The sequence below is a fragment of the Stenotrophomonas genospecies 5 genome (assembly GCF_054473825.1).
This window is the reverse complement of sequence record NZ_JBTMUW010000002.1, coordinates 1-421668: the sequence shown is the minus strand read 5'-3', so window position 1 is coordinate 421668 and position 421668 is coordinate 1. Positions and strand designations below refer to the sequence as shown.

Sequence of the window (421668 nt, the reverse complement as noted above, 5' to 3'; positions counted from 1 at the left end):
GATGAATGATTCTGGCAACGTATCGCTTGCTTTAAAACAATTAATAGTTGCTTGATCAAACGTCTGCAAGATGGACAATCATCCTTCCTGCAGGCGCCTTCACAAGATACCTGCGCATACTTTCAAAGATCCGGGGAAGTGGCCTCAGCGCCGTTCCCGTATGCTGCGAAGTTTCCTTCGTAGCGAGCCGCCCATTATAGCCGGCTTTTCCGCTTCGTCAACACCTTTTTCAAGGTCGCCGCACCGGGGTGGGCGTTGTTGCCGGAGCTGCTTCGTCGTTGGCCCCGAGGGGCTTTCGTCGTTGCGAGCCGCCTATTATGACGGACTTTTCGAGTCCGTCAACACCCTCGTTCGATCATCTCGTCCGCTGGCGTGGCGTCGCTTCTGCGTGCTGCTTCCGGGGAAGCATCGCGCTGCAGCGAGGGAGCGAATTCTAGAGATCCTGCCGGATTCGTCAACCACTTTCTTTCAGGACAGTGACAGCGCTGGCGCTTGTACCGGCTGGTGCGTGCACTCAATGTTCCCTGCGGCGTCGCCCGCGCGTTGCGCGGGCAACGCCGCAGGCGCTATCAATGCAGGGATGCACACGGGAGAGCAGGCAATGAGTACGCAGGTGCGCCACGGATGGTGGCGGGATCTATCGATGCCGGCGATCGTCGCCGGCTTCATCACCGTACTGGTGGGCTTCGCCAGTTCGGCGGTGATCGTGTTCCAGGCCGCGCAGGCGGTCGGTGCCGATCAGGCCCATATCGCATCCTGGATGTGGGCGCTGGGACTGGGCATGGGCGTGACCTGCATCGGGCTGTCACTTCGCTATCGGGTACCGGTGGTCACCGCGTGGTCGACGCCCGGCGCCGCAATGCTGGTGGTGGGCGCCGGCGGCGCTTCGCTCTCCGAGGCGACAGGCGCGTTCCTGCTTGCTGCGGCATTGGCAATGCTGGCCGGCTTCTCCGGCATCTTCGCCAGGCTCATGCAACGTGTGCCGATGGCGCTGGCGGCGGGCATGCTGGCCGGTGTGCTGTTGCGCTTCGGCCTGGATGTGTTCGTCGCAATGGACAGCCAGAGGGTACTTGCCCTGGCGATGTTCGCGACCTGGCTGGCTGGCCGGCGCCTGTTCCCGCGTTACGCCGTGATCGCGACCCTGCTGGTTGGCATCGCGGTCGCGGCCAGCCGCGGTCTGCTGCACGCGCAGCAGCTGCAGTTGCAGCTGGCGGTCCCGCAGTGGGTGACACCTTCCCTGTCGTGGACTGCCGTGGCAGGCATCGCCCTGCCCCTGTTCGTGGTGACCATGGCCTCGCAGAACATTCCCGGCGTCGCCGTGATGCGCGCCTCCGGCTACGACGCCCCGGTATCGCCGCTGATCGGCTGGATCGGCGTGGTCAACACGGTACTGGCCCCCTTCGGTGCCTATGCGCTGAACCTGGCCGCGATCACCGCAGCCATCTGCATGGGCCGCGATGCCCATGAGGATCCTGCCCGGCGCTACACCGCGGCGATGGCGGCAGGTGTGTTCTACATCGTCATCGGCCTGTTCGGCGCCACCGTGGCCGCACTGTTCGCCGCGTTCCCGCGGGAGCTGGTGGCCTGCGTGGCTGGCATCGCACTGTTCGGCACCATCGGCAACAGCCTCGCCAGCGCACTGGCGGTGGAGCGCGACCGCGAGGCGGCACTGGTCACCTTCCTGGTCACTGCGTCGGGGATGTCGCTGGCCGGTATCGGTTCCGCCTTCTGGGGGCTGGTCGCTGGCGCGCTGTGCCTGCTGGTCCTGCGGCCACGTGAGCCCCGCAGCTAGGCGCCACCGAAGAGGTCCAACGCCTGCAGTGCGACGCTGAACGCGATGCCCAGGCCCAGGGCCAGCCGGCTGACGCCGCTGCGCCGGTCGATATAGGCCTCGACGCGTGCGCCGTCACCCGCGCCGGCGGCTTCGGCGCGGGCGATCACCGCCCTGCAGCGGCGCAGATACAGCGCATTGGCCGCCAGTGACACTGCGATCTTCAAGGCCAACGTCAACCCCCATATCGCCGCGTCGTCCATTCCGGCCAGCACGATGGCGGCACCCCCCACCATGCTGATCAGGACGTAGGCCACCGCCATGCCGTACATACGCCGGTACAGCAGCCACTTGAAGTCGAACAGGAACGCGGCCCAGTTCCAGGGACGCGGCCAGCCCGGCGGATCCCGACGCAGCCGCCACAACTCGGCATAGACAGCGAAGTTGTCGGCCACCACGCGGGCGAGCCGTGGATGACGGTCATAGACCGCCATTGCGGCGTCCAGGCTCGACGGCGCATCGCCGGCAACCGGCGCAGCGTAGGGATTGCCATCCGTGGCGGGATGTCCACTCACAGTGGCGAGCTGGACAAGGTCTGTACCAGCACGTGGCGACCGGCCGGTGCGATGGTGATCACGTCGGGCCCGGCATTGGCCGCTTCCAGGCAGACGTAATCGCGCCAGCCGTCTCCCACGTCGGCCATCTTCGCTGCCGCTTCCGCGCCAGGATTCCAGGCCACGAGCGAGCGGCTGCCTTCGGTACGGATCGTGATGCGACGCTTCAGCACCGGATCGCGCAGGACGTAGTGGCCATCTGCCCCGGTATAGATGCGGTCACTGCGGCCCGGGTCGCGCGGATCGCGCAGGGACCACGGGCCCTGCTGGCGCCGCGCCTGTGCATAGTTCTCGAACTTGTCCAGATACTCCAGCCCGTCCACGCCATCGACTTCGACCTTGCTGGCATCGCCCACGCGGAAGTAGTTGTGCAGCGCCTGGGTGATCGTCACCGGCACGGTGCCAGGATTGTCGGTCATCAGCTGCTGCCGTAGTTCACGGCCGATGCGCACGGTCATGGCCAGGCGCAGAGCGAGGTTGTCCAATGCAGGGGGAGCCAATACGAGTTCGATGCTGCCGTCGTCCAGCCGGCGGGCCTCCTTCAGCTCCCACGGCAGGGTGCGCACGAAACCATGCGCGGGCACATCGTCGCCTTGCCCCTGTCGCCCGAAATACGGCCAGCACACCGGGCTGCCGCCGCGGATGGGGGTCGGCAATGCGGCACGGCGTGGCGAAAGCCACAGCAGATCGGGCTGCCCCTTGGGTACGAAGGAGAGCAGCTGGCCGCCGAACACACTGATGGCTGCGGTGGCCTGGGGGGTTTCCACCAGCCAGGCATCAAGCCCCTGGAACTGGCCACTGCGTACGCCCTGGATCTGTTGCACGTTGGATCGACTCCGTATGGCCGGCGACTGCACGGCACTGTAGTTGCTGGGAAGCGTGAAGCGGGTGGAGGCCACCGCAGGCGGCGGCGCGCTCTGCAGCGCGCGCAGGATGCGTTGGCCGGCTCGTCCATCGGCCGTGCTCCATCCCAGGCGGCGCTGTTCGGCCTGGATCGCCCGGCGGCTGGCTGTGCCGATCATGCCATCAGCGGTACCGATATCATGCCCCCGCGCCAGCAGCAGGGTCTGCAGCTGACGGCGCTCATCACGGCCCAGCCCGGGGTCATCGGTCGGCCAGGCGGTGGCCAGGCCGCTGCCGCCGCGCAGGCGATCAGCCAGCGTCGCGATCGCCAGCGCATAGCTTTCGGCGGCGTTGTAGCTGTAGATCGCATCGTAGTTGCGGAACACCAGCAGGGCCGGCCCCTTGATGCCGGCGGGCAGCAGCAGTGCCGCCCGCGCGTCGGCAGCCAGACCCGCCGGAGCCAGCGCGCTGCCGTCCAGCGCTGTCACGCCCTGCGTACGCCATTCAGCCAGTGACCGGCGTTGGGTACGGCCGGCCAGGCTGGTATTGAAGCCGTCGGCAACACGCACCTCCATGCCCCACGGTTCTCCCGTGCGCCAGCCGGCGCGCTTGAGGTAGTTGGCGGTAGACGCCAGTGCGTCGGGAATGCTGCCGACCAGGTCACGGCGACCGTCGCCATCGCCGTCGACGGCGATGCGTGCGTAGGTGCTGGGCATGAACTGCGTATGGCCGAACGCGCCGGCCCAGGACCCGGTCAGATCTTGAGCCTGCAGATCACCTCGATCGATCAGCGTGAGCAGGGCCAGCAGTTCGCCACGGAAGAACGCCTGCCGCCGGCCGGCGCAGGACAGCGTCGCCAGCGACTGCAGCAGCGGACGCTTGCCGAATACACGGCCATAGTCGCTCTCCACGCCCCAGACGGCGACGATGGTGACCGGATCGACGCCATACTGCGCGGCGATGCGATCAAGCAGGTCGCGGTGCTGCTGCAGCATGGCCCGTCCATCGTCGACGCGCTGGCGGTCCACCAGTGCAGCCAGGTAGTCCCAGATCGGGGTGGAGAATTCGGGCTGCGCATCCAGCAAGCCGAGCACGCTGGGATCAGGACGCAGGTCGGCGGTGATCGCACCGAAGCGGTCTGCGGCAATGCCCTGGGTAGCTGCCGTTGCCTGCAGCTGTGCCAGACACCGGGTGAACGCGGGATCGGGCGGGGTCAGGTCGGGCGCCGTTGACGGCGCGGCCAGTGCCGCGGCCAGGCCGAGTGCGGTCAGGGTGGGCATGGCGTCCTCCGTGTTGCCGGTGCTGACACCATACTAGAGGCTGAGCGACCGGCGATGCTGAAGCAGTTGCCGGCCGTTGGCCTCTCTAGAGCGTACGCAGCAGCCGCAGGCCGTAAGCTGGACTGTCAGCGTCCCAGCGCTGCGCAACCTGCAGGCCGGCCTGCCGCACCAGCGCATCAAAGCCATCATCGGTGTACTTGTGGCTGTACTCGACGCGGATCGCCTCACCGGCCTCGAAGTGGAAGGTGCGGCCATCGAGGTGGACGTCCTGTGCCCGCTGGCTGACCAGATCGGTCTCGATGCGCAGACGTTCGGTGCTGTAACGGGCACGGTGGCGGAAGCCGTCCAGATCGAAGTCGCTGCCCACCTCACGGTTGAGGCGGACGAGCAGGTTGAGGGTGAATGCCGCGGTGATGCCTTCGGCATCGTTGTAGGCGGCTTCGATCAGCGCGGGGTCCTTGTGCAGGTCGATGCCGATCAGGGCCAGGCCGTGGTCACCCATGGTCTGACGCATGGCCCGCAGCAGGTCGAGGGCGTCCTCGCCGGCGAAGTTGCCGAGCGTGGACCCCGGGAAGAACAGCAGGCGCCGCGCGGGCTCGCGCTCCGGTGCGGGCACGTCCACCGGCCGGGTGAAATCAGCGCAGACCGGCAGCATTTCCACGTCGGGAAGCGCGGGAGCGAGGTGATCGATGCTCGACAGCAGCGCCGCCCGGGAGATCTCGATGGGGGTGTAGGCCACGGGATCCTGCAGCGCGGCCAGCAACAGCGCGGTCTTGCGACCACTGCCGCTGCCCAGCTCGACCACGTGCAGGCGCGGGCCCACCACGCGTGCGATATCCGGCAGCACCCGATTCAACAGGGCCAGCTCGGTGCGCGTGGGGTAGTACTCCGGCGTGTGGGTGATCTGTTCGAACAGGCGTGATCCGCGCGCATCATAGAAGTACTTCGACGGCAGCTGGCGCGCCGTGCGCGACAGTCCGGCCAGTGTGTCGGCGAGGATCTGCTCGCGGCTGGGCGTCAGATCGGTCAGCGCCTGCAGCGCATCCTGTACGGTGCTCACGGCAGATCCCTCGCCAGGCGCAGGCCGGAGAACTGCCAGCGCGCAGGTGGCATGAAGAAGTTGCGGTAGCTGGCGCGCACATGCCCGCGCGGGGTGGCACAGCTGCCGCCGCGCAGGACCCACTGCCCGCACATGAACTTGCCGTTGTACTCACCCAGGTTGCCGGCGAACGGACGGAAACCGGGGTATGCGCCATAAGCGCTGCCGGTCCATTCCCAGACGTCGCCGAACAGCTGCCGCAGTCCCCTGCCCTGCGCGGCAGCGGGATGCAGATGATCGTCCTCGGCGAAATGGCCGGCGATCGGCTGCGACGTCGCGGCGGCCTCCCACTCGAATTCGCTGGGCAGGCGCGCACCGGCCCAGCGGGCATACGCATCGGCTTCGTAGTAGCTGAGATGGCACACCGGCGCATGCGCGTCGAGGTCGCGCCAGCCGCCGAGCGTGTATTCGCGCTGGAGGGCGTCATCCCAATAGAGTGGATGCTGCCAGTCCTCGCTTTCGCGCAGAGCCCAGCCCTCACTGAGCCACCAGCGCGGATCGCGGTAACCGCCGGCTTCGACGAAGTCCCGGTACTCCGCGTTGCAGACCGGTCGATCAGCCAGCATGTGGGCCGGCAACAGCACGCGATGCGGTGGCGATTCGTTGTCGTAGGCGAAGGTAGCGTGCTGTGGCCACGCCGGTGCGCCGACGGTGACGATGCGCTCGGGAGATTCGATCCAGCCCAGCGGACTGGCTACGCTGACGGCGGCGCGCAGGTCCTGGCGGTAGGGCGGATGCAGCGGATTGCACCAGAGCGCGTGCTTGATGTCGGTCAGCAGCAGCTCCTGGTGCTGCTGCTCGTGCTGCAGGCCCAGCTGGAGATGCTGCAGGGCTTCATCGTCAAGATCGCCATCGCGGAGACGCGTCAGGAGGTGTGCATCGACCTGCTGCCGGTAATCGAGTACCTGCTGAAGCGACGGGCGCGAGAGCAGGCCACGCTGCGGCCTGGCATGCGCCGGTCCAATACTCTTGTAGTAGCTGTTGAACAGGTAGTCCCACGCGGGGTCACGTGCCGGTGCGCCGGATAGACCGGCCAGCACGAAGCGGTCGAAGAACCACGTGGTGTGCGCCAGATGCCATTTGCTCGGGCTGGCGTCCGCCATGCTCTGCAGCATGGCGTCTTCGGCACTGAGCGGTTCGGCCAGCAGCACGCTGCGGGCGCGCGTCTGCGCATAGCGGTGGGCGAGTTCACGCTGCGGAGCAGCGACGGCGACGGTAGCGCTGTCCATGCAGCCAGCATCCAGCGGTGCGGGTGAGCGCAACGTCATGGCGTGACATCGCGCCGTTCACATCGATGCCGTCGCGTAACCGGTTCAGATCGCGTCGAGGTAGTACCAGCGTCCGTCGATGCGCTCGAACCGGCTGCGCTCGTTCATTTTCACCGCACTGCCGCCGCCCACCCGGTAGCGGGCGGTGAATCGCACTTCGGCATGGTCGGGCCCATTCACCTGGTGCTCGTGGACGGTCAGGCCAAGCCAGTGCGTCCGCTGGCCGGGCGCCTCGTCCAGTGACAGTTCGGCGGGACGGGTGGCCGGATGCCAGGTGGCCCGCAGGTAGTCGGCCAGACCACGTACGTACGCGCTGTAGCGCGAGCGCATCAGGCGCTCGGCGTCCGGTGCGGGCTCGCCGGCATGGAAGCGGCCGCAGCAGTCGGCGTAGTCCGTGGCGAGGCCACAGGGGCAGGAATCGGCAGGGTTTCGGCTCATGGGGGTATTGTCGCTCGAGTCACGTCGGGCATCCATCGGCGATAGGCGTATGCTGTCGCGCCCCCACATTGAATGATCCCCGTGCTGGAACTGGTTCCCCCCGAGTTGTGGTGGCTGGTGGTGATCGCCTTCATTGCCGGCCTGGTCGATGCTGCCGTGGGTGGAGGGGGACTGGTACAGCTGCCCGGCCTGTTCACCGTGCTGCCCCAGCAGACGCCGGCGATGCTGTTCGGTACCAACAAGTTCAGTTCGATGTTCGGCACGGCGGCGGCGGCGTGGCGCTATGCACGCAACGTGCGGTTCCCCTGGAAGCCGGTACTGTTCGCCGCGGGCACGGCATTCGTGTTCTCGTTCGCCGGGGCTACGGCGGTGAGCCTGCTGCCCAAGGATGCCGTGCGGCCGCTGGTGCTGGTGCTGCTGGTGGCGATGCTGGCCTACACCCTGTGGAAGAAGGATTTCGGCGCGCTGCACCGGCCGCAGGAGATCGGCCGGCGCGAACTGACCATCGCGCTGGTGATCGGCGCTGCGATCGGCTTCTACGATGGATTCTTCGGGCCAGGCACCGGCAGCTTCCTGATCTTCCTGTTCGTGCGCTTCTTCGGCCTGGACTTCCTGCGTGCGTCGGCCGCATCGAAGGTCGTGAACCTGGCGACGAACATGGCGGCGATCTCGTTCTTCGTGCCGACCGGCAACATCCTGTGGTTGTTCGCGCTGCCGATGGCCACGGCCAACATCATCGGTTCGGTGGTCGGCACGCGGCTGGCACTGAAAGGCGGCACGCCGTTCATCCGCAAACTGTTCGTGGGCCTGGTGGTAGTGCTGATCGCGCGGATGGGCTGGGATACGTTCGGCGGTTCGTGAGGGACGTTATGAAATGGTAGGTGCCAACCTTGGTTGGCACGTTGTTTCAGGTCGCGAAGAGCAGCCGAGCATGGCTCGGCTCTACAGGTGGATTGCCCGAGGCGGTCAGGCTTCGGCTTCCTCCGGTTCATTGGCCTGCTGGCGGCTGCGCTCGGGCAGCTTCAGGCGCCTTCCTTCTTCGTCGTACTCGATCAGCAGCACGCCCGAATCGTGGCGGCCGCTGATCTCGACGAAGCAGGCACCACCGATGAAGGGCTCCAGGGTCATCACCGACTTCAGCGGCGTGGCGACCACCATCTGGAAACCGAAGTTGTCGAAGATGTTCATCGCCAGCGCGGTGAACTCGTTGTCGGCCTTGTCGAAGGCCTCGTCGAGCACGACCGCCGCGTAACTGGGCAGCTGGCTGTCAGCGCCGCCGAGCTGGTAACGCAGCGCTGCGGCCAGGCAGGTGGTGGCGAGCTTCTGCCGCTGGCCACCGGACTTGCCGGCGCCGCTGCGGTAGATCTCGACCTGCTGGCGCGTTTCCGCATCGAGTTCGACGCCGATGAACTCCACGTGCATGCGCACGTCCAGGACCAGCTCGCGCCAGCGCTTGTCCTCACCTTCCTGCGAACCCAGGCGGTTGACCAGCTGGCGCAGCACGGTGAACTGTGACTCCGCCAGTTCACGCTGCTCGGTCTGCTGCTGCGACAGCACTTCGCGCAGCTGCAGCTGGAACTCCAGCACTTCCGGCAGCCGGCGGTCGCTCAATTCGATGGTCAGCAGGGTGCCCCGGTTGAACGGCACCTGCTCCAGGCTGGCGTTGACTTCGTCCAGGCGCTGGCCGATCGACTTGCGGGCCTCGGCGCTGTGGCGCTGCAGGGCCAGCAGGTTGTTCTTGCTCTGGTTCTGCAGCAGATCGAAGAAGCGTTCCTCATGCTGCGGCAGGCCATCGCGTTCGAGACGGTCGAGGCGGGCGAGGAAGTCCTCGGCCGACGCCACCGATGCGGTGAAGTCGCCGGATTCTTCCGGCCACTGCTGGATGAAGCGGCGGAAGCAGCCGACCAGCTGGTTTTCGATACGGTTGAGGTCCTGCTGCGAGGACGACAACTGTTCGTTCAGCGCATTGCTGACCTGGCGCATGTGCGCTTCCAGCGTTTCCAGGCTGAGCGGGCCCTGTTGCTGCAACCGCTCTGCCAGGCCGCTCTCCTGCGCTTCGGCCAGCGTTGGCAGCACCAGCGCGCGGCTCTGCTGGCGCGCGCGGTCGAGGCGGTCACGTTCCCGGACCAGCTGGCCGCGCTCGACACGGACATCCTCATAGGTGCGGCGGGCCTGCTCGATGTCGGCGCGCACGGCGTCGATCTGCTGTGCCAGCCTGGCCAGGTCGGCATTGCCTTCGCGCAGGTCGCGCAGGCTGGCTTCGATGTCGGTCAGGCGCTGCTGGGGCGCGGCGACGTCGATCTCGTTCCATTGGATACCCGCGAGCTCGTGGCAGGCCAGGCGGCGCTCGTTGTCACGATCGCGCTGGCCACGCAGGCTCGCGATATCGGTCTCGCAGCTGGCGATGCGCTTGGCCAGTTCCTGCGCCTCGCGTTCGAACGCACCGACCTTGTCGTGATTGTTGAAACCGAGAATCCAGCGACGGCGGTCGCCCACGGCACTGCGGTCGTCCTTCTCGAAGCGGTCGCCCGGATGCTTGACCTGGCCTTCGCGGGTGATGCCGCGGTCGACGTTGCGCAGCTGTCTGGCATCCACGCATTCGTAGTCGAATCGCTTGCCCAGCTCACGCCGCAGCCAGCTCTCGAACACGTGGTCGCGCAGCTCCAGCTTGTGCAGCAGCGACTTCGCCGATGGTTCGCGGGCGAACGCCTCCTCGTTGCGGCGCACGCGGTAGTAGGTGAAGCGCATGCCGAGGTGGGTGCGGTTCACCCAGTCGGCAACCGCGTTGTAGTGCTTGTCGTCAACCAGCAGCGACAGCGCGAAGCCACCCAGCACGCGTTCGATCGCACCCTGCCAGCCCTGTTCCTCGGAGCGGACCTGGATCAGCTCGCCGACGAACGGCAACGCCACTTCGGAAATGCCGGTCTCTTCCGCCAACCGTGCACGCAGCTTCTGCATCGGCGCCGGGATGTTGGAGGGCGTGCGCTGCATCGCGTCAAGTTCGAGGCGAACTTCAGCGAAGCGACGCTCGTCATCGCGCTTGCCACCGAGGCGCTCGCTGATGGCATCGTCCAGCGAGGCCGAAGCGCGCTGGCGATCCTGCAGTTCGTTCTGCGCACGCTCGACCAGTTCGGCGAAGCCATGGGCGTCGTCGGGCAGTTCGGCCTGCAGTTTCCGTGCGGCTTCCTGCGCCTGGTCGCGCTTGGCCTTGCGGCGGTCGCGCTCGGCTTCGGCGCGGCCCTGCTCGCGCTCCAGCTCTTCGATGCGCTCGCCGCCCTGCTGACGCCGCTGCAGTTCCAGCTCGGCCAGGCGTTCGCTGTGGTTGTCCAGCGCAGCGCGGCGCTGCGCCTCTTCCCCGAGCAGGCCACGGTCACGCACGTCCATCTCGCGCAGGCGCGCTTCGATCAGCGCCTGACGGCGGCTCTCGCGGAAACTGTCGACGCCCAGCTTGAGCGCCTCGTCGTCACCGCGCTGCCGGTGCATTTCCTTCAGATCGGCGTAATAGGCGCGCGCCGGCAACAGCGTCTCCACCTGGCGACGGGCGGTGACCACCGCCTGATGGGCCCCGTCAAGCTCGGCGAAATCACTCACCAGGCGCTCGGCGGCGTCGAACGTCTTCGGCGTGTCGAGCATGAAGTCGCGCAGGAAGACGTTGAGATCACCCAGGTTCTTCGCTGATTGCGTCTTGTGCAGCAGGCGCAGCGCCATCTCGTTGTCGATGCCGAGCAGGTCGCGGAAGCGCTCGGCATAGCCGGAGAAGGTGTCGAAGTGGTGGACGTCGGCCAGCTTCTGCTTGAGCTTGCGCAGGTCCAGATCGAAGCCGCCCAGATCCTTGGCGATGTCGAACGGACGCTCGGCGATCATGTAGTGCTTGCGCACGTCGCCGGCCGAGGTGCCGTTGCCGGAGATCCACAACAGGCGCACCAGGCTGACCACGCGGCCGTCGCCGGCGCGGTACTCCAGCACCAGTGCGGTCCAGGTCGCACCCTTGCGCAGGTACTGCGTGGCAATCTCGCCGGTGCCACTGTCCTGTTGGTCGGCCCACGCGCCGCGCACGTAGGACACCAGGTTGCGGTCGCGGCCACTGCGCTCGGCTTCGCGTGCGGCCGCGTTGAAGTCGACGATGGCCGGCGGCGTCAGCAGCGCGGACATGGCATCGAGCAGGGTCGACTTGCCCGAGCCGGAACGGCCGACGAACAGGAAGCCGCGCTCGGCGATCGGTACTTCGGTCAGGCCGTTGAAGGTGCCCCAGTTGTGCACCTGCAGGCGGCGCATGCGGAACTGCTGCAGGCGGGGGTCCGGCAGGCCTTCATTGAACAGGGCGGGGGTGTGCTTGGAAATGGCCATGCGGTGTTCGGGTCTCTCAGGCTTCGGCGGCCGGGGTTTCGCGCAGCTGGCGGTACACTGCCGAAAGCTGGGACACGTCTTCGGCGGAGAACAGCAGCTTCAGCGCCGGCGAGACTTCGTGGCGGTCGTCCTGGCCGCTCAGACGGGTCAGGATGTGGTTGTCCTTCATTTTCTGCACGGCCGATGCAACGCGGCGATTGAAGCCGGCGCGGTCGGTGGACAGGTTCTTCTCGTAGATGGCCAGTGCTTCGGCCATCTCGGCGTCGGCGACCACCGCGCGGTTGCCGCGCGCGTCGGCCTCAGCCAGCTGCTGGCGCAGGAACAACAACAGCACCGAGTCGATGAAGGTCAGCGGCGAGGTCCGCAGCAGTACCGGTGCATCGACGTCTTCGGTGTCGGCCTGGCGGGTGAATGCCACACCGCTTTCGCGGTCGAGCACCAGTTCCAGGAACAGGTCGGACAGCGCTGAACGGATGCCCGCCTCGCTGCGCACCAGTGCCGGCCACAGCTTGGCGTGGCGCAGCTGGTCGATGCTGGGACCGATCAGCAGCTGGCACAGCGCGCGCCGGGCATCCAGCGGCAGGCGGCCGGTATCACCCAGGTAGTACACGCTGTTGCCGCGCCGTGGCTGCGCTTCGAGCATCGCCGGCTCGGCCTCGTAGGCGTCCTCAGCCTGGTCGGCAGACGGTGCTTCGATGGGGTCTTCATGCCAGCTCATGGCGTCTCTCCTGGGTGAACCAAACCAGCGGGATGCGTGCGCGGCGCAGTTGGCCGTCGCCGCCACGCCATTCGGCGAGCTCCTGTTCGCCAGCGACCACGCTGCCGAAGCGCGTGCCCAGCGACAGGTAGCCGATGACGCTGCCCAGGCCCTGCGGCGCTTCGCGCTGCGACAGCGCCTGGGCGATGCTGAGCCGCGGCTGTGCATCGAGCAGGTCGTGCAGGTCGCGGCGCAGGGTGCGGAAATCGATTTCGGACGAGGCCACCAGATCACCGACGCTCTCCAGGCTGATGCTGGCCGCGTCGTTGTACTCGACATTGCCATCGACCTGGGCACTGCGGGGGTCGTGCAGCTTCCACTGCGACCACGAACGCAGCCGGCTGGTCGTCAACTGCAGGTCACGACCGATCGTGCGCTGGGCCGGGAACTCGTCGCGCAGAGCCAGCGCTTCGGACTGGGCCTGCTTCAGCAGCTGATTGAGGCGACGCTGTTCAAGATAGCCGCGGCTCTGCACGAAGCCACGCAGGCTGCGCGCGAAATTCTGCAGGACATCGTGTACCTGGCCGCCGCGTTCAAGCATGGTGCTGGTGAAGCTGCGCAGGAAGTTGCGCTCGTTGCGATCCAGGCGGCGTGCAAAGCCGCGTGCCAGCACGGCTTCCAGCGCGGCATCGAGCTGCGCGCTCTGCTCGGCATCATTGAGCAGGCGCCAGAATGCCTGGAAGCTGCGGCCGGCATCGCTTTCGCCGATCACGTCCACACCCTCGAACAGCTGCGACAGCACATCGCCACGTTCGCCTTCGTCATCGATGATGCGCTCGCGGAACTCCCGGTTGAGCTGCTCGAAGCCGTCGCGCACCCGGCGGAAGTCTTCGGTCAGCTCGTCGGCGAGACCGATGATCTGGCGGGCGCGCTCCAGTGCACGCTTGCCGTCCAGGGCGACCACACGACCGGCGCTGACCCGCGCGATCTCGGCGTCGATGCGGTCGCGCTCGTCGCGCAGCGCAGACAGGCGTGCGTCGGGGTCGGATTCGGTCTGTGCAGCCAGCTGCGAGAGCTGTTCGATGACCAGTGCCAGGCGGCTCTCGGTGGCGGCCACGCGCGCCTGCTCGAGGCTGTCGGCGAAGCGGATCGCCTGCAGGGCCTGGGTCGACAGTTCGTACTGCTCCTGGTCGGCACCCTCGGGCAACCGCCGCTCCAGCCAGCCCTGGGACAGCCAGTGTGCGATGTAGGCCTGCGCCGTGCGCGGCAGGTCACGGGCCAGTTCGTCCCCATTGAGCTGGTCCAGCGCGCGCTGCAGGCGCTCGTTGAGCACCGAGGACGGCAAGGTGCGTTCGCCGTCCATCAGCAGGCTCTGCAGCAGACCGATGATTTCGGGCGCATGGTCGGCGGCAAGCAGCTTCCATTGGGGCTGTTCGCGCAGGTGACGGTAGCGGGAGATGCGTTCGCGATGCTTCATGCAGCGAGGGGATCGGGAAAGACAGGCGGCTGCGGGCAGCCACGCACGGCCGTCGCGGGGACAGCCGTGGGCAGGCCGGCCACCATGGGCCGGCGGTGCGGGGAGAAGCGGCTCAGCGCTTGCCGCCCACTTCGATGAAGCGCAGGAACTCGGCGCGGGTACGCGCATCGTCGCGGAAGCTGCCGAGCATCTTGGAGGTGACCATGCTGACGCCACGCTTGTGGATGCCGCGGGTGGTCATGCACTCGTGGGCCCCTTCGACGACCACGCCGACGCCGATCGGCTGCAGCACATCCTGGATGCACTGGGCGATCTGCGCCGTCATCTTTTCCTGCACCTGGAAACGGCGGGCATAGGCCTCGACGACGCGCGCCAGCTTGCTGATGCCCACCACCTTGCCGGCCGGCAGGTAGCCGACATGCACGCGGCCGATGATCGGCGCCATGTGGTGCTCGCAGTGGCTTTCGTACTCGATGTCACGCAGGACGATCAGTTCGTCGTAACCGGCGACTTCCTCGAAGGTCCGCTCCATGTAGGCGCGCGGGTCATCGCGGTAACCGCTGAACCAGTCGCCGTAGGCTTCGGCGACGCGGCGGGGGGTGTCCAGAAGGCCTTCGCGGGACGGGTCCTCTCCGGCCCAGCGCAGCAGGGTGCGCACGGCATCCTCGGCCTGGTCCTGGGTCACGTCGCCCTGCGGGGCGGCCTTTTCGTTGTTCTTGCTCATTGCGTACAGCGTCCCGAACGGGGGGCGAGCATCGTACCTGACCGGGGGGTGGGTCGTCCTGTGGGGATGGTTCATCGGGGGTTCTTCCGGCGCCTCGTGGCTGCTGAGCGAGAGGGGGAAGGGGCAGGCCGGGCAGGACACGCCGCAAGTACGTCCCTGTAGGCTCGGCCACGGCATCCATGCCGTGGACGGTCCTGCCCGGCCTGCCCCTCCCCTCTCCGACAGTTTCCTGCTGGCGCGGTCGGCCCCCCGAAAGCGGGGTCAAAAGCGGGGGTTGATGGCTTCGGAAGCGGCGCGCCGCTGCCCTGGTGGGTGCGGACCGTTGGTCCGCACTGCTTCTGCTCTTGCCTTTAAGGAGCCAACCCACCGCGTTCGCGGGATGTTGGGCGGGTGGCGGAGGACCGGGGGGTGGGTCGTCCTGTGGGGACGGTTCATCGCGCGCCGGCAGGCGGGGTCGCAGGCCGACGCTCATGACCCCGGAACGTGCTGTGGTAGCGCCGGGCCATGCCCGGCGAGCGGCAGGGTGCCCCGTCCACAGAGCCCGCCGGGCACGGCCGGGCGCTACCGCAATGGGGCGCCCATTCAGCAAGTACTATTGATAGGAATGAAATTAGTAGTATCCTATCTATCTATGGACCGCCCCCTCGACGAGCGCACCGTGCTGCAGATGCAGCTCAGCTCCGGCCTGCTGTATGCAGGGCGGCAGTGGCAGCGCTTGGCCGACAGCCGGCTGGGCAGCTACGGGATCTCCACCGCCTGCACCATGCCCCTGCTGATGATCGGCCGCTCCGGCGGCGGCATCCGCCAGGTCGCCCTGGCCCAGCAGCTGGGCATGGAGGGGCCTTCGCTGGTACGCCTGCTGGACAAGCTCTGTGCCAGCGACCTGGTCCGCCGTGAAAGTGATGCAAGCGACCGTCGCGCCAACCTGCTGTGGCTGACCGAGGCCGGCCAGGCGCTGGTGCAGGAACTTGAAGATCAGTTGATCGACCTGCGTCAGGACGTGTTCGGCGCGCTTTCCATGGATGAACTGCACGCCGTGCTGAAGGCATGGCGCCTGCTGGCCGAGGCCGCCGACCGCATCACGTGAGACCGATGTCCCCGGATGCCGCCGCTGCCGTTGCCACGCCAGCGGCTGTCACCCGTTGTTGTTGTGCCGTTGTTCCTCCCCTCCCCCATCTGCCCTGCCCTACCGATGCCTGGTGAATTCAGTCTCCACGGAGTGTTCGTCCCGACCCTGCTCGGGTTGATGCTGCTGGCCTATCTGCTCAACAGCGGTCTGCACGCGCTGCTGCAACGCGCCGGTGCCTACCGCCATGTCTGGCACCCGGCGCTGTTCAACCTGGCGCTGTACGGGATCGTGCTGGGCCTGCTTTTCCACCTTCTGCGTTGGATGCAATCGTGAACAAGATCGTGAAGAAGTCCCTGCCGGTGCTGCTCACCGGTGCCGCCGTGATCGTCGCGCTGCTGGTGCTGCGCCAGCTGTGGGTCTATTACATGGACGAGCCCTGGACCCGTGACGCCCATGTCGGCGCGGACGTGGTGCAGATGGCGCCGGATGTGTCCGGCCTGGTGGAGACGGTGAACGTCGCCGACAACCAGGCGGTGAAGAAGGGCGACCTGCTGTTCGTGGTCGACCGTGCGCGCTACCGCATCGCACTGGAGCAGGCACAGGCCAGCCTGGCCGAGCGCCAGGCGTCGGTGGCCCAGCTGAAGCGCGAGATCGGTCGTGATCGCAGCCTGCAGGACCTCGTCGCTGCCGAGGACGCCGAAGTGCGCCGGGCCAAGCTGCAGGCCGCACAGGCCGCGCTGGCCACGGCACAGGCCGCAGTCGATCTGGCCGAACTCAATCTGGGCCGCACCGAAGTGCGCGCACCGGCAGACGGCCGGGTCAACGACCGTACGCTGCGCGTCGGAGACTACGTGGTGGCCGGCAAACCGGTACTGGCGTTGCTGGATACCGGCTCATTCCGCATCGATGGCTATTTCGAGGAGACCCGCCTGCAGGGTGTGGTGCCCGGGCAGCGCGTGGACATCCGCCTGATGGGTGAATCCAGGCCATTGCAGGGACATGTGGAGAGCATCGCCGCCGGCATCGAGGACCGCTACCGCAGCAACGGCAGCAGCCTGTTGCCGAACGTCACACCCGCATTCGACTGGGTGCGGCTGGCGCAGCGCATTCCCGTGCGGATTGCCATCGATGATCTTCCCGCGGGTGTTGAGTTGATCGCCGGCCGCACCGCCACCGTGACGGTGGATACCGGCCGCCGCGCGGATGACAGCAAGGCCGGCCCCACGCCGACGCGGGGCCGCCTGTGAATACCGCACTGTCCCGCCTCGGCCTGATCGTCGCACTGGCCAGCCTGGCCGCGTGCAGGACCGTTGGTCCCGACTATGCACTACCGGAAGGCTCGGCATTCAAGCGCCCGGAGGCGAACGCGGCGTTCATCGATACGCAGAACCCGCAGATCGCCGCCAACCAGCCGCTGCCGGCGCGCTGGTGGTCGCTGTACGACGATCCGGTGCTGGACGGCCTGATCAGCCAGGCGCTGCGCGACAACGTTGAGTTGAAAGCCGCTGATGCCCACCTGCGCCGCGCGGCGGCCGTGTACGAACAGGCACTGGACGCCGGTGGCTTCGAGTACGAGGCCGAGGCCGGCGTCAGCCGCGCGCAGTTGTCGGCCGAATCGTTCCTGCAGGAACACGAACTGCCGGTGATCAACCTGGCCGATGGCAAGTTCGCGGTCAGCTATCAGTTCGATCTGTTCGGCAAGCTCAAGCGCGGTGCGGAAGCGGCGCGGGCCGACGAGCAGGCAGTCGCTGCGGCGCGCGACCTGGCCCAGGTCAGCGTTGTCGCACAGGTGGCCGACAGCTATCTGGAGATCTGCCACGCCAATCACGAACTGCACGTGGCCGAGCATTCGCTGCAGCTGCAGCAGCGCGGCCGCTCGGTGACCGAGCGGTTGATCGCGGCCGGCCGCGGCACGCCGCCGGAACTGGCCCGTGCCAATGCCCAGGTCGCCCTGCTGGAGGCCGCGTTGCCGCCGTTGCGCGCGCAGCGCTCGGCGGCGGCATACTCCCTGGCCGCCCTGCTCGGCCAGACCCCCGGCCAGTTGCCGGGCGGAGTGATCGACTGCGCACAGGCACCGTCGCTGACGCAACCGCTGCCGGTCGGAGATGGCCGTGCGCTGCTGCAGCGTCGTCCGGATGTGCGCCAGGCCGAACGCAGGCTGGCCGCGGCCACCGCGCGCATTGGCGTGGCTACCGCCGAACTCTATCCGGACATCCGTCTGGGGGCTTCGATCGGCGCCGCCGGCCTGCTGGAAGATTTCGGCCAGCCCATGACCCAGCAGTGGTCGATCGGGCCGCTGATCTCGTGGACGCTGCCGTCATCGGGCAGCCATGCACGCATCCACGCTGCCGAAGCGGGCGCCGATGCAGCGCTGGCCGAGTTCGACCACACCGTGCTGCAGGCACTGCGTGAGACGCAGACCGCTCTGGACCGCTACGCACAGGACCTGCGCCGACTGCAGTCGCTGCGCATCGCCCAGGAACAGGCCGCGCTGGCAGCCGAGCAGAACCGCCGGCTTTACCAGGGTGGGCGGACACCGTACCTGGCCAGCCTGGACGCCGACCGCAGCCTGGCCACCAGCGATGCCACACTGGCCGCGGCCGAAGCACAGGTCTCGCGCGATCAGATTCACCTGTTCCTGGTGCTCGGCGGTGGCTGGCAGGCGACGGCCGCTCCACGGGCCACGGCGAACTAAGTGATGAACGCCGTGACCGATCGCCAGGCGTGGCTGTTCTCGATCAAGACCTACCTGGCCGCGATCGCCGCCTTGTACATCGCCATGGCCGGCAACCTGTCGCGCCCGTACTGGGCGATGGGTACGGTCTACATCGTCAGCCAGCCGCTGCTGGGACCAACCCGCGCCAAGGGCGTGTACCGCATCATCGGCACCCTGGTGGCCGGCCTGGCCACACTGCTGGTGCTGCCCGCGCTGGTGGAAACCCCACTGCTGCTGAGCGCGGCGATGTCGTTCTGGCTGGCCGGCTGCCTGTTCCTGGCCCTGCTCAACCGCGGCCCGCGCGGCTATGCCTTCCTGCTCGCCGGCTATACGACCGCCTTCATCGGCTTCCCCGCCGTGACCTCGCCGGAGACGATCTTCGACACGGTCGTGGCACGCAGCGAGGAGATCATCCTCGGCACGGTGGTGGCGGTGCTGTTCGCCTCGCTGCTGTTCCCGGCTTCGGTGCGGCCGATGCTGCGCGCACGCATCGGCACCTGGATGGAGGATGCGGCGCAGTGGTGCCGGCAGATCCTGGAGCGAGGCCGCGCGCACGCACCTCGCAACCGCCTGGCCGCCGATCTGGTGCAGTTCGAGGCATTGATCGAGTTCCTGCGCCGCGATGATCCGCGCCACACCGGCGCGGCGGTCTCCATGGAGCGGCTGCGCGAGCGCATGCTGTTGCTGTTGCCGGTGCTTTCCTCCATTGCCGATCGCCTGAGTGCGCTGCGAAGCAATGGCCAGTCGCTGCCCGATGGGCTGCCGGCAGTGATCGACGACATTCACGAATGGCTGCAGCAACCGGCCAGTGCCAGTGATTACGCCCGCCTGCGTGCGCGCATCAGCGCAGTAAAGCCTCAGGTGGACCGCGACCTGCAGCACCTGCAGCTGGCCAGCCTGCTGCTGCGGCTGGAAGAGCTGGTGGACCTGTGGCAGGACTGCCGCACGCTGCAGCAGGCGATCGACCACGGCAACGCGCCGCTGGACCGCGCGCACTATCGCATCCGCACCGACCGGGTCGCGGCCGACAGGCACGTCGACTACGGCATGGCGCTGTTCTCGGCGCTCAGCGCCGGCGTGGCGCTGATGGGCTATTGCGTGCTGTGGATCGCGCTGGGCTGGGAAGGCGGTGGCAACGGCGCGATGATGGCTGCGGTAACGGCGGCCTTCTTCGCGGCACAGGATGATCCGGCACCGAGCATGGTCTCGTTCCTGGTGTGGGCGATGGTGGCCTCGCTGGTCGCAGGCGTGTACCTGTTCGGTGTATTCCCCGCCGTTCACGACTTCGGACTGCTGGCACTGGTGCTGGCGGTGGCGTTCCTGCCGCTGGGCCTGCTGCTGCACCACCCCAAGAGTGCGTTGTTTGCGCTGCCGCTGACGGTCAATCTGGCCGCGCTGCTCAGCCTGCAGAACACCTACAGCGCCAACATCCAGACGTTCGTGAACTCGTCAGTGGCGATGTTCATCGGCATCGGCTTTGCGGTGGTGATGACCCGCCTGTTCCGCTCGGTAGGTGCCGAATGGACCGCGCGGCGGCTGGTCCGGCAAGGCTGGACCACCCTGGCGGAAGCGGCCGAAGGCCGCGGACAGCAGGACCGGCAGCGCTTCGCCGCGCGCATGCTCGACCTGCTCGGGCTGCTGGCCCCCCGGCTGGCGGCGACGCCGGAAGGCAGCGACATCGCGTCGGTGGACATGCTCAATGAAGCCCGCATCGGCCTGAACATCCTGCAGCTGCGGCGTGCCCGGCTGGAACTGCCCGACCGCAGCCGCGAGGCCGTTGAGCAGATCCTGCAGGAGATTGCCGCGCACTATCGGCGCCAGGTCGCCGCACGCCGGCCGATCACCGCCGATCAGACGCTGCGCGAGCGGTTGGATGCCTCGCTGGGGCGGGTCGGCAGCGTGGCGGCCTGCAAGGCACGCGACGAGGCGTTGATGGGCCTGGTGGGCCTGCGCTTCGCCCTGTTCCCGGAGGCGAAAGCGTTGGCGCCGGGGCTGGCGGATGCTGCCGCTCCGTCGCTATAACGCGATCCGCCGGGCATGGCCCGGCGCTACCATCGCTACCCCGTAGCGCCGGGCGATGCCCGGCGGCCTTTCGCCCCGACAACAGGACGGTTCAATGAGTTACGACATGATGGTGTTCGAGGCCAGCGTCGCCCCGCGTGAGGCGGCAGCGTTCATCGCCTGGTTCGAGAAGCAGACCGCCTGGGGCGAGAACCACGAGTACGACGATCCGGTGGTCAGCAGTCCGGCGTTGCAGGGTTGGTTCGCCGCGATGGCACAGGAGTTCCCGCCCTTGAATGGTCCGCTGAGCAACGATGAGGACGATCGCGCCGAGGTCACCGACTACAGCATCGGCCGGCACGTCATCTACGGTGCGTTTGCCTACTCCGTGGCCGAGCGTGCGCATGGCCGGGTACAGGACCTTGCGGAGGAGCACGGGGTGGGCTTCTTTGATGTCAGTGCCGATGAAGCGGCCATCGTGTTCCCCGATGGCCTGGTGCTGATCGCGGAATGACGCCGGGTCGGATCCCGTTCCCGTTGGGAAGGGGATCCGACCCCGGTTCAGAACAACTGGCCCTGCACCGTGGGCTGTTCCATGCGCGCTGGTTGTTCGGCCACCTCTTCTGCACCCAGCCGCCAGGCCAGGCCGCCGATTCGACTGGCATGGCGCTTGAGCGCGGCCTGCAGCACATCGGCACTGGCCGCCACATGCAGGACCTGGCGGGCACGGGTCAGCCCGGTGTAGATCAGCTCGCGCGACAGCACGCGACTGTCCTGCCGTGGCAGTTGCAGCCAGACCTCATCGAACTCCGAGCCCTGTGCCTTGTGCACGGTCATTGCGAACGCGCTCTCGTGCGCCGGCAATGCGGCCGGATGGAAGGCGCGCGGCTGATCGGCGGTGTCGCCGGGGAACCACGCCACCATCGCGCCCGTGCTGTCGCGCAGGCAGATGCCGACATCGCCGTTGAACAAGCGATGCCGATAGCTGTTCTCGGTTACCAGCAGCAGGCGCCCCTGGAAGTAGCCCGGGGTGGTGCCGGCCAGCAGCTGTTCGATCCGCTCGTTGAGGCCACGGGCTCCCTGCGGCCCTTCACGCAGCGCGGTCAGCACGCGCAGGCGGCCGGCCTGCTGCAGTGCCAGGACCGGGTCCCGGATATCGGCCAATGCACGCCAGCGGCCCAGCAGATGCTCACGCTGGTCACGCAGCGGATCCGGCTCCCCTTCGTGGAAGCGGACTCCCGACAGTTCGCCACTGCGCAGCAGTCGCAGCGTGGTGACGCTGTCGCCATCGCGGACGGCACGCGCCAACGGTGCCAGATCCAATGCGTCGCTCTGCCGGTAACCGCGCTGCAGCTGCACCCGCCGACCGGTGAATGCATGGACCGGCGCCGGCGGCTGCAATGCCGGTGCCGCCAACACCCCCTGCAACGCCAGTGCATCATCGACGCGCGTGCCCATGCCATCACCGCTGGCTCGCAGGATCGCGCCCAGCACGTCGCCGGCTTCGACCGAGGGCAGCTGGTCAGGATCGCCGAGCAGGATCAGGCGGGTGCCGCTGGCGATGGCATCGACCAGCTTGGCCATCATCGGCAGATCGATCATCGACGCTTCGTCGATCACCACCACATCCAGCGGCAGCGGATTATCGGCGTGGTGGCGGAAGCGGGGCGAGTCGGGAATGACGCCCAGCAGGCGATGCAGCGTGGTACCGGTGGTAGGCAATGCGGCGCACAGCGCCGGGTCCAGGCCCTCCTCCTGCAACCGCTGCACGGCCAGACGCAGGCTTTCAGCCATCCGCTCTGCGGCGCGGCCGGTCGGTGCGGCCAAGGCCACCTTCGGCGGTGGCTGGCCGGCATGCGCTGCCTGCGCAGCCAGCAACAGCAGCAGGCGCGCGATGGTGGTGGTCTTGCCGGTGCCGGGTCCTCCGGTCACCAGCGCCAAGGGATGACGCAGGGTCACGCCTGCCGCGCGCGCCTGATGATCCTCGGCATCCCGGGCCTGCGGGAACAGCCGTGCGAACAGAGGCGCCAACGCGGGCAGATCCGGCGCCGGCAGCGGATGGCCGCCGATGCGCTGCAGGCCTGCCGCCAGCTGCCGCTCGTACTCGCGATAGCGGCGCAGGTACAGCAGGCCATTCTCCATCACCAGCGGGGCGTCATCTGCGACAGCATCGGCGCGCCCGGGGGTCGCGACCCAGGGCGAGGCGCGCAGCTGCTCGATCCAGGATTGCGGCGCCGGCCAGGCGGATACGCCTTCCAGCAGCCGGTGCGGCTGCGCCGGATCGAAACCGGCATGCCCCAGCGATACCGCCAGCGAGGCCAGGGCCGCCGCCAGGGCCACGTCCTCCGGGGTGTCCGTGCGCAGGCGCTGCAGGCCGGTCGCCAAGGCGTGGTCGATCGTCCGCAGCTGGCCATTGCGGTACAGATCCCTGAGCAGGCTCATGCGCTGGCTCCAAGCGCGCGTGCCGCCAGCTCGGTCTGGGCCTGCCTGCCTCCGGCGAACAACGCATCGAGCGCGTCCACCAGTTCGAGCGGGAAACGATCGGTGTAGACACCATTGCCAGTGCCATCCAGGCCGCGGCAGAACAGATAGCGGATGCCGCCCATGTCGCGTTCGTAGCGGTAGGCCGCCCCCAGCCGGAAGCGCAGCCAGCGATGCAGCGCGACGGTATAGATCAGGGCCTGCAGGTCGTACTCGCTGTGGCGCATGGCGATGGCCAGCAGGTCGGGGCTGTAGCCCGGCAGCCGGTTGGATTTGTAGTCGAGCACGTACCAGCGGCCATCGCGCACGTAGGTGAGGTCGATCATGCCGGTCATCAGCCCTTCCAGCCGGCGGCGCTGGCCGAAGCCCCGGCGCGCGCTGGCGATGCCATGGGCATGCAGTACATCCAGCAGCGCCGGCACAGCGGTCGGCTCGATGGCGAAGTGGAAGTCGATCTCGGCACGACGATCCTGCGCGGGCACGCTGTACAGCGCGCCGCCCTCCGGCAGCTCCGCGATGAGGGTCTGGCCGACCAGTGGCACCAGCACCGCGATGCCGTCATCCAGGTCCGCATCTGCATAGCCCTCTTCGCGCAATGCCTTGCGCAGCACGGCGGCCTGGCCTTCCGGCGCTTCCTGGCCAGGCTGCCAGGCGCCCCATGCGGCGAAGTCGACGTTCTCCATCGCTTCGTGCAGCACGTTGCCGAAGCGGCTGCCCATGAAACGCGGGTCGACCGGCGCGGCCTCTTCGGTCGCGGCAGGATCCGGCAGCGCGGGCTCCAGGGGCAGCTCCGCGCCAACCGGTTCGTCGGCCGCCGGCGCCGGAAGTTCGGTGGCGGCCGCCTCGATGTCACTGCCACTGCCGGCATCGGCATGGGCCAGCTGGGTGAAGCTGTATACCCACCAGTCGTGGGGCACGCGACGCGCCTGCGTGCGCACTGCCGGAAGTTCGCCGTCCATTTCCACCGCCAGCTGCGGCAGCTGCGCCACCGGCTCGCTGTCGTCGACCTGCACATCGGCGCACCCGCGCAGGGCCTGCAGGTCGCCCAGCAATGGCGCCAGTGGGGTCCTGGCAAGACCGGCGAGGTCACCGATGGCGATCCACAGCGCGTGCTCGGCTCGGGTCATGCCGACGTACAGCAGGCGCGCGTCCTCTGCCTGCTGTTCGTGCCGCGCCTGGCGGCTGACGGCGTCCCACACCTCGTCCCTGTCGAGCTTCCAGTGCAGCTGGCGCTCGCCGTCCAGATGCACGGTGCAGTGTGCAGCGCTGTTGTTCGCGCCGCGCTCGATGCCCACGAACGGCAGGAACACCAAGGGGTATTCCAGGCCCTTGCTCTTGTGCAGGGTGATGATCTGCACACGGCGCGCGTCCGATTCCAGGCGCAGCAGCTGCTGCTCATCGTCCTGGTCGGCGCTGGCCATCCGGCCCTGCAGCCAGTCCAGCAGGCCATGCATGCCCAGCGCCTGTGCCGACGCCTCCTGCAGCAGCTCGCCGAGCTGGAGGTAATTGGTCAGCCGGCGCTCGCCATCGATCAGCGCCAGCAGGCGTTCGCCCTGTGCGGCGCAGACGTCGGCGATCACCGCGAACGGGCCGCCGCGCTGCCATCGTTCGCGCCAGTGCAGCAGCTGCGCCTGGAATCCCCGCTGCAGGTCGCCTTCGCGTTCCATCGTTGCGATCGCACTGGCAGGCTGGCCGAGCAGCACGGTGGCCAGCGCGGTGCGCAGGCGGCCTTCGTCGGCCGGTTGCAGCAGGGCCAGCAGCAGCGCGCGCAGGTCGCGGGCTTCGCTGGTGGCGAACAGGCTCTGCCTGCCGGCTGCCACCGCGGGAATTCCAACAGCCGCCAGCGCACGCTGCACAAGCGTGGCCTCGCGATGCGAACGCACCAGAACGGCGATGTCAGCCGGCTGCACCGGGCGACCACGCAGCAGGGCCCTGCCGGCGCGCGCGTCCACCAGCACCTGGTGAATGGCGGCCACACACGCCCGCGTCGCTGCCTCGCGGGAGGCATCGGCAGCCAGCGGCATGTCACCGCCGCTGCGCAGCACGCGCAGGGTCAGGGCTGCGGCGGCATGGCCATCACGCTGGTAATCCGCATCTACACGTACGCCGCCCGGCCGCACCGGCTCGAAGCGGATGTCACGCTCGAGGAAGGCGTCCTCACCGCCGTTGTCGTACAGCATCTGCAGCACGCGCAGCAGCGCAGGCCGCGAGCGGAAATTCTGGTCCAGTGCCGGCGCAGGCTGCGCAACCTGCCTGGCCTTGAGGTAAGTATGGATGTCGCCGCCGCGGAAGCCATAGATCGCCTGCTTCGGATCGCCGATCAGGAACAGCGCTGGCGCCAGTCCCAGTTCGCGCACCTCCGGCGAATCGCCGAACAGGGTGTGGAAGATGCCCCATTGACGGTCATCGGTATCCTGGAATTCATCGACCAGGGCAATGCGGTACTGCGCGCGCAGCCGTTGCACCAGCGTCAGCCGTTGCGGCCCCTGCAGGGCAAGCGCCACGCCGTCGATCAGGTCATCGTAGGTCTGCACCCGTCGCGTCTGTTTCAACAGGGCCAGTCGCTGCGCGGCTTCGGCGCGCAGGGCGTGCAGGAAGCGGATCGCGCGCTGGCGAAGCCACGACATGACCACGTCGGCGGCATCCCACCAGGCCTGCAATGCGTCGAAGAGGGGTGCATCCGGGCATGCGCCCTGCTGATCGTCCCGGCAGAGCGCCTGCATCGAAGTGGGCAGCAGCTTCTCCAGATGGAGTTTTCCATCGCGTGACCAGTCCGCGCCGGCCTGCCCGGCGACCAGGGTGGAGAATGCCTTGTCGAAGCTCGGCCGCTTGGCACGACGTCCATCGAAGACCTTCTTCTCGAACGCCGTGGCGATCTGCCCACGGGCCGCATCAAGACCGGAGTCGATGGCGGACGCGAGGACCTGCGCGGCCTGCAGCATCCGCGGCCGCGGATCGTCCGGCAGCGTCGGCAATGGCAATGGATGCAGCGGCGGTGCGGCCAGCAGCGCGCGCAGGTCGCCTGCCAGTGCGTCCGGGCTCGACCACAACAAGGTCAGCGGCTCCAGTGTGGCCGGATCGTTGGCGTGCACGCGCCACAGGTCAGCCGCCAGTTCCTCCATCAGCTCGCGGTCGCTGGTCAGCAGCTCCGGAGGATCGAAGGTGTGGCCGCTCTCCAGTGCGTGCTCGCGCAGCACGCGGGTGCAGAAGCCGTGGATGGTGAAGATCGCGGCCAGATCGATTTCGTCGGCAGCGACCTGCAGGCGACGCTTCAGCGCCGCCGCGCTCTCATTGCCGGCATCGAGATGGCGCCACAGGATCTGCCGGGTCAACCGCATGTCGGGTGCCTCGCCGTCGCCCGGAGGCAGGTCGACCATCCGCGCGGCCAGCGCCAGTCGCTCACGGATGCGCTTGCGCAGTTCCTGGGTAGCGGCATCGGTGAAGGTCACCGCCAGGATCTGGCCGATACGCAGGCCCTGCTCGACCACGAGCCGGGTGAACAGCGTGGCCAGGGTGAAGGTCTTGCCGGTGCCGGCACTGGCTTCGATCAGGCGGACGCCATCCAGGGGCAGTGCGAGATACGGGTCGATACCGGGATGTTCGATGGGGCTGCCTGCCACGGTAGCGTTCATCCGGTGACCTCTGTATGTGAACCGGCGCCGGGCACGCGGCCTTCGCGCAGCGCGCCGAACACCACCTGGCTGTTGTGCAGCAGCTCGGCATACCGGGCATCGTCTGCGAAGGGATCGGCACCGCGCATCAGCAACTGCCAGGCGTCACTGCGGGATTCGCCCCAGCTGCGGTCGCTGCCATGCCACTGCTTCCAGCCCTCGCTGCGCTGTTTCTCGCCGCTGGTCGTGTACAGCACCCAGCCGGTGTAGGGAGCGAACCACAACGGCTCACGCAGGCCACGCCGGCGCAGCTGCAGCAGCGCGCGCAGGGCGGCCCGCGCCGCGGGCACGGACAGTGCCGGCAGGACGTGCGGACCCTGACCGGCGTCACCGCCGTCGTGGAACTGGACCAGCGGCAACGCGTCGCCTGCCGCATTGGCCAGCAGCCAGTCCAGCCCCTGGCGGATCACCGCGTTGCCGTTGAGCGTGCCCGCGCGCAGCCGCACCAGACCACCGGGATGGCGATCGGCAACCCGGCCGTGCAGGCGCACGCCGTCGATCTGGACCTCATAGCGGCGGCTTTCCGGCTGTACGCCCTGCATCCAGCCCAGCATTGCGTCGGCATAGGGGCGGGTCTTCGATTGTTCCACCTCGAACTGCCGCTCGCCCAGCGCGCCGGATGGCACCAGCGCGCGTGCGCGCAGCCTCGGGTAGAGCGGGTCGTCATCGCCGGTGAGGGTGGCACGCACCACCGCGGCCTGCACACTGCGCGTGTCCGGCCCTCGCGCGGACAGCACCAGCGGCTCCAGATCGACGACGTCCTCGACCTCATCGGCCAGTCGAAGGCCCAGAGACTGCGACAGGAACTGCCCAGCCGGGTCGCACAGGAACCGACGCAGGCTTTCCAGAGACAGTTCCTCTTCCACCGCAGCTTCGACCGGCGGCGGCAGCGCCGCCGCGTCGAACCACGGCGACAGCCCGCCACGCTGCCCGGCCAGGCGACCGGCTGCGGGATGCCATTGCCGGCGGTAGCTGAAGCGACGCGGGTCGCCATCGCCGAACGCGGCGGGGGAGAACGGCTGCAGCGCGTGGCGGACCGTGAATGCCGCGGCGGCGGCGGCTGGATCGAGGTGGTAGGCCGCCACGGCGTCGATCAGCTCGCTGACCAGCACCGACGGTTCCCGCACGCTGCCATCGCGCGGATCGGCGCCGAGGTAACTGAGGTAGAACACGTCCTGTGCGGCGGCGAACAGCTGCAGGAACAGGAAGCGATCGTCCTCGCGGGTGGAACGGTCGCCCGGGCGGCGTCGGGGCGTGTCCAGTTCGGCGGTGAGCTGGTTCAGGCCGGCCGCCGGATCGCGACGCGGGAAATCGCCATCATTGAGGCCGAGTACGCAGATCACCCGGAACGGCAGCAATCGCATCGGCACCATGCGGCCGAAGCTGATGCCGCCGGTCAGCAGCGGTGCACGCGTGTCGGCTTCGGCCAGGGCGGAGGCGAAATGCGCACGTATCACTTCGGGAGGCACCCCGTCGCTGAAGCCGGCCTTGTCCGCGTCTTCGGCGAACTGGTTGAGCAGTTTGCGCAGCCGCTCCAGCGCGCGCTGGCTGTTGGGTGAGCCGGGCGGGGTCGGCAGCAGCGCATCCAGCAGCGACAGCAGGCGCTGCCGCCACTGCGCCGGAGTCAACGTCTCGCCAAGACGGCGCTGGTAGGCGGCCAGTACCCGCAGCAGGCGCAGCAGGCGGTCCAGCGCATCCAGCGCGCCACCTTCCAGCCCGGTCCACGGCGCGACGCCGGCCAGGTCGGCATCGCTGCCGGTGGCATGGCCCAGCAGCAGGCGATCCAGCGCGAACTGCCAGGTGTAGGCATCATCCGGTGGCGCGCCGTGCCGGGCGCGATGGTCCGCATCCAGCCCCCAGCGTGCGCCCGCCTGCTGCAGCCAGCCATGCAGGCGGTCGAAGTCGGTCGCGTCCAGTCCGGCTGCCTCGGCCAGGGGCGCGCTGGCCAGCAGGTCCAGCATTTCATTCAGGCCGAACCGCGAGACCGGCAGGCCAATCAGGTGCACGAACACATCGGCCAGCGGTTCGCCCGCCAGCGGACTGCTGTCGGCCAACGCGTAGGGAATGTGGTCGTCCTCGCCGCCGCGGCCACCGAACACGGCCTCCAGGTAGGGCACGTAGGGATCGATGTCCGGCGCCAGCACGGCGATCTCGCGGGCCTGCAGCGGCGGGTCGAAGCGGTCATCCTCAAGCAGGCCACGCAGCTGGTCGTGCAGGACCTGCAGTTCGCGCAGGCGGGTGTGGCAGGCGTGCACCTGCAGGCTGGGATCATCGCCGGCCAGGCCATCACGCAGTTCGCCGGACGGCAGCGCCCGACGGTGGAACAGATCGCGCTGCAGGCGGTGCAGCAGGCTGTCGGACAGGCCGCCGTCGGCCATCGTCGGCCGCGCGTCGTCTTCCGGGTCGATGTAGGCGGCGATCTCACCGGCCGGGTGTACCACTTCATAGCTGCCCAGCACCGCCATGAAGTCGCGGCCGGCTGCGCCCCAGGCTTCCAGCAGGCGGTTTTCTCCCGCCGCTTCGCCGAAGGGATCGGGAGCGCCGCTGCGCAGCCGCTCGGCCAGGGTCTGCAGGTCGCCCCAGTACGACTGCACCGGGGTGGGGAGGTAGAAATGCAGTTCGCCCACCCGCGCCTGGGTCGCCATGACCCGCAGCACGTCCGGGGAGATGTTGAGCGTCGCGAATGCGGACATGCGCGGCGGCAACCCCTGCGGCAATGGCTGGCCGGCACCCTCGAAGCGGTCCAGGTAGGTCTGGATGCGGCGCGCGCGGTAGCCATGCCCACCGGCAACGGCGCGCCACAGGATCGCCTGGGGATCGGCCGGGTCGGCCCCGGCCTCCCAGCGCAGCAGCCAGTCGCGCCGCCAGGCCTGGTATTTCTCGAACACCGACGCCAGCTCGCCGGCCAGGGCCCAGGGTTTCAGCCCATCGCTGCCGGCCAGATAGGACTGCAGCGCGCGCATCGGTGGTTGCCCGAGCAGCGCCGGATCGCGCAGCGCCCGGTACAGCCGCCAGTGCAGGCCGGCAGCATCGAGATCGTCGGCTTCGCCATCGACGTTGGCGTTGAGCGCACGGGCGACGAACTCACCCGGGGTGAGGAATTCGAGGTTGGCGGCGACACCGTATTCGGCGGCCAATGTCGCCTGCAGCCAGCGCCGCATCGCCACCTGCGGGATCAGCACCACGTCCGGTGCGAGCAGCGGCTGCCCTGGCATCGGCGCACGGACGTTGCGTGCCAGCAGCGCGGCCAGCACATCCAGCGAGTTGGAATGGTAGAGGCGGAAGTCGCTGCCCGGGTCACTCATCATGCACAGTGTGCAGCACGGCTGGCAGTATTCAATGGTCAAACCTGTCACCGGCACGGATTGTTCCGGGTCGCCCGGCGATTGTCCCGACCTGCCCGGGGCCCTGCCGTGCCACAATACTGCACCGTCCAGTCTGCTTATGTTCAGCCGGCTGACCCGATCCTTCGATGTCGAAAAAATGTTAATGGTGCCCATGTCGGCTTCCACCTCCAGTCTGGTGCAGTTGTCCAACGTCCGCATCGACCGGAGCGGACGCACGATCCTGCGCGACGTTTCCCTGCAGGTGCCGAAGGGCAGCATCACCGCCGTGCTCGGTCCTTCCGGCAGCGGCAAGTCGACCCTGCTGGCCGCGCTGACCGGCGAACTGCGCCCGGCGGCCGGCGATATCACCCTGTTCGGCAAGCCGATCCCGCACCGCAGCGCCGAGCTGCTGGAGATGCGCAAGAGCGTCGGCGTCCTGCTGCAGGGCAATGGCCTGCTGACCGACCTCACCGTGGCCGAGAACGTCGCCCTGCCGCTGCGCACCCACACCCTCCTGCCGGCGGCGGTGCTGCGCCGGCTGGTGCAGATGAAGCTGCATGCGGTGGGATTGCTGGCCGCGGCCGACGCCTGGCCGCGCGAGCTGTCCGGCGGCATGGCGCGCCGCGTGGCGCTGGCCCGTGCGCTGGCGCTGGATCCGCCGCTGATGATCTATGACGAGCCGCTGACCGGGCTGGACCCGATCGCGTCCGGAGTGATCATGAGCCTGATCCAGCGTCTCAACCACAGCCTGGGACTGACCAGCATCATCGTCAGCCACCACGTGCACGAGACGCTGCCGATCTGCGACCAGGTGATCGCCATCGCCAACGGCGGCATCGTCTTCCAGGGCACGCCCGACGCGCTGCAGTCCAGCCAGGACCCGTTGCTGCGTCAGTTCCTGCACGGCCAGCCCGATGGCCCCATCCCGTTCGACGCCGAGCCGCGCGCGAGGGTCGCCTGATGCCCTTCATCCAAGCCACCCGCTCGCTGGGCCGCGCCGGCCTGTTCTCGCTGACCGTGCTGCGCGGTTCGCTGCCGACCCGTGATTTCCTGAGCGAACTGACCCGCGAGATCTACAAGATCGGCGCGCGCTCGCTGCCGATCATCGCTGTCGGCGGCGCCTTCGTCGGTCTGGTGTTGACCCTGCAGGGCTACCGCACGCTGACCACCTTCGGCGCGGCCGATGCCCTGTCGACCCTGCTCGGCTTGTCGCTCTACCGTGAACTGGCCCCGGTGCTGACCGCGCTGCTGTTCATCGGCCGTGCCGGCAGCTCGATCGCCGCCGAACTGGGCCTGATGCGCGCCACCGACCAGATCAAGGCACTGGAGCTGATGGCGATCGACCCGGTGGCCAAGGCCGTGGCGCCGCGCTTCTGGGCAGCCGTGCTGACCGTGCCGCTGCTGACCGGCATCTTCTGTTCGCTGGCGATCAGCGCCAGCTACTTCGAAGCGGTCCACGTGCTCGGCCTGGACAATGGCGTGTTCTGGTCGGCGCTGCGCAACAGTGTCGACTTCTGGGACGATTTCGGCGTGGCGATGCTGAAGTCGGCGATCTTCGGCGGCACTGCAGCCCTGGTCGCCGCCTATGTCGGTTTCCACGCCGAGCCGACCATCGAAGGCACTTCGGTGGCCACCACCCGTGCGGTGGTCAATGCCTCCCTGCTGGTGCTGATGTTCAACTTCGTGCTGTCGGCAATGCTGTTCACCTAACCCTTCCATCGGCGGTGCGCGGTGCGCGCGGCCACAACGACTCGATCAGGTACTCCCCATGGCCATCCGCGGTCCCAGACTCGAATTCTCCGTCGGCGCATTCCTGCTGCTGGCCCTGGCGTCGCTGCTGGTGCTGGCCGTGGCTTCCACCAACCAGCGCTGGAGCTGGGGCGGTGACGGCTACGAGCTGAAGGCGCGCTTCTCCCAGGTCGGCCAGCTGCGCAAGCAGGCGCCGGTCAAGATCGGCGGCGTTACCGTCGGCCAGGTTGCCGCGATCGACCTGGACCCGGTCAAGTTCGAATCCATCGTGACCCTGCGCATGGACAGCAAGGTCAAGGACCTGCCGGCGGATACCTCGGCCGGCATCTTCACCAGTGGTTTGCTGGGCGAGAGCTATATCGGTCTTCAGCCCGGTGGTGATCCGGAAGTGCTCAAGCCCGGTGAGGAGATCGTCTTCACCCAGCCGGCAGTGGACCTGATCCAGCTGGTCGGCAAGTACATGTTCAGTGGCGGCGCCGGCGGCGGCGCAGACCCGAAGCCCAACGATGGCGCACAGGCGCCTGCAAAGGAACCGCAACCATGAAGATGAAACTGATCCCGGCCCTGCTCGCGTCCTCGCTGCTGCTGGCGACCCCGTTGCTCGCCCAGGCGCAGGCCGCGGCCCCCGCTGCCGCCGCTCCGCAGGCCCAGGCCGGCAAAGTGGTGATCGATGCCAGCAGCCGCATCCTGTCCACCCTGCAGCAGCGCAAGAGCGAGTTCAGCAGCAATCCGTCCAGCCTGCGCTCCTACATCGACAGCGAACTGAACCGCACCTTCGACCGCGACTACGCGGCGCGCCTGGTGCTGGGCACGCATGCACGCGGCGCGTCGGATGCGGACATCAAGCTGTTCGCCGATGCGATGGCCGACAGCCTGATGCAGCGCTACGGTTCGGCCCTGCTGAACATCCAGGGCAGGCCGAGCTTCCGCCTGAAGGGTGAAAGCCCGCTGCCCGGCAACCGCGGCGTGCGCGTGAGCACCGAGCTGGTGCGTGCGGGCAACGAACCGACGCCCGTCGAGTACTGGATGCGCAACGTGAACGGCCAGTGGAAGATCTTCGACGTCAACATCGAGGGCATCTCCTACGTGCAGACCTTCCGCAACCAGTTCGACAGTCCCCTGCGCCAGAAGGGCATCCGACAGGTGGCCAACGAACTGCACAGCGGCAGCATCCAGGCCGGACCGGCCGGCAATGGCAAGTAACGCGCTGGCACTGCTGGAAGGCGGCACCCTGCGCCTGCGCGGGGCGCTGGATCGTGCCGCTGTCATTGCGCTGTGGCCGCAGCTGCAGGCGTTGCCGGCGCAGCTGGCACGGCTGGAACTGGGCGAGGTCGAGCGCGTGGACAGCGCCGGCCTGGCCCTGCTGGCCGAACTGGCCGCGCGCGCGCGCAAGGCCGGCCACCCCCTGGTGATCTCCGGCATGCCCGCCGGCTACAACGAACTGAGCGCAGCCTACCGGCTGTCGCCCGACCTGGATTTCAACGCTACTTCTGCTGCGAGCTGACATGAACGTCGTACGCGCTCTCCCCCTGATCGTCCTGGCCGCCGCGCTCAGCGCCTGTGCCGGCAAGCCCGCGCGCAGCGATGCGCCGGTTGCCGATACGCTGGTTCCGGCCAGCCCGACCGCCGCCACCGATACCGCCACCGATGCCCCCGCACCGGCAGCGGAGCCCACCCCCGTGGCCAGCGGCGAAACGGCCACGGCCAATACGCCTCCGGCCACGGACGCGTCTGCTGGAACCAGTGCCTCGGCTGCCGCTGCGCAGCCCGGCGGCGACGATGATTTCGACGCGCTGTACGGCGCCGACGGTGCGGCTGGCAACGCGGTGGCCTACGACCCGTGGGAACCGTTCAACCGCAAGGTGCACCGGTTCAACGTGGCGGTCGACAATGCCGTCGCGCGACCGCTGGCGACGGCTTACACCCACGTGGTGCCACGCTTTGCCCGCACCGGTGTGAGCAACTTCTTCAGCAACCTGCGCTCGCCGGTGACGATCGTCAACCAGCTGCTGCAGGGCCGTCCGGATGATGCCTGGGACACGCTGGGTCGCTTCCTGATGAACTCGACGCTGGGTATCGGTGGCCTGTTCGATCCGGCCAGCAAGGCGATGGTCGCCAACCGCAAGGAAGACTTCGGCCAGACGCTGGGTGCATGGGGCTGGCGTCGCTCGCGCTACGTCGAGCTGCCGTTCTTCGGTCCCCGCACCGTGCGTGATGTGTTCGGCCTGGCCGGCGACATGCCGCTCTCGCCGATCCGCAACATCGAAGAGGACAAGGTCCGCATCGGCCTGCAGGGCCTGCAGCTGGTCGACAGCCGCGCGCAGCTGCTGGCGGTGGACGATCTGCGCAGTTCGGCGGTGGACGAGTACGCGCTGGTCCGCGATGCGTGGCTGCAGCGTCGCAACTACCAGATCGAGAACGATCTGCGTGGCAAGCGCAACCGCGGCCAGGACGATCCCAACTCGCCGATCCCGATCGATGCGATGCCGATGCCGCAGTGGGGCAACTGAGTCCTGCCGGCACCCCATGAAAAAACCCCGCCTCGGCGGGGTTTTTCATGGCGGGCGATCAGGCGCCCAGTGCGGCGTCGACGGCCTCGCGCAGACGCGCATCATCGGCGGCCACATCCGGCGCGAAGCGGGCGATGACCGCGCCGTCGCGGCCCACCAGGAACTTCTCGAAGTTCCACAACACCGCCGGCGCCGGGTGGATCGGAATCTCCTTGCTGGACAGTCGCTCGCGCAGCGGGCCTTCGCCGATGGCCTGCGGCTGCGCGGCGATCAGCTGCTGGTAGAGCGGGTGCGTGTCATCGCCGGCCACGCTGATCTTGGCGAACATCGGGAATGTGACATCGTAGGTCAGCTGGCAGAACTGCTGGATCTCCGCCTCGCTGCCCGGCTCCTGGCCAAGGAAATTGTTGGCCGGGAAACCGAGCACTTCCAGCCCCTGTGCCTGCTTCTGCGCATACAGCGCCTGCAGGCCCTCGTACTGCGGGGTCAGGCCGCACTTGGAGGCGACGTTGACCAGCAGCAGCACCTTGCCCTGGTAATCGGCAAGACTGGACGGCTGGCCGTCGATGGTGGTGAGGGGAATGTCCTGGATCGGGGTGCTCACGCGGGGTGCTCCGGCAACAGCGGGGAATGGCCCATCAGCATAGCGCCACGTGGCTGCGCCGGAACGCCTCAATCCACGCAGAGCGTGCCCTGTGCCTTGCCGTCGTCGATGCGCTGACGACAGCCGAAGTTCTGGCTGACGTCACGCTGGCAGGTGCCGGTGGCTGCCGTGCCGGCGGCGATGCCGTCGCTGGCCAGGCATTGGCCGGTGCAGTCACGCTTGCTGCTGCAGGTCTTTCCTGCGTCGGCGTATGGAATCACGCACTGCAGGCGCTGCAGGCGTCCCAGCGGCTGCAGGGTGCCGCCGGCGGCCTGGCAGTCCACATCCCGCGCATCCTGGTAGGCCTGCGTGGCCTCTGGGTCTGGCTGGGCATCACCGGCCTGCGTGGCAGGCGGTGTACTGCTGCATGCAGCAAGCACTGCGGCCAGGGCCGCACTGGCGGCAAGGTGGAAACGCATGGCGGTACCTGTTGGTGATGGACAGGCCGCCAGCATACGCATCGCCCCCGTCGGCAGGGTGTCTGCGTCGCTCAGCGGGCGTCGGTCCCGCCTTCACTTCCATCATCCTCGCCGCTGCCTTCCGCATCCCCTTCGCCCAGGTCGCCGAGCAGCGATTGCGCCTGATCGGTGGCCAGCGATTCCACTCCGCGCAGCCTGCGCTCGATGGTGCGCGTCTTGCGGCTGGCGTCGCCGATGCTGCGGCCCACGGTGCTGATCTGCTTCTCGGCCTTCTCGAGGATGCCGGCGAACTTGCCGAATTCGCTCTTCACCGCCCCCAGCAGGCTCCACACCTCGCTGGACCGCTGCTCGATGGCCAGCGTGCGGAAACCCATCTGCAGGCTGTTGAGCAGAGCGGTGACCGTGGTCGGCCCGGCCACGACCACGCGGTGATCGCGCTGCAGGCCGTCGACCAGGCCCGGACGCCGGATCACTTCGGCATACAGGCCCTCGGTAGGCAGGAACATCACTGCGAAATCCGTGGTGTGCGGCGGCACGATGTACTTCTCGCAGATCGACTTGGCCTGCACCCGCACCGCGCGCTCAAGCTGGATGCCCTGCAGGCGCACGCCCTCGGCATCGCCCTGCTCCTGCGCATCGAGCAGGCGCTCATAGTCCTCACGCGGGAACTTGGAGTCGATCGGCAGCCATACCGGCGTGTCGTCGTTCCTGCGGCCCGGCAGGCGCACGGCGATGTCGACCATCTCGCCACTGTCTGGACGGACCTTGACGCCCCGCGCGTACTGCTCCTGGGTCAGGGTCTGCTCGAGAATGTTCTCCAGCTGCACTTCGCCCCAGCTGCCGCGGTTCTTGACGTTGGTCAGCACGCGCTTGAGGTCGCCGACGCCGGTGGCCAGCTGCTGCATCTCGCCCAGCCCGCGCTGCACCTGCTCCAGGCGTTCGGAGACCAGGGTGAACGACTGGCCCAGTCGTGTTTCCAGCGTCGACTGCAGCTTCTCATCGACGGTGTGGCGCATCTGCTCCAGCTTCTGGGCGTTGTCGTTCTGCAGCGCGCGCAGCTGTTCTTCCAGAGTGGCGCGCATCTCGGCGATGCGCTGTTCATTGCGCTGGGTCAGCTCCTGCAGCCGCAGGCCCAGGCTATCGGTCAGACGCTGCTGGGACAGCGCCCCCTCCTCGCGGCCCTTGCGTGCATCGTCCACCAGGGTCTGGCGCAGCGCGCCGAGCTGGGCATCGGTGCGGCCGGTGAGTTCCTGCAGCTGCTGGCCGAAGGCATGAATGCGCGCCTCCTGCTGCTGGCCGAAGCTCTCCAGCTGGCCTCGCAGTTCCTGCAGCCGCTGCGCCAGCAGGGCGCCGCTGCGCTGCTGGCTGTCGGCGGCTTCGGCGCGTGCCTTGCGTGCATCCTCGCCCAGCGCCTCGCGCAGCAGGTCCAGGCGCTGGTCGGTGCGGGTCGACAGGTCGGTCAGCGCCCGGGCAAAGCCATCCAACTGTTCGCGCAGTTCACTGCGGCCCGTCCGCGCCTCCTCGCGTACGGCCTGCTCCAGCCGATCATGCGGTGGGCGGCGCAGCAGGGCGACCAGCTGCAGGATGAGTACGACCAACAGGAGGCCGGCGATGAGCAGGGATTCGGTTTGCATGGCACCAGTGTAGGCTGGGCCAGTCTCAACTGCTGCGTCCCGCCCCGGTCATGCTCGCGCTGTTCGGAAAGCCCACGTCGATCAACGTACGCAAGGTGCTGTGGCTGTGCGCCGAGCTCAGGCTGGCCATCGAGCACGATCCGGCACCGTCGGCACGGCGGCTGGCCGGGCTGAATCCGAACCAGCAGGTGCCGGTGCTGCGCGACGGCGGCTTCGTGCTGTGGGAATCGAACAGCATCTGCCGTTACCTGGCCTCCCGCGCCGGACGCGCTGACCTGCTGCCGGCAGATGCGCAGGCGCGTGCGAAGGTCGAGCAATGGATGGACTGGCAGGCGACCGACCTCAACACCGCCTGGCGCCACGTGTTCATGGCACGCGTGCGGCAGCATCCTGACTATCCCGACGACGACCGGGCCGAGGCCGGCCTGGCCCGCTGGAATGAGCTCATGGGTCTGCTGGATGCCCAGCTGGCCGGCACGGGAGCGTATGTCACCGGCGACCACTTCACCCTGGCTGACATCGTGCTAGGCCTGTCCACCCAGCGCTGGCGCAGCACCCCCGGCGCCAGGCCCGCGCTGCCCTGCGTTGACGCCTGGTTTGACCGCCTGCGGTCGCGACCCGGGTTCGCCGAACACGTCGACAACGGTGACCCCTGAGGCAGCGGTACGTACCGCGAGGCCTCCTGCAGGGCCGGGTCATGCTTTGCTCTGCAGGAGGCAGACAGGCCTCTACCAGCCCTCGAGAACGATCTTGCCCTTGGCGCGGTGACTCTCCAGCACGGCATGCGCGCGGCGCAGGCTCGCCGCTTCAATGCGGCCGAAATGCTCGCCCAGCGTGGTCTGCAGCACGCCGGCATCGACCAGGTCCGCGACGCGGTTCAACAGCACGTGCTGCTGCTGCATGTCCGGCGTCCGGTACAGCGGGCGGGTGAACATCGATTCCCAATGCAGCGACAGCGCCTTGCGCTTGAGGGCCATCACATCCAGCTGGCCAGGATCGTCGATCAGCCCCAACTGGCCCTGTGGCGCCAGCACCTCCACGATCTGCGCGAAATGCTGGTCGGTGTGGGTCAGGCTGGCGACATGCTCCACCTGCGCGATGCCCAGCCGTGCCAGCCCTTCGGCCAGTGGCTGGCTGTGGTCGATCACATGGTGCGCGCCCATCGCGTACACCCAGTCCTGCGTCTCCGGGCGCGAGGCGGTGCCGATCACGGTCAAGCGGGTCAGGCGACGCGCAAGCTGCACCAGGATCGAGCCGACGCCACCGGCCGCGCCGATCACCAGCAGGGTCTGGCCCTCGCCTGCGCCCTCGGCGATGCGCAGGCGATCAAACAGCAGCTCCCAGGCCGTGATCGCCGTCAGCGGCAGGGCTGCGGCGGCCGCATCATCGAGGCTGGCCGGCTTGCGGCCCACGCTGCGCTCGTCCACCAGCTGGTACTCGGCATTGCTGCCGGACCGGTCGATCACGCCTGCGTAGTAGACCGCATCGCCCGGCTGGAACAAGGTCACCTCACCGCCCACCGCATCGACGATGCCGACGGCATCCCAGCCGAGCACGCGCGGGCCATCGGTGGCCATGTTGCGGCGGACCTTGGTGTCGACCGGGTTCACCGCCACCGCGCGCACCGCCACCCGGAGGTCGCGCGGGCCCGGCTGCGGAAGCGGCAGGTCGATATCGATCAGGGCCTGTGCATCGTCGATCGGCAGGCCGGCATGGGAATAGGCAATGGCGCGCATGGCAGCGGTCCAGTGGGAAAGGAGGCCACAGCGTGCGCCGCGCACGGTCCGCCGGAAAGGCGCACAATCGGGCAGGACTTTCACTCCTGCAATGAAAATGATCCGCTTCGACGACCTGCAGCTGTTCGTCCGTACCGCCGCACTGGGCAGCTTCTCGCAGGCCGCGCGCGAGGCCGACCTGCTGCCCGGTCAGGTCGCCGCCGCCGTGGCCCGGCTCGAGCGCGAACTGGACCTGCGCCTGTTCGTGCGCACCACCCGCAGCCTGCGGCTGACCGCCGAAGGCGCGCTGTACCTGCCTTACGCGCAGGAGGTGCTGGCGACCCTGCGCGAAGGCCAGGCCCGGGTGCAGGGCGAGGATGCCGAGCTGCATGGCACGCTGCGGCTCTCTGCCCCGTCGGACTTCGGACGCAACCTGCTGCTGCCGTGGCTGACCCGGTTCCGTGCGATGCATCCGCGACTGCGGCTGCATCTGCGCCTGTCCGACGAAGTGGCTGATGTATTCCGCGATCCGGTCGATGTGGCGATCCGCATCGGGCATTTCGATGATGCCAGCTATGTCGCCCTGCCCCTGCTGGAAGGCAACCGGCGCGTGCTGGCGGCGTCGCCCGGCTACCTGCAGCGGCGCGGCACGCCGCAGCGTCTGGAGGATCTGCGCGAGCACGACTGCCTGGCCTACCAGCTCGGTGGTCGCGCCTACGACCGCTGGGCCTTCGAGGTCGACGGCCGTCGCGTGGTGATCCCGGTACAGGGCCCGCTGGTGTGCGACGACGCCGATGTGGTGCGGCGCTGGGCGGTGGCCGGTGAGGGCATCACCTACAAGTCCTGGCTGGACCTGCGCGAGGACGTGCTCGCCGGGCGCCTGCAGCTGCTGCTTGGCGGTGTGGGCAGCCACATCCCACTGCAGCTGGTCTGCCCGCACCGCAAGCAGTTCTCGCCCGCGGTGCGGCAGCTGCATGCGCAACTGCGCCAGCACCTGCAACCGCTGCTGTCGGGCATGCCCGAGGGCGGCGGCGGCCCCCTGTCGCAGCGCGCGGCACTGGCCGACAATACCGGCTCCCCGTAGCGAGAGAACACCGCCATGCCGTGGATGGGCATCCAGGACCTGTGGACATTTCTGGTCGCCGTGCTGGTGTTCCTCGCCCTGCCCGGGCCTGGCACGTTCACCCTGTTGACCGCCACCGGCCGGGGCGGGGTGCGCGGTGGTTACACCGCACTGGCCGGCCTGCTGGTCGGCGACCAGATCCTGATGTGGCTGGCCCTGGCCGGCGTGGCGGCCCTGCTGAAGGCCAACCCGCTGGTCTTTCACGCCGTGCAGTACCTGGGCGCGGCCTATCTGGTGTGGGTGGGCATCAGCCTGCTGCGCACGCCCAGGCAGGAGGGCGGCGATGCCGGCCCGATCCGCATGCAGCCGGGCCGCTACTTCCAGCAGGCGATCCTGGTCAGCCTGCTCAATCCGAAGGCGATCCTGTTCTACATGGCCTTCCTGCCGCTGTTCATCGACCCCAGGGCGCACCAGGGCATCGCCACCTTCGTCGCGCTGGCGGGGATCATCTTCGTGGTCAGCATCGCCTACTGCTCGCTGTTGATCTGGGTCGGCAACCTGGCGCGGCGCCGGTTGATCCAGCATCCGCGCGTCAGCGACGCGCTGCGACGCGTGGCCGGGGTGTTCCTGGTCGGCTTCGGCATCCGCCTGGGACTGAACGGCTGACCGGCACGGCGACGGCTGTCGGGCCCGTTCCGCAACCTTTGTGCTGATTCCGGCAGTGTCGTCGCGGTCATGCGCGCGCTGCGCCAGGCATGACCCCCGTCAGTGGTAATGCTGCGCTGCATTCGGTCACACTCGGAGACTTGTCGTTATCAGTCACCCCTTCCGAGGCCTGCATGTCCCTGCTCCGGCGCAAGTCCCTAGATTCCGTCACCGTCCACGAAGCCGGCAGGCGACTGGTCCCGACACTCAGCTGGCCGCACCTGATCGCGCTGGGCATCGGCGCCATCGTCGGTACCGGCATCTACACGCTGATCGGCGTCGGTGCCAATCTCGCCGGCCCGGCCGTCCTGATCTCCTTCGCCATCGCCGGTGCGGTCTGCGCCTGCGCGGCCCTGTCCTACGCCGAGCTGTCGACGATGATGCCGGCCGCCGGCAGTGCCTACACCTACAGCTACAGCGCGTTGGGCGAGGTGTTCGCCTGGGTGGTGGGCTGGAGCCTGATCCTGGAGTACTCGCTGGTGGTCAGCACGGTGGCCGTGGGCTGGTCGGGGTACTTCGTCGGCTTCCTGGAGTGGGTCCACACCCAGTTCGGCTGGGACGTGACCCTGCCGGCCGCGCTGGCCGCGGGTCCGCACGTGGAAGGCGGCATGATCAATCTGCCGGCGATCGTCATCACCTGGCTGGTGGCCCTGATGCTGATGGCCGGCACCAAGGAGAGCGCGACCCTCAACGCGATCCTGGTGGTGTTCAAGCTGATCGCGCTGGCCATCTTCGTGGCAGTGGCACTGCCGGCCTTCGACAGCAGCAACCTGCAGCCGTTCATGCCGTATGGCTTCGCCAAATCACTGGGTCCGGATGGTGTCGAGCGAGGCGTGATGGCGGCCGCCGCGATCATCTTCTTCGCCTTCTACGGTTTCGACGCGATCTCCACCGCTGCCGAGGAGACCAAGAACCCGGGCCGCGACCTGTCGATCGGCATCATCGGTTCGATGATCGGCTGCACCATCGTCTACGTGCTGGTCGCGCTGGCCGCCGTGGGTGCGATGAGCTACGCGGTGTTCGGCCACAGCGCTGAGCCGCTGGCGCTGATCATGCGCCAGCTCGGCCACCCCACCGCGGCGATGGTGATCGGTGTCATCGCGATCATCGCCCTGCCGACCGTGCTGCTGGCCTTCCTGTACGGGCAGAGCCGCATCTTCTTCGTCATGAGCCGCGATGGCCTGCTGCCGCGTGGCCTGTCCAAGGTCAGCGCGCGCACCGGTACGCCGGTGGCCACCACGCTGTTCACCGCGCTGGTGGTGTCGGCCCTGGCCGGCGTGGCACGCCTGGACGAGATCGCGGCATTGGCCAATGCCGGCACCCTGGCGGCGTTCACCGCGGTGGGCATCTGCCTGGTCGTGCTGCGCGTGCGTGAACCGAACCGCGAGCGAACCTTCCGCACGCCGGTGGCCTTCATCGTCGGGCCACTGGCCGCGCTGGGCTGCATCTACCTGTTCATCAGCCTGCCGCACACCACGCAGCTGTACTTCCTGCTGTGGAATGTCGCGGGCCTGGTGCTGTACTTCCTGTACAGCCGCCGCCATGCGCTGATCGCGCGCTGATCCAGACCGCGCCGGGCACGGCCCGGCGCAGATCCGGCCCGGGCGGGGCGGTTACCCGCCCTGCCTGGCGGCGTAGTCCTGCGCCTGCCGCATCACCCGCAGCAGATTGCCGCCCCAGATGCCGGCGATCTGCTGTTCCGTGTATCCCTTGCGCAGCAGCCAGGCGGTGATCTTCGGCAGCTGGCTGACATCGGGCAGGTCACTCAGGCCGCCGCCGCCGTCCCAGTCCAGGCCGATGCCCACGTGTTCGGGCCCGACCACCTGGAGGATGTGCTCGAAGTGGGCGAAGAAGTCCTCCAGGCTGGCGTGCCGGACGGGGTGTTCGTGGTCCAGTGCCTGTTCGGCCTTCAACAGGGCCACGCCCTGCTCGATGCCCATGCCTTCCCAGCCTCCCAGCTGCCGGCTGAGTGCTTCTTCGGCCTGTTTGCGCTCGGCCGTCTTGCCGGTGTCGATCAGATAGCCGCCATAGGCGTTGACCTGGATCACACCACCAGCCTTGGCCAGCTTCTTCAGCCGCGCGTCGTCGAGGTTGCGTGGATGGTCGTAGACCGCCTTGGCTGAACTGTGCGAGAGCACGAACGGCACCGGCATCATCGCCAGCAGATCGTCGAACACGGCATCGGAGGCATGCGACTGGTCGATGACGATGCCGAGCTTCACCGCCTCGCGCACCAGCGCCTTGCCGGCCGGGCTCAGGCCTTTCCACTCCGGTCCCTTCGGATCGGTCGCAGAATCAGCGAACTCGTTGTTGGCGAAATGCACCGTGCTCAGCAGGCGCAGGCCGGCACGGTGATAGAACGAAAGCAGGCTGGGGTCGGCCACCAGCGGGCTGGCGTTCTCCATGCTGATGTAGACCACGCGTTTGCCGGCGGCCTTGATCCGCGCCGCATCGTCAGCGGTCAGGGCCAGGGCGAACCGATCGCCGTTGGCCGCCACCATTTCGCGGATTTCCAGCAGGCGCTGCAGGCCGTGATCGCGCTCGGCCAGGTGGGCGGCGGCGCTGCGGTCGCCCTGGTCGGTGTAGATCGCCCAGAACCCGCCGTCCAGTGCTCCCTCGACCATGCGCGGGTAGTCCACCTGCGACAGCGCATTGCGATCATGGCGCTGTTCGATATCGAAGCCGGTGCGGCCAAAGTTGGCCGGCGTATCCAGGTGGCTGTCGAGCGTCAGCAGGCGCTGCTGCAATGTCTTGGCACGCGCAAGCTCCTGCGCGCTGAACTCGATGGCATGGGCGGTCAGCGGCGCGCTCAGCGCCAGGGCAAGCAGCACGGACAGACGGCGCAACGACGGCATGGGGTTCCTACCGGCAATGGGAAGAACCCGACCATAGCGCTGCGGCCGGCCAATTTGTAGAGCCGAGCGCATGCTCGGCTGCCAGACAGATCAGCCGAGCGTGGGCTCGGCTCTACAGCGCCACGCGGTCAATCCACCACGCGGCAGAACACGGCCTTCAGGTAACGCGATTCCTGCACGTGGGCCATGAACGGATGGTCCGGACCAGCGCCGGCCACCTTCAGGATCTGGATCGTGCGGCCGGAGAAATAGGCCGCACGACGCAGCATGTCGAGGAACTGGTCCTCGGCCACCAGGCCGGTGCAGGAGAAGGTGGCGAACAGGCCGCCCGGCTTGACCACGCCCAGCGCCAGCTTGTTCATATCCAGGTACTTCTTCAGCGCATTGATCACCTGGTCGCGGTCGCGGGTCATCTTGGCCGGATCCAGGATCACCACGTCGTACTGCTCACCGCGATTGGCGGCATCGCGCAGCCACGGGAAGATGTCGGACTGGATGAACTTCGGGCGCACGTTGTTCAGGCGCGAATTGCCCTTGGCGATCTGGATGACGTCTTCATCGATGTCGATGCCGACCACGTCCGAGGCCCCGCGTGCCGCTGCATAGACCGCGAAGCCGCCGGTGTTGCAGCACAGGTCGAGCACGCTCTTGCCTTCCACCTGCTGGCTCAGCCATTGCCGGTTCTCGCGCTGGTCGGCGAAGAAGCCGGTCTTGTGCGCGCCGGCCGGATCGGCGCGGAACTTGATCCCGTACTCTGTGATCACCGACGCTTCGGTGGTGGTGTTGCCGTGGAAATCGAAGCTTTCCTGCTTCTGCACGTGTTCGTCGGCGAAGCTGTGGAAGCGGCAGCCGGGGAACTGCTCACGCAGCGCATCGTAGATCCATTCGCGGTGGCGGAACATGCCGGCAGCGAAGAACTCGACCACCACCAGGTCGCCGTAGCGGTCCACCACCAGGCCGGACAGACCGTCACCTTCGCTGTGCACGACACGCCAGGCGTCGGACACCGCGTCGAGCTTGAGTACCTCACGGCGCAGCGACACTGCCTGGGCGATCTTGCGCGAGAACCAGCCGGCATCCACCGGTACGTTCTGGTCAGTTTCAAGGATGCGCACGGCAATGCGCGAGTGCCCGTTGTAGAACCCGCGGCCAATGAACTCGCCATCGATGCCGACCACGTCGACGAGGGAACCGGGCTTGGGCCGGACGGTCGGCTTCTCGACCAGTTTCTGGAAGATCCACGGGTGGCTGGAGCGCCACGCGTTCTTGAGGCGGACAACGGGAAGGGGGGTATTCATCCACCTATTGTAAACCGGCCGCCGGGAGTCAGATCCCCGCAGGGGCTCTGACCCCTCTCTGGCGGGAACATGGGCTCGGGCCCCCTGCGGGGATCCGACCCCCGTGCCCGGGCATTTGACGGCGGACGCGGCAGGCCGCAGAATCGGCGCCAGAAGGGGAGTAGCTCCCAGACGTTGTCGCCGTCATTTCGAGCCCGCAGGCTCCGGTGCAACGGCAGTTCCAGCCGACTGGAACTGCGAGCGAGACCTTCGCCGTACTGGCGAAGCTCTGTCCCTGGATCCCCTCCCGATCCTCCGTTGCAGATCCTCGCCGTCCGGCCTGGCATTCATCTTTCCAACGGACATTCCCAATGCAGACGATCGGTAACATGTGGTTGTGGGGCGGCTTCGCAGCGGTGGTGGTCATCGCCCTGCTGGTCGACCTCGTGTTGATGCGCCATGGTGGCCCGCACAAGGTCACCTTCAAGGAGGCCCTGTGGTGGTCCATCGGCTGGGTCGCGCTGGCCCTGCTGTTCAACGCCGGCCTCTGGTACTACCTGAATGAGACGGCCGGCCAGGTCGTGGCCAACAAGGTCGGTCTCGAGTTCCTGACCGGCTACCTGGTCGAGAAGGCGCTGGCGGTGGACAACATCTTTGTCTTCCTGATGATCATGAGCTACTTCGCGGTGCCGGAGGAACAGCGCCAGAAGGTGCTGATCATCGGCATCCTGGGCGCGATCGTGCTGCGTACGATCATGATCTTCGCCGGCAGCGTGCTGATCAGCCAGTTCCATTGGCTGCTCTACGTGTTCGGCGCCTTCCTGCTGTTCACCGGCTGGAAGATGTGGTTTGCCGCCGGACAGGAGCCGGACCTGGAGAGCAACCCGGCCCTGCGCTGGATGCGCAAGCACCTTCGCCTGCTGCCGGAGTACGCAGGCAACGCCCTGAGCGTGAAGCGCGACGGCGTGCGCTGGTTCACCCCGTTGTTCGCGGTGCTGATCCTGATCGCCGTCACCGACGTGATCTTCGCGGTGGACAGCATCCCGGCGATCTTCGCGATCACCACCGATCCGTTCATCGTGCTGACCTCCAACGTGTTCGCGGTACTGGGCCTGCGTGCGATGTTCTTCCTGCTGGCCGGCATGGCCGACCGGTTCCACCTGCTGCCGTACGGCCTGGCACTGGTGCTGGGTTTCATCGGCATCAAGATGATGATCATCGACCTGTTCAAGATCCCGACCCCGGTCTCGCTGGGCGTGGTCGCGCTGATCATTGCCGCCACCGTCGTGCTGAGCCTGAAGTACCCGCCCAAGGAAGGCGAAGGCCAGGCCTGATCGCGGCTGGCAGACATGGCCAGCGGGATTGTCCCGCTGGCCGCTTCCACTCTCCCGCAGCGGTGGCCTTGGTTTCGCGCCAGCCACCGCCATTGCTTGAGGTATGAACAGCAACGCGCCCCTGCCCGCCGGCGACGTGCCGGCCCCCCGCAACGACCGCCTCCGCATCCTGCGGGCGTTCAATGTCAGCCTGGCCGCCGTGCTGGTGCTGGTGGTCGTGTTCGCCCTGCAGGGCACGTTCGACTGGCGCCCCTGGGCGGTAGCGCCGCTGGAAGCCAAGGGCCTGCTCGGCCTGCTCGGCGGCCCGCTGCTGCATGCCTCGGTCGAGCACATCGCCGCCAACAGCATCGCGATCCTGATCCTCGGCACCCTGGCCGGAAGCGTCTATCCCAGGGCCACCGTCCGCGCCCTGCCCCTGCTCTGGCTGGGATCGGGTGTGGGCGCATGGATGCTGGGCAATCCCGGCAGCGTCCATCTGGGTGCCAGTGGCGTGACCCACGGCCTGATGTTCCTGCTCGCCGGCCTCGGCCTGCTGCGCCGCGACCGCGCCGCCATCGCCACCGGCCTGATCGGCATGCTGTTCTACGGTGGCATGCTGATGACCATCCTGCCGCATGCCGACGGCGTGTCCTGGCAATCGCACATGGGCGGCGCCTTCGCCGGCATCATCGCAGCGCTGCTGTTCCGCACCGCCGACCCGCTGCCACCGCGTCCGCGCTACAGCTGGGAGGACGAGGAAGAGAACGCAGAACCGCTGGCCGACGATGAACTGGAGCCGCCGTCGCCACACCGTGTGCCGGTCCTGTGGCAGCCGCGCGAAGGGCAGGATTACGTGGTCATCCCGTTCCGGCGGCCGGACGAACCGCGCGGCTGAGGTGGGATGGGTGCCGGGCATGGCCCGGCACCCCGGGTAGCGCCGGGTTATGCCCGGCGGCGTTGACGTGTCAGTTCGCCGCGTTGCCCGCCGCGCCAGTGCCGTCCACCGCCTGCCGGCCCAGCGCCGGGTCATCGGTGAAGAACGCATCGATGCCGGTGGCCAGATAGGCGCGCATCTCGGCGATCGAGCCTTCGGCGTTGCGCGCGTTGTCCGCCCCCCTGCGCAGGTTGCTGGGCTGGAACTGATTCTCCGGGCGGAAGGTATACGGGATCACCATCAGGCCGGCCGCGTGCGCATCGCGCACCAGCGCGGTCGGCGTTCCCAGTGCACCGTTGACGTCCAGCGGAATGATCGAGCGCAGTTCAGGACCGATGCCATCGGCATAGGCCGCGATGTCCTTCAGGCCCGCTGGAGTCATCATCTGTGCATAGGTCAGCGTGCCCCCGGCCTTGGCGACGTCGGCCGGCTGGGTATCGCCCTTCCACAGCAGCTGCAGCAGGCGGATGTTGCTGTCCTGCGGGATCTTGCTGCGCAGGTAACGCAGGTTGGCGGTTTCGAAGGACTGGATGGTGACCGGGCCGACGTTGGTGTAGGCATTGCCACGCAGCGCGGCCAACAGTTTGTCTTCCATCGGCAGACCGATGGACTGGAAGTAGGTCGGATGCTTGATCTCCGGCACCAGACCGATGCCTCGATTGGCGCGGCCGGCCTGCTGGACCAGGAAGGCGAGGATTTCATCGAGACTGGCGATGCGGAACTGGCCGTCGTAGGCGGTGCTGCGCAGGTCGGGCAGGCGTTCGCGCGCGTACAGCGTCTTCAGCTCGGCCAGGGTGAAGTCTTCGGTGAACCATCCGTCCACCGTCTGCCCGTCGATGACCTTGCGGGTGCGGCGGCTGGCGAATTCGGGATGCGAGGCGACATCGGTGGTGCCCCCGATCTCGTTCTCATGGCGGGCCACCATCACCCCGTCCCTGGTCATCACCAGGTCCGGTTCGATGTAGTCGGCTCCGTCGGCGATGGCCTGTGCATACGCAGCCAGGGTGTGTTCCGGCAGCAGCGCGCTGGCGCCGCGATGACCATAGACCGACGCCCTGGCCGCGGCCGGGAGAGAGGATTCAGCACTCATGGCCACCGATGGTGCCACGGCCAGCGACAACAGCAACGCACAACCCCACGACTTCACTGCAACGTCCCCCAACGGTAGGTGATGGGCGGCAGTATGCGGCGGCAATGTGACAGGTGGGGGACCTGGGGTCTGATCCCCGCAGCGGCTGTCACCCCATGTGGCAAACGGGGTCAGAGCCCCTGCGGGAATCTGACCCCGGCTTACTTGCCGATGCAGAAGCTGGAGAAGATCCGTCCCAACAGGTCATCGGCGCTCATCTGCCCGGTGATCTCGCCCAGCGCGTCATGTGCGAGCCGCAGCTCTTCGGCTGCCAGTTCCAGGTGTTCGTGGGCCAGCTCGCCATCAGCGCGACGGGCATGTTCCTGCGCACGCTCGATTGCATCCACGTGGCGGGTGCGCGCGGAGAACTCGCCGTCCACCTGTTCGCCCGCGCCTGCCGACGCGATCGCGCGCAGGCGCGCGTGGAGGTCGTCGAGTCCTGCACCGGTGGCGGCCGAAACGAACACACGGTCCGGATCGTCCACGGTTGGCCCGGCCTGCAGCAGATCTGACTTGTTGTGGATGTAGACCTTGTGCGGCACAGCCCTCACCGCTTCGCCGATGGCCGCCTCTCCCGCCGCCGGATCGCGTGCATCCAGTACGATCAGCGCCAGGTCGGTGCGTTCGATCTCCACGCGCGCGCGGCGCATGCCTTCGCGTTCGATGGCGTCGCCACCGTCGCGCAGGCCGGCGGTATCGACCAGGGTCAGCTCCAGTCCATCCAGGCGGATGGTCTCGCGCAGCGTGTCGCGCGTGGTGCCGGCGATGTCGGTGACGATGGCGCGTTCGCTGCCGGCAAGCGCATTGAGCAACGAACTCTTGCCGGCGTTGGGCGGGCCGATCAGCACCGCGTGCAGGCCATCGCGCAGGCGACGGCCACGCTCGGCATCGCGGCGCAGCAGGGCCAGGTCGCTGCGTGCCAGTTCCAGCCCGCGGCGCACCTGCGCGCCGCCCAGCGTATCCAGCGGCTCATCGGCAAAATCGATGGCCGCTTCCACATGCACGCGCAGCAGCACCAGCTGCTCGACCACGGCGTCGATGCGGCGCGAGAACACCCCGTCCAGCGAGCGACGGGCAGCACGCGCGGCGCGGTTGTCGCCCGCAGCGATCAGATCGGCGATGGCCTCGGCCTGAGCCAGATCGAGCTTGCCGTTGAGGAAGGCGCGCTCGCTGAACTCACCGGGCCGCGCCTGCCGCGCGCCGAGCGCGATGCAGCGTGCAACCAGTTGCTGCAGCAACACCGGGCTGCCATGGCCCTGCAATTCCACCACTTCTTCGCCGGTGAAGCTGTTCGGTGCCGGGAACCACAGCACGATGCCATCGTCGATCACCTCGCCGTCGGCGTCGCGCAGACGTGCGTAATGCGCGTGACGTGGGCGCAGGCCGGTTGCGCCCAGTGCGTTGGCGATGGCGGCGGCGCGCGGCCCGGACAGGCGCAGGATGCCGACGCCACCTGCACCTGGCGCGCTGGCGATGGCGACAATGGTGTCAGTGCGGGCTGCCTCATTCATCGCTTGGAACGTCTCCGGTTGCGCACGCGCGGAATTCTACCGCCTCATGCGAAAAGCCCGCCTTGCGGCGGGCTTCTGCTGCGGTCAGCCGGCCAGCGGCCGACTCTACCGATTACTTCTTCTTGACCGGAGCCGATGCGGCGGTGGCCGGGACCGGGTCGCCGCCATGGCGCTTGGTCATCCACCACTGCTGCAGCAGGCCCAGGCCGCCGTTGACCACCCAGTACAGGACCAGGCCGGACGGCATGAAGGCCATCATGACGCCGAACACCAGCGGCATGAACTGCATCATCTTCTGCTGCATCGGGTCCATGCCCGGCGCAGGCGTGAGCTTCTGGGTGAACCACATCACCGCCACGTTGATCACCGGCAGGATGAAGTACGGGTCACGCGCGGTCAGGTCCTGGATCCAGCCCAGCCACGGCGCCTGGCGCAGTTCGACCGACTCCACCAGCACCCAGTACAGGGCGAAGAAGATCGGCATCTGGATGAGGATCGGCAGACAGCCGCCCATCGGATTGATCTTCTCCTTCTTGTACAGCTCCATCATCGCGGTCTGGAACTTCTGGCGGTCATCGCCATAGCGTTCCTTCAGCTGCTGGATGCGCGGCTGGAAGCGGCGCATCTTGGCGCCACTCTTGTATTGCACGGCCGACAGCGGGTACAGCACCAGCTTAAGCAGCACCACCAGGCCGACGATCGCCCAGCCCCAGTTGCCGACCAGCTTGTGCACCTGGTTGAGCACCCAGAACAGGCCCTGGCCGATCACCGCCATCATCGAGAAACGGCTGTAGTCGACCACGCGATCCAGGCCCGGCACGTCTTCCTTGGCGATCAGGTTGACCAGCTTGGGGCCGACCCACAGGCGCGCTTCGGTGCTGGTGGACTGGCCCGGGGCCAGGGTAAAGGCCGGTCCGCGCGCTTCGATCAGGTCACGACCGTCCACCTGCGACAGCACGTAGTGGGCGACCTGGTCCTTCTGCGGAATCCACGCGGTGAAGAAGTGGTGCTGCAGCATCGCCAGCCAGCCGCCGGTGATGTTCTGGTTCAGCGCACCGTCCTCCAGGTAATCCTTGAACGCACGACGCTGGTACTTCTTGTCGTTGTCGTACCAGGTGGCGCCGTTGAAGCTGAAGGAATCCGGGTTGGTCATGCTCCGCGACAGGATGGTCGGGGTGCGGTCCAGGGTGCGGTAGACGTAGCCGTTCCACGTGGTGGCGCCGGCATTGCTGACTTCATCCTTGAAGCGCACGGCGTACTCGTTGCGCGAGACGGTCAGGGTGCGCTTGATGGTCACGCCGTTGTCGGCGGTCCACACGAACGGGATCTGCAGTTCGTTCTGGCCCTTGGCCAGCACGAAGTCGCGGGTGTCACCGACCAGCTTGAAACCGTCGGCGCCGGGCACCGGGGCGTTCTTGTCCTGGCTGGCCCAGCCGCTGATCGCGCTGTACGGATGCGCGGGATCTTCGGTCAGCAGGCGGACCGGCGGGCTGCCTTCATCCTTGGTCTGCGGGAACTGCAGCAGCTCGGCGTCGAGCACGCGGCCCCCGTCCAGCACCAGGCGCAGGACGTCGGTGGTGACGGTCACGCGCTGGGCGGCCGGGGTCGCGCTGGCCTGGGCCTGCGTGGGCGCCTGGCCCGGGGCCGCCGGCACCTGGGCGCTGGGAACGCTGCCTGCGGCGGCGCCCGGCACGGTCTGCGCCGCGGCCGGGGCCGAACGGGTCGTCGGAGCAGGGGTCGGAGCGGCCTGCTCGCGGCTCCACTCCATCCACAGCAGCACGGCCACCATCAGCCAGGCAAAAATGAGAAATACGCGGGTCTGGTTCATCAGCGGACAGGCTCGGCGGGGCCGGAACGCGGTGCCGGCTCGGTCAAAGAGGGAGTTGCGATGCCATCAGGCGGCGGCATTGTGCCGTCCACGCCCGGCGCGGGCAATGCACGCAGGCGGCGCAGCAGGCGCAGGAAGGCCTGGCGGATGTCGTCGTTGCTGGCATGACGCGCAGCACTACGGGCCACGACGACAAAGTCGCCTGGCTGGATATCGGTTCGTGTCTGACGCAGGATGTCGCGCAGGACGCGCTTGATCCGGTTGCGCCCGACGGCGTTCGGATCGACCTTGCGGGAAACCGCCAGACCCAGCCTGGCCGGCCGGTCAGCCGGCAGCCAGTGCAGGGTCATCAGCGGATCGGACACACGGCGGGCGCCGTTGAAGACCGTTGAGTATTCGGCACGCGTGCGAACCCGCGCAGAGCGAGGGAATCGCTTGCGCGGGTCTGCAGTATTCACTGTCGAAGGGATTGCGTCTGCCGCGATGTGCGGCATGGCAATCAGGCGCTCAGGACTTTGCGGCCCTTGGCGCGGCGACGCGACAGGATCTTGCGGCCGTCAGCGGTCTTCATACGGGCACGGAAGCCGTGGTCGCGCTTACGCTTGAGGTTGCTGGGCTGGTAGGTGCGCTTGGTGGCCATTGGGGCCTCTCGTATGAATGGGACGGAAAGAACCGGAAATTCTAGAGAGGTACCCCACCCCGCGTCAAGCCCTGGGGACTACGCGAATTCACCGGCCTGTGCAATAGCTGTGGATGTTTTTGTGAATAAGTAGGGGACAAGCATTCCGAAGGCGGGCGCTCGGTGGTAGTCTGAGCCATCCATTTCCCCCCTTTCCGGCCTGTGTTTGGGCGCCTTGTCGCGCCCCCACCCCGGCCATCGGACGATTATTGCTGATGGATGCCTGGTCCCGTAGTCTCGAGCGCCTCGAAGCGGAGTTTCCGCCTGAAGACGTTCACACCTGGTTGAAGCCGCTGCAGGCCGATCTGCGCGTGGACAGCCTGGTGCTGTATGCACCGAATGCCTTCATCGTCGACCAGGTGCGCGAGCTGTACCTGCCGCGCATCCGCGAGCTGCTGGCGCATTTCGCTGGTTTCAGCGACGTTTTTCTTGAAATCGGCTCCCGTCCGCGCCCGGTAGAGGCGCAGACCGCGCCGGTTTCCACGCATTCGGCGCACGCAGCCAGCGAACCCCAGGTGCCGTTCGCCGGCAATCTGGACAGCCATTACACCTTCGCCAACTTCGTCGAAGGCCGCAGCAACCAGCTCGGCCTCGCCGCTGCGTTCCAGGCAGCGCAGAAACCGGGCGATCGCGCACACAATCCGCTGCTGCTGTACGGAGGCACCGGACTGGGCAAGACCCACCTGATGTTCGCCGCCGGCAACGCCATGCGCCAGGCCAATCCGGGTGCGAAGGTGCTGTACCTGCGCTCGGAACAGTTCTTCAGCGCGATGATCCGGGCCTTGCAGGAAAAGACCATGGATCAGTTCAAGCGCCAGTTCCAGCAGGTCGACGCGCTGCTGATCGACGACATCCAGTTCTTCGCCGGCAAGGATCGCACCCAGGAAGAGTTCTTCCACACCTTCAACGCCCTGTTCGACGGCAAGCAGCAGATCATCCTGACCTGTGACCGGTACCCGCGTGAGGTCGAAGGGCTGGAAGCGCGCCTCAAGTCGCGGCTTGCCTGGGGACTGTCGGTCGCAATCGAACCGCCTGACTTCGAGACCCGTGCGGCGATCGTGCTGGCCAAGGCGCGCGAACGCGGTGCGGAGATTCCCGATGATGTTGCGTTCCTGATCGCCAAGAAGATGCGCTCCAATGTGCGCGACCTCGAGGGCGCGCTGAATACCCTGACCGCCCGCGCCAACTTCACCGGCCGTGCGATCACCACCGAGTTCGCGCAGGAAACCCTGCGTGACCTGCTGCGCGCCCAGCAGCAGGCGATCAGCATTCCCAACATCCAGAAAACCGTTGCCGACTACTACGGACTGCAGATCAAGGATCTGCTGTCCAAGCGCCGCACCCGATCGCTGGCCCGTCCGCGCCAGGTCGCCATGGCCCTGACCAAGGAGTTGACCGAGCACAGCCTGCCCGAGATCGGCGACGCATTCGCCGGTCGCGATCACACCACGGTGCTGCATGCCTGCCGTCAGATCCGGACGTTGATGGAAACCGACGGCAAGCTCCGCGAGGACTGGGACAAGCTGATCCGGAAGCTGAGCGAATGATGCACGGACGCCGATGAGGCGTCATCGCACAAAACGGTGCAGAATCCGGTAGCAAGCGCGGGATGAGCTGTGGATAAAAAAGGCGCCTGACAACGCGTGGAATTTATCCACAGCTTTCCCCACCCTCTGGGGGGCGGTAATACAGAGGGTTTCGAGGCCAGAAATCCTTTTTATTACAAAGACTTAACGTTGTTTTCCAGCGATTCTGTCTCTACCAGCACCACCAAGCTTTTGATTTATTCCACATTTTTTAAAGCATAGGGGCACGGAACCACATGCGTTTCACACTGCAGCGCGAAGCCTTTCTCAAGCCGTTGGCACAGGTCGTCAACGTGGTCGAACGCCGCCAGACCCTTCCGGTTCTGGCCAATTTCCTGGTCCAGGTGCAGAACGGCCAGCTTTCGCTGACCGGTACCGACCTGGAAGTGGAGATGGTGTCGCGGATCGCGGTTGAAGATGCCCAGGACGGCGAAACCACCATTCCGGCGCGCAAGCTGTTCGAGATCATCCGCGCCCTGCCCGATGGCAGCCGGATCACCGTCTCGCAGACCGGTGACAAGATCACCGTGCAGGCGGGTCGCAGCCGCTTCACCCTGGCAACGCTGCCGTCCAACGACTTCCCGTCGGTAGACGAGGTGGAAGCCACCGAGCGCGTGGCGATCGGCGAAGCGACCCTGAAGGAGCTGATTGAACGCACTGCGTTCGCGATGGCCCAGCAGGACGTGCGCTACTACCTCAACGGCCTGCTGTTCGACCTGCGTGGCGATGCACTGCGTACGGTGGCCACCGACGGACACCGCCTCGCCCTGTGTGAAACGGATCTGGCCAAGCCCAGCGGCTCCAAGCGACAGATCATCGTGCCGCGCAAGGGCGTGACCGAGCTGCAGCGGCTGCTGGAGAGCGGCGACCGCGAGATCGAACTGGAGGTAGGCCGCAGCCACGTGCGCGTGAAGCGGGACGATGTCACGTTCACCTCGAAGCTGATTGACGGTCGTTTCCCGGACTATGAAGCCGTGATTCCGATTGGTGCCGACCGCGAGGTAAAGGTCGACCGTGAGGCACTGCGCGCCTCGCTGCAGCGTGCGGCCATCCTGTCCAACGAGAAGTACCGCGGCATCCGCGTGGAAGTTTCGCCGGGCAACCTGAAGATCAGCGCGCATAACCCGGAACAGGAAGAAGCGCAGGAAGAGATCGAAGCCGATACCACCGTCAGCGATCTGGCCATCGGCTTCAATGTGAATTACCTGCTGGACGCCCTGTCCGCATTGCGCGACGAAGAGGTCATCATCCAGCTGCGCGACTCCAATTCGTCCGCGCTGGTGCGTGAGTCCAGCAGTGAGAAGTCCCGCCATGTGGTGATGCCGCTCCGTCTCTGACGGTTGCGCTGTTCCACGTGGAACCAGAAGACGCCCGGGACGTTCCGGGCGTTTTTTTTGGGGGTTCCACGTGGAGCATCCCGTTTCTTCATCGTGCTGCAAGGGGCCAGTCCCCGGTGTGACAGATCCCTATAGCTGTTCTGCCTGCCTGGATCCGCGGAGTTGCTCCTCTTGCTGACGCGACTATCCACAGACGTCGTTGCAGGCGCTGTGTGCCCTTCCTAGCTTCTAAATCTGGGTATAAATCTAAAGCCTGGTGGTGATGGTAGCGCCAGATTTCGTGGAAAACAGGGTCATCTCGTTGATTTTATTGGTTTTTAATGTGCTGAAACCCCCTGCATATCGGCGCCTGGGGCTGGGGGGGAACCTGTGGATAGATTTCAGGCAGGGCCAAAGCGGCTTTTTTATCCACAGATTGCCCATACCTTGTGTATAAGTAATACCGGGCCGCTGTGCATAGCGTGAAACCGCTGGCTTGAAATTCTTGAAATCTGTGGAACCGCCACGGGTGTTGGTGCGCAGATTTCAAGGAAATGCGGCAGGTTTTTTGCGGGCCGTCGTCCGTAAGCCGGTCAGGACACGTTCGCAACCGCGCCATGGTCTGCAGGGCGATAGCCTGACGCCAACGGCGGACTTGACCGATGCAGTAAGCTGATGGATTCCCTGCCCCTCTACCGCTTCGTGCGGATGGTCCTTCGCACCCCATGCAGATCCGTCGCCTCGTCCTGCACCAGCTGCGCCGCTTCGACGTGGTGGATCTGTCGCCACAACCGGGATTGAATCTGCTGACGGGCGACAATGGGGCCGGCAAGACCAGTGTGCTGGAGGCGTTGCATCTGATGGCTTACGGGCGCAGCTTCCGTGGTCGGGTGCGCGACGGCCTGGTGCGCCAGGGCCAGGATGCGCTGGACATCTTTGTGGAATGGGACGAACAGCGCGGCCAGTCATCGCCGCACCGCCGCAAGGCCGGTCTCCGCCATAGCGGACAGGACTGGAAGGGGCGTCTGGATGGTGAAGATGTCAACCAGCTTGGCAATCTATGTGCTGCACTGGCGGTGGTGACGTTCGAGCCGGGCAGCCATGCTCTGGTCAGCGGTGGTGGTGAGCCCCGTCGCCGTTTCCTCGATTGGGGATTGTTCCACGTGGAACCGGATTTTCTGTCCCTGTGGCGCCGCTACTCACGGGCGCTCAAGCAGCGCAATGCCCTGCTCAAACAGGGAGGGCCAGCAAGGATGCTCGATACGTGGGATCACGAACTGGCAGAGGCCGGCGAACCGTTGACCAGCCGACGTCAGCGTTATCTGGAGCGGCTGCAGGAGCGCACCATCGCGCTGGCGGCCAGTCTTGCCCCCCAGCTGGGTATCCAGGCGCTGGACCTGAGTCCGGGATGGCGCCGCCACGAACTGCCGCTGGCCGATGCACTGCTGTTGGCACGCGAGCGGGACCGGCAGGCGGGCTATACATCCGTTGGGCCCCATCGGGCGGACTGGAGCGTGGACTTCAGCCATATTCCAGGGCGGGACGCGCTGTCGCGCGGCCAGGCCAAACTTACGGCCTTGGCGTGTCTGCTGGCCCAGGCCGAAGACTATGCGGAACAGCGCGGGGAATGGCCGGTCATTGCTCTGGACGATCTGGCCTCCGAACTGGATCGCACCCACCAGGCGCGGGTGCTGGAGCGCCTGCTTGCCGGCCCGGCGCAGATCTTCGTCACGGCAACCGAAACGCCGGCCGCGCTGCAGGCGCTGACCGACATTACCCGGTTCCACGTGGAACATGGACAGATCGAGGCTGTGCCATAGTGGGTACAACAGGGCCGCTCGACCCTGGCTGGTATAATTCGGGTTGCAATCCTTTCATTCTCGGCGCACCGCTTCCTGTGGTGCCCGACCTGCGGAGCCTACGGCAAGCGCAATGAGCGACGAACAGAACACCCCGGTAAACAATGGCAACTACGACGCCAACAGCATCACCGCCCTGGAAGGCCTGGAGGCTGTCCGCAAGCGTCCCGGTATGTACATCGGCGACGTCCATGACGGTACCGGCCTGCACCACATGGTGTTCGAGGTGGTCGACAACTCCATCGATGAGGCGCTGGCCGGTCATGCTGACCATGTCGCGGTGACGATCCACGCCGACGGTTCGGTGTCGGTCTCCGACAACGGTCGTGGTATTCCGGTCGGCAAGCATGAGCAGATGAGCGCCAAGCTGGGCCGCGAAGTCTCGGCAGCCGAAGTGGTGATGACGGTCCTGCACGCCGGTGGCAAGTTCGACGACAACAGCTACAAGGTTTCCGGCGGCCTGCATGGTGTGGGTGTCAGCGTGGTCAATGCGCTGTCGCAGAAGCTGCTGGTGGACGTATTCCAGGGCGGCTTCCATTACCAGCAGGAATTCAGCAACGGCGCTGCCGTCAGCCCGCTGGCCAAGCTGGAAAGCACCACCAAGCGCGGCACGACCGTGCGCTTCTGGCCGTCGACCGTCGCGTTCCATGACAACGTCGAATTCCACTACGACATCCTGGCCCGTCGCCTGCGTGAACTGTCGTTCCTGAACTCCGGCGTCAAGATCGTGCTGGCGGACGAACGCGGCGATGGCCGGCGCGACGACTTCCACTATGAAGGCGGCATCCGCAGTTTCGTCGAGCATCTGGCCCAGCTGAAGACGCCGCTGCATCCGAACGTCATCGCGGTCAGCGGCGAATCCAACGGCATCACCGTGGAAGTGGCGCTGCAGTGGACCGATTCCTACCAGGAAACGATGTACTGCTTCACCAACAATATTCCGCAGAAGGACGGCGGCACCCATCTGGCCGGTTTCCGCGGTGCGTTGACCCGTGTGCTCAACAACTACATCGAGCAGAACGGCATCGCCAAGCAGGCAAAGATCAACCTGACCGGCGATGACATGCGAGAGGGCATGATCGCGGTGCTGTCGGTGAAGGTGCCCGATCCCAGCTTCTCCAGCCAGACCAAGGAAAAGCTGGTCAGCTCGGACGTGCGTCCGGCCGTGGAAAGTGCCTTCGGCCAGCGTCTGGAAGAATTCCTGCAGGAGAATCCGAACGAAGCGAAGGCGATTGCCGGCAAGATCGTCGATGCCGCGCGCGCGCGCGAAGCGGCCCGCAAGGCTCGTGACCTGACGCGCCGCAAGGGCGCGTTGGATATCGCCGGCCTGCCGGGCAAGCTGGCCGACTGCCAGGAGAAGGATCCGGCGCTGTCCGAGCTGTTCATCGTCGAGGGTGACTCGGCAGGTGGTTCGGCCAAGCAGGGTCGCAACCGCAAGAACCAGGCGGTGCTGCCGCTGCGCGGCAAGATCCTCAACGTGGAACGTGCGCGCTTCGACCGCATGCTGTCGTCCGACCAGGTCGGCACGCTGATCACCGCGCTCGGTACCGGCATCGGCCGTGATGAGTACAACCCGGACAAGCTGCGCTACCACAAGATCATCATCATGACCGACGCCGACGTCGACGGCGCCCATATCCGCACGCTGCTGCTGACGTTCTTCTACCGTCAGATGCCGGAGCTGATCGAGCGCGGCTACGTCTACATCGGCCTGCCGCCGCTGTACAAGATCAAGCAGGGCAAGCAGGAGCTGTACCTGAAGGATGATCCGGCGCTGGACAGCTATCTGGCCAGCAGCGCGGTGGAGAACGCGTCGCTGGTGCCGGCCGCCGGCGAGCCCGGCATCGAAGGCGTCGCCCTGGAGAAGTTGCTGCTGGCCTACGCGTCCGCGCAGGACGCGATCGAACGCAATGCGCATCGCTATGATCGCAACCTGCTCGAAGCGCTGGTCGACTTCATGCCGCTGGAACTGGACACCCTGCGCAATGCCGGCCAAGGCGAAGGCCTGGACGCGCTGGCCAGGCGCCTGAACCAGGGCAGCCTGGGCAGCCCGCGTTTCAGCCTGGAACTGCAGGAGGCCAATGAACAGCGCCCCGCGGCCGTGCTGGTGACCCGACGTCACATGGGCGAAGAGCACATCCAGGTGCTGCCGCTTTCGGCCCTGGAAACCGGCGAACTGCGCGCGATCCACCAGGCAGCCAAGCTGCTGCATGGCCTGGTACGCGAGGGGGCGACCATCACCCGCGGTGCCAAGTCGATCGAGGTCGATTCGTTCGTGAAGGCGCAGAACTGGTTGCTGGATGAAGCCAAGCGCGGTCGCCAGATCCAGCGCTTCAAGGGCCTGGGTGAAATGAATCCGGAACAGCTGTGGGATACCACCGTGAATCCGGATACCCGCCGCCTGCTGCAGGTACGCATCGAAGACGCCGTGGCCGCCGATCAGATCTTCAGCACCCTGATGGGCGATGTCGTCGAGCCGCGTCGCGACTTCATCGAAGACAACGCACTGAAGGTCGCCAACCTGGATATCTGACACAATCGGGACGTGGCCGGTGCGCGGGGAGGCGCGCCGGCCCTTGCCCCTTGATCGCAGGTATCTGATGTCCGCTTCCGCTCCGGTTTCCGCACCGCCGCCGGTTCCGCCGGCGACCGCCGCCCCCCGCGCCGCTTCGCCGCTGGCGGGATTCTTCATCGATCTGGGCATCGCCGCCGTCACCCTGTTCGGCCTGAGCCTGATCAGTGGCCTGTTCTGGGGCCTGTACCGCGGGATGATGGTCGGCTACGCAAACGCGAAGGCCAACGGCGCCGCACCTGATCCCGGCACCCTGACCGAAGCACTGGGCCAGCCGGGTGCCCTGGCGCAGATCCTGATGGCGCTGTTCGCTACCGGCGGCGCCGCCCTGCTGCTGTATTTCTGGCGACGACCGGCCAATGCGGCCGAACGCCAGGCATCGCGTGACGCGCTGCGCCGCCCCTCCACCTGGGGCTGGACGCTGCTGGTGGCCACGTTGATCGTAGTGGGCAGCAACGGCATCGCCTTCCTGTCCCGGCAGTTCGGCATCGAACCGGTGCCGACCAACGTGGAACTGATGCAGAACGCGGTCGCGCGCTTTCCGCTGTTCCTGATGCTGTTCGCGGTGGTGCTGGCGCCGGCCTACGAGGAACTGCTGTTCCGGCGCGTCCTGTTCGGGCGCTTGTGGCAGGCCGGTCGCCCCTGGCTGGGCATGATACTGAGCAGCCTTGCCTTCGCCCTGATCCATGAAATTCCCGGCACCAGCGCCAACGGCCCGGCCGAGATCGCCCAGCTCTGGCTGGTCTACGGCGGCATGGGCGCTGCATTCTGCTGGCTGTACCGCCGTACCGGAACGCTGTGGGCGGCCATCGCCGCACATGCCCTGAACAATGCCGTGGCACTGGTGGCGCTGGTGTTCTTCGGCGCGACGTAACGGCTGTCCGCTTGACGAAAGATTAAGCAGCGACGATACACACTGCGCTCATGAACACGGGGGTGGACCCATGAAACAACTGCTGCTGGCCCTTGTCATCACCACCCTGGTCAGCGCCTGCGCGACCACCACATCGCCGACCGGACGGCGGCAGATGATCGGTGGCGTCTCGCAGGCACAGCTTGACCAGCTCGGCGCGCAGGCGTTCGCCGAGACGAAGCAGAAGGAAAAGATCAGCACGGACGGCCGGCAGAACGGCTACGTGCAGTGCGTGGTCAACGCGCTGGTCGCCCAGCTGCCTCCACAATACCGTGGCGTACGCTGGGAAACCGCCGTGTTCGTCGACAAGGAACCCAACGCTTTCGCCCTGCCTGGCGGCAAGGTGGGCGTGAACACCGGCATCTTCACCGTAGCCAGGAACCAGGACCAGCTGGCGGCCGTCATCGGCCACGAGATCGGCCATGTCATCGCCCGTCACCACGAGGAGCGCATCACCCGGCAGATGGGCGCGCAGACCGGCCTGGCGGTACTCGGCGCACTGGCCGGCGCTGCCTATGGCGAAGGCGCGGCCAGCACGGTCAACCAGCTTGGCGGCATGGGGGCACAGACGGCGTTCCTGCTGCCGGGCTCGCGGACCCAGGAAAGCGAGGCGGACGTGATCGGCCAGCGGCTGATGGCACAGGCCGGTTTCAACCCGGCGCAGGCGGTGGACCTGTGGCAGAACATGATGGCCGCCAGCGGCGGACGCAGCCCGCAATGGCTGTCCACCCACCCCGATCCGGCCAACCGGATCCAGGAGCTGCGACGTGATTCCCCTGCCCTGATGCCGGTCTACCAGCAGGCGCAGGCGGCCGGACTGCGACCAAAGTGCGGATGAGTGCGCAGTTTCATGCTGTATTGCAGCACATAAAACGATTTCTCACGCCATCTGTTTCTGATACGTTTGGCGGCTCAGATTTTTCTGACAGTCCGACTTTGCCGCTATCCGGCGGTTCGATCGAGGTGAACGATGATTTTCCGTAAACACAAAGCTGTGCTTTCCGTCCTCGTCGCGACCGCCCTGACCGGCGCCGTGGTCACCGATGCGCTCGCGCAGTCCTCGCGTTCCTCCGACCGTGGCAACCGCGGCGGCAGCAGCAAGCAGGCCAAGGCCGAACCGCTGTACCCCAATGCGACCCGCCAGGAGCCGGCGGCCAAGTCCTCGGCCAAGATGGGTGGCAAGCTGCAGAAACTGGTAGACAGCTACAACAAGGAAAAGTTCCCGGAGACCCGCACCCAGGCCGACGCGATCCTGGCTGACAGCGCCGCGAACGAGTACGACAAGTCGCTGGCCGCGCAGCTGGCTTCGCAGGCCGCCTACCAGACCGACGACGTCGCCGCCGCCATCGCCTACCTGAAGCAGGTGCTGCAGTTCAACGGCCTGGACAACAACGGCCACTTCCAGTCGATGCTGATGCTGGGCCAGCTGCAGCTGCAGGAAGACCAGACCGCCGAAGGCCTGGCAACCCTGGACAAGTACTTCGCCGAGAGCAAGTCGACCAAGCCGGACGAGCTGATCGCCAAGGGCCAGGCGCTGTACCAGCTGGAGCGCTACCAGGAAGCGATCCCGGTGCTGAAGCAGGCCATCGCCGGCTCCACCGAGCCGAAGGACAGCTGGAACCAGCTGCTGATGGCCGCCCTGTCCGAGGCCGGCCAGACCGGTGAAGCCGTGCAGGCCGCCGAGGCCTTGGCGGCGAAGAACCCGAACGACAAGAAGGCGCAGCTGAATCTGGCCAACATGTACATGCAGGCCGACCAGATGCCCAAGGCCGCCGCGGTGATGGACAAGCTGCGCAGCAGCGGCCAGCTCACCGAAGAGCGCGAGTACAAGCAGCTGTACTCGATCTATGCCAACACCGAGAACAAGGAAAAGGACGTCATCGCGGTCATCAACGAAGGGTTGCAGAAGGGCATCCTGAAGCCGGATTACCAGGTCTACCTGGCGCTGGCCCAGTCCTACTACTACTCCGACCAGGTGCCGCAGGCGATCGATGCGTGGCAGAAGGCCGCCCCGCTGTCCAAGGACGGTGAGACCTACCTGAACCTGGCACGCGTCCTGCATGCCGAAGGTCGCGTCCCCGAGGCCAAGCAGGCCGCCCAGCAGGCGCTGGCGAAGGGCGTGAAGAACCAGGCTGATGCCAAGAAAATCATCAACCTGAAGTAAGTAGGAATAACGCCTGAACGCCTGCTCAGTTGATGCGCAGGCGCTCAGGATTGGTATAAGCTTGGAGGTTCCTGCGGTGTCATGCACCGCTGATCAGGGATTCCGCCCCCGGCATCCCGGCCCCACTATTGAGCTCTTGGCGCATGACGGAACAACTAGTCGTTCACCGGTACGAACAACCCGATGACAAGGGGCTGAGCTGGCCTCGCATCGTCGGCATCGCGTTTGTAATCGCCCTGCATCTGGCCGCCTTCATGATGCTTCTGATCCCTGCCGTGGCTCCCAAGGCCGCTGCGGAGAAGGAACGCAATGTGATGGTGACCATCGTCGACGCACCGCCGCCGCCGCCCCCGCCGCCGCCGCCGCCGCCGCCGACAGATACTCCGCCGCCGCCGGTGAAGAATCTGTCGCCGCCGAAGCCGTCGCCGGTCCCGCCGCCGCCGCAGGCGCCGGTCGTGGACGTGCCGGAACCGCGTCCGAACGATATCGTCACTCCGCCGACCCCGCCGTCGCCGCCAAGCCCGCCGGCGTCGATCGAGGCCAGCGTGGACATCTCGTCCAAGGCGATGAATCCCCCGCGTTATCCGCCGGCAGCATTCCGCGCAGGTATCCAGGGTGAAGTGATCCTGATCATTGATGTCGATGCCAGCGGCAACGTCACCAATGTCACGGTGGAAAAGTCCAGCCGTAACCGCGACCTGGACCGTGCTGCGATGGAAGCAGCACGCAAGTGGCGCTTCAACGCCGCTGAATCTGGCGGTAAGAAGACGGCAGGTCGCGTTCGCGTCCCGGTCAACTTTGCGCTGAACTGATGCGTTCGGGTGGCTTCGGGCCACCCCCGCTCCAGTTCGATTGTTTAGCTTAGCTACACCCTTTATCACCACACACAACAAAGGTAAGCGTCATGCTGCAGGAAATTTTCATCGCCGCTGCTGCCGGGGGCAATCCGTCCAACGCCCTGTCGCAGATGGGCTTCGAGCACCTGATCCACGAAATGACCACCAAGCCGGGTGATTTCGCTGTTTCCTGGGTCGTGCTGCTGACCCTGGTGATCATGTCGGCCATGTCCTGGTACTGGACCGTCATCAACATCTTCCGCGCCACCCGCCTGAAGAGCGCTGCCGATCGCGTCGTCAGCCTGTTCTGGGACACCCCGAACGCGCAGGACGCCATCCGTGCGATGGAAGAGCAGCCGGCTTCGGAGCCGTTCTCGAAGATCGCCCTGGACGCTGCCCAGGCAGCTGCCCATCACCAGCGCGCTGAAGGCGGCGGTACCGGTGGCCTGGGTGAGAACCTGAGCCGTTCGGAATTCGTCGACCGCGCCCTGCGTCAGGCCGTCACCCGCGAAAGCAACAAGCTGCAGTCGGGCATGACCCTGCTGGCCACCGTCGGCGCGACCGCTCCGTTCGTCGGTCTGCTGGGTACCGTGTGGGGCATCTACGGCGCGCTGATCAAGATCGGTGCCACCGGCTCCGCTTCGATCGACGCCGTTGCCGGCCCGGTGGGTGAAGCGCTGATCATGACCGCGATCGGTCTGTTCGTCGCGATCCCGGCCGTGTTCGCCTTCAACTTCTTCAGCAAGATCAACAGCGCGACCATCAGCAAGTTCGATACCTTCGCGCACGACCTGCACGACTTCTTCGCCACCGGTTCGCGCGTCCGCTGATTGCGGCGCGCTTCCACCCGCGACGAAGCAAGTAGTCATCAAGATCTAGACGGAGCCCGTTATGGCTTTCAGTAGTGGTAACAGCGGCGGCCCCATGGCCGACATCAACGTTACGCCCCTCGTGGACGTGATGCTGGTGCTGCTGATCATCTTCATCATCACGGCGCCCCTGATGTCCCACAAGGTCAAGGTGGATCTGCCGGAAGCCAACCTGATCCAGAATCCGGATGACGCCGAAAAGCGCTCCGGTCCGATCACCCTGGCAGTCAAGGAAGACGGCTCGATCTACTGGAACGACGAAGAAATCACCAAGCAGACGCTCGAGTCGCGCTTGGCGACCGCCGCCCAGCAGACCCCGCAGCCGCCGCTGAACCTGCGTGGTGACCGCACCACCAAGATGCGCGTCATCAACGACCTGACCAAGGTCGCGCAGGAGCAGGGCATGCTGGACGTCGGCTTCGTCGCGACCAAAGAAAAGGGGCAATAAGCCATGGCATTCAGTAGTGGTGGTGGCAAGGGCCCCATGGCCGACATCAACGTCACGCCCCTCGTGGACGTGATGCTGGTGCTGCTGATCATCTTCATCGTGACCGCGCCGATCATGACCTACCCGATCGCCGTGGACCTGCCGCAGCGCGTGCTCAACCCACCGCCGCAGCTGGTCGAACCGCCGCCGCCGATCGAACTGAAGATCGACGCCAGCAACCAGGTCTCGTGGAACAACAGCCCGATCAGCACCAGCGAGCTGCAGCAGCGGATGGAACAGGAGGTCCAGCGTGACCCGACCAACCAGCCGGAACTGCGGATCGATGCAAGCCCGGATTCCGAGTACGACGTGATGGCCAAGGTTCTGGCTGCCGCGAAGAATGCTCAGATGAAGAAGATCGGCTTCGTACAGCAGTAAACGCAATACCGCAACACAACAGTCATGACGCGACTGCAGACGCCCCTGGAGACAGGGGCGTCTTTTTTGTGCCTGCGAAGCCCGACGGGGTCAGATCCCTTTCCCTGCGGAAAAGGGATCTGACCCCCTCTGACTTCACGCGCCCGCTATGATCGGCGCATGCTCGCCCTCTTCGACTCCCTCCGCCACTGGCTTGATGGCATTGCCCACCTGGGTTCGATCCTGGCCGTGGCCTACCTGCTGTACCTGCTCGCGCTGGCGGGCTGGATCATGCTGCAGAAGCGCGAACCGGTAGCCACGCTGAGCTGGATCCTGTCGCTGGCCCTGCTGCCCTACCTCGGCCTTTTCATCTATTACCTGCTCGGTCCGCAGAAGGTGAAGCGGCAGCGCCTGCGTCGTGGCCGCGCGCGATCGGGGATGGAGCATTACAGCGACGTCTGCCCGCCCGATGCCGATTGCACCGAGCTGGCCAAGATCGCCCAGGCCACCACCGGACTGGCGCCGAGCAGTGCCACCGAAGTGACCTGGCTGGTCGATGGCGCGGCGACCTATGCCGCGCTGCTGGAAGCGGTGGCGCAGGCGCGTGACCACGTGCATCTGGAGTACTACATCTTCAATCCCGACCATGCCGGAACCGCACTGCGTGATGCCCTGGTCGAACGTGCCCGCGCCGGCGTGCAGGTGCGGCTGCTGCTCGATGCAGTGGGCTCGTCCGCGGTGCCGCGACGCTTCCTGCAGCCGCTGCTCGACGCCGGCGGTGAAGCGGTCTGGTTCCATCCCCGCCAGCTGCTGAAGCCCTTCAAGCGACCGTGGCTGAACCTGCGCACCCACCGCAAGCTGGTGATCGTCGATGGCCGCCTCGCCTTCACCGGCGGCATCAACATCACCGATGACGAGGATGAGAGCCGCAACGCCAACGCCTATCGCGACCTGCACATGCGCATCCGCGGTCACGTGGTCCGCAGCCTGCAACTGGTGTTTGCCGAGGACTGGCTCTACGCCAGCGGTCAGGACCACTCGCATTTCGACATCGCGCGGATGTGGCCGGCGGACATGCCGCTCCGCGGCGAAGGCTCGATCAACGCACAGGTGCTGGTGTCCGGCCCGGACTCGGGCTGGGAGACCATCCACCGGCTCCACGTGGCGGCCATCCAGGAAGCGCAGGAGCGCGTGTGGCTGGTCACGCCCTACTTCGTGCCGGGCGAAGCCGCGCGGATGGCGCTGACCTCGGCCGCGCTGGGGGGACTGGACGTGCGCCTGCTGGTGCCGAAGATGAGCGATTCCTGGTTCGTGACCCAGGCCGCACGGTCCTACTTCGACGAGCTGCTGCACGCCGGGGTGAAGATCTACGAGTACGGCCCCCGCATGCTGCACACCAAGGCCTTCATCGCCGACGACGACGTCTGCATCGTCGGCAGTGCCAACTTCGACCATCGCAGCTTCCGCCTGAACTTCGAACTGTCGATGATGATCAGCGACCGCGAGCGGGTGGCCGCCCTGGCGGGCCTGCTGGAGGCCGAGTTCGAGCGCGCTACCCGCGTGCACGACCAGGCCGCGGCCCGCTCGCTGTGGCTGCAACGCCTGCCCGAGGCCTTCGCGCGCCTGGCCTCGCCGCTGCTGTAAGGCGGCGCTACACTGCGGCGATCATCCGGGGAGCCTGACTATGTACTGGTTGTACCTGCTGCCGGCGCTGGGCTGTTTCGCCTTCGCGCTGAAAACCCCAAGCCCGGGGCTGATGGCGCTGGCGCTGCTGGCGGCCCTCGCCTTCCTGCTGGCCTGGGTGCGTGGCCGCTACGTGGCCCGGTTCGGTGATCTGCAGAGTGATCCCTCAACCCTGATCGATGCCGACGAGCTGCGCCGCCTGCGTGAGCAGGCCGAGGCCCGTGGCGCGGATCAACGCGACGAACACGATCCGTCCCCTCTTTCCAAGTAGTACCGTTCGATGACCCAGCTCAGTGTCAACGTCAACAAGATCGCCGTCCTGCGCAATTCGCGCGGTGGTGCCGAACCCGATGTGGTGCGTGCCGCCCAGGCCTGCCTGGATGCCGGCGCCCATGGCATCACCGTGCATCCGCGACCCGATCGACGTCATATCACCGCCGAGGACGTAATGGCGCTGTCCACGCTGACCCGCGTCCGTGGCGTCGAATTCAACATCGAAGGCAATCCCTTCGCACCGCCACGCGACGGCTACCCGGGGCTGCTGCCGCTGTGCGCGCAGACGCGTCCGGCGCAGGCCACCCTGGTGCCGGACGGCGATGGCCAGATCACCTCCGACCACGGTTTCGACTTCGAGCGCGACGGCGAGCGCCTGCGTCCGCTGGTGGCCGAGCTGAAGGCGATGGGCTGCCGGGTCAGCCTGTTCGTCGATGCCGGCAACCCGCTGCTGGAACAGGCGGCCGAGGTCGGCGCCGATCGCATCGAGCTGTACACCGGACCCTATGCCGAAGCGCACGCCGCAGGCGACGCCGCAGCGATGCTGGCGCTGTTCGCCACGGCCGCGCGCCGCGCGCAGGCCGTTGGGCTTGGTGTGAACGCCGGCCATGATCTGTCGCAGGACAACCTGCGTGACTTCCTGGCGAACGTGCCGGAGGTGCTGGAGGTCTCGATCGGGCATGCGCTGATCGGCGAGGCCCTGTATGACGGGCTGGATGCGACCGTTCGGGGCTATCTGGCGCTGCTCTGAGGTAGCGCCGGACCCTGCCCGGCGGGGCCAATACTGTTGTCGCAGCCGCTGAGACGGCAGCGGCGTAGGCTACCCACATGGGTATCGCGATCAAAGGCCGAGGGTCCAGCTCCCACCTTGCCGGGCGCTTCGAGAGCACCGTCAGCGAGGCAGTGGACGACGGCTGGGACGTGGATGAAAGCGAAGAGTTCGCGGCCCCCCGTCTGCGCACCGAGGTACGCGCTGAAACCGCGCGCAGCATCATCAGCCGCAATACCTCCCCGGACGTAGGCTTCAGCCAGTCGGTCAATCCGTATCGTGGCTGCGAGCACGGTTGTTCCTACTGCTTCGCGCGCCCGTCGCATGCCTATCTGAACCTGTCGCCGGGCCTGGATTTCGAGACCAAGCTGTTTGCCAAGACCAATGCGCCGCAGCTGCTGCGCAAGGAGCTGTCCCGGCCAGGCTACGTCCCGCAACCGATCGCGCTCGGCATCAATACCGATGCGTACCAGCCGATCGAGCGCAAGTTCAAGCTGACCCGTCAGTTGATCGAGGTGATGCTGGAGACGAAGCATCCGTTCTCGCTGATCACCAAGAACGCGCTGGTCGAGCGCGATATCGACCTGCTTGCGCCACTGGCGGCAGAGAACCTGGTCAGCGTGCATTTCTCGGTGACTTCGCTGGATCCACGCCTGTCGGCGAAGCTCGAGCCGCGCGCCTCTGCACCGCACGCGCGCCTGCGCGCGATGAAGCGTCTGCACGAGGCGGGCATTCCGGTTGGCGTGATGGTTGCGCCGGTGATTCCGTGGATCAATGACAGTGAACTGGAAGGCGTGCTCGAAGCGGCGCACGCGTCGGGCGCGCGTACTGCCGGCTATGTGCTGCTGCGCCTGCCTCTGGAGGTTGCACCGCTGTTCCGCGACTGGCTGGACGCCCACCATCCGGATCGCGCCGCGCACGTGATGAGCACCATCCAGCAACTGCGCGGTGGCAAGGACTATGACAGCCGCTTCGGCACGCGCATGCGGGGTCAGGGGGTCTATGCGGATCTGTTGAACAACCGCTTCAAGCTGGCGCGCAAGCGCCTGGGCTTCGACGCCCAGAACAGCCACTGGCCGAAACTGGATTGCAGCCGCTTCCAGAAGCCGCTGCCGCCGAAGGTGGATTCGCCTCAGGGGTCGTTGTTCTGAAGTAGTGCGCTACTGCGGAACGCATATGGAAAACCGTGATCGCGATCTGCGCCTCGGCGACGGATACGACATCGCGACTGCACACATCGCTCTGTTCAACTGTGTGAACTCCAGATTACTATCCACTTCCTCCTGAACCCACGGTTCAGGCGAATGCGACTCCAGATCCGGCAACACAAGGAATAAAAGCGAGCATGAAGCTCCGTTCGAAAGGCGTGTCTACCACCGCCGCACTTCTGCTGCCCGTGCTGATGTCGGGCTTCCTCCTGGCTCCTCCTGCGTCCGCGAAAAAGGCAACCAGGATCTTCTATCAGAACAACAACGGGGACTCCGGAATCAAGGATCTGGACAAGATCACCGTTACCCATCTGCGTGGTCCATCAGTTGGCACTTCAGGTGTCATCTCGATTGGCATAGGGGTGTCCTACCACTCGGACGCGTCGATGCCTGCCAGGACAGCGGTGGAACAGGAAACCGACGATCGTCGTGATGACTGCGGCGAGCGCAAGGGCAACCCCGTCGTGCTCTACACCGGCAACAAGGTCGAAATCGAACGGGACTTCACCGTTGGTGGGGAGATGGGCCTGTACCTGGAGCGCACCTACAACCATCACTGGAGTGCTGCGGGCCTGTTTGGCAACCACTGGATCAGCAACTTCGACTACAGCATCGCATTCTCGAACGCGCAGAAGACGGCCTGGGCACAGCGGCCGGACGGTCGCAGGCTCAAGTTCGTCTGGAGCGAAGCGAACGGGCGCTGGAACGAGGATCGTGCCAAGCCGATCGCCTACCTGACAAAGAACAGCGATGGCAGCTTCACCCTGTACAACGAGGAGCTGGGCAGCGAGCGGTACGACGCCGCTGGATACATTACCGAGCTTCGCAATGAGCAGGGCGTCTTCTGGACATTCACGTACAGCGACAAGTATCTGCAGAAGGTTACGCATTCCTCCGGCCGCAGCATTCAGTTCGTCTGGTCCAACGGATCGCTGACACAGGTCAAGGATCCTGCGGGCAACGTCTACCAGTACACCTATACCCCGAATGCGTTCGGCACGGGGCGTGCGCGTCTTGCCAGCGCAACCCTACCGGGTTCGCCGCAGACCACGATCAGCTACCACTACGAGGACGCGCGATATCCAGGTGGCTTCACCGGCAAGTCCTACAACGGCGTGCGCTACTCTACTTTCGCCTACGATGCCAACAGGCGAGCAACGCTCTCGGAACATGCCGGTGGTATCGAGCGGCACACCTTCAGTTACGCCATCGAGAGCAGCGCGCCGGTGGCGGTCCCTCCAGCGCCAGTGCATCCAGGCGGCATCCGGGGCAACGAAGAGACGGGCTGGTGTGAGTACAGACCGGGCCAGGGCAATATCTGCATCCAGCCCCGGTCCTTGCCCGGCGGCCCAGTTCAAATCGCCGCCGACCCGAGCGCCCAAGGCGTGCTGTTGGCCGCCGCCGGGGAGCGGACCCGTCCGGTCAAACTGAAGGTCAGCGAGACCAATCCACTCGGTCGCACCACAACGTATGCCTATGAGGACGGACGCCAGGTGTCGGTGACCGGCAACCGATCAACGACCTGTCCCGCCAGTTACAAGGAACGCACCTACGATGCCAATGGCAATCCTGACCTCGTTCACGACTTTGTCGACAACGTAACCGATTTTGATTACAGCCCCGATGGCAATCTGCTGAGGAAGGCCGAGGCCGTTGGCAGCGCTGCGGAACGTGTCACGCTCTATCAGTGGGATGCGGCGGGACGGCATCTGCTGAAGGAAACGCGGGTTGGTGATCGCGAGACCAGCTTCAGCTATGACAGCCGCGGTAACGTCAGCTCGGTCACGACACGAAATCTCAGTGCTGCCGGCGTCAATGGTCAGGCCAGAACCACTCAGTACACGTATACCTACCACGCCAATGGACTGACGGCTTCCGTCAAGGAAGATGGCCCCTTGGCGCAGGACGACATCACGTCCACCTTCAATGCGAAGGGAGATCTGTCCAGTGTCACCAACGCGTTGGGGCACAGGGTGACGTACGCCGCCTACAACGAACTGGGGCAGCCGGGCCGTATCACCGGACCCAATGGCGATGTCCGTGAAATCACCTATGACGCTCGCGGCCGTGTTCTGGTAGACCGGATCAACACAGGGTCCGGTTGGGCAACGACCACAACGACGTACAACGCGACGGGCGACATTGCCAGCATCACCACACCTGTGGGAATCAAGACGCTATACAGCTACGACGCTGGCCGGCGCCTGATGAGCGAAGTTCAGCCGATTGGCGACGGCAACTGGCTGTGGACGCGTCACACGTATGACACCGCATCCAATCGCACACGCACTGAAATCGCGCAGACGGACTATTCCAGCGACAGCGTTGTCAGGGGCGTAATCGACGAGGTCACCCACGACGCGCAATGGAACTGGTTCGTGCGAGGCTGGGCCTGCTCCTCGGGATCGGCTTCGTCCATCCAGGTTGATGGCTATGCGGAGGGCGGAACCTATCTCGGCAGCGCACAGGCGAACCTCGCCAGCGAGAGCCAGGTAGCGTCCGCGTGCCAGGCAACAGGAAACGCATATCGATTCCAGCTCCCCCTCACGCTGGAACAGCGCCAGCAGCTGGGTGGGAAAAAGATCACGCTCTACGGCCACTCTCCGCTGGGCGCGCAGTACAACCGAGCTCTGGACAACTCCAGCACCTTCTCCATTCCCACCGCGCACATCATCGGTGATGTTGCAGGGATCATGAATGATGGGAACTGGAACTATTCCGTGCAGGGATGGGCCTGCTCGGTAGGAGTCAACGCCGCGACCACGGTTCATGTCTACGCAGGTGGACCTGCAGGGAGCGGCACCTACCTCGGCAGTGTGACCGGTATGTTGATCCCGAATGACGATGTGAAAGAGGCTTGCCAATCACAAGGCTCTTACTGGTTCGGACTTGCATTGGATGCAAATACACGAAGCGTTCATGGCGGAAAGCCGCTTTATGTTCATGGCATCTCTCCCTGGGGCGGCCCCAACCTGGCCATCAATCGGTCCGGCACGTTCACCGTTCCAACCATCTCGCGTACTGCTGAGCTGGTGCAGGCGTCAGCCGGCCCAGAGCACATCTTCAATGGTGAAACGTCCACGGTGACGTTCCAGTTCCGGAACACCGGCAACGTTGTCTGGAACCCCGGTGACACCTACTTGGCGCTGACGACGTTGCGGACGAGTCAATCCGTGGGGCTCAACAATACGGTGGCTCCTGGTGCCGTCGCGACCTTCACCATCAACGTCTCGCCGGTCAACAGTGGCAGCGGAGTTGCCCAGTTCCAGTACTTCGGGCAGCTCGCATCCGGTGCAACCGCCTGGGGACCTAAGGGACAGGTAACGATCAGAGCCGAGAACCATACAGGAAGCTGCAACCTGATCTTCTGTGAACAACCCCGCTAAGGAAAGCCAAGACCATGTCCACAATTGCTTTGGCCATGATGGGGCTCAACACCATCGTCTCGGCCGTGAACTACGATTACGACGAGCTGGGAAGGCTTGTCGCCGAGCGTAATGATCAGGGGCGCAATGTGCGCTATGCCTATGATCTGGAGGATCGGCTGGTGCAGACCACCGATTCCCAGAACCGGGTGAGCCGATACTCCTATGATCCACTGGGTCGATTGCTCGTACAGACGGATGCGAATGGCGGAACGACACGCTTTGCCTACGACAAGGGTGACCGGCTGGCATCTGTGACCGATCCCCGCGGCCTGGTAACGACCTACCAGACCGATGGATTTGGACAGCTATGGACGCAGACCAGTCCGGACACGGGTCGCACAGACCACGAGTACAACGCGGCGGGCCAGCGCATTGCGACGGTTCTGAACGACGGCAGCACCGTCGGTTACGGGTACGACGGGCTGGGCCGCTTGACCAGCCAGAATGCTGAGGGGCAGCAGCAGACCTATACGTACGACAACTGCGTGAACGGCAAGGGGCGTCTGTGTGCCCATTCGGCTCCAGGTGCAAGCGCGCGCTTCACGTACAACGCCGCAGGACAGCTGGTAAGCCGGACTGACCAGCTTTCGCAGGCGAACACCCTGAGTGAGGGAACTGTCAGCTACACCTATGACAGTATCGGGAGGAACAGCACCGTCACCTATCCCGATGGCACGCTCGCGAAGTACGTCTACAACAGTAGAGGCTTTCCGCAGTCCATGACCCTTACCAAGGGCACGGTGACGCAACAGATTATTGGATCCAGCGTCTACTCGGCCCTGGGAGCGCGGCAACGCATGCCCTTTGGCAACGGCCTGGCGCGCAGCTACGCGTTCGATCAGGGCGGCCGCCTGGAGGCCCAGGCGGTGCGGAATCAGCAGACCACCGCTCTCAGCCGCACGTCATACCGCTACAACGGCGACAACGAGATCATCAAGATCAACGACGATGTGACGAGCAACCTCAGCCAGGTCCTGGGCTATGACGCACTGGGACGCCTGAGTACGCTGACACGAGCTGGCATTGCCTATACGCTTTCCCATGACGCGGGTGGGAACTACACCGCGCTCAACGCAAAAACAGAGGCAACCCGCTACGTCATCGACGCAAGCAGCAACCGGATGCTGCAGTTCATCAACCAGGATGGCACCCGTACGTATCAGTACGATGCGCTCGGCAACAGGATCAGCGAAACATCGGGCAGCCGCATCTCGACGTTCACCTACGGCCCGTTCAACCGGATGATTCAAAGCAACGTAGGCGGGCAACGAACGGACTATCTGCTCAATGCCCAGGGGCAGCGCGTGGGCAAGAGCAGCGCGAGCTCGACCAGTCGCTACTTCTATGCAGGTCAGAACCAGCTTCTGGCCGAACAGACCGGAAACACCTGGACGAACTACCTGTGGTTCGGTGGTGAGCTGGTTGGCATCGACAGGAACGGGTCGGTGAAATTCGTTCACAACGACCATCTGGGGCGGCCGGAATATGCGACCAACAAGGCGCAGCAGGTGGTGTGGAAGGCATACAACTATGCGTACGGTCGCAGCGTCCTGAAGGACGATATCGGTGGGCTCAACATTGGTTTCCCGGGGCAGTACTACGACAGTGAGAGTGGGCTCTGGTACAACGGATTCCGTGACTATGACGCGAGCGCCGGGCGCTATGTGCAGAGCGATCCGATTGGGTTGGCGGGTGGGGCCAATACCTACGCCTATGCCAATGGCAACCCAGTAAGCCTTGTCGACCCATTGGGGCTGGAATGGGTAACCATCGGATATGACTATCACGCTGTATCAAACTATGGCACATGGTGGCTGAATCGCCTGAACGACAGAGTCTCGCATGGAATGGAATCAAACATTCCGGGATCCAATCCCAATGAGTTTTTGAATACAAAGAGGGACGTCATTCAGGAGTGGAAGATTGATTGTCCTGAAGGTGAGAAGAAAAGCGGTGAGCGCCGTCGCGAGATAAGGGAAGGGACGCAGCGTAGAATCACGCAAAAATTCGTTTATGGCCCGGATAGCTGGGCAGTTGGTGGCTACTCCTACCATTGGAAACCAGGCGTGCCAAATCAAACCAACATGACTATCGTGGAGCTTATGCAAAAATCCGGAGTGGGGCCATGAGGGCTGAAGGCACGAGCAAGTCTAGTACTACGATTTGGCTGATGTTATGGGGCTGGATGGATATCATTGGTTTGGCATCTATGGTGGGAGCAAACGTCTACCAGGGGCGGGTTCCATTTCTTTCGGACATATCGGATGCGATCAAAGCGCAGCAAATGTATGGAAGCGCATTTCCAGTCATTGTTTCTGCGGTGAGCGTAGCTCTACTGGCTTCTTTTGTTGCGTCCGGATACCTGTTGATCAAGGGGAGGAATGCAGGGCGACACCTCGCTTTTATTCAATCTCCATTTAGAATTCTTCTGTTCATGCCGTCGCTATTTTTTCTGGAGTACACGGGCGCTTTCAAACAGCACTCGTGGGCCCTAGTTGCAGCCCTGGTGCTCACAGAGCTTGCAAAGCTATGGTCGATCAGGCGCCGTCCAGCCTCTGACTAGCTGGATGGCGAATGAGAAGTATGGGGTTGCTGATGCCGGGCTCCGCAGTCTCACATGTTGCCTGGTATTTGCGATTTTCCATAAATAAGTCCCACGCAATTAATTCCATCAGGTCAGGAGAAGGTCGCTCGGCCGTTATCGAACTACTCGGTACCTGGATATGCAAGTGCTGTTGCAGAAGCTGCTCCCACGGTATGCGAGCGAGTTCTGCAGCGGTACTTGGAAGGAGCGCCTGTGGGTTGAGTTCATCACTCAGCATCGTCCACAGCAGAACGGGATGGTCGAACGGGTTATTCGGGCACTCAAGGAGCAGTGCGCGCGGCGACATCGCTTCGAGGGCCATATCCGCGACCTACGGCTAATCGCCGGTCGAATTGTCTTCTGCAACCAGCAGTGACCTCATCAGGCCCTCCACATGATGACCCCAGATGCGGCCCATGCTACTGCGTTAACTGCATGGAGAAAAAATGAGCAATTTGCTATTCAGCGCTCTCATCAATCTGCTGGGATTCGTTGGTCTTGGCGCAGTAGGTATTCTCCCGCTCCGTTCATGGCTGGAGCTGGAGGCTAGCCATGAAACGGAGCTAGGCGACTAGGAATCGAGCGATCTTTTTATCGATGCTGGCTGTTACCAGCGCAGCCCTCTGGAGTGCGCTGCAGATCCTGCGACATCTCTTCAACTGCCTCACCGGGGAATACTGTGGTCCAAACGTCGGAAGCGGATGGAGCTATCTGGCGACACTGGGGGCAATCTACGCACTGTTCGAGATGTTGGTCCTGACAACGCACGCAACGCTCAGAAGCAGGGGCTGACTTGTCGGTTTGTACTTTCGGTCTACCTCGATTTTTCGGAAAGACAAAAGCTGCCGATGCAAGCGGGATGGACCAGATGAGACCCCGATCGCGGTGACAATAGGGTGCATTCATGGAAGCTGCGACCACCAGCTATGGAAGAAACATCAATCAGGATCTGGAAGAAAAATGTGAATAATGCCAAGTTTGTAAAGATCTTTCTTTTGACGGCGAGGGCTACAAGTGTCGGCGCCTTGGTCTATTTCTACAGTAGGGCGTCGTCGCTCTACCGTCTTGTCAGAGAGTGCCTTGATCATGTGGAGGACGTTCCTGCGTTTGAAGCCTGCAAGCGTCATCCGGACTCAATTCAGTTTGAGCTCATTGGCATGACGGTGGCGTTCTTCGCGATTCTTGCGCTGACAAACTGCAAGATTCTATCTGCGGAAAAGTAAGGGAAAACAGAGTCATCTCCGATCTCGGAAAGAGACGGCAGTTGGGGAAGTGGATGGTAAAGACCAAATCGTTTTTCCGGTCGCTGCTGTACGTGGCGGTGGCTGTCCTGATAGGTGCGACCTACCTCTCAATGGGCCGTTCGATAGGAGGCGGAGATTGGAATGGGAAGCCAACGGAAGCAGAGTTGCGCGGGGCTGCCAGGACGTTCGTGCTGCCTTCTGGATTCCCTCCGACTGATGTCCAGATTCTGCAGAAGGTCACCTTCCTGGCGGTGGTCTTCGACGCTGAGCTCGAATCTGATCTAGAGCAGGTCGCTGCCTTCTTCTTGAAGCAGGCAGCAGAGAACAAGTGGCAAGTGAAAATGGACAGACAGCAGACCGACTACCGCCTGATGGTGTTCTGCGATGGCCGCTTGGCACGCTCGGTGGAGCTGACCGTCAGGGGGCGGATCGTCAAGCTGTATGGCGGGATCTACTGGGAGTCGAACAGGAACAGCGACATGTATTGCTCGACGGCTCTCCAGTTGGCGGGGGGATCAATACGTATGCCTATGTCGAGGGGAACCCGATCAGCATGATCGATCCACTTGGCTTGATCGGGTACCTGTGTCAAAAGGGAAACAATGTTGGTATCTCGATTCCAATCAACTTCCAGGGTGCAAACTCCGCACAGATATCGCAGGCAACGAGGGCGATCGAAAGCGCCTGGAGTGGAAAGATCGGGGCCTACAACGTAAAGACAACAGTGAAGTCCATTCCGGTTTGGCACACCGCCACGACTAACGGAATCGCCATCCGATCCGGAACACGCGAGTCGTATGTGCAGATGCCTTGGGCCAACGAGGGAGTCTGGTATATGCCCGGCCAGTGGGGAGACGCGACATTGGCTCACGAGTCAGGTCACTTGTTGGGTTTGGCTGACCATGGGACCGGAATCATGGGCAGAGATCTCAGTGTCCCGTGTCCGAGCAGAACATACAGGATCTCCTCGACCCTTCAAATGAGGCCATAATCCGTGTCTGTCAATGCAGTAACTAGAATTTCATTCTCCATGGTTCTGCTGGCGATGCTCGGCTGTCAGGCGACCGAAGGTAACACCACACTCAGCCATCGATATGGGATATGCGCCAACCTCCCAGTTGGTGTTGAGTTTCGAAAGGTCCCACCCGGACCTGACTTTGATCTTGGGGTTATGGAGTCTGAGGGGCATTACGCGGAAGTCTTCATCGGACGTCACCCAAAGTTCTCTCATCGCGTCATCAAGAGGGGCGTAACCGCTACAGATGGATTCGAGCTTTTGGGCCAGGAGTCCGGCGATGGCGTGGAAAGAATGCTGTACGCATATAATCGCGGTGACCTTGAAGGTCCGAGTTACGTCATGTTCATGGCCGTCGATATCCGGCCGATGAAGAAAATTCTGAATGCAAAGAATTTTCTCGTGAGTTGCAGATAAACATAATTTCGCAGGCCTTGCCGCTACTGTACTCTTTGCCCGAGTTTCAAACCTTTCAGTTCGATCGAGAAGAAGATAACGGCCGAATGCAGAAAATACGGCACCGATATCGGCGGTCTCAACTTGTAAGTGCAACACGTGATCTGGATGCCTGCAGTTCGGTATTCATGGCCTCTGCAGGTGTCTTCCAGCCCAGCGTCTGACGCGGTCGGGTATTCATCAACCACGCTACATGGTTGAGATATTCCTGGGTGGCCATGGACAGATCCGCGCCCTTGGGCAGAGACTGGCGCAGCAAACCATCGATGTTCTCGTTGCTTCCACGCTGCCATGGCGGCTGCAGTTGCGAGCAAGTACCCGTTACAGCTAGCTTCTCGTACTGCAGTTGCCTACGCTGTTGGTTCGGCGTTCGGTCGCCAAACTGGACTTAAGGTCGCAGGTCTTGCGGCATACGGATCTGCAATCAAAGCAGCACACAACAGTTATGGCGCATTGGCAGCTGCGGCTGTGGTGGGAGAGGAGAGATGAATTGAAATCCCATTCAAGTTTTCATGCCCCAGTTGCGGTGCTCCGGGTCAGGGCTTTCCGCTTCGCCGTTCGATCGAGAAGAAGATAAGGACCGAATGTAGAAGCTGCGGAACCGAAATCATTTCGGAGCTGGGCCACGTTAAATATGCAATCTGCTACGTAATCGCTTTGGTTTCTGTGGCGCCCATTGGCATTGTCCTTGTTGCCGGAATTTTGACCGCACGGTGGCTATGGGTAGCTGCAGCACTCATCCTTGCCAGCCTCATTTGGACTTCGACATTGCTTTTCCATTCGCGGAACGCCAAAGTGCTCATCGCCGACAGGATGACCGGAGCGATACGGGCGAACGCACACGCCAAGCACGTAGCTCCTTGTGGTGCTCCCCCCGACAGCTTCTGCGCACTCTGGGGGCGGCCGGAGTACGCGACCAACAAGGCGCAGCAGGTGGTGTGGAAAGCGTACAACTATGCGTACGGGCGCAGCGTCCTGAAGGACGATATCGGTGGGCTCAACATTGGTTTCCCGGGGCAGTACTACGACAGTGAGAGTGGGCTCTGGTACAACGGATTCCGTGACTATGACGCGAGCGCTGGGCGTTATGTGCAGAGTGATCCGATTGGGTTGGCGGGAGGGATCAACACGTATGCCTATGTTGGAGGGAATCCGGTTAGCCGAATTGATCCATTCGGGTTAACGCAATGCGATATCGATGCTGCATTTGCCTTCGCAAAGAGGATGAATCCAGATATCAAGTTTGGAGCCGGTGCGCCAAAGGCCGATATACCGCGCGGCGGTGTTGAGGGGGAGGCACAACTGCGGGGAGGTGACGGATATATTCACCTCAACGAAAGGTACTTGGATGTGCTTGATTGGAGTGGTGTCTATAATTTGCTTGACACGATAATTCATGAAGGGCTGCACTTCACTCGCCCGATAGGGTTGCAAGAGAAGTCGAACAACTACGATCATCGATATATTAGCCCTGAGGCAACTCGGCGAGCACGTGAGCAAGTCTACGATTTCAACAAAGAGCGGAAGTCGCAGTGCGGGTGTGACCAATGATCTTGCTGGCTAGAATCCTGTTGCTAGTTCTTCTTGTTGCATCCTGCAGAACTCAAGGGGGCGTCAGGGCGAGTGAGAGTCACGAGTGCATCATCGTTGATGATGCAGAAATTGTGACGTCATCTCTTGGTGGATTGAACGAGTTCGAATCGAATTTGTGGGCTGCGAATTCCGGTCACCAGCTCCGATCCGGCTCAAGCTCTGTTCTATCCTTGAGAATCTTCTCCGAAAGGGAAGGCGTTGCTGATTCGCAGTATTTCAGAAAAATAACGGGTTACCCGAGTAGTGCCGACGCTCTAGGGATGAAGAAGCTTCGCTTGGAAAATGGACATTTTTCGAGTGGATGGTCTGGATTTGCGTACAAAGCTGACTTCTGGACTTCCGACGAAATTTCCGTTGACATAAATCCATTGCCTGGCCGCGAAGGTGTCGTGGAAGTTACGGGTATGATTGGCGCGGCAAATTCCTATAGACGAGAGAAGAAGGAATTTGATCTTCATTTCACCTGCAAGCTAGCCAAGCGCACGTTGACAGAACTGAGTCCATGGCAAGGCGGCGCTGGTGATATCTGGCGCTTTTTTTATCCGTAGGCAAGGTCGGGTAGCTGATTGGCCGGGTAGGCTCAATGCCCATCTTGCGGCACACCTCGCTAACCGCCATGCCCAGCTCGACCTGCTTGAGCGCGTACGCAATCTGCTCCTCGGTGAAACGGGACTTCTTCATCGCCTGATTCCTCGTGATCCACGGGGCGCATGCGGGGCGAAGTCTCTACTTTACGGTGGCCCGGTTTTCTGGGAGTGGGTCAAACTTCAACTCAGTCACAGGCCTGACTAAAGGAATCCGGAACATGCTACGAGGAAATGCTAAGTTGTCGGACGCGAACGAAGTCGCAAAAGGGATAAAAGATAACGTAACGGACCCTGCATCGCCCTGCGATTGTGGAAAGTAAAAATTATGAAAACACTTTTCTGGCTTGGCATGGCATTTCTATTGATGCTTCCGGTGAACTTCCTCGTGGTGACTATTGGCAGAATTCTGTCGGGCGAGGCTTGGGGAGAGAAGGACATGGTAGGTCTTGGCATGGCGATATTCGGAGTAGCGGCGGCCGTCATTCTGTATAGACGGCGCCCACTCGGAAGCTCTCGACGACAAGGCAATCGTTGACGCTGATGTCAGTCGTCCGCTGTGTCGCCTTTTCCTTACGCCGCGTACCGGATGTATTGCTCGACGGCTCTCCAGCAGGCGCTGGCAGGACCACCGACCTGCCAGAACCTATCCGGCGATGTCCGTGATGCCTCAACCACCCCCAAACAACTTCTGCGCACTCTGGAACAGAATCCAGCTCGTCGCGATGAACTTGTCGCCGCCCTGGGGCCGATTGCCGCGATGGGTGTGGGTGAAGGCGGTCGGAGCGATCAGCAGGCTGCCGGTACGCGGTGCGATCTTGCGGCCCTGGAACAGGAACTCGGTTTCGCCTTCGTCGAATCCATCGTTGAGGTACAGCGTCCACAGTACATGCCGGTGCAGCGTTTCGGCCTGCGCATCCTTCGGGTACAGCTCGCAGTGCCAGTACGGGTAACCGCCCTCGCCTGCGGCATACCACTGCAGGTTGATCGCGCCCGGGCGCAGGCAGGTGCGCGCCAGGTCGGCCAGCTGCTGCTCCGGCATGTCGGGGAAGTCCTCGGCCGACAGGCGTCGCGGCTGACCATCGCTGTCCTGGATCTGCAACATCAACGGTGCGATCAGCGCCTGTGGATAACGGCGTAGATAAGTCAGCAGGCCCTTGAACACGGCCTGCTGCAGCTGTACGTCGACGTCCTGCCAGCCCTCCAGGCCGCTGATGCGCAGGTCCTTGCTGTGCTTGAGTTCCGGGAACACGCCGCTGCCGACGGCACCTGGCATCAGGCCGCGGGTGGCACGCAGGCGCTCGACGATGGCAGCACAGACCTCCGTGGGGACCGCGTTGTGGATGACTTCGATGAAATCGACCGGGCCCTGCTCGTGCATGCGTGCATTCCTTCGGCGGCAAGGGCTTGATGGTGCCGTTTGCCGCCGTCGGTGTCACCCCACGGTCATGTCATCGAACTGCCATGAGCGCGTCCGCAGTGCGCCGCTCAGGCCTGTGCGGCGTCGTGCTGGTGGTGGTAGCGCACCGCCTCGGCCACTTCCTCGCGCGAGCCGAGAAACACCGGCACGCGCTGGTGCAGCTGGTCGGGCTGGATGTCGAGGATGCGCTCGCGGCCGGTCCAGGCGGCACCGCCGGCCTGCTCGACCAGCAGGCCCATCGGGTTGGCTTCGTACATCAGGCGCAGCTTGCCGGCCTTGGACGGATCCTTCCGGTCCCACGGATAGATGAAGATGCCACCGCGCGTCAGGATGCGATGCACATCGGCCACCATGCTGGCGATCCAGCGCATGTTGAAGTTCTTGCCACGCGCACCTTCCTTGCCGGCCAGCAGATCGCCGACATAGGCCTGCATCGGTTCTTCCCAGTGGCGCTGGTTGGACATGTTGATGGCGAATTCCTGGGTGGCCGCCGGAATCTGCATGTTCTCGGTGGTCAGCACGAACTCGCCCTTCTCGCGATCCAGGGTGAAGGCATGCGTTCCGTGGCCCACGGTGAGTACCAGCTGGGTGCTCGGCCCGTAGATGCAGTAGCCGGCCGCGATCTGCTTGCTGCCCGGCTGCAGGAACGCGTCATCGCCCGGCAGTTCGACGTTGGTCGGGCAGCGCAGCACCGAGAAGATGGTGCCGACGGAGACGTTGACGTCGATGTTGGAGCTGCCGTCGAGGGGATCGAACAGCAGCAGGAAATCGCCGCGCGGGTAGATGTCCGGCACCGGCTGGCTGTGGTCCATTTCCTCCGAGGCGCAGGCGGCGAGGTGGCCACCCCAGGCGTTGGCTTCGAGCAGGATCTCGTTGCTGATGACATCCAGCTTCTTCTGCGCCTCGCCCTGCACGTTGCCGGTACCGGCGTCGCCGAGCACGCCGCCGAGGGCGCCCTTGCTGACGGCGATGGAGATGCTGGTGCAGGCGCGGGCGACGACCGCGATCAGCTGACGCAGGTCGGCATTGATGCGGCCGGCGTGCTGTTCCTGGATCAGGAAGCGGGTCAACGAGGTACGGGACATGGGCGGACAGGTCTCGGCAGCGGGAAAACGCCTATTGTCGCCCGTCTGGCCGCTGCGTGCGTGAGCGCGGGAAGGCGTAATCGTTTCCAGATGCGCTCGTAGCGCCTTCCTTTTGTCGAGGCTCGTGGGAAGGGGAGGCGATGCAGGACACGCTGCAAAAACAAAGGCGCCTTCCGGCGCCTTTGTCTTCAAGCCACTGGAGCGTGGGTTCAGCCCTTGGCCACGGTGGCCACGGCCTTGGCGACATACTCCAGGTTGTTCTGGTTCAGCGCAGCCACGCAGATGCGGCCAGTGCCGACGGCGTAGATGCCGAACTCGTCGCGCAGGCGCTCGACCTGCTCGCGGCTCAGGCCGGAGTAGGAGAACATGCCCGCCTGCTCGTTGATGAAACCGAACTGCGGGGCGCCGGCGGCCGCCAGCTTCTCGACCAGGCCCTGGCGCAGCGCGTGGATGCGTTCGCGCATCTCGGTCAGCTCCTGCTCCCACATCGCACGCAGTTCCGGGTTGGTCAGTACACCGGCCACCAGCGCTGCACCGTGGGTAGAGGGGCTGGAGTAGATGGTGCGGATCACGCGCTTGACCTGCGACTGCACGGCCTTGGCGTCGGCGGCGGTCGGCGCCACCATCGACAGTGCACCCACGCGCTCGCCGTACAGTGAAAACGACTTGGAGTACGAGTTGGCGACGATGAAGCTGTCGATACCGGCTTCGGCGATGATGCGCACGGCGGCGCCATCCTGCTCGATGCCCTTGTCGAAGCCCTGGTAGGCCATGTCGATGAAGGGGAACAGCTGGCGGTCCTTCAGCAGCTGCGCGACCTGCGTCCACTGCGTGACCGTGAGGTCGGCACCGGTCGGGTTGTGGCAGCAGGCGTGCAGCAGCACCACGCTGCCCGGCTGCAGCTTCTGCAGGTCGGCCAGCATGCCGTCGAAGTCGACACCGTGGGTCGCGGGATCGAAATAGGTGTAATCCACCACCTCGAAGCCGGCGGCACTGAACACCGCGCGGTGGTTTTCCCAGCTCGGGTTGCTCAGCGCGACGGTGGCGTGCGGCAGCAGCTTCTTGAGCACGTCGGCGCCGACGCGCAGCGCACCGCTGCCACCGACGGTCTGTGCGGTGGTGACGCAACCTGCGGCCAGCAGCGGCGAATCCTTGCCGAACACCAGCTCACGCGTCGCCTGCGTGTAGGCCGGAAGGCCGTCGATCGGCAGGTAGCCGCGCGGTTTGGCTTCGGCGGCGAGCTGCTGCTCGATCTGCTTGACGGCGCGCAGCAGCGGAATGCGGCCGCTCTCGTCGTAGTAGATGCCCACACCCAGGTTGACCTTGGTCGGGCGGCTGTCGGCGTTGTATGCCTCGGTCAGGCCCAGGATCGGGTCGCCTGGGACCAGTTCCACGTTTGCAAAGAAGGACACGGCGGTACTCGTTCGGTAGACGGAAAGGGGGAGGAATTGCGCCACGCGGCTTGCGGCATTTCGGCCGAAAACGGCCCATCGTAACAAAGCCTGCCGGGGCTGGCCGCCACCATCGTCATCCGCGGCCCCGTACCATGGCGTGCGTTGCCGACCGATCCATCAACCTGAATCATGAATCCTGCCGCACGCCGCAATCGCCTGCCCCTGTCCGCCCTGCTGCTGTCGCCGCTGGTCGCGATGGCGGAGCCGTCCACGACCGCCCTGCCCCCGGTGCAGGTGCAGGCAGCCCGTGTGCAGGGGATCGATCCGTTCGCCCTGCCCGCCAGCCAGGATACGGTCTGGATCGATGCTGACCGCGCCGGCACCGGGGCGCAGCTGTCCGAAGCATTGGGCGGGGTGCCGGGCCTGCTGGCCCGCGACCGGCAGAACTTCGCGCAGGACACCCAGCTGTCGATCCGGGGCTTTGGCGCCCGCTCGACGTTCGGCGTACGCGGCGTACGCGTGCTGATCGACGGTGTGCCGGCGACCATGCCCGATGGACAGGGCCAGCTGTCGCACGCCAGCCTGCTGGGTGCCGAACGCGTGGAGGTGCTGCGTGGACCGTTCTCGGCGCTGTACGGCAATTCCTCCGGTGGCGTGCTGCAGGTGTGGAGCGCGCAGGGCCGGGCGGGCGACCCGTGGCGGCTGCGGCTCAGTGCGGGCGCGGACACGACCCTGAGCGTGGGTGCGCAGCTGCGCGGCGCGGGTCAGGTGCTGGACTACAACATCGCGGCCAACCACTTCCGTACCGATGGCTGGCGCGACCACAGCCGTGCCCGGCGCGAATCGCTCAACGCCCGCGTCGGCGGCGAACTGGCAGGCGGGCGGCTGGAGCTGCTGCTCAACGCGCTGGACGCACCCGATGCGCAGGATCCGCTGGGTCTGACCCGCGCGCAGGTGGCGGCCGACCCGCGCCAGGCCACCGCCGTCGCTCATCAGTACAACACCCGCAAATCAGTGCGCCAGCAGCAGGCCGGCCTGCGCTGGAGCCGCGAGGCCGGCGCGCAGCGGTGGCAGCTGATGGGCTATGCCGGCCAGCGCTCGGTCACCCAGTATCTGGCGATCCCGCCGACGGCCCAGGCCAACCCGTTGCATGCCGGCGGTGTGATCGACCTGGACAGTGGCTATGGCGGCCTGGACGCGCGCTGGAGCTGGCAGGGCGAGGTGGCCGGCCGACCGCTGGACCTGGTCGCCGGGCTCAGTGCGGACCGCCAGCGCCAGCAGCGCACCGGCTACGAGAACTTCGTCGGCAGCATGCTGGGCGTGCGCGGGCGCCTGCGCCGCGACCAGATCGACATCGTGCAGAACGTGGACCAGTTCGCCCAGGCCTGGTGGCAGTGGAGTCCGCGCTGGTCGCTGCTGGCCGGCGTGCGGCACAGTGCCGTGCGCTTCGAATCGGACGACCGCTACATCACCGACCGCAATCCGGACGACAGCGGCCACCGCCGCTACCGGGCCACCACACCCGTGGCCGGGATCAGCTTTGAAGCCCACCCGCAGTGGCGCCTGCATGCCGCCGTGGGCCGTGGCTTCGAGACACCGACCTTCAATGAACTGGGCTATCGCGCCGACGGCCAGGCCGGGCTGGCGCTGGATCTGGCGGCAGCGCGCAGCCGCACGCTGGAGATCGGCAGCAAATGGCATGCACAGGATGGAATGCAGCTGGATGCAAGCCTGTTCCGCGCAGATACCGACGACGAGCTGGCCGTTGCCAGCAATATCGGTGGCCGCAGCACCTACCGCAACATCGGCCGTACGCGGCGCCAGGGCATCGAACTGCAGTACCGGCAGCCGCTGGCCGAGCAGCTGGAACTGCAGTTGGCCTGGACCTGGCTGCAGGCACAGGTGCGGTCGCCGTATCTGACCTGTGCCGGCAGTGGCTGCCGTGTGCCCGATACCCGCGTGGATGCCGGCAGCCGCCTGCCAGGTGTTCCGCGCCAGCAGGCCTTTGCCCGCCTGCAGTGGACCCCCGCGGACTGGCAGTGGGCGGTGGAAGCCACCGCGAGCAGCGATACCGTGGTGAACGACCTGGCCGACGAACGCGCGCCGGGTTACGCCCTGCTGCATCTGGAAGGGGGCCGCCAGTGGCGGCTGCCCGGAGGCGAGCTGCGTGCCTTCGCCCGGTTGGAGAACGTGCTTGACCAGGCCTACATCGGCTCGGTGATCGTCAACGATGGCAACGGCCGCTACTACGAGCCCGGCCCGGGCCGCCGCGCCAGTGTCGGCCTGCAGTGGTCATGGCGCTGACCTGACCGGCGGCGCCTGCGGGCCGTCAGTCGGGCGCCTTGGCCGGCACGAACGGTGACGTCGGGTCGCTGGCCGGGAACGTTTCCTCCAGCGCCTCGTCCTGGTTGTCGCTGGCGTGCTGCTTGCGTTCGCGTCGCTTGAGCGGGCTCTCCTGCCCTCCCCGATGGCGGTCGCCGCCGTCCTTGCGGTCCAGCGCGGCCTGTTCAGCCTCGCGCTTCACCGGCAGATGCTCGCCGGACTGTGCGGCGTCGAAGAAGGGCGCGCCCGTGCCACGGAAGTCGGCATCATCGTTGTCGTGCTTGCCGCGCTGCTCGCCGGGAATTGGCGCACGGTTCTCGCGGAGCGGCTCTCGGGAGGTCTCTCGGCTCATGATCAGGTACCTGGGCATGGGGAGGACCACTACACCGCCACTGAGGTAAAGGCACCGCGAACCCTGCGTCATGAACATCTCTGTCACGGCTGGATAACGCTGCCGCCGGTATTCCTGCCCACCCGACCCGCTGCAGGAGCCGGTCATGCCCCGCCTGGAACGCCCCGCCCCGTCCGTGTTCAACGCCCTGCTCGATCCGCTCGGCCAGCGCACCGCGCAGCGCCGGACGCGTCGCCACGAAGATCCGCAGGCCGTGGCCCAGGATTACCTCCAGTACATGCTCAGCGATTACGAGGAACGCCGTGGTCACGGTCATCGCAACTGGCGTGACCTGTGCCCGGTGTATGCCTTCGCACTGACCACGCATGCGGCGGACTGGCCGCGTGGGGATGCGGCCGATACCTGCGAGGAGCTGGCCGAGCATTGGGAACAGATGCGAGGGCAGTCGCGGCTGGGCTGGTCGCAGGCGCGGCCGGTGGTGGAAGACGCATGGCGCGCGCTGGATCATATTCCGGCAGCGGCGGTAAGACCCCTGCTGCAGTGACCTGGCCGGGATGCTGCGCGCCGACCCGGCGTGCACGGCATCGACACGGGTGGTTTACACCCGGCACCGGAAGCTGACGGTCCTGCTCAAGCACAGGTGCGCGCATGGCCCGCCCGATCTGGACCGGAACACTCTCCTTCGGCCTGCTCAACGTGCCGGTGTCGCTGATGTCCGGCGAACGCAAGGTCGATCTGCAGTTCCGCATGCTCGATTCGCGCGACCGCAAACCGATTCGTTTCGAACGGGTCAACGCCGATACCGGTGAGGAGGTCCCGTGGAAGGACATCGTCAAGGCCTACGAGTACGACAAGGGCAGCTATGTCGTGCTGGAGGAAGGCGACATCCGATCGGCGGCGCCCGAAAGCCATGAGACCGTGGAGGTGGAGACCTTCGTTGACGCGGCGCAGATCGATCCGCGCTACTACGAAAAGCCCTATCTGCTGGTGCCGGGCAAGAAGGCCGAGAAGGGCTATGTACTGCTGCGCGAGACGCTGCGCAGCACCGGCAAGGTCGGCATTGCACGGGTGGTCGTGCGTACCCGCGAGTATCTTTGCGCGGTGATGCCGCAAGAGCACGCCCTGGTGCTGATGATCCTCCGCTATCCGCAGGAACTGGTCGATCCGGAGGACCTCAAGCTGCCCACCGGCACCCTGTCCGAGTACCGCATCACCGGCAAGGAAACGGCGATGGCCGAGCAGCTGATCGAGTCGATGGCTGGCGACTGGGATCCGTCGCAGTATCACGACGAGTTCCGCGAGCGCCTGCAGCAGGTGCTCAACAAGCGGATCAAGGCCAAGGGAGGCACCACCCGGGTGGACGAAGAACCTGCACCGCGCGAGGACGCCACCACCAACGTGGTCGATTTCATGGCCCTGTTGCAGAAGAGCCTGGATGCGAACAAGCGAACCCCCGCGGGCAAGACGGCCGCGCGCAAGGCGCCGGCGAAGAAGGCGGCCGGCAAGACAGGCAGGAAGACCGCGAAGAAGGCAGCGAAGAAGGCCGCGCCACGGCGCAAGGCAGGGTGATCCATGTCGCTGCATCAGTACCGGCGGAAGCGTCGGCTCGGCGGCGGCAACGGGCCGACGCCGGAACCGGACGACCAGCCGGCGCCGGGTGATCCGAAGCGGCGGCCGATCTTCGTCATCCAGCTGCACCACGCCAGTTCGCGCCATTTCGATTTCCGCCTCGAAATGGACGGCGTGCTCAAGAGCTGGGCGGTGCCCAAAGGGCCATCGCTGCGCGTTGGCGAGAAGCGGCTGGCGGTGGAAGTGGAAGATCATCCCCTGTCCTATGCCGGCTTCCAGGGCGATATTCCCGAGGGCCACTACGGTGCCGGTCACGTGGAGGTCTTCGACCACGGCACCTGGGCATGCGCGGGTGATCCACTGCAGGCGCTGGCAGCGGGCAAGATCGATTTCGTCCTGCATGGCCAGCGGCTGGCCGGGGGATGGAAACTGGTGCGGACCGCGATGAAGGGACGCCAGGTGCAGTGGCTGCTGATCAAGCGCGAGGACAGCGAGGCCCGCGACGCAGAGGCCGACGACCTGCTGCACGCGCCATTGCATGAACACCCCGGGAGCGCGAAGAAGATGACGGGCAGGAAGACACGCAAGGCGGAGTCGCGCTGGCACGCGCGCGCGCTGAAACTGCAGGGCGCCCGCGACCGCCCGTATCCGCGTGCATTCAAACCACAACTGACCGACCACCGCGATGCCGCGCCCGATGGCGATCGCTGGCTGCACGAGATCAAGTGGGATGGCTATCGCCTGCTGGCCGATCTGCACGGCGGTGAAGTGAAGCTCCGCTCGCGCAACGGGCTGGACTGGACCGGGGACTTCCCTGAAGTCGTGCAGGCCGTGCAGGCGCTGCCGGTTGATGACGCGCGCCTGGACGGTGAACTGGTAGTGCTCGACGAGAAGGGGCGCAGCGATTTCGCCGCTCTGCAGCGGGTCATCGATGGCAGCTCGAAGGCGCCGCTACGCTACCTTCTCTTCGACCTGCCCGGCGTGGCGGGAGTGGACATCAGCGCGGCACCGCTGCTTGAGCGCAAGACGCTGCTCAAGGCGTTGATCGGCGACACGCCCGGAACGCTGGCGTTCAGCGATCACGTCCTCGGCCATGGGCCGCAGGTCTTCGCCGCCAGTGGTAAGGCCGGGTATGAGGGCATCGTCAGCAAGCAGGTGGACGCGCCCTACGTCAACGTGCGTGCGCGCAGCTGGGTGAAGGTCAAGCATGAGGATACCGATGAGTTCCTGATCGTCGGCCATACCGCGCCGAAGGGCTCGCGCGTGGGGTTCGGATCGTTGCTGCTGGCAACTCCCGACAAGGACGGCCTGCGCTACGTGGGTCGCGTCGGCACCGGCTTCGACGATGACAGCCTGCGCGCGCTGGCGCGGACGCTGAAGCCGTTGGCGGTGGAGGACGCTGCGGTGGCGCTGCCCGCGCACGTCCCGTTCCGCGCCGCCAGCGTGCACTGGGTGAAGCCAGTGAGGGTGGCCGAAGTGGCCTTCCGTGGCTGGGGCAAGGAGGGGCTGCTGCGACAGGCCAGCTTCAAGCGGCTGCGCAGCGACAAGAGCGGCGAGGATCTGGCGATGCCTGCAAAGACCACGAGCAGCGACGACGCGGTTGCCATCAGCCACCCTGAGCGTGTGGTCTTCGCGAAGAAGAAGATCCGCAAGGGCGACGTGGCCGACTACTACCGGCAGATGGCGCGCTGGATCCTGCCCGGGATCGTGGGCAGGCCCCTTTCGCTGCTGCGCTGCCCTGATGGCGCGGGCAAGGCCTGCTTCTTCCAGAAGCACCACGGCCCGGGCCTGGGCGACGCCGTGCATGCGGTCCCCCTGCAGCAGAAGAGCGGTCGCGAGGACTACGTCTACATCGACGATGTACGCGGCCTGCTGCAGCTGGTGCAGATGAACACGCTCGAGCTGCATCCCTGGGGCGCCACGGTTGCCGATCCCGAACATCCGGACCGGCTGGTATTCGATCTGGACCCCGGTGAGGGCGTCGGCTGGAACGAGGTCAAGGCCGGCGCGCGCGACGTGCGCGACCGGTTGCAGGAGATCGGCCTGCGCAGTTTCGTGCGGCTGTCCGGCGGCAAGGGCGTGCATGTGGTGGTCCCCCTGCAGCCCGCCGCCGACTGGGAACAGGCCAAGGCATTCTGCGAGGCCTTCGCGCAGGCGATGGCACAGCAGGCGCCCGAACGCTATGTGGCAACGATGAGCAAGGCCAAGCGCGGCGGTGTGATCTTCATCGATTGGTTGCGCAATACGCGTGGCGCGACCAGCGTCTGCTCCTGGTCGCTGCGCGCCCGCGAAAGTGCGGGCGTGGCGGTGCCGCTGCGCTGGGAAGAGCTTGCGCGGATCAAGGCGGCCGACGCCTTCCCGCTCGACAAGGCGCTGGCACGGGCCAAGCGCCTGAAGGCCGATCCGTGGCAGGGCATCGATGCGGTGAAGCAGACCCTGCCGTCGCTCGATCTGTAGGGCCGGGGCATTGGCCACGGCCCTGCAGCGGCGGGCTCAGAAGTCCGCGCGGATGCCGAAGGTGATACGACGGCCGGAGAACTCGTACTGGGTCGGGAAGGCCTTGTCGATGGTGTAGCCGGTGGTCTTCTCGTCGAGCAGATTGATCGCCTCCAGGTTCAGCTTCCAGGTGTCGGTGAGGCGGAACCCGATAGAGGCATCGAGCTGGCCATAGGCATCGCGGTAAACCGGATACATGTTCAGATGGATGTACTCGACGTACTTGTCCTTGTAGTTGTACGAGGCGCGCGCGCTGAAGCGATCGTTCTCGTAGTACAGGGTGAAGTTGTACGCCTTCTCGGCCAAGCCTTCCGGCGGCGTCGGGATGTCCAGGTCGGACGCGCCGGTGAGTGAGTTGTCCAGCTGGGTGTAGTTGGCATTGATGCCCCAGCCCTCCAGCGCCGGGTGCAGCATCGACAGCGGCAGCTGCGCGACCAGTTCCACGCCGGTCACCTTGTAGGAACCGTCGGCGTTGACCGGCTGGTAGACCTCGAAGTCGTAGTAGCCGTCCAGCGAACCGTTGGCGTTGAGTTTCTCCACGTTCGGCACGATGCCGGTCAACGACTGCCGCACCACGCCGTCGATCTTCTTGGAGAAGTACGACGCGGCCAGCAGGCCACCGTTCTGCAGGTAATTTTCCAGGCCCACTTCCCACTGCCTGGCGGTGGTCGGCTTCAGTGCCGGGTTGCCGTCCATGAAGCGGAAGCTGCTCCAGCTGACGGTGCGTCGGTAGGCGATGTCGGTCAGTGATGGACGCATCAGCGTTTCCGAGGCAGCACCGCGCAGCACCAGGCCGTCGGCGATCTCGGCGGTCATGTTGAAGCTGGGCAGGATCCTGCTGTAGTCGCCGCTGCTCGAAATCGGCGTCGGCGTGTAGCCGTTGCTGCCATCGGCGTTCTGCACCGGATGGAAGCCTGACGAATCGACGTCGGTGTCGATCGAACGCACGCCGAGGTTGGCGTACACCGGTACCTGTCCGATATCGAAGTAGAGATCGGCCATGGCATACAGGGCCAGGGTCTTCTCCTTCACCTCGTAGTACTGGCCCGGATCGATCGGGGTTTCATAGCCCGGGTAGCGGAACGTAGCGCGCGCATAGGCGTTGGAAACCTGCTGCCAGTCCAGGTCGCTCGGGCGATACGCACCACCCGGTGCCAGCTGGCTGATCCACACCGGGTTGCTGTCGGCCAGCGTGCGCGTATTGACCCACGCGGCGCTGCCGGCGGCCGGGCCCTGGATCTTGCCGCTGCCGAACGCGCGTTCCTTGGTCTTGTCGGTGTAGCGCGCGCCGAACTGCACGCCGCTCAGTGCCGGGAAGAAGGCCAGGTTCATCTGCCGCCTCAGGTCGAGCTGCGCGGCGTACTTGTCATCCTTCACCTTCTCCAGCTCGGTTTCGTACGCTTCGAACAGGTACTTGTCCGCGGCGTTGTACATGTCGAAACCGCCGGTTGTGCTCGGCACGGTCTCGCCGCCGTTGCGGGTCCAGCGCGTGCGCGACGGCGCGTAGGCCACGTGCTTGAGGTTGGCGTAGTCCGAGTCCTTGCGCGCGCCGGAGTAGCCGACCAGCGCGTCGATGTCCCAGTTGCCCACCTTCCAGTCCAGCGTGCTGCTGAACTGACGGTAGTCGGTATTGGCGTTGCGTTCCTTGCTCAGGATTTCGTGCTGGGTGGCGGTGTAGGACACGTCCTTCAGCACGGTGATGCCGTAGGCCGACAGCGTGTCACGGTCGTAGTCGTGGATGGTGTCCAGCGTGCTGCGGCTGGAGGCCGAGTACGCTGCGGCATCGTACTCGTCCTCGTGCGTGTCGTAGCCGCCGAGCATGGCGTCGAAGCTGAGCGAGAACGTGTCGCTGGGCTTGAACTGCAGCGAGGCGGTGGCGCCCCACTGGTCCTGCTCGTTGAGGTAGACGCGGTCGCCGACCTTGTCCTGGAAGACAATCCGGCTGGTTTCATCCTTGTCCATCCGGTTGCTGACGACGATGCCGGCATCGCGCGCCAGCACCGCGGCGGCCTGCGAACCGCGCGTACCCGACGCCTCCAGGAAGCGGCCCATGGGACGGAAGTTGATGCCTGAGTTGGAGTCGGTGCGGTTGGTGCGCTTGGCCTTGGAGAACGACACCAGGCCGCCCCAGTTGCCCCAGGTGTCACTGGCGAGGAAGGAGATCTTCGGATCGATCTTGCCGTTGATCGAGTTGTGCGAAGCTTCGGCCGACGCACTGAACTTCGGCTCGGGGAAGTCGAATGGCTTGGCCGTTTCGATGTAGACCGAGCCGGCGATGCCGCCTTCCTCATCGGCGGCGGTCGGCGACTTCTGCACGGTCACCGTCTGCACCACGTCCGAGGCGAAGATGTCGAACTGCACGTCGCGTCCGCCACTGCCGGAGGCCGTCGCCAGGTTGTTGATCGAGACCAGGGTGAACTCGCTGGGCAGGCCGCGCACGCTGACCCTGCTGCCCAGGCCCTTGTTGCGTTCGATGGTGACACCCGGCATGCGCTGCAGCGCTTCGGCGAGATTCTGCTCGGGAAAATCGGCCACGTCGGTGGCGACGATCGAGTCGGAGAAGCCGATGTTGGCGCGCTTCAGGTCGACGGCGCGCTCCAGGCTCCGTGCATAGCTGCCGGTCACGGTGACCGTGTCCAGCTGCTGCAGCTGTTGGCGGGTATCGCCATCGATCGCCTCCTCGGCCATCGCTTCGACGGGCAGCACGGCCAGGCCGCCGATCAGCACCGCATGTACGGCGCGGGACAACAGCTTCGCTTGGGGGGCCGCGGCGGCGGCCTCCCGGGTCTGGTAACGCATCGGATGATTCCCCGGTTCCCTGTGGTGTCTTACGCCGCGCCTGTTCCCGGGTTCCGTGGGTACAGGCCCCTGCGCCGCGTTGCCGACGTTCGGCGGGCACCGAGCCTAGGGGGAGATTGTTAAGCCCGTGTTGCGCTGCGTGAGGGCCGGCGTCCGAACCCCCATCCCAGCAGCAGCTGCACCGGCAGTGATACCAGCAGGCCGATGACGAACCAGCGTGGGAAATCCGCGCCGAGCGTCCACAGGCCGTAGCCTGCGCCCAGCACCAGCAGCGACCAGATCGAGGTGCCGTGCGCGCGCGGCCAGCAGGGCGCGTAGTAGGTGGCGAAGGCGATCGCGGCGATGCCGCCGAGCACGGTGAACGCCAGGTCCCAGCCCAGCTGCGCTTCGCTGCCGGGATGCAGGCCGAGCAGTGCAGGCAGCCAGCCACCGGCACTGGTGACCAGGGCAAGCGCGAGCAGCGCGCCAGCCAGGGCGACGATGGAAAGAAAGACAGTCTTGAGCATGCCGGGCATGGCCGCATTGTACGGCCGGACCGGCAGGGTGATGGCTTACAGCAGCTGCCTCAGCATCGCCTTCAGGCGTCGCCCTTCCTGCTGGAAGTAGTCGCGCTGCTCACGCCAGGCCGGGAACCGTTGCTCGACCTCCTGCCAGAACGCCGGCGAGTGGTTGGGCTGGATGAGGTGGCAGAGCTCATGCACCAGCACATACTCGAATGCCTGCGGACGCCCCAGGACCAGCGCAAGATCCAGGGCCATGCTGCCATCGGGAGCCAGCGAACCCCACTGCGAGGACATCACCTTCAAGCGCAGGCGGCTGGGTGCCCGTGGCAGGCCGGGCAGGTAGCGCGGCAGCCAGCGGCCCACGTCGGCGCGGGTCTGCGCCTCGAAGAACTCGCGCAGCAGACGGCGCAGGGTCGCGTCACCGGCACGGGTCGGCCACTGCAGGCAGGCGCCGTGCTCGTCGATGTCCAGGCGTGCGTAGCGGCCTTCCTGCCAGCGCAGCGGCAGCAGCTCCCCGCGCAGGGGCAGCACCCCGTCCACGCCGGGCTGCAGCGGTGCGGGCAGGCCCTGGCCCTGGTACTGGCGCAGCTGCAGTGCCAACCAGTCGCGATGCTGCTCCAGGAAACGTTCGCCCATCACCAGGCTGGCGCGCGGCGGCAGGGTCAGGCGCGCGCCGCGTTCGTCGACGCTGAGCTTGATGCGGCGCGCGCGCGGATCGCGTACGCGCAGCACGTCGATCTCGGCATCCTCCAGGCGCAGGCGAACGGTATCGCGCTGCACGGTGGCGGGCGGTGTGGGCGAGATCAGGCGGCGCAGCAGGCGGCTCATGCAGCCAGCATAGCGCCGCTTCGGGCCGCTGGATGACCGGCGGCCCACGCGGTGCCTGTTCAGTCAGCCTTGCTGAGCTTGAACGCCTCTTCCAGCAGCAGGAACAAGCGGCGGATCTCGGCGCTCTGCAGGGCGAACCGTGCGTCGAACTCGGCGCGACGGCCCTCCTCGTCGGCATGCTCGAGCTGGTCCAGGGCGCCGTCGAGGAACTTCAGCTTGCGCACGATCAGGTCGTCGCCGATGACGAAGGACAGGTTGTCTTCGAAGATCAGCGCCAGCTTGGTCACCTGCTTGCCGGCGTCCAGGTGCTTGTCGATCTCGTCGCAGCGCAGTTCCTGGTGCTGGCACTTGACCACCGCACCGCCCTCCACCGGATCCTTCATCTCGCACTCCTCGCCCAGGCTGAGCCCGGTCGGCAGCGGTTCGCCGGCGATCCAGCCGGTCAGGATCGAACGCGGCGCGACTTCGGCGTTCAGCGGCATTGCCGGGAAGCTGCCGAGCAGGCCACGGATGTCGGACATGAAGTACTCGCCGGTCTTGCGGCTGGACGTATCCACCGCGACGTAGCCGTGCTGCAGGTCGATGAAGGCGTCGTTGCGCGAGGACTTCACGAAGGCGCGCGGCAGCAGTTCATGCAGCAGGTCGTCCTTCATGCGCTTGCGTTCGCGGCCGCCGGGGCGCCGGCCTTCCTTCTCCTCGATCTCCTCCAGCTTGCGCTCGAGCAGGTCGTTGACCACGGCTGCCGGCAGGATCTTGTCCTCGCCGCCGACCGTCAGCCACAGGTGCTCGGCGATGCGGTGCGAGAGCAGTTCCTTCTCCTCGCGGCCGAACGGTGAAATGAAGCCGCGCGAATTCATCTCCAGCGCGCCGACCGGCTTGAGCACGGCGTGCGGCAGCAGCGTATCGATTTCAGAAAAATCAGTGGCGGTCGGGAAACGGAAGAACGTCAGGTTGCGAAAGAACATGGATTTCCGGATGGCAAAGAGAAAGGGCGACCGACCTTATGCGGTGGGCGTCTCGGGATCTGCGTCGGCGTCGACCGGGGTACCGGCCAGCCAGGCATGGGCATCGGGCAGCGGTGCGTCATCGCGACGGCCCAGCGCCATGAAGTCGAACAGGGACGTGTCGGCCAGCTGCGAGGGCCGGACCTGGCCCATGGCGCGCGCGATCTGCTCGATGCGGCCGGGGTGGTCCCTGTCCCACTGCTTGAGCATCAGGCCGACCTGGCGGCGCTGCAGGTTTTCCTGGCTGCCGCACAGGTTGCAGGGGATGATCGGGAACCGGCGTGCCTGCGCGTACGCGACGATGTCGCTTTCGCGCACGTAGGCCAGCGGCCGGATCACCACGTGCCGGCCGTCATCGCTGCGCAGCTTCGGCGGCATGCCCGACAGCTTGGCGTGGTGGAACAGGTTCATGAAGAACGTGGCCACCATGTCGTCGCGGTGGTGGCCGAGCGCGATCTTGGTGAAGCCATGGGTCTCGGCATGGTGGTACAGCGCGCCGCGGCGCAGGCGCGAGCACAGCGAACACATCGTCTTGCCTTCCGGAATCACCCGGCTGACCACCGAATAGGTGTCCTGCTCGATGATGTGGTACGGCACGCCGAGCCCGGCCAGGTACTCCGGCAGCACATGCTCGGGGAAGCCCGGCTGCTTCTGGTCCAGGTTCACCGCCACCAGTTCGAACGGCACCGGTGCCTTCTTCTGCAGCTGCACCAGCATGTCCAGCAGGGTATAGCTGTCCTTGCCGCCGGACAGGCAGACCATGATCCTGTCGCCGGCCTCGATCATGCCGAAGTCGGCGATCGCCTCGCCCACCTGGCGGCGCAGGCGCTTGGCCAGCTTGTGCTGCTCGCGCTCGGCCACGCGCGGATCGCGGGGCGCGCGCGGCAGGGGATCGGGAAGGGAGATCACGGCACTCATGCCTGCCATTCTACCGGCTTGGAGCGGCCCCGGCCGGGGAACGGTCCGGCCCTCTCCCGGTGGTCATCATCGCTGTGTATGCTCGGAGGCTGTGGACACCTACAGCCCCGCCGAGATCGCCGAACGCCTCGCCGCCCTGCGCGCCGAGCACCGCCTGCTGGATGAACAGATCACCCGCATGGCGGCCAATGGCGAGGACGAGCTCGAGTCCAAACGCCTGAAGCGGCGCAAGCTGCAGCTGAAGGACTGCATCACCCGGCTGGAAAGCCTGCAGATTCCCGACGAGCCGGCGTGAGCCGGGCTCAGGTGGGTGCCCACCTTGGTTGGCCTCTGCCCTGGTAGGTGCCAACCTTGGTTGGCACGACTGGAAGGTGTGTGGACCAAGGTCCACACCTACCGTAGGACCCGGCGCGACCTTCAATCCTGCGGCGCAGGCTCGTCCGGGCGTGCGGCTTCCGGGCTGACCCGCTCGATGGTGTGGCGCAGTTCGCGACCGAGGATGAACTTGGCGTCCTTGGCCCAGGCATCCAGGCGCTGGTCGAACAGCAGCTTGCTGTTCTCGTCGGGCCATACCAGGCGCAGTTCGCGCAGCTTCTGGATGAAGCTGCGGAACAGGGCCTTGTCGAAGAACTCCGGTGCCGCCGGCGCGTAGAGCAGGCTCAGGCGCTGTGCGGCCTGCTGGCACAGGCTTTCCAGTTCGGCGGCGCCGAGCGTGCCCGGCCCGTTCTTCACCAGCACCGAAATGGCGATGTAGTAGCGCTCGAAGGCCTGCTGCAGGGAGTGGCCGATCGCACGCAGGCGGAACACTTCGTCGGTCTGCCCGGTGTTGCGGGCAAGAATGCCGCCATCGTCCTCGTTGACGTTCTGCAGCAGTCCCTCACGCACGAACACGTCGATGGTCTGGTCGATGCGCTGGGCGAACTCGTCCTCGGTCCACGGCAGGAACAGCTCGGCCTGCAGGAACGGGTAGACGGTGCGGCCCAGCTGGACCAGGCCGGTGCGGCTCATGCGGCGGTTGTTCTGGAAACAGCACGCCACCCACGAGGAGGCGGTGAACAGGTGCAGCACGTTGTTGCGGAAGTAGCTCAGCAGCACCGCGGTGTCGCCGCTCACACTGAGCACGTCGCCCAGCGGGTGCTTGATGCGGGTGAGGACGTTGATCTCCTCGGCGTGGGCGATGATCCGCTCCGGCGAATGCGGAGTCACCGTCACCCGGTCCGAATACGGCATCTCGACCAGCAGGGTCTTGCACAGTTCGATCTGCGCGATCAGGTCCGCCTCGCCCATTGCATGCTTGGGCGTGGACAGCAGGGCCAATGCCAGCAGATTGATCGGGTTGACGTCCGCCGCACCATTGATGCGTTCCTGGATGCGCTCGGCCAGTGTATCGACAGTGGTCGACAGCCATGCCGGCTTCTCGTCTTCCGGCACCGCCTCACCCTTCCACTCCGGCGCCTTCTCGGCCAGCACGTCGTTCAGCGCGATCGGCTCGCCGAAGTTGACCACCACCTGCCCGTAGTTCTGCTTGAGCACCTTGGGGATGCCCCACAGCAGCTGCCAGATCGATTCCTTTTCCTTCGGTCGGCCGGAGAGTTCGTCCAGGTAGCTGCCGCCTTCCATCAGCTTCTCGTAGCCGATGTAGACAGGCTGGAACAGCACCGGCTTGCGCGGCTGGCGCAGGAAGGCACGCAGGGTCATCGAGATCATGCCGCCCTTGGGCTGCAGCAGGCGGCCGGTACGCGAACGGCCGCCCTCGACGAAGTACTCGATGGAATAGCCACCGGCCACCAGCTGCGCGACGTACTCGCTGAGCACCGCCGAGTACAGCGCGTTGCCGCGGATCGAGCGGCGGATGAAGAACGCGCCGCCCTTGCGCAGCAGCGTGCCGACCACCGGCAGGTTGAGGTTGATGCCGGCCACGATGTGCGGCGGCACGATGCCGCGGTCGTACAGCAGGTAGGACAGCAGCAGATAGTCCATGTGGCTGCGGTGGCTGGGCACGTACACCACTTCATGGCCCGGCGCGGCCGCCTTGAACTTGTCCAGATGGTGAACCAGCACACCGGCATAGATCCGGTTCCAGACATGGCTGAGCATGAAGCTGGCCGAGCGCACCACCGGGCTGGAATAGTCCGCAGCGATTTCCCAGGCGTAGGCATGCGCCTTCTTCCAGGCATCGGCCGGCTTGGAATTGTCGCGCTTGGCCTGCGCGGCGATCGCTTCGCGTACCGGCTCGGCGGCCAGCACCTGGTCCACCAGCAGGCGGCGGGTGGAAAGGTCCGGGCCGATCACCGATTCGCGGATACGGCGGAAATGGGTGCGCAGCACGCGTTGCAGCTTGCGGACCGTACGCTCGGGCTCCAGGCCCTCGTTGACGGTGGAGCGCAGCGAAATCGGCGGAGCGAAGCGGACGATGGTGCTGCGGCCGTTGAGCAGGACCGCCAGCAGGCGGCGGAAACGGCCGACCAGCGCCCAGTTCTCCGAGAACAGTACGGCAAACCACCCGCTCTGCTTATCCGGCGCGCGGCCGACGAAGATCGACACGGGCACCAGGTGCACGTCCAGATCCTCATGCACGCGATGCGCCTGCAGGACCTTGGCCAGCGAATCGGAATGGGTCTTGGCGCCACGCTGTTCCGGAATCAGCGAGTTGCTGGAACTGCGCCGCGACAGTGCCAGGTAGGCGCGTTTGCGACCGGTCGGGTCGCCGGCCAGCGGCACCAGCGGTGACGGCAGGCCCGCCTGGCGGCACGCCTTGTCCAGGATCAGCGCATTGGACAGCCCGTAGTCTTCCAGCACGTACATCACCGGACGGCCATCGTTGTACTGGCCCGGATCCTCAGGTTCGATCTTCAGCGACAGCCACGGCTCGACCAGGCGGCCGAGCAGCCGTGCCCACAGCGGGCGGCGGCCGGGAGGACGGGCGTGCACGGGCGGCGGCACCGGATTCGGGCCGGTACTGGTCGAGGGGGACGCCAGCGCCGTTTCGGCGGGCGTCGACTGGGATTCTTCGCCGGGGAACGGCAGCGGGTTCTGTTTCGACATCGGCGCCATTATGGCTTAGGCGGCGGCATTGCCGCTTCTTCGCCTGCATCGGTGGGTTCGGCCGGGGCGGGCGCGGCTGCCGCACGGGCCGCGTCGGCCTGGCGCAGTATCGCGTCGGTATCGGCCAGAGTGCGGGTCAGGTACCAGTGACCTTCGCGCCGGCTCAGCGGCAGCTGCAGGGTCAGCTCGCGCCCGGCCAGGTCGTACTGCAGGCGGACCAGCGCGTTGTCGCCCTCCAGTGACAGCACTTCGCCGCGGATGCTGCGCAGGGCTTCGTCCACCCCCAGCCCGTAGCTGGCCAGCACGGCCTTGAGCGTGTGGATGAACGGCGCCAGCTGCTGCAGGCTGCCCTCCATCCCCGCGGCCTGCAGGCCGGCATCATCCTGGAAGCCGACCTGGGTGGCGGCGCCGACGAGCGCAGCGATGCTGCTGCGCGCCCGTGCGCGATCGCTGATCGGTGCGCCCTGCGCCCAGCCGGACAGGGCCTCCACCAGGGCGATGTAGTGGGCCTGCTGGCTGGGCGTGTATCCCTTCTGATGGCGCAGGTACTGCACCCCGAAGTTGCCCATCGACTGCGCGGCCTGGCGCACCGCGCCGGACTGCCCGGCCAGCTGGCGGTCGAAACTGCGCTGCAGTTCGGCGCTGGCGCCGGGCCTGCGCAGGGCGGCCAGCATCGGCAGCAGCTGGTCACCCAGCGGCAGTTCGGTCAGCGGCCATTGGCTGTGTCCGTCCGCCCAGGCCTGCTGCAGCCGCTGGTACTGGCTGGGGGGCACCGACAGCTTCGCGTAGCCGAGCAGATCGTCCTCGGCCAGACGCTGCGCCATCGCCTGCACGGCGGCCACCGGTTCGGCTGCCGGTCGGGCCGGATCACTGCCTGGCTCGCGGCACGCGGCCACGGCCAGCAGCACCATGGCCGCCAGCCCCCACCCTCGTGCAGACTTCGTTCGCACTACCGTGCTCATGCCTTCGGACTCCCCGGACCGGTCCGCATCTTGCGGCCTGCAAGGTGACAGCGGCAAGCCGGGACGTCACGGTTTCCAGCCAAGGGGGTCAGATCCCCTCTGCTGCGGCAGAAGGGATCTGACCCCAGCGCCGCCACCGGGATAAAAAAAGAGCCCGGATCACGGGGATCACAGGCTCCTCAAGCCGGCTCGAGGCCGGAGGACAGTGTTGTGGCGCAGGTCCGGTCCGAAGACCGGATGGCGCGATCCTACGCCGCCGCACAACTTAAGGCAACACATGATGTAATGTTATTCAACTTATTGATTTTATTGAATCAATCGCGTTGCCACACGGATTCGATGAAATCCACGGCATGTTTTTCGGCGATTCGGGCATAAACCCCCGGGTAGCCGGCCATGGCACAGCCTTCGCCCCAGCTGACGATGCCGAACTGGGTCCAGCCCTCCCGCAGGCGCAACAGCAGGGGCCCGCCCGAATCGCCCTGGCAGCTGTCGATGCCCTCGCGACCGGCACAGATCACCTTGCCGCGGGCCAGCTCACCGGCGTACGCCTGCTGGCATTGCGTGAAGGGCACGAAGGGCGTCCGCACCGCCTGCAGCTCGGTCGGGTAGATCACGTCGTCATCGATGCCGGTGTCACCCCAGCCGATCACGGTGAAATCACGACCCGGCTTGAGATAGCTGGCGTCCGGACGCAGGCGCAGGGCAACCGGCTGCACGTCGGCCAGCGGCGCGCTGAGGTGGATCAGGGCCACGTCGTGCTCCAGGGTGTTGCCGCTGTTGAAGGCCGGGTGCACGTGGATCGCCCTGATGTTGGACGCTCGAGGCGATGGCGCGGTGGCCAGCGTGGTGCTGCCGGCCAGCACCGCCAGCCGCGCGGGCGAGTTGCCCTGTACGCAGTGCGCGGCGGTCAGGATCCAGGACGGCGAGATCACCGTGCCGCCGCAGACGTGGCGGTCGAAGTCACTGTCCCCCAGCTCCAGGCCCTGCAGGCTGACCATGAACGGATACTCGCCGGGCACGGCCGGGGCGCCGCCGATGATGTGGGGCGACCCGGTCGCCGGTGCTGCTGCGGTGGCAGGAAAGATGGCAGCGGCCAGCAGGCCACCGAACAGCAAAGAGGTGCTGCGATACATATCCTTGTACTCCCTCTATCGATGATTGGAACCGGCGAAGCCGCGGTCCACGCCGGTGCATCGATTGGAAGGGCGACCACCCCCGCGCACTGCGAGCGGGCTCACAGTTCATCGGTGTGGGGACGGTCGCGTCATTACGGGAGCCACAATTGCGAACGCCATCCCGCATGCAGCGCGATGGCGTTCATGATGTCACCGTGATCGCTGTTGGTGCGGGACTCAGCGTGCAGCCAAAGCCGACGCGATTTCCTGCTGGATCGACCGCGCCGCTGCCTGCGGATCGGCCGCCAGGCGGATCGGTCGACCGACCACGATGGCGTCGGCGCCATCGGCAAACGCCTGGGCGACGCCGACGGTACGCTTCTGATCGTCGCCGACCGGACCCCCGGGGCGGATGCCCGGGCAGACGATCGAGAAGCCGGCACCGCTCGCGGCACGGATCGGCGCGGCTTCCTGGCCTGATGCGATCACTCCGTCGATACCGGCGGCCTGCGCGGCCAGCGCGCGCTCGACCACCACGTCCACCGGCTCGCGGTCGATCCCCATCTGCGCCAGGTCCGGACGCCCCATCGAGGTCAGCACGGTGACCGCCAGCAGGCGCATGTCGCCGGTGCTGGCCGCGGCGCAGGCTTCCATCATTGCCGGATGCCAGCCGTGGATGGTGGCGTAACTGACCGGCCACTGCGACAGCCGCCGGATCACCGCCGCCGCGGTAGCGGGGATGTCGAAGAACTTCAGATCGACGAACACGCGCTTGTCGCGGCGCGCCAGCTCATCCAGCACCTGGAAGTAGTCACCGGACGCCAGCAGTTCCATGCCGATCTTGTAGAAGGCCACGCTCTCGCCGAGGCGGTCGACCCACTCCAGTGCCTGTACGCGGTCAGGGACATCCAGCGCGAAGATCAGGCGCTCATCGTCGCGCAGCGGCAGCGGTGCGCGGCTCACGGCGCGTAGTCCAGGGCAGCGCGCTTGGCATCATGGCGTGCCTGGCGCGACTGGCTGTAGTCATTGTTGAACTGCGCCGGCTCGAAGCCGCCGTAGGTCGGGTTCGGCAGCATCCACCAGCGCTCGCCGAACCAGTCGTGGTACTGCTGCAGCAGTGCGTCACGCCCTTCATTGGTGTTGGCGGTCACTTCCACGAAGTCGCCCAGCTGGTCGCCGAACTGCATCAGCACGCGGTACTTCTGCCCGGCCAGGCGCCGGCGGCAGTTCTTCTCGCTGCCGGCCTGCTCGCAGCCTTCGACCACGGTGCCCAGGCCCAGGAACACGCTGTCATCGGCGACCGGCAGGCCCTGCTCGCGCAGGTTGGCCAGGGTCGCTTCCTTCAGGTGCACGGCGCGGTTGGAGATGTACAGAAGGGTCACGCCGCGGGCATTGGCCGCCTTGGCGAAATCGACTACGCCGGGAATCGCCTTGGCCTTCTTCTCCGCGACCCACTGGTCCCAGCTCAGCTCGTCGTATTCCTTGCCATCGCGCACCAGGCGCGCCTGGTAGGGCGAGTTGTCCAGCACGGTTTCGTCCACGTCCAGCACCACCGCGGGCTTCAGGCCCTTGGCCTCGTTGCCGCGCTCTTCCGGCACCAGCGCGTCCCAGTGGGCTTCCTTCAGCGCGCCGTCCAGGCGGTCGGCGGCGGCACGGTAGGTCTGCTCGGTGATCGCGCGGTACTCCTGCGCGCGCTGCATCCACAGCACCGCGTTGAGGTTGTCGTTGGCGGTCGCTTCGCCGGCCGCCCCGGTCTTGGCAGCCGGGGCCACCGGAGCGGCCGCGTCGGTGGCCGGGGTCTCGACGCGCTTGCAGGCGGACAGACCCAGCAGCGCCGTGGCGAGCAGGGTGAGGGACAGGGAAACAGGACGACGCATGGCATTCACCGGCAACAGATATTGGCTCATTTTACCGGCAAAGGCGCCATCGGGACGGCTATGCTTGGCGGTTGACCCGATGCCTTCCCGGAGGCCGCCATGACCGATGCCATCCAGACCCCCGACCGTCCCCTGCTCGACCCCGTGCAGGCCCGCCTGCTGGGCTGCCTGGTGGAGAAGGAGGCGACCACGCCGGACACCTACCCGCTGACGGTCAACGCCGCCCAGTCGGCCGCCAACCAGAAGACCGCGCGCGAGCCGGTGATGAACATCGACGCCGGCAGTGTCCAGCACGCGCTGCGCCAGCTGGAGTCGATGGGCCTGGCGCGCCAGCACTTCTCCTCGCGTGCAGACCGCTACGAGCATCGCCTGCAGGCCGCGCTGGATCTGACCCGGCAGCAGACCGTGCTGCTGGCGATGCTGCTGCTGCGTGGGCCGCAGACGCTGGGTGAACTGATCACGCGCAGCGAACGCCTGTACCGCTTCGCCGATGTGGACGAAGCCCGCCACGCCATCGAGCGCCTGCAGCAGCGCGCGCTGCTCATCGTGCTGCCGCGCGCCAGCGGCCAGCGCGAGGACCGCTATATGCACCTGCTGTGCGGCGAGGTGGACGCGGCGGCACTGGCGGCACGGTACGCAGGCGGTGCCGGTGGCAGCGAGCCGGCCGACCCGGGCCTGGTTGAACGGGTGGCCCAGCTGGAGGCGGCAGTGGCCGAACTGCAGGCGCAGCTGGCGGACCTGCGCGGCTGAGGCGGCCCGCCGGGCCTGGCCCAACGCTGTCGATGCGGTACAGGCGGACTAGCCGACCGGCGCCGCTCCCGGCGTGGCATACAGACGGCTGGGCGTGGCGATGCCCGGCAGCTGGATGACCCCCTGTTCGCACATGCCCAGGCCCAGCAGGATTTTCCCGGACACGACGTTGTCCAGGTCGGTGATGCCATAGAGGTCCTGCAGGCCAAGGGCGCCGCGCGCGTGGGTGAAGACCGCCCGCGCTGCTTCCCCTGCGTAGCCGTGCCCCGTGTACTCCGACAACAGTGCATAGCCGATGTCCGGCCCCGGCAGGCCGTCGCGCCGGACCAGCCCGGCATTGCCCAGCCAGGCGCCATCGGACAGACGCTCGATGGCATACATGCCGAACCCGTTCAACGCATAGCTGTGCAGCACGCGCAGGGCGATGTACTCGCGGGCCTGCGCTTCGCTGTGCACGTTGCGGTCACCAATGAAGCGCACGAAACCAGGATCGTTGAGCAGCGCCAGCATCGGCGCCGCATCACGATCAGGCTCGATGCGGCGGAGCCGCAGGCGTTCGCTTTCGATGGGATGCATGCGCAGACCTGTGGGTGGAGAGGCCCGATTGTAGGGCGATGTGCTGGGGTCAGAGCCCTTCCCTGCGGGAAGGGATCCGACGCCGGTCAGTCGAACAGGGCCTCGATCGCCGCCAGCCCCGCCGTTGCCCGCTCCTTCTTGCGCGCGGCATCGGCCACCGGATCGGCGCCGTCGCGCTGGATCTCCTCGGCCGGGATCTCGTCGAAGAAGCGGCTGGGCTTGAGCCGCACATGCTCGCCGAACTTGCGGGTGAGCTTGCTGTAGCTCATCCACAGCTGGATCTTGGCGCGGGTGATACCCACGTACAGCAGCCGCCGCTCCTCCTGCAGGTTGCCTTCATCGAGGCTGACCTGGTGCGGCAGCACGCCGTCCTCGCAGCCGACGATGAAGACATACGGGAACTCCAGGCCCTTGGAGGCATGCAGGGTCATCATCCGCACCTGGTTGCCGCCCTCATCCTTGTCGCTGCGCGACAACAGTGCTAGCTGGCCGGCCAGATCGGCGGCGGTGGCACCGCGCGGCCCGCCTTCAAACCACTGCGCAAGTTCCTCGATGTTGTTGGCGCGGCGCTGGTAGCTGGCCTCTTCCTTGGCCTGCTGGCGCAGCTCGCTGAGCAGGCCCGATTCCTTGGCGACCTTGCGGATCATGTCACCGGAGCTGACCTGCCGCATCTGTGCGCGCAGGTCGCGCAGGATGTCGGTGAAACGCGCCAGGCTGTTGGCAGCGCGCGGCGGCAGCTGCGACAGCGCGCCGATCGCCTCGGCCGCCTGGGCCATCGGCATGTCTTTTTCCGATGCCAGTTCGGCCAGCCTGGCCAGCGTTCCGGCACCCACGTCACGCTTGGGCGCCTGCACGGCACGCATGAATGCGGTGTCGTCGTCCGGGTTCACCAGCAGCCGCAGCCAGGCCAGCGTGTCCTTCACTTCCTGGCGCTCCAGGAACATGGTGCCGCCGGTCAGGTGGTAGGGAATACGCAGCAGCTGCATCGCCTTCTCCAGCGGCCGCGACTGGAAGTTGCCGCGGAACAGGATGCAGAAGTCACTCCACGGCACGTTGCGCGACTGCGCCACGAAGGCGATCTCGGCGGCCACCTTCTCTGCCTCGTGCTCGCTGTTGCGGCATTCCCATACGCGGATGCGCTCACCGTCGGCCTGATCGCTCCACAGTTTCTTCAGGTGCTCGTGCGGGTTGTTGGCGATCAACGCATTGGCCGCGCGCAGCACGCGGTTGGAGCAGCGGTAGTTCTGCTCCAGCTTGATGATCTCCAGCGTGGGGTAGTCGCGCCCCATCTGCTGCAGGTTCTCGGGGTTGGCGCCACGCCAGGCGTAGATGGACTGGTCATCGTCACCCACGCAGGTGAAGTTGCCCTTGTCCCCGGCCAGCTGCTTGAGCAGGCGGTACTGCGCGTCGTTGGTGTCCTGGCATTCGTCCACCAGCAGGTAGCCGATGCGTTCGCGCCAGGCCAGGGCGATCTCCGGGTTCTCCTCCAGGATCTGCACCGGCAGGCGGATCAGGTCGTCGAAGTCGACCGCGTTGAAAGCGGTCAGGCGCAGCTGGTAGCGCTCGTAGACGCTGGCTGCTTCCTTCTCGCGGTTGCTGCGCGCGGCAGCCATCGCCTGCTCGGGCGAGAGACCGGCATTCTTCGCCCGCGACACCAGGTTCTTCATGTCCTCGATATCGTCGGGCTTGGCGCCATGCATCAGGTCCTTGATCTGCGCGGCGGCGTCATCGGCATCGAAGATCGAGAAGCCGCGCTTCAGGCCCACCGCCGCATGCTCGATCTGCAGGAACTTCAGGCCCAGGGCGTGGAAGGTGCAGATGGTCACCTCGTCGGCGTCCTGCTCGCGCAGACGCTTGGCCACACGTTCGCGCATCTCCTTGGCCGACTTGTTGGTGAAGGTGATCGCGGCGATGCGGCGGGCCGGGTAGCGGCCGCAGCCGATCAGGTGGGCGATCTTCTCCACGATCACGCGCGTCTTGCCGCTGCCGGCACCGGCCAGCACCAGCAACGGGCCTTCGATGTGCAGGACGGCGGCGGCTTGGGGAGGATTGAGACCGTGCATGGGAGGGGGATTGTAGCGGGGCCGGGTGAGGACCACAGCCGGACAGCCGGTGGGGTTGCTGAACAGCTTCGGCCAAGCGGGGCTGCGGCGTACAATCCGTCGATGGCCAAGCTCTACTTCTACTACTCGGCGATGAACGCCGGCAAGACCACCACCCTGCTGCAGAGCGCGCACAATTACCGCGAGCGCGGCATGCGGGTGGCGATCCTGACCCCGCGCCTGGATGATCGCGCGGGCGCAGGCGTGGTGGCCTCGCGCATCGGGCTGCGCGCCGAAGGCATGGCGTTCGACCGCGACACCGACCTGCAGCGCTGGGCCGAACAGGACCTGGCATCGAACGGGCCGATGGGCTGCCTGCTGGTGGACGAAGCACAGTTCCTGACCCGCGCGCAGGTCTGGCAGCTCAGCGAAGTGGTCGACCAGCTGCGCATCCCGGTGCTGTGCTACGGGTTGCGCACCGATTTCCGCGGTGAACTGTTCGAAGGCAGCCAGTACCTGCTGGCATGGGCCGACGAGATGCAGGAGATCAAGACCATCTGCCACAGCGGCAAGAAGGCGATCATGACCGTCCGCGTGGATGAGCACGGGCATGCCGTGCAGGACGGCCCGCAGGTGGAGATCGGCGGCAACGACCGCTATGTGTCGGTGAGCCGGGCCGAGTTCAAGAAGATCACCCGCGGTGAAGGCCGCATCGAGCCGATGCAGGCGCCCCTGCCGCTGTGATCCGCCGGCTCATGCCGCTGCACGCGTGACCTCCGGCAGTTTACAGCTGCAGGCCAGTGGTCCTAGGCTGCGGCCACGTCTGCTGCCGAACAGGAAGTCCGCCATGCGTTCCACGCTTCTGTTGTTGCCGCTGCTTCTGCTGCCGCTGGGGCTGCCCGCCTTCGCCGCCGATCGTCCTCCGGTGGAGCAGGATCCCACGCTGCTGGGCGCAGGCTTCATGGACAACCATCCGGACATGATGTACCGGCAATGGGGTGTAAACGCCCTGCACCGCAATGATGTCAAAGGCGCGATGGATAATTTCCGGCTGGCCGCACGCTACGCGGACAAGCCTGCGCAGGGATACCTGGGCGAACTGTACTGGTATGGAGTGAACCAGCCGCGCGATCCGCTCATGGCATTTGCCTGGATGGATGTGGCGGCCGAGCGCGGCTACCCCCTGTTCGTGGACCTGCGCAACGAGTACTGGGCCGCGCTGCCACTGGAGCAGCATGAGGCCGCGCGTGCGCAGGCCAACGCGCTGCGGGCCGAGTATGGCGACGAGGTTGCCCGCCCGCGCATGGCGGAAGTGCTGAGGAAGGGACGGCGCGAGATGACCGGCAGCCGTGTCGGCTCGATGTCCAACAATGTGGACATCGTATACATGGACGGCGGCATCTCCCGCACGATCAAGGCTGATCGCATGTACGATCCGAAGTACTGGGATCCCAAGCAGTACGAACGCTGGCAGGACGAAACCTGGATGAAGATCCGCCGTGGCACGGTGGAAGTGGGCGTGCCGACGCAGTCGCACGCCACCGACGCCAAGCCGTGAGTTATCGGTGCCGGCACTTGGCCGGCACCCGTCTGCTTCAGTACAGCGTCCGCTCCGGTGCACCGGCCGGCGGCGGCGTGTACTGGTACAGCCAGGTTTCGGTCAGCGGCTTGCCACCGCTGCGCAGGTACAGGCGGATGTCGATCTGTTCGGTGCTGCCCTCCGGCGGCACCAGGTCGAACATCGCGCGGTAACCGTCGATCTCGCGCAGCGGACGCGCCGATACGATCTCGACACGGCCCCGGCTGGTTTCCACCACTGCCTCGACCTCGGCCTTGTCGATCAGCTTGGCCAGTTCGCCGCCTTCGAAGTCCACGGCGAAGCGCCACGAGAAGTACTCGCGCTTCTTGCCGACCACACCGCCCAGCCCCGTGCGGCTGGCCACGCAATGCGCCAGCGGTGGCCGTGCCGGCGGCTCGGCGCCCCAGTACAGGCGGTAGCCGACCAGCAGCTCCTGTCCCGGCTGCGGCTTCTCCTTCGGATTCCAGAAGGCGACGATGTTGTCGAAGGTCTCATCGACCGTGGGGATCTCCACCAGCTGCACCGAGCCCTCGCCCCATTCGCCCTTCGGCTCGATCCACAGGCAGGGGCGCTTCTCATAGAAGACGCCGTCGTCCTGGTAGTGATCGAAGTTGCGGTCGCGCTGCAGAAGGCCGAAGCCACGCGGATTGCGGTCGACGAACATGTTGAAGCGCAGGTTGCGCGGATTGCACAGCGGCCGCCAGATCCACTCACCGGCCCCGGTCCACATCGACAGGCCATCGGTATCGTGGATCTCCGGGCGCCAGTCCCAGTCCATGCGGCGGTCGTTCTCACCCACCTGGTACATGCTGGTGCACGGCGCGATGCCCAGGCGCTCGATCGCCTTGCGTGGGTAGAGCGCACTGTCGATGTCCATCAGCAGCACATCGCCGTTGGTGATGGCGAAGCGGTAGGCGCCGGCTACGCTGGGCGAGTCCAGCAACGCATAGACGATGATGGTGTCCGAATCGGCGGCAGGCTGTTCGAGGTAATAGGCGATGAAGTCGGGAAACTCCTCCGGCCTGCCCATGCCGGTATCGATCGCCAGGCCGCGCGCGGACTGCCCGTACTGGCCTTCCTTGCCGACCGCGCGGAAATAGCTGGCGCCAAGGAACGCCGCGAAATCGCGGTCGGTATCCTTGCGGGTGTTCAGGCGGAACCCGGCGAAGCCCAGGTCCGCCGGCAGTTCGCCGTTGCGGATCCCGCTCTTGCCGTAGTTGAACGCTGCACCGTCATACGCCAGTTCCTGCGCCTGGCCGTCGACCACGTCGAACATGCGCACCGGCGAATGGAAGTACAGGCCCAGGTGGAAGAACTTGGCCTGGAACTTGCCCGGTTGATCGGCCCACAGCGCGTGGTCCTGGCGATAGCTGATGGACTGGTACTGGTCCCAGTCCAGCGCTTCAAGCCGGCCCGGCAGCACCCGCTTGTGGCTCTGGTAGGGGGCCTGTGCCAGTGCGCGTGCCTGCCCCTTCAGGGTGGCGAAGCTGAACGGCTGCGGCTGGCCGAGGCGGCGCAGGCCGACCTGGCCGTTCCTGCTGGCGGCGCAGGCGGGCAGGGACGGCAGGCCGAAGGCTGCCAGGGCCAGGGAGGCGTTGCGGATGAAGTCGCGTCGTTGCATGCAGGCGCGTCAGGCACAGGGAAGGGTCGGCCATCATAGGCAGACAAACGTTAACGGGCAGCGGAGAGCGCAACCTCCCATTCAGCTGCCGCTGGCTGGACCGCCTCAGCGCTGGCAGTGGCTGCACCACACGCTGGCACGCTGGCCGATCATGGCGTGCTTGAGCGGGCGTCCGCAGGTCGGGCAGGGCAGCCCGTCGCGGCCATAGACCAGCAGTTCCTGCTCGAAGTAGCCCGGTGCGCCATCGGGGCTGATGAAATCACGCAGTGTGGTGCCACCGCGGGTGATCGCGTAGCCCAGCGTTTCCTTCACCGCGGTGGCCAGCCGCTGGTAGCGCTCGCGTGAGACCTTGCCGGCCTCGCGCAGCGGGCTGATGCCGGCCTTGAACAGGCTCTCGGCGGCATAGATGTTACCGACGCCCACGACCACCGCCTGGTCCATGAGGAAGGTCTTGACCGGGGCGCTGCGGCCGCGGCTGCGGGCGAACAGGTAATCGCCATGGAAGGCCTCGTCCAGCGGTTCAGGCCCCAGCCCCTGCAGCAGCGGATGGACCTGCCCGGCCGGTTGCCAGAGCAGGCTGCCGAAGCGGCGCGGATCGTTGAAGCGCAGCAGGCGCCCGTTGTCCAGGCTGATATCCACGTGGTCATGTGGCCGCAGTGGGGTATCTCCGGGCAGTACACGCAGGCTGCCGGACATGCCCAGATGCAGTACGGCGCTGCCGATGGCCGTGTCCAGCAGCAGGTACTTCGCGCGCCGGCGGATGCCTTCGATGCACTGTCCCGGCAGCAGCTGCGCAATCTCCGGCGGAATCGGCCAGCGCAGGTCGGCGCGGCGCAGGATCACGCCGTGGACGCGGCGGTCCTGCAGATGCGGGGCCAGGCCGCGGCGGGTGGTTTCGACTTCGGGCAGTTCAGGCATGCCCCGATTCTACGCCCGCTCAACGCGGGGGCGCGGACAGCTCACGGGCGTCGAGAAACCCGTCACCGTTGGCATCCTGCTTGTGGAAGCGCTGCACGATGACCTGCCGCTGCTGCTCGCGGGTGATCGCTCTGCCCTTGCCACCGGGCAGTTCATCGGTAGTCAGCACGCCATCGCCATTGCGGTCCATGCGGTCGAAGGCATACAGCATCCACTGCACGTACTCGGTCTCGCTGACCCGGCCGTCGCCGTCGCTGTCCATCTTCTGCAGGTAGCTGCGGGTGTCGCTGACCTGGGCCGGGGCGGCGGCCGGCAGCAGCGCGGCCAGCAGCAGCGCCCCTGCCCTCATGCGCCCACCAGCGTGTAGCCCTTCAGCCGTTCGGCATAGGCCTGCAGCGCCGCGATTCCGCTCCCCTCGGCCTCGCGGCACCACGCCTGCAGGTGTCGCAGGCGCTCGGCGGCATCGTGCCCGCGCGCCTCCAGCACCGCAGCCAGCCGCGCGCGGTATTCGACCAGCACACGGATGCGCGGGCGTTGCGCCACCCACTCGCTGAGCTGGGCACGGTTGTCCGGCTTCAGCCAGCGCCCATCGTTGACCAGGCCGCGGCGCAGCCGCCGCGGCAGCAGCCGGCGCAGCTTGGCGCCCGCCTGGGCGGCTTCCTCGCGCAAGGCCGGCATGAAGACGTTGCGCTGGTAATCGGTCATCGCCTGGAAGCGATGCGACAGCAGTGCCTTCAGGGTCTCGGCGTCGGGCACGGCGATGTTCGGGCGCACATCCATCGCCGGTGCGACGCGCAGCACCCTGGCCAGGCGCAGGGCCTGCAGCAGGCGGATCGCGCACCAGCCGATGTCGACTTCCCAGCGCCGCATGGCAAAGCGTGCCGAACTGGGGAAGGCATGGTGGTTGTTGTGCAGTTCCTCGCCACCGATCCAGACGCCCCACGGTGTCAGGTTGGTGGAGGTGTCGGCCGATTCGTAGTTGCGGTAACCCCACCAGTGCCCCAGGCCATTGACCACGCCGGCCGCCCAGAACGGAATCCACGCCATCTGGATTGCCCACAGTGCTACGCCCGGCAGGCCGAACAGTACGCTGTTGATGGCCAGCAGCAGCACCGGGCCGAGGGTCGCATGCGGGGTATACAGGTGGCGCTCGATGGCATCGTCGGGCGTGCCGCGTCCGTACTGCTCGATATCCGCGCGCATGCCGCGTGCTTCCCGATACAGCTCCACTCCCCGCCAGAACACCGTGCCGATGCCGCGCGTGACCGGGCTGTGCGGGTCGTCCTCGGTCTCCACCTTGGCGTGGTGCTTGCGATGGATGGCCACCCACTCGCGGGTGATCATCGAGGTGGTCAGCCACAGCCAGAAGCGGAACACGTGGGCCAGTGCCGGATGGAAATCGACGCCTCGATGGGCCTGGCTGCGATGCAGGTAGAGCGTCACCGAGAAGATGGTGATCTGGGTGAAGACCAGCAGCACCGCCAGCATGGCCCACCCTCCCAGGCCGAGCACGCCACCGGTCAACAGGGATATCAGGGCATCGGACATGGAGGCTCTCCGGATCGCACGGGGATGGCAGACATCATGGCCGCTTGCGTTGCAAACTGCACCTCTGACCGCGGTGCGCCAGCACCGCTTCCGTGGCACCGTTCACAGTTGGGGACCTGAGTTGTCGAGCCTGGATCCGCGCGCCCGCGCCGTTGTCGCCGTCCCGTCCGCCGGGGAGCGGCCGCCGTTGATCGAACTGGACCGCGCCAGCGTGATGCGCGGCCAGGTGAAGGTCCTGCATGGGCTGAGCCTGCGCATCGCGCAGGGCCAGCACACCGCCCTGCTCGGCCCGAATGGCTGCGGCAAATCGACCTTCATCAAGCTGATCACCCGCGAGCTCTACCCGCTGGCGCAGGGCGACGGCGCGGTCGCGGTGAAGGTACTGGGCCAGAACCGCTGGCAGGTGGACCGGCTGCGCTCGCAGCTGGGCATCGTCACCGGTGACCTCAGCAGCACGCTGTCCGAGATGCCGGGGCTGACCGTCGAGCAGGCCGTGCTGTCCGGTTTCTTCGCCAGCTGCGTGGTGCCGGCTTTCCGTGAGGTGACCGCCGAGATGCGTGCCCGCGCCGGCGAGACACTGGCGATGACCGGTGCGCTGGCCCTGCGCGAGCGCGCCTATGCAGAGCTCTCTGCCGGCGAGACGCGCCGGGTGCTGATCGCGCGCGCGCTGGTGAACCGGCCGCAGGCGCTGCTGCTGGACGAACCCTCCACCGGCCTGGATCTGGTCGCCCGCCAGCAGCTGATCGCGACCATGCGGGCACTGGCGCAGCAGGGCATCACCCTGGTGCTGGTGACCCATCACATTGAAGAGGTCATTCCCGAGATCGAGCGGGTGGTGCTGCTGCGCGACGGCCGCGTGCTGGCCGACGGCAGTCGGGCCACGCTGCTGTGTGACGAGCCTCTGTCGGCGGTGTTCGGCGGGCCGATCCGGGTGGTTGAACAGGATGGCCGGCTGACGGCGTACGCGGGGTGAGCAGTACGCCTGCGCAGTGCCGGCGTCGGCGTGGCGCTGCAGGCGGTGCAGGGTAGCGGGCCGGCATTCCGGCCCGCCACGTCATGCCTCAGAACCGCAACGCGACTGCGCGTGACTCGATCGGTGCCATCCGGCTCTGGTCATGCAACTGCAGCTCGCGCAGTTCGAAGGGGGCACCGAAGCCGGCCGGCAGCGCTGCCTGGTCGAACGGCAGCACCAGTTGGCCGCGACCGGGACCGTCGAACCATGCGGCGGCGTGCGCCTGCGCGACCGGACGCAGTTGGCCATCCGGGCCCGTGGCGTGCAGGGTGCCGCGCGCTTCGTAGCGCCCGGCGGCGGCGACCTGCAACGGCAGCGCCACGCGCCGGCTGGCCTGGTCCGGTGTGGCCTGCCCGACGAAGCGGGCGGTCGACCGGGCTACGGCGAAGGCGACCTTGCCGTCGCGCAGTACGCCATCGGCCTGGGCGAACACCTGCAGTTCCCACAGCCCCTGCGTGTTGCTGGCCTCGGCGGGAATCCGTACCTGCGCGTGCAGGCTGCCGTCGGCCGTACGCAGCAACCGCTGCGGCCAGCTGCGGCCATCGGGTGCGACCAGCAAGGCTTCGCCGCCCAGTCCTCCGCGGCGCGCCTGCAACTGGGCGGGACTGGCTCCGTCTTCAAGCAGGCGTGCCCGCAGCTGTATGCTGCCGCCGGCCAGGACCTGCGCCTGGCTGGCCTGCACCTCCAGCCGCAACGGGCTGTTGGGTTCAAGCACCTGTACGACGTAGCGGCCCTGCGCCTGCGCGCTCTGCAGGCGGTAATTTCCCGCAGCACTGTCCGTGCCGGTGCGCAGCATGCTGCTGCCTTCGCCCACGGGCATGCCGGCGTCCTGCAGCTGGCGCGCGTCGACGGCGCGGGCGACGCTGCTGCGGCCGGCCGGATCCCGGACCTGCAGTGACTGCGCCGGAACCGCGCGCGCACCGGCTGCCGGGCTCAGCTGGATCACCGCATCGGGGGCGGTCAGCGGCAGCTCCAGGCCACGTTGCAGCTGCGCGCCATCGACCTGCTGCCAGTAGCTGCGGCTGACCGAGGCGTAGGGCGTGGAGGCCTGCAGGGTCTGCGCCGGGTCCAGTGCCCAGGCAAACGCCAGGGGCGCGTGTTCGCTGTCGTCAGGCGGCAGCGGTGCGGCCACCAGCGCGGCTACCACCTGGTCGCCGGGGAGGGCGCGCAGCGGCTGCGCAGCGTGCACCGTGACGGAGGCTGTGGCCAGGGCTGCCAGCACGGCGGTGGTCAGCGGAAGGGAATTCATCGTCATCGTCGTCGTCCTCACTGGGCCAGGTCGTTGCGCAGGATGGCGCCCAGGCCGAAGCACTCGCGGCGGCTCTGGTTGTGGCTCAACGGCTCGGCGCCCTGGGTACGCGCCGTGTCGGTGAACCAGGTGCTGCCCGCTGCCTTCTGGCTGCTGCACTCCAGGAAACCGTCCGAGCACGAGGACAGCCAGTTCTGGGTGAACTCCAGGCCGACGTTGGCCGCGTAGCCGCCGCAGTAGCTGTTGCTGTCCCACACGGCCGATTCGACATCGCTGCCGACCACCGCGCGGAATGGCTTGGGCAGTGCCGGCCGACCGGCCGTGCCGTACAGGTTCTGCGCGTTGTAGGTGGCCATGCTGGCGACCTGCTGCATGCGCACGGCATCGTTCTTGTAACCGAGCAGCCAGCCCAGCGAGGTTTCGAAGGTGTTGCCGTTGAGCACGGCATCGGCCAGCGGCGTACCCGCCGATGAGGGTGCCAGCGCGTTGACCTTGCGCACCGTGCGGATGATGTTCAGGTAGCGGCTGTCGTAGGTCGGGTTGGAGAGGATCCAGCGCATCACGTTGCCGCCGTTGGAATGGGTGATGACCACCAGCTGGGTGATGCCGCGGCTGTTGATGAAGCCGGTGAGCTGGTCGGCCAGGCAGCCGGCGGCTTCCGGCTTCCACATGTACTGCGTGAAATCGCAGTTGATGACCACATAGTTGCTGCTGTTCGGCAGCCCCTGGCGGACGGTGTCGATGATCGCCGGTTGCCAGTAGTCCTGGGTTGCGTTGGTCTGCGCGCCGGTGCCGTGCACGAAGGCCACGCCGACCACATCGGCGGCGGTGGCCGGCGTGACGGCCATGGTGGCGAGCAGGACCAGGACGGTACTTCCTGTTGCGGTGCTGCGCATCGCTTCTCTCCCTCTGTCAGCGGATCCCCCCGACCCGGCTGGAATGGAATGGCACGCATGCCATCGTTGCGCCGATGCTCGATGCCCCGGCGCGTGAAAGTCCGTGCGCTGCGCCCGGATTCGGGAGAATGGCGGAGCGCGATGACGCTTTTGCCCCGTTTTGATGACCATGCCGGGTCTGGCCGTATGACCGACGGCCACTGCGACGCCGGCTGCGGGCTGCGATCATGGCGTGGTGTTTCCTCTGCTGAGCCTGACCATGTCTGTGATCTTCCGCCCTGCCCGTCCCCTGCTTGGCCTGGCCATCGTGCTGGCGCTGGCCGGCTGTGCCGCGTCTGCTGCCCGGCCGACCGCCGTCGAAGCCAACGTCACCACCAAGGCCGTGGGCTATCTGGACGCGCGCGCCGTACCGGCCAGCCTGGCCCTGGTTCCGGCGCCACCCGCCGCGGGCTCGGCGGGCTTCGCCCTGGATGAACAGGTCAGCCGCGAAGCGCGTGCACTGCGCGGCAGCCCACGCTTCGCCCAGGCCACACTGGATGCCGAACTGGGCTTTCCGGAAGGTGCCAACCAGTTTTCCTGCGCGGTCGACATCGATGTGGACGCGGTGAAGACGCCCGCGCTGTACCGCCTGCTGGAGCGCAGCCGGATCGACGCCAGCGCTGCCACCAAGGTCGCCAAGAACCACTACCAGCGCCCGCGCCCGTTCATGGTCAATGGCGAGCCGACCTGCACGCCGGATGATGAAGCGGGGCTGCGCAGCAACGGTTCCTATCCGTCCGGCCACACCTCGATCGGCTGGGCATGGGCCCTGATCCTGTCGGAGATCGCGCCGGACCGTGCCGATGCCATCCAGGCCCGCGGCCGCAACTACGGCGAGAGCCGCCTGGTGTGCAACGTGCACTGGCAGAGCGACATCCTCGAAGGCCGTTTCATGGGGGCTGCTGCCGTTGCCCGGCTGCATGACAATGCCGCGTTCCAGCGCGACCTGCTGGCGGCACGCAGCGAGATCGCCGCCGCGCGCAAGGCCGGCCTGCACTCCAGCCGCAACTGCACCGCCGAAGAGGCAGTGCTGAAGGTGCGCCCGCAGAGCGCGCTGTAAGCGCTCGCGGCGCACAGGTGGCGCCGGGCCACGCCCGGCGGACACCGAACGCAGAAGGGCCGGCATTGCGCCGGCCCTTCTGCAGTGCCTCGGTACAGCGACCGCATCAGAACTTCGCGGTGAACTCCACGCCCCAGGTCCGCGGCTCGTTGAGGAAGCCGGTCAGGTTGTTGAAGTCGATCGCACCGACCACGCGGGTCTGGTTGGTGAGGTTGCGGCCGAACACCGCCACGTCGTACTGGCCGTACTCCCAGTTGTAGCCGAGGCGCAGGCCGCCTTCCAGCGAACTGCGGCTGCGGAACTCCGGCGACTCGTAGATGAAGAAGTTCACCGGGCTGCGGTAGGCCCAGTCGGTGTAGGCGTACAGCTCGCTGCCATCGGTGAGCGGGAAGCCCACGCGCAGGGTCATGTTGTGGATCCACTTCGGCGCCTGCGGCAGCGGATTGCCGTTGACCAGGGCGTAGGTGCCGCCGTTGATCACCGTGGTCGGATCGGTGATGGTGCAGCCACCGCCGCAGATCGCCACGGCCAGGTTTCCGTCCTTGATCTCGGTGTCGTTGTAGCTGCTGCCCAGGGTCAGCAGGACGTTGTCGGCCAGGTAGGCTTCCAGGTCCAGTTCCACGCCCTGGCCGATGGTCTTGTCGGCGTTGAGCAGGGTGGCGGTATTGTTGCTGCCGCCGACCGCGATCAGCTGCTGGCCGTCGACGTCGTAGCGGAACACGCTGAAGCCCAGGCGGGCGCGGCGATCGAACAGGTCGGCCTTGATGCCGGCTTCGTACGAGATCACCTTCTCGGAATCGGCCTGCGACACGCCACCGAAGGCCAGACGGCCCTGGATCGACGGCGCGCGGAAGCCCTTGGCCACGCGCGCATACGCATTGACGTTGTCGGTCAGCTTGTACACACCGCTGACATCCCAACTGACGTCATCGACGTCGGTGTTGGCCAGGTACGGCCCGCTCACCGGGGTGCCGCCCTGCACGGCCTGCAGCACGCGCGCGGTGAAGTCCTTCTTGTCCTGCGTGTAGCGCACGCCGGCGCGCAGCTTGAAGCGGTCGGTGACATCGAAGTCGCCCGATGCGAACACCGCCCACGCCTTGTTGCGCTGGCTCTGCACGGCATGGCCGGTCTGCGGATTGCCCGGCGTCAGCGAGTCGTAGTTGAAGCTGTCGATGGTGACGTCTTCATCGAAGTAGAAGACACCGGCCTGCCAGTCGAAGCGGCCCCACTCATTGGATTCCACGCGGAATTCCTGGGTCCACTGGCGGTGGTGCGGCAGGCCATCGGCCGATTCGGACGGGAACGGAATGAAGCCCGGGCCATAGTTGCCGGCGCCGAGGAACGAAGCACCGTAGCCACCGTCGATATCGCCGCGGTTGAGCGATTCGGCAGTCTCGTAGCCGGTGATGGAGTGCAGGGTCACCGAGCCGAGGTTCCACTGCAGGCGCGCGCTGCCGCCCCAGGTTTCCAGGTCGGAGAAGTTCACGCCGTCGTTGGCCACCTTGTCGCGGTCGAAGTTCTCGACCAGCGCGTTGCTGCCCTTCTGGATGATGTTGGCGCGGAACAGGCGGGCGGTGCCGTTGAGCTTGCGCTTGTGCAGGTTGAACAGGGCCTCGAAATCGTCGCCCTCGTACAGGAACTGCACGCGGCCGGCGGCCTCGTCATAGCCTTCAAAACCACTGTTGGGCGCGCCGACGCGGGTGTTGTCGACCCAGTCGTCACGGCGCTGGTAGATCGCCGAAACGCGTGCCGACCAGCGGTCGGTCAGCGGGCCGCCGTAGGCGCCCTGCACGTTCCAGCTGTTGTAGCTGCCGTAGCCGACGCGGACGTAGCCATCGGCATCCTGCGACGGACGCGCCGAATCGAACTTGACCACGCCGGCCGGCGTGTTGCGGCCGAACAGGGTGCCCTGCGGCCCACGCAGCACTTCCACGTTGGCCAGGTCGAACAACGGGAAGCCCTTCAGCAGCGGGCTTTCCTGCACCACGTCGTCGTACACCAGCGAGACCGGCTGCGAGGCATTGAGGTCGAAGTCGGTGTTGCCGAGGCCGCGCATGTAGAAGCGCGGGAAGGCACGGCCATAGGACGATTCGATGTTGAGGCTGGGTACGCGCGCGGCCAGGAAGCGGGTGTCGTCGCCGGCCGAGCCGAGCACATCGAGCTTCTCGCCCTGGATCGCGGTGATCGCGACCGGCACGTCCTTGGCATTCTCGACGCGGCGCTGGGCCGTCACCTGCAGGGTATCGAGCGCGACCGGATCCTTGGCGGCGGGGGTTTCCTGGGCGGCTGCAACCAGCGGCAGCAGGGCGGAGAGAGCGGCAACGAGGGGGCGCGCGACCGGAATACGGCCGCGGGAAGTGCGGGTCGGGGACATGGCGGTAGGCTGTGTTTGGAGGGGTGGTAAAACGGCGCTACCAGATAATTGTTGCAATACAGCACCTGCGCCGCAAATGGCCGCTGTTCATGGCGCGGTCGCGGGCCACCGGGGAGGGTCGCTAGACTCGGGCTTTCCCACCCCGACCCGGCGCACCGCCATGACCCAGTGGTACTTCCATTCCTCCGCCCAGGCCGACCGCATCGGGCCGCTCGATGACGAAGCCGCGCGCCGCTACGCGCAGGCCAACCCCCGCGCGCTGGCCTGGTGCCAGGGCATGAGCGGCTGGACCGCCATCGCCGAGGTGCCCGAGCTGCAGGCGCCCGCCCCGGGCATGCCCAACACGCCGCCACCCGTGCCGGGCGGGCCTGCGCGGGGCCGGGCCGACGACATCGACTTCCGCATCGTCGGCCATGAGATGCAGTTCGTGGAGATCGAGCTGGATCCCGGCGAGAGCGCCATCGCCGAAGCCGGCGCGCTGATGTTCAAGGACGCCTCGGTGCAGATGGATACGGTGTTCGGCGACGGCACGCACAGCGGCCAGGGCGGCGGCATCATGGACAAGCTGATGTCGGCCGGCAAACGCGTGCTGACCGGCGAGAGCCTGTTCGCCACGCTCTATACGCATACCGGGCAGGGCAAGGCCAAGGTCGCTTTCGCCGCGCCCTACCCCGGCACCGTGCTGGCCATGAAGCTGGACCAGCACGGCGGCCGCCTGGTCTGCCAGAAGGACAGCTTCCTGGCGGGGGCGCGCGGCGTGCAGATCGGCGTGCAGTTCCAGCGCAAGATCATGACCGGCCTGTTCGGCGGCGAAGGCTTCATCATGCAGAAGCTGGAAGGCGATGGCTGGGTGTTCATCCACGCCGGAGGCTGTGTGGTCGAGCGCGAACTGGCCGCCGGCGAGCGCCTGGACGTCGATACCGGCTGCGTGGTCGCCTACCACCCGACGGTGGACATGGACGTGCGCCGGGTCAGTGGCATCAAGAGCATGGTGTTCGGTGGCGAGGGCGTGTTCCTGGCAACCCTGACCGGACCGGGCAAGGTCTGGCTGCAATCGCTGCCGTTCTCGCGCCTGGCCGGCCGGATGTGGATGGCCGCGCCGCAGGGAGGTGGGCAGAACCGCGGCGAAGGCTCGGTGCTGGGCGGCATCGGCCGCATCCTCGACGGCGACAACCGGTTCTGATCGCCCGCGGGTAGCGCCGGGCCATGCCCGGCGAGCGCAGCGGCCCTGAACTGCCCGCCAGGCCATGCCCGGCGCTACCCATGGCGGTCCATGAATAGGGCGTCGTCCTGCCCTGCCCGGCCCGCCGTGGCTTCGGTATGCTGGCGCCCTTCCCTGAATCCGGCGCCGCGAGCGCATTGCCGATGAGCCTGTTCCGTCCCCGCGTGCTGCTGTCCGTTGCCCTGCTTGGCCTGCTGGCCGGTTGCGGTGGCGATCCGGTGCGTCCGGCGCCGCCGCCGGCGCCGACCGTGGTGCCGCAGGCCAAGCCGGTGAAGATCGGCATCGCGCTGGGCGGCGGCGCGGCCAAGGGCTTTGCCCACATCGGCGTGATCAAGATGCTCGAGGCCAACGGCTTCGAGCCGGTGGTGGTGTCCGGCACCAGCGCCGGCAGTGTGGTCGGCGCGTTGTACGCCAGCGGCATGGATGCGTTCCAGATGCAGAGCCGGGCCGTCGCGCTGGATGAAGCCAGCATCCGCGACGTGCGCCTGTTCTCCGGCGGGCTGGTGCAGGGCCAGAAGCTGCAGGACTACGTCAACGAGCAGGTCGCCAACCGTCCGGCAGAGCGCCTGAAGAAGCCGTTCGCCGCCGTCGCCACCCAGCTCGAAACCGGCGAACGCGCGATCTTCGTGCGCGGCAATGTGGGCCAGGCCGTCCGTGCGTCCAGCAGCATCCCCGGCGTGTTCGAGCCGGTGAAGATCGGCGGACGCAACTACGTCGATGGCGGCGTGGTCAGCCCGGTGCCGGTCGATGCCGCGCGCCAGCTCGGTGCCGACTTCGTGATCGCCGTGGACATCTCCAGCAAGGCCAGTGGCAAGGCACCGACTGACATGCTCGGCATCGTCAACCAGTCGATCGCGATCATGGGCCAGCGCCTGGGCGAGCAGGAACTGGCCCGCGCCGACATCGTGATCCGCCCGCGCGTGCTGGATATCGGTGCGGCTGATTTCAGCCAGCGCGGGACCGCGATCCTGGAGGGGGAAAAGGCGGCGATGGCCGCGATGCCGCAGATCCGCGCGAAGATCCAGCAGCTGCAGAAGGCGCGCGCCGCCGCGCTGGTACCGCCACCGGTAGCCGCGCCGAAGTGCGAGGAGACCTCGCGGCTGGGCAGGCTGATGGGGCGCAAGGACAAGTGCTGAGCCCTCGCCCGCGCTGACCGGTGCTCAGGGTTCCAGCTGCGACAGTGGCAACGCCTGGAAGCCCTTCACCGTGCGCAGCACGAAGCTGGAATTGGCATCGGCCACGCCACCGGCATTGAGCAGGCGGTCCAGCAGGAAGCGCGAGAAGTGCTCGAGGTCGCGCACGTAGACGTGCAACAGGTAATCCATGTCGCCGGTGAGCGCATGGCAGGCCACCACTTCATCCCAGCCCTGCACGCTGTCCACGAAATGCGCGATGGCCGCCTGGTCGTGCTTTTCCAGTTGCACCCGCACGAACGCCTGCAGGCCCAGCCGCAGCTGCCGGGGTTCCAGGCGCGCGCCATAGCCGACGATCACACCCTCGCTCTCCAGCCGCTGCAGGCGGCGCAGGCAGGCGGAGGGGGAGAGGTTCACCCGGGCCGCGAGCTCGGCATTGGTGGCGCGACCATCCCGCTGGATTTCGGCCAGCAGGCGTATATCCGTGCGATCGAACTGGACTTCTCCGGCCATTGTTGCCCCGCAACATGGTGTGTACGCAAGGATATTGCGCCAGCAAGGTCATTCCGCGCAACTTTTGCAACCCTGTTGCGCCCGCCCTGCCCTAGCATCGTGGACATCCCTTCAAGGAGCGTCCCATGGATCCCGCCCAGCCCCGCCGCGTCGAACACCAGCAGACCGACAAGGGCTACGTGCCGGTGTACACCACCGCGCTCGTCGAGCAGCCGTGGGATACCTACAGCGCCGATGACCACGCGACGTGGAGCACGCTGTACCAGCGCCAGCGCGAGCTGCTGGTTGGCCGTGCGTGCCGGGAGTTCCTGGACGCGCAGGACGAGATGGGCATGAGCGCGCACATGATTCCGCGCTTCGACCAGCTGAATGAAGTACTCGGCGCAGCCACCGGCTGGACGCTGGTGGGCGTGGAGGGGCTGCTGCCGGAGCTGGATTTCTTCGACCACCTGGCCAACCGCCGCTTCCCGGTCACGTGGTGGATCCGTCGCCCCGACCAGATCGACTACATCGCCGAGCCGGACCTGTTCCACGATCTGTTCGGCCATGTGCCGCTGCTGATGAATCCGGTGTTTGCCGATTACATGGAGGCCTACGGCCGTGGCGGTGTCAAAGCCCACGCCATCGGCCCGGAGGCGCTGCAGAACCTCACGCGCCTGTACTGGTACACGGTGGAGTTCGGCCTGATCGATACCCCGGATGGCCTGCGCATCTACGGCGCCGGTATCGTCTCGTCAAAGGGCGAATCGCTGTACTCGCTGGAATCGGCCGCGCCCAACCGTATCGGCTTCGACCTGCAGCGCATCATGCGCACGCGCTACCGCATCGATACCTTCCAGAAGACCTACTTCGTCATCGACAGCTTCGAGCAGCTGATGCAGGCGACGTCGCCGGACTTCACCCCGATCTATGCCTCGCTGGCCGAGCAGCAGCACCTGCCGGCCGGTGACGTGCAGGCCGACGACCGTGTGTTCCAGAAGGGAACCGGCGAAGGCTGGGCCGACGGCGGCGACGTGTGATGCGGCAGGGGCATCCGTAAGGCCGGCTCCACGCCCGGCTCCACGGGTCAGCGCGGGTATGCCAGCAGCAGCACCAGATCCTCGTCACCCACCTGCTGCAGTGCATGCGAACTGCCTTTGCGCGTCAGCAGGGCATCGCCTGCGCTGACGTCGTACTGCGTTCCGTCCAGCACGTAGCTGCCCTTCCCGCTGACGATGTAGTAGATCTCGTCCTTGTGCTGCGGATGCAGGCCGATGCCTGCACCCTTGTGCAGTACGCGCTTGCGCAGCACGAACGGCAGGTCCTTCTCTCCGGCGAAGAACGGATAGGCCGTGGTCGGCCCGGCGCCACCATGCGGGCCGGGCTGGCGGATGGCGATGTCATGCTCATGGACCACGCGCGAGGGCTGCGCCGGTTGCCCGCCCTGCCCCGCCGCCGCGCCCACGTCACAGTCGATGTCGCGCACGAGTGCATCTTCCAGCCCCGGCTGCAGCACCCTCCACTCGCGCAGCACTAGGCAGGCAACGGCGTTGGCGCCGGCCACACTGAAGTGGGTGCCGTCGGCCTTGCCCTGCTCGGGCACGAACAGGAAGTAGGGTCGTGCACCCTGCTCGCCCAGCGCGCGTATCCAGCGCGTGCTGCGGTCGTTGAGTTCGATCAGGGCAACGCGCTCGCGCGCGGCCAGCTGCTGCATCGCCCGCGTGTAACGCGCATGTGTGTCCAGCAGCGAACCGAAGTCATACAGCAGCCGCGCCACCGGCGTGACCAGCACCGGCGTGGCGCCCTTGTCGCGCGCCACCTGCACGTAACGCATCAGCAGGCGCGGATAGTCGCTGTCCGGATCGGTATAGCGCGTGGGATCTTCGAACTTGGCGTCGTTATGGCCGAACTGGATCAGCAGCACGTCGCCACGGCGCAGCTCGGTGGCGATCGCATCCAGGCGGCCTTCATCGATGAAGCTGCGCGTGCTGCGGCCTCCCCGGGCGTGGTTGCGCACTTCGAACCGCGCCGGATCGAGGTAGCTCTGCAGGGCCTGGCCCCAGCCCGCCTGCGGCGCGCGCTCGGGACCGTACTCGGCCGCGGTGGAGTCACCGGCGATGAACACCCGCACCGGCGCCGCCTGCGCGGTGGTGCACGACAGCAGCAACAACAGCAACAGCCTTCGCATCGCGGCACTCCTGTAGAGCCGAGCCATGCTCGGCTGTTTTTCGATCAGAGCGCGACAGCCGAGCATGGGCTCGGCTCTACAGACCGGTGTGCCTCAGCGCGCCAACCAGCCACCATCGACCGGCAGCACGGCGCCGTTGATGTAATCCGATGCGCTGGATGCCAGGAACACCGCCGCGCCGGCCAGGTCCTCCGGCGTGCCCCAACGGCCGGCCGGAATGCGATCCAGGATCGCCTTGTTGCGGTCGGCATCGGCACGTAGGGCCGCCGTGTTGTCCGTGGCCATGTAGCCCGGCGCGATCGCGTTGATGTTGACGCCCTTGCCGGCCCATTCGTTGGCCAGCAGGCGGGTGATGCCGGCGATGCCACTCTTGCTGGCGGTGTACGACGGCACCCGGATGCCGCCCTGGAACGACAGCATCGAGGCGATGTTGATGATCTTGCCGCTGCCCTGGGCGATGAAATGACGGCCCGCCGCCTGCGAGATGAAGAACGCCGACTTGATGTTGACGTTCATCACGTCATCCCAGTCCTGTTCGCTGAACTCCACCGCGTCGGCGCGGCGGATCAGGCCGGCATTGTTGACCAGGATATCCAGGCCACCCAGTCCCTCGATGGTTTCGCGCACCACGCGCTCGACCGGCTCGATGCTGATCAGGTTGGCTTCCACCGCCAGGCAGCGTCGGCCGAGCGCGGTGATCTTCTCGATGGTTTCGGTGGGCGGCGCGATGCCGGCCACGGCGACATCGGCGCCGGCGGTGGCCAGCGCAACCGCGATACCTTGGCCCAGACCGGTATTACCACCGGTTACCAGAGCGACTTTGCCTTCCAGGCTGAAGGGATTGGCCATTGCGTGTGCGTTCCTTGGTAGTGGTGTGCGTGATGCAGGCGAACGGCCACCGGCACGCGTGCGCGGCGGCCAGGCAGGACTTACTTGAGCTGGCAGATGTCCAGCACGTGCATGTCGGTGTAATCCAGGTTCTCGCCGCCCATCGCCCAGATGAAGGCGTAGTTGCTGGTACCGGCACCCATGTGGATCGACCACGGCGGCGATACCACGGCTTCGTTGTTCTGGATGACGATGTGGCGCTGCGCGTCCGGTTCGCCCATGAAGTGGTACACGCGGTCGTTGTCGCCCAGGTCGAAGTAGAAATAGACCTCGCTGCGGCGGTCATGCAGGTGCGGCGGCATGGTGTTCCACACGCTGCCGGGCTTGAGCACGGTCAGGCCCAGCAGCAGCTGCGAGGACTGGCAGGTGGCCGGCACGATGTACTGGTAGATGGTGCGCTCGTTGCTGGTCTCCAGCGCGCCGCGGTCCAGCGCTACCGCGTCCTTGATCGACAGCTGCTTGGTTTCAAAGCGCGCATGGGCCGGGGTCGAGGCCAGGTAGAACTGAGCGGGGTTGGCGGCGTCCTGCGAGGCGAACACGACGTCCTTGCTGCCCATCGCCACGTACAGGCCATCCTTCGGGCCCAGCGTGTAGACGGTGCCGTCGACGGTGACCGTACCGGTACCGCTGCCGACGTTGATCACGCCCAGCTCGCGACGCTCCAGGAACGGATGGCCGGCGGCCGACGCCGGTTCGGTCTGCACCGGCAGCGCCAGCGGCGCATCCAGGGGCGCCGCGCCACCGAGTACGAAGCGCTCGTAGTGGGTGTACTTCAGCGTCACCTGGCCGGGGTTGAACAGGCCGTCGAGCAGGTACAGCTCGCGCAGCTGGTCGTTGCTGGCGCCCTTGATGGCGTCGGGATGGGTGGCGTAGTGGGTCTTGCAGTACATGGCATCTCCAGAGCAGGGGGCGGGCCGATCATTCGGCCCCGGCACGGTTCAGGGGGATTCTAGCGACGTTGGTAACCGGTGTCATTTTGCGCCGCACGATAGCGCTCAACGGTCGCGGCAAGGTGAGGCGGCTTCAACGGAGTCGCAGGCAGGCCTGCGGGCTACCGGACTGATCCCCGCCGGATCAGTCCTCCGGCGGCTGGCAGGAGTCGCGTACGATCAGGTGCGGGCGCACGCTGGCGATCTGCAGCGCCGGCTGGCCGTCGGGCTGGATCAGCATCGCCGCAGCGGTGCGGCCGGTATCGCGGGTATGGCGCCGTACCGAGGTCAGCGACGGCCAAAGGCGCGAGGCCAGCGGGCTGTCGTCGTAGCCGATGATGGACAGCTGGCGCGGGATGTTGATGCCTGCACGCAGCGCCACCTTGTAGATGCCCGCCGCCATTTCATCGTTCCCGGTGAAGATCGCGGTCGGCCGGCGCTTGCCCAGCAGCAGCTTCTCGGCGGCGGCCACGCCCGATTCAAAGGTGTAGCCCGCCTCGATGATGCGGTCCTTGGGCAGCTCGATGCCACGCTGCGACAGCGCATCAATGAAGCCGGCGGTACGCTCGTGCGCCGAACGATAGGCGCTGGGCCCGGTCACCAGGGCGATGTCGCGGTGGCCCAGCGAGAGCAGGTAGTCGGCCGCTTCGGCGGCGCCGTCACGATCGTGGGTGACCACCATCTGCGAACTCTCGTCCAGCGGCAGCGCGGCCACGCGGGTGAAGCGGCAGCCGATCTCATCCAGCATGTCCGCCAGCGCCTGGTCCTCGGAGGCACGCGGTACCAGGATCACCCCATGCAGCTTCTGCTGCTGCACGAAGCGGCGCACGCCGTCGATGTAGCCCGGGCTGCGGCTGTCGCAGGGGTGCACGACCAGCTCGAAGCTGGAACCGCGCAGCGCGTCGAGTGCACCGTACTGCATGTCCACGATGTACTGGGCGGTGGGGTTGTCGTAGACCATGCCGATCAGGAAGGATCGACGGAAGGCCAGGCCGCGCGCCAGCGGATCGGGCGTATAGCCCACCTCGCGCATCAGCGCCTCGACCTTGTCGCGCGTGTCCTTGCGCACCAGCGGTGAGTTGTTGATGATCCTTGAAACCGTTTTCTTGGACACTCCGGACAGTCGCGCGATGTCGTTGATCGTGGCTGCCTTGCCTTTGGCCAATGCCGGCGTGGCGGCATCATTCTTGTTGCGCACTGACATGTAATGGACCAGGTAAGTCGGGGGATTTCCGGCCGCGCACTCAGTCCAGCGCGCGGTAGCGGAAGCTGCGGAAGGTCACCGCACCGTCACCGGCAGCGTACAGCGCCGGCTTCAGGGCGAGAAACTTACCAGCCACATTGTGATGGTAACCCGAGGTTTCCATCTGAACCGGGTACTTCTGCCAGGTCCGGCCGTCGCTGCTGGTATGGAAGGTGACGATATGGCGGTTGTTGGTGACGCGCAGCCAGAGCCGCCCGCCGCGGTCGCTGGGCGCAAGGCGGGCAGGGCGTTCCTCGCCGTAACGGTGCATGATGAACTGCTCGCCGTTGCTGCCCACGCCCACATAGAGGCGGTCGCTGTAGAACAGCAGCGCGCCGCCGACTGCGCCTGGCGCTACCTCCAGCTCCACCTCGAACTGGTAGGCCGGATCGCCGGCGATGGTGGTCAGCGGAGACGCATCGCGCGGCGCACTGCCCTTGCCCTGCATCACCAGCCCATCGCCGCTGAAGCGCAGGCGCCGGTACTCGTCACTGCCCGGGTTGAAGAACGCCCACTGTGGCCCGAGCCTGCCGCCGCGGAAATCATCCGAAAGCGCCATGCCGTGCGGTGCCAGGGCGCTTCCGGAAGGCTTGCGCAGCGGTTGGCCGAGGTCACCGCCCCTGGCCACGAACCAGCCATCGTCCGTCCACTCGATCGGGTCCAGCAGGGTCTGCCGGCCCAGGGTCCAGAAGCCGTTCTCATACCCGTGGTACATCATCCACCAGCGACCGTCGGTGCCTTCGATCACTGTCGCGTGGCCTCGCGACCACCACGGCTCGGACGCCGACTGCGTGCGCGTGATCGGATTGTTCGGTGCGTTCTGCCAGGGCCCATGGATGGAACGCGAGCGCGCAGTGATCACCATGTGCCCGGTGGGTGGGCCGGCGGTGCCTCCCACGGCGGTGGTCATGTAGTACCAGCCCTCGCGGAAGTGGATCTTCGGTCCTTCCTGCGCATAGGCTTCCACATCCCAGCTCTGCGGATAGCGCCAGCCGTCGTAGACATGCTTCGGTGTGCCGACCACGCTCAGCCCGTCATCGGCCAGCTGCACATAGTCGCCTCCGCTGAGGAACAGGTAGCGCTTGCCGTCCTCGCCCACCGCATGGCCGGGGTCGATGTAGCCGCCCAGGCCGATGTCGATCGGATCGCTCCACGGCCCGCGGATGTCATCGGCCCACACCACGAAGTTGCTGCGGTGTTCGCCGGTCCGGGCCGGGAAGTAGATGAAGTAGCGACCCTGGTGCTTGACGATGTCCGGTGCCCAGATCGCACCCACGTTGCGGGTGATGGCATGACCCAGCGGCTGCCAGTTGACCAGGTCCCGCGAATGCCAGATCGGCAGGCCGGGATAGGCGTCGAAGGAGGACAGGGTCAGGTAGTAGTCCTGTCCGTCCTTCAGGACCGACGGATCGGGGCGGTCGCCGGCCAGCACCGGGTTCAGGTAGGTGCCGTCGCCGAGATCGGCCTGGCGCTGGTTCTCCAGCCCACGTGCCCAGGTCGGTGAGGCCGGGCCGGAGGCCAGCGCCGGAAGCGCGGCCAGAAGCAGGCTGGCCAGGGCCACGGCAGGGATACGGCGAAGCGGACGGTGCATGGCAGCGGTCTCCGGCTCAGCTGCGCAGCGTGGCCGGCAGCCACAGCGACAGGGCAGGGAAGAAGGTGACCACCAGCAGCACGCCCAGCGCAGCGAACCAGAACGGCCAGATGGTACGCATGCTCTGGCCCACGCTGATCTTGCCGATGGCGGTACCGATGAACAGCACCGAGCCCACCGGCGGTGTCACCAGGCCCAGGCCGCCGGTCAGCACCAGCACCAGCCCGAAGTGGATCGGATCGATGCCGTACGCGCGCGCCACCGGCAGGAAGATCGGCGTGCAGATCAGGATCATCGGTGCCAGGTCCATGAAGGTTCCCAGCAGCAACAGCATCACCACGATCATCAGCAGCACCATGAACTGGCTGTGCGCGAAGGACTGCAGGAAATCCACCGCCGCCGCCGGCACCTGCAGGTAGGCCAGCAGCCAGCCGAATACCGCAGCGGTGGCGATCACGAACAGGATCACGCCGGTGCTGCGTGCGGCGTGGACGACCGTGGCGAAGAACTCGCGCCAGCGCAGTTGCCGATACAGCACCGTGGTCACCAGCAGTGCGTACACCACGGCGATCGCCGCGCTTTCCACCGCAGTGAAGATGCCAGCGCGGATGCCGACGAAGATCAGCGCGACCAGACCGAGGCCGGGCAGGGCGGAGATCATCCGCAGCAGCACCGCGCGCCAGCCCGGGAACACCTCCACGCCATAGCCGCGGCGGCGCGCGACGACGTAGCCGGTGATCATCAATGCCAGCGTCATCAGCAGTGCCGGAACGATGCCGGCCGCGAACAGATCGGCGATCGAGAGGCCGCCACCGGCTGCGGCCGAGAACAGGATCAGGTTGTGCGAGGGCGGAACCAGCAGTGCGACCAGGGCGGCGGTGATGCTGACATTGACGGCGAAATCGCGGTCATAGCCGCGCTTGACCATCTGCGGAATCATCGTGCCACCCACCGCCGAGACATCCGCGATGGCCGAGCCGGAGACGCCGCCGAAGAACAGCGAGGACAGGATCGAAACCTGGCCCAGGCCACCACGCAGGCGCCCCACCAGCGAGGACGCCAGCGCGATCAGGCGCTCGGAGATGCCGCCGCGCATCATGATCTCGCCAGCGAAGATGAACAGTGGAATGGCGATCAGCGATGCAGACCCGGTACCTGCCGAAATCTGCTGGACCAGAACGATGGACGGGATGTCCAGGTAGAGCAGGGTGGCAAGGGCGGCCGCAGCCAGCGCGTAGGCCACCGGCACGCCCAGCAGCAGGAACACTGCGAACACCGAGAACAGAATGGCGATACCCATGGATCAACGATCTCCTTCAGCGTCATCGGCGGCAGCGTCTGCCGGCGTGGACTGCGTGGCCTTCCACGCACGGTTCAGCGCGAACACCACCATCAGCACGCCGCCCAGCGCCAGCGGCAGGTAGTTGATGCTCTGCGGAAGCTCGGCACCGGCGGTCTTGATGTCCAGGCCGTCGAGAAGAAGCTCGGCCGACCACACTGCGATGAACGCGCCCAGCACGGCCACCACCAGTTGCACCAGCACGTCCACAGCGCGGCGCAGCGCCGGCGCCATGTAGGCATGCAGCAGGAAGAAGCCGAAGTGGCGGTTGGTGTGCACGCCACAGGCCGCGCCCAGGCTCATCGCGGTGCTGAGCAGCAGCAGGGTCACCGGTTCGGTCCAGCTCGGGGAATCGTTGATCACATAGCGCGCGAAGACCTGCCAGCCCTGCACCACCACCAGCCCCAGCAGGGCCGCCACGGCGGTGTAGATGGCAATGTCGGCGATGCGGTCCAGCAGGCGCTGCCCGGGGCCGGGTGGGGAAAATGTCGTCGTTTCGGTCATGGCTGTGTCCTCAGGCTGCACCGCGGATGCGATCGACCAGCGCGGCGATTTCCGCGTGCTGCAGGTACTGCTGCAGCAGGGGCTGCGCGGCGGCGCGGAACGCCGGCATGTCGACCTCGTTGGCCTTCACGCCGTACGCCAGCACCGCGCGTCGTGCCGCATCCTCGGAGGCATCCCACTGGTCGCGCATCACCTTCACCGACGCACGTGCGGTCTCCAGCAGCAGCTGGCGGTCATCCGGCTGCAGCCGCTCGAAACTGGCGCGTGACATCAGCAGCACGTCCGGTGCATAGGAGTGATCGCTCTGCGACCAGTAGTGCGCAGCCTCGAAGTGACGGCTGGAGTGGAAGCTGCGCATGTTGTTCTCGGCACCGTCGATCATGTGCGTCTCCATGCCGGAGAACGTATCGCCCAGCGACATCGGCGTCGGGTTGGCGCCGAGCAGCCGCATCAGCTGGATGAAGATGTCCGATGATGCGACGCGCAGCTTCAGCCCGTGCAGGTCACCGGGCTGCGTGATCGGATGCCGGGTGTTGTAGAAGCAGCGCGCACCGGAATCGTAGATGGCCAGGCCGACCAGGTCGCGGCGTTCGAAGCCGCGCAGCACGGCATCGGCCACGCCGCCATCAAGCGCTGCCCGCTGATGCGCCACCGATTCGAACACGTAGGGCAGGCACAGCGCCTGGGTCAGCGGAAACGCGTTGTTCAGCGCGCCCGCATAGACACGGGTGATGTCGATGGCGCCGAAGCGGGCCATGTCGATCGCTTCGGACTCGCGGCCGAGCTGGCCCGAGTGGTACTGGCGCAGACGCAGGCGTCCCTGGGTCTCACGCTGCAGGGTCTCGCCGATCCACTTCACCGCTGTCACGGTGGGGTAATCGGCCACGTGCACATCGGTCGCCGTCAGCAGTTGGCCGCCGGCTGCGTCAGGGCCCGGCCCGCGGCCACAGGCGGCGAGCAGGGGAGTGGCAAGTGCAGTGGCGCCACCGGCCAGGAAATGTCGTCGTGTGATCATCTGCGCCCTCCCGCGCGTGTTCACTGGATCGTGCCGCGGCTTACCCGGCCGGCACGGCCCTGCAGGCAATCTCGCCGAAGCCGGCGAAGCGCACCAGCGCCGTTTGTCCTGCCTGGATGTCGTGGATGCCGGTCGCATTGCCGGTGGCGATCAGGTCGCCACGCCGCAGGGGCCGGCCGCGAAGCGCGGAACGGGACAACGCGAACGCGTACGCTGCGCGCAGGCCACCGGGCAGGCGGCTCGCGCCGCCGACCCCGACCACCTCACCCTCGATCAGGGTCTCGGCGCGCAACGCCGACTCATCGAGGGACGTCCAGTTGCCGATCTCCGGCCCCAGCACGAGGCCGTTGTTGTTGCCGAAGTCGGATACCACCACGCGCGGGCCCAGCTCGTTGATCGTTGCCAGCGGGCTGCTGGCAACCTCGACACCGAGGTACAGGCGGGCCGGCAACGCTTCAGCCTGTTCCGGCGACCAGTGCAGCTGGTCGGCGGGGGCATCCTCCAGCAGTTCCAGCACGTACTCGGCCTCGATCGCGGCGAAACCGCCGACGAACACCGGAACATCCGTTGTTCCACCGGTAGCATTTTTGAGCTGAGGCTTGAAGATCGGGCCCAGCAGCCGTTCGTCCCCGGACGCATCGCGGCGCTCGGCAGCGATGTAGCCGACCTTCCAGCCGACCACCGGCTGGTTCCAGCGGGCGATGGCCAGGTCCTGGACCTGGTAGGCCGCGACCAGGTCCGCCGGGATGTCGCCCGGGAACGCCTCCAGTGCCTGGCCCGCAAGGCGTGCGGTGGTGAAGGCCTGGGCAATCGCGGCCGCATCGGCCGGCGGCGTGTGCCCATGTGTGCCGTGTTCGTTGCTCAAGAACGTCTCCCTCTGGCGTTGTTGCGCTGCCTATCGACAGCGTCTGCAGGACGTGTATATGGTAAACCGGTGTCATCACGCAAGCGGCAGCGCATCACGCCGTCTTTGCCGACGCCGCCAGCGCCCTGTCCTGTCCTGTTGGAGCCCCGTCAGTCATGCGTCTGCCCATCGTGTTGCTGTGCCTGTCCCTGCTGCTGCCGGCGGCGCCCGCCTGCGCGGTCGACACGTCGTTGCGCGAAGGCGAGCGTGTGGCCCAGGCGTTGCCCGGCGAGCAGCTGCCGTTGTGGCCGGCAGGCGCAGTGCCGGGCGAACCCGGCCCCGCACGTCCGACGCGGGTGGTCGAGCGCAGTGCGGACCCTGCACGCCCGGACCGCTACGCCGACCAGATCGACGCGCCCTCTCTGCAGGTGTACACACCCGCCCGGCCGAACGGCCGGGCCCTGCTGGTGATCCCCGGCGGCGGCTACCAGCGGGTGGTGATCGACAAGGAGGGCAGCGCGCTGGTTCCGTTCTGGGTGGACGGCGCCGGCTACACCCTGTTCGTCCTGCGCTACCGCCTGCCGCAGCCGGGGCGCGACCGCCAGGCCGCGCTTGCCGACGCGCAGCGCGCGCTGCGGGTGGTGCGCGACCAGGCGCGACGGCGCGGACTGGACGCGAACGATGTGGCGGTGATGGGCTTCTCGGCGGGCGGCCACGTCGCGGCGCGGCTGGCCACCGGCTTCGACATCGCCGTCCATCCCGCACGGGATGACCTCGACAGGCTGAGCGCCCGCCCGAGCCGTGCCGTGCTGGTCTACCCGGTGATCGACATGGGCGCGCATGCGCACAGCGGCTCGCGCGCCCGCCTGCTGGGTGAGCATCCGGGGACCTCGCTGCAGGCAGACTATTCGATGCAGCAGCGGGTACGTGGCGACATGCCGCCGACGCTGCTGGTCCACGCCGCCGACGACGCCGTGGTGTCGGTGCGCAACAGTGAACTCATGGCGCAGGCACTGGTGGGTGCCGGTGTCGAGCACGAACTGCACGTCTTCGCCCATGGCGGTCACGGCTTTGGCATGGACATTCCCGCGCGGTCGACGCTGGCACTCTGGCCGCTGCTCGCGCAACGCTGGCTGGGCCCTGCGGAGGACGCGCGATGAACGATGCGCCGGCCGACCTGCAGCGTCGGCGGTTCCTGCGCGACAGCGCCCGCTGGGCGCTGGCCACCGCGTCCGCTACGGCTGCCTTCACCGCATTGCCAACGCTGGCCAGCGTGCCGGGTGTCCGCGACGACCGCCTGCCATTGGCCCGGGTCCGTGGCGGACGTGTGCGTGGCCAGCGCGAGCACGGGGTACTGGTGTTCCGTGGGCTTCGCTATGGTGCCGATACCGCTCGCCACCGCTTCCAGCCGCCGCGGCATGAAGCTGCCTGGCGCGGCATCGCCGATGCACTGGAGTACGGTCCGGCCGCACCGCAGGGCGGCAGTGAAGGGCCCGGCAGCGAGGACTGCCTGTTCCTCAATGTGTGGACACCCGCGCTCGGCGACGGCGGACGCAGGCCGGTGCTGGTGTACGTGCACGGCGGTGGATTCAACAACGGGTCCGGCAGTGATCCGCTGTACGACGGCGCTGCGCTGTGTCGCCGCGGCGATGTGGTGGTGGTCACCCTCAATCATCGCCTCAACACGTTCGGCTATCTCTACCTGGGGGCGTTGGGCGATCCGCGCTACGCCGCCTCGGGCAACGTCGGCCAGCTCGACCTGGTACAGGCGCTGCAGTGGGTGCGGCAGCACGCGGCGGTCTTCGGTGGCGACGCGGCGAACATCACGGTGTTCGGGCAGTCCGGCGGGGGCGCCAAGATCGCCACGCTGATGGCGATGCCTGCGGCCCGAGGGCTGTTCCAGCGCGCGTGGACGATGAGTGGCCAGCAGGTCACCGCTGCCGGACCGCGCGCGGCCGCGCAGCGGGCTGCGATCGCGATGCAGGCCGTTGCTGCACGTGACGTCCAGGCCCTGCTGGACCTGCCGGTCGACGTATTGCTGGAAGCCACTCGTGCGCGCGATCCCTCGCGCGTGGAAAGCACGTCGCTGTACTTCGGCCCGGTGCTGGACGATGTGGTGCTGCCGGTGCATCCGTTCTGGCCACAGGCGCCGCAGCAGTCGGGGGCGATTCCGATGGTGATCGGCAACACCCGCGACGAGACCCGCGCGTTCCTCGGCAACGATCCCGCCAACTTCGCCCTGACTTGGGAAACACTGCCGGCACAGCTCGAACGACAGCAGTTCGTCGATCTGCGGCCGGAGACCGTGATCGCCGAGTATCGCCGCCTGTATCCGCACTACACGCCCTCTGAAGTGTTTTTTGCTGCAACCACGGCTGGCCGCAGCTGGCGCGGAGCGGTGGAGGAACTGGAAGCGCGGGCGCGCCAGCCCGCGGGTGCAGCACCGACCTGGGCGTACCAGCTGGATTGGGGGTCGCCGGTGGAGGAGGGGCGCCTGCGTGCTTTCCATACGCTGGACATCCCGCTGGTCTTCGACAACGCAGGGCTGCCGGGCGCGCGCACCGGGGGGGGCGATGATGCGCGTGCGCTCGCGGCGACCATGAGCGAGGCCTTGATCGCCTTCGCCCGCAGCGGCGACCCCAATCACGCCGGATTGTCGCAATGGGCCCCTTATACGCTGCCGCAACGGCGGACAATGCTGTTCGATCGCACCAGTCGCGCGGTTGACGATCCGCGCGCAGGCGAGCGCGCGCTCTACGGAAAAGTGCCTTTCGTGCAGCGCGGCACGCAGTGATGACACCGCAGCACAAACATTCTGTTAACTCCGCTCGGCTAGAGTCGGGTCATGGGAGACACGTTCACGCCACTGCCGTTCGCCGGCCGGGAGCGCCTGCTTGCCGCCATTGATGGTGCGGTAGCACTGGCGGATCCGCACGCGATCACCGAGGGCCTGCAGCGCGTGCTGCGTGATGCCATCACCGATCCTTCGATACAGCTGCCGCCGTGTGTACGGCGACCGGTGCGTGGTCACTACGCACGTCGTGAACTGCACCGCAGCCGGACCCTGGGGTACAGCGTCATCGCCATGTGCTGGGGCCCGGGGCAGGGTACGCCGCTGCACGATCACGATGCGATGTGGTGCGTGGAAGGCGTCTGGCAGGGAGAACTGCTGGTCACGCCGTATGCGCTGCTGGAGCGGAAGGGCACTCGCCACCGCTTTGCCGCGCAGCCGACACTGTACGGCCAGCGCGGCAGCGCCGGCAGCCTGATTCCCCCGCACGAATACCACACGCTGCGCAATGCCAGCGATGCCGATGTGGCCGTGTCGCTGCACGTCTACCAGGGCGTGATGGAGCGCAGCGCGGTGTTCGAGCCGCTGGGCGATGACTGGTACCAGCGACGGGTGAAGCGGATGGAGACCGACGCGGCATAGCCCGCGCCGGCCGCCGCGTTCAGCGCGGCACGTCCACGACGTTGTTGAGCAGGGTCACTTCCTCGCCACCGTCAGCGAGGGCCACGCGCACGCGCAGGCCACCCCGATGACCGGCGGGGATCATCAGTGTCACGTGGGTGGTCTTCGGTTCCAGGTCATCGGGTGCCGCCATCGCGGGCACATCGGTACGCGCGATCTCACGGCCCGTGATGTCTTCCAGGATCGCCACGCCCGCGCCGGTGGCCACGTGGCCCAGGCTGTGCACGGTCACCCGCACACGCTGGCCGTCCACCTGCACATCACCGCGGCCGACGCCCAGGTCGGCGCGTGTTTCCACCGGGCTGCCGGCGACGACGCGCTCGAACTCGAACAGTTCCGTGCGCCCGGGACGGAACTGCATCGGCACCGCGCTGCTGGTTTCCAGCCGCACCGTGCGCTCCGTCGGCGTGCCATCGATGCGTCCATCTCCATCGGCATCCACGCCGGCACGGATGCGCCACGTGCCGCTGGCAACGTTCCAGCCGGTCATGTCGGCACTGATGGTGCGGTTACCCAGATTGTGGCTGGTGATGGTGAAGCGCTCGCGCGAGGGCGCATGCACCAGCAGTGCAACCTGTTCGGCGGCACCGTCGCGATCGAAGCGCCAGCTGACCGTATGCCCGGGCCAGCTCTGGTTGCGCTTGAGCGCGATGCCCCCCAGCCGGGCGCGCTGCAGGAACTCGCTGGGTGCTTCCACGCGATCGGACCACCAGTGGCCCTCGGTGTTCATGTAGGCCCGCAGCACCTTCGCCTGCAGTCCTTCGGCATGCAGTGCATCGATGTACTTCAGGTCACCACTGGCCTGCCAGGCCATCAGGCTGGCGAAACCGGTCTTTCCGGCGTCGGCTTCGGCAGTCAGCTGCGGATACCAGTCCTGCTGGCGTCCCAGCACCTCGACGATGTTCTCGCCGAGATTGGCCAGCGCGCCCGGTCCCCCGCGTGCCACGCGATAGTCCAGCGCCTGCAGGTACTTCGTATCGCCGGTCCAGCGCCAGGCGGCCCAGAAGGTATGCAGCGTGTCGCCGCCGCCGGAACCGTCGTTGAGTTCACCGCCGCGGGTGGCGCCGGTGGCCCAGTGGATCTCGTTGGGCAGGGTGAAGCGTCCTTTCGCGTCCGTGCCGGCATGGGCGAGATAGCTGTCGGCCAGGCCGGTCACCAGCCGGCGCCCGGTCGGATCGGTGTTGTACTGGCCCAGCAGGAACGCGGGGTGCAGCACCGGGAACGAATACGGCTTCTGCCATTGCCAGTTCGGTTCGCGGTAGATCCTGTTGCCGCCGAACCAGTTGCTGGAGAACAGCAGGTGTCCCTGCGGATTGGGCAGGATGATCCGCTCGTCGAATGCCTTGACCGTCTCCATCAGCCGTTCCAGCGTCAGCGGATCGCCCCAGTTGAGGTACAGCATCGCGCTGTTGGTGTTGATGCCCTCTTCGTAGGCATGCAGCTCATCGGTTTCGATGGTGCTCAGGCCGTTGCTGAACATGCCATTGCGATACACCGCATCGGACAGGGCGGTGAGCGAGGCATTGAGGCGGTCCGGCTGCACACCCATCAGCGCCAGGCCCGGCCACTGCTGGGTGAGATCGGAATCATCGGAGATGCCGCCGCCGAAGTCGCCGTAGGGCACCTGGCGATGGTCGATCCACCAGTCGACGAAGCGACGCACCTGTGCGAGGTCCTGCACCTGGTGGAAGGCCCAGGCCGGCACACCGGCGGGCACCGCCGGTGCGGAGTAGGGCGGCCGGCCCTGGCTGTTGTAGCTGATGTAGTTCCAGTACTGCCGCCCCAGTGCGTGGTCCGGATCGACCCGCAGCAGGTCGCTCAGGTCGGCGTAGACGCGCGCATACAGGCGCTGTCGCTTGGAGGTGGTGTGCTCCTCCACCAGGAATCCCCAGTTGTCGCGCACCTGGTTGAAGCGGTCGGCCACGTGCTCCTTCAGCGCTTCGGCGCGCGGCTTGAACACCAGCCGGATCTGCGCGCCATCGAGCGCCCGGGCATCGAAGCCGGGGGCGGCCGAGGCGATGCTCAACCACAGGCTGTCAGGGGTGAGGATGCGGTCGCGCAGGTCCAGCCACAGGGTGCGCTTCTGTCCCGGCTGCACCGAGACCGACACGTCGATCATGTCGCGCGCCGGCCAGATCGGGTCCTTGATGCGGATGTTGAGCGGAATCAGGCCTTCATGCGTGGCCGCCAGATCCAGCGCGGGAAGATCGATGGCAACGCCGTCCAGGCCGTCGTGCATGTTCTCCCAGCTGTAGGCCCAGCTGCGGATCAGCGGCTGGTCGGGCGGCGCATCGCCTACCCCGGAAGGAATGAGCACGTGCACGATCGGGCGCGGCTGCGCGGGCAGGGTACCGGCATCGCGGCGGCGTGAGCCGGCCCCCTTGGGCAGCGCCATCACCGTGCTGCGTTCGGCCTCGGGGTAGCGACCGTCGATGTAGCGGCGCAGGGCATCCAGATTGGTGTAGTCAGGCAGCGCCTGGCTGTCGATCGTGTAGGTCTGCTTGACCGTGCCGTCCGGCTCGCTGCCCTCGCTCACGGCGTAGGCCCAGATTTCCTGGATCGGCGTTTCCTGCTCGACGTTGCTGAAGCGCAGCACGCCGCCGCTGAGGGACGGGATCGGATCGACGCTGCGCACCACGCCGCGCGGGCGGGTGAACAGGGTGCGGGTGGCGTGCGCGGCGTCGCTGCCATGTGCCAGCGTGCCGAAGGCCGCGCCGCGGATCTCGATGCGGTTGACCGTCTCGCCGTCCGGCAGCGTCAGGTCCAGGTGCTTTCCACCCTCCACGTAGGTGTTCCAGTCCGGCAGCTGGAAGTAGTCGTTGCGTCCGGGCAGCCGCGAGCGGTTGTAGACGCCGGGCCATGTGGTCTCGGCGATGCCGTCGGTGGCCTTCCACATCCACGCCTTCAGATCGCGGGTGTCGGCGAATTCGACCTTGCGGATGCGGGTGGTCGGCGCGGTCAGCGCCGGTGGTGCGGCGCCGTCCCAGCCGAAGCGATGGCGCCAGGCACGCAGGCCTGCCTCGGGAACCTCGGCGGTGGTGGGCGTAACGCCACGGGCCAGCGCCGCCACGGCCGGCGCATCCAGCATGCGGTCATAGATGCGGATGTGCTGGAAATCGCTGCCGCGCAGGAAGTTGTAACGGCTCTGTACCTGGTACGGTGCCATCACCCGACCGGCCAGGCCAAGCTGGTCCAGCGCGGCATCGTAGTCGCCGGTGGTCTGCGCGCGGGCCACTTCGCGTCCATCGATGAACAGGCGTACACCCTGGTCCTCGTCCCAGGCGAAGGCCAGATGCAGCCACTGGTCCGCGCGTGGCGGCGTGTCCATGCGGAACGAGACGCGGGTGCGGGCAAGATTGGCATCGGTGACGAACGCATCGAAACCGTGGCCGTTCCAGTCGATGCGCAGCCACGCCATGTCCCAGCTGCTGTGATCGGCATAGCCGACGCGGAAGATCACGAACGGGGCTTCGCCCACCGCGTACCGCGCCCGCCAATCGAAGGCCAGGGTGCCGCGCTGGGCCAGGATGTTGCCCGGTGCATCCCACGCCAGGACGCCATCGTCCTGCCATTGGATGGCCTTGCCGCGTACACCGTCATCGACCACCGCCACCCTGTCGCGGAAGTTCGGTATCGCCTCGCCGTGCGCCACGGTGGCCTGCAGGCCCTGGTTGGCGTCGACGTGGAACAGCAGGGTTGGGCCATCGGCAGCTGTCGCAGGGCCAGCAGCCAGGGCCACTGCCAGCAGCAGGCAGCGGGACAGGGTCGAGCGATGCGGCATCAGATGTTTCCTTTCAACGGGCGACAGCCGGCGTAGAGCCGCCGGACCGTAGCAAGGCCACGCCGCCACGGCACCTTGCGGCGCAGCAGCGGTCGTGGCGAACGGCGATGCACCGGTCGGCGCATCGCCGGCGCTGCTCAGAACTTGTAGCGCACGCCGAGCAGGAACTGACGGCCGGTCTCGGTGTACTGCAACGGCAGGCGGCCGGTCGCGGGCGAATACACCCACTCATCGGACGCTTCGTTGGTCAGGTTCACGCCTTCCAGGCTCAGTTCCAGCTGGTCACTGATCCGGTAACGGATCGACGCATCGATGACCGTGGTACCGGTCATGCCGTGGTAACCGTCCAGATTGAAGCCGGTTTCCTGGCCCGGCACCTGGGTCAGGTAGTCATCGCGGTTGGTGGCCGAGATGCGCCCGGAGAAGGTGGTGCCTTCGTAGAACAGGGTCGCGTTCCACGAGGTGTTGGACAGGCCCAGCAGATCGTTCTTCATCACCGGCTGACCGGCCGAGTTGATGTACTGGATCTTCGAATCCACCCAGGTGTAGTTCAGCTGCAGACCGAGGTTGGCCCACTTGCCCGGCAGGAAGGTGAAGGGCTGGGTGTAGTTCGCTTCTGCGCCGAACAGCTCGCCACCCGGGGTGTTGACCGGACGGGTGAAGGTGAACTCATCGGTCGGCGATGCGCCGGTGCCGATCAGCAGTTCGGCAGGCAGGCCGCTGTCGGTGTACGGCCGATTCTCGCGCAGCGTCTGTACGGAGGTTTCGATGTCCTTGTAGAACAGGCCAAGGCCGGCCATGGCGCCTTCGGCGAAGTACCACTCGAAACTCAGATCGACATTGGTCGCGCGGGTCGGATCCAGGTTGGGGTTGCCGCTGGAGATGGTGCGTGCGCCACCGGCCACGGCCACAGTGGCACCCGGCGTCAGGCTGCCCAGGCCGGGTCGGGTCATCACCTTGGCCGCACCCAGGCGGATCAGGAAATCGGGGGTGACTTCGGCAACCAGGTTGAACGAGGGCAGGGTGTCGTCGTAGGTGCGGGTGGCGGTGGTGGACGTGGTGCCACTGGCCAGCGTCGACAGCCCGGTGGAGGACTGCTTGGTGCGCACATAGCGTACGCCGACGTTGCCGGACAGCGGCAGCGAGCCGATCTCGGTGGAGAACTCACCCATCAGGTAGGCACCGCGATCCTTCTCTTCCACGCTGCGCACGTTGTTGGCGCGCGGTGCGACGGCGTAGATGCCGCTGTTGCTGTAGATGTCGAACTGATCGGCGACGGCGTCCAGATCCGGCACCACCCAGTTCGAGGGATTGCCGCTGATGCCCTTCAGGCCGGCCTGCGTGGTCATGTCCACCGGAACGATCCTGCTGCCATCGGCGAAGGTGGGCACGGCCAGCTCGCTGCCACGGCGCAGTTCGGTGGTCTTGAACGTGTAATCCTTGGCCAGCACGCCACCCTTGAGGCGGAAGCCGGGGCTGATGTTCCAGTTGAAGTCGATCTGGCCGGTATCGAAATCATTGTCCACGTACTGCGGTCGCAGGCGGATCTCCGCCAGTTCCCAGCCGTTGGGATCGGTGGGATCGATGCCGTAGTTGAGGATCGGCGAGCGGTTGTTGCCCCGGTAGTCGTAGCTGTAGCCGTCGACGTCGTACTTGTCCATGATGATGGTGGTCTGCACCGGGTTCTCATGCCGGGACCGCGAGACCCCCAGCTTGCCGGACAGGGTGAAGTCGTCGCTGAAGCGGTGCTGGCCGTTGAGGCTGATCTGCTTGAACTCGGTGCTCCACTCGTCGTGGCGGTTCTCGCTGCGGATGTCGACGTTGTCGAACTCGCCGTAGACCAGCGCGTTGTTCTCGATGACGCCGTTCCTGACGATCATCGACGGCTTGCCGGCCAGGCGTGGCTGGCTGGTGTTGGCACCGCGGCTGAAGGAAATCGCCTCGATGTAGTGCTCGTCGCGGGTGGCATCGATTTTCGAGTACAGCGCGTCCAGCGAGATCTCGGTCGCGTCGCTGGGCTTCCACTGCAGCGTACCGGTCACGCCCAGGCGCTTCTGCTCATGTTCCATCTGCACGTAGCGCGGGAAGCGCGGGTGGTAGACGTCGGCACTGCGCGCGGCGGTGAACGGGGACGAGGCACTGAAGTTGCCGTTGCTCGGGCCGTTGGCCCAGCGGCCCGTGTTGGAGCCCTCCTCCAGCGCCTGGCGCTCGGAGTAGGCCACCGACAGCAGGGCGCCGAACGTACCGTCGGCGAAGATGTTCGACACCAGCGCGGCCATGCGCGGGTCGGCCTTCTCCGCCATCGCGTTGTAGCCGGCCTGGCCGCTGGCGGCGAAGGTGAAGCCGTCATAGTCGAACGGCCTCGCCGTGCGCAGATCGACGGTGGCGCCCAGCGAACCTTCTTCGACATCGGCCGAAGCGGTCTTGCGCACCACCAGCTGCGAGAACAGGTCGGAGGCGAAGACATTGAAGTCGAAGCCACGGCCGCGGTTGGTACCACCGCTCTGGTCACCGGCGCCGACGGTGGTCAGCGCCTCCATGCCGTTGATGCGCACGCGGGTGAAATCCGGGCCGAGGCCGCGCACCGAGATGTTGCGGCCCTCGCCGGCCTCGCGGGTGATGACCACACCCGGGATGCGCTGCAACGACTCGGCCAGGTTCAGATCCGGGAACTTGCCGATGTCCTCGGCGACGATGGCGTCGACCACGCCGGCCTCGCCACGCTTGATGTCCAGCGCCTTCTCCACGCTGGCGCGGTAGCCGGTGACGGTGACCGTATCCAGGTCCGTGGCGCCGGCGGCGCTGCTCTGCTGCTGGGCGGTCGCATTGGCCGCCAGGGCCAGCCCGACGGCCATAGCGAGCAAGGTAACCGGTGTCTTTTTTTGGTGGTTCCGAGACTGCATGCCTTTCCCCTCTCCCAAAGGTCTGGTGCTGCGGCTGTTTCAGCGTGATGACACCGCTGGTCAGAGCGGACGTTAGCAGCACGTCCCGGATCCGGCATCTTGCACCGCAACAGATCTGAAATGTCTCCAAGAGGCTTGCAGGACAATGCTTCCGTCAGTTCCTACGGGTGCGTGGGGCGCATCGGAAGGCTAGAATGACACCGATGGCCAAACGCCGCGCCGACGCGTGGTACACATTCACGCCGTGCAGTTTCACATGCTGGCGGCAAGCGGGGAGGAGTGGAGATGGGGCGTATCGTATGTTTCGGGGAACTGCTGCTGCGGCTCGGCGCGCCCGGTCGCGAGCTGCTGCTGCAGTCGCCGCAGCTGCAGGTGCACGTGGGCGGGGCGGAAGCAAACGTGGGTGTCTCGCTGTCCCGATTCGGACATGACGTGGCCATGGTCAGCACGGTGCCCGGCAATGCCCTGGGGGCGCACGCACTGGGTGAACTGCGCCGCCATGGCGTCGATACGCGGGCGGTGCGCGAGGTGGCGGACGGTCGCATGGGCCTGTACTTCCTCACCACCGGCGCGGTGCAACGTGCCAGCGAGGTGGTGTACGACCGGGCCGATTCGGCCTTCGCGCGCAGCACTGCAGCCGATCATGACTGGCCGGCGCTGCTGCAGGGCGCGGACTGGCTGCACCTGTCCGGCGTCAGCCCTGCGCTGGGGCCGCAGGTGGCCGAGGCGACGCTGGCGGCGGCATGCGCCGCGCGTGCCAGTGGCGTGCGCGTTTCCTTCGACGGCAATTTCCGGCCCACGCTGTGGCAGCGCTGGGGCGGCGACGCGCAGGCGATCCTGCATGCCCTGTTCGACCAGGCTGACATTGTGTTCGCCGACTACCGCGATATCGAAGTGATCCTGGGCCAGCGCTTTACCCAGGCCGGCGCCGTGGAGCGCGTGGACGCTGCCGCAGCGGCGGCATTCGCCGCGTTCCCGCGGCTGCAATGGCTGGCATGCACGCAACGGCAGGCGCTGAGCGTGGACCATCATGCGCTGGGCGCCCTGCTGCTGGGCCGTGAGAGCGTGCGTGCGCAGGCGCCCGTGCGGCAGCTGACCGGCATCATCGATCGCATCGGCGGCGGCGATGCCTTCGCGGCAGGCATCCTGCATGGCATCCTGTCAGGCTTCGATGCCGACGCCACCGTGCGTTTCGGCCTGGCTGCCGGCGGACTGAAGCATTCCATCCCCGGCGATTTCAATCCTGTCAGCGAAGCTGACGTGCTGGCCCAGATGGGCGAGGAGCGATTCGATGTCCGGCGCTGATCCGCGCGTTCGCGCGGTACTGAAACTGGCACCGGTGATTCCGGTGTTCACCCCCGATGATGTCGACGATGCCGTGCAGGTGGCGCAGGCGCTGTTCCGGGGCGGTCTGCCGGTGATCGAGGTCACCCTGCGCACACCCCGTGCGATGGATGCCATCCGGGCAATGGTCGAGGCCGTACCCGACGCGGTGGTGGGGGCCGGAACGGTGCTGACGCCCGCGCAGATGGAGGCGGCCAGGGCCGCAGGTGCGCGCTTCGCGGTGTCGCCGGGCGCAACGCCGACGCTGTACGCGGCCGCGCGCGATGCCGACCTGCCGTATCTGCCGGGCGTGGCCACGGGGTCCGAGCTGATCCTTGGCCTCGAGCATGGCCTGGATACCTTCAAGTTCTTCCCCGCGGTGCAGGCCGGCGGCGCGGCACTGCTGGCGGCCTGGCACGGCCCCTTCGCCGACGTGCGCTTCTGCCCGACCGGTGGCATCAGCGCCCAGACCGCGGCGCAGTTCCTGCACCTGCCGAACGTGCTGTGCGTGGGCGGTTCATGGCTGACCACGGCGGCCTTGCTGCAGACCCGCGACTGGGGCGCGATCGAACGCCTGGCACGCGAGGCGTCCGTGCTTGCGGGCTGAACCGGCAGGCAATCTTCCAGGATTTGATCGGGATCAAAGCGCCGGCCTCGTGCCGGCGTCACTCTGTCTGCAAGCGCACGACGGAGGAAAACCCATGAACAGAACCATGAAGGCCGCTGTCGTTCGCGAGTTCGGCAGCCCACTGGTCATCGAGGAAGTTCCGGTACCGCGCCCGGGGGCGGGCGAGGTGCTGGTCAGGATCGAAGCCTGCGGTGTCTGCCACACCGACCTGCATGCCGCCGAGGGCGACTGGCCGGTGAAACCGGACCCGCCGTTCATCCCCGGCCACGAGGGCGTGGGGCACATCGTGGCCGTGGGCGGCGGGGTCGGGCATGTCAAGGAAGGCGACAGGGTCGGCATCCCCTGGTTGTACTCGGCGTGTGGCCATTGCGAACACTGCCTGGGCGGCTGGGAAACGCTGTGCGAGACGCAGCGCAACACCGGCTACTCGGTCAACGGCGGCTTCGCCGAGTTCGCACTGGCCGATGCCAACTATGTCGGCCTGCTTCCGAAGGAGGTGGGCTTCGTCGAGATCGCGCCGGTGCTGTGCGCCGGCGTGACGGTCTACAAGGGCCTGAAGGTGACGGACACGAAGCCCGGTGACTGGGTGGCGATCTCCGGCATCGGTGGCCTGGGCCACATGGCGGTGCAGTACGCGCGTGCGATGGGCCTGAACGTGGCTGCCATCGACGTGGAGGACAGCAAGCTGGCACTCGCGCGGCGGCTGGGCGCGCAGGTCACGGTCAACGCGCGCACGACCGATCCGGCAGCATTCCTGAAGAAGGAGATCGGTGGCGCACACGGGGCGCTGGTCACCGCGGTATCGCCCAAGGCCTTCGAGCAGGCGCTGGGCATGGTCCGGCGGGGCGGCACGGTCTCGCTCAACGGACTGCCACCGGGCAACTTCCCACTGGACATCTTCGGCATGGTCCTCAATGGCGTGACGGTGCGCGGTTCGATCGTCGGCACGCGGCTGGATCTGCAGGAGTCGCTGCAGTTCGCCGCCGAGGGCAAGGTGGCGGCCACGGTCAGCACCGACCGCCTGGAAAACATCAACGAGGTGTTCGCCCGCATGCGCGCGGGCACCATCGACGGGCGCGTGGTACTGGACATGGCCGCCTGACACCCGTGCATGGCCGCCGCGGCCCGGCACCCTCTCCCACGGGTGCGGCGGTCATGCCGATCGATGCGCGCCCGGCGCAGCTGCGCAGGTGGTCAGCGCTGTGACCCAGCGCGCCGGGCGGCAGCCGTCGCCCAGCGCGCCGCCACCACCGGAGCCGTGATGCACACCGCCTGGTCGGTCACCGTGGTCACCGCGCGTTCCAGCAGCTGGATGTCTGCCTCGTGCTGGCGTGCCACGTGCGGGTCCTCGAAGAAGATGGCGCGCTGGCAACGGCCCTCCAGCACGCGGTCGGCGATCTGCGCATCGCCGCCCATCGGCCCGCTCTGGTAGCGCGTCACCCAGGGCGTGTCGCTGGGCCAGCCGCGGCTCCATGCCAGCTCGTTGAGGCGCTGACCGGTGGTCCCGGTCGCCACCCGCTCGCCGAAGCGTGCCAGCACGTCGAAGTGCTCGTCGGCGAAGGCGAGCATCGCCGGCTTCATCGCATCGTGCGCGATCAGTGCCAGGGTCTGGGTACCGAAGGCATGCAGATCGTCGGCACCGGCGTCGGCCTGCAGGCCGGCGTGCACGCGCTCCACCTCGATCCAGTCGCGTGCGGTGGCGACCGTGGAAATGAAAGGTTTGCCGTGGATCACGCACTGCCGCTTGAGCGCGGTCGCTTCGGGAAACACCGAGGACGGATCGACCGGATCGATCAGATAGATGGCACCGTCGAGCGTGCGCTGCGGGCCCATGCCGACCACCTCGGCGACCAGCTTCATCAGCCCGCCCTCGCGGCCGTAGGGATAGCGATGGAGGCCGGCATAGCCGTCGAGGAAGCCGTGGCGCCCAATCGCATCATGGGTGCGGCCGACAGCGTGCAGCGTGATGCCCAGTTCGCGCAGGCCCGGTTCGCAGGCACGCAGCCAGCGGAACAGGGCGGCGCGCGCATCCTGGTGGTGGAGCCGGTTGGCGGCCAGGCCGATACGCATCGAACGCTCCGTGGGCTGGTGGAAGCGGCAGTTTATGTCGTGAACGGCCAATTCTGCGCGCTTTGCAACTTTCCTCATTGTTGCTGTGCCGTGCGTCGCTAGCGTGGCAGGCAGAGCGGTACCGCTGCGCGGCCGTCGTCTCCGCCTGCGATTCGAGGATGCTCATCGTGAATGCCGCCGGCCCTGCGGCCGCATCCATTGCACGCTCCTGCCCGTGGCTGCGACCCCGCATCGTGCTGCCTGCCCTGTTGCTGTGGCCCATGATCACGCGGGCCGACGGGTGCGACATGCCCCTGGCCGTGGCCTGGCCCAGTGACCGCCCGCCACTGTCCTTCAGCGCGCAGGGCCAGCCCGGCGGCCTGGTTGCCGACTACCTGCGGCGGCTGGGCGAGCAGATCGCGCTGCGTCCACATCCGCTTCCCGCCGCGGCCGGCGCGGTCGGGGCGCTGCCGGCCGGTACCCAGGCCGTGCTGGGATGGCCGCGCGAGCAGGTGCCCGACGGCTGGGTCGTGAGCAGGCCCTACCTGCAGCTGTCACAGGTGATCGTGCGCCGTCGCAACGACACGCCACTGCAGGGACTGGGCGGTCTGCGCGGCCGCCGCGTCGCCAGCCTCGACACGGTGCCACTGGCGGCCCACCTGCGTGAGCAGGCGTCGGGCGCATGGCTGCTGCAGGTCGACGCGCTCGATCATGCGCTGCAGCTGCTGGCCATCGGCCAGGTCGACGCGGTAGTTGCCACGTTGGCCGAAGTGGAAGCCGCATTGCGCACGCCCGGCAGCGATGCCCTGGTGATCGCCGCGCCGGCCGGCTTCGATGATGCCTGGGTGCTGGCGGCTGCGCCGGCCTGTGCGGCCACCGTCGCCGCCTTCGACACCGTGCTGCAGGAACTGGACGACGCGCAGCGCGACGCGCTCCGTGCGACGTGGGCGCCCAGCGGAGCACGCGCGCCGCCCGCACGGTCGCCGTTGCGCTGGCTGGTGCCGGTGCTGCTGGTCGCGCTGGCGCTGATCCTGGTGTATGCCTTCGGCTACTGGAGGCTGCATCGCGAAAGCAGCCAGCGCCGCGCGCTGGAACAGCGACTGCAGGAAGTGACCGCCAACCTGCCTGCGGTGGTCTACCGGGCGCGCCGCAGCGGCGAGGGCGACTACAGCCTGCCGCTGGTCGCCGGCGACGTGCAGTCGCTGTTCGGCATGAGTCTGGACAGTGTGCGGCTGGACCATCGCCGGCTCATGGCGGCGGTGCATGTCGACGATCGCAAGCCGGTGCTGGATCATCTGGAAGCCGCAGCGCGGGCCCGTGCGCCGATCGACATCACCTTCCGCACGCTGGGTCCCCATGGCTGGCGCTGGATCCGTTCGCATGGCAGGCCGTTGCCGGGCGAGAGCGACGACATCGAGTGGAGTGGCTACTGGATGGACGTCAGCCAGGCGCAGGCACGCACCCGTGCCCTGGCCGGGGCACGCCATCAGGCCGAAGAGACTGCAGCGGCGAAGACGCACTTCCTGGCCACCATGAGCCACCAGATCCGCACACCGATGAGCACGCTGCTGGGCATGCTCGAATGCCTGGCGGACAGCCCCCTGGACCCGTGCCAGCGGCAGGTCCTGTCCACCGTCGATGTGGCCGCGCAGATGCTGCGGCAGATTCTCGATGATGTGCTCGACAGTCATCGGTTGCAGGCGCTGCCGTTGCAGCTGCGTGCCACCGACATGGGTGCGCTGGCCACGGCCGTGCAGCAGCTGCTGGCACCGATGGCGGCCAGCCGTGCGTTGCACCTGCGGTGCGTGCTTGATCCTGCGCTGCAGCGGTGGCTGCTGGCCGATGGCCTGCGCGTGCGCCAGGTCCTGTTCAACCTGGTGGGCAACGCACTGAAGTTCACCCTGCACGGAGGTGTGGAACTGCGGCTGCGGGTGCTGCGGACGCAGGCGGCAGGACAATGCCTGCGCCTGCAGGTGAGCGACAGTGGCGTAGGCATCAGTCCCGAGCGGCAGCAGGCCGTGTTCGCCGATTACATCCAGGCCGAGCCGTCGACGGGGCGCCGGTTCGGCGGCAGCGGCCTGGGCCTGGCCATCTGCCGGGACCTGGTGGCCTCGATGGGCGGCGAGCTGCAGCTGCAAAGCTCGCCGGGCAAGGGCACGCGCATCTGGTTCGACCTGGAGTTCGCCAGCTGCCTGGCGCCACTGGAGGCGGTGCCGGCCATGGCCGAGGTGGTCGCGCGACTGCCTGCGGCACGGGTGCTGGTGGCCGAGGACCACCCGACCAACCTGCAACTGCTGGTGCAGCGGCTGCGCGAGCTGGGCCTGCAGGTGCACGCCACTGCCGATGGCCTGCAGGCGCTGGCGGCATGGCGGGCGCAGGGCTTCGATGTTGTCGTTACCGATTGCCACATGCCCGGCATGGACGGGTTCGCGCTGGCGCGTGCGATCCGCGAAGACCCCTGCCCTTCGCGTGCACGGGTGCCGATCATCGCGCTGACGGCCAGCGTGCTGGAGAGCACGCGCGAGGCCTGTCGTGCCGCCGGCATCGACCGGTTCCTGGCCAAGCCGGTCGACACCCAGGGGTTGCGCGCGACGCTGGCCGACGTACTGCCGGCAATGGAACCCGGCTCAGTTGGACAGTAGACGGACGATGCTGGCGGCGGCGTCGCGGCCTTCAGCCACAGCGGTTACCACCAGGTCGGCGCCGCGTACCGCATCACCGCCGGCGAACAGGCGCGGATGCGCGGTCTGGAAGGGCAGCCGGTCCTTGCCGCCGGCAACGATGCGACCGTTCGCCTGGCCCTGCACACCGTGTTCGGCCAGCCAGGCCGGAACGCTCGGCGCGAAACCGAAGGCGATGATGACCACGTCCGCCTCCAGCAGCGACTCGCTGCCCTCGATCGGCACCGCGTTGCGGCGTCCCTGGGCATCGGCCTCACCCAACCGGGTTTCAACCACGGTCACGCCGATCGCTTCGTCGTCGGCGCCGGCCTCGATCGACAGCGGCTGCCGGTTGAACAGGAAGCGCACGCCTTCCTCGCGCGCATTGGCGACTTCACGCGCGCTGCCGGGCATGTTGGCCTCGTCGCGACGGTACGCGCAGGTGACCTTGGCTGCGCCCAGCCGCACCGCGCTGCGCACGCAGTCCATGCCGGTGTCGCCGCCGCCGAGCACGACCACGCGCTTGCCGTTGAGGTCGGGCAGTGCGATCTGGTCCTCCCAGCCGGCGATCGGTCGACCCTGCGGGTCATCGCCGCCGACGATGCGGCTGTTCTGCACCAGGAACGGCAGGGCCGGCAGCACCCCCTTCAGGTCCTGGCCCGGCAGGCCGCCGTCGGTGTAGCGGTAGGCCCCGGTGCCGACGAACACCGCGTCGTGGCTGTCCAGCAGCTGCTGCACGCTGATGTCGCGGCCGATCTCCACGCCCAGGCGGAACTGCACGCCCATCCCTTCGAGCACCTCGCGGCGACGATGGATGACGTCCTTGTCCAGCTTGAAGCTGGGGATGCCGAACTGCAGCAGGCCGCCGATCTGCTCGTAGCGGTCGTACACCACGGCGGTGATGCCGGCCCGGGCCAGGCGATCGGCACAGGCCAGACCCGCCGGACCGGCACCGATCACCGCCACGCTGTGGCCGGTGGGCTGCACGGCACCCAGGTCCGGACGCCAGCCACTGGCGAGTGCGGTATCGACGATGTACTTCTCCACCGCGCCGATGGTCACCGCACCGAATTCCTCAAGGGTGCAGCTGCCTTCGCACAGGCGATCCTGCGGGCAGACCCGGCCGCACACTTCCGGCAGCGGGTTGGTGCTGTGGCACAGCGTGGCGGCCTCGTGGATGCGGTTCTCCTGCACCAGCTGCAGCCACTGTGGAATGGCGTTGTGTACCGGGCATTTCCAGCTGCAGTAAGGGTTGCCGCAGTCCAGGCAGCGCCCGGCCTGGTACTGCGCATCCTCCTTGCCGAACTTTCCGTACAGCTCGCCCCAGTCGCCGGAGGTGCGCAGTTCAACCGGAATGCGCTGCGGCATGGTGCGGGGCAGATCGAGGAACTGGAAGGCGTGCTTGCGGCTCATGGCGGGCTCTGTGATTTCGATGGCCGGCCAGAGGCCGGCACTACTGCGGTGAGGGAGCAGGCGCGCGCCGGTTGCGGGCGGCGCGCCGGAGGCGCTTACGCCGCGCGTCGAAGGGTCTCGGTCAGCGATTCGATGCTGGCGGCCTTCGGTTTGACCAGCCAGAACTTGCCGATGTAATCGCGGAACTCGTCCAGGATCTGCTGCGCCCAGATGCTGCCGGTCAGTTCGCGATGGCGGCCGATCAGGCGGTGCAGGTGCTGGCGGTAGTTCTCGAAGCCTTCGGCGGACACGCGATGGATGTCGATCAGCTCGTGGTTGTAACGGTCCACGAAGTCGCGGTCCACATCCAGCACGTAGGCCAACCCCCCGGTGAAGCCGGCACCGAAGTTCAGGCCGACCTTGCCCAGCACCAGCACCACGCCGTCGGTCATGTACTCGCAGCAGTGATCGCCGGCGCCTTCCACGACCGCGAGCGCACCGGAATTGCGGACCGCGAAGCGCTCGCCGGCACGTCCGGCGGCGAACAGCTCGCCACCGGTGGCGCCATACAGGCAGGTGTTGCCGATGATCGCAGTGCTGCGCGCCTCGAACCGCGCGCCGCGCGGCGGACGTACCACCAGGCGGCCGCCGGCCATGCCTTTGCCGACGTAGTCGTTGGCTTCGCCCTCCACTTCCAGATGCAGGCCGCCGACATTGAAGGCGCCGAAGCTCTGTCCGGCGCTGCCACGGAAGCGCAGCTCCAGGGGGGCGTCGGCCATGCCCTGGTTGCCGTGCGCGCGCGCCACCGCGCCGGCCAGGCGGGTGCCGATGCTGCGGTCGGTGTTGTGGATCAGGAAGCGATGTTCGCCCCCCCTGCGCTGTTCGATCGCGTCCGCCAGCAGGCCATCCATCTGCGTGGCCAGGCTGTCCGGCGATTCGTACAGCCGCTGCGCCGCGCAGTGGCTGCCTTCGTAGCGCGCATCTGCCAGCAGGCGCGACAGGTCCACGCGCACGCCGTCGCGCGGTGCGGCCTCGATCTGCCGCAGCAGGTCGGTGCGGCCGACGATCTCCTCCAGCGAACGCGCGCCCAGGTACGACAGCCAGCCACGCACTTCCTCGGCCAGCAGGCGGAAGAAATTCTCCACGCGCTCGGGCTGGCCGGTGAAGTGGTTCTCGCGCAGGCGTTCGTCCTGGGTGGCCACGCCGGTGGCGCAGTTGTTGAGGTGGCAGATGCGCAGGTACTTGCAGCCCAGCACGATCATCGGCGCGGTGCCGAAGCCGAAGCTGTCCGCACCCAGCAGCGCGGCCTTGACCACGTCCAGGCCGGTCTTCAGGCCACCATCGGTCTGCAGCAGGGTGCGCCCGCGCAGGTCGTTGGCCAGCAGCGCCTGGTGCGCTTCGGCCACGCCCAGTTCCCACGGCACACCGGCGTAGCGGATCGAGCTGACCGGCGAGGCACCGGTGCCGCCGTCGTGGCCGGAGATGGTGATCAGGTCCGCGCCGGCCTTGACCACGCCGGCGGCGATGGTGCCGACGCCGGCATGGCTGACCAGCTTCACCGATACCAGCGCGGTCGGGTTGACCTGCTTGAGATCGTAGATGAGCTGCGCCAGGTCCTCGATGGAATAGATGTCGTGGTGCGGTGGCGGCGAGATCAGGCCGATGCCCGGCCGCGCGTAGCGCAGGCGGGCGATCAGCTCGTTGACCTTGTGCCCCGGCAGCTGGCCGCCTTCGCCGGGCTTGGCGCCCTGCGCGACCTTGATCTGCAGCACCTCGGCATTGACCAGATACTCGGCGGTGACACCGAAGCGACCCGACGCCACCTGCTTGATCTTGCTGCGCCGTGGGGTGCCGTAGCGGGCCGGGTCTTCGCCACCTTCGCCGGAATTGCTGCGGCCGCCGAGGCGGTTCATCGCGATGGCCAGCGCCTCATGCGCTTCCGGCGACAGCGCGCCGAGGCTGATCGCGGCGGTGTCGAAGCGCGGGAACAGTTCGCTGGCCGGCGCCACCTCGTCCAGCGGCGTGGGTGTCGGCGCCGGCACCAGCTGCAGCAGGTCACGCAACGCCGATGGCGGCCGGGCATGCACGGCATCGCAGTACTGCTGCCAGGCGCGGGCATCACCACTGCGCGCCGCGCGCTGCAGGGTGGTGACCACGTCCGGGTTGTACATGTGGTACTCGCCGCCGTGCACGTACTTCAGCAGGCCGCCGACATCGACATCCTGCTGTGCATCCCAGGCCTGCGCGCACAGTTCGCGCGCATCGGCATCCAGCCGCGCGAAGCCGGCGCCGCCGATGCGCGAGGCGGTGTCGGGGAAGCACAGCGCGACCACTTCCGGCTCCAGGCCGATGATCTCGAACAGCTGCGCGCCGCGGTAGCTGGCCACGGTACAGATGCCCATCTTCGAGATGATTTTCGACAGGCCCTTGTAGACGCCCTTGCGGTAGCGGCGGCCGATCTGCGACTGCTCACCGCCCTTGCTGAGCTTGAGGATGCCGCGCCGGCCGAGGTCGAACAAGGTCTGGTAGGCAAGATACGGGTACACCGCGGTGGCCCCGAAGCCGAGCAGGCAGGCCATATGGTGCGGGTCGCGCGCAGTGCCGGTCTCGACGATCAGGTTGACGTCGCAGCGCAGCCCCAGCCGCGAGAGGTGATGATGCACCGCACTGGTGGCCAGCAGGGCGTGCACCATCGGTCGCCCGGCCACCGGATAGCGGTCGGACAGCAGCAGCATCACCATGCCTTCGCGTGCGGCGCGTTCGGCCTCCGCACAGATGCGCTCGATGCCGTTGCGCAGCCCTTCTTCCTCGCTGTAGGACAGGTCGAGCAGGCGGTTGGCCTGCAGGTACTGGTCCATCTTCAGCAGCTGGCGCAGCTTGCGTTGGCTCAATACCGGCGAGTTGAGGATGACGTGGTTCACCGTCTCCGGGCCGGCATGGAAGATGTTGGTCTCCTTGCCGAGCTGGGTGGACAGGGACATGGCGCAGTCTTCGCGCAGCGGATCGATCGGCGGATTGGTGACCTGCGCGAATGCCTGCCGGAAATAGTCGTACAGCGGCCGGCTGCGCTGGCTCAGTACCGCCATCGGCGTGTCATCGCCCATCGAGCCGGTGGCTTCCTGCTCGGTCTCGGCCAGCGGCCGCAGCACCTGCTCCACCTCCTCGCTGCTGAGCTGGTACAGCTTGTGGTAACTGCGCAGGGTGCCCTCGTCGAAGGGCTCCTCCACCAGCGAAGGATCGATCAGTTCGGTCTGCAGGTAGGTCACGCCCTGCTGCAGCCACTGCTTGTACGGTGCGCGGCCGCGGTTGATGCGGTCCACCGCGTCCGAATCGAGCAGGTCGCCGCGCTTGAGGTCGATGGCCACCATTTCACCGGGGCCGAGCTTGCCCTTGCGTACCACGCGCTCGGTCGGCACTTCCCACACGCCCGCTTCGGAGGCGACCAGGAAGTGGCGGTCGGCGGTCAGCATCCAGCGCGCCGGGCGCAGGCCGTTGCGGTCCAGCGTACACACCGCATAGCGGCTGTCGCAGGCGACGATGCCGGCCGGGCCGTCCCAGGGCTCGCTGTTGAGGCCATGGAACTCGTAGAACGCGGCCAGATCCGGATCCTTGAACTCCAGCGACTGCGTCGCCGGTGGCACCAGGATGCGCAGCGCCTGGATCAATTCCATGCCGCCGGCGACCATCAGTTCCAGCATGTTGTCCAGGCTCTGCGAGTCCGAACCATGCATGGAGATCACCGGATCGAACTCGGCGATGTCGAAGCGCGGTGTCTTCCACACCTTGCTGCGCGCCTGCGCCCAGCGACGGTTGCCCTCGATGGTGTTGATCTCGCCGTTGTGCGCGAGCAGGCGGAACGGATGCGCCAGCGGCCAGCGCGGCAGCGTGTTGGTGGAGAAGCGCTGGTGGAACACGATCGCGCTGGAGGCCAGCTCGCGCCGCTGCAGGTCCGGATAGAAGCGGCTGAGCTTGTCCGGCAGGACCATGCCCTTGTAGCTGATTGCATCCGGGGTGAGCGTGGTGACGTAGAAATCGCCATGGTCGCGCAGCTGCTGTTCGCTGCGACGGCGTGCGAGGTACAGCGCCAGGGCGAAGCCGGTGCCGTCCTGGCCGACACCGGCATCGACGAACACCTGCTCGATGCGCGGCAGCGTATCGCGCGCGAGCTGGCCGCAGACACTGTCGTCGATGGGAACCTCGCGCCAGCCCGCCACGCGGCAGCCCACCGCTTCAAGCTGCACCTGCAGCTGCGTCCGGCAGGCCTGCGCGGCGTCGGCGTCGTGCGGAAGGAACACCAGGCCCGCCGCGAAGCGGGCGGCCACGGTGATGCCGGCTTCGCTGGCCAGCAGTTTCAGGAATGCATCGGGGCGACGCAGCAGCAGCCCGCAGCCATCACCGGTGAGCCCGTCAGCGGCGACGCCGCCGCGATGGGTCATCCGCGAAAGCGCGGCGATGGCGGTATCCACCAGCAGGCGCGACGGCTGGTCGTCGAGCTGCGCGACCATGCCGAATCCACAGGCATCGCGCTCGGAGCGCGGGTCGTAAAGCCCTTGGCGGTTGCGGGGGGCCATCTCTACCTCGATGCGGAATGAAATGAGCGGGGACACTCAAGCCCGCCCAATCCCTGGAGCGCATCGTGAGGCCACCGGATGCCTCGAATAAAGCACAGGTTGCTGCAGCGCCGCAATACACGGTTGCAGGTGCAACGGAAAGCGCCGGCGGTGATCCGCCGGCGCGGGCCGGGATCAGCCGCAGCGGACGCCGCTGACCACGTCCTTGGCGTCCACTTCGATGTTCAGCCGGTCGCCCAGGAACTCCATCGTGGTCGCGTCACTGGGGTGCAGCACGCGCACCTGCTGAGCACCGGCATCTTCCTGGGCCTGCTTGCCCAGCGCATCGGTGTAGGCCTGGCCGACCAGGCTCTGCACCTGGCTGGCGTCGCAGGTGCCCACCGGCGGTGCCTCGGTGGCCTTGCCGGCTTCATCGGCCGGTGCCTTGGCAGCTTCGGCGGCCTGCTGGGCGTGGGCCGTGGCCGAATCCTGTTCATCCAGCGCCGGCGCCTGGCAGGCGGACAAGGCCAGCACGGCCGGCAGCAGCAGGGCGGAGAGCGAACGGGCGCGAATCGGGAACGACATCATGACTCCGGAAGGGACTGTGAAAGCCGGAGCATAGCCGCGAACCCATCCTCACGTGTTTGTCTTGCGTTATTGACGCGGCCGCGTCATGTCGATCGCCACACTGCTGCCATGCCCACGTCCCCCACACCCGAGCGCGCGGCGGCGCGCGCGGCCGGCCTGCGCTACGTTGATGACACCCAACCGGGCTTCACCCGGCTGCGTGCAGGCAAAGGCTTCCGTTACCGTGATGCTGACGGCCACGCAGTGCGCGATGCGGTGACGCTGCAGCGTATCCGCGCATTGGCCATCCCCCCGGCTTACACCGCGGTATGGATCTGCGCGCACGCCAACGGCCACCTGCAGGCGACCGGCCGCGATGCGCGTGGCCGCAAGCAGTACCGCTATCACGCCGACTGGGCGAAGGTGCGCGATGCCGGCAAGTTCGATCGGATCATTGCGTTCGGCGAGGCACTGCCCACGCTGCGGCGGCGGCTGGCACGCGATCTCCGGCAGTCCGGATTTCCGCGGACCAAGGTGCTGGCCGTGGTGGTGGCGCTGCTGGCCGATACGCTGGTACGGATCGGCAATGAGACCTACGCCCGCGAGAACCGCTCGTTCGGGCTGACCACCCTGCGCAACCGCCACCTCGAGCTGCTTCGCGGCGGGCGGGTACGCATGCGGTTCCGGGGCAAGTCCGGCCAACTGCAGGAGGTGACAGTGGGCGACCGCCGCCTGGGCCAGATGGTGCGACGGTTGCAGCAGCTGCCGGGGCAGTCGTTGTTCCAGTACCGCGACGATGATGGCCAGGTGCAGCCGGTCGATTCCGGCGCAGTGAACGAGTACCTGCGCGACGTGATGGGTGAGGACTTCACCGCCAAGGATTTCCGTACCTGGGGCGGCACGGTGGCGGCGGTGCAGGCACTGGCTGCCACCGCGCTGCCCGAGCCCGCCAGCCAGCGCGCACTGGCCGCAGCACAGCGCGAGGTGGTCTGCCAGGTTGCCGCGCGTCTGGGCAACACCCCTGCGGTGTGCCGCAGGGCATATATCGATCCCTGTGTGTTCGCCGGCTGGGAGCGTGGCGAACTCACCGCGCTGGCGGGCCTACGCGGCCCGCGGCAGTGGGAACAGGCCACGTTGCGTGTACTGCGGCGGGCACGCCGGCTCAGCCGCAATAGCCGGCTCAGCCGCAATAGATCGCCGTGATGTTGTTGGTGCGTCCCTTCTCGATGGTCAGGCGATCACCGCCTTCGCTGGCGGGCGGAACACGCGGACCGTCGTGGCGCAGCACCTGCACGTGCAGGCTGTCGCTGTCCACGCGTGCACGTTCAACGGTGGCCGCCGACGCTGCCAGACCGACGGCGCCGCGCACCATGTCGCTGTGGCACTGGCCGGAGATCACGCCGTCGATCGGTTGAACCTGTGCGACTGGCGTGCTGCTGCATGCGGCGACGGCAAAGGTCAGTGCGGCTACGCTGAATGCGCGGATCATGATCCTGCTCCATGGTGATGAGGACGCCAGCGTGCCGCGCGCGGCGTGGTGGCGGCATGAACGGCGTGCACATGCGGGACACGGTGTATTCACCGTCGCCGACAGCGGCGATGGCCACACTGCATGTACTGGCACGCCACGGAGGTATGACATGGCCACCTGTGATGTATGCGGCAACGACTACGACAAGAGTTTCACCCTGCAGCAGGGCGGGCGCAGCGGCACGTTCGACTCGTTCGAATGCGCGATCCACGCCTTCGCGCCACGCTGTGCGCACTGCAACTGCACCGTGATCGGCCACGGCGTCGAAGGCAACGGGCAGATCTTCTGCTGTGCGCACTGCGCTGGCCATGCCGGCGTGCAGGGCGTGGCCGATCGCGCCTGAACCCACCCGATTCCCCACACCTGAAGGAGACCGCATGGCTACGAGCAAGAAGGTTCCCGCCCGCCGCAAGGCGTCGCCCAAAGTGCGCAAGGGTACGAAGGCAGCTGCCGAGGGCAGCACTGCAGCAGCGGCCGAACGCCCCCGCGTGGTGAAGACGGCGACCCGCAAGGCCGCCGCCGGCGATCCACGTGCCGCCCGGGTTGCGGCCCGGCAGCGACGCCTGCAGGACCAGGAAAAGGCCAAGGATGCGCGTGCGGCGAAGAAGGCGACCAGGAAGAAGGCGACCCAGGCGGGCACGCGACGCCAGCCGGAGAGCCTGCCCGCCCAGCACCTGGCCAAGCCGGGACATGAGCACGAACTGGACCTGGCCCCGCGCTTCCTCGCACCGGACTACGTCGGCAGCGGCAAGCTGCAGGGCATGCGCGCGATCGTCACCGGCGGCGATTCCGGGATCGGACGCGCCGTCGCTGTCCTGTTCGCGCGCGAGGGGGCGGACGTGGCGGTGCTGCACCTTGATGAGGCCGAGGATGCCGAGATCACCCGCCAGCATGTGGAGAGCGAGGGCGGACGCTGCGTGGTGATTGCGGGCGACGTGCGCGATCCGCGTTTCTGCAACAAGGCGGTGAAGCAGGTCGCCAAGGCCTTCGGGGGCGTCGACATCCTGGTCAACAACGCCGCCTTCCAGCTGCACTGCGAGCGCCTGGAGGACCTGGAGGACGAGCATCTGCAGGAGACGCTGCAGACCAATATCGGCGGCTACGTGCAGATGGCACGGGCCGTGCTGCCACACCTGGGCGAGGGCGCCAGCATCATCAACACGGGTTCGGAAACCGGCCTCTTCGGCAGCAAGGCGCTGATCGACTATTCGGCGACCAAGGGAGCGATCCACGCTTTCACCAAAGCCTTGGCCAGCCAGCTGCTGCCGCGTGGCATCCGGGTCAACTGCGTGGCCCCCGGCCCGGTGTGGACGCCGCTCAATCCTGCGGACAAGCAGGCCCCCGACGTGGCCGAGTTCGGCAAGGACAGTGACATGGGGCGCCCGGCACAGCCGGAGGAGCTGTCTCCGGCCTATGTGTTCCTGGCGTCACCGGCCTGCGCCAGCTACATCAGCGGGGTGATCCTGCCGGTGATGGGCGGCCCGCGGGGCTGACCGGGGGCGCATACAGATCGGCGATGCGCGGAATGAAGCGCTGCGGGTTGGCGCCGACCAGGTTGGTGAGCACCACCACGGCGATGCCGCGGTCAGGGTAGACGATGAAGGCCGAGCGCGCGCCACCGATGCCGGCGACCTGGCGGTCCGGCGCACCCTGCAGTACCGGCCAGCCGGCAGACCACGGGCCCGCCCTGCCATCGGCCAGCGGCTCGGCGGTCCACATCCGTGTGCGCCCGTCCTCGCGCAGCAGTCGCCCGTCCAGCAGTGCGACCAGCCAGCGCGCGGTGTCATCGGCGGTGGTAAGGATGCCGCCGCCGGACCACAGGCTGGGCGGCACGTCGTAGAACCAGTGCGACAGCCGTGGCGGAGTATCGGCGGCTTCGGTCGCGCGCGGGGCCAGGCTGTACATCGTGGCGGCGTCGGGGATCAGGTCGTAACTGTCGCCGAAGGTGGTGCGTTCCATGCCGGCGGCGCCGAACTGCCGGCTGGCCAGGAAGCGGTCGTAGGGCACGCCCGACTGCCGCGCGATGATCCGCGCCAGGAGCAGATAGTTGGTCTGGTTGTAGGCGAAACGCTGGCCAGGTGCTGCATCCATCGGCTGTGCGGTCACGGCCTGCCAGGCCTGTGCCTCGGTGCCTCCGCCCAGCAGCCCGCGCTCGTCAAGGATGTCCGGCAGGCCGGAGGTGTGGGCCAGCAGCTGACGTACGCGCACGGTCTGCCAGGCGGCCGGAAGTGCATCCAGATAGCGCGACAGCGGTGCTTCCAGATCCAGCCGGCCCTGCTGTGCCAGCTGTGCGGCGGCGACGCCGGTAAAGGCCTTGGTGGCGGAGTTCAACGGGAATCGCGTGCTGCGTGTGGCGGGCACGCCGTTTTCCACGTTGGCCAAGCCGAACGCTTCGGACAGCACGACCTGGCCGCCCTTGACCACTGCGATCTGCAGGCCTGGAATGCGCTCGTCCTGCAATGTCTGGCGGATCAGGCGGCGAGCCTGTTCGTTCGCCGGCTCCGGGCTGGCTGACGCCGGCGAGAGGGGCAGAGCAGCAAGCAGCAGGAGCAGAAGGGGGAGCGATGGGCGGAACATGGGTTATTCCCGGCGGGATGTGCGGATGGGATGCAGCAGGCAGCAGGAGGGTTTAGATGCTGCCGTTGCGACTTTCCGGGAGGGAGGACATTCCAGCGGAGCCGGCAGTCCACCCTGACTGCGTTGATGCCGATACTGAACGGAGGATGCCTGCTGCCGGACTTGCTACAGTCTGTCCGCTGCACGCAACGCAGACCCATGCCCAGGAGGAAGGGCGGCGATGTCCGAACCGTACTCGGCTTTTCTCAGCTTGAGCATGTCACGCGCAGATCTTGCGCGGTGGCTTGCGGCAGCACCGCCGGACGTGTCCCGCTGGTCGGACTGGCGCTCCATCGGCGGGCAGTGGAGTCTTCCCGGAGGCGGGGATCTTTCCGACCCGGATGCTCCGGGTCTGCAGACACTCATTTCAGACTGCAACGCGATGTTGGCGCGCCATCGGGACAACCGCGCGGCACTGGAGTTCGTGCTGGGATCGGCAGAGGCGGAGAACATCAGGATTGCGGCCTATGACCATCAGGGAAGACACTTCGTTGCCGGGTCGTTGACCTATTCGGAGAGTCTCTACGACATCCTGTTCTTTCTGGCCCTGGGGCGCAGCGCAGCCGAGTTCCTGGCCACGGACGATGCCGGCCTGGTCGTTGTCCACGACTATCTGTGGGGCGAGGACGGCGAACGGAGAACGGTCGCCGCGCTTGGGCTTGCTGGAAACGGACACTCCGCATTCCTGGGGCCCGACGCCTCCGCTGCCGCCGCCCGCGAGTTCGACGAACGGGTCGAGGCAATGCTGGATGGACAGGACGATCCGGACTTCTTCCCGCGCGATCAGCTGCAGGATCTGCGGGACTGATCCCGCGCATCAGCTATTGTTGAAGGGCACATAGGGTGTAAACGGCCTGGAAGGATCGAAGTCCTTCTGGCCAGGGTACAGAAGGCAATAGAGCCTGCCTTCATGCACGACTGCCAACGGGTAACAGGCATCCTGCCTGCTCATTCCGCCTGCGCCGCATTCCTGGAGGCCTTCCAGCACCTCCATGGCGGTGCACTTTCCGGCCTTGCAGTCATGTTCCCGGATCGCGCTGAAGCCCTTTGAATAGAAGATCCTCGGTGCCCGATAGCCCTGCAGCGGTTGCAGGTGCTTGGCCAGGGCGGCGTAGGCCCTGTCCACTTCCTCCCGCTCACCCAGGTTGAACGTGGAAGGCGAGTCCGATGTGAACCTGAACTTCGCAGGATCCGTCTCGCACTCCCACGCATGTGAGGCGGGAATGTGCAGCACAAGCAATGCGAACGCACTGATCAAGGATCGGGGCATCATCACTCCTGGGCAGGTCTGCTGTTGCTCGATGGAGCCGCATGGGAACACGGGAAAGAGTGAACCAGCGCTTCCCGCGTCAGCGTCGATGCGTCTTCCTCGAGGCGGGCGCGCGGAAGCGCCTTCAGGTGGCTGTACACGCGATCCACAAGCTCATGGGGTAGGACCGTGGCTCGTCCACACCATTGCCCGGCGCTGCTGTCGGCGACTGCCGCGATGTAACCCTGGGCCCAGGACACCGCGCGAGCGCGGCACAGTGCGTCGCTGCACTCACGCCCCTCCTCGTTGCCTGTGATTCGCTCCAGCAGTGCGCGGCCACTGGAAAGTGCATTGCCTGCGTCTGCAGCATGCGCGGGCAGAGCGGCGGACAGGCACGCCGCAAGGAGGGAGGCTGTTGAAGGCCGCCGCAGCCAGCGGCCAACCGGAGTGCGCATGCATGCGATTCCTGAAGATGGAGAAGAGAAGGCTCGTCGCCAAGGCCAACTCTATCGGATCGGCAAGTGGAGGAAGCGTTTCCGGGCGTACGATAAGTCATGCTGTCACATGTGCCTGTCGTCCCGCTGGCTCGCAGCGGCATGCTTTAGCTGATTTTGGGGAATGACAATGGATCTGGAAGTTCTGGAGAAGTGGTGTCAGGACGGGATAACAATGCTGTCTTCTCCTGAAGATATTCCGCACCTTGTTGAGTTGAGGCGAAAACTGGTTACGCACTTTTCTCGCAGCCCAAAACTCTACGAGCTGGCAAGCGATATATCCGAGGATTTGAGTGATCTTCCTGAGGATGCGAGGCGCATCGCCAGAGAGTATCTGATCTCCACTTATGGATTCAGTTTTGAATTCTTTATGGATAGGAAGTTGGCCAAGGTTCGCGAAATTCTGAAGCGTGGAAAAATCAGAAGCGCGGCGGAGTTTCGTGCGTTGTCCGATTTTGCAGCGGATGTGGAGGTCGAGGAGGGGCTCGCTCGAGATGCAGAGTTACTTCTTGCGAGCTATTCCAAGGCCTGAAATATGCTGAGCCTGGGCCTTGATGCTCGGCACAAGTCATATTTGCAGGGTGGGATCGACCAATGACTCAGTGCTCGCCTCGCCGGTTCCCAGCCCAGCAGCTGCCGCGTCGGCTGCATACGCTGCGCTTGCCCCCTACCGTTCGTCGGCCCATGACTTCCGGGGGGTTGACTACAGGTGTCGTCACGCCGACAGTGACGACACGTGTAGTCAAGGGAGCCTGTCATGCGCGGCAAAACCATCGGGGACCAGGAGCTGGCCCTGCTGCAGTACATCGATGAACATGCGCCGGCCAGTGTCGGCGAGGTCGCCAGCGGCTATGGCGAGGCGCGCGGGCTGGCCCGTTCCACCGTGCTGACGATGATGGAGCGGCTGCGCACCAAGGGTTACCTGCAGCGCCGGCAGCACGAAGGCCTGTACCGCTACCAGGCCACGCGTGGCCCTGACAGCGTGCTGCAGGGCGCGGTGGCCCAGTTCGTCGACAACACCCTGCAGGGCTCGGTGTCGCCGTTCGTGGCCTATCTTTCGCAGCGCCAGCAGGTCAGCGACAACGAGCTGGCCGAGCTGGAAGCGCTGGTCGCCCAACTCCAATCGCGTCGCCACGAGGGCTGAGTCATGGACACCACGATGCTGATCCCGATGCTGGAACGGCTGGGCTGGACCAGCCTGCAGACCGTGCTGCTGGTGGCGCTGGTGTATGCCGTGTGCCGGCTGATGCCGTCGCTGTCGGCCGCCACGCGTTGCCGGTTGTGGTGGCTGGTTTCGTTGCAGGCCGTGCTCGGCCTGGTGTGGAGCCAGCCGGTGCAGCTGCCCTGGTTGCCCGCGTCGCCGTCGGTGGCGATGACCGCTACCGATATCGCCGCCGATGTGGTCTATCCGCTGTCTGCGGAAGGCTCCGCGCAGCTGCTGGCCACGATGCCGGCAGAGGTCGTGGCGACGCCCGCAACAGCGTGGTGGGCGCTTGCACTGGCCGCGCTGTGGGCCTCCGGTGTCCTGCTGATGGCCTGGCGCACCCTGGCGGAGTGGCGGCGTTGCCGCGCGCTGCTGGCCGCCGCGTATCCCTGCGAGGACGCGGCGCTGGTGCAGGCGCTGCACCTGGCCGCCGACGCGCATGGACTTCGCCGCCCGCCGCGCCTGTGGATGAGCGCACAGATCGATGCGCCGCAGCTGGTCGGGCCGCTGCGCCCGGTGCTGCTGCTGCCGGCCGGCGCCACTGCACTGCAGGGCGACGCGCTGGACCTGGCATTGACCCATGAACTGCAGCACCTGCAGCGCCGTGACCTGCAGTGGGGATTGTTGCCGGCACTGGCGCAGCACCTGTTCTTCTTCCACCCGCTGCTGCGGCTGTCTGTGCGTGAGTACGCCCAGGCCCGGGAAGAAGCGGTGGATGAGGCGGTGGTGGGCCAGCATGGGGCCAGTCGCCACGCGTACGGGCGTCTGCTGCTGCAGCTGGGCGTTGCACCGCAGCCGCACCTGGGGGTGGCCAGTGCCGCGCCGGACACGACCAGCCTCAAGCGCCGGCTGCTTTCGCTGCAGCCGCGCAAAGCCTGCCCGCGCGTGCTCGCGGTTGCCCTGACGGCCGTGGTGCTGGTGGTGGGTGTGGCACCCATGCGACTGGTCGCAGCGCCGGTGCCGCCGGCGCCTCCCGCACCGCCGGCGGCCCCGAAGCCCCTGTCGCCGCCGCCGGCTCCGAAGGCACCGCCGGCGCCGGCAGCGTCGGCGCACCTGCCGGCCGTGCCGGTTCCCCCCGCGCCGCCGGCTGACGTGACCGGGCCGGACGATGTGACCGGACCCGATGATGCCGATGTGGGGGCCTTCGACGATGGGACCGACGTGGACGAGGACCATGACGGCATGACCTCTACCGGCACCTCCATCACTACCTACGGGACGTTGGATCTGGGCGAGTCGCCGCGCCAGGCCTACGTGCTGGTGGATGGGGATTCGACCTTCGCCAATGGCGGCATCGATGACGTGGCGCAGGCCCGCAGGCAGCTCGGCAAGGGACCGGCACTGTGGTTCCGCCAGGGTGACAAGCGCTACGTGGTGCGTGATCCGATGCTGGTGCAGTCACTGCAACGTGCCTATGCCGGCGCGGCGGAACTGGGCCGTCAGCAGGGCGAACTGGGTCGCCAGCAGAGCGTGCTGGGTCGCCAGCAGGGCGAGCTCGGCCGTCGGCAGGGTGAACTGGGCCGGTTGCAGAGCGAACATGCACGCCAGATCGCGCAGGATGCGATGCGTACTGCGCGCAGTGCGATGGCTGCCCATGACATCAATCGTGAAGCGGCGGCCGAAGCGGCCAGGGCCGCGCGTGACTCGGTCGACGATGCAGCGCTCGCGCGGCAGGCCGCCGCTGAAGCGCGGCGCGCCCTTCAGGCTGCTCGTGATGACGAACGCCAGTCGGGGCGGAGCAGCGAGATGGGTCGGCTGGCCGGAGAGCAGGCCGCGCTGGCCAGCCGCCAGGCGGCGCTGGGCAGCCAGCAGGCCGCGCTCGGCGAACGGCAGGCACGCCTGCACGAGCAGGCCTCGCGACAGGCGCAGCAGGTGATCGCCCGTGCGCTGGCCAATGGCAAGGCCCAGCAGCTGTGAAGCGGCGGTAGCGCCGGGCCATGCCCGGCGTGCCCAGCGCCGTGCATGCGGATGGAAACCGCCGGGCCATGCCCGGTGTTAGCGGCTCAACCGCAGTTGGCGCGCACGATCCGGTTCTGCGCGTCGACCTCGATGGTGACCCGGTCCTCGCGGAAATCCATGGTCACCGCCATGCCGGGCTTCACCACCCGCGCCGTGCGTGCACCACTGGCTTGAACCACCTGCTTCACCGTGGCCTCGTCGGCGGCCCTGCCTGCCAGCCCCTCCAGCTTTTCCGGGTTGCATCGCTGCGGGCTTCCTGCGACATGCGGAGGCCGGGGTGCAGGATCGCTGCTGCTGCCACTGCCTGCACTGCCGCCCGCATGGCTGCAGGCGGCCAGCGGCAGGGTACAACCGAGCATCAACCAGAGACTGGAACGCATCGCGGATCCTCCACGCATCAGGAGCCGACAGTCTCATCGATCGGGGCTTCAGGGGGCGTCAATACCCGTTCGGCGAGCTGTTCGATGCGGCCCAGCAGCTGCGCCAGCACGGCGTCGTCGTAAGGCAGCCAGCGGCGTGGCCGCGCCGGCAGGTCCGGCAAGGCCAGCGTCTGCCCGGCAAGGCTGGCGCGGGCGGTGGCCAGGTGCAGCCTGTAGTGGCCGACCTGCACATGGCGGCGCTGGAAGGTCATCAGGTCACGCTGCGGATGAGCGGCCAGCAGATGCTCCAGGGTTCGCCCGCGCAAGCGGACCATGCGGGCCGGCGGCAGTGGCATGCCCTCGCCACCGCATGCGCAGGTGCTGGCCAGCAGGTCGAGTTCGCGCAGCAGTTCGGACGCCACCACTGCGGGCAGCTCGCGCGCCTGCACCGGTTGCCACGCGTCGCGATGCTGCCGCTGGAACTGCACGCGGCCGCTGCGGATCTCACCGGCAAGGCCATGCGACAGCGGTGCTGACAACTGCCAGCCGATCCGCCACGGGCCTTTGGCCAACATCAGCTGGCCGCCGTCATCGCCGTGCCAGCCTTGCCGACGGGCCAGCCCGGCCAAGGTCGCCACCGACAGCGTCAGCCCATTGAATGCAGCGGTATCGGCGGGTTCGCCGCGGGCGTCCAGATAGTGTTCGCGGAACACCTGGCGAAGCGGTTGCCGGCAGCGCTGCTCGATCAGCCGCGCGCGCCAGGCGGCGCGCAGATGGGGTTGGCTGCGGGCGGGATGCCACAGGCGCAGGCGGTTGCGGCCCTGCAACGCGACCACGATGCCATGCGCATCGGCGAACGCCTCTGCGCCGTCCACCGGCATCGCATCGATCCAGTGCCCGCGCGCATCCGCGAGCTGCCAGACCAGGCCCTGCAGCAGGGTGGCCAATGCCGGTTGCCGGCACGCGTCGCGCCAGTCCTGCAGTGCCCACTCGCCGCCCAGCACGAACGTGGCCTCCAGGGCACGGGCCAGGCTGGCCAGTGAGCGCCTGCCGGCGGCAATGACCGGCAGGCGCAGCAGCAGTTGCGGGCGCTGTGCGAGGCGGCGTTCGGCGGCGGCCAGATGGCGGTCCAGCTTCCGCGCGATACCGGCATGGCGCACCTGCGACCGCGCCAGCGCCAGCGCGGCGATGGCCTCGGGGGTGGGCATCGCATTGACCGCCTTGGCCAGCGCCACAGCCACCGATTGCGAGGGCAGGGTCCGGGCGGCGGTCGGGGCAACGCACACCGGTGGCAGCACCTGCGCCAGCAAGGGCCGCAGCCAGGGCGCATCGCATTCCAGTGCCGCGCGCGTGGCACGCCAGAGCACACCGGCTTCGGCGATGCTGAAGGCACGGTCAGCGATGTAGGGCGCCTGCCCACTGTGGATCGCCTGCAGGCGCTGCGCTGCCTGCTGCAATGCGTGCTCGGCGAACTGCAGGTAGGTGTCGTGTTCGCTCAGTGGCTGCAGATCGGCGGGTGCCGGATCGATGTCGGCCTCGGTGGGGTACAGCTCGGCGATGCGGGCATGGCGCAACAGGTCCTGCAACGGCCAGTGCGCCACCAGGCGCAGCTCATCACGCAGCAGCGGGTGCGCGCTGCAGCCGTCCAGCAGCGAGGCCAGCGTTCCGCTGCCGTCGGCACCGGCACAGCGCGCCAATGCCAGCAGCGACAGTGCATCGCTGCCGGCTTCGACGCTTGCCCCGGCGTGCAGGCCGCAGTGCTGCAGCAATGCCAGCGCGGGCGCCTGCAGCCGCTCGTGGCCGGGCTCGGTGCAGCGCGCAAGCAGGGCCACGCCGTCGACCGGACGAAGCGCGCCCGACCGTGTACCGGTGCTGCGCCGGGACAAGCGCAGCAGTGCAGCGGCGCAGATCGCAACGGTAAGACGGGGCTGCCGCTGCGCGTCGGCGTCGAGAATGCGGTGCGCCCACTGGCGCGCGCTATCCGTGAGCGGCAGGCCGTCGCACCCCAGAGCCATCGGCAGCAGGCTGGCCAGTTGCCCGTCATCCAGCCGGGCCAGCAGCGCCGCCTGGTCCTCGCCATGGAATGCGGCCAGCGTGCTGGACGCCTCCGTGCCGGCCAGCAGGGCAGCAAGGGAGCGCAGCTGGGAGCCCGGGACCTGGGTGCTCATGGAACCTCCGTGTCGTGAGCCGCGCCAGTCTCCGGCGGGGCCGCCTGGGGGTCCAGCGGCAGGGCATCATTCTGCCAACCCCATCGCATTCAGTCATAAAGTGACACCGTCCGCGAACACACAGGACCCGGCTCAGGCCATGCCGGGCGGCGCCTGCAGGGCGAGCAGTTCGCGCTCCTGTGCTTCCTCGCGGACCAGCCGCTGCAGCAGCAGGGCCAGGGTCACCACGTCCTGGTGATTGTGATCGGCCACCCGGCGCAGGTTCACCGCGTCGCCGCCGCGCAGGAACCGCAGCCACGCGCCCGGTGCCTCCGATCCCGGCAGATCGTCTTCGCGGATCACGCGCAGCAGCTGGCGCTCGATGGTGGACAGCCTGCAGTTCTCCCAGGTGCCACGATAGCGGCGGCGGGTCGGATACAGCAGGTCGACATGGTCCAGGGCACTGATCGGGTCGCGCTGGCGCGCCAGCCGGTAGCGCGCCTTCAGCAGGGGCGCATCGTAGCTGCGGCCGTTGTAGCTGCAGAACACCGTGGAGGGCTGCAGCCAGCCGGCGAAGGTGGCCAGCATCGCCTCTTCGGCAGCCATCGTCGATATCAGCAGCTGGCGGATGCGCAGGCCTTCGCCGCGCTGCGGGCAGGTGTACCAGTCGGCAGCACCGATCATGAAGGCGCGGGTACCGGTGCCGCCGGCCAGCCCGGTGGTCTCGGTATCGAAGAACAGCAGGTCGTGCGCGGCCACGTGCTCGTTCTCGCGCCGGGCGAACGCCAGCGACAGGGGAACCTTCGGAACCGGCTGCGGCTGCAGGGATTCGATCAGGAACAGGCCTGGCGCGATCTCCTCGCCGGGCAGCCGCCGGTCCTGTGCGGTCGCGTGCAGGGGCGCTGCGCTGCCGCGTGTGCGCAATCCCAGCAGGCGATGCAGGCTGCCGACGTGGGGCTGCCGCAACGGTGGCGTGGTGGGGGCGGGTGTCATGACGGCCGGGCCGGTCGGCTTGTGGCGGATCTCCTGTTCAACCCAGGCGAATACCGAGCGTTCGGCCGGTGGCTGCCGTGCATCATTGGCCGCTGCCGGGACGACCGCTGCGGGCGCCGCCGCCGTGACAGCCGGCGGCCCGGCCTTCGGGTCGCCCGCCTGCTTCCGCAGCAGACGCAGCTTGTCCAGGCTCAGGCTCACGGTGCCAGCAGCTCCACGGCGCCACGGGTGGCGGGCACCGCATCGGGCACGTGCTGGCAGGCGTCGGCATCGAACAGGTCCAGCACGCGCAATGCCAGTGCGCGCGGCGAGGTCTCGTCCTCCTCCTGCGCCGCCAGTACCGGGCCGACGCAGGCCGGACAGCCCGCCGTGCAGTCGCAGCGCTGCACGAGTTCGCGCGCGCGCTGCACCAGCTCCGCCTGGCGCTGCCACAGGGGTTCGCTCAGGCCGACGCCGCCCGGGAAGTTGTCGTACAGGTACACGGTCGGCACGAACACCTGCAGCAGCTCGACCGCGCCCGGATCGCCATCGCTGCCGCGCAGCTGGCCGCGGCCGCTCTGGTCGGCGACCGCGAACCATGCACCGTCGCCATTGCCGACCGACTTCTGCAGATCGCGTGCGTCGGCCATCACCGCCACCGTAGCGACGATGTGCAGCGCGTAGGCGGCACCCAGGAAGCCATCCAGCGCGTCTTGCCGGCTGGCGAACGCACGCAGCAGCAGCGCCTGCGGGAGCTGCCACCACACTGCGGTGGTGTGCAGTTCCTGGTCGGGCAGGTTGACCGGGCCGTAGCCGATGTTCTCGTGGGTGTAGTACCGGATCTTCTTGTAGCCGGCCACGCGGCGCACCACGTGCACCTCGCCGTGGTGCGAATCGCCGCGCCCGGCCACGCCGCCGTCGAAACGATCCAGCACCTTGAGCTTGGTGAAGTCGATGCTGTCGGTGTAGTAGTCCACGTGGGTGCGGGTGACGTAGGCCTTGCGCCCCTCCCAGTCCAGCGTCTCCACCTGGTACGGCGTGGACTGCACCATGTGGATGGCGCCCTCGTACAGGGTCAGCGCGGCGGCGGAGTAATCGACCTCGGCGATGATCTGCTGGCGGCCGTCGCTGCGGTCGACCACCACGAAGTTGCCGTCGGCCACCGCGCGCAGGCTCACCGCGTTGGCCGGATAGCTGTCGGCAATCCACTCCCAGCGCTCGCCTTCGCGATGGACCACGTCGGTCTCGGCCAGGGCTTCCAGGAACACCTCCGGATCGATCGGGCCGAAGCCATCGCCGACCCGGAACGGCAGCTCGAAGGCCGCGCAGCGGATGTGGTCGAACAGGATCAGTGGCTGGTCCGGGGCGATGCGCGCATGTTCGGGCGAGGCTTCGGCGAAGAAGTCCGGATGGCGTACCACGTACTGGTCCAGTGGCTGCGAACTGGCCACCATCACGCCCAGCGCGGGCTGCTGGCGGCGTCCGGCGCGGCCGAAACGCTGCCAGGTGGCGGCCACGCTGCCCGGATAGCCGTTGAGGATCACCACGTCCAGGCTGCCGATATCCACGCCCAGCTCCAGCGCCGAGGTGCTGACGATGCCATCGATGCTGCCCGCGCGCATGGCGCGTTCGGTCTCGCGACGCTCGGTGGGCAGGTAACCGCCGCGATAGGCGCGGATGCGCGGTGGCTTGCGCGGATCGTGGTCGAAGATGTCCTTCAGGTACTTGGTGAGCACTTCGACCATCAGCCGCGTCTGCGCGAACACCAGGGTCTTGAGGCCGGACTTGATCGCGATGCGGGCGATGCGGTTGCTCTGCGAACGCGCCGATGCACGCAGGCCCAGGTCCGGGTTGATGACCGGCGGGTTCCACAGCAGCACCTGCTTCGGTCCGCTGGGCGCACCGGATTCGGTGATGGCCGTGACCGGTGCTTCGATCAGGGCTTCGGCATGGGCCTGCGGATTGCCGATGGTGGCCGAGCACAGGATGAACTGGGGTTGCACGCCATAGAACGCACAGATGCGCTTGAGCCGGCGCAGCACGTTGGTGACATGGCTGCCGAACACGCCGCGGTAGGTATGCACTTCGTCGATGACGATATAGCGCAGGTTCTCGAAGAACTGCGCCCACTTGGTGTGATGCGGCAGGATCGCCTGGTGCAGCATGTCGGGATTGGATACCACGATGTCGCCATGCAGGCGGATCGCCTGCCGCGCGTCCCCGGGCGTGTCGCCATCGAAGGTGAACGCCTTCACCCCGAGATCGCCGGCGCGGTTGAGCTCCAGCAGTTCGGCCACCTGGTCCTGCGCCAGCGCCTTGGTGGGGAACAGGTACAGCGCCTTGGCGTTGTCCTGCATGGCCGCGCTGACCACCGGCAGGGTGTAGCACAGCGACTTGCCGCTGGCGGTTGGGGTAACGATGGCCACATGCTCGCCGCGCTGGCTGGCCTCCCAGGCCTCGGCCTGGTGGCTGTACAGCTGTTCGATGCCACGTGCCTTCAATGCGGCGGCAAGGGCCGGCGGTACCGATTCCGGAATGGGCGCATAGCGGCCCTCGCGGCCGGGGATGGCAAAGCTGCCGGTGATGCGGTCGTGGTAGCGGCGCTGCAGGCGCGCGCTGAGCAGGGCACCGTCGCGGGCGGGGAGACCGTCGCGGGTCGCGAGTTGCTGCTCCGCGTCGGCGGTGCGCTTGGCGAGTTCGTAGGCCATGGGTGCACGGATTCCAGGGGGGCACATGGCACCACAGATGGGTCTCAGGATGTGAGACCCCGCAGCGGGACGGAGTGAACCGTTCAGTGCGCGGGCGGCAGCCGGACGTCGAATCCAGTGAAACGCCTGCCGCGTGCGCCGGAACAACGGGCTGGCCCGCCTCGAACAAATGACAGGTGCACCTCGCGGGCGCGAACGTGCAATCCACTTCAGCGCGGGCTGAACAGCGCGCGCCGTTCCAACGAAATCTGAAGCCGCCATCCGTATCCTCAGGCGAAGGACGCAACCAACAGGGGCGGTAGGGGTGGCACGACGAGCAACGCAGGGAGCACTTCTGGCCGGCCTGGTGCTGGCCGGTACCGCGCAGGCGCAGCAGGCGCCATCCCCCGTATCGGTGGTGCCCGAACCCGGGCAGACCGTCGCCGCACTGCCGGAGCCTGTCGTGACCCCCGAAGGCACGCCCGCGCAGGGCAACGTCACCACCCTCGGCGAAGTGCGCGCGCTGAAGCCTGAAGACGATCAGCCACTGGATCTGTACCGCTTCAGGAACCCGGTGAAGATCGAGAACAACCGCTTCAGCCGCAACTGGAGTGAACCGCCGACGCCCGAGCAGGTAAGCATGGCCGGCGGCTACGTGATGATGGGCGTGGTCAAGGGCTTGCTGGCGGCGGGCAAGGGCTTGAACAAGATCACCGGGGGGCCGGATCAGATCCAGTCCGCCATCGCACGGCCACCGCCGGAACTGAGCGCGGAACAGCAGCGTCGCGCGCTGCAGTTCTGTGCGCAGCAGGAGGGTTGCGGTGGTGCACCGCCGCTGAAGTGAGCGAAGGATGGGGGGAAGCTATGCCGTACGGGCAACGCCAGGCGGCCGCCGTTCCAGCCACCACAGCAGCGACGCACACAGCACGAAGGCCAGCCACCATGGCCAGCGTGATCCCGGCACGGGCTGTGTCGCCTGTGCCTTGACCGGTGCGGAGGTGGCCAGGGCCTGCGCCGTCGCATCGATCATTCCCTGCCGGTGCAGCGCCGCTGCATCCGTCCTGTCGAACACATAGCGCCAGTAGGAGCGTTCGCCCTGCTGCAACCGGTGCCAACCGGCCTCGCGTGGCCACCAGCCGGCACAGCGTGCGCTGCCGGTACCGCCGTCCACGATCAGCGCCACCGACGCGCCCTGTGCATCGAACATCTGCAACGGCGCCTGCACATCGCACAGGGCCTGTCGTTCCCCGGCCCACGCAATCGGCTGCGGCGACCACGGCGCGGTGCTGCCGCCCTGCGCGCGCGCCAGGGTGCCGACCACATCGCTCCACAGCTCGCCATGGCGATCGTCGCGGCCGGCCAGCACCCAGCGCCACGTGTCGGTCAGCGGCAGCAGGCCGATGCGACCCTTGCCGGCATCGCGCCAGCCTCCGATGGCAGCGCCGCTGCGGTCGTGCAGCAGTGCGGTGGTGGCAGGCACCTGCAGCGCAAGCTGTTCCAAGGTGGGCAGCGCGGCGGCATGCGAATCACGATCAGCCTCTTCGCCATCGCGAGTAGGCAGCGTGCCGGACGCCAGCGGACCGCGTCGGGCTGCCAGCATCGCGCTGTCACCATCGCCGGGCAGCGTGACGCTGCGGCTGGCGCCATCGCCCTGCACGGGCAGGCCGAGCTCGCGCAGGCGTTGCCGCGCTCCGGCCGATGGCACGCCGGCACTGCGGACCAGCACACCCAGGCCCTCGTGCATGGCCTGGCGCACCGCTGCGAGCTGGCCACTCCCCAGCGTGGCCAGGCTGCGCTCGTCCAGCAGCAGCAGGTCGGTGCGCGCCAACGATGCCGCGTCCAGACCGACCTGACCTTCGCTGATGCTGAGGCCGGCGCCGGTGTCGGCCTGCATCTGCACGTCGATGCCGGCATCGGTGGCCCAGCGTCGCAGGTATTTCAGTTCGGGTCCCGGCGTGCCGGCGCGGATCTGCAGGCGGACCCGCGTGGCCGGCAGGGTCTGCTGGGGTACCGGAACGGTATCGACAACATGGCCTTCGCCATCCAGCAGGCGCAGGCGGAACACGCTGCGGCCTTCGGCACGGGCCACGCCACTCAGTCGTACCCGTCCGTCCTCGCCCAGCGGGGCGCGGTCGATCACCGTGTCAGCCGGGTCCAGCAGCTCAGCCTGTGCGCGGGGGACGCCGCGGGCCTGCGCCTGCACGTCGAAGCGCGCGCCAGGGGCGATATCCGCGGGCAGCTGCAGCGCGGTCCAGCCGCGAGGGGCGGGCGGTGCCTGCCAATGGACCTGCGCGGGCAGCGCGGCGTCGCGGTCGCGTGCCTCCAGGCCGGCGCCGACCAGGGTCAGCCGCGTCGAGGGATGCTGGCGCAGCGCCGTCGCCAGGTCCGGCACACGCTTCGCGCCCGGCACCTGGGTGGCTTCGGGCAACAGGAGGAGCGGTCCCTCGCTTGCCGGCTGCGCGCTGGCCCTTCCGGCATCGGCACCCAGCACCACCAGGCCCGCAGCGGGCTGCTGCCGTGCGGGCGGCAGCAGGCATGCGTACAGCAGTGCAGCGGCGATGACCTGCAGGCCGAGCACGGCCAACAGCGGGCCACGCGGTCGCACCGGTGCGCGCAGCTGGCGCGCGCTGGCGACGAGTACGATCAGCACCAGGACGAGCGCGACCCACAGAGCCGGTGCCGACAGGTTCATGGCTGCGCCTCCAGTGCATCCAGGTATCGCTGCCCCATCGCATCGGCCGCGCTGCGGCGTGTGGCCTGCGGCACGGGGCGCTGCAGCGCCCTCCACAGCTGTGACCGCAGGCGCTGCCGGCAGTCGGCACAGCCTGGCTCGATGCGCAACTGTTCGATGGCGGCCGCCAGGTCGAGCGCGTCGGGCAGGTAGGTCGCATTGCGCTGCTGCCAGCCCGCCAGCGCGTCCAGATCCGGCGTGCCGTTGCCGTCGCCCAGTCGCTGCCACGCCTCGACGATGGCCGGGTCCGGTGCCGTGCGTGCCGTCAGTGGCAGCTGTCGGCTGGCCAGCCCGGCGCGGTCACCGCCCAGGCGCCGGCCCTCATCGATGGGCGGAAGTTCCGGGCCAACGCGGGCCAGGTAGATGCGTTCGGCCTGCTGGACATGCTTGATGAATCCCAATGCCTTGTAGGCGTAGGGCAGCGCCTGCTCCGGGCGTCCCTGGCGCAGCTCGCCTTCGGAGGCCCACATCTGGTCGAGTGCCGCTTTCAACGTCGCGCGGGTCTGCGGATCGAGCAGGGTCGCCGCCTCGGCGTGGTCGTGCGTGTGGCCATACTCGGTCAGCACGTCCGTGGCGCTGCCGAACACCGGTGGCGTCTCGGCGTTGCCTGCGTTGCCGCCGTGGTCGTGGCCATGCGCGTCGTGGTCGCCGGCCTGCGGCTGCGCCGCGTGGTCGTGATCATGGTCGTGATCGTCGTCGTGATCGTCTGCGGTGGGAGTGTCACTGGTCGGCAGGTCGCTGGTTGGCGGCGGCTTCGGTGCGCCTTCGCTCTCTTCGCCAAGGAACTGGCCGTAGCGCAGGCGCAGGATGCGCTGGTCGACGCCGATGGCGTCGCTGCGCTTGACGAAGTCATCGGCGGCCAGGCTGCGCCGCTGGCGGATCAGCGCCTCCGCATCGAGGATGATCTGCCGTTGGCTGCGGAAGTAGGCCGGCAGGGTCTTCTTGATGCGGCCTTCCAGCTCGGCGCCCAGCACCGCCTCGCTGCTGGGCAGGCGCAGGATCACGCTGCTGCTGCGGCCGGTCTGGGGTGTCGGGGCATGGTTGTCGCGCACCTCCAGCTGGGCGATCACATCGTTGCCGGGCTGCGCTCCCAGTGCACCCAGATCCAGCGTGTGAGCGAACCGTCGCGCCGTTGCTTCGCCACTGCCGGTGAGCGTCACGCTGCGCTGGACGAAGGTGATGTTCTCGCCGCTGCCCTGGGTGAGGGTGATCGACAGGCGGGCCTGCGTGGCCACGCCGTGATCGTCGCTGGCCTCGAAGCGCAGTGCCCACTGCCGCTGCCCGGGCGTGCCCAGTACCAGGCTGGCAGCGGGCTCCAGCACGCGTACGGTCGGGGCGCGGTCCGCCACCACGTCCAGGCGGTACAGGCGTGTCGTGGCCAGTGCCGGTTCGCTGACCACGCGGTACAGCACCGGTGCACGGGCCACATCCTGCGCCTGCCAGTGGCCGTCGCGTTCGGTCAGCGGCACGCGCCGGCCATCGTGGAACTGCAGCCATGCGCTGCGGGGCGCACGATCGAAGCGCAGCGACCACGACAGGCGGCTGTCGGCGGCGACCTTGGCATCGAGTGCGTTCTGGTTACGGGGTGGTTGACCCGTATAGGCCGGAGCCTCGATGCGCAGGCGGGTGGACTGCAGCTGCAACGGGCCCGCAGCGGCCGGGTCAGCGGGGCGCGACGAGGACATGCCCGGCATGGACGGACCGGACCGTGGCCAGCCCAACGCAAGCAGTGCGACGGCGACACCCCCGACCCAGCACAGCAGCAACGCGCCGCGCGGCCAGCGCGGGCGCAGTTCCGGCATGGCGCGTTCGAGCGCGGCCTGCACATGGTCGCGCTGGCGCTGCTGCAGCGGATTGAGTACGGCCGGATCGGCGAACAGCAGGTCGGCGCTGTCTTCGCTGGCCCCGCTGCCGTCAAGCCGGCGCTGCACCCAGTGGCGGTCCAAGCGGCGGGCACGGACCGTGGCCAGCACCGTGCAGGCGAGCAGAGTGGCGGTAGCAACGATGCAGGCGATATCGAAACCGCCCAGGCGCAGTGCAAGTGTGGTCGCCGCCAGCGCCCACGGCAGTCCCAGCAGCAGAGTGATGGCGCCGCTGCGGCGCCGTGCGCGCTGCCAGGCGCGTTGCAGCATCGTCATGCGGGCAGCCTCCGTCGCGTGTTGCTGGCCATCCAGCGCTCCAGTGCGAACAACAGCACGATTGCCAGCAGCAGCCAGGCGGTGGGCTCACGCACGGCAGGCGTGGCAGCCGGCAGGGCGACCTGGCGCGGTGCGTGATCCTGCGCATCGCCTGAGCGCGGCGGCGGCGCGGGTTGCAGCGCCTGCAGCAGGGTGTGCGGCAGGCGGGCATCGCGCAGCGCGGCATTGCCTGCGGCGTTCCATTCGCCGGGCAGGGACAGCAGGCGGCCGTGGCCAACGCGCTGCTGCCACAGCAGCGTCGCGCCCTCGGCGTCGCGCAGCAGCGCGCGTGCATCCGCTGCCGGCCGGGCGGCGGTCAGCACGCTGCCACCGGCCTGCAGCCATGCCTGCCAGTGAGCGGGCAGCGCATCGGCGCGGCTCCAGACACCGACTTCACCCGAAGCGGGCAGCGCATCCGCAGGCAAGGCGGGCGCGGGTGATCGGGTGCCCCATGCGCGCTGCAGCGCAGCCAGCCAGCGCTGTGCCGCGGCCGGGGCATCAGCGTGCATGCGCAGTTGCGGCAGCGGGGTGGGCGCGGCCGTTGCAGCAGTCGCACGGGGATGTGTCTGCCATTGCACCGCCCGCGAGAGCTGCAGGCGCATGCCGTCGAGGCCGGGCAGCGGATCGGGCACGTGCACGGTCAGCGCGGTGCCGGTCGGCAGCTGCGCATCCAGTTCGCGCAGCAGGCTGGGCAGGGCCACATCCGTGGCCGGTGGTGGCTGGTCGATGGTGGGGAATCCGGGCGCAAGCCAGCGCCAGTTGTCGTCGCCGGCAGGAGCGCCGGCATGCAGCGCGGTCGCATCCAGACCGGGTGCGACGACCGTCCATGCGCCGGTAGCCGGCGCCGGTCCGGTCAATGCCGGCCGCGCCAGCAGCACGGCCAGCGCGGCAAGCAGCAGCAACCGCACCAGCAGCAGCGGCCAGTCATCGAAGCGAATGCGCTGGCGCGGGCGGATCCGTGCACGCAGCCAGCGCAGCGCGGCGAAGTCCAGCGGCGTGTAGGGATGGCGACGCGCGAGATGGATCAGCAGCGGCAGCAGCCACGCCGCCAGTGCGGCCAGCCCGAGCGGAAACAGCAGGCTCACGCGCCGCCCCCGCGGCCGAACAGCGCCTGCAGCGGCTGGTCCACCGGTTGATCGAGCCAGCCGGTGGCACTGGCGATGCCACTGGCCTGCAGCCGCAGGTGCAGTGCTGTGTGTGCAGCGGTGAAACGCTGCAGGTAGTCGGCGCGGATCGCCGCGCCATCGCCGAGCAGTTCCTCGCCGGTTTCAGGGTCGCGGAACCGATGGCCGGCATCGAATGGGAAGTCGCGCTCGTCGGCGGTCAGCACCTGCAGCAGCAGTACCTCGCGGCGTGCACTGGCCAGCTGCTCCAGCAGCACGATGCCGGCGTCATCAAAGCCATCGCCGATGGCCAGCAGCAGGTCGCCCGGGCGAACGCGCTCCCACAGCGGGCGCAGCGTGTCACGGGCGGGCCAGCCGCCTCGTGGCTGCAGGGCATGCAGTTGCAGGTGCACGCGGTCGCGCTGGCGTGCGCCCTGCGCTGCGGGTACCAGCTGCAGGCCGTCGCCGGTGACGGTCAGCAGGCCGAAATGATCGCCCTGCTGCAGTGCCAGCTCGCAGACACAGGCGGCCAGCATGCGCATGTGATCCAGGCGGCTGCGTGCCGGCGCGCCACGGTCGGACTGGCCGGCCGATGCGGTGGCATCGAGCAGCAGCCATACCGTGATCGGGCTTTCGCGCTCCGACTCGCGCACGAAGAAGCGGTCCGAGCGCGCGTACAGTTTCCAGTCGATCTGGCGCAGTTCATCGCCGGGTTCGTAGGCGCGGTACTGGGCGAATTCCAGGCCGGCGCCACGACTGCGGCTCGCGTGCTGGCCGATGCCGCTCGCGCCGCTGGCCAGACGTGGCCGCAACCGCAGCGCGCGCAGGCGCGCTCGCAGTTCGGGAGGCAGGACCAGCGTGCCAGCACTCACGCGTGGATCACCCGGGGAACGGCACGGCGTGCAGCAGAGCGGCGACCACGTCGTCGGCGCGCTTCTGTTCGGCTTCGGCGGCGAACGACAGCAGCAGGCGGTGGCGCATCACCGGTGCAGCCAGGGCCTGCACGTCCTCGCGGGTGGCGGCGAAGCGGCCCTGCAGCAACGCGCGCGCCTTGGCCGCGAGCACCAGCGATTGCCCGGCGCGTGGTCCCGCACCCCACTTCACCCACTGGTTGATCGCCGCGGGCGCTTCCGGCCCGGGTCGGCTGGCACGCACCAGCCGCGTGATCCAGGCCAGCACATCGGGGCTGACGTGCACCTGGCGCACTGCCGCCTGCAGGGCGATGACCGCAGCGGCGTCCATCACCTTCGGCACCGCCTCGCCGGCACCGCCGGTGGTCTGTTCCAGGATCTGGCGCTCCTCGGCCTCGCTGGGGTAATCGACCAGGACGTGCAGCAGGAAGCGGTCCAGCTGGGCCTCCGGCAGCGGATAGGTACCGGCCTGTTCGATCGGATTCTGCGTGGCCAGCACGAAGAACGGCGCGGGCAGCGCATAGGTGGTGCCGGCATAGCTGACGGTGCGTTCCTGCATGGCTTCCAGCAGCGCGGCCTGGGTCTTGGGCGGCGTGCGGTTGAGCTCATCCGCCAGCAGCAGATTGGTGAAGACCGGCCCCTGCTGGAAGCGGAAATGACGATGGCCGGTGCCGTGGTCTTCCTCCAGCAGCTCGGTACCCAGAATGTCGCTGGGCATCAGGTCCGGCGTGAACTGCACGCGTCGGAACTGCAGCTCCAGCGCCTGCCCCAGCGAACGCACCAGCAGGGTCTTGCCCAGGCCGGGCGCGCCTTCCAGCAGGCAGTGGCCGCCGGCCAGCAGTCCGATCAGCAGCTGCTCGACCACCGTGTGCTGGCCGACCACGGCACGGGCCAGGGCGGCGCGCAGATCGTGCAGGCGCGGCAGCAGGGAATCGAGATCAGGGCGGGTCATGGGGGGCTCTCACTCAATTGTTCAATGCGTACATCACGATGTTGACGCCGAAGCGCGTGTTGTCCTCGGCCAGGAAGCGCTTGTTGCGCCAGTCGTAATCCCACTCGCAGCCATAATCCTTGTTGCTGTACAGCACGCCCAGGCGGCCATCGACCTCGATGCCCTTCAGATAGTCGTGCACCAGATCGTCGCCCCAGCCGTTCAACTCGAAGCTGGTGGCCGGTGGTCCATCGGGGAAGCGGAAGAAGCTGCGGTACAGCGCGTGGCTGTTGGGCAGCTTCTGCAGCGCCCTGGGCCCGAACAGGCGGCCCATCTGCGCCTCGAAGGAGGTTGCGAACAGGCCATCGATGTCATGGTTGCAGTCATCGACGAAGACGAAGCCTCCGTTGCGCACGTAGCGCACGAAGTTCTGCCGCTCGGCCGCGTTGAATTCCACCAGCGTGTGCCCGGCCAGGTAGCAGAAGGGCGCTTCCAGCATGCGTGGGTCGGCCAGTGCCACCACGTGTTCCTGCGGGTCCACGCGCAGCGAGGTGTAGTCGATCAGCGAAGTGATCAGGTTGGACGGCATGCGCGCGTCCACGTCCCAGTCGCCCGAGTCGTACTGCAGGCGGGTGAACCAGAAGTCGTAGCGCGAACTGCGCGGGCCTGCCTGTGCCCAGGCCGGAAGCGCGGCCGCCGAAGCGGCAGCAGCCAACCAGCGCAGGCAGGCCCGGCGATCCATCAGACGGCGTCGGACAACGAGGTGAAGGTGAAATCGCGCAGCTTCATCGGCGGGATCATCATCACGAAGCTCGACTCGTCGCCGGCCACGCGCACCGGCTTGCCCAGCTCTTCGATGTTGTTGAGCATGATCACCGGCGATTCGTTGAAGCGGAAGTTCTTCACCGGGTGCTTGATCTGGCCGTTCTCGATGTAGAAGGTGCCGTCACGGGTCAGGCCGGTCAGCAGCACGGTCTGCGGATCGACCATGCGGATGTACCAGGTGCGGGTGACCAGGATGCCCTTCTGGGTGCCACGCACCAGCTCGGCGGTGCTCTTCTCGCCACCGCTCATCAGCAGGTTGCCCGGCGTGGCCTTGGCGGTCTTGCCCTGCTTCTGCGCCCAGAAGCGCGAGTAGTCCAGGTTGGCCACCTTGCCGTTCTCGATGATGGCCAGGCGCTCGCGCGGCATGCCCTCGTTGTCCCACGGCAGCACCGGCGCTTCCGGGTGCCACGGATCGGCATACATGTTCACGCGTGGGTCGTAGACCTGCTCACCGAGCTTGTTGCCGCCGCCCTTCTTCGACAGGAAGCTGCGGCCTTCGTCGGCCGAGCGCGCACTGAAGAAATTCATCATGAAGCTGATCAGGCCTGCGGCCGCGGCCGGCTCCAGGATGACCGTGTACTTGCCCGGCTCCAGCGCCCTGGCTTCGGCCGACTCGGTGGCCTTGCGCATGGCGATGCGGACATCCTGGTCGGCCTTGAAGTCCGCCGCGTCCTTCAGGTTGCGGCCGACCCAGCCCGATCCGCGGCCGTCCTCGGTACGCACGGTGCAGGTGTAGTCGAAGTTGGTGGTGCGCTGGTAACCGAAGTTGCCGTTGCTGTTGGCAGTGGCGTAGAAGCCCTGGCCATCTTCAAGGAAGCCTGCGGCAATCAGTCCGTTGCCACGGCAGGGCGCGATCGAATCGGCGGCCACCTTGGCGCGGAATGCCGGATCGATGGCGGCGGTGGACTCGCTGAAGGTCGGGCTCGGCCGGTAGGTCTGCTTGCCGATGGCGGGCATGAACTCCGGGTTCTCCGGTGCCAGGCGGGCCAGATCCTCGGCGCGGCGCACCACGCGTTCCAGTGCGGCGTCGTCGAACTCGTTGATCGAGGCGGTGCCCACTCGCTTGCCGAAGGCCACGGTAACGGCAAGCTCGGTGTTGTCCACGATGCCGCTGGTGGAAACGTTGTTCAGGGCGAAACGGATGTTGCCGGCGATCGATCCCGCCAGCACGGCGGTGCATTCATCGGCCTTGGACAGGGCGATGACCTTGTCGAGGATGGCCTTGGCCTGGGCTTCGGTGAAGATACTCATGGTGTAAGGGCTCCTGACCGGTCAGCCGAGGCTGCGTGCGGTGTTGATGACATTGATGCCGTTGAAGCGTGCGGTCGACGAGCCGTGCGAAACCGCCGAGACCTGGCCCGGCTGGCCCTTGCCGTCGAAGAACGAGCCGCCCAGGCGGTAATCGCGTTCGTCGGCCACGGCGGTGCAGGCGTTCCAGAACTCCGGCGTGCGGATCTGGTAGGCCACGTCCTCCAGCATGCGGGTGATCTGGCCGTTCTTGATCTCGTAGAACAGCTGGCCGCCGAACTGGGCGTTGTAGCGCTGCTGGTCGATCGAGAACGAGCCGTCGCCGATGATGTAGATGCCGTTCTCCACGTCCTTGATCAGGTCCGGCACGCTCAGCGGCGTCTTTCCCGGCGCCATCGACACGTTGGCCATGCGCTGGAACTGCACGCTGGACCACGAGTCGGCATAGCAGCAGCCATCGGACTCGGTCTTGCCGAGGATGTGGGCCTGGTCGCGGATGGTCTGGTAGTCGACCAGCTTGCCGTTGCTGATCAGGTCCCAGCGCTTGCACTTCACGCCTTCATCGTCGTACGCGACCGCGCCGAGGCTGCCCGGCTGGGTCTTGTCGGCGAACACGTTCACCAGCTCGCTGCCGTACTGGAAGCGCTGCTCGCGCTTGTCCAGGGTGGCGAAGCTGGTGCCCGCGTAGTTGGCCTCGTAGCCGAGCACGCGGTCCAGCTCCAGCGGATGGCCGATCGACTCGTGGATGGTCAGCCAGGTGTGCGACGGGTCCAGCACCAGGTCGTACTTGCCCGGCTTCACCGACGGCGCCTTCAGTTTCTCCTGCGCCTGCTTGGCGGCCGCGATGGCGTCCTCCTTCATGTCGTAGGAGGAGCTGTAGTTGACCACGCCGTTGGGGCTGACGACCTTGCCGGCGGCGGCGCCGTCCAGATACTCGTAGCCCAGGCCCATCGGCGCAGACAGGCCTTCGCGGGTGCGGAACTTGCCACTGGTCTTGTCGATGGCGGTGACGGTCATCGGTGCCCAGATGCGGTGCACGTCCTGGTCGATGTAGGAGCCATCGGTGGACGCGAAGTACTTCTGTTCATTGACCAGGAACAGCATCGAATTGACGAAGCTGGCACCGGCGCCGATCGCTGCGGCATTGACGTCCAGCAGCAGGTCGACCTTCTCCTTGATCGGCACCTCCATCGCATTCTTGCGGATCGGCGTGCGCCAGCTGACCTCGCCCACGCCGGGCGTGCTGGCCAGCTGCACCGGCGCGCTCTGCACGCCTGCGTTGGCCTTGGCGATGGCCGCAGCCTGCTGGGCGGCCCTGGCCACGTCGGCAGTACCCAATGCGTTGGTGGCGGCGAAGCCCCAGGCACCGTTGACGATCACGCGGATGCCCACACCGGTGGACTCGGTGTTCACCACGTTCTGCACCTTGTCTTCGCGGGTGATCACGAACTGCCGCAGATAGCGGCCGATGCGCACGTCGCAGTAGGTGGCGCCGGCACTGCGGGCGGCCTGCAGGGCAGCATCGGCCAGGCGCTTCTTCAGCGCGGGGTCAAGGCTGGACTGCAGCTGCTCGGCGGCGATCACTTTGCCGAAGAAGGACGGCACGATCAGGCCGCCCGCGGTAAGCCCGGTCAGGGCCAGGAAGTCACGTCTGTGCAAGGCTGCTCTCCATGAACGATGGGGTGGCTCAAGCGCCGAGACTGCGCGCGGTGTTGATGATGTTGATGCCGTTGAAGCGGGTGGTGGACGAACCGTGCGACACCGCCGAGACCTGGCCCGGCTGGCCCTTGCCGTCGAAGAACGAGCCGCCAAGGCGGAAGTCGCGTTCGTCGCAGATGGCCGTACAGGCGTTCCAGAACTCCGGCGTGCGGATCTGGTAGGCCGCGTCCTCGACCATGCCGGCGATCTTTCCGTCCTTGATCTGGTAGTACAGCTGGCCGCCGAACTGCGCGTTGTAGCGCTGCTGGTCGATGGAATAGGAACCACGGCCGTGGATGTAGATGCCGTTCTCCACGTCCTTGATCATGTCCTCCACGCTCAGTGGCTGCTTGCCCGGCGCCAGTGAGACATTGGCCATGCGCTGGAACTGCACGCTGGACCAGGAATCGGCGTAGCTGCAGCCATGCGACGCATCGCGGCCGAGGATGTGTGCCTCATCGCGCGTGGCCTGGTAATCGACCAGGATGCCGTCGCGGACCAGGTCCCAGCGCAGCGTCTTGACGCCCTCGTCGTCATAGCCGACGGCACCGAGGCTGCCCGGTTGGGTCTTGTCGGCAAAGAAGTTGACGATGTCGCTGCCCCAGCGGAAGCCCGCATCGCGCTTGTCCAGGGTGGCGAAGCTGGTGCCGGCGTAGTTGGCCTCGTAGCCCAGCACGCGGTCCAGCTCCAACGGATGGCCGACGTTCTCGTGGATGGTCAGGAACAGGTTGGAGGGATCCAGTACCAGATCGTACTTGCCGGGCTTCACCGACGGCGCCTTCAGCTTCTCGCGCGCATGCCGCGCCGCTGCGATCGCATCTTCAACCGGATCGTAGGAGTCGCGGTAGGCGGTGATGCCGCCGGGCAGCTGCACCTTGCCGCGCGCGTCGCCATCGAGGAACTCGTAGCCCATGCCCATCGGCGAGGACAGACCGGCGCGGGTGCGGAACTTGCCGGTGGCCTTGTCGATGGCGGTGGCCGTGAAGGGCAGCCAGATGCGATGGATGTCCTGATCGATGAACGAGCCGTCGCTGGAGGCGAAGTACTTCTGTTCGTTGACCAGGAACAGGGTGGAATTGATGTAGTCGGCACCGGCGTTCATCGCCGCCGCATTCAGGCTCAGCAGCAGGTCGACCTTGTCCTGGATCGGCACTGCCATCGCGTTCTTGCGGATCGGGGTCTTCCAGCTCACATCGCCGACGCCGGTGACCGGTGCCAGCTGCACCGGCCGGCTCTGCAGGGGGGCGTTGGCGCGTGCGATGGCGGCGGCCTGCCCGACGGCGGCCAGGACCGCGGCGGGGGTCTGCTCGCGGGTGGCGGCGAAGCCCCATGCACCGTTGACGATGACCCGGATGCCGATGCCGGACGACTCGCTGTTGGTGACGTTCTGCACCCGCGCTTCGCGGGTGATCACGGCCTGGTTGAGGTAGCGGCCGATGCGCACATCGCAGTAGGTCGCCCCGGCCCGCTTGGCAGCGGCCAGCGCGGCCTCGGCCAGCACCTTCCTGCGGGCCATGTCGCCCGGTTCGAGCAGCTGCTCGGCGGCGATCAACCGCGCGTGCGGCAGCAGCAGGCCGGCCATGCCCAGACCGGATAAAGCCAGGAACTCACGTCGTTGCACAGCGCTCTCTCTCACTCGCGTGCGGCCGGCAACGGGCCAAGCCGATCACGTCAACTGCTCGACTTTCGCCAGCGGAGGGCAATCAGCACAAGTGACTGCAGTCATGGGTGGGGCGCGGCAGGGCTTGCCGCCCTGCACCTGCTGGAATCAACGTCAACGTCAAAAGCGGGCATTCCGTGGGATGGCGGGGCGCTGTGGGTTTGCGGGGGCGCCGTAAACCCGTCCATGGGGGCTTGGTCGCCGCATCCATGCGGCTCACACCCCGCAAACCCACAGCGCCCCACCTTCGACAGTTGGCCGGCGGCCAGCAGATCCACGCCATGCATGGACGAAAGCTGTTGGATATCGAATCAAATTCCGGGGTCAGATCCGTTTTCCTGTGGAAAACGGATCTGACCCCAAGAGTATTTCCGACAGATCGCGGCCAACTGTCGAAGGCGGGGTGGGTCCGGTTGCGGGGGCGTGAGCGCCATGGATGGCGCGACCGAGGCTACAGGGACGTATTCACGCCGTCCCCCGCAACCGGACCCACCCCGCCAACCCACGGATAGTCCGCTTTTGACGTTGATGTTGCTTCGGTGGGTGCAGGGCGCAGCCCTGCCGGACACCCTCCCTCGTGCACAATGGCCCGACCCCGTCCGGATGCCGTCCCGATGTCGAGCAAGCCGTATTCAGAAGCCTGCGAACGCAACCGCGAACCGATCGCTGCCGCGCTCGATCCGTGGATGGGCGACCGCCACCGGGTACTGGAGATCGGCAGCGGCACCGGCCAGCACGCCGTGTTCTTCGCCGAACGCTGGCCCTGGCTGCGCTGGCAGCCCAGTGATCACCCGGACCATCTGCCGGGTATCGAGGCGTGGCGCGCCGAGGCGGCACTGCTGAACCTGCTGCCGCCGGTGGCGCTGCAGGTGGAACTGCCACCGGCAGCAGGGCTGTCGTTGCCCGAGGGCAGCCTGTTCGACGCCGCATTCAGTGCCAATACGCTGCACATCATGAGCTGGGACCATGTGCAGGCCCTGTTCGCCGCGTTGCCGTCGGTGCTGCGACATGGCGCACTGCTGGCGGTGTATGGCCCCTTCAACTACGGCGGCCGCTACACCAGTGACAGCAATGCGCGGTTCGATGCCTGGCTGAAGGCGCGGGATCCGCGCAGCGGCGTCCGCGATGCGGAGGCCGTGCAGGCGCTGGCCGCGGAAAGCGGCTTCACCCGCCTGCGCGATGTGGCGATGCCGGCCAACAACCGCCTGTTGGTGTGGCGGTTGGGCTAGGCAACCGCCGCGGCTGACGGTGGCCGGTGCTCCTCCGGCTCAAGCCACCTGCACGATATGCAGCGCCTTCGGGTTGCGCCACTGCGCCAGCAGCGCAGCTTCCCGCGCCTTGGCGCTCTCCACATGCGCTTCCTTGACGTGGCCGAAGCCGCGGATGTGCTCGGGGATGCTGGCGATCTCCACGGCCAACGCCAGGCGACCGTCATCCAGCCCGTCCAGCAGCAGCTGCACGGTGGCTTCGTAGTCGCCGATCAGCTTGCGCTCCATGCGGCGCTCGGCAGTGCGGCCGAACACATCGAAGGCACCGCCCCGCAGGAACTTCAGCTTCGCCAGCAGGCCGAACGCCTTGAACATCCACGGACCGTACTCCTTCTTCTGCAGCCGGCCCTGTTCATCCTTCTTCGCGAACAGCGGCGGCGCCAGATGGAAGCGCAGCTGGTAGTCACCCTCGAACTGCTGCTGCAGCCGGCGCTGGAAATCACCGCTGGTGTACAGGCGGGCGACTTCGTATTCGTCCTTGTAGGCCATCAGCTTGAACAGATAGCGGGCCACGGTCTCGGTCAGCGCGGTCGAGCCGCCGATGCGCTCGCGTTCGGCGGCGCGCACGCGTTCGACCACGCTGCGGTAGCGATCGGCGTAGGCGGCGTCCTGGTAGTCGACCAGGAACGCGGCGCGGCGTTCGATCATTTCATCCAGCGAGCGCGACAGGCGCGCGTCGTCCAGCGGCAGGAAGGCAACCTCGCCGCCATGCGAGGGCAGGCCACGCAGTTCGCGTTCGTCGCCGGTGTTGCGTGGCGCAGCGGTGGCACCCCACTCGTTGCCTTCCCACTCGCCCGGTGGCAGCGGATGCAGCGGGCCGGGCGTGGATTCCGTATCGGTATGGCGGTTGCGCACCAGGCCGGCGGCCTCCTGCACGGCCTGCGGATCGATCGCCGCCAGCCGGCCCCAGGCGAAGGCCTGCTGGTTCATCGCCACCGCCGCGCCGTTGAGCTCGATGGCACGCATCAGCGATTCGAACGACAGCGGCACCAGGCCCTGCTGCCAGGCGTAGCCGAGGATGAACAGGTTCGCGGCGATCGCATCGCCCAGCAGCGCCGTGGCCAGTTGGGTGGCATCGAGCAGCAGCGGCTCATCGCCGCCCAGCGCCACGCGCACGCCAGCGATGATGTCGGCCGCCGGGAACTGCATGTCGGGACGGGTGGTGAACGTGCCCGGCATCGCTTCGTAGGTGTTGAGCACGACCTGCGAGCGGCCCGCGCGCACCTTCGACAGTGCCCAGTAATCGTTGACCACCACCATGTCGCAGCCCAGTACGAGGTCGGCCTCACCGGCGGCGATGCGCACGGCGTGGATGTCCTCCGGCCGGCGTGCGATGCGGATGTGGGTGGTCACCGCGCCGCCCTTCTGCGCCAGGCCGGTCTGGTCGAGCACCGTGGCGCCCTTGCCTTCGAGGTGGCCGGCCATGCCCAGCAACGCGCCGATGGTGACCACGCCGGTACCGCCCACGCCGGTGATGAGGATGTTCCAGGGCTGCTCCAGGCTGCCGCGCACCGTCGGCGCCGGCAGGTTGTCCAGCAGGGACGATGCATCGCGCCGGTTGCCCTTTCGCGGCTTCCCGCCATGCACCGTGACGAAACTCGGGCAGAAGCCATTCACGCACGAGTAGTCCTTGTTGCAGTTGGACTGGTCGATCTCGCGCTTGCGCCCGAACTCGGTTTCCTTCGGCAGCACCGATACGCAGAAGCTCTTCTTGCCACAGTCGCCGCAGCCCTCGCAGACCAGCGAGTTGATCATCACGCGCTTGGCGGGATCTTCCAGCTTGCCGCGCTTGCGGCGCCGCCGCTTCTCGGTGGCGCAGGTCTGTTCGTAGATCAGGATCGAGACCCCCTTCACCTCGCGCAGGCGCTTCTGCACCTCGTCCAGCGCGCTGCGGTCGTGGAACTCGACGTCACTGGGGAAATGCTCGCGCTGGCGGGTCCACTTGGCGATGTCGTCGGACAGCACCACGATGGTGTGGATGCCTTCGGCGCGCATCTGCCGGGCGATATCCGGCACGCTGAGCGGGCCATCCACCGGCTGGCCACCGGTCATCGCCACTGCATCGTTGTAGAGGATCTTGTAGGTGATGTTGACGCCGGCCGCGATCGCCTGGCGGATCGCCAGCGAGCCGCTGTGGAAATAGGTGCCGTCGCCCAGATTCTGGAACACGTGCGGGGTATCGGTGAACGGCGCCTGCCCTGCCCAGGTCACGCCTTCGCCACCCATGTGGGTGAACGTGTCGGTGCTGCGGTCCATCCAGGTCACCATGTAATGGCAACCGATGCCGGCCAACGCACGTGAACCGTCCGGCACCGTGGTGGAGGTGTTGTGCGGGCAGCCCGAGCAGTAGTGCGGTACGCGCGGGAAGCTGGCGCGCGGCAACGCGAGCTCGGCCTCCTTCTGCTGCATCCACTGCAGGCGCTGTTCGATCGACTCGTTGTTGAAGAACCGCTGGATGCGCCGGCCGATCACGCCGGCGATGGTGGCCGGGGTCAGCTCGCCGGTGGACGGCAGGATCCATTCACCGGCTTCGTCGTACTTGCCGACGATGGACGGGCGCGGGCCCCAGCTGGCCGGCCAGTTGAAGAACTGCTCCTTCATCTGCCGCTCGATGAAGGCGCGCTTCTCCTCCACCACGATGATGTCGTCCAGGCCCTGCGCGAAGCGGGCAATGCCTTCCGGCTCCAGCGGCCAGGTCATGCCGACCTTGTAGACGCGGATGCCGATGTCGGCGCAGGCGGCCTCGTCCAGGCCCAGGTACTCCAGTGCCTGCAGCACATCCAGGTAGCTCTTGCCGGTGGTGACGATGCCCAGCCGTGCACGCGGCGCGTCCATCACCACCCGGTCGATGCCGTTGGCGCGGGCGAAGGCCTGCGCCGCCTTCACGGCATAGCGGTGCAGGCGCATCTCCTGGTCCAGCGGCGGGTCCGGCCAACGGATGTTGAGGCCGCCGGCCGGCATCGGGAAGTCGTCCGGCAGCACGATGCGACGCGCCAGCGGATCCACGTCGACCGATGCCGACGATTCCACCGTCTCGGCGATGGTCTTGAAGCCGACCCAGCGCCCGGTATACCGGCTCATCGCCCAGCCGAGCAGGCCCATGTCGAGAATGTCCTGCACGCCCGCCGGATTCAGCACCGGCATCATCGCGCTGACGAATTCGTCCTCGCTGCCGTGCGGCAGGGTGGAGCTGCGGCAGGCATGGTCATCGGCCGCCAGCGCCAGCACGCCGCCATGACGGGACGTGCCTGCCGCATTGGCGTGCTTGAAGACGTCGCCGCAGCGGTCCACGCCCGGGCCCTTGCCGTACCACATGCCGAACACGCCCTGCACGTTGGCGCCGGGGAACAGGTTGGTCTGCTGGGTACCCCAGACCATGGTGGCGCCCAGGTCCTCGTTCAGGCCCGGGGTGAACTTCACCCGCGCGGCCTCCAGGTGCGTGCGGGCGCGCCACAGCTCCAGATCGAAGCCGCCCAGGGGGCTGCCGCGGTAGCCGCTGATGAACCCCGCGCTGTCGATGCCTTCGGCGGCATCCCGCAGCCGCTGCATCAGCGGCAGCCGCACCAGCGCCTGCACCCCGCTCAGGTAGATCCGTCCCTCGTTGCGGGTGTACTTGTGATCGAGCGTGTAATCACGGTCGATCAGGTCGGCGGAAGAGGGCGAGGTGAGTTGCGCGGTACTGGTCATGGCTGGCCCGGTCAGGATCGGCTGGCACCGGCCGCGTGCAGGCACGCGACGGGGAAGGCGCGAATTGTAGCAGTGAGGCCGCGCAGGCCCCGGCACTCGCGCCGGCGGCCATGCTGCGGTTAGGATCAGGAGGAGAGAGAGGGGCTGCGGTCGCAGCCCGGGGGAAGAAGGAATGTCAGTGGCAGTAAAGATCCTGACCGGCATCCTGCTGGTCTCGGGGGCGGCCTCCGCGTGGGCGGCGCCGGTATTGCCGGCGCCACAGGAGTTCTATTTCGACAACGATGCCGCGGCTGCGCCGATGGTGGTCGTGCAGCAGTCGCAGGGCGATGCCCTGGTGGCGCAGCTGCTCAAGCAGCGCGAGCGTGGCCGGCGCGTGGTGGAAGCGACCGTGCAGCTGGCCTCGGTGGCGATCGCGCAGGGCCGTAGCGAACTTGGCGAGCAGCTGTACCGCGAAGCATTGAAGGATGCCCCGGTGCAGAGCAGCGTCGGTCGCGGCGTACGCTGGAACTATGGTTGGGACCTGCTGCGGCAGGGGCAGCCGGAGGCCGCGCTGGAGCAGTGGCAGGCCGCCGCCGGCAGTACGCTCAGCAAGCCGAGCTGGTTGCCGCCAAGCTACGCGTTGGCACTGTGGCGCCTGGGGCAGAAGGAGCAGGCCGTGCAGTGGTACGCCGCTGCCGTGCGCACCGAACCGTCGCAGTGGAGCGACAGCAGCCGCTACGCGCAGCTGCTGCCGCAGTGGCGCGAGGACGAGCGCGCGTCGCTGGCCGAAGTACAGCAGGCCTGGGCTGCCGCGCCGCCGGCCTGGCCCTGAGGGCAGGCGTGGTGCCGGGGTGCACCCGGCACCTGCAGAGGGCAACAGCCTGCGCCGCGGGTGGCAGACCGCTCAGTCGTCCGCAGACACCGTGCGACCGGACGCCCACTCGCGCAACGCCGCCACCTGCTCGGCCATCAGCACCGACAAGGGCCGTGTCGCCCGGATCTCGCCCATCAGCGTTTCGGTATCCAGCGGCCGGTTCTCGGCATGGGCCGCATACAGCCCGGCCACGATGGCCTGCTCGATCTCCGCACCGGAGAACCCGTTGGACGCTGCGGCAAGCGCCGGCAGCGCGAAGTCGTCCGCAGTGAGCTGGCGTCGCCCCAGGTGCAGGCGCAGCAGTTCCACCCGCACCTCGGGCGAGGGCAGGTCGACGAAGAAGATCTCGTCGAAGCGTCCCTTGCGCAGCAGCTCCGCGGGCAGCTCATGCACCTGGTTGGCGGTAGCGACGATGAACACCGGCGCCTTGCGTTCGGCCATCCAGGTCAGCAGGTAGCCAAGCACGCGGCGCGATACCCCACCGTCGTCGCCACCACTGGCCAGGCCCTTCTCGATCTCGTCCATCCACAGCACGCAGGGCGCCAGCTGCTCGGCCGAGGCCAGGGCCTGGCGCAGGTTGGACTCGGTCTCGCCGTGGTACTTGTTGTACAGCGCGCCCACGTCCAGGCGCAGCAGCGGTACGCCGAACCCGGCGGCGGTGGCCTTGGCCAGCATCGACTTGCCGCAGCCCTGCACGCCCAGCAGCAGCATGCCGCGCGGTGGATCCAGCCCTGCCGGTGCCGAGCCGGCGATGAAGGCGACACGGCGCTGGTTGATCCAGCGCTTGAGCCGGTTGGCGCCGGCCACGTCGCCGAAGCGCGCGCTGTCATGCTCGAAGAACAGGTGGCCGCTGCGGTTGAGCAGCTCGAACTTCAGCCGCGCCAGCTGTGGCAGGTCGTCGTCGCGCAGCGCACCGTCGGCGTAGATGAGCTGCCGGGCGATGCGCCGGGCGTCGACCAGGCTCAGGCCCTGCAGGTTCTTCAGGATCTTCTTCACCGCCTCGCTGTCGACCTCCACGCGGCGGCCGCCGTGCTCGCGTGCATAGGCATCGGCCTCTTCGCGCAGCATCTTCAGCAGCGCATTGGCGTCGGGCAGGCGCGGGTTGAAGCGCACCGCCAGGGCTTCCAGCTCGGCCGGCAGTTCGACCTTGGCACCGATCAGCACCAGCACATGGGGTTCGCTGTGGCGGCGCTGGATCAGGTCGCGCAGCGCGCGCTGGTGGCTGGCATAGCCCAGATAGGGATGGAAATCGAGCAGCAGGTACACCCCGCGCTGGTCGGCCTGGCGGATCATCTGCAGCGCCGCGCTGGCATCGGGCGGTCCGACCGGCGCATCCTCGCTGTCCAGATCGATGCGGCGCAGGCCCTCGGTGATCGACCAGCGGTGCAGGGCCCGCCATACATGCATCAGTGTCTGCCGGAACAACTCGACGATGCGGCCCTCGTCCTGGGTCTCCACCACGATCAGGGGGGTATTGGCGCGGATCAGCGCGCTCAGGTCCTGCAGTTCGCTCATGCGGGTTCGATCCTTCGGGGGCGTCACCATAGCAAAGCCGATGCCGACAGGTTCAGCGCGGCTCTACCTCCCGTCACCATCGCCGGTGTACGCTCGGGGCACGTACCCGGAAGCGAGGCTGGCATGAAGACGATCCTGGTGGCCGGTTCCAAGGGCGGGGTGGGCAAGACCACCGTCGCCACCCACCTGGCCGCGTACGCGGCATTGCAGGGCAAGGCCACGGTGATCGCCGATGCCGACCCGCAGGGCTCCAGCACCCGCTGGGCACAGCGCCGCGCCGGCCTGGAAAGCGCGGTGCTGCCGATCGACGTGTACCGGAAGAAGCAATGGGCCCAGAAGCTGCCCGATGGCACCGAGACCGTCATCATCGATGCGCCTGCCGGCGCGTTGGCCGACGATATCCCCCATTTCCTTGATGCCGCCGATGCGGTGGTGGTGCCGGTGCTGCCCTCGGCGCTGGACATCGAAGCCATCGTCGGCTTCCTCAACAGCCTGGCCCAGGTGCCGCGCGTGCACAGCCGCAAGCTGCCGGTGGGGCTGGTGCTCAACCGCACCAAGCCCTGGACCCAGACCTCGCAGCAGGCGCTGCAGATGCTGGCCGAATGGCCGTACCCGGTGGTCGCACAGCTGCGCGACAGCCAGAGCTACGTGGTCATGACCGGCCTGGGCCGCAGCCTGTTCGACTATCGCTCCGCCCAGGTGCGCGAGCACCAGGCCGACTGGGAACCTCTGCTGTCCTGGCTGAAGCTGTGACCGTTCACGCCTGGGCCCTTGCTCCACTCCCCGATTCCATGGATATCCGCGATGCGTGAACTGATCCTGCTGCGCCATGCCCACGCCGAACCGGCCACCCCGGGCCAGGCCGACCTCGACCGGCCCCTGTCGCCGGTCGGGCTTGCCGAAGCCGAAGCCGCCGGCCGCTGGCTGAAGGAGAACAAGCTGCTGCCGGATTGCGTGCTGTGCTCGCCTTCGCGGCGGACCCGCGAAACCCTGGAAGCGGTGATGGCGGCCATCGGCTATGTCGAAAAGCGCCTGGAAGACCGCATCTACGAAGCCACCCCGGGCACCCTGGCGGCACTGGTGGATGAACGCCGCGATCTCGACCGCGTGCTGGTCGTGGGCCACAACCCCGGCCTGGAACGGCTGGTGGCCCTGATGACCGAAGGCAGCAGCAGCGATTACCGCGGCATGCCGCCGGCCGGCATCGCGGTGCTCGGCTTCCCGCGCGAAGCGGCGATCGAGCCGGGCGTGGCCAGCCTGAACGCCTTCTGGTGGCCGTGAGCCGATGAGCCTGCGGTGGCCCGGCCGCTGCCTGTTGCCCCTGCTGCTGGCACTCGCCCCGGCCTGGGCGGGCGTGCCCCAGCCAACCACGTTGCCTCCGGTGCGCGCCGATGGCCCCCGCGTGCTGCTGCTCGACAGCCAGCATTCGCGCATCGGCTTCGAAGTACGCACCCGCTTCGGGCAGCGCATCGAGGGGGTGTTCCCGCAGTTCGAGGGGCGCATCGAGGTGCTCTCCGACGGCCGCCACCAGGTGCACCTGAAGATGTTCACCCGTTCGGTGGAGATTCCCGGCAAGGCCCGCTACACCGGCTGGATGCGGGGCGAGGAGTTCTTCGACGCCGGGCGGCACCCCATGGTGGAGTTCGATTCGCTGCCCTACTGGCCCGACACGGTGGCCGAAGGCGGCGACATCGAAGGCCGTCTGACCCTGCGCGGGGTCAGCCATCCTGAATCGCTGCGGGTCGAGAAGGCGCAGTGCGCCCGACCCGGCTATGATTGCGACGTCGTCAGCCGCGGTACCGTGCAACGAGGCCGGTATGGCATGGACAGCTGGCAGCTTGCCTTGAGTGACCGAGTGACCTTCGTATTGCGAGCGCGCCTGAGCGAGGCGCCGAAACCGTGAATCTGCTGCTGCGGGTGCTGGCGCTGGCAACGGTGTTGCTTGGCAGTGGCTGTGCGTCGCTGTCGCACGCCGAGCGCGACCGTGCCGAAGCGATTGCCGTGCAGGCGCGCTCCACCGAGGTCGAGTGCCAGCGTGCCGATCGCTGCGCGCAGGAGTCGCCGCTGCGCGCGCTCGCTGGCCGCGCATTCAGCGAGTCCACCGAAACCCGTCCCCGTCATTACGCCACCCTGCTGGATGAGGGAGAGGGCGCACTGGTCGCGCGCCTGAACCTGTTGCGCAGTGCCACCCGCAGCATCGATCTGCAGACCTATATCTTCGACAAGGACGACAGTGCCCGGCTGGTCATCGATGAACTGCTCGCCGCCTCGAAGCGGGGAGTGAAGGTGCGGCTGCTGATCGACCAGCTCTCGGCCATCTCCGACCTGCAGATTCTCGGCGCCCTGTCCGGCGCCCACGAGAACTTCCAGCTGCGGGTGTACAACCCCACCTTCGGCAAGGCGCGGCTGAACTACTTCGACTATGCCGGCAGCGTGCTGTGCTGTTTCCGCCGCTTCAACCAGCGCATGCACAACAAGCTGCTGGTGATTGATGACGCAATCGGCGTGGTTGGCGGCCGCAACTACCAGGACGACTATTACGACTGGGACCGCGAGTACAACTTCCGCGATCGCGACGTATTGATCGCCGGCCCGGAAGTGCGCGAGATGGCGGCCAACTTCGATGCGTTCTGGCGCGCCCGCCGCAGCGTGCCGGCCGAACGCCTGAACGACGTCGGACGCACGCTGCTGCGCGAGGGCGTGCCGGCCCTGCCGCCCGCCACCTTCCGCCGTCCCGAGCGGGTGCAGCGGGTCAGCGCGGAGGCCAACGACATGGACTTCGTCACCCGCTCCTTCGTCGACACCGCGTTGCCGGTGGCGTCGGTGCGCTACGTCGCCGACCTGCCGCGAAAGCATCGGCGCGAAAAGGTCGATGCGCCGCTGGCCAGCCAGCACGTCACCGAGCCACAGCTCGACGCACTGATCGCCAGCGCGCAGCACGAAGTGATCCTGCAGACGCCGTACCTGGTGCTGTCCAAACCCGCGCAGACGTTGTTCCGCGATCTACGCAAGCGTCCGCAGCCGCCGCGCGTGCTGGTGTCCACCAACAGCCTGGCGGCCACCGACAACCCGATCGTCTACGCGCTGTCGTACAAGTACAAGCGGCGCAACATGCGTGAGCTGGGCTTCAACATCTTCGAATACAAGCCGTTCCCGCTCGATGCGCCGGTCGACTACCGCAACCTGCTGCCGGACCCGATCGAGGCGCCGCCGGGCCAGGACAGTGGCGGACGCAATCCGCTGATCGGCGGCAGCGCTGCCGGCAGCAATGCCCGCAGCGGCGGTACGTCCACCGCCACCGACGCCGCCGCCACCACGACTGGCGCCGACGAAGCGCCGGCGGTTTTCCGCCCCCGCACCGGCAGCGCCTACGAGAATGCGCGGGCGCGCCGCCGCGCCGCCGGCAGTGAAGTGGAAACGCGTCTGCTGCGCACCGAGACGCGGCCCTCGTTCCTGGGCAGCAAGGCGGTCAACAAGCCGCTGCCTGTGACCCGCAAGGGTGCGCGCATGGGGTTGCACGCGAAGTCGCTGGTGGTCGACCGCCGCATCGGCGTGGTCGGCACCCACAACTTCGATCCGCGCAGCGAGAACTACAACACCGAAGGTGCGGTGATCATCGACGATCCGGTGTTCGCCGAGCAGCTGGCGCAGAGCATCCTGCGCGACATCCACCCGCAGAACTCCTGGACGGTCGCGCCACGCGCCAAGCCGCCGGTGCTGTCCGGGCTCAACTACAGCGTCGGCAAGGCCTCCGAGGCGCTGCCGATCCTCGATTTCTGGCCGTGGCGCTACGCCACCGACTACGAGTTCAAGCCGGGTCCGGACTGCCCGCAGCCGCTGCCCCGGCAGAGCCCGGACTTCCACCAGTGCTACGTTGCCGTGGGCGACTTCCCCGAAGTCAACGTCGGACCGAAGTGGCTGCTGGTGCGCATGCTGACCGCGTTCGGCGCCGGCCTCGTCCCCATCCTCTGAAGGTGCCCGCATGACCCAGGTGTTCCGCGAAGCCGTATCCCTCGAGCAGCTCAATGCGCTCAGCCGCAACACGGCCATCGCGTCGCTGGGCATCGTCTTCAGCGCTGCCGGTGAAGACTGGCTGCAGGCCACCATGCCGGTGGACGAGCGCACCCGCCAGCCCTACGGAATTCTGCATGGCGGCGCATCGGTGGTGCTGGCCGAGACCCTGGGCAGCAGCGCGGGGAATCTGTGCGTGGAGGCCGGCAAGCAGATCTGCGTGGGCCTGGAGATCAACGCCAACCATGTGCGCGCGGTGCGTTCGGGCACCGTCACCGGTACCGCACGCGCGCTGCACGTGGGTCGCAGCACGCAGCTGTGGGAGATCCGCATCGAGGACGAGCAGGGCCGGCTGGTGTGCATCTCGCGGCTGACCCTGGCCGTGGTGGCTGCCGGCCACGGCTGAGGCCCTGGCCAGGCCCGCGACAGCGGCGGAACCCAGCGTTCCCCGCCGATTGCCCCGATCAAGCGGATTTATGGCCTGAACCAGCTGGCAGCGATGGCAGCCCTCCGGTATCGTGCGCGGATGACTTCCCCCACTCCGGCCCCCCGCGGCGGCGTGGCGCGTGTGTGCCGTTACCTGTACCGCGTACCGCTGCTGTTGGTCCACATCCTCGTGTTCCTGCCGCTCACCCTGCTGGGCATGCTCGCGCCGTGGGCGAACCTGCGCGTGGGCCAGGACCGTCTCGGTGCCAAAGTGGTGAACGCGTGGCAGGGCGGCCTGATGTGGATCTTCGGTTTCCGCCTGGTGCGCTTCGGCCAGCCGCTGCCCGGCGCGGTGCTGTTCGTCGCCAACCACGTCAGCTGGGTCGACATCAGCATCCTGCACAGCCAGCGCATGATGGGCTTCGTCGCCAAGCGCGAGATCGCCGGCTGGCCGGTGGTCGGCTGGCTGGCCGCGCGCGGCCAGACCATCTTCCACCAGCGTGGCAACACCGAGTCGCTCGGTGGGGTGATGCAGGTGATGGCCGATCGCCTGCGTGAAGGCAAGGCCGTGGGCGTGTTCCCGGAGGGGCGCACCCGCGGGGGCCACGAAGTGGGCCCGTTCCACGCCCGGATCTTCCAGGCGGCAGTCGAGACCGGTGTGCCGGTGCAGCCGGTGGCGCTGGTGTACGGAACGAAGGGCGACGCGCAGACGATCGTGGCCTTCGGCCCGGGCGAGAGTTTCTTCGCCAATTTCCTGCGCCTGCTCGGTGAGCCGGCGCGACGTGCGGAAGTGCACTTCCTGGCACCGATCGGTGCCCAGGACCTGGAAGGCCGTCGGCGCATCGCGGAGACCTCGCGCGCGCGCATCGTGGCGGCCATGAGCGGGGAGTGAGGCCGTGGTGGCCCTGGTCCCGCCACCGCCTGTCGACGCATCCGCGTCGATGCTGACTGCGGCCGATTACCAGCCGCCGCGCTGGCTGCGCAATCCCCACCTGCAGTCGATGCTCAGTTCCAGCCGCATGCGCCTGCAGCGCGGCCTGCTGCTGCTGGCCGCCACCGGCGCGGTCAGCGAGGAAATGATCCTCGATGGTGGCGAGGGCGTGCGCCTGCAGGGCTGGCACAGCCACGTCGAGGGGCGCGAACCGCGTGGCATCGCACTGCTGCTGCATGGCTGGGAAGGCAGCGCCGAGTCCAGCTACATGCGCATGGCCGCCGCGCGCATGCTCGAGCAGGGCTTCGACGTGGTGCGGCTGAACTTCCGTGACCATGGCAACACCCATCACCTCAACCCCGGCATCTTCCATTCCAACCTGATCGACGAAGTGGTGCATGCCGCGGGCGACGTCGCCCAGCGCTGGCCGCACCTGCCGCTGGTCGCCGCTGGCTACTCGCTGGGTGGCAACTTCGTGCTGCGCCTGGCCCTGCGTGCGCCGGCAGCCGGCGTGCCGCTGCTGCGGGTGGCCTCGGTGTGCCCGGTGCTGGACCCGGCGTTGACCATGGAGAGCATCGAGAACGGCCCGGCGATGTACGACTGGTATTTCCGCCGCAAGTGGACCGTCTCGCTGCGCCGCAAGCGCGACCTGTTCCCCGAGTTGAGTGACTGCGACGATCGCGTGCTGAAGCTGGACATCCGCGCGCTGACCGCATGGCTGGTCGAGCGCCATACCACCTTCGGTTCGCTGCAGGCGTATTTCGACGGCTACTCGATTGCCGGTGATCGCCTGTCCGGGCTGCAGGTGCCGGCCGACATCCTGATGGCACAGGATGATCCGGTGATCCCGTATTCCACATTCCGCGACTGGCAGCTGCCACGCCAGGCGCATCTGGAAACGGCGTGCTGGGGCGGTCACTGCGGTTTCCTGGAAAACTGGCGTGGTGACGGCTTCTCCGAGCGCTGGGTGGCGCAGCGCCTGCGGCGGGTTCTGCAGGCCTGAACCGGGACCGGCGCGCAGGCCGCTACAATGCGGGTTTGCCCTTGAACCGGACCGCCATGCAAGACCAGATCATCCAAGCGTTGCGCCAGAACGAGGCCGGCCAGGCCGTGCAGCTGGCCCAGGCGTGGACCCGTGACGAACCCGGCCTGGCCGCGGCCCACCGCTGGCTGGCGCTTGCGCTGCAGCAGCAGGGCAAGCCCGGCGACGCGATGGACGCCCTGCAGCAGGCGCTGCGGCTGGCCCCCGACGATGCCCAGCTGCATCTGCAGCATGCCGGCCTGCTGTTGGCGCTGCGCGAATACCAGGGCGCCGACGAGGCGCTGCTGCGTACCACCGATCTCAATCCGAATGCATTTTCCGCCTACCTTATGCAGGCGCACCTGGCGATCGGCCGCAATGACTTCGACGAAGCCCAGCGCCTGTCGACCCTGGCCGCGCGCGTCGAACCGGATCATCCCGATCTGCTGCACATCGACGGCATGATCGCCCTGCGCCGTGATGATCCTGATCGCGCGCTGGCCCTGCTGTCGCAGGCCAACCAGGCCCAGCCGAATGATCCGCGCGTGCTGTATGCACTGGGCTTTGCCTATCTGGGCAAGGACATGCTGGCATTCGCCGAGCAGGCCTTCCGCCGCGTGCTGGAGCTCAACCCGTCGCTGTCGTCCCTGCACGGGCTGGTCGTGCAGCTGGCGTTGCGGCAGGGCAATCTCGAGGCCGCCGCCGAGGCCATGCAGGTGGCGCTGCAGCAGCCAGGCATGGACCACGCATCGCTGCGGCGCCTGGCCGGTGAGCTGGCGCTGCGCAGCGGGCAGCCCTTGCAGGCGCTGGAACACCTGCTGCCGCTGCTGGAATCGCAGCCGGCAGACCGGCAGATGCTGCAGCTGCTGCTGATGTCGTGGCAGCGGCTGGGCCGCGAGGAAGAAGCACGCGCACGCCTGGATGCGGCGCTGGAAAACAACCCGCAGCTGCATGACCTGTGGCTGGCACGCCTGTCGGTGGAAGAGGTGGGCAGCGATGCGGCGGTTGCCGTGGTCGAGCGCTGGATCGAAGCGATGCCTGGCCATGTGCCCGCCCTGGAGGCGCGTCTGCGGCTGCACGATATGGCGGGTGAGCACGCACAGGCTGAAGGCATCGCAGAACGCATCGTCAGCCTCGAGCCGGGCCGTGTCAGCGCCGAGTCCCGCCTTGTCGAGGGCCTGCTGCAGCGCGACCCCGCTGCTGCCGTTGCCCGCGTGCAGGCGCTGATCGAACAGGCCGCGGAGGGCCATCGCGCTGACCTGCGCACCTGGCTGGGCGAGATCCAGGATCGCGCCGGGCAACCGGATGCCGCCCTGGCAACCTGGCTGGCGCTGCAGGCCGACCAGGCGCCGCAGCGCCTGCCGCTGCCGCCGCAGGCGAAGGCACCGCCGAGCTGGCCGGACAAGGGCAGTGTCGACGAATCCAACACGTCGGCGCCGATTTTCCTGTGGGGCGCACCGGGTTCGGGTGTGGAGCGCGTGGCGACCGGCCTGGCCGCTGCCAGCCCGGTGCTGCGCAGTGATCGCTACACCAGCAACCCGCCGGATGATGCGTTCCAGAACTACCACACGCTGCAGGACCTGGCGTCCGGCGTGCTGACGCCGGAGCGGCTGGTGCAGCGCTGGCGCGAGCAGCTGCCGGCGCGCGGCGTGCAGGGCGACACGATCATCGACTGGCTGCTGTGGTGGGACAACGCGCTGCTGTGGGCGCTGCGCCCGCAGCTGCCGCAGGGCCGCCTGCTGATCGTGCTGCGTGATCCGCGCGACATGCTGCTGGACTGGGTGGCCTATGGCGCTGCCGCGCCGCTGGCGATGACCTCGCTGGCCGAGGCCGGCGAATGGCTGGCGCGTGCGCTGGCCCAGGTCGCGACCCTGAACGAGGAAGATCTGTACCCGCATGTGCTGCTGCGGATCGATCACATCGGCAATGATGCGCAGGCGATGGCCGAGCTGCTGGGACGCCTGTTCGAGCGCCCCATGCCCGTGGCAGCCCAGCTTGGCGTGCCGCGCTTCCCGCCGGGCCACTGGCGCCACTACCGCGACGTGATGAGCGCCGCTTTCGCCCAGCTGACACCGATCGCGGTGCGCCTGGGCTACCCGGAAGAGTGAGGACCGTCCGATGAAACTGAGCAGCCACAGCCTGACCAACGGCGCACCGATCGACCGCGAATTCGCCGCCGGCGACACCGCCGGTTTCGCGCCGGACCGCAATCCCCACCTGGCCTGGAGCGATGTGCCCGAGGGCACCCGCTCGTTCGTGCTGATCTGCGTGGACCCGGATGTGCCGACCGTGCCGGACACCGTCGGCCGCAGCGATATGACGGTGCCACGCGACCAGCCGCGCTGCGACTTCGTGCACTGGGTGATGGCCGACATCCCTGCCAGCGTGCACGAGATCGCCGCGGGCAGCTGCAGCGATGGCTTCGTGGTCAAGGGCAAGGCCGCACCGGCCGGTCCGGCCGGCAGCCGGCAGGGCCTGAACGACTTCACCGGCTGGTTCGCCGGCAATCCGGACATGGCCGGTGATTACCTGGGCTACGACGGCCCGTACCCGCCGTTCAACGACGAGCGGCTGCACCGCTACTTCTTCCGTGTGTTCGCGCTGGACGTGGCCGCGCTGGCGTTGCCGGAGCGCTTCACCGCCGCGGATGTCCATCGCGCCATGCATGGCCATGTGCTGGCCGAGGCGGCGCTGCACGGCACCTACACGTTGAATCCGGCGCTGGCCTGACCGCGCAGCGTGTTTCTGCAGCGCCGGGCAGTACGCCCAGCGGCAACGAAGAAGGGCGGCCCTGCGGCCGCCCTTCTGCATGCTTACTTCTTCTCGACGGCCGACTCGACCACCATGTCCAGCACATACGCCTGCGACGGCGCATCGGCCGGCGGGTTCTTCACCTCGTAGCGCTTCACCCGCACGACGTTGCGCACGCCGTCTTCGTGGGTGTAGCCCTCGATGTTGCCGTAGAAGTTCTCGAACTTGCCCGGCTCGCCCTGCTTGAGGCCCTTGTCGTCATACTTCACCTCGCGGACCTGCAGGCACTGGTAGTCCGGGATCAGCGGGTGCGAGCACTTCTCGGTCCGGGCGGCCACTTCCAGGAACACGGTTTCGCCGGCGCCGCCATAGCGGGTTTCAGCGGCGGGTTCCGGAGCGAAGACCAGCGTGTCGCCCTGTGCGCTGGTCAGGGTCAGCGTGCCGGCGGCATCCTGCTCCGCCTTCAGTTCGCCCTGCAGGCGGCTGGATACGGCCTCGTCCAGCGCCATCAGCGACTTGTCCGCGCAGGCCATCATCGTCGAGGCCATCGCGCTGACACTCAGCTTTCCGTCGGCCAGGGTGTAACCGCCACTCATGCGGTTGCAGGTATTGCTGACCGACAGGCGGCCATCGACGAAGTCCAGGGTGACCGGCTTGTCTTCACGGGCGAACAGCGCGTCGATGCGCTTGCCGTCGGCGGCCGTGGCCTTCTGCAGCCGCCAGTGCTGGCTCTGCAGGCGCTGCGCGTCCAGGTGCGCCAGCGTCTGCTGGTCTGCCGCCTTGGTCGCCGCCGGGGCCACGTCGTCGCCGCCGGTTCCGGCCGGGGCCGGGGTCTGGCTGCAGGCGGCCAGCAGGGCCAGCGGGAGGAGCAGGGTGAGCTTGCGGTTCATGGTGATTCTCCTTGGGGAACCGAGGGGGAAACGGGGCGGGGCCGGCAACGGGGTTGCCGTTCCCCGCCGCTGTTCAGGTGCCGGACGGCAACCACAGCAGCAGTGCGGCACCCAGCGCGATGCGGTACAGGGCGAACGCGGTGAAGCGGTGCGATTTGATGTAGCCCAGCAGCCACTTCACTACGATGAAGCCGGTGATGACGGCGGCAACGAACGCCACGCCGACATCGGCCCAGTTCTCGCTGGCCAGTTGTCCCTTCTTGGCCAGCTCGAGGAACGCATAGGCGCTGGCGGCGAACATGGTGGGAATGCCGACCAGGAACACGAACTCGGCGGCGGCTGCGCGACGGCTCAGGCCCAGCAGCATGGCCAGGAAGATGGCCGACGCCGAGCGCGAGGTGCCGGGGAACACGCCGGCCACCACCTGTGCCAGACCGACACCGATCGCCACCGTCCAGGTAACCTGGTCGCGGTCGGGCAGGCGCGCGGTATACAGCTCCACCAGCAGCATCCAGATGCCGCCGATGATCAGCGCCCAGGCGATCGGGCTGACCGTTTCCGGAAGTTCCCAGCCGAGCAGGCGCACCGGCAGCCCGACCACGGCGGTGACCAGGAATGCCGCGCCCAGCTTGAACACGTAGTCGCGGTTCTCGCGCTGTCCCAGGCCGGTGGCCAGACTCCACAGGCGCTGGCGGAACACCAGCACCACGGCCAGGATCGCGCCGGCCTGGATGATGATGTTGAAGAAATCCGAACGTGCGCCCAGCCAATGCTGGGCGATCAGCAGGTGGCCGGTACTGGAGATCGGCAGGAATTCGGTCAAGCCTTCGAGGATGCCCAGCAGCAGGGCGGAGAGCAGGTCGGACATGGACAGTGCGGGCGCGTGCGGCGGAAGAAGGTCGAGAGGATAGACCATCCATGCCGCACCAAAGGGGTGCATCCGCGTGCCTGCGCACCCCTTTGGTGCAGGCTGTGCCGCACTGACTCAGTGCACGCTGTGTGAAATCAAGGACTTGCAGGGCGCAAAAAGTTGGCACGGTCATTGCTGTACCTCAGCAGGCATTCATTCCCATCCGAGGTCGTACCGATGTCCGTGGAAAACGTTGAGAAGCTGATCAAGGACAACCAGATCGAGTTCGTCGATCTGCGCTTTGTCGACATGCGCGGTGTCGAACAGCATGTCACCTTCCCGGTCAGCATCGTCGAAGCGTCGCTGTTCGAAGAAGGCAAGATGTTCGATGGCAGCTCGATCGCCGGCTGGAAGGGCATCAACGAATCGGACATGGTCCTGCTGCCGGATCCGTCCAGCGCCTATGTCGATCCGTTCTACGCCGATCCCACTCTGGTGATCAGCTGCGACATCCTCGATCCGGCCACCATGCAGGCCTACGGCCGCTGCCCGCGCGGCATCGCCAAGCGCGCCGAGGCCTACCTGAAGTCCTCGGGCATCGCCGAATCGGCGTTCTTCGGCCCGGAGCCGGAATTCTTCATCTTCGACTCGGTCCGTTTCGCCAATGAAATGGGCAACACCTTCTTCAAGGTCGACTCGGAAGAAGCCGCCTGGAACAGCGGCGCGAAGTACGACGGCGCCAACAGCGGCTACCGCCCGGGCGTGAAGGGCGGCTACTTCCCGGTGCCGCCGACCGACACCCTGCACGACCTGCGTGCGGAAATGTGCAAGACGCTGGAACAGGTCGGCATCGAAGTGGAAGTGCAGCACCACGAGGTGGCCACCGCCGGCCAGTGCGAGATCGGCACCAAGTTCAGCACCCTGGTGCAGAAGGCCGATGAGCTGCTGCGCATGAAGTACGTCATCAAGAACGTCGCGCACCGCAACGGCAAGACCGTCACCTTCATGCCCAAGCCGATCGTCGGCGACAACGGCAGCGGCATGCACGTGCACCAGTCGCTGTCCAAGGGCGGCGCCAACCTGTTCTCCGGCGACGGTTACGGCGGCCTGAGCCAGCTGGCGCTGTGGTACATCGGCGGCATCTTCAAGCATGCCCGAGCCATCAATGCCTTCGCCAACTCGGGCACCAACAGCTACAAGCGCCTGGTGCCGGGCTTCGAAGCACCGGTGATGCTGGCCTATTCGGCGCGCAACCGTTCGGCGTCGTGCCGCATTCCGTGGGTCTCCAACCCGAAGGCACGCCGCATCGAAATGCGCTTCCCCGATCCGATCCAGTCCGGCTACCTGACCTTCACCGCGCTGATGATGGCCGGCCTGGACGGCATCAAGAACCAGATCGACCCGGGCGCACCGAGCGACAAGGACCTGTACGACCTGCCGCCGGAAGAAGAGAAGCTGATTCCGCAGGTCTGCTCCTCGCTGGACCAGGCGCTGGAAGCGCTGGACAAGGACCGTGAGTTCCTGAAGGCCGGCGGCGTGATGAGCGATGACTTCATCGACGGCTACATCGCCCTGAAGATGCAGGAAGTGACCAAGTTCCGCGCGGCGACCCACCCGCTGGAATACCAGCTGTACTACGCCAGTTGACCGGGCGGCGATGGCGGCGGGCTTCCCCCTCCCACCCGCCGCCATCGCCTCCGATCTTTGCGGCTGGGGAGCCGCAGGGTGGGCTCCGGCCCACCGTGGTAGAGCGGACCGTGGGTCCGTTGATCCAGGGGCAAGAGAGACCGGATACGCGACATGGGCCGCCCTCCCTCCCGCGTCGGTCGTGCAAGGAGAGAGGCACGACCGTCCCGGCCCCGTTCGTGTCCGGTGCAACAGCCACGGCCATCGATGTGATGGCCCGTGGTTGCCTGATGCCATCGCGCGTTGGCGCGCTGGCCCCATCCACCATCGGGACATGCGCATGAAACTGATCTCCGCCATCATCCGACCGTTCAAGCTCGACGAGGTCCGCGAGGCCCTCTCCGATGCTGGCGTGTCGGGCATCACCGTGACCGAAGTGAAAGGCTTCGGCCGCCAGAAGGGCCATACCGAGCTGTACCGCGGCGCAGAGTACGTCGTCGATTTCCTGCCCAAGATCAAGATCGAAACCGTGGTCACCGACGAGCGCGCCGATGCGGTGATCGAGGCGATCCAATCGTCGGCAGGTACCGGCAAGATCGGTGACGGCAAGATCTTCGTCACCGCCGTCGAACAGGTCATCCGCATCCGCACCGGCGAAATCGGTGCAGACGCGCTGTAACCCCCTTCCGGAGACTCCCCCAATGAAGATGCGCCTTCTTACCGGGTGGCAAGCCCGGTTCCATCTCGTGTGCCTGCTGATGCTGCTCAGCGCGCTGGCCGCGGGCGTCTGGCCGGGCAACGCCCACGCCCAGGCCCAGGTGACACCGTTGAGCAGTGAACCGGTAGCGGTCGAGCCGCTGCAGGCACCGGCCGCCGCCGCTCCCGCGGCTGCCGAGGCTGCGGCCCCGGCCTTCGATCACGGCGACGTCGCCTGGATGCTGACCTCCACCCTGCTGGTGCTGTTGATGGTGGTGCCGGGCCTGGCCCTGTTCTACGGCGGCCTGGTGCGTTCGAAGAACGTGCTGTCCGTGCTGAGCCAGATCCTGGTGGTGTTCTCGCTGGTGCTGCTGCTGTGGGTGTCCTACGGCTACAGCGCGGTGTTCAGCGCCGGCAATCCGTTCTTCGGTTCATTCACCGAGTTCGCGTTCCTCAAGGGCTTCACGCCCGACTCGGTGGGCAACACGCCGATCGCGGGCCTGCCGGATTATCTGTTCGTCGCCTTCCAGTCGACTTTCGCCGGCATCACCACCGCGCTGATCGTCGGTGCCTTCGCCGAGCGCATCAAGTTCCGTGCGGTGCTGCTGTTCTCGGCATTGTGGTTCACCTTCAGCTACATCCCGATGGCGCATATCGTCTGGGGCGGTGGCTACCTGGGTGAGTTGGGCGCGATCGACTTCGCTGGCGGTACCGTGGTGCACATCAACGCCGGCGTTGCCGGCCTGGTCGCCGCGTGGTTCGTCGGCAAGCGCCTCGGCTACGGCCAGACCGCGCTGAAGCCGCACAACGTACCGTTCACCTACATCGGCGCGATGCTGCTGTGGGTGGGCTGGTTCGGCTTCAACGCCGGCTCCGCCGCCGCGGCCGACACCGTGGCATCGCTGGCCTTCCTCAACACCGTGCTGGCCACCGCCGCCGCAGTGCTGGGCTGGACGCTGGTGGAAGCCATCGGCAAGGGCAAGCCGTCGGCGCTGGGTGCGGCCTCCGGCGCGGTGGCCGGCCTGGTCGGCATCACGCCCGCGTGCGGCACGGTCGGGCCGCTGGGGGCCATCGTCATTGGTTTCGTCGCCGGCACCGTCTGCGTGTGGGGCGTCACCGGTCTCAAGCGCCTGCTGAAGGTGGATGACACGGCCGACGTGTTCGGCGTGCACGGCGTCGGCGGCATCGTCGGCGCGATCCTCACCGGTGTGTTCAGTGCGCAGTCGCTGGGCGGCACCAAGGCCGATCTGGATATCGGCCACCAGGTGTGGGTGCAGGTGGTCAGCGTCGGCCTGACGGTGGTCTGGTCCGCCGTGGTGACCGCGGTCATCCTGCTGCTGGTGAAGGTGGTGGTCGGCCTGCGCGTGACCGAAGAGGCCGAACGTACCGGCCTGGACGTCACCTCGCACGGCGAATCCGCGTACGAGGCCTGATGCAGGGCGGGCGGTCCGGAAGGGCCGCCCGCACGCTGTGCAGCCGGGCCATGCCCGGCTGCGTCCGTCAGGGCACCGGCCACGCGCCGCGTGCGCCTCCATGCACGATCCATCCCGATCGCGCACAATCAGGGGCATGCACCCGATCCGCACGTCCCTGCTGCTCTCGGCCTGCCTGCTGCTGGCCGCCTGTGCGTCCGCTCCGCCGGAGCCGCGCAATCCGCTCGCGACCTGGGTGCCCTCGCCGAACCACAACGCGCGGGGTCCGGTCATCATCGTCATCCACCACACCGAACAGGATTCGGTGCAGCAGAGCCTGCGCACGCTGCGCACCGCCAACAGTGGCGGCCGGGTCAGCGCGCATTACCTGATCGGCGCCGATGGCCATCGCTACCAGCTGGTGAGCGATCAACGTCGTGCCTGGCATGCCGGCACGGGCCGATGGGGCACCATCACCGACCTCAACTCGGCGTCCATCGGCATCGAGCTGGACAACAACGGCCGCACACCCTTCAGCGCGGCGCAGATCGAATCGTTGATCGTGCTGCTGCGCGACCTCACCGCGCGCCTGGACATTCCGCCGCGACAGGTCATCGGCCACGCCGACCTGGCGCCGACGCGCAAGCAGGATCCCAGCCGTTTCTTCCCGTGGCAGCAGCTGGCAGAGGCCGGCTTCGGCGTGTGGCCGCGTGCCAGCGATGGTCCCGCACCGGAAGGCTTCGATGCCTGGAATGCGCTGGCCCGCTTCGGTTACCCGCTGGAGGACAGGGACGCGGCGGTAGCTGCGTTCCACCGTCGATTCCGTGGCAGCGATGATCTGCCGAAGACGCTGGATGCGGAAGACGCCCGCATCCTGTACTCGCTGCTGCTGCAGACGCCGTGACCGCCAGCGCCGGGTCGGAATGCCGGTAGCGCCGGGCCATGCCCGGCGAGCGCACAGCGCGGGATCCGCTTCCGCCGGCCATGGGCCGGCGCTACACCTGCATGAGGTTGCCGGGCCAGCACCCGCCCCACTACATTGCGACCATGATCACTGTTAAGTCGTTGCCGCGCGCGCTGCTCCTCCTGCTCGGTGCAGCCCTGCTCGCCGCGTGTTCCACCACCGGCACCCGCCCAGGCGCACCTGCCGCTGCCACGCCCGCTGCGGCCACCTACGCCAGGGTTGAATGGAGTGCGCTGCCACCGGTCTCGGACAGCGACCTGCAGGCCGGCTTCGTCGCCTGGCGCAGCAGCTGCACCCGCCTGAAGAACGATGCGGTCTGGGCCAGACCCTGCGCCACAGCCGCTGCGGTTTCAGACAAGGACTCGGTCGCCATCCGCCAGTTCCTGCAGCGTGATCTGGACGTCTATGCGCTGCGTGCGGGTGGCCAGCAGGCCGAAGGCCTGATCACCGGCTACTACGAGCCGATCTATCCCGGCAGCCTCAGCCGCACGGACACGGCAACAGTGCCGGTCTATGGCACCCCCGATGATCTGATCGTGGTGCAGCTGGACAGCGTCTACCCCGAACTGAAGGGCAAGCGCCTGCGCGGCCGCCTGGACGGCAAGGTACTCAAGCCCTATGACGACGCAGGCACCATCGCCGGCAAGGGTGCCAAGGCGCCGGTACTGGCCTGGCTGACCGATCCGATGGACCTGCAGCTGCTGCAGATCCAGGGCTCGGGCCGGGTGCGCCTGGCCGATGGCACGCAGGTGCGGCTGGCCTACGCCGAGCAGAACGGCCATCCCTATCGCGCCATCGGCCGCTGGCTGGTGGAGCAGGGCGAGCTGCGCAAGGAAGACGTCACCATGGACGCCATCCGCACGTGGGCGAAGGCCAATCCCGCGCGTGTTCCGGAGCTGCTGCGCAGCAATCCCAGCTACGTGTTCTTCGTGCGCAGCGCCGACAGCCCGGAAGGCCCGCGCGGTTCGTTGAACGTACCGCTGACTGCCGGCTACAGCGTTGCCGTGGATCGCACCGTGGTACCGCTGGGCAGCCTGCTGTGGCTGTCGACCACCCGTCCGGACGGTACGCCGCTGGTACGCCCGGTGGCCGCGCAGGATACCGGTGGCGCCATTGCCGGCGAAGTCCGCGCCGACCTGTACTGGGGCACCGGTGATGCCGCTGGGAAGCTGGCCGGCGACATGAAGCAGCAGGGCAGCCTGTGGATGCTGTGGCCGAAGGGTGCGGCATTGCCGGCCCGCTGACCGCTGACCGCTGACCGGGCCGCGGCGATGCCCGCGCGAGGTAGCGGTCGCGGGCCATGGGGATTGGCGGACGAACGGTCAAATTTTAAGGACTTTGCGTAGCAAACAGTCCTGGAAAGGGGCGCAAAGTGGACCTGTCGAAACCCACTCACTTCGCAGGAGATTCCACCATGAACACCGTCACCCGCACCCTGGCCGCCACTGCCCTGGCTCTGTCCCTGCAGGCCGGCCTGTCCGCCCAGGCTGCGCAAGCGGCGCCCTCCACCGCCGTCACCGCCGTCGCCCGTACCGCCAGCACCCTCACCACCGCCGATGGCGTGCAGCTCTACTACAAGGACTGGGGTCCGAAGGATGGCCCGGTGGTCACCTTCAGCCACGGCTGGCCGCTGGACTCGGACAGCTGGGAATCGCAGATGATCTTCCTGGCCGACCATGGCTACCGCGTGATCGCGCATGACCGCCGCGGTCATGGACGCTCCAGCCAGCCGTGGGAAGGCAACGACATGGACCACTATGCCGATGACCTGGCCACGGTGATCAACACGCTGGATCTGCATGACGTGACGCTGGTGGGCTTCTCCACCGGGGGGGGCGAAGTGGCGCGCTACATCGGCCGCCACGGTACCGGCCGGGTGAAGAAGGCCGTGCTGATCAGCTCGGTGCCGCCGCTCATGCTCAAGACCGCCGACAACCCCGGCGGCGTACCGATCGAAGTGTTCGATGGTCTGCGCAAGGCGCAGCTGGAAAACCGCTCGCAGCTGTACCGCGACATTCCCTCCGGCCCGTTCTATGGCTTCAACCGCCCGGGCGCGAAGGTTTCGCAGGCCATGATCGACGCCTGGTGGGCGCAGGGCATGCTGGGCGGGCACAAGAACACCTACGATTCGATCGCCGCATTCTCGGCAACCGATTTCCGCCAGGACCTGAAGAAGTTCGACGTGCCGACGCTGGTGATCCACGGTGATGACGATCAGATCGTGCCGATCGACGTTGCCGGCCGCATGTCGGCCAAGCTGATCAAGGGCGCCCGCCTGATCGTCTACCCGGGTGCGCCGCATGGCCTGACCGAAACCCACAAGGACAAGGTCAACCAGGACCTGCTGGCCTTCCTGCAGCAGAAGTGAGTGCAGGGCCCCGGCGGTGAGCCGGGGCCCTCTGCTGTGATCGACGGGCGCATGGCAGGTCATCGCAGGGCCCCTGCGGTGCCCGCTGGGCGATAATGCCGCCCTCTGAACTCTCCGGCTGCCTCCACAGCCAGGACTCCGGCAATGAAGAACGCAAAGAAGTACTACAAGCACTGGGCCGAATCGGGCCTCGGCAAGGGCAACGTGCTGATGGAAGCACGGGGCGACAGGATCGTCCGCCAGGTGGAGATCTACGGCTCCAAGCTGGTATGGGCCGATGAAAACGGCCAGAGCGATGACCGTTTCATGCTGGCCGACCAGCCCGTCTCGTTCCTGGATTTCGATTCCGACGACGAGATCAGCGCGCGCGAATTTGAAATCGCGTGGAAGAAGGCCAGGGAAGCGACCGGGTATCCGTCTGCCTGACGCCCGGCAAACCGGCGTCCCCGATGGCTGCCAGAACTGAAATGTTATAAAGTTTCATTTTTGGCACTCCATCTCCTGCCCCATGAAGACCCCCACGCTGCTGGCCGCCCTGGCGGCGGCTCCCCTTGCCCCTGACGCATTGGCGCAGTCAGCCGACGCGGCGCTCACCCTGGGCAAGGTCGATGTCCACCAGCACCGGGAAGGCGCCCTCAGCGCGCACCAGGTACTCACCTCCGTTGACGTTCTGGGCGCAGACCAGATTGAAGACCGCACCGTGTCCCACAGCTGGGAACTGCTGGGGCAGATGCCCGGCATCCAGCTGACCGAAACACGCCAGGGTGCCGAGTCGGGCAAGGTCAGCTTCCGCGCCTTCAATGGCGAGGGTTACCTCAATGCCATCAAGACCCTGATCGATGGCATCCCGAGCAACGTCAACAGCGGCAACCAGCGCTTCATCGACATGCTGTTCCCGCTGGAAATCAGCTACATCGAGGTGGTGCGCGGGACCAACGATCCGCGTTATGGGCTGCACAACATCGGCGGCAACGTGAACTTCGGCACCCGCCAGGGCGGCAGTTACACCGATGCGCGGCTGGCCTATGGCAGCTACAACACGCGCGATGCGCAGCTGGCGGTGGGCCGCGAATCCAACGGCTTCGCGCAGAACTACTTCATCGGCACCCAGGCCAGCGACGGTTATCGCGAGCACGACACCTCCAGGAAGTACTCGCTGGGTGGCAAGTGGTTCTACGGTTCACTGGACGATGGCCTGCGCGTGGGCCTGACCGCGCGCGCCTATCACCACGAGGCGGACGAACCCGGCTTCATGACGGCCGAGGAACTGCGCACGCACCGCCGTGGCAGCGACCTGCGCAACGCCCATGACGGCGACGACCGCGACATGCGCCAGTTCGCTGCGCATCTGGACCTGAAGCTGTCCGACGCGCTCGTTCTCGGCACCCGGCTGTACTACAACCGTTACCAGGACGATCGGCGCGTGACCTTCAGCGACCTGCCCACCGGCAACCTGCCGCGCCAGCGGCGGCTGTGGGACGAGCGCCAGGCCGGCCTGCTCACCACGCTTACCTGGCAGCCCGCAGCCACGCTGACGGTGGAGGGCGGGTTGAACTACGAGCAGCAGGACAACGGTTACATCCGCGAGCGGTATGCCTACGCCGAACCCACCGATTTCACCCGCCCGCCGGCCCGCGTGCAGAACGACGACCGCCACAGCTTCGACAACGTGGGCGCTTATCTGCAGGCCATCTATCAGCCAGCCGCCGCCTGGAAGATCGTGCCGGCCTATCGCGTGGACCGCTTCAATGGTCGCACGCGGTTGATGGATGGCACCCGCGGGCGGCTGCAGGACTACGGCACCATCGGCCAGCCCAAGCTGAGCGTCATCCACAGCCTGGGCGACACCACCCACGTCTACGCGAACTGGGGCCGCACGTTCCAGGTGCTGACCGGCGCCACCGCGCCGGCCTATCTCACGCCCGGGCAGACGCCGATGCGCCCTTCCACCAACACCGGCATGGAGCTGGGCCTGAAGTTCCAGCCCTTTGACGGCGCCCAGGCCCGCCTGGCGATATGGCAGCAGGATGCGGAGAACGAGGTGTCCAACATGCCGGCCACCGGCACCACCGTCACCCTGGGCAAGACCCGGCGCCGTGGCGTGGACGCGCAGTTGAGCCTGCAGGTGGGCGACGATTGGACGGTGTGGGCCTCGCATGCGTACCAGGAAGCGAAGATCACCCGCGACAACCGCGCCCCCGGCGTGTCCCTGCAGGGTCGCGAAGTGGCCGCCACCCCGCGCCACATCAGCAACCTGGGCGTGGACTACCAGGCCAGCCAGGCACTGCGGCTGGGCCTGCAGGCGCGCGCGCAGGGCGACTACTACCTGGAAGAGCGCAACGTGGCCGGCAGATTCGGCGGCTTCGCCGTGCTCGACCTCACTGCCGCGTACCGGATCAATCCGCGCTGGAGCGTGGACCTGCAGCTGAAGAACATCACCGGACGCGAGTACGCCTACGCGTGGTACGACAGCTTCTTCTGGGACAGTGCCCGGCCGATGTTCTCGCCTGCCCCCGGCCGCACCGTCTTCGTCGGCCTCAGCATGAAGCTGTAGCCCGGCGGGGCGCTTCGGGCTGCGGAAGGAACGCATCTGCCACGCTTTTGCACTACATTGGTGCAATGTCCGACCCCGCGCCGCCACCGTCCCTCGATGCCCTGGGTACCCCCTTGGCCTGGGCCGCTGCCGACGGCCGCATCACCGGCTGCAATCCGGCCTTCGGCCGCTGGCTGGGCGTCAGCGGCCGTCGCCTGCTGGGCCAGCCCCTGGCGGCGCTGGAGGTGCAGGGAGAGGCGCTGGCCCACTTCCTGGCCCGCGACGAGCGTGACAGCCTGCGCCTGCACCGGCTGGCACTTGCGGTACCGGGAGAGGCACCCCGCTTCGCCGAAGGCTGGATGAGCCGCCGTGATGATGGCGGCTGGCTGCTGGAGGCGCATCCGGTCGATGAGTTCCCCGGGCTTGACCCCACCCAGGCCTTGCCGAGCGCACTCAGCGCGGCGCTGAAGGGCCTGGCCCACGAACTGCGCAACCCGCTGGCTGGCCTGAAAGGCGCGGCGCAGCTGCTGGCGCGCCGTGCCGCACAGCGCGATGCCAGCGAGCGCGAACTGATCGAACTGATCGGTTCGGAGATCGAACGCCTCAACGGGTTGCTTGACCAGCTGCTGTCGCCGGCGCCGGCCGCACCGCATGCCGCCTTGAACATTCATGCAGCACTGGAGCGCGTGCTGCGCCTGGCCGAGAACGAAGCGGGCTGGGCGGTGCGCCTGCAACGCGACTACGACCCCAGCATTCCCGAGCTGGATGGCGACGCCGACCGCCTTACCCAGGCAGTGTGGAACCTGGTGCGCAATGCGATCCAGGCCGGCGCGGGCACCATCACCCTGCGCACGCGCGTGGAGCATGGTGCGCGGGTTGCCGAGCGGCTGCATACGCTGGCGCTGCGGCTGGAGATCGCCGACGACGGTCGTGGCGTACCCGAGGAGCTGGCCGAACACCTGTTCCTGCCCCTGGTCAGTGGTCGCGCTGAAGGCACCGGCCTGGGCCTGGCGCTGGCCCAGCAGGTCGCGCGCGAGCATCGCGGCACGCTGACCTACCGCTCGCGGCCCGGCCATACCGTATTCACCCTGCTGCTGCCGATCGGCAGCGGCACCGTTCCGGCCGAGGAGGCCCCGCGCGATGTCTGACGCGTCCGCTTCACCCCAGCGGATCTGGGTGGTCGACGATGACCGCGCCGTGCGCTTCGTGCTGTGCACCGCGCTGCGCGAGGCGGGCTACCGGGTCGATGATTTCGACAGCGCCGCCGCCGCCCTGCAGGCGCTGGCCGAGGGGTCTCCGCCGGCACTGCTGTTCACCGATGTGCGCATGCCCGGCGATGACGGCCTGGTGCTGCTCGACAAGCTCAAGGCTGCCTTGCCACAGCTGCCGGTGGTGGTGATGTCGGCCTACACCGATGTCGCCAGCACGGCGGGCGCCTTCCGCGGCGGCGCGCACGAATTCCTGTCCAAGCCGTTCGATCTGGATGATGCCGTGGCGCTGGCCCAGCGCGTGCTGCCGGCGGTCGCGCCGGCACTGGCCGCGCCGGTACCGGCCACGGAGGCCTCCGCCGACCCGTCGCCGCAGCTGGTTGGCGATACGCCGCCGATGCGCGCGCTGTTCCGCGCCATCGGCCGGCTCGCGCAGGCGCCGCTGGCGGTACTCATCACCGGTGAAACCGGCACCGGCAAGGAGCTGGTGGCCAACGCGCTGCACCGCGAATCGCCGCGTGCGCAGGGCCCGTTCGTGGCATTGAACACCGCCGCCATTCCCGCCGAGCTGCTGGAGAGTGAACTGTTCGGCCATGAAGCCGGCGCATTCACCGGCGCACAGCGCCGGCACATCGGCCGCTTCGAGCAGGCCGACGGTGGCACCCTGTTCCTCGATGAAATCGGCGACATGCCCCTGCCGCTGCAGACGCGCCTGCTGCGCGTGCTGGCGCAGGGCGAGTTCTTCCGTGTCGGCGGTCGTGAACTGATCCGTGTCGATGTGCGCGTGATCGCAGCGACCCACCAGGACCTGGAAGGACGGGTGGCGCAGGGGCTGTTCCGCGCCGACCTGCTGCATCGCCTGGACGTGGTGCGCCTGCAGCTGCCGCCGCTGCGTGAGCGCCGCGAGGACATCGCGCAGCTGGCCACCACCTTCCTGGCGGCGGCCGCACGCCGGCTGGATACGCCGACCAAGCGCTTGACCGCCGCTGCCTTGCAGGCGCTGCGCGAGCACGACTGGCCGGGCAATGTGCGCGAACTGGAGAACGTGTGCTGGCGGATGGCCGCACTGGCTGCTGCCGACACCATCGGCGTGGCCGACGTGGATACCGCGCTCAACCGGGCACGCACCCGGCGCAGCAGCACCGGCGGCACCGACCCGGGGCAGTGGGAGGCGCTGCTGTCGGAGTGGGCGCGGCGGCAACTGGCGGAGGGCGTGGAAGGGCTGCATGCGCAGGTGCGCGAGCGTGTCGATCACGCGCTGCTGGACGCTGCCCTGCAGATCACCCACGGTCGCCGCGCGGAAGCAGCGGCGCGGCTGGGCCTGGGCCGCAACACGCTGACCCGCAAGCTGGGCGCAGGCCGCCGCCGCGGCCCCCATTGAACGGTCCCTGCACGCGATCCTCGCATCCGCTTGCCGAACCGTTGATCCCTCATGGACGATGCCGTCCGTAGTGTCACCTGCAAGGAGTCTTCGATGCGCCTGTTACCTGCCCTTCTTCCGCTGTCCGCCGCCGCGCTGCTGTCCGCGTGTGGCAGTACGCCGAAGCCGCAGCCCACGCCACCGCCGCCGGTCGTGACCAGTACCGCACAGCAGGCCGAGGCGAATCTGGCCCCGGCGTCGGCCAGCATCGTCAGTGGCCGGCTGGTGCTGAAGGTCGAACCGGCAGGCGTACATATCACCGGCCTGGTCGGTGGCCTGCAGCCGATGCAGCAGGCAGGCTTCCATATCCACGAGCGTGGTGATTGCAGCGCTGTGGATGCCAGCAGTGCGGGCAATCACTTCAATCCCGGCGGCGTCGCGCACGGTCGCGCCGGTGCCGGCACGCATCACCTGGGCGACATCGACAACCTGCGTGCCGATGCCCAGGGCCGCGCCAACGTCGACATCCACCTCAAGGGCGTTACTCTGGGCGGAGGCGCCGCCACCGATATCGCAGGACGCGCATTGGTCGTGCATGCCAATGCCGATGACTATCGCAGCCAGCCTGCCGGCAATGCCGGCGTTCGCATCGCCTGCGGCGTGATCCGCGTGACGCGCTGATCGCCGCCGGCCATCTTCCAAGGAGAGCATCCATGCGTCTGATCCATACTTCGCTGTTCGCGGCCATCGCCGCCCTGGGCCTGGCGGCCTGCGGCAAGCCGGCCGACACCCCGCAGACCGAGACGCCGCCGGCCGCGCCGGCCGAGAGCGCAACCACCGAACCGGCGCCCGCTGCAGAACCGGCGTCCACCGCCGATGCCTCGGCCACGGCCGAGCTGGCACCCACCCAGGGCAACGAGACCAAGGGCAGCGTCACCTTCAAGCGGGTTGACGGCAAAGTGCACGTCACGGGCCAGATCAGTGGCCTGAAGCCCGGCAGCGAACACGGTTTCCACATCCACGAGAAGGGCGACTGCAGTGCGCCGGACGGCACCAGCGCCGGCGGTCATTTCAACCCGGGCAAGCAGGACCATGGCAGCGTGGCCAGTGATCCGCACCACGGTGGCGACATGCCCAACATCAAGGCCGACGACAAGGGCGTGGCCACCATCGATGGCCCGGTGTCGAGCAACGTGAACATCGGCAAGGGCGATGATTTCGACATCATCGGCCGTGGCCTGATCGTCCACGCCGATCCGGATGACTACACCAGCCAGCCGACCGGCAACGCAGGTGCGCGCCTGGCCTGCGCAGTGATCCAGAAGGCCCCGTAAGGCCGGGCCCGCTGGATTGGAAAACGCCGGCGCAGGCCGGCGTTTTTCTTTGCATCCCTTTCTGTAGAGCCGAGCCCACGCTCGGCTGCTCTTCCGGCGGCCTGAGCCGAGCATGGGCTCGGCTCTACAACACGCGGCCGCCGTTTCCTTGTCAGCGCGCCAGCAACTCGCGCGCGTCCTGTCCCGCCTCGCAATGCACGAACAGCACCGGCACACCGTGTGCTTCCAGCACTGCCGCCATCTGCCGCTGGCGCATCAGGAACTGCTCATAGATGCCCTGCAGGCGATCGCAGTCGCCACTGTCATGACTGTAGTGGGCGCACCAGCCGGCCGGATCGAACAACGCCATGCGCGCCTCGCCATGGCTGTAGCGCAGCAACGGCTCCGGTGCGGCCTCAAGCCACTCATCCTCGCCCGGCGCCATGATCGCTGTCTCGATCAACGGCCACAGCGCGGCCAGGCCCTGGTTGTCGTACTGCATCGACATCATCGCGGCCAGGTCGTTCACGGTGAAATAGCGCGCATGCTCGATGCGGGCACCGAAACTGTTCTGCGCCATCAGCGCGGTATCGGCATGGGCCATGCCATTGGCCAGCAGCACCTCTTCCAACGCATCGGCCACCGCACGGGTGGTCGCCACATCACTGCCGGTCAGCAGGAACGGCAGCACACGCAGGCCGCCACCCACCAGCGTCGCATCGGCCTGGAACGGCAGCGGCACATCGCCATTGGCATCGGTGCCGAAGGCCAGCAGCCGCGGGCCCTGGTTGCGGCCCGGCGCGCGCATCTGCAGTTCTTCCAGACGGCGATGGATCGGCCAGCCCGGGCGCAGCACTTCGGCCGGGTCGAAATGGGCGGCGGCCAGGACCAGGTCCAGCTCGGCCACGGCCGGTACCAGCTTGGACAGGTCGCGGCCGACGCGCTCGGCCAGTTCACCGGCCTGGTCTGCGCTGAGTACCGCCTGGCGGGGGATCTCGCCGCCGGCCAGTTCCAGGGCCAGCACGCCAATGGCATTCATCGCGGGGTCGGGTTTGCTCATGGTTCCACGGTTGGCCCATCACAGGGCGGCAGCTACACTTGGCCCCATTATGCCTGCTCTGTCGTGCAGGCCATGTTGCAGACACCCTCATCCATGCCAGGTATCTCCATGCCCAACGCTCGTCCCGTCGCCATTCTCGGTGGCGTCCGCATTCCGTTCTGCCGCCAGAACACCGCGTATTCGGATGTCGGCAACCTCGGCATGTCGGTACGCACGCTGGGTGCGCTGGTCGAACGCTTCGGCCTGCACGGCCAGCAGCTGGGTGAAGTGGCGATGGGTGCGGTGATCAAGCACTCCAGCGACTGGAACCTGGGCCGCGAAGCCACGCTGTCCTCCGGACTGTCGCCGCTCACCCCGGGCATCACCCTGCAGCGTGCCTGCGGCACGTCGCTGGACAGCATCATCACCGTCGCCAACAAGATTGCCCTGGGCCAGATCGAATCGGGCATCGGCGGCGGGTCGGACACCACTTCCGACGTGCCGATCGTGTACGGCAAGAAGCTGCGTGCACGCCTGCTGGCCGCCAACCGCGCCAAGAGCACCGGCGACAAGATCCGCGCGCTGACCTCCGGCTTCAAGTTCTCCGAACTCAAGCCCGAGTTCCCGGGCGTGGCCGAACCGCGCACCGGCAAGAGCATGGGCGATCATTGCGAGGACATGGCCAAGGAATGGAACATCTCGCGTGACTCGCAGGACGAGTGGGCGGTGTCCTCGCACAAGAAGCTGGCCGCCGCCTATGAGCGTGGCTTCTTCAACGACCTGATCGCGCCGTTCCGCGGCGTGGAGCGCGACAACATCCTGCGCCCGGATACCTCGCTGGAAAAGCTGGCCACGCTGAAGCCTGCGTTCGACAAGGTGTCCGGCCGCGGCACCCTGACCGCCGCCAACTCCACGCCGCTCACCGATGGTGCCGCGGCGGTGCTGCTGGCCAGCGAGGAATGGGCCCGCGCCCACGGGCACGAGCCGCAGGCCTACCTGCGCGATGCGCATGTCTCGGCGGTCGATTTCGTGCACGGCGAAGGGCTGCTGATGGCACCGACCGTGGCCGTGCCCGAGATGCTCAAGCGCAACGGCCTGACCCTGCAGGACTTCGACATCTACGAAATCCACGAAGCGTTTGCCGCACAGGTGCTGTGCACCCTGCGCGCGTGGGAGAGCGAGGATTACTGCCGCAACCGGCTGGGCCTGGAGGCACCGCTGGGCCGCATCGATCCGGACAAGATCAATCTGCTGGGCTCGTCGCTGGCTACCGGTCACCCGTTTGCCGCTACCGGTGCGCGTGTGATCGCCACGGCCGCAAAGCAGCTGGCCGAACGCGGCGGCGGCCGCGCGCTGGTGTCGATCTGCACGGCAGGCGGCATGGGCGTGGTGGCGATCGTCGAGCGCTGATCGCTGATCGCTGATCGCTGCAGAAGGCTGTACATGAAAAAGCCGCCCGGATGGGCGGCTTTTTCGTTGCGGACCCGGTGGGGTGCCGACCCTTCGCCGGCACTGCACCGGTCAGGGAAGACGGGGGTTGCCGAACTCGTCGCGCTCTTCGTTGGCGTTGTACACCGGGGGTTGCGGCACCGTCGGCAGATCTTCCACGGTGGCGCGCGGCGGCACTTCATCGGCACCGGCCCCTGCCGTGCGCACCAGCGCCACACTGTCCTCGCCGCGCTGCAGGCGCAGCGCGTTGGCCAGGCACTGTGCAGCCAGGGCATGTTCACCCCGCTGGGCGAACAGCTCACCCAGCGCTTCCCAGGCCGGGGCACCGGCGCCGCTGGCGATCGCTTCGTGCAGGAACGTATCGGCAGCGTCCCATTGCTGCTGGGCCAGGGCGACGCGGCCCTGTGCCAGGCGCAGCGCCGCCGAATCGTCATGCACGTTGCGCCAGCGCTGCAGGTTGGCCTGGCGGGTGGCGAGGCGTTCGGCGGGCAGGCGGCCATACAGGGCCACCAGTTCGTCGTCCCAACGCTGGTCCAGGGCGTGCTCCAGCGCCAGCAGCGCCGGCTCGTCCCAGTTCAGCGCCACCGCGCGGCTGGCATAGGCGCCCACCACGTCGGGGGTCGGCCGCAGCGCTTTCGGCGTGGCTTCCCACTGCGCGGCCAACGCATTGACGTCGGCCGCTTCCAGCAGCGCCTGCGCGGCCAGGCGCGCTTCCAGTTCGCTGTTGGATTCGGCCGGCAGCACCTTGCTCTGACGCAGGGCGCCCAGCTGTCCATACGCTTCGTGCGCACGACCGGCGCGGGCCAGTGCCTCGGTGCGCAGCCACAGGCCACGCGGCGGAAGCGGCTGGATCGCGGCCACGTCCAGCACGTTGATCGCGTCCACCGGCAGGTCGCGCGCCAGCAGTTGCTCGGCGCGCAGCAGCGCCTGCAGGGTGGCATCGGATTCACCCAGCCGCTGCAGCAGCGCCTCACCTGCGCTGGCGTCAGCACGTGCCTGTGCACTGCGTACGGCATTGGCCAGCGCCACCGCGCTCACTTCCGGATCCTTGGCGGCGCCGTCGAGCAGCTTTTCCGCACGCTGCCACTGCCCGTGCTCGTAAGCCTGCAGGCCATCGATCAGGCGCACCCGGCCCTGCTTGCGGCGGTAGCGGCCCCACGCACGGAACGGTGCGGCGATCAGGCTCCACAGCAGCCACAGCACCAGCACTGCAATCACCGTCAGCAGCGCCACCTTCGGCAGATTGCTGTGATAGTCGTAGCCGCCATAGCGCAGAATCACTTCGCCGTAGCGGTTGAGATCGTCGGTGCCGAGCCATTGCGCGGCGACCACACCAATGGCCACGGCCAGCAACAGCACGACCAGGGATTGCAGGGGTTTCATTCGGGTAGCCTCCGGTCGGTCTGGGTGCGCAGCTGTTGCAGGGTGCTGCCTAGGGCGGTGTTGCTGGTCTGCAAGGGAAGCTCGCGCAAGGCCTGCAGTTCAGCACGCTGCGCGCGCAGGGCCGGTGAATCCGGCCAGCGCCGCTGTGCCCACTGCTCCACGCGCGACAGCGCGGCGTCACGGCCGGCACGGTCGCCGCGCTCGATCGCCGCCCGGGCCAGGGTCAGTTCCAGTTGCAGTGCATCGTCGGCGTTGCGCCGTTCGGCGGCGGTCAGCGGACCGTTCTGGCGGCTCGGGCTGATATCGACGAAGGGCGCCAAAGCGGCCTGCCACCACGGTCGCGTCTGGTCGCCGGCCGGCGTACTGGCCACCTGGGTCGGCAGCCCCTGCAGGGCGCCGGCCAACGCATCCAGTCGCTGCAGCGCCTGAACGCGGGGTCCGGCACCCAACGCATCGAGGGCATCGCGCTCCTGTACCAGCGCCTGGCGCAGGTTCAGGCCCTCGCTGTCGGGCAGCGCGGCCAGCGCGGTCGCGGCCTGTGCATAAAGACGGCGGGCACCTTCGACATCGTCGGCGTAGTTCAAGCGCTGTGCGGCCTGGGTCAGCAGCAGTTCGGCCTCGTCGCGCTGCACGGCCTGCCGGCCCTGGTTGGCGCTGTCGGCGAGCTTGGCGAGGTTTTCCTCCAGCAGCGCGCTGCGCTGCGACAGGCCCAGCATCTCGTCGCGCAGCACACGGTTGGTTGCGGCCGCGTCCTGCAGGCGTTGGCTGGTTGCGCGCTGGTCGCGACGCAGCGCATCCAGCGTGGCCTCCAGGCCCTGCAACTGCACCGCCATCGTCCGCGACTGTGCTTCCTGCTCATGCTGTTGCTGCTGCCAGAAACGCCAACCGGCATAGCCCCCTCCACCGAGCACGGCCACCACCGCCAGCGGCAGCAGCAGCCAGCGCAGGGAGCGGCGGGGTGGGGAAACGGGGGCGGTGTCGTTCATCAGGCTTCCTTGTCGGCGGCGTCGCCGGAAGGGTTCCGGCAGGCAGCGTCAGGCACAGCATCCCTGTTGCCGACGACAGCGGCAAGCGTGACCCACGTCCCTGTTCAGGTCGCTGCCGGCCCGGTGAGCGTGGTGTGTGCAGCGGCGATCAACTGCGGGGTGGTCGGCCCCGCGCTGCGCACCACCCGCAGGCCCAGCGCCTGCGCCTGCACGCCCAGCCGTTCGCTGGCGACCAGTGCGGTGGCATGGGCCTGCAGCCGCTGCTGCCACTGCGGCGACAGCTGCTCCCACACACGTTGCAGGGCTTCACCGCTGCTGACCGCCATCAGCCAGGGCGCAGAACACTCTCCCAGCCGTGACAGGGCGCGAGGCGACAGGCGCAGTGGTTGGCGCCGATAGACATCGGCACGTTCGATGCTGGCACCCGCCGCCTGCAGCCGGGCGGCAATCAGGCCCCGGCCACCGGGCGCGGTGACCAGCCCGATCCGCAGGCCCTGTACCGCCGCCAGTACCGGCAGGGCCAGCAGCCCCTCGCTGTCCATCCGCTGCGGCGCGTGGACCTCGCTGATGCCGTGCGCCTGCAACGCGCGTGTGGTGCCCTCGCCAACCGTCAGCCACGGGCTGTGCTGCGCCGGGCGCAGCGGCAGCAGCGCGGCAGCCGCCGTGACGGCTGCGGGGCTGGTGAACACCACCCGATCGCAGTTCAGCGCGCGTTGCAGCTGGCGCACCACGGCAGGGCCCTGCAAGCGTTGCAGCCGCCACGGCGACAGCGCCACCAGCTGCCCGCCGAGCCCAGCAACGGCGCGGCGCAGCGCCGCATGCTGGCCCTGCGGACGCAGCGAGATCAGCGTCCAGCCCGCGCCGCGGCACGCGCTGCCAGTGGGTATCGTATGGTCATCCATTGCCTGCATTATGCGGGCCCGCCGTTGTCGTGGTTGCTGCTCCGATGTCCGTTGATGCCCTGAGCTCCTCGTTGGCCTCCCTGCAGGAGGTGCTGGACTGCATGCCTGCGGTCCGTGCCATGCAGATCCGCCTGGACGGCTATGCCGATGGCGTGCTGCGCATCACCGCGCCGCTGACGGCGAACGTCAACGACAAGGGCAACGCCTTCGGCGGCAGCCTGGCCTCGGTGCTGACCCTGTCCGGCTGGGCGCTGGTCAGCCTGCGCCTGCGCCTGGCCGGCCACGACGCCGAGGTCTACGTGGCCGACAGCAACCTGCGCTACCTGGCACCGGTCTACGAAGACCTGCACGCGCAGGCCGAGGCGGCCGAAAGCGGTGCCTGGGACACTTTCCTGGCCACCTTCCGCCAGCGTCGCAAGGCCCGCATCAGCATCATCGCTACCCAGCCGGCCGCCGACGGCCGGGCCGCTGCCGAGTTCAGCGGTCGCTTCGTTGCCTTCGCCAAAGGGTAGGATGGCAGGCTGACGCCCTGCGGAAACCCCTGATGCGCCGCCTCATCCAGATCCTGTTGTGTTCCCTGCTGCTGGTCAGCGCCATGGCCGGTGCCGACGAGCTGAGCCGCAAGCAGCGCAAGATGCTGGAAGAGACCCAGATCGCCTACGGGGCGACGATCCGCTGGGGCAGCATGGACGACGCCATCGGCTACCTGGATCCGGTGCTGCGCAAGGAAAAGCCGCCCACCGAGTTCGAGCTCAACCGTTATGCACAGCTGCGGGTGTCCTCCTACCGCGAGCGCAGCAGCGCCTCGCTGCCCGATGGCCAGGTCGAGCGCCGGGTGGAAATCGGCGTCATCAACCAGAACACCCAGGCCGAGCGCACCGTGGTGGTGACCGAGCGGTGGCGCTGGGATGCCGAGGCCAAGCGCTGGTGGCAGGCCGGTGGCCTGCCGGATCTGTGGCAGGGGCAGTGACGGGCCGCGTCCGGCTTGTGCGACAATCGGCGCCCGCTTATCGACCCGTGACCTGAGTGAATTACGAAGAGTTGCTGGCCTTTGCAGGCCGAAACCCGATGCTGTCCGCGGCCCTGGTCGGCCTGACCGTGGCCCTCATCGTCACCGAAATCCGCCGCCTGTTCCGGGGCTTCAAGGGCATCAAGCCCGCCGAACTGACCCAGCTGATGAATGCGGGCGGCACGGTGGTGGTGGACCTGTCCGCCAGCGGTGACTTCGAAAAGGGGCACATCGCCGGCAGCCGCAATGCGCAGGCCAGCGCGTTCGGCCCGGAGCACAAGCTCGTGGCCAGCGCCAAGCAGGCGCCGGTGGTTCTGGTGTGCCGCAACGGCAACGCATCGGAAACCGCCGCCAAGGCGCTGAAGAAGGCCGGTTTCGAAAAGGTCTTCGTGCTCGAGGGCGGCATTCCCGCCTGGCAGCAGGCCGAACTGCCGCTGGTCAAGGGCCGCAACTGATTGCCGCAGGTGGCGGATCCGGCCTTGTATGGGCCTGATGCCGCCCCCATCGCAGTAATTCGACCCTAGTTTTCATTGCATTCACCTGGAGTTACTGGAAATGTCCGAAGAGATCACCAACGGCGCCGCTGCGCCGGTCGATGCCGCTACCGGCCCCGCTTTCACCGTCGAGAAGATCTACGTCAAGGACGTCTCCTTCGAGTCGCCGAACGCACCGACCATCTTCAATGACCAGGTGCAGCCGGAGCTGCAGCTGAATCTGAACCAGCAGGTGCAGCGCCTGGGTGAGAACGCGTTCGAAGTCGTGCTGGCCGTCACCCTGACCTGCCAGGCCGGTGAGCGCACCGCCTACGTGGCCGAAGTGAAGCAGGCCGGCGTGTTCGGCCTGGTCGGCCTGGACCCGCAGTCGATCGACGTGCTGCTCGGCACCCAGTGCCCGAACATCCTGTTCCCGTACGTGCGCCAGCTGGTCAGCGATCTGATCCAGGCCGGCGGCTTCCCGCCGTTCTTCCTGCAGCCGATCAACTTCGAAGGCCTGTACGCAGAAACCCTGCGCCAGCGCCAGGAGCAGGGCGACGCACCGTCGCTGGCTGACTCCGAGCCGGCCGGCAACGCCTGAATCCGTCGCGACGTCACGGATGAGCACTACCGCTGACAAGATCGCCGTGCTGGGCGCCGGTTCCTGGGGAACCGCGCTGGCCAGCCTGCTCGCCCGGCACGGTCATCCGACCGTGCTGTGGGGGCGTGATGCCGCCGTGGTCGAGGCCATCGACCAGCGCCACGAGAATCCGCGCTATCTGCCGGGCATTCCGCTGCCGGGCAGCCTGCATGCCACCACCGACCTGGCGTCGGCGGTGCACGGTGCCGCCTGGATCCTGGTGGTGACCCCGTCGCACGCGTTCAATGAGACCGTGCGCGCGCTGGCGCCGCTGCGTCCGGCCGGTGCCGGCGTGGCCTGGGCGACCAAGGGTTTCGAGCCCGGCTCCGGCCGTTTCCTGCATGAAGTCGCGCGCGAGATCCTCGGCGAGGACGTGCCGCTGGCTGTCGTCACCGGGCCGTCGTTCGCCAAGGAAGTCACCCAGGGCCTGCCCACCGCGATCACCGTGCACGGCGACGTGCCGTCGTTCGCGCAGACCGTGGCCGAAGCGATGCATGGCCCGGCGTTCCGTGCCTACACCGGCGACGACATGGTCGGTGCCGAGCTGGGGGGCGCGATGAAGAACGTGCTGGCCGTGGCCACCGGCGTTGCCGATGGCATGCAGCTGGGCCTCAACGCCCGTGCCGGCCTGATCACCCGCGGCCTCAACGAGATGCTGCGGCTGGCCGCGGCGATCGGTGCCAAGCCGGAAACCCTGATGGGTCTGGCGGGCCTGGGCGATCTGGTGCTGACCTGCACCGGCGACCTGTCGCGCAACCGCCGCCTGGGCCTGGCCCTGGGCCGCGGGCAGACGCTGCAGGATGCCGTGCGCGAGATCGGGCAGGTGGTTGAATCGGTGCAGACGGCCGATGAGGTGATGCGTCAGGCACGCCGACACGGCATCGACCTGCCGATCTCCGATGGCGTACGCGCCGTACTGCACGGCGAGCAGACCCCGGCAGAGGGCCTGCGCGCATTGCTGGCGCGCGAACAGAAACCGGAATATCCGGACACGCTGTTCAAGTAACCGAAAACCCCGGCCATGCGCCGGGGTTTTTTCATCAGGGAGTACCCATGCGGGTGCCGGACCGGAGACAGACTTTGGTGGGTGCCAAGCTTGCTTGGCATCACGCGTGCAGCATATCCACGCATGGCGTGGATCCACTGCAACGCCCGATCACCGCGCCCGTGGCGGCGCGTTGCCGTTGTCCATGTCCGAGAAGATCAGCCAGGGTCCATCGCCCGCGCGCTTCAGCGTCAGCGTGAACTTTCCGGTATCGCCGACGTTGGCGCCAAACGTGTAGGCACCAATGATGTAGGCCGTGCTCCTGTCCACCGCGTACGCCAGCGCACGCAGGCGCAGCGGGCTTCCACCCTGTCCGGCGTAGGCGGCCGCGATCGCGTCGCGCCCGCGCACCGGCGGCTGGTGGCTTTGCAGGATGAATCCGTCTTCGGCGAACAGCGCCGCCAGTGCCTTGCCATCGCCCGCGCTCCACGCCCGCTCGTAGTCGCGCAGCACGCGATCCAGTGCCGCAGGCAGTGCCACGTCGGGCAGGCGTCCAGCGGGCGGCGGTGCGCTGCTGGCGTGCTGCGCGAGGGCAGGACCGGCCAGCAGCACGGTGGCAAGAAGGATCGCGGCATGGAAGGGTCGGCGCATGCGAAGAGTCCCGGGCGGTGGCAGAAGCCTGGCCGCAAGAATAACCACACGGGCCGGCCCCGGATCGCGCGGCCGAGGGTGCGCGAAACCTCCCTGTCAGCCCGGACGCAGCAAGGTGCCGGCCTGCACTGACAGTGACAGGCAGGCCATCACCAGTCCTTCCATCACGCGATCGCCCACGTACTGCTCCTCCGGCCCGTTCTGCCGGACACGCTCGGCGGCCAGCAGCATCTCCAGCGCCACCCGCAGGCCGGCGTGCGCGCAGTCGGCATCGGCCAGCGCCAGCTGACGGCCAGGCAGCGGATGGCGTTCCGGCCAGGGCAGGCCATCGGCGGCTGCGCCGCTGCCGATCCGTTTCAGCGTGGCGATGAAGGTGTTGGGGTCGGACGGGGACTGTTGGGGGGTCGCATCGGCATCGTTGGCCGGCGCGCTGTCGGAATGCGGAGGGGGAAACTCGGGTGTGGTCATTGATGAGGCTCCGTGCAGGACAGACGGTAGCCGCCACGGATAAAGGTGGCGGGCGGAGACGTGGCTCGAAAACCGGGAGGTTGCTAGGCCGGCAGGCACAAGGCCTCCACGCTCCGCCCGCCATGGCCGGCGGACGCGTTGCCAGCCGGCACCACACGAGGTGACACCGGCTGGCAACCGTAATCAAGCAACTCCACGGGTTTTCGATGCCCGGCCACCTTTTGGGGTGGCACCGCATCTGTACCTGTGTCACTGCGCAACGCCAATGAGCCGAGTTGTATTCAACCCACGATGCTCGACGCTTTCAGCATCCTCGCACACGGTTAAGTAGTCGCAGACGTTGATGGCGCAAGGGCCTCACGCATTCGGGGAATTTGCGACACGAGTCGTGGTTGAGTGCTTCGGGGTGCCGCGAAACCTGGACGATTGCGACAGCGCGGGCCAGAAGCAGGCATCGCCCCTCTACGACTGCCCGCGGTCACCCGCACCCTGCCTCTCGTACCAGCCTTCAGTACGGTTCACGATACGAACGACCGACAACATCACCGGCACCTCGATCAGCACACCGACAACGGTGGCCAGTGCGGCGCCCGAATGCACACCGAAGAGCCCGACGGCGGTGGCGACCGCCAGCTCGAAGAAGTTGCTCGCGCCGATCAGCGCCGACGGGCCGGCCACGCAATGGGCGACGCCCAGACGACGGTTGAGCAGATAGGCCAGGCCCGAAGTGAAATAGACCTGGATCAGGATGGGCACGGCGATCAGCGCGATGACCAGCGGCTGCTCGACGATCTGCTGACCTTGAAAGCCGAACAGCAGCACCAGTGTCAGTAGAAGGGCCGACAGCGAAACCGGGCCGAGTCGGGTCAGCGCCAGCTGCAGACCGGCCTCGCCGCTGCGCGAAAGCATCCAGCGCCGCAGCAGGGTGGCAACACCGACAGGTGCAACGATGTACAAACCCACTGACAGCAGCAGGGTGTCCCACGGAACAGTGATCGCGGACATGCCGAGCAGCAATGCGACCACCGGCGCATAGGCCACCACCATGATCGCGTCGTTCAGCGCGACCTGGCTCAACGTGAAGTTCGCATCGCCGCGGCACAGGTTGCTCCACACGAACACCATCGCGGTGCAGGGCGCGGCTGCCAGCAGGATCAGGCCGGCGATATAGCTGTCGATCTGGCCGGCTGGCAGCCATTCCGCGAAGAGGTGACGCAGGAATACCCAGCCCAGCAGTGCCATCGAAAAGGGCTTGACCGCCCAGTTGATGAACAACGTTACGCCGATGCCTTTCCAGTGCTGCTGCAACTGGCGCATTGCGCCGTAGTCGACCTTCAGCAGCATCGGGATGATCATCAGCCAGATCAGTGCCGCGACCGGCAGGTTGACCTTGGCCACTTCGGCGGACGCCAGTGCCGCAAAGGCGCCGGGCAGGAGGTGTCCCAGCAGGGTACCGGCCGCGATGCACAGCGCGACCCACAGGGTGAGGTAGCGCTCGAACAGACGCATGCGCGCGGGTACCGTCACGGTGTGCTGTCGGTCGGCTGCAACCGGCCGATCTGATCCAGCGCGTTCTGCATTGCCTCGCGGTCGGACCACAACGATCCGGGCAGATCGATCAACGCACGCAGCCGCGATTTTACGATGGCATGCGCGCGCGCAAATGCGGCTGCTTTCTCGGCATCGCTGCCTGCAACTGCGGCGGGATCCGGCTGGCCCCAGTGGCTGCGAATGAAGTCGCCAAACACCACCGGGCAGGCGTCTGCCGCGGCCGAATCGCACACGGTGATCACCAGATCCATGGGCGCAGCATCCACGAACTCATCCCACGATTTGCTGCGTAGCCCATCGATGGTGATTCCTTCGGCCTGCAGTTGTGCGAGCGCGAATGGGTTGACCTGGCCGGTGGGGTGGCTGCCTGCGCTGAATGCATTGAAACGTTCGGCGCCCCAGGCTCGCAGCGTGGCTTCGGCAAGGATGCTGCGGGCGCTGTTGCCGGTACAGAGGAACAGGACGTTGCGTGTCATGGTGCAGTCGTTGTGATGGCAGGAGGTCGGGTGTGGCTTCAGCACTTGCACGCCGGTGCAGCGGGAGTGCACTCATCGCTCGGCGAACCCGCGCAGCAGTTGTGCGTGAGGTACTCGATCAAGCCGGTCATGGCGGCGAAGTTGGCGCGGTAACAGACATTGCGGCCCTGGCTCTCGCTTTCCACCAGCCCGGCCTGTACCAGCTCCTTCAGGTGGAAGCTGAGTGTGGCTGGTGGCACCTGCAGGGCCGCCGCGATGTCACCGGCCACGCGCCCCGCTGGACCAGCTTCCACCAGCAGGCGGAAGGCCGCCAGGCGGGTGGCGTGGCCCAACGCGGTAAGCGCGGTAATTGCATTTGACGTTTCCATATTTCTAGAATAGTCGAATGAATGAGACGATCGCAAGTAGCCAGCTGCCGAATCTGAGGGAAGCTTCGTTGCCCCGGCCCGACCCCAGCCTGCTCGCCGCGGGGAATCTGGGACCTCCCCGCATCCTGCTGCTCTACGGTTCGCTGAGGCCGCAGTCATTCAGTCGCAAGCTGGCCCTGGAAGCCGAGCGGCTCCTGCAGCATCTGGGCTGCGAAACCCGGGTGTTCGATCCACATGCGCTTCCGATGGTGGACAGCGTGGACAGGAGCCATCCCGAAGTGCAGCGGCTGCGCGCGTGGTCGCAGTGGTCTGAGGGGCAGGTGTGGGTCAGCCCGGAACGGCACGGTACCGTCACCGGCGTGTTCAAGAACCAGATCGACTGGCTGCCGCTGGAGGACGGCAGCGTGCGACCCACGCAGGGCAGAACGTTGGCCGTGATGCAGGTGAGTGGCGGCTCCCAATCGTTCAACACCGTCAACACCCTGAGGGTGTTGGGGCGCTGGATGCGCATGCTGACCATCCCCAACCAGTCTTCGGTGGCCAAGGCCTGGCAGGAGTTCGATGAGGACGGACGAATGAAGCCCTCGCCATACTACGACCGGGTGGTGGATGTCATGGAGGAACTGGTGAAGTTCACTCTGTTGACGCGGGGCCGGGCGGACTACCTGGTGGATCGCTACAGCGAGCGCAAGGGCGACGCTGCAGCGGCAGTGCTGGCGCAGGCCGCAGGGGCGACGACCGCAGCCGGCACCGGGTGACGGCACTGCGCGACGCCTCCCGGGTGCACCCGCCTCAGCTGGCAGCCCCCATCCGGCTGTGCCCCTCAAGGCGAGCCGCCGACAGATACCGGCAGTAGCGGCCGATGAAGATGCCGGTGAATCCACCGGACAGCAGCAGGTAGGCAGCGCTGAAACCTGCGTTGGCGCTCAGCGCGGGCGACACTGCGAGCGCCGTTTCGAAGCCATACTTCACCAGGAACGTGATCAGCAGCAGCGGCAGCAGGCTGTAATCCGCGCTGCGCCACAGCCGTCCCGTCGCACGGTTCATGGCCACACGCGCCCGGCGCAGCAACAGCCAACCCAGGCCCGTTCCTGCGCCGATGCCGACCAGCCACTCGCCCCAGGCCGACCACGATGCGCCGTAGCGGTGGCTGATGGACCACACCCCCCATGCCGCGAACACCGCCGGCACGATCGCCAGCGTGGGCAGCGAGGTTTCGCCGGGCTTCATGGCCGCGATGCCTCGGGTGATGAGAAACACCATCAGCACCCAGACCCAGATCGGCGTATGCGAAAGGAGTTGCTGGAACAGGCTCATGACAGGTCCCCTTGGGTGAGTGCCGGTGCAGTGGCGCCGGGCGGTGACGCGTACTATTCGCGCCGGAGCCTTCCCGAACCAGTGACAGGTGTCAGCCGCCTGAAGGGACATGACGGGTAGGTGGCGCTGGCATGCAGCAGCATGCTGCTGTCGACCAGCCCCGGAGTTCCCTGAACAGCAACTTCATTCATGTACCGGTCAGTTCAATATTCAGGGCTGATTTCGCCAACAAACGGATAATTCACACCTGTCGACCGCCTCTCCTCTCTCCCCCTCCCGGGAGGCGGTCGACGAAACCAAAATAATTAAAGGTGTGTCCCGATGAACAAGAATTCGCTGCTTGCCCTGGGTCTGCTGGCTGCCCTGCCGTTCGCTGCATCGGCTGCCGATGGCCTGTCGTACAACTACGTTGAAGGCGGCTACGTGAACACCGATGCCAAGGGCGGCGACGCCGATGGCTGGGGCGTGAAGGGCTCGGTGGCCGTCCACCCGAACTTCCACATCTTCGGCGACTACAGCGCGCAGGAAACCGACCGCTTCAAGAATGACGTCGACCAGTGGCGCCTGGGTGTCGGCTACAACTACGGCATCGCACCGAACACCGACCTGGTGGCCCGCGTGGCCTATCAGAAGTACGACGAGAAGCGCGGCCTGGACTTCAATGGCTACTCCACTGAAGTGGGCGTGCGCACCGCGTTCAACCCGTACCTGGAAGGCTACGCGCTGGCCGGCTACGAAGATTTCAGCAAGAAGCACGGCTACAACCCGGACGGCGAGTTCTACGGCCGCGTCGGTGCCACCGCCAAGTTCAACCAGAACTGGGGCCTGAGTGGCGAAGTGAAGCTGGCCAAGGCGGGCGACCGCGAGTGGTTCGTCGGCCCGCGCTTCACCTGGTAAGAAACGCTCTGTCGTTAGTGCGTGTAACTGGCGTGTGACTCTCTCTCTCTCTCCCGCACGCCATCGAAGCCCGGCCTCGCGCCGGGCTTCACTTTTCTGCGCCCCAAGCGGCTGGCGCGCGACTGAGAACCGCTCCGTCGCAGCGGAAGCCGTTCCGCTATGATCGCCCGCACATCGCCGCGCCATGCGCGATGCGCCCGCCTCAAGCCCGCAGGAACTGCCGTGAATTCCCAGCCCGCACCGATCACCGCCCTCAATCACACGCTCGACAACGAGCCGCAGCAGATCACTGCGCCGCTGACCCACTCGGCCGCCTTCCTGGTGCTGAAGGTGAAGGATGATGCGGACTCGATCGCGAAGGTGCGCGACGTGCTGGCCAGCACCGATGACCTGATCAAGAACACGGCCATCCGCGAGATCGAACGGACCTTCACCTGCAATGTGGCGATCGGCCACCGTGTGTGGCAGCCGCTGGTTGGCAGCACGCCGCCGCGCGAGCTGCATCCGTTCCGCGAGATCAAGGGCGCCACCCACACCGCGGTGTCGACCCCGGGCGATCTGCTGTACCACATCCGGGCACGCACGATGGACCTGATCGTGGCGTTCGAGCGCAACCTGCTGATGGCGTTCGGCGATGCGGTGGAGACGGTCGATGAGGTGGCCGGCTTCCGCTATTTCGACGGCCGCGACCTGCTCGATTTCGTTGACGGCACGGCCAATCCCGAAGGGTTGTCGCTGCCGGAAGCCACGATCGTCGGCGACGAGGATCCCGCGCATGCCGGCGGCAGCTACGTGGTGGTGCAGAAGTACCTGCACAACCTCGACGCATGGCGCGCGCAGAAGACCGAGGTGCAGGAGGCGATCATCGGCCGCACCAAGCACGACAACACCGAGCTGGACGATGCGCCGGCCGACGCGCAGAAGTCGCACAAGACGCTGTGCACCATCGAGGACGCCGACGGCGAGCACGACATCCTGCGCGACAACATGCCCTTCGCCAATCCGGGGCGCGGTGAGTACGGTACGTACTTCATCGGCTACACGCGCCGCCTGTGGGTGATCGAGAAGATGCTCGAGCGCATGTTCATCGGCAACCCTGCGCCGCTGCATGACCGCATCCTGGACTTCTCCACCGCGATGACCGGCGTGACCTTCTTCGCGCCTTCGCGCAAGGTGCTGGCCGACCTGGGCGGGTGATGCCTGCCCGCCATCTGCCTGTCATCCGCGCCGTCGACGATGGAGCGCTGGACGACTGCATGAGGGTGCTGCCATGGAATCCGTACTTCGCGCCGACCGTCGCCGATGGTGGCGACCGCTGGCATCGCTGATCGGCCTTCTGGCGCTGGGCGGCGCCGGGGCCGTCTCGGCCGAGGAGGCTCCACCGCACTGGATGGCCTACGCCGCCACGGCAGGCAGTGAACTGCAGCAGCGCCTGCAGCAGGAGCAGGACCCGAAGGTGCAGCGCGTGCTGGCCTGGCTGCAGGCGCACCCACAGGTGCCCACGCCGCTGCCGGTCAGCCTCTGGATCGCAGCCGATGGCCGCATCGCGAAACTGGAATTCGACAGTCTCGGCGATGCGCAGGCGGACGCGGATCTGCGCGCGACACTGCAGTCGGCGCCGCTGTCGTCGGCGCCACCGGGCGACATGCGCCAGCCGTTGCGGTTGGGGCTGGTGCTGCAGCCGAAGTGAGGTGTACCGCGCGGCACTACCGCGCCGGCAGCAGCTCGCGCTCCCGCGCCGCCGCACTCCAGGCGCGCAGGCCGAATACCGCCAGCCCCAGGAAGAACACATACAGCGCGGCCGTGACGTGCAGCGACTTGAACAGGTACGCGCCCACATAGACCACGTCCACCCCGATCCACACCCACCAGCACGCCACATGGCGGCGCGCCTGCCACCACTGGCCGACCAGGCTCAGGGCGGTCAGCATCGCGTCCAGCCATGGCAGCGCCGCATCGGTGAAGGTGTGCATGACCGTGCCCAGCGCCACGCCGCCGCACAGGCCGATGATCAGGTCACGCAGCAGTTTTCCGCGTGCCAGGGGCACGATGCGGATGCTGCCCTCATCGGCGGCGTGCTGGCGCCAGTTGATCCAGCCATAGACCAGGAAGCCGGCGAAGGCGACCTGCAGCAGCGTGTCGGAGTACAGCCTGGCCTCGGCGAACACCAGGCCGTACAGCGCCACCGACAGCAGGCCAACCGGCCACGCTGCCAGCCGCCGGCGCGCCATCAGCCATACGCCCAGCACGCTGCACAGCGCGGCGGTCCACTCGAGCACGGCGCCGCTCACAGCGCGAACGTCACCGACAGGCGTGCCTGTCGCGGTGCGCCGGGGAACAGGTAGTAGTCACCGCCGCTGCTGCCGGTGTCGCGCCAGTAGAAGCGGTTGAACACGTTGTCCACCGACAGGTTCCAGGTCACGGCGCGCTCATGCACGCGGTGGCGGAAGCGCAGGCCGGCATCGAACACCGAATAGTCCGGCGCGCGTACGCCGCCGTCGGCACGGGCCACATTGGCGGCGGCATAGCGCCAGCCACCGGTGACATCCAGGCCCTGCACGAACGGCAGTGCGTAGGCCAGGTGCACACTGGCACGCACCTTCGGCACGTTCACCAGCTGATGGCCTTCCTGGCCCGGCGTGCCGGTATCGCGTGCACGCGCCTGCAGCACGCTGGCGCTGGCGACGATCTGCAGCGCATCGGTCAGCTGGCCGTTGGCGGTCAGCTCCAGGCCGGTATGGGTCTGCGTGCCGCGCTCGACGAAGGTGTAACCGGCATCGCTGTCATCCGGCATGGCGTACTGGTAGGGCTGCGAGATGCGGAACAGCGCGGCGCCCAGGGTGAGCGAGGCAGCTGGCACGTACTTGACGCCGGCTTCCAGCTGCCGTGACTGCACCGCCGGCAGGAAGGCATCGGCGTTGGAGGTCCAGAACGGTGCCTCCTGGCCCAGCGCAATGCCGCGCACATAACTGGCGTACGCGTTGAGCTGGTCGGTGGCCTTCCATACCAGCGCGGTCTGCGGCAGGAAGCGCGACAGCCGGCTGTGCCGCTGCGGCGTGCCGCGCTTGTCGTACGCGCGCTCGTCCAGGCGGACGAAGCGGCCACCGGCCAGCCACTGCCAGTCATCGCCGAACTGCATGCGGTCCAGCGCGAACACGGCGGTCTGGCGGCTGTCCAGACGCCGTGCGGACGGGCCGGGCATCAGCGGCGAGGGCTCGTACACCGGCACCTGCGTGTCGTGGATGTTGCTGCTGCCTACGTACTCGTTGACGCTCGGTCGCCTGTCCACCGTGCGGCGGAACGTGTCGGCGCCGACCGTCAGCTGGTGGCCGACGCTGCCGGTGTCGAAGCGGCCACGCAGCTCGGCGCGCGCCTGCTGGTTGCGGCGCGTATCGTCCGGACTGCGGTAGTCGTAGATGTCGTAGTCGCCGTTGGGGGCGAAGTAGTTGCCGGGCACGCTGCCGTCAGCGCATGCGTCGGCGTAGTAGCAGCCATAGGCGAAGGCGACATTGTCGTCGATCACCGAGCGGCTGTGGCCCACCGACAGCCGCGACTGCCAGCGCTCGTTGAAGTCGTAGGTGTGTACGGCGGTGATGTTGGTGCTGGCGATCTCCACCGGGCGCTGCCACGGCTGATAGCCCAGCAGGTGCTCGCGGTCGACGCCACGAGGCAGCTCCCGTGCGCCCAGCAGCTGGTAACCGGACACCGAGCGCTGCGAACTGGTCTGGTAGTTGGCGTCCACTTCCAGCTTGCCGCGCTCACCGATCAGCCAGTCCGCTGCAAGCGAATAGAAGTTGCGGCGGCCGTCGGCGTGCTCGACGTAGGACTCGCTGCCCTCCCAGGCGGCATTGAGGCGGATGCCGAAACGCGGCGTGATCCAGTGGCCGACATCGACGGCGGCATAGCGCGAGCCTTCCGAATCGGTGCCAAGGGTAGCCGTGCGCACTTCCGCCGGGCGCTTGCCGATGTAGTTGATGATGCCGCCGGGTGCCATCACCCCCGCGGCGAGGCCGGCTTCACCCTTCAGGATCTCCACCGCCTGCACGTTCTCCAGCGCCAGCCGCTGTTCGCCGGCGATGGCCAGGCCGTTGAAGCGGTAGCCGGTGGCGGCATCGAGCGCGAAGCCGCGGATGGCGACGTTCTGGTAGTAGCCCACCGGCGCGTAGGCATCACCGAGCGAGGCGTCATTGCTGGCCAGTTCGGACAACGAGCGCACCTGTCGACGGTCGAGGTAGTCGCGTTCGAGCACGTTCACCGAGGCCGGGGTGTCCTTCCAGGATCCGCTGCCGAACGCACTGACCCGCGCGCTGTCGGCCGCCGGCCTGCCGGCCTGCACGCGGACCGCTGCCAGCTCGGTGGGCGAACGTTCGCCGCTGTCGGCTGCCAGGTCGGGGGAGGCTCCAGCCTCGCTGGCATGCAGTGGCAGCGCGGCACAGAGGGCGAGAGCGAGCAGGGTGGGACGCAGGCAGCGGTTCATTCGATTCGTCTTCGGACAACAGGGGAGACGAAGCGACGGCGCGCAGGTGCACCGGCCCGGAACGGGGGTGTGGTTGCGGCTCAAAGCTCCCTACGCCGGTGCAAACCGGATCAGGTTCCAAGGGACTCTCTCAGCCTGCAGATCCAGGCACCCCCGCTTCAGGCCGCTATTTCACTACAGATGGCAGGGATTTGCGAGCCGATGCCCTTCAGGCGGCGGCATGCAGCGCCTGCAGCAGGGCCTGGCCGGGTGCGCTGGCGAACCACGCGGCATGGCCCAGCATGAAGGGATACCAGGCGACATCGGCGTTCGCCGTCGAGCCGGTGATGCCTTCGAAGTACTCCACTTCGGACAGTGCGAAGTCGAAGTGGACCATCGGCAGCAGGTCCGCCAGCAGGTGCAGGCGGGTGGCCGACAACGGCAGCACTTCGCGGTAGCCGTCGAGCAGCGCCAGCGCGATGTCGATGCGCACCGCCTCATGGCCCCGCTCCAGCTCCAGCCAGGCCACGGCATTGCGCTCGATCGCGGTGGCCAGGTCGAACAGCGCGCTGGTGGGTGAGGCGAGGCCGAAATCCAGCACGGTGCTGACGTCGTCGCCGCGCCACAGCAGGTTGGACACATGCCAGTCGTTGTGCGCCCACAGCGGCGGCTCGGCGGACAGGCGCTCGGCCAGGCCGGCATGCCAGGGCAGGACGTCGCGGCGCAGCTGCGCCTGCCACGGAATCCGCGCCAGGTAGCGCGCCAGTCCCGGGCGGTCGGGAAGACCCGCTTCCAGCGCGCCGATGGGGTCGGCGGCGCGGATCAGCTCGTCGCGTGCCACCAGGACATGCGTGCTGCGCTGCGGGGCGTGGTAGCTGGCGGCGGCCTGATGCAGCCGGGCCAGCATGCGTCCGGCAGAACGCGCCCGTGCGATGTCCGTCAGCAGCGTCCAGGAGGCGGCGTCGCGGTACAGATCGTCACCCACCCCCGGTGAATGCAGTTCATAGGTCCAAGGCCCATGCTCGATGGCGCTGTCGCCTCCGGCGGTGGGCAGAACCTTCACCACCGGCATGCCGGCAGCGTCCAGATGGGCGATGAAGCGGTGTTCTTCCTGCAGGCAGGCGGCACTGCGCACGCTGCGGTGGTGGCGCTTGATGAACACCCGGCCGCGGGTACCCTCGACCAGCGCGGCGGCCGACAACGGCCGGGGGCTGTGCCAACGCAGGGCGCTGTCCGCGTCCAGCACCGGATAACGGCGGGCCAGCCAGGCAACCTCGGCTGCATCGATCGCGGGCCAGTCGGCAGCGACCTCATCGTTGTTGAGGCCCTGCACGCGGTGGGCGGTGGAGGTCATGCGGGGGCCGGGGGCAAAGGAGTCATCCAGGGCTGCGCATTCAACGCCATGGACGGCCCGGACGCAAACGGGCGGGTCATCGACCCGCCCGTTGCCGGTGATGCCGGGCAGTGCCGGCGAGGGTTACCAGCCGCGATGGCGACCGCGGTCGTGATAGTAACGGCGGTCGCTGTCGCGCCAGCGGCGGTCATGACCGCGGTCCCGATAGCCATAGCCCCGGTCGTAGCCGCGGTCGTAGCGGCGGTCATAACGACGGTCGTGGCGGTCCGGGGTGGTCAGGTTGCCGATCGCGCCGCCGGCCACGGCACCGCCGACGGTGGCGGCCGGATCGCCGTTGGAGATCAGGTGGCCGGCGACGCCGCCCACCACCGCACCGACGACGGTGCGCTTGTCCTTCCTCGACATGGCGCTGGCGTCGCTGACCACGGCGACACCGGCAGCAGGGCCAGGGCCATCGCCACGCCACGGAAGCTGAGAGCGGAAGTACTGAGCATGTTCGGTTCTCCTGTAGGGGCATGCCACGGTGGGCAGGGAGGGCGCGGGCGCCCTGGCTGCCGTAGTGACCACGCTGGCGCCCGGAGATTGCCGGAACATTGCGTGGGCCACTGGGCGGCGTGCGTATTCATCTAGCGTCAGGCGGCATGAAGCCTGCCTGAAAGTTCAATGGCCGGATGGACAGGATTCAGATTTTGCCGTCACGCAGATAGTCGAACAGCTCCGCATCGCCTTTCAGGCCCAGCTTCAGCATCGCATCGCCCTTCTGCCGGCTGATGGTGCTGACGCTCTTGTGCAGCTGCACCGAGATCTCCTTCACCGTCATGCCGGTGCCGAGCAACCTCAGCACCTCCAGTTCGCGCGGCGACAGCGGTTTGCCGTCGCCTTCGCGCATGCGCCAGCTGCCGGCGGCCTCGACCCGCTCGCGCAGGCTGCGGCTGATATACAGCTGGCCGCGGTTCACCGCCTGGATCGCCTGCGGCAGCTCGTCCATCGACGAACTCTTGTCGACCAGGCCGAGCACGCCGCTGTCGAGCACCATGCGCAGGATCGCCAGGTTGCTGGAAACGCTGAGCATCAGCACCTTGAGGTCGGGATGGCGGCGCCGGATCATGCCGATCATGGCGAAGCCATCGGCCTGGGGACTGCCGGGCATCGAATAGTCGGTGACCAGCAGGTCGCATGGCTGGCTGGTCAGCAGCGCCATCAGCGCCTGGGCGCTGTCGGCTTCACCGACGACCTGGCCAACGCCGCTGGACTCGATGACGGCGCGGGTTCCGATACGGACCACGGGGTGGTCGTCTGCGATGATGATGCGCAAGCTCATGCTCTAGTATGACCACCGGGCACGCCGGGCCGCGACCATCGCGGCTCCTGGCAGGATTCTAGGAGATCAACGCCGATGCGTAGCTGGGCTGTTCGCGGGCGGGTCCTGCTGCTGGCCATGTTGGGTCCTGCCGTCGCTTGGGCGCAACTCGCGCCCGGCCCATTGCCGTTGAGTCCCCTGCAACGCGAATACCTGACCGCGCACCCTCGCATCGTCGTCGGGCAGTATGACAGCGGTTGGCCCCCTTTCGAGTCGATCCACGAAGGCCAGCAGGTCGGCCTGGGACCGGACTACTTGTCGCTTTTGGCTCGTCGTTTGGGCGTGAAAGTCGAGGCACGCCGCTATCCGGACTGGACATCCGTGCTGGACGCGGCATGCCGGGGCGAGATCGATGTGGTCATGAACATCGGCCTGAGTGCCGACCGAACCCGTTGCATGGTCTACACCTCGGCCTATGTCGAAGCGCCGCTGGCGGTGGTCGGACGACCTGGAGACCTGCGTGCTTCGGAGATGCCGGATCTTGACGGACTGCGCGTCGTGATCGAGCAGGATTTCCTGACCGCACCGCAGGTGCGTGCACGGTTTCCACGCGCTCGACAACTTGTCGCAAATGGCACTTTGGCGGCGTTGCAGATGGTCAGAGACGACAAGGCCGACGTCTATATCGGTAATGCCTATGTCGCCACCGAGCTGATCGCGGCCCATCAGCTGAAGGGAGTGGTGCTGCTGCGGCCCAGCGATCTGCCGCCGGAGCGGGCGCACTTCGGCGTCCCCAACAGCAAGCAACCGCTGGCCGAGGCATTGGATCTTGCGCTGGCTGCCACCAGCCAGGCGCAGCGGGACGCGCTGGCCCAGCGCTGGCTGCGGCCTCCGGAATGGTCCGCGTCGGCGCAGCTGGCCCTGAGCCAGGCCGAAAAGCGCGTGCTGCAGCAGCCGTTGAAGATCACCTTCGCGCCCAATGCCGCGCCGCTTTCGTTCACCGACGACGACGGCCAGCCCAGCGGCCTGACCAGCGAGTACCTGCGGCGGCTGATCCAGGTCGGCGCCAACCTGGAGGTGGAAACCAGCCACGACTGGTTCGAGGTGCGCGAGAAGGCGCTGCAGGGTGAGGTGCAGGCGGTGATGGGCATTCCCACCGATTCGCGCTACCTGGGGCCGGACTGGGTGTTCAGCCAGCCCTTCATCAGCGTGCCGAGCGTGATCGTCGGCACGCGCGACAGCCCGGCGATCCTGGGGCTGGCCGATCTGCAGGGCAAGCGCGTGCTGCTGTCCGACCCGGAACGCCTGCGCGGCTACGTGCTGCAGCAGGCGCCACGGGCAAAGATCATTCCCGCGCGCAGTGGCGAGCAGGCGTTGCAGCGATTGGCCAATGGCGAGGCCGATGCCTACGTGGGCAACCTGGTCCTGGTCGATCACCTGTTGCGCAACCGCTTCCCGGGCCGTCTGCAGATCCTTGCGCCGGCCGGATTCGGCGACCAGCTGGCGCTGGCTGTCGACCGTCGCCATGCCGCCCTGGCGACCACCTTCGACCGCCTGCTGCTGCAGATGTCACCGCGGGAGCATGAGGCGCTGCGGGGCGACTGGCTGGCCGTGGAATATCGCAGTGGCGTGGACTGGGACGCCGTGCTGCATTGGGGGCTTCCGCTGCTGCTGGTGCTGCTGACCGGGGCGGTGGTGCATGGCGTCGGTCACTGGCGGCTGCGCCGGGAGGTGGCCGGTCGCCGCCATCTGGAGCAGCGCCTGGCCGAGGTCACCGACAATCTGCCTGCGGTGGTCTACCAGGCACGTCGCGACGCGGACGGCAGCCTGGCCTTCCCCTTCATCGCAGGCGACCTGCAGGCACTGTTCGGCATTCCGCGGCAGCGTGCCGAGCAGGATGCGCAGGCGCTGCTGGCGCGGATCGAGGACACCGACCGCCAGGCCGTGCTGCAGGCCATCGACCAGGCGGCCCGCCAGTTCGCGCCGCTGGCCTTCGAGTTCCGCCTGCTGCCGGGTGATGACGGCACGCCCGCGCGCTGGGTACGCAGCCAGGCTCACCCTTACGCCACCGAGGCCGGCGCCGTCACCTGGAGCGGCTACTGGGTGGACGTGACCCAGGCACGCGTACAGGCCGATGCGCTGGCGGCGGCCAAGATCGAGGCGGAACAGGCGGCCGAGGCCAAATCACGCTTCCTGGCCACGATGAGTCATGAGATCCGCACGCCGATGAGCGGTGTACTGGGCATGCTGGAAGTGCTGGCGCACTCGCCGCTGGATGCAGAACAGCAGCGCATCCTTGCCGTGATCGAGGATTCTGCGCAGATGCTGCGGCAGATCCTCGATGACATCCTCGACTACTCGCGCATCGAAGCCGGTGCGCTGCGCCTGGAACCGGTGCCATTGTCACTGCGGACCCTGCTGGAAGGCGTGTGCCGGCTGATGTCGGCGCAGGCCAGCGCGCGTGGCCTGGCCCTGCACGTGCAGATCGATCCGCAGCTGGCTGCGGCGCATGAAGTGGATGGCGTGCGCCTGCGGCAGATCGTCTTCAACCTGCTCAGCAATGCCATCAAGTTCACCGCGCAGGGCGATGTGTGGCTGCGGCTGGAGGTGCTCGGGCCGACCACCACCGATGGCAGTCAGCCGTTGTGCCTGAGCGTCATCGATACCGGCATGGGCATCGCGCCGGAACAGCTGCAGCACCTCTTCGCGCCGTTCACCCAGGCCGGTGCATACATCCAGCGCGACCACGGCGGAACCGGCCTGGGCCTGAGCATCTGCCAGCGGCTGGTGCAGATGATGGACGGCACGTTGACCCTGCAGAGCACGCTCGGCGAGGGCACCCGCGCGGAGGTCCGTCTGTCGCTGGTGGAAGCCGGCATCGAGGACGTCGCCGTGCTGGCGAGCGAGCACGAGCAGGCGGCGCTGCTGCCGACCGCGCTGCGCCAGAGCCGCGTGCTGGTGATCGAGGATCATCCGACCAACCAGGCGATGATGGCCTGGCGGCTGCAGCAGCTGGGCCTTCCGCACGTGCTGGTGAGTGATGGCCAGCAGGCGCTGGACCGGTTGGCGTCGGAACACTTCGACCTGGTGATCACCGATTGCCGCATGCCGGTTCTCGATGGCTTTGCGTTCACCCGCCTGCTGCGCGAGCGCGAAGGCCGCCAGGGCCAGGCGCGCATGCCGGTACTGGCATTGACGGCCAGCGTGCTGGACGACGACGCGCGACGTTGCCGCGAGGCCGGCATGGATGAGGTGCTGGCCAAGCCGTTGTCGCTGGCTACGCTGCGCGCGGCGTTGATGCGATGGCTGCCGCAGGCGTCCGTGGCACCGGAGGCGACCGCCGAGTCGTCCGCAGCGGTGGAGGGCGACGCATCGCTGGACCTGGCGGGCCTGCAGCGGCGCTTCGGTTCGCATGCGGTCGCCGTGCAGCTGGCCGCCACCCTGCTGCAGGCCAGCGAGGTGGATATCGCGGCCGTGCAGCGTGCGGTGCAGGCCGGCGACCGCGAGGCCGCCGCCCTGCACCTGCATCGCCAGGCCGGGGGGCTCGGGGCGGTGGGTGCGCATGCGCTGGCAACGCAGGCCAATGCCCTGGTCGAACGCCTGGAAGACGCCGGAGAAGTGGACAGCGCGCCGTTGTTCGCCGAGGTCCAGGCGTTCCTGTCACGCCTGCAGCAGCAGCTGCAGGGGCTGTCTCACTGAGCGGACTGCTGCTGCAGGTAAGCGATCACCAGCGCACGTCGTTCGGCGCTGGGAAACGCGTTGTACATGCGCGTGCCGGGCACCTGCTGCGTTGGTGACTGCAGGAAGGCATCCAGGGTCTGCGCGGTCCAGACGATGTCGGCCCGGCGCATGCCCTGCGAATAGCCATAGTCGGGCAGGCTGCCAGCGCGGCGTCCGATCACACCGTGCAGGTTGGGGCCGAACCGGTGGATGCCACCGGCCTGCACCGTGTGGCAGCCCGCACACAGTTCGAATGCGCGCTGCATCGCCTGTTGTCGCGCCTGCTCAGGCGTGGCCGGTGGCGTGGCCGTGCGCTGGCAGCCGCTGCACGCCAGCAGCAGGACGAGGGCAGGGAGCAGACGGAAGGCACGCATGGGCGGAGAGGATAGCCGTGGCCGCCGCGGGCCGGGCTGCGACACGCGGTCGCAGCCCGCTGCGGTCACATGCCCGAGTAGTTCGGGCCGCCGCCGCCCTGGGGGGTCACCCAGACGATGTTCTGGGTGGGATCCTTGATGTCGCAGGTCTTGCAGTGCACGCAGTTCTGCGCGTTGATCTGCAGGCGTGCGTTGTCGGCTTCGCCAACGAACTCGTACACGCCGGCCGGGCAGTAGCGCGCTTCCGGGCCGGCGTACTCGGCCAGGTTCACCTTCACCGGAATGCTCGGGTCCTTCAGGGTCAGGTGGCTGGGCTGGTTCTCGTCGTGGTTGGTGCTGCTCAGGAACACCGAACTGAGACGGTCGAAGGTCAGCACCCCGTCCGGCTTCGGGTAGCTGATGCGGGTGTGCTGGGCCGCCGGCTCCAGGCAGGCGTGGTCCGGCTGCGTACGGTGCAGCGTCCACGGCGGGTTGCGCACGCCCAGCTTGGGCAGCAGCCACTGCTCCACACCGGTCATCAGCGTGGCCACGGTCTGGCCCTTCTTGAACCACTGCTTGAAGTTCTTGGCCTGCTGCAGTTCGGTGAACAGCCAGCTGGCTTCGAAGGCCTGCGGATAGGCGCTCAGTTCATCGTGCTGGCGATCGGCGGCCAGCGCGTCGAACGCGGCGTCGGCGCACAGCATGCCGGTCTTGATCGCGGCGTGGCTGCCCTTGATGCGGCTGGCGTTGAGATAACCGGCCTCGCAACCGACCAGCGCGCCACCGGGGAACACCGTCTTCGGCAGCGACAGCAGGCCGCCGGCGGTGATCGCACGCGCGCCGTAGCCGATGCGGGTACCGCCTTCCAGATGCTTGCGGATATCCGGATGGGTCTTGAAGCGCTGGAATTCCTCGAACGGGCTCAGCCAGGGGTTCTTGTAGTCCAGGCCGACCACGTAGCCGATGGCGACCTTGCCGCCGTCGGCGTGGTAGAGGAACGCGCCGCCGTAGGTGTCGCTGTCCAGCGGCCAGCCGGCGGCGTGCACCACCAGGCCCGGCTCATGCCTGGCCGGGTCGATCTGCCACAGTTCCTTGATGCCGATGCCGTAGGCCTGCGGGTCCTTGCCTTCGTCCAGCTTGTAGCGGGCGATCAGCTGGCGGCCGAGGTGGCCGCGCGCGCCTTCGGCGAAGACCGTGTACTTGGCGTGCAGTGCCATGCCGCGCTCGAAGGCCGGGCCGATGCTGCCGTCCTTCTCGATGCCCATGTCGCCGGTGGCCACGCCGATCACTTCGCCGGTGTCGCCGTACAGCACCTCGGCGGCGGCGAAGCCGGGGAAGATCGCCACTTCCAGCGCCTCGGCCTGCTGCGCCAGCCAGCGGGTCACTTCGCCCAGGCTGATGATGTAGTTGCCTTCGTTGTGGAAGCACTCCGGCAGCAGCGCATTGGGCGTGCTGCGCGACCCGGTCTCGCTGAGGAACAGGAACTCGTCGCGGGTGACCTTCTGCTTCAGCGGTGCGCCGCGTTCGGCCCAGTCCGGGAACAGTTCGGTCAGGGCGCGCGGGTCCATCACCGCACCGGACAGAACATGTGCACCGGGCTCGGAGCCCTTCTCCAGCACGCACACCGACAGTTCGCGGCCGGCTTCGATCGCACGCTGGCGCAGGCGGATCGCGGTGGCCAGCCCGGCTGGGCCGGCACCGACGATCACCACGTCGAACTCCATTACTTCACGCGGGGGCAGGGCGTTGGCTTCAGCGCTCATCGATTGCATGACTCGTGGGTAGTGCCGGTAGCAGGGCCACCGGCGGTTGCCTGGAAATCGCGCGTGCAGCCACGGCGAAACGGTTGTTTGAATGTGTCAGGGTACCGGGACGGGCGTGATCGAGCTAGATCGCCGATGTTCACGTCGTGATTGCTGCACTGCAGCGCACGCCCGCAGCCGGGTGGGTGCCGACCCTGGTCGGCACGCGCTTCCCGGATGACCGACAATGGCCCGGTCCCGACTGCGTGTGAGTGCCATGGCCCTGGATCCGTACGACCTGTTCGATGTCCGTTCCCTGCTCAGCGAGGAAGAGCGCGCCGTACAGGACAGCGTGGCCCGTTTCACCAACGAGCGCGTGCTGCCGATCATCGGCGATGCATTTGACCAGGCGCGCTTCCCGGCCGAACTGGTACCGGAGATCGCATCGCTGGGCCTGCTGGGCGCGACACTGCCGGCCGAATACGGTGGCGGTGGCCTCGGCGCGGTCAGCTATGGCCTGATCTGCCAGGAGCTGGAGCGCGGCGATTCGGGCCTGCGCAGCTTCGTTTCGGTGCAGAGCTCGCTGTGCATGTATCCCATCTACGCGTACGGCAGCGAGGAACAGCGCCAGCAGTGGTTGCCGGCGATGGCACGCGGCGAACTGATCGGCTGCTTCGGCCTGACCGAGGCGCACGGTGGGTCCGACCCGGCCAGCATGAAGACCCGAGCGGTACGCGACGGCAGCGACTGGCGCATCAGCGGCAGCAAGATGTGGATCACCAGCGGCCCGGTGGCCGACCTGGCCATCGTCTGGGCACAGACCGAGGACGGCATCCAGGGCTTCGTGCTGGAGAAGGGCATGGCCGGTTTCACCACGCAGGAAATCAAGCACAAGATGAGCCTGCGCGCCTCGTTGACCGGCGCGCTGTTCTTCGACGATGTGCGCGTGCCCGACAGCCACCGCCTGCCGAACGTGAAGGGCCTGAAGGGGCCGCTCGGGTGCCTGACCCAGGCGCGTTATGGGATCAGCTGGGGCCCGATCGGCGCGGCCATCGCCTGCCTGGATGAAGCGCTGGGCTACGCCAAGGAGCGCGTGCTGTTCGGCCGCCCGCTGGCCGCCACCCAGAGCGCGCAGATCAAGCTGGCGGAAATGGCCCGCCGCATCACCACCGCCCAGCTGCTGGCCCTGCAACTGGGCCGGCTGAAGGAAGCCAGCCAGCTGCAGCCACAGCAGGTCAGCCTGGCCAAGTGGAACAACTGCCGCATGGCCATCGACATCGCCCGCGAGTGTCGCGATCTGCTCGGTGGGGCTGGCATCACCACCGAACACGTGGCGATCCGGCACGCGCTGAACCTCGAATCGGTGATCACCTATGAAGGCACCGAGACCGTGCATCAGCTGGTGATTGGCCGCGAACTGACCGGCATCAACGCGTTCTGAGTGCACCGGTAGTGCCGGCCGCTGGCCGGCGTTGCCGAGTAGGGTGGGCGACATGGGACGCCTATCCGGAGATGCAAGCTGAATGAAGAACAATCCCGTTGTAAGGCTGCTGTGTCTCCCGTTGCTCTTCCAAGCCTCCGTGCTGCAGATGGCGTGGGCAGGCGACGGAGATGATGGGGCATGGGCAGGCAGCTATTCGCAGGCGAGCGATCTGTGTACCGAACCTGGCAACGGACGTAGTTGCCGCGATGGGTTCAGGGACCGCCTGTCGATCGTCGAAGAATCACTAGGCTATAGGGTTGAGCTGCACAGTACCCAGGCGATGCAGCACGTCTGCTCCTTCGTGCTGCATATGAAGCCAGAAGGCGGAAAACTGATTCATCAGTCCGAACTAGGCACAGTGGCTATCGAGAAACATGCAGGTGCGCTGAGAGTCTCATCCGGCGGGATCGACCCGACGGTGACGGGCTTGGGCATGTGCGGTGCGCATGCCGATATTGATGGTCTGGAGTTTTCTTCTGTCGGCAATCGCACGCGCCCCGGGCAACGCAAGGGCGCCCACTCCTGATTGATCCAGGCGGAAGGCATCCACGCATGGCGTGGATCTACCGCGCGGCTGTTGGGTCCGCCTTGAAGCGAGCCGAGCACCGCAGGTCCGGCGGGGGCGAAGAGGCGCGGGTGTCTGAGCGCAGCGAGTTCCGCGCCGTCCCCCGGCGGGCCGAGGAGCGCAGGGTACCGGTGCGCAGCACCGGCTCGCGGGCGGCGGCGCGTTTCTTTGGTTACTTTCTTTGCGCGAGCAAAGAAAGTGACACACGCAAATTACGCGCCGCCGGCAAACCCGTGCTGCCGCCAGGCTTCATACATCACCACGGCAACGGTGTTGGAAAGATTGAGGCTGCGGTTGTCCGGCCGCATCGGCAGGCGCAGGCGCCGGCCATCCGGCAGTGCATCGAGCACGTCCTGCGGCAGGCCACGGCTTTCCGGGCCGAACAGGAAGGCATCGCCCTCTTCAAAGGCCACGCTGTCGTAGCGCACGCTGGCGCGGGTACTGAGTGCGAACAACCGATTCGGTGCGATCCGCGCCAGCGCGGTGTCCAGGTCGGGGTGCACCTGCAGGCGCGAGTACTCGTGGTAGTCCAGGCCGGCGCGCTTGAGCTGCTTGTCTTCCAGTGCGAAGCCGAGTGGCTCGACCAGGTGCAGCTGCGCGCCGGTGTTGGCGCAGAGCCGGATCACATTGCCCGTGTTGGGCGGGATTTCCGGTTGGAACAGGATCACGTGGAACTGGGGTGCGGCATTCATCGGCGCAGTGTACCTGCGACGGCTGCCAGTACGGCGCACGCCCTGCCAGGGCAGGGCGGGCACCGCTTACGGGCGCAGCAGGACCTGGGCGGTTTCGGTGGCCAGGGCCTGCAGGTCGGCCGCGCTCGGACGCACCTGCAGGGTCGGCAGGTTGACGATCACCTGGTTGGCAACGCTGGTGGCGGCGGCGGCCAGGGTGGCTGCGTAGCGCTGTGCTTCCAGTTCGGCGGCCAGGGCGACGCGCTGTTCCAGGCTCGGGCGCACTTCCACCGCGGCCAGGGTGGTGATCGGCAGGGCGGCGGCGACCGGGGCGGCGGTGAAGCCGTCGCGTTCGGCCAGCTGGTCGGCGCTGGGGCGCACTTCCACGGTGGCCAGGGTCGGAATGCCGCTGGCCTGTTCCCAGGCCTGCTGGGCCAGTTGGTCGGCGGCCGGGCGAACCTGCACGGTGGCCAGGGTCTTGATGGATTCGGAGGCCTGCACCGACGAAACAACCGCGGTGCCGGCGATCAGGGCGATGGCGATGGCAATGGTCTTGGCGTTCATGACGGGGCCTGTTTAGTGTTGTTGATCGGTGGTGTGGTAGTAAGGTAGAACACCAATTCGGGGGATGCAAGGGAAATTTTCGATTTCTTGCGTTTGTTCAGTCTTCAGTCAGCTTTTGTCTGAAGCCCTTCTTGGCGCAGGAAGTACCAAGCAAACCCCGTGCCAACTTTTAATCATTGATTTGAAAGGGTTTTTATTCCGCCTGAAAGTGTCCGCGGGGCGGACACCTGTCCATCCGAGGGGGCGCGGACACTGTCCGGACGCGGGGGCGGGGGAGACGTGACTGCTGTCGGGGGCCGTCGACAAGGCCCTGAACGGCTGCGAGGGCAAACACCCCCAGTGACTGCTGGCGGATTCCGGGCACCGGATGGGCACGCTAGGATCGGGCTTCACCAACGTGACCAAGGATCCGGAAATGTCTCTCGCCCTGCGCCCGCGTGCTGCACTGCTCGCTGTTGCCCTCAGCACTGCCCTGGGCACGCTCGCGCCCACTCCTGCACTGGCGGCCAAGACGGTCACGCCGGCCAAGGTCGATATTCCGTTCGAGCAGTTCACCCTGCCCAACGGGCTGCGCGTGATCGTGCATACCGATCGCAAGGCGCCGATCGTGGCGGTCAACGTCTGGTATCACGTCGGCAGCAAGGACGAGCCTGCGGGCCGCACCGGTTTCGCCCACCTGTTCGAACACCTGATGTTCCAGAGCAGCGAAAACCACGACGGCGAGTATTTCGAACCGTTCAAGCAGGTGGGTGCCACCGGCCAGAACGGCACCACCAATACCGATCGCACCAATTACTTCGAGAACGTGCCGACCACCGCGCTGGACATGGCGTTGTGGATGGAGTCGGACCGCATGGGCCATCTGCTCGGTGCGATCGACCAGGCGGCGCTGGACGAGCAGCGTGGCGTGGTGCAGAACGAGAAGCGCCAGGGCGAGAACCAGCCCTACGGCCAGGCCTGGGAGAAGCTCAACCGTGCGATGTACCCGGCCGGCCACCCATATCACCACAGCGTGATCGGCTCGATGAACGACCTCAACGCGGCCTCGCTGGATGACGTCAAGACCTGGTTCCGCACCTGGTATGGCCCGAACAACGCGGTGCTGGTGCTGGCAGGCGATATCGACGTGGCCACCGCCAAGGAGAAGGTGGCCCGTTACTTCGGCAGCATCCCGGCCGGTCCGAGCATGGCGCAGCCGAAGGTCGACGTGGCCAAGCGCCCGGCCGACACCCGCGAGACGATGACCGACAAGGTGCCGCAGTCGCGCATCTACCGCGCCTGGAACGTGCCGCAGGTCGGCACCACCGACGTCGACCAGCTGCAGCTGCTGGCCTATGTGCTCGGCGGCGCCAAGTCCTCGCGCCTGAGCCAGCGACTGCAGCACCAGGACAAGCTGGTGGACAACATCAGCGCCGGCGCCTACGCCTCGCAGCTGGGTTCCAACTTCATCGTCATGGCCACGGTGAAGCAGGGCCAGGATCCGGCCAAGGTCGAGAAGATCATCGACGAAGAACTGGACCGGTTGATCAAGGAGGGCCCCACGGCCGACGAGCTGGCGCGTGCCAAGACCGGCTCGCGCGCAGCGTTCATCCGCGGCATCGAGCGCATCGGTGGTTTCGGTGGCAAGGCCGACGCACTGGCCGAATGCGCGGTCTACACCGGCGACCCGGGCTGCTTCCGCACGTCGCTGGCCAACATCGACAAGGCGACCGCGGCCGACCTGAAGCGCCTGGGCGCACAGTGGCTGGACGTCGGCAGCCACACGCTGGTGGTCGAACCGGGCGAGCGCGTGGCGCTGAAGGAAGATCCCTCACAGGCGCCGAAGCCGTTCAACGTGCCGGCGGTGGACCCGAAGTACAGCACTCTGCCGGAGCAGGTGGACCGCAAGGCCGGCGTGCCGCAGACCCGTGAATTCCCGCAGCTGAAGTTCCCCGCCCTGCAGCGCGCCACGCTGAAGAACGGCACCCAGGTGGTGCTGGCCGAGCGCCACGAGATTCCGGTGGTGCAGTTCAGCTACCAGTTCCCGGGTGGATTCACCGCCGACCAGGGCCGCAAGCCGGGCACCGCCAACTTCACCATGAACCTGATGACCGAAGGCGCCGGCAAGCTCGGCTCGCTGGCCTTCGCCGATGCCGCCGATGCGCTGGGTGCAAGCCTGGACGCCGGTGCCGGCCTGGATTCGGTGACCGTGGACCTGTCGGCACTGAAGGAGAACCTGGTGCCATCGCTGGCCCTGTACCGCGATCTGCTGCGCGAGCCGCGCTTCGAACAGGCCGAGATCGACCGGGTCAAGGCCACCTGGATCGCCGGCATCCAGCAGGAGAAGGTCAACCCGAACGCGGTGGCCATGCGCGTGCTGCCGCCGCTGCTGTACGGCAAAGGCCATCCGTACGCCATTCCGTTCACCGGCAGCGGTGATGAAGCGGCCATCAGCAGCCTCACCCGCGAGGATCTGGTCGACTTCCACCGCGACTGGCTGCGCCCGCAGGACGGCACCCTGATCGTGGTGGGCGATACCACGCTGGCCGAGATCGTGCCCCTGCTGGACAAGCAGCTGGGCGACTGGAAGGCCACGGGCGATGCGCCGCAGGTGAAGGCGGCCACCGATGTGGCGCTGCCGAAGGGCCCGCGCGTGTTCCTGATCGACCAGCCCGGCGCGATCCAGGCAAACCTGTTCGCCGGCCAGGTGGTACCACCGTCCAGTGACGCCAGCTCGACCCGCTTCGATATCGCCAACGGTGTGATCGGCGGTGACTTCACCTCGCGGCTGAACATGAACCTGCGCGAGGACAAGCACTGGTCCTATGGTGCGCGCAGCAGTGCGCCGAACTCGGTCGGACAGCGGCCGTGGGCGGCCAGTGCCCCCGTGCAGATCGACAAGACCGGCCCGGCGCTGGCCGAGATGCAGAAGGAAATCGTCGAGTTCAGCACGGGCAGCAAGCCGGCCACCGCTGCCGAGGTCAACCGCATCCGCAACATCCAGACGCTGAGCCTGCCGGGCGCCTATGAGACCGCCAGTGCGGTCGCCGCGACCATCAGCAGCATCGTGCAGTTCAAGCGGCCGGATGACTATGTGCTGCGTCGCAAGGCCGAGATCGAGGCGATGACGCCGGCCCAGGTGCAGCAGGCTGCGGCCGAGATCAAGCCGCAGGCGCTGACCTGGGTAGTGGTGGGCGACCTCAAGCAGACCGAGGCGGCCGTGCGCGCGCTGAACCTGGGCGAGGTGACCGTGCTGGATGCCGAAGGCAAGCCGGTCAAGAAGTAAGGGACAGGCCTGCCCGCCACGGCGGGCAGGCCTCCCGGCTACCCTCGATTCAGGCGGTTCAGGCAGAATCCCCCTCATACCCTTCCAGGATCTGCCCATGCGCGTTCTGCTGCTTTCCTCCCTGCTGCTCACCGTCACCGCCTGTACCTGGGTGCCGATCGAACCGGCCGGGAAGACCGTCCGCGTGCTGCCGGCCGGGCCGGCGCCGACCGGCTGCATCACCAAGGGCGAGGTGGTGGTCACCGTGAAGAGCAAGGTCGGCTTCTACAACCGCAACCCGCTGCGCGTGCAGGAAGAACTGGAAACGCTGGCCCGCAACGAGGCCCCCAGCGCCGGCGCCAATGCCGTACAGGCCGCCGCACCGCCGGCCGATGGCAGCCAGCGCTTTGCCGCCTTCCAGTGCCCGCCGCGCTGAATCCTTCACCATACGGGCAAGCCTGAATTCGTAAAGATGCGGTGAAGGCCCGGGGGGTTATAGAATAGCGCCCCCTTTTGCCTGAGCCTTGGCGCTAACCTCGATGCTCTTCAAGAATGTCTCGATCGCCGGCCTGGCACACGTCGATGCGCCTCATACGCTGACGACGAAGGAAATCAACGAACGCCTGCAGCCGACGCTGGACCGGCTGGGCATCCGCACCGACGTGCTCGGCGATATCGCCGGCATCCACGCCCGCCGCCTGTGGGACAACGGCGTGCTGGCCTCGGACGCGGCCACCATGGCCGGTCGCAAGGCACTGGAAGATGCCGGCATCGAAGCCACCCAGGTCGGCCTGCTGGTCAATACCTCGGTCAGCCGCGACTACCTGGAGCCGTCCACGGCCTCCATCGTCTCGGGCAATCTGGGTGTCAGCGACGAATGCATGACGTTCGATGTCGCAAATGCCTGCCTGGCTTTCATCAACGGCATGGACATCGCAGCGCGCATGATCGAGCGCGGTGACATCGACTATGCGCTGGTGGTGGACGGCGAAACCGCCAACCTGGTGTACGAGAAGACGCTGGAGCGCATGACCGCGCCGGACGTCACCGCCGACGATTTCCGCAACGAACTGGCGGCGCTGACCACCGGTTCGGGCGCTGCCGCCATGGTGATGGCGCGCTCGGAACTGGTGCCGGATGCCCCGCGCTACAAGGGCGGCGTCACCCGTTCGGCGACCGAATGGAACCAGCTGTGCTTGGGCAACCTGGACCGCATGGTGACCGACACCCGCCTGCTGCTGATCGAAGGCATCAAGCTGGCGCAGAAGACGTTCACTGCGGCCAAGATCGCGCTGGGCTGGGCGGTGGAAGAACTGGACCAGTTCGTCATCCACCAGGTCAGCCAGCCGCACACCGCAGCGTTCATCAAGAACTTCGGCATCGACCCGAAGAAGGTCATGACCATCTTCGGCGAGCACGGCAACATCGGCCCGGCGTCGGTACCGATCGTGCTGAGCAAGCTCAAGCAGCTGGGCAAGCTGAAGAAGGGTGATCGCATCGCGCTTCTGGGCATCGGCTCGGGCCTGAACTGCTCGATGGCCGAAGTGGTCTGGTAAACAGACCCCTGCGTTGAATCCTGGGGCCGGTACTACCGGCCCTTTTTACAGGTGCGACCTGATGTCCAAGCTTCCCGGTTACCCCGCCCATCCCCAACGCTTCGAGGTCCGCCCTGGCCTGTCGATGAACTATCTCGACGAGGGCCCGCGCGACGGTGAGGTGGTGGTGATGGTGCACGGCAATCCGTCGTGGAGCTATTACTGGCGCACGCTGGTGGCCGGCCTGTCGGACAAGTACCGTTGCATCGTGCCCGACCACATCGGCATGGGCCTGTCGGACAAGCCCGATGACCGTGGCTATGCGTACACGCTGCAATCGCGCGTGGATGACCTGGATGCGCTGCTCAGGCACCTGGGCATCACCGGCCCGGTGACCCTGGCCGTGCACGACTGGGGCGGCATGATCGGCTTTGGCTGGGCGCTGTCGCACCACGCGCAGGTCAAGCGGCTGGTGGTGCTCAACACCGCCGCGTTCCCGATGCCGGCAGCGAAGAAGATGCCGTGGCAGATCGCGCTCGGACGGCACTGGAAGATCGGCGAGTGGATCATCCGCACCTTCAATGCCTTCTCCGCCGGCGCATCGTGGCTGGGCGTTGAGCGGAAGATGCCCGCCGACGTGCGCCGCGCGTATGTATCGCCGTACAACAGCTATGCCAACCGCATCAGCACCATCCGCTTCATGCAGGACATTCCGCTGGGCCCGGCCGACAAGGCGTGGTCGCTGCTGGAGCGTGCAGGCAAGGCGCTGCCGTCGTTTGCCGATCGCCCGGCCTTCATAGGCTGGGGCCTGCGCGACTTCGTGTTCGACCACCATTTCCTGCAGGGCTTCCAGGCGGCGCTGCCGCAGGCCCAGGTGCATGCCTTCAAGGACGCGGGCCACTACGTGCTGGAAGACAAGCACGAGGTGCTGGTGCCGGAGATCCGCGCCTTCCTGGACGCGAACCCGATCTGATCGGATCCCCTCGGTAGCGCCGGGCCATGCCCGGCGCTGTCGTACAGGGGTCAGAGCCCTTCCGTGCCGGAAACGGGCCCGACCCCGACCGTCACGCCGCGATCGGCGCCTGCGGCGGAGACGACGGGCTGCTGCCGTTGTCGTCCGGATGATCGTCGTCGTTGTCCGCCTCGTCGCGCCAGCGCCAGTCGGCCAGCGTCAGCGGGTCCAGGCCGTAGGCGATGCGGGCCTTGTCGCACTGCGGGCTGGCCTTGCCGTACTCCCATGAGGCATCCACTTCGCGGCACACGCTGGGCCGGTTGGGGTGGATCGTGCAGCGCGAATACACGCCGATCTGCGCATCCAGTGCCACGCAGCGCACCGGTTTGGAGTGGGTGCCGCGCATGCACAGGCGATGCGGGTCGAGCACTTCGGTCAGCTGGTGGGGCACGCCGCCCGGGGTGACCTCGTCCGATTCCATCCAGTGGAAGGCCACGCGGTACTGGGTGCAGCAGGCGCCGCAGGTCATGCAGGGGTGTTGCATGGGCAAGCCGCCTCGGGCGGCAGTCGGAATCGGGAACGAGGCTGCGGATTTTCCACGAAGTGAGCCGCCGCGCAAGAAATTCCGTAAGCGGCGACAATGAACGGATGAACCGACCCTGCAACATTGCTGCGCGGTTGCCTGAACTGGCCCGTGAACGCCCCGACCAGATCGCCATCCGCTGCCCCGGCCGCCGCGGCGCCGGCAACGGCATGGCGGCCTACGATGTGACCCTGGACTATCGGCAGCTGGATGCCCGCAGCGACGCCATGGCCGCCGGCCTGGCCGGCTACGGGATCGGGCGCGGCGTGCGCACGGTGGTGATGGTGCGGCCCTCGCCGGAGTTCTTCCTGCTGATGTTCGCCCTGTTCAAGCTGGGTGCGGTGCCGGTGCTGGTCGATCCCGGCATCGACCGGCGCGCGCTGAAGCAGTGCCTGGACGAAGCCCAGCCGGAGGCCTTCATCGGCATCCCGCTGGCCCACGTGGCACGGCTGGCGCTGCGCTGGGCGCCGTCGGCGACCCGCCTGGTCACGGTGGGACGGCGGCTGGCCTGGGGCGGGACCACCCTGGCCGCGCTGGAGCGCGCGGGCGCGCAGGCCGGGCCGATGCTGGCGGCCACCGATGGCGAGGACATGGCCGCGATCCTGTTCACCAGCGGCTCCACGGGCGTGCCCAAGGGCGTGGTCTACCGCCATCGCCATTTCCTGGGCCAGATCGAGCTGCTGGGCAGCGCCTTCGGCATGGAGGCCGGCGGGGTGGACCTGCCGACCTTCCCGCCCTTCGCCCTGTTCGATCCCGCATTGGGGTTGACCTCGGTGATCCCGGACATGGACCCCACGCGGCCCGCGCAGGCCGATCCGGCACGCCTGCATGATGCGATCCAACGCTTCGGCGTGACCCAGCTGTTCGGCTCGCCTGCGCTGATGCGGGTCCTGGCCCGCCATGGCCGGCCGCTGCCGTCGGTGACGCGGGTGACCTCGGCCGGTGCCCCGGTTCCGCCGGATGTGGTCGCCACCATCCGTGGCCTGCTGCCGGCCGGCGCGCAGTTCTGGACGCCGTACGGTGCCACCGAATGCCTGCCGGTGGCGGTGGTGGAAGGCCATGAACTGGAGCGCACCCGTGCGGCCACCGAGGGCGGTGCGGGTACCTGCGTGGGCAACGTGGTGGCCCCGAACGAAGTGCGCATCATCGCCATCGACGATGCACCGCTGGCCGACTGGTCGCAGGTACGCGTGCTGACCACCGGCGAGGTGGGCGAGATCACCGTGGCCGGCCCCACCGCCACCGACAGCTATTTCAATCGTCCGCAGGCCACCGCTGCGGCGAAGATTGCCGAAACGCTGGCCGATGGCAGTACCCGCATCGTGCATCGCATGGGCGATGTCGGCTATTTCGACGCGCAGGGCCGTTTGTGGTTCTGCGGACGCAAGACCCAGCGCGTGGAAACCCCGCACGGCCCGCTCTACACCGAACAGGTCGAGCCGGTGTTCAACACGGTGCAGGGCGTGGCACGCACCGCGCTGGTCGGCGTGGGTCCCGCGGGCGCGCAGGTGCCGGTCCTGTGCGTGGAGCTGCAGCGTGGACAGTCCGACAGCCCGGCGCTGCATGAAGCGCTGCGCGCCCTTGCCGGCGCACGCCTGCCCGAGGCCGGGCTGCAGCACTTCCTGGTGCATCCGGCGTTTCCCGTGGATATCCGTCACAACGCCAAGATCGGCCGCGAGAAGCTCGCCGTCTGGGCCAGCGCCGAACTGGAGAAGCGCGCATGAAGATCCTGGTCACCGGTGGTGGTGGTTTCCTTGGCCAGGCGCTGTGCCGCGGGCTGGTCGAGCGCGGCCACCAGGTGCTGGCATTCAACCGCAGCCACTACCCGGCGCTGCAGGCGCTGGGAGTGGGCCAGATCCGTGGCGACCTGGCGGACCCGCAGGCCGTGCTGCATGCGGTGGCCGGTGTCGATGCGGTGTTCCACAACGGTGCCAAGGCCGGCGCCTGGGGCAGTTACGACAGCTACCACCAGGCCAATGTGGTCGGCACCGACAATGTCATCGCTGCCTGCCGTGCGCATGGCATCGGCAGGCTGGTCTATACCTCCACACCGAGCGTGACCCATCGTGCCACCCACCCGGTGGAAGGACTGGGCGCGGACGAGGTGCCCTACGGCGAGGATTTCCAGGCGCCGTACGCGGCGACCAAGGCGATCGCCGAACAACGGGTGCTGGCCGCCAACGACGCGACGCTGGCCACGGTGGCGCTGCGCCCGCGCCTGATCTGGGGGCCGGGCGACCAGCAGCTGGTGCCGCGCCTGGCCGAGCGCGCACGGCAGGGCCGGCTGCGCCTGGTCGGTGATGGCAGCAACAAGGTCGACACCACCTACATCGACAACGCCGCGCTGGCGCACTTCCTGGCATTCGAGGCGCTGGGCCCGGCGGCGGCCTGCGCCGGCAAGGCCTACTTCATCTCCAATGGCGAGCCACTGCCGATGCGCGAGCTGGTCAACAAGTTGCTGCAGGCCGTGGGCGCCCCCCCTGTGGAGAAGGCAATCAGCTTCAGGACCGCCTACCGGATCGGTGCGATCTGCGAGCGCCTGTGGCCGCTGCTGCGGTTGCGCGGCGAGCCGCCGTTGACGCGTTTCCTCGCCGAGCAGCTGTGCACGCCGCACTGGTACAGCATGGAGCCGGCGCGCCGTGATTTCGGCTATGTGCCGCAGGTCAGCATCGAGGAAGGGCTGCGTCGGCTGCAGGCCGCGTCGTCATGACGGCAGCCTCACGGCGCTGAAGACTTCATCGCGCGCAGAACCGGCCATCACCGGTTGCACACCGCCGGACCGGGAGGATGGACCCCACGCCACCCACGGCCGAATATCTGCGAGGAGCGCCATGCTGCATTACGCCGTCATTTTCTTCGTCATCGCCATCATCGCCGCCGTGCTCGGTTTCTCCGGCATCGCCGGCGCGGCCAGCAACATTGCCTGGATCCTGTTCGTGGTGTTCCTGGTCCTGGCGGTGATCTCGATGTTCCGCAAGCGCGGCTAGTGAGCCCCGGAGCAGTGCCGGTCGATGGCCGGTACTGCTCCGGCGGAAGCGGTTGTTTGCTGTAGTACCGGGTACTGCCTGGCCTACAGCAGCCTCTGATCGGCTTCGTGCCGTTCCAGCGCCAGTTCGATCAGGCGCGTGATCAGCGTGGTGTAATCCACGCCACTGGCGCCCCACAGCTTCGGGTACATGCTGATGCGGGTGAAGCCCGGCAGCGTGTTGACCTCGTTGATGACGACGCGGCCATCGCCGGTCAGGAACACATCCACTCTGGCCATGCCGGCGCACTCCAGCGCCTGATACGCCTGCAGGGCGATCTGCCTGATCCGCTGCTGGGTGGCATCATCGATGTCGGCCGGGACCACAACGTCGGCGCCATTCTCGTTGAGGTACTTGGTGTCGTAGGCATAGAACTCGTCGTGCACCGCCACTTCGCCACACACGCTGGCCTGCGGCTGCTCGTTGCCGAGCACCGCACATTCGATCTCGCGGCCGGCCACGGCCGCTTCCACCAGAACCTTGTGGTCGTAGCGCAGCGCCCGTTCCAGCGCGGCCGCGAAGCCGGCAGCGTCCTTGACCTTGCTCACCCCCACCGACGAACCCTGGTTGGCCGGCTTCACGAACAGCGGCAGACCGAGCTGGGCGATGACGCCGTCGACATCGATGGTCGCAGCCTGGTGGCGACGGATGCACTGCCAGGGCGCCACCTGCAGGCCGGCATCGCGCAGCAGGCGCTTGGTCACGTCCTTGTCCATGGCCACGGCCGAGCCCAGCACCGGTGAACCGACGAAGGGCAGGTTGGCCATGCGCAGCAGGCCCTGCAGCGCGCCATCCTCACCCAGCGGACCATGCACGATCGGCAGGACAACGTCGATCTGGCCGAGCACGGCAGCCGGATCGGCGGGCTGCAGCTGCGCCTGTCCGGCGCCCGGGTGCACCGCCAGCGCGACGCCGGACCGGTGCAGCGCGATGCGCGCCGGATCATCGGCGTTGAGCAGGAAGCTCCCGGCCTGGCTCAGATGCCATCGGCCCTGCTTGTCGATGCCGATCAGCACCGGCTCGAAGCGCTCGTGGTCGAGTGCGTCGAGGATGTTCTTCGCCGACTGCAGCGAGACTTCGTGCTCGGAGGACGTACCACCGAAAATGATGCCGACCCGGGTCCTGCTCATGGGCAATGCGATGTCCTGGACGTTGCGTGGCCCCACAGCATGGACCTTCCTTCGCCCGGCAGGTGAGGCGGAGATGAACCCGCACCCATCCGCGCTGCCCGGCCCAAGCCCGGCACCCACGAAGGTAGAATGGGGCCATGGCTCTTTCCCTGCTCAAGTCCCTCAAGCCGGTCGCCGGCCGTGCCCTGCAGATCGCCCTGAACCGCGCCCTGGCGCTGGATCCGGATACCCGCCACGCGTTGGCCGGTCTGGATGGCCGCCATATCGATCTGACCCTGGAGGCTCCTGCGCTGGCCATGCGCATCAGCGTTGACGGTGACCAGCTGCGGGTGGGGCCGGTGGATGCCCAGGAAGCCGATCTGGCCGTACGCAGCAGCCTGTCGGGGGTGCTGGCCCAGCTGCCGCTGCTGGCCAATGCCCGGCGCGCCGACAGCACCGGCAAGGGACGCGTGCGCGTGGCCGGCGATGCCGAGCTGGCGCGCCGCCTGCAGCAGCTGGCCAAGGGCTTCGACCCGGACTGGCAGCAGCCGTTCGTCAGCGTGTTCGGCGAGGTGCTGGGCGTACAGGTGGCCAACACACTGCGCGGCGCGCTGCAGCACGCCCGCCAGGGCGTGATCGATCTGGCGCACAGTGCAGCCGAATTCATTACCGAAGAATCGCGCGACGTGGTGCCGCGCGCCGAGCTGGACGCGTTCCACGACGATGTGGATGTGCTGCGCGATGATGTCGAGCGCCTGGGTGCACGCGTGCAGCGCCTGCGGGGTGCGGCATGAAGGCGGTGCTGCGGGCCAGCCGCATCGGCCGGGTGATCCTGCGCTACCGCCTGGATGACCTGCTGCAGGACACGCCGGCCGAACGCTGGCTGCGCCTGGCCAAACCCTTCGTTCCGCGGGCCTCGGCCGACATCGCCGCGCAATCGCGTGGCGCACGCCTGCGCCTGGCGCTGCAGGACCTGGGTCCGATCTTCGTCAAGTTCGGGCAGATCCTGTCGACCCGTCGCGACCTGGTGCCGCCGGACGTGGCCAACGAACTGACCCTGCTGCAGGACCGGGTCAAGCCGTTCGACGGCGACACCGCGCGCCGCATCGTCGAGGACGCGCTGGGCCTGCCGGTCAGCGAAGCCTTTGCCAGCTTCGATACCGAACCGCTGGCGTCGGCCTCGATCGCGCAGGTCCATGCGGCCACGCTGGCCGATGGCCGCCAGGTGGTGGTCAAGGTGCTGCGCCCGGGCATCGAGAAGCAGATCGACGCCGATATCGCCCTGCTCAATTCACTGGCCGCGCTGGTTGAGCGCACCCACCCGCGTGCCGACAAGATCCGCCCGCGCGAAGTCGTGGCGGAAGTGGAGAACACCCTGGCCGCCGAGCTGGACCTGCAGCGCGAAGGCGCCAACGCCAGCGTGCTGCGCCGCTTCTGGGAGAACTCCGACGACCTGTACGTGCCGGAAGTGATCTGGAGCCACACGGCCGAGCGCGCGCTGACCCTGGAGCGCGTGTGGGGCATTCCCTCCGATGACATCGTGGCACTGGACGCCGCCGGGATCGATCGCAAGGCGCTGGCCGCCAAGGGCGTGCGGGTGTTCTACACCCAGGTGTTCCGCGACAACTTCTTCCACGCCGATGCGCATGCCGGCAACATCTGGGTCGACCCCGATCCGGCACGCCGCAGCGATCCGCGCTTCATCGCGCTGGACTTCGGCATCATGGGCCAGCTGTCGCAGGAAGATCAGTACTACCTGGCCGAGAACTTCATGGCCATCTTCAACCGCGACTACCGCCGCATCGCCGAGCTGCACGTGCAGGCGCGCTGGATGCCGGACCACGTGCGCATCGACGACCTGGAAGCGGCGGTGCGGTCGGTGTGCGAGCCGTACTTCACCCGCCCGCTGTCGCAGATCTCGCTGGCGGAAGTGCTGATGAAGCTGTTCCGCGTGGCGCAGCGCTACCAGCTGACGCTGCAGCCGCAGCTGATCCTGCTGCAGAAGACCCTGTTGAACATCGAAGGCGTCGGTCGCCAGCTCGACCCGCAGATCGATATCTGGGCGGTGGCCAAGCCGGTACTGGCGAAGATCCTGCGCGAGCGCTACAGCCCGCGCAGGGTGATGCGCGAGCTCGGCAAGCGCCTGCCGGAAATCATGACCCACGCACCGGACATGCCCCGCCTGGTGCATGCCTGGCTGACCCAGCAGGTGGAGGGACGTCACGAGCTGGCGATGCGCTCGCGCGATCTGGTATCGCTCGATGCCAGCGTGCAGCGCCTGCAGAAGCATGCGGTCGGTGCCATCACCGGCGTCGGCCTGCTTGCCATTGCCGCCTTGATGTACGTGTTGCAGCCGCCCGGCTGGTACTGGGGCGACCTGCCGATGTGGAGCTGGCTGTCGGGCGCGGTGGGTGTGGCCGCATTGGCCCGGGCGTGGTGGAAGTAGCCGCCGTGCTGCAGGCGCTCAAGGACGAACTGGTGCGCTTTGGCGCCGATAACGATGCGCGCGAAAGCGAGCGGGCCCGGCGCATGCTGAACATCACGCCGGATACCGGTGCGCTGCTGTCGCTGCTGGTACGTTTCGGACAGGCCCGGCGCGTGCTGGAGATCGGCACCTCCAACGGCTATTCCACCCTGTGGCTGGCCGAGGCTGCCGCTGCCATTGACGGCCATGTGACCACGCTGGAGTACGCTGCCGACAAGGTGGCCCTGGCCGGCGCGACCTTCGCCCGCAGCGGCCTGCAGGCGCATATCACCCTGATGCACGCTGACGCCGGGGCGTGGCTGGCGCAGGCGGCCGATGCCAGCATCGACCTGCTGTTCCTCGATTCGGATCGCGAGCAGTACGCTGGCTGGTGGCCGCACCTGCGCCGCGTGCTGCGGCCCGGTGGCCTGCTGGTGGTGGACAACGCGATCTCCCACGCCGAACAGATGGAGCCGCTGCGTGCAGCACTGGTGGCCGATCCTGATGTCAGCGTCAGCCTGGTGCCGGTGGGCAACGGTGAACTGCTGGCACTGCGCAACGTTTGACTGCCTCGCGGCACAAACCCGGGGTCAGGTCCCTTTTCCGCAGGAAAAGGGATCTGACCCCATACCGGCCGCCCGTATAATCGCGCGGTGAGCACCGAACCCGATACCCTCGCCGCGGTCGAGACCGACACCGCCCCCCTTCGGCTCCTGCACCTGGATGAACGCCTGGCGGTGGTCGACAAGCCGGCCGGGCTGATGGTCCATGACAGCAAGCTGGCCCGTGGCGAAGATGATTTCCTGGCCGATCGCCTGCGTGAGCAGCTCGGGCGCCCGATCTTTCTGGTGCATCGGCTGGATCGTGCCACCAGTGGCTGCCTGCTGCTGGCCTTCGACCGTGACACCGCCAGTGCGCTGGGCAAGGCCCTGATGGGCGGCGAGGTGGCCAAGGACTACCTGACGATCTGCCGCGGCTGGCCGGCCGAGGCGTCCTGGCGGGTCGACCACGACCTCGACGGCGGCCCCGGAAAACCGGTCAAGAAGCCTGCCATCACCGACTTCCAGTGCCTGGCTACCGGCGAGCTGCCGGTGCCGGTCGGCGAGTTCGCCCGTTCGCGCTATGCGCTGCTGCGCTGCCAGCCGCAGACCGGACGGTTCCGGCAGATCCGCCGGCATCTCAAGCATCTTTCGCACCACATGATCGGCGATACCAGCCACGGCGACGGCCGCCACAACCGCATCTTCCGCATGCAGGGGGTGCACCGCATGCTGCTGCACGCCGAGCGCCTGCGTTTTCCGCATCCCGAGGGCGGCACGGTGGATGTGCGGGCGCCGCTGGACCGGGAATTCCAGAAGGCACTGGACCTGTTCGGCTGGCGGGTGGAGTGAAGGCAGCGCCGGGCATGGCCCGGCGCTACCGCCTCACTTCTTTTCCGGCTCGTTGACGATCGCTTCCAGATCCTTCTGCAGGTCGGCGAACAGCGGCTGCATGCGCGACTGGATGGCCACCATCACGTTCTGCATCAGCGCCGGGGTCTTGTCCAGCAGACTCTGGCCCGCCGGGCTCTCGTAGAACTCGGCCATCGCCAGCACGTCTTCCTTGCTGAAGGTCTTCTTGTAGAGATCCACGTACATCGGCCGCAGCTGCTGCCATGACAGGGCCTGGCGCAGGGTCTGGCTGGTCCGTGCCTGGATGCGCTTGAGCTGCTCCTGCTGCTGGGCATTGAGCTGGCGCTGCGACGCGACCTGCTGGAACTGCTGCTGCTGCATCGCCTCGATCTGCGGCAGCATGGTGTCGATCATGCTCTGCGCGCGGGAGGCCGACAGCAGGCGGTTGATGTCGCCGTCGGTCGGCGCGGCGGCCAGGACCGGGGCGCTGGCCACGGCAAGCGCCAGCAGAAGGGCAGCACGGCGCAGCAGGGCGGGCAGGGTGGATGCGGAGCGGATCATGCGAAGCTTCCTGCGGTACATGGGACGGCCAGCATACCCGCTGGCAAGGCGAAGGCGGCGTGTTCGGTGCCTGATCGGCGGCATACGGCGCGCGATGCCGCACTCCGCCACGTGGCTGCCGTTACAATGCGCGGATGGGCAGTGGACCGGTCACCATCAGCGCGCAGCTTGAAATCCCCGACGGCGAGATCGTCGAGCGTTTCGTGCGTGCCAGTGGTGCCGGTGGCCAGAACGTCAACAAGGTGTCCACCGCGGTGGAACTGCGTTTCGACGTGGCCAACTCGCCCTCGTTGCCCGAACCGTTGCGCGCGCGCCTGCTGGCGCGGCGTGACCGGCGGATGACCGGCGAAGGCGTGCTGGTCATCGACGCGCAACGCTTCCGGACCCAGGATCGCAATCGCGAGGATGCGCGCGAGCGGCTGGCGGCCTTCATCCAGGCCGGGTTGAGCGTGCCCAAACCGCGCAAGGCCACCAAGCCGACCCTCGGGTCGAAACTGCGTCGTCTGGACGCCAAACGCGGGCGCGCGCAGATCAAGCGCGGGCGCTCCTCACGTGACTGGGAGTGATTGCTTGAACAACCCGACTCCGTTGCTGCCGGCCATCCCGCCGAACATGCCGCAGGTCAGATCCAACCCGTTCCTGCGCTGGCTGGCGCGCTGCACCCTGCGCATGGGCGGCTGGAAGGTGGTCGGCACCCTGCCGGACATCCCGAAGCTGGTCTTCATCATCGCCCCGCACTCGTCCAACTGGGACGGGTTCTGGGGCATGGCGGCCAAGATCGCACTGGGCATGAAGGTCAAGGTGCTGGGCAAGGCGTCGCTGTTCTGGTGGCCGCTGGGCCCGCTGCTGCACCGGCTGGGCGTGATCCCGCTGGACCGCAGCTCGCCGCAGGGAACCGTCGGCCAGGCCGTGGACCTGATCCGCAACAACGACAGGATGTGGTTCGCGATCACCCCGGAAGGCACCCGCAAGGCGGTCAAGGAATGGAAGGCCGGATTCCTGAAGATCGCGCGGATGGCCGACGTGCCGATCCTGACCGCCTATTTCCATTATCCGGAGAAGGTCATCGGCGTCGGTCCGCTGTTCCATCCCACCGGCGATGACGTGGCCGACATGGCCGCCATCCGCGAGTTCTACCGGCCCTGGATCGGCAAGACCCGCGGTACGGTCTGAGCCGGCCGCCAGTGAAGGTCCAGACGCCACGTCCGGCACATGCCGGGCGAGCGCGACAGGAGTAGGGTGGACGGTCGGCATCCCATCCCGTCTGCCCAAGGAGCGTTTTACATGTCGCGTACCGTAGTCCTGGCCGCCGCCATCAGCCTGGCGCTGGCGGCCTGTTCCGGCAAGGAGTCCACCCCCGTGTCCGCAGCCCAGAATACCCCGGCCCAGCAGCCGGCCGATGCCTCCACCAACCCGCTGCTGAGCGCCAGCACGCTGCCGTTCCAGGCGCCGCCGTTCGACAAGATCAAGGACAGCGACTACCTGCCGGCGTTCGAGGAAGGCATGCGCCAGCACCTGGCCGACGTGCGCAAGATCGCCGACAACAGCGAGCCGGCCACCTTCGACAACACCATCGTGGCGATGGAGCGCAGCGGTGAGACCCTGACCCGCGTGTCGCGCATCTTCTTCGGCCTGGTGCAGGCCGATACCAACGATGCGCGCCAGAAGATCCAGGAAGAAGTCGCGCCGAAACTGGCCGCGCACCAGGACGAGATCAGCCTCGACCCGAAGCTGTTCGCACGCGTGAAGTCGCTGTACGACCAGCGTGACACGCTGGGCCTGGACCCGGTGCAGAAGCGCCTGGTCGAGCATTACTACGACGGCCTGGTGCGTGCCGGTGCGCAGCTGTCCGACGCCGACAAGGCCAGCCTGCGCAAGCTCAACGTGGAAGAGACCACGCTTTCCACCCAGTTCCATACCCGCCTGGTCGCCGCCACCGCTGCCGCTGCCGTCATCGTGGACGACAAGGCCAAGCTGGCCGGCCTGGATGAGAACGCGATCAACACCGCAGCTGCCGATGCGAAGGCGCGCAAGCTTGACGGCAAGTTCCTGCTGCCGCTGCAGAACACCACCCAGCAGCCGGTGCTTGGTTCGCTGAGCGACCGCGACCAGCGCGCCGCCGTGCTCAAGGCCTCGGAAACCCGCGCCGAGCGCGGTGATGCCAACGATACCCGCCAGACCGTGCAGCGCCTGGCCCAGCTGCGTGCGCAGAAGGCCAAGCTGCTGGGTTTCGACACCTTCGCCGACTACCAGCTGGGCGACCAGATGGCCAAGACCCCGGCCGCCGCGCTGAAGCTGCTGACCGACACCGTGCCGGCTGCCACCGCCAAGGCACGTGCCGAAGCCGGCGAGATCCAGAAGGTGATCGACGCGCAGAAGGGCGGTTTCCAGGTTGCGGCCTCGGACTGGGACTTCTACGCCGAGCAGGTACGCAAGGCCAAGTACGATCTGGATGAGTCGCAGATCAAGCCCTATTTCGAGCTGGACAACGTGCTGCAGAACGGCGTCTTCTACGCCGCCACCCAGCTGTACGGCATCACCTTCAAGCCACGTACCGACATTCCGACCTACCACCCGGACATGAAGGTGTACGAAGTGTTCGACAAGGACGGCACCTCGCTGGCCCTGTTCTACACCGACTACTTCAAGCGTGACAGCAAGTCCGGTGGCGCGTGGATGGACGTGTTCGTCGAGCAGGATGGCCTGACCGGCGCCAAGCCGGTGGTCTACAACGTCTGCAACTTCACCAAGCCGGCCGAAGGTCAGCCGGCGCTGCTGAGCTTCGACGACGTCACCACCCTGTTCCACGAGTTCGGCCACGCCCTGCACGGCATGTTCTCGAACGTGAAGTACCCCTCGATCGCCGGCACGGCCACCTCGCGCGATTTCGTCGAGTTCCCGTCGCAGTTCAACGAGCACTGGGCGCTGGATCCGAAGGTGTTCGCCAACTACGCCAAGAACTACAAGACCGGCGAGCCGATGCCGCAGGAACTGGTCGACAAGATCCTCAAGGCGCGCAGCTTCAACCAGGGCTACGCCACCACCGAGTACCTGTCGGCTGCGCTGCTGGACCTGGCCTGGCACACGCAGAAGGCCGACGCGCCGCTGCAGGATGTCGGAGCCTTCGAAGCCAGCGCGCTGAAGAAGTTCAAGGTCGATCTGCCGCAGGTTCCGCCGCGCTACCGCACCACCTACTTCGACCACATCTGGGGCGGTGGCTACTCGGCCGGCTACTACGCCTACTTCTGGGCGGAAGTGCTCGACCATGACGCCTTCCAGTGGTTCACCGAGAACGGCGGCCTGACCGCGGCCAATGGCCAGCAATTCCGCGACAAGATCCTCTCGCGCGGCAACAGCGTGGAGCTGTCGACCCTGTACCGCGATTTCCGCGGCAAGGACCCGTCGGTGGAACCGCTGCTGAAGTTCCGCGGGCTGAAGTAAGAAAGCGAAAACGGCGGGGGCGACCCCGCCGTTTTTCTTTCTGTAGCGTCGAGCCATGCTCGACGTTCTTCTGTAGAGCCGAGCCCATGCTCGGCTGATGTTTCCTGGAAAGGCAGCCGAGCATGGGCTCGGCTCTACAAACAGCCTTACGTCCCCACGTGCACCCGGTTCGCCTGTTCGGCAAGGCCCAGGTGATCCAGCGCGATATCCAGCGCCAGCACGTAGCTCTGCGCGCCATAGCCGGCGGCGATGCCCAGGCGCTGGCCGATGCCGGCCGGCAGACAGGGCTCAGCCACCGCGCCGTCGTCATGCACCTCCACGTAGGCGTTGTGCAGATAGGGCAGCAGGCGCTGCAGACGCAGGCTGCCGGCACACGCGCCGGGATCGAGCAATGTCACTTCGCCGCGGCTGTGATCGGCCACGCGCAGGGCATCCAGCAGTTCCTGTTCCGAACCGCAGGCACGGATGGCCACGCTGGTGCCGGCATCGATCGCACGGTGTACCAGCGACTTCAGTACCGGTGCCGGCAGCGGCAGTGCGGTACGGATCAATGTGCCGGCCGCTTCCGGGCCGCGGATGATGAAGATCGACATGGCTCAGCCCTCCTGCGCCAGGCGGCGGCCGACGATGGCCAGCGACAGCGGATAACCGGCCTGCTGGCTGCGCTGGTCGACCACCACCGCGGCCGGCCCATGCTGCAGGCGCAGGCGCGCGTCCAGACCGGGTTCGCGGGCGCTCTGCAGTTCGATGTAATGCGCCGGCAGCCGCTCCAGGGCGGCCTGCAGCGCGCTGCCCTCGGCCTGCCATTGCGCCTCGTCGGCCACGCCCACGTCCAGCAGCACCCAGTCGGCCGAGCGCGCCTGCGGCTGGCACAGGCACTGGCGCACTTCGGACAGGCTGGCGCAGTCGCTGCACAGCACGCGGTGGCCGGACAACTGCGCCGGCAGCTGCGGACGCGGTGCCGATGAAGAGGCGTGGCGGATCACCAGGAGGGTCATACAACACCTTGCGGAAAGCGCCGTTCGGCGCGGTGGGCAGACGATGCGCGCAGTGCCCGTAAAGGTGCGATGCCGGGCGCCGGGCCCGGGCGTAAAACCTCTGTAACCCTGCATCGGCAGCGCCGGGCCATGCCCGGCGAGCACATGGCGCGGCCGTTCCAACACTCGGCCGGGCATGGCCCGGCGCGACCGGGAACCTCTTGCACCCGGATGGGGTCTGAAGACCCTGCCACCCCATCGGAACCTGACATGGATGCTGTTGCCCGACCGCCGTTCCCGCAACGCGCTCTCGCCTGGCTGAAGAAGGAGGCGCTGCCGCTGCTGCTCATGCTGGGCCTGCTCGCCGCCGCCCGCGACACCCTCGCCAATCATTACGTGGTGCCCAGTGGCTCGATGCAGCCGACCCTGCAGCCCGGTGACCGGGTGGTGGTGGACATGCGTGCCTATGGCCTGCGCCTGCCGTTCACCAACACGTCCCTGCTGTCCACCGGCCAGCCGCAGCGCGGCGAGGTGGCGGTATTCGATTCGCCTGCCGACGGCACCCGCCTGATCAAGCGGGTCGCCGCCGTGGCCGGCGACCACGTGCAACTGCACGAGGGCCACCTGAGCATCAACGGCCACCCGCTGCAGATGGCCGACCTGCAGGACGTGGAGGCCTTCGGCAGCCGCCGTGCCCGCCTGGACCTGGACATGGGCGGTGGTCCCGACATTGCGGACCTGGTGGTACCGGCCGGCAAGCTGCTGGTACTGGGGGATCATCGCGGCAACAGTTTCGATGGCCGCTTCTTCGGCTTTGTCGACGCCGACAAAGTCTACGGGCGCGCCGTGGCCGTCTACTACCGCCGCGGCGATGGCTTCCAGTGGCAGCACCTGTGAGCTGAATCGATACGTCAGGGATATCAATCCTGACTTTTCAGGTTATGGATCGACTGGGTGGACGGGCCTAGTCTGGGGCCCGTTCCCTCCACCCCGGCCGCCCCCAACGGCCCATCGATCCCATGACTGGCGAAACCGCCGCGGCCCCCGAACGTCGCTTCCCTCCTGCCGATTACAGCCCCGAGACGCGCATCCAGCAGGGCACGCCAGCGTTCCGCCGCACGGCGGTCGCGCTGTTCCTGGCCGGCTTCTCCACCTTTGGCCTGCTGTACACGGTGCAGCCGTTGCTGCCCGAGTTCAGCCGCCACTTCGGCGTCTCCGCCGCCGGCAGCGCGATGTCGCTGTCACTGACCACCGGCACGCTGGCCGTGGCGATGCTGCTGGCCGGGCTGCTGTCCGACGCCGTGGGCCGCAGGCCGTTGATGATCGTCGCCCTGCTGGCCTCGGCCATCCTCTCGCTGAGTACCGCCCTGGTCGATGACTGGACCACGCTGCTGGTGCTGCGCACCCTGCTGGGCCTGGCCCTGAGTGGCGTGCCGGCGGTGGCGATGACCTATCTGGTCGAAGAAATGGACAGCCGCGCACTGGGCCTGGCGATGGGCCTGTACATCGGCGGCAACGCGATTGGTGGCATGAGCGGGCGCCTGCTCGCCGGCATCATCGCCGACCATTGGGGGTGGCGCTGGGGCATCGGCGTGGTCTCGATCATCGCCGTGGCCAGCACCGTGTTGCTGTGGCTGCAGCTGCCGCCATCGCGGCATTTCCAGGCCCGTCGCGGCGGCCTGCGCCAGCTGCCGTCGCGCTGGCGCACGTTGTTCGCCGATCCCGGCCTGCCGTGGCTGTTCGCCACCTCCTTCGTGTTGATGGGCGTATTCGTCACCCTCTACAACTACCTCGGCTATCACCTGCTGGCGCCGCCGTACCACCTCAGCCAGACCGTGGTCGGGCTGATCTTCAGCGTCTACCTGGTCGGTACGTTCAGCTCGGCATGGATGGGCCAACAGGCCACGCGGTACGGCCGTGGGCGCGTCCTGTCGATCTCCTTCGTGCTTATCGGTGCCGGCATCGCGCTGCTGGCGATGCCGTGGCTGACCACGATGGCGCTGGGCATCGCGCTGGTGACCTTCGGCTTCTTCGGCGGTCATTCGGTCGCCAGCAGCTGGGTCGGCAGCCGGGCGGGCATGATGCGCGCGGAAGCCTCGGCACTGTATCTGTTCGCCTACTACCTGGGGTCGAGCGTGCTGGGCGGTGTGGGCGGGCTTGCCTACGCCGCGTGGGACTGGCTGGGGGTGTGCGCGTTCGCGGCAGTGCTGACCCTGCTTGGCGGTGGCATCGTCTGGGCGTTGCAGCAGCGGGCCCCGCAGCCGGTGACGGCCTGATGCTCGCCGGGCCATGCCCGGCGAGCGCGCAGCGCGGCGCTTCACTCTTCGGCGAATGCGCCGCGCAGCAGGCCGGCGAAGTTGCGGATCAGCGGCGTCACTCCCTCACGGCGCCATGCCAGCTGCACCTCCGAGTGCGCGCCGGCATCGGCCAGCGCGACAAAGCGCGCGCCTTCCACCCGGATGTGGTCGCACGAGGACGGCAGGATCGCCGCACCCAGGCCAGCCGCCGCCAGGCTGATCAGCGTGGACGCCTCACCGGCTTCCTGCACGATGCGTGGAGTGAATCCGGCAGCCGCGCACAGCGCGATCATGTGGTCATGGATGCCGGCGCCGGCACTGCGTCGAAATGCCACGAACGGTTCCTGCGCGAACGCACGCAGCGACAGCGTTCCCTGTTCCGGGAGCCGGCGCAGGGCAGGGTGGTCGGCATGCACGATCAACGCCAGCGGATCGACGAACAGGCTGTGCGCAACCAGTTCCGGCGGCAGCGCGCGCTTGCGGATGATGCCCACGTCCAGTGAACCGTCGAGCAGGGCGTCGATCTGCTGCAGCGTGTTCATCTCGCTCAGCTGCAGCCGCACCTGCGGATACTGCTGGCGGTAGCGCAGGATCGAGCGCGGAATCTGCGGCGACAGCGGTGTGGCCCGGGTCAGCCCGATATGCAGCTCACCCTGTTCGCCGCGCTGTGCGCGCTGCACCTCGTCCACTGCCGTCTCCACCTGCTGCACGATGGCCCGCGCGCGCTCCTGCAGCAGGTCACCGGCAGGCGTCAGCTGCACGCGGCGATGGCTGCGCACGAACAGGCGCGCCCCGATCAGGTCCTCCAGCTGGCGGATCTGCTGGCTGAGCGGCGGCTGCGACATGCCCAGCCGCTCGGCCGCCTGGCCGAAGTGCAGGGTCTCGGCAACGGCAAGGAAATAGCGCAGGTGGCGCAGTTCGATGGACATGCGCCCAGTCTATTCATCGCCAGCCGGAAATGAATCAGAGGTTGGATCCGACCCCGTGCCGACCAACGGTCGGCATCCGCCAACAGCAGCTGGCACTAAACAGCAGAGGGAAACTGTCGAAGGCGGGGTGGGTCCGGTTGCGGGGGTGTGAGCGGCATGGATGCCGCGACCAAGCCCCCATGGACGGGTTTACGGCGTCCCCCGCAACCGGACCCACCCCGCCGTCCCACACATAGCCAGCTGTTGCCGTTGCTTCGGCTTGAGGCTTCGGCAGATGCAGGGCGGCAGCCCTGCAAACCAGAACCCCCTCACCGCTCGGAATGCCCGCTCTGGTCGTAATCGCGCGGGCTGAACAGTTCCGGCTGGATCAGCTCGATGAACGCTCGTGCCTGCGCCGACAGCGCCTTGCCGCGGCGCACGATCACGCCATAGCTGCGCTCCGGGAACCAGCGCTTCATCGACCGCGCCGCCAGCCGCTCGTGGTCGGCCTCGTTCAGGCACAGCGCCGGCACGATGGAAATACCCATGCCCATCGCCACGTACTGCTTGATTACTTCCCAGCCGCCCACCTCGAGGGCGACGGTGTACGCGATGCGATGGCGCTGGAACACCTGGTCGACCAGACGGTAGGTGATCTGCCGCTTCGGCGGCAGCACCAGCGGATAGCGGGCGATGTCGGCCAGCTCCAGCTCCGCGCCCCGGGCCAGCGGATGGTCATGCGGCGCGATCAGCACCTGCTCGAAACGATAGGCCGAGGCGTAGCTGAGGTCGGCGGGCACGTCGGTCATCGAGCCGATGGCCAGGTCAGCGGCGTCCTCGCGCAGCAGGTCGGTGCCGTCCGCGCTGATCGCGTTGTGCAGGGTCAGGCGCACGTCCGGGTGATGCATGCGGAAGCGCTCGACGATCTTCGGCAGCAGGTACAGGATGGTCGAACTGTTGGCCGCGATGTTCAGTTCGCCCGCATCCAGCCCGCGCACCTTGTCGCGGAAGCGCGCCTCCAGCCCGTCCAGGCTCTCCACCAGCGGTTGCGCCATTTCGTACAGCAGCTGGCCCTCGCGGCTGGGCACCAAGCGGCGGCCGCTGCGCTCGAACAGCGGTACGCCCAGCTCCCGCTCCAGCGCCTGCAATTGCAGGCTGATGGCCGGCTGGCTGACGAAAAGCGCCTCAGCCGCCCGTGAGACTGAACCCAGACGCACGGTCTGGCAGAACGCACGCAAGGGCTTCAGGCGGTCGGATTTGTAGGAAAAACGAGGACTTGGCGAGCTGTGCGTGGTCATGGCGTAACGAGTATTAGCACAATTTATGTAAAGCATTGCAAAAACTGTTTTGCCAAATACTGAGCGCCAGCGGCACGGTGGAGATGTTCCCCACTGCTGGAGTCGTCCCATGTCCGCCGTCGCTTCCGCTGTTCCCTCCCCCGCCGCCAAGGCCACGCCCGGCATCGCCCTGGCGACCCGGGTGGCCGGCCAGGACACCCTGCTGCCGGCGCCGCTGCTGGCCCTGCTGGTGTCGCTGCACCGGGCGGTGGAGCCGGGTCGGCAGGCGCGGCTGCAGGCTCGCCGTGAGCGCCAGGCGTTCTTCGACCGCGGCGGCCTGCCGGACTTCCGTGAGGACACCGCCGCGATCCGCAGCGGCGACTGGACCGTCGCACCGCTGCCGGCCGCGCTGCAGGACCGCCGCGTCGAGATCACCGGCCCGACCGATCCGAAGATGGTCATCAACGCGCTGAACTCCGGCGCCAAGGTGTTCATGGCCGACTTCGAGGATTCGACCTCGCCGACCTGGCGCAACCTGCTGGCCGGGCAGCAGTCGCTGGCCGCTGCGGTGCGTGGTGACCTGGAGTTCACCGCGGCCAACGGCAAGCACTACACCCTGCGCCCGTACGACGAGCAGGCCGTGCTGATCGTGCGCCCGCGTGGCTGGCATCTGGACGAGAAGCACGTCCGCATCGATGGCCAGTTCCTGGCCGGTGGGCTGTTCGACGCGGCAGTGTTCGCCTTCCACAACGCCCGCACGCTGCAGCGCAAGGATCGTGGCCCGTACTTCTACCTGCCCAAGCTGCAGAGCATGGAAGAGGCGGCCCTGTGGGAGACCGCGCTGTCGCACATCGAAGGCATGCTGGGCCTGCCGCACGGGCAGATCAAGGTGACCGTGCTGATCGAAACGCTGCCGGCGGTGTTCGAGATGGACGAGATCCTGCACGCGCTGCGCGACCGCATCGTCGGCCTGAACTGCGGGCGCTGGGACTACATCTTCTCTTACCTGAAGACCTTCCGCCGCCACGCCGACCGCGTGCTGCCCGAGCGCGGCCAGGTGACCATGACCCAGCCGTTCCTGAAGGCGTATTCGGAACTGCTGATCCAGACGTGCCACCGCCGGGGGGCACATGCGATGGGCGGCATGGCGGCGCAGATTCCGATCAACAACGACGCCGCTGCCAACGAGCAGGCGATGGCGCGTGTGCGTGCCGACAAGCTGCGCGAGGTGAGTGCAGGCCATGACGGCACCTGGGTCGCGCATCCGGCGCTGATTCCGGTGGCGATGGCGATCTTCGACGAGCACATGCCTGCGCCCAACCAGCACCACGTCCTGCGTCAGGACGTGCGCGTGGGCCGCGACGAACTGATCGCGCGTCCGCCGGGCACCATCACCCGCGCCGGCTTCGAGGGCAATGTCGAAGTCTGCGTGCGCTACCTGGCCGCGTGGCTGGACGGCAACGGTTGCGTGCCCATCCATCACCTGATGGAAGACGCGGCCACCGCCGAGATCAGCCGCAGCCAGTTGTGGCAGTGGTTGCATACCCCGGGCCAGCAGCTGGACGACGGCACTGCCATCGACCTGGCACTGCTCGACACCACCCTGGCGCAGCTGCCCGCACGCCTGGGTGATACCACGGCGCTGCCCGGCGGCGCGCGCATCGGCGAAGCCATCGCCCTGCTTGGCGAACTGAGCCGAAACGATGAACTGACCGACTTCCTGACCCTGCCGGCCTACGCGCGCATCGACTGATCCCCGCGCCCGTTTCCACGCCGCTTCCCTTCCCGCTGCACGCACCACTGAACTGGAGATAGACATGAGCACCCTGCCCACTGCCGAACAGATCCAGCACGACTGGGATACCAACCCGCGCTGGGAAGGCATCCAGCGCAACTACAGCGCCGCCGACGTGGTGCGCCTGCGCGGCACTGTCCATATCGAGCATTCGCTGGCCCGGCTGGGCGCGGAGAAGCTGTGGAAGTCGCTGCACGAGCGCGAGTTCGTCAACGCGCTGGGCGCACTGACCGGCAACCAGGCCATGCAGCAGGTCAAGGCCGGCCTGAAGGCCATCTACCTGTCCGGCTGGCAGGTGGCGGCCGATGCCAACCTGGCCGGGCAGATGTATCCGGACCAGTCGCTGTATCCGGCCGATTCTGTGCCTGCGGTGGTCAAGCGCATCAACAACACGCTGCTGCGCGCCGACCAGCTGCATCACGCTGAAGGCAAGGACGACATCGATTTCCTGCAGCCGATCGTGGCCGATGCCGAGGCCGGCTTCGGTGGCGTGCTCAATGCGTTCGAACTGATGAAGGCGATGATCGAAGCCGGCGCCGCGGGCGTGCATTTCGAGGACCAGCTGGCATCGGTGAAGAAGTGCGGCCACATGGGCGGCAAGGTGCTGGTGCCGACCCGCGAGGCCATCGAGAAGCTCAACGCGGCACGGCTGGCGGCCGATGTGCTGGGTGTGCCGACCCTGCTGGTGGCGCGCACCGACGCCGAAGCGGCCGACCTGCTGACCAGTGACATCGACGGCAACGATAAGCCGTTCACCACCGGCGAGCGCACCGTCGAAGGCTTCTACAAGACCCGCAACGGCCTGGAACAGGCCATCAGCCGCGGCCTGGCCTATGCACCGTATGCCGATCTGGTGTGGTGCGAGACCGGCAAGCCGGACCTGGAGTTCGCGCGCAGGTTCGCCGAAGCCATCCATGCGAAGTTCCCCGGCAAGCTGCTGGCCTACAACTGCTCGCCGAGCTTCAACTGGAAGAAGAACCTGGACGACGCCACCATCGCCAAGTTCCAGAAGGAGCTGGGCAGCTATGGCTACAAGTTCCAGTTCATCACCCTGGCCGGTTTCCACGCGCTGAACTACGGCATGTTCAACCTGGCCCACGGATACGCGCGCCGGCAGATGAGCGCCTTCGTCGAGTTGCAGGAGGCGGAGTTCGAAGCGGCCGAGCGCGGCTTCACCGCGGTCAAGCACCAGCGCGAGGTCGGCACCGGTTACTTCGACGCGGTCACCCAGGCGATCCAGCAGGGACAGTCCTCCACCACCGCGCTGACCGGTTCGACCGAAGAAGAGCAGTTCCACAGCGAACGCGCGGCCTGATCCAACGGTGGCCGTGCGATCGGCTGCCGACACCGCTCAGGGTGGCCAGGGAAGGGCCAGACAACGCCGGCCGGTCGGGGGACCTGCCGGCGTTGTTGTATCCCCTCGGCCCGGTCCCGCATGGCATCCGCGTCAATCGGGCGCACGCCTCGCCACGCAACTTGGCCCAAACCCTGTGAAGACGGGCATCAGCTTGATCCGGCAGGAATTTTTACGGACAGTCGTGCTCCCAAGGTGCAGCCCCCGGTCTCCACGCACCTACCGGCTGTCGATTCGTAAAAATGAGATAGGGCGCACACTTTAAAGCGGTGCTATGCTCCGCGGCTCACCAGGGGACGCTGGCGGCGGGTGCAGGGAATGACCGGCAGGGGTGCGGCCGAGAACACTGATGCAACGACCGGTATCGCCCATGTGGCGATGGCCGAGATCGTGCATGCGCTGCTGTCCGATGCCGAGGTCGCATTGTTCGCCAGATTCGGCCGGCCGCGCCGGCTCGAAGCCGGGCAGTGGCTGTTCCAGCGCGGCCATCGTGGCGAGCGCATGTATGTGATCCTGGAAGGCCGGATCGAACTGGATTTCGGCGAGGATCTGGTGATCAAGGTCCTCGGCCACCAGGAGTTCTTCGGCGAGCTGGGCCTGCTGGTCGGCGATCACCTGCGCAGTGCCGGTGCACGTGCGCTGGTCGATTGCCAGGTGCTGGAACTGGGGCCGGCCGATTTCCAGCGTCTGGTCGATGCCGATCCAGGGCTGGTGGCCTACTTCCTGCGCCGTACGATCATGCGCGTGCTGACCAACGAGCAGGCCCTGATCAGCCAGCTGCGGCGCCGCAACCACGATCTGGAAACGGCGCTCGACAATCTGTACATCACCACCCACCAGCTCACGCACACCCGTGAGCTGGTGCGTACCGACGAACTGACCGGGCTGCACAACCGCCGCGGGCTGACCCTGTACCTGCAGGAGTGCCGGGCCGATGGGCAGGGCGCACCGCAGGGCCTGCTGCTGATCGATTGTGATCGCTTCAAGCAGATCAACGACCGGCACGGTCACCAGGCCGGCGACCGGGTGCTGCAGAGCATGGGCAACATCCTGCGCTCGATGGCCGGCGAACACGACCTGGCCTGCCGCCTGGGCGGCGATGAGTTCTGCCTCATCCTGCGGCGCGGCACCCACGAAATCGTGCAGCATGCCGCCGAGTTCATCCTCAGCGCAGTGCATGGTCTACTCGAACGCAGCCATGGCACGCCCCATGTGAGCCTGGTGAGCATCGGCGCCAGCCTGCTGGCGCCGGATGCGGACTGGAGCGAGTGGTATGCGCGTGCGGACCGCGCGCTGTACCAGGCCAAGCGCGATGGCGGCAACTGCCTGCGCTGGGTGGACGCGCCGGACGGGCACTAGAGCGGAGACACCGGTGATGAAGGGCGACAAAGGAACGTCGGCGCCACACAACCAGCAGCTGCGCGCGCTGCTGTTCACCGACCTGTGCGATTCGCTGCAGCTGGTTGAGCGGATCGGTGATGTGGCGGCGGCCGAGCTGTTCCAGCAGCATGACCGTCTGGTGCTGGGTCTGCAGCAGCGCTGGAACGGGCAGCTGATCGACCGTTCCGACGGCCTGTTCGTACTGTTCGAGCGCACCATCGATGGCGTCGGTTTTGCCCTGGCCTATCAGACTGCGGTGGAGGCGCTGGGGCGTGAGCGCGGCATCGTGCTGCGCGCGCGTGCGGGCCTGCATGTCGGTGACGTGCTGTTGTGGAACAACAGTGCCGAAGCAATGGCCCATGGCGCCAAGCCGGTGGAGGTGGAGGGCCTGGCCAAGCCGATGGCGGCGCGGCTGATGCAGCTGGCATGGCCGGGCCAGGTGTTGCTGTCGGCCACCGCCGAGCACATGGCACGGCGCGCTACCTCCACGCTGCCCTGGGCCAGCGAGGCGCTGCGCTGGAAGCACCATGGGCGCTGGCGCTTCAAGGGCATCACCGAGCGCCAGGATGTGTTCGAGATCGGCCTGCGTGGCAGTGCGCCGCTGCGTCGACCGCGTTCGGGCGAGAAGGCATGGCGCGATCTACCCTTGTGGCGGCGTCCCGCGGCTGTGGTCACCGAGGCCGCGCTGGCGGTGACGCTGGGCGTGCTGCTGTGGATGCTGCTGCGCCCGGCGCCGGCCATCGCCTTCGCCGAACGGGACTGGGTGATCCTGGCCGCGGTGCAGAACACCACCGCCTATCCGCAGCTGGACAGCAGCCTGGAGCAGGCGCTGTACATCAGCCTGGGTCAGTCACGCTTCGTCAACATCCTCAGCGAGTTGAAGGTGCGCGACACCCTGCAGCTGATGCAGCGCTCGCCACAGGCACGGCTCGACCGAGGCCTGGCCATCGAGGTGGCCCTGCGCGACGGCGCACGCGCGGTGCTGGTACCGAGCGTGCTCGAGCTCAACGGCAAGGTGCGGGTCAGTGTCGAAGTGGTCGATCCGCACAGCGGCCAGACCGTCTATACGCGCTACGCCGATGGTCGAGGCCTGGAATCGATCCTGACCTCCACCGACCACGTGGTGGCAGCGCTGCGCGCCGACCTGGGCGAAGCGTTGCGTGATGTCGGTCGCGATCAGCGACCACTGCCCACCGTGGCGACGGCCAATCTCGATGCCCTGCATGCCTACGCCAAGGGCGTCGATGCCACGGCGGCCGCCCGCTACGACGACGCACTGATGTTCTACGAGCAGGCCACCCGGCTCGATCCCGCATTCGCCTTTGCCTATGTGGGGCAGATGACCATCCAGCACGCCAAGGGCAACCTGGAGCAGGCCGCCGTGCTGTACCGAAAGGCGGTCAGCCAGCGTGCCCACCTGACCGCACGCGACCAGCTGTACCTTGACGCGTGGGCAGCGGATTTCGCAGGTGCACCGCCCATGCGCATCGCCGACAAGTGGCGCCTGCTGACCGAGCTGTACCCGGACGACCCGGCCGGTTGGATGAACTACGCCAAGATCCTGTACACCCAGGGCGACTATGACGGCGCCCTGGCCGCAACGCAGCCGCTGCTGGCCCGCCAGCATTCTCGGCGTGCGCTGGTGCTGGTGTTCGTGGCGCGGGTGCAGCTGGCCCGTGGCGAAGTCGCCGCAGCCGAAGCGGCGCTGCGTGGCGCACGCCTTCATCCGGGCTGGAATGGCGATGGCATGGAGCCGGTGATCGCCGCGCTGGCTGGTGATTTCGAGGCCGCCAATGCCGGCTTTGCGGCGATGCCCGTATCGGGGCCGGGGACGCGCATGCTGCGCGCGGCGGTGCTGGCCATGCAGGAGCGCGCGCACGAGGCAGCCACCGACATGCGGCAGGTGGCTGCCCAGTGCACGACGGTCGGTGGGCTGTGCGACATCTACGCGCTGCAGGCACTGGCCTGGCGCGAACAGGAAGGCGACCACGTGACGGCGCAGGAATACCTGCGTGTGCTGGACCGGGCGCTGGCCGCGGTCGACCGTCGCCATCCTGCGCCAGCGCGCCGCAATGCATTCATCGCCCTGGCGGCGGCCTATCATGCCGCGCGCGCAGGCCACGCCTCGGTGGTGATGCAGCGCAGGGACCCGCTGCAGGCCCTGCCCGAGCGCGACGCGGATCCGCGTCTGCGCGAGCTCTGGAACCTGCTGCGTGCCCGCATGGCCTTCGACCAGGGTGACCTGGACCAGGCGCAGGACCTGCTGGCGCAGCAGCCGTCGGCGAACCTGTTCCAGTGGCGGGTGCTGCAGCTGGATCTGGTGACCGCGCGCGGCGACCAGGCCGCGGTCGCACGGCAGGCGGCGTGGCTGCAGCGCCACGCCGGCCTGGCATTTGCTGAAGACACCGGTGACTACGCTCTGTTGCCACTGAACGCGATGGATGTGCAGCGGCTGGCGGCAGGCCGCGCCGCCGCAGTGATGCCTGACAAGAGCACGGTGGCCGCGCCCTGAGGCCGGTCTATCGATCCAGGCCGGGCAGGCCATCCTCGAACAGGAACGGCACGGTGAACGAGGCACGCGCGTCCAGCAGCTCCCGCAGGCGCGGAGCGGCCTTGGCGAACTCGGCCTTGCTGCCCAGCGTGGCCAGCGGCGTATGGCAGGCGCGCACGCAGTCTTCATCGGCGCCCAGATCGAGCAGTGCCTGGCCCGGATCAGCGGCGAAAGCCTTGCGGAAGTCATCGTTGCTGGACAGGCGTTCCAGCAGCTGCTGGACGACGTGGGTGGGAAGCGGTGAAGAAGACATGGCGTGCAACCGACGGGCTGGGAAAATGGAAGTATCGGCGGCGATCGTGCGAAGTTGATGGCAGGCACGTGCATCGCGCTATGATCGGCGCCCCCGCAGGCCTTTCGATTGCACGCCGATGAGATTCCGCCGTTGCCGGACACTGTTCGTCGAGCCGGTCGAACGCCCGGCCTTTGCATTGGCCGACCTGATGGCCGGCGGCACCGGGGTGACCTTCGAGCAGCGGCTGCAGGTGCGTACCGCCCACCTGCCTTCGGCATGCGAGATCGATGCCGACAGCTGCGCCTGGCTGTTGGCCTGCAGCGCCGAGCATTGGCAGCCGATGCCGGAGGATGCGGCCTGCCGCCGCCGCGTACTGGCGCTGCTGCAGCAGGGACTGCTGGTGAGCGACGATCCGGCCCATGCCGAGGCCTGTGCGGCCGAGCAGCGCGTGCGCGACAGCCACTGGTGGCCGCTGTCGGCGCTGCACTACCAGCAATCCTGCTGGGATGGCGTGGACAGCAGCGCGGACATGCAGCGTCAGCAGCTGGTGACCGCGCGCGACCTGGTCCGCAGCTTCGGCAATCCGCCGCCGGAGGCGCCGCCACGCCAGCCCGGCGCGCTTGCGCTGCCCCGCTGCGATGATGATCCGATGCAGGAACTGCTGCAGGCGCGTGCCACCTGCCGGAATTTCGATGCGACCCGCGCGCTGCCGCTGCCGTTGCTGGCACGGCTGCTGCAGCAGGTGCTGATGGCGCAGGCACAGGTGGAAACCGATCCGGACGTGCGGTTCCTGAAGAAGAACGTGCCCTCGGCCGGCAGCCTGCATCCGCTGGAAGCCTATCTGATGGTGCGCGACGTGCAGGGCCTGGCGCCGGGGCTCTACCATTACCACGCAGTCGCGCATGAACTGGCCCCGCTGCCGGTGCAGCCCGACGATCCCGCAGGGTTCCGCCTGCGCCTGCTGGCGGGCCAGCACTGGTTCGCCGATGCCCACGTGCTGCTGGTACTGGTGTGCCGCTTCGAGCGCACCTTCTGGAAGTACCGCAACCACGCCAAGGCCTACCGTGCGGTCATGCTCGACGCCGGGCACATCTCGCAGGCGTTCTACAGCGCGGCCACCGCACAGGGCCTGGGCGCGTTCGTCACGGCGGCCATCAACGAGGCCGAGGCCGCGCGCGCGCTTGCCCTGCAGCCGATGGCGGAAGGCGCGCTGGCGGTATGCGGCTTCGGCTGGCGCGCGGCAACGATGCAGACCTCGGAGATGGACCCGGCGGGCCGTGTCTGGCCCGCCAGGATCACGCCGTAGCGTGGCTCAGGCCGCTTCGAAGTCGACCAGCACCGCGCCATCCCCGACCTGGTCGCCGGCCTTCGCCCGGTAACCCTTCACTGTGCCGTCGGCCGGTGCCTGCAGGGTGTGCTCCATCTTCATCGCCTCGAGTACCACCAGCGGCGTGCCGCGCTTGACCTGGGCACCGGCCTCGACCAGCGTGGCCACGATCCTGCCGGGCATCGGCGCCAGCAGGCTGCCTGCATCGGCCACCGCATGCTCCGACTCGCCGACCGGGTCGTGCAGGGTGAAGCGGTGCTGGCCATCGGCGCCGAACAGATACAGCTGGTCACCCTCGCGCAGCAGCTGCAGTGACCAGCGACGGCCGTCCAGCTGCACCGTCAGGTGCTGGCTGTCGAGGCGACCGAGCACCGACTGCGGGGCCGCATCATCACATTGCACACGCCAGCCATCGGCCTGTGCCCACACCTTCAGCACGTGCCGGCGCTCTCCCTGCTGCAGCGGCAGCACGCGGGGCGCGGGCGCACCCAGGCGCCAGCCATCCTGTGCGCGCCAGGGCGAATGGGGGTCGCGCGGGTCGCTGCCGGCGTCGGCCGTGCTGGCAACCGCGGCGACCGCGGCCAACTGCCACAGTGCATCGTCGCTGTCACCGACGGCACTCAGGGCGGCCTGCTCGCGTTCGATCAGTGCGGTATCCAGCCGGGCGTGCGCGAATGAATCGGTGTGGACCAGCCGGCGCAGGAAACCGGCATTGGTGGTCACGCCCACCACCTGGCAGTCAGCCAGCGCCTGGCTCATGCGCCGCAATGCGCTGTCGCGGTCCACATCCCAGACGATCAGCTTGGCGATCATCGGGTCGTAATACGGCGTGATGGCGTCGCCTTCCTCCACGCCGGTATCCACGCGCACGTTGGCCGAAGCAGCCGGCAGGCGCAGGCGGCGCAGGGTACCGGTGGACGGCAGGAAGCCGCGGTCGGCATCTTCGGCGTACAGCCGTGCTTCGATCGCGTGGCCTTGGATGGCCAGCTGGTCCTGGCGCAGCGGCAGTGGCTGGCCACAGGCCACGCGCAGCTGCCATTCCACCAGGTCGGTACCGGTGATGAACTCGGTGACCGGATGCTCGACCTGCAGGCGGGTGTTCATTTCCATGAAGTAGAAATCACCGTCCGGGCCGGCGATGAACTCCACCGTGCCCGCGCCGACGTAGCCCACGGCGCGTGCAGCGTCGACCGCCGCCTGGCCCATTGCCGCGCGGCGCTCGGCACTCATGCCCGGTGCCGGGGCTTCTTCCAGTACCTTCTGGTGCCGGCGTTGCACCGAGCAGTCACGCTCGAACAGGTAGACCGCATCACCGTGGCTGTCGCCGAACACCTGGATCTCGATATGGCGCGGGCGCTCGACATACTTCTCGACCAGCACATGGTCGTTGCCGAACGCCGAGGCGGCTTCGCGCTGGCAGCTGGCCAGCGCATCGATGAAGTCCTCGCTGCGTTCGACCTTGCGCATGCCCTTGCCGCCACCGCCGGCGCTGGCCTTGATCAGCACCGGATAGCCGATCGTATCGGCCTGCGCGCGCAGGAAGTCCGGCGCCTGCTGGTTACCGTGATAACCCGGCGTCAGCGGCACGCCGGCTTTGGCCATCAAGGCCTTGGCCGCGCTCTTGTCACCCATCGCGCGGATCGCGCTGGCCGGCGGCCCGATGAAGGTGATGCCGGCGACGGCACAGGCATCGGCGAAGTCGGCGTTCTCGGACAGGAAGCCGTATCCGGGATGGATCGCCTGCGCGCCGCTCCGGCGTGCGGCGTCGAGCAGGGCCTCGCCGCGCAGATAGCTCTCGCGTGCGGCGGCCGGCCCGATGTGGATGGCCTCGTCGGCCAGGCGCACGTGGCGGGCGTTGCGGTCCGCATCGGAATACACGGCCACGGTGGCGATGCCGAGGCGGCGGCAGGTGGCGATGACGCGGCAGGCGATTTCGCCACGGTTGGCGATCAGGACTTTGGTGAACATGGCGACAGGCTCGGTCATGGCGCGGGTTACATGCGGAACACGCCGAAGCGCGTCTGCTGCGGGGCGGCGTTGAGGCTGGCCGACAGCGCCAGGGCCAACACCCGACGGGTATCGGCCGGATCGATCACGCCGTCGTCCCACAGGCGCGCGCTGGCGTAGTACGGGTGGCCCTGCTGCTCGAACTGCTCGCGGATCGGCGCCTTGAACGCGTCCTCTTCCGCAGCGGGCCATTGCCCGCCCTTGGCTTCGATGCCATCGCGACGCACCGTGGCCAGCACGCTGGCGGCCTGTTCGCCACCCATCACGCCGATGCGTGCGTTGGGCCACATCCACAGGAAATTCGGCGAATAGGCCCGCCCACACATACCGTAGTTGCCGGCGCCGAACGAGCCGCCGATCACCACGGTGAACTTGGGCACCTTCGCGCAGGCGACCGCCATCACCAGCTTGGCACCGTCCTTGGCGATACCGCCCTGTTCGTACTTGCGCCCGACCATGAAGCCGGTGATGTTCTGCAGGAACAGCAGCGGGATGCCGCGCTGGGTGCACAGCTCGATGAAGTGCGCGCCCTTCAGCGCGGACTCGGAGAACAGGATGCCGTTGTTGGCGATGATGCCGATCGGGTAGCCGTTCAGATGGGCGAAGCCGGTGACCAGGGTGGCGCCATAGCGCGGCTTGAACTCATCGAAGCGCGAGCCATCGACCAGGCGTGCGATCACCTCGCGCACGTCGTAGGGCTTGCGCGTATCGGCCGGGATCACGCCGTACAGTTCGTGCGCCGGCAGCAACGGTTCCTCCGGCGGCTGCATCGCCATCGCCGGTTCCGGCTTGCGCCAGTTCAGCTGGGCAATGATCGCGCGGACCCGTGCCAGCGCCTGCAGGTCGTTGTCGGCCATGTGGTCGGCCACGCCGGAAATGCGCGTGTGCACGTCCGCGCCGCCCAGTTCCTCGGCCGTCACCACTTCACCGGTGGCCGCCTTCACCAGCGGCGGGCCGCCGAGGAAAATGGTGCCCTGCTCACGCACGATCACCGTTTCATCGCTCATCGCCGGCACGTAGGCGCCACCGGCGGTGCAGCTGCCCATGACGCAGGCGATCTGCGGGATGCCCTGCGCGGACAGGTTGGCCTGGTTGTAGAAGATGCGGCCGAAGTGGTCGCGGTCGGGGAACACCTCGTCCTGCAGCGGCAGGAAGGCGCCACCGGAGTCGACCAGATAGATGCACGGCAGGTGGTTCTGCTCGGCGATCTCCTGTGCACGCAGGTGCTTCTTCACCGTCATCGGGTAATAGGTGCCGCCCTTGACCGTGGCATCGTTGGCCACGATCACGCACTCCACGCCGCTGACCCGGCCGATACCGGCGACCACGCCGGCTGCCGGCACAGCGTCGTCATACATGCCATGAGCAGCCAGCGGCGCGATTTCCAGGAAGGCACTGCCGGCATCGAGCAGGGCGTCGATGCGGTCGCGTACCAGCAGCTTGCCGCGCGCGGTGTGCTTGGCGCGTGCCGCCTCGCTGCCGCCCAGGGCAGTGCGGGCGAGGGTGGCGTGCAGATCGTCGACCACGGCCTGCATCGCCGCGCGGTTGCTTTCAAACGTGTCGCTGCCCGGTTGCAGCTGGCTGTTCAGGACGGTCATGGGGTGGCCTTACAGGGTGCGCTGGAACAATTCACGGCCGATCAGCATGCGGCGGATCTCCGACGTGCCCGCACCGATCTCGTACAGCTTGGCGTCGCGCCACAGGCGGCCGGTCGGGTACTCGTTGATGTAGCCGTTGCCACCGAGGATCTGGATCGCCTGCCCGGTCAGCCAGGTGGCCTTCTCGGCGGCGTACAGGATCGCACCGGCCGCGTCCTGGCGGGTGGTACGGCCCTGGTCGCAGGCGCGTGCCACGGCGTACACGTAGGCGCGGCAGGCGCCCAGGCCCACGTACATGTCGGCGATCTTGGCCTGGATCAGCTGGAAGCTGCCGATCGCTTCGCCGAACTGGTGGCGTTCGTGCACGTACGGCATCACCACGTCCATGGCCGCAGCCATCAGCCCCAGCGGGCCGCCGGACAGCACCACGCGCTCGTAGTCCAGGCCGGACATCAGCACGCGCACGCCACCGCCGACGCTGCCGAGCACGTTCTCTTCGGGAATCTCGCAGTCCTGGAACACCAGCTCGCAGGTCGGCGAGGAGCGCATGCCCAGCTTGTCCAGCTTCTGCGCGGTGGAGAAACCCGGCATGCCCTTTTCAACCAGGAAGGCGGTGATGCCCCTGGCGCCGGCGTCCATGTCGGTTTTGGCATAGACCACCAGCACATCGGCGTCCGGGCCGTTGGTGATCCACATCTTGTTGCCGTTGAGGACATAGCGATCGCCACGCTTGTCGGCGCGCAGCTTCATCGATACCACGTCCGAACCGGCGCCGGGTTCGCTCATCGCCAGTGCGCCCACCTTGGCGCCGCTGCACAGGTCGGGCAGGAAGCGCTGCTTCTGCGCCTCGCTGCCGTTCTTGCGCAGCTGGTTCACGCACAGGTTGGAGTGCGCGCCATAGGACAGGCCGATGCCGCCGGAGGCGCGCGAGACCTCTTCCATCGCCACCACGTGGGCCAGGTAGCCCATGCCGGTACCGCCGTATTCTTCCTCGACGGTAAGGCCGAGCAGGCCCTGTTCGCCCAGTTTCGGCCACAGTGCCTGCGGGAACTGGTTGGTCGCATCGGCCTCGGCCGCCAGCGGCGCGATCTCGGCGGCGGCAAAATGGGCCACGCTCTGGCGCAGCAGGTCGATCTCTTCACCGAGATCGAAGTTCAGGGATGGCACGTGCATTACAGCGGCTCCACGGCGGCAAAGTGGGGGATGGACGCACCCAGGGCTTGCCGGCGATGGTTTCCAGGACCGCGCCGGCACGGGCGAGGCCCCAGCGTAACGGGGTTCGGGAAAGAAGTGAACACAAATTCAAAAATTGAAACCAGAATCAAAACATGGCCTACAAACGCTCTGCACTGATGGAAGAACGCCTGGCCGGGGCCCGCGAGCGGATCCTGCTGGCAACCCGTGAACGGGTCGCCACCGGCGGCTGGCGAAACGCCCCGGTGACCGCCGTGGCAACCCAGGCGGGGGTCTCCACCGGCCTGATCTACCGTCATTTCCCCTCCAAGGCCGACCTGTTCGTGGAGGTGCTCAACGCGGCGGTGGCCCATGAAGTGGCGATCATGGAACGCATCGCCAGCGGCCCGGAGGCCGCCAGCGAGCGCCTGCGGCTGGCCATCGCCGCCTTCGTGCGTCGCGCCCTGGCGGGTCCGGGGCTGGCCCACGCCTTCATCGTCGAACCGGTCGATCCGGACGTGGAAGCCGAGCGCATGCGCGGCCGCCGTGCCTTCGGTGATGTGTTCCTGCGCCTGGTGGAGGAAGGCGTGGCTGCCGGCGAACTGCCTGCGCAGGATGCGCATGTGGCGGCCGCGTGCCTGGTCGGCGCCTTCACCGAAGCGATGGTTGGCCCGACTGCGCCCAGCCGTGAAGCGCATCGCGACGAGGATGCGCTGGTCGACGCCATCTGCAGCTTCTGCCTGCGTGCCATCGGCGCACCTGTGAAGCGGTAGCGCCGGGCCATGCCCGGCGGTTTCTGCCGCGCTGCGCGCTCGCCGGGCATGGCCCGGCGCTACCGCACGTGGCCGATCCCGCAATGTTGCGCCGCACCAGCAGCGAAGCCTGTTGTCGCGCGCAGGGCGCGTTCTATACTCGGCCCATCACGCAGTCGCTCAGCCGTGGTCCAACGACTACCAGCCAGGGGTAACGAAGAGTGCGGAATTACGATCTGGAGTTCCTGAAACGCTTCTCCATGGTGATCGCGCTGTTGATGGCCATCACTCTGGGTCTGATCTTCCTTGCCGCCTTCCTGCACACCCGGATTCCGCCCGAGGTGTCGCCCACTGCGGCCAAACGCACCGAACAGCGCATCGCGCCGACCGGAGCGGTGTACGCCGGCAGTACCGGTGCAGCCGCGCAGGCGGCGGCCAAGGCGGCCGCGCTGGCCAAGGCCGCCTCGCAGGTGGCCTACGGCGGCACCACCGATGGCAAGGTCATCTTCGACAACCTGTGCACCGCCTGCCACACCACCGGGGTGGGCCAGGCGCCGACCCTGGACCGCGCGCACTGGGACCAGCGCATCACGCAGGGCAAGGACACGCTCTACAAGCACGCCATCGAGGGCTACACCGGCCCGGACGGCGGCATCATGCCTCCCAAGGGCGGCAACCCGGCGCTGACCGAGGAACAGATCCACGCCACCGTGGACTGGATGCTGGGCAACCTGAAGTAGGGCCTTTCCGCAGCGCCGGGCCTGCCCTCGGCAGCCTCTGCTCCACCTGCATGGGCGGCTGCCGGGCATGGGCCCGGCGCTGCGATCCCGTCGTCGACGGCCCCCGGGGCTTTGCCCACCTGGGCAGATCGCCGGGCTGCAGTCGGGCGTTCGTATTTCGGGGTTAGTCTGTGCCCCCATTCCGTGGAGTCTGCCCGTCGATGCGCCGCCGTTCCCTTGTTCTCGTCCTGTCCCTGCTGCTGCCGGCATCTGCCTTTGCCCAGGCCCAGCCGCAGGCCATGCCGGCCCCGGCGACGTCCACCCCACGCAACTCCACCGTTGTACTGGCCACCGCGCCGGCCGACTGGCGCGCGCTGGACGGCCAGCGTGTGCGCATCGCTGCGCCGCTGACCCTGGCCGGCACCGACGCTCTGGAACGCTCCGGCCAGCTGACGGTCGCCTTCGGCGGTCGCCTGTGGCAGCCGACCGAAGTGGCCGCGCCAGGCACCGCCGGCATCGAACAGGTGATGGCTGACAACCTGCGCCGCCGCCTGGTCCTGGACGATGGCAGCGACGTGCGTGATCCGGGCAGCGTGGCCTACCTGCCGGGCAACCCGGTGCTGCGCACCGGCATGCTGCTGCGCAATGTGGAAGGCACTGTCCGCGTGGACGCGCAGGGCCGCCCCCAGCTGCGGGTCGAAGGCACGCTGAGCCTGCCCGCACTGCAGCGGCCGGCGGTGCCGGAGGTGCCTGGCAGCCTGCGTATCGCGGCGTTCAACCTGGAAAACTACTTCAATGGCGACGGCCAGGGCGGCGGCTTCCCGACGTTGCGCGGTGCCCGCACGCTGGAGGAGCACAAGGCCCAGGTGGCCAAGCTGGTCGCCACCATCAATGCGCTCGATACCCACATCGCCGCCCTGATGGAGCTGGAGAACGATGGCTACGGACCGCAGTCGGCCATTGCCGAGCTGCTGGCCGCGCTCAATGACCGGCCACACTCCGGGCCGGACGACGCATGGGTGGCGGTCGATCCGGGCGAAGGCCCCGGCACCAATCCCATCCGCGTCGGCATCATCTACAAGCGCGGTGCGTTCAAGACATTGGGCCCGCCGTTGACCAAGCTTGACGGCCCGTTTGCCGAGCACAGCCGCGCACCGCTGGCACAGGCTTTCCAGGGCAAGGGCGCGCCGTTCATGGTGGTCGCCAACCACTTCAAGTCCAAGGGGTGCCGCGACGCCAGCGGTGCCGACGCCGACCGCAACGATGGCCAGGGCTGCTGGAATGCGACGCGCGTCGAATCGGCCCGCCAGCTCAACCAGTGGGTGCAGGCCGAAGCCGCGCGCCTGAAGGTGAAGGATGTGGTGATGCTGGGCGATTTCAACGCCTATGCGATGGAGGATCCGATCCGCACGCTGCACACGCTGGGCTGGCAGGACGCCTTCAAGGTGGCCAAGGTCGAACATCCCTACAGCTACGTCTACAACGGCTACAGCGGCCGCCTCGACCACGCCCTGCTGAGTCCGTCCATGGCACGCCGCCTGGCGGGCGCCGCCGAATGGCACAGCAATGCCGACGAGCAGGACGCCAGCGGCTACCAGGGGCGCAATGTGCCCGGCCCATGGCGCAGTTCCGACCACGACCCGCTGCTGCTGGGCTTCGACAAGTAATGCCCAACGCCGGGGTCGGATCCCATTCCGTTGGAATGGGATCCGACCCCCGGGCCGTACTCACCCCCAGGCGATCAATCCGATCGCCAGCACTGCCAGCGCCAGGCCGGCCCGGTTCCACTTCGTGGTCGGTTCGCCAAAGGCAAACACGCCCACCAGCGCGCCCAGTACCACCACGCCGATGTTCATGCCGGCGAACACCGTGGCCGGGCTGTCCGGCATCGCCTGGTGCGCGTGCACATAGAACAGGATGTTGCCGCCGTTGAGCAGGCCCAGCAGCGCACCCGCGCCGAGGTTGTGCCAGGCCAGCCGGCTGCGACCGCTGAAGTGCCGCCACAGCTGCAATGCCAGCATCAGTACGAAGGCCACGCTGAAGCTGGCCAGCACCGCCGCCATCGACGGCGTGCCGGACAGCGCCACCTGCTTGAGCAGCACGTCCACCACCGCGAAGCCGCCCCACACGCCCAGCAGCCAGCCCCAGCCACCCGGCGAGGACGCCACCGCCGGGCCGCGCGGGCGCAGGCTGATGGCCACCATCGCCAGCAGGCCCAGGCCGAGCCCGGCCAGCTTCCACGGCGTGGCGGTCTGGCCGAAGAACAGGAACGCCGCCGCCAGTGACAGCAGCAGCGACAGCCGCTGCGCCACGTCGCTGCGGACGATGCCGGCCACCGCCACCGCGCGGCCCAGCACCAGGAAGATCGAGGGCAGCACCACCGCCAGCGCCAGCAGCGCAGCCCACGGCGCGTGTGGTGTGCGCAGTGCGTCCAGCGGCGGCTGCAGCACCACGGCGGTCAGGGTCGCGGCCACCAGGTAGTTCCAGGTGACCATCTGCGCAACATCCAGTTGGCGGCGTCCGGCCACCTTCAACAACACCGAAACCAGCACGCTGCAGATCACGGCCAAAGACAGGTAGAGCATGGGGCGGGCACAGGGCAGGGGCGGGGGACGGTATCATGGTGCCATGCACAAGCCTTCGTTCCCCGTCGCCCCCGGCGAAACCGCCTGCCTCGAACTGGACGGCCCGGCCGGCCCGCTGGAAGTGGTCGTCGACCTGCCCAAGGCCGATGTGCCGGTGCAGCCGATCGTGGCCATCGTCTGCCACCCGCTGTCCACCGAGGGCGGCACCCTGCACAACAAGGTGGTCACCATGACCGCCAGCACCCTGCGCGAGCTGGGCATCGCCACGGTGCGCTTCAACTTCCGCAGCGTCGGTGGTTCGGCGGGCACCTTCGATGGCGGCGTGGGCGAGCAGGATGACCTGAAGGCCGTGACCGCCTGGGTGCGCAGCCAGCGCCCCGACGACCGCCTGTGGCTGGCCGGCTTCAGCTTTGGTGCGTTCGTTTCGCTGAAGGCAGCCGCCACGCTGCAGCCGGAGGCGCTGATCTCGATCGCGCCGCCGGCCGGCCGCTGGGATTTCGACGGCGTGCAGCCACCGGCCCGCTGGCTGGTGATCCAGGGCGAGCAGGACGAGATCGTCGACCCGCAGGCGGTCTATCAGTGGCTGGACGCGCTGCAGGCTCCGCATGAGCTGGTGCGGATGCCCGACACCAGCCACTTCTTCCATCGCAAGCTGATCGACCTGCGGGGTGCGTTGACCCACGGCGTCAAGCACTGGCTGGGCGCAGCGGCATGAGTGCAGTCGAGTTGACCCCGTCGCAGCGGTATGCGGCCGGGGTTGCCCGGGGTGACTGGCAGGACGACCCCGCCCAGCACGCGGCGCTGGCCGAGCTGGACCGCATCCACGTGGGCCTGCTGGACAACGCCGACGACGGCTGGCTGGACCGGTTGTCCTCGTTCTGGAAGAAGCCCGAGCCGGTCAAGGGGCTGTATTTCTGGGGGGGTGTCGGCCGCGGCAAGACCTTCCTGGTGGATCTGTTCTACGACGGGCTGCCAATCAAGCAGAAGTACCGCACCCACTTCCATCGTTTCATGCGCAGCGTCCACGAGCGCCTGCGCGAGCACCAGGGCCAGAGCGACCCGTTGGCGAAGATCGCCCAGGAATGGCGCAGCAACCTGCGCGTGCTGGTGCTGGACGAATTCTTCGTCACCGACATCGGCGACGCCATGCTGCTGGCGCGCCTGCTCGAACGCCTGTTCGCCGAGGGCGTGACCCTGGTCACCACCTCCAATACGGCGGTGGAGAACCTGTATCTCAATGGCCTGCAGCGCGAGAGCTTCCTGCCCGCCATCAGCCTGCTCCAGCGCTTCTGCGTCGAGCTGTACGCCGAAGGCACGGAGGATTACCGGATGCGCGCGCTGACCCGCTCGCCGGTGTACCGCGCGCCGCTGGCCGCCGACAGCGACGACTGGCTCGCCACGCGCTGGAACGAACTGAGTGGCGGCCAACCCGCCAAGGCCGGCAACATCGAGATCGAAGGCCGCAAGATTCCGGTCCGCGGCCGGGGCAAGAGCATCGCCTGGTTCGACTTCGCCGCCCTGTGCGAAGGCCCGCGCGGCCCATCGGACTACATCGAGATCGCGCACGAGTTCAATACGGTGCTGCTGGGCGGCATTCCCGCCTTCGATCGCCTGAACGAGGATGCCGCGCGCCGCTTCGTCAACCTGATCGACGAACTGTATGACCGCCACGTCAACCTGGTCTGCACCGCCAGCACCTCGCCGGTCGAGCTGTACACCGGCACCCGCCTGCAGGGTGCGTTCGAGCGTACCGCCTCGCGCCTGATCGAAATGCAGAGCGCTGAATACCTGGGTACCCCGCACCGGGCGTGAGGGCCAGGGAGCTGCACGATCTGCCGGGAGGGCAGCCGCGCGCAGGCGCTGCAGCGGCAGCTCGACGTTACCGGCTGGGCGCCAGTGCGTTCCCCTGCGGCCGCTCCTCCGGCCCGGTCGACAGCTGCAGGCCGTCGTCGCTGCGCTCCAGCAGCCGCAGCGGCTGGCCCTGGTAACGCACTTCCAGCGCATCGTGGGTATCGGCCAGCGCACGCACCAGCGGGCACAACGCCATGGCGCTGGCCTCCACGCGCTGGGCACCGGCTTCCAGGCGCCGGTCCAGCTCGGCATCCAGGCGCTCGGCGCGTTCCTCCATGGCGTCGCTGCGGCCGGTGAAGACCTGCCAGAGCACGCTGCGGGCGATCGAGCCGGACAGCGTCTCGGCCATGTCCTGCACCTTCGCCTCGAATCCGGGACCGAAGGTCGCCTGTTCCCAGTAGCCCTTTCCGAGCGTCCCCTCGATCCAGTCATCCGCCTGCCGCCGCAGGCGCCTGACCTTGCGGCTGTTGGCGGTGCCGGTCAGGCTCTCGTAGACGCCATCGAGCGCGTCGAAGCTCAGCTGGCTGACATCGCGCGCCAATGCCGTGGCGGCGGGCATCAACCGGCGCGCGCCGGCCTCCAGCTGGCGCAGGCGGGCGGCATCGGCGTCGCTGACCGGCACGATCGTGTCATCCAGGCTCAGCACACCATCGTGGAACACCACCTCGTGCGGCGCCTGTGGGCCGTGTCGCAGCCAGATGCCGCCGCTGTCCACCAGCACGTCATAGTCCGTGCGGATGCCACACTGGTCCGCGTGCAGCTTCGGCGCGTCGGCCGCCTGCGCCGGCATGATGCACAGCGCCGACAGCACTGCCAGGGCAGGCAGTCGCAGGTCCATTGGACATTCCTTTTCCAGTCGCCAGAGCCCAGCGTCCGCCTCTCCGGCGTGTCCGTCATCGGCCGGAAGTCACGCCGTCCACCGGAATCCCACCGGCTGCCCACCTTCTATCCACAGGGTTGTCCCTTGGTCATTCCGTTACTGTCATGTGAAGCTGTCATTGTTCTGTTTCCGCACGCCGTTGTACCGCCGGAATGACGCGTTCCGGTCTTGACTGCGCGGCCCGTTCCGGCAGGTCCAAAGCGTCCGATCCGGGCGCCGATGGCACGATCCTTGCGGCGCAAGGGATTGCCGAATTTCACTACATTTGGCGTTGACGGACCCCACCACCCCCACTATCTTGTGGCCATCGGTCGCAGCGACCCCAAGTCGCAAGGACAACGGGGAAGGCGCAGAGGCGGGAGCCACGCGGCACCCCCGTCCACAGCGATACCCGTCGGCGACCGTCACGGCAGCGGCAGGCGCAGGTCTCACCTCCTGCGACGCCCAGCTGCCATCCTGGACCGTCATGTCCTGGGCCGCGCCACCGATGCACCTGCAACCACCCCATCACGCCAAGAGGACACACGCCGTGACCACCGAAACCAGCGCCACCATCGAAAAGGAAAGCGAGTTCCTGTTGACGTCGCCGCCGACGGCCAACGCGATGAGTGTGACCAAGCGCAATGGCACGACCGAACTGGTGGATCTGAACAAGATCGTGCGTGCGGTGCAGCGTTCCTCCGAAGGCCTGCACGCCGTCGATCCGATGCGCGTGGCCACCCGCACCATTTCCGGCCTGTACAACGGCGCCACCACCCGCGAACTGGACGAGCTGTCCATCCGCACCGCCGCCCTGCTGATCGGTGAAGAACCCGAGTACGGCCGTCTGGCCGCGCGCCTGCTGGCCAACTACATCGCCAAGGAAGTGTCGGGCCAGGAAATCTATGCCTTCTCGCAGTCGGTCAGCCGTGGCCATGAAGTCGGCCTGATCAACGACCGCCTGCTGAACTTCGTGCAGACCAACGCGCGCAAGCTCAACGATGCGATCGACATCTCGCTGGACCTGAACTTCGATTACTTCGGCCTGCGTACCCTGTACGACCGCTACCTGCTGCGCCATCCGCACACCCGCAAGGTGATCGAGACCCCGCAGCAGTTCTTCCTGCGCATCGCCAGCGCGCTGAGCGAGGACGTGTCCGAGACCCTGGCGCTGTACAAGCGCATGGGCAACCTGGACTACCTGCCGTCCAGCCCGACCCTGTTCAACTCCGGCACCACCCACGAGCAGCTGTCCTCGTGCTTCCTGCTCGATTCGCCGCAGGACTCGCTGGAGTCGATCTACTCCAAGTACGGCGACATCGCCCAGCTGTCGAAGTTCTCCGGCGGCATCGGCGTCAGCTACACCCGCGTGCGTTCGCGTGGTTCGCTCATCAAGTCCACCAACGGCCATTCCAACGGCATCGTGCCGTGGCTGAAGACCATGGACTCGTCCGTGGCGGCGGTGAACCAGGGTGGCAAGCGCAAGGGCGCGGCCTGCGTGTATCTGGAAACCTGGCACGCCGACATCGAGGATTTCCTCGAGCTGCGTGACAACACCGGTGACGAAGCCCGCCGTACCCACAACCTGAACCTGGCCAACTGGGTGCCGGACCTGTTCATGAAGCGCGTCGAGGCCGACCAGGAATGGTCGCTGTTCGATCCGCGCGTCGTGCCGGAGTTCACCGATCTGTTCGGCGAAGCCTTCGAGCAGGCCTATCTGCAGGCCGAAGCCCAGGGCAAGGCCAACCGCACCATCTCTGCCCGCAAGCTGTACGCCCGCATGATGCGTACGCTGGCCGAGACCGGCAACGGCTGGATGACCTTCAAGGACAAGTGCAACCGCGCCAGCAACCAGACCCTGCGTCCGGGCAACGTGATCCACCTGTCCAACCTGTGCACGGAAATCCTGGAGGTCACCTCCAACGATGAAACCGCGGTGTGCAACCTGGGTTCGATCAACCTGGGCAACCACTTCGACGAGCACAACGAGTTCGACTTCGAGAAGCTGGCCGAGACCGTGCGCCTGGCCGTGCGCCAGCTCGACCGTGTCATCGACCTGAACTTCTACCCGATCGAAACCGCCCGCCGCGCCAACCTGCGCTGGCGCCCCGTCGGCCTGGGCTGCATGGGCCTGCAGGACGTGTTCTTCCGCAAGCGCCTGCCGTTCGACAGTGCCGAAGCCCGTGCCCTGTCGAAGAAGATCGCCGAGACGATCTACTTCCACGCGCTGGAAACCTCGACCGAGCTGGCCCAGGAACGCGGCAAGCACCCGTCGTTCAACGATACCCGTGCCGCCAGTGGCGAACTGCAGTTCGACGCCTGGAACGTGGTGCCGGAAGACACCGCGCGCTGGGATGCCCTGCGTGCCCGCATCAAGGAGCACGGCCTGCGCAACTCGCTGATGATCGCCATTGCCCCGACCGCGACCATCGCCTCCATCGCCGGCTGCTACGAGTGCGTCGAGCCGCAGGTGTCCAACCTGTTCAAGCGCGAAACCCTGTCCGGTGACTTCCTGCAGGTCAACCGCTACCTGGTGAACGAGCTGAAGAAGCTGGGCCTGTGGACCGCCGACATGCGCGATGCCATCAAGCTGGCCGAAGGTTCCATCGCCGGCCTGACGCAGATTCCGGAAACCCTGCGTGAGGTCTACCGCACCGCGTGGGAATTGCCGATGCGTTCGCTGATCGACATGGCCGCCGAGCGTGGCGCCTTCATCGACCAGTCGGCCTCGCTCAACCTGTTCATGGAAAGCCCGAACATCGGCGCGATGTCGTCCATGTACATGTACGCGTGGAAGCAGGGCATCAAGACCACCTACTACCTGCGCTCGCGTCCGGCCACCAAGATCGCCAAGACCACGGTCAGCAACGCGGCCCCGGCCAAGGTGTTCAGCCCGGACGAAGCCATCGCCTGCTCGCTGGAGAACCCGGAAGCCTGCGAGGCCTGCCAGTAATCGCGCGCTGTGCCGTAGATGGAGCCGGGCTCGGCCCGGCTGCGCAATGACAAGGTAGCGCCGGGCCATGCCCGGCGTTTTGACCCGAGAAGACAAGGAAACACCCATGGCCGACAAGCCCAAGCAGATGCTGCTCGATCCCGGTTTTGAACTGACGTTGCGCCCGATGCGCTACCCGCAGTTCTATGACATGTACCGGAATGCGATCAAGAACACCTGGACGGTGGAAGAGATCAATTTCCAGATCGACATCACCGACCTGCACAGCAAGATGTCGCCGGGTGAGCGCCACCTGATCCATCGCCTGGTCGCGTTCTTCGCCACCGGCGATTCGATCGTGTCCAACAACCTGGTGCTGAACCTGTACCAGCACCTCAATGCGCCGGAAGCGCGCATGTACCTGTCGCGCCAGCTGTATGAAGAAGCGCTGCACGTGCAGTTCTACCTGACCCTGCTCGACAACTACCTGCCGGACCCGGAAGAGCGCGCCAAGGCGTTCTCGGCGGTGGAGAACATCGACTCGATCAAGAAAAAGGCCGATTTCTGTTTCAAGTGGATCGACTCGATCCAGGACCTGACCCGCATCGAGACCCGCGAACAGCGCCGCCAGTTCCTGCTCAACCAGATCTGCTTCGCCGCCTGCATCGAAGGCCTGTTCTTCTTTGCTGCGTTCGCCTACGTGTACTACTTCCGTTCGCGCGGCCTGCTGCCGGGCCTGGCCTCGGGCACCAACTGGGTGTTCCGCGACGAAAGCGCCCACATGGAGTTCGCGTTCGAGTCGGTGCGCGTGGTCCGCGAGGAAGAGCCGGACCTGTTCGATGACGAGATGAAGCAGCAGGTGTACGACATGCTGGCCGAAGCGATCGAATGCGAAGTGCAGTTCGCCGAGGACGTGCTGTCCGGCGGCGTGGCGGGCATCTCCACGCGCGACATGCGCCAGTACCTGCAGCACTGCGCCGACCAGCACTTCGCCAAGCTGGGCATGGAAAAGAAGTACAACGTGCGCAACCCGCTGCCGTTCATGGAACTGCAGGACGTGCAGGAGCTGACCAACTTCTTCGAACGCCGCGTTTCGGCCTACCAGGTCGGCGTGCAGGGCGAAGTTGCCTTCGACATGAACTTCTGACCCGTCCGGTCAGGCCTGTCGCAGCGAAAACCCCGGCCGATGCCGGGGTTTTTTGTGGGTAGCGCCGGGCCATGCCCGGCGTGTACCGCCCGGGGCTGCGCGCAGCGTCGACCGCGCTGCGCGCTCGCCGGGCATGGCCCGGCGCTACCGCCGCCCTTCCACCGCCATGCGCACCGCCAGCCCGGCCAGGACCGTGCCCATCAGCCAGCGCTGTGCCGCCTGCCAGGTGGGGCGCGCGGCGAGAAATGCCGCGATGCTGCCGGCCAGCACCACGATCACCGCGTTCACGCTCAGGCTCACCACGATCTGGGTAGCACCCAGAACCAGCGACTGCATCAGCACGCTGCCGTGCCCGTCCGGATGCAGGAACTGCGGCAGCAGGGACAGGTACATCACCGCGATCTTCGGGTTCAGCAGATTGGTCAGAAAGCCCATCGCAAACAATCTGCGTGGGGTGTCCTGCGGCAGGTCGCGCACCGCGAACGGCGAGCGGCCACCGGGTTTGAGCGCCTGCCAGGCCAGGTACAGCAGGTAGAACGCCCCCCCGATGCGCAGCGCGTCGTAGGCGAACGGCACCGTCATCAGCAGGGCGGTGATGCCCAGCGCCGCGCACAGCATGTAGAACACGAAACCCAGCACCACCCCACCCAGCGAGACCAGGCCGGCGCGGCGGCCCTGGCAGATCGAGCGCGAGACCAGGTAGATCATGTTCGGCCCGGGCGTGAGCACCATGCCCAGCGAGATGAGGGCGAACGCCAGCAGATCGGAGGTCGCGGGCATGGGCAGTCCTGGCAGTGGGCGTGGCGCAGTGTAGCGCTGCCTGTACGGGGCCTGGCTTAACATTGCCGCACCCCACACCGAAGCCCTACCCATGACCCCGATCCCTGAAACCGTGCCACCGATCGAAGTGCGCATGGCCGAAATCGTCTTTCCCAACCATACCAACCATATGGGCACGCTGTTTGGTGGCCAGGCGCTGGCGTGGATGGACAAGGCCGCCTTCCTCGCCGCCGCCCGCTACTCGCGCCGCACCGTGGTGACCGCGCGCAGCGACCAGGTCGACTTCAAGCTGCCGATCCGCATCGGCCAGATGGTGGAAACGATCGGCCGCATCGTCGAGGTCGGCCGCAGCTCGATGAAGGTCGAGGTGGAACTGATTGCCGAAGACCTGCACAGCGGCGAGCGCAGGCTCTGCACCCGCGGCCACTTCGTGATGATCGCGCTGGACGAGGCGGGCCAGCCGATCGCGGTGCCGCCGCTGCCGGCGCCCTGAGCCGGCGCTTGTGGGGGCGCCGTGCTGCCCCCATCTGGGTGGCATGACCCCGCCGCTGACCGACTTCATCGACCGCGCCCAGCGCCTGTTCGTGCTGACCGGCGCTGGCTGCAGCACGGCCTCGGGAATCCCCGATTACCGGGATACCGATGGCCAATGGAAACGCACGCCGCCGGTCACCTACCAGGCATTCATGGGCGAGGCCGCCACCCGCCAGCGCTACTGGGCACGCAGCCTGCTGGGCTGGCCGCGCTTCGGCCTGGCCCAGCCCAACGGCACCCACCAGGCGCTGGCCGCGCTGGAGAAGCAAGGCAAGGTGCAGTTGCTGCTGACCCAGAACGTGGATGGCCTGCACCAGCGCGCCGGCAGCCGGAACGTGATCGACCTGCATGGGCGGCTGGACCTGGTGCGCTGCATGGGCTGCGAGCGCCGCAGCGGTCGCCAGGCGTTCCAGCAGCGCCTGCTGGACGCCAATCCCGGCTGGGACACGCTCGAGGCCGGCATCGCCCCCGACGGCGACGCTGATCTGGAGACCGATTTTTCCTCCTTCGTGGTGCCCGACTGTCCGTCCTGTGGCGGCCTGCTGAAGCCGGACGTGGTGTTCTTCGGCGAGAACGTGCCGCGTGAACGCGTGGCGGCAGTGCATGAGCACCTGCAGCAGGCCGATGCCGTGCTGGTGGTGGGGTCCTCGCTGATGGTCTATTCCGGCTTCCGTTTCGTGCAGGCCGCAGCAAAGGCCGGATTGCCGGTGGCTGCCGTGAACCGTGGCCGCACCCGTGCCGACGACCTGCTGCAGTTCAAGGACGAGCGCGATTGCGCTGAAGCGCTGGCCGGGTTCGTCATCGGGTAGCGCCAGGCCATGCCCGGCGAGCATGCAGCGCCACCGCGAAACAGCGATCCATCCACATGGTTGATTCGCCGCCCTTGCAGCGGTGCAATACGCACCCCCCTCTGCCCGTCCCTGCACCCCTCGTGAGCCAGCTGTTCTCGCCGATCACCTTCGGCCGCCTGACCCTGTCCAACCGCATCGTCATCGCGCCGATGTGCCAGTATTCCGCCGAAGACGGGCGCGCCAGCGACTGGCATGCCATGCATCTGGGCAACCTGGCGCAATCCGGTGCCGGCCTGCTGATCCTGGAAGCGACGGCGGTTGAGCCGCGTGGACGCATCAGCTGGGCCGACCTCGGCCTGTGGGATGACGGTACCGAAGCTGCGCTGGCACACGTGCTGGCCAGCGTGCGGCGCTGGTCGCCGATGCCGCTGGGCATCCAGCTGGGCCATGCCGGCCGCAAGGCCTCGGTACAGCGTCCCTGGGACGGCGGTGGCCAGCTGCCGGCCGATGATGCACGTGGCTGGACCACGGTGGCGCCGTCAGCGCTGCCGTTCCATGCTGCCGATCCCGCGCCGCAGGAACTGGATGAGGCGGGCATCGCGGGAATCGTTGCTGCCTTCGCCGCCAGCGCGGTGCGCGCCGAACGCCTGGGCTTCGAACTGATCGAAGTGCATGCCGCGCACGGCTATCTGCTGCACCAGTTCCTGTCACCGCTGAGCAACCGGCGCACCGATGGCTACGGGGGTTCGCTGCCCAATCGCCTGCGCCTGCTGGTAGAGGTATTCGATGCCGTGCGCGCGGCAGTGTCCGACAAGGTGGCCGTCGGCGTGCGCATCTCCGCCAGCGACTGGGTCGACGGTGGCTGGGATCTGCTGCAGAGCGAAGCGCTGTCCCAGGTGCTGGACGCGCGTGGCTGCGATTTCCTGCACGTCTCCAGCGGCGGCCTGGATGAGCGCCAGAAGATCAGCGTCGGGCCGGGCTACCAGGTGCCGTTCGCGGCCGCGATCAAGGCCAAGGTGCGCATGCCGGTCATCGCGGTGGGGATGATCACCGAACCGGAGCAGGCCGAATCGATCCTGCGTCATCGCCACGCCGATGCCATCGCCCTGGCCCGCGGCATCCTCTACGACCCGCGCTGGCCCTGGCACGCGGCAGCCGCGCTGGGCGACAGCGTGGTGCCGGCCGCGCAGTACCTGCGCTGCGAGCCGCGTGAGGCACGCGGCGTGTTCACCCCGCGCTGAAGGTCATGCCCGCCAGGCCGGCGGCAGGCCGGCCTGCAGGTGATCGAACAGCGCACGGATCCTGGCGGTGAAGTCGCGGCGGTCGCTGACGCAGAAATAGACCTCCATCGGTTCCGGGCGCCATGCGCTGTCCGCGCCGAACACCGCCTGCAACCGGCCATCGCGCAGAAAGGGATCGGCCACGAAGGCCGCCAGCCGGGTGATGCCGGCACCGGCCGCGGCCAGTTCGGCCAGCGCGTCGATGTCATCGCACACCATGCCGGGCGGCAGCGGCGCATCCGCGCGCTGGTCGCCCTTGCGCAGGCCCCAGCGCAGAGGCCGCCCATCGGTGGGGAAACGATGCAGCACACCCCGATGGCCGCGCAGATCGGACGGCTCCTGTGGCCAGCCATGCGCCTGCAGGTAGGCAGGCGAGGCGCAGAAGACGAAGGGAATGCGTGCCAGCGGCCGCGCCACGACGCCGTCCTCCAGCTGCGCATCGATGCGGATGCTGGCATCGACCGCCTCCGGACCATGCTGCACGGCCCGGTCGGACAGCCGCAGTTCCAGCTGCAGCTGCGGATAGCGTTGCTGCAGTGAAGGCAGCAGGGGCGCCAGCACGTGGCGGCCGAACGCGCGGCTGCTGGCGATGCGCAATGGCCCGGCCGGCTCGATGTCACCGCTGGTGACCAGGGCCTGCGCCCGCGCCAGATCGGTTTCGATGTGGCGCACCTGCGCCAGGTACAGCGCACCGGCCTCGCTCAGCGCCAGCTGGCGCGTGCTGCGGTTCAGCAGGCGCACGCCCAGGTGTGCCTCCAGGCGATGGATGTTCTGGCCGACGGCGGTGGCGCTGATGCCAAGGCTGCGGGCCGCAGCGGCAATACTGCCGGTGTCTGCGGTGCGGGTGAAGCTGCGGATCAGCTGCAACAGGTTCATGACCCGCCAGCGTGCCACGAAAGCCCGCCACGATCACTTGGAACTGTCCGAAGTGGTTCGTTGCATCGGTGACAATGGATCACGCGGGCGGGGTGCTGCCCTACACTTGCAGGATGCGACCCGATTCCATCCTCACCCTGTCCTGCCCCGACCGTACCGGCATCGTCTACCGCGTGTCGGGCCTGTTGTTCGATCATGGCTGCAACATCCTCGACGCCCAGCAGTTCGGCGACGAGGAAAGCGGCCGGTTCTTCCTGCGCGTGCATTTCGACCGCGACGCCAGCCTGCCCCTGGACACGGTACATGCGTCCATGGCGGCACTGGCCCGCGAGTTCGGCATGGACTGGCAGCTGCAGGACGGTCGGCGTCGTGCGCGCCTGCTGGTGCTGGTCAGCAAGCAGGGCCACTGCCTGAATGACCTGCTGTTCCGCGCGCACAGCGGGCAACTGAAAGTGGATATCGCGGCAGTGGTGTCCAACCATGCCGATTTCGCACCGCTGGCTGCGTCCTACGGCGTGCCGTTCCACCATCTGCCGGTGAACGCGGATACGCGTGCGGTGCAGGAGCAGCAGATCATCGATCTGGTCGAACACGAGCGTATCGACCTGGTGGTGCTGGCGCGCTACATGCAGATTCTTTCACCCACCCTGTGCCGCGCGCTGGCCGGCCGGGCGATCAACATCCATCACAGCTTCCTGCCCAGCTTCAAGGGCGCGCAGCCCTATCACCAGGCGCACGCGCGCGGGGTAAAGATCATCGGTGCCACCGCGCACTATGTCACCGAGGATCTGGACGAAGGTCCGATCATCGAACAGGACGTGGCCCGGGTCGATCATGCGATGACGCCGCGCGACCTGGTACGCCTGGGCAGCGATACCGAATCGCAGGTGCTGGCGCGTGCCGTGCGCCGCCATGTGGAGCACCGCATCCTGCTCAACGGGCACCGCACGGTGGTGTTCCGCTGATACCTGCCCGGCCGGACGTGCGTCAGAGGATCCCGATCCCCGCAGTGCCCAGTGCTTCGCGCACCATCCCGTCGTTGGCCTCGGTCACCGGCCGGGTCAGGTCCCAGAGGAATTTCACCCTGAAGCCGGACGTGGCTGCGTCCTGCGCGCTCCACAGCACGCAGTAGTCGCGGGCCAGGCCACAGACGTGCACCTCGTCGATGCCGCGCTCATGCAGCCAGCCGGCCAGGCCAGTGGCGGGGCGTCCGCCATCGGGGCCGTGGTTCTCGCGGAAGGCGCTGTAGGAATCCACCTGCTGGCGGGTGCCCTTGCGCAGGATCAGGTCGGCCATGTTCCAGTCCACCTGCGGATGCAGGGCGGCACCGGAGCTGCCCTGCACGCAGTGGTCCGGCCACAGGGTCTGCGGTTGCGCATGCAGCAGGATCGTTTCGAACGGACGATGGCCGGAGTGCTGGCTGGCGAACGAAGCATGGTCCGCGGGATGCCAGTCCTGGGTGGCCACTACGGTACGGTAGCGGCGCTGCGCCAGCAGCTGCGCGATCGGCGCGACCAGCGCATCGCCACGGTCGCAGGCCAGCGCGCCACCGGGCATGAAGTCCGGCTGCAGATCGATCACCAGCAGGGCGACAGTGGCGGGCAGGGTGGGCATGGACGTTCCAGCACGGCGGAAGAGGCGACCAGCGTGGCCGCCCCCTCGCCACACGTCAATCGCCCTGCGGCGTTTCGTTGTCCTGGCCGTAATACAGCAGCCCGATCCGGATCCGCTCGCGGCCGGTCTCCCGGCGGTGCCGGTTGGCATCGCGCAGCGAGTACACGCAGCCACAGTACTCCTGCTGGTAGAACCGCTCGCGCTTGCTGATCTCGATCATGCGGCTGGCACCACCGCCCTTGCGCCAGTTGTAATCCCAGTACTGCAGGCCCTCGTAGCGCGCCGCGGCGCGGATGCCGCAGTCATTGATCTGCGCCATGTTCTTCCAGCGCGAGATGCCCAGCGACGAGCTGATGGTGTCGTAGCCGTGCTCATGCGCGTACAGCGCCGTGCGCTCGAAGCGCATGTCGAAGCACATCGTGCAGCGGATGCCGCGCTCGGGTTCGTTCTCCATGCCGCGCGCGCGGCTGAACCAGTTGTCGGTGTCGTAGTCGCAGTCGATGAAGGGGACGCCATGCTGCTCGGCGAAGCGGATGTTCTCCTGCTTGCGGAGCTCGTATTCCTTCACCGGATGGATGTTGGGGTTGTAGAAGAAGATCGCGTAGTCGATCCCGGAGGCGGTGATCGCCTCCATCACTTCGCCGGAGCAGGGCGCACAGCACGAATGCAGCAGCAGGCGCTTGCCGTCGGCGGGCAGGGACAGGGTGGGGCGTTGGAGCTCGGTCATCATCAGGTACCGCACGGACCGCCGGCAACGGCGGCGGCCCGTGCATCGGGGTGGAGAGACAGGTCAGGCGACGCGGGCGTCGGCGTGCTCGGCACGCAGTTCCACTGCGGCGGCAACCAGTGCCTGCAGTGCAGCGCGGGTTTCCGGCCAGCCACGGGTCTTCAGCCCGCAGTCCGGGTTGACCCACAGCTGCTCCGGCTTCAGCACGGCCAGCGCCTTGCGCAGCAGGTCCACCATCTCCGCCTTGTCCGGCACGCGGGGGGAGTGGATGTCATACACGCCCGGGCCGATCTCATTGGGATAGTTGAACTTCACGAAGGCATCCAGCAGTTCCATGCGCGAGCGTGAGGTCTCGATCGAGATCACGTCCGCGTCCATCGCTGCGACCGAGTGGATGATGTCGTTGAACTCCGAATAGCACATGTGGGTGTGGATCTGGGTGGCATCGCGCACGCCGCTGGTACTGATGCGGAACGATTCCACCGCCCAGTCCAGGTAGGCGCGCCAGTGGGCGCGGCGCAACGGCAACCCCTCGCGGATGGCCGGCTCGTCCACCTGGATCACGCCGATGCCGGCTGCTTCCAGGTCCTGCACTTCGTCCCGCAGGGCCAGCGCGATCTGCCGGCAGGTCACATCGCGTTCCTGGTCGTCGCGCACGAACGACCACTGCAGTACCGTCACCGGACCGGTCAGCATGCCCTTCATCGGCTTGTCGGTGAGCGATTGCGCGTAACTGGACCAGCGCACCGTCATCGGCTGCGGGCGGCTGACGTCGCCGAAGATCACCGGCGGTTTGACGCAGCGCGATCCATAGCTCTGCACCCAGCCGTTGCCGGTAAAGGCGAAGCCTTCCAGCTGCTCGCCGAAGTACTCGACCATGTCGTTGCGCTCGAACTCGCCGTGGACCAGCACGTCCAGGCCCAGCGCTTCCTGCACGCGTACCGCATGCGCGGTCTGCTGTTCCAGGAAGGCCTCGTACTCGGCCAGGCCCAGCTTGCCGGACTTGTGCCGGGCGCGTGCCTCGCGCACCTCCAGCGTCTGCGGGAAGGAACCGATCGTGGTGGTGGGCAGCAGCGGCAGCTGCAGCGCCGCATGCTGCGCGGCGCGGCGCTGCGGGTAGGCGGTGTGCCGCTGCGCATCGGCCACGGTCAGCGCGGCCAGGCGTGCGGCCACGGCCGGGTTGTGCACGCGTGGCGAGCGACGACGCCCCTCCAGCGCAGCGCGATTGGCAGCCAGGCCCGCTTCCGCATCCGCCCTGCCATCGAGCGAGTCGGCCAGCAGGCGCAGTTCCTGCAGCTTCTGCCGGGAGAACGCCAGCCAGCCCTTCAGTTCGTCATCCAGCTTCTTTTCCAGCGCAAGATCTACGGGCGTGTGCAGCAGGGAACAGGACGGTGCCAGCCAGAGCCGGTCGGCGCCGCGGTCCACCTGGGCAAACCGGGCCAGGATCAGTGCGTTGTCCAGATGGGTGCGCCAGATGTTGCGGCCGTTGACCAGGCCGGCCGACAGCACGCGCTCGGCCGGCAGCGCCTTCAACACGGCGTCCAGCTGCTCCGGCGCGCGCACCAGGTCCACGTGCAGTCCGTCCACCGGCAGGCCGGTGGCCAACGCCAGGTTGTCCTCGAGCGCACCGAAATAGGTCGCGACCAGCAGTTTCGGACGCCGTGCCGTGGCCAACCGGGCATAGGCGCGCTCATAGGCTGCCTGCGCATCGGCGTCGAGATCCTGCACCAGCAGCGGCTCATCCAGCTGCACCCAATCCGCACCGGCGTCGGCCAGCTGGCCGAGCAGCTGCACATAGGCCGGCAGCAGCGCATCCAGCAGGTCCAGCGCGGTGCTGCCGTCGGTGGTCTTGGACAGCAGCAGGAAGCTCACCGGCCCCAGCAGCACCGGACGGGTATGGATGCCCAGCGCCCTGGCCTCGTTGAACTCCGCCAGCGGCTTGTCACCGCGCAGGGCGAAGGCCTGGTCCGCGTGCAGTTCCGGCACCAGATAGTGATAGTTGGTGTCGAACCACTTGGTCATCTCCAGCGCGCGCAGGTCGATGCCATCGCGCTGCAGGCCACGGGCCGTGGCGAAGTAGGCGGCCAGTGGATCGTGCGCGGCCAGTTCGCGGTAGCGTTCGGGAATGGCATCGAACAGCCATGCGGTGTCGAGCACCTGGTCGTACAGGCTGAAGTCGTTGCTCGGCGGTACATCGACGCCGGCCTCGATCTGCAGCTGCCAGTGCCGGGCACGCAGCGCCGCGGCGGTGGCCTGCAGGGTGGCGGCGTCGTCCTCGCCGGCCCAGTGGCGTTCGAGCGCCCGCTTCAGTTCGCGCTTGGCGCCGATGCGGGGAAAGCCCAGGTTGGTAACAGTGGTCATTGCAGCGTGTCCTCATTGCATGTCGGCATTGAGGAACGAAGGAACCGCAGGACGACGCGTGCCGTTGCCGGCCCACGGGCGTCTTGCCAGCGACCTTCGCCCCCGCGGGCGAACCGGATGCCGTGAAAAGGACGCACGTGGCCGCGCACCCTGCAGGCGCAGGACGACGACGGCCCCGGCAACCTCCCCGCGGAGATTCCAGGTCGAGTCAGAGGACGGTCGTGTCCCCCGGCCGGGGCCGGTATTCGGGCTGTTGGACGCGGGCCGCAGCCCACCTACTACCTGCCGCTTCCCAGGCGCGAGCCCAGTGCTGTTGGCAGGATTCGTTTCCATTCACCGCTGCGGGGCAGCTCCGGAATGGGCGCGCGAAGCGCCTTCACCGGATTCCCGTTTAAATTCATCCCTTCATTCGCATGAAGAGATGAATACCTTCGGCGTGCACAAGGTAGGCCGGTTGGCAGCAATGGTCAAGGCCCGGCATCACACCACCGGGATGTGGCGCCTTTCTCAGGCCGTGAGAGGCCGGCTTGCGATACTGGGAACCGACGGACGGGAGGTGACGTGTGGCGGCGAAGTACTGCGATCTGGTCATGAAAGGTGGCATCACCAGCGGCATCGTGTACCCCAATGCGGTACTGGCGCTGGCGCGCGAGTATCGCTTCAAGAGCATCGGTGGCACCTCGGCAGGTGCCATCGCCGCCGCGGTGGCTGCGGCGGCGGCCTATGGTGATCGCCGCCAGCAGGCGGGCGAGCCGCTGCCCGGCGATGCCGGGTACGGTGGATTGTCGGCGGTGTCGGCGCAGCTGTCGCGGCGCGGGTTCATCTACGGTCTGTTCCAGCCGGCGCGGGGCGCGCGTGCAGCCTATCGGCTGCTGGTGGTGCTGACTGGCAATGCAGGCTGGCCCCGCAAGCTGCTGTGCCTGGCCATCGCCGTGTTCCAGATTGCGCCGCTGGAAGTGCTGGTGTCGCTGGCATTGCTGCTCGCGCTGGGCGCGTGGGGCGGCGGCTGGAGTGGAGTGGCGGCAACGTTGCTGCCGTCCCTGCTGTGCGCCTACGGCGCTGGCGTGGCCGGGGCCGCGCTGCGGGTCGCGCGGGTGGCACGACGCAATCTGCTGGGCCTGTGCAGCGGCCTCGGCAGCGACGCGCGCCGGCCGGCGTTGACGGAATGGCTGCACGGCTGCCTGCAGCAGCTGTCAGGCAAGCCGGCCGATGTGCCGCTTACCTTTGCCGACCTGCACGATGCGCCGCGCTATGCCGACGAGCCGGACAGCCCGCATGCCATCACCCTGCAGATGATCACCACCTGCGTATCGCACAACGAACCCCGCACGCTGCCGTTGGGCGGCGCGCAGTTCTGGTTCCTGCGCGAAGAGTTCGACCAGCTGTTCCCGGCCAGCGTGGTGCAGTGGCTGGTCAACCATGCGGGTCCGCCGCTGGGCGTGGATGGACGACTCTATTACCGCCTGCCGCAGGGGCCGCAGCTGCCGGTACTGGTGGCAACGCGGATGAGCCTGAGTTTCCCGTTGCTGATCAGCGCAGTGCCGCTGCATGAGCCCTCGCGCCGCGAGCGCCGATGCGAGCCTGGAGCGACCGCCTCCGATCCGGAACACAACGTGGCCGACAGCATGGAGGGGCTGACCAGTGCCGGCCAGGCCTGCGGCCCGGTGATCACCGCCTTCCGGATCTGCTGGTTCTCCGATGGGGGCATCAGCAGCAACTTCCCGATCCATCTGTTCGACGCGGCGCTTCCGCGCTGGCCGACCTTCGCCATCAACCTGGTCTATCCACAGCATGCGGAGGAGGTCAGCTCCGGCGGCAATGCACGGCAGGCGCTGGAGCGATCGGTGTTCCTGCCCAGCGAAAACCGTCATGGCTGGCAACGCACCTACCAGTCCATCGCCGCACCGGTGGCCGCCGGCGAGCTCGGCCGTTTCCTGTTCGCGGTGGTGGCAACCATGCAGAACTGGCGCGACCTGCTGCAGGCGCGTGCTCCGGGCTATCGCGACCGCATCGTGCACGTGACCCTGCAGGGAGACGAGGGCGGCATGAACCTGGACATGCCGCAGGAGGTGCTGACCCGCATCGCCGACAAGGGCAGCCTGGCCGGTGCACGCTTCTGCGCGTTCTCCTTCGAGAATCACTACTGGATCCGCTGGCGCAACCTGGCCTCGGCCTACCAGCGTTACACGCTGGAAGTGGCGCGTACCGACGATCCCGCGCAGCAGGTGCTGGCCTATCGGGCGGCGTACACGATGGTGGCTGCCGGCGTGCCGTCGCCGCCGTCGTACAAGCTGGGCTCGGAGGACAAGCGGCTGGCGTCACAGCAGTTGTGGGGGCTGATGGTGGAGCAGGGCCGCAGCTGGGAGGATCTCGGCCCGGACCTCACCGACGGCGCACCACGGCCGCTGCCGCAGATGAAGGTGACGCCGATCTACTGACCGCTGCCGCAGCCGATTGAACTGTTCCGGCGGGTGCCGACCTTGTCTGGTGGGTGCCGACCTTGGTCGGCACGATCTGATCCCTGCGGTGGCTCATCGCCAGCGTTCGTGTCGACCAAGGTCGACACCCACCAGGGCAATGCGTCGTTCTGACAGCTTGCGGAGATCTGTCGAAGGCGGGGTGGGTCCGGTTGCGGGGGCGTGAGCGCCATGGATGGCGCGACCGAGGCTACATGGACGTACTTGCGCCGTCCCCCGCAACCGGATCCGCCCCGCCATCCCGCGGAATGCCAGCTTTTGCCGTTGCCGTTGCTTCGGCCTGTGCAGGTGCAGGGCGCAGCCCTGCCGAACCAACCCTATCGCCCCGGCAGCTGCGCGAACGCGCGCTGCATGCAGTCCTCGCGCGGGCACACCCGGCAACCCGGGCCGATCGACACCGAATTGCCCGGGCTCTGCACATCCAGCCCCAGCGAATACACCAGCCGCTCGGCATGCTGCAGGTCGCAGCCCAGCGCTACTGCGAAGGTCTTGCGTGGTTGGCCGTGACCAACCGGGCCGCTGCTGACCTGCCGGGCCAGCCAGAAGTGGCGCCGCCCATCGGGCATGCGCGCGGTCTGGGTCAGGATGCGGCCGGGCTGGTTGAACGCCTCGTAGACGATCCACAGCGGGCATGAGCCACCCACCTGCGAGAAGTGGAAGTCGGTGGCCGAGTGACGCTTGGAGACGTTGCCGGCGCGGTCCACACGGATGAAGAAGAACGGCAGGCCGGGCGCGCTGCGGCGGGCCAGCGTGCTCAGCCGGTGGCAGACTGCTTCGAAGCCGACACCGAACTGGTGCGCCAGCAGCTCGATGTCGTAGCTGCTGGCTTCGGCCGCACGCAGGAAGCGCAGGTAGGGCATTACCAGGGCCCCGGCGAAATAGTTCGACAGGCCGATGCGCGCCTGCGCGATGCGCGCCTCGTCGCTGAATCCGGCGCGGGCAATCACCGCATCGATCTGCGGCAGGTAGCCATGCAGTGCCAGTTCGGCGGCCATCTGGAAGGCCTGCTGGCCCGGCTCCAGGTAGTCCGGCAGCCACAGCCGGCGGGCACCGGCATCGTAGTGGCGCTTCTCGCGCCCGGCCTGCAAGGCAGTCACTTCCACCAGCACGCCGTGGCGATCGGCCAGCAACTGGCGCAGGCGCGGGGCGACGTGCCCCGGCGACAGTCCCCATTCGGCAAACAACCGCTCGGCCAGCTCATCCAGCTCCGGGATGTGGTTGTGCATGCGGTTGAAGAACTCGCGCACCTGGTCGCCCGCCGGCAGGGTGCTGCCGGCACCGGGTTCGCCCAGCTGGAACTCCAGTGCGGCGGCATGTTCCCGCAACGCCAGGTGGCGGCGATGCAGGTCCAGCAGCGCCCGGCTCACCTGCGGCAGGTTGCCGGCCAGTGCCCGCAGCTCGGTGGCACTGACGTCGGCCAGCCCCAGGTCCCGCAGGGTTTCGGCCAATGATTCCTGCAATGCCGCGGGTTCATCCTCGTCGAACAGGGCGGAAACGTCGCCCAACACCTCCCCCAGCTTCTTCTGCACGGCGGGCGTCAACGGGCGTTTGTTGCGCTCGATCTGGTTCAGGTAGCTGGCAGACAGGCCCAGGGCGCGGGCCAGGTCGATCTGGCTGTAGCCGCGCTGCTCGCGCAGGCGCAGCAGGCGCAGGCCCAGCTGGCGCTGTGAGGACGGCAGATTCACAGAATTAACAGGAATCGTGAGGGGTGTTGGCCAGATTAAGCGGATTCAGGCCGGAAATCGAGGCGGCGGCTGTGAATAATGCCAAGCATCTTTCGCACCCCTGGATGTCGTCATGACTGTTGCAGCGCCCCGTATCCGCATGCTGATCGATGGCCAGTTCGTCGAATCGGCGACCTCCCACTGGCAGGACGTGATCAACCCGGCCACCCAGGACGTGCTGGCCCAGGTCCCGTTCGCCACCACCGCTGAAGTGGACGCTGCCGTGGCCGCCGCCAAGGAAGCGTTCAAGACCTGGCGCAAGACCCCGATCGGCACCCGTGCGCGCATCTTCCTGAAGTACCAGCAGCTGATCCGCGAGAACATGAGCGAGCTGGCGCACATCCTCACTGCCGAACAGGGCAAGACCCTGCCGGATGCCGAAGGCGATGTGTTCCGCGGCCTGGAAGTGGTCGAGCACGCCGCCGCCATCGGCAACCTGCAACTGGGCGAGCTGGCCAACAACGTGGCCAATGGCGTGGATACCTACACGATCATGCAGCCGCTGGGCGTGTGCGCCGGCATCACCCCGTTCAACTTCCCGGCGATGATTCCGCTGTGGATGTTCCCGATGGCCATCGCCACCGGCAACACCTTCATTCTCAAGCCGTCCGAGCAGGACCCGATGGTCACCATGCGCCTGGTTGAACTGGCGCTGGAAGCCGGCATTCCGAAGGGCGTGCTGAATGTGGTCCACGGTGGCGAGGAAGTGGTCAACGCGATCTGCGACCACCCGGACATCAAGGCGGTCTCCTTCGTGGGTTCCACCCGCGTGGGTACCCACGTGTACAACCGTGCGTCGCTGGCCGGCAAGCGCGTGCAGTGCATGATGGGCGCCAAGAACCACGCCGTGGTGCTGCCGGATGCCAACAAGGAGCAGACCCTCAATGCGATGGTCGGTGCCGCCTTCGGTGCCGCCGGCCAGCGCTGCATGGCGGCCTCTACGCTGGTGCTGGTGGGTGAAGCGCGCGGCTGGGTGCAGGATCTGGTGGCCAAGGCCAAGACCCTGAAGGTCAGCGGTGGCACCGTGTCCGGTACCGATGTCGGCCCGGTGATTTCCTGCAGCGCGCGCGAGCGCGTGGAAGGCCTGATCGCCTCGGGCGTGGAGCAGGGCGCGCAGCTGGTGCTCGATGGCCGCAATCCGCAGGTCGATGGCTTCGAGAAGGGCAACTTCGTCGGCCCGACCATCTTTGCCGGTGTCACCACCGACATGCGCATCTACCAGGAAGAAATCTTCGGGCCGGTGCTGGTGATCCTGGAAGCGGAAACGCTGGAAGACGCCATCGCGATGGTCAACAGCAACCCGAACGGCAACGGCACCGCACTGTTCACCCAGTCCGGCGCCGCCGCGCGCAGGTTCCAGGAAGACATCGACGTCGGCCAGGTCGGCATCAACGTGCCGATCCCGGTGCCGGTGCCGCTGTTCTCCTTCACCGGTTCGCGCGCCTCCAAGCTGGGTGACCTCGGCCCGTACGGCAAGCAGGTGGTGCTGTTCTACACCCAGACCAAGACCGTCACCGCGCGCTGGTTCGATGACGAGACGCTGAGCCACGGCGTCAACACCACGATCAGCCTGAAGTAACGGCAGGAGCAGCCATGAGCCACTCGATGACGACGGAACTGGAAGAAGCGCAGCAGGCCTACCGCGAGGCCGCCCGCGACTTCGCACTGGCCGAACTGGCGCCGCACGCCGCGCGATGGGATGCGGAGGGCATCTTTCCGCGCGAGGCGATCGCCAAGGCCGGTGAACTGGGCTTCTGCGGTCTGTACATGGACCCGGAAGTGGGTGGCAGCGGCCTGAGCCGGCTGGACGCCGCCGTCGTCATCGAGGAGCTCGCCAGTGTCGACCCCTCGACGGCGGCCTACATCAGCATCCACAACATGGCCTCGTGGATGGTGTCCAAGTGGGGTCAGCCGGCACTGCGCGACGCGTGGGGCAACGATCTGGCGGCGGGCATCAAGCTGGCCTCGTACTGCCTGACCGAACCGGGCGCCGGTTCCGATGCCGCCTCGCTGAAAACCACCGCCGTGCGCGATGGCGACCACTTCGTGCTGAACGGCGCCAAGGCCTTCATCTCCGGCGCCGGCGCCACCGAACTGCTGGTGGTGATGGCGCGCACCGGCGGTGCCGGTGCCGGCGGCGTCAGCGCCATCGCGGTGCCGTCGGATCTGCCGGGCATCAGCTTCGGCCGCAAGGAAGAGAAGATGGGCTGGAACAGCCAGCCCACCCGGGGCATCACCTTCGAGAACGTCCGCGTGCCGGTCAGCCACCTTCTGGGAGAGGAAGGCGGTGGCTTCAAGCTGGCGATGAAGGGACTCGATGGCGGCCGCATCAACATCGCCGCCTGTTCGCTGGGTGCCGCGCAGGGCGCGCTGGATGCCGCACGCCGCTACATGGGCGAGCGTCGCCAGTTCGGCAAGGCGCTGGCCGAGTTCCAGGCACTGCAGTTCAAGCTGGCCGACATGGTCACCCAGCTGGTGGCCGCCCGGCAGATGGTGCATACCGCCGCGCGCAAGCTCGATGCCGGCGCCAGCGACGCCAACGTGTGGTGCGCAATGGCCAAGCGCTTCGCCACCGATGCCGGTTTCACTGTCTGCAACGAAGCGCTGCAGATCCACGGCGGCTACGGCTACATCCGCGAATACCCGATCGAACGCCTGCTGCGTGACTGCCGCGTGCACCAGATCCTGGAAGGCACCAACGAGATCATGCGGGTGATCGTTGCCCGTCACCTGCTCAACACCGAAGAGGAACTGCGATGAAGGATTGGCGTACCCAGGAGCACGTGGGCCTGAAGGTCGAGGCCGATGGCCACACCGCCGTGGTCACCCTGCACAACCCGCCGGCGCATACCTGGACCGTGCACAGCCTGTCCGCGCTGCGCGACCTGGTGGCTGCGCTCAATGCGGACCGCGACATCTACGCGCTGGTGATCACCGGTGACGGCGAAAAGTTCTTCTCCGCCGGCGCGGATCTGAACCAGTTCGCCTCCGGCGACAAGGCCGCCGCGCGCGAGGCCGCACGCCGCTTCGGCGAAGCCTTCGAGGCGCTGTCCGGCTTCCGCGGCGTGTCGATCGCCGCAATCAACGGCTATGCGATGGGCGGCGGGCTGGAATGCGCGCTGGCCTGCGACCTGCGCATCATCGAAGACCATGCCCAGGTCGCGCTGCCGGAGGCCACCGTCGGCCTGCTGCCGTGCGCCGGTGGTACCCAGAACCTGCCACGGCTGGTGGGCGAGGGCTGGGCCAAGCGCATGATCCTGCTGGGCGAGCGCATCAATGCCGAGACCGCGCTGCGCATCGGCCTGGCCGAGGAGAAGGTCGGCAAGGGCGAGTCCAAGGCGCTGGCGCTGGAATGGGCGAAGAAGGCCGGCAAGCAGAGCCCGACCAGCATCGCGGCCTGCAAGACGCTGGTGCAGTCCACCCGCACCGGTACCCACGCCTCGGCGCTGGTGGCCGAACGCGAGGCCTTCGTCGATCTGTTCGATACCGCCGACCAGGTCGAGGGCGTGAACGCCTTCCTGGAAAAGCGCGCCGCGCAGTGGAAGAACGCATGACCACGGTCGCCGACGAAGCGCCGGTCCTGTTCGAAGAGCGCGTGGCCGGCAATGGCGCGCGCATTGGCATCGCCACGCTGAACGCGCCGCGCACGCTCAATGGCTTCTCGCTGCCGATGGCGCACCTGCTGCTGAAGCAGCTCAATGCCTGGGCCGACGACGACGGCATCGCGATGGTGGTGCTGCAGGGCGCCGGTGAAAAGGCGTTCTGCGCCGGCGGTGACCTGCACAGCCTGTACCAGAGCATGCGTGCATTCCGCGAGGCCGGCCGCAGCGATATCCGCGACAACGACTACGCGGCCGAGTTCTTCGACGTCGAGTACCGCGTGGATTACCTCATCCACACCTATGCCAAGCCGATCCTGTGCTGGGGCCATGGCATCGTCATGGGAGGGGGCATCGGCCTGATGTCCGGTGCCAGCCACCGCGTGGTCAGCGAGCGCTCCAAGCTCGCGTTCCCGGAGATCACCGTCGGTCTGTTCCCGGACGTGGGTGGCAGCTGGCTGCTGCCGCGCGTGCCGGGCAAGGGTGGCCTGTTCCTGGCCTTGACCGGTGCACTGCTCAACCCGGGCGATGCGATCTATGCCGGCCTGGCCGACGTGCACGTGGCCGAAGCGCGCCGCAGCGATGTGTTCGATGCACTGCTGCAGGTGGCCTGGTCGCGCGACGCCGCGAGCAACCACGAGCGCCTGGGCCACCTGCTGCAATCGTATGCCAGCGATGCCGCGACCGGTCCGCTGCTGGCCAACGCGGCGAAGGTCGACGCACTGTGCAGCGGCGATGACCTCGATGCCATCGTCGAAGGCATCGCCCACCTGCAGACCGAGGATGCCTGGCTGCAGGCCGCCCAGAAGACCCTCGCGGCCGGCGCGCCCGGTTCGGCGCGGCTGGCGTTCGAGCTGCAGCGCCGCAGCGCGGGCCAGGATCTGGCTGCGGTCTACCGCCTGGAATACATCGTCGCCCTGCACTGCGCTGCCCACGGCGATTTCGCCGAAGGCATCCGTGCGCTGCTGATCGACAAGGACCGCACGCCGTCGTGGAACCCGGCCACGCTGGCCGAAGCCAGCGCCCTGTGGGCCGATACGTTCTTCGCTTCGCCCTGGGCCGATGCCGCGCATCCGCTGGCCGACCTGGGTACCCCTGCCGCTGAAAGGAGCCTGGCATGAGCCGCATTGCATTCATTGGGTTGGGCAACATGGGTGGCCCGATGGCCGCCAATCTGGTCAAGAACGGCCACACCGTGCGCGTGTTCGATCTGGTGCCGGCCGCCGTGCAGGCCGCCGTCGACGCCGGTGCCGGTGCCGCGTCGTCAGCACGTGACACCCTGGCCGACGCCGAGGTGGTGATCTCGATGCTGCCGGCCAGTCGCCACGTCGAAGGCCTGTACCTCGGCGATGACGGCATTCTCGCCGCGATTCCGGCCGGCGCGCTGGTCATCGATTGCAGCACGATCGCTCCGGCCAGCGCCCGCAAGGTGTCCGAAGCGGCGGCCGCACGCGGCCTGCAGATGATCGATGCGCCGGTTTCCGGCGGCACGGCCGGTGCCCAGGCCGGCACCCTCACCTTCATCGTCGGTGGTGAAGAGGATGCACTGGAGCGTGCGCGCCCGGTGCTGCAGGCGATGGGCAGGAACATCTTCCACGTGGGCGGCAGTGGTGCCGGCCAGGTGGCCAAGCTGTGCAACAACATGGCGCTGGGCGTGATCATGGCCGTCACCGGCGAGGCCATCGCACTGGGCGTGGCGCACGGTCTGGACCCGAAGGTGCTGTCGCAGATGATGGCGGTGAGCACCGGCCGCAGCTGGGCCACCGAAGTGTGCAATCCGTGGCCGGGCGTGCTGGAGAATGCGCCAGCCTCGCGTGGCTACAGCGGCGGCTTCGGCAGCGACCTCATGCTCAAGGACATGGGCCTGGCAGTGGAAGCGGCGATGAGTGTCGGCGCCTCCATCCCGCTGGGTGAAGTGGCCCGCAACCTGTATTCGATGAATCACCAGGCCGGGCGCGGCAAGCTGGATTTCTCCAGCGTCGTACAGCTCATCACCAGCGAGAAGTAAGCGAATGCGTCCCTGGCCGCGTGCCGGGGCCCACCCGGGGTGGGATGGGCGGATGCCTGGTTTCGACCGGCATCCGCCCATTTTTTTGCGGTCAGGCGACGATCAGCGTCACGTCGATGTTGCCGCGGGTGGCATTCGAGTACGGGCACACGATGTGCGCCTTCTGCACAAGCGCTTCAACCTGCTCGCGCGGCACGCCCGGCACGTTGATGGTCAGCTCGGCCTCGATGCCGAAGCCGGTCGGAATCTGGCCGATGCCCACCTTGCCGGTCACGGTGGTGTCGGCCGGCAGCGCGACCTTGGCCTGGCCGGCCACGAACTTCAGCGCGCCCAGGAAGCAGGCCGAGTAACCGGCGGCGAACAGCTGCTCCGGGTTGGTGCCCGGGCCGCCCGCGCCGCCCAGCTCGCGCGGGGTCGACAGCTGGATGTCGAGCACGTTGTCGGAGGAGACGGAACGGCCTTCGCGGCCGCCGGTGGAGGTCGCCTGGGCGGTGTACAGAACCTTTTCGATGGACATCGGGATGCTCCTGGTCAGTGGGTGGTAGTGCGTTGGAGCCTACTTTGCCCGCTTTCCAAGGACGATGGGTGACAGACCGTCTGAGAAATTTGACCGATCGTCCTGCTGTCTAGATCGTCCATTCCCGATCGGTGGTGAACATGATCGTCAGCCACCGGTCCGGCGAGGCTTCGCCCAGTGCATCGCCGATCTCGTCACGCAGTTGGTCCCACTCCCGCAGGGGCCGCGGCGGATCATCGGCCGGGACCACGAAGAACAGCTCGATCTGCTCGCCACGTCCCACCTGCGCCACATAGCTGCGGTGTTCGACGAAGCCATGCCTGGCGACGATCGTGCGCGCCACCGCGTCCACGTGGGCCTGCAGCTCCGGTGGGGTCACCAGCAGGATGCCGGCCAATGCCCGCCGCACCGTGCCCAGCGGCGCGATCATCACCAGTACGCAGACGAAGGCGAGGATGGCCGGGTCGATGTACGGCCCGATCCAGTCCCACGCAGTGCCACGCACCAGCGCGCCGCCCAGGAAGGCGACCAGATAACAGGCCGACATGCTGGCCGCGATCATCCAGTTCTTCGCGTCCAGCGCGATGAACTCCGAACCGATGCGGCGGTTGGCGCGCAGCACGAACACGCCCAGCGCTGCCTCGGCCAGCAGGGACAGCGCGGCGAAGATCATCGCCGGCCCCAGCGCGATGTGGCGGCCGCCGGACATCAGCGCGTCCACGGCATTGACCAGTGCATACAGCGCCGCACCGATCATCAGCGTGCCGCTCACGCCCAGCACGATCGGTTCCAGGTGCCAGAAGCCCATTGTGAAGCGCTGGTTGAGGCGCGACTGCAGCGCATCGGTATTGGTCGACAGCGCGATCAGGCGCGCGACCAGCAGCGACAGCCAGGTCATCACCACATCGATCAGCCCGTAGATGCCATCGAAGATGATGAGCGAGGAATTGGCCAGCAGGCCGAACACCACCGCAGTCAGCGCCAGCAGCAACGCACCGGCAATCGACAGGCGCAGCACCCCCTGTTCGGTGGTGGGGTCGAAGAAGTGGGGGCGATCGGTAGCCATGACCCGATTGTAGAGCGGAGCCATGCTCCGCTGCGTCTGGCGGCCGACCGCGCTACCTTCATGCAGCCGCTTCCCGTAGACTGCGCCCCTCCCACGTACCGACATCCGCCTGCAGTGATCACGCCACCCTGACCCTTGCCGCACATCGGCAGCCGGCCCGCCCGGCTCAGGAACCCGTGTCTTTCCACTGCAGCGCCATGCGGCCACGCCCGCCTGCGCGCGGAGCTTTCCCATGCAAACGTCCTATCCCCTGCGCCAGCAATGGCTCGGCAACGTCCGTGGCGACCTGTTGTCCGGCATCGTCGTCGCCCTGGCCCTGATTCCCGAGGCCATCGCGTTCTCGCTCATTGCCGGCGTCGACCCCAAGGTCGGCCTGTACGCCGCCTTCTCCATCGCCGTCATCACCGCCATCGCGGGTGGCCGCCCTGGCATGATCTCTGCTGCCACTGGCGCGATGGCGCTGGTGATGGTCGACCTGGTGAAGGATCACGGCCTGCAGTACCTGTTCGCCGCCAGCATCCTGGCCGGCTTGCTGCAGGTGCTGGCAGGCGTGTTCAAACTGGGCTCGCTGATGCGCTTCGTCTCGCGCTCGGTCATCACCGGCTTCGTCAATGCGCTGGCGATCCTGATCTTCCTGGCGCAGATGCCGGAACTGATCGGCCGCGGTCCTACGGTCTACGTGCTGTGCGCGGCGGCGCTGGTCATCATCTATCTGCTGCCGCGCCTCACCCGCGCCGTGCCCTCGCCGCTGGTGGCCATCGTGATGCTCACCGCGGTGGTGATCGGCTTCGGTATCGACGTGCGCAGTGTTGGCGACATGGGCCAGCTGCCCGACAGCCTGCCGCATTTCCTGCTGCCCGATGTCCCGCTCAGCTGGGAGACGCTGCGCATCCTGCTGCCGGTGTCGGCCACGCTGGCCGTGGTCGGCCTGCTCGAATCGATGATGACCCTGCAGATCGTCGAGGACATCACCGAGACACCCAGCGAGCGCAATCGCGAATGCATCGGCCAGGGCGTGGCGAATACGGTAACCGGCTTTCTCGGCGGCATGGCCGGCTGCGCGATGATCGGCCAGTCGGTCATCAACGTGACCTCCGGTGGCCGTGGCCGCCTGTCGTGCCTGGTGGCTGGCGTGCTGCTGCTGGTACTGGTGGTGTACGGCAGCGACCTGGTGCGGCAGATCCCGATGGCCGCCCTGGTGGCGGTGATGATCATGGTCAGCATCGGCACCTTCAGCTGGCGCTCGCTGCGCGACCTGCGCACGCACCCGCGCAGTTCCTCGGCCGTGATGTTGCTGACCGTGGTGGTCACCGTGGCCACCCACGACCTGGCCAAGGGCGTGCTCAGCGGCGTGCTGCTGTCGGCGTTGTTCTTCGCGCGCAAAGTAGGCCGCTTGCTGGAGGTGCAGCGCGACGATGCCCATGAGACGCAGGTCTACCGCGTGCGCGGGCAGGTGTTCTTTGCCTCGGCGGGGCAGTTGGGCGCAGCGTTCGACTATCAGCATGTGGCGCCGAAGGTGCAGATTGATCTGCGCGATGCCCACCTGTGGGATCTGACCGCCGTGGCCGCGCTGGAGCGCGCGCAGGAAAAGTTGGCCGCGCACGGAGCAGAGGTAACCGTGGTGGGGCTCAATGCGGCCAGCCAGACGCTGATCGAGCAGGTGGGTGGCGCACGCGGCGGGCACTGATCGCGTAGGGCATGCTGGTGGCGCCGGGCCATGCCCGGCCGCCAGCCGGAACCGGGCCCAACCGGCGCTCGCCGCGCGGCTGACCGGGCGCATTCAGCCACCCGGTGTAAACTATTGATCTCACTGGCAATGCCGGTCTCCACGATCAACGCCCCGATGACGTCCGCCACCGCCCGTTACGCCGAATCCCTGCGCCTGTCCGTCGCCCCGATGATGGACTGGTGCGACTGCGTTGCGGCACAGCGGTTTCAGGGGTGATGGCACATTATTGGCACGCGTCATTCGTGCCGGAGCATTGAAAAAGCCGCCTCACGGCGGCTTCTTCGTTACCTAATCAGTGCGACTTCTTCGTCCGTTGTTCGTCCCACCAGTCAGCGACGTCGCGGGTGTCGTAGACCTCGCCAGTACGGGGCGGCAGCAGGCCAGCGCTGTGCTTGTTCGCCATCGTCTTCATGCTGGACGCCGGGAAGTAGGCGTCCCGCAACTGCTCGACGGTAAGCGTGGCACCGAACTGGCCGAACAGCATCCAGAACGTACCGAATCCACCGCCGCCCATAGTTCCCGGTGCAGCCATCAACCTGTGCCTCCCACCAGCCTCAGCTGCAGCTGGGGTGCCGGCACAGGGGTGGCTGCAGGCGGCTGTACCGCCTGCAGCGCGTGCTGCTTGTGCCAGTGTGCCCACGCCAGGTCAAAAGTCGGATGCTTCGTCGTTCGGCTACAAGGGCATTCGATGAAGTGACCACCCCGCGCCTCCATCCGCCGGCAGTCGACGATGTACCTGGCAGGGTGGTCTTTGGGGCAGGGCGGAATGGGCCGAGGAGGTGTCATTTGGCGCTGGGTCATGCAACGCCCTCCAGCGGCAGGCCTTGCTGGAGCGCCGAACTAGAAGCGGCAGGGCTGAGCCAGATGCACTCGGTTCGCAGCGTACACCCACGTCCCGCAGCGATTCGAGATCGAGTTTCTAGCCTCCTCCAGGACTGCAGGCGTTCGTCATAGAGCTCAGAGCGGTAGCCGGAAATGACGACCATGCCCTGTAGGCTCTGAATCATCTCCAGCAGCTGCAGATGATCATCCTCGGTCATCTCATGACGATAGTAGCCAGTCGTTCCAGCGTGCATCACTCGCGTGCTGTGCAAGTACGGTGGGTCCAAGTAGTGCAAGGTCTCCGCCGAGTCGTGTTGACGAATGACCTCGATCGCGGACTTGTTCTCGACCAGAACTTCTGAGAATCGATCCGCGATCGCGGCGATGCCGCTAGGGAAGCGCGCCCACAGCTGCTGGGCGGTTCCATACGCACGGTGTGAATCGATTCGGAAGCCAGTACTGGTCTTCGTAGCCCCAGCTGACCCAAAACCCATCTGAGCACGGATCAACAGCCGTCGCGCCCTCTCGACCGGATCCGAGGCGGGTTCCCAGGCTTGTTCGAACTCGGCTCGAGCATAGGGCGTGAGTACGCACGCCTCGACCAACCGTTCGCGATCAACAGGTTTCTGAAGCACCCGGAAGAAATTGACCACTTCACCGTCGAGATCGTTGTAGACCTCTGCATAGCTGCGGGGCTTTTGGAGAAGTACACCGGCTGCACCGCCAAATGGCTCGACGTAGATGCGATGCGCCGGAAGGTGCTGGGTGATCCACGGTGCCAGTCGGAACTTTGATCCGTGGTACCGGAAGGCGGGTGCACAAACTTCATTCATGGTCGTCGCCCCCGGCGCGGCGCACGGCCATGCGGGCGCGACGGCGGATCTGCTGCGGGATCTGGCCCACTGCCGTGCCGCTGTGGCGCTGGCGAGCTGGCCGGGTGATCCACAGCTTGTGCAGTGCCGCGCCGCCGGCGGCGGGGGCGATGCAGAGAAGAATCAGCTCAAGCACGGGCCACCCCCTTGCTGCCGGCACCGATCATGGCCAGCGCTCTGCCGATGGGCAGCAGCTCGCTCCCGATCAGATCGGCGGCTCGCTGCGCGTAGCCCCGGTCGACGGCCAAGTACAGGTGGCCGCGACGCTGCAGCCGGTCACCACTGAACTGGACGTCGTCCAGATCCCGAACGTGTTCCAGGCCCAGGTGATCGGCGATGGCCTTTCCGTGGGTGGTCTTGCCGCTTCGATGCGGGCCGTAAACGACGCGCGAGAGGGCCTGGGCGCCACGCTGCTGACCACGCTGGGTGTTGGGCTTACCCATGGGCCACCTCCTGAGCGGCAGCGGCCACAGCGCTGTGGCTGGCCCTTGCGCCCGGAAGCATGTTGGCCACGGCGAAGGGGAAGGGCAGTCGGTCGGCCAGGGCGGCCAGCTCGGCGGAGATCCAGTCGCCGTCGACGGCGAAGTCCTCACCGATCCCGGTCATCACCCAGCCGCCCTGGCTGCCCCGGCGACGCTCGAGCACGCGCTGGGCGGTCTTATGGCCACCCATATCCAGCTGCGCGGTGACGACCACCCGGTTGCGGGTGATGTGCATCGTCAGCGTTGCGCTGCAGCCCTTGGCAGGGCTGGGGGCAAGTCCACACAGTCCGTCACCCGTGATAGCCTTCGCCCCTGGTCCGGTGCCTGAAACCTCCGTATTTGCCCTGGTGTGGTCGGTGTTGCTGATCATGTCGTGCATGGTTCTCTCCTGAACTTCGTTGGTGGATGGCCTTGGGGTAAGAGGTGGTGCTCTGCCCGCCGGGCCGCTTTTACGGTTACTTCTTGAACACCCAGCATCGAACCGCGATGCCCTTTCCTCCTTTCTCTCGGATGCGACTGTTCACCGTGTAGTTCGGTGCAATGAGTCGAGGGCAGCGCGCCAGCGCCCGGGTCAGTGAAGCCCCCGGTGGTAGCGGCCGCCCCAGCTTTTCGGCGACGTTCCTGACCTCGGGCAGACTCACCGCCAGGCGATCAGCCGTATGCGAGTGGTCGTGCAGCATCCCGGTTGCAACGGCTTCCCCCACCACGATCCAGAACGCCGCAACGGTGGCGCTAGCCATGCCGGTCTTGTCCGGTGGAAGCACCGGAACCGGAAGGCCGAGCGCGGTCGACAAAAGCGCCGCTTGCTCAAACAGCGCGGCACGCTCTTCCTGTGTGCGGGCCGCGTAAAGGGCTACGACCGCGCTGAGGCGAACCGCGTGGAGGTTGGTCACATCAGGCTCGATGGCGAGGACGAAGGGGGTGCTGGCAGTGGACATCCGATCTCCGTTGGTCATTTTTGAAACACCCAGCAGCGAACGGCTACGCCTGCTCCGGCCGTGTTGGTCTTGATGCAGCTGTTGACCGTCAGATTCGGGTCCACCAGCTTGTAGCGCCGCGAATCACGCAGATAGGTGCGCAGCAGCTTGAGGTCTGGCACGGGCTGGCTGTGGTACGCCGCCTTGGCCAAGAAGTCGTTGAGGTTGATCGCGATGTGCTGCGGATTGCGCGAGTGGTTGAGGACCGGCCGTTCTCCGTTACCGGTGCTTTCCAGGTACTCGTAGGTTTCCCAGAACTCATTGACCAGGGGATGGTCCGCACTGATCGCCGACTGGCGCTCCAACGCCATGTCCACCAGCTTCTGCCGGGTTTCCTCGACCATCGCCTTGGGAATGTCCACCACCAGGCGCAGGCCGTCGAGCAGCGCCAGCATCTGGGAGTGGTTCTTGATCAGGCGCTCCATGCGCAGATCCTTGTTCTCGCGCAGCTTCGCCTCGTAGAACCGCACGCGCTCGCCGAACTTTTCCAGCACCTGCGCTTCCGCCCGCACAGCCTTGATCAGGAAGTAGCTCAGATCCTCGACCTGCAGCGCGTTGAGGTTGTCGGCCGCCTGGCGGCTCTCGGTGGTGGCGTGTGGCTTTCGGAAGTGCAGCTTGACGATACGGGTCATGATCGCCTCGCTGGCATCGACTGCCGCGTTCTGGCTGATGACGATGGTTCCCCGGAACGGCGGCTCGTAGGTCTCGTTGCCGCCGTTGCGGACGCCACGGGTGGCCAGCGTGCCGCCGCCGTAGTAGTCCTTCAGTTCATCCCATTCAAACGACCTGGAATGCGCCTTGTCGGGCGTATCGCGGTCGGCTTCCAGCAGCACCACAGGCATGCCCGAGGTCTGGCCCATCGCACGGGCACGGCCGGCCTTGGATGACTTGGCTGGGTCGAAGCCCTCGTAATCGCTGCGCGCCAGCAGCTTCCACAGGAACGTCAGCAGGGTGGTTTTGCCGGCACCGGCTTCACCGGTGGCCTCCAAGAACGGGAACGACTTGTGCGTGCTGCGGATCTGATTGGCGAACAGCGAGCCAAACCAGAACACCAGGGCGACCATGCCGTTGGTGCCAAAGCAGGTCCACATCCACTGCAGCCATTCCTTGCGGTAGCTATCGTGGTCACGCTGAATGTCCATGCGGATGGAGCGCTGGGTGGTCTTGATGCGCAGCTTCTTGAAGTCGAAGTAGTCCTCGGCGTTGGCCTGGGCGATCTCGCCATGGCGCACGGCCAGGTCACCAAAGATGTACGCCTGGTGGTCGGGGGTGTAGCCCACGAAATCGACCGTGTGGACCTCTTTGATGTTGTCCAGCTGGATCTTCATGATCTGCAGCAGCTGGCCGGCGGTGCCGTCGAAGATGGCGCCACGCGCAATGTGGCCCAGGCGGTCGCGGAACGACGGGGCGTTGAGCGCCTGCGACGACGTGAAGGTGCCGGTGGCTGCTGCACCGTCGTGAGGGAAATCCACGCGAAAGTAGTACCAGGCGTCGTCGGTGACTTCGTTGCGCTGGTAGTACAGCGCCTTGGGGAAGCAGTTGGCGATCTCGCGCACGTTGCAGCAGCCGCGGCGGATCTTCTCCACCGTCTCTTCGTCCAGGTCTTCCTCGATGTCTTCCTTGCGGGTGGCCTGCTCGCGGCACAGCTTGTCGAACCGTACCGGGTCGAATTCAAACCAGTAGAGCCGGTTGCGGTGGTCCATGTGGAACTGCGTGCGCTGCTCGCGCCCATAGATGATCAGGCCCTTTTCCATGGCGGTCTTGGCCAGCAACAACGCGCCGTTGTGCAGGGCCAGGTCCACGTCCGCCTGCCAGACCGCATCGCCGTCTTCCGCCGCCTGGGCGCGCAGATGCAGGTCATTCCAGTCGGTCTTCCTGTCGCCCGGTTGTTCGATCTGCGCCGCCTTGCAGGTGAAGCCGAGCTTCTCGGCGCGGCGGACGTGCTTGATGGTGTAGGCGCGGGCGCTCGGCTCGTTGTCCAGGCCCCACACCAGGGTGGGCAGGTCGTTGGGCCGGGCGTCACGCAGTTCCTTGAGCGACAGCTCGGGGTAGGCATTGCTGGACATAGCCGCGACGGCGCATACACCGCGCTGCAGCAGCGCGATGGCGTCGAAGATTCCCTCCACAATCCACACCTGGCGCGCGGTGCGCAGCTGGTCCATCGCGGCGGCACCCCACCACACACCGGCGTAGCTCTCGCCTGGGGCGAAGCGCGCCTTCATCTTCCCGAACCGGTGCGGCCGGTCGATCAGCCGCTCCCACCAGCCGCCTTTGACCAGGGGGAATCGGACGGTGGCGGTGCCTTCGCGCTTGGCGCGGTCGTAGTAGTCCTCCTGCGTATACAGGCCTTTCAGCGCCTTGACGTTGAAGCCTCGGCCGGTGGCCAGGTAGGCATCAGCGGCGGCATTCGGCGCTGTGGCGGTCTGCGGATTGGCCTTGGAATAATCGTCGAACAGATCGTCATACAGGTCGCGCACACGCACTTCCTGCCCGCACTTGGCCTGTCGGCCGCAGCGCAGTACCCACGGCTTTTCGTAGCTGGTGTACAGCTCCTTCTTGCTGCAGTGAGGGCACTTGCCCCCGCGCATGTAGGGCGTGCCATTGCGGTGCTTGAGGCCATAGTCGCGCTCGATGCGCGACAGAACCTGCTGGCGGATCTCTTCCTGCATGCCGAATCAGCCCTGTCGAGCCGCAGCAGCGGCGTGGTAGTGGTGCATGGTTCTCTCCTGGCATCCCCGGCGGCGGTGGTGCGCCGTTGGGGATGTGTGGTGCGGTCGGTCTAGAAGAAGCGGGGCGGCGGTGCCAGGTGGTGCATGGTTCTCTCCTGTCAGCGCAAGGCAGCGGTGGTGCGCTGCCCTGGGCCGTGTGTCCTATTCGTCCGCCGGCTTGGAGCGGGAAAGGATCCCGCGCAGGTCTTCGGAGATGTACTCGGCGACGGCATGGGTATGGTCCGCCGTGATGCCCAGCACCTTGGCCGCTTCCGCCGGCAGCGCCGCCAGCAGCTCCACCGCATAGGCGATGCGCCAGAGGCGGTCGTAGTCGTCGCCGGTGACGACCTGGCTGTACTCACCCTTGGCGGTCAGGCCCTTGGGCAGCGGCGGGCCGGGGTTACGGAGGGGAGGCGGCAGCGGGCCGCGATTGTCCTTGTCCATCAGTTCACTCCGTTCGGGGTGCTGCCGCCGTTGCGGAGCCAGGTGAGGAATCGCTCGGCTTCGCCGGCAGCCAGCAGGTACACCATCGAGCCGCACTGCAGGCTGTGGGTCGCCGCAACGCGGATGGTGCTGCTGGTGTGCGCTGATACGGTCAGCGCTGCATTGCTGGCAAGGTGTACCAGCGCGACGTACAGCATGTGCTTCTGGTCGAAGGAGCAGCGCAGGGCGATGCCCGGCACCGGCGTTGCCAGTTCGATCACAGGTCGAAGCGCGACCGGCAGGGGCGGGGGCGTAGCGGCCATCAGTGCGTCCCCTTCTGGCCGGCGGCATTGCCGCTGCGCGCCTTCTGCTGGGCCGTGTAGGCCGACAGGACGTCATCGAGGGTGATGGACAGCGCCGGCTTTCCGGTGGCTTCCAGACGCACAATCAGCGCCTGGTAGTCGGCATGGGGCCATTCAAGGGTGTCGGCGATGAAGCCGAAAACGAGCGAGATCTGACGCGCGGAGCTGGGTCCGGGCGTGGAAGGGGCGTCATGCGCCATGGAGACGTCTCCTGTATCCGAGGATTGGCCTCGGAGAGACGTTCTTAGGCGTCGCACCGAGGATGTCGGGAGGCTAAGAACCGGGATACAGACCGGCGGGCAGTTTTCCCCTTGCGGGTGTTGTATGGCTGCCGCCCTCCCGACGCAGAAAGCGTCGGCGCGCACGAATTGCAGGCGCAAAAAAACCGCGATGCTGTCGGGCGCGGATGCCGCTGTATCCTCAGAGTTCTTAGGCTCCTTGCGGCGAACTGTGCTCTCCCCCCGGATGGAAGTCAAGGGGAAATGAGGGAAAGTGTGGGAAAACATTTCAGATGCCAGAACGTTCATGCGCAGCAGTCCATCGCCGTCGGCATAGCCGACAGACCAGCAGGTTGGAAAGGGTGTGGTAACGCGTTAGGGCGCAGCCGCCTGGTGCGGTCGCGCCTCGCCGCCGGCATCGATCCGAGACGCTTCCACAAACTCGATTGCATCGAGCATGTCCAGCTGCCGGGATCCATGTTCCAGCTTCCACTGCATCTGCAGCAGCGCCCTGGTGTAGCCAGGCGTCGGCGGCAACTCGGATGCCGGCGCGTCGGGCATGCCGCTCGGGCTGGCGATGCTGGTCAGTTCGGAATTGCCGGCGTAGGTCGCGCCGCACAGCGGGTTCTGACACACCCAAACATCCGAACGCAGATGGCGGTGCTGCAGACGGCTGGTGCGTTTGAGCAACGGCGTATCGCAGGCTTCACAGGAGAACGTTGCGCGGCTGCTGGTCGAAGCGCTCATTACCGTTTCTTGCTCCCCGACTTGGCGCTAACGGCTTTGCCCGACTTGGCACCCGGTGTGGGTTTCTGTCGGGAATTGGCGGGTTTTGTGCAAGAATCCGGGTCGCGCTTGATGCCGAGCGCAATGGCCGCCTGGTGAGACTTGCCGAAGTTGCCCTTGCCGACGCCGCGAAGCGCATCGTTGACCGCATGGCGGTCCAGGCCGTTCTGCCTTGCGAACTCAACGACAGTGATGCCGTTGTCGCGAAGGAACTGCCGGGCTTCTTCCGGTGTGCGCAGCTTCCTTACACCAGTCCGTTGTGCCGCCATTCCGTTTCCCCTGTGTAAAAGCTGAATGCTGTGTTAGTGAAACTTCTTTCACCAATGTTGGTGAAAGATTATTCACCTGTCAAGGAGATTTGAGCGTGAGTGTGGGCGACCGGCTGAAGGAAGAAAGGAATCGACTGCGCCTGAGTCAGGAGGCCATGGGCGTGGCCTGTGGCGTCACTAAGCGCACGCAGATCCACTACGAAAAGGATGAGGTTGGCGCGAGCGCTGCCTACCTGGCACTGGCCCACGATTTGGGCATAGATGTTGCATATGTATTGGTCGGGAAGCACGAACGCCTGGCCACCGCTGATGCCGAGCTGCTCGATGCCTGGCGCGCTGCCCCGGCTCCTGCTCGCGCCGCCGCGATGACGGCATTGACCGGCGGTGTGTCCCACGCCAGCACCTTGGGCGCAGCCCCGCGAACGCAGTTCAATGACACCAGCATCGGCCAGCAGTTCAGCGGCGATGTGGATCTGCGTGGTCAGAAGCTGGTCGTGAAGCGCAGCGGCGGAACGAAGAAGCCCACTCGCTAACTTTCATTCCGAGCTGGACCCGGTTTACTTCCCTCCATCAGGGGGCGCATGACTGCGCAATTGGAGTGTGAAGGACTATGCGGTGTGGCAGTACGGATGAAGGAATGCCGGCAGGTTGCCGGTGCGGCAGTACCACGGTGTTCGAGGGTGCAACCATCGGACAGGTGTTCACGGGGCACGTCGAGATGACGTGCCCCATCGCGGCGGATCGGCAGCAGGCCAAAGACGACGACCGGCGGCGCGCAGGCAGTGCGCCGCTGGCCACGGCGCTGCTGACCATCGCCATCTGGCAGGCCTGGCTGGCGCTGCCGACAGGGGGGTCCACCCCCAGCACGCACGCGCTGCATGCGCTGCTGTTTTTGGCTGGTGGAGCCAGCGCCCGGTACGTGACGCCGGGCGTGATCAGATCCTCGGCGCGGTGGCTGCGGCAGGCCGTGGCCGGATCCGTGCGCCGCCTGCGCCCCGTCAGGTAGACCCGTCGTCCTCGGCGTCGGGTATGTCGTCCGTCGACGGATCTGCCGGCTTTGCATTGGCGCTGGACGTTTCCAGCACCAGCGCGGTGGTGAAACCGTTGCTACCAGTGATGCTGTGGGTCGTCTCGGCGATCAACCAGGTGCGCCCGTCGATCTCGGCCTTGAACCCGGACACATCGATCCGCTGCTCCGGGTACAGATCCGCTCGCCCCAGGGCGAGCGAGTAATCCATCTTGGCCGCGCCGCGCTGCACGCGCTTCCATTCGGCGTCGGCATGCTCCCGCGCGGTCTTCTCGCTGTCGTAGGTCTCGCGCAGGTTCTTGGCGTTGGTCGACGTGCCTACCAGCACTGCCTTGCGGCGGGCACCCTTCTTGTCGTTCCAGTACGCGCGAACGCCGCTGTAGGTGTCCCGCTCGGCCTCGCTGAAACGGTGGCTATCCCCATCGGCGCGGGTGATCGAGGCACGGGGCAACTCGATGCCGGCGGGCGTGGTGCCGCTGTCGATGGGGGAAAACACCAGGTTGCCGGCCTTGACCGTGGCCACCGCGTCGAAGCGCTTACCCAACCGCGTCAGCAGCGCCACGTCGCTCTCGTTCGACTGGTCCAGGTGGTCCAGTGCCAGGCCGGCCAGATCGGACGCCACGCGCGCGCGTAGGCTGTGCTCGCCGGCAATGGCGCCGATCACCGCACCGACCGTGGTGTCGTGCCAGCTGCGATCCCGCCGCGTGCGCATCGTCTTGGTCAGCTCGGCGCTGCGCGCGCGGATGGTGATGACGTCGGGTGGGCCGCTGTGCTCGACCTCATCGACCACGAAGGTGCCCTTGTCGATCAGGCCGGCGTCGCGCCAGCCCAGCGCCACGGTGAGCGTGACGCCCTTGCGCGGCAGCGCCATGCGGCCGTCATGGTCGTGGATCCGCAGATCCAGCTGGTCCGCCTCGCCGCTGCGGCATTCCTTGAGGGTCAGCTCGATCAGGCGGGGCGCGATGCGGTCGGTCAGATCCTTGCCGTCCAAGGTGACGCGCCAGGCGGGAACCGGGTAGCCGGTGCGGCTGCTCATGCCTGGTCCTCGGCCATAGCCTCATCCGGCACGCGCTCCAGGCTGAGCTGGAACTCGACCTTGCGCGGTGTGCCATCGGGGAAGAAGACGCTGTGCGTCTGCTTGAGGCTGGCGATGGTGTATGCCCCCAGCAGGGTGCCGTCGCCACCCACCAGCGCCCAAGGCTGGCCCGTGTCGGCCATCTCCTGCAGGGTGACCAGCGAGGAAAACTCGCCGGTCAGCGGCGGGGCGATCAGGCCGCTCAGTTCGACGGTGTCCTCACCCACGCCTACGAACTGCGACGCCGCCCGAGCGCCCACGCGCTCGGTGCGGGCGTGACGCCAGGACAGGTTGCGTACCAGCTGCTCGTAGGCGCCGTCACGCAGGGAGAAAACGAAGGTTCCAAGGCACATCATCATCGGCGGTTACTCCCTATCGCCCAGCGCGGAACGCGCGCGGGCCTGTTGCTGTCGCTGCAGGGCTTCAAACTCGGCGCGGACGGCCCGGGCGATGTCCGCTGCGTCCTGGCCGGCCTGCGTATGGATGTGGATCTCGATCTTGCCGATGGGGGCCGCAGACGCGCCTTGGCTGGCCGACACGGGCGGGCGGCTGTCCACCGCCCCCACCGGCCCGGCAAGCGCCGCCAGCGCCGCGCCAGCGCCCACCTGTTGGATGCGGCGGGTGATGCCCTGCAGGGCAGCGAGCGGGCCGTTCTGGCCGGCCTGCAGGCCGTTGGCCAAGCCCTGCATGGTGAAGCCGCCCAGCTCGGCGAACACGCGGGAGGGGCTGTGGATCCCGAGCATGCCCTTGAACTGATCGATCACCCCCCGGCCCACCCCGGACACGGCCGAGGTCGCGGCGGAGATCTTCGACCGGATGCCGTTGACCAGGCCCATGACCATGTCCATGCCCGCCTGCATCATCTTCGCCGGCCAGCTGGCCAGCAGGGTGTTGATGCCGGTCCACATGCTCTGCAGGCCTTGGGTGATGCGCTGACCGTTGCCGGTGAACAGACCCACGATCACCGACCAGGCGCCGCCCAGGTACTGGCCCAGCCCGCCGACCACGCGCATGACCACCTCCTGCATGGTGGTGGCAGCGGTGACCAGCCAGCCGATGGCCTTGACGGCCATGCGCAGCTGCACGGTGAGGGCCACGCCCAGGAACTGGCCGAACGTGCGACCGGCGCTGGTGGCACCTTCCAGCTGTTCGGTGGTGGCCTCAAACGGGGCGAACAGCTGTTTGATCCAGTCCCACACCTTGCCGATGGCGGAGGACAGTTGATCCCACAGCGGTGCCAGCGGTGCCAGCGCAGTGCGCAGCTCGGCAAGCACGGGCGCGAAGGCGTCCTGCAGCCCCTGCCAGACGCCGATCATGAAGGCCTTGATCGGCCCCCAATACTTCCACACCACGGCGGCGACGACGGCGACGGCTGCGGCGATGGCCAGCACCGGCCAGCTGACGCCGCCGAGCACCACCATCAGGGCGCGGCCGACGTTGAGCAGGGTAGGCAGTACCTGGGCGGCCAGCGTGCCAAAGCGCGCGATCAGCGCGCCGACACCACCGCCTCCGGACAGCAGGGCCACCGCGCCGCTGATCTGGCCCAGCGCCATCGCGGCCAGGCCGCCTACGGTCAGCAGCGCGCCCAGCGCCGTCACCAACGCAGCGCCTGCCACCGCGCTCACGGTGAGCGCGCGCGCCAGCTTCGGGTTCTCTCGCGTCCAGCTGATGAAGCCGCCTACCACGCGGCCCACGGCCTCGGAGCCGGCTTTGATGTCGGGCAGCAGGGTGCGGCCGAGCGTGCCGGCCATCACCAGCAGGGTGTTCTTGGCCAGCTGCATGGCGTTCTCGGAGGTGGCCACGCGCGAGGCGTACTCCTTCTCCATAGACCCAGCGTACTGCTGGGCGTCGGTGACCTTGTCGAAGTTGGTCTTGAGCAGGTCCAGGTTGGTCAGCAGCGGCGCGATCGCGCCGATGGACTCGCGCCCGAATAGCGTGGTCATGGTGGCCGCCTGCGACGCCGCCGGCAGCTGCTTCAACCGCTCCAGCACATCGAGGATCGCGCCGCCGGCATCCTTCTGCATGGCCTGGGCCATCTTGGTGGAGCTGAGGCCCAGCTTGTCGAACGCGGCGAGCTGGCGCTTGGTGGCCGCCTCGCCCGAGGACAGGGTGAGCAGCATGTTCTTGATGCCGGTGGCCGATACCTCGGACTCGATGCCCATGCCGGCCACCGTCGCGCCCAGGGCAGCCAGCGGGCCGCTCTGCAGGCCGGCCACCTCGCCCAGCGCGCCGATGCGGTTCACCACGTCGCTGATCTTCTGGACGCTGGCTGGGCCGGTGTTGCCCAGGTAGTTGATCTTGTCGGCTAGGGTGACCACCTCGGCCTGGCCCATGCGGAACGCGGTGCGCCAGGTGGCCATGGTCTGGCCAGCATCCTCGGCGGTGGTGTCGAAGGCGACACCCAGCTTGGTGGCGTCTTCTGCGAACTGCAGCAGCTCCTTGCGCGGGATCGACGCCTGACCGGCGGCGGCGACGATCTTGGCGATCTCGTTGGGCACCATCGGCAAGCGGCGGGACAGATCCTCGATGTCCAGGCCCATCTGCGCGAACTGGCGTGGGGTATCGAAGTCGACCACCTTGCGCACGTCGGCCATGGCCGATTCAAACCCCACCGCCTCGCTGGCCGGAAGCACTGCCGCATCGAGTGCTTTACGGCCGCCGAACGCCATGCCGGCACCCAGCGCTGTGGCTTTCATGCCGGCGCTCTGCATCGCCTGGGATCGCTTCTGTTGGGCGTTGAGCGCCATCAGCCGCCGCTGCTGCCGCTCGATGGCTTCGTTGGCCCGGACGATATCGGAACGCAGGCGGCGCTCATGACTTCCCAGCTCGCTGGTGCTGATGCCAGCAGCGGCCAGCCGGGTGCGCAGTCCCTGCAGGCGCTCGGCGTTACGGCTGACCTCGTACTTCATCCGCCCGGCGGTTCGGGTGGCGGCAGCAAACTTCTGCGCCAGCTCTTCGCTGGGCTGCGTTGCGGCACGCATTTCCGCCGCCAGCAGCCGCACCTTGGCGCGCTGGTCCTTCAACGCTGCCGCCGACGCTTTGGACTTCTCCGCAAGCTCCCGGAAGGCCGACACGTCACGCTGCTGCGCATTGAGACCGCGCAGTGCCTCGCGCTGCGAGCGAAGCGATTCGGTAAGAGTCCGACTGCCGCCCAGAATACGGCGCATCGGCCCGGTTGCCTTGTCGATTGCGTCCAGCAGGACGCGCAACCGCATGTTCTCGCTCATCTACATGATCTCCGTATGTGAAAACGGCGCCCTCAATCGGGGGCGCCGCTGCGTTTCCGGGCGCGCTCGCGCCACTCCATCAGTTCCTCTACCGACCAGCAGTCCATTTCTGTTGGTGGCCAGTGGAAGATGGTGGCTACGTCGGCCATAGCCTCTTCTACGCGGTCGGGTAGCCCAGGGCAGTCGCCTGTTCCCGCGTCATGAAAAAATTGGTTACTTCCATTCCGAACTGCAGCAGATCGGATGGATCCAGCGCGGCGACGTCGGCGCCGGTCAGGGTCGGGTTGGTGATACGGGGCAACAGGACGCAGAGCGCAGTGACGTCCATGTTCAGAACTTCGGCCAACTTGAGGCCGCGCAGCTCGCCGGAGCCGGGGCGGCGGACGTCGACGGACTTGATCAGTGCCCCGCCACGCTCCAACGGCTCTTCCAGCTTGACGGTGGCCTTGCGCGCCGCTTTCTGGGTGTTGGATTCGGGGGTGGGGATGGTGGTTGCGGTCATGGAATCTCTCCGGAGTGATGCAGGGGGAAGCGAGCGGGCGCGTGGCGCCCGTCGCGGGATGGGGTTGGGTTACGCGCCGATGGCGTTGCGCAGGGACAGCAGGCGATCAATGCCGCCGACGTTCTCGACCATGTTCACCAGGTCAATCTCGATCAGCACCTCACCGTTCCAGGTCAGCTTGTAGTAGCTGCAGGCCGTGGTAACGGTGAACTCGGTGTCAGAGCCGGCCTCGGAATCGCCGAACTCGATGCCTTCATGGCGGCCGCGGATGACCACCTCGACCGCGTCGACCTGGCCGTTGTCGTCGCGCTGGTAGCCGCCGGCAAAACGGATCTGCACGCCGTCGTGGCTGGTCTCGGCGTACTGGCGCAGGATAGGGCGCATAAGGCCGCCGTAGACCACCTTGATCTGGATCTCATCCTGGCCGAGGTCGATCTTCACCGGGCCGCTCATGCCGCCGCCACGGTAGGCCTCCATGATGCGTTTCAGCTCGGGCAGCGTGATGGTCTTTGCTTCGCCGAGGAAGCTCTCGCCGGCGGTGAACGTGTTGAAGCCTTTCAGTTTGCGGGGCAGGCCCATGGGGTTTTCTCCGATGCGGAGCCAAGGCGGTCAGGACCTGACCGCCGCAGGCAGGGTGGAATCAGTTGGCGATGGCCGAGGCGAAGCTGGCCAGGTACTTGTCAGTGATGCGCTGGCGCAGCATCAGGTTTTCCAGCGGCGGGACCGGGGTGAAGTCGTAGTCGATGGTGAGCGCGCCGGAACTGAGCGTGGTCTGCGTATTGGCGTCCGGGTCGTACCACGCCTTGGCATCGATGATGTAGCCGCTGCCTTTCAGCTCGCGGAACTTGGCATTGATGCTCTCGATGATGTCCTTGATCAGCGAGGCGTGCATCGGCTTGTCGACATAGATCGCCATTGCGTCGGCGATGGTGTCCTTGAGGATCTGCGCCGTGCGCGTGGCGGTCTCGAAAGCGAACAGCACATCGTCGCTGCAGGTACGCGAGCCCCAGAAGCGGTAGCCGTTCATCTGGATCAGGGTGGTGACGTCGCCGGCATTGAGCACGCCGGCATCGCTGGCCGGATCCTGCAGATCGAAGAAGACATCGCGCGAGATCCCGGTGACACCGTTGACCGCCACGTTGGAGATGTTCTTGTGCCAGCCCTGTTCCTTGTCGATCAGCGCACGCAGTCCCAGGGCGCGGGCGACGGCGTAGGCCATGCCGATCAGGCCGGTGGTGCTGTCCAGGGCGGTGAAGTCCGGCCAGATGATCATCAGCTCGCGCGCACCGAATTCCTCGCGATAGGCGGTGGCCTCGGTGACGGTCTTGGCGGTACCGGCGCTGATGTAGGCCATCGCACGCAGGCGCTGGGCGACGACCGCCAGCTCAGCGGCAACCACCTGGGTGTCCAGGCCCGGTGCGCCGATGATGCGCGGCTTGACGCCTACCTGCGCCTCGGCGGCCAGCAGCGCCTGCAGGCCCGAGTACTCGCCGTTGGTCTTGGCACCGATGACGGCGATGGACTGCTCGCCGTCGTTGTCTTCTTCCTTGACGCGCACGACCACCAGCACCGGCTTGGTCTGATCGGCGATGGCTTCCAGCGAGGCCTTGAGCGTGCCGGTGGCGCCGGCCTTGGTGATGGCGCCGTCGATATCGGTGATCAGCACCGGCTTGTTCAGCGGGAACAGCGCCACGTCGGCGGCATCGCCCGTGGCCACCAGGCCGATCACGGCGGTGGCCACGGTGCGGATGGCGCGGACGCCGGTATTCACTTCGACGACGCGGACGCCGTGATGGTAGTCCATGGGGTATCTCCAGTTAGCGGAAGCGGAGGGGGATGGTCAGGCGGGTGTAGCCACTGCCCTGGGTGACGTCGGTCCGGGTGCCCTCCACGTCCAGGACAAACGCGCCGGGGGCATCCCCCTGCGAGATCGAGAGCTTGCTGATGCGGATCCGCGGCTCCCAACGCATCAGCGCCGTGGCCACCGCACCAAAAAGCAGGGTCCGGGTCTGGCCGGTGAACGGCTGGTCGACCAGCTCGGGCATCAGCGAGCCGTAGTCGCGGCGCATCACACGGGTGTTGAGCGGCGTGGTCAGCACGTCGTTGATGGACTGTGCCAGGTGCTCGGCACCTTCGATGGCACGGCCGGTGGTGGCGGACATGCCCCTCACTGCGGCGGATCCGTCAGGCCGCTGCCACGCTGTACGCCGAGGTGCACGTGTCCCTTGAGGCTGATGCCGGCGCCGACCACGTCGACGTCAGCGGTGGCGGTCCCGCTTACAGAGGCATTGCCCACCACGGCCGTGTTGCCGTTGAGGGTGGTCTCGCCGTTTACGGTCAGGGGGCCGTTGATGGTGCTGCCGCCGTCGGCGGTGACAGTGAAGGTGCCGCCAGACGGCAGCAGGGCTTCCAGTGCGTGCGTGTCTGCGTCGTAGCGCAGCTGCGCGCCATCGGCAAAGCGCAGCAGGCTGACGGCACCGCTGGCAGCAGGGGCAGGCACCTGCTCCGAGTACAGGCCGCACAGCGCGATGGCATTGGCCGTGTCGCCTTCAGGCGAGAGCAGGATCACCTGCTCGCCCGGCGTGGGGGCCGACCAGATGACCGTGGTGCCTGCGCGCAGGGTCAGCCACGGGATCCAGTTGGTGGTCAGATCGCCAGATGCGACGCGGCACAGGCCAGCGTCGATGTCGACCGACACGACGGTGCCGGTGCGAATGAGGTTGGAGATCAGGCGGGCAAGGTCCATATGCCCATGCTGCTCGTGCGCGCGGGAGGCCGCACGGCGTGCGGGGTGTAGCGGTCGTCGCTACAGCCCCTTGATGCGCGAGGGTGGTGCGGTGGCCAGCACCCAACCGCTGCCGATCCAGCGAGGCCAGCGGCCTGCGGGGAACTCTGCCGGCGGCGGGGTCTCCACTGCGCCGGCCGGCAGCAGCCAGGTGCCTGGCTGCAGGGGCGACTCATCGGCCTGGGCGGTGCCGGCCAGCAGGCCGGCCGTATCGACAAGGTAGACCGTCTTGGTGGCCATGGTCAGTACTTGATGCAGGCCAGCAGGGCGACGTTCTTCGGGCGGGTTTCATTGCCGCCGGAGACGCCCGTGGTGAAGTCGTGTGCGTGCCTGCCATCGGTGGAGGTTTGCCAGGCGTAGTTGTCGTAGTCGATGCCGCCGCTGGATCCGGCGTTACGGCCGCCTGGGCGATGTTCGCTCATGCCGTAGGGTGCAGCTGCAATGTGCTTGTTGCCCTCACCGAACGCCGAGTCGTGTGCGTGGTCGCCGGCATCTGCAGTGCGGCCGCTGTGGGCGTGCGCGGCCAGCTGGTCGCCCTGATTGCTGCCGAGCGAGCGTCCTGCGTCGTTACCCCGGCCGTCATCCCAGAAGCGGGGGAACAGGCCGCGCAGATCGGGCAGGAAGAAGCTGCCGGCGGACGGGGACTGGCCGGGGGGCGTGTAGAGGTCGCCCACCGCCGCGTAGAGGGCAGGGTAGGCATCCTTGGCCACCTGGGCACCGTTGGCCTTGAGCCAGCCCGTGGGCGCGTTGCTGCCGGCGAACGTTCCGATCATGCCGGCAGGCGCCATCTGCCGGGTTTCCTCGGCGCTGACGACACCGAGGTTCTTTCGACCTTGGGCCTTGTCGGCCACGTCGGCCAGATTCTCCCCCCGCTGCAGCGGGGCACCGGCGTTGCCTGCCGGCTCGTTCTGAGCCGCGATCACACGGGTCCCCGCCGCATAGGCTTGGCCCAGCGTCAGCTGGGTTCCGTCATCGGGATCGGGCAGCCATTCATCAGCCGCGCCACCGCGTGAGATGCGCTGGCCATTGATGTAGATCGCCAACCCCAGCGTGGTAGTGATGGCCAGCACGATGCGTGTCTGGCCTGCGGCGAGCGTCTGGCGCTCTTCGATGGTGTTGACCAGAACGTTCACTTCGCCCGCGTCGCCCCATTCGATGTCGCCATCGGCATTACTTCGCTTACGTGCGATCTGGCCAGTCGTGCCGCCCGGCAGCACCGTTGCCGAGTTCACCGAGCTGATGACCCACTGCCGCGAGGCCATCACGGTGTTGGGGTCCAGCTTGATCTGCACGTTGCCGGCATTTCCCACCGCAAATGCCATGCGGTACAGGCCGTCGCCGATGGCCCCGTCGCTGGCCAGTGGCTGGTAGACGTCGGGCATGTTGGCCATGGCCACCATGCCGCCGTCAGCGTCGAACACGGCCATCTCACGCAGCACGAAGCCACCAGCGGTGGGCGGAACGATGCCCTCGGCGTAGTACACCAGGGGATTCTCGGGATCCTGGTAGATCCGGTTGATGCTGGTCCGGTAGCGCTCACGGACCAGGCCGATGGCCGACCCGTCGAAGGCGTCCGGATCGATGGGATTGCCGTTGCCGTCTCCGAAGGCGATCTCGGCCAAGCGCATTTCTGCACCGCCAAGCCGCGCAGCATTGAGCCGGCGCAGGCCGTAGTCGGTGTGGCGGGTGCTGTACTGAGCCATGGTCTGTCCTCAGATCTCGACGCCGCCGACGGCCAGAGACGCCTTGAGGCTGGCGTACAGGTCATCCATCTCCGCCGTGGTCAGCAGGCGGTTGTAGCAGCAGTTCCATACCTGCTGGGTGTGGCCGGCGTAGCTGCTCGACGCAGGCCCGGACAGGCGGACGGTGCCGCCGCTGGGCAGTTCGGCGGTCACGGCGCTGGCAGCGCTGGTCTTGGTGCGCGGTCGGTAGATGGACGTTGCGCCGGTCGCGCGATTGTAGGTGCCGAGGAACAGCTCGAAGCGGTCACCGCCATCGGCCGGGATACCGACGTTCACCCCGCCGCAGGTGAACGCCAGGGTGCCGCCGGATCCACGGATGAGGCCAATCGTCTGTGCGGCAGCGCCAGTGCGGCCGATGAAGAACTGCGTGCCCGTGGTGGGCGAGCCATCCGGGTACGCCTGGCGAACCACCGCAGCGAAGGTGAGGTTGCCCGTGTTGGGCAAGCCCTGCCCGGTGACGGCCAGGATCTGACCCGTGCAGACCACTGAGGCGGCATCCCACTTGGGTTCATCACCAGCGCCAGACACATCGAAGGCACCCCAGCTGCCAGCCTTCGGTGCGGCGCTGGCCTTGGCGCTCCGCTTGAAGCGATAAGCGCCCAGCAGGTTGCCTGCCGGATAGGCCACCTGCGGCTCGATGTCCAGGATCAGGGTGTCGGGGAAAGCGGCCGGTGCGGCGAATCGTTTGATGATGGTCATAGCGGTCAGATGCCCTTGATGTGGTGCTTGTTGGCCAGGGCCAGCGGCGGATTGGCGCTCTCATGGAACGCGCCGTCGTTGACGTTGGTGAAGATGCCGGTGGCGGTGTCGTAGTGGCCGCCCTCGATTGCTTGAGAGCCGGGGAGCGTGATGGCGTGCTTGCGCGTCATGGCCTGGTCGTAGATCACCAGCTGGCCATCGGCACCATTGCTGCCGCGCGTGATCCAGACTTCGCCGCGCGAGGGCACCAGGTGCACGTGGTCAGCATCGGTCGCCACGCCGTCCAGGGTGCGCACGACCTGACCGGTGGCGCAGGACAGGATGTAGAGAGTGGTGGTGCCTTCGTCGGGCGACCAGAGCGCATCGGTTGCCGCGTCATAGGCCAGTCCGTTGGCCGTGTGGCTGACCACGATCTCATCGGCCAGCTTGGCCCCTGCGGTGTTGATGTGGCGGAGCGTCTTGTTGGTCTTGTCGACAAACCAGATCGTGTCGTCCGTGGGATCCCACGCGACACCTTGGATGGACTTGATCCCAGGAAAAGTCGGCGTGTTGCACATGAACTCGCGCACCACCCGCCGCATGTCGGGACTCAGAATCAGCACCGAACAGTAGAAGTCGTTGGACCCCTCGCGCTGCCTACCGTCGTTGCCGACAACCCAGCAGCCGCGGAACTTGCCCGTAGTGATCAAATCCAGACCGGTGCAGGTGAAGCCGCCGTTGCGGTTGGGGTAGGTGGCATCAGGCAGCGAGATTGCCTCCTGCAGAGATGCACTGCCCACGCTGGGCGATGGGTCGACCGTACCCACGCGCCACTCGGTTCCATCGCTGAATCGCACGTACCCCACATGGAACTGCGCATCGATGTGCACTTCCAGTGCGTCGGCGAAGCGGCCGGCAAGCGGCTGTGACCATTCCTCGTACACCCCGTGCCAGCGCGCATGGCCATCCACAAGAGCCATACCGTTGGCGTCCCGCCCCATGGTCAGCGTACCCACCTTGGTGCGCAGGTACTCGTAGGTGCCATCGGCGTGGACGGCGCGGGCGACGTTGCCCATCGCGTCCAGATCCACCTCCAAATAGTTGCCCGCCGCAGGAGCTGCCGATTTGACGCCGGCAACCGCTGCGACAGCTTCCTTGTCCGCCTTGGCCGCCAAGCCGTCAGCACGCGCCCACTGCCAGCCGCCGGCATGCTCGGTGTACTCACCGGCGTTGGGTACCTGGGCGCCGGAGACGGGATCGACGTGGGTACCGCTATCGGCCAGCACACTCGCGCCGCGTCCGCCGCCACCGGTGGTGGGCACAGCGGCCAATTCGGACCAGGTGGCCTTCACGATCCGCCCCGCCGACTGCCCGTCTTCAAGGGCTACCAGGCGCTCACCGAGGTTGGACACCGAGCCGATGGCGTTGGCGAGCGTAGGAACCGGGCCGCCCTCAGTGTCCACCACGGCGCTGCGCTTGCCGTGGATGATTTCGTGCGCGATGTCGCTGTCGTTGATGAATCGGTCAACCTTGTTCTGCAGGCTCATTGGCGGTCCGTTGCTGCTGGGGAAGAGTGGTGTGGAGGTGAAGATTCAGCCGATCTGCGGCGAGCTCGACTTCGGCTTCGCCTTCGTCCAAGGCGACCAGCAGGAGCGAGATGTCTTGATACTTCGGTGCAATCTCGCGCTCGATGCCCTGCATTGAAACGGCGGCGCTGTGGGCCAGGCTGTAGCTACTGCCGCCCGGCACCAGTTCAGTCATGTGCGAGCGCAGGTTCTTGTTGGCGTCGATGGCGACCAGCAGTCGCGCCATGTCTGTCTGCGTGAAAGGCGTGGCCACCGAATCGACCAACACCCGGAAGGTGTATGGGGTGCCCTGCGGTACGCGTTGGTGCCATTCCTCAATCTGTACGGGCACACCGATGGCATCGATCGCATCGAGCAACGCGCCTACGGTGCCCTTGCGGCGGTGGATCTTGATTGCCTGCTGAACGGTGCGCCGACGCACGTACACCGGCCAATCCGGCCCCCACGTGTCCACGCTGAACGACCAGGCGAGCCACGGCAGCATGGCCTCGGACGCGCGCATCGGATCGAGCGCGCTATCGAAAGGTGCCGGCACATCCGACACTCGGGCCATGGTCTTTGCGACCGCCACCTCCTGCGGGGTGGCGTTGGGCGGCAGCAGGCTAGACATTGCCCACCGTTCGGTGGGTGATGCGGATACCGGTGCAGCGGCTGGCCTCGCCTATGCCGACCGCGATGTTCTGGGCGGGGCTGATTAGGGTGACGTCGACCACACCCTCCTGATGCAGCGCACGGTCCAGTGCCGAGCGGCTGACCATGGATGCCATGCGCGAGTTCCTCTCGGCGTAGGCGGCCGCCTCGTCCTGAGCGGCTTTCAGCACCACGGCCGGATCCGGGCCGGGGGAGATGTCGAGCACTGCCTCGATCTCGTACTCGATAATCGCCGCGCTCATCACGGACACAAAGTCGGTGAGCGGGCGCACGTCGACGTGATTGATCGCCGTGGCCACCTTGGCCAGCAGATCATCGGGCGCGGTGCCATCGCCCTCGCGTGAGAGCACGTAGACAGAAACGTGGCCGGGCTGGGGGCTGTCGGCCGAGGCGTCCAGCACGCGAGGGTCAGCGGCAAGGGCGTGGAAGATGTAGGCGCCAGCGGGGCCAGCGACAGAGAAGCCCTCCGGCGCCATCTGGATCCGGCGGCGGAACTCGCCATCCAGCTCCATCACTGCCGGCGTGCCGAGGGCGGGGTTGGCCTCGGTCACCACGCGACGCTCGACGCCGAAGAACGCGCCCAGGTGGTCGAGCATGGAATCTTCTGCGTAGGCCAGCAGCACGGACTTGATGCCCTCGTTCACGCGCTGACGCAGCAGCATCTCGCGGTAGGCACCGACCTGGGCGAGCTTGTAGACCGGGTCGGACTCGACCACCGCGCTGTAGCTGGGATCCTGCGCGCGATACATGTCCAACCACTGGCCGAGCAGAACCTCGTAGTCGATGACTTCGACCGCGCTAGGTGCGGGCAGGCGGGACAGGTCGACGGCGGAGAAAGTTGTCATGCCGTCATGGTCGCCAGCCCCACGCGCGCGCGACAGAAGCTGGCGCTGTACCGGTGTGCGCTACAACCCGGCCAGGTGATTGAGCAGTGTGTCGACCACCCGCTGCCTGTCGCTATCGGCGAAGCCCAGCAGCTCGCGACGCTCGTAGCGCACGCGTGGCCCGCCGCGTCGCACCTGGTCGACCAGGCCTTCCTGATGGACGCGGGCAATGGCGGCGGCGCGGCGGATGAAGAACACCGAGGCCTCGCTGGCGTTGCCGCGTGCCTTGAGGTGCTTGGACTGTCGGAGCCGGGCAAACATCTTGCGCCGGCGGATCCGCCCGCCCTTCTGCCGCTTCTGGTTCTTGCGGCGGGCGTACTGGCTTCCGTCCGGGGCGCGCTGTTGTCCGATGCGCTCGCTCTGGGCGCGCTGCAGATCCTGCGCGATGCGGCGGGCGAGTCGGGCGCGGCCTGCTGGCTCAAGGCGCTGCAGCAGCGGCCCGATCCAGCCTTCCAGCGAGGTCAGGTCATCCACGTCGGTAGCGGCTCATCGACGGCGTCTGGGGCGTCGTTGCCCTGGTCATCCGGGGCGACGACCACGTTTTCGGTGAGTGGCAGCTTGATGTCCAGGTCGACCTTGTCGTCGGCCAGGATGTCTACCTCGAATCGGATCTGCTCCTGCAGGCTGGGTCCGGCCAGCAGCGGGGATTGGTTCACCCTCACCCAGTCCAGCAGGGCCAGCCACAGCCGGTTCGGGTCGCCGGCATAGTCGGTGATGATCATGTTCATCGTGTAGCGCCACTCAAACGAGCGCGATTCCACGGACGTGCAGACGATGCTGCCGTTGTCGATAAAGGCGAGCAGGCGATCCTTGTCGGTGGCCAGCTCGGGGACGGCGGCCTCAATCGCAGCACGGAGGGAGGCCGGCTTTTTCATGGCTCGGCCTGCACCGCGCAGCCGGCAGCCACGGCTTGCCGGCGGGTGCTGGTCAGTTCGTCTTGGAGCCAGCCGATCCAGGCGTCGGCATGGTCGGCGTCCTCAACAGTCGCTGCCGTGTCCGCTGCCCGAAGGTCGGCGGCTGCATCTTCGCTTTCGGCAAGGGCTGCAGCTGCATTGGGGTCGGATCCGGACGCAGCACCACACTGCCACCACGGCTGCAGCTGCACGTCGCCGCGACGCAGAGCAGCAGCAAGGTCATCACGGGCTTGTTTCGCATCGTCCACCTTCTTGTCGTAACGGTCATCGTTGTCGGTGCGGTCGTGGGCCAGCGCCAGCGCAGCAGCGCGGGCCTTGGCGGCCGTCTCGGCCGTGGCCTTGGCCAGCCCAGCCAGCACAGCGGCGTGGGCTTTCAGCGCGGCCTGGTGGGCCGCCTGCTCGGTGTTGTACTTGCCTTCCCATTTGGCAGCGCCTTGGCCGTGCCAGAACCACGCCCAAGCGATCAGCAGGATGGCCACCGCAGCCCAGCGGGCAGTGGTCAGGTAGGGGCGGATCGGATCGAGGCTCAGGCCCATCACGCGGCCTCCAGCAGCGCGACGGCGCGGTTGGTGCGGGCGATGCGGTCTTCCAGACCTTCGGGCTTGGCCTTGGAGCGCGGGTTGCCCAGGTTGATGGCGCGGCTCAGAGCCAGCACGTCGCCGGCATCGGCCCAGCGGTTGAGGCCGTTGTCTTTCCAGTAGGCCGCCGCTGCACGTGCACCGTTGACCGGCTCCAGCAGCAGGTCGGGGTTCTGCACCAGGGGCAGGCCCAGCAGCAAGCCCATGCGGGCGTAGCCGCCCTTGAGGGTGTTCTGGATCGGGCCGCGACCACGGTAGCGCCAGCCGTCGCCGCTGGCTTCGTTGCCGTTGCCGCCGCGCCCGGCGTACACGTAGTTGGCCAGCTTCTGCGGGTTGTTCAGGAAGCCCTTGGCGAAGGCCAGCTCCTCCGGCTCGATCTTGCGGTTGCCGTTGAGGTCGAAGCGCCGGAACACCGCCACCACCCGCTCGGCCGTGCTGTAGCTGAGGCCTTCTTCCACGCGGGTCAGGCTGACGCTTTCATGGCCGAGCTGGGCGAGGAAGTAGGCGACCTGGCGACGGGTCGTGATGCCGAATTCGGCCATGGCCGCGTTGAGTGGCTGGGTCCAGCGCTGCACGCGCGCAGCCGGCATCTGCATGGCGCGGGCAAGGATGTCATCGGTCAGGGTCACGGGTCGGTCCTCAGAATGCGGGCGACGTTGCCCTTGGACTGGAAGGTCAGCAGCAGCACCACCAGCAGCAGGCCCAGCTGCCAAGGGCTGACGTGTGCGCGGGGGCCGTACAGCAGGATCTGCAGCGCCTGGCCGCCGGTGGAGGCGATCAGCACCCACGCCACCACTGAGACGCCTGGGCGGTGCGTAGCGCCTGCGTGAGCGCGGTAGGTGATCAGGCGGCCGCAGATAGCCAGGCTGGCCAGCAGGGCGAGGAAGGTGGTGATCTCAGCCATTTCGGTCTCCGCGGCGGAAGGACTTGAAGTCGATGCTCCCGCTGCCCTCGATCAGCCGCAGGGTGATGGTCACCACGCAGGCCGCCAGCAGGAAGGCCGCCAGCCCGGCCGACTCCAAGCCGAAGCGGCGCATGACGTCGGTGGCGCCCATGTAGCCGGGCACGACACTCACTGCGAGATAGAACAGCCGCTTCCAGAGCAGCAGATCCTTGGCCGACACCACGAACAGGGTGGCGCCGGCGAAGGCACCGATCAGGGCGTCGGGATTGACGCCAGGCAGCAGCGAAGCCAGCCCGACGCTGGTGGCCAGCGCGAAGAGGGTGCCGGTGGAGGTTGGTTCGGTCATCGTCAGTCCCAGAGCTGTACCAGCGGGCGCGTGGCGGCGGCTGGGGTGGTGGTGTCGGGCAGCACCACGGAGGTGCCTTGGGGCAGGATCGGGCCGAGAGCGGCCAGACCGGGATTGAGTGCCAGAGCCTGCTCCACACACGCGGCAGTGGTGCCCAGGTAGCGGTAGCAGATGGCGTCCAGGGTGTCGCCTTGGGCTGCGATGACCAGCATCAGATGAGGTCCACCGTGGTGCGCGGCAGGCCCTGCAGATCGCGCATGGCCCAGCGGTGATCGCGGCGGATCTCGCCGATGGACGGGGTCAGGTCGTCGGCACGCTGGTTGGCGCTGTCGGTGGCGTCATAGGACCGGTAGCGCTCGGTCAGCTCGGCGGCGGCGTAGGTCGCCACCGCGCGGCGGTACAGCAGCACCAGGCGCGAGACGCCGGAGATCGCATCGGCGGGCACGTCGGCCAGCGATTCGTGGCCATCGGCAACGCGCTGCTTGGCCCAGGGCGCGAGCGCGGTGTTCACCGTGGTCACCGCGTTGATCAGGCTGTTGCGCAGGCGCGGCTCGGTAACCGCGCCCGCAATCCTCATGTCCTCTCGCACCTGCGACGGCGAGATGGACGGCCACCAGCTGCCCGACGTGATGTCGTCGCTGGGGGCGTTCTTGCCGGGGGCGATGAATGCAGACATAAGGCCTCGGAATAGTCGCCGGTGGTCGGGGCGTCACCACAACGGGAGAGAGGTCGTTGTGGATCGGCCCCGAGCCGGCGGGGGTTGCGGGGACGCTCGATTAGCTCTGCCCGGTGGCGCCGTCAGCCGCAGGCGAGTCGCCAGCGTTGCCGGTACCGGCATCCGGCGCAGGGCCGGTGCCGGTGTCGCCGTTGCCATCCGCTGCGATGTTCTGCGGGGCATCAGCCGTGGGCGGAGCGTGTTTCTTGAGGAGGCGGGCTGCGCGCTCCAGGTCTTTCTTCCCACCGCACGCCGTATCCAGCTCCAGGGCGCGGTTGAGGTTGGCCACGCACTTGACCAGCTGGTCGAAGGGCGGCGGGTTGTCTTCGACGTCGTCAGCGCGGATCACGCTGCGGCCGGCGGCCAGGTAGAGCTTGGCGCGGACTTGGTCGGGCATGTCCTGCTTGGCGGTCAGCGCGGTGGTGGTATCCAGCACCACCACATCGAAGTCAGCACCCGCCACCTGGGCGCGCAGGGCAGCATCGGCCACTTCCTCGGCAATCAGGCAGCCGGTGGTGCGGGCGAAGCGGTCGGGCATGGCCAGGTTGTGACGCAGGGCGTAGTCGGCCAGCGGCAGCGCCCCGGCGAAGTCACCGGCATCGATGTGCCAGAGCATCAGGGTGGCAACCACCTCATCGTCGCCGCCGGCATCGGCCTGCAGCACGCCCTGCAGGTAGGGCGCGTAGTCGTCCAGGATCTCGGCCTTGAACTTGCCCTTGGCCTCGCCCGACTGGATCTGCTTGAGGCGCAGGCGGTGGTCCTGCAGCTTCATCATGTGCAGCTCGTACTCGGACGCGTTGTCCACCGGTGCCGAACCTTGGCGCCGGGCCGATTCCTCAGCCGCGCGAATGCGGCTGAGGTGCATCTTGGCGGGACTGGCGGCCATGGATCAGCCCCCAGCCGCTTCGGCTTCGGCGATGTTCTCGATCACGCAGCCGAAGCCGTAGTCCTCGACCACGTACGCATCGTTGGACGACTCGTAGTTCTCGATCTGGTTCTTCTTCGGGTTCTCGATGACGTAGCGGCGGCGACCTTCTTCCTGCCAGTAGATCGACAGGTTGGACAGCGAGGTGACCAGCAGGGTGCCATCCGGGATGTACGGCACCTCTGCAACCTGCAGGCCGCCCAGGCGGCGCTGCGACAGGATGATGTCGGTGGCCAGCTTCTCGGTGGAGGGCTGATCGGCGTTGACCAGCGGGAAGTACTTGTCGTGCAGCAGGCCACGGCCAACCACCGCGACCAGGCCCGGATCCTTGCGGTGCCACGGGTCGATCAGGTTGCTCACCGCGTCGTAGACCAGGGCGTCCAGGTTCTTGTAGTCACCCTCGGCACCGACCACCACCTTGCCCGAGCCAGCCTTCACTTCACGCATGACGCGCGCCGGGGCGTTGGTGCGGTACTGCTGCAGCCAGCCGATGTTGACGTCTTCCAGATTCGGGTGGGCGGCACGGTCGGTGGTTGCTGCCGCGCTGGTGCCATGGAAGCCGATCATCAGACGGTCCAGTGCCTGACGCTTGATGATGGCGTCGCGCAGCTTGGCCTGGAAGTCGGGGAACTTCGCCCAGGCGTCCAGCAGCTGGAAGCGAATGGCGGTGTCGAAGTTGGTCTGCTTGCACTCGTAGTCCTGGCTGCTCAGGCCCGAGACGTCGCGCGGGGAGCGCTCACCGTTGCCGGTGGTGTCGGTGCGGCCGGCGATGGTGCTGGAAACACCGATGCCAACCTTCTGACCCTTGAGCTCCCTGACGCCGATCATGTTGATCCGGCCCAGGAACTCGCTGGACTCCTGAATCCTGGTCTCCAGAGTCTGCTGGACGGTCGGGTCGACACTGAACGAATGGCCGGCGCTCTCGACGCCGTTGATGGTGGCCAGCTGTGCCAGATACGCGGCGTACAGGCGGCGGGTTTCATTACGCATGGAAGGTCTCCGAGAAGCGGGGTTGGGCGGTGGACTGCGGCGCGGCTTCGCGTCAACAGTCGGTCAGGGCGGTCTTGTCGTTCTGGCCGGTCACGGAGGGGCGGAAGGCCTGCGTGGTCGCTGCGGTGGTAGACAGCTTCTGCTCCAGAGCGCTGAACTCGGCACGGCTTTCGTCCAAGTCCTTGCGCAGCGCGGCGAACTGCGCGCCCTGGTCCTTGATGCTGTCGGCGATGCCGGTCAGCACCTCAGCCAGGCCAGCGAACGCCTGCGTATCAGCTGCGCCCTCCGGGGCCGGCGGCGTCACCGGTGCCGGCGGAGGGTTGCCCTTGCCGGTGAAGCGCTCCAACAGGCCGGCGATGCCGGAGAGCAGCTTGCCGGTGGCGTCGCCGCCGGCAGCTCCATCAGCGCTGACCTCTTCCAGCTCGATGCTGGATTCGCACGACGCGGTGAACACGTTCTCCGCGTTGAGCTTGCGGTCATCGAACAGCTTGGCCTCGGGGTGCTTGGCAGCGAAGGACAGCTTTTCGGTGCCCAGGCTGGCCGGGCTGTCGGTGACGGCCAGGCCGACCAGGTAGGCGCCGCCGGTCTTGGCGAAGTTAGGCGACACTTCGATGCTGGTGTAGATCTTCTGCTTGTCGTTGTTGACCATGCTCACCAGGGCATCGGTCGGTTCCAGCTGGGCGAACAGCGCCAGCTTCTTCTTGCCGTCGATGTCGACCTCTTCGGCCTTCACCGCCACCACATCGCCGTAGGCCTTGAACGGGCTATCCGGCAGGATGCCGCGGATGTGTTCCAGGTTGATGCGGGCGCCATACAGCGACGGGTTGTAGCTGCCGGCCATCTGCTGGATCCAGCCACGCTCGATCACACGGCCATCGGTGGTGTCGCCTTCCACAGCGACGCGGAAGAACTTGCTGCGGTACTTCTTCTTGGGATCCGACATGGTGTCCTCTGCTGATTTTGGCCGTGTGCGCGGATCGCGCTTCAACAGGTCCATGGTCGGCAGAGCGACAAACAGCAGCAACGCAACCGAGTTGTAAGACACGGCGCTACGTCATTGATTTCTGTATGAATCGGTCGCCGGACGCGACCCTAGTGCGGTGAACGACGTCGCCGCCCAACTCCAAACCGACAGCCGCAGACAGGCCAAATTCCTGTACTGGATGGGCTGGCGTGTCACCGAGATCGCAGAGGCGATTGGCGAGAAAGAGAAAACCATACACAGCTGGAAGGCGCGTGACGAGTGGGACCGCGCCGACAACGTCGAACGCATCGGCGGTGCGCTTGAACAGCGCCTCGTGCAGCTGATCCTGAAAGAGGGAAAGACCGGCGGCGACTTCAAGGAAATCGATCTCCTGCACCGCCAGCTGGAACGGCAGGCTCGGATCCAGCGCTACCAGGGCGGCGGCACAGAGACCGATCTGAATCCGGCCGTGGCCAACCGCAACGCAGGCCCGAAGAAGAAGGAACGCCGAAACGAGTTCAGTGAGACTGAGGTCGAGCAGCTCACGACCGCGTTTGTCGAGGGGTGCTTTGACTATCAGCTGGACTGGTACAAGGCCAGCAACCTGCGCACCCGCGCGATCCTCAAGTCGCGCCAGATCGGCGCCACCTACTACTTCGCCCGCGAGGCGTTGATCGATGCGGTCAAGACCGGCCGGAACCAGATCTTCCTGAGCGCATCGAAGGCGCAGGCGTTCCTGTTTCGTGGGTACATGCAGGCCTTCGTGCGCGAGACGCTGGACAAGGATCTCAAGGGCGGCGACAGCATCGTCCTGGCCAACGGCGCAGAGCTGTTCTTCCTGGGAACCAACGCCCGCACCGCGCAGGGCTACCACGGCAACTTCTACTTCGATGAGTTCTTCTGGACGCACGGGTTCGATGAGCTGAACAAGGTGGCCAGCGGCATGGCCATGCACAAGAAGTGGCGTAAGACCTATTTCAGCACGCCGTCCACCATGGCCCACCAGGCGTACAGCTTCTGGACCGGCGAGCGCCGGAACCGGGGCAAGCCGGCTGACCAGCGCATCAAGATCGACACCTCGCACGATGCGTTGGCGGGTGGCCACCTCGGGCAGGACAAGCTATGGCGACAGATCGTCACCATCCTGGACGCCGAACGCCGGGGCTGCGATCTGTTCGACATCGATGAACTGCGCGAAGAGTACAGCGCGGATGCCTTCGAGAACCTGCTGATGTGCGGGTTCGTGGACGACAGCGCCAGTGTGTTCCCCCTGAGCCTGCTGCAGACATGCGGCGTTGACAGCTATGTGGATTGGGCAGGCGACTACCGGCCCTTTGCCCAGCGTCCCTATGGCGACCGCCCTGTGTGGGTTGGCTACGACCCTGCCGAGACGGGTGACAGTGCCGGTCTGGTCGTGGTGGCGCCCCCCAGCGAGCAGGGCGGCAAGTTCCGCGTGCTGGAACGCTTCCAGTTCAAGGGAAATGACTTCGCCGCTCAGGCCGAGATCATCCGCAAGATCACCCAGCGCTACTGGGTTACCTACATCGGCATCGACACGACCGGCATGGGCACCGGTGTGGCCCAGATCGTGAAGACCTTCTTCCCGAACCTGGTCACTTTCAGCTACTCGCCCGAGGTAAAGGCCAGGCTGGTGCTGAAGGCTTACGACGTGATCAGCAATGGGCGTCTGGAATACGACGCCGGCATGCTCGACCTGACACGGTCGATCATGGCCATCAAGAAAACCCTGACCAAGAGTCAGCGACAGGTCACCTATACGGCAGGGCGAAGCGAAGAGACGGGCCACGCCGATCTGGCGTGGGCGCTGTTCCATGCCCTGCACAACGAACCGCTTGAGCGCCCGCACGCATCGGCGCGGCGCAGCCGATTGGAGATCAACGCATGAACGACGTCGCCGCACCTGCGGCCACCGCCCGCACGGTCAGCTTCACCTTCGGGGATCCGGTACCAGTTCTGGAATCGGGGGGCATCCTCGACTACGTCCACTGCTGGCAGAACGGGCGCTACTACGAGCCGCCGGTGTCGCTGGACGGCCTAGCGCGGGCAACCCGCGCCAACGTTTACCTGGGATCCGGCCTGCGCTTCAAGACCAACATGCTGGTCCGCTCCTTCAAGCCGAACAAGATCCTCAGCCGTGAGGCGTTTGAGCAGTTCGCCATGGATTGGGTGCATTTCGGCATGGGCTACCTGGAGCGCCGAAATTCGGTGATCGGCAACGCGATGGCGCTGGTGCCGGCACTGGCCAAGTACATGCGGCGTGGCGTCGAGCCGGGCACTTTCTACCAGGTCCGCGGCTGGAAGGATGAGCATGAGTTTGAGCCGGGCAGCGTGTTCCAGCTGCGGGAGGCCGACGTCAACCAGGAGATCTACGGTCTGCCGGAGTGGATGCCTTCGCTGCAGTCGGCCCTGCTGAACGAGTCGGCCACCCTGTTCCGACGCAAGTACTACAACAACGGCTCGCATGCCGGCTTCATCCTCTACCTGACCGACGATCAGATCGATGACGCCGACGTGGACGCGCTGCGCGAGTCGCTGAAAAGCACCCGGGGCGTGGGCAACTTCCGCAACCTGTTCCTGCACTCGCCCAACGGTAAGAAGGATGGCCTGCAGCTGATCCCGGTCAGCGAGGTGGCCGCCAAGGATGAATTCACTGGGATCAAGAGCGTCACCCGCGATGACGTTCTGGCATCGCTGCGGATCCCGCCGCAGCTGCTCGGGGTGGTGCCGCAGAACGCTGGTGGCTTCGGGTCCATCCGCGACGCCTACACGGTGTGGGGCAAGACGGAACTTGCGGCCATGCAGACGCGCATGCTGCGAGTGAACGACTGGATCGGTCAGGAGGTGATCGCGTTCGATGCCTTCGACCCGGAAGCCCTGGGCGGTGGCGCGTAATGCCGCCGGCCATGCAGAACCTGCGCTGCGGCGAGTGCGCCAAGCTGCTCGCCCGCGCCCTCGGCTATGCCGAGCTACAGATCAAGTGCCCGCGCTGCGGCACGCTCAACCACATGAAGGCCGAGAGCCTCCCCTCAGTTCGCCGCGAGCGACTTGAAGAAGGCTCCTGCCATGAAAAACCTGCTGTTGAAGGGCGACGCCCTGTCCCTGCTGCCGACTCTCGAGGCCGGCTCGTTCGATGCCCTGATCACTGATCCGCCCTATGCCAGCGGTGGCCTGACCGCCGCCGCGCGCCAGCGGCCGCCATCGGAGAAGTACGTTCGATCCGATCTTCATGCCGACTTCTTGGGCGATGAGCGCGACCAGCGCTCGCACCTGCGGTGGATGGTGATGTGGTTGAGCGAATGCGGCCGCCTGCTCAAGGAAGGCTCGCCCGTGTGCGTCTTCACCGACTGGCGGCAGCTGCCGCTCACCACCGATGCGCTGCAGTGCGCCGGGTTCACTTGGCGCGGGGTGACGGTGTGGGACAAGACCGAGGGTGTACGCCCTCAGCGCGGCCGTTTCCGTAACCAGGCCGAGTACATCGTTTGGGGCAGCAAGGGCGCCATGCCGCTGGACCGCAACGCGCCGGTGCTGCCGGGCGTGATCAAGGCGAAGGTACGCCGCGACGACAAGCTGCAGATGACCGGCAAGCCGACTGATCTGATGCGCCAGGTCGTGCGGATCTGCGAGGCGGGCGGCCGGATCCTGGATCCGTTCGCAGGGTCGGGCACGACGCTGGTGGCCGCCCAGATGGAAGGGTTCGGCTGGACCGGCTGCGAGGTCACCGAGCACTACTCGCAGGTAGCCCGTTCAAGGCTGGCCAACCTTCAGTAATCAGGAGGGGGCCTTCCGGCCCCCTTTCAATCACTCAGCTTGCAGACACGAGCTGGATGGTCATACCGGCAGAATTGACCGGGTACCCGTTGGTGACCTGTGGGCCGCTCCAGTGCAGCGTTCCACCATTGTCGTCGGTGTGGCCCAAGCCATGGACCTCCAGCCACACCAGCTTTTTTGTAGCCGGATTAGAAAGCTGCGTGACCATGCGGTCAAAGGTCGCTTCGGCTGCGTTGATCATGACCTTGATAGTCTTCGCGTGCGGGTCTACCCAGAACAGCCCTTCCTGCTCTGGCGGTTCAGGGTACGAAACCACATCAATGACGACCGGATATTTCGTCACGTCGTGCTCGTTTTCCCCTGCCACCAGCCGGTGGGCGATCTCCAACGTGCCCTTCAGTTCCAGCGCTGGGCCGCTTGAGTAGCGAGCGGGCAGGGTGAGCTTGGCGTCGTCGACGCGGATGTTGATCATTCGAAGCATGCGGTCCTCGCGTGGCTGGATAGGCACGCATGTTACCGCCGATCTCCCTTCCGCCCTCCCCATGAGAAAGGCCGCTTGCACGAGCGGCCTTTTTCGTGGGCGGCGCACGCGCGAAGGCCTGCCTTTCGGTCGGGTGCATGGTCGCAAGGTTACGGTCGCAGTCAAGTTGTCGAAGTGCAAGCGGCACGTGCATGCCGCCCTGTGCGCGCGCGTGCGGACGACGGGATTAGATGGCTACCACGGTCGCCCGGCGGGGCTGCGGCGGCGCTGCCGGGCGGCTGGGGCGGGCGAGGGGCCAGATGCAGGGCGAGGGACGGAGCCAGGGCGGCGAGTGAGGCCTCACCCCCCGGCGCGCGCAGTCGTCGCCCCGCCACGCCTGCGGTCTTTTCCCCCCTTTTTTTCCGCACCCCTGCGCCCCCGCCCAGCGCACGCCGTAGCAGGGGGCGCTGGCGTTCGGGAGGGCGTGCCGATCCCTGCGGATCCCTGCGCGCGGAGGGGCATTTCAGGAGCGGCCTGGCGGGCTTGGCGACGGCTTAGAGGATGGGGTGGGTCCGGAAACGAGCAATTTCCGCAATGGCCCGCCGTGAGGGCGTCTAAGTGACTGTTTCGTAAGGATTGTTGAATTGCGACCGAGGGCAATATTCTGCAATGTCTGCCGGGGCGATTTGTAATGTCATTGATTTCAAACGGTTTTTTCTAGCTGTCCTGTTGCCCTCAAATTAGGCAATCAGGTTGCTCTTTCATTGCCCTATTGTTGCGTTGAAAAAAGTTAGATAAGTAATTGAGTAATAAGGATAATTTTACTTTCATCTGGGATGGTTGCAGAAATTGCTGGTTTCCGATGGCCACGACCTAAATTGCATAAAAGGGCGGGGGAGGTGGCCAACGCACCCTCTCGCCGCTATCTCCACGCTCTCGCCGCGCACGCTCCGCCGCCACCTGGTTGTCGCTGGATCCGTCGCAGCCGGTGCGACCGCTGGGCGTATCCTGCCGCGCATGACCTTGCCGCCCGGCTTCCAGTGGACCACGCGCTCGGCCAGCCGCCCTGGCGAGCTGCCGACCGTGATCGTGTGCGATGGGGTGTGGGTGGTGGCCATGTTCCAGCGCGTAGACGACGGCTGCTGGGTGGCCACCCTCGACCGGCACCGGAATGGGCCAGGTGGACCGTCCAGGCGCTGCAGCAGCTACGAGCAGGGGCGTGCCGGCGCTGAGATGTGGGTGGCCAGGCACGTGGCCCGGCTACGCGACGACGTCGACCAGATCCGCCGGTACCGTGAGGCGGTGCAGGCGAACAGGCTGGCCAAGGCCAGCATCGAGCCGCCCTTCGGGTGGATGGGGTAGGCGACTGCCGGCGGCCTGGTCAGGCCGGCTCTACGGGAAGGCGGTGCAGCGTTTCGGGTCGGAGCTGGGTGTAGCGCTTCAACTCGTTCCAGGACTCATGCAGCGTGACCGACGCCACCTCGGGAATGTCGTAGCCCTGTTCAAACAACCTCGATGTGGCTTCATGCCGCAGATCGTGGAAGCACAGATCCGTGATGGCCAAGCGGATGCAGGCCCGCGTGAACGCGGTGCTGATCGACTTCGTGTTGTAGGGGAAGATCCTGTCCTCGCCCGCAGTCCGCGGCTGCCGCTGCACGATGGTCCAGGCGTCGCCCAAGAGCGGAAATCGCTTGTGGTTGCCAGCCTTCTTCCGGGGATGTTTGGCATCCCTGAGCAGGGCGGTGCGCGTGGCCAGGTCGACGTCCGACCACAGCAGCCGCGTTATCTCGCCCTCGCGCTTCGCTGACTGGATGGCGAAATCGATGATGTCCACCATTGGGATCTGCGAACGCCACGCCGCCCGCCCGAAGTGGTCCCTCAGCTGCTGCAGCTCCGCCTCTGTCGGCCGTCGATCGCGCCGCTTGGACTTCCCTACCAGGCCCAGCAAGCGCAACGCCGGCCGGGCTTCTGCGACAGGGTCTATAACGAGCTTCACGCCCTTCATTGGCGCGGCCAGTTTGAGCAGCTCGGACAGGTAGCCCAGCTCTACGTTCATGGTCGCGGGAGCGCAAGCGGGGATAATGACCCCCTTTCCCGTCATGTGGTTGCCGCTGATCCGTCGCCGGGCGTGCTCGATGACGTCGCCGGCAGTGAGCTGCCTGGCCACGATGTGCCCGAGGCTCTCCTGCAGGCGCGTCATGTTGCCGGTCTGGGTCTTGGACACCGCTTTTACGCTGGCCAAGGCTTCGGTACGCCAGGTGATCAGCTCGGCGATGGTTGTGCCATCGCCGGTGGCGCCGCCTCGGGCCTCAAGATCGGCCATCTCGCGCTCCACGCGATCAGCCCAGGTCTTGGCGGCGGTCTTTGTGGGGAACGTGCGGGTTTGGTCTTTGTGACCTTTGCGGCGCACCATAGCGCGCCACCGGCCGTTGCGGTTCTGCAGTGTTGCCATCGTTGTGCCATTCCCTGTTGTGCCAAGGCCTGCCTGGCACACAGATGGTACAGACGAACGGGAAAACGCGGGAAATATCGGGAATATTTGGGTGCTTTAGGGTGCCACTGATGAAGATAAGCCTATGAAATCCTTGAATTTGAGTGATATTCGCCTGTCCGTTGCCCCCATGATGGACTGGACGGACCGCCATTGCCGCGTGTTCCATCGCGTGCTGGCTCCCGGGGCGCGGCTGTACACGGAGATGGTGCACGCCAACGCGGTCATCCATGGTGACCGCGAGCGCCTGCTCGGCTTCGACCGCAGCGAACAGCCGCTGGCCCTGCAGCTGGGTGGCAGCGATCCGGCCCTGCTGGCGCAGGCCGCGCGCATCGCCGCGGACTGGGGCTACGACGAGGTCAACCTCAACTGCGGCTGCCCGTCCGATCGCGTGCAGGCGGGCCGCTTCGGTGCCTGCCTGATGCGAGAGCCGGTGCTGGTGGCCGAATGCGTGGCCGCGATGGTCGATGCGGTCGACATCCCGGTGACCGTGAAGTGCCGTCTGGGCGTGGATGAGGACAACGAGTACGAGGCGTTCGCCAGCTTCGTCGACCGCCAGGTCGCTGCCGGTGCAGCGATGGTGGTGGTGCACGCGCGCAATGCCTGGCTGAAGGGCCTGTCACCCAAGGAGAACCGTGAGGTTCCGCCGCTGAAGTACGACTGGGCCTACCGCCTGAAGCAGGAGCGGCCCGCGCTGCCGGTGGTGCTCAATGGCGGCCTGGCCAGCATCGAAGCCGTGCAGGCCCAGGCCGGCCATGTCGATGGCGTGATGCTGGGCCGGGCCGCGTACCACGATCCCTATCTGCTGCATCAGCTGGAAGCGCTGCACACCGGTACGCCGCTGCGGTCGCGCGCGGACCTGCTGCGCGCGCTGCGCCCGTATGTCGAGGCCCGTCTGGGCGAGGGCATGGCCCTGAAGCACATCACCCGTCACCTGCTCGGCCTGTTCCATGGGCAGCCCGGTGGGCGCGCGTTCCGCCAGGTATTGAGCGAGGGTGCGCACCGTCCAGGCGCCGACTGGACATTGGTCGAACAGGCCCTTGCCGTCACCGAGCGCGACGCTGACCGTGCCGCTGCGTGACGTTCGTCACATTCCTGACTTGACAACGCCGGCCGATTCGTCCCGAATGTTCACTTAGATGAACAAACCTGCGGTTCGCCCGGAAAAGTTCAGATCGGATTCACTGCCCCAAACCAAGAATTTGCAAAGGAATTGTAAAGACCGGGTCCCGCACCCGGTTCCCGGATTTACGACTTTTGAACGAATCGCCGTGCTCGGCTAGGATCGCATCGATGTCTTCCGCTCCCCTCCATTGCCGCATTGCCCTGGCCACCTGCGTGGTGCTGGCGGCTGCGCCGCTGTCGTCGGCAATGGCACAGCAGCCCCCGCGTGCGGAACACGGCCGGGCGGAGATGATGGAGCGGAGCGAGCGGGGTGGCCGTGGCGACGAGCGCTCGCTGTCCGATGCCGTGCGCCGCGTGCAGCGCACCACCGGTGGCCACATCCTGGGCGCCGAACGGGTGCCGTTCGATGGTCGTGACATCAACCGGGTCAAGTACATGGACGACCGGGGCCGGGTCCGCTACATGGACGACCCCGCCCCGTCGCGTTCACAGCCGCGCACGCCGCGGTCGGATATGTCTTCACTACGCGGCGATAACCCCTGAACAGGGATAGTTGTCGCTATCAACCCGTACCCCACTGGCCTCCGGGCCACACCCAGGACACTAGGGAGAGTTCATGCGTATCCTTCTGGTCGAAGACGAAGCCCCGCTGCGTGAGACCCTGGCAGCCCGGCTCAAGCGCGAAGGCTTTGCCGTCGATGCTGCGCAGGACGGCGAGGAAGGCCTCTACATGGGGCGCGAAGTCCCGTTCGACGTCGGCATCATCGACCTCGGCCTGCCCAAGATGTCGGGCATGGAGCTGATCAAGGCGCTGCGTGACGAGGGCAAGAAGTTCCCGGTGCTGATCCTGACCGCGCGGTCGAGCTGGCAGGACAAGGTCGAGGGCCTGAAGCAGGGCGCCGACGATTACCTGGTCAAGCCGTTCCACGTCGAAGAGCTGCTGGCCCGCGTCAACGCGCTGCTGCGCCGCGCCGCCGGCTGGAGCAAGCCGACGCTGGAATGCGGCCCGGTCGCCTTGGATCTTGCCGCGCAGACGGTCAGCGTTTCCGGCAGCAATGTCGACCTGACCAGCTACGAGTACAAGGTGCTGGAGTACCTGATGATGCATGCCGGTGAACTGGTCTCCAAGGCCGACCTCACCGAGCACATCTACCAGCAGGACTTCGACCGCGACTCGAACGTGCTGGAAGTGTTCATCGGCCGCCTGCGCAAGAAGCTGGACCCGGACGGTGAACTGAAGCCGATCGAGACCGTGCGCGGCCGCGGCTACCGTTTCGCGATCCCGCGCAACGAGGGCTGAGCCGGCTCACCCTGGCGATTGCACGATGTCCGGCCGTCTGTGGTTCTTCCGACGCTGGCGGCCGCGCTCCCTGCAGGCGCGCCAGCTGTTCGCCGCGTCCGTGGGCCTGGTCGCATTCCTGGCCCTGGCCGGTTACGCGCTCGACGCCGCCTTCGCCGATACGGCGAAGGCCAACCTGCGTGAGCGCCTGAAGAACTACGCCACCGCCTATGCGGCCGGCATCGACTTCACCCGCGATCGTTCGCTGTACATCCGCGAGCAGCCACCGGACCCGCGCTTCGACGTGCCCGGCAGCGGTCTCTACCTGCAGGTGGTGATGCCGGACGGCAAGGGCAATTCGATGTCGGCCGAAGGCCCGATGCTGCCCACCGTCGGCGGCGGCCTGCTTGCGCCACGCCAGGAGGTATTCGAAGGCCCGCTGCCGATGATCCAGATCGACGGCAGCCAGGGTTCGGTGTACCGCTACGGCCTGGGCCTGGTGTGGGACGCCGATGCCGATCCCGCCACCGAGTTCCCGTACACCATCTACGTGATGGAAGACTCGCGCGCGCTCGGTGCGCAGCTGCGGGTGTTCCGCAGCCGTGTCTGGTTCTACCTGGGTGGCATCGGCCTGATCCTGCTGCTGCTGCAGACCGTCATCCTGCAGTGGAGCCTGCGTCCGCTGCGTCGCGTGATCACCGAGCTGACCAAGGTGCAGCGCGGCGAGACCGAGCGCATGAGCGAGCGCCACCCACGCGAGCTGGAACCGCTGACCGACAGCATCAATGCCTTCATCGAAAGTGAGCGCGAGAACCTCGAACGCCAGCGCAACACGCTGGCGGATCTTGCGCACAGCCTGAAAACGCCGATCGCGGTGCTGCGCACGCAGATGGACAGCGGTGCCGGTGATGGCGCGCTGCGCGAAGAGCTGGACGTGCAGCTGCAACGCATGAACAACCTGGTGTCCTATCAGCTGGCGCGCGCTGCGTCGTCGGGCCACAAGCTGTTCTCCGCACCGTTGCCGATCGAGTCCAACGCCGAAGAGATCGTGCGGGGCCTGGAAAAGGTCTATGCGGCCAAGGGCGTGCTGTGCGAGTTCGACATCGATCCGGCCGCGCGCTTCCATGGCGAGCCGGGTGACCTGCAGGAACTGCTGGGCAATCTGCTGGAAAACGCCTTCAAGTGGGCCAAGCGCCGTGTCCTGCTGACCGCGCAGCCCCTGCCGGCACCGAATGCACGCCGCGCCGGCCTGCTGCTGGCCGTGGACGACGACGGCCCGGGCATCGCGCCGGAGGATATCGGCAAGGTGCTGCAGCGTGGCGTACGTGGCGACGAACGCGTGCAGGGCCACGGCATCGGCCTGTCGATCGTGCAGGACCTGATCAAGGATTACCGCGGCGAACTGGCGGTCGGCCGTTCCAGCGAACTGGAAGGCGCCCGCTTCGAAGTGCGTCTGCCGCCGGGCCCGTAGGGCGGGCCTGCTTCGATCCACCGGTCAACGCGAATGCAGGCAGCGCCGGGCCACGCCCGGCGAACCGATGACATGACTCAGCCGCCCAGCGCCGGTGGTTCACCATAGAAGCGCCGCAGATGCGCGGCGACATCGGGCAGCGCTTCGGCAAGCACGTCCGGAGCGGAGAAGTGGTACTCGCTGGCGACCGCGAAGAACTCCTCCGGTGCTTCGGCGGCATACGGGTCGATCAGCGTCTCCTGGCCGGCATCCACCTGCGCGCAGAACGCATCGTAGGACTGCTGGAAGACAGCAGCCCACTCACGTTGCCACGCACGCGGCAGCGGCGGTGTGCCGTCCATCGCGCCGTCAAGCGCATCGAGCTTGTGCACCATCTCGTGCACGGCCACGCAGTAGCCCTCGTGCGGTGCGGCCAGATCGGCCTGCACGTCGGCCCAGGACAGGATCAACGGCCCGCTGTCCCACGATTCGCCGATCAGCTCGTCGTCCCATTCGTGCAGCACGCCCGCCGCATCCATGTGGCTGCGATGCACGCGGAATGCGTCGGGGTACACGATCAGCTGCGACCAGCCCTGCAGCCCCACCTCGCCGAACTCGAGCAGTGGCAGGCAGCACAGGGCCGCCAGCAGCACGCCATCGGCGGCCTGCAGCTGCAGGTTGCCGATCGGGGTGATGGTCTTCTCATGCAGGAAGCGCGCCGCCAGCGTGCGCAGCCGGGCGCGTCGTTCGTCGGAAAGCCCCTGCAGCCATGCCGTACGGCGGCAGGCCTCATCCCAGTACGCGTCGTCGATCGGCCGCGGTGCGGGCCGCAGCCACTGCAGCAACGACTTGATCAGCGGAACATTCCCGGCAGGTAGCTGTGCCACTTCGGCGCACGCAGCCGCTGCAGCATGTCCTCATCGCTGCCGCCACCGCCGGTGCTGGTCGCGCTGCTGGCCGCTGGGCGTGCCGGAGCAGGCTTGGCCGTGGTGGTCGATGCCGTCGGTGCGCGCTGCGAGGCGGCATCGCCGTTGGAGGACACACAGGCGCCGCGGCTGTCATCCAGTGCTGCTGTGGCCGACGCCGCGAAGGGCATCGTCAGCAGGATCAGGCAATGGGCATAACGGCGCATTGACGACATCCACGTTAAGGGAAGGTGAGTTCCCGATTCTAGCCCGAACCCGGCACCGGATTGGAAGCCCGCCGCCGGCCCCGTGGCGGGCGTCGCTGGCGGCTTTCCCGCATAATTCCGTCCTGACTTCGTGGAAGCTGCCGTGGACGATCGCCAATTGCTGGCCAAACTCGCTGCCGGTCGCCTGTCCGGCGACGCCCTGGCCCGTGAGCTGGGCCAGACCCGGGCGGCAATTTGGAAGCGCATTCAAGGGCTTAGGGCCGCAGGTGTCGATATCGAGGGCCGTGCCGGCGAGGGTTACGGCCTGACCCGCCCGGTCGAGCTGCTGGACCCGGCGACGATCCGTGCCGCCCTGCCGGCCGATGCCCTGTCCCTGCTGCATGACCTGCAGGTGGCCTGGACGGTGGATTCCACCAATGCCGAATTGCTGCGGTGCAGCGCGCCCCAGCGCGGGGTCAGCGTCCTGCTGGCCGAACGCCAGACCGGAGGGCGGGGGCGGCGCGGCCGCACCTGGGCCTCGCCGCTGGCGGCCCATGTCTATCTGTCGGTGCTGCGCCTGTTCTCCGGGGGCCTTGGCCGGCTGGCGGGGCTGAGCCTGGTTGCCGGCATCGCCGTGGCCGAAGCGCTGCACGATCTGGGTTTCACCCAGGCGCAGCTGAAGTGGCCGAATGATCTGATCGTCGATGGCCGTCGCAAGCTGGTCGGCCTGCTCGCCGAAGGCGGCGGCGAATACGCCGGTCCGGCCCGCGCGGTGATCGGCATCGGCATCAACACGCACATGCCGCCCTCGTTCGCCGAGCAGATCACCCAGCCCTGGGTGGATCTGGACACACTGGCCGGCGCGCCGGTCGACCGCAACATCGTCGTCGCGGCCGTGCTCGCACGGCTGCTGCCGGCGCTGGAGGAATTCGATCGCGAAGGGCTGGCGCCGTTCCTGCCGCGCTACGCCGCCTTCGACATGCTGGCCGGCCGCGAGGTGCGCGTCGAGCTGGAGGGGCAGTGGCAGCACGGCACCGCACTCGGCCTGGCCGATGACGGCGCGCTGCGCGTGAGCATCGACGGCTGCGAGCGCCGCCTGCATGCCGGCGAAGTCACGGTGAGGGCGGCATGAGCGACTGGTTGTTCGACCTGGGCAATTCGCGCTTCAAGTTCGCGCCGTTGCAGGGGGATCGCGCGGGTGACGTACAGGCCTGGGCGCATGGCGCCGAAGGCATGGCCGGGCAGCCGCCGCACAGCCTGCCCAGCGGCGCGACGGCGTTCGTCGCCAGCGTGGCCGCACCTTCGCTGACCAGCGCCATGCTGGACCAGCTGCAGCGGCGCTTCGACCAGGTGCATGTGGTGCGCACCAGCGCCGAATGCGCAGGCGTGCGCATCGCCTACGCGCGCCCGGAGAAGTTCGGTGTGGATCGTTTCCTTGCCCTGCTGGCCGCCGCCAAGGCGCAGCGCCCGGTGCTGGTGGTGGGCGTGGGCACGGCGCTTACCATCGACCTGCTCGATGCCAGTGGCCAGCATCACGGCGGCCGCATCGCCGCATCACCCACCACCATGCGCGAAGCACTGCATGCGCGCGCCGTGCAGCTGCCCGCCAGTGGCGGCGATTACAGCGAGTTTGCCAATGACACCGCCGACGCACTCGCCTCCGGTTGCGATGGTGCTGCGGTGGCGCTGGTCGAGCGCAGTGCGCAGCAGGCGCAGGCACTGCTGGGTGTGATGCCGTCGCTGCTGGTGCACGGTGGCGGCGCGCCCGCGCTGATGCCATTGCTGGACGGCGCCGACTACCACCCCTCGCTGGTGCTGGACGGCCTCGCCCGCTGGGCGGTGCACCAGCCTGCAGGCTAGTATCCGCGCATGCTCACCCGTGCCCTGATCGTCGTCCTGGCCATCCTCAATCTTGGCGTTGCCTGCTGGTGGCTGCTGCGCGATGCGCCGCAGAAGCCTGCGCCGCCACCGCGGCCCGCCGGCGTGGCCGAACTGCGCTGGGTGCCCGGCGGCACCGATGCGGCGGTGGCCGCGCAGGCATCGTCGGAGGCACCGGCGCCAGCACTGGTGGAGCGCGACCCCGCAGCGGCGACCGCCGTGGCGTCCACTCCTGCCCCTGCCGCGCCGGCCAAGGCGCCGGCTGCGGAAGCAACCTCCAGCCCGACGCCAGCGCCGGCGCCGGTCGCACCGCCGGTCGCGCAGGCGCCTGCCGCCAGCGAGCCGCCGCGCTGCATCGCGTTGGGTCCGTTCGCCGATCGTGCCGCCGCCAGCGCGGCGCAGGGCCGGGCCGGCACGCTGCTCAACCAGGCACGCCTGCGCGAGCAGCCGGCCGCCAGCGGCAGCGCCCGCTACCGCGTGCTGCTGCCGGCCGCCGCCAGCCGCGAAGAGGCGCAGGCCACGGTCAAGCGCATCGTCGCTGCGGGCCTGGGCGACTACTACATCATCAGCCAGGGTGAGGACGCTAACGCCGTGGCGCTGGGCCAGTACCGCAACCGCGAAGGCGCCGAGCGGCGTATCGCTGCGGTGCAGGCCGCCGGATTCCAGCCGCGCCTGGTGGCCAGCGGTGATGCCGGCCAGTGGTGGCTGGACGGGCAGCTGGCCGGCACCGCACAGCCTGCGCAGGTGCAGCAGCGCAGCGGCGCCGCCCGGCAACAGTCGCTGGAATGCGCGCGACTGCGCTAGAATCCCCCCACTGCGGCGCTGCCGCCCGTGCGTCACCCATGCCGCTTTAGCTCAGTTGGTAGAGCAACTGTCTTGTAAACAGTAGGTCATCCGTTCGATTCGGATAAGCGGCACCATCCCGCAGTCGCTGGCTTCCGCAGCGTTCTTTCTCCTGTGGCGAATTGCAGCGCGTTTGCCAGGCGCCGGAGTCGCATACGCAGGGCTGTCAAAAGTAAGAGTGAACTCGAAGCATTTGACGTGGCCACGCATCTCCGTACGCCTGAAGAAATGGTCGCCTATCTCGATGCCTGCATCGTCGAAAGCAATGGCGATTCGGCCTTCACTGCCAAGGCACTGGGCGATATCGCGCGTGCCCTATCGGGCGCTGTCCGGCGAGCGGAGTCCTGATTTCGCGACCGCTACCTGAGCGGCACGCGCTCGCGCACACGATCTCCCGGAGGCGGCATGCTCAGTCCGGAATGCGGGCGATCACCTTGATCTCGAAGTCGAATCCGGCAAGCCAGTTGACGCCCACCGCCGTCCAGTTGGGATAGGGCTTCTCGGGGAAGACCTCGCTCTTTACGGTCATGACGGTTCCGAACTGGTTCTGCGGGTCCGTATGGAAGGTGGTCACGTCGACGATGTCGTCAAGCCCGCAACCACCGGCCTTCAGGGTTGCCTCCAGGTTCGCGAAGGCCAGGCGGACCTGCGCCTCGAAGTCGGGCTCGGGCGTCCCGTCGCTGCGGCTGCCCACCTGGCCGGACACGAACAGCAGGTCACCCGACTGGATCGCGGCCGAATAGGTCTGCGAGGTGTACAGGTCCTGCCGGCCGGCCGGGAAAACGGCATTGCGCTTGCTCATGGGATTCTCCAGAAGGGGATCGATGAGCCTCAAGGTAGTCCTCGGCATTGGCCGGATAAACGCCTATAAAGCGCCATCACTATTTGCCAAATCAAAACAATCGGCGGGCGTGGCGGCGCGGCTCATGCCGCGTGCAACTGCAGCTCCACATACTCCGCCAGCCCCCGGCAGGCCAGCAGCAGGCCTGCGCGCGCGCCGTCGCCGATGTCGTCCTCCTAGGCGCCATCCACACGCACGCGCTAGGTGGTACGCAGGATCTCCCGCGATGTGGTGACGCCTGCCGCTTCGCACCGCTTCAATGATTGCCGACGCAGGCCTGCCCCTTATGAACTGCAAGCTCTCCGCTCCCTCCAGTCTTGATGCAGAACACGGTGGAATAAAAGCGGGTCTGAACAACACTCTCGACCGTGCGAGCGGTATCCATACTGAATACATACGGCCTGTTCAGTGAAAGCGTTGGATTGAGCGCCCTTTCATGGGTGGATACTGGAATATAGCCATCCGGCACCTTTCCGTATGACATGCAATCACCCGGCATGAGTGTCAGGGGCTTGGCGCCCGCTGCCAGCTCAATAGCCCAGGTTCCACTTGGTGCGCGGCTCTCATGGATCATCACGCGGCCAACTGCAAATGAAGTTCTGCTCTTGCTTGGGACGCAGATCGCCGGAATACCATCGACAAGGATGACCTGCGCCTCTCTCCCTATTCCAAGCGGGGTTGCATCGGCAAAGTCAGCAGCACTGAAGCAGGATCCCGCCAGAATGAAGGTTCGAGCTATTGCATGCATTTTCATCAGTGATCGTGTGTGTTGCTGGAGCGAATTGTTGGGGGAAATGTCTATGCATGAAATTTGGCGAAATGGCGTGTCCGGTCGACGCTATGGTTGGCCTTGCTGCCGGCCTTCTCGGTGGAAACGGTCAGCCTCCAGAACAAGACGAGCCGCTCTCCACGTGATGGCGCTTGAGTGGCAGTTGAGGGTGTCGGTGCGTTCACGGATTGTTTTTGATCTGTACCGCGCGCCGCCAACAGTGCCGCATTTCTCATTCTTCGACCTGTTCCACGCTTTCTGGTCTTTTCTATTGGCGGTCCGCCAATCTTTCGGCATTTGTCCAAGGACTTCCTTAAGCGCGTATTTGTTGTATCTATAGAATCTCTTGGCGGCGTCCAGTGATTCTTCATCGCTGAAAAAGTCCATCGTGGCGTCATTGTCAGCGGTCATGTCTTCGCCTGTGCCCAGGGAACCCATGGTCTTTTGTTCAGATGAGATCAATTTTTCCCTGAGGTGGTCATTGCTGAATTTTCTGTTCGGAGGGCTGCACGCTGGCATGCATGCCAGGATGGATATGCATAGAAGCAGATATCCAGATGCGATTCTCATTGTTCAATTTATGTGCGCGACTGAATTCCCATCATCTCTTACGGTTGTGCGGCCGTAAATTCCGTGAGGAGGGTATTTGGACAGCTGGCAGCCTGGCACGTACTTGTCGGCGGCCGCAGATAGCAGGCAAATCCGTCAGAATTTCCCTCTTTTCTCAAAATTCGAGTGCCTCTTCCAAGGGCGCCTGCGTGGTGGTCTCAAGCGCTCTTGCAGTGCAGTTTCCGTGCAGAATCCGACAGCTTGCGCGGCGGGCCTCTCTATGGGTGCCTGAGGGGAGATTGAATGGGGCGCTGCAGTCGGCCTATGTCGATAATGGAGGAATGGGTGCGTGCTCGACGTGGGCCTGTATTCCAGCAATGTTACTTTTTCCCATGCCCATCCCAATAACCACCGGGCATTGGGGTGACAGTTCGTTCGATCCACGGCGCTGAACATGTGAGCTGCGCACTCTCACAGCCGCGCCTGCAGCTCCACATACTCCGCCAGCCCCCGGCAGGCCAGCAGCAGGCCTTCGCGCGCGCCGTCGCCGATGTCGTCCTTCTCGGCGCCATCCACACGCACGCGCTCGGCGGCGTGGAATACCTCCAGCAGCGTGACCAGGCCGGCGGCGGCGCGGTCGGTACGCGCACGGGTCACGCCCTGGCCTGGGCTGGGTACGGGGCCTTTCCACGGCTGACCATCGGCGGCATCGCCGCTGCGGATACGCTGCAGGCAGCCCACCAGCGTGATCGGCTCAGGCAGATCAACGGCAGCGGAAAGCGCAGCTTCCAACGGCTCTGCCAGTTCGCGGGGCAGGTGCTCGGCGGCATCGCCCAGGGTGGCAAGCAGATAGGGGTAGCGGGGTGCGGTCATGGGACATCCTCATGCGGAACAGAGGCGCCACCCGCAGAGGGTGGCGGACGATGCGTGGTTCCAATACCGGAGTCGATGAACCGGCGGGCACAAGGCCCCCACGCACCGCCCGCCGTAGATCGGCAGACGGATTGCCAGCCGGCGCCACCCCGAGACAGGTGGCGCCGACTGACAAGCGTAAACAACATCGACTTCCGGGATTGGAGCCCGGGCCACCCGTTGTCGGTGGCGATTCATCATGCGCACGCGCAAACACCGCCCGCCAGTCATTCTTTCCAATGACTTCGTGCGATTCGAAAGAAAAAATGAATTATCGCTTTTGACCTGTTTCGCGCGATGTAAAGGCAAAAGCGACATCCTGCGCGATGCCTTTGCAATGGCGGATTCCAGTGATTCCCACGCACGGCAATGGACGCGACATACGCGAAGTAAAGCTGGCTTAACCGGTGCGGCAGACCGAGCCAGCACGATGCTAACGGCAATGGCCGGCAAGTGCAGCGCCGATCCTGATGGTGCTGAAGGATCGGCGCTGCGGTAGACGCCACAGTGTTGCCATCCGCCCAGCCTGGGTGCCCTGCCATCTGCGCATGCGTCGTCATGGCCCATCGCTCACGTGCGGGCTGGCTACATCGCCCATACGCGCCCGGCCGTGCTGATTCCGACACTGTGTTGCCATGCGGTGTTCCGCCACCGCTGACCGCATCTGCCCTGCTGCACCGCCGCGAGTCGTGTCACACAGCTCTGGCTAGACTGTGCTTCTTTTTCCGTTGCAGGAGGCACCCATGGCCCATCCCATTTCCGTCTCGTTGATCGGCGTCCCCACCGATGTCGGTGCCGGCCATCGGGGCGCGCGGCTGGGGCCGGAAGCGCTGCGCGTGGCGGGCCTGCCGGAGGCGCTGGCGGCGCGCGGTGTGGACGTGCGCGATCTGGGCAACCTGGACGGCCCGCGCAACCCGTGGACCGCGCCGGTCGAAGGCTACCGCCATCTGGACGAGGTGGTGGCCTGGAACCATGCACTGATGGAGGCCAGCTATGCCGAGCTGCAGGACGGGCGCATGCCGATCATGCTCGGCGGCGACCATTGCCTGGGCATCGGCTCGATCACCGCAGTGGCCCGCTGGTGCCGCGAGCAGGGCAAGACCCTGCGCGTGCTGTGGCTGGATGCACACTCGGACTTCAATACCAGTGATGTCACGCCGTCGGGCAACATCCACGGCATGCCGGTGGCCTGCCTGTGCGGGCTGGGGCCGGAGGCACTGACCCGTCTGGGCGGCAGTGCGCCGGCAATCACGCCCGCCCAGGTGCACCAGATCGGCATCCGCTCGGTGGACCCGGAAGAGAAGCGCCTGATCAAGACCCACAAGGTCGACGTCTACGACATGCGCTACATCGACGAGAACGGTATGAAGCGCACCGTGGAGGCCGCGCTGGCCGGAATCGATGACAGCACCCATCTGCATGTCAGCTTCGATGTCGACTTCCTCGACCCGAGCATCGCACCCGGCGTCGGCACCACGGTGCCGGGTGGGGTGAACTACCGCGAAGCGCAGCTGGTGATGGAAATGATCGCCGACAGCGGGCGCATGGGGTCGCTGGATATCGTCGAGCTCAATCCGCTGCTGGACAAGCAGAACGCCACCGCCGAACTGGCCGTGGACCTGGTGGAAAGCCTGTTCGGCAAATCCACGCTGATGCGCGATTGAGGGCATCCCTGAACGGATCGCCGATCCGTTCACGCCCGCTGCACGCCGCAGCCGCCAGATTGCACCTCACGCGGCGGCGGTGGCTTCGGCCCTGCCTGCCGAGCGACAGAACCCCATCCGCGTTGTAGCGGTGAAGCGGCGAACCCAAGGAGAAGCCCATGAAGCGCGTAGTTGCCCTGATGCTGTTGTCGATGTTCTCGGTGGCCATGCTGGCCGGCTGCAACACCGTTGCCGGTGCCGGCAAGGACGTGCAGAAGGCCGGTGAAAAGGTCGAGGATGCCGCCAAGGGCAACTAAGCCCGACGCGGTGTGGAACAGAAAAAGGCCGGGATCTTCCCGGCCTTTTTTTCGTGCGTGTGTATGGCCGCGTAGTCGCCATCGCGTGTGGCGATGGAGTGAACCATTCAAGCACGTGAGCATGTGTTTCATGAGCGGTTGACCGCCTTTCAACAGCGGATGCGGGAAGCTGCAGTCACGGTAAGAACGCCGTTGCAACCAAGGATTCCCAGCAATGAACAAAGACATCATTTCCGGCAAGTGGTCGCAGCTGAAGGGCAAGGCCCAGGCCAAGTGGGGCGATCTGACCAACGACGATTTCGATGTGGCCGAGGGCAATGCCGAATATCTGGCCGGCCGCCTGCAGGAACGGTATGGCTGGGCCAAGGACCGCGCCGAGAAGGAAGTCCGTGACTTCGAAGACAGCGTGCGCAAGGACTACCCGGACTACAAGTAAGTAGCCGGCGGTAAGCGGTTCCCCCACGTCGACGCCCGCACCCTCTGGTGCGGGCGTCGTGCTGTCAGGGACTCAACGTGTCGGCGGATCCGGCACGTAGCGGTTCGGAAACGCCTGCGGCTCGCGCGGCAGGCGCGAAGGCGGGTCGAGCACGATGCCGCGTGCGCGCAGCGCGCGTGCGCTGTCGTAACGCAGCTGCACGACCTGCGCCGGCGTGCGGCTGGCCCGTTCGAATGCGGTATCACGCACCGAGGAGCGTTCGCGCGCGCCGTGACCGGTGCCCAGCGACGGTGCCTGCGACCGCGCTGAGTAGCCGTCCATGCGGCTGGCGCTGGCGTCCGCAGCGGATTCCGCAGCGGCCGGCGCCGGGGCGCCACGGCGCAGCAGCGGCTCCGGTCGGAGCGGCCAGCGACGGGCCTCCTCGAACACCGCCGCGCCGATCACGCCGATGTTGTCCGCACGGCCGGTACGGCTGGCATAGCTGCCACTGGGGCTGCTGAAGACGAACTGCGCCACTTCATCCTGGCTCTTGCGCCAGCCGGTGATGTCGGCGCGCTGGCCGGGGTTGAGCACATAGCCGGTCTGCGACGGGTCGGCATCTTCGCCGGAGATGGCATTGATGCCATCCACCGAGAGCACCACCAGCACCCGCCGCGGGCTGTCGTTGTACAGGCGTACCGCATAGCGATGGCCGCGCTCGCCCGCCACCCAGCGCTGTCCATCGGCTGCATGGCTGCGCAGTTCGGTGCCGCGGTCGCGGTCGATCAGGGTCATCCGCACAGGGCCGTCCTGCGGCATCGGCGGTGGCGGCGGAACCGGGCGGAAGCCGGCCAGGGGCAGGATCAGCAGCAGGGGCAGCAGGCGTTTCATGTGGGAACTCCGGTGGGCTCGGGTGAATGAACGACCCGCAGGCCCTGACGGGGTTGGCCGTGGGCACGGTAAACTGGTTCCGTTCATCGAAGGTTTCCCCACGCAGTCATGACGACCCGAGTCCTTACCGGCATCACCCCCTCCGGCACCCCCCATCTGGGCAACTACGTTGGCGCCATCCGTCCGGCCATCGCGGCCAGCCGCACCCCGGGGATCGAGAGCTTCTTCTTCCTGGCCGACCTGCACAGCCTGATCAAGGCGCAGGATCCGCAGCGCACCCAGCGCGCGACCCTGGAGATCGCAGCCAGCTGGCTGGCCTGCGGCCTGGATCCGGAACACGTCTGGTTCTACCGCCAGAGCGACATCCGCGAAACCACCGAACTGATGTGGTTCCTGACCGCGATCGCCAGCAAGGGCATCCTCAATCGTGCCCATGCCTACAAGGCAGCGGTGGACAAGAACCGCGAGGAAGGCCTGGACGAGGATGCCGGCGTCAGCGCCGGGCTGTTCATGTACCCGGTGCTGATGGCTGCCGACATCCTGATCTTCAAGGCCAACCAGGTGCCGGTCGGTCGTGACCAGATCCAGCACATCGAGATGGCCCGCGACTTCGCCCAGCGCTTCAATCACGTCTACGGCAGGGAATACTTCCCGCTGCCGGAGGTGGTGATCGATGAGCAGGTGGCCACGCTGGCCGGTCTCGACGGCCGCAAGATGAGCAAGAGCTACCACAACACCATTCCGCTGTTCGCGCCGCGCGAGGAGTTGAAGAAGCTGGTGTTCTCGATCCTGACCGACTCGCGCGCACCGGGCGAGCCCAAGGACACCGAGGGCTCGGCGCTGTTCCAGATGTACCAGGCCTTCGCCACGCCGGAGCAGACCGCTGCTTTCGCCCGGGCATTCGCCGAGGGCATCAGCTGGGGCGATGCCAAGCAGCAGTTGTTCGAGCGCATCGACGGTGAGCTGTCACCGCTGCGCGAGCGTTACAACGCGCTGATGGCCGAGCCGGAAAAGATCGAGGCGCTGCTGAAGCGTCGTGGCCAGCAGCTGCGCGAGACGTTCGCGATGCCGCTGCTGGATGAGCTGCGGCACGCCGTGGGGTTGCGCGACCTGTCCACCGCCGGCGACATCGCCAGCGAGGATGCCGGCGCTGCCCGCGTGGCGCCGCCGCAGTTCAAGCAGTACCGCGAAAAGGATGGTCGCTTCTACTTCAAGCTGACCGCCGGCGACGGCACGCTGCTGATGCAGAGCATTGGTTTTGATTCGCCGCGCGATGCCGGCCAGCTGATCGCCGTGATCAAGCAGGCCGAGCAGGGTGATGCGCTGCAGAGCGAGCTGTTCAAGCTGGAGGCGGAGGTTGACGCGGTCCTGGCGGCACTGGCCGCGCTGCGCGAAGATGCCTGAGCGGAGGGTGCTGTAACGCCGGGCCCATGCACGGCGGCGCTACCTGATGCACCCCGCCGGGCATGGCCCGGCGCTACCGATGGATGTGGAGCCGGGCATCGGGCCCGGCGCTATGGAAGGAGTCTGCGATGGCGTGGTTGTCGCTGCTGCTTTTCCTGCCCTGGTTCGTCGTGCTGGGCAGCCTGTACTGGCTGTTCCCGCGCCAGCCGCGCACGTCGCGGCGGCGCCTGTTCGATGGCCTGGTGCTGCTGCTGGCCTTTGTTCTGAGCATCGTGGCGATGCTGTGGGGCCACCACCTGGGCCTGGTGCAGACCGACGCGGGGCCGATCTGGCCGCAGGTGCTGGCGGTGCTCTATGCCTACGGCGCTTTCCTGGCGGTGCTGGTGCTGGCACTGCTGCTGCGACCGCGATGGTTGTAGTCCCGGGGCAGAGCGCGTGCCTCCGACCAAAGCCGCATCGAACCGGTCCTGCCTGCGCGCCTACCATGGACGCCTGATTCCGATTCCGCCAAGTGCGTGCCGATGATCGCCGACCCCAGCATCCACACCATCGATACCGGCTTCCAACGTCCCGACTTCGATGCGGCCTACCTGATCGTCGAGAACGGGCGGGGCGCCTTCGTGGACTGTGGCACCGGCCTGTCCGTGCCGGCGATGCTGCGGGCGCTGTCCGATGCCGGCCTGCAGCCCGACGCGGTGGACTGGCTTCTGCTCACCCATGTGCATCTGGACCATGCCGGCGGTGCGGGTCTGTTGATGCAGCAGCTGCCCAATGCCCGGGCCTTGCTGCATCCGCGCGGTGCGCCGCACATGATCGATCCGACCCGGCTGATCGCAGGCGCCACCGCGGTCTACGGCGCGGAGGAGATCGCACGCAGCTATGGCCGCATCGAGGCGATTCCCGAGCACCGCGTCGTGGTGGCCGAGGATGGCCATCGCCTCGATCTTGCCGGACGCGAACTGCTCCTGCTGCATACGCCCGGCCACGCACTGCATCACTACTGCGTATGGGATGCGCGCAGCCGCAGCTGGTTCACCGGCGATACCTTCGGTATCTCCTACCGCGAACTGGACAGCGCGCAGGGCGCCTTCATTTTTCCGACCTCTTCGCCCGTGCAGTTCGATCCCGAAGCGATGAAGGCGTCGATCCAGCGCATGCTCGACTACGATCCGCAGTCGATGTACCTCACCCACTATGGCCGCGTGGAGCAGGTGCAGCGGCTGGCCGGCGACCTGTTCGAGCAGATCGATGCGATGGCGGCGATCGGCCGCCAGTGCGACGAGCGGCCCGACCGCCATCGCTGCCTGCTGGCGGCGCTGCAGGCCCTGTACCTGGAGCGCGCGCAGCAGCATGGCTGTGTGCTGGATGACGCAGCGGTGGTGGCTGTGCTGGCCATGGACATCGAGCTCAACGCGCAGGGCCTGGCCTGCTGGCTGGATCGCGAGCGCCGCTGACGGAGCGGGACTGCGGCCGGCACTGCTGTCACGTTACACTCTGGTGACTTCCCATCCTGCCGTGGTATTGCCGTGAACCCGATGCGCGTGTTGCTGCTGTCGTCCTGCCTGTTCGTGGGTGGCCTGGCCCAGGCGGCCAATGACCTTCCCGGCGGCGGTATCGACCCGCAGGCGCTGTCGCGCCACGTGCGTGTACTGGCGTCGGACGAATTCGAGGGCCGTGCTCCGGCCAGCGAAGGCGAAGAGCGCACCGTGCAGTACCTGATCGAGCAGTTCCGCAGCTATGGCCTGCAACCCGGCGGCGTGGACGGCAGCTGGGTGCAGCCGGTGCCGCTGGTGCGTGCGCAGCTGGAGGGGGCGGCCACGGCCAGCCTGGCGTTGAAGCAGGGCCGCCGCGCCCTGGTCAATGGCGTGGATGTGACCCTGCAGAGCCTGCAGCCGCGCGCCCGGGTGCAGATCAAGGATGCACCGCTGGTGTTCGTGGGCTATGGCATCGACGCACCGGAACGCCATTGGAACGACTACAAGGACATTGACCTGCACGGCAAGATTGCCGTGGTGCTGATCAATGATGCCGATTTCGAGGCCGACGCTCCCGGCGCGTTCGATGGCAAGGCAGTGACCTACTACGGCCGCTGGACCTACAAGTTCGAGGAGGCTGCGCGCCGCGGCGCCGAAGGTGTGCTGATCGTGCACGAGACCGCACCTGCGGCCTATGGCTGGGCGACGGTGAAGAGCTCGGGTACCTCGCCGTTGTTCGATATCGAGCGCAGCCAGGCCGAGGCGATGGCCCAGCACACACCGCTGCGCGGCTGGATGCAGCGCGAGCTGGCCGAGGCGATCTTCGCCGACGCCGGCCTCGATTTCGAGGCGGAGAAGCGCAAGGCGATGCGTGCCGACTTCCGTCCGGTGGCCCTGGACAACGCGCGGCTGAGCGTCGATTTCGCCCTCAAGCGCGAGCAGGTGGTGACCCGCAACGTCGTGGCCAAGCTGCCGGGCGGCGAGCACGGCGATGAAGCGGTGATCTTCTCGGCGCACTGGGACGCTTTTGGCATCGGCCAGCCCGATGCGAAGGGCGACCGCGTGCGCCGTGGCGCCATCGACAACGCCACCGGCGTGGCCACCGTGCTGGAACTGGGCCGGGTGTTCGCGGCCGGCCCGCAGCCGCAGCGCACGCTCTACTTCGTGGCGCTGACGGCTGAAGAAAAGGGACTGCTGGGGGCCAGCTACTACGCTGCGCATCCGCTGGCGCCGCTGGACAAGACCGCTGCCGTACTGAACATCGAGATGTTCAGCCCGGACGGGCCGACCCGTGACATCGCTTCGTGGGGCAAGGGCCGGGTATCGCTGGAAGGCGACCTGGAGCGGGTGGCCAAGGCACGCGGCCGCAGCTACAGCCCGGACCCCAACCTGGAGGCCGGTTTCTTCTACCGCGCCGACCATTTCGCCTTCGCCCGGCTGGGTGTACCGGCGATCACCATCGGCCCGGGCCTGGACAAGCTGGACGGCGGCGTGGACGCCGGGCGCGCGCTGCGCGAGAAGTACTTCGCCGACTGCTATCACCAGGCCTGCGACGCGTGGACGCCGGGCTGGGATCCCAGCGGTCATGCCGCCGATACGCTGCTGGTCTACGACCTGGGCGCGGAGCTGGCCAACAGCCGGCGCTGGCCGACCTGGGAGAAGGACTCCGAGTTCCGCGCTGCCCGCGACAAGAGCGAGGCGGCACGCCGCTGACGGCTAGCGCCTGCGCAGCAGCGTCCAGGCACCCCATGCACTGGCGGCCAATGCCGCCAGGTAGCAGGTGATCATGGTGCCGAGGCTGACCGTGCGCAGGCCGCTGAAGCGGCCGAGCAGGTTCATCCGCAGCGAGCTGTGACCGCTGCCCAGGTCCACTGCCAGCTGCACTGCCAGCGCGCTGGCGAAGACCAGAAGGGCGATGCCGAAGCCGGTGCGTGGCCAGCGCGCCTGCGCGCCCGGGCGTCGCAGCAGCCAGGCCAGCGTGGTTGCCACCGCCAGCAGCAGGGCGGCCCACATCAGGGGCGTAGCGGGAGTTGCGGCAGCCACCGGCATTGCACCGGTGGCTGCCATCAGCACGGCATCCTTACTTGCGGGTGCCGTCGAGCCAGTTCGGGCCCTTGTTGGTGAGGAAGAACACATAGACCACCAACGATACCGCGATGGTGGCAGTGACATAGATGGCGAACCAGTCCACGTGGCCGGTCTTCAGCGCGCCCTGGTACAGCAGCGGGGCCGTACCGCCGAACAGCGAGTTGGCCAGCGCGTAGCCCAGGCCCACGCCCAGTGCCCGAACGTGTGTCGGGAACAGCTCGGCCTTCACCACGGCGTTGATCGAGGTGTAGCCGGTGAGGATGACGAAGCCCAGCGCCAGGGTGAGGAAGGCGAGGGTGGCATCGTGCTGGTGCGGCAGCTGCGTGATCAGGTACCAGCTGTACAGCACGCCGCCCACGCCGAAGAACACCAGCAGGCTCTTGCGCCCGATGATGTCCGACAGCCAGCCGCCGACCGGCTGCAGCACCATCAGGAAGGCCAGCACGCCCAGGTTGATCAGGGTGCCGGTCATCGGGTCGTCGCCTGCGAAGGCGCTCTGGATCATCTTCGGGCCGTTCACCGAGTAGGTGTAGAAGGCAATGGTGCCGCCGGCGGTGATCAGGAAGCACAGCAGCAGCGGGCGCCACTGGTGCACGAACAGTTCGTACATCGAACCGGATTTCTTGGCCTTGCCTTCGCGCGCGGCCTCGATCGAGGATTCTTCCAGCGACTCATCCATGCCACGGCGCAGCCAGAACACCACGACCGCGGCGATGCCACCGATGCCGAAGGCGATGCGCCAGCCGAACTCGGAGATCTCCGGCTTGCCCCAGAAGTTCAGCATCAGGAACAGGGTCAGCTGGGCCAGCACATGGCCGCCGACCAGGGTGACGTAGTGGAAGGAGGACAGGAAGCCACGACGGCCCGGAATGGCGGCCTCGGACATGTAGGTGGCGCTCGCGCCGTACTCGCCACCGGTGGCGAAGCCCTGCAGCAGGCGCGCGAACAGCAGGATGATCGCCGCCCAGATGCCGATGCTGGCGGCAGTGGGGGTGATGGCGATGATGAAGGAGCAGAACGCCATCAGCGTGACCGATACGGTCAGGGCGAGGCGACGGCCATGGCGGTCGGCGAAGCGGCCGAAGAACCAGGCACCGATCGGGCGCATCAGGAAGGTCGCGGCGAAGATCGCCCAGACGTACATCGTGGAGTTCTTGTCTTCCGGCGAGAAGAACTGCGACTCGAAGTACACGGCGAACACCGAGTACACGTAGACGTCATACCACTCCACCAGGTTGCCGGCGGAGCCTTTGAGGGTATTGGAGATCGAGCGGCGCAATGCGGCGCCGTCGTTCGCGGGAACAGCAGGGTGGGGCGTGGTGCTCATCTGGGCGGGGATCCTCGATGCGATAGCGTCCGTGCGCGGAAAATACAGCGTCCGACCATGTGGTGGCGCAGCCGGGCAGCCTTCTTGGTACTGCATGACCCGTCAACGCGGGGTGGCAGGCCAGGACAGGGTGCATGGATGGACGACAGCGTGCCACCTTGCGGGGTGCCGGACCATACTCAAAACGTCCTAGAATCCGCCTTCCCCCGGTCCCTTGGTGCGTCATGTCGGCTCCCCCTGTTCCGTCTGCGGCTGCCCCCCGGGGCGGCCTTGTCGTGTTGGCGCTGCTGCTGGTCTACGTGGTCTGGGGCTCGACCTATCTCGGTATCGCCAAGGCCCTGCACGGCGGTGCGCTGCCGTTGACGATGGTTTCTGGCAGCCGCTTCATCATCGCCGGGGGCCTGATGTACCTGGCGCTGCGCCTGTTCTGGAAAATGCCGAAGCCGACGTTGCGGCAGTGGCGCAGCCTGGTGCTCATGGGGGTGACCATGCTGGTGCTGGGCAATGGCATGGTGGTGCTGGCCGAACGCGATGTGTCGTCCGGCCTGGCGGCCACGGCGGTGGCATCGGTGCCCCTGTGGATGGCGCTGTTCTCGGCGCTGCGCGGCCAGCACGCCAGCCGTGGCGAATGGCTGGGCATCGCCATCGGCTTCCTCGGCGTTGTCTGGCTGAATGCGGGCAGCAGCCTGACGGCGACGCCCACCGGGCTGGTGCTGCTGCTGATCGCACCGATCGGCTGGGCCTTCGGCTCGGTGTGGGCGCGCGGCCTGGACCTGCCTGGCCCGTTCATGACGGCCGCCGGGCAGATGATCTGCGGCGGCGTGCTGCTGGTGCTGATCGGGCTGGCGGTGGGTGAGCGGCCCACCACACTGCCCGATACCGGTGGCCTGCTGGCCATGGCCTATCTGTGCGTGTTCGGTTCGATCGTCGCGTTCACGGCCTACGTGTGGCTGCTGCAGAACGTACGCCCGGCGCTGGCCGGCAGCTACGCCTACGTCAACCCGGTGATCGCGGTGCTGCTGGGCGCAGCCCTCAACAGCGAACGCTTCGGCTGGCGCGACGTGCTGGCGATGGTGGTGATTCTGCTGGGCGTGGTGGTACTGACAATGGCAAGGACGCGCAAGCGATGAACATCGACGAGACAGAACAACGCCGGGGCCTGCTGGTCACCGCATCCACTTTCGTGCTGTGGGGACTGGTGCCGGTGTACTGGCACCTGCTCAATGAAGTGCCATCGTTCCAGATCATCGCCCATCGCATCATCTGGAGCACGGTGCTGGTGGTGGCCTGGCTGCTGCTCAGTGCGAAGCTGGGCTGGTGGCGGAAGATCGCCGCGCAGCCGCGCGCGCTGCCGATCCTGGCGGTGTCGAGCCTGACCATCGCGTTCAATTGGGGCCTGTACATCTGGGCCGTCAATGCCGGCCACGTGATCGAGACCAGCCTGGGCTACTTCATCAACCCGCTGGTGAACGTGCTGCTGGGGGTGCTGGTGCTGAAGGAACGCCTGCGCCGGCTGCAGTGGGTGGCGGTGGGCATGGCGGCGGTGGGCGTGGCCTGGCTGACTCTCGACGCTGGCACGCCGCCGTGGATCGCGCTGGGCCTGGCCTGTTCGTTCGGCCTGTACGGCCTGCTGCGCAAGCTGGTCTCGGTCGATCCCGTAGCCGGGCTGGGCGTGGAAAGCCTGTATCTGTTCCTGCCTGCGCTGGCGTTCGCGGTCTGGGCCGAGAATGGCCACGGTGGCGGATTCTTCAGCGGCTGGGGCCTACGCAACGATCTGCTGCTGATCTTCGGCGGCGTGGTCACCGCCGTGCCGCTGATCGGTTTCGCCTACGGTGTGAAGCGCATCGCGCTGTCGCTGGTGGGTATCCTGCAGTACATCGCACCGAGCCTGCAGCTGCTGCTCGGCGTGTTCTTCTTCCACGAATCGTTCGACATGGCCAAGGCCGTCGGTTTCGCAGCGATCTGGGCCGGGCTGCTGCTGTTCATCGGTGACAACCTGCGCACGATGCGGGCGGCAAAGCGCTGAGCCGGAAAGCAACGCGGGACGGAGCACCGGCCCCGTCCCGCGTCCGCGCCGCCTCGGATGGCGGCGTACACATCAGGTTTCGCGCAGTGCCGTGGTGATCGGCAGGCGGGCGGCGCGCAGCGCCGGGAACAGGCCACCGACCAGACCGATGCCCAGCGCCCACTTCAGCCCCGTCCACAGCAGTTCCGGCGATACGTGGAACTTGAACACCACCGCGCTGAAGTTGCTGCCGATGGTGGACACGCTGTAGCCATTGAACAGCAGCCATGCCACCGTGCAGCCCAGCAGGCCGCCGAGCAGGGCCAGCAGCATCGTTTCCAGCATCACCGCAGTCACCACCGGCAGGCCGCGGAAACCAATCGCGCGCATGGTGGCGATTTCGCGCGCACGCGTGGCCACGGCGGCATACATGGTGTTGAGCGCGCCGAACACCGCGCCCACCGCCATGATCGTACCGATCACCTTGCCGAGGATGTCGATCAGCTTGGTCAGGCCGCCGCCCTGCTTGCTGTAGTACGCACGGGTGGTTTCCACGTCCAGCTTCAGGCGCGGATCGGCGGCGACGGCGGCCTTGAACTGATCGAAGCCCGGCTTGCCCTCGGTACGCACGCTGATCGACTGCCAGGCACTACGCTGGTACGTGGTGGCCAGGGTATCGGCGTCGGTCCACAGCTCCGAGTCATGCGCATCACCGGTGGCGAACACACCGACCACCGTCCAGGTCTGGTTGCCCAGGGTGAGCGTCCTGCCGACCTCCATGTCGCGGAACTGGCCCTTAGCGCCCTGGCCGACCACGATCTCGCGCAGGCCGGTGGCGAACTTGCGGCCTTCGATGATCTTGACCTTGTCATGCACCGCCCACGCCTGCGGCCCGACGCCCCGGAACTGCGCGTTGACGTCGGTACCGTCCGATTTGGAGACCAGGTTGACCACCTGCGAGAGTTCAGGCGACAGCAGCGGCCGTCCCTGTGCATCGCGGCTGATGCCGGGCAGGGTGGACAGGGTCGGTACCTGCTCGCGGGTGATGACCGAATTGGTTTCCGCCTGCGAGCCACCGCGCAGCACGATGGCGGTGGTGTCATCGCCGGTGTTGCTGAGCGTGGCCTGGAAGCCTTCGCCCATCGCCAGCATCGCCACCAACACCCCGACCACGCCGGCGATGCCGACCACGATCACCGAGGACGCCCCCCAGCGCTGCGGCAGGCTGGCGATGCCGATGCGGGTGGCGGCCAGGGCCAGCCGCCCGCTGCGGGTCAGCGCCAGCCACAGCCCGACCAGCACCGCCACGGCAAGCACGCCCACCCACGGCAGGCCAATCCATACCGCCAGGCCGATTGCCAGCGCCAGCACGGTCACCGTGTTGCCGAACCACTTCTTGAGCTTGTTCTTGAACATGTCGGTGTCCTCCTCAGCGGCCGGCCAGTGCGTCGACGATCTTCAGGCGCTTGGCGCGCAGCGCCGGCAGCAGGCCGACGACCGCGCCGATCACCACGATCAGGCCCAAGCCCATCAGCCAGGTCGGGGTGGGGATGTGCGGCGGCAGCAGGCCCATGCTCTTCGGTCCGATGGCGGGGAGGATCAGTGCCGCCAGGCCCATGCCGATCAGGCCACCGAGACCGATCAGCAGCACCGATTCGATCATCACCAGTATCAGCACCGTGCTGTCCTTGAAGCCCAGTGTCTTCAGCGTGGCCAGCTCCGGCACGCGCTCGCGCACGGCCTGCGCCATGGTGTTGCCGGTCAGCAGCAGCAGGGTGAAGAACACCGCGCCCATGATCGAGGTGACGATCATGCCGATGTCGGCAAACTGCTTGACGAAGGCCTGCTGGAACGCCGATTCGGTCTGGGTCTTGGTCTCGTGGTCGGAGTTGGCGGAAATCGCATCGATGGCCTGTGCCACCCGCGAAGAATGGTCGGGGTTGTCGAGCGTCACCGTGTACCAGCTGACCTGGTTCTTGATGTAGTCGTTGGACTCATCGAAGTATTTCCAGTTCATCATCAGCTGGCGCTCTTCGTTGGAGGCCTGCGCCGGATCCTTGGAACGGAAGATGCCCTTCAGTTCCAGCGGCCAGTCGTTGCTGCCGCCGCGCGGGAAGATCGTCGCCTGCAGCGGGATGGTATCGCCGACTTTCCAGCCGAACTGCTTGGCCAAGGTCTCGCCGACGATCGCACCGGTGCGGGTGTTCTTCCAGTCTTCCAGCTGCGCCGGGTCGATCTGCAGTTCGCGGTAGACGTCGAAGTAGTTGGGCGATACCGAGAAGTTCGGGAAGAAGTTCTTCGGATCCTGGTAGATGCCGCCGAACCACATGCCATAGGCCACGTCGCGCACGCCCGCCACCTGGCGGATCTGCGTTTCCAGGCGGATCGGCAGCGACTGGGTGATCGACAGGCGCGAGGCCACCACCAGGCGGTTGGCCCCTTCCACGCTGCCACCGGAGGTGAATGCCACGCGCACCGAGTCGAGCATGCCGAACAGGAGGAACGCGGCCACCACCGACAGCAGGGTCAGCAGGGTCCGGGTGCGGCTGCGGAACAGCTGCGCCCAGACCAGAGAGAAGTATTTCATCGCTGTGGCCTCCGTCAGTGGGCCAGCGGCGCGTCGGCCAGCTCGCCCTTGTCCAGGTGCACCGTGTGCGTGGCGTACTCGGCGGCCTTCGGGTCATGGGTGACCATGATGATGGTCTTGCCGTGTTCGCGGTTGAGCTGCTGCAGCAGGCCCAGGATCTCCTCGGCGGACTGGCGGTCGAGATCGCCGGTGGGTTCGTCGCAGATCAGGAAGGTCGGGTCGGAGACGATCGCACGGGCGATCGCCACGCGCTGCTGCTGGCCGCCGGACAGCTCGTTGGGACGATGGTTGCGGCGGTCGGCCAGGCCGACCAGGGTCAGCGCGATCTCGGCGTTGCGGCGGCGCTGCGCGGCATTGAGATGGGTCAGCAGCAGCGGCAGCTCCACGTTCTTCTGCGCGGTCAGCATCGGCATCAGGTTGTAGAACTGGAACACGAAGCCAACGTGGTGGCTGCGCCAGGTCGACAGCTGGCCACCGCTCATCTGATCGATGCGCTCGCCTTCGATGCTGATCTCGCCGCCGCTGGGATTGTCCAGGCCACCGATCAGATTGAGCAGGGTGGTCTTGCCTGAACCGGACGGCCCCATCAACGCGACGAAGTCGCCGCGGGCGATGTCCAGGTCGATGCCGTGCAGCACCTGCACCTTCTCGGGGCCGCGCTGGTAGGTCTTGGTGATGTTGCGCAGTGAAACCAGGGTCGACATGGGTGGTTCTCCACGTAGGCGGGAAACGGTGACGCACCCCGGCTGCCGGCCGGGCATGCGTGGAACGGTGTTGTCGTCGAACGGTGCCGCTGGCCGCGCCCCGGAAGGCGCCGTGCCGCTACTGCGTTTGCTTCTGCTGGACCCGGGTGCCATCGCGCAGGGTGTCCGGCGGGTTGACCACCACCAGCTCGCCGGCATTCACACCCTTGAGCAGCTGGCGATCCTTGCCCATGGCCTGGCCAGCCTGGACCGTGCGCTGCTGCACGCGGTTCTCGTCGCCGAGCACGAAGGCCACCGATGCACCCTCGCGCTCGACCACCGCGCCTGCCGGCACACGCACGCCCTGCGGCTTGGCTTCAGCCTGCGGCGCTGCCTGTTCCAGGAAGCTGACCCGCACGCCCATCTCCGGCACGATGCGCGGGTCCTTCAGCTTCAGGGCCACGCGCACCTTCACCGTCGCCTTGCCCCGGTCGGCGGTGGGGATGATGGCGATCACCTCGGCCGGAATCTTCCATTCCGGATAGGCATTGAGGATGGCTTCCACCGGCATCTTCGGTTGCACGCGGCCGATGAAGGCTTCGCCGACCTCGACCTCGATCTCCAGCGAATCCATGTCGACGATGGTGCCGATGCCTGTGCGGGTGAAGCCACCACCGGCCGACAGCGGCGAGACGATCTCGCCCGGCTGTGCCGCCTTGGCCGTGACCACGCCGGAGAACGGCGCACGCACGATGTTGTTGTCCACCCCAAGGTCGGCGATCGCCAGCTGGTCGTTGGCGACCTTCACGTTGCGCTGTGCGGTTTCCAGCTGCGCGCGCAGGCTGTCGCGCTGGGCCACGGCCTGGTCGTACTGCGAGCGCGAGACCAGCTGCTGCCCGACCAGCGCCTGCAGCCGGCTGGCCTCTGCCGCCGCCTGCCTCTGCTGTGCCTCCAGTCCGGCCACCTGGCTGCGTGCGGCCTGCAGCTGCGAGGCATACAGACTGCGCTGCGCATCGGCATCGATCGGGTCGAGGGTGGCCATGATCTGTCCGGCCTCCACGCGCATGCCTTCTTCGATCATCACCTCGCGCACCTTGCCGGTGATCTTGGCCGACACCGTAGCCATGCGCCGGGCGACGACATAACCACTGGCATCGAGGACCGAGCTGCTGGCGCTGCCCTGCTGGATGGCGACCGCCGGTGCGGTTTCCACCTGCACGGCCGGAGTGCGGCCGAACAGCGCGAAGGCGCCTGCGGCCAGGAGCAGCACCACCGCGATCACGGCAATCCACAGCCAGCGGCGCCCGCTGCCACCACCACCAGAGGCAGGCGGCGGTGACTTGCGTTCGATACGGAGTTCCTTCAACAGCTCGGCAGAAGCGTTCATTCGTTCCATCACAGGCGTTCGGGCGGGTGTGACCGGAAGGGCGGACAGCGGCGGTTCCGGCAGTGGAGCGTGCGGCACAGCATGACGGCAGGCACGGGGATGACGGCAGTGACAGCTGTCATCCGATGACCTTGACGGTGGCAACTGCGAAACGTGACCAAGGGGGCGCAGGATGGCAACGTCCCCGCTACCGGTACCGCCCATGGCTCCGATCGCCCCGTCGCTGGCTGGCCTGCAGCAGGTGCAGGTGCGTCGTAACGGCGCCGGCAAGAGTACCGCGATCAGCGGGCTGTTGCGCCTGCGCAGGCCTGGCGGAGGGCAGCGCACGCGGCCGGCAGGGCCGTCCTGGCGCGCCCGCGCCTGCGCAGGAGCGGCTGAACTGGCATGATCGGCAGCGATCGTTCCCGCCTGGACCCTCCCGTGTCATCGAGCTGGCTGGCCTCCCTGCTGCGCCCTGCGCCGGACTCGGCGGTCGCCGACACGCTGCGGCGTGGCAAGTCGCCCTGGAGCGAGGCGATCCATCTGCTGTGGTCGGTGTGGATCTTCCTGACCCCGCTGCTGGGCCATGGGTTCACCCTGCGCTGGCTGCTGCTGACCCTGGCCAGCTACCCGCTGTTCCTGCTGCTGTACGCCAAGGTGCTGGTGTCGCCCCGCCACCACGCAACCCGTTATGCGCTGGGTCTGATTGCAATGGCCCTGGTCCTGCTGCCCTGGTATCCGTCCGGGCTGACCTACTTCGTGTTCGGCTGCGTACTGATGCGGGTCAGCGGGCGTGGTGGCTGGTGGCGGTACCTGCTGCAGTTGACCGGTCTGAACATCGTGTTCTGCGTGGTCGCGCTCGCGTTCGAGTATCCCTGGCAGAGCCTGGTGTGGATTCCGGCGGTGTCGTACATCGTCGGCCTGGTCGTCAATGTCGAGGCGCTCAACCAGGAGAAGGAGGCGGCCCTGCAGCTGTCGCAGGAGGAAGTACGTCGCCTGGCGGCGACCGCCGAGCGTGAGCGGATCGGTCGCGACCTGCACGACCTGCTGGGCCACACCCTGTCGCTGATCACCCTGAAACTGGAGCTGGCACGCAAACTGCACGATCGCGGCGACGCGCGCGCGCGGCAGGAGATTGGCGAGGCCGAGGCCATCGCCCGCGAAGCGCTGGCGCAGGTGCGCAGTGCGGTCACCGGCATCCGGGCCAGCGACCTGGCCGGGGAGCTGGCCTCGGCGCGGCTGCTGCTGGAGTGCCAGCAGGTGCATCTGCAGTACGCGCCGCCGCCGCCGATGCCGGTGGAGGTGGAGCGTGGCCTGGCGCTGGTCCTGCGGGAGGCCGCGACGAATATTGCCCGCCATGCGCAGGCGACACAGGCGCGGGTGGACTTCATGAAGGAAGGAAAAGTACTGGTGATGCAGATCCGCGATGATGGCCGGGGTGGCATGCAGGCCGAGGGCAATGGACTGAGCGGCATGCGTGAGCGCACTGCGGCGCTGGGCGGGTATGTCACCGTGCAGTCTCCGCGCGGCGAGGGCACGGTGCTGAGCGTGCGCGTGCCGCTGTCGGCGGCCACTGTCCCGTTGCCGCCCGCTGCACCCGCGCCGGTGGCGCAGGATGGCGCGGCATGATCCGCATCCTGCTGGCGGAAGACCAGGCCATGGTGCGCGGCGCACTGTCCGCATTGCTCAGCCTGGAGGCGGACATCGAGGTGCTGGGCAGCGCCGCCGATGGCGAGGCCGCCTGGCGCATGCTGCAGCAGCTGAAGCCGGACATCCTGGTGACCGATATCGAGATGCCCGGTCTGTCAGGGCTGGAACTGGCCCAGCGCATCGCACGCCACGAACTGCCCATCAAGGTGGTGATCGTGACCACCTTCGCGCGCGCCGGTTTCCTGCGCCGCGCGCTGGACGCAGGCGTGCTCGGCTATCTGCTCAAGGACGCGCCAGCGGAGAACCTGGCCGATGCACTGCGCAAGGTGAAGCAGGGCGTGCGTGCGATCGACCCACAACTGGCACTCGATGCCTGGTCACAGGCGGACCCGCTGACCGACCGCGAGCGGCGCGTGCTGCGCCTGGCGGGCGAAGGACGGACTGCCAGCGAGATCGCCGAGCAGCTGGGGTTGTCGCACGGCACGGTGCGCAACTACCTGTCCGAGTGCATCGGCAAGCTGGGCGTGGCCAACCGGATCGAGGCGTACCGGCTGGCACGGCAGAAGGGCTGGCTGTAGCGGAGTGGCTCGACCCTTTTGAGCCGAGCCATGCCCGGCGGCTCCCGAGGGGTTCCCTGGCCCACGAGCGATCGACAGGCCGCAGTCGCGTCAGTCCTTCCCGCGCGCCATCGCCTGGAACACGCCATCGCGGCGGACCCACAGGTGGAAGAGGGCGGCACCGACATGCATCAGCACCGTGGCGAACAGCACGTAGGCCAGCAGGCTGTGCGCGCTGCGCAGCGCCGCATACAGTGCCGGTGTGTGCGGCACGATCGGTGGCAGGTGCAGTCCGCCCCCCAGCACGATGGGGTAGCCTCCCGCGGACAGCATTGCCCAGCCCACCAGCGGCATTGCCAGCATCAGCGCGTACAGCATCCAGTGCGATGCCTTTGCCGCCATCACCTGCCACACCGGAAGATCGGCCGGCAGCGGCGGCGGCCGATGGCGCAGGCGGTTGTACAGGCGCAGCAGCACCAGCACGCCGATCGCGATGCCCAGCGGGCGGTGCAGGTCGAGCAGCATCGGCCGCAGGTGCAGCGAGGCGACCATGGTCACGCCGATGAACAGCATGGCGATGATCATCACCGCCATCGACCAGTGCAGTACCCGCGCCAACAGGTTGAAGTGGCCATTGCCGGTACTCATCGTGCAGCCTCCTTCGGTTGCGCTGCCGCTCCGGCCGCGCGCTCGCGCTCGCGCCGGTTGAACGACTGCGAATAGACCGCCGACCGCGCGGCCAGGATCGGATCATCACTGCCGCGGATGCCGCTGGGCAGGATCAGCGGGTCGAAGTTCAGCTCGCCGCAGGCGCCCTGTTCCTGCGACTGCATGCGTTCCAGGCTCAGCACGCCTGCCACCACCGTTTCCCGCGCGTCCGGCCAGGGCACCGACGGGTCATCGATGGCGTCCCCCGGTTCGGCGATGCTGACAACCAGGTCCCATTGCACCGGGCCGGCCGCCAGCCGGCGCTGCAGGTCCTGGCTGAGGAAATCGACATCGGCGCGCTTGCGGGCGTCGGCATCAAGCTCGGCGACTGGCGTGCGGGGCTGCCATTGCCAGCGCACGGCGCGTCGCTGGCCCTGCGCATTGGTGAACCAGAAGCTGTTGACGCTGTTGAAGCGGGTATTGGCCCAGCTGTCGGTCCACGGCGCGGTCCGTGCCCATTGCTGGAACGCCTGCGCGCTGGGGTACTTGGCCAGCACCGCCGCCATCTTCTGCGGGTCGGGCTTGCCGGTTGCCGGATCCGGTATCTGCGCCTGCGTCTGTTCGAAGAAGGCTTCCGCCGTCGGCACCGCGAAGAACGGGAAACTGTTCATCGCCATCCGCCATTCCTGGCCATCGTCGCTGACCAGCTGCAGGGCGATGCTGCGCACCCGGGCGCTGCCATCGGCCCCATGGGGATCGCCACCACCGATCGACAGGCGGCCCAGCACCGGTACCCGGGCCTGCGAGAACACGCGCGCGCTGGACAGCGTCGGCGCCTGTGCACTGGGTGCGAACCAGCCACTCACGCACACGCCCTTGCTGTGCGCACGGCGGAACCCGGGATGGGCCGGGCCGGTGGCCTCGATGGTGTCGGTGAAGCGTTGCGCGGTGAGGCGGTGGCCGACCCAGCCGGCCAGCCAGGCAAAGCCCAGCGTGATCCCGCCAAGAATCAGGGCGATCAGCGCGATCCAGGGCAGCGGCGAATGCCTGCGCGGTGTGCGCGGCCCCTGGCCGGCGCGGGTGTAGCGGAAGAGCGACATGGTCGGAGTCCTGCCTTCACGGAATGTGTGGGTGGTCGACCGACACATCCTCGCAGAACCCGACCGTGGCCGGAATTCAATTTTTCGTCACAACCCGGTGGAGCGGACCCCTGTCCGGCTCCACCCGCGCATCGGCTGCGCTCAGGCGTAGCGTGCCTTCAGCATCGCCCAGGCCGAGCGCAGGGCCAGTGCTTCGCCGCCGGCCGGGCGGCCCGGCCGTTCGCCATCGTTCCAGGCGTACACATCCAGGTGCGCCCAGCGCTGGCCATCCTCAAGGAAGCGCTCCAGGTACAGCGCGGCGGTAACCGAGCCCGCCATGCGCGAACCGGCATTGGCCAGGTCGGCGATGCCGCTGCTCAGGTAACGCAGGTAGGGACGCCACAGCGGCATGCGCCAGACCGGGTCGCGCGTTTCATCTCCGGCCTGCAGCCACTGCTGGGCGACGGTGTCATCGTTGCTGAAAAGTGCCGGCAGGTCCGGGCCCAGCGCGATGCGCGCAGCGCCGGTCAGGGTCGCGAAGTCCAGAACCAGGTCCGGCTTCTGCTCAGCGGCGAAGGTCAACGCGTCGCACAGGATCACACGGCCTTCGGCGTCGGTGTTGTCGATCTCCACGCTCAGGCCCTTGCGGGTGGCGATGACTTCGCCCGGACGGAACGCATCCGGGCCGATCGCGTTCTCCACCGCCGGCACCAGCAGGGTCAGGCGCACCGGCAGCTGCTGGGCCATCACCAGTCCTGCCAGGGCCAGCGCGTGCGCGGCGCCGCCCATGTCCTTCTTCATGTTGCGCATGCCATCGGCCGGCTTGATGTCCAGCCCACCGGTATCGAAGCACACGCCCTTGCCGACCAGCACCAGCGCAGGATCCGTCGCCTTGCCCCAGCGCAGCACGACCAGGCGCGGCGCGCGATGCGATGCGCGGCCGACGGCATGGATGGCCGGGAAATTCTGCGCCAGCAGCGCATCACCGGTGATCGCTTCGACCTCGGCGCCGTGCGCCGCTGCCAGCGTGCGTGCGGCCTCTTCCAGCTGCTGCGGACCCATGTCCTCGGTGGGCGTGTTGACCCAGTCGCGCACGCGCAGGCTGGCGGCGATCAGATCCGCCACTTCCCCGGTCGGTGCGGCAACCAGCTGCGCCGGGTGCCGGTTGCGCTTGCGGTAGCGGTCGAAGCGATAGCTGCCCAGGCCCCAGCCCAGCTGCAGCAGTGCCTGCTCGCTGGCCGGCAGCTCACTGGCGAGCTGCCACACGCTGCCTTCGGGCAGGGCGTGCGGCGCGTGCGCATAGCTGTAGGCATCGCTGCGATCGCCCACGCCCATCACCGCACCGGCCAGACCCTCGCTGCCGGGCAGCAGGGCGATGCTGTGCGAGCCGGCGGTGAAGCCCTGCGAGGCCAGCCAGGCCTGCGTGGCGGCCGGCTGTCCGGCGTTCCAGCGGGCGAACTGCTCGCGATCCAGCACGTACAGCGGCAGTGCGGCAGAAGTGTCGGCGGTGAAGCCCGTGATCTCGCTCATGCGTCAATTGCTCCGGGGTGCGGTGGCGCCGAGGTTGGCGTCCAACCAGTCGGCCAGGCCGGTGAGGGTGTCGAACTGCAGGTCGGGCTGCAGCTGCGGATGGGTCCAGGTGGCGGCGTCGCGGTTGATCCAGCAGCCGCGCAGGCCGGCGGCGATGGCGCCGGCCACGTCCATCTCGATGTGGTCACCGACATGCAGCACCTGCGCCGGGGCCACGCCCAGCCGGGCACACGCGGCATGGAAAATGCTCGCCTCCGGCTTCGCCGCGCCATGTTCGCGCGCACCCAGCTGGAAGGCGAAATGATGGGCCAGCCCGATCCGCTGCAGGTCCGCATTGCCATTGCTCAGCGCGGCCACCGGTACCCGCGCGGCGATACGCGCCAGGGCATCGAGGGCATCGGGATAGCACTCCACCTGGTTGCGCGCGGCATAGAACGCTTCGTAGGCCGGCTCCAGCAGGTCCAGGCTGGCGCCGCTGTTCTGCAGCGCCTCACGCAGCGTCAGCCGGCGCAGCGCGCTCAGGTCATGATGCAGATGCGGGTTTTCGCGGAACGAGCGCTCGCGCAGTTCGCGCATCGCCGCCAGCGGATACATCGCGGCGGTGGCCGGGCTGTGTTCACGCATCCAGTCGTGCAGCACCTGGTCGATGCGGGCGCCGATCGGTGCGAACGGCCACAGCGTGTCGTCGAGGTCGAGGGTGATGGCAAGGACGGGGAAATTCACCCGGTCATTCTACGCCTGCCCGCGCGCGCTTTCATTCCAGCAGGCGCGCCCAGCCCTGCATGCCGTCCAGCCGGGCCAGCACCAGCTTGATGCAGACCAGCAGCGGCACCGCCAGCAGCAGCCCGATCATGCCCCAGGCCCAGCCGAACACCATCAGTGCCAGGATCAGGACCAGCGGCGAGAGCTTCATGCGCCGGCCCAGCACGATCGGGGTCACCAGCTGGCCCTCCAGGGTATGCAGGCCCAGATACGCCGCGGCGGGCAGCAGTGCCTGCAGCGGGTCGCGGAATTCGACGAAGCCCATCAGCAGCATCAGCGCTGCTCCGATCAACGGGCCCACATAGGGCGCGAAGTTCAGCAGTGCCGCCACCGTCCCCCACAGCAGCGCTTCCTGCAGGCCGATCCCCAGCAGCATCAGCACGCCCGCGAAAACCAGGCCGACCAGCGTGTTGATCACGCTGATGGTCAGCACATAGCGCGACACCTCGCGCTCGATCGAGCGCAGGATGTCGCTGGTGAAGCGCTGTTGCTGGCGGTTCGGGAACAATGCGATCGCCGCGCGCTGCAGGCTTTGCCCATAGATCATGAAGAACAGCGTCAGCAGGACCACGGCCAGTACCGAGGCGGCCAGCCGGGGTGCGCGGGTCAGCATGCGATAGGGATCGTCCAGCTGGGTGCGGATCACCTGCACCTTGCGATTGCTGTCGCCGCCGGCAACGCGGGCGAAATTCTCGGCCGCCAGATTGGCCTGCTGCACCGGCTTGGTCAGATCCTGTACCTGCCGGGCGACCTTGCGCAGCTGTTGTGGCGCTTCCTGCGCCCATTCCATCGCCGGGCCGATCAGCTGCACGGCCAGCGAGCTGGTCACGCCCAGGCCGGCACCGAGAACCAGCAGCGCTCCCAGCGCCCGCGGAATCCACAGCTTCTGCAGCAGGCGCAGGATCGGGTTGCCGACCAGCGCGAAGAACATCGCCAGCAGTACCGGCAGGATGATGTCCTGTGCGGCCCACAGCGTGTAGGCCACCGCCAGCGTTGCCAGCACCACCAGCGACATCGGCCCGCGCGGGCGGGTGGGCGGCGGAAGGGCGGCAGCAGACGGTGCGGGTTCGGCCGGTGACGGGGACAGGAGGGACTCGCTCATCGACGTACCGACCGGGAAGGGGAGCCTATTATCCGTCCGCCGCGGTCAACGCGGCGGTTGCTGTTCGTCAACGTTCGGACAGTTCGGTGGCCGCTTCGGCAGGCCGCGGTTCGCGCGCCTCAGGCTCGGCAGGTGGCGCGGAAGCGGGTGCCGCGGCAGCGGGAGCGACCGGGTCGGCGGCGGCTTCGGCAGTGTCGGCCGCATCGTCTGCGGTGTCGGCGGCGTAGGCTGCCACGGCGGCAGCCAGCGCTGCCTGGCCGCTGGCCACCAGGCTGGAGACCGAGCCGATCATCTGCAGCCAGCGCGCACCGTTCACTTTGCCCGGCACTTCCAGCTTGCCGGCCACGAAGCCACCGGCCAGGCCGACCACCACGATGCGCAGGGGAGACCAGCCCCTGCGCCAGACCTCGCTGAGCACGGTCCAGTTGTCCTGGGTTTCACCCATGCGCACGGCCACTACCTGTTCGCAACGTTTCACCCGCCGCTGCAATGCGCCGAACTTCATGGCTTGCCCTCCGGAATCTGTACGCCGGCATCGGGATCGTCTTCGCTGGGCTCGTCGAACAGGCCAAGGCGCGACAGCTGGCGCCGGGTAGCGTGCATGCCGGTGTGGTGGAAGAAGTAGGACACCCGCCAGATCGCATAGCCGGTTACCGCGAGGCTGATCAGCGAGGTGATCAGAAGCGCCTGCAGCCAACTCAGGCCCCAGCTCTGCAGCAGGGCGATGAGCGTGGCGGCCATCAGCAGCCAGGCCGAGGCCCCGAACACGATCGCCACGCCCGCCCAGGCCAGGGCCCGGCCGAACGCACTGCGGGCGAGCGCGAAATCCGACGAGGCCAGGCGACGCAGCGAGCGCAGCGTGTGCTTGGCCGAATCGGCGGCGGCGCGACCGGCCGCGCCGACCTGGCGGATGCTCTCGTCCAGCGGCGGGGTGGCCGCCGGATCGGGGCGTTGCGTGTTGTCTTCGCTCACGCCGTGGACTTACTTGTCGCTGCTGCCGCGAGCCAGCTTGGCGATGATCCAGCCAGTGGCGAAGGCAACACCGAACGATGCCAAGGGACGTTCACGGATCAGTTCAGCGGCGCTGTCGATCAGATCCTTGCCCTTGTCCATCAGTGCATCGACCTGTTCCTTGGCGGCAGCGCCGCCGAATTCAGCCGCAGCCAGGCCGGACAGCGCCGTGTCGGACAGCTCGGCCTTGACGTTGGCCTTGCCGATGCGCAGTTCGTCGGTTGCAGCGCCGGTCGCGCCCTTGATCGCACCGCCGGCAGCACTGGCGGCCTGCTTGAGGTGGGAACCGGCTTCACCCAGGTGTTCCTTCAGGTTCTCGGTATTGGTGGGGCTCATCGAATCACTCCTGTTGCGATGGGGGAACGGACGATCGGCTTAAGCCGACAGGGACGTACAGCAATAGCACTGGCCGGGTATAGGGGGTGTTACGGCGGAGCGATCAGCGCATCACCAACTGGCCCTGCTGCTGGCCGTTGTTGCGCAGGATGCGCAGCACCAGGGTCGGTGGCCGCTGCTGGAAATTCGCGCGCCAGCTGGCCAGGTCGGCGAATTCACCCACCGTGGCATCAGTGATGATGTCGCCCTGCTGGAGCCCGTTGCCGGCTGCGCGGCTGCCGCGCTTGACCTCGCTGACCAGCACCCCGCGTACGCCGGACTGGCGCAGCGATTCGGGCAGGTCGACGAAGGTCGCGCCGCCCAGGCGCGGGTCCAGGCTGTCGCCGCTGGCGGCGCGCGCCTGCTCCTTCAGCGTCGCCCGGATCTGCAGCGGCTTGCCTTCGCGGCGCACGTCCAGCGCCAGTACGCTGCCTACCGCTGCCAGGCCCTCCACGTTGTGCAGGGCTTCGGCGCTGTCCACGCGCTGACCGTTGGCGGCAACCACGACGTCGCCCGGCTTCAGCCCGGCCGCCGCACCGGCCGAACCGGCCAGTACCCGGGTGATCAGCGCGCCGCGGGTTTCGCCCAGGCCCAGGCCCTGGGCGATCTGCGCGCTCAGGTTCTGGCTTTCCACGCCCAGGGTGCCGCGCACCACCACGCCATGCTTGACCAGCTGGTCGACCACGCTGCGCGCCAGGTTGGTGGGAATGGCCAGGCCCAGGCCGATGTTGCCGGCCATGCTGCCCTGCGGGTTGAAGCTGGCGGTGTTGATGCCGACCAGCTGGCCCTGCAGATCGACCAGCGCACCTCCGGAGTTGCCCGGGTTGATCGAGGCGTCGGTCTGGATGAAGTTCTGGTAGCCCAGCCCACGGATGCCACTGCGGCCGACCGCCGAGACGATGCCCGAGGTCACCGTCTGGCTGAAGCCGAACGGATTGCCGATCGCCACCACGAAGTCGCCGACCCGCAGCTGGTCGCTGTTGCCGAGCTTGATCTCGGTGAGGTTCTGCGCCGGGATGCGGATCAGGGCGATGTCGGTGTCGCGGTCCGAACCGAGGAATTCCGCCTTGACCGTGCGCCCGTCAGCGAGCGTCACCTGCACGTCATCGGCGTTCTCGATGACGTGGTGGTTGGTCAGCACCAGGCCTTCCTTCGCGTCGATGATGACGCCCGAACCCAGCGATTCGTTGATCCGTTCCTGCGGGATGTCCGGGAACAGGCGGCGGAAGAACGGGTCGTTGAAGAAGGGGTTGCGTACCCGTACCACCTGCTTGGTGTTGACGCTGACCACGGCGGGCATGGTCTTTTCCAGCATCGGTGCCAGCGAAGGCACCGGCTGGCCGGCGACCGAAGCCGGCAATGCGGCGGTGGCCGGAAGGGCCGCCGGCAAGGGCGCGGCGTCGGCGCGGTTGTCCAGGTGGGCGTTGATGCCGGTGGCGACGAATCCACCGAAGGCGGCGGCGATTGCGAGCGTGAGAAGGGTAGGTAGCGGTCGCATGGGAGTCGGTTCGCAGGCGTGGGATGGGGGCCGTTGGCCCATACGGTAAAACAAGCTGAATGAATCTGCCGCGGCGTGGATAAATGCGCGATGAAAGAGACCCTCGTCGATGCGGCGCCCGACGACGGCTGACCCGCCTGCGGTGCGGTCGGCCATCGGCGCTACACCGATAGGGTGTGTCCGCCGGCGTGGTCAGGACACCCTCTGATACTTGCGCAGTTCCGCCGATCCAAGGTGCGCGATGGCACGTCGCGCGTGCAGGTTCCGGCAAGGGGCGTGCAGGCAGCCCGTCGCCGCGACGTGCACCTCAATCCCATGGCGCAGCGCTGAAAAAAAGGGGTTTGCTGCGGATCGACGGTAGCAGCACCAGCCTCCCCATACACTACTATCGTCGCAGCAGACGCGATTGCAGGCGTACCACCCGTTCCACGATCGTCATTGTCGGTATAGCATCGCCCCGTTTTGACAATCCACGCCCCCAGGAGGGCAACATGAGCAACGGTAATGGTGTGTCGGTCGTGACCGACGCCGTCGAGAACGCGAAAGAAACCGCCACCAACGTCGGCGAGACCATCGCCCACGCCGCTGAAGACGCAGTGAAGTCGGTGAAGAAGACCGTCAAGCGCGCCCGCAAGGCCGCCACCACCCGCGTCGCCAAGGCCAAGAAGGCCGTGGCCAAGGTCGAGAAGACCGTTGCCAAGAAGGCCGAGAAGGCCGCCAAGTCGGTCGGCAAGACGGTCGCCAAGGCCAAGCAGAAGCTGGAAGCCGCCAAGAAGAATGCCAAGGCCGAAGCCGCTGCCCTGAAGAAGGAAGTGGCCAAGAAGAAGGCCGCTGCCGGCAAGACTGTCGCCAAGAAGGCTGCTGTTGCCAAGAAGACCACGAAGGCCGCCACCAAGGCTGCCGGCAAGAAGGTCGCCACGGTGAAGAAGGCTGCGACCAAGAAGGCAGCCGCCACCAAGAAGACGGTTGCCAAGAAGGCCGCCGCCGCGAAGAAGGTTGTCGGCAAGAAGGTGGCCACCGCCAAGAAGGCCGTGGCCAAGAAGACGGTCGCCGCCAAGAAGGTGGCTGGCAAGAAGACCGTGGCCGCGAAGAAGGTTGTCGGCAAGAAGGTTGCCGCTACCCGCAAGGTCGCCACCAAGAAGACGGCTGCCGCCAAGAAGGTTGTCGGCAAGAAGGCCGCTGCCACCCGCAAGACGGTTGCCAAGAAGGCAGCGACCACCAAGAAGGCTGTCGCCCGCAAGGCTGCACCGCTGAAGAAGGCCGCTGCCAAGAAGGCCCCGGCGAAGAAGGCCGTGCGCAAGGCCGCCAAGCGCAAGTAATCGCGCGAGCGGCGAAGGCCCCTCCGCCCTGCCGGGCGGTGGGGCCTTCTGCGTTCATGGCGGACAACGGCCCGGCATGAAGCCTGCGGGGTCGTCCTGGGGCAAGATGAAGTCCCTCCGCTGGAGTTCCCATCATGCGCGGCATCGATTTCAGTTCCTGGCAGGGTGTGCTTTCCACGTTGGCCGGCCTGGTCCTGATCACGCTGCTGGGTGTGGGTATCCGCCTGCTGGTGATGCAGACCCTGCAGCAGCGCCGCGAGCGCGAGAACCGGCAGATCAACGAACGGCTGCGCACGCTGATGGCCGCCTACAAGACCCTGGGCGGTTCGTTCACCGGTGAGCTGGGGGTCGACCCCAGCCATCTGCGCGACCTGCGCCAGCGCGCCCATGAGCAGGGCATCGTCGAACCCGGCTCGGATCGCGCGAGGCGCATCCGCGATGCCGTCGAAGCGGCCTTGTCGGACATCCTGCTGCTGGGTACCGATGAGCAGGTGCGGCTGGCCGCGCGCGCCGCCGATGAGCTGGCGCAGGGACGACCGGTGCACACGCATGAGCTGGTGGTGTCGCTGCGCGATTTTGTCCGCGAAGCCCTGGATCTGGCGCCGATCCCGGCCGATCTGCAGATTCCACGGCAGGGCCCGACCCGGCCCGCGGGCGGCAGCGGGGGCGGCAAGGGCCGCCCTGAAGGCGAAGGCAAGGGCGGTCGTGCGGGCGGAGGCGGAGGAATGGGCATGGGCGCCGGCATGGGCGGGCTCGGCCTGGGGGCCGGCGCCGCCCTGGGCGCCGGCACTGCCGGAGAAGACGACGCAGGTACGCGCTGAGCGCCGCGAAGGCGTCAGCGGGTCAGTTCGTAGATGGGTGTGAAACCGCCATAGATCATCCGCGCACCGTCGAACGGCATCGGGTTCTTCGCGGGGTCCAGGCGCGGGTCTTCCATCATCTTCTGCATGCCGGAATCACGGGTGGCCTTGTCAGGCCACTCGATCCAGGAAAACACCACCGTCTCTTCCGGTGTCGCTTTCACTGCGCCGAAGAAGTCCGTCGTCTTGCCATGCGGCACGTCATCGCCCCAGCACTCGACCACGCGCAGCGCCCCGTACTCGATGAAGACCACGTCGCCGCTTCGCGCATGGGCGAGGAACTTTTCCTTGTTGGCGGTGGGAACCGCCAGAACGAAACCATCGATGTAACTCATTGCCTGCCTCCGTGATGGACCGCACTGCATGTGCGGCCTTCTTCTGTTCGACGAACCAGGGCGCGGCAGATCGACACGGCCGCGATCGAAGCATTCAGGACGTACCCGCGCGCCGCGCGTATGCCAGAGACCGCCTGAATCAAGCCAGAAAATTCAGCAATGCGAAGGTTGCTGTTTTCAGGGTGCGTTGTGGCGAATAACGGAGAATTTACATTCCCGATGCGACGGCGCTTCCGCGCTGCTGCTCACCATAAGAAAGTAAAGGTGTACCCCCATGAAGAATTCGCTGATTGCCCTGGCGCTGGCTGCTGCCCTGCCGTTCTCCGCCTCGGCTGCCGAGAACCTGTCCTACAACTATGCTGAAGCCAACTACGCCAAGACCGACATCGACGCGTTCAAGGCCGACGGCTGGGGCGTGAAGGGTTCCTACGGCTTCCTGCCGAACTTCCACGCCTTCGGTGACTACAGCCGCCAGGAAATCGACCACACCAACCTCAAGCTGGACCAGTGGAAGGTCGGTGTCGGCTACAACCAGGAAATCGCACCGTCGACCGACTTCGTGGCCCGCGTGGCGTACCAGAAGCGTGACCTGGAGCATGGTCTGGATTTCAACGGCTACAGCGCTGAAGCCGGCATCCGCACCGCGTTCGGTGCCCACGCCGAAGTCTACGGCATGGTTGGTTACGAAGACTTCTCGAAGAAGCGCGGCATCAATCCGGAAGGCGAGTGGTACGGCCGCCTGGGTGGTCAGGTGAAGCTGAACCAGAACTGGGGCCTGAACGGCGAGCTCAAGATGAACCGCGACGGTGACAAGGAATACACCGTCGGCCCGCGCTTCAGCTGGTAATCGCTGCAGGCGCTCTGCGCCCTGCGTGCATCGACAGGCCCGGCATCTGCCGGGCCTGTTGCGTTCCACCCAACCGAAATGAAATCTGACTGCGGCTGCGCAGTCGATGCTGCATTGCAACGAATTGGATTCCGCCGTTGCAGAGCGCGACCTACGGTGGGCATCCACTTCCGCCGGATCCGCCTGATGCCGCCCGCCCCCGCCACCCCGCATACCGGGAAGCTGCGCCGCCTGGCACTGCTGGATCCGCATCCGGTGCTGCGGCTGGGCCTGGAGGTGTTGTTATGTGAGCACAGCGGTCTGCAGGTCCGTGGCAGCTTCGCCAATGAAGCCGACCTGCTGTCGCTGCTGCATCAGCAGCCCGGTTGTGTCGATCTGCTGGTGATCGATGCCCTTCCGCTGGGTGACCAAGGGGTTGGCCTGCAACTGCTGCGCACGCTGTCGCAGCAGTGGCCGTCGTTGCCGGTGCTGGTGCTTTCAGCCCATTGCAACGCCAGCACGGTGGTGACGGCCATGCAGGCCGGCGCGCGCGGCTTCCTGTCCAAGGCGACCGCACCGCGCGTGCTGCTGCGGGCTGTGGAGGTGGTGGCCCGGGGTGGGCGGTTCGTGCCGCCGGAACTGCGCCCGCAGTTGAGCCGCTCGCGGGCGCGCCGCATGCCCTCATTGATGCCGCTCAGCCGCCGCGAGCGCGAGGTGCTGCGCCTGGTGCTGGAAGGCTGCAGCACCGGCGAAGTCGCGCAGCGCTTCGGCCGTTCCGCAAGCACGGTCAGCTCGCAGAAAAAAGCCGCCTACCAGAAGCTCGGCATCCGCAGTGACGGCGAGCTGTTCCGCATCCGCCACCTGCTCGAATGCGGCTGAAACCCGGGCTTATTCCCCTTGGTACTGCTTCTCTTCGACCAGTGCCGACCCCGCAACGCGGTTGATCTCGTTCTTGACCTGCACGCGCTCGCCATTGGTACCGTACACGCCGCGCGCCAGCTGGACGAAGGCATCATCGAACACCTGTGCCGCTTCCTTGTCGCGCAGCTGGTCCTGGATGTCCCACATGCGCTCGTTGATGGCCTTCAGCTGCTGCTTCAGCGCGGCAAGTGCCGGCTGTGCCTGCAGCTGCTGCTGCAGCAACGGCAGCAGGCCGTCCAGCTCCGTCCGCACATTGGCCAGCTTGGTGGCATCGCCGATGCGTTCGGCCTTGATCTCGAGAATGGTGATCTTGTCGATCAGCTCGCCGATCGATACCGGCGTCAGGATGGCGTCCATGGGGGGGTTCCTGGAAACAGGCGGCCATCATACCGCGCCACTGCCAAGCGGTTTTACGCTGATTTTGCGCCCCGGCCACGGTAGCGCCATCGAACCGTTACGGCCCTGCCATCGACACTGCCGTCCCGGCGGTTGAGCCGCCATTGGATGAGGAATGATGTGCAGTGGACAGCAAGGGAATGATCGCGGCGTTGGCCGCGGCGTTGGCGGGACTGCTGGGCGTGGGCAGCGCGCAGGCACAGGTGAGCGGCAACGCCACGTTGACCAGTGACTACGTCTGGCGCGGCAGTTCGCAGAGTGACGGCGACCCGGCGGTGCAGGCCGGAGCGAAGCTCGCGCTCGCGTCCGGGTGGTATGCCAGCGCGTGGGGCTCGAACGTATCGTTCAAGCCGGACAACGGCGCACGCAGCGAGTTCGATCTGGTAGCGGGCTGGTCCGGCACACCGGCCGCGGACTGGACGCTGGACGCCAACCTGACCCGCTACGTGTATCCGGGGACAGCCCGCGCGCTGGACTGGACAGAGTTCGCTGCCACGGTGGGCTGGAAGCAGCGGACCTGGCTGCAGGTCGCGCATTCCAGCGATGCCCTGGGCGGTGGCCATCGGGGTACCTACGCACAGTTGGGCGTGCGCCTGCCGCTGCAAGAGCGCATCCGGCTTGAAGCGGCCGTGGGCCACTACTGGCTGGCGGCCGCGCAGGGGCCGGATTACCTGCACGGGCAGCTCAGCGCCATCGCCACGTTGGCTCCGGCGTGGGAAGTGCGGGCCACCGTGCATGACACCGATACCGCGGCCAGACGCCTGTTCCCGGGCAACGCGGGCGGGCGCTGGGAACTGGCACTGCAGGGCAGCTTCTAGCGGGCCGGCGCCGCCACGATGGTATCGGCCACCCATGGGCCGGTACCGGGCGGCTCAACCGCGCAGGCGCTGGCTCAGGCCCTTGAGGAAGTTGCGCAGCATCTGATCCAGGCAACGTCGGTAGTTGGCATGCCCGGGTTGGCGGAACAGCGCCCCGATCTCGGACTTGGATACCTTGAAGCCGGCGCTGGCGAAGATGTCCATCAGATCGACGTCGCGCAGCTGGAACGCCACGCGCAGCTTCTTCAGCACCAGGTTGTTGTCGATGCGGGTTTCCACGGCGCGCTGCGGCTGGCTCTCGTCGCGGCCGCGCAGGTGCACGATCAGGCCATCCAGGAAGTGCGCCAGCGCACTGTCGTCCATCGGCACGAAGCCGGCTTCATCCTCGCGCCGCAGCCAGGCCCTGGCCTGCTCGAGATCCACCGGGAAGGTCGGGTCGGCCAACTGGCACAGGGCCACCACGTGATGGTCGCCCAGGTCCAGGGAGTAGCGCACGCTGCGCAGTACATCATTGTTGATCATGGCCCATTGTAGCGGTCCGGCCGTTGTCACCGGATTGTCACCGGATTGAAGCATCGTGAGCGCTGTTCCGTAGAGACCTCCTCCGATGCGCCGGTACCTCGTTCTCCTCCTGCTGGCGGCCAGCAGTGTTGCCGCCCATGCCCAGGACCGCTTTGTTCCGGTCGAACAGCGGCTCACTGCGGCCCAGCTGGCCGAAGTGGGGCTGAGCCCGGCCCAGCTGCAGGCGTTGAACCGCGTGCTGCGCCAGGCAGAGGCCGCGTCGCCTGCCATTTCCGCGGTCACGGCCGCCCCCGCCGGCGCGCCGCTGCCTGCGAATGTTCCGGCGCCGGCCGCCATGCACCTGGGGCTGGAAGAAGGCCCGGTCAGCGCACGCGTGGTGGGGGAGGTGGCCGGTTGGGCCCCCGGCACGGTGTTCACCCTCGACAACGGACAGCAATGGCAGGTGATGAAGGGACAGATGAAGCTGCGCAGGGCCCTCCAGGCGCCGCAGATCGAAGTGATCCCGGGCATCGCCGGCCGCTGGTTCCTGCAGGTCGACGAGGATCTGCCGAAGGCCCGCGTGTTCCGCCTGCGCTGAGTGTGCCCGGCGCGAAGACCGATCAGGCAAGGCAGGGTCCTGCCGACGGTGCCAGAATGGGGGTCTCGTTCCTCCACGGAGTTGCCTGATGTCCCGCACCGTCCTGATTACCGGCGCCACGTCCGGATTTGGCGCCGCCGCCGTCCATCGCTTCGCCCAGGCAGGCTGGAAGGTGATCGCCACCGGCCGTCGCAGCGATCGCCTGCAACCGCTGGTCGAGCGCTATGGCAAGGACGTGGTGCACGCAGCGGCGTTTGATGTCCGCGATCCGATCGCAATGGAAGCGGCGCTGCTGGCGCTGCCCCCCGCATTCGGTGAGATCGACCTGCTGGTCAACAACGCCGGTCTCGCGCAGGGCACCGCTCCGGCGCAGAGCGCCAGCCTGCAGGACTGGACGACGATGATCGATACCAACATCACCGCCCTGGTGACGTTGACCCACCGCCTGCTGCCGCAGCTGGTCGAACGCAGGGGTGCGATCATCAACATCTCGTCGGTTGCCGGTGTCTACCCGTACCCGGGCGGCAACGCGTATGGCGGTACCAAGGCGTTCGTCAGCCAGTTCTCGCTGGGCCTGCGTTCGGACCTGCACGGCACGGGCGTGCGTGTGACCACCATCGAGCCGGGCATGGCCGAGACCGAGTTCACGGTGGTGCGTACCCACGGTGACCAGGCCGCGTCGGACAAGCTGTATTCCGGCGCCAACCCGATGACCGCCGAGGACATCGCCGAGCAGATCTTCTGGGTTGCCAGCCTGCCGCCGCATCTGAACATCAACCGCCTGGAACTGATGCCGGTCAGCCAGTCGTTCGCCGGCTTCCAGGTCGCGCGCGAGGGCTGACCTGCGTGCCTTCAGGGCCGCCCGGCGTGGGTCGGCCCTGCGGGGCCCAAAAAAAGAAAGCCGGGCAATGCCCGGCTTCTTCCGTTCAGACCCGAACGATCACTGTGCCTTGATCGCCATCGCCTGCAGGCCGGTGCCATCCAGCTTCTGCTTGGCTTCGGACAGCTCACCGGCGCTGCCGTAGGGCCCCATGCGCACGCGGTACACGGTCTTGCCATTGATCTGCGCCGACTCCACCCGTGCCGCCAGGCCCATCATCGCCAGCTTGGCCTTGGTGGCCTCGGCGTCGCCGGAGGCGCCGAACGCACCTGCCTGCAGGATGTAGCGCGCGTTGTCGCCGGCCACGGCCGGTGCTGCAGCGGCGGCCGGCGGCGCGTCCACGCGGGCGGCCTGCGCGGTCGATGCCGTGTTGGTCGCCGCCGGGCTGGTCGTGGCCGGTGCAGCCGTTGCCGGGCGTTCGCTCAGCGGGGCAGGCAGCGGACGGCTGGTCGCGGTCACCGGTGCCGTGCTGGCGACACTGGCCGTCGCGGTCGGTGCCGGCGTTGCGGGGACCGGTTTGCCTTCCAGCGCCGCCTGCGCGCGCTGCGCTTCGGCCTTGGCCCGGCGCTGTTCCTCGGCGCGGGTGCTGGCAGCCAGTTCGGCATCGGACATCTCCACTTCCTTGCCTGGCAGCAGGGTGTAGAAGTCGTACTGGGTCGCCGCCGGCTTCTCGGCTTCGGCCGGTTTCGGCGTGGCCGGTTGTGCGGCCGGCTGCGTGCCGACATCGCTGTCGGCATCGGCGACCGGCGCCGGCTGCGCGTTCGGGTTCGGCTGCGGACCGGCGCGCAGGAAGCCATCGCCCTCGCCCTTGAACAGATTCGGCGCCGCCAGGAACACCACGGCGGCGATGGCCACACCGGCGACCAGCCACACCCATCCCGGGGTGCCCTGGCTGCTGCTGTTGCGTCGTGCCTGGTTTTTGCCGCGTCGTGCTGCCATGTGTACTGCGTCTCCTGATGCTTACATTTTTTCCGGGGCACTCACGCCCAGGAGGTCGAGGCCATTGGCCAGCACCTGACGCGCCGCGCAGGCCAGCGTCAGCTTGGCGTTGCGATCGTCGGCGTCGTCCACCAGCACCGGTGTCCCGTGATACCACGTGTGGAAGGCATGCGCCAATTCACGCAGGTACTGCGCCACCAGATGCGGCTCCAGCGCCACGCCGGCGGCTTCGACCACTTCCGGATAGCGCGAGATCTCGTTCATCAGCAGCAGCGAGGCGTCATCGGCCAGGCGCACGAGCTGACCCAGGCCACTGCCCTGGTCATAGGCCAGGCCCTTCTCCTGCGCCTGGCGGAGCAGGCTGCACACGCGGGCATGCGCGTACTGCACGTAGAACACCGGGTTGTCGTTGCTCTGCTGGCGGGCCAGATCGATGTCGAAGGTCAGCTGCGAATCAGGCTTGCGCGCGATCAGGAACCAGCGGGTCGCATCGCGTCCAGCTTCTTCGATCAGGTCGCGCAGGGTGAAGTAGCTGCCTGCACGCTTGGACAGCTTCACTTCCTCGCCGCCGCGCATGACGGTGACCATCTGATGCAGCACATACTCGGGCCAGCCCTGCGGGATGCCCACTTCCAGCGCCTGCAGGCCTGCACGCACGCGCGCCAGCGACCCATGGTGGTCGGCGCCCAGCTCGGTGATCGCGCGCTCGTAGCCGCGCTGCCATTTGGACAGGTGGTAGGCCACGTCCGGCACGAAGTAGGTGAAGGTGCCGTCGGACTTGCGCATCACGCGGTCCTTGTCGTCACCGAAGTCGGTGCTGCGCAGCCACAGTGCGCCGCCTTCCTCGTAGGTGTGGCCGGACGCCTGCAGCTTGGCCACGGTTTCCGCGACCTTGCCATCGGCGTACAGCGAGCTTTCCAGGAAGTAGATGTCGAAATCGACGCCGAACGCGGCCAGGTCCAGGTTCTGCTCGTTGCGCAGGTAGGCCACCGCGAAGCGGCGGATCGCCTGCATGTCGTGCGGATCCTTGGCGCCGACCACGAGGGTGCCTTCCAGGTCGACGCTGGCGCCGGCCATGTAGGCTCGCGCGACATCGGCGATGTACTCGCCGCGGTAGCCGCCTTCCGGCCAGCCCTCCTGGTCGGGGGCGATGCCCTGGACGCGGGCCTGCACCGACAGCGCCAGGTTCTCGATCTGCACGCCGGCGTCGTTGTAATAGAACTCACGCTTGGCGTTCCAGCCGTTGGCGTCGAGCACGCGGGCCACGCAGTCGCCGATCGCCGCAGCGCGGCCATGGCCGACGTGCAGCGGACCGGTCGGGTTGGCCGACACATACTCCACGCCCACCGTGCGGCCGTTGCCGGACAGGTTGCGCCCGTAGTCGTGGCCTTCCTTGATGACCGAGGCGGCTTCGCGCTGGTACGCGGCCGGAGCCAGGTGGAAGTTGATGAAGCCGGGTCCGGCGATCTCGACCTTGCTGACGTCCTCGCTGCGCGGCAGCGCCTCGACCAGTGCCTGCGCCAGTGCGCGCGGGTTGCTGCGCGCGGCCTTGGCCAGCAGCATCGCGGCGTTGGTGGCGAAGTCGCCATGGTCACGGGTCTTCGGGCGCTCGACCACGAAGTCCGGCGGCAGGGAGTCGGCGGGCAGGGTGCCATTGGCGCGCAAGGCTTCGATGCCTTGGCTGATCAGGGCGCGGAGGAGATTTTTCACGAGGCCTGCTGTGAGAATGAGCGGCGGAATCGCCCATTTTAGCGCAGATGCCGGCGGCCACGCTGACCGTTGCCTGCCTGTGCGGTCCCCCCGGGGTCGGCCGGGGGGCCGGGCTCAGCCGAACAGGCGGGCCTGGCGCTGGCCCAGCAGGCCACGTTCAGCAAACGAAACAGGACGGCCTTCGCCCACTACGAAATGGTCGAGCAGGCGGATGTCGACCAGGGCCAGGGCCTGCTGCAGCTCCTCGGTGATGCGCGCGTCGGCCGGCGATGGCTCCGGGTCGCCGGACGGGTGGTTGTGGCTGATGATCACGGCGGCGGCATTGAGCTGCAGGGCGCGCCGCACGACCTCCCGCGGATAGACCGCCGCTGCGGTGAGGGTTCCGGCAAACAGTTCCTCGCACGCGATCAGCCGATGGCGGTTGTCCAGGAACAGCACCAGGAACAGTTCGCGGGCCTGCCCGCGCAGACGGTGCTGCAGGTAGCGCCCCACCGCCCCGGGATTGTCGCCAACTGCTTCGCCGTGCTGCAGTTCGGCGGCCAGGTACCGGTGGGCCAGTTCCAGGCCGGCGGCCAGGGTGCAGCTGCGGGCCGGCCCCAGCCCGGGCAGCCGTGCCAGCTCGCCGGCAGGCCGGTCCAGCAGTACCCGTAGCGGACCGTGCGCGTGCAGCAGGTCGCGTGCGGTCTGCACGGCATCGCGGCCGCCGACCCCGGAGCCGAGGAACAGCGCCAGCAACTCCGCGTCGGACAGCATGGTGGGGCCCCGCGCCAGCAGCTTCTCGCGGGGACGTTCCTGTTCAGGCCAGTCATGGATGGGCATGCCTGCATCATCGCCAGCGGCGCCCGGCGCTCCCATCGGCGCTTGCCGCCGATGACCGTCAGCCGATGCCTCAATCGCGCACGGTCTTCAGGTAGTCGAACAGTTCCTGGTTGCTCTGCAGTCCCAGCTTGCGCTTGGCCTCGGCCTTCTGCCGGCTGATCGTCTTCGGGCTGCGGCCGCAGCGGGCCGCGATGGCGTTGATGTTCAGGCCCTCGGCGAGCAGCTGCAGGACTTCCTGCTCGCGCGCGGAGAGCGAGACCGGTGTGCGCTGGAACAGCAGGTCGCGCGACTGCAGGTGATGACGCAGCTGCTGTGAGACGAAGACCTGGCCGGACATGGCTGCCGCGAGCGCCATCGGCAGCTCGGCGAAGCCGGCGCATTTGTCGACCAGGCCATCGATGCCTTCGCGCAGCAGCCTGTCCAGCAGTCCCGGGTGGCGCGCTCCGGTCAGCACCACCACCGGCAGGCCCGGATGACGCTCGCGCAGTGCGCCCAGCAGCGCAGGGCCGTCGGGGCCGACGCCGGGCATGGACAGGTCGGTGAGGACGGCATGGCAGGTTTCACGCTGCAGCAGGTCGAGCAGCTGGGCACCGTCGGCCGCGCTGCCGGCCACCTGCATCTGGTGAGCCTCCAGCACGATACGGATGCCATGCAGTACAACCGGATGGTCGTCGGCGATGATGATGCGCGGTTGCACGCGGGATCCTCGGGGAAGCGGAGCGGCGCACCGGAGGTGGCCAGTACCGATTCTGCAAAGCCGACCAGGGCACGGGTATAGGAAAGTTCCGAATCATCGGCGGGTGAACCCGGGAACTGCGGTAGTGGAAGTTCCATCTGCTGATAGCTGCCAGCTATGTGCGCTGTGCATCGGGACATTACCGACCATCGGGTAAGCTAGCGCCCTCGTTTGCACAGGAATTCCAGGTGGCTGACTCCCCCAACGCATCCCCCGCGCCGGCCGGCGCGCTGGAAGGCCAGAAACTGCTGTTGTGTGTCGGCGGCGGGATTGCGGCTTACAAGGCCCTGGAACTGGTGCGGCGGCTGCGCGATGCCGGGGCGCTGGTGCAGGTGGCGATGACTGCCGGCGCCCAGCAGTTCGTGACCCCGCTCAGTTTCCAGGCCCTGTCCGGGCAGCCGACCCGCACTACGTTGTGGGACAGCGCCGCCGAACAGGCCATGGGCCACATCGAGCTGGCGCGCTGGGCCGACCGCATCGTGATCGCACCGGGCACCGCCGACCTGCTGGCGCGCCTGGCCCATGGTCACGCCGACGACCTGGTCAGCACGTTGTGCCTGGCCAGTACCGCGCCGCTGACCGTGTGTCCGGCCATGAACCATCGCATGTGGCTGCACCCGGCCACGCAGGCCAACATCGCACTGCTGCGCCAGCGTGGCGCGCAGGTGATCGGACCGGTCGACGGGCCGTTGGCCGAGGGTGAGTCCGGCCCGGGGCGGCTGGCCGAGCCGGGTGACATCGTTGCCGCGCTGGCGGCCAACGGCAATGCCGTGGCGCCTGCCGCGCCCGCGGCAACCCGCGCGCTGCAGGGACTGCGTGTGCTGATCAGCGCCGGACCCACCTACGAGGACATCGACCCGGTGCGCTACGTCGGCAACCGCAGCAGCGGCAAGATGGGCTTCGCACTGGCCGCGGCCGCGGCGACGATGGGGGCGCAGGTGGTGCTGGTCAGTGGTCCCGTGCAGCTGCCGACGCCGGTCGGCGTGCAGCGCGTCGATGTGCGCTCGGCCGCACAGATGCGCGACGCCGTGCTCTCATCGCTGCCGGCCGACATCTATATCGGTGCCGCCGCCGTGTCCGACTACACCCCTCGGCAGGTGGCGCCGCAGAAGCTGAAGAAGACCGCCGACAGCCAGTCACTGGTGATCGAACTGGTGCGTACCCCGGACATCCTGGCCGAGGTGGCCGCGCAGACGCAGTCGCTGAAGCTGGTGGTCGGTTTCGCCGCCGAAACCCACGACGTGGAGAAGTACGCGCGTGGCAAGCTGGTCGACAAACGCCTGGATCTGGTGATCGCCAACCAGGTCGGCATCAGTGGCGGTGGCTTCGAAAGTGACAACAACGCCGCCACGGCCTTCTGGCAGGACGGCGAACAGGTATTCCCGGCGACCTCCAAGCGCGAGCTGGCCGAACAACTGCTGGCGCTGATCGCGCGGAGACTTCAGGCATGACCCAGGTGATTTCATCGCAACCGTTGCAGGTCAAACTGCTCGATCCGCGCTTCGGCGACAGCTGGCCGCTGCCGGCGTATGCCACCGAGGCCAGTGCCGGCATGGACCTGCGCGCAGCGCTGGACACCGCGCTGACTTTGCAGCCGGGCGATACCGCGCTGGTTCCCAGTGGCCTGGCCATCCACATTGCCGATCCGCACCTGTGCGCGGTCATCCTGCCGCGTTCGGGCCTGGGCCATCGCCACGGCATCGTCCTCGGCAACGGCACCGGCCTCATCGACGCCGACTACCAGGGTCCGCTGCTGATCAGCGTCTGGAACCGGGGCCGCGAGGCCTTCACGATCGAGCCGGGTGACCGCATCGCGCAGCTGGTGGTGGTTCCGATTGCCCGCGTCAGCCTGCAGGTGGTGGATACTTTCACCGACAGCGTGCGGGGAACGGGTGGATTCGGCCATACCGGGGTGCGTTGACGGGGGACATCGATGAGCGGCATCGGGGAAAGGCAGCAGGGACGGTCGTTGGGGCGCAGCGCACCGCTGCTGGCAGTGCTGCTCGTGTTGCTGGCCGGCTGGTTCGGCTGGAGCGCCGTGCAGCAGTGGCGCCAGGAGGCAGGTGGCAAGGCGCTGGAAGAGGCGCGTGACCAGGCCGTGCAGGGCCTGCAACAGGCCGCCAGCGGCCAGTTGCAGCAGCTGCAGCAGCAGTTGAAGAACGAGCGTCTGCAGCAGGCGCTGCAGGCCGGCGATGCGTCCGCCGCTGCGCTGGCCCTGCGCGAGAGCTGGTCCGGCGTGGAGCGGGTGGAGGTGCTGGGCGCCGACCTGGCCGCTGCCTACGCCGATCCGGCCACCTTTGGCTATGCGCGCCTGGCCCTGCTGGAGCAGGCATTGGGCGAGGACCGGCCGAGCCTGCGGGTGGTCCGCGATGGGGGAGGCAACCGCCTCGGCCTGGCTGCGCCGGTGCAACTGGGCAGTCTGGGGCCGGCGGTCGTCTACGTCCGTCAGCCGCTGCTGCGCCTGACCGCGCCGCTGGATCAGATCCGCGCACCTGCCAGTGGTTTCCTCGGCCTGCGCCAGGGCACGCACGATCTGGTCACCCAGGGCGATTCCGGCCTGGCGCAGATCGCCGAGGCGCAGGCAAGGCCGATTGCCGGCACCCCGCTGCGGCTGGCAGCGGCCGTGCCCAACGTCGAACCCGGCCCGCTCGGTCTGGGCGCGCTGGCCAGCGGCATCGTCGCGCTGCTGCTGGCCTTCATCGCCGTGCTGCTGCTGGTCGGTCGCGACCGCCTGCCGAAGCGCCTGCCGCTGCCGCGGCGCACGTCCGCCGTCGAGGTGGATGAGGGCCCGACGCTGCGCGAGAGCCTGCAGATGGCGCCGCCACAGGCCGCCGAAGCTGCCGCCGACGCCACAGTGGCCCCTCCGCCGCCGGTCCCGGCGGAAGCGCTGGCAGCGGGCATCTTCCGGGCCTACGACATCCGCGGTGTGGTGGGCAGCGAACTGACTGCAAAGACCGCCGCGCTGATCGGCCAGGCCATCGGTACGGCTGCGCTGGAACAGGGCCTGCGCGAGGTGGTGATCGGCCGTGACGGGCGCCTGTCCGGCCCCGAGCTGGCAGCCGGCCTGGCCGAAGGCCTGCGCCGTGCCGGCTGCGCGGTCATCGACATCGGCCTGGCGCCCACGCCGGTCGTCTATTACGCCGCATTCCACCTGCGTACCGGCACCTGCGTGGCGGTGACCGGCAGCCACAATCCTCCCGAGTACAACGGCTTCAAGGTCGTCATCGGCGGCGAAACGCTGTCCGGCGATGCCATCACCGGCCTGTACCAGCGCATCGTCGAGGGCCGCCTGGTGCAGGCGGCAGAACCGGGTGACTACCAGCAGCGCGATGTCGGCGCCGATTACATCCAGCGGATCGCCGACGACGTGCAGCTCGACCGCCCGCTGAAGGTGGTGGCCGACGCCGGCAACGGGGTTGCCGGTGCGCTGGCCCCGCAGCTGCTGGAAGCGATCGGTGCCGAGGTGATTCCGCTTTACTGCGATGTTGATGGCACCTTCCCCAATCATCATCCCGACCCCAGCGAGCCGGACAACCTGCAGGACCTCGTACAGACGGTCAAACGCTTTGGCGCTGATCTCGGCGTGGCCTTCGACGGTGACGGCGACCGCCTGGGCGTGGTCACCGGCGAGGGCAGGATCATCTACGCCGACCGCCTGCTGATGCTGTTCGCCGCCGATGTGCTGATGCGCAATCCCGGGGCGATGGTGATCTACGACGTGAAGTGCACGGGCAAGCTGTCCGACCACGTGCTGCGCAACGGCGGCAGCCCGCTGATGTGGAAGACCGGGCACTCGCTGATGAAGGCGAAGATGCGCGAGACCGACGCCGAGCTGGCGGGCGAGATGAGCGGCCACTTCTTCTTCAAGGAACGCTGGTTCGGCTTCGATGACGGGCTGTACGCCGCCGCGCGCCTGCTGGAGATCCTCGCCCAGCGCGAGGAAACCCCGGATGAGGTGCTGTCCGGACTGCCGGAGATGGTGGCCACACCGGAGCTGAAGGTGCCGGTGTCCGAGGGCACGCCGCACGCCCTGGTGGCGATGCTGGTGGCGGCAGCGCAGTCGCCGGACAACCCGTATGTGGGTGGCCGCCTGTCGACCATCGACGGCCTGCGCGTGGATTTCCCCGACGGCTGGGGACTGGTGCGCGCCTCCAACACCACCCCGGTACTGGTGCTGCGCTTCGAGGGCGACGACGAGGCGGCGCTGGAGCGCATCCAGGCACTGTTCCGCAGCCAGCTGCAACCGATCGTCGGCGACACCCCGCTGGGGTTCTGATCGATCCGGGTGGGTGCCGACCGTTGGTCGGCACACCCTCACCCCTTGAAACGCAATCCGACGCCAGGTTCGGTGAACAGGTAGCGTGAATCCAGCGCCGAATCGCCCAGCTTGTGCCGCAGCTTGCCCACCAGGATGCGCAGATAGTGCGTGTCGTGCTGGTGGGTGGGTCCCCAGATCTCCTGCAGGATCTGCGGCTGGGTGACCACCCGGCCGGCATTGCGCAGCAGCAGCGACAGCAGCGCGTACTCCTTGCGGGTCAGCGCCACCGGTTCGCCCGCGATCGCCACCTCCCGGCGCACCAGGTCCACATGCAGATGGCCGTCGTCGAATACCGGAGGCGTGCCATCGGTCGGCACGCTGCGTGTCCGCAACAGCGCGCGCACCCGCGCCATCAGTTCCTGCGTGCCGAAGGGCTTGGTCACATAGTCGTTGGCACCGTTGTCCAGCGCCCGCACCTTTTCCGCTTCTCCGGCACGTACGGTCAGCATGATGACCGGCACCTGGCTCCATTGCCGCAGCTGCTCCAGCACCTGGTGGCCCTCCATGTCCGGCAGGCCGATATCCAGGATCACCAGGTCCATGTCCTCGCTGGCAGCCAGCTGCAGGCCTTCCTGGCCGGTCGCGGCCTGCCTGACCTGATAGCCCTGCGCCCGCAGGCTGATATCCAGGAAACGGCGGATCTGGGTCTCGTCATCGATCACCAGCACGCGCGGGGCCGGTACGCTCGCATCAATCGGGGTCGGGCTCATCGTGGGAGGCTGGCTTGAGCAGGGGCAGGGTGATGCGGATCAGGGTACCGCGACCGTCACGTCCCGGCAGCGCCTGCACGCTGCCGCCATGCGCGCCGATCATTCCCTGGCAGATGGTCAGGCCCAGACCGGTACCATGGCGGCCACGGTCGCCACGCTCGACGCTGTAGAACATGTCGAAGATGCGTGCCCGCTCTTCGTCGGGGATGCCGGGACCGGCATCGATCACGTCGATGCGCAGTTGGCCGTCCAGTTCGCGCGCCTGCACCTGTACCGCGGCATCGGCGGGGGAGAACTTGGCCGCGTTCTCCATGACATTGAATACTGCCTGCTCGACCAGCGCCGGATGCACCCAGATCGGCGCCAGGGTCGGCGGGATATCCAGTTCCAGCCTCACGTTGGGCTGGTAGCGCTGCAGCCGTCGCGCGGCCGACCCGATCAACTCGTCCACCCCGATCCAGTCGCGGTTGATCTTCAGGCCTTCGTGGCCCAGCCGGGTCATGTCCAGCAGGTTCTGGATGTAGCGGTCCAGCCGTTCGCCTTCGACCAGGATGGTGTCCAGCAGCGCGCGGCGGTCAGCCACGTCCATCGCCGTGCCATAGCTGGCCAGGCTGTCGGCCGATCCGATCATCGCCGCCAGCGGCGAGCGCAGATCGTGCGATACCGAAGACAACAGAGCAGAGCGCAGGCGCTCGGTCTCGTTGCTGACGTGCGCCCGCTCCAGCTCGGCCACCAGCCGCGTGCGCAATGCCGCCTGGGCAATGTCGTCCACCATCGCTTCGGCGAGCTGGCGCTGCTCGGGCAGCAGGCGTGCACCTGGCAGATACAGGCCGGCCACGCCGATTGCACGGTCCTCGCCATCAAGCAGGGGCAGGAACCACCATTGCGCGCCGGCCAGCGTATCGGTGAAACGCCCGCTGGGCTGGCCGTGGCGCAGTGCCCAGTCGGCGGCAGCCAGGTCGGTGTCGCCGGGCAGGGTGCGACCGCCGGCGGTGGTGTCCACGCCGATCCGCAGCCATGCCGGCACGTCCATCGCCTGCTCCAGCGCATGGCGGCCGGCCAGTGCCACCTCGCCATCGCCGGCAGCGCTGGCCAGCTGTCGCCCCAGCTGCTGCCGCGCGCGCGCATGCCGGTTGGCGGCCCGCAGGGCGATCACCTGCATGCGCAGCCGTGATGCCAGGCGCCCGGCCACCAGTGCCGCTGCCAGGAACAGGAACACGGTGATCACGCCTTGGCGTGCGCCGATGGCGAAGGTGAAGCGTGGTGCGATGAACAGGAAGTTGTAGGCGAGGAAGCACAGGATCGCGGCCATGACCGCCACGCTGGCGCGGGTGCGGGCTGCGACCAGCACGACCGCCACGATGAACACCATCGACAGGTCGGCCATGCCCACCCAGCGTTCAACCAGCCACGCGACCAGGCAGGCCAGCGCGGTGGCGAGCAGGGCCTGCAGTGGTTCGTGGTTGATGCCGCGCGCCGGCGGCAACAGGCCTTCGCGGCGCGAACGCGCACGTGCCTGCGGCGTGCTGATGATGGTGATCTCGTAGTGTGCACCGCGCTGGATCAGCTGCTGGGTCAGGGTGCGGTTGAACATCCGTGCCAGCGGCCGCTCGCGGGTGCGGCCCAGCACCAGGGTCGAGACACCGTTGTGCGCGGCGTGGTCGAGCAGGGCATCGGCGATGCTGGAGCCATGCAGCAGTTCGGCATCGCCGCCCAGGCGACGTGCCAGCGCGAACGCCGCGTCGATCTCGCGTCGGGTTGCTTCGTCCTGGCGTCGTCCCTGCACCGTCACCACCGTCCACGGCGCATCGCGCCGTTCGGCAATGCGGCGCGCGACCCGCACCAGATACTCGCTCTGCCCGCCACCATCGATCGCCACCAGTACGCCGCGGCGCAGCGGCAGGTTGCCCTCGCCGCGTGCGGCACGGGTCTCGCGCAGGCTGCTGTCGACACGATCAGCGGCTTCCTGCATGGCCAACTCGCGCAGTGCGGTCAGGTTGGCCGGCGAGAAGAACGCCTGCAGTGCCTGTGCCGCCTGCTCCGGCACGTACACCTTGCCCTGCTGCAGGCGGGCGATCAGTTCGCGTGGCGGCAGGTCCACCAGCACGATGTCGTGCAGGCGGTCGAGCACACCGTCCGGCACGGTTTCGCTGACCCGCACCCCGGTGATGCGCATCACCACGTCATTGAGGCTTTCCAGGTGCTGGATGTTGACCGTGGTCCAGACATCGATGCCCGCATCCAGCAGCTCCATGACATCCTGCCAGCGTCGCTCGTGGCGGCTGCCCGGTGCATTGCGATGTGCCAGTTCGTCGACCAGCACCAGCGCCGGGCGCCGCGCCAGCACGGCATCCAGGTCCATTTCCTGCAGGGCGTGGCCGTGGTAGGCCACGTCCTTCAGCGGCAGCCGTGGCAGTCCTTCCAGCAACGCCTGGGTATCGGCACGGCCATGCGTCTCCACCAGCCCCACCACCAGGTCGACCCCCCGGCGCAGCTGTTCCTGCGCGCGGTTGAGCATCGTGTAGGTCTTGCCCACGCCCGGCGCCGCGCCGAGGAATACCGTCAGCTTGCCACCGGCTTCGCGTTGCAGGCCTTCCACCAGGGCGTCGGCCTGGCGGGTTCGCAGGTCAGTCATGGCGGCCATTGTGCGCGCAGCGGGTGCACGATCGCATCACGGCCTGGCGGCTGCGTGGTCCAGCGCGAAGTTCAGCGTCACCACGTTCACCCGCGGCTGGCCGAACAGACCCCATTGGCGTCCCTCGGTGTGGGCCTGCAGCAGCGCCTGCACACGTTCCACCGGCAGGCCCCGGGCACGCGCCACGCGGGCCACCTGCAACTGCGCCGCCGCCGGCGTCAGCTGCGGATCGAGCCCGCCGCCGGATTGGGTGACGAGGTCCGCCGGCACCTGGTCCGGTGCGACGCCTTCGCGCGCTGCGACCGCAGCCGTGCTTGCGGCGACGCGCTCGGTCAACGCAGGGTTGCTGCGTGCCAGGTTGGAGCCGGCCGCCGCCATCGGGTCATAGTTGGCGGCCGATGGCCGCGCCTGGAAGTAGCCATCGCCAGCGAACGGCTGCGCCAGCCACGCCGACGCACGCACCTGGCCGCTGCCATCGCGCAGCAGGCTGCCTTCGGCCTGCATCGGGTACGCCAGGCCGGCAAAACCGGTGGCGATGCCGGCGTAGACCGCACCGGCCAGCAGCAGGGTCGCCACACCCAGGCCGATCGCCGGGCGCCAGCTGGCGTCGTCCTGCAGGTGGGCGATGCGGGATCCGGCCTTTGCTTCGCGCGGAAGGGAAGAAGAAGTGGAAGCAGAGCGGTTCATGAGCCGGATACCAGGACAAGAAGGAGGTCGATCGCCTTGATCGCCGCGAACGGCAGCAGCACGCCACCCAGGCCGTACACCAGCATGTTCCGGCGCAGGAGCGCGGTGGCCGTGGCCGGGCGGAAGCGCACGCCCCGCAGAGCCAGCGGAATCAGAGCGGGAATCACCAGGGCGTTGAAGATCAGCGCGGCCAGCACCGCGTTGCGCGGACTCGACAGCTGCATCACGTTCAGCGCCGCCATCGCCGGCACCGCCGCGGCGAACAGCGCCGGCAGGATCGCGAAGTACTTGGAGACATCGTTGGCCAGCGAGAAGGTGGTCAGCGCGCCGCGGGTGATCAGCTGCTGCTTTCCTACCTCCACCACCGCCAGCAGCTTGGCCGGATCCGAATCCAGGTCGACCATGTTGCCGGCTTCCTTGGCGGCCTGCGTGCCGGAGTTCATGGCCAGCCCGATGTCGGCCTGGGCCAGCGCCGGCGCATCGTTGGTGCCATCGCCGACCATCGCCACCAGACGGCCCCCGGCCTGTTCCTGGCGGATGCGTGCCAGCTTGTCCTCGGGCCGGGCTTCGGCGATGTAGTCGTCGACGCCGGCTTCGGCAGCGATGGCGGCCGCGGTCAGCGGGTTGTCGCCGGTGATCATCACCGTCCGGATGCCCATCGCCCGCAGCTGTGCGAACTTCTCGCGCATGCCGTGCTTGACCACGTCCGACAGTTCGATCACGCCCAGCACATGGCGACCTTCCGCCACCACCAGCGGCGTGGCGCCGTTGCGGGCGACCTGTTCGACGCGCCCGCCCAGCTCGGCCGGCACCACGCCTCCCTGCGCCTGCACATGGTTGCGGATCGCATCCAGCGCACCCTTGCGGATCTGCCGGCCATGGGCAAGGTCAACGCCGGACATGCGGGTCTGCGCACTGAAGGCCAGGTAGACGGCCTGCTCCGGCTCGGCGGTGGTGCACCCCTGCTCGCGTGCCAGGCGCACGATCGACTTGCCTTCCGGGGTCGGGTCGGCCAGCGAGGACAACAGGGCCGCGTCGCGCAGCTGGCTGGCGTCGATTCCCGCCAACGCATGGAAGTGGCTGGCCTGGCGGTCGCCGTAGGTGATGGTGCCGGTCTTGTCCAGCAGCAGCACATCGACGTCGCCGGCCACTTCCACCGCCTTGCCCGACTTGGCCAGCACGTTGGCCGCCAGGGCGCGGTTCATGCCGGCGATGCCGATGGCCGGCAGCAGTCCGCCGATGGTGGTCGGGATCAGGCAGACCAGCAGTGCGATCAGCAGCAGTGGATCGACCTGGACGCCGACATGGGCGCCGATGGCCGGCAATGTCGCCACCACCACCAGGAAGGTCAGCGTCATCGCCGCCAGCAGCAGGGTCAGGGCGACCTCGTTCGGTGTCTTCTGCCGGTTGGCGCCTTCCACCAGCGCGATCATCCGGTCCAGGAAGCTGTGGCCCGGCTCGGCGGTCACACGCACGACGATCTGGTCGGACAGCACCTTGGTACCGCCGATCACGCCGGAGCGATCGGTACCCGCTTCGCGCAGCACCGGTGCCGATTCGCCGGTTACCGCCGCTTCGTTGATGGTGGCCAGGCCCTGCACGATCTCGCCATCGGCTGGCACCAGCTCGCCGGCACTGACGATGACGTGGTCGCCCGGGCGCAGTTCGGCGGCCGGCACCTGCGTTTCTGCGGCCCCTGGCTGCGCGGCGGCCAGTCGGCGCGCCACCAGGTCCTGGCGGGCACGGCGCAACGATGCGGCCTGGCCCCGGCCGCGTGCTTCGGCGACGGCCTCGGCGAAGTTGCCGAACAATACGGTGACCAGCAGGATCGCGGTCACCGCCAGGCCGAAGCCCAGTGGAGCGTTGCCGGTCAGGGTGATGATCGCGGCGACGATCGTGCCGGCCATCACCACCGCCATCACCGGGCTGCGCACCAGATGCATCGGTGAAAGCTTGCGTACGGCGTCGACCAGTGCGCGGCGCAGGCCGGCCGCATCGAGCAGGGCAGGGCGTGACGCAAGCGGGTTACGGGTTGAGGTTGCGTGGCTACTCATGGGGGTGTCCTCAATGCAGTCCCAGGCTCAGGTGGTCGGCGATCGGGCCAAGCACCAGCGCCGGCATGAACTGCAGCACGGTCAGGATGACGATCACCGACACCAGGGTCAGGGCGAACGTCGGGGTTTCGATCTGCAGGCTGCCCGCTGATTCCGGTGCCTGCCGCTTGGCGGCGAGCTGGGCAGCAACCACCAGCGGAATCACCAGCAGCGGAAAGCGACCCAGCAGCAGCACCAGCGAGCAGCTCAGGTTCCACCACGGCGTGGCATCACCCAGTCCCTCGAAGCCCGAACCGTTGTTGGCGTAGGCCGATACGTATTCGTAGAACACCTGGCTGATGCCGTGGAAGCCGGGATTTGAGGTGCCGGCCAGGCCGGGCACGGCCAGAGTGACTGCGGTGAACACCAGCAGGGTGATGGGCTGCAGCAGCACCAGCAGGGCCAGCAGGCGCACCTGCGGGGTCTCCAGCTTGCGACCGAACAGTTCCGGCGTCCGGCCCGTCATCAACCCCGCCAGGAACACGCCCAGCAGCAGGTAGACGATGAACTGCTGCAGGCCGCAGCCGATGCCACCCCAGATCGCACTGACCAGCATGTTGACCAGGGCAATGCCACCGCTCAGCGGGGCCAGCGAATCGTGCATGCCGTTCACCGAGCCATTGGACACCTGCGTCGTCACCGCCGCCCACAACGCGGTGCCGTCGGAGCCGAAACGTACTTCCTTGCCCTCCATCAGCAGGGGCGTGGCCGCACTGGCACTGTGGCCTTCGCTCCACACCATGGCGCCGGTGGACAGCAGCGACATTCCCAGCATGCAGACGAACACCAGCGCGCCGAAGCGACGTCGCCCGGTGAATGCCCCGATCATGAAGATCACCGCCATCGGTACCAGCAGGATGCCGATCACTTCGAGAAGGTTCGAAACCGGCGTCGGATTCTCCAGCGGGAAGCTGCTGTTCGGGCCATACCAGCCGCCGCCGTTGGCGCCCAGCTGCTTGGCGGCGACCATCGCCGCGACCGGACCCAGCGGCAGCTTCTGCGTCGTCATGCCGGCGGAGGCATCGATCGGCGTAGCCTGCGGCCCCGCCGCCAGCGTCGACGGCACGCCCTGGCTGGTCAGCAGCACTGTCCACAGCAGGCACAGCGGCAACAGGACGCGCACGCACAGGCGCACCACGTCGGCGTAGTAGTTGCCCACTGCGACCTGGCGGTCATCGCCGGCGCTGCCTGTGGCCGACTGCGGCGCCGGCGCGAACAGCGCGCGCAGTGTGGCCACCGCCAGCGCCAGGCCCATCATCGGGGTCACCACCTGCAGACTGGTGATCCCGGTCATCTGCGAGAGGTAGGACAGCTGCGCCTGGCCCGAATAGTGCTGCTGGTTGGTGTTGGTCAGGAACGAGATCATCGTGTGCAGCGCGGTGTCCCAGCGCATGTTCGGGATCTGGTCCGGATTCAGCGGCAACCACGCCTGGGTCATGAACACCGCCAGGGTCAGCACCGCCACCACCCCATTGCTGAGCAGGAATGCCAGCACGTAGCCACGCCAGGACATCGAGCGTGCGCGATCGACGCCGAAGACCTTGTACAGCGGCGTTTCGATCCAACGGAACAGCACGTCGACCTTCATCGGCGTGCCGCGCATCACGCGCGCCAGGTACAGTCCCAGCGGCCATGCCAGCGCGACGCTGGCAGCAAGAATGACAAGAATTTCAATCATGGCCGGCTCCGCTCAGAACGACTCGGGCCGCAGCACGACATACAGAAGATAGGCGGCGGCGATCAGCACCAGCACGCCACACACCAACGACAGCCAGGGGGACATGGGAATTGCGTCCTGGTGGAACCCCTCCACCTCAGGCCGTCATGGTCGGCCTGCGCCCCGTAAACGCACTACCCGGCGGACCGGGCCGGCGCGTAAAGACTGCATAAATTCCGCGCGTCAGGCCGTAACCTGGCCACGGGTAGCGCCGGGCCATGCCCGGCGGCAGGAGCGTTTTCAGCCAGCCGGGGCAGCCGGCGCCAGGCCCTTCAGCTCGCGATAGCGCTGCAGGGTGCTTTCGATCTCCGCCTTCAACGCCTGCTGCTGCTGCAGGAAGCCGGACTGCAGGCGCTGCTGCGACTGCAGCTGTACGTGCCGCTGGCGGATCGCTTCGGCCTGCGGGTCGCCCACCTTGGCGCCCGCCAGCTCGCGGTCGCCGGCCGCCGACAGCAGCGCGACCAGCGATTCACGCAGGCTGGCCACGTTGTACTGGGCGGTCTTGAGGTTGTTGTCGAGCACTTCCTGGCGCTCGGCGAACACCCGCCGCAGGTCGTCTTCGCTGCCGTAGGTGGTCAGCATCGCCTGCTCGGTGCGCTGGCGGGTCTGCTCGGCCATCCGGTCCAGTTGCTGCTGTGCCGCCGCGGTACTGGCGGCGGCACGTTCTTCGTCGGTCAGCGCGCGCTGCACCTGCGCATTGCGCAGCCCACTGCGGGCATTGAACTCGTCGCGCGCGTGGTTGACCGCATCGGCAGGAAGCGCATCGCTGCAGATCCGCTCCTGGCCCTCGTTCCAGCAGTACAGCTTCTTCTCGACCTTGTCGCCGCCCCGCGACTGCCCCGCCACGATGAACGGCAGGGCCAGCAGCAGGCCGGCGAAGAGAACAGCAGGAATTCGGGACATGCGACCTTCCCCCTGGCGGTCAGCGTGTGGAGCGGACGCCGTACTGGGCCCGATAGGCTTCCAGCGGCTGCCGGTAGCCGACAAGTTCCGGGTTTCCCGAGGCGAAATCAAGCAGGTCGCCCAGCGAAGCCACTGCGATCACCGGGATGCCGGCTTCCTCGGCCACTGCCTGCGCCGCGGAGCGGCGATCGGCTTCCGAAGCGATCTCCTGGCGATCCAGAGCGACCACAATGCCGGCCGGAGTGCCGCCTGCCGCGCGGATGATGGCCAGCGCTTCGCGGATCGCAGTACCCGCAGTGATCACGTCATCGACGATCAGCACGCGCTTGCCATTCATGTCGGCGCCGATCAGCTGGCCGCCTTCGCCATGGTCCTTGGCTTCCTTGCGGTTGAACGACAGCGGCAGGTCGCGGCCACGCTGGGCCAGCTCGCAGGCCATTGCCGTGGCCAGCGGAATGCCCTTGTAGGCCGGGCCGAACACCACGTCGTACTTGACCCCGCTGGCGTCGATGGCATCGGCATAACAGGCGCCGAGCTGGGACAGCAGCGAGCCGGAGTCGAAGCGACCGGCGTTGAAGAAATAGGGGCTCAGCCGGCCGGACTTGAGGGTGAACTGGCCGAAGCGCAGGGCGTCGGCGGTCAGGGCCAGCTGCAGGAAACGGTGACGGTGGTCGCTCATCAAAACTCGATTCATCTTCATTTGGAGCACAAATCCTAATGCAGCCGGGCCTTCCGCGCTCGTCGGCGCTCTTCCGGGGGGCCGTCCGGCCGCGTCCGCTGGACTGCGCAGCCCAGCAGCCAACCGGTATGCTTGCCCGGTTTCCCGCCGTAGGTCCCCCGCATGCGCATCATCAGTTTCAACGCCAATGGCATCCGTTCCGCCGCGACCAAAGGCTTCCTCGACTGGTTCCGCGCCCAGGACGCCGACGTCCTGTGCCTCCAGGAGACCAAGGCCCAGGAAGACCAGTTGACCGACCCGATGTTCCGGCCCGACGGACACCATTGCTTCTACCGCGATGCCATCACCAAGAAGGGCTACAGCGGCGTGGCGATCTACAGCAGGCGGGAACCGGACCAGGTCATCACCTCGCTGGGCTGGGCGCCGTTCGACGATGAGGGGCGCTATATCGAGGCGCGCTTCGGCAACCTCAGCGTGGTGTCCTTCTACATTCCGTCCGGCAGCTCCGGCGACCTGCGCCAGGGATTCAAGTTCGAAGTGATGGAGTGGCTGCGGCCGATCCTGGAGGAGTGGGCGCGCAGCGGTCGCGACTACGTGCTGTGTGGCGACTGGAACATCGTGCGGTCGGCGCTGGACATCAAGAACTGGAAGTCCAACCAGAAGAATTCCGGCTGTCTGCCCGAAGAGCGCGACTGGCTCAACGCGCTGTGCGCCGATCATGGCCAGGCCACCGACGTGGCGGCCGGTCGTGGCTGGGCCGATGCGTATCGCCTGCTCAATCCCACCGGGGAGGACTACACCTGGTGGAGCAACCGCGGGGCGGCCCGCGCCAACAACGTGGGATGGCGCATCGACTACCAGTTCATCACGCCGGGCCTGCGCGACAAACTGCGTGGCTGCTCGATCTACCGCGAAGAGCGCTTCTCCGACCACGCCCCGTTCACCGTGGACTACGACCTGTGAGCGAGGCGGCCAGGCCGGTCAGCTACAAAGGCTGGGCAGGAATCAAGCGCGCCTTCGGTACACCGTCGGCGCTGACCATGGCCATGCTGGGTTTCGGCAGTGGCCTGCCGTTCCTGCTGATCGCGTCGCAGACCTTGTCCACGCGCCTGCGCGATGTGGGGCTGGACCTGGGCAGCATCGGCCTGATCAGCCTGGCCAGTTTCTTCTACCTGCTCAAGTTCCTGTGGGCACCGCTGCTGGATCGGTATGCCTTCCCGTTGCTGGGCCGGCTCGGCCGTCGTCGCTCCTGGCTGCTGGTATCGCAGGTCATGGTGCTGGTCGGACTGATCGCGCTGGCCTTCGTGCGCCCCGAACAGGGCGTCTGGCCCCTGGTGATGTGGGTGCTGGCGGCGTCCTTTGCCGGCGCCACCCAGGATTCGGCCGTGGATGCCTACCGTATCGAGATCGCGCCGCAGACCGCTCAGGCCGCGCTGGCGGCCACCTACACGTTGGGTTACCGGATCGGCCTGATCCTGGCCGGTGCCGGCGCGCTGTATCTGGCCCAGTTTGAAGGCTGGGTCATCGCGTATCTGGCAATGGCCGCCCTGATGCTGCTGCCGATCATCACCACGCTGCTGTGCGCCGAACCGGAGCGTCCCGCCACCGCCGTGCAGCGCCGCATCGATGTCGCCGAAGCCTTCGTCCAGCCGATCACAAGTTTCTTCAGCCGCAACGGCGTGGCATTGGCGCTGGTGCTGCTGGCCTTTGTCGGCCTGTTCAAGTTCCCTGACCAGGTGATCGGGGTGATGGCGGGGCCGTTCTACCTCGATTCCGGCTTCGACAAGGCCGACATCGCCACGGTCTCCAAACTGTTCGGGGTGTGGATGGGCATCGGCGGTGCCTTCCTGGGAGGCATCGCGGTGGCCGCGTTTGGCTTCCGGCGCATGCTGCTGGTGGCGGCACTGGGCGTGGCGCTGTCCAATCTGGCCTTCCTGCTGATGGCGCACAACCCGGGCAAGCTGTGGGCGTTCTATGCCGCCCTCAGTGCCGACAACCTGTTCCAGGGTTTTGCAGGCACCGTGCTCGTCGCCTTCATGTCGTCGTTGACGGACCGCAACTTCACCGCTACCCAGTATGCGCTGCTGGTCTCGCTGGCCAACCTGCCCGGCAAGTTCGTCGGCGGTGTGTCGGGCTACATCGTCGAGGCCACCTCCTACAGCACGTTCTTCATCCTCAGCTCGGTCACCGTGGTGCCGACCCTGCTGCTGCTGGTCTGGCTGTGGCCGCGCATCGTCGACCGCGGGCCACCGCCGGCCGCCTGATTGCCTGCCCGCCCGGTCTGCGGGATCATCGCCCCCGACGCGCCGAGGGGGCGGTGCCCTGCGAACGGGGAAGTGAGCATGGCTGATGTTGTGCTGCGGGACCTGGACCCGCTGCTGCTGGAACGCATCCGGCGGGTCGCGGTTGCCCGTGGCTGGAGCCACGAACAGACCTGTGCGGCGTTGCTGGAACAAGGGTTGTTCAGCAGCGAGCTGGAGGTCCGCTCCGGTTTTGGCGATACCGAGGTCGATGCGCTCGCTGCGGCCATCATCGCGCTGCAGGCGCTGCCGGCCGGGCAGGGCTTCGATTGATCTGATACCTCACCGCCGGGCATGGCCCGGCGCTACCAGTTGGTCGCCGAAGGGCGCGCGCCGGGCCATGCCCGGCGGAGGATGCCGAAGGGGGTAGCGCCGGGCCATGCCCGGCGGCGGGTGCCGCTTCAGGCCAGATGGATCGCGCCGAGAATCCGCGGTCCCTTTGCACCGGTGACACTCGGCAGGTTCCCCGCCAGCCCGTCCATCGTCCGCTGCGCCAGCCAGGCGAAGCCCATGGCTTCCACGTACTCTGGGTCCAACCCATGCACGGCGCTGGATTCCACCTGCAGCGCCGGCAGCCGTTCGGCCAGCCGTTTCATCAACTGCCGGTTGTGCACGCCGCCGCCACAGACCAGCAGGCGGCGTGTCTGCGGCTGCTGCGCCAGCAGCGCATCGGCCACGGTCGCCACGGTCAGCTCAAGCAGGGTCGCCTGCACATCGGCAGCGGCGTACTGGCCTTCACCCATGTGCGCCTCCGCCCACGCCAGATGGAACTGTTCGCGACCGGTACTCTTCGGCGGGGGCAGGTCGAACCAGGGGTCCGCACGCCAGCCCGCCAGCAGGGGGCCATCCACCACACCGCTGGCGGCATAGGCGCCTTCGGCATCGAAGGTGCGCCCGGTGTGGCGCTGGCACCAGGCATCCATCAGCGCATTGGCTGGACCGGTGTCGAAGCCGCGTACGGCACCCTCCCGCGGGATCAGGGTCAGATTGGCGATGCCGCCCAGGTTGAGCACGGCCCGGTCCTCGTCGGCCGTGCCCAGCATGCCAAGGTGGAAGGCCGGCATCAGCGGTGCGCCATGACCGCCGGCAGCCACGTCGCGGCGGCGGAAATCGCACACCGTGGTGATCCCGGTCAGCTCGGCGATGCGGTTGCCGTCGCCCAGCTGCACGGTGAAGGCCGGATCGGCCAGCGGCCGGTGGCGCACGGTCTGCCCATGCGAGCCGATCGCCCGCACCCGGGTGCGGTCCACGCCGGATTCGTCCAGCAACTGGTTGGCGGCGTCGGCGAAGGCGATCGCGATCCGCGCATCGAGTTCGCCAAGCTCCTCCAGCGACGCCAGCGGCCCCCCTTCGCCCAGCGCCACCAGCCGCGCGCGCAGCAGCGGCTCCCAGCGCGCGGTCAGGCCATGCACGAAGCGGCAGCCGCCCTCGTCGGGAAACTGCACCAGTGCGACATCGATACCGTCGGCGCTGGTGCCTGACATCAGGCCCAGGTACAGGGGAGTGTTGGCGTCGACAGGTGTGCTCATGGCGCGCAAAAAAAAAGGACGCGGCAAGCTTGGGCTGCCGCGTCCTTGTTCGTCAACGCAGGTCTCAGCCGCGCTTGCGCCCGCGGGTCTGCGTGTCCTTGGCGCTGGCCACCTCCGTGGCCGCCTCGTCCCGACCGGTCGGCGCCGGGCTGGCGTCGGCGTAGATCAGCTTCTCCATGCCCTGGATGCGCGCCATCGCCGGCGCGGTCTGGGCGCGGAAGGCGGCCAGCTCGGCGCCCTTGAGCGGCTCCGGCGGCGGCATGGTCACCGTCAGCGGGTTGCGGTGCACGCCGTTGACGCGGAATTCGTAGTGCAGGTGCGGGCCGGTGGCCAGGCCGGTCGAGCCGACATAGCCGATCACCGTGCCCTGCGCCACGCGCTGGCCGGTGCGGATGTTCGCAAAGCGCGACATGTGCCCGTACAGGGTGGTGTGGCCACGACCGTGGTCGAGGATCACCACATTGCCGTAGCCGCGCTGCACGCCGGCGAACTGCACGCGCGCATCGCCGGCCGCCATGATCGGCGTGCCGGTGCGGGCGGCGTAGTCCACGCCCTTGTGCATGCGCATCTTGCCCAGCACCGGGTGCTTGCGCGCGCCGAAGGTCGAGCTCAGGCGCGCGAACGGGATCGGCATGCGGATGAAGCTCTTCTTCAGCGAGCGCCCATTGATGTCGTAGTACTCGGACTTGCCGTTGCGTTCGAAGCGGAAGCCCGAATAGGTCTTGCCGCCGGTGGTGAAGGTCGCTGCCAGGATCTTGCTGGTATCGACCTTTTCGCCCTCGCGCCAGGTCTCATCCATCACCACGCTGAAGCGGTCGCCCGGCTGCAGGTCCTTGGAGAAATCGATGTCGTACTTGAAGATGTCGTCGGTCATGGTGGCGATCGCCGACGGTGACAGCCCGGCCCGGCGCGCTGCGGCATACAGCGAACTGGTGATCTCACCACTGGTGACCACCGTGCGCGTGGAGGTCTCGCGCTTGGTCACGGTTTCCTTGATGTTGTCGCCGGCCAGGCTCAGCTCGACCCGGTTCTCGCCGTCGCGGTCGAAGCGGATGCTGCGCAGGTCGCCGGACAGCGGCATGTCGAAGGCGATCTCGGCGCCCGGACGCAGCTTCGTCAGCGATTCGCGGGCACCGGGGTGGTCCAGGACGCGATGCAGGGTGGTCGCCGGAATGCCGGCCTGGTCGAACAGCTCGCTGAGGGTCTGGCCACGCTGTACGCGCAGGACCTGCCAGCTGTCACCGGGCACCTGCTGCTGGCGGGCCAGCGACAGCGGCGGCAAGGGCAGGGCCAGGCTGGTGTGGCTGTCGGCGTAGGGGGCGTCGATGGTGTGCGAGAAACCGGGGACGATCGTGGCGACCAGCGCACCGATGGTCGCGAACAGGCTGGCATGCATCCAGTGACGCCGGGTCCAGCGCTCATTGAAGGCGGCGGGAAGATGTTGCCTGAGCTTCCGATGCAGGGCGTTGTCGTGCAGGACGTGAAGGCGTTCCTGGAAGCGCTGCTTGCGTGCGCGCCCTTGTTCGGAGTTGTGCATCGGCGGTTTTTCCTGGCTGGCCCGGGAGCGCGGGCCTGAACGCCGGTTACCATAGACACCTGAGAAAAGCGCGTCAAACCCTTGTGCCCATTGGCTTTTGTGAAGCCAATCGGGTTAACTTGGCTTTAACACCCCCACACAAGAATCGGCGTTGCCGGGAGTAGTCACGTGTCCTCGATTGAAGAAGCCCTTTCCCTGATCGGCCGTGGTGCCGACGAGATCCTCAAGCTCGAGGATCTGCGTGCGCGCCTGCAGGAAGGCCGTCCGCTGCGGATCAAGGCTGGCTTCGACCCCACCGCGCCGGACCTGCATCTGGGTCATACGGTGCTGCTGAACAAGATGCGCCAGTTCCAGGACCTCGGTCATCAGGTCATCTTCCTGATCGGCGACTTCACCGGCATGATCGGCGACCCTTCGGGAAAGAGCCTGACCCGCAAGCCGCTCAGCCGCGAGGATGTGCTGGCCAATGCCCGCACCTACGAGGAACAGGTGTTCAAGGTGCTGGACCGCAGCCGTACCGAAGTCCGCTTCAATTCGGAGTGGTTCGGCAGCATGGGGGCGGCCGACATGATCCGCCTGGCCGGCCAGCACACCGTGGCACGCATGCTCGAGCGCGACGACTTCGCCAAGCGCTACGCCGCACAGCAGTCCATCGCCATCCACGAGTTCCTGTACCCGCTGGTGCAGGGCTACGACTCGGTCGCCCTGCAGGCGGACGTCGAACTGGGCGGTACCGACCAGAAGTTCAACCTGCTGATGGGTCGTGGCCTGCAGGAGCACCACGGGCAGAAGCCGCAGGTGGTGCTGACCATGCCGCTGCTGGAAGGCCTGGATGGCGTCAACAAGATGTCCAAGTCGCTGGGCAACTACATCGGCATCAGCGAGCCGGCCATCGACATCGTCACCAAGACCATGAAGGTGGACGATGCCCTGATGTGGCGCTGGATCGAACTGCTGTCCTTCGATATCAGCCAGGCCGAGGCCGCGCAGCTGCGGGAGCAGGTGGCCAGCGGCGGTCTGAATCCGCGCGTGGTGAAGCTGCGCCTGGCGCGGGAGCTGGCAAGCCGCTTCCACGACGCCGCAGCCGCCGAGCAGGCCATTGCCGGCTGGGAAGCGGCGGTGACCGGACAGGGCGACATCACCCAGTTGCCGCTGCAGGACGTGGCGATTCCGGCCGAAGGCCTGCGCATCGCGGCGCTGCTGACCGCTGCCGGGCTGACCCCGAGCAACTCAGAAGCCAACCGCAAGCTCAAGGAGCGCGCCGTCAAGGTGGATGGCGAGGTCGTGGAAGATGGTCAGCAGGTGCTGCAGCCGGGCTTCGAAGGCCTGCTGCAGGTCGGCAAGCGCACATTCGCCCGTGTGCGCCTGATCGCGGCCTGAGACCTGTCGGACAAGCGCCGGGCACACGCCCGGCCGCTCGTGGCGCCGTTCATCGGGCGCCTGTCGGATGAACGGTGCCAACATCCGATGAAAAAAGTCGCCACACCCCCTTCACAAATGGGGCGAACAGGGACATACTTTCCCTCCCCCGTCGCAGGGGCCGCCAACAAGGGGCTTGAGCGACACAAGGGCGCCCACCACCCCGAACGAGATGATCGAACGAAGGTGTTGACGGACTGAAAAAGTCTGGCATAATGGGCGGCTCGCTACGAAGGAAACTTCGCAGCACACGGGAATGGCGCTGAGGCCACTTCCCCGGATCTTTGAAAGTATGCGCAGGTATCTTGTGAAGGCGCCTGCAGGAAGGATGACTGTCCATCTTGCAGACGTTTGATCAAGCAACTATTAATTGTTTTAAAGCAAGCGATACGTTGCCAGAATCATTCATC

At 67.2% G+C, this 421668-nt stretch carries 390 protein-coding genes, 1 tRNA gene, 2 pseudogenes and 2 riboswitches; of the genes and pseudogenes, 189 read left to right on the top strand and 204 right to left on the bottom strand.

Annotated features, from left to right (window positions below; all coding sequences use genetic code 11):
* Positions 1 to 601 precede the first annotated feature (601 nt).
* Complete coding sequence (locus ACX9OW_RS17040) at positions 602 to 1792, top strand: benzoate/H(+) symporter BenE family transporter (RefSeq protein WP_128987795.1); 1191 nt, start codon at positions 602 to 604, stop codon at positions 1790 to 1792.
* Here the strand turns inward: ACX9OW_RS17040 and ACX9OW_RS17035 are convergent.
* The 5 genes from ACX9OW_RS17035 to ACX9OW_RS17015 form a co-directional block, all read right to left on the bottom strand.
* Positions 1789 to 2346, bottom strand: a complete 558-nt coding sequence (locus ACX9OW_RS17035) for a DUF2628 domain-containing protein (RefSeq protein ID WP_065176257.1) — start codon at positions 2344 to 2346, stop codon at positions 1789 to 1791. The two genes, ACX9OW_RS17040 and ACX9OW_RS17035, sit on opposite strands and share 4 nt — an antisense overlap.
* Positions 2343 to 4508 carry a lytic murein transglycosylase gene (locus ACX9OW_RS17030; protein WP_459062601.1) on the bottom strand — a complete coding sequence of 722 codons (2166 nt, stop codon included), beginning with the start codon at positions 4506 to 4508 and terminating at the stop codon, positions 2343 to 2345. The genes ACX9OW_RS17035 and ACX9OW_RS17030 overlap by 4 nt, the downstream gene beginning before the upstream one ends.
* 85 nt (positions 4509 to 4593) lie before the next feature.
* A complete protein-coding gene (gene egtD / locus ACX9OW_RS17025) occupies positions 4594 to 5568 on the bottom strand; it encodes an L-histidine N(alpha)-methyltransferase (RefSeq protein ID WP_065182156.1) in 975 nt (324 codons plus the stop codon).
* Positions 5565 to 6836 carry an ergothioneine biosynthesis protein EgtB gene (egtB, locus tag ACX9OW_RS17020; protein ID WP_164151432.1) on the bottom strand — a complete coding sequence of 424 codons (1272 nt, stop codon included), beginning with the start codon at positions 6834 to 6836 and terminating at the stop codon, positions 5565 to 5567. The genes egtD and egtB overlap by 4 nt, the downstream gene beginning before the upstream one ends.
* A gap of 84 nt (positions 6837 to 6920) precedes the next feature.
* Positions 6921 to 7313: a YchJ family metal-binding protein gene (locus ACX9OW_RS17015; RefSeq protein ID WP_180876259.1), complete on the bottom strand. Its 393-nt coding sequence runs from the start codon at positions 7311 to 7313 to the stop codon at positions 6921 to 6923.
* Between the two features lie 81 nt (positions 7314 to 7394).
* Here ACX9OW_RS17015 and ACX9OW_RS17010 point away from each other — a divergent pair, with 81 nt between their 5' ends.
* Positions 7395 to 8174: a sulfite exporter TauE/SafE family protein gene (locus ACX9OW_RS17010; RefSeq protein WP_128987800.1), complete on the top strand. Its 780-nt coding sequence runs from the start codon at positions 7395 to 7397 to the stop codon at positions 8172 to 8174.
* 105 nt (positions 8175 to 8279) lie between these two features.
* Here the strand turns inward: ACX9OW_RS17010 and ACX9OW_RS17005 are convergent, their stop codons facing one another.
* The 4 genes from ACX9OW_RS17005 to folE all read right to left on the bottom strand — a co-directional run bounded on the left by ACX9OW_RS17005 (position 8280) and on the right by folE (position 14558).
* Complete coding sequence (locus ACX9OW_RS17005; RefSeq protein ID WP_459062600.1) at positions 8280 to 11660, bottom strand: ATP-binding protein; 3381 nt, start codon at positions 11658 to 11660, stop codon at positions 8280 to 8282.
* A 16-nt stretch (positions 11661 to 11676) separates the two neighbouring features.
* The gene (locus ACX9OW_RS17000; RefSeq protein ID WP_053520047.1) at positions 11677 to 12378 is read right to left on the bottom strand and encodes a DUF4194 domain-containing protein; all 702 of its coding nucleotides are present in this window, start codon (positions 12376 to 12378) and stop codon (positions 11677 to 11679) included.
* Positions 12365 to 13834 carry a DUF3375 domain-containing protein gene (locus tag ACX9OW_RS16995; protein WP_053520046.1) on the bottom strand — a complete coding sequence of 490 codons (1470 nt, stop codon included), beginning with the start codon at positions 13832 to 13834 and terminating at the stop codon, positions 12365 to 12367. The genes ACX9OW_RS17000 and ACX9OW_RS16995 overlap by 14 nt, the downstream gene beginning before the upstream one ends.
* Before the next feature lie 112 nt (positions 13835 to 13946).
* On the bottom strand, positions 13947 to 14558 hold the full coding sequence (gene folE, locus ACX9OW_RS16990; RefSeq protein WP_004141296.1) for a GTP cyclohydrolase I FolE: 612 nt from the start codon (positions 14556 to 14558) through the stop codon (positions 13947 to 13949).
* A gap of 631 nt (positions 14559 to 15189) precedes the next feature.
* On the opposite strand from folE, the gene ACX9OW_RS16985 reads away from it, so the two are divergent.
* The 6 genes from ACX9OW_RS16985 to ACX9OW_RS16960 all read left to right on the top strand — a co-directional run bounded on the left by ACX9OW_RS16985 (position 15190) and on the right by ACX9OW_RS16960 (position 20858).
* Complete coding sequence (locus ACX9OW_RS16985) at positions 15190 to 15645, top strand: MarR family winged helix-turn-helix transcriptional regulator (protein ID WP_065174050.1); 456 nt, start codon at positions 15190 to 15192, stop codon at positions 15643 to 15645.
* Between the two features lie 105 nt (positions 15646 to 15750).
* Positions 15751 to 15960: a DUF1656 domain-containing protein gene (locus tag ACX9OW_RS16980; RefSeq protein ID WP_053517257.1), complete on the top strand. Its 210-nt coding sequence runs from the start codon at positions 15751 to 15753 to the stop codon at positions 15958 to 15960.
* A complete protein-coding gene (locus ACX9OW_RS16975) occupies positions 15957 to 16874 on the top strand; it encodes an efflux RND transporter periplasmic adaptor subunit (protein WP_053517256.1) in 918 nt (305 codons plus the stop codon). Before ACX9OW_RS16980 ends, ACX9OW_RS16975 begins: the two co-directional genes overlap by 4 nt.
* Complete coding sequence (locus ACX9OW_RS16970) at positions 16871 to 18322, top strand: efflux transporter outer membrane subunit (RefSeq protein ID WP_065174051.1); 1452 nt, start codon at positions 16871 to 16873, stop codon at positions 18320 to 18322. The genes ACX9OW_RS16975 and ACX9OW_RS16970 overlap by 4 nt, the downstream gene beginning before the upstream one ends.
* 3 nt (positions 18323 to 18325) lie before the next feature.
* On the top strand, positions 18326 to 20365 hold the full coding sequence (locus ACX9OW_RS16965; protein ID WP_459062599.1) for an FUSC family protein: 2040 nt from the start codon (positions 18326 to 18328) through the stop codon (positions 20363 to 20365).
* A gap of 94 nt (positions 20366 to 20459) precedes the next feature.
* Positions 20460 to 20858, top strand: coding sequence for a hypothetical protein (locus tag ACX9OW_RS16960; protein WP_053517252.1), 399 nt, complete (start codon positions 20460 to 20462; stop codon positions 20856 to 20858).
* A 47-nt stretch (positions 20859 to 20905) separates the two neighbouring features.
* Here the strand turns inward: ACX9OW_RS16960 and recD are convergent, their stop codons facing one another.
* The 3 genes from recD to recC are packed head-to-tail and all read right to left on the bottom strand — an operon-like array spanning position 20906 to position 29804.
* Entirely contained in the window at positions 20906 to 22786 is a 1881-nt protein-coding gene (gene recD / locus ACX9OW_RS16955; RefSeq protein WP_065182150.1) for an exodeoxyribonuclease V subunit alpha, read from the bottom strand.
* Positions 22783 to 26457 (bottom strand): exodeoxyribonuclease V subunit beta, encoded by a 3675-nt coding sequence (recB, locus tag ACX9OW_RS16950; protein WP_459062598.1) that lies wholly within the window; start codon positions 26455 to 26457, stop codon positions 22783 to 22785. Before recB ends, recD begins: the two co-directional genes overlap by 4 nt.
* Positions 26454 to 29804: an exodeoxyribonuclease V subunit gamma gene (gene recC, locus ACX9OW_RS16945; RefSeq protein ID WP_262218822.1), complete on the bottom strand. Its 3351-nt coding sequence runs from the start codon at positions 29802 to 29804 to the stop codon at positions 26454 to 26456. The genes recB and recC overlap by 4 nt, the downstream gene beginning before the upstream one ends.
* Positions 29805 to 29994: 190 nt before the next feature.
* Here recC and ACX9OW_RS16940 point away from each other — a divergent pair, with 190 nt between their 5' ends.
* From ACX9OW_RS16940 to ACX9OW_RS16915, 6 genes are read left to right on the top strand one after another with little or no spacing between them, the layout of a single operon-like run.
* Entirely contained in the window at positions 29995 to 30783 is a 789-nt protein-coding gene (locus ACX9OW_RS16940) for an ABC transporter ATP-binding protein (protein ID WP_459062597.1), read from the top strand.
* Positions 30783 to 31532 (top strand): MlaE family lipid ABC transporter permease subunit, encoded by a 750-nt coding sequence (locus tag ACX9OW_RS16935; RefSeq protein ID WP_053517248.1) that lies wholly within the window; start codon positions 30783 to 30785, stop codon positions 31530 to 31532. Before ACX9OW_RS16940 ends, ACX9OW_RS16935 begins: the two co-directional genes overlap by 1 nt.
* Before the next feature lie 58 nt (positions 31533 to 31590).
* Positions 31591 to 32115: an outer membrane lipid asymmetry maintenance protein MlaD gene (gene mlaD / locus ACX9OW_RS16930; protein ID WP_053517247.1), complete on the top strand. Its 525-nt coding sequence runs from the start codon at positions 31591 to 31593 to the stop codon at positions 32113 to 32115.
* A complete protein-coding gene (locus tag ACX9OW_RS16925) occupies positions 32112 to 32774 on the top strand; it encodes an MlaC/ttg2D family ABC transporter substrate-binding protein (RefSeq protein ID WP_053517245.1) in 663 nt (220 codons plus the stop codon). Before mlaD ends, ACX9OW_RS16925 begins: the two co-directional genes overlap by 4 nt.
* Positions 32764 to 33075: an STAS domain-containing protein gene (locus tag ACX9OW_RS16920; RefSeq protein ID WP_053517244.1), complete on the top strand. Its 312-nt coding sequence runs from the start codon at positions 32764 to 32766 to the stop codon at positions 33073 to 33075. Before ACX9OW_RS16925 ends, ACX9OW_RS16920 begins: the two co-directional genes overlap by 11 nt.
* 1 nt (position 33076) lies before the next feature.
* Positions 33077 to 34081 carry an MlaA family lipoprotein gene (locus ACX9OW_RS16915; RefSeq protein ID WP_065174059.1) on the top strand — a complete coding sequence of 335 codons (1005 nt, stop codon included), beginning with the start codon at positions 33077 to 33079 and terminating at the stop codon, positions 34079 to 34081.
* A 58-nt stretch (positions 34082 to 34139) separates the two neighbouring features.
* Here ACX9OW_RS16915 and ACX9OW_RS16910 read toward each other — a convergent pair whose 3' ends face one another.
* From ACX9OW_RS16910 to ACX9OW_RS16900, 3 genes are all read right to left on the bottom strand, one after another.
* Positions 34140 to 34685: a glutathione peroxidase gene (locus tag ACX9OW_RS16910; protein ID WP_065174060.1), complete on the bottom strand. Its 546-nt coding sequence runs from the start codon at positions 34683 to 34685 to the stop codon at positions 34140 to 34142.
* 68 nt (positions 34686 to 34753) lie between these two features.
* On the bottom strand, positions 34754 to 35143 hold the full coding sequence (locus tag ACX9OW_RS16905) for a hypothetical protein (RefSeq protein WP_459062596.1): 390 nt from the start codon (positions 35141 to 35143) through the stop codon (positions 34754 to 34756).
* Between the two features lie 71 nt (positions 35144 to 35214).
* Positions 35215 to 36777 carry a DNA recombination protein RmuC gene (locus ACX9OW_RS16900; protein ID WP_459062595.1) on the bottom strand — a complete coding sequence of 521 codons (1563 nt, stop codon included), beginning with the start codon at positions 36775 to 36777 and terminating at the stop codon, positions 35215 to 35217.
* 50 nt (positions 36778 to 36827) lie between these two features.
* Between ACX9OW_RS16900 and ACX9OW_RS16895 the strand changes: the two genes are divergently transcribed.
* Positions 36828 to 37433, top strand: coding sequence for a glutathione S-transferase family protein (locus tag ACX9OW_RS16895; RefSeq protein WP_283219173.1), 606 nt, complete (start codon positions 36828 to 36830; stop codon positions 37431 to 37433).
* 72 nt (positions 37434 to 37505) lie between these two features.
* Here ACX9OW_RS16895 and ACX9OW_RS16890 read toward each other — a convergent pair whose 3' ends face one another.
* Entirely contained in the window at positions 37506 to 38513 is a 1008-nt protein-coding gene (locus ACX9OW_RS16890) for a zinc-binding alcohol dehydrogenase family protein (protein ID WP_111187102.1), read from the bottom strand.
* Positions 38514 to 38604: 91 nt separating this feature from the next.
* On the opposite strand from ACX9OW_RS16890, the gene ACX9OW_RS16885 reads away from it, so the two are divergent.
* The 3 genes from ACX9OW_RS16885 to ACX9OW_RS16875 all read left to right on the top strand — a co-directional run bounded on the left by ACX9OW_RS16885 (position 38605) and on the right by ACX9OW_RS16875 (position 41822).
* Positions 38605 to 39576 carry a LysR family transcriptional regulator gene (locus ACX9OW_RS16885; protein WP_053517236.1) on the top strand — a complete coding sequence of 324 codons (972 nt, stop codon included), beginning with the start codon at positions 38605 to 38607 and terminating at the stop codon, positions 39574 to 39576.
* A 15-nt stretch (positions 39577 to 39591) separates the two neighbouring features.
* On the top strand, positions 39592 to 40221 hold the full coding sequence (gene leuE, locus ACX9OW_RS16880; RefSeq protein WP_053517234.1) for a leucine efflux protein LeuE: 630 nt from the start codon (positions 39592 to 39594) through the stop codon (positions 40219 to 40221).
* A 173-nt stretch (positions 40222 to 40394) separates the two neighbouring features.
* Complete coding sequence (locus ACX9OW_RS16875) at positions 40395 to 41822, top strand: amino acid permease (RefSeq protein WP_459062594.1); 1428 nt, start codon at positions 40395 to 40397, stop codon at positions 41820 to 41822.
* A gap of 51 nt (positions 41823 to 41873) precedes the next feature.
* Here the strand turns inward: ACX9OW_RS16875 and ACX9OW_RS16870 are convergent, their stop codons facing one another.
* A complete protein-coding gene (locus ACX9OW_RS16870; protein WP_053517232.1) occupies positions 41874 to 43115 on the bottom strand; it encodes a dipeptidase in 1242 nt (413 codons plus the stop codon).
* A gap of 128 nt (positions 43116 to 43243) precedes the next feature.
* A complete protein-coding gene (locus ACX9OW_RS16865; protein ID WP_459062593.1) occupies positions 43244 to 44413 on the bottom strand; it encodes a class I SAM-dependent rRNA methyltransferase in 1170 nt (389 codons plus the stop codon).
* A 350-nt stretch (positions 44414 to 44763) separates the two neighbouring features.
* On the opposite strand from ACX9OW_RS16865, the gene ACX9OW_RS16860 reads away from it, so the two are divergent.
* Entirely contained in the window at positions 44764 to 45726 is a 963-nt protein-coding gene (locus tag ACX9OW_RS16860; protein WP_053517229.1) for a TerC family protein, read from the top strand.
* 103 nt (positions 45727 to 45829) lie between these two features.
* A complete protein-coding gene (locus ACX9OW_RS16855) occupies positions 45830 to 46600 on the top strand; it encodes a rhomboid family intramembrane serine protease (RefSeq protein WP_197600196.1) in 771 nt (256 codons plus the stop codon).
* Positions 46601 to 46670: 70 nt separating this feature from the next.
* Here ACX9OW_RS16855 and ACX9OW_RS16850 read toward each other — a convergent pair whose 3' ends face one another.
* The 5 genes from ACX9OW_RS16850 to rpmH all read right to left on the bottom strand — a co-directional run bounded on the left by ACX9OW_RS16850 (position 46671) and on the right by rpmH (position 51747).
* On the bottom strand, positions 46671 to 47786 hold the full coding sequence (locus ACX9OW_RS16850) for a glycerophosphodiester phosphodiesterase (protein WP_459062592.1): 1116 nt from the start codon (positions 47784 to 47786) through the stop codon (positions 46671 to 46673).
* A gap of 143 nt (positions 47787 to 47929) precedes the next feature.
* On the bottom strand, positions 47930 to 49279 hold the full coding sequence (gene mnmE, locus ACX9OW_RS16845) for a tRNA uridine-5-carboxymethylaminomethyl(34) synthesis GTPase MnmE (RefSeq protein WP_262218828.1): 1350 nt from the start codon (positions 49277 to 49279) through the stop codon (positions 47930 to 47932).
* A 112-nt stretch (positions 49280 to 49391) separates the two neighbouring features.
* Positions 49392 to 51107: a membrane protein insertase YidC gene (yidC, locus tag ACX9OW_RS16840; RefSeq protein ID WP_065174067.1), complete on the bottom strand. Its 1716-nt coding sequence runs from the start codon at positions 51105 to 51107 to the stop codon at positions 49392 to 49394.
* On the bottom strand, positions 51107 to 51601 hold the full coding sequence (gene rnpA / locus ACX9OW_RS16835; protein WP_080375251.1) for a ribonuclease P protein component: 495 nt from the start codon (positions 51599 to 51601) through the stop codon (positions 51107 to 51109). Before rnpA ends, yidC begins: the two co-directional genes overlap by 1 nt.
* Before the next feature lie 5 nt (positions 51602 to 51606).
* Positions 51607 to 51747, bottom strand: a complete 141-nt coding sequence (gene rpmH / locus ACX9OW_RS16830) for a 50S ribosomal protein L34 (protein WP_005411729.1) — start codon at positions 51745 to 51747, stop codon at positions 51607 to 51609.
* A gap of 254 nt (positions 51748 to 52001) precedes the next feature.
* On the opposite strand from rpmH, the gene dnaA reads away from it, so the two are divergent.
* The 21 genes from dnaA to ACX9OW_RS16725 all read left to right on the top strand — a co-directional run bounded on the left by dnaA (position 52002) and on the right by ACX9OW_RS16725 (position 77366).
* Entirely contained in the window at positions 52002 to 53333 is a 1332-nt protein-coding gene (dnaA, locus tag ACX9OW_RS16825) for a chromosomal replication initiator protein DnaA (protein ID WP_065174068.1), read from the top strand.
* A gap of 275 nt (positions 53334 to 53608) precedes the next feature.
* Positions 53609 to 54709 (top strand): DNA polymerase III subunit beta, encoded by a 1101-nt coding sequence (gene dnaN / locus ACX9OW_RS16820; RefSeq protein WP_005411731.1) that lies wholly within the window; start codon positions 53609 to 53611, stop codon positions 54707 to 54709.
* A 704-nt stretch (positions 54710 to 55413) separates the two neighbouring features.
* The gene (gene recF / locus ACX9OW_RS16815; protein ID WP_459062591.1) at positions 55414 to 56508 is read left to right on the top strand and encodes a DNA replication/repair protein RecF; all 1095 of its coding nucleotides are present in this window, start codon (positions 55414 to 55416) and stop codon (positions 56506 to 56508) included.
* Positions 56509 to 56620: 112 nt separating this feature from the next.
* A complete protein-coding gene (gene gyrB, locus ACX9OW_RS16810; protein ID WP_065174070.1) occupies positions 56621 to 59080 on the top strand; it encodes a DNA topoisomerase (ATP-hydrolyzing) subunit B in 2460 nt (819 codons plus the stop codon).
* A gap of 67 nt (positions 59081 to 59147) precedes the next feature.
* On the top strand, positions 59148 to 59993 hold the full coding sequence (locus ACX9OW_RS16805) for a CPBP family intramembrane glutamic endopeptidase (RefSeq protein ID WP_053517218.1): 846 nt from the start codon (positions 59148 to 59150) through the stop codon (positions 59991 to 59993).
* Between the two features lie 70 nt (positions 59994 to 60063).
* Positions 60064 to 60870, top strand: coding sequence for a M48 family metallopeptidase (locus ACX9OW_RS16800; RefSeq protein WP_053517217.1), 807 nt, complete (start codon positions 60064 to 60066; stop codon positions 60868 to 60870).
* A gap of 132 nt (positions 60871 to 61002) precedes the next feature.
* A complete protein-coding gene (locus ACX9OW_RS16795) occupies positions 61003 to 62196 on the top strand; it encodes a tetratricopeptide repeat protein (RefSeq protein WP_053517216.1) in 1194 nt (397 codons plus the stop codon).
* Between the two features lie 143 nt (positions 62197 to 62339).
* Positions 62340 to 63008, top strand: a complete 669-nt coding sequence (locus tag ACX9OW_RS16790) for an energy transducer TonB (RefSeq protein ID WP_053517215.1) — start codon at positions 62340 to 62342, stop codon at positions 63006 to 63008.
* A gap of 92 nt (positions 63009 to 63100) precedes the next feature.
* Positions 63101 to 63862, top strand: coding sequence for a TonB-system energizer ExbB (gene exbB, locus ACX9OW_RS16785; RefSeq protein ID WP_053517213.1), 762 nt, complete (start codon positions 63101 to 63103; stop codon positions 63860 to 63862).
* A gap of 61 nt (positions 63863 to 63923) precedes the next feature.
* A complete protein-coding gene (locus ACX9OW_RS16780; RefSeq protein ID WP_053517212.1) occupies positions 63924 to 64349 on the top strand; it encodes an ExbD/TolR family protein in 426 nt (141 codons plus the stop codon).
* A 3-nt stretch (positions 64350 to 64352) separates the two neighbouring features.
* Entirely contained in the window at positions 64353 to 64766 is a 414-nt protein-coding gene (locus tag ACX9OW_RS16775) for an ExbD/TolR family protein (RefSeq protein WP_053517211.1), read from the top strand.
* Between the two features lie 159 nt (positions 64767 to 64925).
* On the top strand, positions 64926 to 66389 hold the full coding sequence (gene cls / locus ACX9OW_RS16770; RefSeq protein ID WP_065182132.1) for a cardiolipin synthase: 1464 nt from the start codon (positions 64926 to 64928) through the stop codon (positions 66387 to 66389).
* 40 nt (positions 66390 to 66429) lie between these two features.
* Positions 66430 to 66699, top strand: coding sequence for a hypothetical protein (locus tag ACX9OW_RS16765; RefSeq protein WP_053517208.1), 270 nt, complete (start codon positions 66430 to 66432; stop codon positions 66697 to 66699).
* Positions 66700 to 66708: 9 nt separating this feature from the next.
* Positions 66709 to 67452, top strand: a complete 744-nt coding sequence (locus tag ACX9OW_RS16760) for a pyridoxine 5'-phosphate synthase (protein WP_111187091.1) — start codon at positions 66709 to 66711, stop codon at positions 67450 to 67452.
* 77 nt (positions 67453 to 67529) lie between these two features.
* On the top strand, positions 67530 to 68621 hold the full coding sequence (locus ACX9OW_RS16755; protein WP_065174073.1) for a PA0069 family radical SAM protein: 1092 nt from the start codon (positions 67530 to 67532) through the stop codon (positions 68619 to 68621).
* Between the two features lie 194 nt (positions 68622 to 68815).
* Positions 68816 to 72064: a DUF6531 domain-containing protein gene (locus ACX9OW_RS16750; RefSeq protein WP_459062590.1), complete on the top strand. Its 3249-nt coding sequence runs from the start codon at positions 68816 to 68818 to the stop codon at positions 72062 to 72064.
* A gap of 14 nt (positions 72065 to 72078) precedes the next feature.
* The gene (locus ACX9OW_RS16745) at positions 72079 to 74235 is read left to right on the top strand and encodes an RHS repeat-associated core domain-containing protein (RefSeq protein WP_459062589.1); all 2157 of its coding nucleotides are present in this window, start codon (positions 72079 to 72081) and stop codon (positions 74233 to 74235) included.
* Positions 74232 to 74669 carry a hypothetical protein gene (locus tag ACX9OW_RS16740; protein WP_459062588.1) on the top strand — a complete coding sequence of 146 codons (438 nt, stop codon included), beginning with the start codon at positions 74232 to 74234 and terminating at the stop codon, positions 74667 to 74669. Before ACX9OW_RS16745 ends, ACX9OW_RS16740 begins: the two co-directional genes overlap by 4 nt.
* Positions 74670 to 75652: 983 nt before the next feature.
* Positions 75653 to 75913, top strand: a complete 261-nt coding sequence (locus ACX9OW_RS16735; RefSeq protein ID WP_154582414.1) for a hypothetical protein — start codon at positions 75653 to 75655, stop codon at positions 75911 to 75913.
* A 41-nt stretch (positions 75914 to 75954) separates the two neighbouring features.
* Positions 75955 to 76491 carry a hypothetical protein gene (locus ACX9OW_RS16730; protein ID WP_459062587.1) on the top strand — a complete coding sequence of 179 codons (537 nt, stop codon included), beginning with the start codon at positions 75955 to 75957 and terminating at the stop codon, positions 76489 to 76491.
* 437 nt (positions 76492 to 76928) lie between these two features.
* Positions 76929 to 77366, top strand: coding sequence for a hypothetical protein (locus ACX9OW_RS16725; protein WP_253161728.1), 438 nt, complete (start codon positions 76929 to 76931; stop codon positions 77364 to 77366).
* A gap of 118 nt (positions 77367 to 77484) precedes the next feature.
* Here ACX9OW_RS16725 and ACX9OW_RS16720 read toward each other — a convergent pair.
* A pseudogene (locus ACX9OW_RS16720) lies at positions 77485 to 77700 on the bottom strand (transposase); the annotation flags it as partial.
* Between the two features lie 500 nt (positions 77701 to 78200).
* On the opposite strand from ACX9OW_RS16720, the gene ACX9OW_RS16715 reads away from it, so the two are divergent.
* On the top strand, positions 78201 to 78956 hold the full coding sequence (locus tag ACX9OW_RS16715; protein ID WP_459062586.1) for an RHS repeat-associated core domain-containing protein: 756 nt from the start codon (positions 78201 to 78203) through the stop codon (positions 78954 to 78956).
* Positions 78953 to 79546 (top strand): hypothetical protein, encoded by a 594-nt coding sequence (locus ACX9OW_RS16710; RefSeq protein ID WP_459062604.1) that lies wholly within the window; start codon positions 78953 to 78955, stop codon positions 79544 to 79546. The genes ACX9OW_RS16715 and ACX9OW_RS16710 overlap by 4 nt, the downstream gene beginning before the upstream one ends.
* Positions 79547 to 79580: 34 nt before the next feature.
* On the opposite strand, the pseudogene ACX9OW_RS16705 reads toward ACX9OW_RS16710, so the two are convergent.
* From ACX9OW_RS16705 to ACX9OW_RS16690, 4 genes and pseudogenes are all read right to left on the bottom strand, one after another.
* Positions 79581 to 79679, bottom strand: a pseudogene (locus tag ACX9OW_RS16705) (transposase); the annotation flags it as partial.
* Positions 79680 to 80252: 573 nt separating this feature from the next.
* Complete coding sequence (locus tag ACX9OW_RS16700) at positions 80253 to 80963, bottom strand: 2OG-Fe(II) oxygenase (RefSeq protein WP_074902476.1); 711 nt, start codon at positions 80961 to 80963, stop codon at positions 80253 to 80255.
* 107 nt (positions 80964 to 81070) lie between these two features.
* The gene (locus tag ACX9OW_RS16695; protein WP_459062585.1) at positions 81071 to 82087 is read right to left on the bottom strand and encodes a class 1 fructose-bisphosphatase; all 1017 of its coding nucleotides are present in this window, start codon (positions 82085 to 82087) and stop codon (positions 81071 to 81073) included.
* Between the two features lie 209 nt (positions 82088 to 82296).
* Positions 82297 to 83499, bottom strand: a complete 1203-nt coding sequence (locus ACX9OW_RS16690; protein WP_180876214.1) for an aromatic amino acid transaminase — start codon at positions 83497 to 83499, stop codon at positions 82297 to 82299.
* Positions 83500 to 83670: 171 nt separating this feature from the next.
* On the opposite strand from ACX9OW_RS16690, the gene ACX9OW_RS16685 reads away from it, so the two are divergent.
* Complete coding sequence (locus tag ACX9OW_RS16685; RefSeq protein WP_459062584.1) at positions 83671 to 85785, top strand: TonB-dependent receptor family protein; 2115 nt, start codon at positions 83671 to 83673, stop codon at positions 85783 to 85785.
* Positions 85786 to 85810: 25 nt separating this feature from the next.
* Here ACX9OW_RS16685 and ACX9OW_RS16680 read toward each other — a convergent pair whose 3' ends face one another.
* Positions 85811 to 86155, bottom strand: coding sequence for a hypothetical protein (locus ACX9OW_RS16680; protein WP_459062583.1), 345 nt, complete (start codon positions 86153 to 86155; stop codon positions 85811 to 85813).
* Between the two features lie 145 nt (positions 86156 to 86300).
* Here ACX9OW_RS16680 and ACX9OW_RS16675 point away from each other — a divergent pair, with 145 nt between their 5' ends.
* From ACX9OW_RS16675 to ligD, 3 genes are all read left to right on the top strand, one after another.
* Complete coding sequence (locus tag ACX9OW_RS16675) at positions 86301 to 86699, top strand: hypothetical protein (RefSeq protein WP_053516083.1); 399 nt, start codon at positions 86301 to 86303, stop codon at positions 86697 to 86699.
* A gap of 104 nt (positions 86700 to 86803) precedes the next feature.
* Positions 86804 to 87724 carry a non-homologous end joining protein Ku gene (gene ku, locus ACX9OW_RS16670; RefSeq protein ID WP_459062582.1) on the top strand — a complete coding sequence of 307 codons (921 nt, stop codon included), beginning with the start codon at positions 86804 to 86806 and terminating at the stop codon, positions 87722 to 87724.
* Between the two features lie 3 nt (positions 87725 to 87727).
* Complete coding sequence (gene ligD / locus ACX9OW_RS16665; RefSeq protein ID WP_459062581.1) at positions 87728 to 90181, top strand: DNA ligase D; 2454 nt, start codon at positions 87728 to 87730, stop codon at positions 90179 to 90181.
* Positions 90182 to 90217: 36 nt separating this feature from the next.
* Here ligD and ACX9OW_RS16660 read toward each other — a convergent pair whose 3' ends face one another.
* From ACX9OW_RS16660 to ttcA, 5 genes are all read right to left on the bottom strand, one after another.
* Complete coding sequence (locus ACX9OW_RS16660; RefSeq protein WP_459062580.1) at positions 90218 to 93019, bottom strand: TonB-dependent receptor; 2802 nt, start codon at positions 93017 to 93019, stop codon at positions 90218 to 90220.
* 119 nt (positions 93020 to 93138) lie between these two features.
* Positions 93139 to 93534 carry a hypothetical protein gene (locus ACX9OW_RS16655; protein ID WP_065182124.1) on the bottom strand — a complete coding sequence of 132 codons (396 nt, stop codon included), beginning with the start codon at positions 93532 to 93534 and terminating at the stop codon, positions 93139 to 93141.
* A gap of 36 nt (positions 93535 to 93570) precedes the next feature.
* A complete protein-coding gene (locus tag ACX9OW_RS16650) occupies positions 93571 to 94350 on the bottom strand; it encodes a M48 family metallopeptidase (protein ID WP_053516073.1) in 780 nt (259 codons plus the stop codon).
* A 59-nt stretch (positions 94351 to 94409) separates the two neighbouring features.
* Complete coding sequence (locus ACX9OW_RS16645; RefSeq protein ID WP_065174082.1) at positions 94410 to 95315, bottom strand: recombination-associated protein RdgC; 906 nt, start codon at positions 95313 to 95315, stop codon at positions 94410 to 94412.
* 36 nt (positions 95316 to 95351) lie between these two features.
* Positions 95352 to 96272, bottom strand: coding sequence for a tRNA 2-thiocytidine(32) synthetase TtcA (gene ttcA, locus ACX9OW_RS16640; RefSeq protein WP_181452149.1), 921 nt, complete (start codon positions 96270 to 96272; stop codon positions 95352 to 95354).
* 91 nt (positions 96273 to 96363) lie between these two features.
* On the opposite strand from ttcA, the gene ACX9OW_RS16635 reads away from it, so the two are divergent.
* A complete protein-coding gene (locus ACX9OW_RS16635; RefSeq protein WP_053516066.1) occupies positions 96364 to 96567 on the top strand; it encodes a YdcH family protein in 204 nt (67 codons plus the stop codon).
* A gap of 122 nt (positions 96568 to 96689) precedes the next feature.
* On the opposite strand, the gene plsB is transcribed toward ACX9OW_RS16635, so the two are convergent.
* The 5 genes from plsB to ACX9OW_RS16610 form a co-directional block, all read right to left on the bottom strand.
* Positions 96690 to 99326: a glycerol-3-phosphate 1-O-acyltransferase PlsB gene (gene plsB, locus ACX9OW_RS16630; RefSeq protein WP_065174083.1), complete on the bottom strand. Its 2637-nt coding sequence runs from the start codon at positions 99324 to 99326 to the stop codon at positions 96690 to 96692.
* On the bottom strand, positions 99326 to 100279 hold the full coding sequence (locus ACX9OW_RS16625; RefSeq protein ID WP_180876200.1) for a hypothetical protein: 954 nt from the start codon (positions 100277 to 100279) through the stop codon (positions 99326 to 99328). The genes plsB and ACX9OW_RS16625 overlap by 1 nt, the downstream gene beginning before the upstream one ends.
* A gap of 314 nt (positions 100280 to 100593) precedes the next feature.
* On the bottom strand, positions 100594 to 101415 hold the full coding sequence (locus tag ACX9OW_RS16620; protein WP_180876198.1) for a S1 family peptidase: 822 nt from the start codon (positions 101413 to 101415) through the stop codon (positions 100594 to 100596).
* A gap of 219 nt (positions 101416 to 101634) precedes the next feature.
* The gene (gene pyrF, locus ACX9OW_RS16615) at positions 101635 to 102360 is read right to left on the bottom strand and encodes an orotidine-5'-phosphate decarboxylase (RefSeq protein WP_180876196.1); all 726 of its coding nucleotides are present in this window, start codon (positions 102358 to 102360) and stop codon (positions 101635 to 101637) included.
* Positions 102357 to 103274, bottom strand: coding sequence for a 5'-nucleotidase, lipoprotein e(P4) family (locus ACX9OW_RS16610; protein ID WP_053516102.1), 918 nt, complete (start codon positions 103272 to 103274; stop codon positions 102357 to 102359). Before ACX9OW_RS16610 ends, pyrF begins: the two co-directional genes overlap by 4 nt.
* Before the next feature lie 99 nt (positions 103275 to 103373).
* Between ACX9OW_RS16610 and ACX9OW_RS16605 the strand changes: the two genes are divergently transcribed.
* Positions 103374 to 104024, top strand: a complete 651-nt coding sequence (locus ACX9OW_RS16605) for a YceH family protein (RefSeq protein WP_459062579.1) — start codon at positions 103374 to 103376, stop codon at positions 104022 to 104024.
* A gap of 48 nt (positions 104025 to 104072) precedes the next feature.
* On the opposite strand, the gene ACX9OW_RS16600 is transcribed toward ACX9OW_RS16605, so the two are convergent.
* Both ACX9OW_RS16600 and ACX9OW_RS16595 read right to left on the bottom strand, forming a co-directional pair.
* Positions 104073 to 104600 carry a GNAT family N-acetyltransferase gene (locus ACX9OW_RS16600; protein WP_053516055.1) on the bottom strand — a complete coding sequence of 176 codons (528 nt, stop codon included), beginning with the start codon at positions 104598 to 104600 and terminating at the stop codon, positions 104073 to 104075.
* Positions 104601 to 104686: 86 nt separating this feature from the next.
* On the bottom strand, positions 104687 to 106663 hold the full coding sequence (locus ACX9OW_RS16595; RefSeq protein WP_053516100.1) for a UvrD-helicase domain-containing protein: 1977 nt from the start codon (positions 106661 to 106663) through the stop codon (positions 104687 to 104689).
* A gap of 102 nt (positions 106664 to 106765) precedes the next feature.
* Here ACX9OW_RS16595 and ACX9OW_RS16590 point away from each other — a divergent pair, with 102 nt between their 5' ends.
* A complete protein-coding gene (locus tag ACX9OW_RS16590; RefSeq protein WP_053516051.1) occupies positions 106766 to 107386 on the top strand; it encodes a thymidine kinase in 621 nt (206 codons plus the stop codon).
* Positions 107387 to 107489: 103 nt separating this feature from the next.
* Positions 107490 to 108200 (top strand): SEL1-like repeat protein, encoded by a 711-nt coding sequence (locus ACX9OW_RS16585; protein ID WP_128987650.1) that lies wholly within the window; start codon positions 107490 to 107492, stop codon positions 108198 to 108200.
* Positions 108201 to 108237: 37 nt separating this feature from the next.
* On the opposite strand, the gene ACX9OW_RS16580 is transcribed toward ACX9OW_RS16585, so the two are convergent.
* The 4 genes from ACX9OW_RS16580 to ACX9OW_RS16565 form a co-directional block, all read right to left on the bottom strand.
* Positions 108238 to 109842 (bottom strand): OpgD/OpgG family glucan biosynthesis protein, encoded by a 1605-nt coding sequence (locus tag ACX9OW_RS16580; protein ID WP_053516049.1) that lies wholly within the window; start codon positions 109840 to 109842, stop codon positions 108238 to 108240.
* Positions 109843 to 109947: 105 nt separating this feature from the next.
* A complete protein-coding gene (gene mutM, locus ACX9OW_RS16575; protein ID WP_459062578.1) occupies positions 109948 to 110760 on the bottom strand; it encodes a bifunctional DNA-formamidopyrimidine glycosylase/DNA-(apurinic or apyrimidinic site) lyase in 813 nt (270 codons plus the stop codon).
* 19 nt (positions 110761 to 110779) lie between these two features.
* A complete protein-coding gene (locus ACX9OW_RS16570; protein WP_128987651.1) occupies positions 110780 to 111109 on the bottom strand; it encodes an EF-hand domain-containing protein in 330 nt (109 codons plus the stop codon).
* The gene (locus tag ACX9OW_RS16565; RefSeq protein WP_459062577.1) at positions 111106 to 112308 is read right to left on the bottom strand and encodes a DesA family fatty acid desaturase; all 1203 of its coding nucleotides are present in this window, start codon (positions 112306 to 112308) and stop codon (positions 111106 to 111108) included. The genes ACX9OW_RS16570 and ACX9OW_RS16565 overlap by 4 nt, the downstream gene beginning before the upstream one ends.
* Positions 112309 to 112522: 214 nt before the next feature.
* Here ACX9OW_RS16565 and ACX9OW_RS16560 point away from each other — a divergent pair, with 214 nt between their 5' ends.
* Entirely contained in the window at positions 112523 to 113281 is a 759-nt protein-coding gene (locus ACX9OW_RS16560; RefSeq protein WP_227255255.1) for an ABC transporter ATP-binding protein, read from the top strand.
* 88 nt (positions 113282 to 113369) lie between these two features.
* On the opposite strand, the gene ACX9OW_RS16555 is transcribed toward ACX9OW_RS16560, so the two are convergent.
* Both ACX9OW_RS16555 and ACX9OW_RS16550 read right to left on the bottom strand, forming a co-directional pair.
* Complete coding sequence (locus tag ACX9OW_RS16555) at positions 113370 to 114575, bottom strand: DUF4785 domain-containing protein (protein WP_459062576.1); 1206 nt, start codon at positions 114573 to 114575, stop codon at positions 113370 to 113372.
* Positions 114576 to 114586: 11 nt separating this feature from the next.
* Positions 114587 to 115465 carry a hypothetical protein gene (locus ACX9OW_RS16550; RefSeq protein WP_111187077.1) on the bottom strand — a complete coding sequence of 293 codons (879 nt, stop codon included), beginning with the start codon at positions 115463 to 115465 and terminating at the stop codon, positions 114587 to 114589.
* Positions 115466 to 115724: 259 nt separating this feature from the next.
* On the opposite strand from ACX9OW_RS16550, the gene ACX9OW_RS16545 reads away from it, so the two are divergent.
* Positions 115725 to 116564 (top strand): acid phosphatase, encoded by an 840-nt coding sequence (locus tag ACX9OW_RS16545; protein ID WP_065182115.1) that lies wholly within the window; start codon positions 115725 to 115727, stop codon positions 116562 to 116564.
* Between the two features lie 106 nt (positions 116565 to 116670).
* On the opposite strand, the gene ACX9OW_RS16540 is transcribed toward ACX9OW_RS16545, so the two are convergent.
* A complete protein-coding gene (locus ACX9OW_RS16540) occupies positions 116671 to 118938 on the bottom strand; it encodes a TonB-dependent receptor (protein ID WP_459062575.1) in 2268 nt (755 codons plus the stop codon).
* 160 nt (positions 118939 to 119098) lie between these two features.
* On the opposite strand from ACX9OW_RS16540, the gene ACX9OW_RS16535 reads away from it, so the two are divergent.
* Together ACX9OW_RS16535 and ACX9OW_RS16530 are read left to right on the top strand one after the other, a co-directional pair.
* Positions 119099 to 120121, top strand: coding sequence for a TIGR00266 family protein (locus tag ACX9OW_RS16535; protein WP_053516031.1), 1023 nt, complete (start codon positions 119099 to 119101; stop codon positions 120119 to 120121).
* 182 nt (positions 120122 to 120303) lie between these two features.
* Positions 120304 to 121296 carry a patatin-like phospholipase family protein gene (locus ACX9OW_RS16530; RefSeq protein WP_065182113.1) on the top strand — a complete coding sequence of 331 codons (993 nt, stop codon included), beginning with the start codon at positions 120304 to 120306 and terminating at the stop codon, positions 121294 to 121296.
* 24 nt (positions 121297 to 121320) lie between these two features.
* Here ACX9OW_RS16530 and ACX9OW_RS16525 read toward each other — a convergent pair whose 3' ends face one another.
* Positions 121321 to 121806 (bottom strand): Lrp/AsnC family transcriptional regulator, encoded by a 486-nt coding sequence (locus ACX9OW_RS16525; protein WP_053516027.1) that lies wholly within the window; start codon positions 121804 to 121806, stop codon positions 121321 to 121323.
* Positions 121807 to 121931: 125 nt separating this feature from the next.
* Between ACX9OW_RS16525 and phhA the strand changes: the two genes are divergently transcribed.
* Positions 121932 to 122825 carry a phenylalanine 4-monooxygenase gene (gene phhA, locus ACX9OW_RS16520; RefSeq protein WP_053516024.1) on the top strand — a complete coding sequence of 298 codons (894 nt, stop codon included), beginning with the start codon at positions 121932 to 121934 and terminating at the stop codon, positions 122823 to 122825.
* A 47-nt stretch (positions 122826 to 122872) separates the two neighbouring features.
* On the opposite strand, the gene ACX9OW_RS16515 is transcribed toward phhA, so the two are convergent.
* From ACX9OW_RS16515 to ACX9OW_RS16475, 9 genes are all read right to left on the bottom strand, one after another.
* A complete protein-coding gene (locus ACX9OW_RS16515) occupies positions 122873 to 123973 on the bottom strand; it encodes a GDSL-type esterase/lipase family protein (RefSeq protein ID WP_197600178.1) in 1101 nt (366 codons plus the stop codon).
* A 93-nt stretch (positions 123974 to 124066) separates the two neighbouring features.
* A complete protein-coding gene (gene kduD / locus ACX9OW_RS16510) occupies positions 124067 to 124822 on the bottom strand; it encodes a 2-dehydro-3-deoxy-D-gluconate 5-dehydrogenase KduD (RefSeq protein ID WP_053516021.1) in 756 nt (251 codons plus the stop codon).
* Positions 124823 to 124902: 80 nt separating this feature from the next.
* On the bottom strand, positions 124903 to 125751 hold the full coding sequence (kduI, locus tag ACX9OW_RS16505) for a 5-dehydro-4-deoxy-D-glucuronate isomerase (protein ID WP_053516019.1): 849 nt from the start codon (positions 125749 to 125751) through the stop codon (positions 124903 to 124905).
* A 184-nt stretch (positions 125752 to 125935) separates the two neighbouring features.
* Complete coding sequence (locus ACX9OW_RS16500) at positions 125936 to 126994, bottom strand: LacI family DNA-binding transcriptional regulator (protein WP_053516017.1); 1059 nt, start codon at positions 126992 to 126994, stop codon at positions 125936 to 125938.
* Positions 126995 to 127034: 40 nt separating this feature from the next.
* Positions 127035 to 128624 carry a family 43 glycosylhydrolase gene (locus ACX9OW_RS16495; RefSeq protein WP_459062574.1) on the bottom strand — a complete coding sequence of 530 codons (1590 nt, stop codon included), beginning with the start codon at positions 128622 to 128624 and terminating at the stop codon, positions 127035 to 127037.
* A gap of 16 nt (positions 128625 to 128640) precedes the next feature.
* Positions 128641 to 129924, bottom strand: a complete 1284-nt coding sequence (locus ACX9OW_RS16490; protein ID WP_065174099.1) for a TRAP transporter large permease — start codon at positions 129922 to 129924, stop codon at positions 128641 to 128643.
* Between the two features lie 3 nt (positions 129925 to 129927).
* Positions 129928 to 130467, bottom strand: a complete 540-nt coding sequence (locus ACX9OW_RS16485; protein ID WP_164151498.1) for a TRAP transporter small permease — start codon at positions 130465 to 130467, stop codon at positions 129928 to 129930.
* A 10-nt stretch (positions 130468 to 130477) separates the two neighbouring features.
* Positions 130478 to 131482 carry a TRAP transporter substrate-binding protein gene (locus ACX9OW_RS16480; protein ID WP_065182105.1) on the bottom strand — a complete coding sequence of 335 codons (1005 nt, stop codon included), beginning with the start codon at positions 131480 to 131482 and terminating at the stop codon, positions 130478 to 130480.
* Positions 131483 to 131522: 40 nt separating this feature from the next.
* Positions 131523 to 132347 carry a 2-keto-4-pentenoate hydratase gene (locus tag ACX9OW_RS16475; protein WP_053516007.1) on the bottom strand — a complete coding sequence of 275 codons (825 nt, stop codon included), beginning with the start codon at positions 132345 to 132347 and terminating at the stop codon, positions 131523 to 131525.
* 155 nt (positions 132348 to 132502) lie between these two features.
* On the opposite strand from ACX9OW_RS16475, the gene ACX9OW_RS16470 reads away from it, so the two are divergent.
* Genes ACX9OW_RS16470 through ACX9OW_RS16460 form a run of 3 tightly spaced genes read left to right on the top strand, consistent with a single transcriptional unit; the run spans position 132503 to position 135759 of the window.
* A complete protein-coding gene (locus ACX9OW_RS16470) occupies positions 132503 to 133486 on the top strand; it encodes an alpha/beta hydrolase (protein ID WP_459062573.1) in 984 nt (327 codons plus the stop codon).
* The gene (locus tag ACX9OW_RS16465; protein ID WP_459062572.1) at positions 133483 to 135120 is read left to right on the top strand and encodes a carboxylesterase/lipase family protein; all 1638 of its coding nucleotides are present in this window, start codon (positions 133483 to 133485) and stop codon (positions 135118 to 135120) included. The genes ACX9OW_RS16470 and ACX9OW_RS16465 overlap by 4 nt, the downstream gene beginning before the upstream one ends.
* Before the next feature lie 51 nt (positions 135121 to 135171).
* Entirely contained in the window at positions 135172 to 135759 is a 588-nt protein-coding gene (locus ACX9OW_RS16460; RefSeq protein WP_053516003.1) for a cysteine dioxygenase family protein, read from the top strand.
* 19 nt (positions 135760 to 135778) lie between these two features.
* On the opposite strand, the gene ACX9OW_RS16455 is transcribed toward ACX9OW_RS16460, so the two are convergent.
* Both ACX9OW_RS16455 and ACX9OW_RS16450 read right to left on the bottom strand, forming a co-directional pair.
* Positions 135779 to 139579 (bottom strand): LamG-like jellyroll fold domain-containing protein, encoded by a 3801-nt coding sequence (locus tag ACX9OW_RS16455; RefSeq protein ID WP_459062571.1) that lies wholly within the window; start codon positions 139577 to 139579, stop codon positions 135779 to 135781.
* Positions 139580 to 139716: 137 nt separating this feature from the next.
* Entirely contained in the window at positions 139717 to 142482 is a 2766-nt protein-coding gene (locus tag ACX9OW_RS16450) for a TonB-dependent receptor (protein WP_065182101.1), read from the bottom strand.
* A gap of 285 nt (positions 142483 to 142767) precedes the next feature.
* On the opposite strand from ACX9OW_RS16450, the gene ACX9OW_RS16445 reads away from it, so the two are divergent.
* The 3 genes from ACX9OW_RS16445 to adhP all read left to right on the top strand — a co-directional run bounded on the left by ACX9OW_RS16445 (position 142768) and on the right by adhP (position 145535).
* A complete protein-coding gene (locus tag ACX9OW_RS16445; protein WP_459062570.1) occupies positions 142768 to 143787 on the top strand; it encodes a sugar kinase in 1020 nt (339 codons plus the stop codon).
* A complete protein-coding gene (gene eda, locus ACX9OW_RS16440; RefSeq protein WP_065174105.1) occupies positions 143774 to 144412 on the top strand; it encodes a bifunctional 4-hydroxy-2-oxoglutarate aldolase/2-dehydro-3-deoxy-phosphogluconate aldolase in 639 nt (212 codons plus the stop codon). The genes ACX9OW_RS16445 and eda overlap by 14 nt, the downstream gene beginning before the upstream one ends.
* Positions 144413 to 144506: 94 nt before the next feature.
* The gene (gene adhP / locus ACX9OW_RS16435; RefSeq protein ID WP_053515992.1) at positions 144507 to 145535 is read left to right on the top strand and encodes an alcohol dehydrogenase AdhP; all 1029 of its coding nucleotides are present in this window, start codon (positions 144507 to 144509) and stop codon (positions 145533 to 145535) included.
* A gap of 92 nt (positions 145536 to 145627) precedes the next feature.
* Here the strand turns inward: adhP and ACX9OW_RS16430 are convergent, their stop codons facing one another.
* Positions 145628 to 146503: a methylglyoxal synthase gene (locus ACX9OW_RS16430; protein WP_065174107.1), complete on the bottom strand. Its 876-nt coding sequence runs from the start codon at positions 146501 to 146503 to the stop codon at positions 145628 to 145630.
* A gap of 158 nt (positions 146504 to 146661) precedes the next feature.
* On the opposite strand from ACX9OW_RS16430, the gene ACX9OW_RS16425 reads away from it, so the two are divergent.
* Positions 146662 to 149124 (top strand): ATP-binding protein, encoded by a 2463-nt coding sequence (locus ACX9OW_RS16425; RefSeq protein ID WP_459062569.1) that lies wholly within the window; start codon positions 146662 to 146664, stop codon positions 149122 to 149124.
* Here the strand turns inward: ACX9OW_RS16425 and ACX9OW_RS16420 are convergent.
* From ACX9OW_RS16420 to ACX9OW_RS16410, 3 genes are all read right to left on the bottom strand, one after another.
* On the bottom strand, positions 149110 to 150555 hold the full coding sequence (locus tag ACX9OW_RS16420) for an FAD-dependent oxidoreductase (RefSeq protein WP_065182099.1): 1446 nt from the start codon (positions 150553 to 150555) through the stop codon (positions 149110 to 149112). The genes ACX9OW_RS16425 and ACX9OW_RS16420 overlap by 15 nt on opposite strands.
* A gap of 95 nt (positions 150556 to 150650) precedes the next feature.
* Positions 150651 to 155105 (bottom strand): glutamate synthase large subunit, encoded by a 4455-nt coding sequence (gene gltB, locus ACX9OW_RS16415; RefSeq protein ID WP_128987663.1) that lies wholly within the window; start codon positions 155103 to 155105, stop codon positions 150651 to 150653.
* Between the two features lie 174 nt (positions 155106 to 155279).
* Complete coding sequence (locus ACX9OW_RS16410; RefSeq protein ID WP_459062568.1) at positions 155280 to 155669, bottom strand: I78 family peptidase inhibitor; 390 nt, start codon at positions 155667 to 155669, stop codon at positions 155280 to 155282.
* 111 nt (positions 155670 to 155780) lie between these two features.
* On the opposite strand from ACX9OW_RS16410, the gene ACX9OW_RS16405 reads away from it, so the two are divergent.
* The gene (locus tag ACX9OW_RS16405) at positions 155781 to 156854 is read left to right on the top strand and encodes a DNA topoisomerase IB (protein WP_459062567.1); all 1074 of its coding nucleotides are present in this window, start codon (positions 155781 to 155783) and stop codon (positions 156852 to 156854) included.
* On the opposite strand, the gene ACX9OW_RS16400 is transcribed toward ACX9OW_RS16405, so the two are convergent.
* The gene (locus ACX9OW_RS16400) at positions 156832 to 157140 is read right to left on the bottom strand and encodes a hypothetical protein (RefSeq protein WP_053515980.1); all 309 of its coding nucleotides are present in this window, start codon (positions 157138 to 157140) and stop codon (positions 156832 to 156834) included. The two genes, ACX9OW_RS16405 and ACX9OW_RS16400, sit on opposite strands and share 23 nt — an antisense overlap.
* Positions 157141 to 157291: 151 nt before the next feature.
* Between ACX9OW_RS16400 and ACX9OW_RS16395 the strand changes: the two genes are divergently transcribed.
* Positions 157292 to 157525: a hypothetical protein gene (locus tag ACX9OW_RS16395; protein WP_053516095.1), complete on the top strand. Its 234-nt coding sequence runs from the start codon at positions 157292 to 157294 to the stop codon at positions 157523 to 157525.
* A gap of 34 nt (positions 157526 to 157559) precedes the next feature.
* On the top strand, positions 157560 to 158675 hold the full coding sequence (locus tag ACX9OW_RS16390) for an SDR family oxidoreductase (RefSeq protein WP_459062566.1): 1116 nt from the start codon (positions 157560 to 157562) through the stop codon (positions 158673 to 158675).
* Here the strand turns inward: ACX9OW_RS16390 and ACX9OW_RS16385 are convergent.
* Positions 158632 to 159729 carry a serine hydrolase domain-containing protein gene (locus ACX9OW_RS16385; protein WP_459062603.1) on the bottom strand — a complete coding sequence of 366 codons (1098 nt, stop codon included), beginning with the start codon at positions 159727 to 159729 and terminating at the stop codon, positions 158632 to 158634. The genes ACX9OW_RS16390 and ACX9OW_RS16385 overlap by 44 nt on opposite strands.
* 250 nt (positions 159730 to 159979) lie before the next feature.
* Here ACX9OW_RS16385 and ACX9OW_RS16380 point away from each other — a divergent pair, with 250 nt between their 5' ends.
* On the top strand, positions 159980 to 160606 hold the full coding sequence (locus ACX9OW_RS16380; RefSeq protein WP_459062565.1) for a hypothetical protein: 627 nt from the start codon (positions 159980 to 159982) through the stop codon (positions 160604 to 160606).
* A 9-nt stretch (positions 160607 to 160615) separates the two neighbouring features.
* Here the strand turns inward: ACX9OW_RS16380 and ACX9OW_RS16375 are convergent, their stop codons facing one another.
* Positions 160616 to 161068 (bottom strand): hypothetical protein, encoded by a 453-nt coding sequence (locus ACX9OW_RS16375; protein WP_128987667.1) that lies wholly within the window; start codon positions 161066 to 161068, stop codon positions 160616 to 160618.
* Positions 161069 to 161070: 2 nt separating this feature from the next.
* Positions 161071 to 161502: a Rap1a/Tai family immunity protein gene (locus tag ACX9OW_RS16370; protein ID WP_340044176.1), complete on the bottom strand. Its 432-nt coding sequence runs from the start codon at positions 161500 to 161502 to the stop codon at positions 161071 to 161073.
* 169 nt (positions 161503 to 161671) lie between these two features.
* Here ACX9OW_RS16370 and ACX9OW_RS16365 point away from each other — a divergent pair, with 169 nt between their 5' ends.
* From ACX9OW_RS16365 to ACX9OW_RS16355, 3 genes are all read left to right on the top strand, one after another.
* Positions 161672 to 162073 carry a hypothetical protein gene (locus ACX9OW_RS16365; RefSeq protein WP_065182094.1) on the top strand — a complete coding sequence of 134 codons (402 nt, stop codon included), beginning with the start codon at positions 161672 to 161674 and terminating at the stop codon, positions 162071 to 162073.
* A gap of 225 nt (positions 162074 to 162298) precedes the next feature.
* Positions 162299 to 162685, top strand: a complete 387-nt coding sequence (locus ACX9OW_RS16360) for a BlaI/MecI/CopY family transcriptional regulator (RefSeq protein ID WP_053515971.1) — start codon at positions 162299 to 162301, stop codon at positions 162683 to 162685.
* A gap of 3 nt (positions 162686 to 162688) precedes the next feature.
* The gene (locus ACX9OW_RS16355; RefSeq protein ID WP_164151528.1) at positions 162689 to 164662 is read left to right on the top strand and encodes a M56 family metallopeptidase; all 1974 of its coding nucleotides are present in this window, start codon (positions 162689 to 162691) and stop codon (positions 164660 to 164662) included.
* Positions 164663 to 164748: 86 nt separating this feature from the next.
* Here the strand turns inward: ACX9OW_RS16355 and ACX9OW_RS16350 are convergent, their stop codons facing one another.
* The 4 genes from ACX9OW_RS16350 to ACX9OW_RS16335 form a co-directional block, all read right to left on the bottom strand.
* Positions 164749 to 165084, bottom strand: a complete 336-nt coding sequence (locus tag ACX9OW_RS16350; RefSeq protein ID WP_459062564.1) for an I78 family peptidase inhibitor — start codon at positions 165082 to 165084, stop codon at positions 164749 to 164751.
* Between the two features lie 17 nt (positions 165085 to 165101).
* A complete protein-coding gene (locus tag ACX9OW_RS16345) occupies positions 165102 to 167231 on the bottom strand; it encodes a DUF4132 domain-containing protein (protein WP_459062563.1) in 2130 nt (709 codons plus the stop codon).
* Between the two features lie 132 nt (positions 167232 to 167363).
* Positions 167364 to 168404, bottom strand: a complete 1041-nt coding sequence (locus ACX9OW_RS16340; protein ID WP_065174118.1) for a ribonuclease H-like domain-containing protein — start codon at positions 168402 to 168404, stop codon at positions 167364 to 167366.
* Complete coding sequence (locus ACX9OW_RS16335) at positions 168401 to 170890, bottom strand: DEAD/DEAH box helicase (RefSeq protein ID WP_065182089.1); 2490 nt, start codon at positions 170888 to 170890, stop codon at positions 168401 to 168403. The genes ACX9OW_RS16340 and ACX9OW_RS16335 overlap by 4 nt, the downstream gene beginning before the upstream one ends.
* A gap of 304 nt (positions 170891 to 171194) precedes the next feature.
* Between ACX9OW_RS16335 and ACX9OW_RS16330 the strand changes: the two genes are divergently transcribed.
* Entirely contained in the window at positions 171195 to 171713 is a 519-nt protein-coding gene (locus ACX9OW_RS16330) for a hypothetical protein (protein ID WP_065182088.1), read from the top strand.
* Positions 171714 to 171731: 18 nt separating this feature from the next.
* On the opposite strand, the gene ACX9OW_RS16325 is transcribed toward ACX9OW_RS16330, so the two are convergent.
* Genes ACX9OW_RS16325 through ACX9OW_RS16285 form a run of 9 tightly spaced genes read right to left on the bottom strand, consistent with a single transcriptional unit; the run spans position 171732 to position 184114 of the window.
* The gene (locus ACX9OW_RS16325; protein ID WP_459062562.1) at positions 171732 to 173561 is read right to left on the bottom strand and encodes a hypothetical protein; all 1830 of its coding nucleotides are present in this window, start codon (positions 173559 to 173561) and stop codon (positions 171732 to 171734) included.
* Entirely contained in the window at positions 173558 to 175738 is a 2181-nt protein-coding gene (locus tag ACX9OW_RS16320) for a hypothetical protein (protein ID WP_459062561.1), read from the bottom strand. The genes ACX9OW_RS16325 and ACX9OW_RS16320 overlap by 4 nt, the downstream gene beginning before the upstream one ends.
* A complete protein-coding gene (locus ACX9OW_RS16315) occupies positions 175735 to 176862 on the bottom strand; it encodes a BatA domain-containing protein (RefSeq protein WP_459062560.1) in 1128 nt (375 codons plus the stop codon). Before ACX9OW_RS16315 ends, ACX9OW_RS16320 begins: the two co-directional genes overlap by 4 nt.
* Positions 176859 to 177752, bottom strand: coding sequence for a DUF58 domain-containing protein (locus ACX9OW_RS16310; protein WP_065174124.1), 894 nt, complete (start codon positions 177750 to 177752; stop codon positions 176859 to 176861). The genes ACX9OW_RS16315 and ACX9OW_RS16310 overlap by 4 nt, the downstream gene beginning before the upstream one ends.
* Before the next feature lie 7 nt (positions 177753 to 177759).
* A complete protein-coding gene (locus ACX9OW_RS16305) occupies positions 177760 to 178743 on the bottom strand; it encodes an AAA family ATPase (protein WP_053515950.1) in 984 nt (327 codons plus the stop codon).
* Positions 178744 to 178756: 13 nt separating this feature from the next.
* A complete protein-coding gene (locus ACX9OW_RS16300) occupies positions 178757 to 179464 on the bottom strand; it encodes a DUF4159 domain-containing protein (protein WP_065174125.1) in 708 nt (235 codons plus the stop codon).
* Positions 179464 to 180798: a TldD/PmbA family protein gene (locus ACX9OW_RS16295; protein WP_459062559.1), complete on the bottom strand. Its 1335-nt coding sequence runs from the start codon at positions 180796 to 180798 to the stop codon at positions 179464 to 179466. Before ACX9OW_RS16295 ends, ACX9OW_RS16300 begins: the two co-directional genes overlap by 1 nt.
* A gap of 21 nt (positions 180799 to 180819) precedes the next feature.
* On the bottom strand, positions 180820 to 182454 hold the full coding sequence (locus tag ACX9OW_RS16290; RefSeq protein WP_074902370.1) for a TldD/PmbA family protein: 1635 nt from the start codon (positions 182452 to 182454) through the stop codon (positions 180820 to 180822).
* A 28-nt stretch (positions 182455 to 182482) separates the two neighbouring features.
* Positions 182483 to 184114, bottom strand: coding sequence for a TldD/PmbA family protein (locus tag ACX9OW_RS16285; RefSeq protein ID WP_065182083.1), 1632 nt, complete (start codon positions 184112 to 184114; stop codon positions 182483 to 182485).
* A 653-nt stretch (positions 184115 to 184767) separates the two neighbouring features.
* Between ACX9OW_RS16285 and ACX9OW_RS16280 the strand changes: the two genes are divergently transcribed.
* Positions 184768 to 185382: a DUF938 domain-containing protein gene (locus ACX9OW_RS16280; RefSeq protein WP_459062558.1), complete on the top strand. Its 615-nt coding sequence runs from the start codon at positions 184768 to 184770 to the stop codon at positions 185380 to 185382.
* A gap of 39 nt (positions 185383 to 185421) precedes the next feature.
* Here ACX9OW_RS16280 and ACX9OW_RS16275 read toward each other — a convergent pair whose 3' ends face one another.
* Positions 185422 to 189108, bottom strand: a complete 3687-nt coding sequence (locus tag ACX9OW_RS16275; RefSeq protein ID WP_193395716.1) for an indolepyruvate ferredoxin oxidoreductase family protein — start codon at positions 189106 to 189108, stop codon at positions 185422 to 185424.
* Between the two features lie 172 nt (positions 189109 to 189280).
* On the opposite strand from ACX9OW_RS16275, the gene ACX9OW_RS16270 reads away from it, so the two are divergent.
* Positions 189281 to 189919 carry a tetratricopeptide repeat protein gene (locus ACX9OW_RS16270; protein ID WP_459062557.1) on the top strand — a complete coding sequence of 213 codons (639 nt, stop codon included), beginning with the start codon at positions 189281 to 189283 and terminating at the stop codon, positions 189917 to 189919.
* 72 nt (positions 189920 to 189991) lie between these two features.
* On the opposite strand, the gene ACX9OW_RS16265 is transcribed toward ACX9OW_RS16270, so the two are convergent.
* A complete protein-coding gene (locus tag ACX9OW_RS16265; RefSeq protein WP_065182079.1) occupies positions 189992 to 191476 on the bottom strand; it encodes an AAA family ATPase in 1485 nt (494 codons plus the stop codon).
* 123 nt (positions 191477 to 191599) lie between these two features.
* Between ACX9OW_RS16265 and ACX9OW_RS16260 the strand changes: the two genes are divergently transcribed.
* From ACX9OW_RS16260 to ACX9OW_RS16220, 9 genes are all read left to right on the top strand, one after another.
* Positions 191600 to 192229 (top strand): ParA family protein, encoded by a 630-nt coding sequence (locus ACX9OW_RS16260; protein ID WP_053519980.1) that lies wholly within the window; start codon positions 191600 to 191602, stop codon positions 192227 to 192229.
* Positions 192230 to 192280: 51 nt separating this feature from the next.
* Positions 192281 to 192757: a SixA phosphatase family protein gene (locus tag ACX9OW_RS16255; protein ID WP_053519979.1), complete on the top strand. Its 477-nt coding sequence runs from the start codon at positions 192281 to 192283 to the stop codon at positions 192755 to 192757.
* Between the two features lie 4 nt (positions 192758 to 192761).
* A complete protein-coding gene (locus ACX9OW_RS16250; RefSeq protein ID WP_164152954.1) occupies positions 192762 to 193379 on the top strand; it encodes a YceI family protein in 618 nt (205 codons plus the stop codon).
* Positions 193376 to 195448: a phospholipase D family protein gene (locus tag ACX9OW_RS16245; RefSeq protein WP_459062556.1), complete on the top strand. Its 2073-nt coding sequence runs from the start codon at positions 193376 to 193378 to the stop codon at positions 195446 to 195448. The genes ACX9OW_RS16250 and ACX9OW_RS16245 overlap by 4 nt, the downstream gene beginning before the upstream one ends.
* A 10-nt stretch (positions 195449 to 195458) precedes the next feature.
* Entirely contained in the window at positions 195459 to 195893 is a 435-nt protein-coding gene (locus tag ACX9OW_RS16240; RefSeq protein ID WP_053519976.1) for a hotdog fold thioesterase, read from the top strand.
* A gap of 120 nt (positions 195894 to 196013) precedes the next feature.
* A complete protein-coding gene (locus ACX9OW_RS16235; protein WP_053519975.1) occupies positions 196014 to 196805 on the top strand; it encodes a lysophospholipid acyltransferase family protein in 792 nt (263 codons plus the stop codon).
* A 7-nt stretch (positions 196806 to 196812) separates the two neighbouring features.
* Positions 196813 to 197847 (top strand): YheT family hydrolase, encoded by a 1035-nt coding sequence (locus tag ACX9OW_RS16230; protein ID WP_080375346.1) that lies wholly within the window; start codon positions 196813 to 196815, stop codon positions 197845 to 197847.
* Positions 197848 to 197903: 56 nt separating this feature from the next.
* A complete protein-coding gene (locus ACX9OW_RS16225; RefSeq protein ID WP_180876356.1) occupies positions 197904 to 199973 on the top strand; it encodes a tetratricopeptide repeat protein in 2070 nt (689 codons plus the stop codon).
* A gap of 10 nt (positions 199974 to 199983) precedes the next feature.
* On the top strand, positions 199984 to 200595 hold the full coding sequence (locus ACX9OW_RS16220; RefSeq protein WP_065182075.1) for a YbhB/YbcL family Raf kinase inhibitor-like protein: 612 nt from the start codon (positions 199984 to 199986) through the stop codon (positions 200593 to 200595).
* Positions 200596 to 200678: 83 nt separating this feature from the next.
* On the opposite strand, the gene ACX9OW_RS16215 is transcribed toward ACX9OW_RS16220, so the two are convergent.
* On the bottom strand, positions 200679 to 201506 hold the full coding sequence (locus ACX9OW_RS16215; protein WP_459062555.1) for a DUF4377 domain-containing protein: 828 nt from the start codon (positions 201504 to 201506) through the stop codon (positions 200679 to 200681).
* A 73-nt stretch (positions 201507 to 201579) separates the two neighbouring features.
* A complete protein-coding gene (locus ACX9OW_RS16210; protein ID WP_053520271.1) occupies positions 201580 to 202374 on the bottom strand; it encodes an undecaprenyl-diphosphate phosphatase in 795 nt (264 codons plus the stop codon).
* Between the two features lie 219 nt (positions 202375 to 202593).
* On the opposite strand from ACX9OW_RS16210, the gene glnA reads away from it, so the two are divergent.
* From glnA to ACX9OW_RS16150, 12 genes are all read left to right on the top strand, one after another.
* Positions 202594 to 204003: a type I glutamate--ammonia ligase gene (gene glnA / locus ACX9OW_RS16205; RefSeq protein WP_053520266.1), complete on the top strand. Its 1410-nt coding sequence runs from the start codon at positions 202594 to 202596 to the stop codon at positions 204001 to 204003.
* Positions 204004 to 204322: 319 nt separating this feature from the next.
* Positions 204323 to 204661, top strand: coding sequence for a P-II family nitrogen regulator (locus tag ACX9OW_RS16200; protein ID WP_004134334.1), 339 nt, complete (start codon positions 204323 to 204325; stop codon positions 204659 to 204661).
* A 22-nt stretch (positions 204662 to 204683) separates the two neighbouring features.
* A complete protein-coding gene (amt, locus tag ACX9OW_RS16195; RefSeq protein ID WP_053520267.1) occupies positions 204684 to 206111 on the top strand; it encodes an ammonium transporter in 1428 nt (475 codons plus the stop codon).
* A 136-nt stretch (positions 206112 to 206247) separates the two neighbouring features.
* Positions 206248 to 206994 carry an N-acetylmuramoyl-L-alanine amidase gene (locus tag ACX9OW_RS16190; protein WP_065182073.1) on the top strand — a complete coding sequence of 249 codons (747 nt, stop codon included), beginning with the start codon at positions 206248 to 206250 and terminating at the stop codon, positions 206992 to 206994.
* A gap of 143 nt (positions 206995 to 207137) precedes the next feature.
* Positions 207138 to 208298, top strand: coding sequence for a murein transglycosylase A (gene mltA, locus ACX9OW_RS16185; protein WP_459062554.1), 1161 nt, complete (start codon positions 207138 to 207140; stop codon positions 208296 to 208298).
* A gap of 170 nt (positions 208299 to 208468) precedes the next feature.
* Positions 208469 to 209422 (top strand): alpha/beta fold hydrolase, encoded by a 954-nt coding sequence (locus ACX9OW_RS16180; RefSeq protein ID WP_065182072.1) that lies wholly within the window; start codon positions 208469 to 208471, stop codon positions 209420 to 209422.
* A 144-nt stretch (positions 209423 to 209566) separates the two neighbouring features.
* Positions 209567 to 209848: a hypothetical protein gene (locus tag ACX9OW_RS16175; RefSeq protein WP_053520269.1), complete on the top strand. Its 282-nt coding sequence runs from the start codon at positions 209567 to 209569 to the stop codon at positions 209846 to 209848.
* Between the two features lie 82 nt (positions 209849 to 209930).
* Entirely contained in the window at positions 209931 to 211976 is a 2046-nt protein-coding gene (locus tag ACX9OW_RS16170; protein WP_253118357.1) for a TonB-dependent receptor, read from the top strand.
* A gap of 65 nt (positions 211977 to 212041) precedes the next feature.
* Positions 212042 to 213103: a two-component system sensor histidine kinase NtrB gene (locus ACX9OW_RS16165; RefSeq protein ID WP_053518064.1), complete on the top strand. Its 1062-nt coding sequence runs from the start codon at positions 212042 to 212044 to the stop codon at positions 213101 to 213103.
* Positions 213096 to 214544: a nitrogen regulation protein NR(I) gene (gene ntrC / locus ACX9OW_RS16160; RefSeq protein ID WP_253118356.1), complete on the top strand. Its 1449-nt coding sequence runs from the start codon at positions 213096 to 213098 to the stop codon at positions 214542 to 214544. The genes ACX9OW_RS16165 and ntrC overlap by 8 nt, the downstream gene beginning before the upstream one ends.
* Positions 214545 to 214637: 93 nt before the next feature.
* Positions 214638 to 215204, top strand: coding sequence for a superoxide dismutase family protein (locus ACX9OW_RS16155; protein ID WP_053518061.1), 567 nt, complete (start codon positions 214638 to 214640; stop codon positions 215202 to 215204).
* 32 nt (positions 215205 to 215236) lie between these two features.
* Positions 215237 to 215857 (top strand): superoxide dismutase family protein, encoded by a 621-nt coding sequence (locus ACX9OW_RS16150; RefSeq protein WP_065174141.1) that lies wholly within the window; start codon positions 215237 to 215239, stop codon positions 215855 to 215857.
* 151 nt (positions 215858 to 216008) lie between these two features.
* On the opposite strand, the gene ACX9OW_RS16145 is transcribed toward ACX9OW_RS16150, so the two are convergent.
* Positions 216009 to 216896, bottom strand: a complete 888-nt coding sequence (locus ACX9OW_RS16145; protein ID WP_459062553.1) for a hypothetical protein — start codon at positions 216894 to 216896, stop codon at positions 216009 to 216011.
* Positions 216897 to 216989: 93 nt separating this feature from the next.
* Here ACX9OW_RS16145 and ACX9OW_RS16140 point away from each other — a divergent pair, with 93 nt between their 5' ends.
* The gene (locus ACX9OW_RS16140; RefSeq protein WP_111186508.1) at positions 216990 to 218285 is read left to right on the top strand and encodes an acetyl-CoA C-acetyltransferase; all 1296 of its coding nucleotides are present in this window, start codon (positions 216990 to 216992) and stop codon (positions 218283 to 218285) included.
* 111 nt (positions 218286 to 218396) lie between these two features.
* Here ACX9OW_RS16140 and ACX9OW_RS16135 read toward each other — a convergent pair whose 3' ends face one another.
* From ACX9OW_RS16135 to ACX9OW_RS16125, 3 genes are all read right to left on the bottom strand, one after another.
* On the bottom strand, positions 218397 to 219707 hold the full coding sequence (locus tag ACX9OW_RS16135) for a heme biosynthesis HemY N-terminal domain-containing protein (protein WP_053518053.1): 1311 nt from the start codon (positions 219705 to 219707) through the stop codon (positions 218397 to 218399).
* Positions 219704 to 220693: a uroporphyrinogen-III C-methyltransferase gene (locus tag ACX9OW_RS16130; protein ID WP_263176802.1), complete on the bottom strand. Its 990-nt coding sequence runs from the start codon at positions 220691 to 220693 to the stop codon at positions 219704 to 219706. Before ACX9OW_RS16130 ends, ACX9OW_RS16135 begins: the two co-directional genes overlap by 4 nt.
* Positions 220694 to 220797: 104 nt before the next feature.
* Positions 220798 to 221604 (bottom strand): uroporphyrinogen-III synthase, encoded by an 807-nt coding sequence (locus tag ACX9OW_RS16125; protein ID WP_053518049.1) that lies wholly within the window; start codon positions 221602 to 221604, stop codon positions 220798 to 220800.
* A gap of 35 nt (positions 221605 to 221639) precedes the next feature.
* Between ACX9OW_RS16125 and ACX9OW_RS16120 the strand changes: the two genes are divergently transcribed.
* The 5 genes from ACX9OW_RS16120 (at position 221640) to ACX9OW_RS16100 (ending at position 224723) form a co-directional block, all read left to right on the top strand.
* Entirely contained in the window at positions 221640 to 222107 is a 468-nt protein-coding gene (locus ACX9OW_RS16120) for a YiiD C-terminal domain-containing protein (protein ID WP_053518047.1), read from the top strand.
* 32 nt (positions 222108 to 222139) lie between these two features.
* Positions 222140 to 222565: a hypothetical protein gene (locus ACX9OW_RS16115; protein WP_053518045.1), complete on the top strand. Its 426-nt coding sequence runs from the start codon at positions 222140 to 222142 to the stop codon at positions 222563 to 222565.
* A gap of 56 nt (positions 222566 to 222621) precedes the next feature.
* A complete protein-coding gene (locus ACX9OW_RS16110; RefSeq protein WP_053518043.1) occupies positions 222622 to 223059 on the top strand; it encodes a rhodanese-like domain-containing protein in 438 nt (145 codons plus the stop codon).
* Between the two features lie 100 nt (positions 223060 to 223159).
* Positions 223160 to 223678 carry a protein-export chaperone SecB gene (secB, locus tag ACX9OW_RS16105; RefSeq protein WP_004153553.1) on the top strand — a complete coding sequence of 173 codons (519 nt, stop codon included), beginning with the start codon at positions 223160 to 223162 and terminating at the stop codon, positions 223676 to 223678.
* Between the two features lie 19 nt (positions 223679 to 223697).
* Positions 223698 to 224723, top strand: a complete 1026-nt coding sequence (locus ACX9OW_RS16100) for an NAD(P)H-dependent glycerol-3-phosphate dehydrogenase (protein WP_459062552.1) — start codon at positions 223698 to 223700, stop codon at positions 224721 to 224723.
* A gap of 150 nt (positions 224724 to 224873) precedes the next feature.
* Here ACX9OW_RS16100 and ACX9OW_RS16095 read toward each other — a convergent pair whose 3' ends face one another.
* The 5 genes from ACX9OW_RS16095 to ACX9OW_RS16075 all read right to left on the bottom strand — a co-directional run bounded on the left by ACX9OW_RS16095 (position 224874) and on the right by ACX9OW_RS16075 (position 228216).
* Positions 224874 to 225353 carry a YybH family protein gene (locus ACX9OW_RS16095; RefSeq protein WP_459062551.1) on the bottom strand — a complete coding sequence of 160 codons (480 nt, stop codon included), beginning with the start codon at positions 225351 to 225353 and terminating at the stop codon, positions 224874 to 224876.
* Positions 225354 to 225449: 96 nt separating this feature from the next.
* Positions 225450 to 225821, bottom strand: a complete 372-nt coding sequence (locus ACX9OW_RS16090; protein WP_065174145.1) for a hypothetical protein — start codon at positions 225819 to 225821, stop codon at positions 225450 to 225452.
* 462 nt (positions 225822 to 226283) lie between these two features.
* The gene (arsB, locus tag ACX9OW_RS16085) at positions 226284 to 227330 is read right to left on the bottom strand and encodes an ACR3 family arsenite efflux transporter (protein WP_459062550.1); all 1047 of its coding nucleotides are present in this window, start codon (positions 227328 to 227330) and stop codon (positions 226284 to 226286) included.
* A gap of 14 nt (positions 227331 to 227344) precedes the next feature.
* Positions 227345 to 227848, bottom strand: coding sequence for an arsenate reductase ArsC (locus tag ACX9OW_RS16080; RefSeq protein WP_459062549.1), 504 nt, complete (start codon positions 227846 to 227848; stop codon positions 227345 to 227347).
* 38 nt (positions 227849 to 227886) lie between these two features.
* Complete coding sequence (locus ACX9OW_RS16075; RefSeq protein ID WP_065174157.1) at positions 227887 to 228216, bottom strand: ArsR/SmtB family transcription factor; 330 nt, start codon at positions 228214 to 228216, stop codon at positions 227887 to 227889.
* Positions 228217 to 228233: 17 nt separating this feature from the next.
* Here ACX9OW_RS16075 and arsH point away from each other — a divergent pair, with 17 nt between their 5' ends.
* Positions 228234 to 228974 (top strand): arsenical resistance protein ArsH, encoded by a 741-nt coding sequence (gene arsH / locus ACX9OW_RS16070; RefSeq protein ID WP_065174158.1) that lies wholly within the window; start codon positions 228234 to 228236, stop codon positions 228972 to 228974.
* A 34-nt stretch (positions 228975 to 229008) separates the two neighbouring features.
* Here the strand turns inward: arsH and ACX9OW_RS16065 are convergent, their stop codons facing one another.
* Complete coding sequence (locus ACX9OW_RS16065) at positions 229009 to 229533, bottom strand: DUF6622 family protein (protein WP_277381276.1); 525 nt, start codon at positions 229531 to 229533, stop codon at positions 229009 to 229011.
* Between the two features lie 321 nt (positions 229534 to 229854).
* Between ACX9OW_RS16065 and ACX9OW_RS16060 the strand changes: the two genes are divergently transcribed.
* The 3 genes from ACX9OW_RS16060 (at position 229855) to ACX9OW_RS16050 (ending at position 232120) form a co-directional block, all read left to right on the top strand.
* Complete coding sequence (locus tag ACX9OW_RS16060; protein WP_065174160.1) at positions 229855 to 230430, top strand: OmpO family porin; 576 nt, start codon at positions 229855 to 229857, stop codon at positions 230428 to 230430.
* Positions 230431 to 230652: 222 nt separating this feature from the next.
* Positions 230653 to 231627: a Dyp-type peroxidase gene (locus ACX9OW_RS16055; RefSeq protein WP_074902309.1), complete on the top strand. Its 975-nt coding sequence runs from the start codon at positions 230653 to 230655 to the stop codon at positions 231625 to 231627.
* 73 nt (positions 231628 to 231700) lie between these two features.
* Positions 231701 to 232120, top strand: coding sequence for a hypothetical protein (locus tag ACX9OW_RS16050; RefSeq protein WP_111186518.1), 420 nt, complete (start codon positions 231701 to 231703; stop codon positions 232118 to 232120).
* Between the two features lie 16 nt (positions 232121 to 232136).
* Here ACX9OW_RS16050 and pnuC read toward each other — a convergent pair whose 3' ends face one another.
* The 5 genes from pnuC to ACX9OW_RS16025 form a co-directional block, all read right to left on the bottom strand.
* Entirely contained in the window at positions 232137 to 232709 is a 573-nt protein-coding gene (pnuC, locus tag ACX9OW_RS16045) for a nicotinamide riboside transporter PnuC (RefSeq protein WP_053518445.1), read from the bottom strand.
* Between the two features lie 8 nt (positions 232710 to 232717).
* Positions 232718 to 234907, bottom strand: coding sequence for a TonB-dependent receptor (locus tag ACX9OW_RS16040; RefSeq protein WP_445393934.1), 2190 nt, complete (start codon positions 234905 to 234907; stop codon positions 232718 to 232720).
* 70 nt (positions 234908 to 234977) lie between these two features.
* A riboswitch (TPP riboswitch) is annotated at positions 234978 to 235072 on the bottom strand.
* A gap of 43 nt (positions 235073 to 235115) precedes the next feature.
* Positions 235116 to 236240, bottom strand: coding sequence for a phosphotransferase enzyme family protein (locus tag ACX9OW_RS16035; RefSeq protein ID WP_445393933.1), 1125 nt, complete (start codon positions 236238 to 236240; stop codon positions 235116 to 235118).
* A gap of 123 nt (positions 236241 to 236363) precedes the next feature.
* Positions 236364 to 236666, bottom strand: coding sequence for a glycine zipper 2TM domain-containing protein (locus tag ACX9OW_RS16030; protein ID WP_459062548.1), 303 nt, complete (start codon positions 236664 to 236666; stop codon positions 236364 to 236366).
* A 256-nt stretch (positions 236667 to 236922) separates the two neighbouring features.
* On the bottom strand, positions 236923 to 237561 hold the full coding sequence (locus ACX9OW_RS16025; RefSeq protein ID WP_053518414.1) for a response regulator: 639 nt from the start codon (positions 237559 to 237561) through the stop codon (positions 236923 to 236925).
* Between the two features lie 75 nt (positions 237562 to 237636).
* Between ACX9OW_RS16025 and ACX9OW_RS16020 the strand changes: the two genes are divergently transcribed.
* Entirely contained in the window at positions 237637 to 241239 is a 3603-nt protein-coding gene (locus ACX9OW_RS16020) for an ATP-binding protein (protein ID WP_459062547.1), read from the top strand.
* Here ACX9OW_RS16020 and ACX9OW_RS16015 read toward each other — a convergent pair.
* Positions 241233 to 241634, bottom strand: coding sequence for a c-type cytochrome (locus ACX9OW_RS16015; protein ID WP_053518416.1), 402 nt, complete (start codon positions 241632 to 241634; stop codon positions 241233 to 241235). The genes ACX9OW_RS16020 and ACX9OW_RS16015 overlap by 7 nt on opposite strands.
* Positions 241635 to 241699: 65 nt before the next feature.
* The gene (locus ACX9OW_RS16010) at positions 241700 to 243376 is read right to left on the bottom strand and encodes an electron transfer flavoprotein-ubiquinone oxidoreductase (RefSeq protein ID WP_283219043.1); all 1677 of its coding nucleotides are present in this window, start codon (positions 243374 to 243376) and stop codon (positions 241700 to 241702) included.
* 256 nt (positions 243377 to 243632) lie between these two features.
* On the opposite strand from ACX9OW_RS16010, the gene ACX9OW_RS16005 reads away from it, so the two are divergent.
* Complete coding sequence (locus ACX9OW_RS16005) at positions 243633 to 244796, top strand: acyl-CoA dehydrogenase family protein (RefSeq protein ID WP_253118428.1); 1164 nt, start codon at positions 243633 to 243635, stop codon at positions 244794 to 244796.
* A gap of 82 nt (positions 244797 to 244878) precedes the next feature.
* Positions 244879 to 245364 carry a hypothetical protein gene (locus ACX9OW_RS16000; RefSeq protein WP_346480096.1) on the top strand — a complete coding sequence of 162 codons (486 nt, stop codon included), beginning with the start codon at positions 244879 to 244881 and terminating at the stop codon, positions 245362 to 245364.
* A gap of 251 nt (positions 245365 to 245615) precedes the next feature.
* On the opposite strand, the gene ACX9OW_RS15995 is transcribed toward ACX9OW_RS16000, so the two are convergent.
* Positions 245616 to 246095: a tRNA (cytidine(34)-2'-O)-methyltransferase gene (locus ACX9OW_RS15995; RefSeq protein ID WP_061479351.1), complete on the bottom strand. Its 480-nt coding sequence runs from the start codon at positions 246093 to 246095 to the stop codon at positions 245616 to 245618.
* Between the two features lie 66 nt (positions 246096 to 246161).
* Complete coding sequence (locus ACX9OW_RS15990) at positions 246162 to 246638, bottom strand: XAC0231 family protein (protein WP_065182052.1); 477 nt, start codon at positions 246636 to 246638, stop codon at positions 246162 to 246164.
* A 415-nt stretch (positions 246639 to 247053) separates the two neighbouring features.
* Between ACX9OW_RS15990 and ACX9OW_RS15985 the strand changes: the two genes are divergently transcribed.
* The 4 genes from ACX9OW_RS15985 (at position 247054) to ACX9OW_RS15970 (ending at position 252390) form a co-directional block, all read left to right on the top strand.
* A complete protein-coding gene (locus tag ACX9OW_RS15985; protein ID WP_459062546.1) occupies positions 247054 to 249903 on the top strand; it encodes a M16 family metallopeptidase in 2850 nt (949 codons plus the stop codon).
* A gap of 97 nt (positions 249904 to 250000) precedes the next feature.
* On the top strand, positions 250001 to 250318 hold the full coding sequence (locus ACX9OW_RS15980; RefSeq protein ID WP_053518422.1) for a DUF4156 domain-containing protein: 318 nt from the start codon (positions 250001 to 250003) through the stop codon (positions 250316 to 250318).
* A 103-nt stretch (positions 250319 to 250421) separates the two neighbouring features.
* Positions 250422 to 251438, top strand: coding sequence for a 3-oxoacyl-ACP synthase III (locus tag ACX9OW_RS15975; RefSeq protein WP_008264841.1), 1017 nt, complete (start codon positions 250422 to 250424; stop codon positions 251436 to 251438).
* Positions 251439 to 251499: 61 nt separating this feature from the next.
* Positions 251500 to 252390 (top strand): alpha/beta fold hydrolase, encoded by an 891-nt coding sequence (locus ACX9OW_RS15970; RefSeq protein WP_053518424.1) that lies wholly within the window; start codon positions 251500 to 251502, stop codon positions 252388 to 252390.
* 91 nt (positions 252391 to 252481) lie between these two features.
* Here ACX9OW_RS15970 and ACX9OW_RS15965 read toward each other — a convergent pair whose 3' ends face one another.
* On the bottom strand, positions 252482 to 252913 hold the full coding sequence (locus ACX9OW_RS15965; protein WP_053518425.1) for a YkgJ family cysteine cluster protein: 432 nt from the start codon (positions 252911 to 252913) through the stop codon (positions 252482 to 252484).
* Positions 252914 to 253017: 104 nt separating this feature from the next.
* On the opposite strand from ACX9OW_RS15965, the gene oleC reads away from it, so the two are divergent.
* The 3 genes from oleC to ACX9OW_RS15950 all read left to right on the top strand — a co-directional run bounded on the left by oleC (position 253018) and on the right by ACX9OW_RS15950 (position 255939).
* Positions 253018 to 254676: an olefin beta-lactone synthetase gene (oleC, locus tag ACX9OW_RS15960; protein WP_459062545.1), complete on the top strand. Its 1659-nt coding sequence runs from the start codon at positions 253018 to 253020 to the stop codon at positions 254674 to 254676.
* Positions 254673 to 255662: a 2-alkyl-3-oxoalkanoate reductase gene (oleD, locus tag ACX9OW_RS15955; protein WP_111186525.1), complete on the top strand. Its 990-nt coding sequence runs from the start codon at positions 254673 to 254675 to the stop codon at positions 255660 to 255662. Before oleC ends, oleD begins: the two co-directional genes overlap by 4 nt.
* A 121-nt stretch (positions 255663 to 255783) precedes the next feature.
* Complete coding sequence (locus tag ACX9OW_RS15950) at positions 255784 to 255939, top strand: DUF1328 domain-containing protein (protein WP_004153593.1); 156 nt, start codon at positions 255784 to 255786, stop codon at positions 255937 to 255939.
* 83 nt (positions 255940 to 256022) lie between these two features.
* Here ACX9OW_RS15950 and ddlA read toward each other — a convergent pair whose 3' ends face one another.
* Positions 256023 to 257108: a D-alanine--D-alanine ligase gene (gene ddlA / locus ACX9OW_RS15945; RefSeq protein WP_459062544.1), complete on the bottom strand. Its 1086-nt coding sequence runs from the start codon at positions 257106 to 257108 to the stop codon at positions 256023 to 256025.
* Between the two features lie 137 nt (positions 257109 to 257245).
* Here ddlA and ACX9OW_RS15940 point away from each other — a divergent pair, with 137 nt between their 5' ends.
* The 4 genes from ACX9OW_RS15940 (at position 257246) to ACX9OW_RS15925 (ending at position 260942) form a co-directional block, all read left to right on the top strand.
* Complete coding sequence (locus tag ACX9OW_RS15940) at positions 257246 to 257881, top strand: ubiquinone biosynthesis accessory factor UbiJ (protein WP_053518430.1); 636 nt, start codon at positions 257246 to 257248, stop codon at positions 257879 to 257881.
* Positions 257878 to 259533 (top strand): ubiquinone biosynthesis regulatory protein kinase UbiB, encoded by a 1656-nt coding sequence (ubiB, locus tag ACX9OW_RS15935; protein ID WP_065174173.1) that lies wholly within the window; start codon positions 257878 to 257880, stop codon positions 259531 to 259533. Before ACX9OW_RS15940 ends, ubiB begins: the two co-directional genes overlap by 4 nt.
* 5 nt (positions 259534 to 259538) lie before the next feature.
* A complete protein-coding gene (locus ACX9OW_RS15930; protein ID WP_065174174.1) occupies positions 259539 to 260117 on the top strand; it encodes an O-methyltransferase in 579 nt (192 codons plus the stop codon).
* Between the two features lie 87 nt (positions 260118 to 260204).
* A complete protein-coding gene (locus ACX9OW_RS15925; protein WP_053518434.1) occupies positions 260205 to 260942 on the top strand; it encodes a pseudouridine synthase in 738 nt (245 codons plus the stop codon).
* 33 nt (positions 260943 to 260975) lie between these two features.
* Here ACX9OW_RS15925 and ACX9OW_RS15920 read toward each other — a convergent pair whose 3' ends face one another.
* Positions 260976 to 261503 carry a DUF2059 domain-containing protein gene (locus ACX9OW_RS15920; protein WP_065174175.1) on the bottom strand — a complete coding sequence of 176 codons (528 nt, stop codon included), beginning with the start codon at positions 261501 to 261503 and terminating at the stop codon, positions 260976 to 260978.
* Between the two features lie 134 nt (positions 261504 to 261637).
* Between ACX9OW_RS15920 and arfB the strand changes: the two genes are divergently transcribed.
* The 3 genes from arfB (at position 261638) to dcp (ending at position 264944) form a co-directional block, all read left to right on the top strand.
* Positions 261638 to 262069, top strand: a complete 432-nt coding sequence (arfB, locus tag ACX9OW_RS15915) for an alternative ribosome rescue aminoacyl-tRNA hydrolase ArfB (RefSeq protein WP_005420755.1) — start codon at positions 261638 to 261640, stop codon at positions 262067 to 262069.
* Between the two features lie 4 nt (positions 262070 to 262073).
* Positions 262074 to 262676, top strand: a complete 603-nt coding sequence (locus ACX9OW_RS15910) for a lysophospholipid acyltransferase family protein (protein ID WP_053518437.1) — start codon at positions 262074 to 262076, stop codon at positions 262674 to 262676.
* Between the two features lie 111 nt (positions 262677 to 262787).
* The gene (gene dcp / locus ACX9OW_RS15905) at positions 262788 to 264944 is read left to right on the top strand and encodes a peptidyl-dipeptidase Dcp (RefSeq protein ID WP_065174176.1); all 2157 of its coding nucleotides are present in this window, start codon (positions 262788 to 262790) and stop codon (positions 264942 to 264944) included.
* A gap of 146 nt (positions 264945 to 265090) precedes the next feature.
* Here dcp and ACX9OW_RS15900 read toward each other — a convergent pair whose 3' ends face one another.
* Both ACX9OW_RS15900 and ACX9OW_RS15895 read right to left on the bottom strand, forming a co-directional pair.
* Positions 265091 to 265537 carry a hypothetical protein gene (locus ACX9OW_RS15900; protein WP_053518439.1) on the bottom strand — a complete coding sequence of 149 codons (447 nt, stop codon included), beginning with the start codon at positions 265535 to 265537 and terminating at the stop codon, positions 265091 to 265093.
* A gap of 3 nt (positions 265538 to 265540) precedes the next feature.
* Positions 265541 to 265942 (bottom strand): hypothetical protein, encoded by a 402-nt coding sequence (locus ACX9OW_RS15895; protein WP_053518441.1) that lies wholly within the window; start codon positions 265940 to 265942, stop codon positions 265541 to 265543.
* A gap of 249 nt (positions 265943 to 266191) precedes the next feature.
* On the opposite strand from ACX9OW_RS15895, the gene lepB reads away from it, so the two are divergent.
* Together lepB and ACX9OW_RS15885 are read left to right on the top strand one after the other, a co-directional pair.
* The gene (gene lepB / locus ACX9OW_RS15890; RefSeq protein ID WP_065174178.1) at positions 266192 to 266818 is read left to right on the top strand and encodes a signal peptidase I; all 627 of its coding nucleotides are present in this window, start codon (positions 266192 to 266194) and stop codon (positions 266816 to 266818) included.
* 122 nt (positions 266819 to 266940) lie between these two features.
* The gene (locus ACX9OW_RS15885) at positions 266941 to 268197 is read left to right on the top strand and encodes an MFS transporter (RefSeq protein WP_262218874.1); all 1257 of its coding nucleotides are present in this window, start codon (positions 266941 to 266943) and stop codon (positions 268195 to 268197) included.
* A 41-nt stretch (positions 268198 to 268238) separates the two neighbouring features.
* Here ACX9OW_RS15885 and ACX9OW_RS15880 read toward each other — a convergent pair whose 3' ends face one another.
* Positions 268239 to 269147 (bottom strand): LysR substrate-binding domain-containing protein, encoded by a 909-nt coding sequence (locus ACX9OW_RS15880; RefSeq protein WP_197571502.1) that lies wholly within the window; start codon positions 269145 to 269147, stop codon positions 268239 to 268241.
* Between the two features lie 308 nt (positions 269148 to 269455).
* On the bottom strand, positions 269456 to 270424 hold the full coding sequence (locus tag ACX9OW_RS15875; RefSeq protein WP_459062543.1) for a LysR family transcriptional regulator: 969 nt from the start codon (positions 270422 to 270424) through the stop codon (positions 269456 to 269458).
* 109 nt (positions 270425 to 270533) lie between these two features.
* Here ACX9OW_RS15875 and aceB point away from each other — a divergent pair, with 109 nt between their 5' ends.
* The 4 genes from aceB to ACX9OW_RS15855 all read left to right on the top strand — a co-directional run bounded on the left by aceB (position 270534) and on the right by ACX9OW_RS15855 (position 277444).
* A complete protein-coding gene (aceB, locus tag ACX9OW_RS15870; protein WP_459062542.1) occupies positions 270534 to 272156 on the top strand; it encodes a malate synthase A in 1623 nt (540 codons plus the stop codon).
* A gap of 64 nt (positions 272157 to 272220) precedes the next feature.
* Positions 272221 to 273513: an isocitrate lyase gene (gene aceA, locus ACX9OW_RS15865; protein WP_053518608.1), complete on the top strand. Its 1293-nt coding sequence runs from the start codon at positions 272221 to 272223 to the stop codon at positions 273511 to 273513.
* Between the two features lie 357 nt (positions 273514 to 273870).
* The gene (locus ACX9OW_RS15860) at positions 273871 to 274911 is read left to right on the top strand and encodes a GGDEF domain-containing protein (protein ID WP_053518607.1); all 1041 of its coding nucleotides are present in this window, start codon (positions 273871 to 273873) and stop codon (positions 274909 to 274911) included.
* A 16-nt stretch (positions 274912 to 274927) separates the two neighbouring features.
* Positions 274928 to 277444: a putative peptide modification system cyclase gene (locus tag ACX9OW_RS15855; protein WP_459062541.1), complete on the top strand. Its 2517-nt coding sequence runs from the start codon at positions 274928 to 274930 to the stop codon at positions 277442 to 277444.
* 7 nt (positions 277445 to 277451) lie between these two features.
* Here the strand turns inward: ACX9OW_RS15855 and ACX9OW_RS15850 are convergent, their stop codons facing one another.
* Positions 277452 to 277736 carry an NHLP-related RiPP peptide gene (locus ACX9OW_RS15850; RefSeq protein ID WP_459062540.1) on the bottom strand — a complete coding sequence of 95 codons (285 nt, stop codon included), beginning with the start codon at positions 277734 to 277736 and terminating at the stop codon, positions 277452 to 277454.
* Positions 277737 to 277854: 118 nt separating this feature from the next.
* Between ACX9OW_RS15850 and ACX9OW_RS15845 the strand changes: the two genes are divergently transcribed.
* On the top strand, positions 277855 to 279024 hold the full coding sequence (locus tag ACX9OW_RS15845) for a putative peptide maturation dehydrogenase (protein WP_053518602.1): 1170 nt from the start codon (positions 277855 to 277857) through the stop codon (positions 279022 to 279024).
* 6 nt (positions 279025 to 279030) lie between these two features.
* On the opposite strand, the gene ACX9OW_RS15840 is transcribed toward ACX9OW_RS15845, so the two are convergent.
* From ACX9OW_RS15840 to ACX9OW_RS15830, 3 genes are read right to left on the bottom strand one after another with little or no spacing between them, the layout of a single operon-like run.
* On the bottom strand, positions 279031 to 281013 hold the full coding sequence (locus tag ACX9OW_RS15840; RefSeq protein ID WP_459062539.1) for an acetyl/propionyl/methylcrotonyl-CoA carboxylase subunit alpha: 1983 nt from the start codon (positions 281011 to 281013) through the stop codon (positions 279031 to 279033).
* Positions 281014 to 281039: 26 nt separating this feature from the next.
* A complete protein-coding gene (locus tag ACX9OW_RS15835) occupies positions 281040 to 282650 on the bottom strand; it encodes a carboxyl transferase domain-containing protein (protein ID WP_065174183.1) in 1611 nt (536 codons plus the stop codon).
* A gap of 9 nt (positions 282651 to 282659) precedes the next feature.
* On the bottom strand, positions 282660 to 283823 hold the full coding sequence (locus ACX9OW_RS15830; RefSeq protein ID WP_053518598.1) for an isovaleryl-CoA dehydrogenase: 1164 nt from the start codon (positions 283821 to 283823) through the stop codon (positions 282660 to 282662).
* Between the two features lie 155 nt (positions 283824 to 283978).
* Here ACX9OW_RS15830 and ACX9OW_RS15825 point away from each other — a divergent pair, with 155 nt between their 5' ends.
* From ACX9OW_RS15825 to ACX9OW_RS15815, 3 genes are all read left to right on the top strand, one after another.
* On the top strand, positions 283979 to 284596 hold the full coding sequence (locus ACX9OW_RS15825) for a TetR/AcrR family transcriptional regulator (RefSeq protein ID WP_197600131.1): 618 nt from the start codon (positions 283979 to 283981) through the stop codon (positions 284594 to 284596).
* Positions 284597 to 284796: 200 nt separating this feature from the next.
* Entirely contained in the window at positions 284797 to 285315 is a 519-nt protein-coding gene (locus ACX9OW_RS15820; protein WP_053518595.1) for a c-type cytochrome, read from the top strand.
* A 200-nt stretch (positions 285316 to 285515) separates the two neighbouring features.
* Positions 285516 to 286961: an ExeM/NucH family extracellular endonuclease gene (locus tag ACX9OW_RS15815; RefSeq protein WP_459062538.1), complete on the top strand. Its 1446-nt coding sequence runs from the start codon at positions 285516 to 285518 to the stop codon at positions 286959 to 286961.
* A gap of 60 nt (positions 286962 to 287021) precedes the next feature.
* Here ACX9OW_RS15815 and ACX9OW_RS15810 read toward each other — a convergent pair whose 3' ends face one another.
* Entirely contained in the window at positions 287022 to 287879 is an 858-nt protein-coding gene (locus ACX9OW_RS15810; RefSeq protein WP_065174185.1) for an EamA family transporter, read from the bottom strand.
* Positions 287880 to 287922: 43 nt separating this feature from the next.
* On the opposite strand from ACX9OW_RS15810, the gene ACX9OW_RS15805 reads away from it, so the two are divergent.
* The gene (locus ACX9OW_RS15805; RefSeq protein WP_065174186.1) at positions 287923 to 288594 is read left to right on the top strand and encodes an alpha/beta hydrolase; all 672 of its coding nucleotides are present in this window, start codon (positions 287923 to 287925) and stop codon (positions 288592 to 288594) included.
* Positions 288591 to 289691 carry a cell division protein ZapE gene (gene zapE, locus ACX9OW_RS15800; RefSeq protein WP_459062537.1) on the top strand — a complete coding sequence of 367 codons (1101 nt, stop codon included), beginning with the start codon at positions 288591 to 288593 and terminating at the stop codon, positions 289689 to 289691. The genes ACX9OW_RS15805 and zapE overlap by 4 nt, the downstream gene beginning before the upstream one ends.
* Positions 289692 to 289758: 67 nt before the next feature.
* Here zapE and ACX9OW_RS15795 read toward each other — a convergent pair whose 3' ends face one another.
* Positions 289759 to 290568, bottom strand: a complete 810-nt coding sequence (locus ACX9OW_RS15795) for a DUF2884 family protein (protein ID WP_197571492.1) — start codon at positions 290566 to 290568, stop codon at positions 289759 to 289761.
* Positions 290569 to 291139: 571 nt separating this feature from the next.
* On the opposite strand from ACX9OW_RS15795, the gene ACX9OW_RS15790 reads away from it, so the two are divergent.
* The gene (locus tag ACX9OW_RS15790) at positions 291140 to 293542 is read left to right on the top strand and encodes a ribonucleoside-diphosphate reductase subunit alpha (protein WP_053518585.1); all 2403 of its coding nucleotides are present in this window, start codon (positions 291140 to 291142) and stop codon (positions 293540 to 293542) included.
* 106 nt (positions 293543 to 293648) lie between these two features.
* Positions 293649 to 294668: a ribonucleotide-diphosphate reductase subunit beta gene (locus tag ACX9OW_RS15785; protein WP_005420683.1), complete on the top strand. Its 1020-nt coding sequence runs from the start codon at positions 293649 to 293651 to the stop codon at positions 294666 to 294668.
* 144 nt (positions 294669 to 294812) lie between these two features.
* Here ACX9OW_RS15785 and ACX9OW_RS15780 read toward each other — a convergent pair whose 3' ends face one another.
* Positions 294813 to 295448 carry a LysE family translocator gene (locus ACX9OW_RS15780; protein WP_277381298.1) on the bottom strand — a complete coding sequence of 212 codons (636 nt, stop codon included), beginning with the start codon at positions 295446 to 295448 and terminating at the stop codon, positions 294813 to 294815.
* A gap of 91 nt (positions 295449 to 295539) precedes the next feature.
* Between ACX9OW_RS15780 and ACX9OW_RS15775 the strand changes: the two genes are divergently transcribed.
* The 3 genes from ACX9OW_RS15775 (at position 295540) to ACX9OW_RS15765 (ending at position 298014) form a co-directional block, all read left to right on the top strand.
* Positions 295540 to 295941 carry an acyl-CoA thioesterase gene (locus ACX9OW_RS15775; RefSeq protein ID WP_053518579.1) on the top strand — a complete coding sequence of 134 codons (402 nt, stop codon included), beginning with the start codon at positions 295540 to 295542 and terminating at the stop codon, positions 295939 to 295941.
* 43 nt (positions 295942 to 295984) lie between these two features.
* The gene (locus ACX9OW_RS15770) at positions 295985 to 296791 is read left to right on the top strand and encodes an NAD-dependent protein deacetylase (protein WP_065174189.1); all 807 of its coding nucleotides are present in this window, start codon (positions 295985 to 295987) and stop codon (positions 296789 to 296791) included.
* A gap of 122 nt (positions 296792 to 296913) precedes the next feature.
* Complete coding sequence (locus ACX9OW_RS15765; RefSeq protein WP_080375304.1) at positions 296914 to 298014, top strand: NADH:flavin oxidoreductase/NADH oxidase; 1101 nt, start codon at positions 296914 to 296916, stop codon at positions 298012 to 298014.
* Positions 298015 to 298017: 3 nt separating this feature from the next.
* Here ACX9OW_RS15765 and ACX9OW_RS15760 read toward each other — a convergent pair whose 3' ends face one another.
* Positions 298018 to 298929, bottom strand: a complete 912-nt coding sequence (locus ACX9OW_RS15760) for a LysR family transcriptional regulator (protein ID WP_111186534.1) — start codon at positions 298927 to 298929, stop codon at positions 298018 to 298020.
* Between the two features lie 113 nt (positions 298930 to 299042).
* On the opposite strand from ACX9OW_RS15760, the gene purU reads away from it, so the two are divergent.
* Entirely contained in the window at positions 299043 to 299894 is an 852-nt protein-coding gene (purU, locus tag ACX9OW_RS15755) for a formyltetrahydrofolate deformylase (RefSeq protein WP_053518573.1), read from the top strand.
* Between the two features lie 22 nt (positions 299895 to 299916).
* Here the strand turns inward: purU and pncA are convergent, their stop codons facing one another.
* Genes pncA through metE form a run of 3 tightly spaced genes read right to left on the bottom strand, consistent with a single transcriptional unit; the run spans position 299917 to position 303631 of the window.
* Complete coding sequence (gene pncA, locus ACX9OW_RS15750; protein WP_459062536.1) at positions 299917 to 300543, bottom strand: bifunctional nicotinamidase/pyrazinamidase; 627 nt, start codon at positions 300541 to 300543, stop codon at positions 299917 to 299919.
* A gap of 55 nt (positions 300544 to 300598) precedes the next feature.
* The gene (locus ACX9OW_RS15745; RefSeq protein WP_414487958.1) at positions 300599 to 301273 is read right to left on the bottom strand and encodes an epoxyqueuosine reductase QueH; all 675 of its coding nucleotides are present in this window, start codon (positions 301271 to 301273) and stop codon (positions 300599 to 300601) included.
* Between the two features lie 60 nt (positions 301274 to 301333).
* A complete protein-coding gene (gene metE / locus ACX9OW_RS15740; protein WP_459062535.1) occupies positions 301334 to 303631 on the bottom strand; it encodes a 5-methyltetrahydropteroyltriglutamate--homocysteine S-methyltransferase in 2298 nt (765 codons plus the stop codon).
* A 219-nt stretch (positions 303632 to 303850) separates the two neighbouring features.
* A riboswitch (cobalamin riboswitch) is annotated at positions 303851 to 304080 on the bottom strand.
* A 141-nt stretch (positions 304081 to 304221) separates the two neighbouring features.
* On the opposite strand from metE, the gene ACX9OW_RS15735 reads away from it, so the two are divergent.
* Positions 304222 to 306069 (top strand): patatin-like phospholipase family protein, encoded by a 1848-nt coding sequence (locus tag ACX9OW_RS15735; protein WP_164972340.1) that lies wholly within the window; start codon positions 304222 to 304224, stop codon positions 306067 to 306069.
* A 356-nt stretch (positions 306070 to 306425) separates the two neighbouring features.
* Here ACX9OW_RS15735 and ACX9OW_RS15730 read toward each other — a convergent pair whose 3' ends face one another.
* Entirely contained in the window at positions 306426 to 307787 is a 1362-nt protein-coding gene (locus tag ACX9OW_RS15730) for a helix-turn-helix domain-containing protein (protein WP_219631758.1), read from the bottom strand.
* Positions 307788 to 307905: 118 nt separating this feature from the next.
* Between ACX9OW_RS15730 and ACX9OW_RS15725 the strand changes: the two genes are divergently transcribed.
* From ACX9OW_RS15725 to mmsB, 5 genes are read left to right on the top strand one after another with little or no spacing between them, the layout of a single operon-like run.
* Positions 307906 to 309411 carry a CoA-acylating methylmalonate-semialdehyde dehydrogenase gene (locus ACX9OW_RS15725; protein ID WP_053520140.1) on the top strand — a complete coding sequence of 502 codons (1506 nt, stop codon included), beginning with the start codon at positions 307906 to 307908 and terminating at the stop codon, positions 309409 to 309411.
* Between the two features lie 26 nt (positions 309412 to 309437).
* Positions 309438 to 310592: an acyl-CoA dehydrogenase family protein gene (locus ACX9OW_RS15720; RefSeq protein ID WP_440210885.1), complete on the top strand. Its 1155-nt coding sequence runs from the start codon at positions 309438 to 309440 to the stop codon at positions 310590 to 310592.
* A complete protein-coding gene (locus ACX9OW_RS15715) occupies positions 310589 to 311386 on the top strand; it encodes an enoyl-CoA hydratase (RefSeq protein ID WP_053520138.1) in 798 nt (265 codons plus the stop codon). The genes ACX9OW_RS15720 and ACX9OW_RS15715 overlap by 4 nt, the downstream gene beginning before the upstream one ends.
* Complete coding sequence (locus tag ACX9OW_RS15710) at positions 311383 to 312552, top strand: enoyl-CoA hydratase/isomerase family protein (protein WP_262100916.1); 1170 nt, start codon at positions 311383 to 311385, stop codon at positions 312550 to 312552. Before ACX9OW_RS15715 ends, ACX9OW_RS15710 begins: the two co-directional genes overlap by 4 nt.
* Complete coding sequence (gene mmsB, locus ACX9OW_RS15705) at positions 312549 to 313439, top strand: 3-hydroxyisobutyrate dehydrogenase (RefSeq protein WP_459062534.1); 891 nt, start codon at positions 312549 to 312551, stop codon at positions 313437 to 313439. Before ACX9OW_RS15710 ends, mmsB begins: the two co-directional genes overlap by 4 nt.
* Before the next feature lie 91 nt (positions 313440 to 313530).
* Here the strand turns inward: mmsB and ACX9OW_RS15700 are convergent, their stop codons facing one another.
* Positions 313531 to 313956, bottom strand: coding sequence for an organic hydroperoxide resistance protein (locus ACX9OW_RS15700; protein WP_049464150.1), 426 nt, complete (start codon positions 313954 to 313956; stop codon positions 313531 to 313533).
* Between the two features lie 109 nt (positions 313957 to 314065).
* On the bottom strand, positions 314066 to 315046 hold the full coding sequence (locus ACX9OW_RS15695) for a cation diffusion facilitator family transporter (protein ID WP_053520135.1): 981 nt from the start codon (positions 315044 to 315046) through the stop codon (positions 314066 to 314068).
* 208 nt (positions 315047 to 315254) lie between these two features.
* On the opposite strand from ACX9OW_RS15695, the gene ACX9OW_RS15690 reads away from it, so the two are divergent.
* A complete protein-coding gene (locus tag ACX9OW_RS15690; protein WP_053520134.1) occupies positions 315255 to 316709 on the top strand; it encodes a SulP family inorganic anion transporter in 1455 nt (484 codons plus the stop codon).
* Between the two features lie 334 nt (positions 316710 to 317043).
* Here ACX9OW_RS15690 and ACX9OW_RS15685 read toward each other — a convergent pair whose 3' ends face one another.
* From ACX9OW_RS15685 to ACX9OW_RS15630, 12 genes are all read right to left on the bottom strand, one after another.
* Entirely contained in the window at positions 317044 to 317283 is a 240-nt protein-coding gene (locus tag ACX9OW_RS15685) for a hypothetical protein (protein WP_459062533.1), read from the bottom strand.
* A gap of 265 nt (positions 317284 to 317548) precedes the next feature.
* Complete coding sequence (locus tag ACX9OW_RS15680; protein WP_459062532.1) at positions 317549 to 318406, bottom strand: DNA adenine methylase; 858 nt, start codon at positions 318404 to 318406, stop codon at positions 317549 to 317551.
* On the bottom strand, positions 318399 to 318581 hold the full coding sequence (locus ACX9OW_RS15675; RefSeq protein WP_459062531.1) for a hypothetical protein: 183 nt from the start codon (positions 318579 to 318581) through the stop codon (positions 318399 to 318401). Before ACX9OW_RS15675 ends, ACX9OW_RS15680 begins: the two co-directional genes overlap by 8 nt.
* Positions 318574 to 318888: a hypothetical protein gene (locus ACX9OW_RS15670; protein WP_459062530.1), complete on the bottom strand. Its 315-nt coding sequence runs from the start codon at positions 318886 to 318888 to the stop codon at positions 318574 to 318576. Before ACX9OW_RS15670 ends, ACX9OW_RS15675 begins: the two co-directional genes overlap by 8 nt.
* A complete protein-coding gene (locus ACX9OW_RS15665) occupies positions 318881 to 319306 on the bottom strand; it encodes a hypothetical protein (RefSeq protein WP_459062529.1) in 426 nt (141 codons plus the stop codon). Before ACX9OW_RS15665 ends, ACX9OW_RS15670 begins: the two co-directional genes overlap by 8 nt.
* Positions 319307 to 319382: 76 nt before the next feature.
* Positions 319383 to 319865: a hypothetical protein gene (locus tag ACX9OW_RS15660; RefSeq protein ID WP_459062528.1), complete on the bottom strand. Its 483-nt coding sequence runs from the start codon at positions 319863 to 319865 to the stop codon at positions 319383 to 319385.
* 14 nt (positions 319866 to 319879) lie between these two features.
* Entirely contained in the window at positions 319880 to 322573 is a 2694-nt protein-coding gene (locus ACX9OW_RS15655) for a toprim domain-containing protein (protein ID WP_459062527.1), read from the bottom strand.
* Between the two features lie 201 nt (positions 322574 to 322774).
* Positions 322775 to 323056, bottom strand: a complete 282-nt coding sequence (locus ACX9OW_RS15650) for a hypothetical protein (RefSeq protein WP_459062526.1) — start codon at positions 323054 to 323056, stop codon at positions 322775 to 322777.
* Positions 323056 to 323358: a hypothetical protein gene (locus tag ACX9OW_RS15645; protein WP_279924143.1), complete on the bottom strand. Its 303-nt coding sequence runs from the start codon at positions 323356 to 323358 to the stop codon at positions 323056 to 323058. Before ACX9OW_RS15645 ends, ACX9OW_RS15650 begins: the two co-directional genes overlap by 1 nt.
* Positions 323358 to 323597 (bottom strand): hypothetical protein, encoded by a 240-nt coding sequence (locus ACX9OW_RS15640; RefSeq protein WP_164151142.1) that lies wholly within the window; start codon positions 323595 to 323597, stop codon positions 323358 to 323360. The genes ACX9OW_RS15645 and ACX9OW_RS15640 overlap by 1 nt, the downstream gene beginning before the upstream one ends.
* A 393-nt stretch (positions 323598 to 323990) precedes the next feature.
* Positions 323991 to 324362, bottom strand: coding sequence for an ogr/Delta-like zinc finger family protein (locus tag ACX9OW_RS15635; protein WP_459062525.1), 372 nt, complete (start codon positions 324360 to 324362; stop codon positions 323991 to 323993).
* Positions 324362 to 324670, bottom strand: a complete 309-nt coding sequence (locus tag ACX9OW_RS15630; RefSeq protein WP_459062524.1) for a DNA-binding protein — start codon at positions 324668 to 324670, stop codon at positions 324362 to 324364. The genes ACX9OW_RS15635 and ACX9OW_RS15630 overlap by 1 nt, the downstream gene beginning before the upstream one ends.
* Before the next feature lie 95 nt (positions 324671 to 324765).
* Between ACX9OW_RS15630 and ACX9OW_RS15625 the strand changes: the two genes are divergently transcribed.
* Together ACX9OW_RS15625 and ACX9OW_RS15620 are read left to right on the top strand one after the other, a co-directional pair.
* A complete protein-coding gene (locus ACX9OW_RS15625) occupies positions 324766 to 325203 on the top strand; it encodes a helix-turn-helix domain-containing protein (protein ID WP_459062523.1) in 438 nt (145 codons plus the stop codon).
* 137 nt (positions 325204 to 325340) lie between these two features.
* Positions 325341 to 325676, top strand: coding sequence for a hypothetical protein (locus tag ACX9OW_RS15620; RefSeq protein WP_459062522.1), 336 nt, complete (start codon positions 325341 to 325343; stop codon positions 325674 to 325676).
* Here ACX9OW_RS15620 and ACX9OW_RS15615 read toward each other — a convergent pair.
* From ACX9OW_RS15615 to ACX9OW_RS15490, 26 genes are all read right to left on the bottom strand, one after another.
* Positions 325669 to 326733: a phage late control D family protein gene (locus tag ACX9OW_RS15615; protein WP_459062521.1), complete on the bottom strand. Its 1065-nt coding sequence runs from the start codon at positions 326731 to 326733 to the stop codon at positions 325669 to 325671. The two genes, ACX9OW_RS15620 and ACX9OW_RS15615, sit on opposite strands and share 8 nt — an antisense overlap.
* The gene (locus ACX9OW_RS15610; protein WP_459062520.1) at positions 326730 to 327131 is read right to left on the bottom strand and encodes a phage tail protein; all 402 of its coding nucleotides are present in this window, start codon (positions 327129 to 327131) and stop codon (positions 326730 to 326732) included. The genes ACX9OW_RS15615 and ACX9OW_RS15610 overlap by 4 nt, the downstream gene beginning before the upstream one ends.
* Before the next feature lie 6 nt (positions 327132 to 327137).
* Positions 327138 to 329999, bottom strand: a complete 2862-nt coding sequence (locus tag ACX9OW_RS15605; RefSeq protein WP_459062519.1) for a phage tail tape measure protein — start codon at positions 329997 to 329999, stop codon at positions 327138 to 327140.
* Between the two features lie 32 nt (positions 330000 to 330031).
* A complete protein-coding gene (locus ACX9OW_RS15600; protein ID WP_459062518.1) occupies positions 330032 to 330148 on the bottom strand; it encodes a GpE family phage tail protein in 117 nt (38 codons plus the stop codon).
* Between the two features lie 8 nt (positions 330149 to 330156).
* Positions 330157 to 330501 carry a phage tail assembly protein gene (locus tag ACX9OW_RS15595; protein WP_459062517.1) on the bottom strand — a complete coding sequence of 115 codons (345 nt, stop codon included), beginning with the start codon at positions 330499 to 330501 and terminating at the stop codon, positions 330157 to 330159.
* A gap of 69 nt (positions 330502 to 330570) precedes the next feature.
* Positions 330571 to 331080: a phage major tail tube protein gene (locus ACX9OW_RS15590; RefSeq protein ID WP_459062516.1), complete on the bottom strand. Its 510-nt coding sequence runs from the start codon at positions 331078 to 331080 to the stop codon at positions 330571 to 330573.
* Between the two features lie 61 nt (positions 331081 to 331141).
* Positions 331142 to 332305: a phage tail sheath protein gene (locus ACX9OW_RS15585; protein WP_459062515.1), complete on the bottom strand. Its 1164-nt coding sequence runs from the start codon at positions 332303 to 332305 to the stop codon at positions 331142 to 331144.
* Positions 332306 to 332318: 13 nt separating this feature from the next.
* The gene (locus tag ACX9OW_RS15580) at positions 332319 to 332672 is read right to left on the bottom strand and encodes a GPW/gp25 family protein (protein WP_164151163.1); all 354 of its coding nucleotides are present in this window, start codon (positions 332670 to 332672) and stop codon (positions 332319 to 332321) included.
* Entirely contained in the window at positions 332669 to 333247 is a 579-nt protein-coding gene (locus ACX9OW_RS15575) for a phage baseplate assembly protein V (protein WP_459062514.1), read from the bottom strand. The genes ACX9OW_RS15580 and ACX9OW_RS15575 overlap by 4 nt, the downstream gene beginning before the upstream one ends.
* A 60-nt stretch (positions 333248 to 333307) precedes the next feature.
* Complete coding sequence (locus tag ACX9OW_RS15570) at positions 333308 to 333526, bottom strand: hypothetical protein (RefSeq protein WP_279924175.1); 219 nt, start codon at positions 333524 to 333526, stop codon at positions 333308 to 333310.
* Positions 333527 to 333528: 2 nt separating this feature from the next.
* Positions 333529 to 334989 carry a phage tail-collar fiber domain-containing protein gene (locus tag ACX9OW_RS15565; protein WP_459062513.1) on the bottom strand — a complete coding sequence of 487 codons (1461 nt, stop codon included), beginning with the start codon at positions 334987 to 334989 and terminating at the stop codon, positions 333529 to 333531.
* Between the two features lie 9 nt (positions 334990 to 334998).
* Positions 334999 to 335727, bottom strand: coding sequence for a hypothetical protein (locus ACX9OW_RS15560; protein WP_459062512.1), 729 nt, complete (start codon positions 335725 to 335727; stop codon positions 334999 to 335001).
* A gap of 5 nt (positions 335728 to 335732) precedes the next feature.
* Positions 335733 to 337253, bottom strand: coding sequence for a YncE family protein (locus ACX9OW_RS15555; RefSeq protein WP_459062511.1), 1521 nt, complete (start codon positions 337251 to 337253; stop codon positions 335733 to 335735).
* Positions 337231 to 337902, bottom strand: coding sequence for a phage tail protein I (locus tag ACX9OW_RS15550; protein ID WP_459062510.1), 672 nt, complete (start codon positions 337900 to 337902; stop codon positions 337231 to 337233). The genes ACX9OW_RS15555 and ACX9OW_RS15550 overlap by 23 nt, the downstream gene beginning before the upstream one ends.
* On the bottom strand, positions 337895 to 338788 hold the full coding sequence (locus ACX9OW_RS15545) for a baseplate assembly protein (protein WP_459062509.1): 894 nt from the start codon (positions 338786 to 338788) through the stop codon (positions 337895 to 337897). The genes ACX9OW_RS15550 and ACX9OW_RS15545 overlap by 8 nt, the downstream gene beginning before the upstream one ends.
* Positions 338789 to 338848: 60 nt before the next feature.
* The gene (locus ACX9OW_RS15540) at positions 338849 to 339301 is read right to left on the bottom strand and encodes a phage virion morphogenesis protein (RefSeq protein ID WP_459062508.1); all 453 of its coding nucleotides are present in this window, start codon (positions 339299 to 339301) and stop codon (positions 338849 to 338851) included.
* Positions 339289 to 339702, bottom strand: coding sequence for a phage tail protein (locus ACX9OW_RS15535; protein ID WP_459062507.1), 414 nt, complete (start codon positions 339700 to 339702; stop codon positions 339289 to 339291). The genes ACX9OW_RS15540 and ACX9OW_RS15535 overlap by 13 nt, the downstream gene beginning before the upstream one ends.
* Positions 339699 to 340277 (bottom strand): hypothetical protein, encoded by a 579-nt coding sequence (locus ACX9OW_RS15530; protein ID WP_459062506.1) that lies wholly within the window; start codon positions 340275 to 340277, stop codon positions 339699 to 339701. Before ACX9OW_RS15530 ends, ACX9OW_RS15535 begins: the two co-directional genes overlap by 4 nt.
* Entirely contained in the window at positions 340277 to 340915 is a 639-nt protein-coding gene (locus ACX9OW_RS15525) for a glycoside hydrolase family 19 protein (RefSeq protein ID WP_459062602.1), read from the bottom strand. The genes ACX9OW_RS15530 and ACX9OW_RS15525 overlap by 1 nt, the downstream gene beginning before the upstream one ends.
* A gap of 29 nt (positions 340916 to 340944) precedes the next feature.
* A complete protein-coding gene (locus ACX9OW_RS15520) occupies positions 340945 to 341223 on the bottom strand; it encodes a phage holin family protein (protein WP_164151183.1) in 279 nt (92 codons plus the stop codon).
* A complete protein-coding gene (locus ACX9OW_RS15515) occupies positions 341216 to 341569 on the bottom strand; it encodes a putative holin (protein ID WP_046272347.1) in 354 nt (117 codons plus the stop codon). Before ACX9OW_RS15515 ends, ACX9OW_RS15520 begins: the two co-directional genes overlap by 8 nt.
* A gap of 2 nt (positions 341570 to 341571) precedes the next feature.
* On the bottom strand, positions 341572 to 341781 hold the full coding sequence (locus ACX9OW_RS15510) for a tail protein X (RefSeq protein WP_046272348.1): 210 nt from the start codon (positions 341779 to 341781) through the stop codon (positions 341572 to 341574).
* Positions 341781 to 342245: a head completion/stabilization protein gene (locus ACX9OW_RS15505; RefSeq protein ID WP_459062505.1), complete on the bottom strand. Its 465-nt coding sequence runs from the start codon at positions 342243 to 342245 to the stop codon at positions 341781 to 341783. The genes ACX9OW_RS15510 and ACX9OW_RS15505 overlap by 1 nt, the downstream gene beginning before the upstream one ends.
* A gap of 100 nt (positions 342246 to 342345) precedes the next feature.
* Positions 342346 to 343170, bottom strand: coding sequence for a phage terminase small subunit (gpM, locus tag ACX9OW_RS15500; RefSeq protein ID WP_459062504.1), 825 nt, complete (start codon positions 343168 to 343170; stop codon positions 342346 to 342348).
* Between the two features lie 3 nt (positions 343171 to 343173).
* Positions 343174 to 344199 (bottom strand): phage major capsid protein, P2 family, encoded by a 1026-nt coding sequence (locus ACX9OW_RS15495; protein ID WP_459062503.1) that lies wholly within the window; start codon positions 344197 to 344199, stop codon positions 343174 to 343176.
* Positions 344200 to 344251: 52 nt separating this feature from the next.
* Positions 344252 to 345142, bottom strand: a complete 891-nt coding sequence (locus ACX9OW_RS15490; protein ID WP_459062502.1) for a GPO family capsid scaffolding protein — start codon at positions 345140 to 345142, stop codon at positions 344252 to 344254.
* Between the two features lie 157 nt (positions 345143 to 345299).
* Between ACX9OW_RS15490 and ACX9OW_RS15485 the strand changes: the two genes are divergently transcribed.
* Genes ACX9OW_RS15485 through ACX9OW_RS15470 form a run of 4 tightly spaced genes read left to right on the top strand, consistent with a single transcriptional unit; the run spans position 345300 to position 348952 of the window.
* A complete protein-coding gene (locus ACX9OW_RS15485; protein ID WP_459062501.1) occupies positions 345300 to 347069 on the top strand; it encodes a terminase large subunit domain-containing protein in 1770 nt (589 codons plus the stop codon).
* Positions 347066 to 348076: a phage portal protein gene (locus ACX9OW_RS15480; RefSeq protein WP_459062500.1), complete on the top strand. Its 1011-nt coding sequence runs from the start codon at positions 347066 to 347068 to the stop codon at positions 348074 to 348076. Before ACX9OW_RS15485 ends, ACX9OW_RS15480 begins: the two co-directional genes overlap by 4 nt.
* Positions 348076 to 348330, top strand: a complete 255-nt coding sequence (locus tag ACX9OW_RS15475; protein WP_459062499.1) for a Com family DNA-binding transcriptional regulator — start codon at positions 348076 to 348078, stop codon at positions 348328 to 348330. The genes ACX9OW_RS15480 and ACX9OW_RS15475 overlap by 1 nt, the downstream gene beginning before the upstream one ends.
* A complete protein-coding gene (locus tag ACX9OW_RS15470) occupies positions 348248 to 348952 on the top strand; it encodes a DNA-methyltransferase (protein WP_459062498.1) in 705 nt (234 codons plus the stop codon). The genes ACX9OW_RS15475 and ACX9OW_RS15470 overlap by 83 nt, the downstream gene beginning before the upstream one ends.
* A gap of 34 nt (positions 348953 to 348986) precedes the next feature.
* Here the strand turns inward: ACX9OW_RS15470 and ACX9OW_RS15465 are convergent, their stop codons facing one another.
* Positions 348987 to 349424: a hypothetical protein gene (locus ACX9OW_RS15465; RefSeq protein ID WP_459062497.1), complete on the bottom strand. Its 438-nt coding sequence runs from the start codon at positions 349422 to 349424 to the stop codon at positions 348987 to 348989.
* Between the two features lie 1005 nt (positions 349425 to 350429).
* Between ACX9OW_RS15465 and ACX9OW_RS15460 the strand changes: the two genes are divergently transcribed.
* Positions 350430 to 350774, top strand: a complete 345-nt coding sequence (locus tag ACX9OW_RS15460; protein ID WP_262100906.1) for a hypothetical protein — start codon at positions 350430 to 350432, stop codon at positions 350772 to 350774.
* A gap of 19 nt (positions 350775 to 350793) precedes the next feature.
* On the opposite strand, the gene ACX9OW_RS15455 is transcribed toward ACX9OW_RS15460, so the two are convergent.
* On the bottom strand, positions 350794 to 351864 hold the full coding sequence (locus tag ACX9OW_RS15455) for a tyrosine-type recombinase/integrase (protein WP_459062496.1): 1071 nt from the start codon (positions 351862 to 351864) through the stop codon (positions 350794 to 350796).
* 124 nt (positions 351865 to 351988) lie between these two features.
* On the opposite strand from ACX9OW_RS15455, the gene dusA reads away from it, so the two are divergent.
* The 4 genes from dusA (at position 351989) to ACX9OW_RS15435 (ending at position 355778) form a co-directional block, all read left to right on the top strand.
* The gene (gene dusA / locus ACX9OW_RS15450) at positions 351989 to 352984 is read left to right on the top strand and encodes a tRNA dihydrouridine(20/20a) synthase DusA (protein WP_459062495.1); all 996 of its coding nucleotides are present in this window, start codon (positions 351989 to 351991) and stop codon (positions 352982 to 352984) included.
* 212 nt (positions 352985 to 353196) lie between these two features.
* On the top strand, positions 353197 to 353571 hold the full coding sequence (locus tag ACX9OW_RS15445; protein WP_053520383.1) for a hypothetical protein: 375 nt from the start codon (positions 353197 to 353199) through the stop codon (positions 353569 to 353571).
* A 73-nt stretch (positions 353572 to 353644) separates the two neighbouring features.
* Positions 353645 to 354328, top strand: a complete 684-nt coding sequence (locus tag ACX9OW_RS15440) for a response regulator transcription factor (RefSeq protein WP_053520384.1) — start codon at positions 353645 to 353647, stop codon at positions 354326 to 354328.
* A gap of 25 nt (positions 354329 to 354353) precedes the next feature.
* Positions 354354 to 355778: an ATP-binding protein gene (locus tag ACX9OW_RS15435; RefSeq protein WP_128987909.1), complete on the top strand. Its 1425-nt coding sequence runs from the start codon at positions 354354 to 354356 to the stop codon at positions 355776 to 355778.
* 77 nt (positions 355779 to 355855) lie between these two features.
* Here ACX9OW_RS15435 and ACX9OW_RS15430 read toward each other — a convergent pair whose 3' ends face one another.
* Both ACX9OW_RS15430 and ACX9OW_RS15425 read right to left on the bottom strand, forming a co-directional pair.
* The gene (locus tag ACX9OW_RS15430) at positions 355856 to 356644 is read right to left on the bottom strand and encodes a M90 family metallopeptidase (protein WP_445393918.1); all 789 of its coding nucleotides are present in this window, start codon (positions 356642 to 356644) and stop codon (positions 355856 to 355858) included.
* Complete coding sequence (locus tag ACX9OW_RS15425) at positions 356611 to 356889, bottom strand: hypothetical protein (protein ID WP_053520154.1); 279 nt, start codon at positions 356887 to 356889, stop codon at positions 356611 to 356613. Before ACX9OW_RS15425 ends, ACX9OW_RS15430 begins: the two co-directional genes overlap by 34 nt.
* A 142-nt stretch (positions 356890 to 357031) precedes the next feature.
* Here ACX9OW_RS15425 and birA point away from each other — a divergent pair, with 142 nt between their 5' ends.
* The 5 genes from birA (at position 357032) to ACX9OW_RS15400 (ending at position 359937) form a co-directional block, all read left to right on the top strand.
* Positions 357032 to 358000 carry a bifunctional biotin--[acetyl-CoA-carboxylase] ligase/biotin operon repressor BirA gene (birA, locus tag ACX9OW_RS15420; protein WP_053520153.1) on the top strand — a complete coding sequence of 323 codons (969 nt, stop codon included), beginning with the start codon at positions 357032 to 357034 and terminating at the stop codon, positions 357998 to 358000.
* A complete protein-coding gene (locus ACX9OW_RS15415) occupies positions 357997 to 358728 on the top strand; it encodes a type III pantothenate kinase (RefSeq protein WP_263176884.1) in 732 nt (243 codons plus the stop codon). Before birA ends, ACX9OW_RS15415 begins: the two co-directional genes overlap by 4 nt.
* Positions 358729 to 358737: 9 nt before the next feature.
* A complete protein-coding gene (locus ACX9OW_RS15410; RefSeq protein ID WP_459062494.1) occupies positions 358738 to 359550 on the top strand; it encodes an SPOR domain-containing protein in 813 nt (270 codons plus the stop codon).
* Positions 359551 to 359590: 40 nt separating this feature from the next.
* Positions 359591 to 359666, top strand: a tRNA-Thr gene (locus ACX9OW_RS15405).
* A 121-nt stretch (positions 359667 to 359787) separates the two neighbouring features.
* Positions 359788 to 359937, top strand: a complete 150-nt coding sequence (locus ACX9OW_RS15400; RefSeq protein ID WP_459062493.1) for a hypothetical protein — start codon at positions 359788 to 359790, stop codon at positions 359935 to 359937.
* A 61-nt stretch (positions 359938 to 359998) separates the two neighbouring features.
* On the opposite strand, the gene ACX9OW_RS15395 is transcribed toward ACX9OW_RS15400, so the two are convergent.
* The 4 genes from ACX9OW_RS15395 to ACX9OW_RS15380 all read right to left on the bottom strand — a co-directional run bounded on the left by ACX9OW_RS15395 (position 359999) and on the right by ACX9OW_RS15380 (position 362621).
* Positions 359999 to 360391 carry a RidA family protein gene (locus ACX9OW_RS15395; protein ID WP_111186497.1) on the bottom strand — a complete coding sequence of 131 codons (393 nt, stop codon included), beginning with the start codon at positions 360389 to 360391 and terminating at the stop codon, positions 359999 to 360001.
* Positions 360392 to 360686: 295 nt separating this feature from the next.
* Complete coding sequence (locus ACX9OW_RS15390; protein ID WP_459062492.1) at positions 360687 to 361184, bottom strand: hypothetical protein; 498 nt, start codon at positions 361182 to 361184, stop codon at positions 360687 to 360689.
* Positions 361185 to 361268: 84 nt separating this feature from the next.
* Positions 361269 to 361610, bottom strand: coding sequence for a hypothetical protein (locus tag ACX9OW_RS15385; RefSeq protein ID WP_155761027.1), 342 nt, complete (start codon positions 361608 to 361610; stop codon positions 361269 to 361271).
* 609 nt (positions 361611 to 362219) lie between these two features.
* Complete coding sequence (locus tag ACX9OW_RS15380) at positions 362220 to 362621, bottom strand: hypothetical protein (RefSeq protein ID WP_459062491.1); 402 nt, start codon at positions 362619 to 362621, stop codon at positions 362220 to 362222.
* A 238-nt stretch (positions 362622 to 362859) separates the two neighbouring features.
* On the opposite strand from ACX9OW_RS15380, the gene ACX9OW_RS15375 reads away from it, so the two are divergent.
* The 4 genes from ACX9OW_RS15375 to ACX9OW_RS15360 all read left to right on the top strand — a co-directional run bounded on the left by ACX9OW_RS15375 (position 362860) and on the right by ACX9OW_RS15360 (position 365056).
* Positions 362860 to 363159: a hypothetical protein gene (locus ACX9OW_RS15375; protein WP_154582393.1), complete on the top strand. Its 300-nt coding sequence runs from the start codon at positions 362860 to 362862 to the stop codon at positions 363157 to 363159.
* A gap of 244 nt (positions 363160 to 363403) precedes the next feature.
* Positions 363404 to 364324, top strand: a complete 921-nt coding sequence (gene rocF / locus ACX9OW_RS15370; RefSeq protein WP_459062490.1) for an arginase — start codon at positions 363404 to 363406, stop codon at positions 364322 to 364324.
* 158 nt (positions 364325 to 364482) lie between these two features.
* Complete coding sequence (locus ACX9OW_RS15365; RefSeq protein ID WP_053520147.1) at positions 364483 to 364620, top strand: entericidin A/B family lipoprotein; 138 nt, start codon at positions 364483 to 364485, stop codon at positions 364618 to 364620.
* Positions 364621 to 364834: 214 nt separating this feature from the next.
* Positions 364835 to 365056, top strand: a complete 222-nt coding sequence (locus tag ACX9OW_RS15360) for a CsbD family protein (RefSeq protein ID WP_019661831.1) — start codon at positions 364835 to 364837, stop codon at positions 365054 to 365056.
* A gap of 72 nt (positions 365057 to 365128) precedes the next feature.
* Here ACX9OW_RS15360 and ACX9OW_RS15355 read toward each other — a convergent pair whose 3' ends face one another.
* A complete protein-coding gene (locus ACX9OW_RS15355) occupies positions 365129 to 365926 on the bottom strand; it encodes a hypothetical protein (RefSeq protein ID WP_065174207.1) in 798 nt (265 codons plus the stop codon).
* 108 nt (positions 365927 to 366034) lie between these two features.
* Between ACX9OW_RS15355 and ACX9OW_RS15350 the strand changes: the two genes are divergently transcribed.
* The 4 genes from ACX9OW_RS15350 (at position 366035) to ACX9OW_RS15335 (ending at position 370518) form a co-directional block, all read left to right on the top strand.
* Entirely contained in the window at positions 366035 to 367330 is a 1296-nt protein-coding gene (locus tag ACX9OW_RS15350; RefSeq protein ID WP_111186494.1) for a tryptophan--tRNA ligase, read from the top strand.
* A gap of 128 nt (positions 367331 to 367458) precedes the next feature.
* Entirely contained in the window at positions 367459 to 367749 is a 291-nt protein-coding gene (locus tag ACX9OW_RS15345; protein WP_065182023.1) for a hypothetical protein, read from the top strand.
* Between the two features lie 102 nt (positions 367750 to 367851).
* Positions 367852 to 368784 carry an MBL fold metallo-hydrolase gene (locus ACX9OW_RS15340; RefSeq protein WP_445393916.1) on the top strand — a complete coding sequence of 311 codons (933 nt, stop codon included), beginning with the start codon at positions 367852 to 367854 and terminating at the stop codon, positions 368782 to 368784.
* A gap of 81 nt (positions 368785 to 368865) precedes the next feature.
* Positions 368866 to 370518, top strand: coding sequence for a M28 family metallopeptidase (locus ACX9OW_RS15335; protein WP_111186493.1), 1653 nt, complete (start codon positions 368866 to 368868; stop codon positions 370516 to 370518).
* 3 nt (positions 370519 to 370521) lie between these two features.
* Here the strand turns inward: ACX9OW_RS15335 and ACX9OW_RS15330 are convergent, their stop codons facing one another.
* Together ACX9OW_RS15330 and ACX9OW_RS15325 are read right to left on the bottom strand one after the other, a co-directional pair.
* Positions 370522 to 370818, bottom strand: coding sequence for a hypothetical protein (locus ACX9OW_RS15330; protein WP_253119928.1), 297 nt, complete (start codon positions 370816 to 370818; stop codon positions 370522 to 370524).
* 67 nt (positions 370819 to 370885) lie between these two features.
* Positions 370886 to 372220 carry an MFS transporter gene (locus ACX9OW_RS15325; protein ID WP_180876914.1) on the bottom strand — a complete coding sequence of 445 codons (1335 nt, stop codon included), beginning with the start codon at positions 372218 to 372220 and terminating at the stop codon, positions 370886 to 370888.
* A gap of 224 nt (positions 372221 to 372444) precedes the next feature.
* Here ACX9OW_RS15325 and yedA point away from each other — a divergent pair, with 224 nt between their 5' ends.
* Entirely contained in the window at positions 372445 to 373350 is a 906-nt protein-coding gene (gene yedA / locus ACX9OW_RS15320; protein ID WP_053516552.1) for a drug/metabolite exporter YedA, read from the top strand.
* A complete protein-coding gene (gene rarD, locus ACX9OW_RS15315; RefSeq protein WP_180876916.1) occupies positions 373347 to 374246 on the top strand; it encodes an EamA family transporter RarD in 900 nt (299 codons plus the stop codon). Before yedA ends, rarD begins: the two co-directional genes overlap by 4 nt.
* A 72-nt stretch (positions 374247 to 374318) precedes the next feature.
* On the opposite strand, the gene ACX9OW_RS15310 is transcribed toward rarD, so the two are convergent.
* The 4 genes from ACX9OW_RS15310 to ACX9OW_RS15295 all read right to left on the bottom strand — a co-directional run bounded on the left by ACX9OW_RS15310 (position 374319) and on the right by ACX9OW_RS15295 (position 378882).
* Positions 374319 to 375641 carry an ABC transporter permease gene (locus tag ACX9OW_RS15310; RefSeq protein ID WP_128987897.1) on the bottom strand — a complete coding sequence of 441 codons (1323 nt, stop codon included), beginning with the start codon at positions 375639 to 375641 and terminating at the stop codon, positions 374319 to 374321.
* A 13-nt stretch (positions 375642 to 375654) separates the two neighbouring features.
* On the bottom strand, positions 375655 to 376812 hold the full coding sequence (locus tag ACX9OW_RS15305; RefSeq protein WP_053516548.1) for an ABC transporter permease: 1158 nt from the start codon (positions 376810 to 376812) through the stop codon (positions 375655 to 375657).
* 14 nt (positions 376813 to 376826) lie between these two features.
* Positions 376827 to 377516 carry an ABC transporter ATP-binding protein gene (locus ACX9OW_RS15300; RefSeq protein ID WP_053516547.1) on the bottom strand — a complete coding sequence of 230 codons (690 nt, stop codon included), beginning with the start codon at positions 377514 to 377516 and terminating at the stop codon, positions 376827 to 376829.
* A gap of 118 nt (positions 377517 to 377634) precedes the next feature.
* Positions 377635 to 378882, bottom strand: coding sequence for an efflux RND transporter periplasmic adaptor subunit (locus ACX9OW_RS15295; protein WP_065174211.1), 1248 nt, complete (start codon positions 378880 to 378882; stop codon positions 377635 to 377637).
* A 202-nt stretch (positions 378883 to 379084) separates the two neighbouring features.
* On the opposite strand from ACX9OW_RS15295, the gene ACX9OW_RS15290 reads away from it, so the two are divergent.
* The 3 genes from ACX9OW_RS15290 to ACX9OW_RS15280 are packed head-to-tail and all read left to right on the top strand — an operon-like array spanning position 379085 to position 381089.
* Positions 379085 to 379270 carry a hypothetical protein gene (locus ACX9OW_RS15290; protein ID WP_258012864.1) on the top strand — a complete coding sequence of 62 codons (186 nt, stop codon included), beginning with the start codon at positions 379085 to 379087 and terminating at the stop codon, positions 379268 to 379270.
* Positions 379267 to 380490, top strand: a complete 1224-nt coding sequence (locus tag ACX9OW_RS15285; RefSeq protein WP_263176897.1) for a sensor histidine kinase — start codon at positions 379267 to 379269, stop codon at positions 380488 to 380490. The genes ACX9OW_RS15290 and ACX9OW_RS15285 overlap by 4 nt, the downstream gene beginning before the upstream one ends.
* On the top strand, positions 380487 to 381089 hold the full coding sequence (locus tag ACX9OW_RS15280) for a response regulator transcription factor (protein WP_053516542.1): 603 nt from the start codon (positions 380487 to 380489) through the stop codon (positions 381087 to 381089). The genes ACX9OW_RS15285 and ACX9OW_RS15280 overlap by 4 nt, the downstream gene beginning before the upstream one ends.
* A 90-nt stretch (positions 381090 to 381179) precedes the next feature.
* Here the strand turns inward: ACX9OW_RS15280 and ACX9OW_RS15275 are convergent, their stop codons facing one another.
* From ACX9OW_RS15275 to ACX9OW_RS15235, 9 genes are all read right to left on the bottom strand, one after another.
* The gene (locus tag ACX9OW_RS15275) at positions 381180 to 381716 is read right to left on the bottom strand and encodes a cytochrome b (protein ID WP_065182014.1); all 537 of its coding nucleotides are present in this window, start codon (positions 381714 to 381716) and stop codon (positions 381180 to 381182) included.
* Positions 381713 to 382816 carry a catalase family peroxidase gene (locus ACX9OW_RS15270; protein ID WP_065182013.1) on the bottom strand — a complete coding sequence of 368 codons (1104 nt, stop codon included), beginning with the start codon at positions 382814 to 382816 and terminating at the stop codon, positions 381713 to 381715. Before ACX9OW_RS15270 ends, ACX9OW_RS15275 begins: the two co-directional genes overlap by 4 nt.
* 141 nt (positions 382817 to 382957) lie before the next feature.
* Positions 382958 to 384325: a leucyl aminopeptidase family protein gene (locus ACX9OW_RS15265; RefSeq protein WP_197572174.1), complete on the bottom strand. Its 1368-nt coding sequence runs from the start codon at positions 384323 to 384325 to the stop codon at positions 382958 to 382960.
* Between the two features lie 3 nt (positions 384326 to 384328).
* The gene (locus ACX9OW_RS15260; RefSeq protein ID WP_197572175.1) at positions 384329 to 385048 is read right to left on the bottom strand and encodes an HAD family hydrolase; all 720 of its coding nucleotides are present in this window, start codon (positions 385046 to 385048) and stop codon (positions 384329 to 384331) included.
* A 31-nt stretch (positions 385049 to 385079) separates the two neighbouring features.
* On the bottom strand, positions 385080 to 386189 hold the full coding sequence (locus ACX9OW_RS15255; protein ID WP_111186484.1) for an AI-2E family transporter: 1110 nt from the start codon (positions 386187 to 386189) through the stop codon (positions 385080 to 385082).
* A gap of 67 nt (positions 386190 to 386256) precedes the next feature.
* Complete coding sequence (locus tag ACX9OW_RS15250) at positions 386257 to 386694, bottom strand: hypothetical protein (RefSeq protein ID WP_053516536.1); 438 nt, start codon at positions 386692 to 386694, stop codon at positions 386257 to 386259.
* Positions 386691 to 387161, bottom strand: a complete 471-nt coding sequence (locus tag ACX9OW_RS15245) for a phage holin family protein (protein ID WP_053516534.1) — start codon at positions 387159 to 387161, stop codon at positions 386691 to 386693. The genes ACX9OW_RS15250 and ACX9OW_RS15245 overlap by 4 nt, the downstream gene beginning before the upstream one ends.
* Positions 387162 to 387170: 9 nt before the next feature.
* Positions 387171 to 387536, bottom strand: coding sequence for a hypothetical protein (locus ACX9OW_RS15240; RefSeq protein WP_053516533.1), 366 nt, complete (start codon positions 387534 to 387536; stop codon positions 387171 to 387173).
* A 103-nt stretch (positions 387537 to 387639) separates the two neighbouring features.
* A complete protein-coding gene (locus tag ACX9OW_RS15235; RefSeq protein WP_065174218.1) occupies positions 387640 to 389073 on the bottom strand; it encodes a Do family serine endopeptidase in 1434 nt (477 codons plus the stop codon).
* A gap of 491 nt (positions 389074 to 389564) precedes the next feature.
* Here ACX9OW_RS15235 and ACX9OW_RS15230 point away from each other — a divergent pair, with 491 nt between their 5' ends.
* Together ACX9OW_RS15230 and ACX9OW_RS15225 are read left to right on the top strand one after the other, a co-directional pair.
* Entirely contained in the window at positions 389565 to 390392 is an 828-nt protein-coding gene (locus ACX9OW_RS15230) for a hypothetical protein (protein ID WP_053516530.1), read from the top strand.
* A gap of 134 nt (positions 390393 to 390526) precedes the next feature.
* Entirely contained in the window at positions 390527 to 391213 is a 687-nt protein-coding gene (locus ACX9OW_RS15225; RefSeq protein WP_065182009.1) for a hypothetical protein, read from the top strand.
* Positions 391214 to 391227: 14 nt separating this feature from the next.
* Here ACX9OW_RS15225 and ACX9OW_RS15220 read toward each other — a convergent pair whose 3' ends face one another.
* Positions 391228 to 391587, bottom strand: coding sequence for a DUF1428 domain-containing protein (locus ACX9OW_RS15220; protein WP_414487971.1), 360 nt, complete (start codon positions 391585 to 391587; stop codon positions 391228 to 391230).
* Positions 391588 to 391861: 274 nt separating this feature from the next.
* On the opposite strand from ACX9OW_RS15220, the gene ACX9OW_RS15215 reads away from it, so the two are divergent.
* Both ACX9OW_RS15215 and ACX9OW_RS15210 read left to right on the top strand, forming a co-directional pair.
* The gene (locus tag ACX9OW_RS15215; protein ID WP_053516527.1) at positions 391862 to 392434 is read left to right on the top strand and encodes an OmpO family porin; all 573 of its coding nucleotides are present in this window, start codon (positions 391862 to 391864) and stop codon (positions 392432 to 392434) included.
* A 186-nt stretch (positions 392435 to 392620) separates the two neighbouring features.
* Positions 392621 to 393292: a response regulator transcription factor gene (locus ACX9OW_RS15210; RefSeq protein ID WP_053516559.1), complete on the top strand. Its 672-nt coding sequence runs from the start codon at positions 392621 to 392623 to the stop codon at positions 393290 to 393292.
* A 9-nt stretch (positions 393293 to 393301) separates the two neighbouring features.
* Here the strand turns inward: ACX9OW_RS15210 and ACX9OW_RS15205 are convergent, their stop codons facing one another.
* Positions 393302 to 393691 carry a DUF6165 family protein gene (locus ACX9OW_RS15205; RefSeq protein ID WP_065174221.1) on the bottom strand — a complete coding sequence of 130 codons (390 nt, stop codon included), beginning with the start codon at positions 393689 to 393691 and terminating at the stop codon, positions 393302 to 393304.
* 164 nt (positions 393692 to 393855) lie between these two features.
* Here ACX9OW_RS15205 and ACX9OW_RS15200 point away from each other — a divergent pair, with 164 nt between their 5' ends.
* Positions 393856 to 394548 (top strand): TorF family putative porin, encoded by a 693-nt coding sequence (locus tag ACX9OW_RS15200; protein WP_459062489.1) that lies wholly within the window; start codon positions 393856 to 393858, stop codon positions 394546 to 394548.
* 54 nt (positions 394549 to 394602) lie between these two features.
* Here the strand turns inward: ACX9OW_RS15200 and ACX9OW_RS15195 are convergent, their stop codons facing one another.
* Complete coding sequence (locus tag ACX9OW_RS15195; RefSeq protein ID WP_414487974.1) at positions 394603 to 395070, bottom strand: YehS family protein; 468 nt, start codon at positions 395068 to 395070, stop codon at positions 394603 to 394605.
* A gap of 85 nt (positions 395071 to 395155) precedes the next feature.
* On the opposite strand from ACX9OW_RS15195, the gene ACX9OW_RS15190 reads away from it, so the two are divergent.
* Both ACX9OW_RS15190 and ACX9OW_RS15185 read left to right on the top strand, forming a co-directional pair.
* On the top strand, positions 395156 to 395647 hold the full coding sequence (locus ACX9OW_RS15190) for a hypothetical protein (protein ID WP_053516522.1): 492 nt from the start codon (positions 395156 to 395158) through the stop codon (positions 395645 to 395647).
* 88 nt (positions 395648 to 395735) lie between these two features.
* Entirely contained in the window at positions 395736 to 396488 is a 753-nt protein-coding gene (locus ACX9OW_RS15185; RefSeq protein WP_065174225.1) for an SDR family NAD(P)-dependent oxidoreductase, read from the top strand.
* A gap of 99 nt (positions 396489 to 396587) precedes the next feature.
* Here ACX9OW_RS15185 and ACX9OW_RS15180 read toward each other — a convergent pair whose 3' ends face one another.
* The 4 genes from ACX9OW_RS15180 to ACX9OW_RS15165 all read right to left on the bottom strand — a co-directional run bounded on the left by ACX9OW_RS15180 (position 396588) and on the right by ACX9OW_RS15165 (position 400692).
* Positions 396588 to 397466 (bottom strand): SPOR domain-containing protein, encoded by an 879-nt coding sequence (locus ACX9OW_RS15180; RefSeq protein ID WP_459062488.1) that lies wholly within the window; start codon positions 397464 to 397466, stop codon positions 396588 to 396590.
* A 21-nt stretch (positions 397467 to 397487) separates the two neighbouring features.
* The gene (argS, locus tag ACX9OW_RS15175) at positions 397488 to 399176 is read right to left on the bottom strand and encodes an arginine--tRNA ligase (RefSeq protein WP_053516518.1); all 1689 of its coding nucleotides are present in this window, start codon (positions 399174 to 399176) and stop codon (positions 397488 to 397490) included.
* 114 nt (positions 399177 to 399290) lie between these two features.
* Entirely contained in the window at positions 399291 to 399995 is a 705-nt protein-coding gene (radC, locus tag ACX9OW_RS15170; RefSeq protein ID WP_065174506.1) for a RadC family protein, read from the bottom strand.
* Positions 399996 to 400065: 70 nt separating this feature from the next.
* Entirely contained in the window at positions 400066 to 400692 is a 627-nt protein-coding gene (locus ACX9OW_RS15165) for a response regulator (RefSeq protein WP_053516509.1), read from the bottom strand.
* 227 nt (positions 400693 to 400919) lie between these two features.
* Between ACX9OW_RS15165 and coaBC the strand changes: the two genes are divergently transcribed.
* The 3 genes from coaBC to ACX9OW_RS15150 are packed head-to-tail and all read left to right on the top strand — an operon-like array spanning position 400920 to position 405007.
* Positions 400920 to 402182: a bifunctional phosphopantothenoylcysteine decarboxylase/phosphopantothenate--cysteine ligase CoaBC gene (gene coaBC, locus ACX9OW_RS15160; RefSeq protein ID WP_065174227.1), complete on the top strand. Its 1263-nt coding sequence runs from the start codon at positions 400920 to 400922 to the stop codon at positions 402180 to 402182.
* The gene (gene dut / locus ACX9OW_RS15155; RefSeq protein WP_053516506.1) at positions 402179 to 402652 is read left to right on the top strand and encodes a dUTP diphosphatase; all 474 of its coding nucleotides are present in this window, start codon (positions 402179 to 402181) and stop codon (positions 402650 to 402652) included. Before coaBC ends, dut begins: the two co-directional genes overlap by 4 nt.
* A 12-nt stretch (positions 402653 to 402664) precedes the next feature.
* A complete protein-coding gene (locus ACX9OW_RS15150) occupies positions 402665 to 405007 on the top strand; it encodes a phosphomannomutase/phosphoglucomutase (protein ID WP_346475671.1) in 2343 nt (780 codons plus the stop codon).
* A gap of 38 nt (positions 405008 to 405045) precedes the next feature.
* Here the strand turns inward: ACX9OW_RS15150 and ACX9OW_RS15145 are convergent, their stop codons facing one another.
* The 8 genes from ACX9OW_RS15145 to pyrE form a co-directional block, all read right to left on the bottom strand.
* Complete coding sequence (locus ACX9OW_RS15145) at positions 405046 to 405759, bottom strand: response regulator transcription factor (RefSeq protein WP_053516504.1); 714 nt, start codon at positions 405757 to 405759, stop codon at positions 405046 to 405048.
* The gene (locus tag ACX9OW_RS15140) at positions 405740 to 408394 is read right to left on the bottom strand and encodes a sensor histidine kinase (protein ID WP_065182159.1); all 2655 of its coding nucleotides are present in this window, start codon (positions 408392 to 408394) and stop codon (positions 405740 to 405742) included. Before ACX9OW_RS15140 ends, ACX9OW_RS15145 begins: the two co-directional genes overlap by 20 nt.
* Before the next feature lie 36 nt (positions 408395 to 408430).
* Positions 408431 to 409081, bottom strand: a complete 651-nt coding sequence (kdpC, locus tag ACX9OW_RS15135; protein ID WP_459062487.1) for a potassium-transporting ATPase subunit KdpC — start codon at positions 409079 to 409081, stop codon at positions 408431 to 408433.
* Positions 409078 to 411135, bottom strand: a complete 2058-nt coding sequence (gene kdpB / locus ACX9OW_RS15130; protein WP_193395769.1) for a potassium-transporting ATPase subunit KdpB — start codon at positions 411133 to 411135, stop codon at positions 409078 to 409080. The genes kdpC and kdpB overlap by 4 nt, the downstream gene beginning before the upstream one ends.
* Before the next feature lie 10 nt (positions 411136 to 411145).
* Entirely contained in the window at positions 411146 to 412852 is a 1707-nt protein-coding gene (kdpA, locus tag ACX9OW_RS15125; RefSeq protein ID WP_459062486.1) for a potassium-transporting ATPase subunit KdpA, read from the bottom strand.
* Positions 412853 to 412864: 12 nt separating this feature from the next.
* Positions 412865 to 412957: a potassium-transporting ATPase subunit F gene (locus ACX9OW_RS15120; protein ID WP_053516498.1), complete on the bottom strand. Its 93-nt coding sequence runs from the start codon at positions 412955 to 412957 to the stop codon at positions 412865 to 412867.
* 174 nt (positions 412958 to 413131) lie between these two features.
* A complete protein-coding gene (locus ACX9OW_RS15115; RefSeq protein WP_340044252.1) occupies positions 413132 to 413794 on the bottom strand; it encodes a hypothetical protein in 663 nt (220 codons plus the stop codon).
* Between the two features lie 19 nt (positions 413795 to 413813).
* Positions 413814 to 414473 carry an orotate phosphoribosyltransferase gene (pyrE, locus tag ACX9OW_RS15110; RefSeq protein ID WP_065174233.1) on the bottom strand — a complete coding sequence of 220 codons (660 nt, stop codon included), beginning with the start codon at positions 414471 to 414473 and terminating at the stop codon, positions 413814 to 413816.
* A gap of 162 nt (positions 414474 to 414635) precedes the next feature.
* Here pyrE and ACX9OW_RS15105 point away from each other — a divergent pair, with 162 nt between their 5' ends.
* The 3 genes from ACX9OW_RS15105 (at position 414636) to ACX9OW_RS15095 (ending at position 417046) form a co-directional block, all read left to right on the top strand.
* Positions 414636 to 415436: an exodeoxyribonuclease III gene (locus ACX9OW_RS15105; protein ID WP_065174234.1), complete on the top strand. Its 801-nt coding sequence runs from the start codon at positions 414636 to 414638 to the stop codon at positions 415434 to 415436.
* Positions 415433 to 416737 carry an AmpG family muropeptide MFS transporter gene (locus ACX9OW_RS15100; RefSeq protein WP_065174235.1) on the top strand — a complete coding sequence of 435 codons (1305 nt, stop codon included), beginning with the start codon at positions 415433 to 415435 and terminating at the stop codon, positions 416735 to 416737. Before ACX9OW_RS15105 ends, ACX9OW_RS15100 begins: the two co-directional genes overlap by 4 nt.
* Before the next feature lie 78 nt (positions 416738 to 416815).
* The gene (locus tag ACX9OW_RS15095) at positions 416816 to 417046 is read left to right on the top strand and encodes a hypothetical protein (protein ID WP_053516488.1); all 231 of its coding nucleotides are present in this window, start codon (positions 416816 to 416818) and stop codon (positions 417044 to 417046) included.
* 128 nt (positions 417047 to 417174) lie between these two features.
* Here the strand turns inward: ACX9OW_RS15095 and ACX9OW_RS15090 are convergent, their stop codons facing one another.
* Together ACX9OW_RS15090 and ACX9OW_RS15085 are read right to left on the bottom strand one after the other, a co-directional pair.
* Positions 417175 to 418302 (bottom strand): anhydro-N-acetylmuramic acid kinase, encoded by a 1128-nt coding sequence (locus tag ACX9OW_RS15090; protein WP_459062485.1) that lies wholly within the window; start codon positions 418300 to 418302, stop codon positions 417175 to 417177.
* A gap of 64 nt (positions 418303 to 418366) precedes the next feature.
* Positions 418367 to 419839, bottom strand: a complete 1473-nt coding sequence (locus ACX9OW_RS15085) for a M23 family metallopeptidase (RefSeq protein ID WP_053516486.1) — start codon at positions 419837 to 419839, stop codon at positions 418367 to 418369.
* A gap of 168 nt (positions 419840 to 420007) precedes the next feature.
* Here ACX9OW_RS15085 and tyrS point away from each other — a divergent pair, with 168 nt between their 5' ends.
* Positions 420008 to 421219: a tyrosine--tRNA ligase gene (gene tyrS, locus ACX9OW_RS15080; RefSeq protein WP_253119852.1), complete on the top strand. Its 1212-nt coding sequence runs from the start codon at positions 420008 to 420010 to the stop codon at positions 421217 to 421219.
* Positions 421220 to 421668 lie beyond the last annotated feature (449 nt).

Coding starts and splice junctions, on each gene's coding strand:
- ACX9OW_RS17040 (WP_128987795.1), top strand. CDS start 602: ATGAGTACGCAGGTGCGCCACGGATGGTGGCGGGATCTATCGATGCCG.
- ACX9OW_RS17030 (WP_459062601.1), bottom strand. CDS start 4,508: ATGCCCACCCTGACCGCACTCGGCCTGGCCGCGGCACTGGCCGCGCCG.
- egtB (WP_164151432.1), bottom strand. CDS start 6,836: ATGGACAGCGCTACCGTCGCCGTCGCTGCTCCGCAGCGTGAACTCGCC.
- ACX9OW_RS17015 (WP_180876259.1), bottom strand. CDS start 7,313: ATGAGCCGAAACCCTGCCGATTCCTGCCCCTGTGGCCTCGCCACGGAC.
- ACX9OW_RS17005 (WP_459062600.1), bottom strand. CDS start 11,660: ATGGCCATTTCCAAGCACACCCCCGCCCTGTTCAATGAAGGCCTGCCG.
- ACX9OW_RS17000 (WP_053520047.1), bottom strand. CDS start 12,378: ATGAGCTGGCATGAAGACCCCATCGAAGCACCGTCTGCCGACCAGGCT.
- ACX9OW_RS16995 (WP_053520046.1), bottom strand. CDS start 13,834: ATGAAGCATCGCGAACGCATCTCCCGCTACCGTCACCTGCGCGAACAG.
- folE (WP_004141296.1), bottom strand. CDS start 14,558: ATGAGCAAGAACAACGAAAAGGCCGCCCCGCAGGGCGACGTGACCCAG.
- ACX9OW_RS16985 (WP_065174050.1), top strand. CDS start 15,190: ATGGACCGCCCCCTCGACGAGCGCACCGTGCTGCAGATGCAGCTCAGC.
- ACX9OW_RS16980 (WP_053517257.1), top strand. CDS start 15,751: ATGCCTGGTGAATTCAGTCTCCACGGAGTGTTCGTCCCGACCCTGCTC.
- ACX9OW_RS16965 (WP_459062599.1), top strand. CDS start 18,326: ATGAACGCCGTGACCGATCGCCAGGCGTGGCTGTTCTCGATCAAGACC.
- ACX9OW_RS16960 (WP_053517252.1), top strand. CDS start 20,460: ATGAGTTACGACATGATGGTGTTCGAGGCCAGCGTCGCCCCGCGTGAG.
- recD (WP_065182150.1), bottom strand. CDS start 22,786: ATGAGCCTGCTCAGGGATCTGTACCGCAATGGCCAGCTGCGGACGATC.
- recB (WP_459062598.1), bottom strand. CDS start 26,457: ATGAACGCTACCGTGGCAGGCAGCCCCATCGAACATCCCGGTATCGAC.
- recC (WP_262218822.1), bottom strand. CDS start 29,804: ATGATGAGTGACCCGGGCAGCGACTTCCGCCTCTACCATTCCAACTCG.
- ACX9OW_RS16940 (WP_459062597.1), top strand. CDS start 29,995: ATGTCGGCTTCCACCTCCAGTCTGGTGCAGTTGTCCAACGTCCGCATC.
- ACX9OW_RS16935 (WP_053517248.1), top strand. CDS start 30,783: ATGCCCTTCATCCAAGCCACCCGCTCGCTGGGCCGCGCCGGCCTGTTC.
- mlaD (WP_053517247.1), top strand. CDS start 31,591: ATGGCCATCCGCGGTCCCAGACTCGAATTCTCCGTCGGCGCATTCCTG.
- ACX9OW_RS16925 (WP_053517245.1), top strand. CDS start 32,112: ATGAAGATGAAACTGATCCCGGCCCTGCTCGCGTCCTCGCTGCTGCTG.
- ACX9OW_RS16920 (WP_053517244.1), top strand. CDS start 32,764: ATGGCAAGTAACGCGCTGGCACTGCTGGAAGGCGGCACCCTGCGCCTG.
- ACX9OW_RS16915 (WP_065174059.1), top strand. CDS start 33,077: ATGAACGTCGTACGCGCTCTCCCCCTGATCGTCCTGGCCGCCGCGCTC.
- ACX9OW_RS16905 (WP_459062596.1), bottom strand. CDS start 35,143: ATGCGTTTCCACCTTGCCGCCAGTGCGGCCCTGGCCGCAGTGCTTGCT.
- ACX9OW_RS16900 (WP_459062595.1), bottom strand. CDS start 36,777: ATGCAAACCGAATCCCTGCTCATCGCCGGCCTCCTGTTGGTCGTACTC.
- ACX9OW_RS16895 (WP_283219173.1), top strand. CDS start 36,828: ATGCTCGCGCTGTTCGGAAAGCCCACGTCGATCAACGTACGCAAGGTG.
- ACX9OW_RS16890 (WP_111187102.1), bottom strand. CDS start 38,513: ATGCGCGCCATTGCCTATTCCCATGCCGGCCTGCCGATCGACGATGCA.
- ACX9OW_RS16885 (WP_053517236.1), top strand. CDS start 38,605: ATGAAAATGATCCGCTTCGACGACCTGCAGCTGTTCGTCCGTACCGCC.
- leuE (WP_053517234.1), top strand. CDS start 39,592: ATGCCGTGGATGGGCATCCAGGACCTGTGGACATTTCTGGTCGCCGTG.
- ACX9OW_RS16875 (WP_459062594.1), top strand. CDS start 40,395: ATGTCCCTGCTCCGGCGCAAGTCCCTAGATTCCGTCACCGTCCACGAA.
- ACX9OW_RS16870 (WP_053517232.1), bottom strand. CDS start 43,115: ATGCCGTCGTTGCGCCGTCTGTCCGTGCTGCTTGCCCTGGCGCTGAGC.
- ACX9OW_RS16865 (WP_459062593.1), bottom strand. CDS start 44,413: ATGAATACCCCCCTTCCCGTTGTCCGCCTCAAGAACGCGTGGCGCTCC.
- ACX9OW_RS16860 (WP_053517229.1), top strand. CDS start 44,764: ATGCAGACGATCGGTAACATGTGGTTGTGGGGCGGCTTCGCAGCGGTG.
- ACX9OW_RS16855 (WP_197600196.1), top strand. CDS start 45,830: ATGAACAGCAACGCGCCCCTGCCCGCCGGCGACGTGCCGGCCCCCCGC.
- mnmE (WP_262218828.1), bottom strand. CDS start 49,279: ATGAATGAGGCAGCCCGCACTGACACCATTGTCGCCATCGCCAGCGCG.
- yidC (WP_065174067.1), bottom strand. CDS start 51,107: ATGAACCAGACCCGCGTATTTCTCATTTTTGCCTGGCTGATGGTGGCC.
- rnpA (WP_080375251.1), bottom strand. CDS start 51,601: ATGCCGCACATCGCGGCAGACGCAATCCCTTCGACAGTGAATACTGCA.
- rpmH (WP_005411729.1), bottom strand. CDS start 51,747: ATGGCCACCAAGCGCACCTACCAGCCCAGCAACCTCAAGCGTAAGCGC.
- dnaA (WP_065174068.1), top strand. CDS start 52,002: ATGGATGCCTGGTCCCGTAGTCTCGAGCGCCTCGAAGCGGAGTTTCCG.
- dnaN (WP_005411731.1), top strand. CDS start 53,609: ATGCGTTTCACACTGCAGCGCGAAGCCTTTCTCAAGCCGTTGGCACAG.
- recF (WP_459062591.1), top strand. CDS start 55,414: ATGCAGATCCGTCGCCTCGTCCTGCACCAGCTGCGCCGCTTCGACGTG.
- gyrB (WP_065174070.1), top strand. CDS start 56,621: ATGAGCGACGAACAGAACACCCCGGTAAACAATGGCAACTACGACGCC.
- ACX9OW_RS16805 (WP_053517218.1), top strand. CDS start 59,148: ATGTCCGCTTCCGCTCCGGTTTCCGCACCGCCGCCGGTTCCGCCGGCG.
- ACX9OW_RS16800 (WP_053517217.1), top strand. CDS start 60,064: ATGAAACAACTGCTGCTGGCCCTTGTCATCACCACCCTGGTCAGCGCC.
- ACX9OW_RS16795 (WP_053517216.1), top strand. CDS start 61,003: ATGATTTTCCGTAAACACAAAGCTGTGCTTTCCGTCCTCGTCGCGACC.
- ACX9OW_RS16790 (WP_053517215.1), top strand. CDS start 62,340: ATGACGGAACAACTAGTCGTTCACCGGTACGAACAACCCGATGACAAG.
- exbB (WP_053517213.1), top strand. CDS start 63,101: ATGCTGCAGGAAATTTTCATCGCCGCTGCTGCCGGGGGCAATCCGTCC.
- ACX9OW_RS16780 (WP_053517212.1), top strand. CDS start 63,924: ATGGCTTTCAGTAGTGGTAACAGCGGCGGCCCCATGGCCGACATCAAC.
- ACX9OW_RS16775 (WP_053517211.1), top strand. CDS start 64,353: ATGGCATTCAGTAGTGGTGGTGGCAAGGGCCCCATGGCCGACATCAAC.
- cls (WP_065182132.1), top strand. CDS start 64,926: ATGCTCGCCCTCTTCGACTCCCTCCGCCACTGGCTTGATGGCATTGCC.
- ACX9OW_RS16765 (WP_053517208.1), top strand. CDS start 66,430: ATGTACTGGTTGTACCTGCTGCCGGCGCTGGGCTGTTTCGCCTTCGCG.
- ACX9OW_RS16760 (WP_111187091.1), top strand. CDS start 66,709: ATGACCCAGCTCAGTGTCAACGTCAACAAGATCGCCGTCCTGCGCAAT.
- ACX9OW_RS16755 (WP_065174073.1), top strand. CDS start 67,530: ATGGGTATCGCGATCAAAGGCCGAGGGTCCAGCTCCCACCTTGCCGGG.
- ACX9OW_RS16750 (WP_459062590.1), top strand. CDS start 68,816: ATGAAGCTCCGTTCGAAAGGCGTGTCTACCACCGCCGCACTTCTGCTG.
- ACX9OW_RS16745 (WP_459062589.1), top strand. CDS start 72,079: ATGTCCACAATTGCTTTGGCCATGATGGGGCTCAACACCATCGTCTCG.
- ACX9OW_RS16740 (WP_459062588.1), top strand. CDS start 74,232: ATGAGGGCTGAAGGCACGAGCAAGTCTAGTACTACGATTTGGCTGATG.
- ACX9OW_RS16710 (WP_459062604.1), top strand. CDS start 78,953: ATGATCTTGCTGGCTAGAATCCTGTTGCTAGTTCTTCTTGTTGCATCC.
- ACX9OW_RS16700 (WP_074902476.1), bottom strand. CDS start 80,963: ATGCACGAGCAGGGCCCGGTCGATTTCATCGAAGTCATCCACAACGCG.
- ACX9OW_RS16695 (WP_459062585.1), bottom strand. CDS start 82,087: ATGTCCCGTACCTCGTTGACCCGCTTCCTGATCCAGGAACAGCACGCC.
- ACX9OW_RS16685 (WP_459062584.1), top strand. CDS start 83,671: ATGAATCCTGCCGCACGCCGCAATCGCCTGCCCCTGTCCGCCCTGCTG.
- ACX9OW_RS16680 (WP_459062583.1), bottom strand. CDS start 86,155: ATGAGCCGAGAGACCTCCCGAGAGCCGCTCCGCGAGAACCGTGCGCCA.
- ACX9OW_RS16675 (WP_053516083.1), top strand. CDS start 86,301: ATGCCCCGCCTGGAACGCCCCGCCCCGTCCGTGTTCAACGCCCTGCTC.
- ku (WP_459062582.1), top strand. CDS start 86,804: ATGGCCCGCCCGATCTGGACCGGAACACTCTCCTTCGGCCTGCTCAAC.
- ligD (WP_459062581.1), top strand. CDS start 87,728: ATGTCGCTGCATCAGTACCGGCGGAAGCGTCGGCTCGGCGGCGGCAAC.
- ACX9OW_RS16660 (WP_459062580.1), bottom strand. CDS start 93,019: ATGCGTTACCAGACCCGGGAGGCCGCCGCCGCGGCCCCCCAAGCGAAG.
- ACX9OW_RS16655 (WP_065182124.1), bottom strand. CDS start 93,534: ATGCCCGGCATGCTCAAGACTGTCTTTCTTTCCATCGTCGCCCTGGCT.
- ACX9OW_RS16650 (WP_053516073.1), bottom strand. CDS start 94,350: ATGAGCCGCCTGCTGCGCCGCCTGATCTCGCCCACACCGCCCGCCACC.
- ACX9OW_RS16645 (WP_065174082.1), bottom strand. CDS start 95,315: ATGTTCTTTCGCAACCTGACGTTCTTCCGTTTCCCGACCGCCACTGAT.
- ttcA (WP_181452149.1), bottom strand. CDS start 96,272: ATGAGTGCCGTGATCTCCCTTCCCGATCCCCTGCCGCGCGCGCCCCGC.
- plsB (WP_065174083.1), bottom strand. CDS start 99,326: ATGGCGCCGATGTCGAAACAGAACCCGCTGCCGTTCCCCGGCGAAGAA.
- ACX9OW_RS16625 (WP_180876200.1), bottom strand. CDS start 100,279: ATGAGCACGGTAGTGCGAACGAAGTCTGCACGAGGGTGGGGGCTGGCG.
- ACX9OW_RS16620 (WP_180876198.1), bottom strand. CDS start 101,415: ATGTATCGCAGCACCTCTTTGCTGTTCGGTGGCCTGCTGGCCGCTGCC.
- ACX9OW_RS16610 (WP_053516102.1), bottom strand. CDS start 103,274: ATGCGTCGTCCTGTTTCCCTGTCCCTCACCCTGCTCGCCACGGCGCTG.
- ACX9OW_RS16605 (WP_459062579.1), top strand. CDS start 103,374: ATGACCGATGCCATCCAGACCCCCGACCGTCCCCTGCTCGACCCCGTG.
- ACX9OW_RS16600 (WP_053516055.1), bottom strand. CDS start 104,600: ATGCATCCCATCGAAAGCGAACGCCTGCGGCTCCGCCGCATCGAGCCT.
- ACX9OW_RS16595 (WP_053516100.1), bottom strand. CDS start 106,663: ATGCACGGTCTCAATCCTCCCCAAGCCGCCGCCGTCCTGCACATCGAA.
- ACX9OW_RS16590 (WP_053516051.1), top strand. CDS start 106,766: ATGGCCAAGCTCTACTTCTACTACTCGGCGATGAACGCCGGCAAGACC.
- ACX9OW_RS16585 (WP_128987650.1), top strand. CDS start 107,490: ATGCGTTCCACGCTTCTGTTGTTGCCGCTGCTTCTGCTGCCGCTGGGG.
- ACX9OW_RS16580 (WP_053516049.1), bottom strand. CDS start 109,842: ATGCAACGACGCGACTTCATCCGCAACGCCTCCCTGGCCCTGGCAGCC.
- mutM (WP_459062578.1), bottom strand. CDS start 110,760: ATGCCTGAACTGCCCGAAGTCGAAACCACCCGCCGCGGCCTGGCCCCG.
- ACX9OW_RS16570 (WP_128987651.1), bottom strand. CDS start 111,109: ATGAGGGCAGGGGCGCTGCTGCTGGCCGCGCTGCTGCCGGCCGCCGCC.
- ACX9OW_RS16565 (WP_459062577.1), bottom strand. CDS start 112,308: ATGTCCGATGCCCTGATATCCCTGTTGACCGGTGGCGTGCTCGGCCTG.
- ACX9OW_RS16560 (WP_227255255.1), top strand. CDS start 112,523: ATGCGCGGCCAGGTGAAGGTCCTGCATGGGCTGAGCCTGCGCATCGCG.
- ACX9OW_RS16555 (WP_459062576.1), bottom strand. CDS start 114,575: ATGACGATGAATTCCCTTCCGCTGACCACCGCCGTGCTGGCAGCCCTG.
- ACX9OW_RS16550 (WP_111187077.1), bottom strand. CDS start 115,465: ATGCGCAGCACCGCAACAGGAAGTACCGTCCTGGTCCTGCTCGCCACC.
- ACX9OW_RS16545 (WP_065182115.1), top strand. CDS start 115,725: ATGTCTGTGATCTTCCGCCCTGCCCGTCCCCTGCTTGGCCTGGCCATC.
- ACX9OW_RS16540 (WP_459062575.1), bottom strand. CDS start 118,938: ATGTCCCCGACCCGCACTTCCCGCGGCCGTATTCCGGTCGCGCGCCCC.
- ACX9OW_RS16535 (WP_053516031.1), top strand. CDS start 119,099: ATGACCCAGTGGTACTTCCATTCCTCCGCCCAGGCCGACCGCATCGGG.
- ACX9OW_RS16530 (WP_065182113.1), top strand. CDS start 120,304: ATGAGCCTGTTCCGTCCCCGCGTGCTGCTGTCCGTTGCCCTGCTTGGC.
- ACX9OW_RS16525 (WP_053516027.1), bottom strand. CDS start 121,806: ATGGCCGGAGAAGTCCAGTTCGATCGCACGGATATACGCCTGCTGGCC.
- phhA (WP_053516024.1), top strand. CDS start 121,932: ATGGATCCCGCCCAGCCCCGCCGCGTCGAACACCAGCAGACCGACAAG.
- ACX9OW_RS16515 (WP_197600178.1), bottom strand. CDS start 123,973: ATGCGAAGGCTGTTGCTGTTGTTGCTGCTGTCGTGCACCACCGCGCAG.
- kduD (WP_053516021.1), bottom strand. CDS start 124,822: ATGGCCAATCCCTTCAGCCTGGAAGGCAAAGTCGCTCTGGTAACCGGT.
- kduI (WP_053516019.1), bottom strand. CDS start 125,751: ATGTACTGCAAGACCCACTACGCCACCCATCCCGACGCCATCAAGGGC.
- ACX9OW_RS16500 (WP_053516017.1), bottom strand. CDS start 126,994: ATGTCAGTGCGCAACAAGAATGATGCCGCCACGCCGGCATTGGCCAAA.
- ACX9OW_RS16495 (WP_459062574.1), bottom strand. CDS start 128,624: ATGCACCGTCCGCTTCGCCGTATCCCTGCCGTGGCCCTGGCCAGCCTG.
- ACX9OW_RS16490 (WP_065174099.1), bottom strand. CDS start 129,924: ATGGGTATCGCCATTCTGTTCTCGGTGTTCGCAGTGTTCCTGCTGCTG.
- ACX9OW_RS16485 (WP_164151498.1), bottom strand. CDS start 130,467: ATGACCGAAACGACGACATTTTCCCCACCCGGCCCCGGGCAGCGCCTG.
- ACX9OW_RS16480 (WP_065182105.1), bottom strand. CDS start 131,482: ATGATCACACGACGACATTTCCTGGCCGGTGGCGCCACTGCACTTGCC.
- ACX9OW_RS16470 (WP_459062573.1), top strand. CDS start 132,503: ATGCGTCTGCCCATCGTGTTGCTGTGCCTGTCCCTGCTGCTGCCGGCG.
- ACX9OW_RS16465 (WP_459062572.1), top strand. CDS start 133,483: ATGAACGATGCGCCGGCCGACCTGCAGCGTCGGCGGTTCCTGCGCGAC.
- ACX9OW_RS16460 (WP_053516003.1), top strand. CDS start 135,172: ATGGGAGACACGTTCACGCCACTGCCGTTCGCCGGCCGGGAGCGCCTG.
- ACX9OW_RS16455 (WP_459062571.1), bottom strand. CDS start 139,579: ATGCCGCATCGCTCGACCCTGTCCCGCTGCCTGCTGCTGGCAGTGGCC.
- ACX9OW_RS16450 (WP_065182101.1), bottom strand. CDS start 142,482: ATGCAGTCTCGGAACCACCAAAAAAAGACACCGGTTACCTTGCTCGCT.
- ACX9OW_RS16445 (WP_459062570.1), top strand. CDS start 142,768: ATGGGGCGTATCGTATGTTTCGGGGAACTGCTGCTGCGGCTCGGCGCG.
- eda (WP_065174105.1), top strand. CDS start 143,774: ATGTCCGGCGCTGATCCGCGCGTTCGCGCGGTACTGAAACTGGCACCG.
- adhP (WP_053515992.1), top strand. CDS start 144,507: ATGAACAGAACCATGAAGGCCGCTGTCGTTCGCGAGTTCGGCAGCCCA.
- ACX9OW_RS16430 (WP_065174107.1), bottom strand. CDS start 146,503: ATGCGTATCGGCCTGGCCGCCAACCGGCTCCACCACCAGGATGCGCGC.
- ACX9OW_RS16425 (WP_459062569.1), top strand. CDS start 146,662: ATGCTCATCGTGAATGCCGCCGGCCCTGCGGCCGCATCCATTGCACGC.
- ACX9OW_RS16420 (WP_065182099.1), bottom strand. CDS start 150,555: ATGAGCCGCAAGCACGCCTTCCAGTTCCTCGATCTGCCCCGCACCATG.
- gltB (WP_128987663.1), bottom strand. CDS start 155,105: ATGGCCCCCCGCAACCGCCAAGGGCTTTACGACCCGCGCTCCGAGCGC.
- ACX9OW_RS16410 (WP_459062568.1), bottom strand. CDS start 155,669: ATGTCGTTCCCGATTCGCGCCCGTTCGCTCTCCGCCCTGCTGCTGCCG.
- ACX9OW_RS16405 (WP_459062567.1), top strand. CDS start 155,781: ATGCCCACGTCCCCCACACCCGAGCGCGCGGCGGCGCGCGCGGCCGGC.
- ACX9OW_RS16400 (WP_053515980.1), bottom strand. CDS start 157,140: ATGATCCGCGCATTCAGCGTAGCCGCACTGACCTTTGCCGTCGCCGCA.
- ACX9OW_RS16395 (WP_053516095.1), top strand. CDS start 157,292: ATGGCCACCTGTGATGTATGCGGCAACGACTACGACAAGAGTTTCACC.
- ACX9OW_RS16390 (WP_459062566.1), top strand. CDS start 157,560: ATGGCTACGAGCAAGAAGGTTCCCGCCCGCCGCAAGGCGTCGCCCAAA.
- ACX9OW_RS16380 (WP_459062565.1), top strand. CDS start 159,980: ATGTCCGAACCGTACTCGGCTTTTCTCAGCTTGAGCATGTCACGCGCA.
- ACX9OW_RS16375 (WP_128987667.1), bottom strand. CDS start 161,068: ATGCCCCGATCCTTGATCAGTGCGTTCGCATTGCTTGTGCTGCACATT.
- ACX9OW_RS16370 (WP_340044176.1), bottom strand. CDS start 161,502: ATGCGCACTCCGGTTGGCCGCTGGCTGCGGCGGCCTTCAACAGCCTCC.
- ACX9OW_RS16365 (WP_065182094.1), top strand. CDS start 161,672: ATGGATCTGGAAGTTCTGGAGAAGTGGTGTCAGGACGGGATAACAATG.
- ACX9OW_RS16360 (WP_053515971.1), top strand. CDS start 162,299: ATGCGCGGCAAAACCATCGGGGACCAGGAGCTGGCCCTGCTGCAGTAC.
- ACX9OW_RS16355 (WP_164151528.1), top strand. CDS start 162,689: ATGGACACCACGATGCTGATCCCGATGCTGGAACGGCTGGGCTGGACC.
- ACX9OW_RS16350 (WP_459062564.1), bottom strand. CDS start 165,084: ATGCGTTCCAGTCTCTGGTTGATGCTCGGTTGTACCCTGCCGCTGGCC.
- ACX9OW_RS16345 (WP_459062563.1), bottom strand. CDS start 167,231: ATGAGCACCCAGGTCCCGGGCTCCCAGCTGCGCTCCCTTGCTGCCCTG.
- ACX9OW_RS16335 (WP_065182089.1), bottom strand. CDS start 170,890: ATGGCCTACGAACTCGCCAAGCGCACCGCCGACGCGGAGCAGCAACTC.
- ACX9OW_RS16325 (WP_459062562.1), bottom strand. CDS start 173,561: ATGAACCTGTCGGCACCGGCTCTGTGGGTCGCGCTCGTCCTGGTGCTG.
- ACX9OW_RS16320 (WP_459062561.1), bottom strand. CDS start 175,738: ATGACGATGCTGCAACGCGCCTGGCAGCGCGCACGGCGCCGCAGCGGC.
- ACX9OW_RS16305 (WP_053515950.1), bottom strand. CDS start 178,743: ATGACCCGCCCTGATCTCGATTCCCTGCTGCCGCGCCTGCACGATCTG.
- ACX9OW_RS16300 (WP_065174125.1), bottom strand. CDS start 179,464: ATGGATCGCCGGGCCTGCCTGCGCTGGTTGGCTGCTGCCGCTTCGGCG.
- ACX9OW_RS16295 (WP_459062559.1), bottom strand. CDS start 180,798: ATGAGTATCTTCACCGAAGCCCAGGCCAAGGCCATCCTCGACAAGGTC.
- ACX9OW_RS16280 (WP_459062558.1), top strand. CDS start 184,768: ATGTCGAGCAAGCCGTATTCAGAAGCCTGCGAACGCAACCGCGAACCG.
- ACX9OW_RS16275 (WP_193395716.1), bottom strand. CDS start 189,108: ATGACCAGTACCGCGCAACTCACCTCGCCCTCTTCCGCCGACCTGATC.
- ACX9OW_RS16270 (WP_459062557.1), top strand. CDS start 189,281: ATGTCAGTGGCAGTAAAGATCCTGACCGGCATCCTGCTGGTCTCGGGG.
- ACX9OW_RS16265 (WP_065182079.1), bottom strand. CDS start 191,476: ATGAGCGAACTGCAGGACCTGAGCGCGCTGATCCGCGCCAATACCCCC.
- ACX9OW_RS16260 (WP_053519980.1), top strand. CDS start 191,600: ATGAAGACGATCCTGGTGGCCGGTTCCAAGGGCGGGGTGGGCAAGACC.
- ACX9OW_RS16255 (WP_053519979.1), top strand. CDS start 192,281: ATGCGTGAACTGATCCTGCTGCGCCATGCCCACGCCGAACCGGCCACC.
- ACX9OW_RS16250 (WP_164152954.1), top strand. CDS start 192,762: ATGAGCCTGCGGTGGCCCGGCCGCTGCCTGTTGCCCCTGCTGCTGGCA.
- ACX9OW_RS16240 (WP_053519976.1), top strand. CDS start 195,459: ATGACCCAGGTGTTCCGCGAAGCCGTATCCCTCGAGCAGCTCAATGCG.
- ACX9OW_RS16235 (WP_053519975.1), top strand. CDS start 196,014: ATGACTTCCCCCACTCCGGCCCCCCGCGGCGGCGTGGCGCGTGTGTGC.
- ACX9OW_RS16225 (WP_180876356.1), top strand. CDS start 197,904: ATGCAAGACCAGATCATCCAAGCGTTGCGCCAGAACGAGGCCGGCCAG.
- ACX9OW_RS16220 (WP_065182075.1), top strand. CDS start 199,984: ATGAAACTGAGCAGCCACAGCCTGACCAACGGCGCACCGATCGACCGC.
- ACX9OW_RS16215 (WP_459062555.1), bottom strand. CDS start 201,506: ATGAACCGCAAGCTCACCCTGCTCCTCCCGCTGGCCCTGCTGGCCGCC.
- ACX9OW_RS16210 (WP_053520271.1), bottom strand. CDS start 202,374: ATGTCCGACCTGCTCTCCGCCCTGCTGCTGGGCATCCTCGAAGGCTTG.
- glnA (WP_053520266.1), top strand. CDS start 202,594: ATGTCCGTGGAAAACGTTGAGAAGCTGATCAAGGACAACCAGATCGAG.
- ACX9OW_RS16200 (WP_004134334.1), top strand. CDS start 204,323: ATGAAACTGATCTCCGCCATCATCCGACCGTTCAAGCTCGACGAGGTC.
- amt (WP_053520267.1), top strand. CDS start 204,684: ATGAAGATGCGCCTTCTTACCGGGTGGCAAGCCCGGTTCCATCTCGTG.
- ACX9OW_RS16190 (WP_065182073.1), top strand. CDS start 206,248: ATGCACCCGATCCGCACGTCCCTGCTGCTCTCGGCCTGCCTGCTGCTG.
- mltA (WP_459062554.1), top strand. CDS start 207,138: ATGATCACTGTTAAGTCGTTGCCGCGCGCGCTGCTCCTCCTGCTCGGT.
- ACX9OW_RS16180 (WP_065182072.1), top strand. CDS start 208,469: ATGAACACCGTCACCCGCACCCTGGCCGCCACTGCCCTGGCTCTGTCC.
- ACX9OW_RS16175 (WP_053520269.1), top strand. CDS start 209,567: ATGAAGAACGCAAAGAAGTACTACAAGCACTGGGCCGAATCGGGCCTC.
- ACX9OW_RS16170 (WP_253118357.1), top strand. CDS start 209,931: ATGAAGACCCCCACGCTGCTGGCCGCCCTGGCGGCGGCTCCCCTTGCC.
- ACX9OW_RS16165 (WP_053518064.1), top strand. CDS start 212,042: ATGTCCGACCCCGCGCCGCCACCGTCCCTCGATGCCCTGGGTACCCCC.
- ntrC (WP_253118356.1), top strand. CDS start 213,096: ATGTCTGACGCGTCCGCTTCACCCCAGCGGATCTGGGTGGTCGACGAT.
- ACX9OW_RS16155 (WP_053518061.1), top strand. CDS start 214,638: ATGCGCCTGTTACCTGCCCTTCTTCCGCTGTCCGCCGCCGCGCTGCTG.
- ACX9OW_RS16150 (WP_065174141.1), top strand. CDS start 215,237: ATGCGTCTGATCCATACTTCGCTGTTCGCGGCCATCGCCGCCCTGGGC.
- ACX9OW_RS16145 (WP_459062553.1), bottom strand. CDS start 216,896: ATGAGCAAACCCGACCCCGCGATGAATGCCATTGGCGTGCTGGCCCTG.
- ACX9OW_RS16140 (WP_111186508.1), top strand. CDS start 216,990: ATGCCAGGTATCTCCATGCCCAACGCTCGTCCCGTCGCCATTCTCGGT.
- ACX9OW_RS16135 (WP_053518053.1), bottom strand. CDS start 219,707: ATGAAACCCCTGCAATCCCTGGTCGTGCTGTTGCTGGCCGTGGCCATT.
- ACX9OW_RS16130 (WP_263176802.1), bottom strand. CDS start 220,693: ATGAACGACACCGCCCCCGTTTCCCCACCCCGCCGCTCCCTGCGCTGG.
- ACX9OW_RS16125 (WP_053518049.1), bottom strand. CDS start 221,604: ATGCAGGCAATGGATGACCATACGATACCCACTGGCAGCGCGTGCCGC.
- ACX9OW_RS16120 (WP_053518047.1), top strand. CDS start 221,640: ATGTCCGTTGATGCCCTGAGCTCCTCGTTGGCCTCCCTGCAGGAGGTG.
- ACX9OW_RS16115 (WP_053518045.1), top strand. CDS start 222,140: ATGCGCCGCCTCATCCAGATCCTGTTGTGTTCCCTGCTGCTGGTCAGC.
- secB (WP_004153553.1), top strand. CDS start 223,160: ATGTCCGAAGAGATCACCAACGGCGCCGCTGCGCCGGTCGATGCCGCT.
- ACX9OW_RS16100 (WP_459062552.1), top strand. CDS start 223,698: ATGAGCACTACCGCTGACAAGATCGCCGTGCTGGGCGCCGGTTCCTGG.
- ACX9OW_RS16095 (WP_459062551.1), bottom strand. CDS start 225,353: ATGCGCCGACCCTTCCATGCCGCGATCCTTCTTGCCACCGTGCTGCTG.
- ACX9OW_RS16090 (WP_065174145.1), bottom strand. CDS start 225,821: ATGACCACACCCGAGTTTCCCCCTCCGCATTCCGACAGCGCGCCGGCC.
- arsB (WP_459062550.1), bottom strand. CDS start 227,330: ATGCGTCTGTTCGAGCGCTACCTCACCCTGTGGGTCGCGCTGTGCATC.
- ACX9OW_RS16080 (WP_459062549.1), bottom strand. CDS start 227,848: ATGACACGCAACGTCCTGTTCCTCTGTACCGGCAACAGCGCCCGCAGC.
- ACX9OW_RS16075 (WP_065174157.1), bottom strand. CDS start 228,216: ATGGAAACGTCAAATGCAATTACCGCGCTTACCGCGTTGGGCCACGCC.
- arsH (WP_065174158.1), top strand. CDS start 228,234: ATGAATGAGACGATCGCAAGTAGCCAGCTGCCGAATCTGAGGGAAGCT.
- ACX9OW_RS16065 (WP_277381276.1), bottom strand. CDS start 229,533: ATGAGCCTGTTCCAGCAACTCCTTTCGCATACGCCGATCTGGGTCTGG.
- ACX9OW_RS16060 (WP_065174160.1), top strand. CDS start 229,855: ATGAACAAGAATTCGCTGCTTGCCCTGGGTCTGCTGGCTGCCCTGCCG.
- ACX9OW_RS16050 (WP_111186518.1), top strand. CDS start 231,701: ATGGAATCCGTACTTCGCGCCGACCGTCGCCGATGGTGGCGACCGCTG.
- ACX9OW_RS16040 (WP_445393934.1), bottom strand. CDS start 234,907: ATGAACCGCTGCCTGCGTCCCACCCTGCTCGCTCTCGCCCTCTGTGCC.
- ACX9OW_RS16035 (WP_445393933.1), bottom strand. CDS start 236,240: ATGACCTCCACCGCCCACCGCGTGCAGGGCCTCAACAACGATGAGGTC.
- ACX9OW_RS16025 (WP_053518414.1), bottom strand. CDS start 237,561: ATGAGCTTGCGCATCATCATCGCAGACGACCACCCCGTGGTCCGTATC.
- ACX9OW_RS16020 (WP_459062547.1), top strand. CDS start 237,637: ATGCGTAGCTGGGCTGTTCGCGGGCGGGTCCTGCTGCTGGCCATGTTG.
- ACX9OW_RS16015 (WP_053518416.1), bottom strand. CDS start 241,634: ATGCGTGCCTTCCGTCTGCTCCCTGCCCTCGTCCTGCTGCTGGCGTGC.
- ACX9OW_RS16010 (WP_283219043.1), bottom strand. CDS start 243,376: ATGAGCGCTGAAGCCAACGCCCTGCCCCCGCGTGAAGTAATGGAGTTC.
- ACX9OW_RS16005 (WP_253118428.1), top strand. CDS start 243,633: ATGGCCCTGGATCCGTACGACCTGTTCGATGTCCGTTCCCTGCTCAGC.
- ACX9OW_RS16000 (WP_346480096.1), top strand. CDS start 244,879: ATGAAGAACAATCCCGTTGTAAGGCTGCTGTGTCTCCCGTTGCTCTTC.
- ACX9OW_RS15995 (WP_061479351.1), bottom strand. CDS start 246,095: ATGAATGCCGCACCCCAGTTCCACGTGATCCTGTTCCAACCGGAAATC.
- ACX9OW_RS15990 (WP_065182052.1), bottom strand. CDS start 246,638: ATGAACGCCAAGACCATTGCCATCGCCATCGCCCTGATCGCCGGCACC.
- ACX9OW_RS15985 (WP_459062546.1), top strand. CDS start 247,054: ATGTCTCTCGCCCTGCGCCCGCGTGCTGCACTGCTCGCTGTTGCCCTC.
- ACX9OW_RS15980 (WP_053518422.1), top strand. CDS start 250,001: ATGCGCGTTCTGCTGCTTTCCTCCCTGCTGCTCACCGTCACCGCCTGT.
- ACX9OW_RS15975 (WP_008264841.1), top strand. CDS start 250,422: ATGCTCTTCAAGAATGTCTCGATCGCCGGCCTGGCACACGTCGATGCG.
- ACX9OW_RS15970 (WP_053518424.1), top strand. CDS start 251,500: ATGTCCAAGCTTCCCGGTTACCCCGCCCATCCCCAACGCTTCGAGGTC.
- ACX9OW_RS15965 (WP_053518425.1), bottom strand. CDS start 252,913: ATGCAACACCCCTGCATGACCTGCGGCGCCTGCTGCACCCAGTACCGC.
- oleC (WP_459062545.1), top strand. CDS start 253,018: ATGAACCGACCCTGCAACATTGCTGCGCGGTTGCCTGAACTGGCCCGT.
- oleD (WP_111186525.1), top strand. CDS start 254,673: ATGAAGATCCTGGTCACCGGTGGTGGTGGTTTCCTTGGCCAGGCGCTG.
- ACX9OW_RS15950 (WP_004153593.1), top strand. CDS start 255,784: ATGCTGCATTACGCCGTCATTTTCTTCGTCATCGCCATCATCGCCGCC.
- ddlA (WP_459062544.1), bottom strand. CDS start 257,108: ATGAGCAGGACCCGGGTCGGCATCATTTTCGGTGGTACGTCCTCCGAG.
- ACX9OW_RS15940 (WP_053518430.1), top strand. CDS start 257,246: ATGGCTCTTTCCCTGCTCAAGTCCCTCAAGCCGGTCGCCGGCCGTGCC.
- ubiB (WP_065174173.1), top strand. CDS start 257,878: ATGAAGGCGGTGCTGCGGGCCAGCCGCATCGGCCGGGTGATCCTGCGC.
- ACX9OW_RS15920 (WP_065174175.1), bottom strand. CDS start 261,503: ATGATCCGCTCCGCATCCACCCTGCCCGCCCTGCTGCGCCGTGCTGCC.
- arfB (WP_005420755.1), top strand. CDS start 261,638: ATGGGCAGTGGACCGGTCACCATCAGCGCGCAGCTTGAAATCCCCGAC.
- dcp (WP_065174176.1), top strand. CDS start 262,788: ATGTCGCGTACCGTAGTCCTGGCCGCCGCCATCAGCCTGGCGCTGGCG.
- ACX9OW_RS15900 (WP_053518439.1), bottom strand. CDS start 265,537: ATGTCGATCTTCATCATCCGCGGCCCGGAAGCGGCCGGCACATTGATC.
- ACX9OW_RS15895 (WP_053518441.1), bottom strand. CDS start 265,942: ATGACCCTCCTGGTGATCCGCCACGCCTCTTCATCGGCACCGCGTCCG.
- lepB (WP_065174178.1), top strand. CDS start 266,192: ATGGATGCTGTTGCCCGACCGCCGTTCCCGCAACGCGCTCTCGCCTGG.
- ACX9OW_RS15885 (WP_262218874.1), top strand. CDS start 266,941: ATGACTGGCGAAACCGCCGCGGCCCCCGAACGTCGCTTCCCTCCTGCC.
- ACX9OW_RS15880 (WP_197571502.1), bottom strand. CDS start 269,147: ATGTCCATCGAACTGCGCCACCTGCGCTATTTCCTTGCCGTTGCCGAG.
- ACX9OW_RS15875 (WP_459062543.1), bottom strand. CDS start 270,424: ATGACCACGCACAGCTCGCCAAGTCCTCGTTTTTCCTACAAATCCGAC.
- aceB (WP_459062542.1), top strand. CDS start 270,534: ATGTCCGCCGTCGCTTCCGCTGTTCCCTCCCCCGCCGCCAAGGCCACG.
- aceA (WP_053518608.1), top strand. CDS start 272,221: ATGAGCACCCTGCCCACTGCCGAACAGATCCAGCACGACTGGGATACC.
- ACX9OW_RS15860 (WP_053518607.1), top strand. CDS start 273,871: ATGACCGGCAGGGGTGCGGCCGAGAACACTGATGCAACGACCGGTATC.
- ACX9OW_RS15855 (WP_459062541.1), top strand. CDS start 274,928: ATGAAGGGCGACAAAGGAACGTCGGCGCCACACAACCAGCAGCTGCGC.
- ACX9OW_RS15850 (WP_459062540.1), bottom strand. CDS start 277,736: ATGTCTTCTTCACCGCTTCCCACCCACGTCGTCCAGCAGCTGCTGGAA.
- ACX9OW_RS15845 (WP_053518602.1), top strand. CDS start 277,855: ATGAGATTCCGCCGTTGCCGGACACTGTTCGTCGAGCCGGTCGAACGC.
- ACX9OW_RS15840 (WP_459062539.1), bottom strand. CDS start 281,013: ATGTTCACCAAAGTCCTGATCGCCAACCGTGGCGAAATCGCCTGCCGC.
- ACX9OW_RS15835 (WP_065174183.1), bottom strand. CDS start 282,650: ATGACCGTCCTGAACAGCCAGCTGCAACCGGGCAGCGACACGTTTGAA.
- ACX9OW_RS15830 (WP_053518598.1), bottom strand. CDS start 283,823: ATGCACGTGCCATCCCTGAACTTCGATCTCGGTGAAGAGATCGACCTG.
- ACX9OW_RS15825 (WP_197600131.1), top strand. CDS start 283,979: ATGGCCTACAAACGCTCTGCACTGATGGAAGAACGCCTGGCCGGGGCC.
- ACX9OW_RS15815 (WP_459062538.1), top strand. CDS start 285,516: ATGCGCCGCCGTTCCCTTGTTCTCGTCCTGTCCCTGCTGCTGCCGGCA.
- ACX9OW_RS15810 (WP_065174185.1), bottom strand. CDS start 287,879: ATGCTCTACCTGTCTTTGGCCGTGATCTGCAGCGTGCTGGTTTCGGTG.
- ACX9OW_RS15805 (WP_065174186.1), top strand. CDS start 287,923: ATGCACAAGCCTTCGTTCCCCGTCGCCCCCGGCGAAACCGCCTGCCTC.
- zapE (WP_459062537.1), top strand. CDS start 288,591: ATGAGTGCAGTCGAGTTGACCCCGTCGCAGCGGTATGCGGCCGGGGTT.
- ACX9OW_RS15795 (WP_197571492.1), bottom strand. CDS start 290,568: ATGGACCTGCGACTGCCTGCCCTGGCAGTGCTGTCGGCGCTGTGCATC.
- ACX9OW_RS15785 (WP_005420683.1), top strand. CDS start 293,649: ATGGCCGACAAGCCCAAGCAGATGCTGCTCGATCCCGGTTTTGAACTG.
- ACX9OW_RS15780 (WP_277381298.1), bottom strand. CDS start 295,448: ATGCCCGCGACCTCCGATCTGCTGGCGTTCGCCCTCATCTCGCTGGGC.
- ACX9OW_RS15775 (WP_053518579.1), top strand. CDS start 295,540: ATGACCCCGATCCCTGAAACCGTGCCACCGATCGAAGTGCGCATGGCC.
- ACX9OW_RS15770 (WP_065174189.1), top strand. CDS start 295,985: ATGACCCCGCCGCTGACCGACTTCATCGACCGCGCCCAGCGCCTGTTC.
- ACX9OW_RS15760 (WP_111186534.1), bottom strand. CDS start 298,929: ATGAACCTGTTGCAGCTGATCCGCAGCTTCACCCGCACCGCAGACACC.
- purU (WP_053518573.1), top strand. CDS start 299,043: ATGCGACCCGATTCCATCCTCACCCTGTCCTGCCCCGACCGTACCGGC.
- pncA (WP_459062536.1), bottom strand. CDS start 300,543: ATGCCCACCCTGCCCGCCACTGTCGCCCTGCTGGTGATCGATCTGCAG.
- ACX9OW_RS15745 (WP_414487958.1), bottom strand. CDS start 301,273: ATGATGACCGAGCTCCAACGCCCCACCCTGTCCCTGCCCGCCGACGGC.
- metE (WP_459062535.1), bottom strand. CDS start 303,631: ATGACCACTGTTACCAACCTGGGCTTTCCCCGCATCGGCGCCAAGCGC.
- ACX9OW_RS15735 (WP_164972340.1), top strand. CDS start 304,222: ATGAAAGGTGGCATCACCAGCGGCATCGTGTACCCCAATGCGGTACTG.
- ACX9OW_RS15725 (WP_053520140.1), top strand. CDS start 307,906: ATGACTGTTGCAGCGCCCCGTATCCGCATGCTGATCGATGGCCAGTTC.
- ACX9OW_RS15720 (WP_440210885.1), top strand. CDS start 309,438: ATGACGACGGAACTGGAAGAAGCGCAGCAGGCCTACCGCGAGGCCGCC.
- ACX9OW_RS15715 (WP_053520138.1), top strand. CDS start 310,589: ATGAAGGATTGGCGTACCCAGGAGCACGTGGGCCTGAAGGTCGAGGCC.
- ACX9OW_RS15710 (WP_262100916.1), top strand. CDS start 311,383: ATGACCACGGTCGCCGACGAAGCGCCGGTCCTGTTCGAAGAGCGCGTG.
- mmsB (WP_459062534.1), top strand. CDS start 312,549: ATGAGCCGCATTGCATTCATTGGGTTGGGCAACATGGGTGGCCCGATG.
- ACX9OW_RS15700 (WP_049464150.1), bottom strand. CDS start 313,956: ATGTCCATCGAAAAGGTTCTGTACACCGCCCAGGCGACCTCCACCGGC.
- ACX9OW_RS15695 (WP_053520135.1), bottom strand. CDS start 315,046: ATGGCTCCGCTCTACAATCGGGTCATGGCTACCGATCGCCCCCACTTC.
- ACX9OW_RS15690 (WP_053520134.1), top strand. CDS start 315,255: ATGCAAACGTCCTATCCCCTGCGCCAGCAATGGCTCGGCAACGTCCGT.
- ACX9OW_RS15685 (WP_459062533.1), bottom strand. CDS start 317,283: ATGGCTGCACCGGGAACTATGGGCGGCGGTGGATTCGGTACGTTCTGG.
- ACX9OW_RS15680 (WP_459062532.1), bottom strand. CDS start 318,406: ATGAATGAAGTTTGTGCACCCGCCTTCCGGTACCACGGATCAAAGTTC.
- ACX9OW_RS15670 (WP_459062530.1), bottom strand. CDS start 318,888: ATGGGTAAGCCCAACACCCAGCGTGGTCAGCAGCGTGGCGCCCAGGCC.
- ACX9OW_RS15665 (WP_459062529.1), bottom strand. CDS start 319,306: ATGCACGACATGATCAGCAACACCGACCACACCAGGGCAAATACGGAG.
- ACX9OW_RS15660 (WP_459062528.1), bottom strand. CDS start 319,865: ATGTCCACTGCCAGCACCCCCTTCGTCCTCGCCATCGAGCCTGATGTG.
- ACX9OW_RS15655 (WP_459062527.1), bottom strand. CDS start 322,573: ATGCAGGAAGAGATCCGCCAGCAGGTTCTGTCGCGCATCGAGCGCGAC.
- ACX9OW_RS15650 (WP_459062526.1), bottom strand. CDS start 323,056: ATGGACAAGGACAATCGCGGCCCGCTGCCGCCTCCCCTCCGTAACCCC.
- ACX9OW_RS15645 (WP_279924143.1), bottom strand. CDS start 323,358: ATGGCCGCTACGCCCCCGCCCCTGCCGGTCGCGCTTCGACCTGTGATC.
- ACX9OW_RS15640 (WP_164151142.1), bottom strand. CDS start 323,597: ATGGCGCATGACGCCCCTTCCACGCCCGGACCCAGCTCCGCGCGTCAG.
- ACX9OW_RS15635 (WP_459062525.1), bottom strand. CDS start 324,362: ATGAGCGCTTCGACCAGCAGCCGCGCAACGTTCTCCTGTGAAGCCTGC.
- ACX9OW_RS15630 (WP_459062524.1), bottom strand. CDS start 324,670: ATGGCGGCACAACGGACTGGTGTAAGGAAGCTGCGCACACCGGAAGAA.
- ACX9OW_RS15615 (WP_459062521.1), bottom strand. CDS start 326,733: ATGAGCAGCCGCACCGGCTACCCGGTTCCCGCCTGGCGCGTCACCTTG.
- ACX9OW_RS15610 (WP_459062520.1), bottom strand. CDS start 327,131: ATGATGATGTGCCTTGGAACCTTCGTTTTCTCCCTGCGTGACGGCGCC.
- ACX9OW_RS15605 (WP_459062519.1), bottom strand. CDS start 329,999: ATGAGCGAGAACATGCGGTTGCGCGTCCTGCTGGACGCAATCGACAAG.
- ACX9OW_RS15600 (WP_459062518.1), bottom strand. CDS start 330,148: ATGGCCGACGTAGCCACCATCTTCCACTGGCCACCAACAGAAATGGAC.
- ACX9OW_RS15595 (WP_459062517.1), bottom strand. CDS start 330,501: ATGACCGCAACCACCATCCCCACCCCCGAATCCAACACCCAGAAAGCG.
- ACX9OW_RS15590 (WP_459062516.1), bottom strand. CDS start 331,080: ATGGGCCTGCCCCGCAAACTGAAAGGCTTCAACACGTTCACCGCCGGC.
- ACX9OW_RS15585 (WP_459062515.1), bottom strand. CDS start 332,305: ATGGACTACCATCACGGCGTCCGCGTCGTCGAAGTGAATACCGGCGTC.
- ACX9OW_RS15575 (WP_459062514.1), bottom strand. CDS start 333,247: ATGGACCTTGCCCGCCTGATCTCCAACCTCATTCGCACCGGCACCGTC.
- ACX9OW_RS15570 (WP_279924175.1), bottom strand. CDS start 333,526: ATGGCCACCAAGACGGTCTACCTTGTCGATACGGCCGGCCTGCTGGCC.
- ACX9OW_RS15565 (WP_459062513.1), bottom strand. CDS start 334,989: ATGGCTCAGTACAGCACCCGCCACACCGACTACGGCCTGCGCCGGCTC.
- ACX9OW_RS15560 (WP_459062512.1), bottom strand. CDS start 335,727: ATGACCATCATCAAACGATTCGCCGCACCGGCCGCTTTCCCCGACACC.
- ACX9OW_RS15555 (WP_459062511.1), bottom strand. CDS start 337,253: ATGAGCCTGCAGAACAAGGTTGACCGATTCATCAACGACAGCGACATC.
- ACX9OW_RS15550 (WP_459062510.1), bottom strand. CDS start 337,902: ATGTCTAGCCTGCTGCCGCCCAACGCCACCCCGCAGGAGGTGGCGGTC.
- ACX9OW_RS15545 (WP_459062509.1), bottom strand. CDS start 338,788: ATGACAACTTTCTCCGCCGTCGACCTGTCCCGCCTGCCCGCACCTAGC.
- ACX9OW_RS15535 (WP_459062507.1), bottom strand. CDS start 339,702: ATGAAAAAGCCGGCCTCCCTCCGTGCTGCGATTGAGGCCGCCGTCCCC.
- ACX9OW_RS15530 (WP_459062506.1), bottom strand. CDS start 340,277: ATGGGCCTGAGCCTCGATCCGATCCGCCCCTACCTGACCACTGCCCGC.
- ACX9OW_RS15525 (WP_459062602.1), bottom strand. CDS start 340,915: ATGCAGATGCCGGCTGCGCGCGTGCAGCGCTGGACCCAGCCACTCAAC.
- ACX9OW_RS15520 (WP_164151183.1), bottom strand. CDS start 341,223: ATGGCTGAGATCACCACCTTCCTCGCCCTGCTGGCCAGCCTGGCTATC.
- ACX9OW_RS15515 (WP_046272347.1), bottom strand. CDS start 341,569: ATGACCGAACCAACCTCCACCGGCACCCTCTTCGCGCTGGCCACCAGC.
- ACX9OW_RS15510 (WP_046272348.1), bottom strand. CDS start 341,781: ATGCTGGTCATCGCAGCCCAAGGCGACACCCTGGACGCCATCTGCTAC.
- ACX9OW_RS15505 (WP_459062505.1), bottom strand. CDS start 342,245: ATGTCTGCATTCATCGCCCCCGGCAAGAACGCCCCCAGCGACGACATC.
- gpM (WP_459062504.1), bottom strand. CDS start 343,170: ATGGCCGCCAGTCCCGCCAAGATGCACCTCAGCCGCATTCGCGCGGCT.
- ACX9OW_RS15495 (WP_459062503.1), bottom strand. CDS start 344,199: ATGCGTAATGAAACCCGCCGCCTGTACGCCGCGTATCTGGCACAGCTG.
- ACX9OW_RS15490 (WP_459062502.1), bottom strand. CDS start 345,142: ATGTCGGATCCCAAGAAGAAGTACCGCAGCAAGTTCTTCCGCGTCGCT.
- ACX9OW_RS15480 (WP_459062500.1), top strand. CDS start 347,066: ATGAACGACGTCGCCGCACCTGCGGCCACCGCCCGCACGGTCAGCTTC.
- ACX9OW_RS15475 (WP_459062499.1), top strand. CDS start 348,076: ATGCCGCCGGCCATGCAGAACCTGCGCTGCGGCGAGTGCGCCAAGCTG.
- ACX9OW_RS15470 (WP_459062498.1), top strand. CDS start 348,248: ATGAAAAACCTGCTGTTGAAGGGCGACGCCCTGTCCCTGCTGCCGACT.
- ACX9OW_RS15465 (WP_459062497.1), bottom strand. CDS start 349,424: ATGATCAACATCCGCGTCGACGACGCCAAGCTCACCCTGCCCGCTCGC.
- ACX9OW_RS15460 (WP_262100906.1), top strand. CDS start 350,430: ATGACCTTGCCGCCCGGCTTCCAGTGGACCACGCGCTCGGCCAGCCGC.
- ACX9OW_RS15455 (WP_459062496.1), bottom strand. CDS start 351,864: ATGGCAACACTGCAGAACCGCAACGGCCGGTGGCGCGCTATGGTGCGC.
- dusA (WP_459062495.1), top strand. CDS start 351,989: ATGAAATCCTTGAATTTGAGTGATATTCGCCTGTCCGTTGCCCCCATG.
- ACX9OW_RS15445 (WP_053520383.1), top strand. CDS start 353,197: ATGTCTTCCGCTCCCCTCCATTGCCGCATTGCCCTGGCCACCTGCGTG.
- ACX9OW_RS15440 (WP_053520384.1), top strand. CDS start 353,645: ATGCGTATCCTTCTGGTCGAAGACGAAGCCCCGCTGCGTGAGACCCTG.
- ACX9OW_RS15435 (WP_128987909.1), top strand. CDS start 354,354: ATGTCCGGCCGTCTGTGGTTCTTCCGACGCTGGCGGCCGCGCTCCCTG.
- ACX9OW_RS15425 (WP_053520154.1), bottom strand. CDS start 356,889: ATGCGCCGTTATGCCCATTGCCTGATCCTGCTGACGATGCCCTTCGCG.
- ACX9OW_RS15415 (WP_263176884.1), top strand. CDS start 357,997: ATGAGCGACTGGTTGTTCGACCTGGGCAATTCGCGCTTCAAGTTCGCG.
- ACX9OW_RS15410 (WP_459062494.1), top strand. CDS start 358,738: ATGCTCACCCGTGCCCTGATCGTCGTCCTGGCCATCCTCAATCTTGGC.
- ACX9OW_RS15395 (WP_111186497.1), bottom strand. CDS start 360,391: ATGAGCAAGCGCAATGCCGTTTTCCCGGCCGGCCGGCAGGACCTGTAC.
- ACX9OW_RS15390 (WP_459062492.1), bottom strand. CDS start 361,184: ATGAAAATGCATGCAATAGCTCGAACCTTCATTCTGGCGGGATCCTGC.
- ACX9OW_RS15385 (WP_155761027.1), bottom strand. CDS start 361,610: ATGACCGCTGACAATGACGCCACGATGGACTTTTTCAGCGATGAAGAA.
- ACX9OW_RS15380 (WP_459062491.1), bottom strand. CDS start 362,621: ATGACCGCACCCCGCTACCCCTATCTGCTTGCCACCCTGGGCGATGCC.
- ACX9OW_RS15375 (WP_154582393.1), top strand. CDS start 362,860: ATGCGCACGCGCAAACACCGCCCGCCAGTCATTCTTTCCAATGACTTC.
- rocF (WP_459062490.1), top strand. CDS start 363,404: ATGGCCCATCCCATTTCCGTCTCGTTGATCGGCGTCCCCACCGATGTC.
- ACX9OW_RS15365 (WP_053520147.1), top strand. CDS start 364,483: ATGAAGCGCGTAGTTGCCCTGATGCTGTTGTCGATGTTCTCGGTGGCC.
- ACX9OW_RS15360 (WP_019661831.1), top strand. CDS start 364,835: ATGAACAAAGACATCATTTCCGGCAAGTGGTCGCAGCTGAAGGGCAAG.
- ACX9OW_RS15355 (WP_065174207.1), bottom strand. CDS start 365,926: ATGAAACGCCTGCTGCCCCTGCTGCTGATCCTGCCCCTGGCCGGCTTC.
- ACX9OW_RS15350 (WP_111186494.1), top strand. CDS start 366,035: ATGACGACCCGAGTCCTTACCGGCATCACCCCCTCCGGCACCCCCCAT.
- ACX9OW_RS15345 (WP_065182023.1), top strand. CDS start 367,459: ATGGCGTGGTTGTCGCTGCTGCTTTTCCTGCCCTGGTTCGTCGTGCTG.
- ACX9OW_RS15340 (WP_445393916.1), top strand. CDS start 367,852: ATGATCGCCGACCCCAGCATCCACACCATCGATACCGGCTTCCAACGT.
- ACX9OW_RS15335 (WP_111186493.1), top strand. CDS start 368,866: ATGCGCGTGTTGCTGCTGTCGTCCTGCCTGTTCGTGGGTGGCCTGGCC.
- ACX9OW_RS15330 (WP_253119928.1), bottom strand. CDS start 370,818: ATGTGGGCCGCCCTGCTGCTGGCGGTGGCAACCACGCTGGCCTGGCTG.
- ACX9OW_RS15325 (WP_180876914.1), bottom strand. CDS start 372,220: ATGAGCACCACGCCCCACCCTGCTGTTCCCGCGAACGACGGCGCCGCA.
- yedA (WP_053516552.1), top strand. CDS start 372,445: ATGTCGGCTCCCCCTGTTCCGTCTGCGGCTGCCCCCCGGGGCGGCCTT.
- rarD (WP_180876916.1), top strand. CDS start 373,347: ATGAACATCGACGAGACAGAACAACGCCGGGGCCTGCTGGTCACCGCA.
- ACX9OW_RS15310 (WP_128987897.1), bottom strand. CDS start 375,641: ATGTTCAAGAACAAGCTCAAGAAGTGGTTCGGCAACACGGTGACCGTG.
- ACX9OW_RS15305 (WP_053516548.1), bottom strand. CDS start 376,812: ATGAAATACTTCTCTCTGGTCTGGGCGCAGCTGTTCCGCAGCCGCACC.
- ACX9OW_RS15300 (WP_053516547.1), bottom strand. CDS start 377,516: ATGTCGACCCTGGTTTCACTGCGCAACATCACCAAGACCTACCAGCGC.
- ACX9OW_RS15295 (WP_065174211.1), bottom strand. CDS start 378,882: ATGAACGCTTCTGCCGAGCTGTTGAAGGAACTCCGTATCGAACGCAAG.
- ACX9OW_RS15290 (WP_258012864.1), top strand. CDS start 379,085: ATGGCTCCGATCGCCCCGTCGCTGGCTGGCCTGCAGCAGGTGCAGGTG.
- ACX9OW_RS15285 (WP_263176897.1), top strand. CDS start 379,267: ATGATCGGCAGCGATCGTTCCCGCCTGGACCCTCCCGTGTCATCGAGC.
- ACX9OW_RS15280 (WP_053516542.1), top strand. CDS start 380,487: ATGATCCGCATCCTGCTGGCGGAAGACCAGGCCATGGTGCGCGGCGCA.
- ACX9OW_RS15275 (WP_065182014.1), bottom strand. CDS start 381,716: ATGAGTACCGGCAATGGCCACTTCAACCTGTTGGCGCGGGTACTGCAC.
- ACX9OW_RS15270 (WP_065182013.1), bottom strand. CDS start 382,816: ATGTCGCTCTTCCGCTACACCCGCGCCGGCCAGGGGCCGCGCACACCG.
- ACX9OW_RS15265 (WP_197572174.1), bottom strand. CDS start 384,325: ATGAGCGAGATCACGGGCTTCACCGCCGACACTTCTGCCGCACTGCCG.
- ACX9OW_RS15255 (WP_111186484.1), bottom strand. CDS start 386,189: ATGAGCGAGTCCCTCCTGTCCCCGTCACCGGCCGAACCCGCACCGTCT.
- ACX9OW_RS15250 (WP_053516536.1), bottom strand. CDS start 386,694: ATGAAGTTCGGCGCATTGCAGCGGCGGGTGAAACGTTGCGAACAGGTA.
- ACX9OW_RS15240 (WP_053516533.1), bottom strand. CDS start 387,536: ATGAGCCCCACCAATACCGAGAACCTGAAGGAACACCTGGGTGAAGCC.
- ACX9OW_RS15235 (WP_065174218.1), bottom strand. CDS start 389,073: ATGCGACCGCTACCTACCCTTCTCACGCTCGCAATCGCCGCCGCCTTC.
- ACX9OW_RS15230 (WP_053516530.1), top strand. CDS start 389,565: ATGAGCAACGGTAATGGTGTGTCGGTCGTGACCGACGCCGTCGAGAAC.
- ACX9OW_RS15225 (WP_065182009.1), top strand. CDS start 390,527: ATGCGCGGCATCGATTTCAGTTCCTGGCAGGGTGTGCTTTCCACGTTG.
- ACX9OW_RS15220 (WP_414487971.1), bottom strand. CDS start 391,587: ATGAGTTACATCGATGGTTTCGTTCTGGCGGTTCCCACCGCCAACAAG.
- ACX9OW_RS15215 (WP_053516527.1), top strand. CDS start 391,862: ATGAAGAATTCGCTGATTGCCCTGGCGCTGGCTGCTGCCCTGCCGTTC.
- ACX9OW_RS15210 (WP_053516559.1), top strand. CDS start 392,621: ATGCCGCCCGCCCCCGCCACCCCGCATACCGGGAAGCTGCGCCGCCTG.
- ACX9OW_RS15205 (WP_065174221.1), bottom strand. CDS start 393,691: ATGGACGCCATCCTGACGCCGGTATCGATCGGCGAGCTGATCGACAAG.
- ACX9OW_RS15195 (WP_414487974.1), bottom strand. CDS start 395,070: ATGATCAACAATGATGTACTGCGCAGCGTGCGCTACTCCCTGGACCTG.
- ACX9OW_RS15190 (WP_053516522.1), top strand. CDS start 395,156: ATGCGCCGGTACCTCGTTCTCCTCCTGCTGGCGGCCAGCAGTGTTGCC.
- ACX9OW_RS15185 (WP_065174225.1), top strand. CDS start 395,736: ATGTCCCGCACCGTCCTGATTACCGGCGCCACGTCCGGATTTGGCGCC.
- ACX9OW_RS15180 (WP_459062488.1), bottom strand. CDS start 397,466: ATGGCAGCACGACGCGGCAAAAACCAGGCACGACGCAACAGCAGCAGC.
- radC (WP_065174506.1), bottom strand. CDS start 399,995: ATGCCCATCCATGACTGGCCTGAACAGGAACGTCCCCGCGAGAAGCTG.
- dut (WP_053516506.1), top strand. CDS start 402,179: ATGACCCAGGTGATTTCATCGCAACCGTTGCAGGTCAAACTGCTCGAT.
- ACX9OW_RS15150 (WP_346475671.1), top strand. CDS start 402,665: ATGAGCGGCATCGGGGAAAGGCAGCAGGGACGGTCGTTGGGGCGCAGC.
- ACX9OW_RS15145 (WP_053516504.1), bottom strand. CDS start 405,759: ATGAGCCCGACCCCGATTGATGCGAGCGTACCGGCCCCGCGCGTGCTG.
- ACX9OW_RS15140 (WP_065182159.1), bottom strand. CDS start 408,394: ATGACTGACCTGCGAACCCGCCAGGCCGACGCCCTGGTGGAAGGCCTG.
- kdpC (WP_459062487.1), bottom strand. CDS start 409,081: ATGAACCGCTCTGCTTCCACTTCTTCTTCCCTTCCGCGCGAAGCAAAG.
- kdpB (WP_193395769.1), bottom strand. CDS start 411,135: ATGAGTAGCCACGCAACCTCAACCCGTAACCCGCTTGCGTCACGCCCT.
- kdpA (WP_459062486.1), bottom strand. CDS start 412,852: ATGATTGAAATTCTTGTCATTCTTGCTGCCAGCGTCGCGCTGGCATGG.
- ACX9OW_RS15120 (WP_053516498.1), bottom strand. CDS start 412,957: ATGTCCCCCTGGCTGTCGTTGGTGTGTGGCGTGCTGGTGCTGATCGCC.
- ACX9OW_RS15115 (WP_340044252.1), bottom strand. CDS start 413,794: ATGTCCCGAATTCCTGCTGTTCTCTTCGCCGGCCTGCTGCTGGCCCTG.
- pyrE (WP_065174233.1), bottom strand. CDS start 414,473: ATGAGCGACCACCGTCACCGTTTCCTGCAGCTGGCCCTGACCGCCGAC.
- ACX9OW_RS15105 (WP_065174234.1), top strand. CDS start 414,636: ATGCGCATCATCAGTTTCAACGCCAATGGCATCCGTTCCGCCGCGACC.
- ACX9OW_RS15095 (WP_053516488.1), top strand. CDS start 416,816: ATGGCTGATGTTGTGCTGCGGGACCTGGACCCGCTGCTGCTGGAACGC.
- ACX9OW_RS15090 (WP_459062485.1), bottom strand. CDS start 418,302: ATGAGCACACCTGTCGACGCCAACACTCCCCTGTACCTGGGCCTGATG.
- ACX9OW_RS15085 (WP_053516486.1), bottom strand. CDS start 419,839: ATGCACAACTCCGAACAAGGGCGCGCACGCAAGCAGCGCTTCCAGGAA.